The 461,373-nt window shown below is 44.9% G+C and carries 416 protein-coding genes, 3 tRNA genes, 1 other RNA gene and 2 pseudogenes (2 of these 422 only partly in view); 122 read left to right on the top strand and 300 right to left on the bottom strand.

The features are described 5' to 3' along the window. Positions 1-141: the 3' portion of an H-NS family nucleoid-associated regulatory protein gene (locus tag L1D23_RS15910; RefSeq protein WP_239836716.1), read on the top strand. 267 nt of this gene lie to the left of the window's left edge; only the last 141 of its 408 coding nucleotides appear in the window; the start codon falls outside the window, past its left edge; it ends in the stop codon at positions 139-141. Positions 142-233: 92 nt separating this feature from the next. Here L1D23_RS15910 and L1D23_RS15905 read toward each other — a convergent pair whose 3' ends face one another. Then, on the bottom strand, positions 234-1,538 hold the full coding sequence (locus L1D23_RS15905) for an inosine/guanosine kinase (protein ID WP_239868101.1): 1,305 nt from the start codon (positions 1,536-1,538) through the stop codon (positions 234-236). 207 nt (positions 1,539-1,745) lie between these two features. After that, positions 1,746-2,015 (bottom strand): hypothetical protein, encoded by a 270-nt coding sequence (locus L1D23_RS15900; protein ID WP_239836718.1) that lies wholly within the window; start codon positions 2,013-2,015, stop codon positions 1,746-1,748. Between the two features lie 193 nt (positions 2,016-2,208). On the opposite strand from L1D23_RS15900, the gene mnmA reads away from it, so the two are divergent. The 3 genes from mnmA to purB all read left to right on the top strand — a co-directional run bounded on the left by mnmA (position 2,209) and on the right by purB (position 5,494). Beyond that, positions 2,209-3,330, top strand: a complete 1,122-nt coding sequence (gene mnmA / locus L1D23_RS15895; protein WP_239868098.1) for a tRNA 2-thiouridine(34) synthase MnmA — start codon at positions 2,209-2,211, stop codon at positions 3,328-3,330. Positions 3,331-3,356: 26 nt separating this feature from the next. After that, the gene (gene hflD, locus L1D23_RS15890) at positions 3,357-3,974 is read left to right on the top strand and encodes a high frequency lysogenization protein HflD (RefSeq protein ID WP_239836720.1); all 618 of its coding nucleotides are present in this window, start codon (positions 3,357-3,359) and stop codon (positions 3,972-3,974) included. A 149-nt stretch (positions 3,975-4,123) separates the two neighbouring features. Further along, on the top strand, positions 4,124-5,494 hold the full coding sequence (gene purB, locus L1D23_RS15885) for an adenylosuccinate lyase (RefSeq protein ID WP_239868094.1): 1,371 nt from the start codon (positions 4,124-4,126) through the stop codon (positions 5,492-5,494). Between the two features lie 84 nt (positions 5,495-5,578). On the opposite strand, the gene L1D23_RS15880 is transcribed toward purB, so the two are convergent. From L1D23_RS15880 to htpX, 9 genes are all read right to left on the bottom strand, one after another. Beyond that, entirely contained in the window at positions 5,579-6,115 is a 537-nt protein-coding gene (locus L1D23_RS15880) for a DUF3833 domain-containing protein (RefSeq protein WP_239868091.1), read from the bottom strand. Between the two features lies 1 nt (position 6,116). Further along, on the bottom strand, positions 6,117-6,671 hold the full coding sequence (locus L1D23_RS15875; protein ID WP_239868088.1) for a chalcone isomerase family protein: 555 nt from the start codon (positions 6,669-6,671) through the stop codon (positions 6,117-6,119). Then, positions 6,622-7,146, bottom strand: a complete 525-nt coding sequence (locus tag L1D23_RS15870) for a DUF2878 domain-containing protein (RefSeq protein WP_239868085.1) — start codon at positions 7,144-7,146, stop codon at positions 6,622-6,624. Before L1D23_RS15870 ends, L1D23_RS15875 begins: the two co-directional genes overlap by 50 nt. 1 nt (position 7,147) lies before the next feature. After that, positions 7,148-8,386 (bottom strand): cyclopropane-fatty-acyl-phospholipid synthase family protein, encoded by a 1,239-nt coding sequence (locus L1D23_RS15865; RefSeq protein WP_239868081.1) that lies wholly within the window; start codon positions 8,384-8,386, stop codon positions 7,148-7,150. Further along, positions 8,383-9,180 (bottom strand): DUF1365 family protein, encoded by a 798-nt coding sequence (locus tag L1D23_RS15860; RefSeq protein WP_239868078.1) that lies wholly within the window; start codon positions 9,178-9,180, stop codon positions 8,383-8,385. The genes L1D23_RS15865 and L1D23_RS15860 overlap by 4 nt, the downstream gene beginning before the upstream one ends. Then, positions 9,180-10,460: an NAD(P)/FAD-dependent oxidoreductase gene (locus L1D23_RS15855; protein ID WP_239868075.1), complete on the bottom strand. Its 1,281-nt coding sequence runs from the start codon at positions 10,458-10,460 to the stop codon at positions 9,180-9,182. Before L1D23_RS15855 ends, L1D23_RS15860 begins: the two co-directional genes overlap by 1 nt. Positions 10,461-10,471: 11 nt before the next feature. Further along, positions 10,472-11,197 carry an SDR family NAD(P)-dependent oxidoreductase gene (locus L1D23_RS15850; protein ID WP_239868073.1) on the bottom strand — a complete coding sequence of 242 codons (726 nt, stop codon included), beginning with the start codon at positions 11,195-11,197 and terminating at the stop codon, positions 10,472-10,474. After that, positions 11,194-11,613 (bottom strand): nuclear transport factor 2 family protein, encoded by a 420-nt coding sequence (locus L1D23_RS15845; protein ID WP_239868056.1) that lies wholly within the window; start codon positions 11,611-11,613, stop codon positions 11,194-11,196. The genes L1D23_RS15850 and L1D23_RS15845 overlap by 4 nt, the downstream gene beginning before the upstream one ends. A 193-nt stretch (positions 11,614-11,806) precedes the next feature. After that, complete coding sequence (gene htpX / locus L1D23_RS15840) at positions 11,807-12,667, bottom strand: protease HtpX (RefSeq protein WP_006962801.1); 861 nt, start codon at positions 12,665-12,667, stop codon at positions 11,807-11,809. A gap of 302 nt (positions 12,668-12,969) precedes the next feature. Between htpX and L1D23_RS15835 the strand changes: the two genes are divergently transcribed. Continuing rightward, complete coding sequence (locus L1D23_RS15835) at positions 12,970-13,137, top strand: hypothetical protein (RefSeq protein ID WP_239868054.1); 168 nt, start codon at positions 12,970-12,972, stop codon at positions 13,135-13,137. Between the two features lie 66 nt (positions 13,138-13,203). Here L1D23_RS15835 and bioD read toward each other — a convergent pair whose 3' ends face one another. Genes bioD through bioB form a run of 4 tightly spaced genes read right to left on the bottom strand, consistent with a single transcriptional unit; the run spans position 13,204 to position 16,871 of the window. Then, positions 13,204-13,887 carry a dethiobiotin synthase gene (gene bioD, locus L1D23_RS15830; protein ID WP_239868051.1) on the bottom strand — a complete coding sequence of 228 codons (684 nt, stop codon included), beginning with the start codon at positions 13,885-13,887 and terminating at the stop codon, positions 13,204-13,206. Beyond that, a complete protein-coding gene (bioC, locus tag L1D23_RS15825) occupies positions 13,884-14,687 on the bottom strand; it encodes a malonyl-ACP O-methyltransferase BioC (protein ID WP_239868047.1) in 804 nt (267 codons plus the stop codon). Before bioC ends, bioD begins: the two co-directional genes overlap by 4 nt. Then, complete coding sequence (locus L1D23_RS15820; protein WP_239868045.1) at positions 14,687-15,832, bottom strand: 8-amino-7-oxononanoate synthase; 1,146 nt, start codon at positions 15,830-15,832, stop codon at positions 14,687-14,689. The genes bioC and L1D23_RS15820 overlap by 1 nt, the downstream gene beginning before the upstream one ends. Next, a complete protein-coding gene (gene bioB, locus L1D23_RS15815) occupies positions 15,819-16,871 on the bottom strand; it encodes a biotin synthase BioB (RefSeq protein ID WP_239868042.1) in 1,053 nt (350 codons plus the stop codon). Before bioB ends, L1D23_RS15820 begins: the two co-directional genes overlap by 14 nt. Before the next feature lie 133 nt (positions 16,872-17,004). On the opposite strand from bioB, the gene bioA reads away from it, so the two are divergent. Further along, the gene (gene bioA / locus L1D23_RS15810) at positions 17,005-18,282 is read left to right on the top strand and encodes an adenosylmethionine--8-amino-7-oxononanoate transaminase (protein ID WP_239868039.1); all 1,278 of its coding nucleotides are present in this window, start codon (positions 17,005-17,007) and stop codon (positions 18,280-18,282) included. 47 nt (positions 18,283-18,329) lie between these two features. On the opposite strand, the gene L1D23_RS15805 is transcribed toward bioA, so the two are convergent. Beyond that, positions 18,330-18,986 carry a DUF2057 family protein gene (locus tag L1D23_RS15805; protein ID WP_239868556.1) on the bottom strand — a complete coding sequence of 219 codons (657 nt, stop codon included), beginning with the start codon at positions 18,984-18,986 and terminating at the stop codon, positions 18,330-18,332. 83 nt (positions 18,987-19,069) lie between these two features. Next, positions 19,070-20,110, bottom strand: a complete 1,041-nt coding sequence (locus tag L1D23_RS15800; RefSeq protein ID WP_239868036.1) for a porin — start codon at positions 20,108-20,110, stop codon at positions 19,070-19,072. A gap of 518 nt (positions 20,111-20,628) precedes the next feature. On the opposite strand from L1D23_RS15800, the gene dinG reads away from it, so the two are divergent. The 5 genes from dinG to L1D23_RS15775 are packed head-to-tail and all read left to right on the top strand — an operon-like array spanning position 20,629 to position 25,343. Then, the gene (gene dinG / locus L1D23_RS15795) at positions 20,629-22,701 is read left to right on the top strand and encodes an ATP-dependent DNA helicase DinG (RefSeq protein WP_239868033.1); all 2,073 of its coding nucleotides are present in this window, start codon (positions 20,629-20,631) and stop codon (positions 22,699-22,701) included. 18 nt (positions 22,702-22,719) lie between these two features. Further along, entirely contained in the window at positions 22,720-23,499 is a 780-nt protein-coding gene (locus L1D23_RS15790) for a TSUP family transporter (RefSeq protein WP_239868030.1), read from the top strand. Next, positions 23,496-24,044, top strand: coding sequence for a primosomal replication protein (locus L1D23_RS15785; protein ID WP_239868027.1), 549 nt, complete (start codon positions 23,496-23,498; stop codon positions 24,042-24,044). Before L1D23_RS15790 ends, L1D23_RS15785 begins: the two co-directional genes overlap by 4 nt. A gap of 1 nt (position 24,045) precedes the next feature. Then, positions 24,046-24,210: a pleiotropic regulatory protein RsmS gene (gene rsmS, locus L1D23_RS15780; protein WP_239868024.1), complete on the top strand. Its 165-nt coding sequence runs from the start codon at positions 24,046-24,048 to the stop codon at positions 24,208-24,210. 20 nt (positions 24,211-24,230) lie between these two features. After that, entirely contained in the window at positions 24,231-25,343 is a 1,113-nt protein-coding gene (locus L1D23_RS15775; protein WP_239868553.1) for a cupin domain-containing protein, read from the top strand. A gap of 35 nt (positions 25,344-25,378) precedes the next feature. On the opposite strand, the gene L1D23_RS15770 is transcribed toward L1D23_RS15775, so the two are convergent. Further along, on the bottom strand, positions 25,379-27,496 hold the full coding sequence (locus L1D23_RS15770) for a methyl-accepting chemotaxis protein (protein WP_239868021.1): 2,118 nt from the start codon (positions 27,494-27,496) through the stop codon (positions 25,379-25,381). 219 nt (positions 27,497-27,715) lie between these two features. On the opposite strand from L1D23_RS15770, the gene xthA reads away from it, so the two are divergent. Further along, positions 27,716-28,522 carry an exodeoxyribonuclease III gene (xthA, locus tag L1D23_RS15765; RefSeq protein WP_239868018.1) on the top strand — a complete coding sequence of 269 codons (807 nt, stop codon included), beginning with the start codon at positions 27,716-27,718 and terminating at the stop codon, positions 28,520-28,522. Between the two features lie 105 nt (positions 28,523-28,627). Here the strand turns inward: xthA and L1D23_RS15760 are convergent, their stop codons facing one another. From L1D23_RS15760 to L1D23_RS15745, 4 genes are all read right to left on the bottom strand, one after another. Beyond that, positions 28,628-30,139, bottom strand: a complete 1,512-nt coding sequence (locus L1D23_RS15760) for a hypothetical protein (RefSeq protein WP_239868015.1) — start codon at positions 30,137-30,139, stop codon at positions 28,628-28,630. Between the two features lie 519 nt (positions 30,140-30,658). After that, positions 30,659-31,861, bottom strand: coding sequence for an enoyl-ACP reductase FabV (gene fabV, locus L1D23_RS15755; protein WP_239868012.1), 1,203 nt, complete (start codon positions 31,859-31,861; stop codon positions 30,659-30,661). Between the two features lie 178 nt (positions 31,862-32,039). Next, positions 32,040-34,325: an acyl-CoA dehydrogenase gene (locus L1D23_RS15750; protein ID WP_239868009.1), complete on the bottom strand. Its 2,286-nt coding sequence runs from the start codon at positions 34,323-34,325 to the stop codon at positions 32,040-32,042. A gap of 65 nt (positions 34,326-34,390) precedes the next feature. Next, positions 34,391-35,017 carry a TetR/AcrR family transcriptional regulator gene (locus tag L1D23_RS15745; protein ID WP_239868006.1) on the bottom strand — a complete coding sequence of 209 codons (627 nt, stop codon included), beginning with the start codon at positions 35,015-35,017 and terminating at the stop codon, positions 34,391-34,393. A gap of 470 nt (positions 35,018-35,487) precedes the next feature. Between L1D23_RS15745 and L1D23_RS15740 the strand changes: the two genes are divergently transcribed. Together L1D23_RS15740 and L1D23_RS15735 are read left to right on the top strand one after the other, a co-directional pair. Beyond that, positions 35,488-36,381, top strand: coding sequence for a 1-aminocyclopropane-1-carboxylate deaminase/D-cysteine desulfhydrase (locus tag L1D23_RS15740; protein WP_239868003.1), 894 nt, complete (start codon positions 35,488-35,490; stop codon positions 36,379-36,381). A gap of 97 nt (positions 36,382-36,478) precedes the next feature. Next, positions 36,479-36,784, top strand: a complete 306-nt coding sequence (locus tag L1D23_RS15735; protein ID WP_239868000.1) for a DUF1496 domain-containing protein — start codon at positions 36,479-36,481, stop codon at positions 36,782-36,784. Between the two features lies 1 nt (position 36,785). Here the strand turns inward: L1D23_RS15735 and L1D23_RS15730 are convergent, their stop codons facing one another. Beyond that, positions 36,786-37,703 (bottom strand): ROK family protein, encoded by a 918-nt coding sequence (locus tag L1D23_RS15730; protein ID WP_239867998.1) that lies wholly within the window; start codon positions 37,701-37,703, stop codon positions 36,786-36,788. A gap of 150 nt (positions 37,704-37,853) precedes the next feature. On the opposite strand from L1D23_RS15730, the gene manA reads away from it, so the two are divergent. Together manA and L1D23_RS15720 are read left to right on the top strand one after the other, a co-directional pair. Next, positions 37,854-39,038, top strand: coding sequence for a mannose-6-phosphate isomerase, class I (gene manA, locus L1D23_RS15725; RefSeq protein WP_239867995.1), 1,185 nt, complete (start codon positions 37,854-37,856; stop codon positions 39,036-39,038). A 95-nt stretch (positions 39,039-39,133) separates the two neighbouring features. Then, the gene (locus L1D23_RS15720; protein ID WP_239867992.1) at positions 39,134-39,532 is read left to right on the top strand and encodes a DUF296 domain-containing protein; all 399 of its coding nucleotides are present in this window, start codon (positions 39,134-39,136) and stop codon (positions 39,530-39,532) included. Positions 39,533-39,791: 259 nt separating this feature from the next. Here L1D23_RS15720 and L1D23_RS15715 read toward each other — a convergent pair whose 3' ends face one another. Together L1D23_RS15715 and L1D23_RS15710 are read right to left on the bottom strand one after the other, a co-directional pair. Beyond that, complete coding sequence (locus L1D23_RS15715) at positions 39,792-40,325, bottom strand: YbhB/YbcL family Raf kinase inhibitor-like protein (protein ID WP_239867989.1); 534 nt, start codon at positions 40,323-40,325, stop codon at positions 39,792-39,794. 49 nt (positions 40,326-40,374) lie between these two features. Continuing rightward, complete coding sequence (locus L1D23_RS15710; RefSeq protein WP_239867986.1) at positions 40,375-41,466, bottom strand: alkene reductase; 1,092 nt, start codon at positions 41,464-41,466, stop codon at positions 40,375-40,377. A 395-nt stretch (positions 41,467-41,861) separates the two neighbouring features. On the opposite strand from L1D23_RS15710, the gene L1D23_RS15705 reads away from it, so the two are divergent. After that, positions 41,862-42,323 carry a VOC family protein gene (locus tag L1D23_RS15705; protein ID WP_239867983.1) on the top strand — a complete coding sequence of 154 codons (462 nt, stop codon included), beginning with the start codon at positions 41,862-41,864 and terminating at the stop codon, positions 42,321-42,323. Positions 42,324-42,606: 283 nt separating this feature from the next. Here L1D23_RS15705 and L1D23_RS15700 read toward each other — a convergent pair whose 3' ends face one another. From L1D23_RS15700 to L1D23_RS15630, 15 genes and pseudogenes are all read right to left on the bottom strand, one after another. Continuing rightward, complete coding sequence (locus tag L1D23_RS15700; RefSeq protein ID WP_239867980.1) at positions 42,607-42,930, bottom strand: hypothetical protein; 324 nt, start codon at positions 42,928-42,930, stop codon at positions 42,607-42,609. 441 nt (positions 42,931-43,371) lie between these two features. Further along, positions 43,372-44,433 carry a macro domain-containing protein gene (locus L1D23_RS15695; RefSeq protein ID WP_275667317.1) on the bottom strand — a complete coding sequence of 354 codons (1,062 nt, stop codon included), beginning with the start codon at positions 44,431-44,433 and terminating at the stop codon, positions 43,372-43,374. Beyond that, on the bottom strand, positions 44,430-45,080 hold the full coding sequence (locus L1D23_RS15690; RefSeq protein WP_239867956.1) for a DUF4433 domain-containing protein: 651 nt from the start codon (positions 45,078-45,080) through the stop codon (positions 44,430-44,432). The genes L1D23_RS15695 and L1D23_RS15690 overlap by 4 nt, the downstream gene beginning before the upstream one ends. Further along, a complete protein-coding gene (locus L1D23_RS15685; protein ID WP_239867954.1) occupies positions 45,081-45,665 on the bottom strand; it encodes a DarT ssDNA thymidine ADP-ribosyltransferase family protein in 585 nt (194 codons plus the stop codon). Between the two features lie 2 nt (positions 45,666-45,667). Beyond that, positions 45,668-48,730: an HsdR family type I site-specific deoxyribonuclease gene (locus L1D23_RS15680; protein WP_239867951.1), complete on the bottom strand. Its 3,063-nt coding sequence runs from the start codon at positions 48,728-48,730 to the stop codon at positions 45,668-45,670. A gap of 8 nt (positions 48,731-48,738) precedes the next feature. Next, positions 48,739-49,929, bottom strand: a complete 1,191-nt coding sequence (locus L1D23_RS15675; RefSeq protein ID WP_213916337.1) for a restriction endonuclease subunit S — start codon at positions 49,927-49,929, stop codon at positions 48,739-48,741. Continuing rightward, positions 49,922-51,406, bottom strand: a complete 1,485-nt coding sequence (locus L1D23_RS15670) for a class I SAM-dependent DNA methyltransferase (protein ID WP_239867948.1) — start codon at positions 51,404-51,406, stop codon at positions 49,922-49,924. Before L1D23_RS15670 ends, L1D23_RS15675 begins: the two co-directional genes overlap by 8 nt. Further along, positions 51,403-52,902 carry a class I SAM-dependent DNA methyltransferase gene (locus L1D23_RS15665; RefSeq protein ID WP_239867946.1) on the bottom strand — a complete coding sequence of 500 codons (1,500 nt, stop codon included), beginning with the start codon at positions 52,900-52,902 and terminating at the stop codon, positions 51,403-51,405. The genes L1D23_RS15670 and L1D23_RS15665 overlap by 4 nt, the downstream gene beginning before the upstream one ends. Further along, complete coding sequence (locus L1D23_RS15660; RefSeq protein WP_009842282.1) at positions 52,899-53,075, bottom strand: helix-turn-helix domain-containing protein; 177 nt, start codon at positions 53,073-53,075, stop codon at positions 52,899-52,901. Before L1D23_RS15660 ends, L1D23_RS15665 begins: the two co-directional genes overlap by 4 nt. 259 nt (positions 53,076-53,334) lie before the next feature. Next, complete coding sequence (locus tag L1D23_RS15655; protein WP_239867943.1) at positions 53,335-56,697, bottom strand: AAA domain-containing protein; 3,363 nt, start codon at positions 56,695-56,697, stop codon at positions 53,335-53,337. A gap of 132 nt (positions 56,698-56,829) precedes the next feature. Beyond that, positions 56,830-56,979, bottom strand: a pseudogene (locus L1D23_RS15650) (AlpA family phage regulatory protein). 63 nt (positions 56,980-57,042) lie between these two features. Then, the gene (locus tag L1D23_RS15645; protein WP_239867938.1) at positions 57,043-57,921 is read right to left on the bottom strand and encodes a Wadjet anti-phage system protein JetD domain-containing protein; all 879 of its coding nucleotides are present in this window, start codon (positions 57,919-57,921) and stop codon (positions 57,043-57,045) included. Next, positions 57,918-60,710 carry a hypothetical protein gene (locus L1D23_RS15640; protein ID WP_239867936.1) on the bottom strand — a complete coding sequence of 931 codons (2,793 nt, stop codon included), beginning with the start codon at positions 60,708-60,710 and terminating at the stop codon, positions 57,918-57,920. The genes L1D23_RS15645 and L1D23_RS15640 overlap by 4 nt, the downstream gene beginning before the upstream one ends. Next, the gene (locus L1D23_RS15635; RefSeq protein WP_239867934.1) at positions 60,704-61,273 is read right to left on the bottom strand and encodes a DUF4194 domain-containing protein; all 570 of its coding nucleotides are present in this window, start codon (positions 61,271-61,273) and stop codon (positions 60,704-60,706) included. The genes L1D23_RS15640 and L1D23_RS15635 overlap by 7 nt, the downstream gene beginning before the upstream one ends. Further along, positions 61,263-62,540, bottom strand: coding sequence for a hypothetical protein (locus L1D23_RS15630; protein ID WP_239867931.1), 1,278 nt, complete (start codon positions 62,538-62,540; stop codon positions 61,263-61,265). The genes L1D23_RS15635 and L1D23_RS15630 overlap by 11 nt, the downstream gene beginning before the upstream one ends. A gap of 146 nt (positions 62,541-62,686) precedes the next feature. Between L1D23_RS15630 and L1D23_RS15625 the strand changes: the two genes are divergently transcribed. After that, on the top strand, positions 62,687-63,547 hold the full coding sequence (locus L1D23_RS15625; protein WP_239868550.1) for a WYL domain-containing protein: 861 nt from the start codon (positions 62,687-62,689) through the stop codon (positions 63,545-63,547). Between the two features lie 98 nt (positions 63,548-63,645). Then, positions 63,646-64,101 carry a HEPN domain-containing protein gene (locus tag L1D23_RS15620; RefSeq protein WP_239867928.1) on the top strand — a complete coding sequence of 152 codons (456 nt, stop codon included), beginning with the start codon at positions 63,646-63,648 and terminating at the stop codon, positions 64,099-64,101. Positions 64,102-64,172: 71 nt separating this feature from the next. Here L1D23_RS15620 and L1D23_RS15615 read toward each other — a convergent pair whose 3' ends face one another. The 7 genes and pseudogenes from L1D23_RS15615 to L1D23_RS15585 all read right to left on the bottom strand — a co-directional run bounded on the left by L1D23_RS15615 (position 64,173) and on the right by L1D23_RS15585 (position 69,762). Continuing rightward, positions 64,173-65,021 carry an HNH endonuclease signature motif containing protein gene (locus tag L1D23_RS15615; RefSeq protein ID WP_239867924.1) on the bottom strand — a complete coding sequence of 283 codons (849 nt, stop codon included), beginning with the start codon at positions 65,019-65,021 and terminating at the stop codon, positions 64,173-64,175. 311 nt (positions 65,022-65,332) lie between these two features. Beyond that, positions 65,333-65,473, bottom strand: coding sequence for an AlpA family phage regulatory protein (locus L1D23_RS15610; RefSeq protein ID WP_239867922.1), 141 nt, complete (start codon positions 65,471-65,473; stop codon positions 65,333-65,335). A gap of 119 nt (positions 65,474-65,592) precedes the next feature. Further along, positions 65,593-65,991, bottom strand: a pseudogene (locus tag L1D23_RS15605) (tyrosine-type recombinase/integrase); the annotation flags it as partial. After that, a complete protein-coding gene (locus tag L1D23_RS15600) occupies positions 65,982-66,113 on the bottom strand; it encodes an Arm DNA-binding domain-containing protein (protein ID WP_239867919.1) in 132 nt (43 codons plus the stop codon). The pseudogene L1D23_RS15605 and the gene L1D23_RS15600, both read right to left, overlap by 10 nt. A gap of 312 nt (positions 66,114-66,425) precedes the next feature. Further along, positions 66,426-66,513, bottom strand: a tRNA-Ser gene (locus L1D23_RS15595). Positions 66,514-66,658: 145 nt separating this feature from the next. Next, positions 66,659-67,108, bottom strand: a complete 450-nt coding sequence (locus L1D23_RS15590; RefSeq protein ID WP_239867916.1) for an L-alanine exporter AlaE — start codon at positions 67,106-67,108, stop codon at positions 66,659-66,661. Positions 67,109-67,332: 224 nt separating this feature from the next. Beyond that, on the bottom strand, positions 67,333-69,762 hold the full coding sequence (locus tag L1D23_RS15585) for a hybrid sensor histidine kinase/response regulator (RefSeq protein ID WP_239867913.1): 2,430 nt from the start codon (positions 69,760-69,762) through the stop codon (positions 67,333-67,335). 124 nt (positions 69,763-69,886) lie between these two features. Here L1D23_RS15585 and L1D23_RS15580 point away from each other — a divergent pair, with 124 nt between their 5' ends. Next, a complete protein-coding gene (locus L1D23_RS15580; RefSeq protein ID WP_239867910.1) occupies positions 69,887-70,456 on the top strand; it encodes a UPF0149 family protein in 570 nt (189 codons plus the stop codon). A 42-nt stretch (positions 70,457-70,498) separates the two neighbouring features. Here L1D23_RS15580 and L1D23_RS15575 read toward each other — a convergent pair whose 3' ends face one another. The 19 genes from L1D23_RS15575 to L1D23_RS15485 all read right to left on the bottom strand — a co-directional run bounded on the left by L1D23_RS15575 (position 70,499) and on the right by L1D23_RS15485 (position 88,976). Next, positions 70,499-71,533, bottom strand: coding sequence for a potassium channel family protein (locus L1D23_RS15575; RefSeq protein ID WP_239867907.1), 1,035 nt, complete (start codon positions 71,531-71,533; stop codon positions 70,499-70,501). A gap of 195 nt (positions 71,534-71,728) precedes the next feature. After that, the gene (gene nadA, locus L1D23_RS15570; protein ID WP_239836760.1) at positions 71,729-72,790 is read right to left on the bottom strand and encodes a quinolinate synthase NadA; all 1,062 of its coding nucleotides are present in this window, start codon (positions 72,788-72,790) and stop codon (positions 71,729-71,731) included. A gap of 136 nt (positions 72,791-72,926) precedes the next feature. Beyond that, entirely contained in the window at positions 72,927-73,703 is a 777-nt protein-coding gene (gene ybgF, locus L1D23_RS15565; protein WP_239867904.1) for a tol-pal system protein YbgF, read from the bottom strand. A 15-nt stretch (positions 73,704-73,718) separates the two neighbouring features. Further along, the gene (gene pal / locus L1D23_RS15560; protein ID WP_239836762.1) at positions 73,719-74,258 is read right to left on the bottom strand and encodes a peptidoglycan-associated lipoprotein Pal; all 540 of its coding nucleotides are present in this window, start codon (positions 74,256-74,258) and stop codon (positions 73,719-73,721) included. 37 nt (positions 74,259-74,295) lie between these two features. Continuing rightward, positions 74,296-75,648 (bottom strand): Tol-Pal system beta propeller repeat protein TolB, encoded by a 1,353-nt coding sequence (tolB, locus tag L1D23_RS15555; RefSeq protein ID WP_239867900.1) that lies wholly within the window; start codon positions 75,646-75,648, stop codon positions 74,296-74,298. Positions 75,649-75,661: 13 nt separating this feature from the next. Beyond that, on the bottom strand, positions 75,662-76,732 hold the full coding sequence (gene tolA, locus L1D23_RS15550) for a cell envelope integrity protein TolA (protein ID WP_239867897.1): 1,071 nt from the start codon (positions 76,730-76,732) through the stop codon (positions 75,662-75,664). Between the two features lie 13 nt (positions 76,733-76,745). Continuing rightward, a complete protein-coding gene (locus L1D23_RS15545; RefSeq protein ID WP_239836765.1) occupies positions 76,746-77,189 on the bottom strand; it encodes an ExbD/TolR family protein in 444 nt (147 codons plus the stop codon). Positions 77,190-77,194: 5 nt separating this feature from the next. Next, positions 77,195-77,893, bottom strand: a complete 699-nt coding sequence (gene tolQ, locus L1D23_RS15540) for a protein TolQ (RefSeq protein WP_239836766.1) — start codon at positions 77,891-77,893, stop codon at positions 77,195-77,197. Continuing rightward, positions 77,883-78,302 (bottom strand): tol-pal system-associated acyl-CoA thioesterase, encoded by a 420-nt coding sequence (gene ybgC / locus L1D23_RS15535; RefSeq protein ID WP_239867895.1) that lies wholly within the window; start codon positions 78,300-78,302, stop codon positions 77,883-77,885. Before ybgC ends, tolQ begins: the two co-directional genes overlap by 11 nt. 165 nt (positions 78,303-78,467) lie before the next feature. Further along, positions 78,468-78,770, bottom strand: a complete 303-nt coding sequence (gene ybgE, locus L1D23_RS15530; RefSeq protein ID WP_239867892.1) for a cyd operon protein YbgE — start codon at positions 78,768-78,770, stop codon at positions 78,468-78,470. Next, the gene (gene cydX / locus L1D23_RS15525) at positions 78,763-78,870 is read right to left on the bottom strand and encodes a cytochrome bd-I oxidase subunit CydX (protein ID WP_000270284.1); all 108 of its coding nucleotides are present in this window, start codon (positions 78,868-78,870) and stop codon (positions 78,763-78,765) included. Before cydX ends, ybgE begins: the two co-directional genes overlap by 8 nt. A gap of 12 nt (positions 78,871-78,882) precedes the next feature. Further along, positions 78,883-80,019, bottom strand: a complete 1,137-nt coding sequence (gene cydB, locus L1D23_RS15520) for a cytochrome d ubiquinol oxidase subunit II (protein WP_239867889.1) — start codon at positions 80,017-80,019, stop codon at positions 78,883-78,885. A 15-nt stretch (positions 80,020-80,034) separates the two neighbouring features. After that, entirely contained in the window at positions 80,035-81,621 is a 1,587-nt protein-coding gene (cydA, locus tag L1D23_RS15515; RefSeq protein WP_239867886.1) for a cytochrome ubiquinol oxidase subunit I, read from the bottom strand. 458 nt (positions 81,622-82,079) lie between these two features. Further along, positions 82,080-83,084, bottom strand: coding sequence for a Holliday junction branch migration DNA helicase RuvB (ruvB, locus tag L1D23_RS15510; RefSeq protein WP_239867883.1), 1,005 nt, complete (start codon positions 83,082-83,084; stop codon positions 82,080-82,082). 20 nt (positions 83,085-83,104) lie between these two features. After that, complete coding sequence (gene ruvA, locus L1D23_RS15505; protein ID WP_239836911.1) at positions 83,105-83,722, bottom strand: Holliday junction branch migration protein RuvA; 618 nt, start codon at positions 83,720-83,722, stop codon at positions 83,105-83,107. Between the two features lie 78 nt (positions 83,723-83,800). Further along, complete coding sequence (locus tag L1D23_RS15500; RefSeq protein ID WP_239867880.1) at positions 83,801-85,252, bottom strand: methyl-accepting chemotaxis protein; 1,452 nt, start codon at positions 85,250-85,252, stop codon at positions 83,801-83,803. Between the two features lie 123 nt (positions 85,253-85,375). Then, on the bottom strand, positions 85,376-85,897 hold the full coding sequence (ruvC, locus tag L1D23_RS15495) for a crossover junction endodeoxyribonuclease RuvC (protein WP_239867877.1): 522 nt from the start codon (positions 85,895-85,897) through the stop codon (positions 85,376-85,378). A gap of 68 nt (positions 85,898-85,965) precedes the next feature. Continuing rightward, positions 85,966-87,705 carry an alpha-galactosidase gene (locus tag L1D23_RS15490; protein ID WP_239867874.1) on the bottom strand — a complete coding sequence of 580 codons (1,740 nt, stop codon included), beginning with the start codon at positions 87,703-87,705 and terminating at the stop codon, positions 85,966-85,968. Positions 87,706-87,998: 293 nt separating this feature from the next. Further along, positions 87,999-88,976, bottom strand: a complete 978-nt coding sequence (locus L1D23_RS15485) for a porin (protein ID WP_239867872.1) — start codon at positions 88,974-88,976, stop codon at positions 87,999-88,001. A 351-nt stretch (positions 88,977-89,327) separates the two neighbouring features. Here L1D23_RS15485 and L1D23_RS15480 point away from each other — a divergent pair, with 351 nt between their 5' ends. Beyond that, complete coding sequence (locus L1D23_RS15480) at positions 89,328-90,068, top strand: transporter substrate-binding domain-containing protein (protein WP_345779108.1); 741 nt, start codon at positions 89,328-89,330, stop codon at positions 90,066-90,068. Between the two features lie 14 nt (positions 90,069-90,082). Here the strand turns inward: L1D23_RS15480 and L1D23_RS15475 are convergent, their stop codons facing one another. The 3 genes from L1D23_RS15475 to L1D23_RS15465 all read right to left on the bottom strand — a co-directional run bounded on the left by L1D23_RS15475 (position 90,083) and on the right by L1D23_RS15465 (position 92,345). Then, positions 90,083-90,958 (bottom strand): SDR family oxidoreductase, encoded by an 876-nt coding sequence (locus L1D23_RS15475; RefSeq protein WP_239867866.1) that lies wholly within the window; start codon positions 90,956-90,958, stop codon positions 90,083-90,085. Positions 90,959-91,091: 133 nt separating this feature from the next. Further along, entirely contained in the window at positions 91,092-92,243 is a 1,152-nt protein-coding gene (locus L1D23_RS15470; protein ID WP_239867863.1) for a patatin-like phospholipase family protein, read from the bottom strand. A gap of 9 nt (positions 92,244-92,252) precedes the next feature. Continuing rightward, positions 92,253-92,345, bottom strand: a complete 93-nt coding sequence (locus tag L1D23_RS15465; RefSeq protein WP_239836778.1) for a YnhF family membrane protein — start codon at positions 92,343-92,345, stop codon at positions 92,253-92,255. A 131-nt stretch (positions 92,346-92,476) separates the two neighbouring features. Between L1D23_RS15465 and L1D23_RS15460 the strand changes: the two genes are divergently transcribed. The 3 genes from L1D23_RS15460 to L1D23_RS15450 all read left to right on the top strand — a co-directional run bounded on the left by L1D23_RS15460 (position 92,477) and on the right by L1D23_RS15450 (position 95,132). Next, positions 92,477-93,070: a porin family protein gene (locus L1D23_RS15460; protein ID WP_239836779.1), complete on the top strand. Its 594-nt coding sequence runs from the start codon at positions 92,477-92,479 to the stop codon at positions 93,068-93,070. 500 nt (positions 93,071-93,570) lie between these two features. Further along, a complete protein-coding gene (locus tag L1D23_RS15455) occupies positions 93,571-95,031 on the top strand; it encodes a sodium-dependent transporter (protein ID WP_239867860.1) in 1,461 nt (486 codons plus the stop codon). Between the two features lie 2 nt (positions 95,032-95,033). Continuing rightward, a complete protein-coding gene (locus L1D23_RS15450) occupies positions 95,034-95,132 on the top strand; it encodes a MetS family NSS transporter small subunit (protein ID WP_239836781.1) in 99 nt (32 codons plus the stop codon). 64 nt (positions 95,133-95,196) lie between these two features. Here the strand turns inward: L1D23_RS15450 and L1D23_RS15445 are convergent, their stop codons facing one another. From L1D23_RS15445 to yceD, 15 genes are all read right to left on the bottom strand, one after another. Beyond that, positions 95,197-95,622, bottom strand: coding sequence for a hypothetical protein (locus L1D23_RS15445; RefSeq protein ID WP_239868547.1), 426 nt, complete (start codon positions 95,620-95,622; stop codon positions 95,197-95,199). A 166-nt stretch (positions 95,623-95,788) separates the two neighbouring features. After that, positions 95,789-97,219 (bottom strand): PTS glucose transporter subunit IIBC, encoded by a 1,431-nt coding sequence (ptsG, locus tag L1D23_RS15440; protein WP_239867857.1) that lies wholly within the window; start codon positions 97,217-97,219, stop codon positions 95,789-95,791. A 445-nt stretch (positions 97,220-97,664) separates the two neighbouring features. Further along, complete coding sequence (locus tag L1D23_RS15435; protein WP_239867854.1) at positions 97,665-98,432, bottom strand: YchF/TatD family DNA exonuclease; 768 nt, start codon at positions 98,430-98,432, stop codon at positions 97,665-97,667. Beyond that, the gene (gene holB, locus L1D23_RS15430; RefSeq protein WP_239867851.1) at positions 98,423-99,385 is read right to left on the bottom strand and encodes a DNA polymerase III subunit delta'; all 963 of its coding nucleotides are present in this window, start codon (positions 99,383-99,385) and stop codon (positions 98,423-98,425) included. Before holB ends, L1D23_RS15435 begins: the two co-directional genes overlap by 10 nt. A 2-nt stretch (positions 99,386-99,387) precedes the next feature. Next, positions 99,388-100,017, bottom strand: coding sequence for a dTMP kinase (gene tmk / locus L1D23_RS15425; protein WP_239867848.1), 630 nt, complete (start codon positions 100,015-100,017; stop codon positions 99,388-99,390). Continuing rightward, positions 100,014-101,030: an endolytic transglycosylase MltG gene (mltG, locus tag L1D23_RS15420; protein ID WP_239867846.1), complete on the bottom strand. Its 1,017-nt coding sequence runs from the start codon at positions 101,028-101,030 to the stop codon at positions 100,014-100,016. The genes tmk and mltG overlap by 4 nt, the downstream gene beginning before the upstream one ends. Next, positions 101,027-101,830: an aminodeoxychorismate lyase gene (gene pabC, locus L1D23_RS15415; RefSeq protein ID WP_239867843.1), complete on the bottom strand. Its 804-nt coding sequence runs from the start codon at positions 101,828-101,830 to the stop codon at positions 101,027-101,029. Before pabC ends, mltG begins: the two co-directional genes overlap by 4 nt. 76 nt (positions 101,831-101,906) lie before the next feature. Then, a complete protein-coding gene (fabF, locus tag L1D23_RS15410) occupies positions 101,907-103,151 on the bottom strand; it encodes a beta-ketoacyl-ACP synthase II (RefSeq protein ID WP_239867839.1) in 1,245 nt (414 codons plus the stop codon). 90 nt (positions 103,152-103,241) lie between these two features. After that, a complete protein-coding gene (gene acpP, locus L1D23_RS15405) occupies positions 103,242-103,475 on the bottom strand; it encodes an acyl carrier protein (protein WP_004406112.1) in 234 nt (77 codons plus the stop codon). Between the two features lie 234 nt (positions 103,476-103,709). After that, positions 103,710-104,444, bottom strand: a complete 735-nt coding sequence (fabG, locus tag L1D23_RS15400) for a 3-oxoacyl-ACP reductase FabG (RefSeq protein WP_239836912.1) — start codon at positions 104,442-104,444, stop codon at positions 103,710-103,712. A 21-nt stretch (positions 104,445-104,465) separates the two neighbouring features. Further along, the gene (fabD, locus tag L1D23_RS15395) at positions 104,466-105,389 is read right to left on the bottom strand and encodes an ACP S-malonyltransferase (RefSeq protein ID WP_239867835.1); all 924 of its coding nucleotides are present in this window, start codon (positions 105,387-105,389) and stop codon (positions 104,466-104,468) included. Between the two features lie 74 nt (positions 105,390-105,463). Continuing rightward, entirely contained in the window at positions 105,464-106,414 is a 951-nt protein-coding gene (locus L1D23_RS15390) for a beta-ketoacyl-ACP synthase III (protein WP_239836791.1), read from the bottom strand. Between the two features lie 5 nt (positions 106,415-106,419). Next, entirely contained in the window at positions 106,420-107,445 is a 1,026-nt protein-coding gene (gene plsX / locus L1D23_RS15385) for a phosphate acyltransferase PlsX (RefSeq protein ID WP_239867832.1), read from the bottom strand. Positions 107,446-107,454: 9 nt separating this feature from the next. Then, positions 107,455-107,625, bottom strand: a complete 171-nt coding sequence (rpmF, locus tag L1D23_RS15380) for a 50S ribosomal protein L32 (protein ID WP_006959289.1) — start codon at positions 107,623-107,625, stop codon at positions 107,455-107,457. A 31-nt stretch (positions 107,626-107,656) separates the two neighbouring features. After that, positions 107,657-108,181 (bottom strand): 23S rRNA accumulation protein YceD, encoded by a 525-nt coding sequence (gene yceD / locus L1D23_RS15375; RefSeq protein ID WP_239867828.1) that lies wholly within the window; start codon positions 108,179-108,181, stop codon positions 107,657-107,659. Between the two features lie 148 nt (positions 108,182-108,329). Between yceD and L1D23_RS15370 the strand changes: the two genes are divergently transcribed. Further along, a complete protein-coding gene (locus L1D23_RS15370) occupies positions 108,330-108,911 on the top strand; it encodes a Maf family protein (RefSeq protein WP_239867826.1) in 582 nt (193 codons plus the stop codon). A 78-nt stretch (positions 108,912-108,989) separates the two neighbouring features. Here the strand turns inward: L1D23_RS15370 and rluC are convergent, their stop codons facing one another. Next, a complete protein-coding gene (gene rluC, locus L1D23_RS15365; RefSeq protein WP_239867823.1) occupies positions 108,990-109,934 on the bottom strand; it encodes a 23S rRNA pseudouridine(955/2504/2580) synthase RluC in 945 nt (314 codons plus the stop codon). Between the two features lie 566 nt (positions 109,935-110,500). Between rluC and rne the strand changes: the two genes are divergently transcribed. Together rne and L1D23_RS15355 are read left to right on the top strand one after the other, a co-directional pair. Beyond that, positions 110,501-113,425, top strand: a complete 2,925-nt coding sequence (rne, locus tag L1D23_RS15360; RefSeq protein WP_239867820.1) for a ribonuclease E — start codon at positions 110,501-110,503, stop codon at positions 113,423-113,425. Positions 113,426-113,723: 298 nt separating this feature from the next. Continuing rightward, on the top strand, positions 113,724-115,283 hold the full coding sequence (locus L1D23_RS15355; RefSeq protein WP_239867817.1) for a SulP family inorganic anion transporter: 1,560 nt from the start codon (positions 113,724-113,726) through the stop codon (positions 115,281-115,283). 45 nt (positions 115,284-115,328) lie between these two features. Here L1D23_RS15355 and rnd read toward each other — a convergent pair whose 3' ends face one another. From rnd to L1D23_RS15315, 8 genes are all read right to left on the bottom strand, one after another. After that, positions 115,329-116,444, bottom strand: coding sequence for a ribonuclease D (rnd, locus tag L1D23_RS15350; RefSeq protein WP_239867815.1), 1,116 nt, complete (start codon positions 116,442-116,444; stop codon positions 115,329-115,331). Positions 116,445-116,543: 99 nt separating this feature from the next. Then, positions 116,544-118,232 (bottom strand): long-chain-fatty-acid--CoA ligase FadD, encoded by a 1,689-nt coding sequence (fadD, locus tag L1D23_RS15345; protein ID WP_239867812.1) that lies wholly within the window; start codon positions 118,230-118,232, stop codon positions 116,544-116,546. A gap of 111 nt (positions 118,233-118,343) precedes the next feature. Further along, complete coding sequence (locus L1D23_RS15340; protein WP_239867809.1) at positions 118,344-119,201, bottom strand: alpha/beta hydrolase; 858 nt, start codon at positions 119,199-119,201, stop codon at positions 118,344-118,346. Next, positions 119,198-119,755 (bottom strand): Slp family lipoprotein, encoded by a 558-nt coding sequence (locus tag L1D23_RS15335; protein ID WP_239867806.1) that lies wholly within the window; start codon positions 119,753-119,755, stop codon positions 119,198-119,200. The genes L1D23_RS15340 and L1D23_RS15335 overlap by 4 nt, the downstream gene beginning before the upstream one ends. Before the next feature lie 17 nt (positions 119,756-119,772). Then, a complete protein-coding gene (locus L1D23_RS15330) occupies positions 119,773-120,075 on the bottom strand; it encodes a chromosome partitioning protein ParA (RefSeq protein ID WP_239867803.1) in 303 nt (100 codons plus the stop codon). A 20-nt stretch (positions 120,076-120,095) separates the two neighbouring features. Next, positions 120,096-120,797: a tRNA (adenosine(37)-N6)-threonylcarbamoyltransferase complex dimerization subunit type 1 TsaB gene (gene tsaB, locus L1D23_RS15325; RefSeq protein WP_239867800.1), complete on the bottom strand. Its 702-nt coding sequence runs from the start codon at positions 120,795-120,797 to the stop codon at positions 120,096-120,098. Positions 120,798-120,809: 12 nt separating this feature from the next. Further along, complete coding sequence (locus tag L1D23_RS15320) at positions 120,810-122,735, bottom strand: ATP-dependent DNA helicase (protein WP_239867797.1); 1,926 nt, start codon at positions 122,733-122,735, stop codon at positions 120,810-120,812. Positions 122,736-122,856: 121 nt separating this feature from the next. Further along, complete coding sequence (locus L1D23_RS15315; RefSeq protein ID WP_239836805.1) at positions 122,857-123,057, bottom strand: hypothetical protein; 201 nt, start codon at positions 123,055-123,057, stop codon at positions 122,857-122,859. Positions 123,058-123,252: 195 nt separating this feature from the next. Between L1D23_RS15315 and purU the strand changes: the two genes are divergently transcribed. Beyond that, positions 123,253-124,086 (top strand): formyltetrahydrofolate deformylase, encoded by an 834-nt coding sequence (purU, locus tag L1D23_RS15310; RefSeq protein ID WP_239867794.1) that lies wholly within the window; start codon positions 123,253-123,255, stop codon positions 124,084-124,086. 66 nt (positions 124,087-124,152) lie between these two features. Here the strand turns inward: purU and L1D23_RS15305 are convergent, their stop codons facing one another. Then, entirely contained in the window at positions 124,153-126,156 is a 2,004-nt protein-coding gene (locus L1D23_RS15305; protein ID WP_239867791.1) for an NADPH-dependent 2,4-dienoyl-CoA reductase, read from the bottom strand. Positions 126,157-126,361: 205 nt separating this feature from the next. Here L1D23_RS15305 and sppA point away from each other — a divergent pair, with 205 nt between their 5' ends. Both sppA and ansA read left to right on the top strand, forming a co-directional pair. Beyond that, entirely contained in the window at positions 126,362-128,212 is a 1,851-nt protein-coding gene (sppA, locus tag L1D23_RS15300) for a signal peptide peptidase SppA (RefSeq protein WP_239867788.1), read from the top strand. A 133-nt stretch (positions 128,213-128,345) separates the two neighbouring features. Further along, a complete protein-coding gene (ansA, locus tag L1D23_RS15295) occupies positions 128,346-129,362 on the top strand; it encodes an asparaginase (protein WP_239836809.1) in 1,017 nt (338 codons plus the stop codon). A gap of 70 nt (positions 129,363-129,432) precedes the next feature. On the opposite strand, the gene serS is transcribed toward ansA, so the two are convergent. The 4 genes from serS to L1D23_RS15275 form a co-directional block, all read right to left on the bottom strand. Then, positions 129,433-130,740: a serine--tRNA ligase gene (gene serS / locus L1D23_RS15290; RefSeq protein WP_239836810.1), complete on the bottom strand. Its 1,308-nt coding sequence runs from the start codon at positions 130,738-130,740 to the stop codon at positions 129,433-129,435. 96 nt (positions 130,741-130,836) lie between these two features. Continuing rightward, complete coding sequence (locus tag L1D23_RS15285) at positions 130,837-132,183, bottom strand: replication-associated recombination protein A (protein WP_239867785.1); 1,347 nt, start codon at positions 132,181-132,183, stop codon at positions 130,837-130,839. Between the two features lie 2 nt (positions 132,184-132,185). Next, positions 132,186-132,782, bottom strand: coding sequence for an outer membrane lipoprotein chaperone LolA (lolA, locus tag L1D23_RS15280; RefSeq protein WP_019277901.1), 597 nt, complete (start codon positions 132,780-132,782; stop codon positions 132,186-132,188). An 82-nt stretch (positions 132,783-132,864) separates the two neighbouring features. After that, positions 132,865-133,479, bottom strand: a complete 615-nt coding sequence (locus tag L1D23_RS15275) for a YecA family protein (protein WP_239867782.1) — start codon at positions 133,477-133,479, stop codon at positions 132,865-132,867. A 226-nt stretch (positions 133,480-133,705) separates the two neighbouring features. On the opposite strand from L1D23_RS15275, the gene dusC reads away from it, so the two are divergent. Continuing rightward, a complete protein-coding gene (dusC, locus tag L1D23_RS15270) occupies positions 133,706-134,659 on the top strand; it encodes a tRNA dihydrouridine(16) synthase DusC (protein WP_239867778.1) in 954 nt (317 codons plus the stop codon). A 105-nt stretch (positions 134,660-134,764) separates the two neighbouring features. Here dusC and L1D23_RS15265 read toward each other — a convergent pair whose 3' ends face one another. The 5 genes from L1D23_RS15265 to cysB all read right to left on the bottom strand — a co-directional run bounded on the left by L1D23_RS15265 (position 134,765) and on the right by cysB (position 139,920). Then, positions 134,765-135,559 carry an ABC transporter ATP-binding protein gene (locus L1D23_RS15265; RefSeq protein ID WP_239867775.1) on the bottom strand — a complete coding sequence of 265 codons (795 nt, stop codon included), beginning with the start codon at positions 135,557-135,559 and terminating at the stop codon, positions 134,765-134,767. After that, entirely contained in the window at positions 135,556-136,500 is a 945-nt protein-coding gene (locus L1D23_RS15260) for an ABC transporter permease (protein WP_239867772.1), read from the bottom strand. Before L1D23_RS15260 ends, L1D23_RS15265 begins: the two co-directional genes overlap by 4 nt. A 56-nt stretch (positions 136,501-136,556) precedes the next feature. Beyond that, positions 136,557-137,522: an ABC transporter substrate-binding protein gene (locus tag L1D23_RS15255; protein WP_239867769.1), complete on the bottom strand. Its 966-nt coding sequence runs from the start codon at positions 137,520-137,522 to the stop codon at positions 136,557-136,559. A gap of 173 nt (positions 137,523-137,695) precedes the next feature. Beyond that, the gene (locus L1D23_RS15250; RefSeq protein WP_239867766.1) at positions 137,696-138,892 is read right to left on the bottom strand and encodes a methyltransferase; all 1,197 of its coding nucleotides are present in this window, start codon (positions 138,890-138,892) and stop codon (positions 137,696-137,698) included. 53 nt (positions 138,893-138,945) lie between these two features. After that, positions 138,946-139,920, bottom strand: coding sequence for an HTH-type transcriptional regulator CysB (cysB, locus tag L1D23_RS15245; protein WP_239867763.1), 975 nt, complete (start codon positions 139,918-139,920; stop codon positions 138,946-138,948). Between the two features lie 297 nt (positions 139,921-140,217). On the opposite strand from cysB, the gene L1D23_RS15240 reads away from it, so the two are divergent. Beyond that, on the top strand, positions 140,218-140,982 hold the full coding sequence (locus tag L1D23_RS15240; protein WP_239836820.1) for a DNA repair protein: 765 nt from the start codon (positions 140,218-140,220) through the stop codon (positions 140,980-140,982). Positions 140,983-141,050: 68 nt separating this feature from the next. Further along, positions 141,051-141,827, top strand: a complete 777-nt coding sequence (locus L1D23_RS15235) for a tRNA isopentenyl-2-thiomethyl-A-37 hydroxylase MiaE (RefSeq protein WP_239867745.1) — start codon at positions 141,051-141,053, stop codon at positions 141,825-141,827. 115 nt (positions 141,828-141,942) lie between these two features. Here L1D23_RS15235 and pyrF read toward each other — a convergent pair whose 3' ends face one another. The 13 genes from pyrF to tig form a co-directional block, all read right to left on the bottom strand. Further along, entirely contained in the window at positions 141,943-142,641 is a 699-nt protein-coding gene (gene pyrF / locus L1D23_RS15230; protein WP_239867742.1) for an orotidine-5'-phosphate decarboxylase, read from the bottom strand. Between the two features lie 85 nt (positions 142,642-142,726). Then, positions 142,727-143,896 carry a lipopolysaccharide assembly protein LapB gene (gene lapB / locus L1D23_RS15225; protein WP_239836823.1) on the bottom strand — a complete coding sequence of 390 codons (1,170 nt, stop codon included), beginning with the start codon at positions 143,894-143,896 and terminating at the stop codon, positions 142,727-142,729. A gap of 25 nt (positions 143,897-143,921) precedes the next feature. Continuing rightward, entirely contained in the window at positions 143,922-144,203 is a 282-nt protein-coding gene (locus L1D23_RS15220; protein WP_239867739.1) for a lipopolysaccharide assembly protein LapA domain-containing protein, read from the bottom strand. A gap of 137 nt (positions 144,204-144,340) precedes the next feature. Further along, positions 144,341-144,622, bottom strand: a complete 282-nt coding sequence (gene ihfB / locus L1D23_RS15215; RefSeq protein ID WP_239836825.1) for an integration host factor subunit beta — start codon at positions 144,620-144,622, stop codon at positions 144,341-144,343. 211 nt (positions 144,623-144,833) lie between these two features. Then, entirely contained in the window at positions 144,834-146,504 is a 1,671-nt protein-coding gene (rpsA, locus tag L1D23_RS15210) for a 30S ribosomal protein S1 (protein WP_239836826.1), read from the bottom strand. Positions 146,505-146,607: 103 nt separating this feature from the next. Next, positions 146,608-147,288, bottom strand: a complete 681-nt coding sequence (gene cmk, locus L1D23_RS15205; protein ID WP_239867736.1) for a (d)CMP kinase — start codon at positions 147,286-147,288, stop codon at positions 146,608-146,610. A gap of 139 nt (positions 147,289-147,427) precedes the next feature. Next, positions 147,428-147,727 (bottom strand): ComEA family DNA-binding protein, encoded by a 300-nt coding sequence (locus L1D23_RS15200; RefSeq protein ID WP_239867733.1) that lies wholly within the window; start codon positions 147,725-147,727, stop codon positions 147,428-147,430. Between the two features lie 141 nt (positions 147,728-147,868). Then, positions 147,869-149,728: a peptidylprolyl isomerase gene (ppiD, locus tag L1D23_RS15195; protein ID WP_239867730.1), complete on the bottom strand. Its 1,860-nt coding sequence runs from the start codon at positions 149,726-149,728 to the stop codon at positions 147,869-147,871. A 173-nt stretch (positions 149,729-149,901) separates the two neighbouring features. Continuing rightward, a complete protein-coding gene (locus L1D23_RS15190; RefSeq protein WP_004414742.1) occupies positions 149,902-150,174 on the bottom strand; it encodes an HU family DNA-binding protein in 273 nt (90 codons plus the stop codon). 194 nt (positions 150,175-150,368) lie between these two features. Next, on the bottom strand, positions 150,369-152,720 hold the full coding sequence (gene lon / locus L1D23_RS15185; protein ID WP_239867727.1) for an endopeptidase La: 2,352 nt from the start codon (positions 152,718-152,720) through the stop codon (positions 150,369-150,371). A gap of 129 nt (positions 152,721-152,849) precedes the next feature. Next, a complete protein-coding gene (clpX, locus tag L1D23_RS15180; RefSeq protein ID WP_239836831.1) occupies positions 152,850-154,133 on the bottom strand; it encodes an ATP-dependent protease ATP-binding subunit ClpX in 1,284 nt (427 codons plus the stop codon). 73 nt (positions 154,134-154,206) lie between these two features. After that, positions 154,207-154,833, bottom strand: coding sequence for an ATP-dependent Clp endopeptidase proteolytic subunit ClpP (gene clpP, locus L1D23_RS15175; RefSeq protein WP_045975254.1), 627 nt, complete (start codon positions 154,831-154,833; stop codon positions 154,207-154,209). A gap of 105 nt (positions 154,834-154,938) precedes the next feature. Next, positions 154,939-156,243: a trigger factor gene (gene tig, locus L1D23_RS15170; protein ID WP_239867724.1), complete on the bottom strand. Its 1,305-nt coding sequence runs from the start codon at positions 156,241-156,243 to the stop codon at positions 154,939-154,941. Between the two features lie 512 nt (positions 156,244-156,755). On the opposite strand from tig, the gene L1D23_RS15165 reads away from it, so the two are divergent. After that, a complete protein-coding gene (locus L1D23_RS15165) occupies positions 156,756-158,564 on the top strand; it encodes an ATP-binding protein (protein ID WP_239867721.1) in 1,809 nt (602 codons plus the stop codon). Beyond that, positions 158,564-159,907 (top strand): sigma-54 dependent transcriptional regulator, encoded by a 1,344-nt coding sequence (locus L1D23_RS15160; protein WP_239867718.1) that lies wholly within the window; start codon positions 158,564-158,566, stop codon positions 159,905-159,907. Before L1D23_RS15165 ends, L1D23_RS15160 begins: the two co-directional genes overlap by 1 nt. 45 nt (positions 159,908-159,952) lie before the next feature. Here the strand turns inward: L1D23_RS15160 and L1D23_RS15155 are convergent, their stop codons facing one another. From L1D23_RS15155 to L1D23_RS15100, 12 genes are all read right to left on the bottom strand, one after another. Continuing rightward, positions 159,953-160,186, bottom strand: a complete 234-nt coding sequence (locus tag L1D23_RS15155; protein WP_239836835.1) for a DUF2789 domain-containing protein — start codon at positions 160,184-160,186, stop codon at positions 159,953-159,955. A 130-nt stretch (positions 160,187-160,316) separates the two neighbouring features. Next, positions 160,317-161,678 (bottom strand): TRAP transporter large permease, encoded by a 1,362-nt coding sequence (locus L1D23_RS15150; RefSeq protein WP_239836836.1) that lies wholly within the window; start codon positions 161,676-161,678, stop codon positions 160,317-160,319. A 3-nt stretch (positions 161,679-161,681) separates the two neighbouring features. After that, entirely contained in the window at positions 161,682-162,353 is a 672-nt protein-coding gene (locus tag L1D23_RS15145; protein WP_239867715.1) for a TRAP transporter small permease, read from the bottom strand. Between the two features lie 110 nt (positions 162,354-162,463). Further along, positions 162,464-163,459 carry a TRAP transporter substrate-binding protein gene (locus tag L1D23_RS15140; RefSeq protein WP_239836838.1) on the bottom strand — a complete coding sequence of 332 codons (996 nt, stop codon included), beginning with the start codon at positions 163,457-163,459 and terminating at the stop codon, positions 162,464-162,466. Positions 163,460-163,946: 487 nt separating this feature from the next. Then, the gene (gene ugpC, locus L1D23_RS15135) at positions 163,947-165,062 is read right to left on the bottom strand and encodes a sn-glycerol-3-phosphate ABC transporter ATP-binding protein UgpC (protein ID WP_152472057.1); all 1,116 of its coding nucleotides are present in this window, start codon (positions 165,060-165,062) and stop codon (positions 163,947-163,949) included. Between the two features lie 5 nt (positions 165,063-165,067). Beyond that, positions 165,068-165,925, bottom strand: coding sequence for a carbohydrate ABC transporter permease (locus L1D23_RS15130; protein WP_006959367.1), 858 nt, complete (start codon positions 165,923-165,925; stop codon positions 165,068-165,070). Beyond that, on the bottom strand, positions 165,922-166,845 hold the full coding sequence (locus L1D23_RS15125) for a sugar ABC transporter permease (protein ID WP_019277874.1): 924 nt from the start codon (positions 166,843-166,845) through the stop codon (positions 165,922-165,924). Before L1D23_RS15125 ends, L1D23_RS15130 begins: the two co-directional genes overlap by 4 nt. 105 nt (positions 166,846-166,950) lie before the next feature. Beyond that, a complete protein-coding gene (locus L1D23_RS15120) occupies positions 166,951-168,198 on the bottom strand; it encodes an ABC transporter substrate-binding protein (RefSeq protein WP_006959371.1) in 1,248 nt (415 codons plus the stop codon). A 138-nt stretch (positions 168,199-168,336) separates the two neighbouring features. Next, positions 168,337-169,785 carry an ATP-binding protein gene (locus L1D23_RS15115; RefSeq protein WP_239867712.1) on the bottom strand — a complete coding sequence of 483 codons (1,449 nt, stop codon included), beginning with the start codon at positions 169,783-169,785 and terminating at the stop codon, positions 168,337-168,339. A gap of 3 nt (positions 169,786-169,788) precedes the next feature. Further along, entirely contained in the window at positions 169,789-170,511 is a 723-nt protein-coding gene (locus L1D23_RS15110; RefSeq protein ID WP_038161029.1) for a response regulator, read from the bottom strand. A gap of 675 nt (positions 170,512-171,186) precedes the next feature. Continuing rightward, complete coding sequence (locus L1D23_RS15105; protein ID WP_239867709.1) at positions 171,187-171,795, bottom strand: DUF2913 family protein; 609 nt, start codon at positions 171,793-171,795, stop codon at positions 171,187-171,189. 198 nt (positions 171,796-171,993) lie between these two features. Continuing rightward, positions 171,994-172,070: transfer RNA gene (locus L1D23_RS15100), tRNA-Arg, on the bottom strand. 200 nt (positions 172,071-172,270) lie between these two features. Between L1D23_RS15100 and folD the strand changes: the two genes are divergently transcribed. Further along, a complete protein-coding gene (folD, locus tag L1D23_RS15095) occupies positions 172,271-173,134 on the top strand; it encodes a bifunctional methylenetetrahydrofolate dehydrogenase/methenyltetrahydrofolate cyclohydrolase FolD (protein WP_239867706.1) in 864 nt (287 codons plus the stop codon). Positions 173,135-173,179: 45 nt separating this feature from the next. Here the strand turns inward: folD and recR are convergent, their stop codons facing one another. The 6 genes from recR to L1D23_RS15065 form a co-directional block, all read right to left on the bottom strand. Further along, on the bottom strand, positions 173,180-173,779 hold the full coding sequence (recR, locus tag L1D23_RS15090) for a recombination mediator RecR (protein ID WP_239867703.1): 600 nt from the start codon (positions 173,777-173,779) through the stop codon (positions 173,180-173,182). 16 nt (positions 173,780-173,795) lie between these two features. Next, the gene (locus L1D23_RS15085) at positions 173,796-174,125 is read right to left on the bottom strand and encodes a YbaB/EbfC family nucleoid-associated protein (RefSeq protein WP_006959389.1); all 330 of its coding nucleotides are present in this window, start codon (positions 174,123-174,125) and stop codon (positions 173,796-173,798) included. Positions 174,126-174,197: 72 nt separating this feature from the next. Continuing rightward, positions 174,198-176,276 (bottom strand): DNA polymerase III subunit gamma/tau, encoded by a 2,079-nt coding sequence (gene dnaX, locus L1D23_RS15080; RefSeq protein WP_239867701.1) that lies wholly within the window; start codon positions 176,274-176,276, stop codon positions 174,198-174,200. Positions 176,277-176,288: 12 nt separating this feature from the next. Further along, on the bottom strand, positions 176,289-176,834 hold the full coding sequence (apt, locus tag L1D23_RS15075; RefSeq protein WP_239836847.1) for an adenine phosphoribosyltransferase: 546 nt from the start codon (positions 176,832-176,834) through the stop codon (positions 176,289-176,291). Between the two features lie 164 nt (positions 176,835-176,998). Next, a complete protein-coding gene (locus L1D23_RS15070) occupies positions 176,999-177,364 on the bottom strand; it encodes a YbaN family protein (protein ID WP_239836913.1) in 366 nt (121 codons plus the stop codon). A 345-nt stretch (positions 177,365-177,709) separates the two neighbouring features. Continuing rightward, positions 177,710-178,810, bottom strand: coding sequence for a response regulator (locus L1D23_RS15065; RefSeq protein WP_239867698.1), 1,101 nt, complete (start codon positions 178,808-178,810; stop codon positions 177,710-177,712). A 242-nt stretch (positions 178,811-179,052) separates the two neighbouring features. Between L1D23_RS15065 and L1D23_RS15060 the strand changes: the two genes are divergently transcribed. After that, positions 179,053-179,928: a LysR family transcriptional regulator gene (locus tag L1D23_RS15060; RefSeq protein ID WP_239836849.1), complete on the top strand. Its 876-nt coding sequence runs from the start codon at positions 179,053-179,055 to the stop codon at positions 179,926-179,928. Positions 179,929-179,963: 35 nt separating this feature from the next. Here the strand turns inward: L1D23_RS15060 and L1D23_RS15055 are convergent, their stop codons facing one another. From L1D23_RS15055 to fadI, 3 genes are all read right to left on the bottom strand, one after another. After that, positions 179,964-180,512: an NAD(P)H nitroreductase gene (locus tag L1D23_RS15055; RefSeq protein ID WP_239836850.1), complete on the bottom strand. Its 549-nt coding sequence runs from the start codon at positions 180,510-180,512 to the stop codon at positions 179,964-179,966. 104 nt (positions 180,513-180,616) lie between these two features. Beyond that, positions 180,617-182,740: a fatty acid oxidation complex subunit alpha FadJ gene (fadJ, locus tag L1D23_RS15050; protein WP_239867695.1), complete on the bottom strand. Its 2,124-nt coding sequence runs from the start codon at positions 182,738-182,740 to the stop codon at positions 180,617-180,619. Continuing rightward, positions 182,740-184,047 (bottom strand): acetyl-CoA C-acyltransferase FadI, encoded by a 1,308-nt coding sequence (gene fadI / locus L1D23_RS15045; protein ID WP_239836852.1) that lies wholly within the window; start codon positions 184,045-184,047, stop codon positions 182,740-182,742. The genes fadJ and fadI overlap by 1 nt, the downstream gene beginning before the upstream one ends. A gap of 626 nt (positions 184,048-184,673) precedes the next feature. Between fadI and L1D23_RS15040 the strand changes: the two genes are divergently transcribed. The 4 genes from L1D23_RS15040 to L1D23_RS15025 all read left to right on the top strand — a co-directional run bounded on the left by L1D23_RS15040 (position 184,674) and on the right by L1D23_RS15025 (position 189,116). Further along, complete coding sequence (locus L1D23_RS15040) at positions 184,674-185,249, top strand: sigma-70 family RNA polymerase sigma factor (RefSeq protein ID WP_239836853.1); 576 nt, start codon at positions 184,674-184,676, stop codon at positions 185,247-185,249. Continuing rightward, positions 185,242-185,970, top strand: coding sequence for a DUF3379 domain-containing protein (locus L1D23_RS15035; protein ID WP_239836854.1), 729 nt, complete (start codon positions 185,242-185,244; stop codon positions 185,968-185,970). Before L1D23_RS15040 ends, L1D23_RS15035 begins: the two co-directional genes overlap by 8 nt. Before the next feature lie 266 nt (positions 185,971-186,236). Next, positions 186,237-187,523, top strand: a complete 1,287-nt coding sequence (locus L1D23_RS15030; RefSeq protein WP_239867692.1) for an outer membrane protein transport protein — start codon at positions 186,237-186,239, stop codon at positions 187,521-187,523. 318 nt (positions 187,524-187,841) lie between these two features. Continuing rightward, positions 187,842-189,116, top strand: coding sequence for an outer membrane protein transport protein (locus L1D23_RS15025; protein WP_239867689.1), 1,275 nt, complete (start codon positions 187,842-187,844; stop codon positions 189,114-189,116). A gap of 49 nt (positions 189,117-189,165) precedes the next feature. Here the strand turns inward: L1D23_RS15025 and L1D23_RS15020 are convergent, their stop codons facing one another. The 23 genes from L1D23_RS15020 to sixA form a co-directional block, all read right to left on the bottom strand. Next, on the bottom strand, positions 189,166-189,936 hold the full coding sequence (locus L1D23_RS15020; RefSeq protein WP_239836857.1) for a VacJ family lipoprotein: 771 nt from the start codon (positions 189,934-189,936) through the stop codon (positions 189,166-189,168). A 64-nt stretch (positions 189,937-190,000) separates the two neighbouring features. Continuing rightward, the gene (ccmI, locus tag L1D23_RS15015; protein WP_239867686.1) at positions 190,001-191,221 is read right to left on the bottom strand and encodes a c-type cytochrome biogenesis protein CcmI; all 1,221 of its coding nucleotides are present in this window, start codon (positions 191,219-191,221) and stop codon (positions 190,001-190,003) included. Next, positions 191,221-191,700 (bottom strand): cytochrome c-type biogenesis protein, encoded by a 480-nt coding sequence (locus L1D23_RS15010; RefSeq protein WP_239836859.1) that lies wholly within the window; start codon positions 191,698-191,700, stop codon positions 191,221-191,223. Before L1D23_RS15010 ends, ccmI begins: the two co-directional genes overlap by 1 nt. Then, positions 191,697-192,251 carry a DsbE family thiol:disulfide interchange protein gene (locus L1D23_RS15005; protein WP_239867683.1) on the bottom strand — a complete coding sequence of 185 codons (555 nt, stop codon included), beginning with the start codon at positions 192,249-192,251 and terminating at the stop codon, positions 191,697-191,699. Before L1D23_RS15005 ends, L1D23_RS15010 begins: the two co-directional genes overlap by 4 nt. After that, positions 192,251-194,209, bottom strand: a complete 1,959-nt coding sequence (locus L1D23_RS15000; RefSeq protein WP_239867680.1) for a heme lyase CcmF/NrfE family subunit — start codon at positions 194,207-194,209, stop codon at positions 192,251-192,253. The genes L1D23_RS15005 and L1D23_RS15000 overlap by 1 nt, the downstream gene beginning before the upstream one ends. After that, entirely contained in the window at positions 194,206-194,691 is a 486-nt protein-coding gene (gene ccmE, locus L1D23_RS14995; RefSeq protein WP_171748606.1) for a cytochrome c maturation protein CcmE, read from the bottom strand. The genes L1D23_RS15000 and ccmE overlap by 4 nt, the downstream gene beginning before the upstream one ends. After that, positions 194,688-194,894, bottom strand: coding sequence for a heme exporter protein CcmD (gene ccmD, locus L1D23_RS14990; RefSeq protein WP_239867676.1), 207 nt, complete (start codon positions 194,892-194,894; stop codon positions 194,688-194,690). Before ccmD ends, ccmE begins: the two co-directional genes overlap by 4 nt. Before the next feature lie 4 nt (positions 194,895-194,898). Further along, complete coding sequence (locus L1D23_RS14985; RefSeq protein ID WP_239836914.1) at positions 194,899-195,645, bottom strand: heme ABC transporter permease; 747 nt, start codon at positions 195,643-195,645, stop codon at positions 194,899-194,901. Positions 195,646-195,759: 114 nt separating this feature from the next. Further along, on the bottom strand, positions 195,760-196,428 hold the full coding sequence (gene ccmB / locus L1D23_RS14980) for a heme exporter protein CcmB (protein WP_239836864.1): 669 nt from the start codon (positions 196,426-196,428) through the stop codon (positions 195,760-195,762). A 2-nt stretch (positions 196,429-196,430) separates the two neighbouring features. After that, positions 196,431-197,051, bottom strand: coding sequence for a cytochrome c biogenesis heme-transporting ATPase CcmA (gene ccmA / locus L1D23_RS14975; protein WP_239867673.1), 621 nt, complete (start codon positions 197,049-197,051; stop codon positions 196,431-196,433). Positions 197,052-197,239: 188 nt separating this feature from the next. Next, the gene (locus L1D23_RS14970; protein WP_239836866.1) at positions 197,240-197,734 is read right to left on the bottom strand and encodes a DUF2802 domain-containing protein; all 495 of its coding nucleotides are present in this window, start codon (positions 197,732-197,734) and stop codon (positions 197,240-197,242) included. Then, positions 197,734-198,228 carry a chemotaxis protein CheW gene (locus tag L1D23_RS14965; RefSeq protein WP_006959436.1) on the bottom strand — a complete coding sequence of 165 codons (495 nt, stop codon included), beginning with the start codon at positions 198,226-198,228 and terminating at the stop codon, positions 197,734-197,736. The genes L1D23_RS14970 and L1D23_RS14965 overlap by 1 nt, the downstream gene beginning before the upstream one ends. Positions 198,229-198,265: 37 nt before the next feature. Beyond that, the gene (locus L1D23_RS14960; protein WP_239867670.1) at positions 198,266-199,264 is read right to left on the bottom strand and encodes a chemotaxis protein CheW; all 999 of its coding nucleotides are present in this window, start codon (positions 199,262-199,264) and stop codon (positions 198,266-198,268) included. Continuing rightward, entirely contained in the window at positions 199,257-200,033 is a 777-nt protein-coding gene (locus tag L1D23_RS14955; protein WP_239836868.1) for a ParA family protein, read from the bottom strand. The genes L1D23_RS14960 and L1D23_RS14955 overlap by 8 nt, the downstream gene beginning before the upstream one ends. A 12-nt stretch (positions 200,034-200,045) precedes the next feature. After that, on the bottom strand, positions 200,046-201,176 hold the full coding sequence (locus L1D23_RS14950) for a chemotaxis response regulator protein-glutamate methylesterase (RefSeq protein WP_239867667.1): 1,131 nt from the start codon (positions 201,174-201,176) through the stop codon (positions 200,046-200,048). 24 nt (positions 201,177-201,200) lie between these two features. After that, on the bottom strand, positions 201,201-203,468 hold the full coding sequence (locus tag L1D23_RS14945) for a chemotaxis protein CheA (RefSeq protein WP_239867664.1): 2,268 nt from the start codon (positions 203,466-203,468) through the stop codon (positions 201,201-201,203). A 9-nt stretch (positions 203,469-203,477) separates the two neighbouring features. Continuing rightward, positions 203,478-204,197, bottom strand: a complete 720-nt coding sequence (locus tag L1D23_RS14940) for a protein phosphatase CheZ (RefSeq protein ID WP_239836871.1) — start codon at positions 204,195-204,197, stop codon at positions 203,478-203,480. Positions 204,198-204,235: 38 nt separating this feature from the next. Then, entirely contained in the window at positions 204,236-204,604 is a 369-nt protein-coding gene (gene cheY, locus L1D23_RS14935; RefSeq protein WP_006879571.1) for a chemotaxis response regulator CheY, read from the bottom strand. A gap of 45 nt (positions 204,605-204,649) precedes the next feature. Then, positions 204,650-205,384, bottom strand: coding sequence for an RNA polymerase sigma factor FliA (locus tag L1D23_RS14930; protein WP_239836872.1), 735 nt, complete (start codon positions 205,382-205,384; stop codon positions 204,650-204,652). After that, entirely contained in the window at positions 205,377-206,264 is an 888-nt protein-coding gene (locus L1D23_RS14925; RefSeq protein WP_239867661.1) for a MinD/ParA family protein, read from the bottom strand. Before L1D23_RS14925 ends, L1D23_RS14930 begins: the two co-directional genes overlap by 8 nt. A 13-nt stretch (positions 206,265-206,277) precedes the next feature. Next, positions 206,278-207,759 (bottom strand): flagellar biosynthesis protein FlhF, encoded by a 1,482-nt coding sequence (gene flhF, locus L1D23_RS14920; protein WP_239867658.1) that lies wholly within the window; start codon positions 207,757-207,759, stop codon positions 206,278-206,280. A 30-nt stretch (positions 207,760-207,789) separates the two neighbouring features. Next, the gene (flhA, locus tag L1D23_RS14915) at positions 207,790-209,883 is read right to left on the bottom strand and encodes a flagellar biosynthesis protein FlhA (protein WP_239836875.1); all 2,094 of its coding nucleotides are present in this window, start codon (positions 209,881-209,883) and stop codon (positions 207,790-207,792) included. 160 nt (positions 209,884-210,043) lie between these two features. Next, positions 210,044-210,508 (bottom strand): phosphohistidine phosphatase SixA, encoded by a 465-nt coding sequence (gene sixA, locus L1D23_RS14910; protein ID WP_239867655.1) that lies wholly within the window; start codon positions 210,506-210,508, stop codon positions 210,044-210,046. 238 nt (positions 210,509-210,746) lie between these two features. Between sixA and L1D23_RS14905 the strand changes: the two genes are divergently transcribed. Continuing rightward, positions 210,747-213,521, top strand: a complete 2,775-nt coding sequence (locus tag L1D23_RS14905) for an insulinase family protein (protein ID WP_239867651.1) — start codon at positions 210,747-210,749, stop codon at positions 213,519-213,521. Here L1D23_RS14905 and L1D23_RS14900 read toward each other — a convergent pair. Continuing rightward, on the bottom strand, positions 213,513-214,112 hold the full coding sequence (locus tag L1D23_RS14900) for a VOC family protein (protein ID WP_239867648.1): 600 nt from the start codon (positions 214,110-214,112) through the stop codon (positions 213,513-213,515). The two genes, L1D23_RS14905 and L1D23_RS14900, sit on opposite strands and share 9 nt — an antisense overlap. A gap of 243 nt (positions 214,113-214,355) precedes the next feature. On the opposite strand from L1D23_RS14900, the gene argS reads away from it, so the two are divergent. Next, complete coding sequence (argS, locus tag L1D23_RS14895) at positions 214,356-216,089, top strand: arginine--tRNA ligase (protein WP_239867645.1); 1,734 nt, start codon at positions 214,356-214,358, stop codon at positions 216,087-216,089. A 99-nt stretch (positions 216,090-216,188) separates the two neighbouring features. Further along, the gene (locus L1D23_RS14890; protein WP_239867642.1) at positions 216,189-216,617 is read left to right on the top strand and encodes an HIT domain-containing protein; all 429 of its coding nucleotides are present in this window, start codon (positions 216,189-216,191) and stop codon (positions 216,615-216,617) included. A gap of 29 nt (positions 216,618-216,646) precedes the next feature. Here the strand turns inward: L1D23_RS14890 and L1D23_RS14885 are convergent, their stop codons facing one another. The 5 genes from L1D23_RS14885 to znuA all read right to left on the bottom strand — a co-directional run bounded on the left by L1D23_RS14885 (position 216,647) and on the right by znuA (position 224,392). Continuing rightward, positions 216,647-216,877: a FeoC-like transcriptional regulator gene (locus L1D23_RS14885; protein WP_239867639.1), complete on the bottom strand. Its 231-nt coding sequence runs from the start codon at positions 216,875-216,877 to the stop codon at positions 216,647-216,649. Beyond that, the gene (gene feoB, locus L1D23_RS14880; protein WP_239867636.1) at positions 216,874-219,150 is read right to left on the bottom strand and encodes a Fe(2+) transporter permease subunit FeoB; all 2,277 of its coding nucleotides are present in this window, start codon (positions 219,148-219,150) and stop codon (positions 216,874-216,876) included. Before feoB ends, L1D23_RS14885 begins: the two co-directional genes overlap by 4 nt. Then, complete coding sequence (locus L1D23_RS14875; protein WP_239836883.1) at positions 219,150-219,377, bottom strand: FeoA family protein; 228 nt, start codon at positions 219,375-219,377, stop codon at positions 219,150-219,152. Before L1D23_RS14875 ends, feoB begins: the two co-directional genes overlap by 1 nt. Before the next feature lie 572 nt (positions 219,378-219,949). Further along, positions 219,950-223,285, bottom strand: a complete 3,336-nt coding sequence (locus tag L1D23_RS14870) for a helix-turn-helix domain-containing protein (RefSeq protein WP_239867633.1) — start codon at positions 223,283-223,285, stop codon at positions 219,950-219,952. Positions 223,286-223,519: 234 nt separating this feature from the next. Next, positions 223,520-224,392 carry a zinc ABC transporter substrate-binding protein ZnuA gene (gene znuA / locus L1D23_RS14865; RefSeq protein WP_239867629.1) on the bottom strand — a complete coding sequence of 291 codons (873 nt, stop codon included), beginning with the start codon at positions 224,390-224,392 and terminating at the stop codon, positions 223,520-223,522. Between the two features lie 82 nt (positions 224,393-224,474). Between znuA and znuC the strand changes: the two genes are divergently transcribed. Together znuC and znuB are read left to right on the top strand one after the other, a co-directional pair. Next, complete coding sequence (gene znuC, locus L1D23_RS14860; protein ID WP_239867626.1) at positions 224,475-225,260, top strand: zinc ABC transporter ATP-binding protein ZnuC; 786 nt, start codon at positions 224,475-224,477, stop codon at positions 225,258-225,260. Beyond that, positions 225,253-226,038, top strand: coding sequence for a zinc ABC transporter permease subunit ZnuB (znuB, locus tag L1D23_RS14855; protein ID WP_239836887.1), 786 nt, complete (start codon positions 225,253-225,255; stop codon positions 226,036-226,038). Before znuC ends, znuB begins: the two co-directional genes overlap by 8 nt. A gap of 78 nt (positions 226,039-226,116) precedes the next feature. Here the strand turns inward: znuB and purF are convergent, their stop codons facing one another. The 10 genes from purF to fabB form a co-directional block, all read right to left on the bottom strand. Beyond that, on the bottom strand, positions 226,117-227,631 hold the full coding sequence (purF, locus tag L1D23_RS14850; protein ID WP_239867623.1) for an amidophosphoribosyltransferase: 1,515 nt from the start codon (positions 227,629-227,631) through the stop codon (positions 226,117-226,119). 33 nt (positions 227,632-227,664) lie between these two features. Further along, positions 227,665-228,156, bottom strand: coding sequence for a CvpA family protein (locus L1D23_RS14845; protein WP_045975311.1), 492 nt, complete (start codon positions 228,154-228,156; stop codon positions 227,665-227,667). Between the two features lie 62 nt (positions 228,157-228,218). Then, on the bottom strand, positions 228,219-228,773 hold the full coding sequence (locus L1D23_RS14840) for an SPOR domain-containing protein (protein ID WP_239836889.1): 555 nt from the start codon (positions 228,771-228,773) through the stop codon (positions 228,219-228,221). Further along, a complete protein-coding gene (gene folC, locus L1D23_RS14835) occupies positions 228,774-230,039 on the bottom strand; it encodes a bifunctional tetrahydrofolate synthase/dihydrofolate synthase (protein WP_239867620.1) in 1,266 nt (421 codons plus the stop codon). Positions 230,040-230,084: 45 nt separating this feature from the next. Continuing rightward, entirely contained in the window at positions 230,085-231,011 is a 927-nt protein-coding gene (gene accD / locus L1D23_RS14830; RefSeq protein WP_239836891.1) for an acetyl-CoA carboxylase, carboxyltransferase subunit beta, read from the bottom strand. 177 nt (positions 231,012-231,188) lie between these two features. Beyond that, a complete protein-coding gene (gene truA, locus L1D23_RS14825; protein ID WP_239836892.1) occupies positions 231,189-231,983 on the bottom strand; it encodes a tRNA pseudouridine(38-40) synthase TruA in 795 nt (264 codons plus the stop codon). Between the two features lie 91 nt (positions 231,984-232,074). Further along, entirely contained in the window at positions 232,075-237,024 is a 4,950-nt protein-coding gene (locus L1D23_RS14820; RefSeq protein ID WP_239867617.1) for a FimV/HubP family polar landmark protein, read from the bottom strand. Positions 237,025-237,225: 201 nt separating this feature from the next. Beyond that, complete coding sequence (locus L1D23_RS14815) at positions 237,226-238,239, bottom strand: aspartate-semialdehyde dehydrogenase (protein ID WP_239867614.1); 1,014 nt, start codon at positions 238,237-238,239, stop codon at positions 237,226-237,228. After that, positions 238,236-239,369, bottom strand: coding sequence for a 4-phosphoerythronate dehydrogenase (locus L1D23_RS14810; protein ID WP_239867612.1), 1,134 nt, complete (start codon positions 239,367-239,369; stop codon positions 238,236-238,238). The genes L1D23_RS14815 and L1D23_RS14810 overlap by 4 nt, the downstream gene beginning before the upstream one ends. A 231-nt stretch (positions 239,370-239,600) precedes the next feature. Continuing rightward, on the bottom strand, positions 239,601-240,812 hold the full coding sequence (gene fabB, locus L1D23_RS14805) for a beta-ketoacyl-ACP synthase I (protein ID WP_239867609.1): 1,212 nt from the start codon (positions 240,810-240,812) through the stop codon (positions 239,601-239,603). Positions 240,813-240,940: 128 nt separating this feature from the next. Between fabB and mnmC the strand changes: the two genes are divergently transcribed. Then, a complete protein-coding gene (gene mnmC, locus L1D23_RS14800) occupies positions 240,941-242,959 on the top strand; it encodes a bifunctional tRNA (5-methylaminomethyl-2-thiouridine)(34)-methyltransferase MnmD/FAD-dependent 5-carboxymethylaminomethyl-2-thiouridine(34) oxidoreductase MnmC (protein WP_239868544.1) in 2,019 nt (672 codons plus the stop codon). 62 nt (positions 242,960-243,021) lie between these two features. Here the strand turns inward: mnmC and L1D23_RS14795 are convergent, their stop codons facing one another. Then, positions 243,022-243,285, bottom strand: coding sequence for a YfcL family protein (locus L1D23_RS14795; RefSeq protein ID WP_239837637.1), 264 nt, complete (start codon positions 243,283-243,285; stop codon positions 243,022-243,024). Between the two features lie 157 nt (positions 243,286-243,442). Between L1D23_RS14795 and L1D23_RS14790 the strand changes: the two genes are divergently transcribed. Beyond that, complete coding sequence (locus L1D23_RS14790; RefSeq protein ID WP_239867606.1) at positions 243,443-245,581, top strand: LruC domain-containing protein; 2,139 nt, start codon at positions 243,443-243,445, stop codon at positions 245,579-245,581. 13 nt (positions 245,582-245,594) lie between these two features. Then, positions 245,595-246,071 (top strand): hypothetical protein, encoded by a 477-nt coding sequence (locus L1D23_RS14785; RefSeq protein WP_239867603.1) that lies wholly within the window; start codon positions 245,595-245,597, stop codon positions 246,069-246,071. Positions 246,072-246,105: 34 nt separating this feature from the next. On the opposite strand, the gene L1D23_RS14780 is transcribed toward L1D23_RS14785, so the two are convergent. After that, the gene (locus L1D23_RS14780) at positions 246,106-246,636 is read right to left on the bottom strand and encodes an elongation factor P hydroxylase (protein ID WP_239867600.1); all 531 of its coding nucleotides are present in this window, start codon (positions 246,634-246,636) and stop codon (positions 246,106-246,108) included. 220 nt (positions 246,637-246,856) lie between these two features. Between L1D23_RS14780 and L1D23_RS14775 the strand changes: the two genes are divergently transcribed. After that, complete coding sequence (locus tag L1D23_RS14775; RefSeq protein WP_239867597.1) at positions 246,857-247,480, top strand: trimeric intracellular cation channel family protein; 624 nt, start codon at positions 246,857-246,859, stop codon at positions 247,478-247,480. A gap of 424 nt (positions 247,481-247,904) precedes the next feature. Next, entirely contained in the window at positions 247,905-249,920 is a 2,016-nt protein-coding gene (locus tag L1D23_RS14770) for a DUF885 domain-containing protein (protein WP_239867594.1), read from the top strand. Positions 249,921-249,958: 38 nt separating this feature from the next. On the opposite strand, the gene aroC is transcribed toward L1D23_RS14770, so the two are convergent. Then, complete coding sequence (gene aroC, locus L1D23_RS14765) at positions 249,959-251,044, bottom strand: chorismate synthase (protein WP_095561084.1); 1,086 nt, start codon at positions 251,042-251,044, stop codon at positions 249,959-249,961. A gap of 186 nt (positions 251,045-251,230) precedes the next feature. Continuing rightward, positions 251,231-252,163, bottom strand: coding sequence for a 50S ribosomal protein L3 N(5)-glutamine methyltransferase (gene prmB, locus L1D23_RS14760; protein ID WP_239867591.1), 933 nt, complete (start codon positions 252,161-252,163; stop codon positions 251,231-251,233). A 62-nt stretch (positions 252,164-252,225) separates the two neighbouring features. On the opposite strand from prmB, the gene smrB reads away from it, so the two are divergent. Beyond that, on the top strand, positions 252,226-252,756 hold the full coding sequence (smrB, locus tag L1D23_RS14755) for an endonuclease SmrB (RefSeq protein WP_239837630.1): 531 nt from the start codon (positions 252,226-252,228) through the stop codon (positions 252,754-252,756). A gap of 12 nt (positions 252,757-252,768) precedes the next feature. On the opposite strand, the gene flhB is transcribed toward smrB, so the two are convergent. From flhB to L1D23_RS14625, 26 genes are all read right to left on the bottom strand, one after another. Beyond that, positions 252,769-253,899 (bottom strand): flagellar biosynthesis protein FlhB, encoded by a 1,131-nt coding sequence (flhB, locus tag L1D23_RS14750; RefSeq protein WP_239867588.1) that lies wholly within the window; start codon positions 253,897-253,899, stop codon positions 252,769-252,771. 9 nt (positions 253,900-253,908) lie between these two features. After that, positions 253,909-254,691: a flagellar biosynthetic protein FliR gene (gene fliR / locus L1D23_RS14745; protein ID WP_239837628.1), complete on the bottom strand. Its 783-nt coding sequence runs from the start codon at positions 254,689-254,691 to the stop codon at positions 253,909-253,911. A gap of 9 nt (positions 254,692-254,700) precedes the next feature. Further along, the gene (gene fliQ / locus L1D23_RS14740; protein WP_019274559.1) at positions 254,701-254,970 is read right to left on the bottom strand and encodes a flagellar biosynthesis protein FliQ; all 270 of its coding nucleotides are present in this window, start codon (positions 254,968-254,970) and stop codon (positions 254,701-254,703) included. A 12-nt stretch (positions 254,971-254,982) separates the two neighbouring features. Continuing rightward, positions 254,983-255,858: a flagellar type III secretion system pore protein FliP gene (fliP, locus tag L1D23_RS14735; protein ID WP_239867585.1), complete on the bottom strand. Its 876-nt coding sequence runs from the start codon at positions 255,856-255,858 to the stop codon at positions 254,983-254,985. Further along, positions 255,845-256,264 carry a flagellar biosynthetic protein FliO gene (gene fliO, locus L1D23_RS14730; protein WP_239867582.1) on the bottom strand — a complete coding sequence of 140 codons (420 nt, stop codon included), beginning with the start codon at positions 256,262-256,264 and terminating at the stop codon, positions 255,845-255,847. Before fliO ends, fliP begins: the two co-directional genes overlap by 14 nt. Before the next feature lie 3 nt (positions 256,265-256,267). Further along, positions 256,268-256,678, bottom strand: a complete 411-nt coding sequence (gene fliN, locus L1D23_RS14725) for a flagellar motor switch protein FliN (RefSeq protein WP_006959499.1) — start codon at positions 256,676-256,678, stop codon at positions 256,268-256,270. A 21-nt stretch (positions 256,679-256,699) separates the two neighbouring features. Continuing rightward, entirely contained in the window at positions 256,700-257,755 is a 1,056-nt protein-coding gene (gene fliM / locus L1D23_RS14720; RefSeq protein ID WP_239867579.1) for a flagellar motor switch protein FliM, read from the bottom strand. A gap of 7 nt (positions 257,756-257,762) precedes the next feature. Next, complete coding sequence (gene fliL, locus L1D23_RS14715; RefSeq protein ID WP_239837624.1) at positions 257,763-258,260, bottom strand: flagellar basal body-associated protein FliL; 498 nt, start codon at positions 258,258-258,260, stop codon at positions 257,763-257,765. A gap of 37 nt (positions 258,261-258,297) precedes the next feature. Further along, positions 258,298-260,367, bottom strand: a complete 2,070-nt coding sequence (locus L1D23_RS14710; protein ID WP_239867576.1) for a flagellar hook-length control protein FliK — start codon at positions 260,365-260,367, stop codon at positions 258,298-258,300. 139 nt (positions 260,368-260,506) lie between these two features. Further along, positions 260,507-260,947 carry a flagellar export protein FliJ gene (gene fliJ / locus L1D23_RS14705; protein WP_239867573.1) on the bottom strand — a complete coding sequence of 147 codons (441 nt, stop codon included), beginning with the start codon at positions 260,945-260,947 and terminating at the stop codon, positions 260,507-260,509. Between the two features lie 3 nt (positions 260,948-260,950). Beyond that, entirely contained in the window at positions 260,951-262,276 is a 1,326-nt protein-coding gene (gene fliI / locus L1D23_RS14700; RefSeq protein WP_239867571.1) for a flagellar protein export ATPase FliI, read from the bottom strand. Continuing rightward, positions 262,276-263,076: a flagellar assembly protein FliH gene (fliH, locus tag L1D23_RS14695; protein WP_239867568.1), complete on the bottom strand. Its 801-nt coding sequence runs from the start codon at positions 263,074-263,076 to the stop codon at positions 262,276-262,278. Before fliH ends, fliI begins: the two co-directional genes overlap by 1 nt. 21 nt (positions 263,077-263,097) lie before the next feature. Continuing rightward, positions 263,098-264,156, bottom strand: a complete 1,059-nt coding sequence (fliG, locus tag L1D23_RS14690) for a flagellar motor switch protein FliG (RefSeq protein ID WP_239837619.1) — start codon at positions 264,154-264,156, stop codon at positions 263,098-263,100. Then, positions 264,149-265,897 (bottom strand): flagellar basal-body MS-ring/collar protein FliF, encoded by a 1,749-nt coding sequence (gene fliF, locus L1D23_RS14685; protein ID WP_239867564.1) that lies wholly within the window; start codon positions 265,895-265,897, stop codon positions 264,149-264,151. The genes fliG and fliF overlap by 8 nt, the downstream gene beginning before the upstream one ends. 16 nt (positions 265,898-265,913) lie before the next feature. Then, positions 265,914-266,225: a flagellar hook-basal body complex protein FliE gene (gene fliE, locus L1D23_RS14680; protein ID WP_239837617.1), complete on the bottom strand. Its 312-nt coding sequence runs from the start codon at positions 266,223-266,225 to the stop codon at positions 265,914-265,916. 98 nt (positions 266,226-266,323) lie between these two features. Continuing rightward, the gene (locus tag L1D23_RS14675; RefSeq protein ID WP_239837616.1) at positions 266,324-267,724 is read right to left on the bottom strand and encodes a sigma-54 dependent transcriptional regulator; all 1,401 of its coding nucleotides are present in this window, start codon (positions 267,722-267,724) and stop codon (positions 266,324-266,326) included. Then, positions 267,724-268,785, bottom strand: a complete 1,062-nt coding sequence (locus L1D23_RS14670; protein WP_239867562.1) for an ATP-binding protein — start codon at positions 268,783-268,785, stop codon at positions 267,724-267,726. Before L1D23_RS14670 ends, L1D23_RS14675 begins: the two co-directional genes overlap by 1 nt. Before the next feature lie 122 nt (positions 268,786-268,907). Next, complete coding sequence (locus L1D23_RS14665) at positions 268,908-270,371, bottom strand: sigma-54 dependent transcriptional regulator (protein ID WP_239837614.1); 1,464 nt, start codon at positions 270,369-270,371, stop codon at positions 268,908-268,910. 256 nt (positions 270,372-270,627) lie between these two features. Beyond that, on the bottom strand, positions 270,628-271,038 hold the full coding sequence (gene fliS, locus L1D23_RS14660; protein ID WP_239837613.1) for a flagellar export chaperone FliS: 411 nt from the start codon (positions 271,036-271,038) through the stop codon (positions 270,628-270,630). Between the two features lie 12 nt (positions 271,039-271,050). Beyond that, on the bottom strand, positions 271,051-271,374 hold the full coding sequence (locus L1D23_RS14655) for a flagellar protein FliT (protein WP_239867559.1): 324 nt from the start codon (positions 271,372-271,374) through the stop codon (positions 271,051-271,053). After that, a complete protein-coding gene (gene fliD, locus L1D23_RS14650; protein ID WP_239837611.1) occupies positions 271,358-273,382 on the bottom strand; it encodes a flagellar filament capping protein FliD in 2,025 nt (674 codons plus the stop codon). The genes L1D23_RS14655 and fliD overlap by 17 nt, the downstream gene beginning before the upstream one ends. 20 nt (positions 273,383-273,402) lie before the next feature. Further along, complete coding sequence (gene flaG, locus L1D23_RS14645) at positions 273,403-273,831, bottom strand: flagellar protein FlaG (protein ID WP_239837610.1); 429 nt, start codon at positions 273,829-273,831, stop codon at positions 273,403-273,405. A 70-nt stretch (positions 273,832-273,901) separates the two neighbouring features. After that, positions 273,902-275,035 carry a flagellin gene (locus tag L1D23_RS14640; RefSeq protein WP_239837609.1) on the bottom strand — a complete coding sequence of 378 codons (1,134 nt, stop codon included), beginning with the start codon at positions 275,033-275,035 and terminating at the stop codon, positions 273,902-273,904. 227 nt (positions 275,036-275,262) lie between these two features. Beyond that, positions 275,263-276,396, bottom strand: a complete 1,134-nt coding sequence (locus L1D23_RS14635) for a flagellin (protein ID WP_239867556.1) — start codon at positions 276,394-276,396, stop codon at positions 275,263-275,265. 249 nt (positions 276,397-276,645) lie between these two features. Further along, the gene (locus tag L1D23_RS14630; RefSeq protein WP_239867553.1) at positions 276,646-277,779 is read right to left on the bottom strand and encodes a flagellin; all 1,134 of its coding nucleotides are present in this window, start codon (positions 277,777-277,779) and stop codon (positions 276,646-276,648) included. Positions 277,780-277,936: 157 nt separating this feature from the next. Continuing rightward, on the bottom strand, positions 277,937-279,223 hold the full coding sequence (locus L1D23_RS14625; protein WP_239837606.1) for a peptidoglycan DD-metalloendopeptidase family protein: 1,287 nt from the start codon (positions 279,221-279,223) through the stop codon (positions 277,937-277,939). A 128-nt stretch (positions 279,224-279,351) separates the two neighbouring features. Here L1D23_RS14625 and tyrS point away from each other — a divergent pair, with 128 nt between their 5' ends. Together tyrS and L1D23_RS14615 are read left to right on the top strand one after the other, a co-directional pair. Beyond that, positions 279,352-280,539: a tyrosine--tRNA ligase gene (tyrS, locus tag L1D23_RS14620; RefSeq protein ID WP_239867549.1), complete on the top strand. Its 1,188-nt coding sequence runs from the start codon at positions 279,352-279,354 to the stop codon at positions 280,537-280,539. Positions 280,540-280,929: 390 nt separating this feature from the next. Continuing rightward, positions 280,930-281,775 carry a magnesium transporter gene (locus L1D23_RS14615; protein WP_239837604.1) on the top strand — a complete coding sequence of 282 codons (846 nt, stop codon included), beginning with the start codon at positions 280,930-280,932 and terminating at the stop codon, positions 281,773-281,775. Here the strand turns inward: L1D23_RS14615 and dacB are convergent. From dacB to nrfB, 9 genes are all read right to left on the bottom strand, one after another. Beyond that, positions 281,754-283,184, bottom strand: coding sequence for a serine-type D-Ala-D-Ala carboxypeptidase (dacB, locus tag L1D23_RS14610; RefSeq protein WP_239867547.1), 1,431 nt, complete (start codon positions 283,182-283,184; stop codon positions 281,754-281,756). The genes L1D23_RS14615 and dacB overlap by 22 nt on opposite strands. Before the next feature lie 158 nt (positions 283,185-283,342). Further along, a complete protein-coding gene (locus tag L1D23_RS14605) occupies positions 283,343-284,245 on the bottom strand; it encodes a Dyp-type peroxidase (RefSeq protein WP_239867544.1) in 903 nt (300 codons plus the stop codon). 78 nt (positions 284,246-284,323) lie between these two features. After that, complete coding sequence (locus L1D23_RS14600; RefSeq protein ID WP_239867541.1) at positions 284,324-284,782, bottom strand: DUF2919 domain-containing protein; 459 nt, start codon at positions 284,780-284,782, stop codon at positions 284,324-284,326. A 106-nt stretch (positions 284,783-284,888) separates the two neighbouring features. Beyond that, a complete protein-coding gene (locus L1D23_RS14595) occupies positions 284,889-285,317 on the bottom strand; it encodes a cytochrome c-type biogenesis protein CcmH (protein WP_239867538.1) in 429 nt (142 codons plus the stop codon). Next, the gene (locus L1D23_RS14590) at positions 285,314-285,847 is read right to left on the bottom strand and encodes a DsbE family thiol:disulfide interchange protein (RefSeq protein ID WP_239867535.1); all 534 of its coding nucleotides are present in this window, start codon (positions 285,845-285,847) and stop codon (positions 285,314-285,316) included. Before L1D23_RS14590 ends, L1D23_RS14595 begins: the two co-directional genes overlap by 4 nt. Then, positions 285,828-287,738, bottom strand: a complete 1,911-nt coding sequence (locus L1D23_RS14585) for a heme lyase CcmF/NrfE family subunit (protein ID WP_239867531.1) — start codon at positions 287,736-287,738, stop codon at positions 285,828-285,830. Before L1D23_RS14585 ends, L1D23_RS14590 begins: the two co-directional genes overlap by 20 nt. A gap of 2 nt (positions 287,739-287,740) precedes the next feature. Continuing rightward, entirely contained in the window at positions 287,741-288,712 is a 972-nt protein-coding gene (gene nrfD, locus L1D23_RS14580; protein ID WP_239868541.1) for a cytochrome c nitrite reductase subunit NrfD, read from the bottom strand. Beyond that, positions 288,712-289,401 carry a cytochrome c nitrite reductase Fe-S protein gene (gene nrfC, locus L1D23_RS14575; protein ID WP_239867528.1) on the bottom strand — a complete coding sequence of 230 codons (690 nt, stop codon included), beginning with the start codon at positions 289,399-289,401 and terminating at the stop codon, positions 288,712-288,714. Before nrfC ends, nrfD begins: the two co-directional genes overlap by 1 nt. Continuing rightward, on the bottom strand, positions 289,401-289,994 hold the full coding sequence (nrfB, locus tag L1D23_RS14570; RefSeq protein ID WP_239867525.1) for a cytochrome c nitrite reductase pentaheme subunit: 594 nt from the start codon (positions 289,992-289,994) through the stop codon (positions 289,401-289,403). Before nrfB ends, nrfC begins: the two co-directional genes overlap by 1 nt. Positions 289,995-290,509: 515 nt before the next feature. Between nrfB and nrfA the strand changes: the two genes are divergently transcribed. Beyond that, complete coding sequence (gene nrfA / locus L1D23_RS14565) at positions 290,510-291,898, top strand: ammonia-forming nitrite reductase cytochrome c552 subunit (protein ID WP_239868538.1); 1,389 nt, start codon at positions 290,510-290,512, stop codon at positions 291,896-291,898. 68 nt (positions 291,899-291,966) lie between these two features. Here nrfA and L1D23_RS14560 read toward each other — a convergent pair whose 3' ends face one another. Beyond that, positions 291,967-292,497, bottom strand: coding sequence for a tetratricopeptide repeat protein (locus L1D23_RS14560; RefSeq protein WP_239867521.1), 531 nt, complete (start codon positions 292,495-292,497; stop codon positions 291,967-291,969). 94 nt (positions 292,498-292,591) lie between these two features. Here L1D23_RS14560 and L1D23_RS14555 point away from each other — a divergent pair, with 94 nt between their 5' ends. Together L1D23_RS14555 and L1D23_RS14550 are read left to right on the top strand one after the other, a co-directional pair. Then, positions 292,592-292,936 carry a DUF2956 domain-containing protein gene (locus tag L1D23_RS14555; protein ID WP_239867518.1) on the top strand — a complete coding sequence of 115 codons (345 nt, stop codon included), beginning with the start codon at positions 292,592-292,594 and terminating at the stop codon, positions 292,934-292,936. Continuing rightward, entirely contained in the window at positions 292,920-293,273 is a 354-nt protein-coding gene (locus tag L1D23_RS14550) for a DUF4156 domain-containing protein (protein ID WP_239867515.1), read from the top strand. The genes L1D23_RS14555 and L1D23_RS14550 overlap by 17 nt, the downstream gene beginning before the upstream one ends. On the opposite strand, the gene L1D23_RS14545 is transcribed toward L1D23_RS14550, so the two are convergent. Beyond that, positions 293,270-293,557 carry a helix-turn-helix domain-containing protein gene (locus L1D23_RS14545; RefSeq protein ID WP_239837592.1) on the bottom strand — a complete coding sequence of 96 codons (288 nt, stop codon included), beginning with the start codon at positions 293,555-293,557 and terminating at the stop codon, positions 293,270-293,272. The two genes, L1D23_RS14550 and L1D23_RS14545, sit on opposite strands and share 4 nt — an antisense overlap. 213 nt (positions 293,558-293,770) lie before the next feature. Between L1D23_RS14545 and L1D23_RS14540 the strand changes: the two genes are divergently transcribed. Genes L1D23_RS14540 through L1D23_RS14525 form a run of 4 tightly spaced genes read left to right on the top strand, consistent with a single transcriptional unit; the run spans position 293,771 to position 296,128 of the window. After that, complete coding sequence (locus L1D23_RS14540; RefSeq protein WP_239867512.1) at positions 293,771-294,118, top strand: ArsC family reductase; 348 nt, start codon at positions 293,771-293,773, stop codon at positions 294,116-294,118. Positions 294,119-294,135: 17 nt separating this feature from the next. After that, positions 294,136-295,269, top strand: a complete 1,134-nt coding sequence (dapE, locus tag L1D23_RS14535) for a succinyl-diaminopimelate desuccinylase (protein WP_239867509.1) — start codon at positions 294,136-294,138, stop codon at positions 295,267-295,269. 2 nt (positions 295,270-295,271) lie between these two features. Then, positions 295,272-295,955, top strand: coding sequence for a M15 family metallopeptidase (locus tag L1D23_RS14530; RefSeq protein ID WP_239868535.1), 684 nt, complete (start codon positions 295,272-295,274; stop codon positions 295,953-295,955). Beyond that, a complete protein-coding gene (locus tag L1D23_RS14525; protein ID WP_239867506.1) occupies positions 295,955-296,128 on the top strand; it encodes a DUF2897 family protein in 174 nt (57 codons plus the stop codon). The genes L1D23_RS14530 and L1D23_RS14525 overlap by 1 nt, the downstream gene beginning before the upstream one ends. A gap of 26 nt (positions 296,129-296,154) precedes the next feature. Here L1D23_RS14525 and L1D23_RS14520 read toward each other — a convergent pair whose 3' ends face one another. Then, positions 296,155-296,931 (bottom strand): Zn-ribbon-containing protein, encoded by a 777-nt coding sequence (locus tag L1D23_RS14520; protein WP_239867503.1) that lies wholly within the window; start codon positions 296,929-296,931, stop codon positions 296,155-296,157. Between the two features lie 2 nt (positions 296,932-296,933). After that, positions 296,934-297,479 carry a SecY-interacting protein gene (syd, locus tag L1D23_RS14515; RefSeq protein ID WP_239867500.1) on the bottom strand — a complete coding sequence of 182 codons (546 nt, stop codon included), beginning with the start codon at positions 297,477-297,479 and terminating at the stop codon, positions 296,934-296,936. A gap of 89 nt (positions 297,480-297,568) precedes the next feature. Between syd and queF the strand changes: the two genes are divergently transcribed. The 6 genes from queF (at position 297,569) to L1D23_RS14485 (ending at position 305,734) form a co-directional block, all read left to right on the top strand. Beyond that, positions 297,569-298,414 carry an NADPH-dependent 7-cyano-7-deazaguanine reductase QueF gene (gene queF, locus L1D23_RS14510; RefSeq protein WP_239867497.1) on the top strand — a complete coding sequence of 282 codons (846 nt, stop codon included), beginning with the start codon at positions 297,569-297,571 and terminating at the stop codon, positions 298,412-298,414. Between the two features lie 15 nt (positions 298,415-298,429). Continuing rightward, positions 298,430-300,700, top strand: coding sequence for a tetratricopeptide repeat protein (locus L1D23_RS14505; RefSeq protein ID WP_239867493.1), 2,271 nt, complete (start codon positions 298,430-298,432; stop codon positions 300,698-300,700). 110 nt (positions 300,701-300,810) lie between these two features. Beyond that, positions 300,811-302,376: a GGDEF domain-containing protein gene (locus tag L1D23_RS14500; RefSeq protein ID WP_239837567.1), complete on the top strand. Its 1,566-nt coding sequence runs from the start codon at positions 300,811-300,813 to the stop codon at positions 302,374-302,376. A 206-nt stretch (positions 302,377-302,582) separates the two neighbouring features. After that, positions 302,583-303,944 carry a nucleotide 5'-monophosphate nucleosidase PpnN gene (gene ppnN / locus L1D23_RS14495; protein ID WP_239867489.1) on the top strand — a complete coding sequence of 454 codons (1,362 nt, stop codon included), beginning with the start codon at positions 302,583-302,585 and terminating at the stop codon, positions 303,942-303,944. Between the two features lie 67 nt (positions 303,945-304,011). Continuing rightward, positions 304,012-304,803, top strand: coding sequence for a flap endonuclease Xni (gene xni, locus L1D23_RS14490; protein WP_239867485.1), 792 nt, complete (start codon positions 304,012-304,014; stop codon positions 304,801-304,803). Between the two features lie 181 nt (positions 304,804-304,984). Next, on the top strand, positions 304,985-305,734 hold the full coding sequence (locus tag L1D23_RS14485) for a DNA/RNA non-specific endonuclease (RefSeq protein WP_239867481.1): 750 nt from the start codon (positions 304,985-304,987) through the stop codon (positions 305,732-305,734). Between the two features lie 74 nt (positions 305,735-305,808). Here L1D23_RS14485 and hemH read toward each other — a convergent pair whose 3' ends face one another. The 3 genes from hemH to htpG form a co-directional block, all read right to left on the bottom strand. Beyond that, positions 305,809-306,768: a ferrochelatase gene (gene hemH / locus L1D23_RS14480; protein ID WP_239867478.1), complete on the bottom strand. Its 960-nt coding sequence runs from the start codon at positions 306,766-306,768 to the stop codon at positions 305,809-305,811. 133 nt (positions 306,769-306,901) lie between these two features. Continuing rightward, positions 306,902-307,546, bottom strand: coding sequence for an adenylate kinase (adk, locus tag L1D23_RS14475; RefSeq protein WP_239867474.1), 645 nt, complete (start codon positions 307,544-307,546; stop codon positions 306,902-306,904). Positions 307,547-307,863: 317 nt separating this feature from the next. Then, positions 307,864-309,768 carry a molecular chaperone HtpG gene (gene htpG, locus L1D23_RS14470; protein WP_239867471.1) on the bottom strand — a complete coding sequence of 635 codons (1,905 nt, stop codon included), beginning with the start codon at positions 309,766-309,768 and terminating at the stop codon, positions 307,864-307,866. A gap of 250 nt (positions 309,769-310,018) precedes the next feature. Between htpG and L1D23_RS14465 the strand changes: the two genes are divergently transcribed. The 4 genes from L1D23_RS14465 to L1D23_RS14450 are packed head-to-tail and all read left to right on the top strand — an operon-like array spanning position 310,019 to position 312,489. Next, the gene (locus L1D23_RS14465) at positions 310,019-310,873 is read left to right on the top strand and encodes a transcriptional regulator (protein ID WP_239867468.1); all 855 of its coding nucleotides are present in this window, start codon (positions 310,019-310,021) and stop codon (positions 310,871-310,873) included. Positions 310,874-310,883: 10 nt separating this feature from the next. Next, positions 310,884-311,399, top strand: a complete 516-nt coding sequence (locus L1D23_RS14460) for a regulatory protein ToxS (RefSeq protein WP_239837559.1) — start codon at positions 310,884-310,886, stop codon at positions 311,397-311,399. Positions 311,400-311,448: 49 nt separating this feature from the next. Continuing rightward, positions 311,449-312,204 (top strand): sulfite exporter TauE/SafE family protein, encoded by a 756-nt coding sequence (locus tag L1D23_RS14455; RefSeq protein WP_239867465.1) that lies wholly within the window; start codon positions 311,449-311,451, stop codon positions 312,202-312,204. A 6-nt stretch (positions 312,205-312,210) separates the two neighbouring features. Then, positions 312,211-312,489 carry a SelT/SelW/SelH family protein gene (locus L1D23_RS14450; protein ID WP_239867462.1) on the top strand — a complete coding sequence of 93 codons (279 nt, stop codon included), beginning with the start codon at positions 312,211-312,213 and terminating at the stop codon, positions 312,487-312,489. Positions 312,490-312,515: 26 nt separating this feature from the next. Here the strand turns inward: L1D23_RS14450 and yfcE are convergent, their stop codons facing one another. Genes yfcE through L1D23_RS14425 form a run of 5 tightly spaced genes read right to left on the bottom strand, consistent with a single transcriptional unit; the run spans position 312,516 to position 315,378 of the window. Next, on the bottom strand, positions 312,516-313,061 hold the full coding sequence (yfcE, locus tag L1D23_RS14445) for a phosphodiesterase (protein WP_239867460.1): 546 nt from the start codon (positions 313,059-313,061) through the stop codon (positions 312,516-312,518). A gap of 50 nt (positions 313,062-313,111) precedes the next feature. Beyond that, positions 313,112-313,516 (bottom strand): CBS domain-containing protein, encoded by a 405-nt coding sequence (locus L1D23_RS14440; protein WP_239837555.1) that lies wholly within the window; start codon positions 313,514-313,516, stop codon positions 313,112-313,114. Continuing rightward, positions 313,513-313,863 (bottom strand): P-II family nitrogen regulator, encoded by a 351-nt coding sequence (locus tag L1D23_RS14435; protein WP_239837554.1) that lies wholly within the window; start codon positions 313,861-313,863, stop codon positions 313,513-313,515. The genes L1D23_RS14440 and L1D23_RS14435 overlap by 4 nt, the downstream gene beginning before the upstream one ends. Beyond that, positions 313,853-314,647, bottom strand: a complete 795-nt coding sequence (locus L1D23_RS14430; protein WP_239837553.1) for a DUF1538 domain-containing protein — start codon at positions 314,645-314,647, stop codon at positions 313,853-313,855. The genes L1D23_RS14435 and L1D23_RS14430 overlap by 11 nt, the downstream gene beginning before the upstream one ends. Then, positions 314,644-315,378: a DUF1538 domain-containing protein gene (locus tag L1D23_RS14425; RefSeq protein ID WP_239837552.1), complete on the bottom strand. Its 735-nt coding sequence runs from the start codon at positions 315,376-315,378 to the stop codon at positions 314,644-314,646. Before L1D23_RS14425 ends, L1D23_RS14430 begins: the two co-directional genes overlap by 4 nt. A 230-nt stretch (positions 315,379-315,608) precedes the next feature. Between L1D23_RS14425 and L1D23_RS14420 the strand changes: the two genes are divergently transcribed. The 5 genes from L1D23_RS14420 (at position 315,609) to L1D23_RS14400 (ending at position 320,076) form a co-directional block, all read left to right on the top strand. Next, the gene (locus tag L1D23_RS14420) at positions 315,609-316,523 is read left to right on the top strand and encodes a TIGR01777 family oxidoreductase (RefSeq protein WP_239867458.1); all 915 of its coding nucleotides are present in this window, start codon (positions 315,609-315,611) and stop codon (positions 316,521-316,523) included. Positions 316,524-316,567: 44 nt separating this feature from the next. Beyond that, entirely contained in the window at positions 316,568-317,395 is an 828-nt protein-coding gene (locus L1D23_RS14415; RefSeq protein WP_239867457.1) for an SDR family oxidoreductase, read from the top strand. A gap of 303 nt (positions 317,396-317,698) precedes the next feature. Further along, positions 317,699-318,553 carry a co-chaperone YbbN gene (locus L1D23_RS14410; RefSeq protein ID WP_239867455.1) on the top strand — a complete coding sequence of 285 codons (855 nt, stop codon included), beginning with the start codon at positions 317,699-317,701 and terminating at the stop codon, positions 318,551-318,553. A gap of 138 nt (positions 318,554-318,691) precedes the next feature. Then, a complete protein-coding gene (locus L1D23_RS14405) occupies positions 318,692-319,615 on the top strand; it encodes an SPFH domain-containing protein (RefSeq protein ID WP_239867453.1) in 924 nt (307 codons plus the stop codon). A gap of 8 nt (positions 319,616-319,623) precedes the next feature. Then, on the top strand, positions 319,624-320,076 hold the full coding sequence (locus tag L1D23_RS14400) for an NfeD family protein (RefSeq protein WP_239867450.1): 453 nt from the start codon (positions 319,624-319,626) through the stop codon (positions 320,074-320,076). A 541-nt stretch (positions 320,077-320,617) separates the two neighbouring features. Here L1D23_RS14400 and L1D23_RS14395 read toward each other — a convergent pair. The 3 genes from L1D23_RS14395 to L1D23_RS14385 all read right to left on the bottom strand — a co-directional run bounded on the left by L1D23_RS14395 (position 320,618) and on the right by L1D23_RS14385 (position 323,850). Next, complete coding sequence (locus L1D23_RS14395) at positions 320,618-321,427, bottom strand: DUF2057 domain-containing protein (RefSeq protein WP_239867447.1); 810 nt, start codon at positions 321,425-321,427, stop codon at positions 320,618-320,620. A gap of 132 nt (positions 321,428-321,559) precedes the next feature. Then, on the bottom strand, positions 321,560-322,690 hold the full coding sequence (locus tag L1D23_RS14390) for a porin (RefSeq protein WP_239867444.1): 1,131 nt from the start codon (positions 322,688-322,690) through the stop codon (positions 321,560-321,562). A 656-nt stretch (positions 322,691-323,346) separates the two neighbouring features. Next, positions 323,347-323,850: a DUF4442 domain-containing protein gene (locus tag L1D23_RS14385; RefSeq protein WP_239867441.1), complete on the bottom strand. Its 504-nt coding sequence runs from the start codon at positions 323,848-323,850 to the stop codon at positions 323,347-323,349. A gap of 206 nt (positions 323,851-324,056) precedes the next feature. On the opposite strand from L1D23_RS14385, the gene fcrX reads away from it, so the two are divergent. Beyond that, positions 324,057-324,506 carry a ferric iron uptake transcriptional regulator FcrX gene (fcrX, locus tag L1D23_RS14380; RefSeq protein ID WP_239837543.1) on the top strand — a complete coding sequence of 150 codons (450 nt, stop codon included), beginning with the start codon at positions 324,057-324,059 and terminating at the stop codon, positions 324,504-324,506. A gap of 86 nt (positions 324,507-324,592) precedes the next feature. Here fcrX and glnS read toward each other — a convergent pair whose 3' ends face one another. Continuing rightward, positions 324,593-326,263, bottom strand: coding sequence for a glutamine--tRNA ligase (glnS, locus tag L1D23_RS14375; RefSeq protein ID WP_239867438.1), 1,671 nt, complete (start codon positions 326,261-326,263; stop codon positions 324,593-324,595). Positions 326,264-326,580: 317 nt separating this feature from the next. Beyond that, on the bottom strand, positions 326,581-328,119 hold the full coding sequence (gene nagE, locus L1D23_RS14370) for an N-acetylglucosamine-specific PTS transporter subunit IIBC (RefSeq protein ID WP_239837541.1): 1,539 nt from the start codon (positions 328,117-328,119) through the stop codon (positions 326,581-326,583). A 481-nt stretch (positions 328,120-328,600) separates the two neighbouring features. Here nagE and nagA point away from each other — a divergent pair, with 481 nt between their 5' ends. The 5 genes from nagA to L1D23_RS14345 all read left to right on the top strand — a co-directional run bounded on the left by nagA (position 328,601) and on the right by L1D23_RS14345 (position 336,251). After that, positions 328,601-329,737 (top strand): N-acetylglucosamine-6-phosphate deacetylase, encoded by a 1,137-nt coding sequence (gene nagA / locus L1D23_RS14365; RefSeq protein ID WP_239867435.1) that lies wholly within the window; start codon positions 328,601-328,603, stop codon positions 329,735-329,737. 2 nt (positions 329,738-329,739) lie between these two features. Beyond that, positions 329,740-330,954, top strand: coding sequence for an ROK family protein (locus L1D23_RS14360; protein ID WP_239837539.1), 1,215 nt, complete (start codon positions 329,740-329,742; stop codon positions 330,952-330,954). 80 nt (positions 330,955-331,034) lie between these two features. Next, positions 331,035-332,624, top strand: a complete 1,590-nt coding sequence (locus tag L1D23_RS14355; RefSeq protein ID WP_239867432.1) for a cation:proton antiporter family protein — start codon at positions 331,035-331,037, stop codon at positions 332,622-332,624. 223 nt (positions 332,625-332,847) lie between these two features. Then, positions 332,848-334,512 (top strand): asparagine synthase B, encoded by a 1,665-nt coding sequence (gene asnB, locus L1D23_RS14350; RefSeq protein ID WP_239867429.1) that lies wholly within the window; start codon positions 332,848-332,850, stop codon positions 334,510-334,512. A 347-nt stretch (positions 334,513-334,859) separates the two neighbouring features. Then, on the top strand, positions 334,860-336,251 hold the full coding sequence (locus tag L1D23_RS14345; RefSeq protein ID WP_239867426.1) for a peptide MFS transporter: 1,392 nt from the start codon (positions 334,860-334,862) through the stop codon (positions 336,249-336,251). Between the two features lie 84 nt (positions 336,252-336,335). Here the strand turns inward: L1D23_RS14345 and L1D23_RS14340 are convergent, their stop codons facing one another. Continuing rightward, complete coding sequence (locus tag L1D23_RS14340) at positions 336,336-338,987, bottom strand: beta-N-acetylhexosaminidase (protein ID WP_239867423.1); 2,652 nt, start codon at positions 338,985-338,987, stop codon at positions 336,336-336,338. A 401-nt stretch (positions 338,988-339,388) separates the two neighbouring features. On the opposite strand from L1D23_RS14340, the gene L1D23_RS14335 reads away from it, so the two are divergent. Beyond that, positions 339,389-340,258 (top strand): TraB/GumN family protein, encoded by an 870-nt coding sequence (locus tag L1D23_RS14335; RefSeq protein ID WP_239867420.1) that lies wholly within the window; start codon positions 339,389-339,391, stop codon positions 340,256-340,258. 136 nt (positions 340,259-340,394) lie between these two features. Here L1D23_RS14335 and L1D23_RS14330 read toward each other — a convergent pair. Continuing rightward, positions 340,395-340,471: transfer RNA gene (locus L1D23_RS14330), tRNA-Pro, on the bottom strand. 357 nt (positions 340,472-340,828) lie between these two features. On the opposite strand from L1D23_RS14330, the gene L1D23_RS14325 reads away from it, so the two are divergent. The 3 genes from L1D23_RS14325 (at position 340,829) to rluF (ending at position 342,869) form a co-directional block, all read left to right on the top strand. Then, entirely contained in the window at positions 340,829-340,969 is a 141-nt protein-coding gene (locus L1D23_RS14325) for a DUF3149 domain-containing protein (RefSeq protein ID WP_006959603.1), read from the top strand. A gap of 156 nt (positions 340,970-341,125) precedes the next feature. Beyond that, on the top strand, positions 341,126-341,707 hold the full coding sequence (gene smrA, locus L1D23_RS14320) for a DNA endonuclease SmrA (protein WP_239867417.1): 582 nt from the start codon (positions 341,126-341,128) through the stop codon (positions 341,705-341,707). A gap of 127 nt (positions 341,708-341,834) precedes the next feature. Further along, the gene (gene rluF, locus L1D23_RS14315) at positions 341,835-342,869 is read left to right on the top strand and encodes a 23S rRNA pseudouridine(2604) synthase RluF (RefSeq protein ID WP_239867414.1); all 1,035 of its coding nucleotides are present in this window, start codon (positions 341,835-341,837) and stop codon (positions 342,867-342,869) included. A gap of 60 nt (positions 342,870-342,929) precedes the next feature. Here rluF and upp read toward each other — a convergent pair whose 3' ends face one another. Beyond that, complete coding sequence (gene upp / locus L1D23_RS14310) at positions 342,930-343,556, bottom strand: uracil phosphoribosyltransferase (RefSeq protein ID WP_239837531.1); 627 nt, start codon at positions 343,554-343,556, stop codon at positions 342,930-342,932. 178 nt (positions 343,557-343,734) lie between these two features. On the opposite strand from upp, the gene purM reads away from it, so the two are divergent. The 5 genes from purM to L1D23_RS14285 all read left to right on the top strand — a co-directional run bounded on the left by purM (position 343,735) and on the right by L1D23_RS14285 (position 346,710). After that, positions 343,735-344,775, top strand: a complete 1,041-nt coding sequence (gene purM, locus L1D23_RS14305; protein ID WP_239837530.1) for a phosphoribosylformylglycinamidine cyclo-ligase — start codon at positions 343,735-343,737, stop codon at positions 344,773-344,775. Between the two features lie 3 nt (positions 344,776-344,778). Then, positions 344,779-345,420 carry a phosphoribosylglycinamide formyltransferase gene (gene purN, locus L1D23_RS14300; RefSeq protein WP_239867412.1) on the top strand — a complete coding sequence of 214 codons (642 nt, stop codon included), beginning with the start codon at positions 344,779-344,781 and terminating at the stop codon, positions 345,418-345,420. Between the two features lie 115 nt (positions 345,421-345,535). Further along, entirely contained in the window at positions 345,536-346,186 is a 651-nt protein-coding gene (locus L1D23_RS14295; RefSeq protein ID WP_239867410.1) for a tellurite resistance TerB family protein, read from the top strand. Positions 346,187-346,312: 126 nt separating this feature from the next. Beyond that, positions 346,313-346,519, top strand: coding sequence for a YaeP family protein (locus L1D23_RS14290; protein ID WP_239837527.1), 207 nt, complete (start codon positions 346,313-346,315; stop codon positions 346,517-346,519). Further along, positions 346,519-346,710: a DUF4250 domain-containing protein gene (locus L1D23_RS14285; protein ID WP_006959611.1), complete on the top strand. Its 192-nt coding sequence runs from the start codon at positions 346,519-346,521 to the stop codon at positions 346,708-346,710. The genes L1D23_RS14290 and L1D23_RS14285 overlap by 1 nt, the downstream gene beginning before the upstream one ends. A gap of 58 nt (positions 346,711-346,768) precedes the next feature. Here the strand turns inward: L1D23_RS14285 and L1D23_RS14280 are convergent, their stop codons facing one another. Further along, the gene (locus tag L1D23_RS14280) at positions 346,769-347,119 is read right to left on the bottom strand and encodes a DUF3622 domain-containing protein (RefSeq protein ID WP_239867408.1); all 351 of its coding nucleotides are present in this window, start codon (positions 347,117-347,119) and stop codon (positions 346,769-346,771) included. A 166-nt stretch (positions 347,120-347,285) separates the two neighbouring features. Further along, the gene (gene purL, locus L1D23_RS14275; RefSeq protein WP_239867406.1) at positions 347,286-351,182 is read right to left on the bottom strand and encodes a phosphoribosylformylglycinamidine synthase; all 3,897 of its coding nucleotides are present in this window, start codon (positions 351,180-351,182) and stop codon (positions 347,286-347,288) included. A 329-nt stretch (positions 351,183-351,511) separates the two neighbouring features. Here purL and mltF point away from each other — a divergent pair, with 329 nt between their 5' ends. Together mltF and L1D23_RS22265 are read left to right on the top strand one after the other, a co-directional pair. Beyond that, a complete protein-coding gene (gene mltF / locus L1D23_RS14270) occupies positions 351,512-353,032 on the top strand; it encodes a membrane-bound lytic murein transglycosylase MltF (RefSeq protein WP_239867404.1) in 1,521 nt (506 codons plus the stop codon). A gap of 211 nt (positions 353,033-353,243) precedes the next feature. After that, positions 353,244-353,378, top strand: coding sequence for a hypothetical protein (locus L1D23_RS22265; RefSeq protein ID WP_255906193.1), 135 nt, complete (start codon positions 353,244-353,246; stop codon positions 353,376-353,378). A 38-nt stretch (positions 353,379-353,416) separates the two neighbouring features. Here L1D23_RS22265 and tadA read toward each other — a convergent pair whose 3' ends face one another. The 6 genes from tadA to L1D23_RS14240 form a co-directional block, all read right to left on the bottom strand. Next, positions 353,417-353,926 (bottom strand): tRNA adenosine(34) deaminase TadA, encoded by a 510-nt coding sequence (gene tadA, locus L1D23_RS14265; protein WP_239837523.1) that lies wholly within the window; start codon positions 353,924-353,926, stop codon positions 353,417-353,419. A gap of 145 nt (positions 353,927-354,071) precedes the next feature. Beyond that, positions 354,072-355,631, bottom strand: a complete 1,560-nt coding sequence (locus tag L1D23_RS14260) for an AbgT family transporter (RefSeq protein ID WP_239867402.1) — start codon at positions 355,629-355,631, stop codon at positions 354,072-354,074. Between the two features lie 276 nt (positions 355,632-355,907). Beyond that, positions 355,908-356,339 (bottom strand): prepilin-type N-terminal cleavage/methylation domain-containing protein, encoded by a 432-nt coding sequence (locus L1D23_RS14255; protein WP_239867400.1) that lies wholly within the window; start codon positions 356,337-356,339, stop codon positions 355,908-355,910. Beyond that, positions 356,329-357,621: a hypothetical protein gene (locus tag L1D23_RS14250; protein WP_239867398.1), complete on the bottom strand. Its 1,293-nt coding sequence runs from the start codon at positions 357,619-357,621 to the stop codon at positions 356,329-356,331. Before L1D23_RS14250 ends, L1D23_RS14255 begins: the two co-directional genes overlap by 11 nt. A 1-nt stretch (position 357,622) precedes the next feature. Further along, the gene (locus L1D23_RS14245) at positions 357,623-358,174 is read right to left on the bottom strand and encodes a pilus assembly protein PilW (protein WP_239867395.1); all 552 of its coding nucleotides are present in this window, start codon (positions 358,172-358,174) and stop codon (positions 357,623-357,625) included. Between the two features lie 77 nt (positions 358,175-358,251). Then, a complete protein-coding gene (locus tag L1D23_RS14240) occupies positions 358,252-358,758 on the bottom strand; it encodes a GspH/FimT family pseudopilin (protein ID WP_239867391.1) in 507 nt (168 codons plus the stop codon). An 88-nt stretch (positions 358,759-358,846) separates the two neighbouring features. On the opposite strand from L1D23_RS14240, the gene L1D23_RS14235 reads away from it, so the two are divergent. Further along, positions 358,847-359,284: a type IV pilin protein gene (locus L1D23_RS14235; RefSeq protein ID WP_239867388.1), complete on the top strand. Its 438-nt coding sequence runs from the start codon at positions 358,847-358,849 to the stop codon at positions 359,282-359,284. A 47-nt stretch (positions 359,285-359,331) separates the two neighbouring features. On the opposite strand, the gene dnaJ is transcribed toward L1D23_RS14235, so the two are convergent. The 4 genes from dnaJ to grpE all read right to left on the bottom strand — a co-directional run bounded on the left by dnaJ (position 359,332) and on the right by grpE (position 364,968). Then, positions 359,332-360,477, bottom strand: a complete 1,146-nt coding sequence (gene dnaJ, locus L1D23_RS14230) for a molecular chaperone DnaJ (RefSeq protein ID WP_239867385.1) — start codon at positions 360,475-360,477, stop codon at positions 359,332-359,334. A 179-nt stretch (positions 360,478-360,656) separates the two neighbouring features. Further along, positions 360,657-362,570, bottom strand: a complete 1,914-nt coding sequence (dnaK, locus tag L1D23_RS14225; RefSeq protein WP_239867383.1) for a molecular chaperone DnaK — start codon at positions 362,568-362,570, stop codon at positions 360,657-360,659. Positions 362,571-362,809: 239 nt separating this feature from the next. After that, positions 362,810-364,087, bottom strand: a complete 1,278-nt coding sequence (locus L1D23_RS14220; protein ID WP_239837646.1) for a dicarboxylate/amino acid:cation symporter — start codon at positions 364,085-364,087, stop codon at positions 362,810-362,812. Between the two features lie 284 nt (positions 364,088-364,371). After that, positions 364,372-364,968 carry a nucleotide exchange factor GrpE gene (grpE, locus tag L1D23_RS14215; protein ID WP_239867380.1) on the bottom strand — a complete coding sequence of 199 codons (597 nt, stop codon included), beginning with the start codon at positions 364,966-364,968 and terminating at the stop codon, positions 364,372-364,374. A 144-nt stretch (positions 364,969-365,112) separates the two neighbouring features. Here grpE and nadK point away from each other — a divergent pair, with 144 nt between their 5' ends. From nadK to bamE, 3 genes are all read left to right on the top strand, one after another. After that, the gene (gene nadK, locus L1D23_RS14210) at positions 365,113-365,997 is read left to right on the top strand and encodes an NAD(+) kinase (RefSeq protein ID WP_239867377.1); all 885 of its coding nucleotides are present in this window, start codon (positions 365,113-365,115) and stop codon (positions 365,995-365,997) included. A 240-nt stretch (positions 365,998-366,237) separates the two neighbouring features. Further along, the gene (gene recN, locus L1D23_RS14205; protein ID WP_239867373.1) at positions 366,238-367,902 is read left to right on the top strand and encodes a DNA repair protein RecN; all 1,665 of its coding nucleotides are present in this window, start codon (positions 366,238-366,240) and stop codon (positions 367,900-367,902) included. A gap of 189 nt (positions 367,903-368,091) precedes the next feature. Continuing rightward, the gene (bamE, locus tag L1D23_RS14200; protein WP_239837510.1) at positions 368,092-368,451 is read left to right on the top strand and encodes an outer membrane protein assembly factor BamE; all 360 of its coding nucleotides are present in this window, start codon (positions 368,092-368,094) and stop codon (positions 368,449-368,451) included. A gap of 110 nt (positions 368,452-368,561) precedes the next feature. On the opposite strand, the gene L1D23_RS14195 is transcribed toward bamE, so the two are convergent. Next, the gene (locus L1D23_RS14195) at positions 368,562-368,915 is read right to left on the bottom strand and encodes an RnfH family protein (RefSeq protein WP_239867370.1); all 354 of its coding nucleotides are present in this window, start codon (positions 368,913-368,915) and stop codon (positions 368,562-368,564) included. Further along, positions 368,905-369,348 carry an SRPBCC family protein gene (locus L1D23_RS14190; RefSeq protein ID WP_239837508.1) on the bottom strand — a complete coding sequence of 148 codons (444 nt, stop codon included), beginning with the start codon at positions 369,346-369,348 and terminating at the stop codon, positions 368,905-368,907. Before L1D23_RS14190 ends, L1D23_RS14195 begins: the two co-directional genes overlap by 11 nt. 118 nt (positions 369,349-369,466) lie before the next feature. On the opposite strand from L1D23_RS14190, the gene smpB reads away from it, so the two are divergent. Further along, on the top strand, positions 369,467-369,952 hold the full coding sequence (smpB, locus tag L1D23_RS14185; protein WP_008081122.1) for an SsrA-binding protein SmpB: 486 nt from the start codon (positions 369,467-369,469) through the stop codon (positions 369,950-369,952). A 66-nt stretch (positions 369,953-370,018) separates the two neighbouring features. Continuing rightward, positions 370,019-370,385, top strand: a transfer-messenger RNA (tmRNA) gene (gene ssrA, locus L1D23_RS14180). A gap of 151 nt (positions 370,386-370,536) precedes the next feature. On the opposite strand, the gene L1D23_RS14175 is transcribed toward ssrA, so the two are convergent. The 4 genes from L1D23_RS14175 to L1D23_RS14160 form a co-directional block, all read right to left on the bottom strand. Beyond that, entirely contained in the window at positions 370,537-371,547 is a 1,011-nt protein-coding gene (locus L1D23_RS14175; protein ID WP_239837644.1) for a succinylglutamate desuccinylase/aspartoacylase family protein, read from the bottom strand. A gap of 37 nt (positions 371,548-371,584) precedes the next feature. Next, positions 371,585-372,490 carry a 30S ribosomal protein S6--L-glutamate ligase gene (gene rimK / locus L1D23_RS14170; RefSeq protein ID WP_239867367.1) on the bottom strand — a complete coding sequence of 302 codons (906 nt, stop codon included), beginning with the start codon at positions 372,488-372,490 and terminating at the stop codon, positions 371,585-371,587. Between the two features lie 6 nt (positions 372,491-372,496). After that, positions 372,497-372,931: an ATP-dependent zinc protease gene (locus L1D23_RS14165; protein WP_239867364.1), complete on the bottom strand. Its 435-nt coding sequence runs from the start codon at positions 372,929-372,931 to the stop codon at positions 372,497-372,499. 152 nt (positions 372,932-373,083) lie between these two features. Then, complete coding sequence (locus L1D23_RS14160) at positions 373,084-374,427, bottom strand: magnesium transporter (RefSeq protein WP_239867361.1); 1,344 nt, start codon at positions 374,425-374,427, stop codon at positions 373,084-373,086. Between the two features lie 96 nt (positions 374,428-374,523). Here L1D23_RS14160 and L1D23_RS14155 point away from each other — a divergent pair, with 96 nt between their 5' ends. Together L1D23_RS14155 and L1D23_RS14150 are read left to right on the top strand one after the other, a co-directional pair. Beyond that, a complete protein-coding gene (locus L1D23_RS14155) occupies positions 374,524-375,390 on the top strand; it encodes a universal stress protein (RefSeq protein ID WP_239867358.1) in 867 nt (288 codons plus the stop codon). Between the two features lie 375 nt (positions 375,391-375,765). Then, positions 375,766-377,487 (top strand): diguanylate cyclase, encoded by a 1,722-nt coding sequence (locus L1D23_RS14150; protein WP_239867355.1) that lies wholly within the window; start codon positions 375,766-375,768, stop codon positions 377,485-377,487. 21 nt (positions 377,488-377,508) lie between these two features. Here L1D23_RS14150 and L1D23_RS14145 read toward each other — a convergent pair whose 3' ends face one another. The 3 genes from L1D23_RS14145 to L1D23_RS14135 all read right to left on the bottom strand — a co-directional run bounded on the left by L1D23_RS14145 (position 377,509) and on the right by L1D23_RS14135 (position 382,005). Next, complete coding sequence (locus L1D23_RS14145; RefSeq protein ID WP_239867352.1) at positions 377,509-378,918, bottom strand: aspartate kinase; 1,410 nt, start codon at positions 378,916-378,918, stop codon at positions 377,509-377,511. A 381-nt stretch (positions 378,919-379,299) separates the two neighbouring features. Next, a complete protein-coding gene (locus L1D23_RS14140) occupies positions 379,300-379,644 on the bottom strand; it encodes an ATPase (RefSeq protein ID WP_239867349.1) in 345 nt (114 codons plus the stop codon). 9 nt (positions 379,645-379,653) lie between these two features. Beyond that, positions 379,654-382,005: a S8 family serine peptidase gene (locus L1D23_RS14135; RefSeq protein ID WP_239867346.1), complete on the bottom strand. Its 2,352-nt coding sequence runs from the start codon at positions 382,003-382,005 to the stop codon at positions 379,654-379,656. Between the two features lie 549 nt (positions 382,006-382,554). Here L1D23_RS14135 and L1D23_RS14130 point away from each other — a divergent pair. After that, positions 382,555-383,319: a 1-acylglycerol-3-phosphate O-acyltransferase gene (locus L1D23_RS14130; RefSeq protein ID WP_239867343.1), complete on the top strand. Its 765-nt coding sequence runs from the start codon at positions 382,555-382,557 to the stop codon at positions 383,317-383,319. On the opposite strand, the gene L1D23_RS14125 is transcribed toward L1D23_RS14130, so the two are convergent. After that, entirely contained in the window at positions 383,316-384,287 is a 972-nt protein-coding gene (locus L1D23_RS14125; protein WP_239867340.1) for a chemotaxis protein, read from the bottom strand. The genes L1D23_RS14130 and L1D23_RS14125 overlap by 4 nt on opposite strands. Positions 384,288-384,881: 594 nt before the next feature. On the opposite strand from L1D23_RS14125, the gene L1D23_RS14120 reads away from it, so the two are divergent. Beyond that, positions 384,882-385,433 carry a hypothetical protein gene (locus L1D23_RS14120; RefSeq protein WP_239867337.1) on the top strand — a complete coding sequence of 184 codons (552 nt, stop codon included), beginning with the start codon at positions 384,882-384,884 and terminating at the stop codon, positions 385,431-385,433. Here the strand turns inward: L1D23_RS14120 and L1D23_RS14115 are convergent. After that, positions 385,430-386,407: an ion channel gene (locus L1D23_RS14115; protein WP_239837477.1), complete on the bottom strand. Its 978-nt coding sequence runs from the start codon at positions 386,405-386,407 to the stop codon at positions 385,430-385,432. The two genes, L1D23_RS14120 and L1D23_RS14115, sit on opposite strands and share 4 nt — an antisense overlap. A 93-nt stretch (positions 386,408-386,500) precedes the next feature. Next, positions 386,501-387,397 carry a LysR substrate-binding domain-containing protein gene (locus tag L1D23_RS14110; RefSeq protein WP_239867334.1) on the bottom strand — a complete coding sequence of 299 codons (897 nt, stop codon included), beginning with the start codon at positions 387,395-387,397 and terminating at the stop codon, positions 386,501-386,503. Here L1D23_RS14110 and L1D23_RS14105 point away from each other — a divergent pair. After that, complete coding sequence (locus L1D23_RS14105; RefSeq protein WP_345779107.1) at positions 387,357-388,754, top strand: D-amino acid dehydrogenase; 1,398 nt, start codon at positions 387,357-387,359, stop codon at positions 388,752-388,754. The genes L1D23_RS14110 and L1D23_RS14105 overlap by 41 nt on opposite strands. A 282-nt stretch (positions 388,755-389,036) precedes the next feature. After that, positions 389,037-390,575, top strand: coding sequence for an alanine/glycine:cation symporter family protein (locus L1D23_RS14100; protein ID WP_239867328.1), 1,539 nt, complete (start codon positions 389,037-389,039; stop codon positions 390,573-390,575). 119 nt (positions 390,576-390,694) lie between these two features. Here the strand turns inward: L1D23_RS14100 and L1D23_RS14095 are convergent, their stop codons facing one another. The 4 genes from L1D23_RS14095 to guaB all read right to left on the bottom strand — a co-directional run bounded on the left by L1D23_RS14095 (position 390,695) and on the right by guaB (position 396,453). Further along, complete coding sequence (locus tag L1D23_RS14095) at positions 390,695-391,285, bottom strand: GPR1/FUN34/YaaH family transporter (RefSeq protein WP_038156453.1); 591 nt, start codon at positions 391,283-391,285, stop codon at positions 390,695-390,697. 180 nt (positions 391,286-391,465) lie between these two features. After that, positions 391,466-393,121, bottom strand: a complete 1,656-nt coding sequence (locus tag L1D23_RS14090; RefSeq protein ID WP_239867325.1) for a chitinase — start codon at positions 393,119-393,121, stop codon at positions 391,466-391,468. 188 nt (positions 393,122-393,309) lie between these two features. Beyond that, complete coding sequence (gene guaA, locus L1D23_RS14085; RefSeq protein ID WP_038513204.1) at positions 393,310-394,863, bottom strand: glutamine-hydrolyzing GMP synthase; 1,554 nt, start codon at positions 394,861-394,863, stop codon at positions 393,310-393,312. A 126-nt stretch (positions 394,864-394,989) separates the two neighbouring features. After that, positions 394,990-396,453, bottom strand: a complete 1,464-nt coding sequence (gene guaB, locus L1D23_RS14080; RefSeq protein WP_239867322.1) for an IMP dehydrogenase — start codon at positions 396,451-396,453, stop codon at positions 394,990-394,992. Positions 396,454-396,685: 232 nt separating this feature from the next. On the opposite strand from guaB, the gene xseA reads away from it, so the two are divergent. Then, positions 396,686-398,017 (top strand): exodeoxyribonuclease VII large subunit, encoded by a 1,332-nt coding sequence (gene xseA, locus L1D23_RS14075; protein WP_239867319.1) that lies wholly within the window; start codon positions 396,686-396,688, stop codon positions 398,015-398,017. A 1-nt stretch (position 398,018) separates the two neighbouring features. Here xseA and L1D23_RS14070 read toward each other — a convergent pair whose 3' ends face one another. From L1D23_RS14070 to L1D23_RS14005, 14 genes are all read right to left on the bottom strand, one after another. Then, entirely contained in the window at positions 398,019-398,207 is a 189-nt protein-coding gene (locus tag L1D23_RS14070) for a zinc ribbon domain-containing protein (protein ID WP_239837643.1), read from the bottom strand. Next, positions 398,120-398,383: a hypothetical protein gene (locus L1D23_RS14065; RefSeq protein ID WP_239868579.1), complete on the bottom strand. Its 264-nt coding sequence runs from the start codon at positions 398,381-398,383 to the stop codon at positions 398,120-398,122. The genes L1D23_RS14070 and L1D23_RS14065 overlap by 88 nt, the downstream gene beginning before the upstream one ends. 156 nt (positions 398,384-398,539) lie before the next feature. Then, positions 398,540-399,406 (bottom strand): alanyl-tRNA editing protein, encoded by an 867-nt coding sequence (locus L1D23_RS14060; RefSeq protein WP_239867316.1) that lies wholly within the window; start codon positions 399,404-399,406, stop codon positions 398,540-398,542. A 58-nt stretch (positions 399,407-399,464) separates the two neighbouring features. Beyond that, the gene (gene der / locus L1D23_RS14055) at positions 399,465-400,949 is read right to left on the bottom strand and encodes a ribosome biogenesis GTPase Der (protein WP_239837469.1); all 1,485 of its coding nucleotides are present in this window, start codon (positions 400,947-400,949) and stop codon (positions 399,465-399,467) included. Between the two features lie 165 nt (positions 400,950-401,114). Then, on the bottom strand, positions 401,115-402,275 hold the full coding sequence (gene bamB, locus L1D23_RS14050) for an outer membrane protein assembly factor BamB (RefSeq protein WP_239867313.1): 1,161 nt from the start codon (positions 402,273-402,275) through the stop codon (positions 401,115-401,117). An 11-nt stretch (positions 402,276-402,286) separates the two neighbouring features. Continuing rightward, entirely contained in the window at positions 402,287-402,901 is a 615-nt protein-coding gene (locus tag L1D23_RS14045; protein WP_239837467.1) for a YfgM family protein, read from the bottom strand. Positions 402,902-402,962: 61 nt separating this feature from the next. Further along, positions 402,963-404,231, bottom strand: coding sequence for a histidine--tRNA ligase (gene hisS / locus L1D23_RS14040; protein WP_239867310.1), 1,269 nt, complete (start codon positions 404,229-404,231; stop codon positions 402,963-402,965). Between the two features lie 47 nt (positions 404,232-404,278). After that, positions 404,279-405,397: a flavodoxin-dependent (E)-4-hydroxy-3-methylbut-2-enyl-diphosphate synthase gene (ispG, locus tag L1D23_RS14035; protein WP_239837465.1), complete on the bottom strand. Its 1,119-nt coding sequence runs from the start codon at positions 405,395-405,397 to the stop codon at positions 404,279-404,281. A gap of 8 nt (positions 405,398-405,405) precedes the next feature. Further along, on the bottom strand, positions 405,406-406,392 hold the full coding sequence (gene rodZ / locus L1D23_RS14030; RefSeq protein ID WP_239867307.1) for a cytoskeleton protein RodZ: 987 nt from the start codon (positions 406,390-406,392) through the stop codon (positions 405,406-405,408). Positions 406,393-406,714: 322 nt separating this feature from the next. Continuing rightward, positions 406,715-407,839 (bottom strand): bifunctional tRNA (adenosine(37)-C2)-methyltransferase TrmG/ribosomal RNA large subunit methyltransferase RlmN, encoded by a 1,125-nt coding sequence (locus tag L1D23_RS14025; RefSeq protein ID WP_239837463.1) that lies wholly within the window; start codon positions 407,837-407,839, stop codon positions 406,715-406,717. A gap of 162 nt (positions 407,840-408,001) precedes the next feature. Then, positions 408,002-408,430 (bottom strand): cysteine desulfurase sulfur acceptor subunit CsdE, encoded by a 429-nt coding sequence (csdE, locus tag L1D23_RS14020; protein WP_239867304.1) that lies wholly within the window; start codon positions 408,428-408,430, stop codon positions 408,002-408,004. A 17-nt stretch (positions 408,431-408,447) separates the two neighbouring features. Next, on the bottom strand, positions 408,448-409,257 hold the full coding sequence (gene tcdA / locus L1D23_RS14015; RefSeq protein ID WP_239867299.1) for a tRNA cyclic N6-threonylcarbamoyladenosine(37) synthase TcdA: 810 nt from the start codon (positions 409,255-409,257) through the stop codon (positions 408,448-408,450). Positions 409,258-409,350: 93 nt separating this feature from the next. Next, the gene (gene mltA / locus L1D23_RS14010; protein WP_239867296.1) at positions 409,351-410,454 is read right to left on the bottom strand and encodes a murein transglycosylase A; all 1,104 of its coding nucleotides are present in this window, start codon (positions 410,452-410,454) and stop codon (positions 409,351-409,353) included. Between the two features lie 79 nt (positions 410,455-410,533). Then, positions 410,534-410,914: a DUF2850 domain-containing protein gene (locus L1D23_RS14005; protein WP_239867293.1), complete on the bottom strand. Its 381-nt coding sequence runs from the start codon at positions 410,912-410,914 to the stop codon at positions 410,534-410,536. A 244-nt stretch (positions 410,915-411,158) separates the two neighbouring features. Here L1D23_RS14005 and argA point away from each other — a divergent pair, with 244 nt between their 5' ends. Then, positions 411,159-412,496, top strand: coding sequence for an amino-acid N-acetyltransferase (gene argA, locus L1D23_RS14000; protein ID WP_239837458.1), 1,338 nt, complete (start codon positions 411,159-411,161; stop codon positions 412,494-412,496). A gap of 250 nt (positions 412,497-412,746) precedes the next feature. Beyond that, a complete protein-coding gene (locus L1D23_RS13995) occupies positions 412,747-412,926 on the top strand; it encodes a hypothetical protein (protein ID WP_239837457.1) in 180 nt (59 codons plus the stop codon). Between the two features lie 23 nt (positions 412,927-412,949). Here L1D23_RS13995 and recD read toward each other — a convergent pair whose 3' ends face one another. From recD to L1D23_RS13975, 4 genes are all read right to left on the bottom strand, one after another. After that, positions 412,950-415,055 carry an exodeoxyribonuclease V subunit alpha gene (gene recD, locus L1D23_RS13990; protein WP_239867289.1) on the bottom strand — a complete coding sequence of 702 codons (2,106 nt, stop codon included), beginning with the start codon at positions 415,053-415,055 and terminating at the stop codon, positions 412,950-412,952. Positions 415,056-415,057: 2 nt separating this feature from the next. Continuing rightward, positions 415,058-418,678 (bottom strand): exodeoxyribonuclease V subunit beta, encoded by a 3,621-nt coding sequence (recB, locus tag L1D23_RS13985; RefSeq protein ID WP_239867286.1) that lies wholly within the window; start codon positions 418,676-418,678, stop codon positions 415,058-415,060. 255 nt (positions 418,679-418,933) lie between these two features. Further along, a complete protein-coding gene (recC, locus tag L1D23_RS13980; protein WP_239867283.1) occupies positions 418,934-422,395 on the bottom strand; it encodes an exodeoxyribonuclease V subunit gamma in 3,462 nt (1,153 codons plus the stop codon). A gap of 94 nt (positions 422,396-422,489) precedes the next feature. Beyond that, complete coding sequence (locus tag L1D23_RS13975) at positions 422,490-423,458, bottom strand: TDT family transporter (RefSeq protein ID WP_239867280.1); 969 nt, start codon at positions 423,456-423,458, stop codon at positions 422,490-422,492. 107 nt (positions 423,459-423,565) lie between these two features. Here L1D23_RS13975 and L1D23_RS13970 point away from each other — a divergent pair, with 107 nt between their 5' ends. The 4 genes from L1D23_RS13970 (at position 423,566) to ppk2 (ending at position 426,691) form a co-directional block, all read left to right on the top strand. Beyond that, positions 423,566-424,480, top strand: a complete 915-nt coding sequence (locus L1D23_RS13970; protein WP_239867278.1) for a LysR substrate-binding domain-containing protein — start codon at positions 423,566-423,568, stop codon at positions 424,478-424,480. Positions 424,481-424,651: 171 nt separating this feature from the next. Continuing rightward, complete coding sequence (locus tag L1D23_RS13965) at positions 424,652-424,957, top strand: YebG family protein (RefSeq protein ID WP_006959731.1); 306 nt, start codon at positions 424,652-424,654, stop codon at positions 424,955-424,957. 144 nt (positions 424,958-425,101) lie between these two features. After that, entirely contained in the window at positions 425,102-425,851 is a 750-nt protein-coding gene (locus L1D23_RS13960) for a copper homeostasis protein CutC (RefSeq protein ID WP_239867275.1), read from the top strand. 57 nt (positions 425,852-425,908) lie between these two features. Then, positions 425,909-426,691 carry a polyphosphate kinase 2 gene (gene ppk2 / locus L1D23_RS13955; protein ID WP_239837447.1) on the top strand — a complete coding sequence of 261 codons (783 nt, stop codon included), beginning with the start codon at positions 425,909-425,911 and terminating at the stop codon, positions 426,689-426,691. Positions 426,692-426,724: 33 nt separating this feature from the next. Here the strand turns inward: ppk2 and phoU are convergent, their stop codons facing one another. Genes phoU through L1D23_RS13935 form a run of 4 tightly spaced genes read right to left on the bottom strand, consistent with a single transcriptional unit; the run spans position 426,725 to position 432,129 of the window. Further along, positions 426,725-427,423, bottom strand: a complete 699-nt coding sequence (gene phoU / locus L1D23_RS13950; RefSeq protein ID WP_045976565.1) for a phosphate signaling complex protein PhoU — start codon at positions 427,421-427,423, stop codon at positions 426,725-426,727. A 21-nt stretch (positions 427,424-427,444) separates the two neighbouring features. Next, entirely contained in the window at positions 427,445-428,263 is an 819-nt protein-coding gene (gene pstB, locus L1D23_RS13945) for a phosphate ABC transporter ATP-binding protein PstB (protein WP_239867272.1), read from the bottom strand. 3 nt (positions 428,264-428,266) lie between these two features. Next, positions 428,267-429,913 (bottom strand): phosphate ABC transporter permease PstA, encoded by a 1,647-nt coding sequence (gene pstA / locus L1D23_RS13940; protein WP_239867269.1) that lies wholly within the window; start codon positions 429,911-429,913, stop codon positions 428,267-428,269. Between the two features lie 26 nt (positions 429,914-429,939). Further along, entirely contained in the window at positions 429,940-432,129 is a 2,190-nt protein-coding gene (locus L1D23_RS13935; protein ID WP_239867266.1) for an ABC transporter permease subunit, read from the bottom strand. 195 nt (positions 432,130-432,324) lie between these two features. Between L1D23_RS13935 and ppk1 the strand changes: the two genes are divergently transcribed. Together ppk1 and ppx are read left to right on the top strand one after the other, a co-directional pair. Then, positions 432,325-434,436, top strand: a complete 2,112-nt coding sequence (gene ppk1, locus L1D23_RS13930) for a polyphosphate kinase 1 (RefSeq protein WP_239837443.1) — start codon at positions 432,325-432,327, stop codon at positions 434,434-434,436. Beyond that, the gene (gene ppx / locus L1D23_RS13925; RefSeq protein ID WP_239837442.1) at positions 434,411-435,910 is read left to right on the top strand and encodes an exopolyphosphatase; all 1,500 of its coding nucleotides are present in this window, start codon (positions 434,411-434,413) and stop codon (positions 435,908-435,910) included. The genes ppk1 and ppx overlap by 26 nt, the downstream gene beginning before the upstream one ends. 60 nt (positions 435,911-435,970) lie before the next feature. On the opposite strand, the gene L1D23_RS13920 is transcribed toward ppx, so the two are convergent. From L1D23_RS13920 to phoB, 3 genes are read right to left on the bottom strand one after another with little or no spacing between them, the layout of a single operon-like run. Beyond that, positions 435,971-436,930 (bottom strand): phosphate ABC transporter substrate-binding protein PstS family protein, encoded by a 960-nt coding sequence (locus L1D23_RS13920; protein WP_239867263.1) that lies wholly within the window; start codon positions 436,928-436,930, stop codon positions 435,971-435,973. Continuing rightward, complete coding sequence (phoR, locus tag L1D23_RS13915) at positions 436,930-438,228, bottom strand: phosphate regulon sensor histidine kinase PhoR (protein WP_006959747.1); 1,299 nt, start codon at positions 438,226-438,228, stop codon at positions 436,930-436,932. The genes L1D23_RS13920 and phoR overlap by 1 nt, the downstream gene beginning before the upstream one ends. Positions 438,229-438,254: 26 nt before the next feature. Then, on the bottom strand, positions 438,255-438,944 hold the full coding sequence (gene phoB, locus L1D23_RS13910; protein ID WP_006959748.1) for a phosphate regulon transcriptional regulator PhoB: 690 nt from the start codon (positions 438,942-438,944) through the stop codon (positions 438,255-438,257). Positions 438,945-439,151: 207 nt separating this feature from the next. Here phoB and rdgC point away from each other — a divergent pair, with 207 nt between their 5' ends. From rdgC to L1D23_RS13895, 3 genes are all read left to right on the top strand, one after another. Continuing rightward, positions 439,152-440,066 carry a recombination-associated protein RdgC gene (rdgC, locus tag L1D23_RS13905; RefSeq protein WP_239867260.1) on the top strand — a complete coding sequence of 305 codons (915 nt, stop codon included), beginning with the start codon at positions 439,152-439,154 and terminating at the stop codon, positions 440,064-440,066. Between the two features lie 164 nt (positions 440,067-440,230). Next, the gene (gene yegQ / locus L1D23_RS13900) at positions 440,231-441,631 is read left to right on the top strand and encodes a tRNA 5-hydroxyuridine modification protein YegQ (RefSeq protein WP_171341252.1); all 1,401 of its coding nucleotides are present in this window, start codon (positions 440,231-440,233) and stop codon (positions 441,629-441,631) included. Between the two features lie 2 nt (positions 441,632-441,633). Continuing rightward, a complete protein-coding gene (locus L1D23_RS13895) occupies positions 441,634-441,888 on the top strand; it encodes a YfhL family 4Fe-4S dicluster ferredoxin (RefSeq protein ID WP_239867257.1) in 255 nt (84 codons plus the stop codon). Positions 441,889-441,942: 54 nt separating this feature from the next. Here the strand turns inward: L1D23_RS13895 and mepA are convergent, their stop codons facing one another. The 7 genes from mepA to queA form a co-directional block, all read right to left on the bottom strand. After that, a complete protein-coding gene (mepA, locus tag L1D23_RS13890) occupies positions 441,943-442,797 on the bottom strand; it encodes a penicillin-insensitive murein endopeptidase (protein ID WP_239867254.1) in 855 nt (284 codons plus the stop codon). A 23-nt stretch (positions 442,798-442,820) separates the two neighbouring features. After that, a complete protein-coding gene (locus tag L1D23_RS13885; protein WP_239867251.1) occupies positions 442,821-443,153 on the bottom strand; it encodes a DUF1904 domain-containing protein in 333 nt (110 codons plus the stop codon). Between the two features lie 142 nt (positions 443,154-443,295). Then, complete coding sequence (gene secF / locus L1D23_RS13880; RefSeq protein WP_239867247.1) at positions 443,296-444,243, bottom strand: protein translocase subunit SecF; 948 nt, start codon at positions 444,241-444,243, stop codon at positions 443,296-443,298. Positions 444,244-444,257: 14 nt separating this feature from the next. Beyond that, positions 444,258-446,114, bottom strand: a complete 1,857-nt coding sequence (secD, locus tag L1D23_RS13875) for a protein translocase subunit SecD (protein WP_345779106.1) — start codon at positions 446,112-446,114, stop codon at positions 444,258-444,260. Between the two features lie 21 nt (positions 446,115-446,135). Then, positions 446,136-446,462, bottom strand: coding sequence for a preprotein translocase subunit YajC (gene yajC, locus L1D23_RS13870; RefSeq protein WP_239867245.1), 327 nt, complete (start codon positions 446,460-446,462; stop codon positions 446,136-446,138). 164 nt (positions 446,463-446,626) lie between these two features. Then, positions 446,627-447,775 carry a tRNA guanosine(34) transglycosylase Tgt gene (gene tgt / locus L1D23_RS13865; RefSeq protein ID WP_239867241.1) on the bottom strand — a complete coding sequence of 383 codons (1,149 nt, stop codon included), beginning with the start codon at positions 447,773-447,775 and terminating at the stop codon, positions 446,627-446,629. Positions 447,776-447,908: 133 nt separating this feature from the next. Continuing rightward, on the bottom strand, positions 447,909-448,961 hold the full coding sequence (queA, locus tag L1D23_RS13860) for a tRNA preQ1(34) S-adenosylmethionine ribosyltransferase-isomerase QueA (RefSeq protein WP_239867238.1): 1,053 nt from the start codon (positions 448,959-448,961) through the stop codon (positions 447,909-447,911). A gap of 319 nt (positions 448,962-449,280) precedes the next feature. Between queA and L1D23_RS13855 the strand changes: the two genes are divergently transcribed. Continuing rightward, positions 449,281-449,721: a CBS domain-containing protein gene (locus L1D23_RS13855; protein ID WP_239867235.1), complete on the top strand. Its 441-nt coding sequence runs from the start codon at positions 449,281-449,283 to the stop codon at positions 449,719-449,721. Between the two features lie 114 nt (positions 449,722-449,835). On the opposite strand, the gene aceA is transcribed toward L1D23_RS13855, so the two are convergent. From aceA to L1D23_RS13840, 3 genes are all read right to left on the bottom strand, one after another. Continuing rightward, positions 449,836-451,149, bottom strand: a complete 1,314-nt coding sequence (aceA, locus tag L1D23_RS13850) for an isocitrate lyase (protein WP_239867231.1) — start codon at positions 451,147-451,149, stop codon at positions 449,836-449,838. 126 nt (positions 451,150-451,275) lie between these two features. Beyond that, positions 451,276-452,922 (bottom strand): malate synthase A, encoded by a 1,647-nt coding sequence (gene aceB / locus L1D23_RS13845; RefSeq protein ID WP_239867229.1) that lies wholly within the window; start codon positions 452,920-452,922, stop codon positions 451,276-451,278. 641 nt (positions 452,923-453,563) lie between these two features. Continuing rightward, positions 453,564-454,469: a hydrogen peroxide-inducible genes activator gene (locus tag L1D23_RS13840; protein ID WP_029235947.1), complete on the bottom strand. Its 906-nt coding sequence runs from the start codon at positions 454,467-454,469 to the stop codon at positions 453,564-453,566. 198 nt (positions 454,470-454,667) lie between these two features. Between L1D23_RS13840 and L1D23_RS13835 the strand changes: the two genes are divergently transcribed. Both L1D23_RS13835 and dapD read left to right on the top strand, forming a co-directional pair. Further along, positions 454,668-455,276, top strand: coding sequence for a peroxiredoxin C (locus L1D23_RS13835; RefSeq protein WP_239837429.1), 609 nt, complete (start codon positions 454,668-454,670; stop codon positions 455,274-455,276). Positions 455,277-455,616: 340 nt separating this feature from the next. Further along, positions 455,617-456,648 (top strand): 2,3,4,5-tetrahydropyridine-2,6-dicarboxylate N-succinyltransferase, encoded by a 1,032-nt coding sequence (gene dapD / locus L1D23_RS13830; RefSeq protein WP_239867226.1) that lies wholly within the window; start codon positions 455,617-455,619, stop codon positions 456,646-456,648. A gap of 99 nt (positions 456,649-456,747) precedes the next feature. Here the strand turns inward: dapD and L1D23_RS13825 are convergent, their stop codons facing one another. Further along, positions 456,748-457,932: an NnrS family protein gene (locus tag L1D23_RS13825; protein WP_239867223.1), complete on the bottom strand. Its 1,185-nt coding sequence runs from the start codon at positions 457,930-457,932 to the stop codon at positions 456,748-456,750. 490 nt (positions 457,933-458,422) lie between these two features. On the opposite strand from L1D23_RS13825, the gene L1D23_RS13820 reads away from it, so the two are divergent. Together L1D23_RS13820 and L1D23_RS13815 are read left to right on the top strand one after the other, a co-directional pair. Next, a complete protein-coding gene (locus L1D23_RS13820; protein WP_239867220.1) occupies positions 458,423-460,318 on the top strand; it encodes a fructose-specific PTS transporter subunit EIIC in 1,896 nt (631 codons plus the stop codon). 122 nt (positions 460,319-460,440) lie between these two features. Continuing rightward, a complete protein-coding gene (locus tag L1D23_RS13815) occupies positions 460,441-460,995 on the top strand; it encodes a gamma-glutamylcyclotransferase family protein (protein ID WP_239867217.1) in 555 nt (184 codons plus the stop codon). 31 nt (positions 460,996-461,026) lie between these two features. Here L1D23_RS13815 and L1D23_RS13810 read toward each other — a convergent pair whose 3' ends face one another. Next, positions 461,027-461,373: the 3' portion of an outer membrane beta-barrel protein gene (locus L1D23_RS13810; protein ID WP_239867214.1), read on the bottom strand. It continues 256 nt past the right edge of the window; only the last 347 of its 603 coding nucleotides appear in the window; its start codon lies beyond the right edge, outside the window; the stop codon is at positions 461,027-461,029.

Below are 461,373 nucleotides of genomic sequence, written 5' to 3'. Positions count from 1 at the left end.
AAACGCGCTCCACGCCCAGCAAAATACAAATATGTAGATGCTAACGGCGAAGAAAAAACATGGACAGGTCAAGGTCGTACACCTTCAGCAATCCAAGAACAGCTAGATGCAGGTAAATCACTTGATGACTTCCTGATCTAATTGAAATTTATAGAAGTGTTTTTAATAAACACTTTTGTATTGTAAAAAAAACCTCGCTATGCGAGGTTTTTTTGTAATTAATTATTACTGAATTAACGTTCCCAATATGCTTCTTCTAAACTATCTTCACGCTCTGGCAAGCCTCGTGATAGGCGTGGTGAATGCTGAACTAAAACCTCATAACTAGCACGATTTGAATATTTGCAAACCTGAGAGAATGACGAATATGTCAAGAACGTATGTGCATGCTTACTTGAATTAGGCACATTTTCTTTATGGTATTTATTCGCAGCCATATCATGCAATAACGCGGACAATGCTGCATCACCTGCCCCATTAGTATTTTTAATTTTTTCTGGCCCCCCCATGTAAGGTGAAATATGCGAATACACCTTAATTGGGTTCTCACAGGCCGCTTTCGCTGCTGGACGACTAAATTCAAAACGATTAAATTCAGCAATACTACCTGGAAGTAATGGTAGAGAAGTCTGACGCTTAGCCGCTTCCTCAGTATAACCTGCCATAAATAGACCCACAGGACCGGCGGTACAGAGAACCAAATCTACCCACTCCAATGTCTTATCTGACGCCGCTAACGGATCGGACTCACCCGTTAACGCCTCAGCTTCATCCTCATTCATTGCTACGACGCTAACGTGGTCACGCAAAAAGTCTTGCCAGAATACAGGATCATCTTGAATCACGAATTTCGTTCCGAGAGTAAGAACGACTGGCACATTGTATTTCTTCGCATATTCAATGGCTTTCATCGTCGCTTCCGGCATTGGGTCGCCTTCTTTGCAACGCACTAAATAGGCGGTTAATACTAAAGCAGAGGCATTCTCGAAAATCGTTTCAGGAATACTACTTGGATGTAATTGATTCATCTGACCTTCGCTAATAGCAAACGTCCGTTCACCATCATCAGAAATGAGAGCAAAACACCGACCAATTGCACCATCAACACCTTGAAGGTAATTCAAATCCATCCGGCTTGAAGTGTTGCACAAATAGCGAAAGCCGTAACTTCCGATCTTAATATCTTGGCTCATGACACCCAAAAGTGTTGAACGATCATCGGCCAGAACAGAATAGTTATGAAGTGTATTACCGATCGTCCCACCAGCATATTCATTGGTGATGAGGGCATTATCTTTCAACTCATTATAAAGCGCTTCTGCAGTAGCATCATCTATGACTAATGAGTGACCTTTACTCAGCTTGTATTTCTCAATAAGCTCCGAGCTTACTTTCGCTTCAATATCGACCAAAGTTTGGTCAATACCAATAATGTGCGTGCTGGACATTTTCTTGCTTTCTTGAGATTGACTCACTAAAGGGTCACGCGCATGCACAGGAAAATAGTGCTTAGATTTTCGTTGGCCAGGAAACTTCATAACAAATATTCTGAGTAAGGGATGAAAGGATGCCGGATTCTACCTCGCACTACCTAACGCGGCAATAACTGGAATTATAGCAAACGTTTGCCACTAAAATTTAATCTTGATGTAATAAATAAGAGGGACTCATAAAACCCTTCAAGGGTCTGTATGAAAAATATGCCAGCTCTATTTGAGTGGCACATTGGGTACCTAAATGGAGGCTTATTCGCCTTCCATAAACCCTATATCGGGGAGCCTGTCTAAGTGCTCAGAGTAGCGCTTTAAGTTGAATTTACCCTCGTTTTTCATGACATCAAATATTTCAATCGAAACAGCACAAGCCATCATCGCTATGGCTTCGTCTTTTGGTGTTCCCGTCATCATCAATCGCATTAGCGTTTCTTTAACCTTCAGCGGCTCACCATCTTCAAGCTGATTTTCAACAATCTCAATCAGCTCTGCTTCCGACATGAATTGGTTATCATCACTCATGTTTACACCTTGTTTAACTTGAATTTCGTCAACTATGCCATATATAGGCTGTCTATAGTCATAAAATCGTAGATTTCAGTTACGTGCGAGTAAAATTGCAGCAAAATCGAAGTGTGAGTTCGATCTCGGAACTGTCACCTCGAAACGCTTTCTGTTAAGATCTGCCTCCAGTTAAATTGTGTGGTGTTTAGTAATGTCTGAGAACTGTACTGACAACAGTAAAAAGAAAGTTATCGTCGGCATGTCTGGCGGTGTCGACTCATCCGTTTCCGCGTATCTTCTGAAACAACAGGGCTATCAGGTCGAAGGACTGTTCATGAAGAACTGGGAAGAAGACGATAACGAAGAATACTGTACAGCTGCAGAAGACTTGGCCGATGCACAAGCGGTTTGTGACAAGCTAGGTATTCATCTGCACACCATCAACTTTGCTGCAGAGTACTGGGACAACGTTTTTGAATACTTTTTGGCAGAATACAAAGCTGGCCGCACCCCTAACCCAGATATCCTTTGTAACAAAGAAATCAAGTTCAAAGCTTTTCTTGAATTCGCCGATGAAGTGCTCGATGCCGACTACATCGCAATGGGTCACTACGTACGCCGTACTTTCCCTGAAAACGGCGAAAAACCTCAAATGCTTCGTGGCCTTGATGGTAATAAAGATCAAAGCTATTTCTTGTACACACTCAGCAGTGAGCAAATCGCTCGCAGTCTTTTCCCTGTCGGTGAACTAGAAAAGCCTGAAGTACGTCGTATTGCAGAAGAGCAAGATTTGATTACCGCTAAGAAAAAAGACTCAACCGGAATCTGCTTCATCGGTGAGCGTAAATTCACCGACTTCTTGTCACGCTATTTACCGGCACAACCAGGTAAGATAGAAACACCGGAAGGTAAAGTGATCGGTGAGCACCAAGGTCTGATGTATCACACTTTGGGACAACGTAAAGGCCTGCATATTGGTGGCCAGAAAGGTGGTGGCGGCAATGAAGATCCTTGGTACGTTGCTGATAAAGATTTAAAGCGTAACGTACTTATCGCGGTTCAAGGCGCTGATCATCCATTACTAAAGTCTCAAGGGCTAATTGCCTCTCAACTACACTGGGTAGACCGTGAAGTCATCAAAGCACCTGTTCAGTGCAGCGTGAAAACGCGTTACCGTCAGACAGATATTCCATGTACTCTCATCCCTATTGATGATGAAACGATCAAAGTAATTTTCGACGATCCCCAGGTCGCCGTGACTCCTGGTCAGTCAGCGGTATTTTATAAAGACGATGTCTGCTTAGGTGGCGGCATCATTGAAGAACGAATTTAATTCAACGCATTTAGGAGTATTACTACGTGGCTAACGCACTTTACGATCGTACCATCGCATTTGCAGGAATTTGCCAAGCTGTCGCTCTGGTTCAACAGGTCGCGAAAAATGGTCACTGTGACTCTGATGCGTTTGAAACGTCACTAAAAGCGATCCTCAACATTAACCCAAGCAACACCGTTAGTGTTTATGGTCGTGAGTCGGATTTAAAGCTAGGACTTGAGTGCCTAGTGAAAGGCATTGATAGTACCCCTACTGGTAGTGAAATTACTCGCTACATTATTAGCCTGATGGCGTTAGAACGTAAGCTGAGTGGCCGTAACGATGCAATGTCTCAACTTGGTGATCGTATCCAGATGATCGAAAGACAGCTTGATCACTTTGAGTTGCTTGACGACCAAATGATCAGCAACTTGGCCAGTATCTATCTCGATGTCATTAGCCCAATTGGTCCTAGAATCCAAGTCACGGGTACCCCTTCTGTCCTACAGCAGACAGGTAACCAGCACAAGGTTAGAGCATTGCTGCTATCGGGTATTCGAAGCGCAGTGCTTTGGCGTCAAGTCGGAGGCAAGCGCCGTCACCTTATCTTCGGGCGTAAAAAGATGGTTGAACAAGCTCAAATCCTACTCGCCAGAATGTAAGACTTAATCATACCGCTCGCGTCACGACGCGAGCGTATTTTTTCTACCAGAACAGACCCAAAGCAAACGTTTGCGCAATGTGCGTGACAATTGCGTAAGTTATTGGTATAAAGCTCACGAAATTTAGACACTCAATTCAGGAGAACATCATGGAACTGTCAGCATTGACTGCTGTTTCGCCAGTAGACGGCCGTTACGGAAGTAAGACCATTGCACTTCGCAGCATTTTTAGCGAGTTCGGCCTTCTAAAGTACCGCTCTATCGTTGAAATTCGTTGGTTGCAAAAGCTAGCAGCCACTGATGCAATCAAAGAAGTACCAGCTTTCAGTGCAGAAGCAAACCAGTTCCTTGATGAGTTAGCAGCCAACTTCTCGGAAGAGGACGCAGCGCGCATCAAAGAAATCGAACGTACCACTAACCACGACGTTAAAGCGGTTGAGTATTTTCTAAAAGAGAAAGTAGCTGGTGTTCCTGAGCTTCACGCGGTAAACGAGTTCATCCACTTTGCATGTACATCAGAAGACATCAACAACACGTCTCACGCTCTAATGCTGAAAGAAGCTCGTGACGAAGTGATTCTTCCTGAAATCCAAAACATCATCGATGCTATCAAAGCACTTGCTGTTGAGTACCGCGACATCCCTCTTCTATCTCGCACACACGGTCAGCCTGCTTCTCCATCAACAATGGGTAAAGAGATGGCAAACGTGGCGTACCGTATGGAGCGTCAATACAAGCAAATCGCGAACGTTGAAATCCTTGGTAAGATCAACGGTGCTGTAGGTAACTACAACGCTCACCTTTCTGCTTACCCAGAAGTTAATTGGCACCAGTTCTCTGAAGAGTTTATCACTGAGTCTCTAGGCGTAACTTGGAACCCATACACAACTCAAATCGAACCACACGATTACATCGCTGAACTATTCGATGCAGTTGCACGTTTCAACACAATCCTAATCGACTTCGACCGTGACATTTGGGGCTACATTGCACTGGGTCACTTCAAACAGAAAACGATCGCTGGTGAGATCGGCTCATCCACAATGCCTCACAAAGTTAACCCAATCGACTTTGAAAACTCAGAAGGCAACCTTGGTCTTGCAAACGCGATATTCGGCCACCTAGCGCAGAAACTACCAATTTCTCGCTGGCAGCGTGATCTAACTGATTCGACAGTGCTACGTAACTTAGGTGTGGGTGTTGGCTACGCGATCATCGCATACACTTCTACTCTGAAAGGTATCAGCAAGCTAGAAGTTAACCGTGAAGCGCTACTTGCAGAGCTAGACCAAAACTGGGAAGTGCTAGCAGAACCTGTACAAACAGTAATGCGCCGCTACGGTATCGAGAAGCCATACGAGAAGCTAAAAGAGCTAACTCGTGGCAAGCGTGTAGATGGCGAAGCAATGCGTAACTTTATCGATGGTCTTGAGCTTCCTGAGCACGAGAAAGCACGTCTGAAAGAGATGACGCCAGCTAACTACATCGGTCAAGCGATTGAATTGACAGATAAGCTGTAATAGAACACGGTATAAAAACAACAGGGTTGACGTAACAACGTCAACCCTTTCTTTTTGACTCCCAATTACCTGAAAGCTATCGAGTTAATTCGGTGTCCGTTTTTGAAAGAACAAAGTGATTTGACCGACTTCAACACCCAACTTACGAATACTGGTGATATTAAATACATGTCGATCGTCCTGTCTGAATAACCAATCATCAAAAGTGACCTTCACCTTTGAATCATCAAGGGTCAGCTCAAAGTCGTATACCCAGTGGAGCGCATTACCTGCTTCTTTACCTTGCGCAATACCCAATATATCCCCCGCTTCCCCCTCATAAGTGCTGTCACTTAGTCGCTTAATTTTCCAAATTCTCTGGTCAAGCTCACCATCATCAAACACAAAGTCTTCAACGAGAGTTATGGTATCTCCATTAATAGTGCCAACGATGTCAACCTTAAAACGGCGCTGCTGTTTATTGGTATAATCTTGAACCATTCCCCAAGCGGTCACTTCACCCTCAAAGTACTCAAATAGATTAAAAGCTGGCATATTTCCTTTATATTCAGAAACTTCTGTCGAACAACCGATAAGTATCGTTAAAAGTACACCGATGATGGCCGTTTTCATTTTTCGCATGCTACTTAGCTCCAATTAAGTCTTGTCTAAGCTTTGGGTATTGCGTTTGAGGAGATAGCCAGATCGCAAGAAACGCGTCATTGAGCTTCGGATCCGTAATCGATCCAATCCACTGATTTTTTTCTTGATGAGAAGAAAAGTAGAAACGCCCTTTATCACCATCGGATACGTAGGTCAGTTGCTGTCCATCTTTGATATCTGGGAAGATTTTTTCTAACTGAGTAACCCATGGGCCAGTGTCAGAATAGCCAAGTTTCTCCCACTGCTCTCTGGTGACGTTAACCAGCTGCTTTTGGCTAATGTCTCTCTGATACTCAATGGATAAAGCGAGAGGATGTGGGGAAAGATCTCCGCTTTGGGTATAATTGCCAGTAGGTGTGAGAAGCTGAGAACGGTAGATATCGAAAAAGAAATAAGAAAGTTGAGCACTCCCAACTTGGCGCCACTCCTGCCAATTTTTATCACTCACAGCATCAGCTTTTATGCTTGTACTGATGGTTAAAGAGCTAGCGATTAACCCTGCCAGCGTAACCCATTTTATTTGACGTATTTCCATAAACCTTTATCACCGCAGCAATTATGAGTAACCACTCGACCATTAATATAAGAATCGTTGTGGTTGTCGGTAAAGGAAAATAGACTGCGCCCAGTTTTTCTCCTGCTAAATAACTGAGTGCTCCTCCAATTCCTCCTAATATAGATACGAGAAAAATTGGAAATCGGCTCACTAGTGGTGCAAGAAAATACGCGTACCAAGCAAAAATAAACCAGAGTGCCATCAACCAAATCGGGAATTCACTGAATTGGAAACGAAAGATTCCCAGCGTCATATTGGCGTAATCAACAACGACGCCCAATACCGCCATTAAAAACACTCGTTCAAGCTTTATCGGTGCGACTAACTGACTGTATACGTAACTAACGACAACAAGGCCAACAGCCACCCACTCAAAGTCCTCCCGGCCTAATACCGCGACAAGCCAGACAACTTGGAACCAGAGAGAGTAAACGATCAGCCTTTTGTTTGTCATATCAAGCCTTTTGAAAAGTCATATGTACCGTGCTGATACTTCTCGCACGGAATCCACCCTCGCAATAGCAAAAATAATATTTCCACATACGAATAAACGTCTCATCAAACCCTAGTTGTCTTACGTCTCTCTCCGATGCCACAAACCTTGCATGCCACTCTTTCAAAGTGTTCGCATAATCTAAGCCAATGTCGAAAAGGTTTCTCAAGACTAGATCGCTATGAGTCGTCGTCGCGTGAGTTAAGGCTGTTATCGAGGGTAAAAAACCGCCAGGAAAAATATACTTCTGGATAAAATCTACATTGTTGCTGTAGTAATCGTACCTTTGATCGGCAATGGTTATCGCTTGAATCGCCATTAACCCTTGTGGTCTTAAAAGGGACTGACATTTGTCGATATATGACCCCAAGTATTCTTTGCCCACCGCTTCGATCATCTCAATAGACACTAACTTATCGTAATGGCCTTTTAACTGTCTGTAATCCTGTTTTAGTAGAGTTATCTTATGCTCAAGTCCCTTTTCGATTATCTTCTGTTGAGCGTACTGGTACTGTTGCTCCGATATCGTGGTAGTCGTTACATGGCAGCCATACTTTTCCGCCATGTATATCGCCATCCCTCCCCAACCGGTACCAATCTCAATCACCCTATCACTGGATGTCAGCTCAAGCTGCTGACATAGCCTTTCCATTTTATTGAGCTGAGCTTGCTCTAAGCTATCTGACGCTGAGTTGAAGAGGGCTGCCGAATACAACATCTCTTTATCAAGAAAGGTTTCATACAGCTCGTTACTCAAATCATAATGAGCACTAATATTCTTCGCGGCATTTTTCTCTGTATTGCGATTGAACCAATGCCCGAGTTGGTAAGATATGCGGGAAATAAAACTACTCTGTCCTTCGATAGAATCTAAGGTTTTTAAATTTAAGGCCATCAATTCCATGAGCTTGGTTAAATCCGGGCTATCCCACCAACCATCCATATAAGCTTCACCAGCAGCAATACTGCCACCTTTGAGCAATCTTGCGTAAAAACTCGGGTGTTTGATCTCAATGACCGCATGTAACCGTGATGTCTGCGCTGCGCCAAAAGTTGCTCTAACTTCTGACTGTGAGAAAGATTCTATGACAGTGAGTGAACCTGATGTGATTTTTTTTAGGAATGACATTGCCAAACTGCGCGCTGTTTTTTGCCCTGCGCTCAGTGATGATGAGTAACCTAAAGTTTGGGAGTTGATCATGTCCTATGCTCCTTAACCTGATCTCTCGATTTATATTTTCCGGAAGAGGCTTCCGGCTTTATTTTATATTTAGGATGTGAGTAGAACGGTGCACCTTTACACCACAACTTAAACGCATGCCAGTATATGCCTGACAACATTTTTGCTGCCATTAACGGCGTTCTAATCAAATGTTTAAGGAGTATCCTTGATGTAAGTGGTTGCTTACTCATACTGAGCGTGGCATCAAATTCCTTTTGATCCCGATGACACTCAAGATGAATAGAAAGCTTCTTCCCTAAGGGTTTCAACCGCCAAACATATTCTTGTTCTATGGGGTTAAAAGGGGACACATGAAATGCTTTGCTGTGTCGCCACAATGTTTCATCGAAAGCAGGAACTGCATAGTAGTGCCTTTGATTCCAGGGAGTATTACTTACCTCAGCCAACAGATAACGCCAATCTCCATCCTTGTTATAAACATAGTAGAAGTTTACCGGACTGAAATAGATGCCGAGATAGCGAAGGTGAATAACTGCCTCAACGCGCCCATCCACTTTCTCTCCAGTCAATTCTTCTATCTTATCGAAGACCGCGCGTTTTAGATCTCCTTCCCCAAGGTAATCCGTTCGTTTGAATCTCGCCCAGTGCCACCACTTCTGCCCAAACCCCCATACAGATTTTTCCACTGCTTTGATCTGGTCCAAATCAATACAAGGCATAAAAATGGGGTATTTTAACTGATGCTCTACTGGGCTAAAGCGTCGATGTCTTACGTCACCAACAAGCAGAGAGCAGCCATGCTCAGGCTTCATTATGCGGCACCTCTCTGTCGTTCTTCTTCATCACGAAGAAGAAGCTCTCTCACGACATCCAAAGCACTTTTTACCCCGTCGTCATGGAACCCGTTATACCAATAGGCGCCACAGAACCAAACTTTATCCTGTCCATTTATGTCAGGGCGGCGCTTTTGAGCGCGCATCGATTGTTCACTAAAAACAGGGTGATGATAGGTAAATGTTTTAAGCACTTTGCTCGGATCTATTAGGTGTGAACTGTTTAATGAAACACAGAATGTCACGGGAGCTTGTATGTGCTGCAGTATGTTCATGTTGTAGGTCAGCGTTGGCGGACGCTCACTTTCACCTTGCTCTCCATCTAACCAATAATTCCAAGAAGCCCACGCTGATTTTCGCTTGGGAAGTAAACTTTCGTCCGTATGAAGAGTGACCTCATTGGCTTGGTACTCCAACTGACTAAGCACTTCATTCTCTAGGTCATTAGCATCCTGTAGCAAAGCTAGCGCCTGATCGCTGTGACATGCAAAAATCACTTGGTCAAAGCGTTCAGTTCGCTGACCTAGGTCGATTCGTACACCTAGTTGCTCTCTGCGGATAGATTTAACCGGTGTTGACAGCCGTATACGATGAGCGAACTCACGGGTTAGCGGCTCAACATAAGCATTTGAGCCTCCTTTCACAACGTACCACTGAGGTCTGTTCAGTACATCGAGTAACCCATGATTCAGAAAGAAACGAGCAAAAAACTGAAGAGGAAAAGCACGCATATCAGCCAACGTGGAAGACCAGATAGCAGCCCCCATGGGTAAGATATAGTTGTCGCAAAAATAGTCACTAAACTTCTCTTCTGATAAAAATTCGCCAAGCGTTTTTTCAGGTTCATTAGCTTGCTTGACTAACTGTTTTACCTGTTTGTTGAAGCGTAAGATCTCGAATATGAAAGCGTAGAATTTAGGATTGAACCAATTTCTTTTCTGCGCGAAAAGTGTCGATAATGTATGGCCGTTATACTCTAGGCCACAACCGTCATTGCGCACGCTAAAGCTCATCTGCGTTGGAATACCTTCGACACCAACTTGCTTCATCATGGCAATGAAATTGGGATAAGTCCTATCATTGTAAACAATAAAGCCAGTGTCGACTGCATAGTTCTCACCTTGCACCTCAACATTGACCGTAGCAGTGTGGCCACCAATATAGTCGTTGGCTTCAAAAAGAGTGACATCATGTTGCTTGTTGAGATGATAAGCGCATGTCAACCCAGAGATACCTGTCCCGATTATGGCTATTTTCATTGTGAATCCTCTTACTCTGAGATCAATTTGGCGGTAAGCCACTTCTGCCAGCGGTATGGCATCGTGCCGATGAGACGCAATAGCGTTGTAAATCTTCGCGGAAAGTAAATGTAAGGTTTACGTGCCGACAGCCCTTTCCGTATTGCTTCAGAAGCCTGTTGTACCGATACCAGCATTGGCATTGGAAATGTGTTTTTGTCCGTAAGAGGCGTTTTGACAAAGCCTGGATATATGAGTGACACTGAGATGTTTTTCTTATCCAAGTCGAGTTGAAGTGTTCGGCCTAGATAACTCACCGCGGCTTTAGATGCCCCATAGGCTTCTGCTCTTGGTAACGCTACTTCACTGGCGATAGACCCCACCAGAGCAACAATGTGCCCGGGTTGAAAGTGGTGCTGACTGGCTTCAATAGCGTTGGCAAGACCAATCACATTGATTTCGAATACGCGCTTAATCAATTGGGCATCAATGACACCGTCGTCTATATACTCGCAATCACCAGCGTTAAATATCCAAACCTCAGGTATAACCTCTAGAGTTTCTAGCGACCGTTTTGTATTAGATAACTCGGTTAAATCGAACTCAAGCGTAGTAATAAAAGGAGAGCTCGATCTTAGCTCTTCAAGCGCTTGTTGGTTTCTTCCACAAGCCACTACTTCATAACCCGCTTTAGCATAATCTTCAGCAAGTTGCCTGCCGATACCAGATGTGGCACCAGTGATGAGAACACAAGTCATTGTCCTAGCCTCTGCTTGATTGTTTTGATGATTGAGCCAAGCAAAGGTAGATTTTCATACAGCATTTCACCTAGGTCGAAATAATCCCGGTGATAGATCACCCTGCCATCTTTGAACTTGAGATGACTGACTCCATTGACGACAACCGTCTTACCTTTTTGCAGCTTGGGGTGCTCTAGCGACATTGACCAAGTCAAGAATCCACTGTCGCCTAATTGCTGATGTTCTTTTATATCAAAGTCACAGCGTCTGACATTAGTGTAAAGACTATCGAAATAACTTTGTAAGGCCTGCCAACCTTGGAGGCGATGCGCTGAATCTTCAAAGGTCACATCTTGGTGATACACATCGTTCAACAGATACAGATTGCTTTTACTTAGTTGCTGGTAGACTTGACCAACCGACTCGACGTTCATGCCTTCTCCGATAAGCAATTTAGTTATACAAAATATTTTTATGTACAAGATAAACTAAAGATTAGGTCACTTTCTTGAGTTGTACAAATATAAATTTTGTAAAAGTTTAATTTGTACATTTGTACGTCGATTCGATAGGAAGGGATCAAAAAAGGCTTGATATAGAATCAAGCCTTTTCGTTAAATCAAAAACTTATGAGTTACGCAACGCCGCAATGCGCTTGTCCAATGGTGGGTGACTCATCAGTAGCTCTGTCATTGAACGTTTGCCATTAATACCAAATGCCATCATGGAGCCTTCAAGTTGGGATTCATGGCTGACTTTCAAACGCTCTAACGCAGCAATCATTTTGTGCTTACCAACCAGCTGCGCAGCACCTGCATCCGCATGGAACTCACGGTGACGGCTATACCACATAGTAATAAAGCTGGCGAGGAAGCCAAAAACGAGTTCAAGAACAATGGAAACCCCAAAGTAAACCATCATATTGCTACCGCCTTCTTCTTCATCATTAGAAGACACAATATTCGCAATGAAGCGTGATAGGAAGATAACAAACGTGTTCACAACACCTTGCATCAGTGTCATCGTGACCATATCACCATTAGCAATGTGGCTCACCTCATGCGCAAGTACAGCTTCGGCTTCATCACGCGTCATATTATGAAGTAGGCCAGTAGAGACCGCGACCAATGAGTCATTGCGCTTAGCTCCTGTCGCAAACGCATTGATATCTGCAGAGTCATAAATAGCAACAGTTGGCATACCAATACCCACTTGCTCAGACTGGCGTCGAACGGTTTCTAGCAGCCAGTGTTCGGTCTCGTTACGTGGACTCTCAATAACCATGCCACCAACCGAGCGCAAAGCCATGCCTTTTGACATCATTAACGAGATGAAAGAGCCACCAAAACCAAATACCGCAGCCATGATCAGCAGCCCCGATAAGCTGCCTGGTTGCATCCCGGTTACCGCATAAACAATATTAAGAACAACGCTCAAAACCAGCACAACGGCTAGGTTGGTCGCCAAAAACAGCATTACTCGCTTCATTACTTTTCTCCGAAACTGGAAGCTTAATGATTTGCCTCACCGATACGAACGTCGCACCAAGGCTTTATGTCTAATTAATAGATATAGTCTATCCCTTTTAAATACAAGGGATAGATGCAAATTGAAACATTTGTTTTCTTAGCTGTAAAAATTGTGAAAACTTCTTATTTCATACGCCACCAAACAATCAAAAAAGCACCAACATAATACAGAGATATTAGACTTTGGTCTTATTGTACCTAGACTAAAGCGTGCTAGATTGTTATCAGATTCAAATACCCATGTGTGAAAAGGACAAAATCATGGTTGAAACTAACAACTATCAAATGGCTATTGACCTACTATGCTGCCACCTTGGTATTTCAGAGGAAGAAGCCAAGCAGCAACTTGGTATTTCTTCAGAGCAACATGCACAAAAGCGTATCTCTGATACCCAACAAGCACTGATGGGCTTAAACCAAGACAAGTAAACATAGAACATAAAGAAGACAAAGGCTGCCAATGGCAGCCTTTTTGTTTAGGTTAAGTGATGACTACTACACTGTGAGCAAAGTTGAGACATCAATATATTTGGCCAAGTCTTTCTGTTTAACACTCGGTACGTAGGGAATCTCTCCAAGTTTAGGGGCTTCTATTTTCTGCTCTAGCATTTCAATGATATCAGCATAATGCTCAGTGCCTGGATTGACTCGGTTAGCCACCCAACCAATTACATTTATGCCATCAGCTTTAATAGCATCAATAGTTAACATGGCATGGCTCAAACAGCCTAGTTTTATACCTACCACCAGTATGACCGGTAAGTTCTCTTGTTGAACCCAGCTTGAAAGGCAATCTGCATCAGACACTGGCACACGCCAGCCACCCGCCCCTTCAACCAACACCACATCGGATTTCGCTTTGTGTTCTGCCAGTTTCTCACTCAGAACAGAATATTGAATATTGACCCCCTCTCGTTTCGCCGCAATATGTGGTGACGCTGGTAGCTCTAATGCATATGGATTGACGTCATCATAATCGACGTCAAGTGTTGCCGCACTTTGAAGGTACAATGCGTCAGAATTACGGTATCCGTGCGATGTTTTTTCACAACCTGCCGCGACAGGTTTATAACCAATAGTTTTTAAGTCCTTTTGCGCTAACGCGTTCAGAATTGCCTTTGAAGCAACTGTTTTACCAACATCGGTGTCCGTACCAGCAATAAAAAATGCATCAATCATAGATGTATAACCCCTAAACAAACCTGATAAGTTGCAGGTAGAAGACCTTGATGGTTTTTGAACTGTCGATACGCCCGTTCAACTTGCAGCAATGTACTGCGACTGGTCAACCCATGTGAACGACCGTTAACATGATTGGCTCCAATCCCCTTTAAATCACGCATTAGTGCAAACGCGGTATCGTACCAAACTGTCATGATAGGCAAGTCTAGATGATGGTTCTGGTTACCAGATTGCGCTAACGCAATTTTTACCTGATTGCTGCTGATAAAATCGTTGACGTGTTGATATGAATCAATTTCACGCCACGCGCACTTCAACTCTTTTAGAGAGCCGTCTAACAATGTAGAGAAATAGGCTTTACCTTGAGGTTTGATCACTCTGCGCATTTCGCGTAAGGGCAGTGATAAGTCTTCACACCATTGCAGTGCAAGACTAGAAAACACATAATCTACCGAACTATCACGAAATGGTAAGGACTCAGCATCTGCTTGCTGATATTTAACCCTCTCAGAGCCACACCTCTCTTTTGCTTTATTCAACATTTGTTGAGATAAGTCACAACAGATCACTAAAGCCCCACGTTCGCGAAGTTTCTCAGAAAAATACCCAGTCCCGCAGCCCAAATCGAGTACTGTTTTACCAAAAAGATTTTGAGGTAGCCTTTCTAATAAACGCTCTCCCACTTCTCTTTGAAAAGCGGCATGACTGTCATAGGTATTCGCGGCTTTTCCAAACGCTTCTGCGATAGCAGATTTGTCTTGCAGACAAGTCTTCTGTACTAAAGTCGCTTGTTCCATCAATATTCCTTCTCCATCGCAGTCTCAACGATGTTCGCCAACTCTCGAACTTGTTGTACAGAGTGATTAACTGAGAGAGTCACCCTAAGCCTTGCTGAATTTTTCGCCACTGTTGGGGGCCTAATCGCCGTTAGCCAATAACCTGATTGCCTGACAGAATCTGCAACTTTGACCGAAAGTTGGCTCTCTCCCAGTAACAACGGTTTGATCGGGGTTGGTGTATCAACATAGCCTTCAAACGAAGAAAAGCACTGTTTGTACTCTTCTTGTAGCTCTTGAAGCTTCTCTCTCCTCCAAGCTTGATTTCGCACCATATGAACAGCATGGGTAAGCGCAAACGCTTGAGAGGGAGGTATAGCGGTCGAGTAGACATGATGTCGAGCGAATTGAGTTAAGTAGTCTCCGGTTTCTTTGTTGCACATGATAGCAGCACCAGAGAGCCCCAGAGCTTTACCAAAGGTAACAACGAGTATCTCTGGCTGAATACCAGCAAAGTGACAACTGCCTCGTCCTTCTTTTCCGAGCACGCCAATACCGTGCGCATCATCCACAACCAACCAAGAGCCTCCTCGCGTGACAGCATGTATCTTTGCAAGAGGAGCCAAATCGCCATCCATACTAAACACTCCCTCTGTCACAACAAGAGCACTTCGCTCCAATAGGGTTTGTAAATGAGCTGGGTCATTGTGGTGAAAGCGTTTCATTTTCGCTGGAGAGAGCATGCCAGCTTCCATTAGTGACGCATGATTCCGTTTGTCTTGGAGGAGAAGATCGTCTTTATGCAATAGGCTAAATAGCAATGCTTGGTTAGCAGAAAAACCTGAACTGAACAAAATAGCGCGTTCATAACCTAGCCAGTCACATAGAGAAACTTCTAAATTGTGGTGTGCTTTTGAATATCCGGTTACCAGCGGGGAGGCTCCACTGCCATTACCATACAGATCTAATCCACGCTGCCATGCAATGGCCAACTCTTTGTCGGCAGCAAGGCCTAAATAATCATTATTGGAAAAGTTGATGTAAGGTTTGCCTTCAAAGAGCAGGTTAGCACTGTTACCAGCCCCAACCACTTGAAGTGAGCGTTCCAATCCCTGATGTTTTCTTGATATCAGGGATTGGCGGATACGGTCGCTAAACACTGGCATCGTAGAAAAGATCGTCTTGCGTAGGGCGAGCAGCTACACGCTCAACAACTCGGTCAAGCAAGTCATTTTCTTCAATTTCATCTGGGCGCTGGGAGACTTCCTGACTATTGATACCCAGTTTATTAAACAATTGCATGTCTTTATCTTCAGACGGGTTTGGTGTGGTCAGCAATTTACATCCATAAAACACCGAGTTCGCACCAGCCATAAAACACAGAGCTTGCATTTGCTCATTCATATTTTCACGGCCAGCAGACAAACGAACCGCCGACTTGGGCATCAAGATACGAGCAATGGCAATTAGACGAATAAAGTCAAAGGGTTCAACATCGTCGACTTCTTCCAGTGGTGTACCTTTGACTTTGACCAGCATATTGATTGGCACACTTTCAGGGTGAGTGGGTAAGTTAGCCAATTCAACCAACAAGCCTGCTCGATCGTTAGCACTTTCCCCCATGCCGATGATGCCACCCGAGCAAATTTTCATGCCGGCATCACGCACGTGAGACAATGTATCAAGACGATCTTGATAAGTGCGTGTCGTAATAATATTGCCGTAAAACTCTGGAGAGGTATCGAGGTTGTGGTTGTAATAATCCAGACCAGCATCAGCCAGCTCTTTTGCTTGGTCTGGAGTCAGCATTCCCAAAGTCATACAAGTCTCAAGCCCCATTCCTTTTACGCCCTTAATCATTTCGGTCAGGTGCGGCATGTCACGAGCTTTTGGGTTCTTCCAAGCAGCCCCCATACAAAAACGCGTCGAACCTGCACTTTTCGCTTTTTGTGCAGCATCGAGCACGCGTTCCACTTCCATCAAACGCTCTCTTTCAATGTCAGTCTGATAACGCGCACTTTGAGGGCAGTATTTACAGTCTTCAGGACAAGCCCCAGTTTTAATAGAAAGTAACGTACTGACCTGTATGTGGTTGTGTTGTTGATAGTGACGATGGACTAACTGCGCTTCAAAAAGAAGATCCATAAACGGTTTTGCCATTAGCTCGCGTACTTCAGCCACGGTCCAGTTATGACGTACTTCCACATGTATTCCTTACTATTATTGTTAGTTTCTTGACTTGGCTAGTCTACTGACGCGCGTTAAACTGTCAATTAAATTTAAAATCAAAAGTTTACATTTGGTTATTTTTTAATTGAATTGTATTTAGGAAATATTAATGGATCTTGAGTTTGACCGCCGCCATATATGGCATCCCTATACGTCGACACTGACACCTCTGACCTGCTACCCCGTGACATCAGCTAAAGGTGTTTATATTCAACTGGAAGATGGCAGAGAGTTAATCGATGGTATGTCTTCTTGGTGGTCGGCTATTCATGGTTACAACCATCCTCATCTTAATAAAGCAGCTCATGAACAAATAGAAAAAATGTCGCATGTGATGTTTGGTGGCATAACTCACGACCCAGCGATTCATTTATGCAAAAAGCTCCTTTCTCTCACTCCCACTAACCTTAAACATGTCTTTCTCGCAGATTCAGGCTCTGTTGCCGTTGAAGTAAGTTTGAAAATGGCGCTTCAATATTGGCATGCCAAAGGAGAAAAGCGACCTAAGTTCCTAACGCTCAGAGATGGTTATCACGGTGATACTTTTGCAGCTATGTCAGTCACCGATCCTGACAATTCCATGCACTCTCTATACAAGGGCTTTCTTCCAGAACATATCTTTGCTGAATCCCCAAAAATTGGCTTCCATCAGGAGTGGGATGACTCTGACCTTGAGGACTTCGCCTCGAAGCTAAAAAAGCATCATAACGAAATCGCAGCAGTGATACTTGAGCCTATTGTTCAAGGGGCGGGAGGGATGCGTATTTACCATCCTAACTTTCTAAAAGGGGTACGTAAGCTATGTGATCAGTACGGGGTACTATTGATTCTTGATGAGATAGCAACGGGCTTTGGAAGAACAGGAAAAATGTTTGCCTGTGAACATTCAGAAGTCGAGCCTGATATTCTTTGTGTGGGCAAAGCTCTTACGGGTGGGTATATGACACTATCAGCCACTCTTGCTTCAAAAGACGTTGCTGACACAGTATGTGGAGGTGAAGCCGGCTGTTTTATGCATGGGCCAACTTTTATGGGTAACCCGTTAGCATGTGCTGTAGCAGCTGCAAGTTTAGAATTGCTTGAGCAAAATCATTGGCTTCACCAGACACAACAAATCCAATCCACGTTTTCAGAACTATTGCCTAAATTAAAAAAATACGACTTAGTCGCTGATGTGAGATGGCTGGGAGCGATTGGAGTGGTTGAAACAACCAACCCAGTCAATATGGAAAAAATACAAGCACTCTTTGTTGAACAGGGGGTATGGATCAGGCCTTTTGGTAGGCTTATTTATATGATGCCACCGTTTATTAGTCAGCCCAACCATATAGAAACTCTCATTGGTGCGATTGAAGCTGCTCTATTAGATCCAACTTGTTTCAATTAAGCATTGATACTAAAGAGGCTTCCAATTGGAAGCCTCTTTACATCAAATTAGTCTTGTTCAATCATCCAGCGCTTGAAATTTTTGCGCTCTTCATCACTTGAGCGTAGATACAAAAGCTTTAACTGCAGTGTATTTTCTGATTCTACTACTCCTGCAATAGTCGTCGTTTTTCTCTCGCCTGCTCCGACAGCATCACTTTGCTCAAGTTTCGCTAGCTCTGCTTTAAGCTCCACGACTTTACCTGAATCAAAGACCAAACCACGCTCTTTATTGTATGCATTTACCAAAGCAGGGACATTTGAATAAGGAAACGCCCCTTCAGCTGGAGGTAGCATTTCTTGAGTATCGACAATGGTTTTACCATCAATGATGAACTTAAAAATAGGCTCACGCTTATCAACTTTTTTTTCAATGCTGCTGAGTCGATTTGAAACCAACTCTACTTTCAAAATATCCGCATTTTCTAAATCCAGCGTCACGATATACGGGCGAGAAGAGTAATATTTGCGCTTGTGGCCATCTTTGAGCTTACCGTTAAATTCAAACACAAACTGATTGTCACCATTAATCAGCTCATAACTTTCATCTTTGACTTTTTTACCGTTAAGTATTTCCGCTGAAATACCACTGCCTAAATCCAAATCAAGCGCTAGAGAAGGAAGAGAAATAGCAGTCGCCAGTACAGCCAGAAATAGAGGGTTCATTTTTTTCACGTGGTATTTCCTTGTTAAATAACAAAAAGCCAACGCTTACGCGTTGGCTTTAACCTATTCTAAATGACGAGCAATTAGAATGTGTAGTATGCACCTAGGATGAATGTATCAGCATCTTGGTTAGCACCAGCAGAAAAATCGTTTGAAGTTTCTGCAGCTTGGTATTCACCAAAAATAGTTACGTTGTCTTGAAGTGCGTAGTCAACACCAACAACTAGGTTGTTCAAGTCGCCTTTAGCGTTAACGTTGTTTGAAGAAGCAACTTGTTGCTCATCAAGCTCCATTACATCGTAAGTTGTGTAAATACGAGTTTTGTTGATTGTGTAAGATGCAGCTACACCGTAAGCATCGCCGTCGAAGTAGTTTGTAGTGTCAGCGAATAGACCCCAAGAGTTAACACCTTCAAACTGAGCGAAAGTTGCTGCAAAGTAGAAGCCGCTTACTTCTGCAGAAGCAGAGATACCGCTTACAGAGTAATCAATGTTCTCAGCTTGCTCACCACCTGTGTAAGAAGCACCTACAGAGAAGATATCGTTGATAGCCCAATCTAGAGACGCACCGTAAGTGTTGTCGATGTTCTCGTCAGACTCAGTGTTGATGTCTGCTACGAATACTAGGCTATCAGATAGCGATGACTTGAATACTACACCTTGACCAGCAGATTCTGCACGGTGACCACCAGCTGTACCGAAGAATTTACCTTCATTAGTGATATCACCTTTTTCAATTGCATCTTGAGAATCAGCTAGGTCGCCCACTTCACCAACTGCAACACCCCAAGTGTCAGTTTTAACACCAACATAAACGTCATCGAAAGATGCGTTATTTGTGTTGTTACCGTCGTATACGTCTGTACCAGATTCGATTTCGAAAGAAGCGAAACTAGTTAGAGTGTCACTAACTTTGTGCTCTGCATCTAGTTGAATTTTACCCCAAACAGCAACGTATGGGTCTTTCTTAGTCTTAGTCGTACCGTTATCAATGTCTGTTGTTGCAAGGTAAGCATCAACTTCACCCTTTAGAGATACTTTAGAAGCATCTGTAGAGTAAATTTCAGCTGCGTTTACGTTCGCTGCTGCCGCTAGAACTGAAAGAGCTACTAGAGTCTTTTTCATAATAATCCACTGCCTTTTCTATAGAATAGGGGAAATCCTTATCCGGTTCCCTTTATGTTTTTTGATGACAACTCTGAACTCTAACTGGTCAGATGTTGTCGCCACTAAAATTCGGGGTCTAGATTGCAAAAGAATCCTCTCACTGTCAAATGATATAAATAAAACAAATCAAAAAACATAAAAACCTTTTATTACAAAAACTTAGACTAAGAACGCATAGTTTTTAGAGCAAGATATAAGCAAACTAAGTAAACTATCATCAAAAAGAAAAACAGATTTTTCCGATATATAAATCCAACATTAGTTAGAATAAAGTTAACAAACAGAGTTTTTCTCTAATCAAAAAACACTTATGGAGAGATATATTTTTAAATCAAAAAATATGCTCTAAGTTTATGAAGGTTCAGTTTTTTTTTGTGAAGGAGATCTAGATTTGGCATGAAATGATCTCATTTCGTGAACTACATATCATTTGAAGAAATGTGCTAACATCGCCTTCCCCAATTGAAGGCTCCTGTATGACAACCAGTAAAATCCAGCAATCTATTCGTACCAGTTATCAAAATTTGCAGTCTCAGCTGGATCATTTTGTGCCTCGCAGAGCTCAAAATTATCTCGTTGCAGATATTGCTAAAACCCTATGTGGCGAGTACCACAAATCAACGCGTATGATTGTCGCAGAAGCTGGAACAGGTATCGGGAAATCGCTCTCCTATTTAATGGCAGCGATTCCAGTAGCTTTGTTCAATAATCGCAAAGTCGTTATTTCTACTGCCACTGTTGCATTACAAGAGCAGTTAATGAATAAAGATCTTCCTCTTTATAGAAGACTTATTGACCGGGAGTTCTCTTTCATTTTGGCAAAGGGCAGGCAACGCTATTGTTGCGCAGAAAAACTCGCTGCTGCATGTGGTGCCGATGGCGGTCAAATGACGATGTTTGATAGCAAGCCAAAACGTAAAGACATCGAGCAGCTTGAGTTGATGTATAAGAAACTCGCCCAAAACAAATGGGATGGTGACAGAGATTCTTGGCCAAAGCCGATCCCAGATGAAATTTGGCAGTCCATCGTTAGTGACAAACACAGCTGTAATAACAGTATGCCCGTTCACCGTGACTGCCCTTTTCAAAAAGCACGTTCAGAGTTAGATAAAGCGGATGTCATCATTGCCAACCACAGCCTAGTCATGGCTGATGCAGATCTCGGCGGGGGTGTCATTCTTCCTGAGCCCGAGAACACGATTTACGTTTTTGATGAGGCTCATCATCTACCTCATGTGGCACGAGATCACTCTTCAGCCGCCGCGAGTTTAAAAGGTGCGTCAAGCTGGCTTGAGCGTTTAAATCAATCCGTGACTAAATTTGCCAACTTGGCTGATGAAAAGCGTGTAGGCCGTTTTCGAAATGAGCTTCAGGACTCTGTACAACAGCTCATCCCTTCTCTTACTCAACTGGCTAGTCGTTTTAATGCTGACCAATTTGAGGATGGCTGTTATCGCTTCGAAAATGGTGACCTACCTGCATGGTTAGAGGAGGAATCTAAGCAATTAAAAGTGATGACTCAAAAAGGTGCACAATCTGTCGCCAAGATTGCCGACCTCATCGCTGAGCGGGTCAAAGATGGTGAGCTTGCCAATCGACTTGCCGAGCCGGCTTTAGCAGAGCTTGGCTTTTACATACAGAGAATGGACAATCTTGCCCAAGTTTGGAATTTGATGGCTGAGCCTCAGCGCGAGAAAGGCGCGCCTCTAGCGAGATGGTTGGAAGTCGCCCCAGAGCGTGAAGGTGACTTCGTCGTAAATGTGTCACCACTGGAAGTCGGGTGGCAATTAGATCAACAGCTTTGGAGCCGTTGTATTGGCGCCGTTCTTGTGTCTGCAACCATGAGAGCCCTTAATTCATTTAGTTTTTTCTGTCGACAAGCTGGAATCAGTGAAAAGCCAGAAGATGGCGTCAGGTTTTTAGCTCTAGCATCCCCGTTCGATTACCAAAACCAAGCAGAGCTGCGCGTCCCGAAAATGGATTACGAGCCTCAAGCGCCTCAGTTTACCGATTATTTAGTGGACCGTTTACCAGAGCTCATTGCAAAGAACAAAGCCAATCTTGTTTTGTTTTCATCCTACTGGCAGATGAATCAGGTGACAGATGCTTTATCCTCATATTTTATAAAAAAAGGATGGACGTTACAGGTTCAAGGTAAAGAGTCGCGCTCAGAGATCCTAAAAAAACATAAAACCTTAGTTCAATGTCAAAAAACTAGCATACTATTTGGCACTGGCAGTTTTTCGGAAGGGCTTGATCTTCCGGGAGAATTACTGGAAAACCTGATCATCACTAAGATACCTTTTGCAGTACCCACATCCCCCGTAGAGCAAGCTCATGCCGAATACATTGAAAGTAAAGGCGGTAATCCTTTTATGCAAATCACAGTGCCTGAAGCGAGCAAAAAAATGATTCAATCCGTGGGACGGCTGCTGCGCAAAGAGCGGGATTCTGGTACAGTCATCATCCTTGACCGCCGTATCGTGACTAAGCGATATGGAAAGGCGCTACTCGATTCTCTGCCGCCATTTAAACGTATCATCGAATAACTAGAATTAAGACACTGTATGGAATTTTTTGAACCAACAATGCTGTTGGTGCTAGCGCTGGTCGCCTTCGTTGCAGGCTTTATTGATGCTGTCGCTGGTGGAGGCGGTATGCTGACTGTCCCTGCCCTTCTTTCATTGGGCTTACCCCCTCATATCGCTTTAGGGACGAATAAACTAGCCGCCACGTTCGCTTCCTCGACGGCTGCGTTTACCTACTACAAAAAACGCTTATTCAAGCCTCACTGCTGGGGACGGGCATTTATCGCCACTTTAGTCGGTGCCATACTTGGCACACTGGTTGTCGATCTAATCAGCACAGAGTGGTTGGAAAAAATTCTCCCGCTGATCATCTTGCTGGCGGCGATTTATACCATTTGGCATAAGACACCGCATTCGAACAGTAATGAAATGCCACAGCCATGCCCTAAGTTCAACAAGAAGCAATACCTCCAAGGGTTGAGTATAGGTTTCTATGACGGCATCGCAGGTCCGGGGACAGGCGCATTTTGGACCGTCAGCTCTATGGCTCTCTATCGACTGAATATTTTGCTGGCCTCCGGTTTATCGAAAGCAATGAACTTTACCAGTAACTTCACCTCACTAATCACCTTTGCCATTCTTGGTCACATTGATTGGCTGTTGGGGCTAACCATGGGCGTCTGCCTAATGGCGGGAGCTTTTGTCGGTGCGCATTCGGCAATACGATTCGGCGCTAAGTTTATTCGCCCCGTATTTGTTACGGTAGTGAGTATTCTTGCCGTTAAGCTTGCTTATGAGGCTTGGTTTGTAAGCTTATGAATCAATTTAACCGACTGTCATCATTGTTAGAACATCTAGAAAGGGAGGCTGCTCAGTTAGACTCCACCAGAGGTGAGCACTACGGTCCTCTATTTGATCAAAAGTTATTTCGCTGTCAGTCCAAACAATTAGCTCCGTATGTAGACGAAACTCGAGAGACCCTAGACAAAATTCTTATGGAGCAATCATCAAGGTCACTAACACCCGAACAGGCCGAATTTTTGTCTGAACGCCTACTTTGCCAAGTGAGTGCGATTAAGCGAGAGCTTGCCACCCAATCGTTGAGAATAAACGAACCTAGGGGTAAGTCTTTCAATCAACAAAGCCTTAACGATCTCTATCAAAATCTAGCTCAGCATCAAGAGTGGGAACTGCGCTTAAAAGATTTGGTTCAAAGTAAGGAAATCGAACATAAGCATGCCGATGCGAGAAGCAAATCACTTGCAGCGCAGACATTGCAGTCGGCTCGTCGCCGCTTACAACGATGCCAGCAAGCTAAAGTCAAGATCGAAAAGCAAATTATCTACAAAGAGCGGAATCAGTAACATGTCATCGAACTCGTCAGGTCTGGATCAAGCGCCAGACGAAATCAAACTCGCCGTTGATCTGATTTATCTTATCGAAAGTAACGACATCGATCCTAAAGTGGCCCTTGCCGCCATCAAGATTGTTAAGTCGGATTTGGAAAGAAAGCTGGAGTCTAACTCGTGAATTATCCCATCAATTTTGATATGGCCGAGTTTCTCACCCAATATTGGCACAAGAAGCCCACCGTAATTAAAAACGGATTTAGTAATTTTGTTGACCCAATTTCTCCAAACGAATTAGCCGGGCTTGCCATGGAGGAAGAGGTTGATTCTCGTTACATTTCCAATTCAAATGGCCAATGGTCTGCACAACACGGCCCTTTTGTCGATTCTCTGTTTGAACATCTTCCTGATTCACATTGGCAGTTAGTTGTTCAAGCCTGTAATCACTGGCACCTTGGGGCAGCCGAGATCATAGAACCTTTTAAGCAGCTGCCAAACTGGCTGTTTGATGATCTGATGGTCTGCTTTTCCGCACCAGAAGGAGGAGTTGGCTCACACATAGATCAATATGATGTATTTATTATCCAAGGAAGTGGTAAGCGACGCTGGCGTGTCGGTGAACTGGACAAGGGGCAATATAGTGAATCTATCCAAGCTGGCGCGCTGCGACAGATTGAAGGTTTTGATGCTATCATTGATGAAGTTCTCGAACCCGGAGATATTCTCTATATTCCCCCAGGTTTTCCTCACGAAGGAAATACATTAGAGCCAAGCATGAGCTACTCTATGGGTTTCCGCTCACCCAAAGAACAAGAACTGCTCAGTAATTTCGCTGACTATGTGCTAGCCAATGAAAAAGGCGATGTTCACCTGCATAACCCTGAGATGACAGTTCAGCATCAATACGGCGAGATACTCAACACTGACTTAGAAAAGCTGACAGCCATGCTTCGTTCAGCCCTACAATCAGAATCCGATATCCGAGAGTTTATGGGGGGCATGTTAAGTCAGTCTCGCCATCAGCTCGATATTGTCGAGCCTGAAGAGTCGCTCAATACTCTAGAAATCTACCACCATCTAGAATCACTGGGCAGTTTACGCAAAGTCTCTGGGTTACGCGCGCTGTACCATGAGAATGAATCTACACATGTTTACATTAACGGTGATGCTTATCTGGCTGAGTCACAACATCTCGTCGACCTACTGTGTAATCAAGAGTCGATTGAGATCGAACACATCGATGGCAAGTTATCTGACTCACAAATGCAGCTACTTACAACACTAGTTAACCTTGGTTACTGGTACCTAGATTAGGTAGCAAAAGGGCCTCATCAAGAGGCCCTTTACTTTTACACTTTAAACTGGCTCACCAGCTGTTGCTGTCTTTGGGACAAATTTCCAATTTGCCTACTGACAGTTTCGGACTCTTCTGCTTGAGATAAGATTTGTGCGCTCAAGTCTCGAATATTGCTGACGCTCTGATTGACCTCCGTAGAGACCGACTGCTGCTCTTCAGCCGCTTTCACAATCTGCGAGTTCATATCGTTAATCGAAGCAATGGCTTCAAAGATATTGTTCAGTTGCAACACCGCTCTTTCAACTTGCTGAGCAGAATCGTTGGCGAGATCATTACCATCTTGAATGGCATTCACCACATCTTGCGTCCCCTTTTGAACATCTTCAATCACTTGACGAATCTCTCCCACAGAAGACTGAGTTCGGCTAGCGAGGTTGCGTACCTCATCAGCAACAACCGCAAAGCCACGCCCTTGGTCACCGGCCCGTGCAGCTTCGATAGCAGCGTTTAATGCCAGCAAATTTGTCTGTTCAGAAATCCCTTCAATAACCGTCAATATCTCAGTGATGTTGGCATTATTCTTCGCTAACTCTTCAACAACAGGCACCGCTGCCGTCATTCTCTCAACCAAACGAACCATCTCATCCTGAGATTGTTCTATTACTTTTTTACCTGAGTCTGCAGCGACGTTGGCTTTTTCAGCTTCACTGACAGCCACTTCCGCGTTTTGAACAACAAGGCCTGCCGTTTGTGTCATTTCTTCAGAGGCGGTGGCCACCAAATCGACTTCTTTAAACTGAGAATCACTGCTAGAGCGAGTTTGCTGAGCCGCGATTCGAGACTGCTCTGTCGTCGTACCTATCTGCAACGTCGTTTCTACGACATCACTAATAATAGACTGAAGCTTATCAAGGAATTTATTGAACCCAGTAGCAAGCTGGCCAATCTCGTCTTGGGATTTCACATCTAGCCGCTGAGTTAAGTCCCCTTCACCAGATGCAATATCATCCAACCTCGCCACCACTTCACGAATGGGTTTGACTAAACGAGAGGCCATCAACGCGATGGTCACTAAACCAAAAATAACCAAAATTAAGCCCGCTAGTACTTCGGTTTTCACACTCGACTCTACTTGGTGACTGATGGTCTGATCAAGCATCTCTGCATCAGCCAACACACTGCTTCTTGGCATATCAAATAATACACCCCAAGTTTGATTAGCAACCATAATAGGGGCAAATACGCTCAACCATTTTCCATCTGCACTCCATTGGGTTTGCACCTCTTGCCCAAACAGAAGGTCCGTCAGTTGGTCATTGGACAACGTCTTACTATTGAAAGCTTGACCGACTGCATGAGAAGGATCATCACTAGCAATTAAGGAACCATCCAAGCTGATAATATTGACATTTCCGCTACCATCAAAAAGGTGGTTATCTGATTCAGCCACAATATTCGCCATCGTATCTAGGCGAAGATCAGTACCAAAGAAACCGATTACAGTGCCGTCAATCATAATAGGTACAGATATCGAGGTAGCCAGAACCTGTCCTTTTCCTTGGCTGATAAATCTAGGCGTGCTAACGCATGAACCGCCACTAGATAGCGGGCAAAAGAATCTCTCACTATTTTGAGTATCTTCCAGCACCGCTTCACTTAGCACATTCGATACAACATTCTCTCCATTTTGCGCTGTCACCCAATAAGGCGCAAATTGCCCTCTCTCATTCGAGCCTACATATTCCGCATCAACGTAGTTACTGTCTTCGCCATCTAACATGTTGGGCCTAAATACCAAGTAAGCTCCCTGAATAGATTCAAAGCCCAATACTGATTTGCGCACCATTTCATCCAGTGCTGTGCGTAATTCTTCACTGTCTCCAAAATTTTCTTCGGTATTGGTTTTCAGAAACAGTGCGTTCGATGCCAACATCTCAGCCCGATACAAAGCCTCATTGAGGTATTCGGCAACCTCTGTCGCATTGAGTAAGGCTCGAGTTTCAAGTAGTTGTTCCGATTTATTGATAACAGACTCTGCACTTTGTGCCTTTATCTGTTGTTGGTTAGTCACCGCGTTGTAGACAGAGAACCCGATCAGGGATAGAGATGTGATGAGCAGGCAGCAACCTGCTAGTAAGGTTATTTTCCATTGAACGGAAAGGGCTCGCATAGTACATCCTTATAAGCAAACTCATTCATACAGATTAAGAACGAAAGCAGATTCTACATTCCGAGACCAATTACAACATATTGCAATCAATTATCAATTGAAATATTACCAATATGTTAATACCAATCAGTCACTGTTAACTTTAGGCGCAGGATAAAGAAAGTGGTAATATCGGAAAAATTTCAATTCGTTGAATTATTTCAATAATAAGGAATAAAAATGAAAGTCATCAGCTTTAATATCAATGGTCTTCGTGCACGCTTGCATCAATTACAGGCAGTTATTGATAAGCATCAGCCAGACGTAATAGGCCTTCAAGAGATCAAAGTGCATGATGAAGCCTTCCCTATCGAAGACGTTGAAGCGATGGGCTACAAAGTCTACTTCCATGGTCAGAAAGCACACTACGGTGTTGCTATGCTATGTAAGAAAGAACCGCTTTCAGTGCAGAAAGGCTTTCCAACTGACAATGAAGAACATCAAAAGCGTATGATAATCGCGGCGTTTGAAGATGATAATGGTGAGAAAGTCACCGTGCTCAACGGCTACTTCCCACAAGGTGACAACATCAGTCACGAAACCAAATACCCTTACAAACGCCAGTTCTACAAAGACCTGATGACTTACCTTAATGATCATCACAACAGCGACGAACAGCTTATCGTGATGGGCGATATCAATATCAGCCCAATTGATGCCGACATCGGCATTGGAGAACCTAACCGTAAACGCTGGCTGAAGACAGGTAAATGTTCTTTCCAACCAGAAGAGCGTGAATGGTTGAAAACATTAATGGACTGGGGGTTTGTGGATACCTTCCGCCAGCTTCACCCTGAGGTAGAGGATCGTTTCTCATGGTTTGATTACCGCTCACGCGGTTTTGATGACAATCGGGGGCTGCGCATTGACGTGGTACTGGCGACACCAAAGCTCGCTGAAAAATGTATCGAGTCAGATATCGACTACGAACTGCGTGGTATCGAAAAACCTTCTGACCACGCGCCGATTTGGTCAACGTTTAAATAGCGAAAAGAGGTCAAGGGGTGACGTGTTTTGTCACCCTTTTTGCATGCCCAAACGCAACATATTGGTCCCAAAGTCGATGCGATTTTCAGTGGCCTATTTCTAGTCTTACTCGGATTGATTATCGACTAGATTCCAGAAATCACTCCACGACGTGTCTTTAATGGCACGGTGTTTAATTTGATTGCCACCCAGTGTATACATGACTCGTCCTGCATTTTGCGCTTCAAGCCTTTTCTTATGCGCTGAAAGTGGCGACTCACTATCATGTCTCTCAAACAATTGCTCAAGGATGCGAGTCAGCCAAACCTTAGTTTGTTCAGTGAATTGATTTTGGTTTTTCAGCTTTCGCCGTACCAATAATTCTGCCGCCTCAATATAGGCCCTTTTGGCTTCCTTATCTTCCACCTTGTCCCAGAACTTGGTCTCATCCACCCCAGCACTGACAAAGATCCGATTGAGTAACCTTTTTACTGCCTGATCATCGGATATCCCTATGTCATCGATATAGTAATACTTATTGCAAAACACAACGTAAGGCTCTGACTTATCCAACCTCTTCTTTGGGATGTAAGGCACATCCAACTCCCAAGCATATCGCCCTAAAACGTCATCCCATACCGTTTCAAGAGAAATATGATTGTCTTTGTGCATATCCAATTTGAGCTGAATTGCCGCTAGCACACCGTCAGAAGTGAGAAACTCACAGTTACGCAAACTATAAAAATTGCCAAAAGCGCTATACGCCCCGCCCATGCCCAATTCGTTTTGATACTCAGGGTCCAACTGAGATCGTGCTTCAACCCGACTAATGCCAATTTGCCCAAGGTGGAGATATTCACTTAAGCTGAACACATTAGTTCTCGGGAGGATGTTCGCGTCTTCATTAACGCCAGATTGATGACCAAAATAGAGGGTACTTTTGTAGTTCTCCGCTAACGCAACATGTACACACCTTTGCTGAGTGCGATTCAGGCCATGAGGCGCATCCATCACATCGGTCAGATCAATTAAATTGGTTCCCACCGCGGCGCAATAGTTCTGCCAATCGGTGACCTCGCCTGGCGTTAATTTACTACCTACGAAACAAATATCATGCATGGGTAAATGCTTATCTTCATTGATTTCATTGATGATGTTTACAATGTCTTTAAAGGCTTGCATGTAAGTGCTGTGTCTTTCATTTCTCGGATCCCAAACCTCGCTTTTGGCTCGCCGGTTAATGTTGAATATAGCCAGGCACTTTTCTTTGTTCCTAACCTGCACAATGTGTTTCGAGGCGAGATATTGTCTGACACTCAGATCATTGTTGATTTTGTCTTTATAGAATAGCAACGCTTGTCGGCGGATATCGCGATCATAAGTATTGTTGTCATACTCTTGGTAATGATGGACTTTATCAGCGTGCTTTTTGACTTCATTGACATCCTTGGTGGTCAACCAAACATAGTCCCGCCCCTCTTCGAGTAAACCGAGATCTCTAATGTGCTGATTGATTGCCGGGATATTTCGATTAAATTCTTCCTGCTCAGACCCTTCTTTGGGAGAATCAAAATATTCAAATACCGTAATCGGTCGCGACATTTCGTCTTTGAAGGCGACGTATTTGTAGGCATTCATATCCCCTCTGGCACTGGGTGGGTAATGCACAAAAGGCCTTTTTGAATTCAAAAGCCTTAAGACCAAATTTTTTTTGTACTGCGCTAAATCTGGCTGTGAAACGATGTCAGTTAAATATTTATTGCTCATTGATTTCTCACTTAGAAAATGAATACCATAAAATCAAAACGCACCACCTAAAAATATCGACTCTATAAAGCAATATATTTCAAACAATTAGCTAAACACCGATTTTAAATTATTCGCTAAGCCTCAACATTAGACAGTCCTACCAGCGTTATATGCAGGTTTATCTTAGTGGCTTATTACTGTGAGTAATTGGGCTGTTGAGTGAGAAATCAGGGGAAAATTAGGGTTTGATGAATCCGCTATTAGCGAATTTCATCTTCTTAGGGACAGGCATGATTCGTAGCTCGCCGTCTAAGTAGAAACCCACATTGACTGCCAATTTATAGAAATTACGGGTATAAAAAATCCGGAGCCTAGACTCCGGATTTGCTTTCTAATTTTGATGCTCAATTAGATAGTAATAAAGTCTGCTTTGTAGTCAGGGTTAACATCAGCATCATAATCAACACCTTCAACGCCAAAGCCAAATAGCTTCAAGAACTCTTCTTTATACTCAACGTAGTCTGTCAGCTCTTTAAGGTTCTCAGAGGTGATTCGTGGCCATAGGTTACGGCAGTGCTGCTGAATGTCATCACGCAGTTCCCAATCATCCAGACGCAGGCGGTTCTTGTCATCAACTTCAGGCGCAGAACCGTCTTCCTTGTATAGACGCTGGCTGAACATACGGAAGATTTGTTCCATACAACCTTCGTGTACGCCTTCTTCACGCATTTTTTTGAATACCATTGCAATATATAGCGGCATTACTGGGATTGCAGAGCTTGCTTGAGTCACGACAGACTTCAAAACTGCAACGTTTGCGGTTCCACCTGTTGCAGAAAGCTTCTCATTTAGAGCAGTCGCAGCACGGTCTAGATCCATTTTCGCTTTACCTAACGCACCATCCCAGTAGATTGGCCAAGTAAGCTCAGTACCTATGTAGCTGTATGCAACGGTTTTACAACCTTCAGCTAGAACGCCAGCATCAGAAAGCGCGTTGATCCAAAGTTCCCAATCTTCACCGCCCATTACTGTGACAGTGTCTTTGATTTCTTCTTCAGTAGCAGGCTCAACGCTTGCTTCGATGATGACATCTTTGTTGGTGTCAACAGCGGTAGATGTGTAAGTCTCACCGATTGGCTTTAGCGATGAGCGAATCACTTCGCCCGTTTCTGGCATTTTACGTACTGGAGAAGCCAGTGAGTAAACCACCATATCGATTTGGCCTAGATCTTCTTTGATGAGATCAATTGTTTTTTGCTTCGCTTCATTAGAAAAAGCGTCGCCATTCAGGCTCTTCGCGTAAAGACCTTCTTCACGAGCCAGCTTTTCGAAGGCAACTGAGTTGTAGAAACCTGCTGTGCCTGGCTTTTTCTCTGTGCCTTCTTTTTCAAAGAACACACCGATAGTTGAAGCGCCGCCACCAAATGCCGCAGCGATACGAGAAGATAGACCGTAGCCACTTGAAGCACCAACAACAAGAACACGCTTAGGCGCGTTTTTGATTGGGCCTTGTGCTTTTGTGTAAGCAATTTGTTCTTTTACGTTAGCTTCACAACCCACAGGGTGCGTTGTAGTACAGATAAATCCACGAATTCTAGGTTTGATGATCATATTCAACTTCCTTTAAAAAACTCCGCTAGGATAAAAGGTTCAACACCAGTTCGCATCTAATTTCTGTAAAAATGTCGGCAAAATGCAAGTGGTTGGAGCACTTTCATACAAGTTTTAGATTTCGCCCAAAAAAGAAAGACACCCGCTAAGGTGCCTTGACTGATTATGGATTAGCGCTTTATGCAACACTATCCAATTTTGGCTTTACCGGCGCTTGACCCGTTCTCACTTCGCTAAAGTCGTGGCTAAAGTCATCGACCTGAATCGCTTGGTAGCGCAATGCATCTGCAGCAACAATTTGATCGACTTCGTCCTGAGTCAGCACGTTGGCTTCAAGCGCTTGTGCGAGGCGATCTTTAAGTAGGCCTTTGCGGGCAACTTTGCCCTCTTTGGCTGCTCTCATTAGCTTGCGTTCAAGGCTCTTCACTCCGTACATCGCAAGGAAAGCATTTTCCATCAGACCAACGCTGTCGTCCTCTTCTTTACCGATATAACAAAGATGGGTTAAGCGATCGCGGTGCGCTCCTGGTGTCATCAAACTTTCAGCCAATTTCACAGTTAAATTGTCACTTGGCTTGGTAAAGTGGTTACCCAATGGGAAGATCAGCACCTTCAACAAACGGCCCACTGCTTTTTGAGGGTAGTTGGTAAACGCTTCTTGAAGCGCTTTCGCAGCGTTATGCAGACAATGTTGAACCGCATAATGCACGTAATCAAGATCCTGCTGCTGACGACCTTCATCTTCGTATTTCTTGAGCGCGGCTGAACCCATGTAAAGGTATGCTAGAACATCACCTAAACGCGCCGAGATCATTTCTTTACGTTTTAGATCCCCACCCAAGGTCGCCATTGCAATATCAGAACTTACGGCCAGAGCACGGCTTAGACGAGTCAGGTCTTTGTAATAACCTTGAGTCGGGCCGCTCATATCGGCTTTGATGAAGCGTGAACCAGTGAGGGCTGCCGCAAACGCACCAAATGTATTCTTAGTCGCATGGGCAATATGCTTGAAGAGTAACTCATCAAATTCTTTTGCCCCTTGCTTCTCATCTGGGTTCGCTGCCGCTTCCATTTCTTTTAGAACAAATGGATGACAACGAGTCGCACCTTGACCAAAGATCATCAGATTTCGAGTCAAAATGTTTGCCCCTTCCACCGTAATGGCAACTGGAATCCCTAAGTAGTGCGTCGCCAAATAGTTCATCGGACCGTCCTGAATCGCACGACCCGAGTGAATATCCATCGAATCATTTAAGATGGTGCGCGCCATTTCTGTCATATGATATTTAGCAATTGCCGTTACAATGCCCGGCTTTTCTTTGAGATCCAAAGACGTCGTCGTTAGAGTACGTGTCGCTTCCAACAAGTAGGTAAGGCCACCAATTCGGCCCATTGCTTCAGCCACACCTTCAAACTTACCAATCGACATACCGAACTGCTTACGAACATAGGCATAAGCACCCGTGGTGCGTGATGTTAGATGACCAATCGCGGTGCCCAGTGCTGGTAATGAGATACCACGCCCTGCAGACAGACATTCCACCAGCATACGCCAGCCTTTACCTGCGTAATCCTGACCGCCGATCAGCCATTCCATTGGAATGAACACATCTTTACCACGCGTTGGTCCGTTCATGAAAGCAAGACCTAGTGGGTCATGACGCTCGCCAATCTCAACCCCTTTGTGATCGGCAGGGATAAGAGCACAGGTAATCCCCAACTCTTTCTTATCGCCCATCAAGCCATCTGGGTCGTACATTTTAAAGGCAAGACCAAGTACGGTGGCGACTGGCGCCAGCGTGATATAACGCTTGTTCCAGTTAAGGCGAATACCCAACACCTCTTTGCCTTCGTGTTCGCCATAGCACACGATACCATCATCAGGAATGCCGCCAGCATCAGAGCCAGCTTCAGGGCCAGTTAATGCAAAACATGGAATATCCGTACCATCGGCAAGACGTGGTAACCAATAGTCTTTTTGTTCTTGAGTTCCGTAGTGTGAAAGAAGTTCGCCTGGGCCTAATGAGTTCGGTACCATGACAGAAACGGCAGTACTAATACTGCGTGTTGCGATTCGAGTGACGATTGTCGAATTTGCTAACGCAGAAAACTCTCGACCACCGTATTCTTTAGAAATGATAAGAGAGAAGAAACGCTCTTTACGTAGGTACTCCCAAACTTCAGGAGGCAAGTCGCGGTCTTCTTTAACGATCTTATGGTCGTCAAGCATTCCCAACAAAGTTTCCAACTCATTATCAATGAAAGATTGCTCTTCCGCGGTCAAGGTTGGCGTTGGATATTGGTGTAACTTAGAGAAGTCCGGGCGACCAGAGAACAGCTCCCCGTCCCACCAAACACTACCCGCTTCCATCGCTTCCTTCTCTGTGCTGGAAAGCGGTGGCAGTACTTTTTTAAACATTTTGAAAGCTGGGTCACTGACCCATTTTCTACGTAGAGAGCACATAATCAGATCCTTTTGTTCACAGTTGGTGGTCTAATTTATATTTGTTTTATGTTTCGATTTGTCTATTACTCAGCTGCAACACCAGCCGCCAAGTATGGGATAAGCTGATCGACAATTGACTTCGCGTCCATCTGCTTCCCGTAAGCATTCTCAGCAATTTCCATCAGAGCTTGGCTTGATGCCATCGTGAAGACACAAGTCCCCAAGGTGAAATGCAATCTCCAGAACAACTCTTCCTGAGTCAGTTTAGGATTCGCCTTCATTACTGATTCAGTAAATAAAGACAACGTATCCTGATAACGAGTGGTAATAAACCAACGTAAATGACCTTGTACATCGGTATAGCCACGGCCGATCAACAACATGAAACGACTCGTGCCATTGGGTCTGACATCATTGAGCGCGCGCAAAGGCCCTCGCAATGATTCAAATACGTCGGACATTGCGTAATTTTCGTTGAGATTAAGATTGATCAAGGCATCTTGAACCGCTGGCATAAACGCCTCCAAATAGCGATTCAATACGGCACGTACCAATGTCTTCTTATCACCAAAGTGATAGTTCACCGATGCTAGGTTGACACCCGCTTTGCTGGTTATCGTACGCAATGACGTGTCATTGAAACCGTGTTCTGCAAACAGAGCTTCCGCAACATCTAGGATTTTCTCTTTGGTCGTATTTCTCATCGACATTTCAATCACTCGTATTAAACAACTGTTTGAAATATACAACCGAAACAAATAACCAACAAGTTTTTAACATCACACTTTTGAACATTGGTCCGACCAGATATCAAAGTTGCTAGATAAGCCTCTGAAGAAAAAATTAAATTTTTTTGCTTTTGATGGAACTGATTTGAATAAAGGGGGTCTGAATAGGTGTAGTTAGCAGAGCCTTCTTAAGTTTACAGGCCGTAATACTTGTTTTCTTGACTGACACTACTAATTTACGCTGCTTTTTCTTATTAACTCCTATGTTTTGTATCAGCCCAGAGCCAGATTGCTCTGGGCTTTTTTTATCCTATTATTTTCTACAATACTTCTAGGCCATAACCTTTCCCATATGCCATCAACCTTACGTGCATCGGTTTTTGATCCACCTTCATACATTTGAACGTTATTCGAGTAAGATAGCCCTCCTTCATGCGCAGACAGATAGACAAATGAAACTTAGCGACACGCCAATCACTCAGCATCAATTCGATGGTATTGATTTTTACCTAAAACGTGATGAACAGCTGCATAGCCACTTCAGTGGTAACAAAGCGCGTAAGTTCATGACACTGTTGGAAGGAGATTACCCAAATACAAAAACGCTGATTAGCTATGGCAGTGCACAAGCCAATTCACTCTATTCATTAGCAGCACTGTGTGCAATCAAGGGCTGGTCATTGGAATTTTACGTAGATCATATCCCCCAATGGTTAATTGAAAGACCTATCGGTAATTATCGTGGTGCGCTAGACCTTGGTGCCAGCATCATCCCCGTCAATGCACTCAACCTTCACCCAACTGAATTCATTAAAACTGTCCGTCAGCCAGATTCCACCTGCCTAGTCGTCGAAGAAGGTGGTCGCTCCAACGATGCCCGATTGGGGGTTGAACAACTTGCCCGTGAAATATTGTCTTGGACTCGCTTTGAAACAGGTAAAACGTTTACCGTCGCCTTGCCTTCAGGAACGGGCACCACCGCTTTATACCTACATCAATTTCTTAAAATGCATCATATCGAGGTCATTACTTGCCCATGTGTCGGAGGTAAGGATTATCTTATCGAGCAATTTAAACAGCTCGGCGAAACCGATTTCCCACACATCCTTGAACTCGAAAATAAACATCATTTCGGCAAACTTTATCGCCAGGATTACGAAATCTGGCGTAAACTTTTGGAGCAAACCGACGTTGAATTTGATTTACTCTACGACCCAATGATGTGGCAATGCTTACAGTCTTGGTTTGCGGAGAACCCTGATAAAACGATCATTTACGTCCATCAAGGAGGCTTACTGGGGAACGAAAGTATGCTACCTCGTTATCAGCGTAAATATGGAGACTAAAGAGAAACAAACACAATCACACATTTTTCTCGGTAACGACTTAATCGCGACTAAGGATCGGTCGCCTATAACTTATGATTTCGTCTAAGGAGAGTTTATGCGCATCAATCTATTCACTTTGCTGTTGTTGGCATCAGCATCCGCTTCAGCAAACGTTATTACGACGCCCGGTAAAGCCGTCATAGCCATTGATGGAAGCGAAGCGGCCAAGCGGGTTTGTTACTATCAAGACCAAGGATACTCATTAGGCGCGATACTTCAGGTCGGAGAACACTACATGAAGTGCACCGAAGCCAATGATTTTGAAACTAACGGCGCGTTAAAATGGGCTCCTCTCAATGAACAAACGCAATCGGAACCCAAGCAGAAAAACCCAAGCGTAAAAAGCTATTCGATTAACTGATTTATTGTTCAAACGAATGCAGAAACGCTGCTCCGCGAACACCTGACGAGTCACCATGAACGTTTTTCACAATGCGCGTTTTGGCTGATTTATTAAACGTATACTGGTTAAGTTTTTCATTGACAAGCGGATACACGACATCAACATTTGACATCCCACCTCCAAGAACAATTACTTCAGGGTCGATAAAATTGACAATGGAAGCACATACGCGAGCCAGTTGGTCACAGTAGAGATCAAAATGCTGTCGTGCATCTTGGTTACCTTGCGCATACATAGCCATAATTTTTTTCGAATCCGCAGGATAGTACTTCTCTGAAAATGAACGACTAAATCCAGTACCAGAAACAAATGACTCAGTACAGTTAACCGAACCGCAGTAACACTCAACTGGTTGACCGTCTTTTTCCTTATCGTATCCAGGCAATGGGTTATGTCCTAACTCTCCGCCTAGCTTATTTAAACCCGTCACTAAGCCATTATTGATGATGACGCCAGAACCACAGCCCGTGCCAATAATCATAGCGACGCAGGAGTTCTGTGCCTGTTTTGCTGCCCCATCTTTAAACTCGGACAGCGCAAGGCAATCAGCATCATTGGCGAGCGCAACAGGAACATCAATAGACTTGCGCAAATCCCCAATAAAATCTTGACCATTTAACACCGTGACATTCGCCCCTTGCATCAGCCCATCGTTACCCACCGAGCCACAACAACCAATGCCAATCGAATCAACCTCACCATATTTCTCAACTTGTTTGATCACAGTGAGGACTGAATGGAGAAACCCTTGATAGCTTTTGGTATCCGTTGACTCACGATGCTTGACTAGCGTTGCATAGGTCTCTTTATCTAAACCCACGCCTTCTATTTTTGTCCCACCTATATCCAGCCCTACCAGCATAGTTTTCCTCGTCATCGTCCTGCTAAAATTTCACTTCATCATGACATAGTCACACTCCTATCTCTTTTATCTTGCTCATGATATTGGCAAGTTTGTAAACTAGACGAGTTTAGGCCTGAGAACTTTTTGGCCATTTGCTAGCGGTATTTTTTGTAAGGTATAAGAATGTCTCACTCTGCTCCATTTTTCCTATTGGAAAACGTTATTCAAAACTACCCTTGGGGTAGCCACGATTCGATCAATACATTGTTTGGTATCGCCAACCCTGACCATCAGCCTCAAGCGGAAATTTGGATGGGCGCCCACCCAAACGGCTGCTCAAAGATCCAGATTGATAATAAAACCGTACTGCTTTCTGACTACATCGAGCAAAACCCAGACCAAACCATCGGTGCAGAGACGAATCAACGCTTCGGCGAGCTGCCTTTCCTGTTTAAAGTGCTAGCTGCGGCACAAGCGCTGTCCATCCAAGTACACCCGTCCAAAGCACAAGCTGAAGAAGGATTTGCGAGAGAAGACAAAGCCGGTATTGACCGCGGGGCATCTAACCGAAATTACAAAGACCCTAACCATAAACCGGAATTGGTTTACGCTCTGACACCTTATATGGCGATGAATGGTTTTCGTGATTTTAACGATATTATCGCGCTATTTGACGCCCTCAACGCGCAAGTTCTGCAATCCGATATTGACGCATTTCGTTCAGACCTTTCTCCGCAAGGGTTACAGAAATTCTTTAAAGCGATACTAGAGCTTGATGGCGAGAAGAAGTCGAAATCGCTTGATGCACTACTAAGTTGGGCGGAAAATAGTAAAGATCCACTGGCAACACTGGTTTTAGCACTCAACAAACAATATCCGAACGATGTGGGCTTACTTGCTCCGTTGATGTTGAATGTACTAGAGCTCCAGCCGGGTGAAGCCATGTTTTTAGATGCAGGTACTCCTCATGCCTACATCAAAGGCACAGGTCTAGAAATCATGGCTAACTCTGATAACGTGTTGCGTGCAGGCTTAACCCCTAAATACATGGATGTTGAAGAGCTGGTCAATAGTTGTAAATTCGAAGCACTGGATAACAACAAAATCTTGACTCAACCAATTACAGACGGTTGCGAGCTAAGCTTTCCAGTTCCTGTCGACGACTTTAAATTCTCTGTGCTCCAACAGCCAGAAAATCATACATTGGTGTTGAGCCGAGCAGAGATCATCTTCGCCATCGATAACGATGTAACACTGCAAGCTGGTGACGATACCTTAGTTCTAAGTAAAGGGCAGTCCGCTTTCGTCCCTCTATCAACCCAAACGATCACCGTCAGCTCGCAAGGTGCAGTCGCAAGAGCGCATTAAGCTTTTACGCTTGAAGTGATACAAATTAAACAATGTAAAGGAGCAATCAATTTGCTCCTTTTATTTTACAAACTTTTAGCGCGTGAGAATATTCTATGATTCAGCCTATTGCGACTCGACTCACCAAAGGGCAAGACCTAAAAAAGCAAATCCAGTCTCTGGTAAAACAACATAGTATTCAGGCAGGAACAATTGCATCCTGTGTAGGGTGTTTGCAACAAATCAGCATTCGCCTCGCAGGCGCCGAACAATCCATAACGCTAACCCAACCTTTTGAAATTGTTTCAGTGATGGGGACACTGACCCCAAATCACCAACACATCCACATTTCGGTCGCAAATAGCGCAGGTCAGGTAATTGGCGGCCATCTTCTCGAAAACAGTATCATAGACACCACAGCAGAACTGATCCTTCACAAGTACCCTAACCTGAATTTTTCCAGAGAACAGGATGAAACAACGGGGTATACCGAGTTGGTGATTGGAGTTTGTTGAGATAAGAAGTAATGGATGGTAATCACTCCAGCCTCTTTAAAACACCCGCCTATCACCTTAAGTAGGCATAAGCCTGACAGACCAGAGCGCTGTTTAGACCTCGTCTTAACAACATAAAAATCCAAGTGCACGAATACACTTGGATTCTGACATCCTCGTAGGCTCGTTCAACCGTCCATTTCGGGCTTAACTAATCGGCACGGGTAATGCTTGTATCTGAGTAAGCAGTAATTGAAACACGATCTGAGCTTTGTACTCTCTAGCGCGTATAGGTCGCTGTCAATGTCGCTTTACCTAAAGCCACACTATTTAAGGTAAACCCGACTACTGCAGCGGGCGTTTGTGCATTAAGATCTAAGGTGGCAGTAGGAAGCGCCCAAACAGTAAACCGATAGCGATGCATACCATCTCCAACGGGCGGGCACGCACCTCCATAGCCGGTCGTACCAAAGTCGATTCGAGATTCTGTGCCACCTAATTTGTTAATGTCTGCTCCGCGGGGTAATGCATTAACAGAAGCCGGAATGTTAAATGCCAACCAATGCCAGAAGCCACTGCCTGTCGGTGCATCGGGATCATACACTGAGATTGCATAGCTCTTGGTCCCAGCAGGTGCTCCCTTCCATGTCAGCTGAGGAGACAAATTGTCACCATCACAACCCCAGCCCTGATACTCAAAGGTTTTCTGCATCGGATGGCCTTCAATAACGTCTTCGCTCATAAGTTCAAACGCCTGAACAGAGCCCGTCGTTAGGATACCTACTGCCAGTAAAGATTTAGCTATCTTTTTCATTGTTGTCCTTTCCTGTTTTTTGAAAAGTAGCAGCTTGAGCCCAGTGCCTTTAGCCATACGTAGGGTAATCGGTATACCCGCGTTCATCACCACCAAACAGTGTCGCACCATCCAGCTCCTGCAGAGGCTGTTGATGCTTTAGGCGTGCCACCAAATCTGGGTTAGAAACAAACGGACGCCCAAACGCGACTAAATCTGCATACCCTTTTTCGAGTACGATCTCCGCACGTTGTTGGGTGTAGCTGCCCGCGACAATAATGGTATTGGTGAAGTAGTCACGCAGCTCAGCTCTGAAACTTTCGGGAATCACTGGCGCGTCATCCCAGTCAGCTTCCGACAGATGTAAGTAAGCAATATCACGAGCTTGAAGTTGCTTAGAAGCTTTTAAAATCGTCGGTACAATCTCCGGGCAGTTCATGTCCTTAAAGGTGATGAAAGGCGCCAGTCTCACTCCGACTTTATCAGCACCGATGGCATCACTAACGGCATCGACCACCTCTAATAAAAAGCGAATACGGTTTGCCTGAGTTCCGCCGTATTGATCGGCTCTATGGTTGGAGTTTGTGCGCAGGAACTGATCAATCAAGTAACCGTTACCGCCGTGAATTTCAACGCCATCGAAACCCGCTTCAATCGCACGCTTTGCCGCATAAGCAAAATCGCTCACCACTCGGTCAATATCTGCCTGAGACATGGCTCTTGGCTCGACACAATCCACCATATTGCCATCGCCATTTTCGTCGGCGATCCACACTTGAGTATCTACTGGCTTCAGAGCTGATGGCGCGATAGGTTGCTCGCCGTTTTGAAAACTTGGGTGCGATACGCGACCGACATGCCAGAGCTGACAAAACATGACAGCACCTTGTTGTTTGGCGGCTTGAGTCACGGTTTTCCAACCCGCGACTTGTTCGTCGGTGTATACGCCCGGAGTGAAAGAATAACCTTGCGAATCGTCAGAAATCTGTGTTGCTTCAGAGATAATTAAGCCCGCGGTCGCGCGTTGCTGGTAATAAGTTGCCATCATTGGGTTAGGTATATTACCCGGCTGGCTGGTGCGCGCTCGGGTCATGGGTGCCATTACAACACGGTTTTGCAGATCCAGTTGCTTTAGTTGCGTCGGTTCAAATAGTTTGCTCATCATCGGTTCCTCAGTTAAGACGCGGTCACTGGGATGATTGCTAACGAACTCCAGTCGACCTGATAATCATGGAGTCAGTATATTGATCAGAGCTAGTTTGATAATTAGGGGAAATTTGAATTGACTATTCGGCTCAGCCAAATAATGACGAATGAGGGGCTGAATGGGTGAGCCGCCTCAACTAAAGATCAAGAAGCGGAGAGCATGGCATTGTAACCGATGTGATAGTGGACAAGATATCAGGGTACGACAGAACTATGACTAGTGTGTCGCAGGATAAGTTATCGACTATTCGGTTTGGATAAAAAGTGTTTTTAGGTTGGCTGCCCTTCTCTTTGCCGTCACCGATCACGTATTGTGAATCGTACGTTTCCCTTCAGGCACAAGGCAATCATATGCGTATAAAGGCCATCGATCACTTTACCATCAGAACCTCTAACCTAGATATAACCATACAGTTCTTTGAACAGTCTCTTGGGCTGCAGCGCGGCCCTCGCCCTCAATTTGCTTTTCCAGGTGCTTGGATGTACAACGATGATGGACACCCTATTTTACATCTAGTGTCTCTCCCTGCTGGGCATACTCCCAAAGCTCTGGTGGATTATTTAGGAGGCAAAGAAGGCCAATCAGGCTCAGGGGCCATAGACCATATCTCATTCAAAGGGCACCACCTCGCATCAACTCAGCAGCACTTGACGCAACTGAAGATTCCTTTTCGTGAACGCGTGATCCCGCAAATCAATGAGCATCAGATCTTTCTCGACGATCCAAACGGTATCACGATTGAAATTATTTTCCCTTTTTCACCCGACAACAAGATAGTAGGCGCCCCATTACCCGTGGTCGAACTCACTTAACAATGTGTGTGGGGGGGCTCTGGACTTTAGGGGATATCTAGCCGCTGATGAGTTTTATTCCACACCCATTTTGCTCTTACTGTATCGTTTTATCAGTCGGCTCATGACACGGTCAGAAGGTAAGAGCGAATTCGGCATCTCGACCTGTATTAGCTCGTGAGTTATATATGCCGCAATCACTTATGGTGATGTGTGTCCGTGTTGGTCATATTAGAAAGCCAATCATGCATTACTGACTTAAGGTATTCATAATTTAATTAGTCACCTATCAGTAATTCAGTCCTCACCACACTAACCACTTAAAATAACAAAGAATAATAAACGCTGTCGTCAATCCGACCCAGCCAATAGCTTTGGTGACAATTTCAGGAGAATGCTGATTGAAATGCGGAAACAATATGGCACCAAAAGATAGCGCTGGTAACAAACCGTAAAGTTGCCCCATATACTTAGACGTCATAGCGGGAAATGGCTCTATCAGCAGATAGACAATCAGGTAGATCCCATACAATGCCATAGCAATAAGCGCTTCCTTTAAGGATGTCTCACTACCCTCGACAAAGAAGTAAAAAAAACCTAGAACAACAAACACCATTGTTTCAATCACATTGATGCTCCTTTTGAGCTAGGCCGATAGATTGCGTTATGACTTGATCTGACGGCCTCATTGAGGGCTTGTCTATTTGGTTCAACACTAACGAACTTCCTTTAGGTCATAAACATGGGTAAGGAAGCATACTAAGTGCATGACTTTAAAGCAAAGTCAGAGAAAAATTGCCTGAAGGAATTTCACTTTAATTGCTAAGTTTGCTCGCGAGATCAGCTTCAAGCTGCGGCTTATTTTATGGAGTTGAGGCACAAAAAAAGACGTCCTAGGACGTCTTTCTTCAAGAATGCGGCGGGAGTGAGACGGCAGACTTTAACCGTTAAGCAATTGACTTTAAAAGCCATTAATTCCGAGCGTGCAAACAGGTATTACCTTAGGTATTACCTGAAGCAAACCATTAACCAATTACTCTCCCATCAATAAATGCAACACTCAAATTGTTCAATGCTGATTCAATCGTTCAATAGCCATTTCTAATTGAGCATCATGGAACAGCGCTAGCTTCCGGTTAGCCCATTTACTTCCAGCTTCCCAGTGTTCGATACCTCGCTTAACTGATTCAACTGTGCTATCACATTCTTGTTTAGACATAAGCCAGTCAACTGTCGTCAGAAGTTCCATCCCATAAGGTGACTCAAACCCATCAATAAGTTTTGCAGTTTTTTCTAAAGCTGGTAAGTATTCTTTTGCTTCTGATTTCAAGTAAGCAGATAGCTGTTCTTTTTTATCATCATTAAAATGAATAACATCAAGAGGATCACTGTCTGGGATTCTCTTATCAGAACCTAAATAACTACCATCAAGAGCGTTCAATAGGTGCATTAGATTGTTGGCATAAGGTCCGTAGTTATGAGGTTTAAAGCGGAGCTTCAATAGATCTGGTTTACCTTCTCTTTCCAGCTCTCTAGAAAGTAACCAGGCTAACTTTTGTATCTCTAAGAGACTACACTCCATACCTAGAATCCAGTAACGACGTATAAGCTCAGCAATCATGGCTCGAGCAGGTGTCAGGGCTTCAACGCCTTTTTTCTTGGTCACATTCTGATATTTCTTTGTTGGTTCATATACATAAACATCAACATCACACAAAGAGCTCAGAGCTTCTTCTATTTTTGACTTAACATCATCCCAGCGAAGTCCTCCATTACCAGCCCCTAAAGGTGGTATTGCAATAGACTTCACTTCATTTTCTACAATCCAGTTTCGTAAGTCTTCAAGCCCATCGACAACCCACTCCATTTTAGATGGAGAGCGCCAGTGCTTCTTCGTTGGGAAATTGACAATCCACTTAGGGCCAACTAACTCACCCGTATCTGTAACAAAAACCTTCCCAGTTTGAACTTGGTTGACCTTGCATGCTTTGGCGTAGAGGCTCATGTTTAAAGGAAAACGTTCTTTAAACATCAAAGCAATACCTTTACCCATTACACCAACCGTGTTTACTGTATTCACCAATGCGTCGACGTCCGCGTCTAAAAGGTTGCCTGTTGTATAATGAATCATGAAAAATACCACCCCGGCCGTGTTACAACTTGTAAGCTATGCCCAGACTTCTGAATTAATTGCTCTAAGTATTGCTTAACATCATCTGAAAAGCACGCCATTCCAACAAGAGCTTCAACTGGAACATGGTTGTGGATTAGAGCCTCTGCCTGATAACGTTCAAACTTAGCAGGATCATCCGCATCTCGTTTAAAATCTCTTTTCTGGATTATTTCCCAATCTATTTTGTCTAAATCCGACAGGTCATCATAAAAGCTCGACCACATGTAATATGCATGGCTATCTGTAAAAACAAACGGTATACCCTGCTTATCTATGCTTCTTAAACTAGATACAAGAATTACAATCTCACTGTTATCTCGCTTTTTTACTCCACCCCAGCCACTTTGGATATTCTTAAGCATTGGAGAGAAAGGTGTAAAGTAAAAAGGGACGTAATCATGTAATGTCCCGCCCGGCCCAATCGGCACCGGATGTGTCGACCGCTTGGAAATCAGTTCAGGATTACCAATGTTCACCCAATTATCTGAGCACACTGAGCTATTGCCAGCATAAAGACCATTTTTTAAAATCCACTCTATATTATCACGGTGGACTATTCGCCAAATCAGCGCCTTCTCAGGATTTAAGCTTTCTTGGTAACTCACTTAATCTCCATTTACAAACATTTGCGGTCGGACATTAACATATGGAGTCACACTATGTTCTCGACATAACTCCAACACGCGAATTTTAACAGGATCAGTCCGAACAAAAATACTAAATAATAAGTCTGATTCAACAGTGGAAGGAGCCAAGCATTCTGCCATACACGTCAACTTTGACTCCTGATCATCATAATCTCTTTCATTCATTTTATCCCAGTCAATATTCTCTACCCCTGGAGTGTAATCGAGCACTGTAAATTCACCAGTAGCCAAAGGATGTCTCGGAATCACCGACCAGTTCCGGCCTTGCGCCAACGTCCGTCGGACCGTTAAAAATATAAACTCTTTTTCGGGAGAAGATCTTTGAATACATCGATCAAAAGGGTTGTTAGCAAAAAAATGAAACGGTACTTTTTGTTCTAGCTTAAAGGCTTCACGACCTTGCAGTATTTCTGGGTCGGCAACATCAGAGAACTCGGTTAACAAGCTCCTTGGTTGCAATCCACTAGCCAAAATCGACTCTAGATTATCTAGATCAGTAATATGATATAAAAGTGCTTGGTCTCTGATGTTCGTCCTTTGCATGATCAGTAATGCTCTTCAATGTAACCATACGCCTTAGCGAACAGCTCTTTGTCTTTTCCTAAACCAAACTGAGCAAGTGTCAGTAGCAGTGCCTTTTGAATCTCTCTTGGTCCACTGTTTGAGCTCTGCCAGCCTTTAAAGCGTTTGGCTTTTACAATCTTATCTATCTGCTCGACAACATCACCAATAAGCTTTGGAGTGCTTTCTGGACGAGTTTCTAAGAACAGTTTTGTTAGTGCTTGTTTGTTATCTTCTTGGGTTACTGGTGAGTCCCCCGTTTCACGCTCTGCTTGCACTGTATCTTTCGCCGTATCAAGTAACCCTTTCAGCCAGTCGATAGCTTTGATTACACCTGCTTCATAATCCTGACGTAGTTTTTCTAAGCGCTCACCGAGAGCGATAAACTTCGGATTACCGCTACCACGTAAGCGACCCATTAGATCAATTTCAAGCTGGCTTGCGCGCTTCTCTTGTTCTTTCTCAGTCAATGTGAAGATAGCGTGCTCATCCATAACCAACTCATCAATATCATCACGAATGCGATTAATATCGGTATGCTCGTGAATCATCTTGATAGTTTCTGGACCTAACGCAGCCCACACGAGAGAGCCAGTCTGCCCTACAGGGCGAACTGATTCATAGATTTGAACCAACCACTTATAATCAGCTCGATAAGGCGTTAAGAACGCATCCGGGTTAATCGCAGACCATAACTTAGCTAATACACCGAAAGAGGCTGCAAATTCATCGCGTTTTTCGTTAGTCGGTAAGCAAGCTTGCGCTGCCATAATACCTTCAAAGCCGTCCATGGATCTGTCGACGTTAGGGAAGAAGCTTAAGCACTTATCTAGCTGAGCTGGCAGTAGCTCTTTAAAGGCCTCAATGCCTTCCACCACGCCGTCGATCTCTTCAGGATCATACGCGAGTGCGGTACGTAGATTTTCAAACACACCAAGGTAATCAATGATGAGGCCCATTTGCTTACTGACATTGTCTGTCTCGTACAAACGGTTAGTACGACACATAGCCTGCAACAAGGTATGGTCACGTAATGGCTTATCTAAGTACATGCAGTAACAAATAGGCGCATCAAAGCCTGTTAACAGTTTTGCGGTCACAATCAGCAATTGAAGTGGTTGTTTAGAATCTTTGTAATCCTCGATCAAACTCTTCTGCTTTTGGTCGTTGCCATCAATCTCTTGCCAGCGTTCAAAGTCTGACTCGATGATAGGAAGCTCAAGCTCTTGTTTCCACTTACGCCAATCTTTGTTGACCTTACCCTTTTTACTTTCATCGTCATCTTTGATCGGTGCTTGGTCGACGTTCATGACCACTTCAACCGCATCAAAGCCAAGCTTCTTACCGAGTAAGTAATACATTTGAACGCAAGCATCTCGGTCATAGACCACAACCATGCCTTTCATCTGCTTCGCCTTTACGTGACTTACAAAGTGATTGGCAATATCTTCGCTTACTGCCGCCATGCGCTTTGGCGCCTTCAACATAATCGCTAAGCGGCCAGCACGTTTAGACAATGCCATTTTCTCATCATCGTCCAGGTCGTTGTCTTTGACCATTTGTTCAAAAGCTTCATCGATAGCGGCACGATCTACACGGAGCTCAGCCAAACGAGGCTCGAACTTGACCGCATTGGTCGCTTTATCTCGAATGGACTGCTTATAGCTGTAACGGTTCATATAACGCCCTTCATCCTCTTCGGCACCAAAGAGTTTGAAGGTATTGCGGTCGATACCAGAAATCGGCGTACCTGTTAAACCATAGAAGTGAGCGTGAGGCAGCGCCCAGCGCATTTTGTCGCCGAGCGAACCTTCTTGAGTACGGTGCGCTTCATCCACCAGCACAATAATGTTGTCACGACTGTTTAGGCCGTTTTCATTGCTCTCATCAATTTCGACGTCTTTAAACTTAAAGACTGTGGTGATCAAAATACCGCGACTATCTTGTTCTATATGCTCACCAAGCTTTTTACAGCTTTGTACTTTGATGAGGTTTTTTACATCTGCTCCACCGAAGGTTTCATTAATTTGGCTATCGAGATCTCGACGGTCTACCACAATCAACACGGTTGGATTTTTCAATTTGTTATCAGCACGGAGCATTCGAGCAGCATAGAGCATAAGCAAGGACTTACCTGAACCTTGGAAGTGCCAAATAAGACCTTTTTTCGGATAACCTTTTTTTACGCGCTCAACAATTTGTTTTGCGGCTTCAAATTGCGGGTAACGCGGTAGAATTTTAATGCGTTTAGGAGGCGTGTCTTTACCTGTTTTCACTGTCGAGAACAGAGCAAAAGACTCTAGCATTTGCAGCAAGGTTTCTGGGTTCAATAAGCCTTCACAGCTATCAAGCACGGTAGCTAAACTTGCAGGAATTTCATCTCGCTGATCGGTCTTATGCCATGGCCCCCAGTCTTTCACTCGCGCGTTGATTGCACCATAGGCAAAGGTGCGACCTTCAGAAGCAAAGCACAAAAGATTTGGTACAAAGAAAGGCTCAACATTTTTCCAATAGTGCTTTTCTCCCCCCATGAAATCGGCGGCACCATCTTGCCAGGTAACACTTGGACGAGTGAGCGATTTTACTTCCCCCACCACCAACGGGATACCGTTCACATACAGAACGATATCGAAAAACACCTCTGTCGCGGCAATGAAATGAACCTGTTGAGATACAACAAAATGGTTGTTTTCAGGGGTATCAAAGTCAATCAGCTTGATAGTGATGTGGTCGCCGCTCTCACCAAACGGTAGGCTTTTTTCTGCCATTAACCATTCATGAAAATTCTCGTTGGCTTTCACCAAGCCCGTGTGTTTGGCTTCCAACATCAAGCCACGAAGTTTGTAGATCACCTCATCAGCATAATCAGGATTGTTGCCAATATCAGGGTTTAACGAACAAAGCGCGTCTTTAAGCCAGGTATCGACGAAGATATCGTGAGTTTGCTTAGGCAAACTCTCACCATGGCAGTAATTCCACTTTACTCCGTTTAATCCTTTTAAACGGTCAATTATTCCATTTTCTGTGACGGTTTGTTCGTTAAACATATTACCCTCTAACTAAAATACTCTGACTTTAGGTTTTCAAGAACTGACATTGAATCATGCTTCTGCGATACAACTGACTTAATGTTTTCATCAAAGAGTCTCAGTAAAGTATCGGTTTCGGCTATCTCATCTATCGGCGGTAGTAAAATCGGCAAGCTTTTTAAGCTCCCTGGATTTATGTTTGCTTGACTAACACCAGGCGTAGCAAATGCCTTTAATCGATACTGAACCAGAGGCAGATTCAAATACTGATTTAGATAAAAAGGCGAAACTTGCGATTCATCTACAACTAATCGAATGAGGTACGATGCAAAAAGATACTTGTCGTCAAGCTCAAAAATACCAGTTCTTCCCACCCACTCCATACTATTAGTTCGATTGAAGACCAAATCACCTTTGTTCAGCGTATATTTTTCCGCATCTCCGTAATCTGAAGATAAGTACTTCATATCGTTTGGGTCTACATACCCATTGGTTATATTCATCATTCTCAAAACAGGATACTCACCTTCCTTTTCCAAAGCTTCTGAAAGACCGTATTGAGTATCAATCAAAACATCACCAATAGTAGTTAGCCTCCACCCTTTGGGAATGTTTGCATCATCCGGCTTCATGAATATCTGGCGATACCAGTTGCCTTTTAGCATCCTGTCGTAAGCAAGCTTCGTCTTAATCTTGTAAATATCAGCATGTAATAAGTCTATTCGATCAAAGCATTCTTGAGCTTTATCAATAACCTCAAGGCAGCGAGACATTTGCGGTTTGTCAGGCAAGGTAATTTCAAGCTCTTTTAATACAGAAAATTTTGTTCTAGGTGATAATGATCCTGAAGAGTTCTGTATAGCCCAGTTCCACATTACTTTAGATTGAATAATATGCGGCAATAATTCTTTATCGGTTAAGTTGGACTTAGCCTCCATAACTATTATGTCACCAGAACAGATCCCATCGAATTCAGCAATCGCGGCCTTTTTTAAATATGGACGGCGTTTACCAAACAAAATCTGGCCTTTCTTAAACACTCGAGTAAAGCTTGGATTATCTTCAGCAATCATCCCCCAACGCTTTATCTTTAGCGAGCCAGAATCTAAGTGTTCTAACCCTATGTAACGCTCATAGCCATCACCAATAGGATCTTTGGTCGTTAGCTTTACTTCTTTACAGATATCACCGAATTTTACAGTTTGCTTATCAGTCATCTTTCTTTACCTCGTAACCTAACTGCTCGAGGCTATTAAATAGTTTGTTGGTTTGCTTCTTCAGTTGTACTCGGCTCATTTTCCATGCCTCAATCGCATGTTCGATATCATGTACTTCCCCACTAACCTTAGCTTTCACGTAAAGTGGAATAGATAAGTTGTATTGGCTTTCACTGATAGTGTCTAAATCAACCAGCGCAGTAATGTCACTTTGGTTGTCTGGTTTGAAATAAGCTTCACAAAGCACATCTAAATCATCATCAGATAAGCGGCTGTGGGCACGCTCGCGGGTTACATGTTCTACACCATTGATAAAGAGAATCTTGTTTTTACGCTCAACTGGCTTATTACAGTTGAGCACCACTACGCACGATTCCATTGGCGAGTTGTAGAACAAGTTTGGTCCAAGCCCTATCACCGCTTCAATGATGTCAGATTCAATCACTTGCTTACGGATCTCTTGCTCTGAGTCGCGGAACAGAACACCGTGAGGCCAAAGCATGGCCGCACGGCCAGTATCAGGTTTTAAGCTTTTGATGATATGGGTATAGAAACCGTAATCTGCACAACCTTGTGGTGGAACACCGTACATGTTGCGCCCATATGGGTCAGCTGCAAACTTTTCACGATTCCACTTTTTGATGGAGTAAGGCGGGTTAGCAAAGATGACATCAAACTGTTTGAGTTGGTCGTTCTCGATAAACTTAGGATCGCCTAAGGTATCACCACGCATAACATCAAACTCTTCAATGTCATGCAGGAACATGTTCATACGTGCAATTGCAGAGGTTAGCAGGTTTACTTCTTGGCCTAACAAATGAACACCACGCCACTCTTCACCTTGTGAGCGTAAATCCATCACAGCATTAAGCAGCATACCGCCCGTGCCACAGGTTGGGTCATACGCACTCTCACCCGGCTTAAGTTTCATGATACGGGTCATTAAATGCACAACGGTACGGTTGGTGTAGAACTCAGCTGCCGTATGCCCTGAATCGTCAGCGAACTTTTTAATCAGGTACTCGTAAGCCTCGCCCAAGTCATCTTGAGCAACAGACTTAATACCTAGTGGGATTTTACTAAAGTGCTGAACAAGATCTGACAACAAATGATCAGGCAAACGCTCTTTGTTGGTCCACTGCGCATCACCAAATACACCGTGCAAACGATCGTTCTTTGCTTCAATCAAACGCAGAGCATTTTGAATCGCTTCACCAATGTCTTTGCTCGTATTACGCACCTTCTCCCAGCTTGCTTCCTCTGGGATATCGAAACGGTGATACATAGACATCGCGGCGTATTCAGCATCACCTTCGTGCAGCTCTAATGCTTCGTTATACTCTTCTAGATATACATCCGATAGACGCTTAAAGAACAACAGTGGGAATACGTACTGCTTATAATCAGACGCATCAATTTGGCCACGCAGGAATTCGGCAGCACCCCACAGTAGTTCTTCTAGTTTGTTCTTGTTCATAGCTCAAAGCCCTCTTTGATTAACAAGGCTTCTAACTCTTGTTCAGCGGCCTCTAAGGCTGCTAATTTTTGCTGGAAATCTTTCAACGCTTCTTCTACGGTAATGGTTTCTTCTTCTAACGGCTTTTGTACATAACGAGCAATATTCAAATTGAAATCGTTCTCTTCAATCTCGCTATGCGGCACCCAACGTGCGACACCTTCAATGTCGTCTGCTTTAGGGCCTTTGGTGCGCATGTTCTGATAGATGTCGTAAATTTCATCAGCTTGAGGCTCTGACAAAGTGTTTTGCGCGCGACCTTTGGTAAAGATTTCTTCCGCATTCACAATCAGCACATGATCTTTATGCTCTTCTGGTCTTGCTTTACGCAATACTAGAATACAAGCAGGGATGCCTGTACCGTAGAACAAGTTTGAAGCCACACCGATTACCGCTACGATGCGGTTTTCTTTTAATAGCTTGGTTCTAATTTTACCTTCTGCACCACCACGGAAAAGCACACCATGTGGCAGCACTACCGCCATTCGCCCTTCATCATTCAATGAAGCAAACATATGCTGAACCCAAGCAAAATCCCCGTTAGTTTTTGGTGCTAGGCCAAAGCCAGCACGACCATAAGGATCACTTGTCCAATAATCATGTCCCCACTCTTTTAAGCTAAATGGTGGGTTTGCGATTACGCAGTCAAAATCTTCTAGTCGGTCATTTTTCAGGAACTTAGGATCGCGAAGTGTATCACCACGAACGATTTCAAAGTCTTCTTGTCCGTGTAGGAACAAGTTCATGCGAGCAATGGCTTCGGTAGTCAGGTTCTTCTCTTGACCTTTGATTTTAAGTAGACGTGGGTCACCACCGTTCTCTTTAACATGGTGGATGGTTTCAAGCAGCATACCGCCTGTACCACAAGCCGGGTCATATACACTCTCATTAGCTTGTGGGTCTAGAATATTAACCATAAGACGAACAATGGTACGTGGCGTATAGAACTCACCCGCTTTCTTGTTTGCTTTATCAGCAAAGCGCTTGATGAGATATTCGTAAGCACGGCCCATATCATCATTACGCACACTCGATACACCAAGGTTAACCTTGTTGAAATGGTTGAGTAGTGTCGATAGCAGTTCGTCTGATAGACGCTCTTTGTTGGTCCAGCTCGCATCACCAAAAATGCCATGCAGCTGTGGGTTTTCTAGCTCAATGCCACGGAATGAATCTTTTAGGGCTTGGCCGATATCCTTGGTTTCTGCAAACACATCTTTCCAATGACAGTTAGCTGGAATTTGGATGCGGTGAAACATATCGCCTTTCGCAAGCTCTTCATCATCCACTTGCTCCATCGCCTCTGCGAACTCTTCATCGTAAACATCACAGATACGCTTAAAGAATAGGATTGGGAAGATGTAGGTTTTGTAGTCTGAAGCGTCAATAGGACCCGTAATAATATGGGCCGCATGCCAAAGGTGCGCTTCTAAGTCTTTGAGGTTTATTAATGTCATTGCTTGCTCTTATTCTCTTCTATCCACGCTTCAAGGTCTTCACGTTTGAAGCGCCAAGAACCGCCGACTTTGAAACCAGGAAGCTTTCCTTCGCTTGCTAATCTATACGCTGTTTTTTCGGCCAACTTTAGGTAAGCAGCCACCTCTTTCAAGGTTAATATTTGGTCTACCATTCAGAGTGTTATCTCGTGTTGGTTTTATTCATCAGAATTAATGGTGAGAGAATATGGGAAAATTGGGGAATCGGCAACGTGAGATAACTCAATACAAGACTGAGTGCATAGAAAAAATACGAATCCCCACCAGCGAAAGCTGGTGGGCATTCATTCTATTAGTAGCATTTCATAACTATCAATACGGTGATTGCTTGAACGATAGCCTCACCGCGATGTTGACAATTCAGTGACTACAGAGTTTAAGACAAGCACTCACCTAGGGAGTTAGCAATGTTTCTTTGTATTGTATGGGACTCTCGCATAGTGGATAGTCATTCGTACTAAAGTGATTCAACTTTCTATATGTTTTGTCAAAATAGCGCTTGTCGGACCAAACCTGAATATCGCCGATGACAAACAAATGTTTTTTGGCTCGGGTAACAGCTACGTTCAACAAATTTGGTTTTGAAGAAGCCCAAGATGCCCCGCCACTGTTTTTAGTGTCGCAACCGAGAACCAAAATAACGGTATCATTCTCCTTGCCTTGAAAGGTGTGCACAGTCCCTACGTTGTATTTCAGAAAGTTATTAAACTCCTTTTCATTCCAACTCGAGTTACTAAGCAGCTCTGACTTGCTACGCCTCAGTTCTTCTTTCAACTCTTTTCTTACCGCTTTAAATGGAGTTATTAGATAGATGCTGCTTAAGTCGCCATTGTGCGCAGCTAATTCGAGTAAAAGGGCTTTAACATCTTCACCCAACTCACGTTTATACTGTTTCTGTACACAATCTCCTTTTGAATCATTCCAGCGATTACGCCCTAAAGCCATATGAGTTCTTGGTTCAACATCTTTAGCCTTGTCAGAGCCATGTATCATTCGATTGTTGTAAGCTATTTCATTCGAAATGCTAAACATGGGCTCGATACATCTACGATGTACCCATAACGGTATACCTATCCATTGTTCTTCACCATCCATATCTATCATACAGCCATACGGATTAACGCGATCAGCTAACGTCTGAACTGACCACATACAAGGGTCCCACTTCTCTGATTTTTCTTGCAACTTAGATTGCATTAAGTAGTCAATCAGCTCTGGTGGAGATGTAAACACAGGTTCAATTTGCAGAGGGTCTCCAACAACCACAGCTCGCTTAGCACGAAGCAAACCACCTACAGCAGATTGTGGTACTGCTTGCCCAGCCTCATCAATCATTAGCCAACCTAAAGACTCTGGCGGCAGCTTAGAAAACATATTTCCCAATGAAGCAAAAGTTGTCGAAATCACGGGGACAAACATAAATAGTATCTGCCAAGTCGCTAGTGCATTCTCGCGACTCTTCCCTAAAACAACATCATTCACTTTATGTATCTGAGATCGAAAACTATTCAGGTTGCTAGCCTCGATCAACCAAGCCTCATGAAGCAGTAACGCTGCAGCGTATACGTCAGACCTCAGTGCATTGATCTTTTCCTGCTGCCAGCACGCGTGTCTCTGTCTGTCATGCCCCTCAATATCATCAGTAGTTTCTGGTAAGTGATACCCCTTAAACTCGTCTCTATAGGCATCTAACTCATCTAAAAGCTTCTGCTTTTTAAGCTCTTTAGATTGAATATCGACCTGCTGCTGTGAAATTTTCTTTGTACACCCTTTTATCTCGATTTCTTTGGCTTCAACATCACCAACAATCAACCGAATAGCTTTTTTGACCTTTTCGTACTCACCGAGTTTTTGAGATAGTGATGCCTTATATTGTTTATTTTTCTTAGTGTTAAAGAACCGACTAAACCAACTAGGCGAGTTAACCTTCAATAGCTCAAGGGAAATTGAAATTTCTTCTTCCCTTCTCACTTCTGCATTTCTTGTTGAACTAAGAACATCTAGCTCTACAGAGAGCGTTTGAGCATCGTTTTCTAGCTCATTTAGAACTAGGTTCATTTGGTGCAAATCAGCATCAAATTGATGTTCATCGAAAGTCTTTTGCAGGCTATCAAAATGGGCTAACTTGTCATTCAACTCATGGAAACGAGATAACTTCTCGTTAAAGGCCCTTTTGGCAATTTGAAAAGAAGGCCCGGTATAAGTTGAGCGATATTGCCAAAAATTCAAGAAGTCCAAAGAAGGCTCTCTAACCGCTGGCTCATTGCCTTTTTCATAGTAGTAATCAAAGAAAAAGCGATCGAGAAACTTTCGCCTCTTTTTATAAGCCCCCATGGCAGCAGATATATTTCCCCAGCTCTGTCTTTTGTCATTCAAGGGGTGTAAACGACCTTTCTTTTCATCAGCACTTACTTGGTTTGCTACAGAACGAAAAAAACTGGTATTAGCGTATCTGTCAGCTATCGACTTTGCTTGAGGAAGCTCTTTTGAGATATTTTCAACGGCGGCATTGTTTGATGACGCCACAATCATTTCAAAATCAGTAAGCTCTTCAATAAGAAATCCTTCTGAACTTAACCCATCGCTAACCTTCGAAAAAGAAGCTAATACCTTCGCTCTCTCAACAATGTTTTGCGCAATGATATCCCGCAATAACGTCGTTTTACCTGTGCCTGGAGGACCATTAACCGAGATCACGCCACCTGTTTTCAGCTCCTTGAATACCGTATTGATGGCGAACTGCTGCATTAAAGACATGTTATGCGCAGGCTCTGTCAGCCACCTTCCTTCTGGTGTTTCTTTGGGGTTCAAGCGATTATGAATCAGCGGTATCGAATCGTTGGTATACAGATCAACATGCTTATGACTGGATTGTCCCAAGTAGGTTTGAAGGGGCTGGCTGGCCCTGCCAGTGGAAATCGCATTAATGGCCCGCTCTATATCTCGAATATAAAAGCTGTTTAGAATAGGTAACTGAGATTCGTCTTCTTTAGATGCATCGTCATTATCGTCTTCAATTTTTCCTGGAGCCTTTTTGTTCTCCAAAAGATTGTCTGACTTCGCCTCATACTCATAAAAAGCCATCTGAAACGGGTAAACCTTTGAGTGCTCTGAAAGCAGCAAATCTTGATTAGAAATACCAGCCCATTGGTAAAGCCCCTCAACCAAGCCCATTAGACTTTTCACACAAAGAGTATGCCTTCCCTCTGAGCTAGGATGGTTAGGCAAGGTGGCTTCCCAGCGATCCAAAAACTCGTTAAGATCGTCACACCGACTATCGAATCGTTCCTGAGATATCGTCGCAGCCCTGCCACCAAGTAACTCAGCCAAAGCCCAAGGTAGCGTGCTTACCGAAAAGGTATCGAGTCGTGGAGTACCAAACTCATCCAACATCAGTTTAGCAAAGCAAGACGCTCCCTCATTATCTCTTCTTTGCTCTATCTCTTCAGAGATGCAATCTTCTTGCCTGTGGGTAGAAAAGTACTCTGCAACTTTTTTATCTATAGCCGATTTATCGAATAATCCTAGATATAGGGTATAAGTACACTTTTTACCCGGAGTAAGGCCGAGTGAATCACGAGCTGCGGGATCTAGCCACGGAAGTAGATGGTTACCACATGACTTCAACTCGTGACACGACACATTTACTGGGGCAATTTTGCTCTCGTCTTTATCTGGTACTGAGTAGGCTTGAAAAAACTCCACTAAATGCCAGGCTTTCAATATATTTATCGAGTCTTCTTTTCTACTATCCACGAATTAACGCCTATCAATACCATCAAATATCATTAAGTTACGATAATATACAGCCTGATTGCATAAGGCGATGAAGAATGACAAAAGACTGATAGAGTGTGACGGCTCCCTTAAAAACAAAGCGGCATTGAGTTACCTTAAAGCTAGACACTCCTCCATCCACTCATCCACTTCACTTTCACCCCAAGCTACAGCTCTATCCCCGAGGCTGATGGACTGAGGAAATGGTTCTTCATTCATCTTGAAGTAAATCGCGGAGCAACTTAATGTCCTCCTTTACATGACTTTTTAGTTTTCAACATCTCGTGGGGCATCTCCTATGGCTGTAGTATCTAATTTATATAGCTATTCCGACAGCCATATTGCTTCTTGCTCTAATGCCAATCCAAACTTTTTCATTTCGACTACTAATGCCTTAAGTGAGTCTTCTTGATCTAATAATACCCCTGAATTTCGCTCAAAAGAGTCAAATTCACGGGCAGTATCATTCCAAAGCTTGTTTTGCCCATACCGGTTCAAAAGTTCCTTCCAATTAGACATCATCCAAAACTCTGCTCTTTCTTCTAGCTTCTCTTTTAGGCGGCGATAGTTGTTCAGCCCTACGCCGTCATAATCGGCAAAAAAATAGACCATCGATGCCCTGTCAGGCATCGATAACCAATCAATCAGTTTGTTGTGTAGCTGCCCTCGGTACCAAATAACGGTAGTGGGTTCGTTACTGGGTAGCCAATCTAGACGGTCAAACAATGCTTGGTTTTCCACCAGCCAAATAGAATGATGAGTTTGAAGGTTCTTGTTTCTTTCTCCACCCACTTCTAGTGAAAAAACACCAAACTCTTCTGTCGCTACATTTAAGTGCTCAGTTAGTACTCCAGAAACCTCCCATAACGGATTTGCAACCGCTTTAGCCAGCACGTAGGTGACATCGTGATCTACTCTTCCTTGTTTGCTGCTGCGTGTGGAGGCTATGTTTACGGCTCTTTGCGGGGCTGATGGAGACACGTTTTGATTTGGTGCCAACTGCTCCAGTGTGACTTTAACGACATCCATATCTAGAATGCGGTAGACCACTCCACGGCCTTTAGGAGTAACTTGTACACTCTGAGTTTTGCGGCTGAACTCTTCAAGCTGCTTCCTCTGAGATGGCGTCAATGTGCTTCCGGCAATGGAATCAGGGTACACCTCAATTAGTCGCGTTAGTGCTTTAGCCAATACCTGGCTCATAGTGATGGCTCCACTTGTGGTTGCGACAATTCTTGGCTCTCAATTGGTTCGAAAATCTGCCAACTATTTTTGCTGATGTGGTTCCTACCATTAGTCTGGTGGATTGGCACACAATAACGCGCCGTGGTTAACGGTGCTGGAGAAGCAAAAATCAGTGCGAAACCGAACTGTTCAGCAATTTCAATCAAATTAGCTTGGTTCTTGGTATCCAGTGCCAACGCCTCATCCAAATAACATACTGCTTTCATTTGGTGACGTTTATCTTGCATTAGATGGAGCATCGCCAGACCAGTTACAAGCTTGGCCATCAATACGGTTCCGTTAGAAGCCGCACTATCAATATCTTCAAATGACTCTTGTTGTTGTCCTTGCTTGGCAACGACGAACTCAAGTCTAAACAAGTCTGCCACTCTTAAGCCTTGGCGTGCATTGCCTTCTTCAATCAACAGGCTCTTCGCTAGATCTAACTCAGCATCATCAAGAATACTGCCTTGATCAAACAGCTCAAAACTCTGTCCACTTTCTGTTTGTTCTGCTTGCTGGATTAGTACATTCATCGCATCAACAAGTTGGTTCTCCTCAACTGGTTCAATTTTGAAAGTTTTGAGATCCGATAACTGCCTATGACTGATTAATCGGTTGAATTCTTTCATCTTACTTTGTAGTGCATAGAGCCCACTGCGCAGCTCTCTTAAACTCGCAGTGACGTTGACTACTGCCGATCGAGCACGCCTTTCCAACGCTTTCTTCTCATCATCCAAACAATGACTGAATTTAATAATGCCTTTTAACTCTTCATCCTGAGTTTGAGCCATCTGGAACTTGGTAAGCCCCTTTTGAGCTAAGTCATTTTTTATTTGGCGCAATTCTTTGGACAACTTATCGAGGTCTTTACAATCCTCGATGTATTGCTCAAGGCGAACGGGTAGATATTCCAGAGACCATTCATCCACAATAATCCAAGGCGTATGTGGATGCTCCGAAAGAGCATTAAACAGCGCTTGATCATCAATTCTTTGATTTTTGAGCTTTTCAACTCTTTCACTATCCGTTTTAAGCTGAGCTAGCTTACCTGCAATTTCATTGATTTTGGCCGTTATCGTTTTGTGCCTTTGTTCTACATTATCTAGCTCTGCAGTAATGGTTTTTAGCTCTTGCTCAAGCTTCTCTTTTCGCTCAGATCGCTGAGCCTGACTTTTTGTTAACTGTTGAAGCTTTTGGTAATCCTCAAGATCCAGTTCACACTGCCTTACTGCACGGTTTAATTCGTTCTTTTTGTTTTCAGCAATCTCACTTTCTTTGCTTGCTTCAAGCAAATCTTTAAGGTTCTCGATCTGCTCATTAACACTACGTATTTCTTCAATAAGCTCTTGCTCTGTTTTTTGAACATACTGAGGAATAAGCTCATTGAGCGATAACATTAAGCCAGCCAGAGAGAGTTTATCGAATGATTCACCTTTCAGTACTTCTCGCAGCTGATTAATGTCAAGTGAATACTGCTCTGGTGGCAATTGCATCACTTGTGAGTTCAGCACTTTATTCAGCTTTTCTAACTCGGTCGTATCGAGCCGTCTAGATAGATGAAGATAAAGATTGTCTCCCAACGTTTTACGTTGTGACTCTAAAGTAACAAGTTGGGTCTTACGTTCGTTTAGCTGTTTCTCCAGCTCCTTTGAGGAGAATTTTTTAGATTGAACACACAGTGCTGCTTGAATATCGTATTCACGCTTAGCTGATAGCAGCTGTCTATTCATATATGACTCATCGGGGACCAGAGCGAAACGAATAGATAATGATTCCTGCTCTTCATCAGCCTTCTGGCATTCTTTTAAGCTAACTTTGAGTTGCTCCTCTTTTTTAACGTTTTCTCTATCTTCTTCTTGCAGGCCAAATTGCTTCTGTTCCAACTCTGTTTTCTGATAATTTAAGTTCTCTTTTTGAGTTTGAACATGACCGTGCCAATCTTGCAGTAGCTCATTAACTTTAGGCTGGCATGCGGCGATCTTTCCTCGTAGCGACAAGGTAAGCTCAAACTTTTGTTCGATCTCTTGAATCGTTTCCAGATTGTTAACGGCTGCTAGGTACTGCTCGCGTTCTAGGTTTATGTCTTGAAATGCTTTCTCCCACTCCTGCTTAAAATCGATGCTGGAATTAGGTAGCTCTCGACTAAATATCTTCAACAAGTAGTCTTTCACATCACTGGAGTTGAGCTTATCGAGCCTAAGCGTTTTAGTTAGTACTTGCTGGTAAGGGCTCGCATGACTGACACTCTCGAGTTTGAATACCGTAAAGTCGATGTCGCTTGCTTTCTTGCTTTTGGCACCACCATAAATAGAGTGTCGAAACTCTTTATCATTGAATTTATAGACTCGATGCTGCTTCGTCGCTAAGTGGTTGACTAACTTTGGTTGGGCAACGATATTGCCATCATCCATTCGGAAATCATCTAGGTTTAATTCACCTTTGTAAGCGAAGTATTCGTAGTCATAACCTACCCCTTTACCAACACAGCCAAACACCACGGTGCCGGTTTGTGGCAGGATAACTTCTAGCAAAATGTAAGCACTGTTATTTGGGAAGTAAAAGCGGCGAGCCTTCTCTAATGAATGAGAGCCAAAATCCATCCTTCTTTGGTCGATGATGAGCAGAAACTGGAGTGCGTTGATTAAGCTTGTCTTGCCATGGTTATTTGGCGCAATTAGTGACACGGAGTCATCAAGAGGAAGTTCTGCTCGCTGGTAGCCAGCACTGCCAATTAACGCTAAACGTTGAAAACCGTAACTTAACATGATTCATCTTCCTCATTAGCGACCACGTCGCTGCCGGATTCTTGCTCAGTAATAGCTTCGAAATGGTCTAGGTATCTATATACCGAAGGCAGCAAACGCCAGTGATTGTTCTCTTGAGCGGCAAAGCCTTTTCGCACTGCGTTATCGAGTATCTTTGCTAGTGCATCTTGGTCGATCTCTTCTGCATCCAAAAGCTCTTGATGCCTTTCGTAGATCTCATCTAGCAAGGCATTATCAATTGTCCATTGGTAAAACTGACCGAGGGAGCGGCCGCTATCAGCTTGATGGTCAAATATCACCATCAGCAATAGTGCTAACTGGCGTGATTGTTTATTGATGTTCTGGTTACCATCTTCATCATGGAACCAAGCAAAACCCCGTCCATCAATGCGCAAGTCAAAACCCAAGTTAGCAAATAGGTACTGATACTGCTCTGCTTGCTGTTCTAGCTCATGCCATAGAGCCGCATCTGTCGAGCGATTTAGGTGCCGGCCAGAATTAAAAAGGGTAAATAGCTCAGTCAGATGAGCCAGCTCATTTAAATCGATTTTGCTAGTTTGCATTATCAACATCCTTTGCATTTGTTGAGCCAGTCAACATCTTTATTTCGTGAGGGTGGTAGGTTACGGCTACTGTGTTCAGCGCTGTAGTACTTGAGCTCGCCCCTAATGTGCTTTGCCACTGAGGGTCGCGAACAAGCTCGTGATAGAGCCGCAACAGCTCGGCATCTGGTAGGTGCTGATAGTTTCCTCTGAGCCACGTCATTAGATTCGCGACCGGTAGCGAGTCAGCAAGTTGTTTTCTCAAAAGCTCTTCATCAACCCAGTTGATCATTGGACTTTCAGTCGCTTCCTCTTCATCCGGGAACGGTATAGAGCTAGGTTCAAAGTCCAAGAATTCTGCCATCAACTCGCGAACCTCATTGCCCAATTGAATTTTAGTCACGCGGCTACTTTTCCACATAGGCAAACCTTCGGCATTCAGTCCTCGCGCTAAACCCTTTTTACGAACTTGGCTTAGCTGCTTGCTAATCACCGCTGAAAGTTGATTGTGTTGTCTGGCTTCCTCTCTTAATGGCAACAAAGTATCGGCACATTGCTGAGCAATGACTCGTCCTTGGTATCGAAGATCTTTGACTTGATAAGCTATCTGACGCATTGCCAACCTTTGTTGATACAAAGAACCGCGCATGGAAAGTATGTCAACGACAGTATCGAGTGCTTCTTCCGCCTTTTCTAATAACGGGTAGAAACTACCTCCAAGACCGCTATCCATCATTTCGTTCATGGGTTCTACGTATTGGTCATACACTTCCAACACTTCACGGTAACGCCGCTCAATTGGGACACTGGTGTCCACCGACTTCGCCAATTCTGCTATTTCAAATATTGCTTGTTTGTCCTGAGTTAACTGTTGGGTAATTTTTCTAACCAGTTCCGACAGCCTGTTCGCGCCAGTACGAAGTAAATCGTTGTCCGCCACATCGAGCCCTTCTATTACTTGGCTGGTGGCATTTTTGATCGCATCAACTCGCGCTTTAAGGACTGCTGATAGACCTAACTCATGCTCTTGGGTTAAGCCTCTGACAAAGTCCACAACTAGCGTGTTTAGCTGATAATCGCTGCTGCGATTGATAGGCTGCAATATGTCTGCATTAACAAGGCTGGTAAGCACAGTATTACTTTCCGCATTTTTACTTTTGTACTGATTGATCACTTGCTCAAGTACTCTCAGCTCAAACGCTGGAAATTCTCTCGAAAGCCGAGTTAACTGTTCAACCACCTCCCAATGTTGATGTAGCTGAAAGGTGAGACTTTTAGGTGCCGCCATCTGTCATTACCTTATTTGTAAAATTAAATCCCAACAAACCTTGCTCTACGTTGACTCTTAGATACACTCGAAATATTATGACGCCAATAACGACAGGTAAATACTGATTACATACACACGTCGCATAACTAGACAGGAGTTAGATGATGAGTAAATGGCCAATACGCTGGGATCTACTATTCCGCTACAGAATGATAGAAGCCATCGCGCTGTGGGAAGGACGGTTAACAACCAATCACCTGATTAAGAGCTTTGGCATTGGAAGACAGCAAGCATCTAAAGACATCAACACCTATCTAGCCGATATCGCTCCAGGAAACCTTGTTTATGATAAACAGCTAAAAGGCTACAAGCCCAGTGATAGCTTTAGCCCACAAGTAACAAAAGGTCATGCTGATGAATATTTGCACATTCTTTCAAGAAGTGAAGATATGACCATCACATTTAAAGAACTTGATATGGGGTTTGAAAATACAGAAATGATTCGCCCTGTCACACGCAGCATTGCACCAGAGATTTTACGGCCTCTGGTTCAAGCAATCAGAGAGAAAAAACGTGTCGACATAAGCTACACATCACTCAAAGACGGTATTGAAGTTGAGCGGATTATTTCACCACATACATTGGTTTGTACGCCCCTAAGGTGGCATGTTCGGGCCTATTGTGAACATGCTAAAAGTTATCGCGATTTTGTGCTCAGCCGCATAAGAGGCATTCCAATACTAGAGGCCAAGAGAGTAAGAGGAAAGGAGCAAGACGAGTCATGGAATACTCCCCTAACAGTTGATCTAATGCCTGACCCGCGACTGACAGAGGCTCAAGCCAATGTCGTTGAACATGACTACGGTATGGAAAAAGGTAAGCTCACGATACCAACCAATGCTGCACTGGTTCGCTATGTTCTTGATACCTATAATATCGACATCAATGTGCTAGATTCGAACCCTAAAGGTCAGCAGATTATCGTGGGGAACTTTGAAAAGATAAAACAGTACCTAATCTTCTAGTTAAATCTACTTGCCAAAATTGCATAACACGTCAACTCATAAGCATCAGACTGCTTATACACTAACAGAACGATAGTAGTATTGCTCTGGATGACAACATGCAAACTTACCAAGTATTAAAACAGCGTCAAAGAGTTGAACGAGATGACTACCCACAGAACCTTAGCCTCCGTGTTCACCAAGCACTAAGTTGGCTGCAGAAGTCTGAACTTTGTGACGATGATGATTCTAAGTTTATTTTCCTGTGGATCGCTTTCAACTCTGCTTATGCGCAAGAGTTTGACCAGCGGCAACACTATGGAGAGCAAGGACTGTATCGGAAGTTCTTGGAGAGGCTCATCACTTGTGACCAGCGAGAGCAATTACACAATTTAGTTTGGGACGAGTATTCCAACACGATTCGAATCATCTTTGATAAAGAATTTATCCTCCAGGCATATTGGGATTATCATGCAGGAAAAATTACTGAAGATTGCTGGAAGAGCGAACGCAGCAAAGCCAAAACTGCTGCGGTATTCTTGAAAAACTGGTTCCGAGTATTATCGAAATCATGATGGACTCAGCAGACAAGGTTTGGGGAGAGGCTGTTTATCCGCTAATCAACCATAGCTAGCTTATTGCTTAGTTAAAGCCCTTCAGAATCATCGTCACTAACAAAAAGCTCGTTGATAATTGTGATATACCGCTCAGCCACTGTGCCAACCTCTCGGTAGGCCATCTCGAGAATCATTGATACCTGCTCGTTGTTCTCAAGAGGTACGTAGTTTTTCTCGTCCATATAGGCTTCAATTGCTTTAATCTTGTCATCTCGCCCTTCTAGGAACTCACGGAAATCTTTGCTTGCCTTTGTACTATTGCATTCTCTACAGCTAGGTAGCAAATTGCCAAGGCGATGCTCTCCTAGATAAACCTTATTAATTGGGATTGCGTGCTCAATCACCAGTTCCTTTGACTCACCACAATAAGCACATTGATGGTTAAAGTAGGCTTTGGTTGCCTGCCAATCCTCTTCAGAAAACTGCTCTGTCCCAAGGTTACTAAGAATATTTCGCACCAATAGGTTTTGAGCATTGCCTATCGCGTTACCGCGATAGCGGCTATTGGTTCTGGCGGGCGATACTGATAGCTTGCGCGAGAGTTTTATTCTTGATTCAAGTATCTCACTCTCCAACTGCGACTGGTCATAATCGATGCCAATCCGTTTTAAGTACTTAGCAAAGTAAACCGCGTCTTTTTCAAACCACTGACTACAAGCACGAACAGTTTGTCCACGCACCAAGTAAACTTTGGTCCAGTATCGTTTGGACAAATCCGAAGGAAGGCTGCTGATTGGAACCAAAAAAGGAAAGTTGAGGTTAAAATTGCGCTTGGAGTAATCAGCATCACAAAGGCGCTCGAACTCGTTGTGACTTTGTTGCTCGCAATACTCCAGTACCTTAGGCAGAAGTGCTTGAACCAACTTTCCAATTTTCATAACGAGTCCACTTTTCCCAAACTGATAATACCAGTAAGTATATACATCAGGTATTAAACAGGAAAAAAACAAGGATAAGTCTAATGACTTAATATCTTTAACGGCAAAAACGAATAGCCAGCTTTTAGAGTTAGAAACCGAGTTGCAAAAATCGAGCAGCGTCATTATCAAATCTCTAATCGAAGAGAAGTACAAAGAAGAATGCACTTGACATAGAACTACCGAAACTTGAGAGGGGACAAAAGACAATCCCCTTCCTACTACTTGTTAGCTATCCGATCAATCACCCAAGCTTGAACTTTACTCTCAACTCAAGCAACAGCTCTATCACCAAGCGACACCTGCTTTGGAAACTGCCGTTTTGCTATCGAGCGATACACACCGGATCTTGATAACCCAGTCATCACAAATACTTCATTTAAGCGGATTAAGCGAATCGGTTTGTTTGGCATTTTGATACCTCATCAGTGAATTGATTTCACTGTGATGACATATATCTGAAAATATTTTGTATCGGTGTCGATTGGTCATCAACTAGAGTCGCTCCACCGCACATACAGCGAGCCACTGACTAATTCACCTGGTGTAGGGAACTGCCTCCAGTAACACTGTAACTTCCATAACTTGATTTCTCTATATGCTCACTCCACCAGGACATAAGTTGCCGCCGAGAGTCGAGATAGTCCGTTCTGTTATAGGCCTTGCGTATTTGGTTCTTATCGGTGTGAGCCAGCGCCGCTTCAATCACATCGGCATCAAACCCTTTTTCGTTAAGGGTAGTACTGGCAAGTGCCCTCATGCCATGTGCCGTCGTTCTATCCTTAAAGCCCATTCTGCCAAGCGCTTTGTTGGCAGTCTCGGAATCAGTGGGTACCTTAGGATTGCGGCTCGATGGAAAAACAAATTCACGATGGCCACTAATCGGTTTTATTGCCTCAAGGATTGCCAAAGTCTGGGCCGTTAGAGGAACAACCAAGATCGAGAGTTGCTAGGACGCACGCAGAAGTAGAGGTTGCCACCATCAGATAGTCGATAGAGCTTATCTTTGGGTTTTGCTGTTTGGACTTGCCTTGCTATTAGATTATTCGCCATTTTGATCCCTAAAGTAATACCTTCTTTAAGCTTGATAGCCGAAAAATCTAGGTATTACTTATGGCTGGTAACTATCTAAATTAAATGAAGTTATAGCTCATGACGATGGAGAAAGTGACAACAAAGTAATATCTGAATTAGTGCTCTAAAGTAATACTAGCATCAGCTCGTAAGCCTGGGTATTACTTTAGGTATTACGAAAAACAAACGCTTTTGTGGAACATTATGGAACGCTATAGGATCGTAACTGGTTGATTTTGATAATCTTAAGATAAGAAAAAAGACGTCCTAGGACGTCTTTCTTCAAGAATGTGGCGGTGAGTGAGAGATTCGAACTCTCGATACGTTGCCGTATACACACTTTCCAGGCGTGCTCCTTCAGCCACTCGGACAACTCACCGAATCAAATTGTGGTTGGTTTGCTCACCAACGAGGCGCTAATTTAATGATTCTATTGGGTTAGGTCAAGCCTATTGAGGAAAAAAAACGCCACATCTTGAACGTTTGATTACTTAATGGCTAATTCGACCAGATTTCCTGCAAAATCAAGCTTGCTGGTAGTATCCCGGTACCTTAAACCACTTGCGGCACATATCGAGAAAGTAACCATACAAGACACCCATTCCACATGAGATCACGGCATTCGAGGTTACTGCGGTTAGGATTTGATCACTTGATGCGCCAACCGCCACCAAGATCGCTGCATACACTGGCGATTGAAACAGTACGTAGGCGATCAAATCGGACATATTCTTCATCATACTTGTGGATGAAACTCGCTCACCTTGCCTAAGCATGAAATCTCTGAACATGCCGTATGGCCAAGCAATCGCAATATTTACCGGAATAGAAAGGGTTCGTGAAGCCAACGATTGTTCGAACGTCATCCCAGAAATAAAGATTTCTACGATCATTCCAGAAACAAAGCAGAATACCACCATAGCAAAAGTGTCTGCTGCAGCATTACGAATACAGAACGGCCCACGCGGCTTCATCTAAAACCTCAGTATATAAATCCAAATATGAACAATAAAAGTAGTAATATAAACTGGTAAAAATTCAAAATACCAGCATATAAGACTATTATTCCATGAATTAATTAGTTTTAGATTTCAAATAAAAACAAAAGTAGTAAATAAACCACCAAGCTCAGTAAAAAGGTCAGATTAATTCACTAAAAATCTGGACCTTGCTCACAAAGCAACCAAAATCAAGTAATTTACTTACAAAAATCTTTTAGCAGAACGGTTAAAACGTCCAAATCTGATTGGGAAGGGACCTCCCCTAATGTAAGTTTCATCTGTATCGCTTTCAGGGTTTCTTCCAAGTGTTGATCTTCAATGCCTGTTGTCACCGCTTTCAGGGCTTGAAAATGCTCTTGCGCTTCTTCTAGATCACCATTCTCTAGAAACATATAGAACGTCAGCAATACTGATTCTGTTTCTTCAGTTTCTATGTTTGAGCCACTCAGTAACATGGGCTTGTATTGGTACAAACGCTCAGAATATTGATAAAGTGCATCATCCAGCTCATTCTCGTCAATGGGCTTAGATACTATATAATCCACTCCAACCCCCAACATTCGTTCACGCGTTTCTTTAAAAACATCAGCTGTGCAGCCTAAAATTAGAATTTTAGATTTTGAGCTAGGTAAAGAGCGAATAGCAGAGGTGGCCTCCACACCATCCATAACTGGCATATGATTGTCCATTAGCACTAAATCATACTCTTTACTGGCAATAGCGTGGATAGATAGTTCACCATTCTCAACTACATCACACTCAAAGCCTTTGTTGGTCATGAAGGTATTGATGATGATGGCATTGGTGCGGTTATCCTCAACGATAAGAGCTTTTAAGCCACTATAGTTGAGCTTACTGTGTTCTTTAATCTCCTGATTGCGAGGCTCACAGTGGTCCATTGCCACCAATACATCAAAACTGGTACCTATACCCAATTCACTCGCTAACGTCACACTGCCATTCATTAGGTTACATAACTGTTTGACGATGGCTAATCCTAAGCCTGTACCTCCAAAACGTCGCGTGGTAGAAGACTCAGCCTGCTCAAAAGGCTTGAATATTTTTTGCTGCGCTTCTTTTGCGATGCCAATTCCAGTATCACGTACTTTAATCTCCAAATAGTTTTGCTCTTGCTTCTCTATCTCTTTGAAATACACCTCTACATATCCACGCGACGTGAACTTCACAGCATTATTAAGGAGGTTGAACAATATTTGCCGTAAACGTGCTTTATCGGACATATACCAGCGGTCATGAGGGACTTCTGAGTAAACTTTGAATTGCAGACCTTTTTCTGAGCAAAGGGTAAAGTAGACACTATTAATACTGCCGATGATGGCTTCAAGTGGGAATGGATTATTTTCAAGCTCCAAATGACCTTGCTCGATTTTCGAGAAATCAAGAATTTCGTTAAGTAGTGTCATCATATGATCACCTGATTCATATAAGGTTTTCATATGCTTTTGCTGCTCTTCCGTGAGATCCGTTTTCAGAAGTATCTGCGCGGTACCAAGGACGCCATTCATCGGTGTCCGAATTTCATGAGATAAGGTGGCAAGAAACGCGCTTTTGGCTTTTGTTGAAGCTTGTGCTTTTTGCTTCTCTGCTTCGAGAAAGACGGTTTTCTGGTTGAATGTATCAATAAGATGTTTGACTTCGTCTTGGCTGTTATAAGTCATGTCGATGATTCCTCCCTCAATTGAATCATCAACTTTCTTAGCGATAATCACGATAGGCGAAATCAGGAAACGATTGATTAAGAAATACCCCATCATCACACAAGCCAGCATTATGGGGATGATACCCGCTTCAACTTTTGACACTAAGTCATACACTTGCTCCGTCACTAAACGATTAGCATTGACGACATCGATATACCATTTAAAGTCACCAAAATCAGTGCTACTGATGTAGATGTCTTCAACAACCTGAAAATTATGTTCAGTGATCACATCCCCATAGGAATCTTTTAGTATGACACCTAGTTCGTACTCTTCTGCATGTTTGCGAACAAAAGAAACCAAGCTCTCGAGCGATATGTCTATGGTGGCTACACCAGAAAAAACATCATCAATATAGTAAGGTGAGGAGGCGGTGATCATTTGAACATGTGTAAAAGGGTCAATATATACCTCTGACCAAGACACCGTCCCCACCGGTTTATTGACTACAGAGGTATACCAGGACTCTTTGTCGTAGCCGCCCGACTCCGGATTATCCCAAGAAAAAACCTGATCGACTTGACCGTCACTGGCACGATTGAAAAACAAACTTTTGTAAGCAGTCCCTCTATCTATTGAATAAGGAATCGGCCATAAACCACCGCTGATAGCCACACCATCGATCACCGAGAAAAGCTTATAAAGCATCTCTGCCTGATGGCCTTGGGGTTCATTAGTATTCCCAATACTAACGACACTTTGCAAAATACCAAGAGAACTGTTCAAAGGCTCTTTGATTTCAGCAGCGATGATTTGGGTTCGTAGGTCGAGGTTCTTTTCCAACTGATCGCGCACAGGTGGTTCAACCACAAGATAACTCACCGTACCTATCACTGCTATGACAAATGCCATGTACATAGCAAGCGCTAAAAAGCTCTTTCTTTTGAGGGAGGAACGAATTTCCATAAGCCTTTGAATTTTGTCCGTTTACATCCAATTATAGCGGAGATAGCGCAGCTGCCACCTTTTTATGTCTCGTTTTGGCTGTTAGTATTAGCTCAATTTCAATTACCCCTCTTTGGTATTCATTTTGACACTACAAGACATTCTTTCTCAGCCAGAGCTGGAAAACCGACTGATCAACGAACCCAAAACACAAGGATTTGTTACTGCTATGGCTGCTGCACCCAATGTATTGCCACCTGAAGAGTGGCTTCCTTTTCTATGGGGAGGTGAAGAGGTAGCACCATTCACTGATGGTGAGCAGTTGGAAACCTACATCGAGTTGATCATCGCAATGTGGAATGAATACCGCCCTGCTTTATTGGGCAACCAATGGGTATGGCCAAGTACATGTTCTCTAGACGAAACAGACATCGTCAATCAAGCAACACGAGACTTCTGTGAAGGTGTTCTACAAGGTTGGCAACTCGCTAGAGACGATTGGGAGACCATCATGCCCGAAGCTAGCGAAGACAGCGCATTGCTGGGCGGAGTGTTGCTATCTTTAAGCATGCTTTATGACCCAGAGACATCAATTGCAACACTTGCAGAGCAAGGAATTGAAGGTCTTGAGCAGTTTGAAGAGATATTTAACGCGATTCCGACCATGTTATGTGGCCTAGCAATGCGCGGCTCCATGTTGGCAGAAGCGGATTAAAGCATAAAGGGCCCAATTGGGCCCTTTATGCTTAACAATGAGTTATTTCAATCGTTCCCATTCAAAAGACTCTATCCGTTCATCTGCGATGTAAAACAACTTAGTTCTTGGTGGGATGACCGTATCTAAATCAGGGTTGAGCTCGATCCCTTTCCCTGTATCAATGGCGATAAGTGTCGCCTGATAGGCACGCTTGATGTAAACAAATATAGACTGCACATCCGTGGCAGCTGCGTCTTCCGGGTAGGTGGTTGAATACTGGGTCATTCCTCGCGTCGAAGCCAATAGTTCCTGATGAAGAGCACTAGAGCCAGGGTCCACCGCTGCTTTTGCGAGCATTTCCGCACCAACAGCTGGAATACACTCAGCATTAGGGCAATGTTGATTTAACAATCGGCTTAGTGCTTCGTCTTTAAAGTACGCGAGTAAATGTGCCTTTGGGTTCACATTAGCAGAGTACAAGGCCGCTGACAGCGTAATATCATCTTCTAAGTTGTCCACTACAATGCAACTTGCTTGTGTAATCGACGCTTTTTCCATCTCTTGTTCGTCTGTGTAGCTGGTCACTTTAACAAAACCAATCTCTCCAGGGAGCGGGTTTTCAATATCAGAGCGACTACACAGAACTATGGGGCGCTTCCCCTCTTCCTCATGCTGTAGCATGCGAATAAGATGCATTGTTCGTTGACCATTCCAGCCCAAAAGCAGAATATGATTTTCCACACCAACTCTCCGTTTTCCTAATATGCCTGCCCGCCAATAATCCACTGAAGCAGAAGCTAACCGTCCAATTAATGCAGCAAACAAGGTTAAGCCGCCCGGTATAACAAATAAAATGACTACCCATTTTCCCGCTTCGGTCACTGGTGAATAATCGCCATAGCCCACCGTCGACGCAGTGACCATGAGGTAATAAACAAACGTCGAAGCATCTTCTGTAAGAGCGGTTTCCCCACTTGCAACCAAGGCCAGCCAAGACAATGCAATGTAGACTAAAAGCAATACCATAAGGTTACGATTGCTTAATTGAAACAAGCGTACTTGAAGCCACTTTTTAAAGACGAACCACGCTGACATACTTTCACTTACTCGACTGATTACTATCAATATTCTTACAAGACTAACTGACTCATGACCGATAAGCCAATCCTGTCACTTACAGCGATATGTACCCAAGTTACTCATTTCACCAAACTCAATAAAAGCGATTGCTATGAAGTATGGGGAAACAAAAAAGCCAGCTTCACGAAGCTGGCTTACATTCAATATCGTTTAGGCGTTACCTTTAACCTGCATGTTAAGCTTCTCTGCGAAGTCGAGCATACGATTAAGTGGAATTAATGACTTAACGCGAAGCGCTTCATCAACAAAAATTTCATGCTGTTCACCACCTTCTCGCAACGCTTGCTCAATCGCTTTGAGACCATTCATCGCCATCCACGGACAATGGGCACAGCTACGACAAGTGGCTCCGGCACCGGCTGTTGGTGCTTCAATCAGTTCTTTCTCCGGAACCAGTTGCTGCATCTTAAAAAAGATACCTTTATCAGTCGCAACAATCATTTTTTGCTGAGGAAGCTCTTTCGCAGCTTTGATCAACTGGCTGGTTGAACCAACTGCGTCGGCAAGCTCGACAACACTCGCTGGTGATTCAGGGTGTACGAGAATAGCAGCTTCAGGATACAAGCCTTTCATCTTACGTAATGCATCAGCAGAAAATTCATCGTGAACCACACATTCACCTTGCCACAGCAGCATGTCTGCCCCAGTTTGGTTGGCAATGTATGAACCTAAATGACGATCAGGCCCCCAGATAATAGGTTTGTCTTCAGAATCTAAGTGCTCGACGATCTCCAAAGCAATACTTGAGGTAACCACCCAGTCAGCACGGGCTTTTACTGCTGCTGAAGTATTGGCATACACCACAACAGTATGGTCTGGATGAGCATCACAAAACTCTGTGAATTTATCGGCAGGACAGCCCAAATCTAACGAACATTCAGCTTCAAGCGTTGGCATAAGGATACGCTTTTCCGGCGTCAAGATCTTCGCAGACTCGCCCATAAAGCGCACACCACCAATGATCAATGTACTCGCAGGATGGCGGTTACCAAACTTAGCCATCTCTAGTGAATCACCAACAAATCCACCAGTCTCTTCGGCGAGTGCTTGGATCTCAGGGTCCGTGTAGTAATGGGCAATCAATACCGCGTCTTTCTCTTTAAGCAATGCTTTAATATTTTTAATGTGCGCTTGCTTTTGTTCGTCTGTCAGCGGTGTTGGTTTTGGCGGGAAAGGGTAAACTGTTTCGATTGTATCTAAAATGTGGCTCATTGCTCTTGCTCTACGCAACTTCCAGTAATCCGAGTATTGTAACCTTAACCCAGATCAAGATGCCAGTTTCCACAAGAATTACTTATAGTGTTTATAGAGCCAATAAAAAAGGAGTGACCATGCACTCCTTTCCAGGTTACTTAATACGCTCTGCGGCTAATTTCGCAGAAGCACTATCAGGATATTCATCAAGTACTTGTTGATAGTATTTTTTTGCCTGCGCTGCATTGTTATTACGTTGAGCAATATCGCCCAGTTTTACTAACGCATCTGCACGCTTATTCGAATCTTTATAAGATACCACAGCAGCAAAGCTCTTCACCGCATCTTGGTCTTGCTTCTTAGCAAAATAAAGCTGACCTAACCAATAATGCGCATTCGGCGAGAATGTTGAATCAGGAAAGTCTTTCTGAAATTGCTGGAACGCTGAAATCGCTCCTGTGTAATCTCGTTTTTTAAGAATTAAGTCTACGGCGTTCTGGTAAGCCGTTTGTTCATCAGCGTTGGTACTAAATTTACCCGCTGGTTTAGCATTAGCATCGCTTGTAGACGTAGCCGCTACTGGGGCACTATTCACTTGACCGCGAAGTTTATCAAGTTCGATAAACAGCTCACGTTGACGTTGCAGCATCTGCTGCATGTCATAGTTATTCTTTTCTAGCTGACCACGAAGGTCACTAATTTCCAGTGCCATTTCATCTAGCTGTTGCTGCATTTGCAACTGAACACGATTACGGTTTTCTAATAAACGTTCGAGACGTTGAACTTCGGTTTCATTAGCCGGAGCGGCTGAGGAGGATGGCGCAGAGTGACTAGCACTGATATCTGATACTGGAGCTGGTGCAGCGAACACAGAGTTCGCTGCACTTGCCAGTAACGTAAGCGTAACTACGCGCTTAAGGTTACTGAACATAAGGACTTTCCTTGATTAGTATACTAGAACCGCACGACGGTTCTTAGCGTATACATCTTCCGCTTGACCTAGAAGAAGAGGCTTCTCTTCACCGTAGCTCACGATTGAGATTTGATCCGCTTGAACACCTAATGCTTGTAGGTACTTAGCAACTGCCGTCGCACGACGCTCACCAAGAGCGATGTTGTACTCAGGAGTACCGCGCTCATCTGCGTGACCTTCGATAGTCACTTTTAGCGCTGGGTTTTTGCTTAGGTAAGCCGCGTGTGCTGCTAGCATTTCTTCGTAGTCACCAGCGATGGTTGCGTTGTCAAACGCGAAGTAAATTGTTTGAGACTCACGAAGTGCCTGCTCTTTAAGCTCTTGCTCAGAAAGTTGGCCGTTCTCACCGATTGGTGAAACTACTGTTGTATCAACACCGTTAGCAGAACCAGATGTTGATTGGTTCGTTTCAGAACCAGAAGCGTTAGCTGCATCATCGCTTGAACTACACGCTGTAACAGCTAGAACTGGTAGCGCAATCAATAGCCCTTTTAGAACTTTGTTTAGTTGCATTGTTATATTTTCCTTACTTTTTGATACTTATTACTTGCTACAAGAACGGAGACCATGCTGGTGCACGGACACGACCGTTTGTTGCCGGTAATCGAGCTTTAAAGCGTCCATCTATAGAAACCATTGAAAGTACATTGGTTTTATTAAAGATAGAGCTATAAATAACCATACCGCCATTTGGTGCGATGCTCGGCGATTCATCTAGCAAAGTTTTGGTCAGAATTTGAACGGCACCCGTTTCAAGATCCTGCTTCGCCAAATTGAAGCCCGAGTTACTACGATTGACCATTACTAGGAATCGTCCATCAGGTGTAATTTGCCCACCTAGGTTCTGATGCCCCTGCCAGGTAAGACGGTTGGTTGAACCACCAGCCAAATCTACTTGATAAATCTGAGGTTTACCACCCCGATCCGAGGTAAAGATCAAGGATTTGCCGTCAGGATGCCAAAATGGTTCCGTATTATTTGATCTACCACGTGTTATTTGTGTCAACTTACGGGTTTTCAAATCCAATGTATACACTTGCAGGCTGCCAGTTTTCGACAACACTAAAGCTAGTTTATTACCATCAGGAGAGAATCGTGGCGCACCATTATGACGTGGGTATGACGTTACTTTTTCACGTTTTCCTGTTTGTGTTTCAATTATATATATTTCAGATTGACCGTTCTGGAAAGTCACATAGGCAAGTCTCTTGCCATCGGGAGACCAAGCCGGAGACATCAATGGCTGGGTTGACTTCAAAACACTTTTTTCACCATAACCATCATAGTCAGCGATACGTAATTGGTATGGATGGCTGTCACCGTCTTTTACTACAACATAGGCAATCTTGGTTCTAAATGAGCCTTTTTCCCCAGTCAACGCTTCAAAAACTCTATCAGCTATAAGATGACCCGCTCCTCTAAACTGACTTGGTACAATTGTAAGTTTTTTATTTAGAAGGATATGGTCTTGGGAAAGTACTAGTCGACCGTCATTACTTAAAGATTTAGCTTGCCCATTAGTTAATTGACCTCTGACAAGGTCAATTAACTGATAATTTACGACATACCGACCATCAGCGTCTTGGGTTATCGTGCCAGTTACAAGAGAGTCAACTCCCAAGCTTGTCCAGTCTTCAAAGTTTATTTTAGACGCTTGGTATGGTGTTTCAGGCATTTGGGAAACATCTATAGGCTTAAACTTACCACTGCGAGTCAAATCAGAAGCGACAATAGCAGATAAGTCTTGGGGCAACTTAGCATTGCCTTCCCACCTAAACGGGACAATAGCAATTGGTCGAGCAGAGTCTATGCCATCAGTAATAACTAGTTCTAGTGCAGCATTAGCGATGTTGGTTACACTGGCAAACAGTACCAAAATCCCTAATAAAAGGCGTTTAATCACGTCTTTGATCCTTTTAGTCGAAAGTAACGGTTAAGTTAATGTTTTTCAGTTTTTCGTTGACTGCATTTTCTGTTGATTTCGGAAAAATACCGACTTGTGCTATCGCACTTTTTGTAGCACCACAAACTCGCGAATCTCCATCTAATACAGTCACACCAGCAACCATCATGTCTGTCCCTGTAGGAAGCAGTCTTATGTTTACTTTACATTCCTTTCCCAATAAATAGTCATCCTTAATTAACTTTTGCTGAATTGTCCTAGTATAAATAGATGACATTCGAGAAATCTCATCTTTTATGAATTGGTTATGAGCCGAGCTATTCTGCTCTGCTTCGTTTTCAAGGCCCGAAAAAATATTATCTAACGCTGCTTCTTGCTCTTTACGCTCACGCTCTAAACGTTCTAAACGCTCCTTCTCCTTACGCGCTTTTTCAGCGGCCTCTTCGGCTGCTTTTTCTTTAGCTATACGTTGTTTTTCAGCTTTTTCGGCTGCTTCACGTTGACGGCGAGCTTTCTCTTCCGCTTCTTTTGCCGCTTTCTCTCGAGCAACTCGCTCTTTTTCTGCCTTAGCAATTGCAGCCTGTTTAGCCAACCGTTCCTGCTCTGCTTTTTTAATGGCTTCTTCTTTCGCTTTACGTTCAGCTTCAAGTTTCGCAGCACGCTCACGCTCTTTACGTACACGAGCTTCTTCTGCTTTCCGCTCTTTCTCTTTCTGTTGTCTCGCTCTCTCTGCCTCGCGCGCGGCTTTTGCCTCTCTCGCTTGCTGCTCTTTTAGCTTACGAATACGTTCTTCTTCAGCTTTGCGATTCTTCTCAAGTTGTTCACTCTCACGGCGTAACTTATCCAAGCGATCTTGCTCTTTCTTCGCTGCGGCTTCTCTCTGGCTGCGTATTTGCTGTGCTTGCTGACGAACTAAATTCGGGTCTATTACCACTGCCTGAACCATCTGTCCGGAAGGTTCAGGTTTGGACATGGTAAAGTCCGTCCCCCAAATCAACGCAACGATCAAAAGCAAATGCAGTACCGCTGATATCACTATCGGCTTAGTGTAATCACTCTTTTTTTTCGGTTTCGTGTCTTTCATAACCAGAGAGCGCTTATTCCTTTATGTCCGTCAATAAACCAACTTTAGGGATACCCGCGCGGCTTAATTCATCCAATACTAAGACGACTTCAGCATACGGCGTTGAAGCATCACCACCCACTGCGACTGGCGAATCCGGCTTCAGCGAAAGCTCCGCTTTTACCCGTACGATAACATCCTGAAGAGAAAGACCTCTTATCACGTCTTCATCGTTCACACTCAGGCCTAAATTACCTTCGCGATCGATTTCGACAATGATAAAGCTGGCATCACTATCTCCAGCTAAATCAGAGGCAGGCTTTGCTGTCGTGGTTTTTGGTAGCTCAACATCAACGCCCTGTGTTACAAATGGGGAAGTCACCATGAAAATGATCAACAAAACCAGCATAACGTCGATATAAGGAACAACGTTAATTTCTGCCGTCATCTTACGTTTTTTAGGTTGGTAGCCAGCCATATCCATTAGTCCCTAGTGGAAGAGTCACGCCCAGCCATAGCTTGGCGATGTAGGATACTGTGGAATTCTTCGGAAAAAGTCGCGTAGTTATGTTCCAGCTTACCGACTTTATTGCTCAAGCGGTTATAGGCCATGACTGCAGGGATCGCAGCAAACAGGCCCATAGCTGTCGCGATAAGCGCTTCGGCAATTCCTGGTGCCACCATAGCAAGTGTTGCTTGTTTAACTTCACCCAAGGCAATGAATGCATGCATAATGCCCCAAACGGTACCAAACAGACCAATATATGGACTGATAGAACCTACGGTTGCAAGGAATGGCAGATTAGTCTCTAACTCGTCCACTTCGCGTGCCACAGCGACACGCATCGCACGACCAGTGCCTTCCATTATAAAGTCTGGCGAATCAGAGTTAGATTTTCGAAGGCGAGCAAACTCAGTAAAACCGGAATAGAAAATTTCTTCGGTGCCAGCCAATTCATCTTTACGCTTTTTCGCATTTTGATACAGGACAGAGAGATCTGTACCTGACCAGAATTTATCTTCAAATGTCTCTGCGCTTTTTGACGCTTGAGAAAGCACTTTGCTGCGCTTAATGATCATTGCCCACGACACGATCGACATACCTAACAAGGTCAACATCACCATTTTTACGAGCAGACTTGCTTGTAAAAACAGGTCAAGCATTGAAATATCAGCGGTCACTGTGAGTAAACTCCATAACTATTGATTGAGGAATCGCTTTTGGCCTCATTTTTTTATTATCGATGCATGCTACCTTAACCATTGCTTTACACAATGTTTTAGCATCAGGATTTACGATCTCTTGACAGAAAATAAGGGTGGCTTTCTTGATCTCTGCAACCGATGTCTTAACCGTCAGACGGTCTTCAAGACGGGCACCTTGCAGAAAATCAATGTCCATATGTCGGACTACGAAACCGATGTTTTGTTCCAAAAGGCTGGATTGTGAAACACCAATACTGGTCAGGTATTCCGAACGACCACGCTCAAAATACTTGAGGTAGTTGGCATGATAGACCACACCACCAACATCAGTATCTTCGTAATAAACTGTTACCGGCAGCTCAAATACCGCACGCTCGTCTTGCACATCAATCCCTTTCTACCATTTGAGTCGCTTTACTATAACGCAACTCATTACCGTTTATGCAATGGTTAATAACGGTTTTCAAAGGTTTAGACAAAAAAATAGCGTCAACTATCAATGATTGACGCTATTGTGACTATTTAGTGGATAATTTTCAGTCAGTTCAACTTATAAAGCACGTATTAATGTTAAATAAATTAGAATCGTTAAGGAAAAATAGGGACTGAATAATACTTGCCAATACCAGTTTTTCGGCTTAAAGCTCAAACCAAAGATCATGCTGGAACAAATCGCCCAAATCATTAGCGGAGAGATTAAAGCATTAAAGCCGCCAATAGAGGCTGAATATTGCTCCGGATCCCACATCACCATAGCCACATGGTAAAAGCCGAGAATCAAAGATAAGGCTCTGAATAGAGCCTTGTCCATTGGCGCATGTAGCTTAGCTACTTGCTCCGCCAGATTACTCACTATCTTTATCCATCATTTCAGAATGCTCTAACCAAAGAGCGTTGATGATGCCGAATGCACAAGCAAGTAGTACACCTAGAATCCATGCGAAATACCACATAGTAATAGCTCCTTAGTAAAGTGAGTTTTTATTGTCTTCAATGAACTTGCTGTCCAGACGACCAAACATCTTGTAGTAAGTCCAAATGGTGTAAGCCAAGATAATAGGCACCATGATAAAGGCAACACCAGTCATTAGGTTGAGCGTTAATTCAGATGACGTTGCATCCCACATGGTCAGGCTGTGGTTAGGCATCAAATCAGAAGGCATGATGAATGGGAACATCGCCAGACCCGCTGTGAAAATAATACCTGCATTACCTAGACTTGAAGCGAAAAATGCAATACCACCACGCTCAAGACGTGAAGCCAATACAGTCACAAGAGACATTACTACACCCAGCGCCGGAGCAATCCACATCAATGGGTACTGCTCGAAGTTGTTCATCCAAGCCCCCGCTTCACGAATCACTTCTTTAGCAAGTGGGTTAGATGCGCCGTTATGGTCAATTGCACTGGTAATCACATAGCCTTCGATGCTTTGAACCCAGAAACCAGCAGCAACGAAAGTCGCAACCGTTAGTAGACCCATGATTTGTGCAACACTACGCGAGCGAGCGTGAACTTCGTCTGTAGTCTTCATCTGTAGCCAAGTAGCGCCCTGCATTAAGATCATAAACAAGCTAACTAAGCCACATAATAAGGCGAATGGGTTTAATAGACCAAAGAATGAACCGTGATACGTTGGCATCAAAAATTCAGTCAACTGGAACGGTACACCTTGCAGTAGATTACCAAACGCCACACCAAAGATGATTGGTGGAACGAAGCCACTGATAGAAATACAAATGTCCCACGTTTGACGCCACTTAGTATCTTCAATCTTTGAGCGATAAGAGAGACCCAAAGGTCTTAGCCACAACGCAGCCAAGGTCAGAATCATCGCCAAATAGAATCCAGAAAACGAGGTTGCGTAAACTAAAGGCCATGCAGCAAACAGAGCACCACCCGCTGTCACCAACCAAACTTGGTTGCCTTCCCAGTGAGGTGCGATCGAGTTAATCATCACACGGCGTTCAGTATCATTTTTTCCGATTACAGGTACTAGCGCGCCAACACCCATATCGAAACCATCAGTCACTGCGAAGCCTACTAGGAGAACACCGATCAGAACCCACCAGATAAGTCGCAAGATTTCGTATTCAAACATATGTTTCTCCTTGCTTTACGCGTCTACTTGACGACTAACTTTGTCTTCAACAGAGTCAGCGTTTTGCTCAAAGTGGTAGCGACCTGTTTTCAGGCTGCTAGGGCCTTTGCGAGCAAATTTCAGCATCAAGTACACTTCTGCAATCAGGAAGACGGTGTATAGCGCCAAGATTGCAAACAGTGATGTCCAGATTTCTCCAGCGGTGAGTGCCGATGCCGCCACATGTACAGGTAGAATTTCACCCACAGCCCATGGCTGACGACCAAATTCAGCAACAAACCAACCTGCTTCGATAGCAATCCAAGGCAGTGGGATACTCAGCAACGCGGCTTTTAGTACCCATGGTTTTTGCTCGATCTTCTGACGACAAGTCTGGATGAATGCGGCACCGAATACGAATAGCATGATAAAGCCACACGCAACCATGATTCGGAACGACCAGAATAGTGGCCAAACTGTTGGGATAGAATCATCCGCCGCGGCTTGGATCTGCTCTTCAGTCGCATCAACCACGTTTTCTGTATAACGCTTCAGAAGAAGACCGTAACCTAGGTCACCTTTCACTTCATCAAAGGCGGCCATGTTTTCTTCTGACTTGTCACCTGCACGAAGCTTTTCAAGCAGTTCATAGGCGTACATACCTGTGCGGATACGATCAACGTGTTCATCGCGAAGGTCACGTAGACCTGTTACTTGCTCATCCAAAGAACGAGTCGCAATGATACCCATGACGTAAGGAATCTTGATCGCATAATCAGTATGCATGGTTTCCTGATTTGGCAGACCAAACAAAGTGAAAGCGGCTGGTGCTGGCTCGGTGTGCCATTCTGCTTCTACTGCTGCCAGTTTTACTTTCTGTACTTCACCTAATTCATAACCAGATTCGTCACCAAGCACAATTACAGACAGGATTGCCGCCATACCAAAAGAGGCTGCAATGGCGAATGAACGACGAGCGAAAGCGATGTCACGACCTTTTAATAGGTAGTAAGAACTGATGCCAAGAATAAACATCGCGCCTGTCGTATAGCCCGAAGCGACTGTGTGTACGAATTTCACCTGAGCCACAGGGTTAAGAACCACTTCAGCAAAGCTCACCATTTCCATTCGCATGGTTTCAAAGTTAAAGTCTGCCCCAACTGGGTTTTGCATCCAGCCGTTTGCAACCAAAATCCACAATGCCGAGAAGTTAGAACCTAGAGCGACTAACCAAGTGACAACTAAGTGTTGCCGTTTAGTCAATCGGTCCCAGCCGAAAAAGAAAAGGCCAACAAAAGTGGACTCAAGGAAGAAGGCAACCAACGCTTCGATGGCCAAAGGTGCCCCGAAGATGTCTCCGACGTAATGAGAATAGTAAGACCAGTTAGTACCAAACTGGAACTCCATCGTCAGACCGGTGGCAACACCTAGTACGAAGTTAATACCGAACAGCTTACCCCAGAACTTTGTCATGTCCTTATAGATTTGCTTATCCGTCATAACGTACAGAGATTCCATGATGGCGAGAAGGAAAGCCATACCCAGAGTCAATGGTACGAAGAGGAAGTGATACATCGCAGTGAGCGCAAACTGCAACCGCGACAGATCGACTACATCAATCATGTTTACTCCTATGTGTCGGCTGAAGACACTTTTTACATTTCTGCGGCATAAGTAAGCGTTGAACAAACTCAAACAATGTTGCTAAAGAACAGCATGTTGTTGCAAAAATGTACCGTAACGGTTAGTTAATTGTTAAGCATCAGCTAATATAGCTAGTGCTAATACTACTGCTAAAAACTGTCTGTTTCAAAAGGTTTGTATTTAGACTTCGCTTTGATTTGTATCAAATTTTGTGCGGCATTTTTGTCTAAAAAACCATCACATTGATCAACATCAACAGTTTAAACGAGCTTTTGTTAATTTGTGGTTATTTGTGAGGGAGAACAAGGTATTTATGCAAAACAAGTGCTTAACAACTCGTCTACTTTAGTTACCTAAATGGCAGGAGCAAGATTCCATTATTGTGACTTTCATCACTAAAAATAAAAACCAGCTCATATTGAACTGGTCCTGAAAACTTATTTTTCAATTCCGAAATGAAGATAAGCCCTATCGGTAGCTATACGCCCTCTTGGCGTCCGCTGTAGATAGCCTTGCTGTATCAGATATGGCTCCAAGACATCTTCAATGGTATCCTTCTCTTCACCAATGGCGGCTGCCATATTATCCAGCCCAACCGGTCCACCACCGAACTTCTCCATAATGGCTAACAGTAGCTTGCGGTCCATGTAATCAAAGCCCTGAGCATCAACATCCAACATGTTAAGAGCCTTGTCTGCGATGCCTGCACATATATGCCCGTTACCTTTCACTTCCGCGTAGTCCCTCACTCGACGTAGTAAACGGTTAGCGATACGTGGTGTCCCACGTGCGCGTCTTGCAACTTCAAGCGCGCCTTCGCTCTCCATCGACAAGCCCAAACAATCAGCGCTACGCTGAACAATATGCTGAAGATCTGGGATTTTGTAGTATTCAAGGCGCTGAGTGATGCCAAAGCGATCTCGAAGTGGAGAAGTTAACGAGCCCGCTCGCGTCGTGGCTCCTATTAGAGTGAATGGAGGTAAGTCAATTTTAATAGAGCGCGCGGCAGGACCTTCACCAATCATAATATCGAGTTGGTAGTCTTCCATCGCGGGATACAACACCTCTTCAACCATCGGACTCAAACGGTGAATCTCATCAATGAACAACACATCGTTCTCTTCTAGGTTGGTCAGAAGCGCGGCCAAGTCACCCGCTTTTTCCAGAACAGGACCAGATGTAGTGCGAATGTTTACGCCCATTTCGTTGGCAACAATGTTTGCCAACGTGGTCTTACCTAAACCTGGAGGGCCAAAAATCAGCAGATGATCCAACGCCTCTTCCCGGAGGTTGGCTGCTTTGATGAAAATCTCCATTTGATCACGAACATGATCTTGACCTTGATAATCCGCCAGCTTCTTTGGACGAATGGCTCTATCGATGACGTCTTCTTCTTTATAAACCGCATTATCCGGTGCGATTAGACGATCCGCTTCAATCATTAACCGTTCCTAGTTGTCACTTAAACCATGGACTTCAGTGCTTCGCGAATCAGCTCTTCACTGCTCATCTCTGAAGTCTTAACCTGAGATACAACTTTAGAAGCTTGGGTCGGTTTGTAGCCTAGTGCAAGTAAGGCACTAATCGCTTCTTCTTCGGCATTAGATTGATCGGCTTGCGGTACAGAATCCACTGGAGCTGCGTCTGTATGAGGAGTGAACAAATCACCCGCTCCCCAGCCTTTGAGACGGTCTTTCATCTCAACGACCAGACGTTCCGCTGTTTTCTTACCAACACCCGGCAATTTAACCAGTGTTGAAATGTCTTCACGTTCAACACATGAAACAAATTGGCTGGCTGTCATACCTGACAATATACCCAAGCCCAGTTTCGGACCGACGCCATTAGCTTTAATCACTTCGCGGAATAAGGCACGTTCTTTGACAGTATTAAAGCCATAGAGTAGCTGAGCATCTTCGCGAACAACAAAATGCGTGTAGATGATTGCTTCCTCACCAACATTCGGCAATTCATAAAAACAGCTCATCGGCATCTGAACTTCATAGCCAATACCGTTTACTTCAATCAACAATTCAGGGGGTTGCTTTTCAAGCAGAATGCCACGCAAACGTCCAATCACACTCAATACTCTTTAGAAATGAATTTGCGACAGGATAATAAAGAACTGGATAGACATCCAGTTCTTTATACGGTGTATCTAGATTTTTGAGACCACTAGATCAAGTTGGGATGTGAGAGTGCGCACTGTCTCGACCTGCCCGTTTAACTGCGAACCATTTTGTGCAACAAGCTCGGAAATGGTCTTGGTTTCCACCACACCATTGGCCACTTCACTGCTCGCTTCATCCAGTTCTTTGAGTGCCGACATTTGGTTGGTCATGATATTGGCTAAGCCGTTTACATCTTTCGAGATACCCGTCACTTGTTCGATGACTTCTTTCATTCGCGTCGCACTAGCGTGGACCACCTCTTGACCGTAACGCACTTCCTGTTCGCTTCGGTCAAGCAAGTTACGAATCTCCACCGCGGACTCACTACTCTTAGCTGATAACTCACGAACCTGATCCGCCACCACAGCAAACCCTCTGCCCTGTTCACCCGCGCGAGCGGCTTCAATCGCTGCATTCAGTGCCAGTAAATTGGTTTGTTCCGCAACCGAAGTGATCAAATCAGCGACTTTCATGATTTGATCATGGCTGTCGATGATCTGGCTTATTGCACTGATAGAAGCTTCAAGCAGTTCTGAGCTCTTCTCTGCCTGTTTATGGACAGCGTCACTTCGTCCGCGCAACTCAGTGACAAAGTGGCTAGAATCTTCAAGCCCCTCGGTCATCTGATGCACCTGCTGACTCATCTGTTCAGCGGCACTGGCCTGAGATTCACTATTGATGTTGAGCTGACTAACCTGGCTTTCGAGAGCTTCCGACTGAGACTCTAAAACTTGCGAGACTTCTTTCAATTGATGAGAATTCTGATTTGCTTGCTCTAGTACACTCGATAAATGTCGCTCACCTTGCGTAGCTTTGTCAGCTACCGCTTCACTTTTTTGTTTTGCGTACTCTGCTAACTCAATCGCCTGATCACGCTGTTTCGCCGTAAAGGCTTGAGCAATACAAATCACCACCAGCGGGAGAATGGTTCCTGACCATATTTCAATGCGCAATGCCGATTCAGACAGAATCAATTGAGGAAAGCGAAAATCAGAGAGATGAAGATACGTCATGACAGCCGATAACGAAATGACAATCGCACTCCAGCAAATCGCCATGCTCCTCGTCCCTGAAAGGAAAAAAGCAACAACCAGTAAAGGCACCCAATAGGTTTGAGTTGACTCTACCACTCCGCCACTTTGGTAAATGATGTTGAGCGCATGGACGGTCATACCAACAAAGCCGAGATTGAGGGCAAAACCGGGATGTTTAAGCCACTTCAGACAAGCTGCAGAAATCAACTCTAAGACAATCAGAAACACAGAAGTCAGCACTAAGCTGTCATGGCTGTGTTTACTCCATTTAATAAAGCTATAAAGGCCAACGAGGAAGGCAATAAAAGTGAATAGAGACAGGATGTCAGCCTGTCGCTGTTGTGATTTTGTCCAATGGTGTTGGCTCGGCATGCACGCACGACGCCAGAGAGTGGCTGGGTTCATTGTCAATCATCCTTGATTGAGAGTTATAAGACCTCCGACCACTATAGATTTACAACATTTTCATAACAAATTGCATTATTAGATCTGTTTAGGACGTCTCAGTTTTGAAATCACTATGCACAATCAACGGTAACGACCTCGTCGTGCACTGGTTGCTTTACCAGCCAAAGCAACTAAGGTTTTATTGGTATTCGCATGACAGATAGCAACGCCTAGGGCATCAGCCGCATCCGCTTGAGGCTTGGCAGGCAACTTGAGCATTGACTGCACCATGTGTTGCACCTGTTCTTTATCTGCGCCACCAGTCCCGACCACCGCTTGTTTGATTAAGCGCGCTGCGTATTCATATACCGGAAGGTCAGCATTCACTGCAGCAACGATCGCACTGCCACGGGCTTGACCAAGCTTTAAGGCAGAGTCCGCATTGCGCGCCATAAACACTTGCTCAATAGCAAACACATCCGGCTGGAATTGGGTGATGATTTCGGCCACTCCGGCGTAGATTTGCTTGAGCCGTCCTGGCAGCTCTTTTTCTGATGTTCGAATACAGCCACTACCTAGATAATGAAGGTGACGTCCGGTTTGGCGGATAACGCCGTATCCAGTGATGCGGGAACCTGGGTCAATGCCCAAGATGATTGACATAGTGCTTATAAAACCTATTCGTTTAGCCAGCACGTATCTTAGCTTACACCATGAGCATTAGCGAGGTTTCAGGGCGCAGTAACCACCGCTCTGCTCGATAAACCCGCATCCAGCGTCACTTCAATAACCGCGGTGCGCTCATGACTAAGCTTCTCCCCACTCCAGTAGTCATACCAATGCACTGGGAAATCAGACGTCAGAGTGACCTCTCGTGCTGGTTGCTGGAAATTAAATAGACAATGTAAGTCGTTTTGCTCCGTCATGGGTAGATACGCGTGGTGCAAACTCAATGACATGAATCGGGCGGCATTTTGATTATGCTTATGGCGGATAAACAAACGCGACAGTGTTCTCTGAGCAAACGGCGTCATCTCAGGTAATGGGTCACCTGATAACAACAGCCCACCACTCGCCAGCAATACATCACGATGAAATTCATAGTAACGCCGCTCAGTCGCTTGATTAGGTAGCGAGACTAACGTGGCGCAATCCGGATCAACCTGCCATAACTTCCGATGCTGCCAACTACGATAAAAGGTTTCTTTAGCAATCTGTTCGAAGCGCCTCTCATCTCGCTCGACATCGTCTGAGACCCGCATTGCATCGACAAGTCCCAGCGATGGCCACATTGGAGCATTACAGCCAAGAATCAAGGCCTCACCCGCTCCTTCGGCAATGGCTTCCATACCCAGCCGATACGCCTCTACACCTGTAATACCACTCTGATGTCTAAAACCTTTCAATGTTCCCCAATAGTTCGCATCGAGCTTGAATAACTCAATGCCCCACTCTTCACGCATAGTTTTCACTACGTTTGTTAGATGTTCCTGAACATCTGGATTAGACGTATCTAATATGTACCAAGGTGTACAACGCCAGCCCGCGTAAGTCACCTCTTCAGCTTTAAGTAATGAACCGTCGGCATGGGTAACAAACCAATCCCGGTGTTGTTTAAACACTTGAGACTCAGGTTGAGCAATAAAGGGAGCTAACCAAATTGCTGGTTTCTTGCCTTGGAGCTTAATTTCTTTGATCAGTGATTCTATACCAGATGGAAACTTGTTTGACGGTGTCAACCAATCGCCCATAAAAGCCTGGTAACCGTCATCCAACAGAACATATTCGAGTTGTTGTAGATCACCTTTCATACACTTCATGTTATCCAGAATATGCCCTTGTGTAACTTCAGCGTAATAAGCGTACCAAGAGCACCAGCCAATTGGTGCGTCCTTCATAGCGCCCTGACGAGCAGGATGATGTCGCGATATCAGTGTCGCATATTCATCATAAAGGGCGGAAAGAGACGTTCCCTGCAGCACAACAACAGATTCGAGTTGATTAGAAGCCCAATCAAGCGGGTGAGTGTTTTCACCATCAATGCATATCTTCAACCAAGTGTGATTTTCAATATCGACAATTTCGAAATATCCAGCAAAACGGTGACAAGAAGTAAAACCAAATAGGGTGTAACCCGTCGAATCTTCTACCACCAGATAGTTGTAGTAACGTTTTGCCGCAGTGGGAGGATAAATTCGGTAACTGGAAGAGTTGTCAGGACAACGTCCTATATCAATGGGGTGCTCCGCCGTGCCAGTCGTCTGAGCTAACATCTGAAAACCATCACCAAGCAAAGTGGCATTATGCTCAAAGCCAAATTCAGTAATCGCCAAGACATAACGTCCACCAAGGGGATCATTATTCAACCCTTGATAAGTAAACGTAATCTCATTGTGATTAATATCGGCCTGAAGATTGATGTCTCTTACTCGCAGGGTGCGACCATTCTCCAGTTTGACTGAAAACGACATAAATGAACTCCCAGACCCTATACATTTTTGCACTGTTAAACAAATTAGAGCACTAGGCTTTTTTATTGTCCAATCACTAACTTAGGTAATATTGGTCTAGGTCACGAATTGTCCACTTTAAATTCACAAGTTGAGTGAATACGGTTTTAGATGAGGTATAGCATAGAGATGAAACGAAAAAGCCCTCCAACTCCGGGAGGGCGAAAAGGCAGTGGATTATTGCGCTAAGCTTCCTGCTTAAAAAAGCCCACCTCAGTGGGCTTTAAGGGATATGAACAAACTCAGTCGTTAAATTAGAATGCGTAAGCCAGTTTAACGAATGATTCGATGTCGCCTTCTTCTGCGCCAACACCTAGGCTGTAACCTTCATCAGAGATGTGGTAAGCAACATCTACTAACGCAGTCACATTGTCAGTGAATGCGTAAGAACCACCAAAGTTCACTGCCTCACGAGTGTCTTCGATCGTTACGTAGCCCACTGCTAGGTAAAGAGCATCGATAGTGTAACCCGCAGAAGTGTTGTACATCTTCACTTTCTTACCATCTGCGAATTCTTCTTCGGCAAATGTCGCGCCGATGCCTACTGAGCCCAGCTTCACAGAGCCGTTCACTAGGTAAAGTTTGTCAGTAGTACCTTTATCTTCATCGTTATCTTCGTAACCAAAGTTAACCATGAAAGTGTCGTTTTCATAACCTAGGTAACCGTTGTAACCTGGTTGGCGCTCTTCTTCAGCAGAATCGTCCGTATAGTTGCGGTCACCATAGTAAGAGATGCCGTACTTAACGCCTTCTTTATCGCCTTCAAACTTAACTACCTGACGTGCGTCAGAAGCGTCATTTGGTGACCATAGGAACTCAATAGTTTGGTCTGCAGCACCATCCACTGCGTCGAGAGCTGTGTCGTTAGCATAACCAGCAGAAACAACACCAGCTCCAGTTTTGTAACCAACCCAAGTATCTGTAATAGTAAACGTTGAGTCTGATGTACCGTAGTCATTTTCTACGTCAAATTCACCACCAAACTTACCGACAATGTTGCCGTTTTCGTAATCAGCGAAGATATCAAAACCCGTGACACCACCGTTGTAAAACTCTTCGTCTTTTTGTTTGTCGAAATTATTTACTTCTTCGTTTTCTTTACGGTCTGTTTGGTAATAACCACCAACGGCGATTTCACCTGATACTGTAAATTGGTCGCCTGAAAGTGCGTCTGCGGCTACCGCTGAACCAGTAATAAGAGATAGGGCTACTGCTAAAACTGTCTTTTTCATTTTCTATGTTCCTATAGATTTTTATTTATGAGCGTCAAATACCACCTGCCCGCTCTGGCTATAGAAACTATTGGCACTAATAATTATTAACAAATGAATCAATAAAAAATGACCGTAGCCACATAATTAAGGTTGTCGAAAACACTTAAGTTTTATTAATCACTAATAACAAGTAACTCAATTAAAAGAAAAAAGTGCCCCATGCTGTCATAGAAGATGAAAAGCAGCCTTGTCACTGAATTACGAACATGATTGAGTAAATACCGCCATACCTATGCCCTGAGCAGAAATATTCTTTGCTTTCTCAACCTCAACTAAACTTATAACTAAGAGGTTTGATGGAACAGACTGGTGTACAGATCCGCGATTGGACAATTCATTTGCCTTATTCTCATTCTTTGGGGTGGAGTCGTATGGTCCTCGCCACTGAGAGTCGCCCAGGATTTATGGCCCCCGTATGTCATGAATTCTGTATTAGGCAGTGGTATCGCGCATGATTTAGTCACCGATGGACTTGTCTCATCGGGCTATGAAGTTGAGTATTCTGTCAAACCATGGTCGCGAGTGCTGAAAGAAACTATTAATGGAAAAAATGACGTCATCATCGCCATCTGGAAAACAGAGCAACGCAATAAGGATTACTTGTTTACTGATGTCTATATGTACAACCAAATGGCTTTCGTGTATCGCTCTGACACCAAGTTCGAATACGTATCGCAAAACAGTTTAAAAGGGAAAAGAGTCGCGTTAATTAACAACTACGGCTACGGTGCTGGGCTACGCGAATTTGATGGGTTGATTCCAATAGACTCTATAGACTTACCTAATAGTATCCGTCTCGTTATGACGGATCGCGCTGATGTATTAGTCACAGACGAGGCTGTCGGCAGATGGACGGTAAAAGAGATGAGAATTAAGAAGGGCGAGCTGTACTTTAGCACGACTTACCTTGATTCAACCCCACTTCACGCAGCCGTCAGGCGAGATCACCCACAAGCTAAAGCAATCGTCTCAGCTCTCAATCGCTACTTCCGAGAGCATGCCGCTCAGAAGCTTGAGCAACTCAGAGTAAAGTACGGGTTAACTGACTAAATATGAACACTTGTTTATTCCGTCTGGCGCATTTCATTGTGGCAAGCCACAAAATGATCACGAATGGTTTTATTCCCATAACATGGTGCAATCGCGTCACTACCTAATACAGTCAAGAAGAACTCGGGGGGGCCGACCCAATTCTCTGGCAAATGAGGAAAGAACCATAACAAAGCTCGACGAACAATATCAGGGACAGAAACGATCGAAACAGGCTTGCTCTGTACTTGAAAAGCCAAACGTGCGAGCTCATTAATCGATAATACCTCTGGGCCTCCGATATCATACTCATTTTGATCTGAGTCTAGCTGACTTAAACAAAAACTAGCCAAATCTTCCCCATCAATGGGATTCATTCGCATTGCCCCCTGACCAAATTGATAGATTCGCCCTTTGGCCGCCATACGATAGAACTCCTCAAGGTCTACAAAAAATCCATTTGGCCTGATGACACACGGAGATAAATGTTCTGAATTCAGTAATCGACGCGCAAATCTCTCTTTGGCTCGAAGCAATCGAACTTGTGGGTACTCTTGTGCCTTAAAGGCTGAAACATAGATAAACCGTCTAACGCCGGATCTTTCCGCTTCAAGTAAGATATTTAGATTCGCTTGGTAATCGACATCCATATAACTGACATCATCCTTCTGGCGAGTAACACCTAAGCAAGAAATAACCGCATCAACACCTCGACATATGCCCTCAAGTTGCTCTGGCTTAGTGACTTGCGCTTCGATGATTTGTGATTCGCTGAGCCCTATTTCAATCAGCTTTTTCTTATTACGAGCAAGGGCAATAAAGTCGCGTTTCTGTTCTAAAAGCTGTTTCACAATATGTATGCCCAAATAGCCTGTGGCGCCAACAACCAAAACTTTATGTGATGTTGCCATTCCATTCTCCTTATTCACTCATCATGACTTATTGACGATTCGATTTTCGTTGGGCGGTGTAATCCTTCACTAAACGTTCAGAACATTACCAGAATTGAAGAAGATATACTGGAATCTGTATATGATGGCTTCATTACTGCCCTTCTGGGACACGTCGCGCAGAGACAGAAGAGAACATTTCTACAAAGCGAAAGCCGGAATCGAGCCCGACCTGATAATCATGCAACAACGCATCACGACTGCTCATTAAAGAGTTAGATAGCAAAGGCTTGTCGGGCTTAATTTGCACAATAAAGCAGTCATCAGGAGGATTATGCAGAAAGTTTTGAGTTAATGCGTAAGTTTGATAGTGCACCATGAGCATGTCAGCCAAACTCGAGTCAAATCTGTCCCCAAGTAAGTAGCCCAATCTATATATGCTGTCCGCTCCAAATAGCCAACGTCCTCCATTCAATGGCTCTATATACTGTTGACTTATTTTTTCTTCTTTTGCACGTTGCAGTTGTTCATAAAAGAATGTTCGCCAGTCAATTTTCCATTGGGCAAACCTCTCTTGCCATTGTTCCTGTATTAATTGAAATGAGCCTCGATTCCAATTAATGCGTTCACCTTCAGGCAAAGGTAACGGCCCAGGCTCCTCTAGATCCTCACCTTCCGTGCGAATGACAACGATACACCTTGCCTCTTTACGCCATGCTTCCTGAACTGGTATAGACGCCGAGACTCCGCCGTCCACATAAACCCCATGTTCAAACTCAACCGCTTCATGATAGAGCCTTGGAATTGCACAGGTAGCGATCAGCACTTTTCTCCAATCATCTTCCAGCATGGGCAGATAATGGTCCAATAGACGTCGGGTATCTGTCACTGCCGCATATGCTTTACGATCAGCCAACACCCGCCGACCCATATCAATATCTAGCTTATAAGGAAATTCACTGATTTTATCCAAAGCCCAGTCAAGGCCTAGATATTGTTTACGTCGGATGTAACGAAATAGATTGAAAAACTCTGGTTCAGTGGTGAGTTCAAGAATGAATGAGCGTCCCAAACCTCTTTGACGACATAGGTAGGCGCAAAGGTTTAATGCACCTGCGGATGTTCCATAAAAAGTATCAAAGGGATCGAAATTCGATAACTGAAAGGCATCAAGCACTCCCGAGGTAAAAATACCACGCTGACCACCCCCTTGAGCAACCAGCGCATTTTTACCACCTGTGTACTTTGCAAAGCGTTGAGTATCCAACTGGATAGCAGCGCTGGTAACCACACCGCTATTGTCCATAAGCTCAACCTAGGCTGAAGTGATTGCGATTAGGCCAAAACCTATCAGAACAGCAAAAACTGTTACAGTGATGACTAACGCATATTTCAGATCGTGTTCCATAGACACCTCCATTATTGTGTAACAAAGTAATAACATCGTTGTGAGATATCTTCAATAATTCCCTTTTTTGTGTGCGTAATTATGACGTTACTATCACAATTAGAAGATATCGCTCTGATAGGACAGTGCTTATGAACAACAAAAATATCCCTCTGCTCGGTTGCATTTTGCTTAGTTTTACTCCGACAACTTTTGCAGATGTATATCTAACACCTTGGGCTGGTTACACCTCAGGTGGCAGTGTAGAGAATCAAGATCAACAAGAGTACGATCTGAAAGGTTCCGCAAGCTTTGCAATAAGCGCTGAAATGGATCTAGACAAAGGCAGAATCGGTTTGTTTTACGCCAATCAAAAAACCGACGTAGAAACCGTCAGCCTCAGCTCAACCATGCACTATCTACATTTTCAAAGTAGCATTTATTATCCCGTTGAAGAGTCACTATACAGTTATCTTGGTGTTGGGCTGGGCGGTTCATACATAGATGCAGATTGGGTGGGCGATGAATTGGGCTTTTCTGCCAGTATCTTCGGTGGTTTTGAATATCGTCTCACTGAGCACTTTGCACTGAATACTCAGCTGCGTTGGCTTGGCACAGTTGTCGATAACGACACCAGTGGCGTATGCAATCTGCCCGCTTCACAGGAAGGAAGTTGCCTCATTAAATTCAAAACAGATTGGATGAACCAATTCTCGGCAAATGTCGGATTAACCCTACGCTTTTAGAGGCAATGCCTTTTCATTGCAAATAATTTAGTAAAATACATTAACTGAGCGTATATTTTTCAGTCATACGCTCTCTTAATTTTAAAAGAGTTATGTTTCATTTCACACAAAAAAATCTCAAGTTTCTTCTAGAAAAGTATGTAACAACCATTTAACTCACTAATAAGTCATCACAAATACATTTTTCTCACCAAACCCCAACATTGAACTCACAATTACAATCTATTGCTTTAACCTATGCTTGTAGTTAGTCTTTTCAATATGCACAGCTGATTATTTCAGTTAGAGCAAACACACATTGAAAAATTAAGCATTTATATCTGAGAAACCTTAAAGAAACCCAAATAAACAACCACAAACTTATTTAGATAAAGACAGTTAAGCATCCATATTAATCGTTATATCTGCTTTACTGATTATAAGTTTGCTCAGGCTCCCGTTCAGCCTGAAGGGGTTTGAGGTAGCTTCACTCTCGGAAATCGGATTGACAGGAGTCCTTTATGAAGCGAGAACAATGGGGATCCCGCGCCGGGTTTATTCTGGCGGCAGTGGGATCGGCTATCGGCTTAGGAAACATTTGGCGTTTCCCATACATGGCCTATGAAAACGGCGGTGGCGCTTTCTTTATCCCTTACCTTTTTGCAATGATCACTGCAGGCATACCTTTTATGATCCTAGAGTTCAGTATGGGTCAAAAATATAGAGGCAGCGCGCCAAGAACTTTAGCTAAAATTCACTCCAAATTTGAATGGCTTGGTTGGTTCCAAGTCGGCGTTGCTGCTGTCATTGCCGTTTACTACGTGGCTGTGATTGGCTGGGCGATCTCCTATTTTGGTATGTCGTTTAACCAGAGCTGGGGAACCGACACCAATGCATTCTTCTTTAGTGATTACCTAGCTTTAGGCGATAACTCGCCAACAGACCTTGGCAGTATCCAATGGAAGATTGCCATCGCGATGCTGATTGCTTGGGGGATCACCTACGCTGCTGTTGTTGGTGGCGTTAAGGCTGGTATTGAGCGGGCCTCTAAAATCATGATGCCTATTCTCTTCATCATGGTCGTACTTCTTATCGGTCGCATGATATTTCTGCCTGGTGCTTTGGATGGCGTCAACTATATGTTCGAGCCTGACTTCAGCAAAATTTGGGATGTTAAAGTATGGGCAGCAGCGTACGGCCAAATCTTCTTCACACTCAGTATTGGTTTTGCCATCATGCTGGCTTACTCTAGTTACCTACCTGAGAAGTCGGATATAACCAACAATGCGTTTATGACCGTATTGATCAACTGTGGCTTCTCAATTCTGGCTGGTATCATGATTTTCTCTGTATTGGGCTACATGGCACAAGAACAGGGCAAACCACTGACTGAAGTGGTTTCTGCTGGTGTTGGGTTAGCGTTTGTGACTCTACCAGCAGCAATTAACTTGCTCCCAGCACCATATATCCTCGGTCCTCTGTTCTTCTTCGCTCTTGTCGTGGCCGGATTGAGCTCACATATCTCCATTATGGAGGCCGTTACGTCAGCCGTTATCGACAAACTAAAATGGAGTCGCAAAAAAGCGGCAACTGTTGTTATTGGCACGGGCGTGATTGTCTCAATGGCATTTGCAACCAATGGCGGTCTACTACTGCTAGATTTGGTCGATCACTTCGCGAACAATGTCGGCATCATGGTGGGTGGTTTTGTCGAGATTATTCTTATGGCTTGGTTACTGAACAAAGTTGGAGACGTACGTGAATACGTTAATGAAATCTCAGACTTTTCTGTCGGTGCTTGGTTTGTTGTGTGCTTACGATTCATCACGCCAGTCATGCTCGCTGTCATTCTTGCAACCAAATTACAAACCCTATTCACCGAAGGCTACGGTGGCTATGACCTAACACTAGGTTGGGCAATGATAGCAGCTCTATTCGTTATCGGTGTACTCATTAATGCAGCTAGCCGCAAGGAGGCCTAATTATGACAACAGGTGCAATTATTATGATGGTAGTAGGTTTAGGTATCACATGGGGTGGTGCTGCTATCTGTATCAAAAGAGCAATGAATAAGCAGGACTAACCTTACTGCTTATCTTTATCTCAAATGCCGACATTGAATGTCGGCATTTGTGTATTGTTCAGAGCTAAAATGTGTACTTAACGCCGAGGGCTCCGCCAATCTGAAGTTCCGGGCCACTATACAAATCTAGCTCAGGGTGAACTTGACCATACATGTTCCAACCTTGACTGAAATTCCAGTTCAAACCAAGCGGCACACGGGCACCAAATTCGTTATGGTCCCATTCGCTCCATACCCCCGCTCCAATATACCAAGTGAAAGGTGTACTCTCGCTAAATTCACCACGCTTAATAATGTAATCAAACGCAGCGCCATCATTACCAACAGTAAAGCGATACTGATTATCCAGTTCAAGTACTGCACTTAAGTCTTGATCAACCGCCAAGCCCGCGGAAATACTCGTAGATTCAGAGCCCTCCGCAATCGTAGCAGTACTACCGATTAACGCTGATAGGGCCACCATAGTTTTAACTAGTGCACTTGTCTTCATCACTATTTACTCCCACAAAATAAAACAACATACAATCATCCCAATTTATGAGTTCACAGTGTCAAATAGAGGTAAAAGTAGGGTTAAAGGCAAGGCAGGTATGGAGCTAGCTCGGATCAAAAAAGGAGGCCGAAGCCTCCTTTTTCACACTAATGAAGAGTAGGAATTAACCGTGGTTACGGATCCATTCATCCATCTCAGTTTTTAGGTTGTCAGACTTAGTACCAAAGATAGCCTGAACACCACCTGCCACCACTACTACGCCTGCAGCGCCTAGTTGTTTTAGTTTGTCTTGGTCAACAGCTTCTGTATCCGATACTGCTACACGTAAACGAGTGATACATGCGTCTAGACCCGTGATGTTTGCTTTACCACCGAATGCTGCAACTAGCTCACCAGCCATGTCTGAACCAGATGTCGCGACTGCTTCTTCAGATTCATCTTCACGACCTGGAGTCTTAAGATCCATCGCTTTGATAACAGCGCGGAATACTGCGTAGTAGATAACCGCATAAACCAAACCAACACCTACCATCAGACCAATTTTCTGTGCGTTACCAGATAGTACAATGAAATCGATCAGACCGTGTGAGAACGAAGTACCATGTACAAAACCTAGAGTGTTTGCAACAACGTATGCAGAACCCGCTAGTAGAGCATGGATACCGTACAGTACAGGAGCAACAAATAGGAATGAGAATTCGATTGGCTCTGTGATACCTGTTAGGAATGAAGTCAGGGCAGCAGACGCCATGATACCCATTACTTTCGCGCGGTTCTCTGGCTTAGCAGAGTGAGCGATTGCAATAGCTGCTGCTGGTAGACCGAACATCTTGAACATGTAACCACCTGCTAACTGACCGAAGCCATTACCCGCAGCACGAGATGCTTCGTCTGCAACTAGGTAACAAGTTAGAACGCCGTTTTGTGTTTCGCCAGCAGCATTCACACAAGTACCCGCTTCGAAGAAGAATGGTACGTTCCAAACATGGTGTAGACCGAATGGGATTAGAGAACGCTCAACGATGCCGTAGATGCCGAATGCAACTTGTGGGTTCTGATGTGCAGCCCAGTCAGAGAAAGAAGCGATAGCGCCACCAATTGGAGGCCATACCACTGACAGTACAATACCCAGTGCGATAGCAGCGAAACCAGTAATGATAGGCACAGCACGCTTACCAGCGAAGAAGCCTAGGTATTCTGGCAGTTGAATCTTGAAGAAGCGGTTAAATGCCCATGCAGCCACACCACCAACAAGAATACCACCTAACACACCTGTGTCGATTTTCTCAACACCCATGACACCAGCCATCACACCCAGCGTTGCTGTCATGATACCGTAGCCAACGATTGCAGCCAGACCTGCTACACCATCGTTGTTAGTGAAACCAAGCGCTACACCCACCGCAAATAGCAATGCCATCTGGCCAAATACAGAGCCACCAGCCTGTTCCATCAAGTTGGAAACAATTTCCGGAATAAAGCTCAGATCGGCAGCACCAACCCCGAGTAGAATACCTGCAACAGGTAAAACCGATACTGGTAGCATCAGCGCTTTACCCACTTTTTGCAGGTTGGCAAAAAGATTCTTAAACATGTTTATGCTCCTGAAAAGTTATAAGAATTATTGGGTTCTAACGGCACACCCCCGTAGCCTTAAATGTTAGCACCCAGAGAAAATGTAACCACGTAAAACAGTATATTTTCCGGCTCTAAATATATATTGATGGTGAACAAACTTTCTAGTTAGTGATGGAAATTAGTTTCAAACTAATAGATGGATCACAATCCATAAGAGACTAAATTAGCTCACTTTTACCATATATCTTATTGATATTTATAAACTTATCATAAAGCGCAATTAATTTTGATGAGTAAATAAAATAAGCCCGATTGTTATTTCATGTAACAAAATTACAATTTGATATTTACCGCCTCTCACCTTCAACAGATTTAGTAAACAAGCGACTTTTTATGAACTAACGTGATATTAGACACAAAAAAAGGGAGCAGGCGCTCCCTTTTTAACCAGAACTCTTTTTCTATCTCAAAAAAAGATTTCTGAAGTTTTCACTAGTTTTACTTCCGACTTCGCTCAACGAAGTATTTTTCAATTGGGCAATATAGGAAGCGACTTCAACCACATAGGCTGGCTGGTTTTGCTTTCCTCGATGCGGTACAGGGGCAAGATAAGGTGAATCGGTTTCAATTAATAGCCTTTCAAGCGGTAAAACTTTCACCACTTCTTTCAACTCAATGGCTTGCTTAAACGTCACAATCCCTGAGATAGAAATATAAAAGCCCAGCTCCATCGCAGCTTCGGCAAACGCAAGATCTTCGGTAAAACAATGAATCACACCACCACACTTTTCTGCTTGACCACGACGAAGAATATCCAACGTATCTTGTCTAGCATTACGCGTATGTATAATCAAAGGCTTATTCAGCTTAACACCTAGCTCAACTTGCTGTTGAAATCTCAGCCTTTGTAACTCAGCGGTTTCAGGCTGGTAGTGATAATCCAGCCCGGTTTCTCCTATCGCTACCACTCTTGGGTTCGAGGCATATTCATGCAACCGATCCAACGCAAACTCACTCTCTACATCCAAAGGGTGAACACCACAAGAAGCGTAAACGTTGTCAAAAGGCTCGATCATTTCCAGCATGGCAGGGAAAGAGTCTAACGTCACCCCAACCGAAAGTAGCTCTGATACATTAGCGGCCTTGGCTTTCTCCACGACATCCTCAATACCAGAATGCAGATCCTGATAATCCAATTTGTCTAAATGACAGTGCGAGTCTACGAACATGATTCCTCATTAAATCTAAATAACCAATCTAAGATTAACAGCTCACTATTTAGGCCAACGTGCTCTCTAAGCTGATCAAGTAACCGACTCAATGTGTCAGTTTGGCGGTACAATATCTGATAGCTGATACAGCCTGCTAATAACTTTGCCCTTGGCGTGAAGTAAGGCTGATTCAAGCCAAAATGGACTTTTTGAGCATCTGTCATCAGGTACCACAACCATTGTAGGTACTCTACTGGTGAACTAGCCAGTTCTTTTGCTAACTTGACATTATCTCCCATATTTTGAGCAACCTTTAGGAGTTCAGCTTCAAATGACAAATACTTCTCTTCGTAATCTTGTTCAATGAATGCTTGTGTTTTAAGCGGCGCGTTACCATTAAGGTGCGCGACATAAGGTGCGATAGTGACAGACACTTGTGTGCTTAACCATTGAGTGACTACCTCAGGCTCTGGATTCACCACCTGCCATTGCTGACAGCGGCTGGTTATGGTTGGTAACAGTTGGTGCACTTTGTGGCTCAACAAAAGAAACATACAGCTTTCGGATGGTTCTTCTAGTGTTTTCAGTAATGCGTTAGCCGCAGACTCGTTCATCGCTTCCGCTGGTTCAATAATGAACAGCCTAACCCCCGACAACTGAGAAGACTCCTGTGCCAAGCGATTACATTGGCGAATCTGTTCCACTGTAATCGCCTTGCCTTCTTTTTCAGGCTTAACGATATGAAAATCTGGATGGTTGTTCGCTTGCATCAACTGACAACTATGACAGAAGCCGCAAGCTTCATTGACGTAATTACTACACATCACAGCATTGCTGAATTTTTCGACCAGCTGCTCAGCACCAAGACCTTCCTCTATAGCCAATAAGGTGGCATTAGAGAATCGCTCAGCCTCAAGGCTTAATTGCCACTCCTGCCAGATATCAGTCAGCCAAGGATACAGTGCTTGCATAGCTATTGTTCCAACCAGTTGGTTAAGACGGTTTTGATGTCTAGCGCAACTTTATCAATACTTTGCTCAGCGTTAACGACAACGACGCTCGGGTCGTTGTCTGCCAACTCAAGATAACGCTCTCGTGTACGATCGAAAAAGCTCATATCCATTTTCTCGATTCGGTCTAACTCCCCACGCCCACGAGCTCGTTCAAGGCCGACACGTGGGTTGAGGTCAAGATATATCGTTAGATCGGGTTTGAAATCACCCAGTGTGGTCTGTTTAAGCACACTCATTGTTTGCTTGGAGATTTGACGACCACCGCCTTGGTAGGCCTGAGAAGACATATCATGACGATCTCCCACCACCCATGTACCGTCAGCGAGAGCTGGTTTAATCACATTTTCGACCAACTGAACACGAGCTGCATACATAAGAAGTAATTCAGTCATATCTTGCAGCTCCTCACCTTCGTGCTCTTGCTTCACCAAGGTTCTGAGTTTTTCCGCTAATACCGTGCCACCAGGTTCTCGGGTGTTTCGGATTCTTTCTATACCCGTTTGTTTTAGCGTATCAAGCACTGCATTGATAGCCGTGCTTTTCCCCGCGCCTTCTAACCCTTCAATTACGATGAATTTCGCTTGTGTCATTTGTTGCTTCTTAATTGTCTTAAATACGCACGAACGGCTCGATTATGCTCGCTCAGTGTTTTGGAAAATACGTGGCCACCTGTACCGCTGGCCACAAAATAGAGATAGTTGCTATTTTCAGGATTAGTGGCTGCCGCGATAGAGGCTTCGCCAGGCATAGCAATTGGCGTAGGTGGTAAGCCAAATATCACATAAGTGTTATATGGTGTCGGTGTTCGCAAGTCTTTCTTACGTATATTTCCATCATACTTGTCACCCATGCCATAGATAACAGTGGGATCCGTTTGTAAACGCATTCGCTTATTGAGGCGATTAACAAAAACACTCGCAACACGTTCGCGCTCAGCACCTACCGCCGTTTCTTTTTCGATAATAGAGGCAAGAATTAAAGCATCGTAAGGTGTCTTTAACGGCAAGTTGTCCTGACGTTGCTGCCAATGTTTTTCGAGAACCTGTTCAAGCTTGTCAGCCGCACGTTTGAGAATATCGAGGTCTGAAGTTCCAAACGTATAGTGATAAGTCTCAGCCAGAAGTAACCCCTCCAATTTGGATTGAGTAAGACCAATCTGTTGAGCAATTTCTGCTTCACTTAATTCTGACGTTTTATGTTCAAGGTATGGCGCACTCTCCATTGCTTCACGCCACTCTGCAAAGGTTGAGCCTTCAACAAATGTAATAGCAAACTGATGCTCTTTACCTGTCTTGAATAATTCTAGCGCTTGAGTGAGGTTGAGCTCTGGTTTAAGCAGATAGGTACCTGCTTTTACTTGGGTTAGTTCGGGATGAAAGCGACGAACGAATCGAGCCATATCACTAGACTCGATTAGGCCTTGCTCTGTCAACTCGGAAAGAAGGCGATTGAAACTCACACCGGACTCTAAGGTATAAATTTGTTCTTGTTCGAGCTTAAGGAGCTGAGCCACGTACTCATCCACTTGTTGCTTCACATATAGATATCCAGCGCCAGCGATCAACATAGCGAGAACCAGAAAAAAGGTGATCTTTTTAATCACGGGTTAACCATCTCCTGAATTTTTTTCGTTATCGTTCCTATTGAATAGGTTTGTGTGCCAACACTTTTAACAGGAGCAACACCAAGAATCGAGTTACAAACAAACACTTCATCCGCACTATAGAGCTGCTCAAGCGTATAGTCTCCGCTTTGAGCTTGAACACCGTCACGGAGCAAAGTCTCAATGACCACTCGGCGCATAACACCTGAAACACCTGCATTCGTCAAATCTGGGGTATGTATAATACCTTGCTTAACCCAGAACACATTGGCCATCGTCGTTTCAATGACTCGATCGTTCACATCTAAAGCAATGCCATCCGCCCAACCTGCATGATCCATTTCAGCTTTCAACAATATCTGCTCAAGACGATTATTATGTTTATGACCAGCTAACAAAGGGTTCAAGCCTAACCTTTTTTGACACACGCCTAGACAAATCCCATCCGTTAACCATTTTTCATAATGGACAGGATAGTGAAAGGCGCTAATAGTAACATTTGGTAAGGTCACTTGAGTAGGGCTATATCCACGCCCCCCTACACCGCGACTGATGTGTAGCTTTAAACCCGATTTAGGCGCGTTGATCCGCGCGCTCCTGAGCCAAGTTTCTACATCCTGCCAGTCAGGAGGTTGAATATCGAGCACCTCCAAACAAGACTGCATTCGATCTTTGTGCTTACCCCAATGTTCTATATCACCATCAACAACCAACATGGTCGTAAAACAGCCATCTCCGTATTGAAACGAGCGATCTGCGAGCGCAATCATTTCAGCGGCTTGTCCATTAACCCAATACATATCAGTGCCCAAATAAAAGAAAACGGCTTAATGCCAAAGCATTAAGCCGTTTTATCACAAATTAGAGAATGACTCTTTAGATCTTTTTGAAAACCAACGAGCCATTTGTACCACCAAAGCCAAATGAGTTACAGATAGCGTACTCTGAGTCGATTGGTTTTGCCGTATGAGGGACTAAATCAATGTCTTCAAGGCCTTCTTCACGGTTGTCTAAGTTAATGGTTGGTGGAACCATTTGATCAACCAAAGACATAATCGTCACAATGGCTTCAACAGAACCAGCAGCGCCAAGTAGGTGACCCGTCATTGACTTGGTAGAAGAAACTTTCACTTGCTGAGTACCTTCTTCGCCCAGTGCACGACGGATGCCTTTCACTTCAGCAACATCCCCAGCCGGAGTAGACGTACCGTGAGCATTTACATAGCCGACTTGTGTACCAGTGATGCCAGCGTCGCGCATTGCCGCTTCCATTGCCAGCGCACCACCAGAGCCATCTTCACTCGGCGAGGTCATGTGGTAAGCATCACCAGACATACCAAAGCCAACCAGCTCTGCGTAGATCTTAGCACCGCGTGCTTTGGCATGTTCGTACTCTTCCAGAACAATGATACCTGCGCCATCACCCAATACAAAACCGTCACGGTCTTTATCCCATGGGCGAGAAGCTTTTTGGGGTTCGTCATTACGGGTTGACAGCGCTTTCGCTGCACCAAAGCCAGCCATGCCCAGAGGAGTCGAAGCTTTTTCTGCGCCACCTGCAACCATAGCGTCAGCATCACCGTATGCAATCATACGGGCAGCATGACCGATATTATGTAGACCCGTTGTACACGCAGTAGAAATCGCGATATTAGGACCGCGCAAACCACGCATAATGGATAAGTTACCAGCAACCATATTTACAATGGTTGAAGGGACGAAGAATGGGCTGACTTTGCGTGGGCCTTTTTCAACAAGCGCAGTATGACCAGACTCAATAAGGTCAAGACCACCGATGCCTGAACCAATCGCAACACCTACTCGCGCTGCGTTTTCTTCATTAATTTGTAAACCAGAGTCGTCTAAAGCTTGGATACCAGCAGCGATGCCGTATTGGATAAACAAGTCCATCTTACGAGCATCTTTTTTAGACATGTACTCTGTACAGTCGAAATCTTTTACTAAGCCTGCAAAACGAGTTGAGAAATTTTCAGTATCAAAGTGCTCGATATTCACAATACCACTTTGACCAGCTAGCAAGGCTTTCCAGGATGATTCTACAGTGTTGCCGACCGGTGACAACATACCCATGCCAGTGACAACAACACGACGCTTGGACACGATTTTATTCTCCGGGATTGAAATGATTCTATGAGAGGATAGAAGGAATAAAAAGAACACAGGCGGCCAGAAGGCCGCCTGGGAGAGATATTACTGAGCGCTGTTCACGTAGTCGATAGCAGCTTGAACAGTAGTGATCTTCTCAGCTTCTTCGTCTGGAATCTCAGTGTCAAATTCTTCTTCTAGAGCCATTACTAGTTCAACAGTGTCTAGAGAATCAGCACCTAGATCGTCAACGAAAGAAGCTTCATTTTTAACTTCTGCTTCGTCTACACCTAGCTGTTCAACAATGATTTTCTTTACGCGTTCTTCGATGTTGCTCATTTTTCTTTTCCTTTACAGATTTCGCTCAATGCGATGATTCCGTAGTTTATTCGAACTATTGAAAGTTGCAAGGGGGTCCTTGCTGGTCAAACCACAATTTTCGCGATTTTAACCGAAATTCAATACATTTTTGACTTATATCATGCACAAATGTTGCGCATTTCAATGCCAGTTATCACAAACTATAGGCTACTTTTGTGACAGCAAATAGCCCATTTGGTTCAAGATTAGGCATTAAACCATGTACATGCCACCATTAACATGCAAAGTTTCACCAGTAATGTACGCAGCTTCTGGAGAAGCTAAGAACGCTACTGCTGATGCAATTTCACGTGGGTCACCAAGACGACCAGCTGGGACGTTAGCCAAAGTTGCTGCACGTTGCTCGTCATTTAGCGCCTTAGTCATGTCAGTTTCGATAAATCCTGGTGCAACGGTGTTAACGGTTACACCACGAGAAGCCACTTCACGTGCCATAGATTTAGTGAAACCAATCACACCTGCTTTTGCTGCTGCGTAGTTAGTTTGACCTGCATTACCCATAGTACCAACAACAGAACCAACGTTGATGATACGACCTGCACGCTTCTTCATCATGCCACGAAGTACAGCTTTAGACATGCGGTAGATAGGCGTCAGGTTAGTATTGATGATGTCATTCCATTCATCATCCTTCATACGCATCAGTAAATTATCACGCGTAATACCTGCATTGTTCACCAGAATATCGATTGCGCCAAACTCATCGTTAATATTTTTCAGAGTTGCTTCAATTGATTCGATATCTGTCACGTTTAGCGCCAGACCTTTCCCATTTTCACCAAGGTATTCACTGATTGCAGCAGCACCATTCTCAGAGGTCGCAGTACCGATAACCTTAGCACCACGTTCAACAAGTAGTTCAGCGATAGCACGGCCAATACCACGACTTGCGCCTGTGACCAGTGCGATCTTGCCTTCTAGGTTCATCATGATTTATTCCTTAAAAGTTTACTTAGCCGCTTCTAGAGATGCAGCATCGTTAACTGCAGCGCCACTAAGTGTCTTTACGATACGTTTTGTCAGGCCGGTAAGAACTTTACCTGGGCCTAATTCAAGAAGTTTTTCAACACCTTGCTCGCTCATTAACTGTACACTTTCAGTCCAGCGGACTGGGCTGTATAGTTGGCGCACAAGTGCATTTTTAATTTTCTCAGGATCCGTTTCAGCAACAACATCAACGTTATTGATCACTGGCAACTGAGGAGCATTGAATTCGATGTTTTCAAGAGCGACAGCCAGTTTGTCGGCTGCAGGCTTCATCAAAGCACAATGAGAAGGCACGGAAACAGGTAGCGGTAGAGCACGCTTAGCCCCCGCTTCTTTACACAGTGCTCCAGCACGCTCGACTGCATCCTTACTACCCGCTATAACAACTTGACCTGGAGAGTTGTAGTTTACTGGCGACACCACTTCACCTTGAGCCGCTTCTTCACATGCTTTAGCAATAGATTCATCATCTAGACCGATGATCGCGAACATAGCACCAGTGCCTGCTGGCACTGCTTCCTGCATGAGCTGACCACGTAACTCAACTAATTTGATGGCTTGTTTAAAATCAATCACACCAGCACAAACCAGCGCTGAGTATTCACCTAGGCTGTGCCCTGCTAGGTTTGCTGGTTGCTCTAAACCTAGCTCTTGCCATACTCGCCAGATAGCAACTGAAGACGCTAGCAATGCAGGTTGAGTACGGAATGTCTGATTAAGATCTTCAGCAGGGCCATTTTGAACCAGCGCCCAAAGATCGTAACCGAGAGCCTCAGACGCTTCTGCGAAAGTGTTTTTTACTACTTCATACTGTTCGCCAAGCTCTGCAAGCATACCCACAGCTTGAGAACCTTGACCTGGAAATACGATAGCAAAATTGCTCATTTTCTTTTCCTTAAAACAAAGTAAGAAAGAAAAGATGCCTAAAAAGGCACCTTAAAGTTTAAATTCAATTGAGGTTAGAACTTAACCAGAGCTGAGCCCCAAGTAAAACCGCCACCAAACGCCTCCAACAGAAGCATCTGACCACGTTTAATTCGCCCATCACGCACAGCTTCATCCAGTGCTGTCGGGACAGTGGCCGCTGATGTATTGCCATGCCTATCCAGGGTAATCACTACTTGATCTAATGACATAGACAGCTTCTTAGCCGTTGCGGAGATAATACGGTAATTGGCTTGATGAGGAACTAACCAATCTAGTTCAGACTTATGCATATCGTTGGCAGCCAGCGTGTCCTTAACGAGTTTGGACAGCTGTGTCACCGCCACTTTAAAGACCTCGTTGCCCGCCATATGTAGCCACTTATCAGCATCTTTACCACGCTCAGGAACCTCAAGGCTTAGCAACTCACCGAAACGGCCATCTGAGTAGATATGCGTTGAAAGAATCCCAGGCTCTTCACTTGCACCAACAACAACCGCACCAGCACCATCACCAAATAAGATAATGGTAGAACGGTCTGTTGGATCACAAGTTTTCGACAGAGTATCTGAACCGATAACCAGTACATTCTTACACATACCCGTTTTGACATGCTGGTCAGCGACAGAAAGTGCGTAGACAAAACCTGAACATGCCGCGGCAATGTCAAATGCAGGACAACCTTTGATATCCAATTTAGCCTGAACTTGGCACGCAGAAGATGGAAAAGTATGACTACTACTGGTTGTCGCGACAATGATCAGGTCGATATCGTTTTTGTCGATACCCGCCATTTCAATAGCATTCTCTGCCGCGATATACCCCATATCAGCAACAGTTTCACCCTCGGCTGCGATGCGACGCTCTTTAATACCAGTACGAGCGACAATCCACTCATCACTCGTATCTACCATTTTCTCTAAATCTGCGTTTGAACGCACCTGAGATGGCAGGTAGCTGCCAGTACCTAAAATTTTGCTATACATGAAGACTAATAATGCCTCTCGAGTAAAACCGCTTCCAAACGATCACTAATACGGCTGGGTACTTGTCGTTTGACCTCGTGTAACGCTTCACCAATGGCATTGATGACCGCGTCTACATCAGCACTTCCGTGGCTTTTTATGACAATGCCGCGCAATCCTAGCAAACTTGCACCGTTATACTGGTCGGGGTTCAATGTTTTTAGTTCATTAAATAGCCCAGAAAATAATTTTCTTGCAATCCAACCTTTTATCGATGAAGCCATCATGCTCGTTTTCAGCTTATCGATAAACAGTTGAGCGGTACCTTCACATGCTTTGAGACACACATTGCCGACAAAACCATCACAAACCACCACATCAGCAGAATCGTGCAATAACTGATTACCTTCAATATAGCCGACGAAATTCACGGATTGCGTCTGAGATAACATTTCAGCACAACGTTTTACGAGATCGTTACCTTTAATTTCTTCAGCACCGATATTAAGAATCGCAACACGTGGAGGCCGGCCGAGATACTGTTCAGTTAAAGCACTACCCATAACCGCAAACTGAAACAGAGAATCCGCATCGCACGATACATTGGCACCAAGATCTAACATCCAAGTTCGACCACCGGAAGCGGTCGGTAAGGCTGAGATTAGTGCTGGACGCTCAATTCCTGGTAGTAGTTTCAGTCGAAAACGTGACAAAGCCATAAGTGCACCAGTGTTACCACCACTGACACAGGCATCGGCTTCGCCTTGAGCCACAGCATCAATAGCGGTAGCCATTGAAGTACCATTGCTGTTTCGCAGCGCAAGAGAAGGTTTTTCTGAGTTAGAGATCACCCGGTCACTGTGCTGAATACTCAGACGAGCATCAGGTTGATAACCAATAGATGACAATTGAGTTGTGATCGCAGTCCGATCACCTGTGAGGATCACTTTCAGCTCTGGGAAATGCGACAGTGCCTGCACGGCGGCAGGCACTGTGACGCGAGGACCGAAATCCCCGCCCATTGCATCAAGTGCAACGGTTATATTAGGCAAAGGTCAACCTTACTTGTTGATAACCTTTTTACCACGGTAGTAACCTTCAGCAGTTACGTTGTGGCGCAGGTGAGTTTCACCTGAAGTTGCGTCTACAGATAGTGCAGCTGTAGATAGGGCATCGTGTGAACGACGCATGCCACGCTTTGAACGTGATTTCTTGCTCTTTTGTACGGCCATTGACCCTACTCCTATGTTAATTCTTAAAGAATTACTTCTTTAAGTTTTTTAAAACATCGAATGGATTCGGCTTATCTTCCACAATTTCTTCTGGAATTTCACCAAATACCAAATTGTCTGATTTAACGCTACAGTCCGCTTCATCATGTTTTGCGATTTGAGGCAAGTTTAGAATGAACTCGTCTTCAACAAGCTGTATTAGGTCAATTTCACCGTACTCGTTCAGATCTACCAAATCGTACTCTTCCGGTGCTTCCTCTTCAGTCTTTTCACCTTTGTAAGGTGTATAAGTGAATTGGACATCGCACTCATGTGCGAAAACCTCATTACAGCGTTGACACTCTAAATCAACTTCGATGTTAGCTTTACCAGAGATAACAACGAGCTGCTGTTCATCTAACTCAAATGACAATGACACTTGAGCGTCGCGTTTAACGCCTTCGACTGAGTCAAACAAACGCTTAAAAAGGCTAACTTGAATGATACCATCATAATCAAGTCGCTTCTGAGCAGCGCGTGCCGGATCAACCGTTCGCGGTATTTTTACCTTTTGCATAGGGCGCGAATTCTATCTTCCAATTCGTTTTGAGTCAAAGGAAAAGGACAAAAAGTTAGAGTTTTTTTCCTTAGTATCAGAAGAGCTAGGACGACTAGCGTAATATCGATTAAGCTGTGGCTAACTCCCTGAAAGATTGTAATAGACAATGTCAAAATACCAACTTGTTTTAGCCTCAACCTCTCCATATCGCAAACAACTGCTTGATAAACTATCACTCCCTTTTGTCACTGCCTCTCCTCGTTTTGATGAGACACCACTTTCTAACGAGCAACCTGAAAACCTAGTCAAGCGCTTAGCAATAGGTAAAGCTGAGTCTTGTCAGACCGAGCAGCCGAGTCTTATCATAGGCAGTGATCAGGTTTGTATTATTAATGGGCAAATAATAGGTAAGCCTAAGAATAGGGAGAAAGCCATTCAGCAGCTCACTCAACAAAGCGGCAAGGCCATTCAATTTTTTACTGGGCTAGCGATCCATAACACTGAAACAGAAAAGACAGAAGTACGGGTAGATACATTTACCGTTCAATTCCGAAAGTTGACGCACCAACAAATCTGCAATTATGTCGATAAAGAACAACCATTCTATTGCGCAGGTAGCTTTAAGAGTGAAGGATTAGGCATCGCCTTATTTGAGCGACTAGAAGGTAAAGACCCGAACACCTTAATTGGCCTTCCTTTGATTGACCTGATAGATATGCTTGAAACTCAAGGAGTCTCTGTACTTTAATCAGATTGAGTGTATTCACACGCGAGAGTAGAACTCTGTTACTGTTTAACTCTCGCTTATTAAGATCTATCACTTCATTTAAAGATTACGAAGTCCAGCTAATGCCTTTTCAAGCTTTGGCTCTATTGGAGCACTTATCTCCATCCATTCGTCATTAGATGGATGTTGGAACTTGATATTAGCTGCATGAAGGAAAAGGCGATCAAGCCCTACTTTCGCGGTATATGCATCAAATCGACGATCACCATATCGGTCATCCCAAGCAATTGGATGACCTGTATACTGAGTATGAACACGGATTTGGTGGGTACGCCCCGTGATAGGACTCGCCTGAATCAAAGTCGCATCTGCGAACTTTTCTATGATCTTAAAGCGTGTCTCTGAAGGCTTTCCCTGCGGATTCACACGCACAATACTATTCACCTCATTTTTGAGTAGTGGCGCTTTGACAACCTTACAGCTGCTTTTCCACTGACCCATCACCAAGGCAAAGTAGTATTTCTGCACGGTTTTCTCTCGAAACTGAGCTTGAAGATGGCGCAAAGCTGAACGCTTTTTCGCCACGAGCAAAATACCAGAAGTATCACGGTCAATACGATGCACTAGTTCAAGAAAACGAGCTTGTGGTCTTAGTGCACGTAATGCTTCAATCGCGCCAAACTTTAGCCCACTGCCACCATGAACAGCAGTACCCGAAGGTTTGTTTAGAATTAACATATGTTCATCTTCATGGATGATCATATGTTCAAGTTCTGCCACCTTATTGAGTCTGACACTTGGTGCAACTTCGTCTTGCTTTTCTTCAATCGTCACAGGAGGGATTCTGACTAAATCCCCCGCTTTCAATTTATATTCAGCTTTGATTCGCTTCTTGTTTACGCGTACTTCCCCCTTGCGCAAGATCCGGTAAACCATGCTTTTGGGAATGCTTTTCAGTTGGTTGCGTAAGAAGTTATCGATACGCTGGCCAGCCATGTCTTCGTCGATATCGACAAACTGGACTTTTGTTCTAATTTCGCTCATTTGGCTATTCTATCATTCTAGCTTGCGTAAGTTCACGTTTTCTAGGCAACAACTTAATCATCCCCTCTCTTAGAATGAATTTCTGTTGTTCTACGAATAAAAATCCACCAAGCTAATTGCAATTTTCAAAAAACCTTATACAAAGTTTTTAAATACATGCACTTAAAAAATTTAAAATTAGGTTTTTTAGCGTTTTATAATAAAGCAGATTGCTGAGTTTAATGGGTACTGCTATAGTTCACACCTGCAATGAATGATTAGGTTGCATTTTAAACAAGCCCGATCACTTTTGAGCAAGAGAATGAGTAGCCCGCTAATTTACCAAAATGCAGCATATGGCGTAAGACATTTTCGGGATTAGTACAGCTTGCTGCCCTACTCAAAAATCTTTCATGTTGAGTATCATCCGCCACTATTGCGGCTTACAAGCCAAACGTTTGTAAGACTGACGTGCCCAAAGAGCATCCCTCCAGCCGGGAGGCTGCACACATTAAGCCATGGGATCAGGCACCGTGAAAGAAATTACTAGGCAGCAAGAAGACATAGAATGACAACGAGATTTATCAATGAAAAGAATGTTAATCAACGCAACTCAAAAAGAAGAGTTGCGTGTTGCTTTGGTTGATGGTCAGCGCTTATATGATTTAGATATCGAAAGCCCAGGCCACGAATCCAAAAAAGCAAATATCTACAAAGGACGTATCACTCGCATCGAACCAAGTCTGGAAGCAGCCTTCGTTGATTATGGTGCTGAAAGACACGGTTTCCTCCCTCTAAAAGAAATTGCCCGCGAATATTTCCCTGAAGGTTACACCTATCAAGGCCGACCTAGCATTAAAGAAGTGCTGACTGAAGGCCAGGAAATGATTGTTCAGGTTGAGAAAGAAGAACGAGGCAGCAAAGGCGCTGCACTCACGACTTTTATCTCTCTTGCTGGTAGTTACCTTGTTCTGATGCCAAATAACCCTCGTGCCGGTGGTATCTCTCGCCGAATCGAAGGGGATGAGCGCACTCAACTTAAAGCCGCACTGAGCACTTTGGAACTGCCGCAAGGCATGGGCCTTATCGTTCGCACTGCAGGTGTTGGTAAAAGCGCAGAAGAGCTTGAGTGGGACTTAAATGTACTACTCAACCACTGGGGAGCAATCAAACAAGCCTCTGATGCTAACCCCGCCCCTCTTCTGATCCACCAAGAAAGTAATGTTATCGTACGCGCCATTCGCGATTATCTTCGTCGTGATATTGGTGAAATTTTGATAGATAGCAATACCATCTATGAGCGTGCATTAGAGCACATTCGCCTTATTCGCCCTGACTTCGTGAATCGAGTCAAAAAATACGACGGTGAAGTACCTCTATTTAGCCATTATCAGATTGAAAGCCAGATTGAATCCGCTTTCCAACGAGAAGTGCGCTTGCCATCTGGTGGTTCAATTGTGATTGATCCAACAGAAGCACTAACATCAATCGATATCAACTCCGCTCGTGCGACGAAAGGTGGTGATATCGAAGAGACGGCACTGAACACCAACCTTGAAGCAGCGGATGAGATTGCACGCCAGCTTCGTCTTCGTGACTTAGGTGGCCTTGTTGTTATCGACTTCATTGATATGACGCCAGTTCGTCACCAACGTGAAGTGGAAAACCGTCTGCGTGATGCTGTTCGTCTTGACCGTGCTCGCGTCCAAATTGGTCGTATCTCACGCTTTGGGCTACTAGAGATGTCCCGCCAACGCCTGAGCCCGTCTCTTGCAGAGGCTAGCCACCATATCTGTCCTCGCTGTAGTGGTACAGGTGTAGTACGTGATAACGAGTCTCTTGCACTTTCCGTTCTTCGTTTAATTGAAGAAGAAGCATTGAAAGACAACACAGCTCAAGTTTTGGCTGTTGTTCCTGTTCCAATTGCATCATACCTTCTGAATGAAAAACGCCGCTCGGTTAACCACATTGAACGCATTCAGGAAGTGAAGATCACGGTAGTTCCTAACTCAGACATGGAAACACCGCATTTCGAAGTGATCCGAGTTCGTGAAGGTGAAGAGTTTGATTTACTGTCTTACTTGCTGCCTAAGAAACTCGAGTCAATGAAAGAAGCGGAAGGCCGCGAGACAACGGAAACCGAAGTTAAACCAAAGAAACTCGAAGAACCAGCACTTAAAGGTTTCGCTGCACCTTCTCAGTCAGCACCTGCGCCGAAACAACCAGTGAAGACACCTGAGAAGAAAACAGAGCCTAGCGAGGAGAAACCTAGCTTAGTAACTCGATTCTTCAAAGCATTAGGTAGCTTCCTGTTCAGTTCAGATGCTGAAAAAGAGCAGCCAGAAGAGACACCGAAGCATACGAAGAAAGAAGGCCAGCGTAACAATCGCAACCGCCGTAATCGTAATGACCAACGTCGCCGCAACTCTCGTGACAACCGTAACGAGAATAGTGAAGACAAGCGTGATAATAAACGTAACAAGCCTCAACGTGAGCGTGATGAATCTGCGAATGAGAACAAAGCAGCTTCTAATGAGCGTAAGCAGCAAAACCGTAAGCCTAAGCAAGACCGCCGTAACAAGCAGCGTGATGATGCCAAAGCAAGTAAAGTTGCTGAAGAGGGCCTAAAACTTGCTGCCGAAGCACAGAAAGACGACAAACCTAATCGCGCAGAAGAAAAGGCTGCAAAAGTTAAAGAGCGCCGCCAGCGCCGTAAACTGAATAAGCAGGTTCGCGTAAAAGATCAGAAAGCCCAAGCTGAAGCTGTTGAAGAAGTGAAACAGGTTAAAACCGAAGCGGTAGCAGAAGCGGTTGAGCAATCTGTTGATGAAGCAGCAGCGGAAGAAGGCGAACAACCAAAACAGCGTCGTAACCGTCGTTCACCACGTCATCTTCGTGCAAGTGGACAGCGCCGTCGTCGTGGTCGTGATCGTCGCCCTAATCCTTTCCGTCTACGTAAAGGTGGCGTCGCTTCGCCAGAAATGGCAATGGGTAAAGTCATGCCAAGTTACGGTATTACCAAACCAGAAGCTAAGCAGAAAGCAAAGACTGAGCAAGTCGCTAGCGCTGAAGCTACAGCTGTCCTTGGAGGTTTTGCTTGTCCAGAAATGGCAATGGGCAAAGTAATTGTTCGCCAACAAGAACCTGTGATTGAGCCAGTAGTGGAACAAGCTGAGCCAGTTGAAGCGACCACAGCGGTTGAAGCTGATCCAATAGCAGCTGCAGCGACTGAAGAGACAAAAGCTGACGTTATACCGGTAGTCGAAGAAAACACCGTAAAAGAAACGGTTGTCGCGCCTGAAACTCAGCCAAGCTCAGATATTGTCGTGCCTAAAGCCTTTAAAGGTCACGCTTCTGCACCAATGGCTAAAGCGCCAGGGACTACAGAGATGAAAGAAATCAATGTGGTTGCGGCACCTTTCCGTGAAGAGCGTTATCTGTCTAAAGGGGCAGGCAGCCAAGTTGCTAGCAATAAAGCCAGTGCTGCAATGGCAAAGCCTCAAAGCTTTTAATTAGATTTGATGAAGAGTAAAACAGCCCCATTTTGGGGCTGTTTTTTTATGTATGCCTAGGGCAGTTCATGACTGCTCTCACTATTTATCACAAATATTAGCCAATATTGGCTTCTTTGTTGAACTTAATCACACTTTTAGGTAGCATTCGCCGACTCGATCTGAATCAATTGTTTGGTTTTCAGTGCTCTTTTACATCGCATTTTGCTCACATGAAAACTAAACCAGAACCTATACTTTAAACTGTCGTTCTCTGATATTCAGAATAACCGTAAACATTTAGCATAACTGAGCAATCATGTTTGAATTCCCTCAATTTTCGAAACACTCTGTAAAAAACGACGTGTTATCCGGCCTAACCGTTGCGTTAGCGTTAGTGCCTGAAGCCGTTGCTTTTGCATTCGTTGCAGGCGTTGACCCTATGGTTGGTCTCTACGCGGCATTCATTGTTGGCCTTATTACCTCTATCTTCGGTGGTCGTCCCGGTATGATCTCTGGTGCAACAGGCGCAATGGCTGTTGTTATGGTATCACTGGTTGCATCCCATGGAGTTCAGTATCTGTTCGCAGCGATCATGCTAGCAGGTATCCTCCAAGTAGCGGCGGGCTTGTTTAAGCTCGGCAAATTCATTCGCATCGTGCCGCATCCAGTTATGATTGGTTTTGTGAATGGCCTGGCGATTGTGATTTTCCTAGCTCAGCTTGGTCAGTTTAAAGCCCCGGACATTAATGGCATGCTAACTTGGCTACCTCAAGACCAAATGATGCTGATGTTGGGTTTAGTGGCGCTAACTATGGCTATTATCCACTTCCTACCAAAGTTCACGACCGCCGTACCATCGTCCTTGGTAGCGATCGTCACAGTGACAGCTTTGGTAGTAGGCTTAGATCTGGAAACCCGTACCGTTGTCGACTTCCTACGCACGATGTCAGGTGATGACGCTGCAACGCTGGCAGGCTCGCTCCCAACCTTCTCCATCCCTATGGTGCCATTCACGCTTGAAACTCTACAAATCATTCTGCCTTACGCCATTATTCTTGCAGCGATTGGTCTGATTGAATCTCTGCTAACACTGACTGTTCTCGACGAAATGACAAACACACGTGGTCAATCAAACCGTGAATGTATTGGTCAGGGTATGGCAAATATGACGTGTTCTGTGTTTGGGGCTATGGGTGGTTGCGCAATGATTGGCCAATCGATGATCAACGTTAACTCCGGTGGCCGTGGACGCTTATCAGGTATCGTGGCGGCATCTGCGCTATTAATATTCATCCTGTTTGCCTCCTCTCTCATTGAGATGATCCCTCTTGCAGCCCTAGTCGGCGTCATGTTTATGGTTGTGATTGGCACTTTTGAATGGGCAACGTTCAAACTGGCTCGTCGTGTACCAAAACAAGACTTCTTCGTTATTGTACTAGTTACAGTGGTTACAGTATTGACTGACCTTGCTATCGCGGTATTTGTTGGGGTTATCGCATCCGCACTTATGTTTGCATGGCAACATGCGAAGCATATTTATGCCGACACTAATATCAATGAGGAAGGCTCTAAAGAGTACAAAATCCACGGCCCGGTCTTCTTCGGTTCCGTTGCTAACTTCCTTGAAATTTTCGATGCTCACGAAGACCCAAGTGACGTGATCGTTGATTTTGCCGATTCTCGCGTCACCGACCACTCGGCTATTGAAGCGATAGAAACACTAGCTGAGCGTTACGCTGCGCAAGGTAAGACACTTCATCTACGCCACCTAAGCCCAGACTGTCGTAAGCTACTCGACAAAGCAGGCAGCTTGGTCGAGATTAACGTCAAAGAAGATCCAAGCTATAAAGTCGCAACCGACGTATTAGCGGGTTAAGCAAATACATCAAGGGCTTCCACATGGAAGCCCTTTTATTATCCGCTATAAATGCTTGCTTAACTTTTCACCCATCAACTCCAGCCGCCAACCCTGCATTACATCTGGTAAGTGTGCCGGATCTCGATCCTTTTTCCATACCCAACTGATCAGCTGATTAAGCTGCTTCTTAGAGGCTAAGAACTCCGTTGCCAGACCAGAAGACTGCGAGACTTTTTTCACTTCATCTTTTAATGTCTTAAATTTCTGCTTGTAGCCCGGCATATCCATTAAGCGTTCAATTTTTTCTGGATACTCCTCCGCAGGCGTCATACGTGCTGACTTAACAATAGAGATGATTCTCGCACTATGTCGTTGCACTGAGCGAAGATCCATACCTTCTTGTTCCATTCCTTGTTTGTTTTGTAAACCGAGCTTAGCAATAGTAAGTAAATCATTCTCTTTGAAAACGAAGTTCAATGCTAAGTCGCGGCGTATAGCCTCTTTATAACGCCAAGTGGCAAGAGGCTTCAATATTGCTAACTCGCGAGGTTTAAGTTGCCATGCGCCTTTAATATCAAGGTAAGCATATTCAGCATTAACAGATTTGATACGTTTAGTCGCCAGTAACTCACTTTCCTGCTGAGCTGCTTCCCACCAACCAGCCTGAACAATGTCATCGTGCAACTTTTCGTACAATGGGAACAAGTAGTAGACATCCGCTGCCGCATAATCGAGCTGTTTATCAGTCAATGGCCTCGCTAACCAGTCTGTCCGAGACTCACTTTTATCCAGTTCAATCGCCAGATAAGATTCAACCAAAGAAGCAAAGCCCGTCGACAAACCATGCCCTAAAAATGCAGCCATCAGTTGAGTATCCACCATCGGGAATGGTAGGCACCCAAAGCTGTTATTAAACACTTCCAAGTCTTCACCACATGCATGCAAGACCTTAAGCACTGAGGTATCTTTAAGAAGGTGCACAAAGGCTGTCATATCATCGATGACCGTTGGATCAATCAGAGAAAGTTTCTCACCATCAAACAACTGAATAAGGCCAAGCTGAGGATAATAGGTGCGAGTTCGAACAAACTCAGTATCGAGCATAACAACATCCGTTTCTCGAGCTTGTTGACACACACTTTCTAGCTGTTCTGGACAGGTAATGATCTGATAATTCACAAAGTTCTCACTGTGACTAATGGGGCCTGCAAATAAAAATGCCGACTGGTATTAGTCGGCATTTTAACACTAAACACTTGGTTCTGCTTATTTTTAACTTTAGCTGGCCTTCGCTAGGTTTGCATCATTCTCTTCACGAAGAACACGACGCAATATTTTACCCACGTTGGTTTTCGGCAGCTCATCTTTGAATTCAACCAGCTTAGGTACTTTATAACCCGTTAGATGCTGGCGGCAGTGAGCAATGATCTCATCTTTTGTCAGGCTTGGATCACGCTTAACCACATAGATTTTAACCAGTTCTCCTGATACTTCATGTGGCTGACCAATCGCGGCAACTTCCAGAACTTTACCGTGCAGTGCAACCACATCTTCAATCTCGTTCGGATAGACATTAAAGCCCGAGACTAGAATCATATCCTTTTTGCGATCTACAATATGGATAAGACCTTCATCGTCAAATTTAACAATGTCACCAGTAGACAGCCAGCCATCACCATTGATCACCTCTTTGCTGGCTTCCGGTCTTTGCCAGTAACCTTGCATCACCTGTGGCCCGCGAACTTGTAGCTCACCTACTTCCGTATTTGGCACTGGGTTACCTTCATCATCAACAATACGAACTTCAGTAGAAGGGACTGGCAAACCAATTGCGCCCGTATACTCCGTCAGATCATAAGGGTTAACTGTCACTAATGGAGAACACTCGGTCAGTCCATAACCTTCTAACAGATGGACACCCGTGGTCTTCTTCCATTGTTCAGCAACAGCTCGCTGAACGGCCATACCGCCGCCTACCGCCAATTTGAGATTACTGAAGTCGAGTTCATGGAAATCTTCATTATTGACCAAAGCATTGAAAAGAGTGTTTACGCCTGTGATCGCAGTGAATGGACACTTTTGAAGCTCTTTGACAAAACCAGGAATATCTCTAGGGTTGGTGATCAACAAATTGCGCCCGCCAAGCTCAAGGAACAATAAGCAATTCACCGTAAGAGCAAAAACATGATAAAGCGGTAGAGCGGTTACAACCACTTCTCGACCTTCTTTGAGAACTGGCCCATACATACCTTTTGCTTGCATGATATTAGCAATCATATTGCTATGAGTCAGAATTGCCCCTTTCGCGACCCCTGTTGTCCCACCGGTGTACTGAAGAAAAGCAATATCATCCCCGGACATAAAAGGCTTAACGTATTGCAAGCGTCGACCTTTATGAAGAGCCTTGCGCATAGAGATTGCACCTGGTAAATCATACTTAGGCACCATACCTTTAACGTACTTTACAACAAAATCGACAATCGTCCCTTTCGCACGTGGAAGCATCTGACCAAGGCTAGTCAGCACTACATGTTTAACAGGGGTGTTTTCGACAACTTGCTCTAAGGTATTAGCAAAGTTAGAGACAATCACGATCGCTTTGGCACCGGAATCGTTGAGCTGATGTTCAAGTTCACGTGGGGTGTAAAGAGGGTTCACGTTAACAGCAATAAGCCCTGCACGCAGAACGCCAAACAGTGCAACTGGATATTGCAGTAAGTTTGGCATCATCAAAGCAACACGGTCACCTTTTTGCAATTTCAGTTCATTTTGCAGATAAGCAGCGAAAGCACGACTACGTTCCTCTAGTTTACGGAACGTCATAACCGAGCCCATATTCATAAAGGCAGGCTGATCAGCAAATTTTTGTACTGACTGCTCAAACATTTCCACCAATGACGGATATTGTTCTGGGTTGATGTGTTCTGGCACATCGCTCGGATAACGTGATAACCAAGGTTTATCCACGGTAATACTCCTCGAAATAAGCTGGCTGTTGTCGACGAAACGCCGTGTTTTTTATTGACGACCATTACAACACAGGCCAAGTGCTTGAGCACGAAAGACTCAAACACTTGTTTAAATTTTGTTAACTAAGCCAAAAATTAGGTTAGATACTCTAGAAGGGACTTGTAGATGGCAGTGATGTCCACCAGGTACCGTGACAACATCGGTATTCATCGAGGCATCATTTGTTGGTTTCTGCAAGTGGGGAAAACCTTGTTCGCCCAGGACAATGATCTGGGGGCAAACTATCTGTTGGCAAACGGATTGCGCGTGCTCAAAAGACATTCGATACAAAGACTGGCTTTGTAATTTTTCATCATGACGCCATACCCAGCCATCATCAGTCCTTGCCAGTGCTCTTTTGACAACAGGGCTGATAAGTTCAGGAGAGATTTGATTAATCTTGGCCCTGACATCGATAGCGGTGGTATCGGAATCAAATGCTCTGGTCGGTTTATTGCGTATTCTCTGTCGGCTCAAAACACCTTCTCTTAAGCGAGAGACGGTTTTACTTTCTTCTTCCGCCAGAGGCCCACGCCCTTCTATCTGAACTAATCCACTGATTTGTTCAGGAAAGGCGGCACTATAGCAACTTGCAATCAAAGCACCAAGTGAATGACCAACCAACACTAACCTGTTTGGCGATAACTTAGCCAAAAACTGGTAAACATCGTCAATATAATCATGAAATGGGTAAAAATTGCTACCTGACTTATGGCTAGAGTGACCATGACCGGGCAAATCGATAGCACAAAGATGTAAGAAAGGCGCTGACTGGTGCAACGCCTGCATTACAGATTCAAAACTGGCGGCGTTATCCAACCAACCGTGAATAAAGACGATGCTGCAGTCTGATGCCTGACTATCTCCGTATTCTATGGCGGTAATATGCCCATCAGCAATTGAGTAACGGGTATCTCTGCAGGTCATTTGACTTCTTGGATCACTTTGCCCTGTCTGGTTCCTCGGGTGAGGTCACGACAATACAAACTTCGGCAAGGGTACCTTGAGGGTCCAAAATCATCGTGCACAATTACACGCTCTTCAATTCGCCACAGATGATAACTCTTGATATTCATGACTGGAAAATCGTAGCTATACTCACCTACTTTGGCAGCTTCAGTGCCACTGCTATCACCGAGCAAAGTAATCAATCGACCTTGAGAAAGAGTCACAGGGTCGGCAAAACCGTCGATATAGCCTACAAATCGACCTTGAGGTTCTTGGTCAATATCAGGCTTACCATTGGAACTGATGGGTAAATTAACGACTTCCACTCGCGTCTTGTCTTTCAGGTTAGTCACACTGGCAATCACACCACCCAATCGCAACTCTTGCTTTTTTGCTGCTGAAGCTTGCCAGCCGGAGTAATCCGTTTGTAGATCGGGGTTATTTGACGCGAGATTTTCTGGAAGTGTACTGCACGCGGTCAATACAGTCAGGATACTTGCCACAGGAATAATTTTGAAAAAGCGAGACATCATAAGGACTTACCCAAAAGTTATATATAGATATCGACACCCAACAGCTGTGATAGTTCATCACGCTTAGATTGGTTCATGACATTCATATACTCTTCCATTGCTTTACGCCCCTGACCTTCAGGCAAGTCGTATTGCACTTGAGCTTTATGGATGTCTGCTTCATTGACATGACGAATAGAGTGCGCCACCGCGTTGGCGACTTTAGATGGCTGACCAACAGACGGCTTATTCTGAGACTTTCTTGCCTCATCTTTTTTTCCGGTTTTATTGGCCTTATTCGGTCCCGGAACCGAAGGAGGCAATCCATTAATCGAAACCATACTATCCGTCTAATTACACCTTATTCTCTGCCTGGCAATTTCTTCCATGCTACGGTATCACGCAGATACACAGGGCTCGCATCTTCTACCGTCATAGTGTTGCCCTTTTCCAATTCGAATTTCGCCAGTGCGACGATATCTTCTGCATCTGGGAAAAGAACCTCTCCCGCCGCGACTTCAAATTTCAGCTCAGCTAGCACTTCCTGATACGCTTCCCAACCCGTTCCTGCAGTCAACCAGCGTTGCTCGTCACTTTGACTATTTTCAGCCAAAACCGCTGGTGGAATAACACATTCGGCATCAACAGCAATCCAAGTGCCATCTTCTTGACGCGAAAAACGACCCCAATAGACTTCGCTCATTCGCGCGTCAATCGCACACGCTACATGACTTACGCCGTGTTTACGGTAGCTACCTTGAGCCATTGCTTGCAATGTTGAAATCCCAATCATAGGCAGGTCAGCACCAAATGCTAAACCTTGTGCAATACCGATGCCAATGCGTACACCTGTAAAGCTGCCTGGGCCACGACCAAACGCAAGAGCATCGAGCTCTGCCAGAGTGATCCCGGCTTCGTTTAACACTTCATCTACCATAGGGAGGATTTTCTTAGTGTGGTCTCGCGGTGCAACTTCACTGCGAACATAGATCTGATCGTTAACTAGCAATGCAACAGAACAGTTCTCTGTTGATGTGTCTAAGGCAAGAATTTTTGCGCTCATTGAATTCTCTGATTACTCGGTTGTTTCTGAAATTTGCTTAAGGAAATCCTGTACCAGACCTAAATCCCGTGTTCGAGGAATCGGTGGGAGGCTGGCCAAGAAAACGCCACCATAATCACGTGTAACTAATCGATTGTCACAAATGATCAGCGCACCTTTGTCTTTCTTATCTCGGATTAACCGCCCGACTCCTTGTTTAAGGGTAATCACGGCATCCGGAATCTGGACCTGAGAAAAAGGGTCACCACCTTTAAGCTGGCAATCTTCTATCCGCGCCTTAAGCAACGGGTCATCAGGTGCAGTGAAAGGTAATTTGTCGATAATAACACAGCTCAGTGTATCACCTCTAACATCAATCCCTTCCCAAAATGCTCCGGTCGCCACCAGCAAAGCATTACCCAGCTCCATAAACTCTGCCAGAGTTTTTTGTTTACTGGTTTCCCCTTGCATCAGCACCGGAATACTCAAGCATTCGCGGAATCTCTCACCTAACTCTCGCATCATGCTATGAGAGGTACAAAGGAAAAAACAGCGCCCCTGATTCTGCTCAATCAAAGGACTGAGCATGCGAACGAGCTTATCCGCCATACCCGGGCTATTCGGCTCCGGAAGGTAACGCGGAACACATAGCCTTGCCTGACTTTGGTAGTCGAATGGACTTGGCAATGACATTTCCGTCTGAGGTTTTAACCCTAGACGAGAAGTAAAGTGACCAAAATCCCCTTTTACCCCCAAGGTCGCAGAAGTAAATATCCATGCCCCTTGCTTAAGTTCGATCTGTTCCCGAAACTTATCCGATACCGAAAGCGGTGTAATATGCAAGCTGAAGTGACGTGGGGAAGTATCGTACCAATAGGAGTACCCCGTTATGGAGACTTCGCAAATGCGTTCTAGCCTCGCTTGAATCGTACTTGCTCGCTCATAAGCTGTATCCAACAGTTGGCTGCGACCTAATGCTAATTTGAGTACTTCGAGACAAAAGTCTAAGGACTCGCGTAAACGCTCTAACTCTTTTGAAATTGAGGGAGACTGAATGGCTTCACGCCAATTACCACGGTAACCGGGCTCACCTAGAGCCACTCGCAAATCCATCGCACTTTGCTGTAATTTCTCACTGATCTTTTGCAATTGGCGCATGTCTTTCGCTTCGGTGCGATAGCCAATTTCAATATCTTTGGAAAGTTCCTGTATTTGGCGACTGGACAGAGATTGGCCAAAGTACTGGCTAGCAATATCAGGTAGCTGGTGAGCCTCATCAAAGATAAATACTTCGGCTTCGGGTATCAGCTCCCCAAACCCCGTTTCTTTGATCGCTAGATCGGCCAAAAACAAGTGATGGTTGACGACTACAACATCTGCATCCATGGCTTTTTTGCGAGCCTTAAGAACAAAGCAATCTTGATAACTTGGGCACTCTTTACCTAAGCAATTGTCGTTGGTTGAAGTAATGGTTGGGATCACCGGGCTGTCTTCAGCGATTTCGTCACAGTCGCCTAAATCCCCACTTTTGGTCTCGCTCGCCCATGAACGCACTTTAACCAGCTGGCTAAGCAATGTTGGATCGGCATGATGGCCATGGCTTTCTACCATTTGACGGCTAAGGCGATCTAAGCACAAGTAGTTTGCTCGGCCTTTTAGCAGCGCCACCTGACCATAAAAGCCCAATGCGTCGGTCATCAAAGGTAGATCGCGGTGAAACAACTGCTCTTGCAAGTTTTTCGAGCCCGTACTGATGATGGTCTTTTTACCACTCAAAAGAGCAGGAACTAAATAAGCAAAGGTTTTTCCCGTACCAGTACCTGCTTCGATGACGACTTGCTGGTCATGTTTAATCGCTTTAACCACAGACTCAGCCATATCTAACTGAGCTTGTCTAGGTTGAAACCCCGGGATCGCTTTGCCTAGTGCACCATCCGCGGAAAAAGTTTTTGAGATCATCAAGGACTAACTATGTGAGTGAAACAAGTGATGAACGGGAGATTATGGCAGGTTTACAGACTTGGCGCGAATGCAAATCTGCTCCGCGCCGATAAGCCATCGTATTGATGAATGAAGAGTGTTAACGTCGGTTGAGATATCGTGATAGCCATGCTGGACCAGAAAACTCATTCTGACCATCCATCATAGCTCGAGCCGCTTCACTAGGTGACGCTTTGTTTTCCCACATTTCGTTGAGAAGCTCTTCATTCATGTCATGGTCACCCAGTAACGCACTGACTCTTTCAGAATACAACTTACGTGCTAGTAGATCTTTATCCATAATTACCACCTGTTGGGCTCAAATCGGATACTTTCCAAACAAATTCGCCAAGCTAATCGGTTAACTTAGATTAATTGTTGAAACCATCTTGATATTAGTTTAATTGTAGCTGTCATATTGTGGAGTGCTTCACCGTTCAAAGCCCTGCAAAAAATTCAGAATACGAAAAAAATAAATCACGGAAGTTTTAACCCAATGGAAAAGAAAACACTGCTTACTCATTGTACGGATGCGCCTGGACTGATTTCTAAAATCACCAATATCTGTTACAAGCACCAGCTCAACATCATCCACAATAATGAATTCGTCGATAACACCAGCGGTCACTTCTTCATGCGTACTGAGTTAGAAGGTTACTTCAATGACCAAACCTTTCTAGCCGACCTTGATCAAGCCCTCCCACAAGGGGCCAAAAGAAAGCTGATTGGCCCAAATCGCAAACGTATTGTCATTCTCGTGACTAAAGAAGCACACTGTATTGGTGATATTCTGATGAAAAACTATGATGGTAGTTTGGATGTTGATATTGCTGCAGTAGTGGGTAACTACGATACACTACAAAGCCTGACGGAAAAGTTTGATATTCCCTATCATCATGTATCTCACGAAGGCCTAAACCGTGAAGAACATGAACAGAAGATGCTGGCAGTGATCGACCAATATGATGCTGACTATCTCGTACTAGCAAAATACATGCGTGTACTAACCCCTTCATTCGTAGAAAAATACCACCACAAGATTATTAACATCCACCATAGTTTCTTACCGGCTTTCATTGGCGCTAAACCTTATCAACAAGCTTATGAACGCGGCGTTAAGATCATTGGTGCTACAGCACACTTCGTCACGAACGATCTAGATGAGGGGCCAATCATCAAGCAAGACGTGATTCCGGTCGATCATAACTTCAGTGCGAAAGATATGGCACAAGCAGGACGAGATGTTGAGAAGAATGTATTGAGCAAAGCGATCAATAAGGTGATAAATGACCACGTATTTGTCTATGGTAACAAGACGGTGATTCTTTAAACTTCCAAATGCTAAAAGACCTCCCACTGGAGGTCTTTTTTAATCTCAGCGTTTATTAGAGCTTGCTTAAAGCTTCGCAGCTAGCTCTACACCTTGTCGAATAGCACGAACAGCATCTAGCTCACCCGCATGATCGGCACCGCCTATGATATGAAGCTTGTCGCCAAACTGCTGCCACTGGTCTTCAAAGGGTCTCACCGACTCCTGACCCGCACAGATAATGACTTTATCTACTTCAAGTAACTCGGATTTCCCATCGTGACTGATGTGTAGGCCTCTCTCATCGATCTTGTCATAGCTGACACCGCCAACTAAGTTAACGCCTCGTTTTTCTAACGTACGCTTGTGAATCCAACCCGTTGTTTTACCTGGCCCTTTACCCACTTTTCCTTTACGGCGCTGGAGAACCCAAACCTCTTTTTCACTTAAAGACTCAGGGTACGGATACAGCCCACCGGGATGAGCAATCTCTTTATCGATCCCCCACTCATGCAGCCAGTCATCTAAACTATGACCCACAGGCTCAGTCAGCATGGTAGCCACATCCACACCAATACCACCCGCACCGACAATAGCGACCTTCTCACCAACGTAAGTTTTCTCTTTAATTAATGTCTGGTAATCAATTACTTTCTCTTGGTTGTCAACACCCTCAATCTTGACTTTACGGGGTTCGACACCAGATGCGATGACCACTTCATCGTACTCAGCTAACAGGTCAAAGTTTGCATCCGTTTCAAGATGCAGCTTCACACCAGTTTCATCAATCTGATTGGCAAAGTAACGAATAGTCTCGCGAAATTCTTCTTTACCGGGTATTTGCATTGCTAAGCGGAACTGCCCGCCAATACGGTCATTACGCTCAAACAGATCAACATGATGGCCACGCTTGGCCAACGTTGTAGCGCATGAAAGCCCAGCAGGCCCAGCTCCAACTACAGCAATATTCTTAGGCTTGTCAGTCGGTATGATTTTCAGTTCATCTTCACGACACGCTAATGGGTTGACCAAGCAACTAGCACGCTTGCCTTTGAAGACGTTATCCAAACAGGCTTGGTTACAGCCGATACAGGTATTAATTAAATGTGACTGTTTATTTTCAGCCTTGATAACAAAATGTGGGTCAGCAAGGAAAGGTCTCGCCATTGATACCATATCAGCGTGACCACCTGATAGAATGCGCTCCGCCTCTTCTGGCGTATTGATACGGTTACAGGTGACAATCGGTACATTGACGTGTGGCCGCACTTTTTCAGTCACCCATGTGAAGGCACCGCGTGGCACTTGAGTGGCAATCGTTGGGATTCTTGCCTCATGCCAGCCGATGCCCGTGTTGATAATAGTGACCCCCGCTTTTTCTAGCTCCTTTGCCAGCATTATGACTTCATCAAAGGTGCTACCTTCTTCAACCAAATCCAGCATAGAAAGACGGAAGATGATGATAAATTCCTCCCCGACTTCTTTGCGAATCGCGCGCACAATTTCTAGAGGCATACGCATGCGATTCTCATAGCAACCACCCCACTCATCGTAACGCATGTTAGTACGTTTACAGATGAACTGATTTATCAGATAACCTTCCGAGCCCATCACTTCGACCCCATCATAACCCGCAGACTGAGCCAGCTTGGCACTGTTAGCAAAGGCATCAATAGTTTTATGGATCTGACGGGTACTCATCTCACTTGGCGAGAAACGAGCAATAGGAGCTTTGATGGCAGATGAACTTTGAGAAAATGGATGCATGGCATAACGCCCTGCATGGAGCAACTGTAGAGCAATTTTTCCACCATGTTCGTGAACGGCTTCCGTTACGACTTTATGCGCTTTGGCATGTTTAGGTTTACTGAACTCAGCGCTAAATGGGTGTAAACGACCACGTAGATTAGGCGAAAAGCCACCGGTAACAATCAAACCTACACCACCTTTCGCGCGCTCAGCGTAAAAAGCAGCCAACTTTCCGAGACCTTCTTTATGCTCTTCCAGACCAGTATGCATTGAGCCCATTAAGACTCGGTTTCTAATCTGAGTAAATCCTAGATCCAACGGCTTTAACAAGTTTGGGTACATGGCAGACATCACTTTGTTATTTTGTTCTGGTCTGACCAGAATATGAGGAGTTGTAATAAAAATCAAACAGGCGTTTACAATTTTGTAACACCGATCAATCTTGCAGTTGTTTGGGTATACTAGTTTAAGTAGGATATAACTTTCTGTACTTATCAGGTCTTAGACTGCCAAGACCTATACCTGTGCTTAGCACAGCGGAGCCCTAATGAAAAAATTATTCAAGTTTATTGGTATGATTTTTAAAGGTATATGGAAGCTCATCACCTTTATTCGTCTCGCCTTGGTTAATCTTATCTTTCTCGCCACCATTGGTATTATCTACTTCATCTACACCAATGCGGATTCTCCGGTACCCTCAGTACCTCAAAAAGGCGCTCTGGTGCTAAATATTTCAGGGCCTATTGTGGAGCAATCAAGATACGTAAATCCTATGGATTCTTTCACGGGTTCACTATTTGGTCAGGATATGCCAAGGGAAAATGTCTTGTATGACATTGTTGAGTCAATACGCCATGCCAAAGACGACCCGGAGATCACAGGTATTGTACTGGCTCTACGCGATATGCCAGAAACCAACCTGACTAAGCTGCGCTACATTGCGAAAGCTCTGAATGAATTTAAAGCGTCAGGCAAGCCAATTTATTCGGCGGGTGAGTTCTACAATCAGAGTCAGTATTACCTAGCCAGCTACGCCGACAAGATTTACTTGGCTCCAGATGGTGCCGTGTTAATTAAAGGCTATAGCGCTTACTCGATGTACTACAAAACGCTATTAGAAAAGCTGGATGTCAATACCCACGTTTTCCGCGTAGGCACCTATAAATCAGCCATTGAACCGTTTGTTCGTGACGACATGTCAGACGCGGCGAAAGAATCCGCGTCACGCTGGTTGAGCCAGCTATGGGGAGCCTACGTTGATGACGTTGCCACTAATCGTCAGGTATCCGCCAAAACGCTCAATCCAACCATGGAAGAGTTTTTAGGTTTATTAAAAGAACAAGATGGCGATTTAGCCGCTTTATCACTAGAACTCGGTTTAGTTGATGAACTGGCAACTAGGCAACAAGTTCGTGCTGATTTGACTGAAGTCTTTGGTAGTAATGGTGAAGATAGTTACAACTACGTTGACTACTATGAATATCAAACCACAATCAAACCAGCATTCGATTTGTCGCAGGATGACATCGCCGTTGTAGTGGCGAGTGGAGCGATTATGGATGGCTCTCAACCACGAGGCACAACAGGGGGGGACACGGTTGCAGCGCTTCTTCGTCAAGCCCGCAACGATGATAAAGTCAAAGCCGTTGTACTACGAGTGGATAGCCCAGGTGGTAGTGCATTTGCCTCTGAAGTCATTCGCAATGAAATCGAAGCGCTAAAAGAAGTAGGTAAACCTGTTGTTGCTTCAATGTCTAGCTTAGCTGCGTCTGGTGGTTACTGGATTTCAATGAGCGCTGATCGTATTGTTGCACAGCCAACTACATTAACTGGCTCTATCGGTATTTTCAGTGTGATTACGACCTTCGAAAAAGGCCTCAATAAGCTGGGGGTGTATACCGATGGTGTTGGGACCTCTCCATTTTCAGGCGTCGGGATAACCACTGGCTTATCGGAGGGGGCTGCCGATGCATTCCAGATGGGTATTGAGCACGGCTACCATCGCTTTGTGGGCCTTGTTAGTGAAAACCGTGAAATTCCGTTGAACGACATGGATAGCATTGCCCAAGGCCGCGTTTGGACAGGTCAAGATGCGGCAAAGTTTGGCTTAGTCGATAAAATGGGTGACTTCGATGACGCCGTAAAGCTAGCTGCAGAGCTAGCCAAAGTCGAAGATTACAACCTGTACTGGGTAGAAGAGCCGTTATCACCTGCCGAACAGTTCATCCAAGACTTTATGAACCAGGTCAAAGTTAATCTTGGCTTGGATGTCAGTAGCTTGATTCCTGCGGCTTTACAACCTGTCGCGACACAAGTTGTTCAGGATACCAGCCTACTGGATAGCTTCAACGATCCAAAAGGCCAATATGCATTCTGTTTGAACTGCCAAGTTCAGTAATTATACACTGCTGATTCACCAGTTGGATTCCAATTATGTGGGGTATTCCTGTGCGGGATACCCCTTTTTATTGCTACTGATTGATATATAATCCCACGCTCTGTTCCCCCTACAATTAACTGGTTTCTAAGCAATGGCAAGAAAACACATTTATATCGCCTACACGGGCGGAACCATCGGCATGAAAAAGTCGCATGACCACGGTTATGTACCTGTGGCTGGTTTCATGGAAAAACAACTGGCCAGTATGCCAGAGTTCCAGCGCCCGGAAATGCCAGAATTTACTATTCACGAATACGATCCTCTAATCGACTCATCGGACATGACACCGAAAGACTGGCAACAGATCGCGGATGACATTCGAGAAAACTACGAAAAATACGACGGTTTTGTCATTCTGCACGGCACAGACACGATGGCTTACACAGCATCGGCCTTGTCTTTCATGTTGGAAAATCTCGGCAAGCCTGTGATTGTGACGGGCTCACAAATTCCGCTTGCTGAGCTTCGCTCAGATGGTCAGGCAAACCTGCTTAACGCACTGCATATTGCCGCTAACTATCCTATTAACGAAGTTACCTTATTCTTCAATAACAAGTTGATGCGTGGTAACCGAAGCACAAAATCACATGCTGATGGTTTCAACGCCTTTACGTCGCCAAACTTGCCTCCTCTGCTTGAAGCGGGTATCAACATCCAGATCAGCAGCGATATTGAGGTTGGTGAAGAACCTGCAGGTGAATTTAAAGTTCATGATATTACACCCCAGCCAATAGGTGTGATTACTATGTATCCTGGCATCTCACATGAAGTGATTCGCAACACCTTACTTCAACCAGTTAACGCGATGATCCTACTGACTTTTGGAGTGGGCAATGCACCGCAAAACCCGGAACTATTGGCACACCTTAAAGATGCTTCAGAGCGAGAAGTGATTGTCGTTAACCTAACTCAATGCCTAGCGGGTAAAGTCAACATGGGTGGATATGCTACCGGATGTGCCCTTGCTGAAGCCGGCGTCATCAGTGGCTATGATATGACGCCAGAGGCGGCTCTTGCCAAGCTGCATTACCTTTTGAGTCAAGACCTAACTCACGAGCAAGTGAAAGTCCAAATGCAGCAAGTGCTGCGTGGTGAAATGTCGATATAATATTGCTTTACAAGGTTTTAATAATAAAAAGCCAGCTCACTTGAGCTGGCTTTTTGGTGTTTATTTAAGATTAACCGATGTGCGTTGCGCCACCCATGTACTTTTGCAGTACAGCAGGGATTGCGATACGGCCATCCGCTTCTTGATTGTTTTCAAGAATCGCAACCATAGTACGACCAACTGCTAGACCTGAGCCGTTTAGCGTGTGTACTAGCTCTGGCTTCTTCTCGCCCTTACGACGGAAGCGAGCTTGCATACGACGAGCTTGGAAATCCCAAGTGTTTGAACATGAAGAGATCTCACGGTACGTCTCTTGAGCAGGAACCCAAACTTCAAGGTCATAAGTTTTACGAGCACCAAAGCCCATGTCACCTGTACATAGAATCACTTTACGGTAAGGAAGCTCTAGAAGTTGTAGTACCTTCTCAGCATGACCTGTTAGCTCTTCAAGTGCTGCCATTGACTCTTCTGGCTTAGTGATTTGTACTAGCTCAACTTTGTCGAACTGGTGCATACGAATCAGACCACGAGTATCACGACCGTAAGAACCTGCTTCAGAACGGAAACAAGGAGTGTGTGCTGTCATCTTAATTGGCAGATCCGCTTCATCAACGATAGTGTCACGCACCATGTTGGTTACCGGTACTTCTGCCGTTGGGATAAGAGACAGTTTACGTGGTTCTTCATCATTCACTTTTTCAGTCAATGGCTCAGTATGGAACAGATCTTCACCAAACTTAGGTAACTGACCAGTACCAAACAAGCTGTCAGAATTCACTAGGTAAGGTACATACATTTCCGTATAGCCATGCTCTTCTGTATGAAGATCCAGCATGAACTGAGCAATTGCACGGTGTAGGCGAGCAAATTGGCCTTTCATGATGATAAAACGAGCGCCAGTGATCTTTGTTGCGCTAGCGAAATCTAGGCCATCGCCCATTTCACCTAGATCAACGTGATCTTTTACTTCAAAATCGTAAGACTTAGGCTCACCCCAACGAGAGATTTCAACGTTCTCGTTTTCATCTTTGCCATCTGGCACTTCATCGTCTGGCAGGTTTGGCACAGACAGCGTGATATCTTCCAGTTTGTTCTGGATTTCCACCAGCTCAGCTTTTTTCGCTTCCAGATCGCTACCTAACGTACCGATCTGCTTTTTAATCTCTTCAGCACCTTCTTTGTCTCCAGCAGCCATTTTCTGACCAATTTGCTTGGAGATGGAGTTACGCGTGGATTGTAAATTTTCAACTTCTACTTGAATGGACTTACGTTGTTCTTCAAGTGTACGGATTGTCTCTACGTCTAGCTTAAAGCCACGACGCGCCAGTTTAGCAGCTGTTTCATCCAGCTCTGTACGAAGTAATTTAGAATCCAGCATTGTTAATCCTATGCTTTTTTGGTTGTGAAAGTGCGTCCAAACTTCATGCTCAAACGCTTTTATAATTAACCGAACAAATGTATCCAAAAAAGACGCTTATTCATAGCGCTTTTGTGGGCTTTTTGCATCTAAACTAGCCAAGTAATCTAACTTTTCGCCAATTTTCGCCTCTAAGCCTCGGTTTGTAGGAGAATAGTAACGAGTCTCCCCCATTTCTGGTGGTAGATATTTCTCTCCAGCCGCGTAAGCACCGGGTTCGTCATGAGCGTAACGATATTCCGCTCCATAACCGAGATCTTTCATTAAACTTGTCGGTGCATTGCGAAGATGAGGTGGTACTTCGTACTCAGGTTGATTGTGGGCATCGCGCAGGGCTTGCTTCCAAGCGGTATAAACCGCATTGCTTTTAGGTGCACAAGCAAGATATACAATCGCTTGGGCAATGGCTCTTTCACCTTCTGCCGGGCCCACTCTGGTAAAGCAATCCCACGCTGACAGCGCGACCTGCATTGCTCGCGGATCGGCATTACCAATGTCCTCAGATGCAATCGCTAACAATCGGCGAGCGATATACAAAGGGTCACAACCTGCAGCAATCATACGCGCTGACCAGTAAAGTGCGGCATCTGGGTTCGAACCACGAATCGACTTATGCACTGCAGAGATCAAGTCGTACCAAATGTCCCCTTTGTTATCAAAGCGCGATACTTTTTCGCCAGCCACTTCAGCAAGGAGCTCTAACGTGATTTGCTTAACGCCCTTATCATCCTCTTGCGCCATGTCATACAGCAGCTCAAGATAGTTAAGTGACATACGAGCATCACCATTCACTAACTCAGATAAGCGATCCAATACGTTATCGGCGAAATGGGCTTCAAACTGACCTAATCCACGCTCAGCATCACTGATTGCTTGCTCTAACACCAGACGAATATCTTGCTGAGCTAAAGAGGTGAGTTTGTAGACTCGAGCACGCGACAGCAAAGCGTTGTTAAGCTCAAAGGAGGGATTCTCCGTTGTCGCCCCAATAAAAGTTACGGTGCCATCTTCAATATGAGGGAGAAACGCATCTTGTTGGGATTTGTTAAAGCGATGAACCTCATCAACAAACAAAATCGTTCTTCGACCGGTTAGTTTATTTTCACGAGCTTTATCAATAGCTGCACGAATGTCTTTGACGCCAGACGTCACCGCTGAAACTCGCTCGACTTCCGCATTGGCATAATTTGCCGCAACTTCAGCCAGAGTGGTTTTTCCGGTTCCGGGCGGCCCCCAAAGAATCATCGAATGAATATGCCCTGCCTCCAGCGCACGGCGCAGGGGTTTACCTAGCCCAAGAATATGTTGCTGACCAATGTATTGGTCCAGCGTTTCTGGGCGCATTCTAGCAGCAAGGGGACGAAAATCTTCGTCCCCTGAAAAGTCCAATGAATAGTTGCTCACTATTAATTCCTTTGGTCGTCGACCTCTACCCCCTCGGGAATAGTAAAGGTAAAGCGATCGGCACTTGGTTTAGCCAGTTTGATGTTATTAAACTTGAAGGTACTTTTTTGGCCATCTTGCTCTATAACACTAAAGCCCTTCACCGCACCTTTACCATCAATCTCTAGCTTAAACTGTCCCTGATTGGTGTCCACTGCGGTCGGTACCAATGTAAACACATCGCCTTGCTGTGACACTTTGTAGTTTTCCCAATCGCTGGCTCGGTTACGAGTCAGCAGAACAAAAGGCGTTTGCTCAGTAGCTTGCTCCTGCCAGTAAATGCTGACTTGTTCGATGAAAGGGCTGTAATACCACAGAGATTCACCATCTGACACCAAGACATTCTCATCTGGTGACGTGGTAGTCCAACGGAACAAGCTTGGACGCGCAATTTCGACTTTGCCTTCACCTTCCGTCAACATTTCCCCTTCAGGGCTGATCAACTGCTGTGAAAAATCCGCACTAAACCCATCAGTCAGTTGCAGTCGCTGGCTCAATTCATCTTTGGGCGCTGCGATGACGGAGAAGCTAAGGAAAAACAACGCGGCTAATTTCTTCATTCTTTATCATCCTATTTCGTCGCGAATACGACGTTATACCTCGGTTTCGATACTGTTTTGACCGGGTAAAGTTAACTTTGTTCTACTGACCGCAACACTGTTTGAATTTTTTACCACTACCACACGGGCAAATGTCGTTACGCCCAATATCTTTAAATGGATTTACACTTTGTGCTTTGGCACCAACCATGGCTTCATCTGCCGCTTGTGCGACTTCATTAATCATCAAATCCAGCTGACCAAGAAAGTCATTTAGTGCCGGTGGCGTTTCGATACCTGCCTCTTTCATTTGTGCTTGAGTCTGCTCTTCATCGATTGCCAACATCATTGTGGTTAGCAAAGCTTGTAGCATGCGTAATGTCCCATCACCGATAGACGTTTCCGCCCATTGCTCTTCGATGGTGGGCCAGAGCATCATAAAACCTTCAGCGAAATCAGCGAGCTGCTCGCCACGCTGCTCTTCATTAAGCAAGGACAACAAAGAATATTCATTGCGCTTTAAATAGCTGTATTGCTGATTTATATGACCTTCAACCTCCGCCTTAACAGCCGGTGCTTGCTCAGAGAAAAGGCTAGTCAACCAACTTTCTGGCGCAAGTGGCCTTGTCGCCAGATTTGCCGCCAAGGTGACGCCTTCAAGATACAGTGAAGATTCTTCAGTTTGGGATGGTTCAAGTGTCAGTAGTTGATAAGTCATTATCTGATTCAGTGTTGCAAGATTCTAGCGCCATTATAACCCTATAAAAAGCTGGGGGTCACTCAGTCTTCCAGAGCATCGCTTTACGCTATCCTCATATTCTCGCCCCTTCCTCTCTTTATTAGAGTCTATAGAGCAAAGCAATGAGAAAAAATGATGTTTCGTTGTTAGACATCTCGCAGCGAAATCTCTAAAATCACGCCTCCTGATTCTAAGGCGATTTTTTATGCGAGTTGTTCTGGGCCCTATGGAGGGCGTGTTAGACCATTTAATGCGAGAGATATTAACTGACATCAACGACTATGATCTGTGTGTCACGGAATTCGTTCGCGTGGTTGATCAGCTACTTCCTGAGCACGTATTCTACCGCCTCTGCCCAGAGTTAAAACAAGGATCACAAACGAAGTCTGGTGTTCCTGTCCACATCCAACTTCTCGGCCAAGATCCTCATTGGATGGCTGAAAATGCGGTTCGCGCCGCTGAACTGGGAGCGAAAGGCGTTGATATCAACTTCGGTTGCCCAGCAAAGCTAGTAAACAAAAGTAAGGGCGGAGCTGCACTACTTCAGCATCCTGAGCTTATTCATCGCGTGGTCAAAGCCTGTCGTGAAGCCGTACCAGAAGGTACTCCGCTCACAGCCAAAATTCGCCTTGGTTGGGATAACCCAGAAGACTGTTTCGAGATCGTAGATGCTATTCAAAGCGCGGGGGCAGACGAACTCACTGTTCACGCACGCACAAAAACGGGTGGTTATAAGGCCAGCGAAATTAAGTGGGACTATATCAACCAGATTCGTCAGCGCTTTACTATCCCATTAATTGCCAATGGCGAGATTTGGAACTACGAAGATGGTCAAGCCTGTATCGAAGCCACGGGTGTCGACTCTCTAATGGTATGCCGTGGCGCGTTCAATGTGCCTAACTTGGGCAATGTAGTTAAGCATAATCACACCGTGATGCCTTGGGCAGAAGTGGTCAAACTGCTGCTGCTTTACTCACAATACGAAATGAAAGGCGATAAAGGCCTCTACTACCCAAATCGAGTCAAGCAATGGTTCTCCTACTTACGTCATGAGTACCCTGAAGCCAATGAGCTCTTTCGTGAAATTCGTACCTTTAACAAGGCTGAGCCGATTGTAGAGCGTCTCAAAGCCTACCAAGACAAACTTTGTACAGTTTAAAGCTCTCATTAGCTCTTGCCGCTATTTTATCGTCATCGCCAGCATACTGCTTGCGATGACAAAGGCAGTAAAGCAACACGTAGGATATCGCTACATTTTTGAGTTCTAATTAAGAAGCAGACTGTCATCTGTCAACTCTTCTCCTCTGACTTTAGAGAACATCTCCAACAAATCTGGGACTTGCATGTTGGCTCTTTGTTGTCCAGCAACATCGAGTACGACTTCCCCTTGATGCAGCATCACAGTTCGGTCACCACACGCTAGTGCATCTTTCATGGAATGTGTCACCATCATCACCGTCAGATTAAACTCAGTCACTATCTTCTTGGTTAAATCAATGATAAATGACGCCATTCTAGGGTCTAGTGCCGCTGTATGTTCATCGAGCAATAGCAGCTTGCTATCAGATAGCGTTGCCATGACAAGGCTCACCGCCTGACGCTGGCCTCCCGATAACAAACCAATATTGTCCCCTAACCGGTTTTCTAAGCCTAAACCAAGAATGCTGATACGCTCTTGAAATAGCTTACGTCGCTTATTGGAAAGCGATAGGCTCCAACCACGCTTTTTGCCCCGCATATAAGCTAAAGCCATGTTCTCTTCTATCGTCAGATCGCCACAAGTACCCGCGAGCGGGTCTTGAAAAACTCTTGCACACTGGCGAGCTCTTTGATCAACCGCCAGCTTAGTCACATCTAGCTTGTCGATAATAACTCGGCCGCCAAGCATAGGTGTTTCACCCGTTACAGCCCCAAGTAATGTCGATTTACCTGCACCATTTGAACCAATAACTGTCAAAAACTGATGTTCTGGCACCTCTAAAGAGACACCTTTAAGCGCAGGGTTTTCCAAAATGGTTCCAGGGTTAAACGTCACTTGGATATTTTCCAGCTGAATCATACTGTATCTCCTGACTTTTCAACCTGCACAGACCTCGTTTTTCCTTGCGCAGGCGTGTTAGGCTTTTTTGCTTTGATGTTTCCTTTTAACTTCGGTGCAATGAGCGCAATCGCCACCAGAACTGCTGTGACCAAGTTTAGATCTGAAGCCTGTAAACCAAACATTCCTGTACTCAGAGCGAATGCCACTGCGAGCCGGTACAGTACAGACCCAACGATAACAGCCAATACAGCCACCCATATCTTTCGTCCCGGAATGAGCGTCTGCCCTAAAATAACAGCAGCTAAACCGACCACAATTGTCCCGACACCAGAGGTGACGTCAGCAAAACTGTTGGTCTGTGCAAACAAAGCCCCAGCAAAACCCACAAAGCCATTAGACAGCGCCAATCCAAAGTATGTGTAAAAGGACGTGCTGCCGCCTTGAGCGGACACCATACGCGCATTCACTCCCGTTGCACGTAGCCCTAACCCAAAGTCACTATTTAGTAACCGCACGACAAACCAAGCAGAAATCAAGACGAGTACACCGACAAGTAATGGCCTCATCAACATTGGATCACCAATCGTCTCAAAAGGGGTCAGGATTGTCTCTTCCCCTAGTAGGGCCATATTGGGTCGGCCCATTATGCGAATGTTAATAGAGAAAGCCGCAATCATAGTAAGAATAGAGGCTAGTAAGTGAAGAATCCCACAGCGTACAGCCAAAAAGGCCGTTACCCAACCAGTCGCTGAACCAGCCAATATAGCCATAACGGTTGCGACCCACGGATTAATGCCCGCGACAATTGCCGTTGCTGCCACAGCAGCACCCATTGGGAAACTACCGTCAACACTTAAATCAGGAAAATCCAGAACCCGGAAAGTAAGATAAACGCCCAGAGCCACTAAGCCATACAACAAGCCAATCTCAAGCGCGCCAAAAAAAGCAAAAGCAGACATACCCACTCCCTTTTCTGCTTTGAACAAGAGAGCGCATTACGCACTCTCATCTTGGGTTACTTAACCTTGGTCGCTCGGTCAAGAACAGTGGTAGGAATCGTAACACCTAGCTTTTTGGCTGCTGTCGCATTGATGACCAGATCTGACCCCTTGGCAACCTTCACATCCAATGAGCCAGGCTCCGAGCCTTCAAGAATCGCCGCCACGTAGTCTGCCGTTTGAACTCCAACCTGATAGTAATCAAAACCTAAACTAGCAATAGCGCCTTTTTCAACGTAGGAAGTCGCACCGCCCAGAACCGGGGTTTTCGCCTGATTCGCCGCAACAATCATCCCTTCTATTGCACTTGCAACCGTGTTATCAGTTGGCGCGTAAATCACATCCGATTTTTCTGCAATTGCTTGCGTCGCGGACTGAACATCTGCACTTTTTAATGCTGTTGCTTCAACAACTTCAATACCCTGTGCTTTGGCACTCTCTTTAAGTAGCTTCACCAAGGTCACTGCATTTGCTTCACCCGGGTTAAAGACAACACCAATCGATTTCACATCCGGCATAATCTCTTTAATCAGCTCGACATGTTGACTAACTGGCGATAGATCCGAAAGGCCCGTCACGTTCTTTCCAGGCTTCTCCATGCTTTTAACTAGCTTGGCACCAACAGGGTCTGTGACGGCTGTAAAGACCACAGGTATAGTGCGTGTTGCAGACACAAGCGCTTGTGCGGTTGGAGTAGCGATCCCTACCAGCACATCTGGCTTTTCACCTACATATTGGCGAGCAATTTGTACCGCAATCGCTGGGTTTCCTTGTGCCGTTTTGTAGTCAAACTCAAGATTTTCACCTTGTTCATAGCCTTTCGCTTTAAGGCCATCTATCAGCCCCTGACGAGTGGCATCTAGCGCAGGGTGTTCAACGATCTGAGAAACTGCGACTTTTGCTGTTTTGGCCATGATACTTGTTGATGACAGTAGAGCTGCACCTGCCAGTACAGCAGCTGCAATAACGTTTCCTGCTTTCATCTCAACTCCTTGATTTCAGCATTATTGATGTGATGTTGTGTGCGGATGTTCTTTATATACTTATTGATTGAGTTGCACATTTTCTGTGCACATCACTCATTATTACCAATAACTTAGAAAAATTGAAAGGGAGTTTTAACAATAAACCAACAAATTTAGAGGTGTGTATTCGACTATTTTTTAACCGCTTGAATAAGAATATTTCTCGGCGTGATTTTCTTCTCACAAAACATTTCAACTGAAACCTCGTAACCATGCTCAGCAAGGTATAACGCTTTGTCGAGTACTAACCACATTTCAAGGCTACGACGAAAATGCTGCTGAACGAGACTCAATCGCTCCATCTGCCAATAACGTAGCTCACCTTTTAATTGAAACTCACGGAAGGAAACATCAACAGGTAAAGCCAACTGTTTTTTTTCTGCCGCCCAGTGACAGAAAGACTCAAAACCATCGGCTAATAAAGACTTTTTAATACTCGGTATGGGCACATAATCTTGATACCTTCCTGCTTCTCTCAATAGTAAATCAAACCCTAGCCGATAACTCATTTCTTGAAAACGATGCCGCTTAACTCTTTCTCCACCCGTGACAGTTTCTTGAAGCGGTATTCTTAACTCAGATTGTGTGAGTACAAGCGATGAAGATTTGGCCAGCCGAGATAAGGGTTGGTATTGGTCGTGTTGAATCAGGTGATAACAGCAAGGAGAAATCGTTATTGCAGGCAATCCGACTAAGACCGCTTTTTCTATTAATGATACATGTAAATCACCGCATGCATGTAAAGCTACGGCATGTTGATTGGGGTTGAGGGCGCGAACCGCATCCGCAGACAAAGCATCACCTTGAATGAATGTCATCGGTAAAGAGTGTTTATCCGCTTCTCTCTGCCCAGATTCACACAGTTTTTCCTGAAACTCGAAACTGGTCACAGGTTGCTGACTTTGACTGGTAAGGAGCCTTCCTAAGAAACCTTTACCTGAGCACCACTCTAGCCATTCACTGCCTTGATGAGACTGTAGCGCAGCTTCTCCCATCGAAACTATTTGCTCAAGTTTTCTCCCAGGAACTCCGGCATCTAAACCTCTGTCTAATTGCAGCCCTTGCAAAAGAGTCACAGGAAGTTGAGTGAGAACGGAAGCTACCTCTAAATCAGGGAGAAAGGCTTGCAAAGCGTCAGTTAGAGCACGTGAGTCAGACTTGAGCGACTCAATCTGGCCATGATCCAGCTGCATGAGCCAGTCACACAATTCAGGGTAATCGTCATGCCATGGCAACTGTTGATCAATACTGGAAAAGAATGGCTCAAAACGCCATAAGTTCTGATAAGAATAAAGAAATGAATCGAGTTGTAAAAATGTGTTTTGCATACTTCCCCCTGACAAGGCGATATTCTAGAGGGAAGCATAATCAGAAGAAAGTTTTAGCGCACTGGCAACTCAATATCTTTAAACATTTCTTCTATTTCTGCATTCGATTTAAGCGATAAGGCTTGCTCCACTACAGGGCGGGTTAGGTGTGGTGCAAAACGCTCCATGAAATCAAACATGTACGAGCGAAGGAATGTTCCGCGGCGGAAACCGATACTGGTTGTGCTCGCCCCAAACAGATGGCTGGCATCAATCGCGACCAAGTCTTCATCTTGATCCTTGTCGATTGCCATACTCGCAATCACACCCACACCAATCCCCATGCGTACATAAGTTTTGATCACGTCCGCGTCTGTTGCAGTAAATACAACGCGAGGCGTCAGACCAACTTTATTAAATGCTGTATCCAGCTCCGAACGACCAGTAAAGCCAAAGACGTAAGTGACCAACGGATACGAGGCAAGATCTTCAATGGAAATTGTGCCCTTTTGCGCAAGGGGATGGTCTTTCGGAACAACGATCGAGCGATTCCAATGATAACAAGGTAACATGATAGCATCTTGATATAAGTGCAGTGCTTCAGTCGCTATCGCAAAATTTGCCGTCCCTTTTGCAATCGCTTCAGACATCTGAGATGGCGTCCCTTGATGCATGTGTAGGGAAACCTTAGGATAGCGGGCAGTAAACCCTTTGATGACATCAGGTAAAGCGTAACGAGCTTGAGTATGGGTAGTCGAAATGTTTAAGGTACCCATTTCAGGGTGAGTATGTTCTCCAGCCACCGCTTTAATGCTTTCAACACGGGCAAGGATTTCCTGAGAAATACGAATGATGTCTTCACCAGCCGAAGTAACTTGAGTCAAGTGCTTACCACTACGCTCAAAAATTTGAATGCCCAGTTCGTCTTCAAGCAAGCGTACCTGCTTACTGATACCAGGCTGTGAGGTATATAAACTCTCTGCGGTAGCAGATACATTAAGATTGTGGTTAACTACCTCAACAATGTACTTCAGTTGTTGTAATTTCATTCTCGACCCTGTAATCCCTTACTCGACGCCCCATTATGAGCAAATATAGTTTATAATATTTAGTTATAACGCCTCTTGGTTGAAATTGATACCCCATTTCACTATTTGGGTTCTTTATAAAAGAAGAATTTCTGGTTTGGATGAGTTTTTTGTAAGCAATAACTCAAAAATCACTCATAGATCAGAGTTTTCGTTAATAATTAGCCATGGAAACGTAATAATACAAAATAGGTGCAGTGGTTCTTAAGAATCGTGTATCCTTGTTCGCTAGCCAACAAAACATAAGATACGGAATTTATGAATATTGGGTTAATCATAGCTTTAGTTGCCATCTTACTGGTGTTAGTGCTTGGCTATAACATCATGCTCCAGTACAAAGTGAAAGTTGAAACTGCTAGGAAGCAGGAAGGCGCAAGATACCTTGCTATCATTGACGCGACGGAAGAGCTCATTGGTCACGCGCACCACATGCCATACAGCAAAGATTTATTGATTTGCTTAAATAATCGAATCTTGGATGCTGTAGAAAGCATGTATGAACTCGACCCTAAGAATAAACAACTTGAACAACGTGTCGCACACGTTAAACAGCAAATTAAGCAGCTTAAAGACGATAATAAAAGTGGAGAAAGCACCACATTCAAGACACCAAGCAGTGATAAACAAGCGATAGTGATGCTTAAGTTGGTCAAGCGTTTACGTGATACCATCCGCAGTGAACACAATAAAGGTCGTTTTGAAACTCAAGCTTATGTGGCAGAAAATGCTCGGCTAGAAACTATCCAAGTTCGGATTAACATCGAAAACGTCATTAAACGTGCCAATGATTCGATTGTACGTGGCCAACCTGGCACAGCTATCCAGCTACTGCGTAAAGGTCTTGATGCACTTAGCACCAAAAATGATAACTATTCCAACCAAGCCAGAGAAAAGCTTCAGGAAATGTATGATGAACTAGAGCAAAAACGCCAGTCTAAAAACGCTGAAGAACTTCACCAAATTGAAGAAGACCAACGTAAAAATGATATGGATGAGCTCTTTGGTGAAAAGAAAAAGTGGTAATATAATTCCCACTGTCTATTTCAAAAGGTCGCTTCTGGCGACCTTTTCTATTTTATTAAATGTTTATCATGATCGATTTAAAAAACTACGATTCTTTACTGCAGCCTATCAATAACTTTCTTCAATGCTCGACCCCCGAAGCCTGGATAACAGAAGCTCGAAAAGCCGAAAACCTAAAAACAATTCTGATCGATCATCTGTTGTGTGAGTTAAAGGCTGGCCAGTCAGCTATGTACCTTATTCGTAAATATGCCGTTGATAAAAACAGTGCGCATAACCTATTAGACTGGTTTAAGCCCTATGAAGACTTTGCATATCGAAAAGTAGGTGACCTAGAAACGTTGAAAGGTAAAAGCAATATATCCAAAGCGATTATGGCTAAATCAAATTCCCCCTATAGCCAAGATTTAATCGATAAGATGGTGCTTTTAATCAAAGAAGAGTTACATCACTTTTATCAAGTTCTGGAAATCATGGATAGTCGAGGCATCGCTTACGAGCCGGTTCAAGCCAGTCGTTACGCCAAAAGCCTTTTAGCCAAAATGGCAACCTATGAACCACAAACACTGATCGACAAATTGATCATCGGAGCCTACATTGAGGCGCGCTCGTGTGAGCGCTTTGCCAAACTTGCACCTCATATGGACGATGATATCGCTAAATTTTATGTTTCACTATTGCGCTCTGAAGCTCGTCATTATCAGGATTACCTATGCTTAGCTGAAGAAATCGCTGGGGAGGATATTTCGGCGCGCGTTACCTATTTCGGAAAGCTAGAGGCAGATCTAATTTCTAGCCCTGATAAAGATTTTAAGTTCCACAGTGGTATACCAATCCAAAGTTAGTTAACTATGCTACTACCACAATGAGAAAGGATTCCGTTTGGCACCCTTTCTCATTAAGCGTATTGTATTACTTCACAGTGAACGGGATTTAGGTTCGCTGACAGTTTTCAAAAATTTAGAGCATCAAAGATTGGTTGATTTCTGATAATACGCTCGCTGGATCCGGTGCTTGAGTAATTGGCCGACCTATAACCAAATAATCCGAACCCGCTTGAATCGCATCAGCAGGTGTCATGATACGCTTTTGATCCCCAACCGCAGCGCCAACAGGACGAATTCCAGGCGTTACAAGTTTAAAGCTCTTACCTAACTCACCTTTCAGCATAGAAGATTCCTGAGCGGAACATACTACGCCATCAAGACCTGAATTTTGGGTTAACGAAGCTAAGCGAATTACCTGCTCTTTAGGCTCAATGTTGAGCCCAATACCAGCTAAGTCACTTTGTTCCATGCTGGTCAACACCGTCACACCGATCAATAGCGGGCGTTGTTTCCCATAAGGCTCAAGAATCTCACGTGATGCCGCCATCATGCGCTCACCACCACTCGCATGAACATTAACCATCCACACCCCTAGCTCTGCTGCTGCGCGCACAGCTTTTGAGCAGGTGTTTGGAATATCATGAAATTTAAGGTCTAAGAATACTGAAAAGCCGCGCTTATGTAGCTCTTTAACGAAATCAGGACCAAACAGCGTGAACATTTCTTTGCCCACTTTTAATCGACAAGAATTTGGATCAATTCTATCGACAAAAGCCAATGCATCCGCTTGATTGTCGTAATCCAGTGCAACAATAACTTTTTGGTCAATCATTTCATCTCCTACTTAATTCATACATATCTAAAAAAAGCAGCGGGATCACCGCTGCTATTTTTGATTGGAATACCAATCGAATCCTTTATTCACCATCAAGCCCTCGAATTGGTTTAATGGTGCCCCAGCCTTTACATGATGGGCAATGCCAATACATTGAGTGGGTAGAAAAGCCACATTTTCGGCATCGATAATGCGGCTTGACCTTAAGTTGCTCACCAACAAGTTTCTGCAACGTTTGCAAACTGGCCTTAGCGCGGCCTTCCTCCGCATCAGCCAAGTGGTAGTCCATTAAACGGTAGAAACCCTTCATCGTTGGGTTCTTTACTAACTGGCGTGTTAAAAGCTCTTGCGCAGAACCTGGCCCCTCATGTTGAGCGACCAATTGGGCCAACATTAGCTCTGCAGAAACCCCAGCTTTAGCGGCAATGCATTGGCGTAAGAAGTCTAACAGCTCTTCTTCTTGCCCAAGGTGGTGGTAACAATCCGCAAGAGTCGGCAGTACCTCACTAATGAAGTCCGTATCTTGCTCAAGCACCATTTCCATATGCTTGATTGTTTTCGCATAGTCTTCGACTTCCAAGTATATTTTGCCTAACGCGATACTTGCTCTGACACACTTAGGATCTTCTGATAAGGCACGTTTAAAATGCTGAATAGCACGGTTATTATCACCATCAGCTTTTTCTTGCATGGCAAGCTCACACCAAAAATGAGCAATGCTATTCCTCATTCTCTTACGGCCTAACTTGACCAGCTGAGTCGCGTATTGAATCGCTTTACCCCACTCTCGGGTTTGCTGATAAATCGAAACCAACTGTTGCAATGCGGCTTCTCTATGATCTGGTTCATCAACAAGTTGTTCGAAAATTTTCTCTGCACGATCAAGAAACCCTGATGCCATGTAGTCTTTCGCTAATTGCTGAAGCGCAATATTTTTTTGATCAATAGTCAGACCCGAACGGGATATTAAATTCTGGTGGATACGAATGGCACGGTCAACTTCACCACGAGATCGGAACAAATTCCCCAGAGCTAAATGAGTATCAATCGTCTCGTTATCGACTTGAAGAAGTTCAATGAAGTGATCCACTGCCTTGTCCGATTGATCAGACAAAAGCAGGTTAAGACCCGTCACATACTGACGGGAAATTTGATTGGAGTGTTTCTGCTTGTCTTGCTGGGCACTTCGATTACCCATATACCAACCGTATGCAGCAGCGATTGGAAGTAACAAGAAGAGTATTTCTAGCATCGAGTAAAAAGCCTGCCTGTACTACTTAGTGGGCTTTAACCTGTTGAGGTTCACTCTCGGAAGGTGAAAGTTTTTTCACTTGTTTTCTTAGCTTGCGCACTTGAAGTTGAGAACGTAAATGCAAAGTACCGAAGATAATCCAAGCCAAAACAAAGCCAGTAACAAATACAACACCGAGTAATGTTGACAGATGAAACTCACCCTGTGCCAATAAGTAGTTAAAGCTAACTAATTCTTGGTTCTGAGAGCCTAAAGCCAGTGCGATTAAAAATAGGGCCAGCACGATAACAATTTTTATAATTTTCATATTCTACACCTAAGTGGATATCTGCCGATATGATTATGCAGTAAAACCCGTGAACAAACCATGCCTATCTCCGAATTTCATCTCATAAAAAAGCGGCATACACAGTGTATGCCGCTTTTCAAGATAATAACTAGAGATCAGCCGAGGTTGACACGCTCGCGTAATTCTTTGCCTGGTTTAAAGTGAGGGACATACTTGCCATCCAACTCTACTTTCTCACCAGTTTTCGGATTGCGGCCCACACGTGGCTCGCGATAATGTAGAGAGAAGCTACCAAATCCACGAATTTCAATTCTATCGCCCGTTTCTAGTGTCGAAGCCATATGCTCTAAAATGTCTTTTACAGCATCTTCAATCTCTTTTGCTGAAAGATGGGTTTGCTCAGCGCAGAGTCTCTCAATCAGTTCAGACTTAGTCATAGTTTCCCTCGTAGAGTAGTTTATCACTTATTATAGTAAGTAATACCAATTCCAACAAACACTTGCTATCAATTCTAGATGCAAAACCAATAAATTGCGCACTTTCAAATCGCGTTTTATCAGAGTCACTTGCTGAGATTGGTATTAGGACTAGTTTAGCTCAATCCATAAAAAAGGAGCCTTTCGGCTCCTTTTTCAATAAAGCGATATATTATTCGCCTTTAGCTGCTTTGAAAGCGTCAGCCATTGCATTACCGAACGAAGCGTCGTCTGCTTTGTTCAGAGAAGCCATTGCTTCTTGCTCTTCTGCTTCATCTTTAGCTTTAACAGATAGGTTGATTACGCGGTTCTTACGGTCTACACCAGTGAACTTCGCTTCAACGCTGTCGCCAACGCTTAGGATTAGAGAAGCATCTTCTACGCGGTCGCGAGAAACTTCAGAAGCGCGGATGTAACCTTCTACGCCTTCTTCAAGCTCGATAGTTGCACCTTTAGCATCAACTGCAGTAACAGTACCGTTAACTAGTGCACCTTTCTTGTTCTCAGCAACGTAAGCATTGAATGGGTCATTTTCCATTTGCTTAACGCCTAGAGAGATACGCTCACGCTCTGCATCTACTGCTAGAACAACTGCAGAGATTTCGTCGCCTTTCTTGTACTCACGTACCGCTTCTTCACCTGCAACATTCCAAGAAATGTCAGATAGGTGAACAAGACCGTCAATACCGCCTTCTAGACCGATGAAGATACCGAAGTCAGTGATAGACTTGATCTTACCAGTAACTTTGTCGCCTTTAGCTTGCGCTTCAGCGAAAGACTGCCAAGGGTTAGCTTTACACTGTTTCAGACCTAGAGAGATACGACGACGTTCTTCGTCGATTTCAAGAACCATAACCTCAACTTCGTCGCCAACATTAACAACTTTAGATGGGTGGATGTTCTTGTTAGTCCAATCCATTTCAGAAACGTGTACTAGACCTTCAACGCCTTCTTCGATTTCAACGAAACAGCCGTAGTCAGTTAGGTTAGTAACGCGACCAGATAGTTTGTGACCTTCTGGGTAACGCTTAGCGATTGCTACCCATGGATCTTCGCCTAGCTGCTTAAGACCTAGTGATACGCGAGTACGCTCACGGTCGAACTTAAGAACTTTAACTTGGATCTCGTCACCAACGTTCACGATCTCAGAAGGGTGCTTAACGCGCTTCCAAGCCATGTCTGTGATGTGTAGAAGACCGTCAACACCACCTAGATCTACGAATGCACCGTAGTCTGTTAGGTTCTTAACGATACCTTTAACTTCTGCGCCTTCTTGTAGAGACTCAAGAAGCTCATCACGCTCAACGCTGTTCTCAGACTCGATTACCGCACGGCGAGAAACAACAACGTTGTTACGCTTCTGGTCAAGTTTGATAACTTTGAACTCTAGCTCTTTGTTTTCTAGGTGAGCAGTGTCGCGGATTGGACGTACGTCTACTAGAGAACCAGGAAGGAAAGCACGGATACCGTTTAGTTCAACAGTGAAACCGCCTTTAACTTTACCGTTGATGATACCAACAACAGTTTCAGCTTCTTCGTAAGCTTTCTCAAGAACGATCCAAGCTTCGTGACGCTTCGCTTTCTCACGAGAAAGTTGAGTCTCACCGAAACCGTCTTCAACAGCGTCTAGCGCTACGTCTACTTCAGAACCAACTTCAACTTCAAGTTCGCCAGCAGCGTTCTTGAACTGTTCAGCAGGGATTGCAGACTCAGACTTAAGACCAGCGTCAACAAGAACGAAACCGTTCTCGATAGCTACTACAGTACCTTTAACGATAGTACCTTGTTGGAATTCAGTCTCGTTTAGAAACTCTTCAAAGAGTTGAGCAAAAGATTCAGTCATTTATTTAATCTTCAATAAATTAAACGTCCACGGGTATCCTACCGCGTGGGGTTATTAAATTCGCCAGTCATCATCCATGCGACCAACGCTCCGACCTAGCCGCCTAAACGACTAGCTTAGATTCGATATATTGTAGTGCCTTTTCTACCACTTCGTCGATACTCATCGAAGTAGAATCCAGCAATAGCGCATCCTCAGCGGGGCGTAATGGTGCCACCGGGCGGTTACGATCTCGATCGTCACGCTCTTGGATCTCGCTCAAAAGGTCGTCAAATTTAACATCTAACCCCTTGCCTTGCAACTGTTTAAGGCGGCGGTTAGCGCGCTCTTCGGCACTTGCATCTAGGAAAATCTTTACTTCCGCTTGAGGGAAAACTACGGTTCCCATATCGCGCCCATCAGCCACTAAGCCACTACCTTCGGCAAAAGCACGCTGGCGGCGCAACAGAGCCTCACGGACTCGTGGCAATGCAGCAACTTTGGATGCTGCCATCCCCGTCTCTTCTTTGCGTAACTCACCGGAAACGTCTTCACCCTCTAAGATAACTTTTACTAAGTCACCCTCAGCAATAAATTGTACGTCTAGATGCGTAGCAATTGGGACAAGTGCGTCTTCAGAGTCCAGATCGACACCATGGTGGATTGCTGCCAACGCCAATACACGATAAATCGCACCGGAATCCAATAAATGAAAGCCTAGCTTCTTTGCTAGAAGCATACAAAGAGTGCCTTTACCTGCACCACTTGGTCCATCAACGGTTACGACTGGCGTATGAGACAACATGTTTTACTCCACATTAGTTAAAAATAATAGTCATTAAGCTGACCAATATTCGGCGTGAATTATAGTGGGATTCGTCTCTCGGCACCAGCAGGTATTGAAAGGAAACAACCAAAAATAGAGCGCTTAGCGCTCTACCTAATTACAACTTTATTCGGCTGCGGTTTTTATCTATTAAAGCGGGGCCGATACCTTTTACCAAAGTCAGATCATCCACCTTCAAGAAAGGACCATTTTCATCCCTATATAGAACAATAGCCTGGGCTTTTTTCTCCCCAATACCACTCAATAATGTCGCCAATTCAGCCGCTTCAGCAGTATTTACATTCACGGTAATCTCTATTCCCGAGTATTCAGCGTGAGTCGGTTGTTCAGCCGATATGGTAATCGGACTATATGCGGCGATTGTCAATAATAAGCAAGTCCATAGTATGTGTAACATTTCCCTTTTGTTCCTCTAAATAACATTGTGGAATAGATACCATAGAGGGCGTTTTCATTTATGGGTGGAGAGATGATACATAATAAAACGGGCTGCATCTGCAGCCCGTCATAAGTAGTTTATCAGTTACATCGATTAAGATTACTGAGTCACAGCGTAATATTCGATATCGATAGTTTTACGAAGAATATTGATCAAGCCAGAGAGATCTTGTTGTGCGTTCATCTGGGTTAACTGAGTACCAATCTGTTCATTATACTGAGCGTTTACATCAGACTTCACATTAGTAAGCTCAACCACAACGATGTCACCGTTAAAATCTTTTGCCTGAGCAAATTCAACTTCACCTTCAGTAGGCTTTTTCATTGAAAATACAACGTCAGCTAATGGTGAACTACGATCAATTTTTTCCGCGTCACTGAACTCAAGACCATTTTCAGTCATTAGGTCTTTGTTACCCTTCTTCAGCTCTGCAACCAAATTGTCGGCAAGCTCAATTGCGCTTTGCTCACCTTTAATTTTCGCTAAGGAAGCAGTCACTTGATCACGTACTTCTTCCAAAGGAAGTACCGTTTCATCACGCGTATCTTCAACACGAACTACGATGACATGCTCGGGCGCAACTTCAAGTACTTCAGAGTTTAAGCCATCTTCTTTCACTTCTGGGCTGAGAATAGCCTGCATTACAGCAGGTGTTTTCAGCAGTTCTGGTGCATCAGCCTGAGAAATAAAATCTGTGGTGTGAATATCTGCGTTAATCGCTTCAGCAGCATCATCTAAAGAATCAGGGTATTCAAATGCCACTTTTTCAAGCTCACTCTGCAATTCATAGAATTGATCGATTGCTTGTTGGTCTTTCAACTCCTGCTTGATTTCAGTCGCCACTTCTTCATATGGCTTAGCAACTGAGCCTTTCAGTTCATCGAGCTGAATGATGTGATAGCCGAAGTCCGATTTCACCAGACCGGTTACATCACCAACTGTCTTCAGAGCAAAAGCGGCTTCTTCAAATGCCGGATCCATCACATCACGCTCGATCCAACCAAGAGCCCCCCCTTCAGAAGCACTGCCAAAGTCGTCAGATTTCTCTTCCGCCAAGCTGGCAAAGTCAGCACCAGCATTCAATTCATCTAGAACAGATTGTGCTTTTGCTTTGTCGTCACCTTCAATCAGGATATGGCTTACACGGCGCTGCTCTTCTGAAGAATACTTATCAAGGTGCTCTTGATAGTATTGTTTAGCTTGCTCGTCAGACACTTGAATTGCATCTTTCAATTGCTGCGCTGAAAGCTCAATGTAAGCCACTTTCACTTGTTCAGGGCGCGTATATTGGTCTGCGTTCTGAGTGTAATAGTCGTTAATTTCTTGGTCAGAGAGCTCCGCTTTAGAGGCGAAGTCCGTTAAAGAAAGTGTCACTTTCTTAATTTCTCGCGTCTGAGCCAGAAGCTTACTTTGAGCTTCAACCTCTCCTTCTAGTGAGAAGTCACTTGCTTGGACAGCCGTTAGAAGCTGATTACGTACAAGATCTCTGCGCAGATACTCAGCAAAACTATCCGGAGTGAATCCAGCACGACGAAGAGAGGCTTGATAGACTTCCTGATCAAACTTGCCGTCCACTTGGAACTGAGGCATATCAACAATCATGCTTCTTACCTGAGCATCGCTGACACGTAGGCCCAAAGCTTCAGCATGCTGCTCCAATAAAAGATCGTTAATCATTCGGTCAAGTACTGACTTACGGAAAGATTCAACGTAGCTTGGATCTGCTAACAGATTAGAAAAATAATCACCAAGCTGGGCTTGCATACGATTACGCTCGTTTTGGTAAGCTTGTTCAAACTCACCACGGCCAATCTCCACGTTACCAACCTTGGCTGCAGAATTGTTACTACCACCAACGATGTAGCTACCAACTCCAGCAAAGACAAAAGACAGGATGATTAATCCAAGGATAATTTTAACCGCGATGCTATTAACGCCTTCGCGTAATCGATCCATCATATGTAAAAAACTCTCCGCGTGTGGTCCATATTAGCCTTTACACGTGCTAACACGACATACGTTATAACTAAAATAAGATAGCGCGATAATATCAGAAAAAGAAAAGCGCATCAGTATGATGCGCATAATTTAAAAAGGTTCGATAAAAACTGCCACTGCTGGCAACTTTTAAACTAGTTGCAAGAGTCTTTTAGAGCTTTACCAGCTTTAAACGCAGGTACTTTTGCTTCTGCGATTTGGATTTCTTCACCAGTTTTTGGATTGCGACCAGTACGCGCAGCACGAGTACGAACACTGAATGTACCAAAGCCCACTAGCGCGACTTGGTCACCAGACTGAAGAGTGTCGCCTACAGCTTCAATAAATGCGTCTAGGGCACGGCCCGCTGAAGCTTTTGAAAGGTCAGCGTTTTCTGCAATTTTTTCTACTAATTGTGTTTTATTCACTGTGATTCCCCTTTGCGCCACCTTGTTATTATTTTTTAAAGGCAGCATTCGTTCCATTTCAATTTAAAACTAACTCCAATCCCTTATACAACAAGGCCTGAAGCTATGTGGGTAACGTTAGCCTCCAAAAAAAACGCTGACAAGCCTTTTTATGCTTATCAGCGTAATCTTTTACTTATTTTTGCTGCACATCACTATTTTACAGCAGCAATTTCGACACCTGATGGGTCTTTTTCTAACGCGACTTTAAGAACATCATCAATCCATTGCACCGGAATAACCTTAAGATCAGCGATAACATTGTCAGGAATCTCTTCCAGATCACGCTCATTGTCTTTAGGAATCAGGACAGTTTTGATGCCTCCACGATGCGCTGCCAGTAGTTTCTCTTTTAAACCACCAATAGGAAGAACTTCACCACGTAGGGTAATTTCACCTGTCATCGCCACTTCCGCTTTCACAGGGTTACCTGTTAGGCTGGATACCAGCGCTGTACACATCGCAATACCTGCACTCGGGCCATCTTTTGGGGTTGCCCCTTCTGGGACATGGACGTGAATATCACGCTTCTCATAAAAATCCGAGTTAATCCCAAGTTTTACTGCTCGAGACCGCACTACTGTCATTGCCGCTTGGATTGACTCCTGCATGACATCACCAAGTGACCCAGTCTGTGTCAGCTTGCCTTTACCCGGCATTGCTTCGGTTTCAATAGTGAGTAAATCACCACCAACCTCAGTCCATGCAAGACCTGTCACTTGACCAATTCGATTGCTATCATCAGCTTTACCGTAGTCATGACGCTGAACACCTAAGTAATCTTTAAGGTTATCCATTGTCACAGTGACCGTTTTCAGGTTGCTATCAAGCAGGATATTTTTCACTGCTTTGCGACAGATCTTCGAAATTTCTCGTTCCAGATTACGAACCCCCGCTTCGCGGGTATAGTAGCGAATAATGCCAATGATTGCAGAGTCTTCAATCTCAATTTCACCCAGTTTCAAACCATTACGTTTGATCTGTTTCTCTACTAAGTGACGTTTCGCAATATTGAGTTTCTCGTCTTCGGTGTAACCCGATAGACGAATCACTTCCATACGGTCTAATAGAGGACCTGGAATATTCATTGAGTTAGACGTCGCAACGAACATCACGTCAGACAGGTCATAATCCACCTCTAGGTAGTGATCGTTAAACGCGTTGTTTTGTTCTGGGTCGAGTACTTCTAGTAGAGCAGAAGACGGGTCACCACGCATGTCAGAAGACATTTTGTCGATTTCATCCAACAAGAACAGCGGGTTTTTTACGCCTACTTTAGACATTTTTTGAATAAGCTTACCCGGCATAGAACCAATGTAAGTACGGCGGTGACCACGAATTTCAGCTTCATCACGTACACCACCCAATGCCATGCGCGTATATTTACGCCCGGTTGCTGCTGCGATAGAGCGACCTAGAGAGGTTTTACCTACACCCGGTGGACCAACAAGACAAAGGATAGGTCCTTTAAGTTTGTTAATTCGATTTTGAACCGCTAGGTATTCAAGAATGCGCTCTTTAACACGCTCAAGGCCGTAATGATCTTCGTTCAGCACTTCTTCCGCTTTCGCTAGATTTTTCTTAACTTTAGATCGCTTGTGCCAAGGCACGCCTAACATCCAGTCGATATAACCACGAACAACAGTGGCTTCAGCCGACATTGGCGACATCATTTTCAGCTTTTGTAGTTCTTGCTCAGTCTTTTCACGCGCTTCTTGAGGCATCTTTGAGTCAACGATTTTCTGTTTCAGCGTTTCGAACTCATCAACACCGTCTTCCGTTTCACCTAGCTCTTTCTGAATCGCTTTCATCTGCTCATTCAGATAGTACTCTCGCTGAGATTTTTCCATCTGCTTTTTAACACGAGTACGGATACGCTTTTCAACCTGCAGCAAATCGATCTCTGACTCCATTTGTCCCATTAGGAACTCAAGGCGCTCAGTGATGTCTAGTGTTTCCAAAACGATTTGCTTGTCAGCCAACTTGAGTGGCATATGGGCAGCAATTGTATCGGCAAGGCGAGCCGCTTCATCAATACCGTTGAGGGAAGTTAGTACTTCAGGTGGGATCTTCTTATTTAGCTTGATAAAACCTTCGAACTGATTAATCGCACTACGAACAATCACTTCTTCTTCACGCTCGTCTAGCTGTTCTGTTGTTAAGTATTCAGCATCTGCGGTGAAGAATTCTTCTTCAGTAAACTTATGAATTTTTGCACGCTGCTGGCCTTCAACCAGCACTTTTACGGTCCCATCAGGCAGCTTCAATAATTGAAGAATGGTTGCCACGGTACCAACATCGAACAGGTCGTCTTTCGCTGGCTCATCGGTTTCCGCTTTTTTCTGCGCCACTAGCAGTATTTGTTTGTTGTTATCCATTGCCGCTTCAAGGCAAGCAATTGACTTTTCACGTCCAACAAACAAAGGAATTACCATGTGCGGGTAAACGACTACATCTCTTAGAGGTAGTACGGGGATCTCGATACGTTCGGAACGTTCCAAGTTCATATTCTTCTCTCTTCCGCTTAGTCTTATGAGCAGTATATGGGGGCTAATTAGTTGGATTCAATGAAAGAATAAAAAAAAGGAGGTAAATGATTACCTCCTTAAATTATTTACTAATTTATGTGAATTTGATTAAGATTCCGCACCCGCGGCCTGATTATCAGAGTTACTGTAAATCAGCAGTGGGTCAGACTCACCATTGATTACAGACTCGTCAATCACGACTTTGCTCACATCGCTCATCGATGGCAATTCATACATAGTTTCAAGTAGAACGCCTTCTAGGATTGAGCGTAATCCACGAGCACCTGTTTTACGTTCCATCGCTTTCTTAGCAATTGCACGCAAAGCATCTTCACGGAATTCAAGCTCTGAGTTTTCGAGTTCGAATAGTGCTGCATATTGTTTGGTGAGTGCGTTCTTCGGCTCACAAAGAATTTGGATAAGCGCTTCTTCATCCAGCTCTGTCAACGTTGTCGTTACAGGAAGACGGCCTATAAACTCTGGAATCAAACCATATTTAACTAAATCTTCTGGCTCTACCTGAGTAAACAGTTCACCGACAGTTTTAGTTTCATCTTTAGAACGAACTTCCGCACCAAAACCAATACCTGTGCCCGTGGCTACACGTTGTTCAATCACTTTATCTAGGCCAGCAAATGCACCGCCACAGATAAATAGAATCTTAGAGGTATCAACTTGAAGGAATTCTTGTTGAGGATGCTTACGCCCACCTTGAGGTGGAACTGAAGCCACAGTACCTTCAATCAGTTTTAGCAACGCCTGCTGAACACCTTCACCGGACACATCACGTGTGATCGATGGGTTTTCAGCCTTACGTGAAATCTTGTCGATTTCATCGATGTACACGATACCGCGCTCGGCTTTTGCTACGTCATAGTCGCATTTCTGCAGTAGCTTCTGGATGATGTTTTCAACATCTTCACCTACGTAACCCGCCTCAGTTAACGTAGTGGCATCCGCCATTGTAAATGGTACATCTAGGAAACGCGCTAATGTCTCAGCCAGCAGTGTTTTACCACTACCCGTAGGACCAATTAGAAGGATGTTACTCTTACCGAGCTCCACACCTTCACTTGTCGTGTCTCCATTACGTAAACGCTTATAGTGGTTATAAACGGCTACTGCTAGCACTTTCTTAGCGTAATCTTGGCCAATCACGTAATCATCAAGGTGTTCACGAATCTCTCTTGGCACTGGAAGTGCTTCAGATTGCTTCTTCGGCAAAACATCTTTGATTTCTTCACGAATAATGTCGTTACACAAATCGACACATTCGTCACAAATGTAAACGGATGGACCAGCGATTAGCTTGCGAACTTCGTGCTGGCTTTTGCCGCAGAAAGAGCAGTAAAGAAGCTTACTACTACCGCTCTCTTTGCTTTTGTCTGTCATTCGCTAACCTCTTAGCCTTTACTCTTTATAATCTGAGTGTATATCAATTATAGCCAAAATGCTCTGGCAATTATTACTCACCGCGATGAGTGAGCACAGCATCAACCAAACCGTATTCCACCGCTTGCTCTGCCGCCATAAAGTTATCACGATCAGTATCACGCTCAATCACTTCAAGAGGTTGACCTGTATGTTCAGCAAGCAGCTTGTTTAGCTTCTGCTTGATAGTCAAAATTTCTTGAGCGTGAATTTGGATGTCTGATGCCTGACCTTGGAAACCGCCCAAAGGCTGGTGAATCATCACTCGTGAGTTTGGTAACACATAGCGCTTACCTGGCGCACCACCAGCAAGAAGGAAAGCACCCATTGAGCATGCTTGCCCCATACATACCGTACTTACATTCGGTTTGATGAACTGCATAGTGTCATAGATTGACATGCCGGCAGTCACACTGCCACCAGGCGAGTTGATGTAGAGAAAAATATCTTTATCAGGATTTTCAGATTCTAAGAAAAGCAGTTGGGCCACGACAAGATTTGCCATGTGGTCTTCCACTTGACCTGTTAAGAAAATCACGCGCTCTTTGAGTAGACGAGAGTAAATATCGTAAGAACGTTCACCACGGGAAGTTTGTTCAACCACCATTGGTACCAGCGCGTCTAAAATTGGTGACATTGCATTTTTTTCTTGGTAGCTCATATTCTTATGTCCCTAAAATAAATGGCCCGGATGATAAATATCATACGGACCATTGTTAGCAGAATAGTTAACGATCCGTCAACCTTCTACGCAAGATATTGCTTATTAAGCAGGCTGCTGTTGGTTCATTAGCTCGTTGAAGCTAACTTCCTTTTCAGAAATCTGTGCTTTAGCGATGATCGCATCAATAGCTTGCTCTTCTAGAGCAACATTACGCATGTTGTCCATCATTTGAGTGTTTTGCTCGTAGTAAGCAATCACTTCTGATGGGTCTTCGTAAGCTGTCGCCATTTCTTCGATAAGTGATTTCACTTTCTCATCGTCAGCTTTTAGCTCTTCAGACTTGATGACTTCACCTAGAAGAAGGCCAACGACTACACGACGCTTAGCTTGCTCTTCGAATAGTTCACGTGGAAGTTGCTCAGCAGCTTCAGGGTTACCACCGAAGCGTTGTGCCGCTTGCTGACGTAGCGTACCGATTTCTTGATCGATAAGTGCAGCTGGTACGTCGATTTCGTTTTCTTTCACTAGACCGTCGATAGCCTGCTCTTTGATGCGGTTTTTAACTGCTTGCTTAAGCTCACGTTCCATGTTCTTACGAACTTCTGCTTTAAGAGCGTCAACACCACCCTCAGCAACGCCGAACTTAGAAACGAACTCATCGTTAAGTTCTGGTAGTTCACGAGCTTCAACTTTGTTTACTTTGATAGCAAACTTCGCCGCTTTACCTTTTAGGTTTTCAGCGTGGTAATCTTCTGGGAAAGTCACATCGATTTCGAACTCCATACCAGCAGTTTTACCTGCGATACCGTCTTCAAAACCAGGGATCATGCGACCTGCACCCATTTCTAGAGGGAAGTTCTCAGCTTTACCACCTTCAAACTCTTCGCCATCGATAGAACCAACGAAGTCGATAGTAACACGCTTACCTTCTTCCGCAGCTTCTTCAACTTCTGCCCAAGTTGCTTGCTGCTTACGTAGCGTTTCGATCATTTCTTCAACGTCTGCGTCTTGAACTTCAGTGGTTGGTTTTTCAACAGCGATGTTCTCTAGACCTTTCAGCTCAACTTCTGGGTAAACTTCGAAAGTTGCGTTGAAAACGAGATCTTCACCTTCTTTGCTCTCAACTGGAGCAAAAGTTGGTGCGCCTGCTGGGTTGATTTTCTCTTTAACGATCGCTTCGATGAAGTGACGTTGCATAACTTCACCCATCACGTCTTGACGTACTGCTTTGCCGTACATCTTCGCAACCATTTTCAGAGGCACTTTACCCTTACGGAAACCATCGAAACGACGGTTCTTTGCGATGTTGCGTAGTTCAGCTGTTACAGCATCTTCGATGTTTGCAGCAGGAACAGTAATGTTTAGACGGCGCTCTAGGCCCTCTAGCGTTTCAACAGTAACTTGCATTATTCATTAACCTCAAAACTGGCTCAGCTGAGCTGAGCGTATGTGCCTTCATGCCATTATGACAAAACAAAAGGCCCATCCTTGTTTGCACTCTAAGAGCACTTTTCGTAAATCGAGTATCGATAACTGAGCGAGTCAGCTACCGGACTAATTAGCGATATCTTTACGAACTCAGTTCGTGAAAGCTATCTCCGATTAGCCTCAGGATTAAAATTTAGACGCAGCATTCTACCGACCTCGTCAGTCACTGTCGAGCCGATCCCTAACATAGCTTGGGCTTTACCCTAAAAACTCTGCTAACTGCTAAAAAAAACATCAATCAAGCAGCTAATGGTTCCAGAAATGGGGACATTAATCGCTTTTTCAAGAGAAACTAGCCTTTTTTCTGAATTAAACGATAAAACTAGATCCAAGTCCGGTTTTGTTCCTCATTTTCGTTACATAACTAAACACACCTGTAACAAAAAACATTACTCTAAGCTATCGGTCGCACCACTGCTACAGGGAATGTAATGTCACCTTTTCGTCGGGCAAACGCCTACCTGTTGATTCTTTACCTACTCTGTCTTGTCATCGGTTCACAATGGGTGTGGAATTACCACTATCAATCTTTGTTAGACGAACACCAAGCTCAGCTCGACCGATTCGCTAGCCACATTGCCTCAAGACTGGATAAGTACGCTCACCTCCCCCAGTTACTGGCTAAAGATACAGAGTTGATTTCGGCCTTAATGCAGCCTGACAATCCGGCTCAACTAGACATCACCAATCGTTATCTGGAAAACGTCAATAACATCATCCAGGCGTCAGACACTTATCTGATTGATCGAGTCGGTAACACCATCGCGGCGAGTAACTGGAATTTAGATCGTTCTTTTATTGGCAAAAACTTCGCTTGGCGACCCTATTTTTCTGAAGCCGTAAAGGGTCATTCCAGCCAATATTTCGCGCTTGGCTCAACGTCAGGACAAAGAGGCTATTACTACTCTTTCCCCGTAGTTTACGCGGGTGAAATTGCAGGCGTCATCGTCGTTAAGATGGACCTGTCTGCAATCGAAGAAAATTGGAAAAGTAAGCAAAACACTTTTGTTGCTACCGATAGCTACGATGTCATTTTCATGTCGAGTAATCCCCAATGGCTCTTTAAAAGTTTAGTTACACTTTCAGAATCAGAGCGACAGCAAATCACCTCCAGCAGGCAGTATTTAGATAAAGACATTCAGTCGCTCGGATTGGTCGGTCAACTCGATAAGCCCCAGTCCGAACTAGAGAATCGTTTTCTTGGTTGGATTCAAGGCGATTATATCGTCTCTAGCCGCTCACTTTCTTTGCTTGATCTGACCATTCGTGTCCTGACTGAAAAGACAACCGTATTTTGGTCTACTTTGAGTTTTGCACTGATACTAACTCTGCTGTTTGTGATTGCGTTTTTGACATTACAACTAACTTATCAGAGACACCTGAAAAAAAGACAGTTTGAGCAATTGCAGTCTGAAGCCAAGCAAAAGCTAGAGTTTTTGGTTTTGGAACGAACATCAGAGTTACAAGCTGAAGTGATGGAACGGTCTCGTACCGAACAGATTTTACGCCAAACACAAGACGAGCTAATTCAAGCAGCGAAGCTGGCTGTTCTTGGTCAGATGTCAGCCAGTATAAGCCATGAACTGAATAATCCACTCGCCGCCATTCGAAGCTTTGCAGATAACGGCCGTCGCTTTCTCGGCAAAAATAAACTCGATCGTGTTGATGACAACCTAAAGCGCATCTCAGCATTGACTGACCGGATGGCAAAAATTAGCAATCAGTTAAAATCCTTTACCCGCAAATCAGACACCAGCGACAAAAGCGTTCTCGATATCGAACCTATCCTGCTATCAGCGAAGGAACTGGTTGCACCTCAGATAAAATCTTATCGGGTAGAATTAGCCACACAATTTAATCACACCACAGCAGCGGCTGAGGTCAATGCGATTCAGCTGGAACAGGTTTTGATCAATCTGATCACTAACGCCGCTCAAGCCGTGGAAGAACAAGATGAGCGTAAAGTGGTGTTGTCTACCGAACAAACAGACACGGAAATACACATCTGCATCGATGACAACGGCCCAGGTATTGAGAAAGAGCAAGCCAAGCACCTTTTTGAGCCCTTTTTTACCACCAAGAAAAATGGATTAGGGCTGGGATTGTCCATTTCACAACAAATTATTAAAGCAATGAATGGCCAGTTAAGGGTAGAAGACTCTCCTTATGGGGGAGCCCGATTTACCATACAATTACCATTTTGTACTTCAGCCCCAAAAGAGACAGCAAAGGAATCTTGATGTACGACGTCTATTTTATTGATGACGAAAGCGACATTCGCTTAGCCATAGAGCAAAGCTTTGAATTAGAGGAAATATCCGCGCAATTTTTTGCCAGTGCTGAAGAAGCACTTCTAGCGATGAAACGCGACGGATTACCCAAAGTCGTCATTTCCGATATCTGCTTACCCGGCCTGTCAGGAGAGAACCTACTCTCAACGATTCTCCATCAAGATAAAGATGTCCCTGTGATTCTCATTACCGGCCATGGTGACATTTCAATGGCGGTCAATGCCCTCAGAAATGGTGCTTATGATTTTATCGAAAAGCCCTTTCCTATCGACCGACTGATTGATACCACTCGCCGAGCATTAGAAAAGCGTGATCTCACCTTGGAGAATCAAGATCTCAAACGCAGCCTCAAAGCGAGCCAGACTCTCGGCCCAAGGATCATAGGTGACACGCCCTCTATACAGATGCTGAGAGAGACCATTTCTCATATTGCCGATACCGACGCCGATATCCTCTTATTCGGTGAAACAGGGACGGGCAAAGAACTGGTTGCTCGTTCGATTCATGAACAAAGTTCAAGACGCGACGCGAACTTTGTCGCCATCAACTGTGGCGCAGTGCCTGAGAACCTCATTGAAAGTGAACTCTATGGCCACGAAAAAGGAGCATTTACCGGTGCTGAAACTAAGCGTATCGGTAAGTTTGAACACGCTCAGGGGGGAACCCTATTCCTTGATGAGATAGAATCCATGCCGATGCAGGCACAAATTCGCTTACTGCGCGTGCTTCAAGAAAGAGTGATCGAACGCGTCGGTTCTAATGAATTACTCCCGCTCGATATACGGGTCATTGCGGCCACCAAAATTGACCTCAAACAGGCAGCAGAAAAAGGAGAATTTCGCCAAGATCTCTACTATCGCCTTAACATCGTCACACTGGATTTACCCGCACTGAGGGAACGTAAGGAAGACATCACAACCTTGTTTCATCATTTTTTACTGGTCGCCGCTTCCCGCTACGGAAAAATGGTGCCTGCGCTGCCTAACAGTACATTAAGCCAGCTCTTGAGCCACGATTGGCCCGGTAATGTACGCGAGTTAAGAAACGCCGCAGAACGTTTTGTCTTGCTGGGTAAGCTGACTCAATTTGGAGAAAATACAGAGCAAAGCTCTCAGTCACACTCACTGGCGGAACAAGTCGCTGAGTTCGAGCGAAGTGTCATAGAGCAAGCCTTGCTTGAATCGGGAGGAAGCATTAAACAAACCATGGATAAACTGAGTTTGGCGAGAAAAACACTGTATGACAAAATGCAGCGCTACGGATTAGATAAAGCCAACTATAAATCGGATTAACTAGTTACGAAGTAACAGCCAGCACCAAGTGCTGGCTTTTACTTTCTAACCTCTCAGCATGGCATCAAGCTGGTCGACAACTTCCGCCCAGTCAGCATCTTCTTCTATCGCTTCTTTTAAAAACGTAGCCTGAGACGGTGACCAGAAAAACGCTTCATATAACGCCGTGCCAACTACCAACCCGCTGTGATTATTCACGAAATCCCGAATACTCTCTTCGGAGCTATCTAACCCAAGTTGTCGAAACAAATCTGGCATAGAGTGTTGGTGCATTTCCATAACGGCCTCACTCATATCACGGTAAAGAACAGCGCTACTTCGACAGTAACGGCTCCCTATAACTATAGACTGGTTAGTGGAAAGCATAAAAAAGCCTCACCATCTGGTGAGGCTCTCGGTAGCCATTAAATCATTTAGTAATGATTTCCGGTCCCATCAATGTTGTAGGCAGCCAAGTTGACACCCATGGCACGTAAGTAACAATAATGAGGAACAAGAACATTACCGCGACCCAAGGGAGCGCAGCCTTGACCACCTGCATCATCGACATCTTAGCGACCCCAGCCGTCACAAATAAATTGAGCCCGACAGGTGGTGTGATCATCCCAATTTCCATGTTCACAACCATCATGATACCAAGGTGAATTGGGTCGATACCCAATGCAATAGCGATGGGGAATACTAACGGAGCAACAATGATCAGCAGGCCCGATGGCTCCATAAACTGACCACCAATCAGAAGCAAAACGTTAACCACAATGAGGAAAGTGATCGGCCCAAGGCCAGCAGATAACATCGACTCGGTAATCATCTGCGGGATGCGCTCTTCTGTTAGTACATGCTTAAGAATCAGGGCATTAGCAATGATAAACAGCAGCATAATGGTCAGTTTACCGGCATCATAAAGCGTATGTTTAGTATCTTTATGGACAAACGCTTGGAAGACTTTTACGACGACCGGTTTGCGATTGTTTTTATCGGCAAATGGGCCCATGTCTTTGTAAATAAAGTTTGCAATCAGGAACGAGTATACCGCCGCTACGGCTGCCGCCTCTGTTGGGGTAAAGATGCCGCCATAGATACCGCCTAGGATGATCACTACTAGCAATAGCCCCCAGCTCGCATCTTTCGCTGCTGCGAACATTTCGCCCCAGCCAACAAATGGCTGTTTCGGCAGATTTTTTACCCGCGCTGCAATATAGATAGCGATCATCAGCATCACACCCGCCAAAAGACCTGGAATGACACCGCCGAGGAACATACGCCCAACTGACACGTCCGTCGCAGCGGCGTATACAACCATAACGATTGACGGTGGGATCAAGATCCCTAGCGTACCCGCGTTACAAATTACCCCAGCGGCAAAGTCTTTGGAGTAACCGTTTTTGATCATACCTGCGATAACGATACTACCGATGGCGACAACCGTGGCTGGTGATGAACCAGACAAGGCGGCGAACATCATACATGCAACGACAGAAGCCATCGCCAATCCGCCACGGAACCAGCCGACCATTGCAATAGCAAAACGAATAATTCGCTTAGCCACACCACCAGTCGACATAAAGCTTGATGCCAAAATAAAGAATGGAATAGCGAGTAAGGTATAGTGACCTGCAAATGCGTTGAACAGGGTTTGCGCTACCGAGGCTAAAGAAGCGTCAGAGTGCATCATCAAAAACAGGATACTCGATAGGCCAAGCGATACAGCGATTGGCACACCAATCAGCATAAAGCCAACCACCATTACGAATAAAAACAGAATATCCATGGCTTAGCTCTCCTTGCTCTTATCATTGGTTTGCTTGGGCTCCATCGCTTCACCAGCGTCTTTGAGCTCTTCTTTCAGCGCCTCAAGTTCTTCTTCTGCTTCATGACCTGCAATCAAACGGTCTAATTTACCGATTGCGATTTGTACGGTGATTTGAATAAAACGGAATGTCATCAGTGCCATGCCAATCGGCAGCGCCATATAAGGAATAAAGCGTGGCAACTTTTCATAACGCTCTCCTTCGTTCAGCCAGTCAGCCAGGAACTGCAACATTTCAGGCATGGGAATATCATCCGTCTCATACCAAGCACGCTCTGTAACAAACGGATACCAGTAGTTCCACGAACCGATCAAAAGAAGTATTGAGAAGGTAAGACAGCAAGCTGCGGCAAGTAGCGCGTAGACTTTACGCAGTTGGTCTGGTGCCATGTTGATAATGACATCAACACCGATATGAAAGTGTTTTTTCACACCATAAGATGCACCAACAAGCACCATCCAGGCAAAAAGGAAAACGGTGAGCTCAAGAGCCCAAAGAATATTGTCATTAAAGACATATCGAAAAATCACATTAGCAAAGGTCAGCAGTGTCATTGCTCCCAAGAAAAACGCAATCAGCGTTTCCTCGATAGCATCTGTCACCTTTCCTATTCTGGCAAAAATTGACTGTTCCATAGTTACATCGCTTTAATCACCTGTTGGCATAACCTCACAGGTATGGAAAGGAAAAAAGGCCCTCCTCCCGATTCAGAGGGCCAATAGTCATGGATGTTTTTATTATGAGATTACTGGTTCGAGGCCAGTGCCGCTTCGATCAGATCAGAACCTATGTCTTTTTCAAACTTCTTCCAAACAGGTTGCAACGCAGTAACCCATTGCTGACGCTGCTCAGGCGTTAGCGAACGAACCTCACCCCCCGCTTCGATAATGTTATTCTTATTCGCTAGATTCACTTTTGTGGATTCAGCATTACGCTGAGCGGTGACTTCCTGAATAATGGTATTCAATTGCTCACGCTGATCCGCGGGTAGATTTTTCCAGAAGTCGTTCGAGGTAACCACAAGGTAATCAAGGATACCGTGGTTGGTTTCTGTAATGCCGTCCTGAACTTCAAAGAACTTCTTACCGTAGATGTTTGACCAAGTGTTTTCTTGACCATCAATAACCTTAGTTTGTAGACCGCCATACACTTCTTTAAACGACATCTTCTGTGGGTTTGCGCCAAGTTGCTCGAACTGCGCCACCAATACATCAGACGCTTGAACACGGAATTTAAGACCTTTTGCGTCTTCAGGCGTCAAAAGAGGCTTGTTTGCCGACATTTGCTTCATGCCATTATGCCAGAAGGCCAGACCTTGTAGGCCACGACGCTTCATTGCATTTTTTAGCTTCTCACCAGATTCTGAGTTTTGGAATCGATCAACCGCAGCCACATCTTCAAACAAAAATGGTAAGTCAAAGATACGGTATTTCTTCGTGAACTTTTCAAACTTAGAAAGAGAAGGGGCAGCAAGTTGCACGTCACCGTTTAGAAGCGCTTCCAGCACTTTATTGTCATCGTAAAGCGTCGAGTTCGGGAAAACCTGCATACACACTTTTCCATTCATCTCTTCGTTAACACGTTTTTCCAGTAGTGAAGCCGCAATACCTTTAGGGTGTTTATCTGTATTCGTCACATGGCTGAACTTAATCACGGTTTCACCAGGGTCACAGTTCGCAGCAGCGTTAAAACTAGTTACAGCAAGAATGGAGGCAGATAGTAGGGTCAAAGGCTTTAGCATTGTTTTTCTCCTTGTTAATAGAACAACCCCATCACTGGGTGTTGATATATTTATAAGGGCAATAACCAAGCCAACTTAGCTTTGTTTATTTAATGATTATTTTTCAAATACTTAGACACAAATTTCCACATCAAAGCAATTAAGGCTGATTTCATCAGCTCAAAATGGGTGGGATATGACACATTCATAACAATCAAATGTGTCAGTTTACACATATTTAACATCAAGCAAATATTATAAAAACAAATGGCAGCCAAGCGCTGCCATTTTTATTAGATGAGACATGAGAGTCAGCAAGGAGACGAGACTGACTCCCACTCTCAATACATACATGAATTGAATATTCATGTTGATGCTTTAAGCATAGTTACTATTGACACTTTTGTTAAAAATTTATCTAGCCAAATTAGGGGAGAACACGCTCCCAACTCGGACAGCAAGCCAGTCCGATTCTCCCCCGTACTGGTTGGGAGTGTGTTCAATCTTATCAATGGAACTCTATCCTTTGTTCTGTTTGCGCATCAAAGAATACCGCTTTTGACAGATCAAAATGCAGGGGAGCAACCTGACCAACACGAGCATCAAACTCCGGAGACAATCGGCATGCCACCTCCTGATCGTTGACCTTAATCATCGCGATAGTATCTGGCCCAGTGGGTTCCAGAACCTCAAGTTGCAGATCAAGTTGCGTGGTAGCGCTCGATTCCTCATTTTCTTTTTCTGTAATGTGCTCTGGGCGTAAACCAATCACAACTTCCTTACCATCTTGCTCACGCATTGAGTTAGGTAAACGGATATGGTGTTCCTGATCGTTACCACCTTTAACTTTAATCACTGGCTGCTGCTCATCATCAAGATCGACCATGGTCTTAATAAAGTTCATCGATGGTGATCCCATAAAACCGGCAACAAACATATTGTTGGGCGTATTGTAGATTTCCTGAGGTGTGCCCAGTTGCTGCAACTCACCATCTTTCATAACAGCAATGCGATCAGCCAAGGTCATGGCTTCAATCTGGTCATGAGTGACATAAACAATGGTGGTATTGAGTTGTTGATGAAGGCGTTTGATCTGATGGCGCATTTCAACACGGAGTTTTGCGTCCAGATTCGATAATGGTTCATCAAACAGATATAACTTAGGTCGACGCGCTAACGCTCTTCCCATCGCCACACGTTGACGCTGACCGCCTGATAACTGTGATGGCTTACGGTCAAGAAGATGGTCGATTTGTAGCATCTCGGCAACACGCTGCACTTCAGCATCAATCTCAGCGTCAGGCATTTTACGGATCTTAAGGCCAAACGCGATGTTGCCACGCACCGTCATGTTCGGGTACAAAGCGTATGACTGGAAAACCATCGCAATATCACGATCTTTTGGCTCCACGACTGAGACATCACGGCCATCGATCACGATCTCACCTGAACTGATACCCTCTAGGCCAGCAATGGTATTCATCAAGGTTGATTTACCACAGCCCGATGGGCCAACCAAAATCAGAAACTCCCCCGAGTCAATACTGATATCGATTCCCTTAAGGGTTTCCTGTTCCGCTTTTGGGTAGGTTTTACGGATCTGTTTGAGTTCTAAAGTTGCCATTATGATTATCCTTTTACTGATCCGGCGGTCAGGCCACGAACAAAATATTTTCCTGCCAGCACGTAAACCAGCAACGTCGGTAGAGCGGCGATGATGGCCGCGGCCATATCCACGTTGTATTCCTTCACACCTGTGCTGGTATTCACCAAGTTGTTAAGTGCTACCGTAATCGGCTGTGTGTCCGACCCTGAATACACCACACCAAACAAGAAGTCGTTCCAGATTGATGTGAACTGCCAAATCACAGTCACCATAATAATTGGCGTTGAAAGTGGCAGCAGGATTTTGAAGAAGATGGTAAAGAACCCCGCCCCATCCAGCTTCGCTGCTTTGATCAGCTCATCAGGAATGCTGATGTAGAAGTTGCGGAAGAACAATGTCGTAAAGGCCATACCGTAGATAACGTGAACGGTCACCAAGCCCGCAGTGGTATTAGCTAGACCCAACTTACCTAGTACCGCCGCCATAGGCAGCAAGATGACCTGAAATGGGATAAAGCAGCCAAACAGCAGCAAGCTAAAGAAGAGATTCGAACCACGGAACTGCCACTTAGTCACAACGTAGCCATTAAAAGCGCCAAGTAAGGTTGAGATCGCAACAGCAGGTATTACCATCTGGAAAGAGTTCCAGAAATAACCTTTCACACCTTCACATTTAACTCCGGTGCAAGCTCCGTCCCAAGCTTTATACCAAGCATCAAACACCCACTCTTTGGGTAAGCTCATCAAATTCCCCGCTTTGATATCTGGTAAGGTTTTGAATGACGTGATGACCATGACAAACAGTGGCATCAAGTAAACCAGACAGAAGAAAACCAGCGCTGAGTAAATGAATAGGCGAGCAAAATTCATGTTATTGGTCATGATTTTTTCTCCCTAAGTTCGGAATACAAATACGGCACCAGAATGGCAAGAATTCCGGCTAGCATCATCATGGCACTGGCAGCACCAAGGCCAATCTGACCACGCGTAAATGAATGGGCATACATAAACAATGCTGGTAGGTCTGAGGAATAACCTGGCCCCCCAGCCGTCATTGCGGTCACTAAATCAAAACTCTTAATCGCAATATGCGAAGTAATGATTACCGCGCTGAAAAACACAGGCCTTAGGCAAGGTAGAATAATTTTCACGTAAATCGTCGGCAGATTAGCACCATCTATTTGAGCAGCTTTGATGATCGATGAATCGATACCACGGAGGCCCGCGAGGAACATCGCCATTACAAAACCGGAAGATTGCCATACTGCAGCGATGACTAACGTGTAAACCGCCATATCAGAGTCTACCAACCAGTCGAATTTGAAGTCTGTAAATCCCCAGTCGTGCATCAGTTTCTCGATGCCCAGACCTGGGTTTAGAATCCATTTCCAAGCCGTACCCGTGACAATGAAAGACAACGCCATCGGGTAGAGATAAATAGTACGAATCGCCCCTTCCTGACGAATATTTTGATCTAACAATATTGCTAGACCGACACCTAAGCCGATTGCGATCAACATAAACAGCAGGCCAAAAATGCCCAAGTTTGAAATCGAAGTGATCCAACGGTCGTTATCCATTAGCTTTTCGTACTGGGTAAAACCGACAAAATTAAAGCTAGGTAGAAATCGAGAGTTGGTCATAGATAGTGCGGCAGTCCAGAAGATGTAACCGTAAATACACACCACAGTAACCAACATGGTCGGTGCTAATACGATCTTCGGCAGCCAGGTTTGTAGCCTGTCAGCAAAGCTTGGCTTATAGACAGACTGACTTTTTGACCCAGTCAAAACATGCTCCATAACGAATCCTTGTGACACTTTCCCTGAAAGTAAGTCTTAGAAGGAAAGGACAAGCAGGCTCCCCACAAGCCTGTCTGCCCTTGGGGGTGACAGAATAAAGTGCCGTTAGATAGCCGCTTTTACTGCTTTCGCCAATTTCTGCGCAGCGTCTTGCGGATTGGCATCTTTGTCATTGAAGAAGTTAGTCACAACATCAAAGATCGCACCTTGAGCGTAACTGGTTGTTGACATGCCGTGCGCCATACTTGGTACGAGATCACCGGATTTCGCCGTTGCTTTAAACTCGTCCATTGAATCCAGTGCACACTTGTCAAACTTCGACATATCCATATCTAGGCGCACTGGAATAGAACCTTTATTCAGGTTAAACACTTCTTGGAACTTAGGGTCAAGAATAGTGGCAGCCAGCGCTTTTTGCGCTTGTTGGTTGCCTGATTCGCCTAGCTCAAAGAAAGCAAAACTGTCGACATTATGAGTAAACTGACCTGCGGTACCCGGAGCTGGTACACAGACATAATCTTTACCTGCCACTTTGCCGGCTGCTGAGAATTCGCCTTTCGCCCAGTCACCCATGATTTGCATAGCTGCTTCACCATTGATCACCATAGAAGTCGCAACGTTCCAGTCACGGCCCGGCGAGTTCGAGTCGATGTAATCATGCATTTTCTGGAATTTGGCAAACACTTCGACCATCTTATCGCCAGAGAGAACATCCATATCCAGCTCAACAAAGGCTTTGACGTAGTCTTCGCTGCCTAGAACATCAAGCGCCACCGCTTCAAACACGGTTGCGTCCTGCCATGGCTGACCGCCGTGAGCCAACGGGATTAAACCAGCTGCTTTAATTTTGTCACCTGCGACAAAAAACTCATCCAAGGTCGTTGGGACTTTTGCACCCGCTTTTTCAAATACCGCTGGGTTTGCCCAAAGCCAGTTCACACGGTGAACGTTGACTGGCACAGCCACAAAATCACCGTCCCACTTCATGACGTCGGTCACCATTTTTGGTACAACGCCATCCCAGTTACCTTTTTCTGCAACGTCATCTAGGTTGGTCAGGAAGCCCAGACCACCCCACTCTTGGATGTCGTGACCCTTGATCTGCGCTGCTGAAGGTGGGTTGCCTGACACCGCGCGAGTTTTCAGTACCGTCATCGCACTTTCACCACCGCCACCAGCAACCGCAAAATCTTTCCAGCTGTGGCCTTGCTCTTCCAACATGTCTTTCAGAACAGAAATGGATTTAGCTTCGCCACCCGAAGTCCACCAGTGAAGCACTTCAACTTCACCCGCTTGAGTCATAGAAGCCGCTGATAGAAGGGATAAGGTAAGTAGGGTTTTATTCATTTTCATTATTATCTTCCATGTATTGGATTAGACACAGGGCTGACAGCGAAAAAGCCCCTGTTTCATGTGTTCGAAAATGAGTGTATAGATTTGCACAGATTAGATTGAAACAAATCGTAATAGGAATGTAACAACGATGTTACATTAAACTTCAAGTGTCGGTGGAATAAAGAGTTGCGCTCTTAAACCGCCTTGTGGACGATTGCTAATAATGAGATCTCCACCATGCCCATGCAGAATGTTACGGCAGATACCTAAGCCTAAACCGTGGCCTTGGTCATCAGAAGCTAAGCGAAAATACGGCTCAAAAACGGCTTCGAGCTTATCACTTGGTATGCCCGGTCCAACATCGTCAATCGAGACGGAAATCCATTCATCCGTCACTTCAATCGACACAGTGGCACTATCTCCATATTTAACCGCATTATCGATTAAATTGGTCAACACTCGCTTAATGGCTAAGGGCTTAGCCACCATAGGTTCCATTTCGATTGGAGTAAAAGTGACACAATCACGCTTAAAGTTCATCGGCTCGATTACCGACCGAATCATGGCATTGAGATCAATAAAGGCGTTGTTCTCGTGTAAATCGGTGTCTTTCACACATTGAAGTGCCCCTTTGACCATCATCTCAAGCTCATCTAAGTCCTGATTGAATTTATGACGTTTTTTGTCGTCATCGAGCAGCTCAGCTCTTAAACGTAATCGAGTGATCGGCGTTTTGAGATCATGGGATATGGACGAAAACAGGTGCTCCCTATCAGCCACATAGCGCCTAATACGCTGCTGCATACGATTAAATGCTCGAGTCGCGGTGACCAGTTCACTCGCCCCTTCTTCACCTAATGGCGGCTGATCAATATCCATACTCATTTCATTGGCCGCTTTTGCTAAACGCTTTAAGGGTTTGACTTGTCGGCGCATTAACAGATAAGTCAGACCAAGCAACAAGGTCGTCGAGAAGAAAATAAACAGGATCTGCTCTCGGCCAATTAAGGTGTCATCCAATGTCACATAGGGTGCGGGAAGTAACGCCGCAATATAGACCCACTCATTGCTTTTAAGCTCAATCTGTACCACCAGAACAGGAGGATCAATGGGCGATAATGTTAAAGTATGATGCGCCCATGATTTGGGTAAATCACTAAGGTAGATATCATTCTTTAGTAGACGAAGATTGTGCGCATGAGAAAAGTCGACAGATATCGAAGACACTTTAGGTAGTTTGTCGTTGAGCACAGATTCCACCGCAGAAAGAGAGGCTCTTTTTAATTGTGTATCTGGAATGGGCTCAACAATCAGCTTTTCTTTGTTGAATGATACAAAGAAACGCGTGCCACCCATATTACGAATCTGATCCAGCACAATATGACGATAGCGAGTCGGTAGGGATTGGAAGAAGGTCACGGTTGAAGCAAACATGTTCGCCATACTTTCTGAGGCCGATTGAATACCCGCCAGCTCTTTTTGCTTCGACTCGGTATACCATATCGCCGTGGCAATACCCTGCGCTAATATCACCGCTAATAACGCTAATCCTAGAGTACGGGTGACCAATGAATTGGGTTTTAGCCTACGTAATAGAGTGTTCATCTATCAATGTTCGATACTGACTGGTACGGCGAGGATATAGCCATTTCCGCGCATAGTTTTAATATATTGCGGGTATTTACCACTGTCACCCAAACGCTGACGCAAGCGACTCAACTGGACGTCAATACCTCGCTCAAAAGGAAGTGCCTCTCGTCCTCTGGTCGCAAAAGAGATCGTATCGCGATCTAAAACTTCATTCGGACGCGAGAGAAACAACATTAAGAGTGCAAAGTCACTGCCCGACAGATCGTGTTCTTCTTGGGTATCACTATGGGTAATTTTGTGCGCTAAGGTATCAAGTTGCCAGTCACCAAACGTAATCTGTTTCGGTAGAGCGTCTGAACCTTTTTCTTCATTGATTTGAACTCGTCGCAAGACTGCTTTGATTCGAGCGATGAGCTGACGTGGATTAAATGGCTTGGCAATGTAGTCATCGGCACCAATTTCCAGACCAATGATCTGATCAGTTTCGTCCGACACTGCGGTAAGCATAATAATAGGTACATTAGAGTCGCGACGAATGTGTTGGCACAAGGTAAAGCCATCATCACCCGGTAGCATCACGTCAAGAAGCACCATATCGGGGTAACCTTCTTGATCAAGGTGCGCCTTTAATTCTTCGCCATCCGCCACGGCGTTGACCTGATAACCCGCTTTGGTTAGGTATTCACCCAACAGCTCCCGAATTTCTAGATCATCATCTACAACAAGTATCTTTGCGTTCATTCACTTCAATTATTACTTACGATGTCTGGCCCTAGTTTAGAGAGGAATAGGCTTGGAAGCAGATGGAAAATTTTAGATTATTTGATCACAAAACAGATTCAGATCACAACCTATTAACAAATATAAAAATAAGTTCGGAGGTGTTCGTCAGACATTTCATCAGAAGAGCAAAGTGGTCTTAGTTCGCGATCAGTGTGCGATACAATCAAAGAAGTACCACTGAAAATATTGTGACCGAAGCAATATCACAGAGAAGAAAATAGAATAGAAGCCGCCTTAACAAATGGTTTTGAAGTAAGCAAACACATACTTATTAAGGCTTAGCTTTCTACGTGACTTGTTAGATAAGTGCAAATACACCAACAATACCAACAAGTGAAAAAAGACAGGTACGGCTGATAACACCGAAGTTAGAAGGTTGGATCATTTCTTGATGCTGCATATATTCTCCTCGTAGTTTTTGTTACATCTTAATTACAATATGATGAATTTGAACAAAATTCTCAATACACAAGAAGATTAAATTTTTATGACAGCCAATAGAACTTGAGAGGTATTACACAACTTTTCATTTATCAAAAGCTGTAATTTATATTTTACGCCCCGGAAAAAGTAGAGGGAACCACAGACAAAATCAGCGTTGCCATGTCTGTCTAATCTTAGGCTGTTAGAAGGCTACTTAAGGCTTAGGCGAATACGCAAAAAGTCTTCGTCTTCATATTCTATACGGTGCTCAAAAATAGCAGATGTATAGATAGTACGCAGCACAGAGTGCTTCTCACCACGTGAGCCTCTAAAAAGCATTGAGATATCCGCAGATAGACGATTACGGTTATCAAAGTGAGCGTTAAGGTCTTGTGATAATACACACAATAAGCAACCTTTTGGGTTAAACGAGAGATCAACCTCTTCTGGGCTTGAAACCAACACTGTCGTATTGAGTTCTTTCTCTATTGTGTTTATTAACAAGAGGAAACTGTCTAAGTGAGGTAATTCGTCCCCGTTTAAGGGAGAAAGCAAATTACCCAGCATCATTTCCATATCTAGCCGCTGAGAACGAGCGTGGGTAACTAGAGAACGTATTTTTTTCTTGAAAGGCTTATATTTCTTACTGTTCGCTGCTTTATTCAGCCAAGCAGAAAGAATGTCGTTAATATCGGATCTCGACTTGTGTGTCAGTACTTTCGCTGAGTGGTTGCTACGTAAGTGAAGCAACGCATGCAATGCTAGCTCAGACAATAGAGGTTCAAACTCGGGTTTAATTTTGGTGTGAATACTGCGCATGATGTCTGAACGTAAATACCGTGTTCAAGCCTTATCAATTAGATACAACTACATAGAAGGGGCGCAATGCTACCGAAAAGCTCAGCTTATGTACAGATTGAATTCAAGCCATTTGTCACAGCTTTGCGCGCGTAACCGCATTTAATGTCTAAAACGACAAAACCCTGACAGCAACTAAGCTATCAGGGTTTCTAATAATGGCACGCCCTACAGGATTCGAACCTGTGACCACATGCTTAGAAGGCACGTGCTCTATCCAACTGAGCTAAGGGCGCGTTACAGGGAAAGGATTATACGAGTTCGAGTTCTTAAAACAAGGTCTTTTATTAACATTCTGATCTGAATGACTAAAAAAAGGTCACCGAATTTCATTTTGATTAAAAACAGCCCAAAGCAAACGTTTGCTTATAGATGTTCGTCAAATAATTTGCGACAATGCGCGCAACTAAATAGCCATTCTATTTAAAGGAACGACATGACTGCTCAAAATATTGATGGAACACTTATTTCTCAAACGGTTCGTTCGGAAGTCGCTGCACGAGTTAAAGCCCGTGTTAATGCAGGCCTCAGAGCACCAGGATTAGCAGTAGTACTGGTTGGCGAAGATCCCGCTTCACAAGTGTACGTGGGCAGTAAACGTCGTGCATGTGAAGAAGTGGGGTTTGTTTCAAAATCTTTTGACTTATCGGCTTCCACCACAGAAGAAGAGTTACTTGCTCTAATAGATGAGCTAAACGCAGATGACGAGATTGACGGCATTCTAGTGCAGTTACCATTACCGGCAGGTATTGATACAACTCATGTACTAGAACGAATTCACCCAGAAAAAGACGTTGACGGCTTCCATCCATATAACGTTGGCCGTTTAGCGCAACGTATTCCTAAACTACGCTCTTGTACCCCGAAAGGTATCATTACTCTCCTTGATCGTTACAACATCAACCTTCGCGGCAAACACGCTGTTGTTGTGGGGGCATCGAACATTGTTGGCCGCCCAATGACGCTTGAGCTTCTACTGGCCGGCAGTACGACGACAACTTGCCACAGATTTACCAAAGATCTCGAAAGCCATGTCCGTCAAGCTGATGTAGTTGTGGTAGCCGTCGGCAAACCTAACTTTATCCCAGGAAACTGGATTAAAGAAGGCGCTGTTGTGATCGATGTTGGTATCAACCGACTTGACTCAGGTAAGTTGGTTGGCGATGTGGATTATGAGAATGCCAAAGAAAGCGCAAGCTTTATTACACCGGTCCCCGGTGGTGTTGGGCCTATGACCGTCGCAAGCCTCATTGAGAATACAATGCTCGCTTGTGAGCAGTTCCATACGAAAAAGAAATAATAGTAAGCCACTCAAATGAGTGGCTTTTTATTGGAACGATATAAATTACAGCTTTTGTCGACCAAGTAAAGAGTGTGACAGTGTCGTTCCATCAACAAGCTCTAACTCACCGCCCACAGGAACGCCATGAGCAATTCGGCTTGCCTGAACCTGATGCTCTTTGCACAGCTCAGCAATATAGTGGGCCGTTGCTTCACCTTCGACCGTAGGGTTTGTTGCCAAAATCACTTCAGACACATCTCCACGACGTAGGCGATAATCAAGCACGTCAAGACCAATATCACTCGGGCCAATACCATCAAGAGGCGACAAGTGCCCCATTAGGACAAAATAGCGACCTGAGAACTGCCCGGTTGACTCCACCGCGGCAATATCAGCTGGGCTTTCAACCACGCATATTTGTCCATTCTCCTGACGTCTAGGATTAGTACAAATATGGCACGTTTCTTCTTCAGTGAACGTACGACATTCGTTGCAATGGCCGATTTCAGTCATCGCTTGACTCAATGCATCCGCCAGTTGTAAGCCGCCTTTTCTATCACGCTGTAACAAATGAAAGGCCATACGTTGAGCTGACTTGGGACCAACCCCAGGCAGACAACGTAAGGCCTCCATCAATTGCTCCAGCATATGACTGGTGCGCATTAACTAACCCTATCGATTAGAAAGGCATTTTCATGCCTGGTGGTAGTTGCATACCTCCAGTCACGCCAGCCATTTTTTCTTTTTGAGTTTCTTCAACACGACGAGCCGCATCGTTGAAAGCGGCTGCGATAAGATCTTCTAGCATTTCTTTGTCGTCTTCCATTAGACTCTCGTCAATTTCAACACGACGAACGCTGTGGCTACCTGTAATGGTCACTTTTACTAGACCAGCACCAGATTCACCTGTCACTTCCATATTTGCAATTTCTTCTTGAAGCTTTTGCATACGCTCTTGCATTTGCTGGGCTTGCTTCATTAGATTGCCCATACCGCCTTTACCAAACATGCTTATCTCTCTGGTTAGTTAGCTTATTTCGTTATTAAATGAGGCCGAAAATGCTGATTTTCAACCCCAGTGTTAAATTGGTCGCACGCTGTCTTTATCCAGTTCAGCAGAAAAGCGCTGCGCGATAAACTGGACATGCTTGTCATTTTCAAGGCTGACAAACGCCTGTTGTAATCGTCCTTGGTAAAGCTTTTCTCTTAACTCTAACGGAGTTTCCCCCCCGTCACCTATCTCAACCGACAGGTGGCACTCTTCACCTAACACACCATTTATCGCCTCGAGCAGTTCACTTTGAGCACGCTCTGTGTTCAAGTGTGCTTGCTGAGGTCGCAGTGTTAATGAGATAGACGAACCTTGTTTTTCAAAATGAGAGTTCAAAGCCAGTTGCTCAGTCATTTTAGCCGTATCTAACTGGCTAATCAGCTTGGCCCACTCACTCTTCGCTAGGCTTTCTTCGGCTAGTTTGGTCGCCATCTCAGGCGTTTTTTCATGCTCTAACGCCTTTTTTATTTGAGTTGGTGTTAACTCGCTGCCCTGCTTTTCTACTTGAGGAAGTGATGGCTTCCACTGATAAGGTTCGTTTTTATCCCGTTCAGGTGTCGCTACCGATTGAGGGTTTGACAATGGCGACACCTGCATAGTTCCTGAATGTCGCTGAGCAACACGGTCAAGAACGGATTCAGATTTTTTTACAGGTGTCGCATTAGCCTTTTTTGGCGTATTTCCCTGAGGGTTACCTTTGCGCTGAGAACGAAGCTGATGGCGCAAGCCGCTTATAGGTGACGCTGGTTGATTTTGTGGTATCGGTGGCGTCACCGGCTCTTCATGCATAGGAGGCGCAGAAGTGTCATACTGAGGGGGCGGCGTATTCCCCATAGATTCTGCATGATATTGCTCTGGCATGACTTCCGAAGGCGCTGGTACTTCCCTACCCTGCGGATAAGTATCAGCTGGCGTTATCGTTTCAGTTGCCTTAGCCGATGACAACTGGGGTGAATGTGCATCAGTAGGAGTACTAGCAGGCAAAGAACCCACCTCGACCGAAATATTCTTTACTTGAGGTTGAGAAGAAGGTCTGAATGCCATCATTCGTAGTACGACCATTTCTAAGCCGATACGCTCGGATGGTGCTAAAGGCAAATCTTGCCGACCTTTTAAGGCCATTTGATAATACAGTTGCACGTCCTGCGGTGTTAATTTTCGGCTTAAAAGCTCTATTTTTTCCGAATCAGGCTGAGCCTTATCCAGCGTTGCGGGCAGAGCTTGATACATTGCCATTCGATGTAGTTGGGTGGCCAACTGCTGGAGAAGCCCATCCCATTCAACACCATTTCGCGCTAGAGCTGATAAGCAATCCATCGCGACTTGAGGTTGCTTAGAACTGATAGCCTCAAGCAAATGTAATGCTTGGTCAGTATCCAGCGTGCCCAACATATGAGCAACACTATCCGTTATAACTTGACCATTGCCTAACGCTATCGCCTGATCACTTAAACTTAACGCATCACGCATACTGCCGTCTGCAGCATGCGCGATCATACCTAAAGCTCTAGGCTCAAACGAGACTTGTTCCTGTTTTAGGATATGCTCCAGTTGCTCATGGATATCATCAACACTGATAGGCTTAAGATGAAACTGCAGACAACGAGAAAGAATCGTGACTGGCAGCTTCTGTGGATCCGTCGTGGCCAGAAGGAATTTCACATACTCAGGCGGCTCTTCCAGTGTTTTCAGCAAAGCATTAAAACTGTGGCGCGAGAGCATGTGGACTTCATCGATTAGGTAAACTTTAAAGCGCCCACGTGCAGGTTTGTACTGCACGTTATCGAGTAATTCACGAGTATCTTCTACCTTAGTTCTGGACGCAGCATCGATTTCGAGCAAGTCAACAAATCGACCTTCGTCAATCTCTTTACAGGTATCACAGGTGCCACAAGGGGTGGAGGTAATACCCGTTTCGCAGTTTAGCCCTTTGGCAAACAATCGACCTATCGTTGTTTTACCAACACCTCGAGTACCGCTAAACAAGTAGGCATGATGAAGGCGGTTTTGGGCTAAAGCGTTTTCTAACGCCGTCAAAACATGGCTTTGCCCTACTACTTCACTAAATTTTGTAGGGCGCCACTTTCGAGCTAAAGCAAGATAACTCATGAATATATCCGATTAATGACCGTCAAATTCGCAAATGCTGTACACATTAAGACCTAAGCCTTCAAGGCGCTTATCACCGCCAATTTCAGGCAGGTTAATAACAAAAGCCGCATGTTCTACCACACCACCTAACTGGCGGATTAACTTAGTCGTTGCTTCGATTGTCCCACCTGTCGCCAACAGATCGTCGACAACGAGTACTTTATCCCCTTCTGAAATCGCATCTGTATGGATTTCTAATACGTCTGTACCGTACTCAAGCTCATACGACTGAGCCATCGTCTCACGTGGTAATTTGCCCGGCTTGCGAACAGGAACAAAACCCAGTCCTAATTCTAAAGCTAAAGGGGCACCAAACAGAAAGCCACGTGCTTCGGTACCCACAATTTTGGTGAACCCCATGTCCTTATACTTCTCAACTAAAAGCTGAATCGTTGCTTTATAGGCAGATGCATCTTCCATCAAACTCGTCACATCACGAAATAGGATGCCTGGTTTCGGATAATCAGGGATGCTCTTAATACTAGATTTGATCTGTGAAATTGTTTCAGTTGTCATAACTCATTTCTTAGATTGGCTAAGCTTGTTCCTTGTCATGTAATTGTATGGCAAGCGATAGCAGGGACTCTTTGCACATCAGGTCATTAAACAGCTGACTAAAATTTTCTGTGCCTAGAATAACAAACGCCCACTCGGAATAGCGGGCACACTTCTCTGCAATCTTAGTGATTTTCTTGCTTGTCAGCAAGGCACTCAATCACAGGCAAACGAATAAACCAGGTCAATAGAAGAATCAACATAACCACCAGCATGATCTTTAACCAAAAATGTGGCACAACCCAAATTGAAAAAACAAAACTTGCCACCATGCAGAGCGCTCCACGTGTTTTTACCTTGCTGGTCACCGCGCCATGTTGATGCCAGTTATCTAGTATGGGGCCAAATGTTTTGTGCTCATGCAACCAACGATGAAAAGCAGGACTACTACGCATAAAGCATGCGCTCGCGAGAAGAATAAAAGGGGTCGTAGGGAGAAGAGGAAGGAATATGCCTAGGAAGCCTAGGCATAAGCTCAAGCCACCAACAATATTTAAGCCAAATCTTTGAATACTGATGGGAAGCTCCGATGAATTCAGTTAGAAGCCCGCATATCCGTTGACTACTCGAATCCAAGTTAGAGTCGCAGGTAGTGTTGGAATCAATAGAGCTGCAATAAAACCTAAAAAGTAAAAAATATTATAAGGTTCTTTGAAATCTTTGTCTGCCATGGGATTACTTCTCAAATGTAAATGACGATTTTACGACCACTAGTTACACTTTCGTTAAAACAATGGGTCATTTTTGTTTTGGCGGACTATACATCAATCTCTGGGTCTTAAACACCGAACAAAAAAAGGGTTATTTCGACATTACACTCAATAGTCGGATAGCGCTTACGCGCTACCGCCACGGAAAATATCTAAACTAAAGCTACTTGAGCCTAGGCAACTCAACGTTAGCTGGCAGGCAGACTGTATAGGCAAATCAGTCGTAATAAAGTTTTTCACACAACTATCACCTAATTTAACGCCAGCCGGAATGTGTTGAGAAAAATACCCATTCGACCATTGGGCATCCAAACCAGCGGGTAAAATAGACAGCGTGCCTTCCGATACATCAGCAATGCCAAAGAGAGCTTTAACAGGGCTTGCACACTCTGAACAGGCTAACCCTTTCTCTAAAAGGTCGGCAATGTCTTTGAGATCCGCATTAAAACATTTTAGATTTCGCAAATAATCATGAAAGAGAGCACGCACTAGCAAGGTCGTTGCCGCACCGTGTCGACCTTCGCTGGCCGAATCAACAAGGTAAAAAGCAAACTGACCGTTCATTAACCACGCATAATCAAACACCAGAGGCATAACATCAGTTGATTGCAACAGGCGATAACTGCATTTCCAGTCGCCTTGAGAAGTATCTTTTTCTGGCAACAAGGCGTGCAGAAGGTCTTTGGCAGCAATTGGGTTATCCTGAAGATATTCTAAATGCCAATGCAGCTCTTGCTCTTCAGGCATGTCACCACTGTCGACGCGAAACCACTGGCTAGCAAAATCACGCTGATCACACAAATGGTTATCAGAGTCATCCAATGTATTTTCAATCGCGCCAGCGAGGTGCTGATGATTAGAAATAGGCTTGGGTAAGAAATCCTTAATACCAAAACGTAATGCCTTTGCCACATCGGACATTTCATCCGTTGCAGACACGACAATCAAAGGAAGCGATGGGTATTCCAAGCTCACTTCTTCAACAAATTCGATACCATCCAATACTGGCATGGAGAGATCACACAGAATTAAATCCGGTTCAGCATCCCTAAGTTTTTTTAGGCCTTCTAAGCCATTTTCAGCTTCTACGACTAGGTAACCTTGAGCTTTCAAAAAACCACAAGTGATATTACGAAACACTGGGTCATCGTCTACTAACATGATCAGTTTTTGGCTGGCAGCCAGCTGAGCTGAGGGCGTTGTCGCCACTTCATATGTTTTATGCATAAACCTTCGCCTCACACAACTTAAAACGTACAACGACTGTTATTATTGTTTTTATAAATTGTTTCAAACGTTCATTTAAAAGTAGTCGCGAAAGTGTATTTATACAAATCTTCCACTTTTCGCTTTAGTTGCATACTATATGTACGCAATATCACAGATCGTCAAACTTGTTGATGTGACTCAACCTTTGACATCTGATATAGATATAAATTACTCAAATTCGTAAAAATGTGTCGGACATAATGAAATTAGACGATCTCAACCTTTTTAGGCTAGTTGTTGAAAATGGGAGTTACACTGCGACATCTCGTAAAACGATGATTCCCGTTGCGACAATTACTCGACGCATACAGGCGTTAGAAGAGGCACTCAACCTTAGGTTACTCAACCGCCACGCTCGTAAGCTTTCTCTTACTGAAGCAGGCGAACGTTTCTACAACGAATGCTCTCCTCTACTCAACCGACTTACTATGGCCGCCGAAGAAATCACCGACGAATGCCGTGGTGCAGCAGGTAAAATTCGTATTTCAGCGCCTTCTAATCTCACCAAACGAATGATGATGCCGATGTTCAACGAGTTCATGACGCATTACCCAGATATCAATATTGAACTCACCACCAGTAATCATGCAGATCAACTCGATCCGACAGAGTGGGATGTCATATTTCGTGTCGGACCACAACGAGATTCGAGCCTCATTGCACGTAAAATAAGCTCGGTAGAAGACATCTTAGTGGCCAGCCCTAGTTACTTAAAAAACAACCCTGCCCCTAAGCACGCAGAAGACTTACATAGCCACTCACTTCTAAAAGGCTCACCTCTCCTGAAATGGCAACTTACCAACGCCAGCGGCGAAGCGGTTGTCAATAACGATAAAGGACGTTTTCAAGCCAACACGTTAGATGTTGTTCGTAGCGCCTGTTCTGATGGGTTAGGTATCACGCTGATGCCAGATGTTATGCTCAGAGAATACATTGAAGATGGTAGCTTAACTCGAGTGCTTGAAGAATGGAGTGCCAACCCAAGAGACATTTACATGTTGTACAACCACAAAGATCACCTCCCAGAAAAAGTCCGTTTGTTTATTGACTTTGTGATCGCTTACAACATTCATTAATGAGAAAAGAGCTTGGGCAACCCAAGCTCTTCCTTTTACAAATACTCAACGAACTTACTCAATTCCCGTTCTGGCACCTTCATTGGTGTACAAGTCGGTGTGCCCAAGTAAAGGAAACCAACGATTTCATCGTCACCTTGTAATCCAAACGCATCATGAACCACTTGGTGGAACATCCACTTACCTGAACGCCAAAAACCTTGGAACCCTTGTGCAACTGCTGCCATTTGCATCGCTTGTACGGCACAGCCTGCTGACAAGTACTGCTCTAAAGCCGGCACTTTGTCATGTTCTGTTACCTTAGCGATGACTGTAATAACCATAGGTGCTCTAAAAGGCGCATTCTTCAGTTTTTCAATCACCGTCTCGTCGCTATTTTCGGCTTGAGCTGCAGAAACCAGAATGTCCGACAGCTTGTTCAATCCCTCACCTTGAGAAATGACAAAACGCCAAGGTGTTAGGCCTGCATGATCTGGGGCTCGTAATCCTGCACGGATAATATTCTCAAGTACCTTTCCTTCAGGTGCCGGATCAGATAGCTTGGCTATTGAACGTCGGTTGAGCAACAAATCTAAAGCATCCATTTGAATTCCTTACTGAGTTTTTATAATTGCTTTAACGTGATCATAACCTCAGGTAACAAAAAAGGCGAACCTTACGGCTCGCCTGATTGTCATCTTATCGTGTATTACTCGTAGAACGATTTCTCTAACCCTGCTCGGGTCAACAAACCGTCACATGGAGCGAAGCGATCACCATATTTCTGTGCGTGATCGTTCATCATTTCAACCAGTTTCTTCACGCCAATCTGATCCATGTAGCGGAAAGGACCACCAAGGAAAGGAGGGAAGCCAATGCCAAAAATTGCACCAATATCACCATCTCGAGGGCTACGAATAATACCTTCATCTAGACAACGAACCGCTTCGTTGAGCATTGGTAACACACAGCGCATCGCGATGTCTTTCTCTGTCATCTTAGACTCTGGTGATAAGCTCAATAGCTTATACACTGACTTGTCGACTTCCTTCTTCTTACCTTTATAGGTATAGAAACCTTTACCTGTTTTACGGCCTTTTCGGTTATCGTTGAGCAAAGTATCGAATACGTCAGGGCCTTGGAAACGTTCGCCTAATTCTTCAACCAGAATCGGCATGATCTTAGCACCTATATCCACGCCTACTTCATCAAGCAAAGTGATTGGGCCAACTGGGAAACCAAAATTCAACAAGGCAGAATCCAGTTGCTCAATTGGTTCGCCGGCCATTAGAACATGAGCTGCCTCATTCATGTACGGGGCAAGAATTCGGTTAACGTAAAAGCCAGCGCAATCTTTGACAACAATCGGTGTCTTGCCTTGCTTACGCGCAAACTCGACAACCGTAGAAACAGTCTCGTCAGATGTTGTTTCATGTGGGATAACTTCCACTAACGGCATCTTTTCTACTGGGCTAAAGTAGTGCAAGCCAACAATATTCTCTGGTCGCTTTGCCTTATCTGCAATTTGGTGGATAGGCAGAGATGACGTATTAGTCGCGAAGATAGTGCTCTCTTTCGCATTCTCTTCCACATCAGCAACCATTTGCTGCTTCAGGTTCAAATCTTCAAATACGGCTTCAACGACAACATCCGCGTGATTGAAGCTAGTGAAATCTGTACCACCTGACATTTGAAGCATTTTGGACTGCAGTTGTGCTTTAGAAATAATGCGACGCTTACGCTGCTTATCAAACAACTTATAGTTGTACTTCAATGCGTTAAGAACACCATCGTTAGAGACATCTTTAATACGCACTGGAACTTTCGCTTTCGAGACGCTCACATGGCTAATACCAGCCCCCATTAACCCACCACCTAAAACAGCAGCACGTTCAATCGCTTTAGGCTCAGCATCGCTGCCATTCTCTTTCTTCATCTCTGTCGTGGCAAAGAAAATAGAACGAAGAGCTTTTGACTCCGAAGTCATCACCAGCTCACCAAAGCGTTGCGCTTCTTTTTGCTGACCTTTATCAAACCCTTTCTCTAAGCCATAGCGAATGACTTCAAGAATCGCCTCCGCTGCTGGGTAATTACCACGAGTCTTTTCATTGGTTTTCTTAGATGCTTGTTCAAAAATGACCTTTCGACCAAGACCCGTATTTGCAATCAATTTTTCTTTGGTTGAAACCTTACGCTTAGCTTTAGACTTGCCTGAATTCTTTTCAACGAAGCTTTTCGCAACTTCAAGAAGAATGGTTTCCGGCACGACAGCATCAACGACACCAAGCTTCTTGGCTTTTTTAGCGCGTAACTGCTTTCCTGTAAGAATCATATCCAGAGATGGTAACAATCCGATAAGACGTGGCAGTCGCTGCGTACCACCAGAACCAGGAAGAAGACCAAGTTGCACTTCTGGCAAGCCTAAACGGGTTTTATCTGAATTTGTACAAACACGGTAATCACAAGCAAGTGCTAGTTCTAATCCACCACCAAGACATGGGCCATGAATAGCCGCAACCACAGGGTATGGGAGATCTGACAACTGCTGGAACATTTTCTGCCCTTGCTCAGCTAATGCTTGCGCTTCTGCCGCACTACCACATGCATCCAACATGCGAACATCAGCTCCCGCGATAAAGTTGTCTGGTTTAAGAGAGTGGACAATCAAACCTTTTACAGAGGACTTTTTCTCTTTTAACTGAGTGAAAATATCTTCCATTTCCTGAGAAAACGCCGCTTGCAAGGTATTCATTTTCTCGCCTGGTACATCAATCGATAACCATGCGATACCTTGTTCGTCAATCTTTAGCTCAAATGCTTTTTGCTCACTCATTACTCCACCTCCAATACCATAGCTGCACCAAGACCACCTGCCGCACAGGCTGTATTCAACGCCAGACCACCGCCTCGACGCTGAAGCTCACGTAATGTCTGAGTGATCATACGTGCACCAGTCGCTGCAAACGGGTGACCGTAGGCAATGGAGCCACCAAGTACATTGAACTTGTCCATATCGATTTCGCCGATTGCTTTAGAGCGACCCAACTGCTCTTGAGCAAACTTTTTGGAGGCAAACATTTTCACATTGGACAAAGTTTGCGCTGCAAACGCTTCATGCATATCGATCAGAGTAAGATCTGACAGCTCAATACCGGCTCTATCAAGAGCCATTGGCGTAGAATAAGAAGGCCCCATCAGCATATCGGTTTCAACACCAATAGCAGAGAATGCATAAGAGCGGATATAGCCCATGATATCTAACCCAAGCTCTTTGGCTTTGCCTTCACGCATCAACATGATCGCTGCGGCACCATCAGTAAGAGGCGTACTGTTTGCCGCCGTCACACTACCATACTGACGATCAAATGCAGGGCGTAGTTTAGCGTAGCCCTCTAAGGTAGAGTCATGGCGGATGTTGTTATCTTGTGAGATCCACTTCTTATATGGTTCGGGAAAAGCGGTCATCACCTCGCCTTCGATCTTTCCATCATTCCATGCTTGTGCAGCGAGAGTATGAGAGCGATGTGCTAACGCATCCTGTTCCAGACGCGTAATAGAGTGTGACTTCGCCATCTGCTCTGCCGTCTGTCCCATAGAAAGACCAGTAGAATATTCAGCGACTGCCGGAGGGACTGGCATCAAGTCTTTAAAAGACAAGTTCTTGAGGATCTTGAGCTTTTGGCCCATGGTTTTCGTTTTGCTTAGCGCAAGTAGATTAGCCGCTAACTTTTTAGATACACCAATTGGCAAAACAGAAGAAGAATCAGCGCCACCCGCGATTCCGACATCAATCGTGCCCGACATAATACTTTCAGCAACGTTGACCGCAGACTGAAAACTCGTCGCACAAGCCCGGGTCACGCTGTAAGCGTCAGTGTGAATGTTCATTCCGGTGCCCAAAACAATTTCACGAGCAATGTTCGGAGCTTCCGGCATTTGCACGACCTGACCAAAAACAACCTGATCGATAAGCTTAGGATCGATCTCAGTTCGTGCCATCATTTCGCTCACTACCATTTTACCCAGATCAACTGCTGGCACTTGACTGAACTCAGTACTTTGACGCGCAAATGGTGTACGCAAACCCGCGACAACCGCGACGCGCTCTCCAGAACGCGTTTTCACTTCCTGTTTGCCCATTGTTTCTCCTTTAAAGAATAAGAGGTCTGACCAGAAACATTGTAATCAGAATGTTAACACAATCAAACAACCGTTTAAATAAACGTGATTTAGGATGGAAAAGCACTTTACTTGATAGGAATGAACTAAAACTGAACGAAGTAGTTATTGATAGGGTAAATAGCTGACCAGAAAGGATTAGCTTACCCAATCTGTTAGCTTAAGATACTATCAACTATAGTTACAACAACGAAGAATACTAGGCAAAAAAAAACCACACAGAATTGTGTGGTCGGAATATATAAAACAATTAACTTACGCCAATTGAAAATAATCAGTTTCCTGATTAGGAGAAAGTAAAGTCAGCCTTCAAAAGGAAGTGTCATCTTGCTCAACTTGTTAGTCATAAGACCAACTAGATGACAAGGAGTACTATAACCTTTGAAATTCATTAGATTTTGAAATAGATCAAGTTTAGGTGGATTTATCTCTCTTATTGAGTTTTATAAAATCTATTGGCTAGGTTTCACTCTTTCCGTAGCAATGAGAACATTCACTGCTATACAAAGTTGGACATTCCCGTTTGATTCAGGCCTCGTGCAACAGCCTCTATCTACAGGCGTTTAACCACAAACCACAGAGCAAATTTGGAGGCTCATGTGTCAGTCATCAATTTTTTTGGGAAGAAAAAGTCCAGCAGTCCGGTCAACTCGGATATGGACAGACAAAGAAAATACGAAGCGCTTGTCAGAGCGTACCATAGGGACCTGTACCGTTATGCTTACTGGTTATGTAAAGATCAATCAGTCGCAGAAGATTTAGTACAAGAAACCTGCTTACGAGCTTGGAAGTCTTTAGATAGCTTACAAGATGAAAAAGCCGCAAAGTCTTGGCTCATTACCATATTGAGACGAGAAAACGCCCGACGCTTCGAAAGAAAACAGTTTGATTTGGTCGACATTGATGACCACGGTAATGATGCAAAGGTCAGTGATGACCCACATCATCAGTCGGAATGGGTCCAAGCGCAGATCATGAAACTAGAAGATGAATATCGCGAACCACTTTTCCTACAAGTCGTCGGTGGCTTCAGTGGAGAAGAGATAGGTGAAATATTAGGCCTGAATAAGAACACGGTAATGACTCGTCTGTTCAGAGCAAGAAATCAACTGAAAGACATGCTGGATACAGCAAACAGTCATAGAGGGCAGCAAAATGGATGAATTAGAATTTCGTCGTCGCATCATGTCCGATCCTAAAGACCGAGACAGTGATATTTTAGAGGCTATTAAGTCGAATGACGCCAATGGCAAATTCGCCGATGATATTCTTGATCTTGACGCTCAAATCGCCAAAGCGATGAATGTCGATGTGCCTGAGGATTTAGCCGATCGAATATTGTTCAATCAAACATCAAGCGCCGAATCAAATATCGTTAGACCAAGTTTTGTTAGACGAAGCATGGCTATGGCCGCATCGATTGCTTTTGTCTTTGGTTTACTTATCGGGCAGGTAAACTGGGGCAACATCGTAGTATCACCAGCACAAGCCAGCCTGGCGGATACTGCCATCAAACACGTCATTGATGAAAAGCCATTTGTTGAACACTTGGATGAAAACGTCGCTTCATCGCAGATCAACGCCAAGATGATGCCGTTTGATCATCAGCTCGGTGAAAACTTCCCTTATCACGTTTACTACCTCAATCATTGTGGTTTTGGTCCGTCAAATGCACTTCACATGGTTTTCAGAGGTGAAAAAGGCAAAGTCACCCTGTTTTTTACAGGTATATCTTCTGACAAAACTGTCGACTTCGAGAAAGAGGGGATGGCGGGTGTTGTAGAACCTGTCGGTCAGACCAGTTTAATCTTAGTCGGAGAAGAAGGTGAAGATGTGGCTAAAATCGCCGAAAACCTGATGACTATCATCAAACCTATGAGTTAACCAAATATTAACATTTTGTGACTTACTTCATGGCTTGAGCATACCGTTCAAGCCATTTTTTTAGCATAAAATTAGAGCTCAAGCTCTAAAAAGAAGTTTTTTTCAGCATATTCCTGCCAGATAGACATCATTTCCATAATTTTATCATCCAATTAGGCAATGGTCGGATTTCTATCTTTTATACTTGAGTCTAGTATCAGCCACCACTGAGCTTTTGCTCGAGTATAACGTCCGGTAGAGACGAACAGAAAAAGGAAAAAGCAAAAATGAACAAGACGCGTCTGTTTAAAAAATCACTTCTAGCAGTGACCATTGCCACAACCACAATGGCTTCGCAGCAAGCTCTCGCTGCAGGTTTCCAACTGAATGCTCAATCCGCGACAGGCCTTGGCCGAGCATTCGCAGGTGATGCCGTTATTGCTGATAACGCTTCATCAATGGCTCGTAACCCAGCGACAATGGCATTGTTTGATGAAATGTCTCTATCTCTAGGTTTTGTTTCAATTACGTCTCAAATTGAAGTAAAAGACGCTCAATATAGAGTATTCAATGGCACAGGTTACACAACTTCTGCTTCTAACTATGATGATGCCGGCGATACGTCAATTGCCCCTAACATTCATTTAATCGTCCCAGTAAATGACAAGTTTGCTTGGGGTGTTAATGCGTACACCAACTTTGGTACGAAAACAGAGTTCGATAGCTCATTTGCTGCTTCAGAGTACGGCGGTCTAACAGATGTAAAAAGTATGAACCTCGGCGTTGCTGGTTCTTACCGTTTAAATGAACAATGGAGTTTTGGCGCTGGCATCGACTTTATTTATGGTGAAGGTAAGCTTCAACGTACAGCTAGCCCGACTCTATCTAGCGTTTTAACTAGTGGAGCATCAACTTCATTTACAGCACTTGATACTAAAGCAGACGGCTGGGCTGTTGGTTTTAATGTCGGTACAGTCTATGAAATGGACGATAAAAACCGTTTCGGGTTCTCTTACCGTTATAGCCCTGATTTAGAAGCAGAAGGTGATATTACCAAGCTGGGTACAACTTACACCTCCGATACGCTACATATGCCACTACCAGATATGGCAGAATTTTCAGGTTACCATCGGCTGAATGATAAATATGCAGTGCATTATAGCGTACAATGGATCAACTGGAGTGAATTCGACAAGTTAGTTGCTGATAAAGCTGGTGATATTAATGACTATAAGTGGCAAAATGGTATGCACTATGCTATCGGTGGTACATATTACTTAAATCAAGACTGGACATTGCGTGCAGGTTATATGCATGATACTAGTGCCCAAGATCAAGTTACTTCTATCTCTGTTCCAGATTCAGACCGTAACTGGCTATCCGCTGGATTTACTTATCACTTAGATGAAAAATCTAACATCGACTTTGGCTTCACTTACCTCATGGGTGAGGATGTTAAAGTAGAAGAAACAACATATAGTCCAACCAATTCTGCCCTACTTCTGTCAGAGGTAACTGGCACGACTCGTGCGGATGCTATCTTAATGGGCCTACAATACAGCCGTAGTTTCTAAAGATTCCATCACTCCGATTTATACAAGGGTCAGCTTATGCTGACCCTTTTCTTTTTCAGCAAACCTGAATTCCTATCCAAGGTGTTGTTTTTCTTTCCTTTCAGCTTACGCCTGTACTCATAAATCACATTTTCACACCACACGTGTACGCTCAAACACAAAAACAAGTCATTAACATTTAGAATTTTAATGATGTAAATTTGGGTTTGTTGAAATTTTATATTAAATATAAGATTTACACTGTTTTTAATTTTTAAAGCAATAGCTCTAAAACTATTATCGCTGGACGAATTTATAAATCATCCAGCGAACATTAAAATGAAAACAAGCAAAACTCTTCTATCTCTTGCAGTGGCAGGTGGCCTTCTTTCAGCATCGGCATCCGTAAATGCAGCGGGTTTCCAGCTCGCTGAGTATTCAGCAACAGGTTTAGGCCGAGCATATGCTGGTGAAGCCGCTATAGCTGACAATGCCAGTGCGCAGTGGCGTAACCCTGCAATGTTGACCTACCTTGAGGGTACTCAAGTTTCTGTCGGCGCTATCTATGTAAACCCTAATGTTGATGTTAGTGGAACGATTAATAATTCTCTGAGAGCAGATTCAAAAGACTTTGCCGACGACGCTGTCATTCCAAACTTCTATCTATCTCATCAATACTCCGAACAACTCGTCGTTGGCCTAGCACTAGGTACAAACTACGGTATGGAAACCAACCTAGGCACAGACTTTTCCGCTTCTCATTTTGGTAACGAAGCAAGCGTTACCACAATGGAAGCAAACTTAAATGCCGCCTATAAACTTAACGACTCAATTAGTATCGGGGGAGGCATCCGTTACATCATGGGTGAAGGTAGTTTTGGGGCGATTGCTCCTAGTCATAGCAACTCAGCGCTATCTGGAAAGACATTAAAATACATGGAAGGTGACGATACAGCCTGGGGTTGGCAATTAGGGACTGCTTGGCAAATCAATCCAAAACATAGACTTGGTATCACTTATAAATCAGCCGTAGATCTCAAACTGTCTGGTAGTGCCAAGATTCTCAATACAACAACTTTTCAAGTTCAGGAAGACACTGGCTCAATGGATTTAACATTGCCTGCTACTCTTGAGCTAGCAAGCTTCCATCAGTTAAATGAGGAGTTGGCTGTTCACTTTAGCCTAAATTGGACCGATTGGAGTAGCTTTCAGCAGCTTTACGCAGATCTCGACACTCTAGACTCACAAGTTGTTAAGGTAGAAAACTGGGACGATAACTATCGCTTCGCCATCGGTGCAACCTACCAGCTTGATCAAAAATTGGCTCTTCGTACAGGTATTGCTTACGACACCTCAGCGGTGAGTGATAAGAACCGCACAATTACCATCCCAGAAACCGATCGTACATGGTTAAGCTTGGGTGCAAGCTATGAGTTTACAAAACAATTCACCCTAGATGGTGGACTAACATATATTCTTGCGAAAGATGCGCCGATCACCGAATCACGTGGTTATGCATCAGATGAAGCAGCTGAATTAGTCGGTGGGCAATTTGTTGGTGAAGCCAGTGGTAATATCTGGCTAGTTGGTGTTCAGGCGAATTACAAGTTCTAAATAAACTATCCAGTAAAGAAAAGGCTTGGTCACTGACCAAGCCTTTCTACTAGAAATCATCATCTAAGTACTCATCTAGGTAAGCTTCTTCTTCTGCATCGTAATCGTCTTCAGGTTCGATTTCCGCATTGAAGTCTTGCCTTTGGAGATAGGCACCACGTGTTAATGCATAAGGGTCCGGTGAATCTTCTAGCATCGCTTCTTGAGACACCAATGCCGCGCGCGTCTCCATGCCTTCTAGCGCCCACTTCCCTAAGCCAGCCCAAAAGTTGAGTAATGAAAGGGGAACATACAAACCATCGACAATATCCGTGGACTCACGTACGGTCCAAGGGCCATACCCAGGCACCATCACATACGGGCCGTTACCTACCCCATAGTGGCCTACCGCATCACTGAACGCTTTATCATTATGATCGGTAATTCCAGCTTCGGAAGCAATGTCGATAAGGCCGAGTAAGCCAAAAGTACTGTTGATCCAAAAACGGTTAAAGTGATCGAGAGCTTTCTCCCCATTCCCCATCACTAGGTTATTAATCATGCTTGCTGGTTCATCCAAATTACCAAGAAAGTTTGACACACCATGGCGAAGTGGATCAGGAACATAATTCACATAAGCTAAGGAAACAGGGCGGACGAAGTAAGGATCTAAATAATCGTAATTGAGCGACCACATTGTTCGGTTAAATCCTTCGAACGGATCATTCACTTCTGATTCGACTGACGTTGAGTTTGCATTTTCCTGAGGTGACCCTGCACAGCCAAAAAGAAATATTGACGTGCAAGCAACAACCCATATATGAGACTTGAGGCTCTTCATTATTATAATTTCCATAAAAAAGACCGGTGAAAAACACCGGTCTCTGTACATTCATAACGAGTATCTATTGATACTGCTTATCAATTATAACTTCAACAGGTTGACCCATTTTAACGGCTTCACTCTCACCAAACCAGTCCCCTTGTTTAGTTGCAACGTTTCCATCGCTATCAAGACGTACTCTTACCATCAAAGACTCCAATGACGATAGCTTACGATCTTGCAACATGCTATTCCCATCATCTAGAACCACAGTCCTTGGAAAAGAACCTAGTGGATACCTAGCTGCTGCAACTGGCATAGGAGCTCCATCAGCGGTATGCACCGAGACTATCAATACTGAATTAGGGGCCGCTTGAACTTGATCACTGAGCGATATAGAAACAGACACTGACTTGCCACTAGCAACATGTTCACCCATTTGCTTCTGGGCATTCTCAATACTGCGTGACAGCATTTCGTAGCGACTGTCTTGCGGGCCAATCATCTGCTGCATAATCCCCCAGTAGCGGACCGCTGCTGAATAATCCTTACGCTCGTAAGCATCAAAAGCTAATAACGAGAATACCCTCAAGTCCACATAATCACTTTGGACCAACTCACCAAGAATCTTTCGAGCCTTGTCTTGATCGATTTCATCCTGTGACAACATCAGTGCCTGAGCATAACCCAATTTGACATCGGTGTTTTCAGACTCAAGCTTATAAGCCTTTTTCATTGCTCCAATGGCAGTTCCCACATCTCTATTCGCAAGAGCGATACGACCGAGTAACAGCCAACCCGTTGAATCATCAGGCTGATAGTGAAGACGGGTACGTAATGCTAACGTTAAATCACGCATTTCGTCGTCACTCAACGCTGTTCCTTCCGGTGCCATTAATTTTTTCGACAAAGCTGGTAAGTTGGCACTGACTTGTTGCCATTCTACGACTTTATCTGAAGCACCAAACTTCATGTACATCGCATAAGATAGAACAACAACAAGAAGCACGGACGGGACAAGGACGGCCATCGGTGAAATACCACTGACGCTTTCTTTCTGCTGCTCATTTGGAATATCATCCAATAGAGACTGCTTCAGATCATCAATCAGGTCCTGCTGATTTTCAACCAAGCCTTCTTCGGCTTCTTCTTTAAGTTCGGATAAACGATCTTTGTAAAATGCTTTATTCAGCTCATCACGTAACGCTTCATCATTATTGGCTTTCTTACGTATGATCGGTAGCGCGATAAAAATTGAGCTCAATACAACAAGAATGACTGAAGCTACCCAAAATAATGTCATTACTGCTTATCTCCATCATTCTTATTATTCAGCAGCTCTTTCAAGCGTGCTTCTTTGTCTTGATCCCATGTTGAATCTTGAACAGTTTGCTCTTTTCGAGAACGCGTTCTTAAGACAATAAAACCAAAGCCAAATACAACCACAAATAGAGGACCTAACCACAAAATTGCCGTTGCAATGGTGAACGGTGGGTTATAAGTGACAAAGTTGCCGTAGCGAGCAATCATATAATCTATGATTTCTTGTTTCGACTTGCCCTCTTTTGTCATTTCATACACTTTTTGCCGTAAGTCGACAGCCAGCTCGGCATTAGAATCCGCGATCGTATTGTTCTGGCATTTTGGGCAACGAAGTGTACTTCCTAGCTCCTTGAACTGCTGCTCTTGTTCTAGGCTTTCAAACTCATAAATTTGAATAGCAGCATTTGCAGCGAGAGAAAAAGCCATTGCGGCTAGTACAGCAAGGATCATTTTTTTCATTGCCCTGCCTCCACTAGCATTTGCTCATACATAGGCTTGAGCGTTTCATTCCAGTTGCGCTCGTTAACATCACCAACGTGACGATAACGGATTTTCCCTTGCGCATCGATTAAGAAGGTTTCCGGTGCACCGTAAACCCCGAGGTCCAAACCTAACATTCCATTTCCGTCAAACAAGCTGATCAAATAAGGGTTGCCTAACTCGTTTAACCATTGCACGGCTTTACTGCGATCATCTTTATAGTTCATCCCGATGATCTTAACGCCTTGGGCTGCAAGTTCATTCAAATATTGGTGTTCTGCGTAACAAGTTGGGCACCACGTCGCCCATACATTTAAAAGTAGAGGCTCACCCTTAAAAATTGATTGATCGTAGAGTTTGCCCGGCTCAGCCAGATCTTCTAAACGAAACTCAGGCACGGACTTTCCTACCAGAACAGACTCAAGTTTAGTTGGATCATCACCATGTGAGTTCTTCACCAACTGAGTAGCGAATACTGCCACCAAACCTAAAAACGCCAACAGTGGAATAAATAGAAGTTTCTTACTCATTATGCCTCCTGCGGTTTCACGCTTTTTCTGAACCGGTAACGCTTATCGCTAATAGCAATTGCGCCGCCCAATGCCATCAGCAACGAGCCAGCCCAAATCCAACGAACAAAGGGTTTGTAATAAATACGGACAGCCCAAGACTTGTTGTCATCCAAACGCTCTCCCATCGCAATATACAAATCACGAGTGACGCCTCGGTCAATTGCGGCTTCTGTCATCATTGAGCGAGCGGTACGGTAGAAACGCTTTTCTGCATGAAGCGTATTAATGTATTTGCCATTATGAGTGATTTCGAAGTCCGCGATGTAACCGTCATAGTTCGGGCCATCTTTATCACGCAGACCTTGGAAATAGAAGTCATAGCCTTGCATGTTGTAGTGCTGACCAGGAGCCAAACGTACATCGCGTTCGATACTGTAATTCTGCACCATGGCAATACCAATAATGCTGACTGCTAAACCAATATGCCCCATCATCATCGCCCAATGACTTCGCTGCAACTTCTTAATTCCGACAGCAAAGCTGTGGCGATGGGTCGCTCGTTCATACAACTCAAAACCATGCATGAAGATAATCCACAATGCCATCACCCAACCTAGATATGCCATGAATTGGAAGAAGTCAGCAAACAGGTAGACAAAAACACCCGCCAGAGCGAATGACGCTACACCGGATATCAGCATAGGTTTAAGCAAGCTGGAGAGATTATCGCGCTTCCAACGAATCAGCGGACCAATACCCAACAAGAACGAGAATGGGATCATTAGCCAAGCAAATAGCATATCGAAGAATGGCGCACCAATAGAAACAGAACCAAGGCCGATCTGCTTATGTACTAACGGTAATAGTGTTCCTACTAAGACAACCACTAAAGCAGCAATCAATAACACGTTATTGCCAAGTAGTGCGTTCTCACGCGATACAAGATCAAAGTTACCGCGAACTCTAACCGTGGCACCTTTTAATGCAAATAGGAGTAATGAACCACCAATGACAAACACTAGGAAGCCAAGAATAAACATTCCTCGTGAGGGATCGGAAGCAAACGCGTGAACTGAAACAAGAATACCGGAGCGAACAAGGAACGTACCCAATAAACTCAATGAGAACGCTGAAATAGCTAACAGTACCGTCCACGCTTTGAAAGTGCCGCGTTTTTCTGTCACTGCAAGCGAGTGCATCAGCGCAGTACCTGCTAGCCAAGGCATAAACGACGCGTTTTCGACAGGATCCCAGAACCACCAGCCACCCCAGCCAAGTTCGTAATAAGCCCACCAAGAGCCTAGTGCGATACCCAAAGTGAGGAACAGCCAAGCGGCTGTGGTCCATGGTCGTGACCAACGTGCCCAAGCCGTATCGAGTCGTCCTGTCATCAATGAGGCGATGGCGAACGAGAAAGCGACAGAGAAACCGACATAACCCATGTACAGCATAGGCGGATGAATGATCAGCCCAGGGTCTTGGAGTAGCGGGTTGAGATCTCGCCCATCAACAGGGAAAAACGGTAATGTTCTAAGGAATGGGTTAGAAGTGACGATTATAAACAGTAAGAAACCGACACTGATCATCCCCATCACAGCAAGCACTCGCGCAACCGATTCTTGAGGCATACCACGACTAAATGTTGCTACTGCAACCGTCCAAGCCGCTTGGATCAATACCCAAAGTAACAGAGAACCTTCATGAGCTCCCCAGACCGCAGTCAGGCGGTAGTACCAAGGCAACTGACTGTTTGAGTTAGTCGCAACGTAATTCAGTGTAAAATCATTGGTATAAAAAGCCCAAAGTAAAGCACCGAAAGAGAGTAATAGAAGTAGGAACATTCCCCAAGACAACGGTCTTGCGGTGTTCATCAACATTGTATTATTTCGTGATGCACCGACTAATGGCAGTATGCTCAACAATACTGCCATCGCCAGTGAAACAATCATGGCAAAATGGCCAATCTCAGCAATCATTGACCGCTTCCTTGTTTTTGTTGTTCTGTATATTCGAGCGGCTGGTGATTTTTCTTCATCGCTTCCGCTATCTCAGGCGGCATGTACTCTTCATCATGCTTAGCCAACACTTCAAATGCTTCTACCGTAGTGGCATCTTTAAGAACACCCTGGGCAACAATCCCCTGCCCTTCACGGAATAAGTCAGGGAGAATTCCATCGTAAACAATAGTCACTTTCGGGCCTACATCATGTAAGTCAAAAGAAACGCGCAATGACTCAGGGTCACGTCGTACCGACCCCTCAACAACCATACCACCGATACGCAGCCGCTGGCCGACTTCAGGTTTCGTGCCATCGGGTTTACCGTCTACGAGCTCCGTTGGTGTATAAAATAGATCCATATTTTGATTCAGTGCGTAGAGCATTAAGCCAACAGTTGCACCAATACCAATGAAAATGGCTAAGACAATTCCCAGCCTTTTTTTACGCCTCGGATTCATAGTGTGTTCTCCAAATTTTTAGCCGCATCAATACGCGCTTGTCTGTCAACTTTCGACTGCACTTCATTCAACAGCTTTTTGCCACGACGGATACTCACCGTAAGCAGAACAAACATCGAAAAAAATGTGATACCAAAAGCGCTCCAAACATAGCCGGCATAACCGCCCATTGCGAAAAAATCGCTCAAAGATTCAAAATGCATCAGTTTAATTACCTCTCTGAGACTGAGCTAAAGCTATCACCCACGGACGGTGACTCTCCTTGCTGATAATCTCATTACGTAGGCGAATCATAGTCACCGCACCAAAGAAAAATGCAAAACCAAAGATGTTCAACAACAACGGCCAGAGCATATCGGTAGAAATAGAAGGTTTGGCAAATTTGGTGATGGTCGCACCTTGATGAAGGGTATTCCACCACTCGACTGAAAAATGAATGATCGGCAGATTCACGACTCCTACAATGGCTAGAATCCCCGCTGCCTTAGCCGCTGTTTTCTGGTCATCAAATGCGTGGTATAACGCAATCACACCCAAGTAAAGGAACAAAAGAATCAGCTCAGAGGTTAAGCGCGCATCCCACACCCACCATGCTCCCCACATTGGTTTCCCCCAGACCGCTCCCGTCAGTAGAGCAATGAAGGTATACACTGCACCAATTGGAGCCATTGCGGAAGCCGCCATATCCGACAATTTAACCTGCCAAACTAAACCGATAAATGCAGCGATGGCCATGGACATGTATACGCCCATTGACCAAATCGCAGAAGGGACATGGATGTAGATAATCCTAAAACTGTCGCCTTGTTGATAGTCTGAAGGGGCGAAGGCCAGCCCCCATACTGTCCCGACCGATAAACACAGTAGGGCTAATATGGAAAACCAGGGCAAAAGCTTACCACATAGCTGATAAGCGGTTTCGGGCTTGGCATAAGGATGAAGCCATTTCCACATCGTCATTCTCACTCTTACTTCAGTGTTGTCTTGTTACGTCTCACGGACTGATTTTGACAATTATTAGTTTTGTAATTTATATAAAGGGAATTTTTCGTGCTTGATCGAAAACAATTAATTTACACTTACACGCAAAGCCGCACTAATAGCAAATGGCGTCAAGGTCATTGCGCCCATAAACATGGCGCCAAGTATGGCCAATTGGCCGTTGTATGCCATTCCCAGTGATGCTGCATCAATCGCTGATGTCGCGAAAATCAATATTGGTATATACAAAGGCAACACAAGCAAACTCAGTAGCACACCACCTTTTTGTAAACCAACCGTTAATGCCACCCCGATTGCACCAATGAAACTTAACGTAGGTGTACCAATCAGCAGGGTGGTGACAACAGCCAGCCATGAGTTCATATCCAGGGAAAGCAAAATGGCCAATAAGGGGCTAATTAAAATCAGTGGCAACCCCGTCAACACCCAGTGTGCAATCACTTTTGAAATCACCACGACAGGCAATGGGACAGGCATTAGCATCATTTGTTCCAAAGCTCCATCTTGAAAGTCATCTCTAAATAATCTTTCAAGAGATAATAATGCCGAAAGAAGAGCAGCCACCCAAACGATACCCGCGGCAATACGAGCCAAGAGGTTAGGTTCAGGCCCTATACTCAGCGGGAATAGCGTGATGACGATAATAAAAAACCACAGAGGGTTGAAAATGTCTGCCTGACGGCGAAAAGCAATCAGCAGTTCTCGTCGAATAATACTACTCATCGTTGCAAACATGACTACTCACCCAGCTTTATTTTTCTTAATTTTGGATTATCAGCAAACATGTCCTGATGCGTCGTCAGTATCACAATGCCCCCATTTTCAGCATGACTGAGAAAGAGTGACTCTAGAACTTTAACTCCTTGCTTATCGATCGCCGTTAAAGGCTCATCTAAAATCCAGAGTCTGTGCTCACTCAGCCACAAACGTGCCAGCGCAACCCTACGTTGTTGACCAGCCGATAACTGCGCAACAGGAACATCTTCACGCCCCGCTAGCCCTACTTTAACAAGGGCATTAAAAATGGTCTCTTTGTCTACGCGTTTACGAGTATGTACATTGAGGTAGAATCTTAAGTTTTCGTAGGCAGTCAGCTCACGTTTTACGCCTGTTTGATGGCCTAGAAACAGCAAATCTTGATGGTAACCATCTCGATTGGATTCGATGTTTTCACCATTCCAAAATATCTCACCCTCATCTCGATCGCCAAGCCCAGTAACGATTCTCAACAGTGTCGTTTTTCCTGTACCATTGCGACCTTCAATCTGGACTAACTCACCGGAATTAATAACAAAAGAGAGGGATTCAAAGAGAACTCTTTCATCCCTGATGGCGGTCAGCTGAGATACTTCTAACATGGACATTCACTACATAAATTTTGTGTGGGTATAGTACCACAGCCACTCTCACACAAAATAGAATTAGCCCCACGCGAATCACGAAACTCGGTAAGATTATGTTAATAATCTACCATGGTTCATTTCAACTACCACTAAATGGTTACATTTAAAAACAAAAAAGGATGCCGCTGGCATCCTTCCTGTTATTACTTTCTGGCACTTTTTCGCCGAACAGCTGATTTTTTGTGTTCATCGCTAGCGCGCAAAGGCGGGACTTTCTCTTTACCTGCAATTTTCTTCTGCAGAGACAACATCAGTTCAGCTTCAGCTTTTGGTAATTCGCATTCTTCAATCAGCTCATTGACATCTGCCCCCAACTGAACCATTTTCGTTGCTCTGGAGTACAGACGTCCATCACCATCTTCTTGTTCTAGTTCTGATATTCTTTCATTCAGATGCTGGATGATATCTTGCTGTTCACTAACACGCTGACCTAGCCCAACAACCACTGAGCGTACTTCAAGCAACTGCTTGTTCGCTTTCTGTAACTCTTTATCCAAGTGTCTATTTTGTTGCCGCCAATGATCAGCCATCGAGCGCTGCCCTTTCTTAATTCGAAAAAGAGCTAATATAACCAACAGTACAACCAGTGCAGCAACTCCCGCAATCACAGGAGCATTTGCAAATACAACTGCATCCATTACAGGTGTGCCATCTCATCCCATTCTTCATCGGTGAGAAGTTTGTTCAGATCGACAAGAATCAGTAGCTTACCATCGCGGTTGCTCACACCTTGGATAAACTTAGCACTCTCATCCGTACCAACGCTTGGTGTGGTATCGATTTCAGAAGAGCGTAAGTAAACCACTTCAGCAACGCTATCGACAAGAATGCCAATGACTTGGTGTTCTGATTCAATCACGATAATACGCGTGTTATCGGTGATCTCACCTTCCATCAAACCGAAGCGTGAACGAGTATCAATCACGGTGACAACATTACCACGTAGATTGATAATACCCAGAACGTAATCAGGCGCTCCTGGTACAGGGGCAATCTCTGTATAGCGAAGCACTTCACGTACCTGCATTACGTTGATGCCGTAAGTTTCTTCTTCAAGCTGGAACGTCACCCACTGAAGTACTTCGTCATTGGACTGATCTTTTCTTACTTCGACTTCATTAGTTTGAGACATACCTATTCCTCTCTAAGCCTAAATCGGCATAAATGTTTTATTTATCTAAGGCTTTTACATCAAGTCCTGCATTAAGCATAGCTATCAATGCTTCAACATGGATCAAAGCACACATTTTTTCTTTAACCATACCTGCGAGCCAAGGGCGTTTCCCTGCGGTTTTACGCCAACGCACTTTCTCTGGATTCAGTGATTCTGTACCCATTAACTGTGTAGAAGCAAGGCCCCACATACTTTCATCCAGCATCACAATGTATTGATAGTCATCTTTGTAGGTTTCATCAGACAGTTTTTCCGCCATGACCCACTTCGCTGTATCAACAACATCAAGCTGAGCTTCACGACTGGTTTGCAAACCTAAGTACCAATCAGGGCGACCTATTAAGTGATTTAACTCGGCAATTCGATGAATACCACCGAGTTCATCCAATGGCACTGCAAACGTAACACCATTGACATCAAAGTAGAGAACCTGAAACTCAATATCACGCTCTGTAGAATGCCAAGTGCCTAGACCACTATCACCAGTCTGTGTTTCAGGCTGAACTTCTACTTGGTCTGCATTTTCGGTGATAATTTCAGGCTCAGATTCAAGCTCTGTTTCTACTTCTACTGAAATATCTGGTTCAGCAATAACTTCAGCTACATCAGGAGTTTCAACATCCCATTCCTGAATCTCTTCTATCGCCACTTTCGCTTCAGCAATCTGAACCGTATTTTGCTCCATCACTTCTTCAAGCTGAAGCTCTGCAACCGGATTGGTAGACTCTAATTGCTCTAGCAATCTCTCCACATCATCCAAATTTGGCACTTCTACTTCTGCTGTGAGTGCCGAGTAGTAACTCTTTTCCTCTACCGATTGCATAACAGGTTCGAGCTCTGGCTCTGGCTCTGGCTCTGGCTCTGGCTCTGGCAAGTAATCCTGAGCACTGACTGTCTCTTCTAGAAACTCTTCAGATTCAACCGTTTCATCAAGTAGCGCAGAAAAATATTCATCCAGCGCCTGTTCACTTGATAGTAAAGTATCACTACTCATTCACCGCTAACCTCTCTAAGTAGATCAACAGCTGTTTGTAAGCAAAAACACCCCTGCTTCCAGAAGCAAAGTGTGAAACTGGGAGATGTTTTAAACTGGCATCTCTAAATTTAGTATCGATTGGCACTGCAGAAGACCATACTTGGTCAGGATAATCCTTCTTTAATTGCTGTAAAGTTTGTAATGACGCCCTTGTACGCTTGTCATACATGGTTGGAACAATGGTGACATTAAACGCTTTATTGCGTGATTTCTGCATAATCGCGAGCGTACGAACCATCCGCTCAAGACCTTTCATCGCCAAAAATTCAGTTTGAACAGGGATGAGGATTCGATTACTTGCCGCTAGTGCATTCACCATCATAACGCCAAGTATCGGCGGGCAATCTATTAAAACGTAATCATAATGGTCTTTTATTGCCATCATCGCTCGCTTTAGAATCAGCCCCATGCCACTGCGATTCCCCATCACTCGGTCCAGAGTTGCGAGTGACATGTGTGCAGGAATGATATCAATACCTTCAATGTCAGATTTCATCACCAGCGGCAAGACACTTTGCTCGTTGAATTCCTTTAATTGAAAGAGATCGAACAAGCTTGCTGGAACGCCATCAGAGTCATAACCCAAATACGTCGTCAGAGAAGCATGGGGGTCCGTGTCAACAAGTAGTACCCTTTTACCTTGTTTGCTCAACAAACCAGCCAGAGTAATCGTAGTCGTTGTCTTGCCTACGCCTCCTTTTTGGTTTGCGATACTCCAAACAATCATGCGCTACTACTCCTACGACAAACCAACTTCGACCAGCATACGCTCTGCGATACGGTCTAATGGTAGGTCTTCTGTGGAAATACCAGCTTTAGCAACCGCTTGTGGCATGCCATATACAACACAGCTTTCTTCATCCTGTGCCCAGATGGTCGAGCCAGCACTCTTAAGCATACGAGCGCCTTCACGCCCATCCGCTCCCATACCTGTCAGGACCATAGAAAGTACTTGATCTGAGTATATTTTTGCCGCACTACCAAATGTCACATCCACACACGGCTTGTAATTCATACGCTCACCACCATCAATGATGCGCAACTTAGCTGAGCCCGGACGACCATCGATCATCATCTGCTTACCACCCGGAGCCAAATAAGCCACTCCTGGTTTCAGTGCATCGCCATCTTCTGCTTCTTTCACTTGAATTTTACATAAAGAATTCAGGCGACTCGCAAAGGCAGCAGTAAACGTCGCTGGCATATGCTGGATTAACACAATAGGGTGAGGATAGTTTGCTGGTAATTTAGTCAAAATCTTCTGCAAAGCAACGGGGCCGCCAGTTGAAGTACCAATAGCTGTGAGCTGATACTTCTTACCACTCGACTTAAATCTCGCTGAAGCCGCTGGCTTCGCTGCAGATGACGTAACTGGACGAGTCGCACGTTGAGTCGCAGTTGTCGAAGTTGCTGACCTCGCAGCCGGACTGGGCGTTGATGCAGGTTTTGCCGCAGGGCGGCGCATAAATGTACGGCGAGAAGAGATTTGAATAACTCGTTGCTGCAACAAAGACACCGCTTCATCACGATTGCGCGCAATATCCTCAAATTTCTTCGGTAAAAAATCCAGTGCTCCGGCATCGAGGGCATCCAGTGTCGCCTTTGCACCATCATGTGTGAGCGAGGAGAACATTAAAATTGGCACTGGGCTTTTGGCCATAATTTCACGGACGGCGGTGATTCCGTCCATTACTGGCATTTCAATGTCCATCGTAATGACATCTGGCTTCAGTCTGACTGCTTTTTCAACGGCTTCCTTGCCATTAGTCGCCACATCCATAACCTCAAGGCGAGGTTCAGAGTTGATTATTTCACTGACTCGGCGACGAAAAAAACTCGAATCATCTACTACTAAAACTTTAATCGCCATAGCTATCCTTTTTAGTTCTACGACTTAGATTCGAGAAGCAGCTGCATACTGCTTGAGCAAATCCGGTACATCCAGAATAAGCGCGATATGTCCATCACTGGTAATTGTCGCACCCGCCATTCCTGGCGTGCCTTGGAGCATACTATCAAGTGGTTTAATGACCACTTCTTCTTGCCCAATCAAGGTATCCACAACAAAACCTACGCGCTGACTACCAATCTGGACGATAACAACATGACCATGCCCTTTACGAAGCTCTACGTCTCCAGCTTGTGGGGCAAGCCAGTTTTGAAGGTAAAATAGCGGGATTGATTTCTCACGAACGATAATGGTCAACTGCCCATCAACAACGTTAGTGCGGCTCAAGTCGAGGTGGAAAATTTCATTAACGCTTGCTAGCGGTAGAGCGAATGGATGTCCGGCAACACCTACCATCAAGGTTGGTAGAATCGCTAAAGTTAATGGAACCTTGATCGTAATTTTAGTGCCTTTACCCATTTCTGAGTCAATATCAATGGAACCATTCAAAGTATTGATGGCTGTTTTCACCACATCCATACCAACACCACGGCCAGAAATATCCGAAATCTGCTCTTTACTAGAGAAGCCAGGCATAAAGATCAGATTAAAACACTCTTTGTTGGTCAAACGCGATGCGGCATCTTCATCCATTATGCCGCGCTTAACAGCAATGCCTCGAAGCTTATCAGGATCCATACCGCCACCGTCATCCACAATGGCAAGTTCGATATGGTCACCTTCTTGTGAAGCAGATAAGATAACTTTACCCGTTCTTGGCTTGCCTGCTTTAACGCGGTCATCTGGCATTTCAACACCGTGGTCAACAGAGTTACGCACTAAGTGAATCAGTGGATCCGCAAGGGCTTCAACCAGGTTTTTATCCAGATCAGTATCCTCGCCACGCATCTCAAGATTAATATCTTTCTTCAAGCTCCGGGCAAGGTCTCGTACCACTCGAGGGAAGCGGCCAAATACCTTCTTAATTGGCTGCATACGAGTCTTCATTACTGCGCCTTGTAGATCCGCAGTAACAACATCTAGGTTAGCAACCGCTTTAGACATTTCTTCATCGTTACTATTCAAGCCTAGACTCAATAGTCGGTTGCGGACAAGAACCAACTCACCCACCATATTCATAATGGTATCCAGTGTTGAAGTGTCAACACGCACTGTAGCTTCTGCTTGAGGCTTTTTGGCTTGTGCTGCTGGCGGCGCGGCTTCTTTTTTGGCAGGTGGCGCGGCTGTCTCTTTAGGTTTAGGCGCCGAAGTGACTGGTGCAGCCGCAGGTGTGCTGGTTTTCGGAGCAGCAGCCGCTTTAGCAGGCTCCGGAGCTGGTGTGGTATTTTGTGCTATAGGTTTAGTTGCCGCATCCAACTCTTCAACAGAAGGGCCTTTTCCTGAACCATGTAAATCATCAAGAAGCTTTTCAAATTCGGCATCCGTCATGAGGTCACTGTCACCGCCAGATGCCGGAGCCGGTGATTCAGGTTTGCTTGGAGGTGGTGTAGAAGCCGTCGGGGTAGCCGCTGCCCCTTCCCCTGGCGCTTTCCCGGTTCCGTGCAATTCATCTAAGAGTTTTTCAAACTCATCATCTGTGATATCACCGCTCATGTCACTATCGAGAGCTGATGGAGCGGCTGGGGTTTCTGGGGTTGTATCGGCTCCGGCTCCCGGCGCACTGCCTTCACCATGTAGCTCGTCTAACAGTTTTTCAAATTCATCTTGCGTAATTTCATCAATAGAACCTGCAGAGACCGTTTCAGAACTTGGCTCTTCAGCAGCTGGCTCAGTGTCAACAGGTTCCTGAGGAACCACAGGTTCTTCTATGACCTCAGGTTCAGCGGGTGCTGTGGCACCTGTTGATTCATCTTCATCCGCCGATTGAGGCTGACTTAAGCGATGTAATTCATCCAACAGAGATTGGTCGGCAGAAGTCAAAGGCTCACGGTCTTGTACTGCTTGGAACTGTTCATTAACAGTGTCTAACGCTGTCAACATGGTATCCATGAGACTTGCAGATACCTGGCGCTGTCCATTGCGCAAAATATCGAACACGTTCTCCGCACCGTGACAAGTATCTACCAATTCGGTTAATGAGAGGAAACCAGCCCCGCCTTTGACAGTGTGGAAACCACGAAAGATTGCATTTAAAAGGTCTTTGTCATCAGGGTTATTTTCCAACTCTACCAACTGCTCTGAAAGAAGCTCTAAGATTTCTCCGGCTTCGACCAAAAAGTCCTGTAGAATGTCTTCGTCTAGTTCATAGCTCATAAGTTACCTCTAAAACCCAAGACTCGAGAGTAAGTCGTCGACTTCGTCTTGTGATGAAACCGCATCTTCCCTTTCATGAGGGTTGAGAATCGGTCCCTCTGGGTCTATCGATGAATTGTTCTTATTGTTTGCAGCATCTTCTAGCTGGCTAGCACCAAATGCTGTCAGTATTTCTACCAAACGGCCTTCAACTTCATTAACTAAAGTAATCACTCTGCTAATAATTTGACCCGTCAAGTCTTGGAAATCCTGAGCCATTAGAATCTCGGTCAGTTGACCTCTAAGTTCAGAGCTATCGCCCTCAACCTCACCTAGTAAGGCGTCAATACGGTGGCAAAGCGCTTTAAATTCATTGAGTTCTATACGCCCATGCATGAGCTCATTCCACTGGGGGCGAACCTGAAGTAGGCCCTCATGGAGGTTATCGGCTATTGGCATACAACGGTCGACAGCATCCATAGTTTTGTTCGCTGCTGTTTCTGTTTTGTCAATCACATACTGAAGCCTATCCCGAGCATCTGGGATTTCGTCATTGGCAATCTGACTCATACGTTCATCAAGGCTAAATTGCTTGATAGACTCATGGAGATCACGAGTCAGCTCGCCTATTTCTTGCAGCATAGGGTTTGCTGAACCTTCATGTATATTTTTAACAAGTTTATCAGCTTCTTCCTGCTGGTCGTTCTCTAACAACTCTACGAGGTGCTTTGCCTGTTCTAATGAAATCATTCTGAATTGGCCTTTCGCGTTATCGTCAATTCCTTGACTTATAAACGCTCAAAGATTTTATCTAATTTTTCTTTTAATGTTGCTGCAGTAAATGGCTTAACAATGTAACCATTAACACCTGCTTGCGCAGCTTCGATGATCTGTTCACGCTTCGCTTCTGCCGTGATCATCAGAACAGGTAAGTGTTTAAGTTCATCGTCGGCACGAATATGCTTCAAAAGGTCAATGCCTTGCATTCCTGGCATATTCCAGTCTGTCACAACAAAGTCGAACTCACCCTTCTTTAGCATTGGTAACGCCGTTAAGCCGTCATCCGCTTCTTGAGTATTATTGAAACCTAAGTCACGAAGTAAGTTCTTAACGATACGGCGCATTGTTGAAAAATCGTCAACAATAAGGATCTTCATGTTTTTATTCAAAATTGCCTCCACTGAGTTCGATATCAGTGATTTCTAGTCATTATTTGTCCAAACACTCAATTTAGTGCGTAGACGCTGCATTGATTGGCTTAGTATCTGGCTAACGCGCGACTCGCTAACACCAATAACTTCGCCGATTTCCTTCAAGTTTAACTCTTCATCATAATAAAGCGAAAGTACTAGAGCTTCTCTTTCAGGAAGTGATTTAATGGATTCTATAAGTGCCGTACGAAAATATTCATCTGCGACACCCTGAAACGGGATATTTTCTCCGTCTGCATCTTCATGCGAAATCGCATCTTCTGACACACCTAAATCGTCAATACCGATCAATCGAGAGCAGTTAATGTCAGTTAATGCACTGTGGTACTGCGTCAGGCTTATATCAAGGTGCTTAGCCACTTCAGCATCAGTAGGGTCTCGATTCAGTTCCCCTTCCAATTGAGCTATGGCCTGACTGATCTCTCGACTGTTTTTATGAACAGAGCGAGGGACCCAATCCCCGCGGCGTATATCATCAAGCATAGCACCACGGATGCGAATACCAGCATAGGTTTCAAAGCTGGCTCCTTTACTGCCATCGTAGTTTTTTTGGGCTTCTAAAAGGCCGATCATCCCAGCCTGAATAAGGTCTTCGACCTGTACACTCGGCGGCAATCGTCCGAGTAAATGGTGAGCAATCCGCTTCACCAGCACCGAGTATTTCTCTAAAAATGCTCGCTGACTGTTTTGATTTGCGTATTGGTCATAGGTCAATGCCTTATTCACCAAATGGTTCCTCTAACATCTCTGTTCTATGAAGTAAGCGTTCTACAAAAAACTCCAGATGTCCACTCGGTGTCTTAGGAATTGGCCAAGTTAGTGCTTTATTTGCTAACGAACCCAAGGCTAATGACGCTGGCGAGCGAGGAAATGCATCCACGACAATCTTTTGTTTTTTCACAGCTTGTCGAACTTTATCATCCAATGGAATACATGCTACGAGCTCAATGCTAACATTCAAGAATCGCTCTGTGACCAAGGTCAACTTTGCAAACAATTCTCTCCCTTCACGATAGCTTCTGACCATATTAGCAACAATTTTAAATCGTTGAACTTGGTGTTCTTTACTCAAAAGTTTGATCAGAGCATATGCATCAGTGATAGAAGTTGGTTCATCACAGACCACAACTACCACATCCTGAGCCGCACGTGAAAAGCTCACTACCATATCTGAGATCCCAGCAGCAGTATCAATGAGTAGCACGTCCATCTCATCTTCTAAGCTGCCAAAAGCGCGAATTAAACCAACATGTTGTGCGTGGGACAGCTCCGTCATGGACTGCGTCCCTGACGTCGCAGGAATAATTCTAATTCCGTACGGTCCTTCAACAATAGCATCTTGTAGGTCACATTCGCCTGCTAATACATGGCCAAGGTTTTTCTTCGCCCGTATACCCAGCATTACATCAACATTTGCCAAACCAAGGTCAGCATCAAGTACCATGACCTTTTTGCCCTGACGAGCCATACAAATCGCGAGACCTAAAGTCACATTTGATTTGCCCACGCCCCCCTTACCGCCAGTCACTGCAATGACTTTGGTGAGTGAGGGTTGTGTTAAGCGGCGTAGTCCGCTTGCTTGGTCTTGTATCATATTCTTAGTCATAATCGTCCGCCGCCTAGAACCCGTCTGATTCACTATTCCAATAGTGAGGTTCGTCATCTGTCGACTTCTCTAACAATTCATTTGCCTTGGCAACCATATATTTCGGTTGCGCTATCACTATATCTTCCGGGACTCGCTGTCCGTTTGCGATATAAGCCACAGGTAACGAGTTTTGTACTACGACGCTCACAAACTCGCCCAGACTTAGCGATTCATCCAATTTAGTGAGGATACAACCCGACAGTGGGATCCTCTTGAAATGATCGATGGTCTCCTGCAGTACTTTTCGCTGTGCAGTCGCAGGTAGAACGAGATAGCTGTGTATCACTTCACCACTTTCGTGCATAAGCGTATCCAGTTGCTCTGACAGACGTACATCTCTCTGCCCCATACCTGCTGTATCAACCAGAATTAGGCGACGATTTCTCAATTGATATATTACATCGGCTAACTCTTTGGAATCTTTAGCAACTTTTACAGCGCATCCCATAATGCGTCCATAAATCGCTAATTGCTCATGGGCACCAATACGGTAAGTATCGGTTGTCACTAGAGCAACGTTATCTGGACCAAACTCCATGGCCGCTCTTGCGGCAAGCTTAGCCACCGTTGTGGTTTTGCCAACGCCAGTTGGTCCAAGAAGAGCAACCACACCACCACGCTTAAGAATGTCTTGTTTAGAAATAGGAATCTGATCGGATACCAAACCTAGTAAGGCTTTCCATGCTTTTGTTGGAGGAGTATCTTCTGGAATATAGCAAGCTAGCTGATCAGCAAGCTCAGCCGACACTCCCATGCGCTCAAGACGCTTAATCAACATGGCTCGCAGCGGCTCTCGGCGCTCGACTTCTTGCCACATTAACCCTGAAACTTGATGTTCAAGCAAGCGACGAATTGACGTCATCTCCTCGCGCATATCTTCGAGATCTTCATTACGTACATTTTGCTCTTCTGCACGGCTACGCTCGTAACGAGAGGGATCGAGGCGTGGCGCTGGTCGCTCTGCATTTCGGTCTTCAGCGATCAAACGAGCGAGTGGAGAGTCTTCTTTTAACTGAACTCCATTTTGCTCATGGCGCGCTGCTGATTGGCGTTTGAGCAATGCGGAGAGCGAGTCAGCACTTTCGGACTCTCTGCCATCAGCTTCATCTACACCATTGCTGTATTGTTTGAGCATATTGGCAAAACGCTTCGTCATTGAACGACCTGAATCTGCTTTAGTCTGCAGGCTTACGCGGTCTTCATCTAGTTGACGCTGCCTAGGTGTCGGTGCACTCTGCGTGTTTGCCGATGCTTGAGAATTGTTGTAGCGAGGTTGGGAGTTGTAGTTAGCGCTAGAGCGCGCTGCCGCCGTCTCATTGTCGACCGCAGCAACAATTTCTACACCACCTGCGACTTTTTTATTAGACATGATTACTGCATCATCGCCCAACTCCCCTTTTACTTGGAGTAGCGCGGTACGCATGTCTTTGGCAAAAAATCGTTTAATCTTCAAAGTAGATATCCGTCTATTAACGCATTAATGCTAGTTACCAACAGCTTGAACAATACGTATTTGTTTCTCGTCTGGGATTTCCTGATAAGAGAGTACGCGTAACGATGGAATTGTGTTCTTCACAAACTTAGCTAGTGTTGAACGCAATACGCCAGAGGTCAGAAGGACGGCGGGCTCCCCTTTTAACTCTTGCTCTTGAGTCGCTTGAGTTAAAGAAGATTGTAGCCGCTCAGCCAAACCTGGTTCGATACCTGCAGATTCTCCCCCAGATGCTTGCATTGTCTGATGCAATATTTGTTCCAGCTCAGGAATCAATGTAATGACAGGCAACTCTGGCTCTATTCCATTGATTTCCTGAACAATTAGTCGTTTCAACGAGATTCGAACTGCCGCTGTTAGTATGTCAGGTTCTTGACTCTTACTTGAATATTCAGCCAAGGTTTGGACGATAGTTCGGATGTCTCGGATAGGTACCGCTTCATTAAGCAAGTTCTGTAATACTTTCACGACGACACCAAGTTGAAGCTGATCCGGCACAAAGTTCTCGACCAGTTTAGGCGCACTACGCCCAAGCATTTCCAACAAGTTCTGTACTTCTTCATGGCCAATTAAGTTTGAAGCATTATTGGTCAGTAATTGGCTAAGGTGAGTCGCAAGCACTGTTGAAGAGTCGACCACGGTATAGCCTAGCGCCTGCGCATGTTCACGCTGCTCATCTTTGATCCACACCGCCTCAAGGCCAAAGGCAGGATCAATCGTCGGTTCACCTTCCACCATGCCATACACCTGCCCTGGGTTAATGGCGAGCTCCATATCTGGACGAATTTCTGCCTCACCTACAGCCACCCCCATCAAAGTAATTCGGTAACTGTTTGGGGTCAGCTCAAGGTTGTCACGGATATGGACTGCGGGAATGAGGAAACCGAAGTCTTGAGAGAGCTTTTTACGCACCCCCTTCACTCGCTCTAACAGTTCTCCCCCTTGATCTTTGTCGACGAGCGGGATCAAACGGTAGCCGACTTCCAAACCAATAACATCAACAGGTTGTACATCATCCCACGATAGCTCTTTTGGCGTTGGAGCATCCTGTTCGGTTGTTGCTGGTAATTTAGCCTTTTCAGCGTCTTTCTTCTGTTTACGATGAATCCAGTACGCCCCGCCACCAGCCAGTATCGCCAGTAACAAGAAAGCAAAATGAGGCATGCCCGGCACAACCCCCATTACTCCTAATATACCTGCCGTGATCATCAGAGCTTTAGGGTTGTCAAACATTTGGAAGACAACTTGCTGGCCCATATCTTCGTCAGTGTTCTGACGAGTGACCATGATCGCCGCGCCAATCGAGAGTAATAGAGATGGAATTTGAGCAACAAGGCCATCACCGATGGTCAGCAAAGTATAGATTTGGATAGCCTCGCCAAACGCTAGTCCATACTGAGCCATACCAATCGACAAACCACCGATAATATTGATAAATAGAATCAAAATACCGGCAATAGCATCGCCTTTAACAAATTTTGACGCACCGTCCATCGAGCCATAGAAATCAGCTTCTTTAGTGACTTCTTGACGACGCGTTCTTGCCTGATCTTGATCGATTAGTCCCGCATTTAAGTCGGCATCGATCGCCATCTGCTTACCGGGTAAGGCATCTAAGGTAAAGCGAGCACTCACCTCAGAGATACGACCTGCACCTTTCGTCACAACCATAAAGTTGATGATCATCAAGATAAGAAATACGACTAAACCAACGGCATAGTTGCCACCAATCACGACACTACCAAAAGCTTCAATCACACTACCCGCTGCGCCCGTTCCCTCATGGCCATAGAGCAGTACAACACGGGTCGATGCAACGTTTAACGCCAAACGTAACAAAGTTGCAATAAGCAGTACCGTCGGAAAAGCCGCAAAGTCTAAAGGCCTACGGGTATAGACCGTCACGAGAAGGACAACCATCGCCAATGCGATATTGAACGTAAAGAATAAGTCGAGCAGGAATGGAGGTATCGGTAATACCACCATCGCCAGCGTCGCCAATACCATAATAGGCGCACCTACCGCTGGCATTGCTCTCTGAGGAATGGGAGGTAACTTATCCGCGAACGGCAACGTAAACTTCATAGAGGTGAAATCTATAATTTAACCAAAAAATTAAAGGACTTAGGCCGATATGCAAGTTTCAGTCCATAAGTCCTGTCAATTTTATGGCTACATTAAGATATGGTTATAGAAGCACTAACTCATTGAATTGGCGAGCTTCCCAATTAATCGTGAGAACGCACTAAGGTTGGATATTGAAAAGCAGTTCACCACGTCGTTTTGCTAAGTCATAGTCCACGCACACGATACCTGAAGTAGGAAACATCGGAGGCACCATATCCGGGACCAACTCTGCAGTGAGATACCCAACAAGCGGTAAATGTGACACCAATAATATAGATGCTAGCTCCTCTACCTCGGCTATCGCTACTACATAGTCCGCCACTTGGTTGGACTCACCGTACGGTGTAATGTCTTCGCATGTTTGGATCTGTTTCGCACTAAAGCTGCGTGAGATTTCTTGCCAAGTTTGCTGAGCACGTAAGTAAGGGCTAACTAATACTTTATCGAATTGCGCATAACCTTGCTCTGCGCATGCTCGGGCTACTGCCTCGGAGGCACTGCGCCCTCTCTCTGTCAGCGCACGCTCTGCGTCAGTTGCTGCATAATGCTCAGCTTCCCCATGACGCATAATGAATATTTTCATGGCTTCTTCCTAAATCTGTGATCTTGTAATTATCATCATTGTTATTTTTATACGCTGATTTTTAGCACTTGTTTAAAAATAATTATATCAAGTACCTTGCTAAAGACTTCGACTTTCTTAACAATCTTAATGGACGGATTCATATTTTGTGTATGCTTATATTTCTCAAAGAGATAGTTGGCACTCATCCACATCGCGTACATACTAATACCTAAGCACCTTCAGCGGAGAAATACTTGTGCACATAAGCCCCAATGACACCAACCAATATCGCTACCTCACGTTGGAAAACGGGCTTAGAGTGTTAGCTATTCAAGATAAAGACGCGCAAAAATCAGCCGCATCGTTAGCCGTCAATGTTGGGCACTTTGATGATCCAATGGATCGTCAAGGCCTTGCTCATTACTTGGAACATATGCTGTTTTTAGGGACAGAAAAATACCCTAAAGTTGGTGAATTTCAAAGTTACATTAACCGACATGGTGGCAGTAATAACGCATGGACTGGTACCGAACATACTTGCTTCTTTTTTGACGTCACACCTTCGGCTTTTGCCGATAGCCTCGACAGGTTTAGTCAATTTTTTACCGCCCCACTCTTTAATCCTGAGGCGCTCGACAAAGAACGCCAAGCGGTTGAATCTGAATACAAACTCAAACTAAACGACGACTCTCGAAGGCTGTATCAGGTCCACAAGGAGCTCGTCAATCCGAAGCATCCATTTGCCAAGTTTTCTGTGGGCAACCTAGAGACATTAGGTGACCGCGGCGGTCAATCTATTCGAGATGAAATCGTTGATTTCCATTATCAGCAATATTCCGCTGACTTAATGACATTGACTGTAATGGGCCCACAGCCGTTAGACGAACTAGAAAGTTGGGTCACCAAAAAGTTTTCAGCCATACCGACTCACAATCTCGCGGGTAAATCAATCGACGTCCCTTATACCGATGAAAACTCCACCCGTATTTTGGTCAATGTCGAACCGATTAAAGACATTCGCAAACTGATTTTGACCTTTCCCATGCCATGTATGGATGAACATTACCGTCAAAAGCCTCTGTCTTACTTTGCTCATCTTCTCGGCTACGAAGGTGACGGAAGCCTGATGCTCGAACTCAAAGAAGCCGGATGGATTACTTCCCTTTCAGCTGGTGGCGGAACCAGCGGAAGTAACTATCGAGAATTTACGGTTAGCTGCGCGTTAACCCCTGAGGGCATAGAGCATGTTGACGATATTGTTCAAGCTATATTCAGTTATTTATCGCTACTAAGCCGTGAAGGTTTTGACGAGTGGCGCTACCTCGAGAAGCAAGCCGTATTGGAATCTGCATTCCGCTTTCAAGAACCCACCAGGCCACTCGATCTTGTCAGCCATTTAGTAGTTAATATGCAGCATTATGCGCCAGAAGACACCGTCTATGGCGATTTTATGATGACTGAATATAATGAAACACTGCTCAGAGGCCTTCTGCAATACCTAACGCCGGAGAATTTGCGTGTCACGCTGATTGCTCAAGGCTTATACTATGATAAACAAGCTCAGTGGTACGCATCTCCTTATTCAGTGTTACCGTTTTCATCGGAACAGTTAGCCAAATATAAAACGCCAAGCGACTTGAACTTCGCGCTTCCACCTAAAAACCCTTTTATCTGTTATGACTTAGATCCTCAACCTGTTGAAGCCCTTTCTGACATACCAGAAGTGATAGAAGAGCTACCAGGGTTTAAGTTATGGCACTTACAAGATCATGAATTCAAGGTACCTAAAGGGGTTATATACGTCGCGATAGACAGTCCTCACGCCGTCGCTAACCCCAGAAATATTGTGAAAACTCGCTTGTGCGTGGAAATGTTCCTCGATTCTTTAGCCAAAGAAACTTATCAAGCTGAGATCGCAGGTATGGGTTACAACATGTATGCCCACCAAGGTGGAGTAACCCTAACACTTTCAGGCTTCAGTAAGAAACAACCAGAATTAATGAAAATGATCTTGGAGCGCTTTGCCAAACGTGACTTCAGTGCAAAACGCTTTGATACCATTAAGAATCAATTGTTGAGGAATTGGCGGAACGCGGCACAGGATAAACCTATCTCGCAACTTTTCAACGCTATGACGGGCCTGTTACAACCAAACAACCCTCCTTACGTTGATTTGCTCGAAGCCTTGGAAACCATCCATGTGGAAGAATTGGCTGAATTTGTGCAGGCAATACTCGCTGAGTTGCATGTCGAAATGTTTGTCTACGGAGACTGGACTCGCTCTGATGCTATCCATCTTGGGACAACACTGAAAGACGCACTTAGAGTACACAACCAACAGTACGAAGAAGCACTGCGCCCTCTAGTGATGCTTGGCAAAAATGGGACTTTCCAGCGTTCAGTGGAGTGTAACCAAGAAGATTCAGCAATTGTCGTTTATTACCAATGCGATGATATAGAGCCACGCAATATTGCTTTGTATTCGCTGGCTAACCACTTGATGTCCGCAACTTTTTTTCATGAAATAAGAACCAAGCAGCAGTTGGGCTATATGGTCGGTACTGGCAACTTACCACTCAATCGTCATCCAGGTATTGTGCTCTATGTACAATCACCCAATGCCGCACCTATCGATCTAATCAGTTCCATTGATGAATTCCTCAATGCTTTCTATATGGTGCTGCTTGAGCTGAATGAGTACCAATGGCACAGCAGTAAACGAGGGCTATGGAATCAGATCGCGACACCTGACACGACACTAAGAAGCCGAGCTCAACGCCTTTGGGTTGCGATAGGTAACAAAGACGATAACTTCAACCAGAAAGAAGTGGTATTAGAGGAACTGAAAACCTTAACTCGTGCAGATATGATCCGCTTTGTTGTCAATGAGCTCAAGCCACGGACAGCAAACCGACTCATCATGCACACCCAAGGAAATGCACATCACGAGTCAGCACCACTGGACTTAGGCCTAGAAATAGGCTCAATAGAAGAGTTTCAACTTAGACCGAAAGATATCGACTTAGGCTGATTGTTCAGACTCGACAATTGTCTTTAATGAATGGGGGTGAAGCTTAATACACACACCCTCATACTTAAACGCCACTGTGGGGTTATTGAGCCGCTCACCCTCACCTTTCGGGCTAGATAACTTGATCTTCACTCCCTGCTCACTTAACTGCTCCCATTGCTTTGCCATTTCTGGCTGTAGGCCCTTAATCTCCTGTAGATATTCCTCTGCTGTTTCAGCTTGCGAAGGCACAACAAACTCAACATGTTCCCAACTCTGTTGTGGGTAGCGTTTTCCCTCGGCCGGGTAAGGTAGCTCTAAGCATTCGATTGACCAATTTAACGCCTTCAATGGCTCAGTGAATTCAATCACTATGATCGGACGGCCATTTATCACCGCATTTGATATTTCACAGCCTTCTTTTAACCATTCTTGATGAGCCAGTTTTGCCAATTCCAAGTCATTGATACGTAATGCAATATGATCCGCCTGAAAAGGACGTAAATTAATATGCAGTTTCTCGCTTAAACCTTGAATTTTATGCATAAAATCTTCAATCTTGCCTTTCATTTGTGAAGGCATCAATTCAGCATCCAATAGTCTTTGAGACATTTTCATTTATCCAAAACGTTGATTTTTCCGCAATACTAGCAAGAACCTAAGGAAAAGTAGAAAATTTCCCAGTTCACTCCCTATAAGAGAGGCAATAAAGTTGGTATTATGTGCGCCAATTTATGAACTCTACAGAGATATGCATTTATTCCACTAGAGTGGATATTATTCAGCCATAGCCATTGACTAAACTGAATATTTATATGCATATCCAACCAATTCCCAGAATTGAAGGAAGCGCGTGTGAATATCCAAGCACTTATTAACGACAAAGTATCTCAGGCTCTAGAAGCCGCTGGCGCACCGGCAGGTAGCCCTGCTGCAGTTCGCCAATCAGCAAAGCCTCAGTTTGGTGATTACCAAGCAAACGGCGTCATGGGTGTTGCTAAGAAACTCGGTACCAACCCACGCGAATTTGCTCAAAAAGTACTGGATGTTCTGAACCTTGATGGCATCGCTAGCAAAACAGAAATTGCTGGCCCAGGTTTTATCAACATCTTCTTGAGCGAAGAATTCCTTGCTAAACAAGCTGAGTCCGCACTATCTGACTCTCGTCTTGGTGTCGCGCCTGAAACTCAAAAGACTATTGTTGCTGACTACTCTGCGCCAAACGTGGCGAAAGAAATGCACGTTGGCCACCTGCGCTCAACTATTATCGGTGACGCCGTTGTGCGCACACTTGAATTTTTAGGCCATAAAGTCATTCGTGCTAACCACATCGGTGACTGGGGTACTCAGTTTGGTATGCTGATTGCGAACCTTGAGCGAGTGCAAAAAGAGTCTGGTGAAATATCAATGGAACTCGCTGATCTAGAAGCTTTCTATCGTGAATCGAAAAAGCTGTACGATGAAGACGAAGAGTTTGCGCTAAAAGCTCGTAATTACGTGGTGAAACTACAAAGTGGTGATGAATACTGCGCTGAGATGTGGAAGAAGCTGGTTGATATCACCATGATCCAAAACCAGCGCAACTACGATCGTCTTAATGTCTCTCTAACTCGTGAGAACGTAATGGGTGAGAGCATGTACAACGACATGCTTCCTGGCATTGTGGCAGACCTGAAAGAACAAGGTCTTGCACAAGAAGATGACGGTGCACAAGTTGTGTTCCTTGAAGAGTACAAAAACAAAGACGGCGAGCCTATGGGTGTGATCATCCAGAAGCGTGACGGCGGCTTCTTGTACAACACTACCGATATCGCTTGTGCTAAATACCGCTACGAAACGCTAGGTGCAGACCGCGTATTGTACTTTATTGACTCACGTCAGCATCAACATTTGATGCAAGCTTGGACTATCGTCCGTAAAGCGGGCTATGTGCCAGAAGAGGTAACTCTTGAGCACCACGCTTTCGGTATGATGCTAGGTAAAGATGGCCGTCCATTTAAGACGCGTGCAGGTGGCACAGTTCGTCTGGCGGATCTACTAGACGAAGCAGAAGAGCGTGCAATCAAACTTATCGAGTCTAAGAACCCAGACTTAGAAACAGCTGAAAAGCAAAACATCGCGAATACGGTAGCGATGGCTGCTGTTAAGTACGCAGACCTGTCTAAGCATCGTACGACTGACTACGTGTTTGACTGGGATAACATGCTGGCCTTTGAAGGCAACACTGCCCCATACATGCAGTATGCTTACACGCGCGTTGCATCTATTTTTGCTAAAGCGGGCATCTCAATGGATGAGTTAGAGGGCGACATTAAGATCACCGAAGAGAAAGAGAAATCTCTTATCGCCAAGCTACTTCAATTTGAAGAAGCCGTGCAGTCAGTTGCTCGTGAAGGTCAGCCACACATTATGTGTAGTTACCTATTCGAACTTGCTGGCCAATTCTCAAGCTTCTATGAAGCATGCCCAATTCTGAACACAGAAGATGAGTCTGTGAAACAGAGTCGTCTGAAGCTGGCAGCACTGACGGCGAAGACCATCAAACAAGGTCTTTCTCTGCTAGGTATTGATACACTAGAACGTATGTAAGCTAGGGCTTTAGCGATAGAAAATAAAGGTTGATGTGAAAGCATCAACCTTTTGTTTTTTCTGGCGTATACTGGCTAAAAATACTAATAGGAATGAATCATGAGTTTTGAACTCCATCCACAACTGACAAAGGATACTAGCGTCATCGGTCACTTTCCTTTGACTATTGCTCTGCTCCACAAGGACAACGCTGTTCCTTGGGTGATTCTTGTCCCTAAACGGGAAAATCTTAAGGAGCTGCACCACCTGCCAATGCAAGCTCAACAACAGTTCTTACTCGAATCACAAGCAGTAAGCCAAGCATTAGAAGCAACGTTTCGCCCAGATAAACTCAACTTAGGTGCGCTTGGAAATATGGTCCCACAGCTGCATATTCATCATATCGCTCGCTTCAAAGACGACATCGCTTGGCCCGGTCCCATTTGGGGTAACACCAACGGCGTGTTTCGTTCTGAGGAAGAACAACAAACCATGCTTTCTCGCATTCAAAACGTACTATCACTAAGTAGTCTGTTTCGAAAGGCATAAAAAATGCCGCTGTTATCCAGCGGCATTGTTTACATTGTAACCGTGAGAGCAATCCCATCCGAACAATTCGCGGAGTAACGCACTCTCATCACCCTGTGAGCTTTATTCGTATCAACCAGTCTAGAGATCTGACCTTTCCTGACCCATACCGCCAGCATAGCATCGACACCATCCTCACTCAGCGCAAATTTCTTAGCAAGCTCTCTCTGACTTACACAGCCCTGCTGTTCGATATACTGTTTCAGCTCTCTCAGGATCATGCTGTTTGTGTCTCCACATAGAGTGTTTGTTTCTCACCTGCAGCTTTAAGAGCGCGGTAAGTTACCAAGGAGACAAGCAGGATACCTGCAATCCACGCTGAGCTATAAACTGGATGATCAGCAAAATGCATGACTTGGTAATATAAGGCAGCACCACCATAAGCTAAGCCCATTGTCCACGCAGCAATAAAACGCGCATACTTTTGACCAAACTCTCGTACATAAGCTCCCATAGCTGCCACACAAGGGGTGTAAAGCAGGATGAAGATCAAATAAGCAAAAGCCGCATGACTCGATGCAAAGTGCTGATTCAAGTTGCCAAAAATCGAGGCATCCACTTCCTGTTCCTCAGCAACCGTAGAGCTATCAGTTAAGTCACCGACTTCGATACCCAGTGGATCTGAATAGCTTAACCCTGCTAGATTATCAGGAATCGACATCACCGCCTCTTCTAAACTCGCCATCAAGTTAAACTCGGCTTCTTCACCTTCACTAGGCGCATAGAGATTATTCAGCGTACCAACAACCGCCTCTTTTGCGAAAATACCAGTAATGATACCTACCGTTGCTGGCCAGTTATCTTCTTTGACACCAATAGGAGCAAATACAGGTGTCACAACCTGAGAAACTTTAGACAATACGGATGTTTCACTGTCTTCATTACCAAATGAACCATCTGTACCAACAGAATTAAGAAAGCTGAGAATGGTGACCACAACGACAATGGTTTTGCCGGCCCCTAAAACAAATCGCTTAAGTTTCTGCCATGTTTTGATCAGAACATTTTGTACTGTAGGTAGCTCGTAATCTGGCATTTCCATCACTAAGCTATCGCTTGACCCCGGATAAAGTGTGTGCTTCAACACGAGCCCTGTAAAAACAGCTGCTACTATGCCCAGCAAATACAATGCAAACACAATATTTTGACCACTTTCTGGGAAAAATGCGGCAGCAAACAAAGCATATACCGGCAAGCGGGCACCACAGGACATAAATGGTGCCATTGATGCCGCTAACTTACGTTCGCGCTCTTGATCTAGGGTACGTGTCGCCATGATTGCCGGTACATTACACCCAAAGCCAAGTACTAGTGGAACAAATGCTTTGCCCGGTAAACCAATTTTTTGCATCACTTTATCAAGTACAAACGCTGCACGTGACATGTAGCCCGAGCTCTCAAGAACGGCAAGGAAAAGATAGAGGCAGGCAATCACTGGAATAAAGGTTGCCACCGTCTGAATCCCCCCACCAACGCCATCAGCAACTAAGGTGACAAGCCAAACAGGAAGGTGTTCGTCGAGTAAATAGTGCCCTCCATCAACCAATAAGGCACCAACACCAATATCAAAAAAATCAATGAACGCACTTCCGATGTTAATTGAGAACATAAACATCAGATACATAACCACAAAGAAAAACGGCACTCCAACCCACTTATTCAGGATGACGTTGTCCACCTTTTCGGTAAAACTATGACTGAGCTTTCCTTCTGTTCGGCGCACTCTTTTACACTGTTCATGTAAGAAGGTGTACTTAGTGTCGGCAACTAATAAATCAATATCCAGCTCTATCGATTGCTGAACATTGGCAATCATACTTCTCTCCTCTGAAGAGAGGCTATTGAGGACAAGCAAGTCTTGCTCTAATGCACGAATTGAAAGCGCTCTTGCAGATACTTCAGAGTGGTTTTCAAAAATAGGTTGGATCTGCTCGATTGCATATTCAAAATCTGATTGGTAATGGATATTCAGCTCATCCAGCGCTACACCTTGGACAACAGCTTTATGTAAACGCTCTTTAAAGCGTTGAACCTGCCCATTATTATTCGCTGATAGCGCAAACACCGGACAACCCAACACTTTTTCTAGCGCTTTAATATCGATCGTCTGGCGTTCTCGTTTTAAGGCATCCATTTTATTTAGCACGACCATCATAGGTCTGCCTAATTCACGTAGTTGAAGCGTCATATACAAGCTGCGCTCTAAACAAGTCGCATCAACAACATTAATAATCAGGTCCGCTGGATGAGTTAATACGGCACGAGAAGCAATGGACTCATCGATACTGTTACCATCATTGCCACTATCAAGCGCATAAATACCGGGTAAGTCAGTCAGCATGAATTCATCACCTGAATGGCGATATCGACCTGTTTTCTTTTCGACCGTAACTCCAGCCCAGTTACCGACTTGCTGCTTTGCCCCAGTCAGACCGTTAAACAGCGTGGTTTTGCCACTGTTTGGATTACCAACGGTTAAAATGTGGTACTTCATTAGCTAGCCTCCACAAGAATAGCGTTCGCAATATTGGTTCTCACCGCTAAAGAAACGCCACGCACTTCAACTTGAAGCGGATCGCCCATTGGCGCTTTGCGGATAAGCGTAACTGGTGTTTGCGGCAATAACCCCATAACCATGAGTTTTTTTCGGACATCGCTTGAAAGCTCAGAGAAACCAGTAATGGTTGCTTTTTGTCCTTGTGTTAGATCTGACAGTTTCATAGACAGGCCAATTAAAGATAAAAATGAGAAATATTATTATTAAGAATTTAGATATTAGCCCGTGTGAAATTTTTAAATCTTGTCTGAAATCAAACATTACATTTATGGAACGTCACTTTCGTTAATTAAAGCCTCGTTAAATCCGTTAAAAGCCATAATTAATGTCACTTAATCAGCTAGTTTCATTGAGTTCCTTTCATTCAAAAACAAAATAAAAACAATAAATATCAAAAACTTAAACCAAGTGTCGTTTTTGTCATGTAACCTTGGCGTTAATTTTATAAGTAAAATAAGTCGATAGTTTTATAGTTAACCACGTCAACGAGGAAAGCTTCTTGAAGACATTGAATTCCAGAGGTGGTGCTACCGCACCACTCCGGCAGCAAGCGAAGGTGTCATTGACACCCGTGGTATAGTCCCCCCGGCTATACCACGATATTTTTTTCATCACGCATCACGCATCACGCATCACGCATCACGCATCACGCATCACGCATCACGCATCACGCAGAGTGTTCATTCAAACAACCTCAACACAACACTTTTTACTTAATGCAGAGAATCGCCTTAGATTACTGTTCTTGTTCTTCAATGAACTGAGAAGGGGAAACACCAAAACGATGTTTAAATCGCTGGCTGAAATAGGAAGGGTCATTAAACCCGCACTCGAATGCGACATCAGAGATCTTCTCTCCTGCGAGTAAACGCCGGCATGCATAGTCCAAACGCACTTCCGTGACGTAGTCCATAAACGTACGTTGTGTGGCGGTCTTAAATCGACGTTGCAAACTGCGTTCTGATACAAACATCTGCTTAGCGGCCAGAGCCGTGCCAAATTCTGGGTCTGAATAGTGTTTTATAACCAGCGCTTCGAGTTTTTCAACCCATGGATCTTTCTCTTTAGATTGCTCTTCGAATAATCCTGTATCAGTCAGATGAACAATCGAATTTTCTTCAAACTCACTACCCACAGGCCACACGCACTCAAGCAAATTTCTCTCATTTGAACTATATCGATGGAAACAACCTCCACTTTCTTTGACGAGAGACTCGATCTCATTCCATAGCTCTTCAGCTGATACTGAATCGTCATCAAGCTTTTTACCTTGTTCGGTGATAGAAAAATGGACTTTTCTATCCTCGACGCGGCAAGCCATCAAAACGACTTGTCCGCGATACATACGTTTGATCAGGTTATCAATCAGAAGATTAAACACACTATCTAAGTTAAACACGTCGAGCGTGACGTAAATGTCTTTATCTTGATCCGAACTTATCTCAACAGATAGACCGGCTTTATTCAGTTCTTCTCGCCAACCATCCAACGCTGAGCGCAATACCAGAGACAAGTTGTACACTGGTAAGGCATCACCATTTGCCGCACGTACATTGAGGAGCAAATCTAATTCATGAATCATAAAGCTCATGAGTTGTTGCTTCCCTTGCTCTGATTCGGAAATGACTTGAGCCGCGCAGCTTTGTAATCTTTCACGCAACGATTGCACCGACTGGCGGTAAAGAATACGCCTTATTTGGAGCTGCTTTCTTAATTGATCGTTGTTAGTGAGTAAAATTCGGCTTTGATGACGCAACTGGTTCGTCTTCAATGCAATCTGTGATTTTAACTCTTTATTCGTGAACGCCATTATTCGTGAACGCCAATAAATTACTATCGCTAACAAAACTAAAGTAAGGGCAATATATGACAAGATCGCATACCCGCGTAAATACCAAGGCTCTTCAACCGAGAACACGAACGGATCGATCGCGCTTTGAGCCATGCCATTGCTGACCACTCGTGCTTCAAGTGCATAATGTCCTGGAAGAATATGCTCAATGGTTAGCTTCATTCCCTCAAGATCTTGCCACTCTTCCTGAGCTCCGAGCCGGTATTGAAGCGCGACATGACTCACCTGAGGCAACACTCCAAACTGAAAAGCAATTGGCTGCCCATACTTTACATGTGGGGCATTGAATAGGCTTCCACCAAGAGAAAATAGCTCTTGATTAGCAGTGACTTGGCTAATAATGGCCTGTACTTTCGGCGGATGACTCATACTCAGGCTTTGGGTATCAACCTTGACCAAGTTTCGCCTAGAACCAAGTAAGAGGTTTTGCTGACTTTCTGAGCCTAGACTGCATAAGCCTGATAGGAATTCGTTGTTTACTAAACCCAATGGCTCACCAAAATGTGCTGCAATTTCCCCATTGCTTGTATAACGAGTGAGCCCTGCAGAAGAAGTCATCCAAATACCTTTCCCATTGCTAAGCAGACACTTAGGGGTAATATGATTCTCTACCATACCTAGAGGTTCGAGTTGGAAACTGGCTAGATCTAACCGGTACAAACCGTAAGTACTCGCTACCCAAATTTCCCCTGTCTTACCTTCCTCTATGCTCACAACTCGCCCAAAGTGTTCCGAATCATCAATATAATGAATCTGACCATCAATCAGAACATAAGCGCCATGATCAGTACCAAGTACCAAACTGCCATCATCAGTAACGGACATCTGAGTAAGTTGTGCAGGTAAGTACTGATTCAGCATCCAATCTGAGCCATATTGCACCAGCTCACGATTGTTTGTATCGAAACGCCATAACTTATGGTCGCTGGCCCCCCAGACTCGACCTTGCTTATCCAGTTCTAGCAATTCAACCGATGAAGTCTTTAAAAAATTGGGTAGACTGTCTTTGAGCAATGCACCAGATACACTATCAATACAAATGATGCCATTGTCAGTGGCTAGCCACAGCGTACCGTTATGCTCAATGACATTATTCACTCTGCCTTTATATACCAGTTTTCTGGAAGGTCTGTTATTGAGTTTAAGGGTATACACGCCCACACTGGTCACCATCCAAAATCCGCCTCGACTGTGCATATTCTTTAGCTGAATCAGCTTTTCCGACGTAGAGCCATGGTTGATCATCAAATTTGGAAAGCGTTGAAAATGATGAGAAAACAAGGAAAAGTAATGAATTCCCCTCTCTGTAGCGATCCATATGCCGCCACGACGATCATTCAGCAATGAATAGACCTTTTCACCAGGCAAAGCATTGCTATACGTCAAGGTTCTCAAGGCATAGCGGCTCTCACTCGATCCGAAAGAATAAACCTGTAAGCCTGATTCGGTGCCCAGCCAGTATCCATCTTCTGTCTCAGCAATACTGAGAACATGACCTCCAGGTATGCGTTTGAGCGGTCCGTTAGGATGACTAATACTGAAAAGGATGGCTCCGCTTCGAGTCCCAACAACCAACTCTTGTCGCCTCTCAGAAAAATAGAGCGTTTCGATGTGATTCTTTCCAGAGCGAGGAGCATGCTCAAAATGATCCCCATCTGACAAGTACACACCTGAATTTGTTGCTAAAACCCATTTTGATTTAATGAGTTTGGCATCCGTTATACTGATTTCTGCCGACTGATTATACTGATACAACTCCATTAAGGAGTATGAAGAAAAATCTCCGCTTTCAATATGATAGGTGTAAAAATTGGCAGTATCGGATACCCAAACATAACGTCCGGAAACCCCTATCCGTAAAATTTCCGTACCAGGGGTAAGACTAAACATGAGTTCTCGTGACTTACCCGGAGTAGTACGATAAATCTCATTACCAGCAAAAGACCAAAATGCGTTATCGAGAAACGCAATATGTACTGGCTTAAACTCAAGTGCGGAGCCTGATTTAGGCAAGATGTTTTGACCGTCAAAAAATAGCACTTGATTCCTGACATCCTGAAACCAAATACCACCATTTTCGGCAAGAAAAAGCTCTTTTGCCGCAAATGCCTTCCCCTTAGCCTGTGTCGGTAAGGGATAAAAGACCGATAAAGGAAGATCCATAGCGACGGCTAAACGAGCTATAAAATATAGTGCCAGAAAGCAAACGGCTCTTTTCACTCACAATTCCCTTGCATCCGCAGCCACAATACTCCAATAAGAGTGACAACATGGCTGCTTGATTGACGATATCCAGTTCTATGTAGACAACGTCATTAAATTATTTTGTGCCAATAATTATCTTGTATTTAGACGGATAAACAAGATGTTGCTTCAAAGAATCCAGCTTTTCTTCTTCAATTACATCGAAAAAGGGAAGCATTGCGCTTCCCTAGGTTATTCATTAACCGATGTTTACTCGCCCAAACACTCCGTAAAGCTGTCGGTAATGGACTGAATGAAAGTAAAGTAGCTACCAGGCCCAACTGGAATATCAGATCCGATAGGATCAAGAATACCTTGCTTTGCTTGGCTTCCTCGAGTCACCGAATTCACAACTGCTGGAGTAAATTGAGGCTCAGCAAAGACACATTTAGCATCTCCTTTCGCTAATGCTTTTTTTATTTTTATCAGAGTTTTAGCTCCCGGTTTTCTTTCGGGACTTACCGTGAATTCACCTAAATGATTCAACCCATAATGCTGTTCAAAGTAGCCATAGGCGTCATGGAAAACGTAGTAACCAACATCCTTAATAGGCTCAAGTGCCGCACGCCACTTCTTGTCATACTCATTTGAGTTGTTTAAGAACGCTTGATAGTTAGCCTGATATGTTTCTTTGTTTTTAGGATCTAACTCACCTAGCTTTTTACTTATCGCTTCTGCCACTTGTATACTTTGCTCATAACCAAGCCAAAAATGTGGGTCATGCGAACCATGGTTGTGCCCATCATGATCATGATGACTGCCATCAAATTCACGCAACGCTATGCCCTCAATTTCACTGACCGTCAGCACATTTGTCTGTCCTTCTAAAACCTTAGATAGAAATGGCTCTAAATCATGACCAAACCAAATGACTAAATCTGCTTTTCTGATCCTTTTCACATCAGAAGGTTTCAACGCATAGTCATGGGGAGAGGTATTTGAATCAAGCAATAATTCTGGCTCAGAAACACCTTGAGTGATCTCATAGGTAATCATTTGAATCGGCTTGATACTAGTCAGTATCTCGCTAGCATTAGCACTACCTATCGCAAAAATGGATAACAAAGGAATTAGATGTTTCATAAATCAATACCACTACTCTCTGGCGTTAAAGTTTGACAAATGTTACATTATAACAATAGTTATTTGCAAATGAGTTCCATTCATGTCGGCATTAGTCGAACTTCAACAAGTTTGCGTTCAGTTTGGTGAGCGTAAAGTTCTCGATAATATCAGCCTCAATATCAAACGAGGTGAGATAACCACTTTAATTGGCCCCAATGGCGCAGGAAAATCGACACTTGTAAAAGTGCTTTTAGGCCTTCAAAAAAAGTTCACAGGCTCTGTCAAACGATCCAAGGGCTTGAAAATTGGTTATGTCCCACAGAAGCTCAGGCTTAATGACTCACTCCCTCTAAACGTTAAACGCTTTATGAAGCTGGCAGGTAAATACAGCGAACAAGAATTACAAGATGCGCTAAAGCTTGTCGGCGCAGAGCACCTGATAAAGTCTAATATGCACTCGCTATCGGGAGGAGAGAATCAACGCATTCTACTGGCGAGGGCTTTGTTACAACGGCCTGATCTATTAGTACTGGACGAGCCAGCTCAAGGGGTCGATGTTCAAGGACAGATAGATTTGTACGACTTGATTGACACCATTCGCCATCGCTTTAGCTGTGCTGTATTCATGGTCTCGCACGACTTGCATCTAGTGATGGCAAAAACGGATGATGTGATCTGTTTGCATCATCATATTTGCTGTTCAGGAGCCCCTGCCGATATCACCAAGCACCCAAGCTACATTGCTTTATTCGGTGAAGTGCGTAGTGAATCTCTCGCCTTCTACCATCACCAGCATCAACACCATCATCATGATCTCGCGGGTGATCCCGTTTCAGGTGAAGCGTCTACTTGTTCCCATCATTCACACGGTCATCACCATGATTGAGTTTTTGTTACCTTCTATTCTAGCCGGCCTTGGCATCGCAGCTATCGCCGGCCCACTTGGTTCGTTTGTCGTCTGGCGCAAAATGGCCTACTTTGGCGATACCTTAGCACACGCATCACTGATGGGGCTTGCTCTTGGCTTCTTACTCGACGTCAATCTTTATTTTGCTTTGATCGTCTGCTGTCTTGCACTCGCTTTCATTTTGGTAGCGCTGCAAAGACAGCAATTAGTCGCCACTGACACCTTGTTAGGCATTTTAGCTCACAGTGCACTCTCTTTAGGCTTAGTGGCGGTTAGCTTCCTAGACAATGTTCGTATTGATTTAATGAGCTACCTATTCGGTGATTTACTCGCAGTGACTCCCACCGATCTTGTTTATATCTATGCGGGAGCCGCGCTTGTGTCCGTCATATTGTTTTGTTTTTGGCGTTCACTGTTGGCCACAACGGTCAACGAAGATTTAGCTGCCGTTGAAGGGCATAATGTTGACTTAATGAGACTTATTCTGATGATTATGGTTGGTTTAGTCATCGCAATTGGTATGAAGTTTGTGGGGGCGCTCATCATGACATCGCTTTTAATCATTCCCGCAGCCACAGCGCGACGTTTCTCCAAAACACCTGAACAAATGGCGTTCATGGCCTCTTGTATTGGCGCAATAGCCGTTCTACTTGGATTAAGTTTGTCATGGCACTATGACACCCCTGCTGGCCCTTCCGTTGTCATCAGCGCAGCGGCCATGTTTATGTTGACCCAGTTATATCGTATCAGATACTAAAGATTGGAGATAAAAAGAAGGGCTGACGCATTGCATCAGCCCTTCTTGTTTATGTGTCGCTTGCAGCCAAAGCTCTCTTTAAGCCCCTTCGTTATGCAACTCAAGATTAGCCAAGTCCTGTTGAATATCGCGCTGTACTTTTGCATCATCACTTCGCAATGACTCTAGGAAATCGAGGTACTTCTGATCGATATCTCCTGTCACGTACTCTCCATTAAAGACGGACGTTTCGAACTTAGTGATATCAGTGTTACCCATGCCCACCGCTGCCACAAGATCATCTAATGTTTGAAAAATTAGCTCATCGGCACCGATTTGCTTACAAATAGCGTCGTTATCGCGACCATGTGCTATCAGCTCGTTCGCGCTTGGCATGTCGATGCCGTAAACGTTCGGGAAACGAATTTCCGGTGCTGCAGAGACCATAAATACTTTTTTCGCACCAGAATCGCGTGCCATTTCAATGATTTGCTCAGATGTGGTACCACGAACGATAGAGTCATCAACCAGCAAAACGTTTTTGTCTTTGAACTCAGAGCGGATAGCATTGAGCTTACGGCGAACGGACTTCTTGCGTTGCTGCTGACCCGGCATAATAAACGTACGGCCCACATAGCGGTTCTTAACAAACCCTTGGCGGTATGGCTTATCAATAGCTTGAGCAATCTGCAACGCAATATCACATGACGTTTCAGGGATCGGAATAACCACATCAATATCTAGATGACTGTAGTCATCACGGATGCGCTCGCCAAGCTTCTTACCCATTTCTACACGTGCACTGTAAACAGAGATTTTATCAATGAAGGAGTCTGGACGAGAGAAGTAAACAAACTCGAAGATACAAGGGTTTAAGGTAGGGTTATCCGCACACTGTTTAGTGTGTAGCTGACCATCAAAAGTCGCGTATATCGCCTCACCAGGTGCTACATCACGGATGAAATCAAAACCAACGGCATCCAATGCAACAGATTCAGAAGCAACCATATACTCAACCGAGTCTCCGACTTCGCGCTTACCAAGACACAGAGGACGAATACCATTTGGGTCGCGGAAAGCAATCATACCGTGACCTATGATCATTGCAGACACAGCATAAGCACCGCGAATCGTACGATGTACGTTCGTCACTGCGCGAAAAACATCTTCTGCTGTGACATTTCCCTTTACAGTATCAATCTCGTGAGCAAGCACATTGAGTAAAACTTCAGAGTCAGAGGTCGTATTCACATGACGGCGATCTTTCTCAAACAGTTTCTCACGCACTTCCGCCGAGTTAGTTAAATTACCATTGTGAGCGAGCGTAATACCAAAAGGAGAGTTTACATAGAAAGGTTGAGCCTCTGAAGCACTTGAGCTACCTGCTGTTGGGTAGCGAACATGGCCAATACCGACCGTTCCCTGAAGGCGTTGCATGTGTTTTGCTTCAAACACATCCTTAACTAAACCGTTCGCCTTTCTCAGACGAAAACGATTGCTTTCTATGGTACAAATACCCGCGGCATCTTGGCCACGATGCTGCAACACAGTCAGTGCGTCATAGATAGACTGGTTTACAGGCGTTGTACCCACGATTCCAACAATACCACACATGTCCTAACCCTCGATTTGCGACAATGGCTGGCGCTATAACGCGCCAGATAAGAAACTCGATGTTGCTTGTAAGTGTTCGAAGAAAGGGGCAATGATACGGCTAAACTCCGGTACCAGTTGCGAACTTCTCCACCACTCTGAGTCTGGAAACGATGTAAACGCATCCATAAAAAATAGTGCAGCTGAAACAATCAGAACACCTCGTAAGCCACCAAAGACGACTCCTAGTACTCTATCTGTTCCTGACAAGCCTGTTTTCTGTACTAATTGGGCGATAACGTAATTCACGATCGCACCTACAATAAGTGTCGAAACAAACAGGGCTGCTATCGCTGCTCCATTTCGAAACATGTCGTCTTGGATATTGGAAAAGTACACCGCCAATTTTGCGTAGTACTGACTGGCGATAAAAAACGCCCCAAACCAGATAACCAAAGACAATGCTTCTTTTGCAAAGCCACGAATTAAACTGATCAATGCCGACAGGCCGATCACACTTAAAATGACAATATCTAACGAATTCATCTGTTCTTACATCTTAAGTTGGCGCGCATTTTAACAGAAAAAACGCTGACGCAAACGTTTTCTTATGGGTTTAATGGCTTAAATTTGAGCAATCGACCTTTTGAACCAGTAATTTTCTCCAGTTCCACAACTTGTCTCTCTAACTTACTCTTTGAGATGTCAGGGCCGATAATGACACGAGTGAAGCCATTTTCGAGTTTGGTGTGTGCTTGATAACCACGCTTTTGAAGATCCTTGACTACGTTCTTCGCATTTTCAGCATTCTTCAGTGCCATCAGCTGAATTATCCAAGCACTGTCCTGATATTCGTTGCGTTCAGGAACCTCTTTAACTGCGACTGGGAGTGGTTCGTCATTCACTTTTTCAGCGGAAGCTGGAGCCTCAACTTCTTGTGCAATAACTTCAACCGGCGTTTCAGGCAGGCTTGCTGAATCATCTATCGGTTCTAAAACTTCAAAGCTTTCTACATCGCTATCAAGCTCTGGTTTAATAGGAATGCTAGCAATCTCTTCTTTGTAATGTGTTTTCTTACCATCGAGGACATCCGGTAATACGATGACGCCGATTGCGACCAGAATAATGGTGCCAACCAAGCGGTTTTGAAATTTACTCGCCATTTACTCTCCTTGGCTCTGCCAGTACTCAAGGACTTCACCCACAGTATGGAATGAACCCAATACTAAGATGACATCTTTACTCTGTGAGTTTGTCATCGCGGCTTTAAAGGCGTCAACAGGGCTATCATAACGCTGATTATTTTCAGGTAAGAAGACACAAAGTTCATCGGCACTCGCCGCTCTTGGACCTTGTAATGAGGCAGGGTACCACTGGCTAGCAATAGGCGATAAAACTTCCAGAGTGGCTTTAATATCCTTGTCATGCAACATAGCGACAACAGCGTGGACCTTCTTGCCGGAGTATTGTTCCTGAATTTGACCGAATAAATACTCTGCCGAGTGAGGATTGTGCGCAACGTCAAGAATAATGGTTGGCTCTGTACTGACAATCTGCATTCTTCCAGGCAGCTGGGCTTCTCTTAACCCTTTGACAATATTGATATCGGAGATATCCAGATTTGCTGAAGCTAGCGCCATCAATGCAGTGGCTGCGTTCTGCAGTGGCAAGCCAGGGATAGGAAGTGCGTCAAGTTCATAGGGGCCATGACTCCAACGCCAAGTATTCTCATCCTCAATGTGGTAGTTGTATTGGATTCCAACCTGAAACAACTCCGCACCAATATCATCAGCATGCGCTGCCACAGTAGATGGCGCTTTAGGCTGACCACAGATTGCAGGCTTACCACTTCGGTAAATACCTGCTTTCTCATAGCCAATCACATTAATGTCATCACCGAGCCAGTCAACATGGTCTACTGCTAAGCTGGTAATCACGGATACGTCGTGCTCAACAACATTCGTTGCGTCCAGTCTCCCGCCTAAACCAACTTCAAGTAAGACAATATCAACGTTTTCAGTTTGAAAGAGACGCAATGCTGCAAGTGTCCCATATTCGAAGAAGCTTAGGCTAATATCACCGCGCTGATTTTCTATAAAGGCGAAAGCCTCAGTGTGCTTTTCATCCTCTAGATCTTGGCCATTAATACGAACACGCTCGTTATAACGAATAAGGTGTGGCGAGCTATAGACACCTACAGAATATCCAGCATCAAGCAAAATAGCTTCCATCAGTGCACAGGTCGAACCTTTGCCATTGGTACCGGCAACAGTAATAACTTTTGGGGCAGGCTTAACTAGGTTGGCTTTTTCAGCGACAGTTTGGACACGCTCTAAGCCAAGGTCGATTGCAGAAGTGTGTATGGTGGTTAAATAATCAAGCCACATCGCAAGAGAGGATGTGGCTTGAGGAATTTGGGTTTGACTCATCTAACTCTAAACCAAGTAATTGTGGTTGTTTGTTAGTATGTTACTTTACCCTTTTTCGTCCGCTTCTGGTACAGAATAAGCAGCTTCATTTTGTGAATCGTTCACAGAAACTACCAGAGGCGAGGGTTGATTGGTCATTTTAGCGATCAAGCTCCCCACACGCTGGCGCATTTCACGGCGATCGACAATCATGTCGATCGCGCCATGCTCAAGCAAGAATTCGCTACGCTGGAAACCTTCTGGTAGATCTTCACGTACTGTCTGCTCAATAACACGGCGACCAGCAAAACCAATCAATGCTTTTGGTTCACCAATATTTACATCACCAAGCATCGCGAGACTTGCCGACACACCACCCATGGTTGGGTCTGTCATTACTGAGATAAACGGTAAACCATTCTGAGAAAGACGCTCTAAAGCCGCACTCGTCTTCGCCATTTGCATCAGAGACATAAGTGCCTCTTGCATACGTGCACCACCGCTTGCAGAAAAACAAACTAAACCGCAGTTGTTCTCTATCGCTGCCTCGACCGCGCGAACAAAACGAGCACCAACGACGGAGCCCATCGAACCACCCATGAACGAAAACTCAAATGCACAAGCGACGATAGGTAGACCTAACAGTTCACCTTTCATTACAACAAGCGCATCTTTCTCACCGCTACTCTTTTGTGCAGCAGAGATACGATCTTTGTATTTTTTCGAATCTTTGAACTTCAGCTTGTCTTGTGGCTCAAGTTCATCCGCTAATTCTACGCGGTTGTCTTCGTCCAGAAATGTTTCAAGGCGACGACGAGCCTTCATACGCATGTGATGATCACATTTTGGACACACTTCTAGGTTACGCTCTAGTTCAGCGTGATAAAGCACTTGTTCACAAGACGTACACTTAGTCCAAACACCTTCTGGAATGGACGCTTTACGTGAACTAACAATGTTGCTTTTTTCTAAAATCTTTTCAAGCCAACTCATGGAAGACCTTTTTCTCTACATCGCCTCCGCACGGTGCGAAGGACAAAAATTCTGAATTTACGCGAGAGGATTAAAGCATATAAAATGCCAAGTGTAGACAAAAAACTGGTTGTACCTATTTCTTACACTAATGTCTCACGCCCTAAAGAACTGATTAGTTGGACAATTTAACACGGTTTAGTTCAAATTGTCTGGCAAAAATAGTGGCCCAATAGGCACTCTCGGCAATCCAAACTCTTCAGGGTAATCCACATCTACCAAGTAGAGCCCCTCAGCCTTAGCGGTTGCACCTGCCAGTTTGCGATCTTTTACTTCCAACAGCCAGTTTAACCATTCAGGCGGCTGCTCGCCACGTCCAACACATATCAAACTGCCGGTAATATTGCGAACCATGTGATGAACAAACGCATTGGCTTTGATATCGATGACAACATACTGACCATGGCGAGTCACATTAAGATGCATCATATTTCGCCATGGACTTCTTGACTGACAATGCACGGCACGAAATGACGTAAAGTCATTTTCACCCAACAAGTACTGGCCCGCTTCGTGCATTTTTTCTGCATCGAGCTCACCATGATAATGACTCACTCCAGATGACAAAATACCAGGTCGCAGAGCACTATTGAATATGATATAGCGGTAACGACGAGCAGTCGCAGAAAACCGAGCATGGAACTCTTCAGGAACTTCTTTCGCCCATCGAACTGCAATATCGCTGGGTAGATTTGCGTTAGCTCCCATTGTCCAAGCCACTGTTTTCCGGCTAGCCGTGGTATCGAAATGAACAACTTGCCCGGTGCCATGCACTCCAGCATCTGTACGACCTGCACACTGAACTTCTACTGGGTGGTTTGCTACGATACTCAGTGCACGTTCAAGCTTTTCCTGAACACTTGTCACTTCTTTCTGACGCTGCCAGCCGAAGTACTGAGTGCCATTGTACTCAATACCTAATGCAATTCTCATCGGGGTGCTCTCTTAAAAAATTGGGCGGGAAGTATAAACATTTTTGCTCAAAAAGATAAAGGGGCTAACGCCCCCTTATTCGTGGAAAAGTTTACCTTCCGTTAATCGCATCAATCAGGTTTTTAGCCTCTCGACGAATTTCGTCACTACCATCAACAATTGCCTCTTCAAGCAGCTTGATTGCCCCTTGTGAATCGTTCATTTCAATGTAGATCTTCGCCAAATCAAGCTTACCTGCTGCTTCTGAGTTGTTATCTACATCAACATTACCTGTATCACCAATAACATCTGGGAAATCACTCAGCCCAACATCTAATTTCAGCTCTTCTTCCTGAAAGTCTTGCTGCTCTTCTTTCTCTACCTCAGCCATCAGCTCATCAATGGTTCGGAATTCTCCTTCCTGAGGATTGAAGTCCCCCAGCTCTTCTTGATCTTCCCAGTTTTCATCAAGAATCTGAGCTTGTTCTGGGCGGTTATTTTCATCCCATACGCCCTGCTCGTCTTCCGGGATATCATCGTTGATCTGAGCTTGCTGCTCAGGAGAAAGGCTGAAACCATTCCAATCTTCTCCTCCTACCTCCAACATAGCTTCGATATCCATACCAGCGCTATCAGAAGTCAGAGTATCAGGAGACTCAAAATCGAAGTTAGCCGCTTGATTTGGCTCTTCTTCTGCAAGGAGCTCATCGAAAGCATCTTCATTATACTCGTGATTAGCTAACTCTTGTGCAGCCTCAGATGGAATCTCACCCAAAGACGGAAGTTCCAAATCATCGAGTTTAAAATCGACTTCTTCTGAGCCAGAGTCGTCCGCTTCAGCCAACGCATCTTGCTCATCAAATTCTGGAAGGTCCTGATCGTCGATCTTCGAATCATGTCCTTCTCCTTCAGAAGCACTATCAGGAGCCGCAACATCCCCAAATTTAGGAATATCCAGATCATCCAAGCCCAAAGTCTCACCGGATACACTCGAAGCACTGGATTGGACTTCAAGGTCCGATTCTTCACCAACATCGGCGAGTGCATCCTCTTCGCTGTACTCAGGAAAGTCTAAATCATCCAGCTCTAGCGACGCTTCGGCTTCCACTGGCGCTTCAGGCTCAGGCTCTTCCGCCACGTCCGCCAGTGCGTCCTCTTCGCTGTACTCAGGAAGGTCTAAATCATCCAGCTCTAGCGACGCTTCGGCTTCCACTGGCGCTTCAGGCTCAGGCTCAGGCTCTTCCGCCACGTCCGCCAGTGCATCTTCTTCACTGTACTCAGGAAGGTCTAAATCATCCAGCTCTAGCGATTCTTCGGCTTCCACTGGCGCTTCAGGTTCGGGCTCTTCCGCCACATCCGCCAGTGCGTCCTCTTCGCTGTACTCAGGAAGGTCTAAATCATCCAGCTCTAGCGATGCTTCGGATTCCACTGGCGCTTCAGGTTCGGGCTCTTCCGCCACATCCACCAGTGCATCTTCTTCGCTGTACTCAGGAAGGTCTAAATCATCCAGCTCTAGCGACGCTTCGGCTTCCACTGGCGCTTCAGGYTCGGGCTCTTCCGCCACGTCCGCCAGTGCATCTTCTTCACTGTACTCAGGAAGGTCTAAATCATCCAGCTCTAGCGACGCTTCGGATTCCACTGGCGCTTCAGGCTCGGGCTCTTCCGCCACGTCCGCCAGTGCATCCTCTTCACTGTACTCAGGAAGGTCTAAATCATCCAGCTCTAACGACGCTTCGGCTTCCACTGGCGCTTCAGGCTCGGACTCTTCCGCCACATCCGCCAGTGCGTCCTCTTCACTGTACTCAGGAAGGTCTAAATCATCCAGCTCTAGCGACGCTTCGGCTTCCACTGGCGCTTCAGGCTCAGGCTCTTCCGCCACGTCCGCCAGTGCATCTTCTTCACTGTACTCAGGAAGGTCTAAATCATCCAGCTCTAGCGATGCTTCGGCTTCCACTGGCGCTTCAGGCTCGGACTCTTCCGCCACATCCGCCAGTGCGTCCTCTTCGCTGTACTCAGGAAGGTCTAAATCATCCAGCTCTAGCGATGCTTCGGATTCCACTGGCGCTTCAGGTTCGGGCTCTTCCGCCACATCCGCTAGTGCATCTTCTTCGCTGTTCTCGAGAAGATCTGCATCATCACCAACTAACCAATCATCATCTTCCGGGATACCAAACTCATTTGGAATCGCCTCTGGCATTGAAGAGATAGGTTCAGGTTCTGACTGTTCAGAGATCTCTGGAGTCTCTGGAGTCTCTGGAGTCTCTGGAGTCTCTGGAGTCTCTGGAGTCTCTGGAGTCTCTGGAGTCTCTGGAGTCTCTGGAGTCTCTGGAGTCTCTTCAGATGGTGTATTTACTTGCTCCTGCTGAGCAAGCAAATCTTCTTCTACAATTTCATTTTCTTCAGTCGTCGTGTTTGCGTTTTCTGTCAAGTCTGAGGAAGAAGTGATTGGAACATCGTCTTGATCACTCGGTGCAATATTTGGATTTTCTACCTCATCAATTGCAGACGTTAACCAGTCATCTTCTTCATCTTGATTACCAGCAAGATCTGCTTCCTCTCGCTGAGGTGGCTGCTCCTGCTTCTCTTCAACATCAGATTCTGGCGCAACATCCAACGACTCTCCGGACTGAAGGTTTTCAACTTCATCGATCGCTGACGTTAGCCAATCGTCTTCTTCTGGCTCTGGCTCTGGCTCTGGCTCTGGCTCTGGCTCTGGCTCTGGCTCTGGCTCTGGCTCTGCAAGAGTTTTGTCGGTTTCTGGGGTTTGTTCAACACTCTCTAGTTTATTTTCTTCTGTTACTGGTTCATCAAGATCAAACTCATCCAGCAATGGGTCTCCTTCAGGAGCAACACTCAACATGTCGTCAATAAATTCTTCACTAGAAAATTTACTGTCACTTGCTAGCGCTTCTGGTTCTATCTCTTCCTCAGTAATAAGATCTTGGTTCGCCTCTACTGTTGAAGCTTCTTCAAGTGCTTCACTTTGCTTTTCAATTTCCAGCAACTCTTCGAATAAGTCAGTACCTTCATCTCCAAGCTCTTCGGAGGCCTGCGCCTCTATATCAGATTGAGGCTCAACCAACTCATCAAGCAGATCTGTACTCTCTTCCAGCGAGGGAACGTCGTCAATGTGATCATCTGACAGGAACTCATCCAGTGTTTCTGTAGAGTCATCATCCAAGTCACTGTTATCTTCAGTAATGAGCTCATCAAAAGTATTTTCATTGTCAGTACTTAAGTCGAGATCATCACTTAAAAAGTCATCTAGCGTTTCATCTGTGCCAAGCTCATCAGCCTCGCCCATCAATTCATCAAGTAGCTCTGTGCTATCTTCGCTGACCGCTGTTGTAGGCTCTTCCACCATTTCATCCAACAACGCAGTTTCATCAAGCGCTTCTGCTTCTAGCTTTTCAAGATCTGCCTGCGCTTCAACTTGGGCAAACAGATCATCAATTTCACTGTCTGAGGCAAGATTAGGCTCATTTGACTCAGCTGTATTTGCACCGCTATCGTCATCACTAAGATCGAAGCCATCACCGGCTTCATCCAATAGCGAATCGAAGTCCAATTCATCATCAGCCTCGTCAGAATCAGTCTCATTAAACAAATCGTCTAACAAAGATTGATCTAACTCGTCCATTTCTAAGTCTTCAGATTCACCATCTGAGGCCAGAAGCGAGTCCAAATCCCCTTGAGAAATATCCTCATCATCGTCTGATAGATCAAACTCTCCTTCAGATGAATCATCCTCCTCAATAACAACTTCATCTAGAGCGCGCTCCATCTCTTCTAGACCGAGTGCTTTATCTTCACTGTTAACACTGATGCCGTTAGCGCTCATATCCATATCGGCAAGCGCTTCATCTAACTCGCCATCGTCACCGATACCTGCGAATGGGTCTTCTCCATCTTCTCCCTCAAGATTGAAATCGAGGTCGTTGTCTTCCAAGTCAGCAAAGATATCGTCTTCGTCTTTGCCTTCCTCAGCTAAGCTCTCATCGGAGAATAACTCTTCTTCGTCAGTAGAGTCGCCAAACAAATCATCATCAAGAAGAAGATCATCATCCACTTCTTCATTGAGAGAGTCTGGGGCAATAGGGGCAACGGGCGCGACTTGCTGTTCATTCACTTCTTGTGTGGGGGTCTCTTCTCTCTTACGGCGCCCCAGAAGCATCATGATCAGTAGGCCTATGAATAGACCTGGAATAATCGCGGCGGCAGCAACTAACCACGTGTTGGACAGCAGTTCATCCAAGGGTGACGGTTTCATCTTTTGCTCTTCAGCTAAACGTAAACGCTCAGCTTCTAGTAGCTTTTCGACCTCGTTACGAATTCGAGATTCATCACCCAATTCATCTTTAAGTACATCGACTTCAGACTGAACATCAGCCAGCATCAAGCGCAATTTATGGTTCTTTTCTTCAAGAGCCATTAGCTCGCTTTCTGAGCTTTCGAGTTGACGCTCAAGTGTCGATACCTGAGCTTTTTGTTCTTGCTTAGCAATTTTCGCGAGATCAGAAGTGGCCTCAACTGCTGGCTTAGTATCATCCGCTACCGGCTTCTCCATGTCAGTCGTCGCGGGCGTTTCATTAACAGGCGGCTTAGGTTGAGCAGGTTGTGGCGTGGCAGGAATATTTGTTAACCGAGCCTGATGCGCGGCCATTACATTAACCGCTTCTTGGGTTGTTACACTTTGTACTTGAGCTAGTGATGGAATACGCAACGTACTCCCAGGAATGAGCTCATGGATATTTTGATTGTCAAATGCTTGAGGGTTGAGCTGGTATACAGCAAGTAATGTTTGCTGAACACTCACATTGGTTGACGGGCGTAAACGGCTTGCAATAGCCCAAAGTGTTTCCTGAGAAGTGGTTGGCCCATAAAAGCGAGAGGGTTCGTTATTGTTACGCAGATCTTGGGGAACAAAATCAGAATACCGCGGCGATGAATGAATTTCGCCATCGGGTCCCTTAAGGCGAATACTTTCTGCACTAACAATCGATGTTTGAGTCACGGCTACTAATGCAACTGGCAGCAGCAGACGCTTAAAAATTCGAAGCATAGAAGGCTCAGCTATGTACTCAATAAGTTTTAATGTAATGATCTGTTAAATATATCGGATAAACACGCTAAAACTATAGGCGTATAGCTAAAAAATGTGTGGCTGCCGCCATATTCGCACTAATCTCACACTAAATTTCGCAATCTGATTAAAAAAGCCTCACACGATGGTGAGGCTTTGCTATAGGTGATAATAATACACTCAGTAGTAGTCGCGAATCAGTACTTCTGCTATCTGAACCGCATTGGTAGCGGCCCCTTTACGAACGTTATCTGCTACAACCCATAAGTTGATACCACTATGGTGGCTAATATCGTTGCGAATACGACCAACCATCACATGGTCTTTACCACCTGCATCACGAACCTGCGTCGGGAAATCTTCACCATGGAACACTTCAACACCTTCGGTCTGTTCTAACAAATTAGCCACTTCCTGAGCATCAATGGGTGCACGAGTTTCGATATGAAGTGCTTCCGCATGACCATAGAATACAGGCACTCTCACACAAGTTGGGTTGACCATGATTGACGAGTCATTAAAGATTTTTTGTGTTTCCCACACCATTTTCATCTCTTCTTTGGTGTAGCCATTCTCCATAAACTGGTCAATTTGCGGCAGACAGTTAAATGCAATCTGCTGTGAGAACTGCTCATTTTCAGCTGGCATACCATTAAGCAGCTTTGCAGTTTGACCCGCCAACTCATCGATACCAGATTTACCAGCACCAGAAACGGATTGGTAAGTCGAAACATTAATACGATCGATGCCCACGGCATCATGAATCGGCTTAAGTGCTACCAACATTTGAATCGTCGAACAATTCGGATTAGCAATGATGTTGCGGTTACGGAACTCGGCAATCGCTTCAGGGTTAACCTCAGGCACAACCAAAGGAATGTCATACTCATAACGGAAGTTAGAGGTATTATCGATGACAATTACCCCTTCATCGGCAGCGATTGGCGCCCACTTAGCCGATAATTCTCCCCCTGCGGAAAACAGGCCAATGTGTACCTGAGACCAATCAAAGTTCTCTACGTTTTCGACTTTGATGCTTTTGCCGTTAAAACGGTAAGTCTTGCCTTCACTGCGTTCACTCGCTAGTAGAAAAAGGTCACCAACAGGAAACTTACGCTCCTGAAGTACTTCGAGAATTGTTTCACCGACTGCGCCGGTCGCACCTAAAATGGCAACGTTATATTGCTGGCTCATTGACTTACCTCAATTTGAAAACCTAATTTCGCTAGTGGTTGCAGGTTAGCCTCTGCACTTCCTCTCAGCGTGACTGCACTGTATTCACGGCGATCCCAGTAGTGTTTACGCATCAAATCAAACGCACCAGGTTGACTGATTTCACGACGGAACAATGCATCGTCTTTACGCACATCATAGACAAGTTGCGTCAAGTTGTGCAGCGTAGCTTCATCCCAAGCTCTGTCCAATACTAACTCCGGCACTGGTGCTGTAGGCAGAAGCTCACTGGCATGTGCACGTAAATCGTTATTGAGAAACTCGCAGAAACTATTAAAAATCATCGTGGTTCCACGAGCTTTCCCCTCTAAACCATAACCGGCGACATGAGGGGTTGCGAATGCTAGCAGAGGCAGAAGCTCCATATCAACCTCTGGTTCGAATTCGAACACATCCAATGCAGCAATAAAGCCATCTTGTTTTCTCAGGCGAGCTTTCAACGCAGTATTATCAACAACTGGCCCGCGTGCGGCATTAATCAAAATTTGGTCGCCACGTAACCTATTCAACACGGTTTCATTGATTAGATGATGAGTCGGAAAATCACCATCACGGGTGATTGGAGTATGAGTCGTAATGATATCCGCTTGCTCAAGCAATACATCTAACGGGGTGAAATTACGCTCATCTCCCGCCGCTTGCTTAGGTGGATCATTGATGAGCACCTTAATACCAATGCCTTCCAAGCACTGCTGAAGGTAGCTCCCCACCTGACCTGCGCCAATGATTCCAACGGTTTTATCAAATACTGAAAAACCTTGTTGCTGAGCAAGTACCATCATGACGCTAAACGCATATTCTGCTACACCGACTTTGTTGCATCCGGGTGCCGCAGTGAAAAAGATGCCCTTCTCTTTGAGTAACGCTTGATCAACATGATCCATACCTGCCGTGGCCGTTCCGACAAACTTAAGCTTGTTCGCTTTGGCGATGAGATCAGCATTCACTTTGGTCACTGAACGAATCATTAGTGCATCTACATCAATTAAGTCTTCGGCGGTCAACGTGCGCCCAGATTTTAAAACAACCTCGCCCAGCTGGCTAAAAAGCTGCTCAGCATAAGGCATATTTTCATCAATTAGGATTTTCATGGATTAAGAGATCTGATTTGGGAATAGCAGAGATTGTGCAGAAAAGCGCAGTCGCTGTCGAGCACTAGCGATAGAAAGAAAAATGCCCGGCGTTAGCCGGGCAAAGTTCCAGAACAAAAGGATCCCGACCCGCTCTCCATGGGTCAGAGTCTGCGTCTGTTCGACTACCCTTTTTTCAAAAGGTAGCCAAGCTCTGGAAATTGGTATGCTGGGGAAACCCCAGCGCTTTCGTTAGCCTTGGTATTTCTTGATAACCAATGTTGCGTTTGTACCACCAAAACCAAAGCTGTTTGACATGACTGTCGTCAGTTTCGCATCGCGCGTTTCTGTTACGATATCTAAACCCTGAGCCGCTTCGTCAAGGTTTTCAACATTCACACTCGGCGCGATAAAGTCGTTGTTTAGCATCAGTGTTGAGTAGATCGCTTCGTGAACACCAGCCGCGCCAAGAGCATGACCTGTCATCGCTTTTGTCGCAGAAATTGCTGGGCTGTTGTCACCAAACAATTCTTGAATAGCACCTAACTCTTTTACATCACCCACTGGTGTTGATGTTCCGTGTGTGTTCACGTAGTCGATTGTCTCTACGCCTTGCATCGCCATCTTCATACAGCGCACTGCGCCTTCACCTGATGGCGCAACCATGTCATAACCATCAGATGTTGCGCCATAGCCAACGATCTCGCCGTAGATTTTCGCGCCACGAGCCAGAGCGTGTTCAAGCTCTTCAATCACCAGCATGCCGCCACCACCAGAAATAACGAAACCGTCACGGTCTGCATCGTATGTACGAGAAGCTTTATCTGGCGTTTCGTTGTACTTAGTAGATAGTGCGCCCATAGCGTCAAACATCATAGTTTGAGACCAATCCAGCTCTTCACCACCACCAGCGAACACGATGTCTTGCTTGCCAAGCTGGATAAGCTCCATTGCGTGGCCAACACAATGTGCAGAAGTGGCACACGCTGAACTCATTGAGTAGTTAACGCCACGAATTTTAAATGGCGTCGCAAGACATGCAGAAACCGTAGAAGACATGGTACGAGGAACCATATAAGGGCCCACACGTTTCACGCCTTTCGCACGCATAGTATCAACGGCTAATGCTTGGTTCAGTGCCGAAGCACCACCAGAACCCGCTACGATACCTGTTCGGTCATTAGAAACCTGTTCTTCAGTCAGGCCAGCATCTTCGATTGCCTGCTGCATTGATAGGTATGCATACGCAGCCGCATCACCCATAAAGCGCATCTGTTTACGGTCAATATGCTCTGATGGATTGATTTTAAGATCACCCCAAACCTGTGAACGTAGACCTTGTTCTTTAAACTGCTCAGAGGCAGTAATGCCAGATTTACCTGCTTTAAGAGACACTAAAACTTCTTCGACGTTGTTACCGATACTTGAAACAATACCCATACCGGTGATTACGACTCGTTTCATTATGACATTCCTATAATTCAAAAATCTGCTAGATGATAACTAAGTTACCCGTGAAAAGTGGTCAGCTTTCCCAGAAAACCGTACAATCGCCACAACTTTATCGTCTTCATCACAATAATTCAGACATTATGACCTCAATTACCAATGCTCAGCTGGGCTGGAACGATGTTGGAACACCTGTATCAGACCAGTTCGACGATGTTTACTTTTCTAACGTAAACGGACTTGAAGAAACCCGCTACGTCTTCCTCCATCAAAATCATCTGCCACAAAGATGGCAGGATTATGACCAGCGCCGCTTCGTCATTGGAGAAACCGGCTTTGGCACAGGTCTGAACTTCCTTGCTGTTTGGCAATGGTTTGAAGAATTTAGGCGTCAAAACCCAGATGCGCCACTCAAAGAGCTGCATTTTGTGAGTTTTGAAAAGTATCCACTGAGTAAAGATGACCTGATTAAAGCGCACCAAGCATGGCCAGAACTTGCTGAATACGCAAGCAAATTACAACAACACTATCCAATAGCCGTTCCTGAATGTCATAGAATTATTCTGGAAGACGGGGCTATTACTCTCGATTTGTGGTTTGGCGACATTAAAGATTGCATGCCAAAGGTACCCGTTGATGAGCTAGGCCTTATCGATGCTTGGTTTTTGGATGGCTTCGCTCCTAGCAAAAATCCCGAGATGTGGAACCAAGAACTGTTCAATGGTATGGCGAGACTTGCTAAACAGGACTGTACCTGTGCGACGTTTACGGCAGCCGGTTTCGTTCGCCGCGGCCTAATCGAAGCCGGTTTCGATATGAAGAAAGTCAAAGGCTTCGGCACCAAACGGGACATGATCGCAGGTCATATGGCCAATCGCCAAACACACACAAACCATAAACCTTGGTTTGCCCGTAAAAATGCAGAACAAGCTCAGTCCATCGCGATTATCGGCGGTGGCATTGCCAGTGCAACATTAGCAAAAACACTCATTCGCCGTGGAAAACAGGTCACGCTATACTGTCAAGACTCAGAAGCCGCACAAGGTGCATCTGGTAATCGTCAAGGTGCTGTTTACCCTCTACTTAATGGCTCCCATACAGGCGTGTCTCGCGTATTTGCTCCGGCTTTCCTTTTTGCCAGACAATTTGTCGAGCAAGCAGCAGAGCAGATCAAATTCGACCATGACTGGTGCGGCGTGACTCAACTCATGTGGGATGAGAAATCACAAGCCAAACTTAAGCGTATGCTGGGCGGCCACTTTGATAAAGCATTGATCCACCACCTTGATGCTGAGCAAACAAGCCAAACCATAGGTCTCCCTATCGATATGGAGAGCGTCCATTATCCACTTGGTGGATGGTTATGCCCCGCCCAGCTGACTCAAGGACTCATCGAGCACTTATCAGAAAGCCCGCTTTTCAGAGTATGTTTCGATACTAAGATTGATGATATGCGCTGGAATGAAGAGCAGAAAAACTGGACGTTAAATAGTGGCCAAACTCAATTCAGCCATGACACCGTTGTGGTCGCGAATGGTCATCAGTTTGCCGATTTGCCACCGACCCAAGACATCCCTTTGGGACAGGTTAAAGGTCAAGTCAGCCACATTCCAACCACGAGTAAACTGAGCCAGCTTAAGACCGTCCTTTGTTACGATGGCTATATGACACCCGTAAACCCTAACAATAGGCATCACTGTATCGGAGCAAGTTACGATAGAGATAATTTGGACCAAGAGTTTGATCCGCACGCACAACAGAGCAATGGTGACAAACTGCGTCAGTGCGTGCCAAATCAAAATTGGCCTCTTGAAGTCGACACCTCGGGTAATCAATCGCGTCAAGGGATTCGCTGTGTGAGTCGCGATCATCTGCCATTTGTTGGCAGCGTGGGCGATCTCGAAACAACGAAACAGGTTTACCGTAACCTGCAAACCACCCAAGTAGAAGACGCAGAAAAAGCACCGCACTTCCCTAACCTATTTTGTATGCTTGGGTTAGGCTCTCGTGGTTTAAGTTCAGCACCACTCTTGGCTGAGACCTTAGCGTCACAAATTTGTGGTGACCCTTTACCGCTACCAGTAGATGTGCTGGAGGAACTCCATCCAAGCCGCATGTGGGTGAGAAAATTGAGAAAAGGCAAAGCCATCACGGTATTATAAAATGCATAAGGGCTTGCTCGAAAAACTCGATCAAGCCCTTAAGTAGTATGCTATCTGTGAGGTTAAGCTTGGTTGACTAACTCTAACCATAGATCGTTAACAATGGTGCGATCGGCAGGACTCAGCTCTGCACGTGCCTCATCCAAACTACTCTGAATACGTACTTTCAGCTCTTCTATATCATTGACGCCTTCTTCTTCACACGAAGCAGCAGATAGAGAAATATGTCCACGTAAGTAACCACCAGCAAATAACTCATCATCAGATGCGGTTTCAATACGCGCATCAATCATTTCTAGCAGCTTCTCTTCAAATTCAATAATCATAATGCTCTATTGCCTGGGTCAGTTTGATTCTCAAAAAGAGTGCAGAGCTTCTCACATTGAGAAAATTAACGCAAACCCTAGTTATATCAAGGCCTGACAGCATGGCACGCGCTGTGCACTTCCTCAACTATTCACAACGTTCAGCGAGGAAGAACTCATGAAAACACAACACAAGGCTTTGAAAAAGTCAGTCGTGGCGGGTGTTTTATTTCAAGCATCACTCGCCTTTGCTGAGACACCATTCACTTCATGTCCAACTCAAGCATTTTTAATTCAGAATCCCTCAGGTACGCCCGTCGTTTATGGCGTCAGCATCGACGTAGGTAGCTATGTCACACTGGATTCCAATTTAGATACCGCGAAGCTAAATGGTGTCGGCTACAGCAAGCATGATGACTTCATCTACGGTTGGGATTACGGCACCGCATCGCTGTCCCGTATTGATTCCACCTTTACAAAAACCTTGCTCAATGTCAGCAAGCCATCTGGTGCACCCGCGTCTATCTACGTTGGTGATGTCTCTCTTGATGAAAATGCCTGGTATGGCTACAGACCCAACTACGGGCTCTACCGCATTGACCTTGATACACTGGTGATGGAGCTTTCATCACCGCCTAGCCAATTCGGCAATCCTGCAATATACGATTTGGCTTTTCACCCTGATAACAGCCTTGCTTATTCCATCGACTCCAACGGTTACCTGTGGGAGATAGATGTCTACGCGGGCACAGCGAACCGACTAAACCAACTGCTAGATAAAAATGCTCTCGGGTATCGCTTGACCTTTGGTGCAGTCTACTTTGATGTCGATGGCAACTTTTACACCAGCAACAACAGTAATGGGTATGTCTTCAAAGTAACCATTAACGGAACCAGCTCCAGCGCAGAATTTTTTGCTTATGGCCCTTCAAGCAACTCCAATGATGGTGCTCGCTGTGCTCTGGCACCTGTCGAACCCAGTGAATACACTGATTTCGGAGACGCCCCAGATAGTTATAAAACCACATTTGCATCCTCTGGTGCCCGTCATGGCTTGTCGAAACTCAAGCTAGGTTCTGTCATTGATGGAGAGACCGACGGTAGCCCGTATCCGCTCAGTGATGATACTTCAGATGGTTCAGACGATGATGACGGTATCCAATTCCCCGTTCCAATTCAGGTGGGACAAACCAGCAAAATCATCGCAACGGCTGCAGGCACATCTGACAGTTCAGTGCTCAATGCTTGGATTGATTTCGACCGAGATGGTGAGTTTGAGTCTAACGAAATCATCATCAGCGACCAATCGATGAGCGATAGCACTGGCGACATATTCTTCACTGTTCCAACTTGGGCTGTCACCGGGGAGACTTGGGCTCGATTCAGAATTTCCAACACATCAGGCATAGGTCCAAGCGGCGGTGTTCCTGCTGGTGAAGTAGAAGACTATTTGGTCGACATTACAGAAAGCGGTGTCGTGACCGAACTATACCCCAGCGGCGGTGGCTACACATCTTTCGCCTATGAAGATCAGTATCCGAAAAGCGGCGACTATGACATGAACGATGTATTAATGAATGTTAAATACACTGAGTATCAGCTCAACGACCAAGTCATTCGTATGAAAATCGAGGGTAAAGTAGCCGCACTTGGCGGTGACTACCATTCAGGCTTTGCTATTCGATTGCCAGGTGTAGTGAAAGAGGACATCAAATCTGACTCTGTTCAACTTTACGTGAATAACGAGCTGCAAACCGCAACTGTACTTGAAACCGACACCATTGATGCTGTCTTCATTATCCACGAAGACTTATGGGAGATGACAGAACCGGGTGAAGCCGAAGCGTGCACTCTATTTCGCACTCAAGAAAATTGCGGTACCGCTTATCGCCCTAGCTGGAGGCTGACCTTTTCGTTAGAAAATGCAGTCGATACCTCAACCATGCCACCATTCCCGTACGACCCCTTTATCTTTGCAGCTCCCGGCCACTATTACGGAGATATTGGTTATCAGCTGACAGGTGGATTCCCAGGCCGAAGCTTAGAGATTCATCTTAAAAACCAGTCCCCTACCAGTAAGTTTGACTTACGTTACAAGTCTAATGGTGTCGATGCGTCAAGTGGCAATACTCACTATCACGATGACAAAGGTCTACCTTGGGGTATAGAGATCCCTACTACTTGGCAACATCCCTATGAACAAGTCAATATTTTAGAGGCCTACACCAAATTTGATGATTATGCCCAAGACGCCACTGGCCAGACTGAACCTACCTGGTACGAAGCATCTGTAGACGGCAAGATTTATATCGACTAAAGGAGAAATAATCATGTGGAATATCAAACTTATACACTTATGTACAATGATGATACTGGTTTCACTCTCCGGCTGTGGTGGTGGCGGAGGTGGTGAAGGAGGCTCTTCAGGTTCATCAACAGGTTCTTCAGCCACAGCAGTATCAACCGATGAAGATTCCAACAGTTTGGCAAATGTGCGTATCGATTACGACAACGACCTCACTTCAATTTATCAGGTCGATATCGATGTCAGTTTGCCGCACCTTTCCGCTTCTCAGGTTTACATCTCTGTCTGCGATAACACAGGGGGGAGCATCGACGTGGTTGACTACGACAAATGCCTCTTAAAAGCGGCATTACAAGCCGGAACAGGCAGTTACCAGCTACGGGTACCGAATCATTGCGAATCGCTAATCGCGATAGTTTCTGTCATGGAACCCAACACTGCACCATTGGTGTATACGCTCAATCACAACAATCAAGCCGAAACGACTTGGCTCATTCAGTAACGAAAAGCAAACCAGCCGCATACTGCGGCTGGTTTTACATTACTTCAAACATGGAATAATCCAGCGCAGGCTGTTGATAAAAAGACCGTAATGCATCTGAAAGCATACGAACACGTAGTGGCATACCCTGCTCAAATATCTTGCCGACTTCCGTATGAACTTTGTGCATAAAGGCTAAACGATCAGGTTCAAAGTCTCCGTTTAAGTTGTCACAGCTCACTGTAAACGGAAAACCTGCGCTAAGAGAGAGGATCCACTCATACGCCTGAGGTCGAATTTCTACTTTCTCAAACTCAGCCTGAACCGCTTCAGTGCGTCCATCCGGTTCATACCAATAGCCGAAATCCTCTAATAAACGACGCTCTGGCCCTGCAACACACCAATGCGCGATTTCGTGAAGTGCTGACGCATAGAAACCACGAGCAAAAATAATCCGGTGATTATGCTGACTGCCATCCGCTGGCAGGTAAATAGGCTCATCCCCTCCTAGCTCCAAACGTGTATTGTACTCGTCAAGAAAAGTGGCGTTAAAAATGTCGATCAAGTCCTGATAGTGGTGGCTCATGAGATAAAGTCGTGGTTTAAATAACAGCGCTCGGCATTCTCGCATTTTTGATCCCAATTGCAAATCTCTATACCAGTTAATGACATTAGAAATAATTATGTGAAAAACCCTTTCACATTCATAAAATCTCATTCGTCACAGATCACATTTCCCACTAAACTGCCTTACATTGGTTACAGAGAGGCTGATTTCTCAAGCCATACGTCATGTAGGACAAACCATGTTATTAAGCATTTTATATATCATTGGCATCACGGCTGAGGCCATGACTGGTGCACTTAGTGCCGGTCGCAGAAAAATGGACTGGTTTGGGGTTATGCTCGTCGCAAGTGCGACTGCGATTGGTGGTGGAACAGTGCGCGATATCCTCCTCGGTCACTACCCGTTAGGCTGGGTGGAGAATCCACAATTTCTCGCGATCACCTGTATTGCTGGCGTACTAACGACTGGATTAGCCAAATGGATCATCAAGTTTAAAGGGTTGTTCATTCGACTTGATGCGCTGGGCTTGATTGTTTTTAGCATCATCGGTACCAAAGTTGCACTAAGCATGGGTCATCACGCAATGATCTGCATGGTGGCGGCACTGGTCACAGGCGTTTTTGGTGGGCTATTACGTGATTTAATCTGTCGCCAAACACCGCTTGTGTTGCACGAAGAGTTATACGCTTCTGTCGCCCTAGTAGCTTCCGGCCTTTACTTAACCTTACTTGAGTTTGGTCTTAATGATGTCACCGCGACCATCTCAACACTAGTTTTTGGCTACATGCTGCGCATGGCTGCGGTTCGCTTTAAATGGCGTCTGCCTTCATTCCACCTAGAAACTGAAGGTTCTCTTCACTAATTCAAACGCCCCGCCCTCGGGGCGTTTTACTCTCTAACGGCCACTTAGCTATGAGTAATATTCGCTCGAATATTTACCGCTAAGGATCATTTGTGATCCAGCTTGGATTTACCACTCAAACCTACCATCGAAGCGCGCTTGTGCGATGAAAGTGCATTCAAGTATTCTGCAAATCTTTTCATTGGGTTAATACCCCCCTTAAGAGCGACGTACTTGCTCACCAATCGCTAACATATTGATGCAACTTTCAATCAAGCGTGCGCAGCGGGTTAATTATCCGTTAATTTGTCCTGTGACCTTTTGCACAAATACCATTGCCGACTTATTTTACTCTGGTCACCCACAAGGAAGAGTTCGGCTTCACTTTGATTAAGCTCTCCCAATTTTTCCTTGCTGTTAACCAAAACAGCTGAAAGGTCTGAAGATGAGAAACCAACACCGTATTACCCTATCGGCTATAACACTAGCTATCATTTTGGCTGGTTGTAGCTCCGCGCCAAAAACCAACGAAGCTTCCGTCCAACTGACGGCACTACTCGACAGCTACCAACATGAATCGCAATCCCTAGATAACACTCACTTTGGTATCATCAATGATCAAATGGCTGCCGCTCGTCAGTCTTTGGATCGTATCTATCTCAACAAACTGCTTGAAATAGAAAGAAGCGCTTTAACCGATGAAGAAAAAGTCTATTTCGACACTTTCCGCTTTGACCGCACCATTGCGATTCGCGGCGCTAGTTTTGCTAACGCGCGGTTTGGCAACTTCGATGTACCTATCACCCACTTTTACAACAACATCCAGTGGAACGCCGAAGAAGCAGGTGCTGCTATTGATACCGATTCCGACAGTGAACAAACGTACCAAGATCAGCTAACCATACTCAAAGAGTACACCTCTTGGGTCAGGGGCTTACACAGCCAATACCAGCAAGCTACGCAGCAGGGTATTCAACTACCCGCCATTCTTGCTGAGCGCCTATATCAAAACAGCGTGGACACGATAAGCTACAATAATTTTTCCATGCTCAAGGTAGGATTAAACGACTTAAAAACTCAGTCAGGGTATACGCCAACTTTTATCAATCAATACACGCAGGAAGTTGAGAAAGCACAGCGGGCAACCCAAGAGCTATTAGCGTATCTGCACAATCAGTACGTTAAAAGCGCTCACGGTGAAGGCCAACTCACCGACAAAAATATTGGCTGGGGTGATTTACCCAATGGGCAGAGCTGGTATCAATGGCATCTAGACCGTAACAGCACCACAGGTCAATCCGCAGCTGAACTGCATCAAATGGGTGAACGACTGGTCGCAGAAGCTAAAGCTGAGATGATTCGTGTGGCAAAAGTGGTGCTTGCCAAGCGCGGTTCTATCGTGGAAGCGGCGTATCGAGACCCAGCAACAGGTGACGTTTCAACTCGAACATTTGAACTCGCCACGGACTCAGGCCAGATCAATCTCGGAGAGTTTTTTAAATACCTTAATAGCGAGCAGTTCTTTTATGGTCGAGATGGTCAGCAAACAACGACCAAGCAATACGCAGCGGTCTGCAGTAGCGCGTCCTCTCCTTCCGCCTGCGAAAACGCGCTGACGGACTACTATGTGTTTAAAAACAATGCCAACGATGTCGTTGCCAGCTATTTTAAACCTATCAAAACCGACTACACCATAGAGCCAACCCCTGCTGAAAGCGAGATGTATGATGGTGTGGCCTCCTACGATGACAATGTGTTCACTCTCAACACCAACCCAGATTACAGCCTGCAAAAATGGAATGTCTCCACCTTGCTGTTACATGAAGCGGCGCCTGGTCATCATTTCCAAAACGCGTACGCGCAGGAATACCCACCTGCTAATCTGCCCGATTATATGCAGGATATCTGGTACACCGCCTATGGTGAAGGTTGGGCGCTCTATACCGAGTGGCTTGGTATCGAAATGGGCATTTATGGAGAGCTTAACGAGCAGAATCAGCCGACGTTTGTTAACGGCAAAGGAATGTGCACTCCCAACACTGACTATAACCAGTTCCAAGGCGGAATCTATACGGATGAGCAAGAGTGTAACGCCCTACAGTACTTTGGCAGTCTAAACGAAGCACAGTTGAGGAATATGCGATTGGCGGTCGATACTGGCATTCACGCTAACGGCTGGAGTATTCAGCAAGCACGCGATTATATGCACGCCAATTCCGCGCTCGGCGAAGGTGATATAGAGTCAGAAAGCTTCCGCTACGCCGCCTATGTCGGTCAGGCGGTTTCTTATAAGTCCGGTTATCTGGTTATCCGAGAATTGCTTGAAAAGGCTCAACAAGAGCTAGGAGATAAGTTTGAATACGCTGAATTCCACGATCAACTACTACGCTACGGGCAGCAACCGATGGAAGTGATGAAAAGCAACATCAACAACTGGATTTCAGCAAAACAACAAGCCTAAATAAAAAACGGCTTCCTTGTGGAAGCCGTTTCTATTCATTAAATCTGAGGAGTTTCTGTCGTCACACCGTGATTCTGACCTCGATGGCGAAGTAAGTGATCCATCACGACAATTGCCAGCATCGCTTCTGCAATAGGCACTGCGCGAATACCAACACATGGGTCATGACGACCTTTGGTGATCAGCTGAGTAGGTTCGCCTTCTCTGGTGATGGTTTCACCCGGAACGGTGATACTAGACGTCGGCTTTAGCGCAATGTTCGCAACAATATCCTGACCAGTCGAGATACCACCTAAAATCCCACCAGCATGGTTACTACCGAAACCGTTTGGAGACAAAGTATCACGGTGCTCGCTGCCCTTTTGGCTAACAACATCGAATCCATCGCCGATTTCAACACCTTTGACCGCGTTGATGCTCATCAGCGCGTGGGCAATATCAGCATCCAGACGGTCGAACACAGGTTCACCTAAACCGACAGGTACGTTGGTGGCGACAACCTGTAGCTTGGCACCAATCGAGTCGCCTTGCTTTTTAAGATCACGAATCAGCTGATCTAACGCATCGACTTTGTCGACATCTGGGCAGAAAAATGCGTTATTTTCGATCTCGTCCCAATCTACTTTCTCAATCGATACATCACCCATTTGAGATAGGTAAGCGCGGATTTCGATACCAAACTCTTGCTTCAGGTATTTCTTAGCGATAGCACCCGCAGCTACACGCATAGCGGTTTCACGTGCGGAAGAGCGGCCTCCACCTCGGTAATCACGCACACCGTATTTCTGGTGGTAGGTATAGTCAGCGTGACCTGGACGGAACTTATCTTTAATTTCCGAATAATCTTTTGAGCGTTGGTCTGTGTTTTCAATCAACAGACCAATCGAAGTGCCCGTGGTTTTACCTTCGAATACGCCAGACAGAATCTTCACTTCATCTGGTTCGCGACGTTGAGTGGTATAACGAGAAGTACCCGGACGACGACGGTCCAGATCCGTCTGAATATCTGCTTCAGTTACTTCCAGCCCTGGAGGGCACCCGTCGACGATACATCCTAGTGCGATACCGTGACTTTCTCCGAATGTCGTCACTCGGAAATGTTGTCCGATACTGTTTCCTGCCATTACTTCCTCAAATTTCTTCAGCTCTGTAAACAAAGCTGTACATTACAATTATTGGTAAATTCATAGTGGCGTTATTGCGATTTGATGTAAACCCCTAAAGCCGATCTATTTTGCTTTTCTTTGCCAATAAAAAACGCCGGACAGGGCTGTCCGGCGTTTTACCAAATCAAGCGAGCTGAATAATACTCAGTCTTTATAGATAGAGAACTCTTCTGCATGTTGCAGCATCTGTTCACGCGTTAACATGAATACACCATGGCCGCCATTTTCGAACTCAAGCCAAGTGAACGGGATATGCGGATATTGCTCCATCATATGAACCATAGAGTTACCCACCTCACAGATAAGAATACCGTTATCCGTTAGGTAATCAGGAGCATTAGCCAGAATACGACGCACCAGTTTTAGACCATCTGTACCCGCAGCGAGGCCAAGCTCAGGTTCATGGGTAAACTCGTCAGGCAGACTGTTCATGTCTTCTTGATCCACATACGGTGGGTTAGACACAATCAGGTTGTACTTCTCTTTTGGCAGATCACGGAACAGATCCGAGCGAATCGGGAATACCTGCTGCTCCATACCATGGTCCTGAATATTCTGCTCTGCCACTTGAAGTGCATCGGTAGAAATATCAATCGCATCAATTTCTGCATCTGGGAAAGCATGTGCACAGGCGATCGCGATGCAGCCACTCCCGGTACACAAGTCCATGATGCGTGTTGGCTCTTCGACTAACCAAGGTTGGAACTCAGCCTGAATCAGCTCACCAATTGGAGAACGAGGCACCAGAACACGTTCATCGACAAAAAACTCTAAGCCACAGAACCAAGCACGGTTGGTCAGGTATGCGGTTGGAGTACGCTCATTGATTCGTTTCACAACACGTTCGACAATGCGCAGACGCTCACTGCTAGTCAAACGAGAATTTAATACATGTGGAGGCACATCAATGGGTAAGTACAATGTTGGCAGGATAAGCTGAACCGCTTCATCCCATGCGTTATCCGTACCGTGGCCATAGAACAGGTTTGCGGCATTGAAACGGCTCACAGTCCAACGAATCATATCCTGAAGCGTGTGTAACTCTGACACGGCTTCTTCTACAAAAATCTTATCCAAAATTGCCTCCGAAAAGCGCTACAATACTGCCAATAGCATTTTATTTATGTATCTATGACCCAATGAGCAAAAAAGACACCGAAATTGATGATGATTTCGCCCTTTTTAGGGATGCAGTACAAGGCGTAAAAAAGTTGCGACAGGATACCATAGTCCAGCAACCAAAAAAAAACACTAAGCAAAAAGAAATCAAGCGTAGCGCCCGTGAAGCCAGCGATACAGAGTTCTATTTTTCTGACGAGTTTGTTCCTCTTCTCAATGAGGATGGTCCTACTCGTTACGCGCGTGATGACGTCTCTCACTACGAGGTGAAACGCCTTCGCCGTGGGGTGTACGTCCCAGATGTGTTTTTAGATATGCACGGCATGACACAAAATGAAGCCAAGCGCGAACTCGGCTCGATGATCGCATACTGCATCAAAAATGAGATTTCATGTGCGTGTGTCCAACACGGCATTGGTAAGCATATCCTCAAGCAAAAAACACCGCTTTGGTTGGCGCAACATCCTGATGTGATGGCATTTCATCAAGCGCCATTAGAATTTGGTGGTGACGGCGCTTTGCTGGTTCTGTTATCGATACCAGAGAAATAGGAAAACGGTGCTTTACTGCCTCAAGTCAGGGGGAATGGGAAGATCTGAGGCTTTAAAGTTTGGCCTCTGCCCTCCACGCTTGCGGAACTGCTTTAACTGGAAAACATATGCCAGAACCTGGGCTACTGCGGTAAACAGACCATCTGGGATTTCTTGTTCAAGCTCGGTGGAGTGATACAATGCACGTGCAAGCGGCGGCGCTGGAATAACATAAATGTCGTGCTCACGCGCGATTTCTCGTATTTTGAGCGCCATATGGTCAATCCCTTTGGCAACCACAATCGGCGCTTTATCGGTATCTTGTTTATAGCGCAGAGCCACAGAGAAGTGTTCCGGGTTAGTGACAATCACATCGGCTTGTGGGACTTCTGACATCATTCGACGTTGAGCGGCTTCACGCTGCAACATACGAATCCGCCCTTTAACTTCCGGCTTACCTTCCGTCTCTTTGTACTCATCCTTCACTTCCTGTTTAGTCATCTTTAATTGATCAGCGTGCTGCCAGATCTGGAAAGGAATATCAATCGCAACAACTATCAGCAGTGAACAACTGATCAACAACACGAAGTTCAGTAAGATATCTAACGCGTGGAAAATATTCTGCGGATAAACATCCATACTCAGTTGAAACAGATCTTCCTGAGCCGCATCGATCAGATAAAAGGCGACTCCAGAGACAAGTGCAACTTTCAGAATCGACTTGATCAACTCAACCCAACTTTGCAAGCCAACCATTCGCTTCAAGCCACTGAGTGGGTTCATCTTCGACCATTTCGGCATAGCGGCTTCCACTGAGAAGCTAACCCCACCAATACCAGCAGCCCCCGCAAACGCAGCAATAAACAGCACCACAAGAATAAGCAATAGCGGTCCAAGCAAATTCCCCATCGACCCCAGCGCAATATCAAACAGCTTAGGGAGATCAAAAATTTCATCACGAGAGAGGTCAAATAGACGCCCCATGAGAGTGTATAAGGCGCGCGCAAGCGATTCGCCAAACCACATCAGGGCAATGGCTCCGATTATAAGAACAGAAACTGACGCTAATTCTTTTGACCTTGCAACCTGCCCCTTCTCTCGAGCTTGTTGCAAGCGCCTGGGCGTGGCGTCTTCGGTGCGTTCTTGACCATCTGATTCTGCCAATTCAGCCCCCTAACAATTCAAACGAATAAAGCTGCAAATTTGTTGCTCCCCTTGCAACCAGAATAGTTCATAGTGGCTAAACAAGCCGGCAATGATATACCAACAAATCAGCAAACCAACAATCAGGGCAAAGGCAAAACCCAACGAGAAGATGTTCAACTGAGGGGCGGCACGAGTCATCACACCAAACGACAAGTTAATCGTTAACAACGCAATGATGCCAGATAAGGACATACTCAACGCGACTTTAAACATGATCCCTAACCAAAGTGCGAGCTCCCTAAAATCAACGGTATTCAGCGAGCCACTACCAATCGGCAATGACTTAAAGCTCATCACAACTAGCATGATCATTTTCAAATGACCATCGGTCGCGAGAAAAAACATCGTTGCGAGAAACATAAACAGCTGACCAAGTAGCGGCGTGTTCTGACCATTGGCAGGATCGACCATAGAGGCGAAACCCAAACTCGCTTGCATACCCAGAATCTGGCCAAGAATAACGAAGGTCTGGATCATGAACTGAGTGATGGTTCCCATCGCAACACCTATGATGATCTGCTCTAAGAGGGTCATGAAGCCTTGGAAAGAGAGCAACTCTATGGTGTCAGGAACAGCAGGAATGACGGGCATCACAGCAAACGTAATTGCCAGGCCAAGGTAGAGCCTTACACGGGTAGAAACAAAGCGAGCCCCCGTCACCGACATCACCATCAGCATCGCAGCAATACGGGTGTAAGGCCAGAAGTAGTTGGCTATCCAGTCGAGTATAACGCTCGTTGGGAACTCCACATCACCCCCTTAATAGAGAACCTGAGGCAGACGTTCAACGATCGAGAAGAAGTATTCCATCATCATTTGCGTCATCCAGTGAGCAAACAACATCAACGCCAGCAAAGTCACCACCAGACGAGGTAAGAAACTTAACGTCTGTTCGTTAATCGACGTGGCGGCCTGAAAAATCGCGACAATCAAACCAATAAGTAGGCTGGGAATGATAATGGCACATACCATCAGCAATACCATCCACAATGCGCCTCTAAATAGCTCGACAAAGACTTCAGGCGTCATGCTTTCCTCCCGCTATAAAGCAAAGCTGCCAGCCAGGGTTGACAGGATTAAGTTCCAACCATCGACTAGTACAAAGAGCATCAGTTTAAAAGGTAAGGATACAATCATCGGCGATAGCATCATCATACCCATTGCCATCAGAACAGAAGCTACCACTAAGTCAATAATTAGGAATGGTAAGAAGAGCATAAAGCCTATCTGGAAGGCCGTCTTGAGTTCGGATGTAATGAATGCAGGGATCAACACGGCCATAGAGACATCTTCAGGCGCCGTGGCACTCGAACCAGAAATATTGACGAAGGTTTCAAGATCCTTTACTCGTGTTTGCTTGAGCATGAAGTCCTTCATGGGGACTTGTGCTAAATCAAAGGCTTCGCGTGCCGTTATCTGCTCATTGATGTATGGCTGAATTGCTTCGTCATTAATTTTACTCAGTACTGGAGACATAATAAAAAATGTCAGGAAAATCGCGATACCTATGATGACTTGATTCGATGGTGTCTGTTGCAGACCCATCGCCTGACGGAGGATCGACATAACCACAACAATACGCGTGAATGACGTCATCAAAATGACCATGGCAGGAAGGAAGCCCAACATCGTCATCAGAGCAAGGATTTGCAGATTTATTGAGTAATCTTCACTTCCATCTGAGTTGGTCGTCATAGTAAAAGCGGGGATACCTCCACCGCCGCCAGTAAAACTACCCGTTGAAATTGTCCTCGCCGCACCCTGCTCTTTTTCCATTGCAGATACAGTGACTGATTCTGAGGGAGCAGCATTGGCAGGCACTGACGTGGCGAGCTGCTCTTCAGCATAGGAAAACGCCGAGAAGAGAGTTAAGCATAGTGTCAGTATCAGCGGGGCAATTCGGCTAGTGTTTATCATTCTTTTTCAACAGCTGAGTCAGTTGAGTGGCAAAAGGGCTTGCCGCTAAAGCAGACTTATTCAGCTCCTCCTGGGTCAAGGGGGTATCCAGTTTTGAAATCAGTTGTATTGACTGGGCGGTCACTCCAACCAGAAACTGTTCTTCGCCAGCCTGCACAATCATGATTCGCTCACGAGTACCGACTGGGATTTGACGAACAACACTCAAGCCACTCTGGTTAATCATTGCAGGTACACGCATGCGTTTCAGCAACCAAGCCAGAAAAAGAATAAACGCAACAACGAACAAGAGCGACCCAAACGTGGTCGCCCAATCTAACTGATTACTGGTTACGGTTTCAGCCCAAGCATAAGGAGAGAGTAGAGTAAGGATACACAGAAAAACGCCTTTTAACTGTTCTCTCATAACCTACCTTAGCTTCTTAATTCGCTCAGTTTGGCTAATAACGTCGGTCAGACGAATACCAAACTTGTCGTTGACCACCACCACCTCACCATGAGCAATCAAGGTGCCATTAACCAAGACATCCAATGATTCACCTGCAAGGCGTTCCAGTTCAACTACCGAACCTTGGTTTAGCTGGAGTAAGTTACGAATGCTGATTTGTGAACGCCCCACCTCCATGGAAATGGTCACCGGAATATCGAGAATAGTATCGAGTTTACGGCGTTCATCTTCAGAAATAGGCGAGCCAGTGTCTTGCAACTCGTCGAGTTGAGCGGCCATAACCTCATCTACATCTACCTCTGGCGCATCAGGGTCTTCACCTAATGCCGCAGCCCATTCGTCCGCCAGTTTTTGATCGTCGCTCGGTTCCATACCTGTTACCTATTTACTCTATTAATCTTCAATTTCACCGTCATCTTCTTCTAATTCAGAAATGACGTCTTTGCCTAGAAATGCAATATCGGTTTTCACTACATCTGGGCGTTTAATTTTCTCTGATACCTGAACTGCAAGTTGTTCACCCGAACGGCCCATCTTCACTCGGAACGTAGGCAGCTCTTCAACAAACATTGTGGCATGCTCGGGCATAGAAATAGGGATGATGTCTCCGGGTTGAAGCTCCATCAGATCTCTTAGTGAAATATCTTGTTCTAGTAAATTCACGCGAAAGTTGACTGGAACATCCATAATTTCTTCACGAAGTGCGGTACTCCAACGAACGTCCGTTTCCATTTTATCGGACTGAACACCAGCATCGAGAAGTTCGCGAATCGGTTCCACCATTGAGTATGGCATGACCACATGGAAATCACCGCCACCGCCATCCACTTCAATATGGAAAGAACTGACAACAATCACTTCCGTTGGGCTAACAATGTTCGCCATACTTGGGTTTACTTCAGAATCAAGATATTCAAACTCGACCCCCATCACCGGAGACCAAGCTTCCTTGTAGTCTTCGAAGACAATTTTAAGTAGCAACTGAACGATGCGACGTTCCGTTGGCGTAAATTCACGACCTTCGATACGCGCATGGAAGCGCCCATCCCCACCAAAGAAGTTCTCAACCAAAATGAAAACTAAGCGCGCTTCCATAGTGATCAGTGCGGTCCCTTTTAACGGTCTGAAACGCACCATATTCAAACTGGTCGGGACGTACAAGGTGTTTTGGTATTCACCAAACTTCATCATTTGTACGCCATTTATCGACACTTCGGCGGTTTTTCGCAGCATATTAAATAAGCTGATCCGCAAATGACGCGCAAAACGCTCATTGATCAACTCCAGCGTTGGCATTCGACCACGGACGATGCGGTCTTGAGAGGAGAAGTCGAATTCTACAGCACTAGCATCGCTCTCGGCGCCACCACCTTCATCTTCTGCCTCATCAACATCGTCAACACCATGGAGTAGCGCATCAATCTCGTCTTGGCTTAATAGATCGGTCACTCTTCACCTACTGTATTACAAAGTCAGTAAATAACACACGTTCAATCACAGGTTGCCCTACTGCACGATTTAAACTCGCTTTGATGTCTTCTGTAGCTCTGTCTCGCAGCTCCACACGGCCGTTAGCGCTGCGAAGTTGATCGACGGTCGCTGAGGCAAAAGTTCCGAGTAACGAACTTTCAATCAGAGGTGAGTGGTAACGTGCCAAGTTCTCATTATCAATACCGCGCACCATTAACTGTACTTTGATTTGCACAAGACGATCCTTTTTATCGCCAGTGACATTAAACAGGAATGGTTGCGCAATATTAACGTAAGAGACAGGTTCAGCAGCGACCGCTACGGCTTGCTGGGTCGTTTGCTCTACTTCTTCAGGTTCACTCGAGCCCATGAGAAAGAAAGCCGCACCACCGCCGCCAACCAGTAAAACAACAACAGCGATGATGATAATTAACAGCTTGCTTTTTCCCTTGGGTGCTTCAGCTTCTATTCCTTCGTCTGCCATATCCGATGTTTCTCTATTTTTCTTACTTTTCTACAGTTTAAGCGTAATAACTAATTCCATCACGCTTTGTTGCGACATTCAAATCAAGATTGACGTCTGGTTCAAGGTTTTCTTCACCAGTAAAGGCTTGATTGCTGCTACCTTGACCATTTCCAGCTCCACTTCCAGCCGCATAACGATTTTGTTGTTGACCCGCGGATTGCTGCTGAACTGACGAGTCACCCAATTGAACGCCTTGTTGAGCTAACATTTCACGTAAACGGGGCATAGATTGTTCAATGACATCCCGAGCCTGCTGATTCGCCACCGTAAAGTGAACTGTCGCTCCCTCTCCCGTCATATTCATGCGGATCTGTAATCGACCTAGCTCTGGCGGATCCAAGCGAATATCGATGTTTTTTAGATTCTTCGACATCATCATTTGGACTCTTTCCGCTACCTGATCACCGGCCATTTCTCGATTAAGCTGCAATGGAGCTTGAGCAGCAGCTTGCTCAGTACGAATTGGGTTCTGTGCCGTCAAGCCTTGTTGGCTTGCGGCCTGTGATAGTTGCTGAGCAAACCCTGTATCACCACTTTGACTCGCCCCCTGCTTCCCGTCTGTTGCAGCTAATTTGCCTACAGCACCCGCCGCTTTCGCTCCCATTACCGCTTTTAGCATAGCTTGTTCACTGGCTATCGGTGTAGAAGCGACTTGCTGAAGTTGACTCGCAGCCAGCTCATTGGGCAAAGGCACTGCCGCAGCCTGTTGCGTAGCTTGAAGATGGCTCTGAGCCGCCGTGACTTGAGCACTTGATGATGTATGTAATGCTTGCTGAACCGATTGTGCCACCGCAGCTTGCTGTGCTTTAGGTTTTGCATCCGGTTGAATCTGTAACTCATCAACACCCACATCCGCCGCTGAGACCGCCCATGGGATTGCCGAAGAACCAGAAACTGCTGTGGCTGCAACCGTTGGTTCAATAGCACTTTCTGTTACAACTTCACTGCCAGCCAATTGTGATGGCGAAGCATTCGACTGTAGTTTTTTTTCAGCACTAGGCTTTATAGGCTCTGTCCGATTGGTTTCATTACCTTGAACCATGGTAATTTGTGCCTGTGCTTCGGTTTTTGCCGCTTCAACAATCTGTTCGATCTCTTTATCAGACAAGCCTTGGGTTTTCAGTTCATGTTTTAGCTGTTCAATTTCAGGACTGGTTAACTGAGCTTTATCGCTATTCCCCTCAGTCACTCCAGCCATAAGAGCCACCGCGCCTTCTGCAGTCACGGTCAGCTCACCATCACTAGGTTTATCGGAAGCTATCACAGCTTCCTGACCATCTTCAGATTGAATAAATCGCTTCGCACTTTCAGGAACCATCACTTGCTGCTCCACAGGTTGCTCAGCCATCAAGTGTTCTTGTGCTTTGATGCTTTTCTTATTCTCAGTGTCAGTAACATCCACATCCGTTTGTGTTTCACCTTGAGTCTGCCTTTGCACAGCAGAAGCGGCTGTGTTTAACGTTTCCGCCTGCTCTTCTTCGCTAACGTTGTGAGCCTTCTGTTGCTGTGAAGAGCTTACTTCTTGTGTCGCCAACTCAGGTTGTTGTGGCAACTCATTGCCGTCCTTAGGTTGAAGGGCCTTACTGGCTTTGTTTAAACGACCAAGCAATTCCCCATTTTCAGACACAATCTTCTCAGCATCACCTTCTGTTGAGTCATTAGACTGGCTTTTCGTTGATGCCTCAGTTTCTACTTTAACTTTAGAGGCTGGTTTATTCTGCTCTTGATCTATCGCTAACAATTCATCAGTTGAAGAGCCCTTGGTCCCCTTAGTGATCACTTCCCCAGACTCTAACACCTCGTCTTCATCGGCACTGACGCTCTTACCATCACCCGCCTCTTGTTCAGGCTCAATTGAAGCCGCCTCTTCCTCTCCGACTGCAGACTCAACTGTCATTGATTCTGCGTCTGAAACCTTTTCTCCACCGGATTCACCTTTAATAAAAGCGGCCAACTTAGAAAAAAAACCTTCAGACGGTTTCGCCTCTTCACCTGAACCAACGGACTGGGAGGATGTGGTCGACGTTTTCGGGGTGTCAGAAGCCGGAGTTAGGTTTATATTCATAAATAGATACTCGCGCGTAATTGAGGGAGCAGTCGCGGCCTGTTACTTAGAATGGTTTGAAGCGGCAACTCATCATTTAACGAAACAGAACTGCAAGAAGTACGCCAATCAAATAGATAATAAGAATAATTATGTGAAGTTAGTTCGAAGTCCGGCGGAAGTATTGCAGAGTAGAAAACTCGTCCATTTGTTTTTGCTCACGAACATTTTGTAAACGCTCTTTTTCTGCCTGTTTTTTATCTATCAGCCACTCATAAGAACGCCTTTGTTTACGACATTCCAACCAGTTTTGCTCACAACTTTCCACTTGAGACTTAAAGTGCTCTTCTGCTTGTTTCTGCTTGGCCAGAGTTTCATCTAAGGTCGTCAAAAAACGATTAAGATGAGAGTATTGACTAGCCGTTAACCCTTGTTTGCCTCGTTCTACCAATTGATTGCAGTAGTCCAATCGGTATTTTTCTATCTGCTCTAACTGCTGATAATAGCCATCCAGTTCAACCCGCGCCTGACCAAGCGCGAGTACCGCTTGGTTTTCTCGTTCCTGAGCCTGACTCAATAAAAAATCCAGCGCATTGTCCATGGATTACGAGTCTCCTTGTAGCAGGTTACGCAGCATGTTGACACACATATCGTACGGTACCGTCTCTTTCATCGCTTGCTGTAAGTAACCATCCAGTCGAGGTTTTAATGTGAATGCACTATCAATGGCTGGGTCAGATCCCGGCTTATAAGCACCAATCGATACCAAATCTTGATTTTTTCGACAAACTGACAGAACTTGACGCACCGCTTTGGACATCAGTATCTGCTCTTCTGAGGTAATTTGTGGCATGACACGACTGACTGACTTCTCAACATCAATAGCAGGATAATGACCAGCATCAGCCATTTCACGCGATAGCACGATATGACCATCTAGAATGGCTCGTGATGCATCGGCGATTGGGTCTTGAAGATCATCACCCTCCGTCAGAACGGTAAAGAATGCCGTGATGGAACCTTGCTCTTGACCACCATTACCCGCACGCTCAACCAAAGCAGGCAATTTTGCAAACACAGACGGTGGATAACCTTTAGTCGCAGGCGGCTCACCTACAGAGAGAGCAATTTCACGCTGAGCTTGAGCAAATCGAGTCAATGAGTCCATGAGGAGAAGCACATCTAAGCCTTGATCGCGAAAATACTCTGCAATCGTCAGGGCTGTCTGACAGCCTTTTAATCGCATCAGTGGCGACGAATCCGCTGGTGCCGCCACGACAACCGAACGCTGACGACCATCTACTCCAAGGATTTCTTCGATAAACTCTTTTACCTCACGACCACGCTCACCAATTAAGCCTACCACGACCACTTGAGCAGTGGTGCCTCGAGTCATCATCCCCAAAGTAACCGACTTACCCACACCTGAGCCGGCAAATAAACCGATACGCTGACCTTTACCAACCGTTAGCAAACCATTAATTGCCTTGATACCCACATCAAGTGGTTCTGAAATCGGCTTTCTCGCTAGAGGGTTAATGGGCTCCGCGTTAAATGCAGCCCGTTTCTCCGTATAAATAGGCCCAAGGCCATCAAGTGGATTCCCCACCCCGTCAATCACACGACCAAGCAGTTCCATCCCCACAGGTAAACCCACTTCGCTAGTTAAAGGGGTGACTTTCGCGCCCGGTAGGACACCTGTGATCTGTTCACTGGGCATTAGGTAGAGGTTATCTCCCGAAAAACCCACCACCTCAGCCTCCATCTCACCATGCATCGTTTCCACTTTGCACAGGCTACCGATAGGCGCTCGGCATCCAGTCGCTTCCAATGTTAGCCCAACGACTCGAACCAATTTTCCAGAGGCAACAGGCCGACAAGTTAGCCCTTGTGTTTGATATTGAGAAAGGCGTTCTGCCAGCGCCAACATTACTCACCACCTTGATGACGATTCACGCCACAAAAGCTCTGTAGCACACTGCGAATTCTGTCTTCAAGTCGATAATTGACGCTAGACTCACCTGCTTCAATCTGCACATCACCCCGATTGAGCGCAGGTTCAGCCATGAGTGTCCAATTACGAAATTCCAGCTCAGCTTCACCATATGAAGAGCGAATAATCTCCACATCTTCAGGATGAAGCTTCAAAGTGATCGCATGCCCTGAGATAGGTAGGGATTCAACCGACTGCTTGATAGTATCCAATACGACTTGAGGATTGGTCTGTACTTCAACATGCACAACTTCTTTAACCAGAGTCAGTACCATGTCAACCAGCTGTTTCTCAACCTGTGCATTCATCAGTTCCAAAGGCTGAGCAAATTGATTAGCCAGGTCAACGAAAGTTTGTACCTGTTGCTGAATCAGCTCCTGACCCGCTTCTATGCCTTCCGCTTTCCCTGCTTCCAAGCCTTGCAGATGACCTTCTTCGTGACCTTGCTCTTTTCCTTTGTCATAACCTTGTTTGAAGCCGGCCTCTTGACCTTGATGTAAACCGTCTTGATAAGCCTGCTGTTTGATCTGTTCAATGTCTTCTTCGGTCAGCTCTTTAGGGGCTTCATCCTCAGGTTCAGAAAAGGTAGGCATCCAGCTAGGGTCATAGTTCATTGCCGTTTCTTTCGCCTGTTTATGAGTTTCCGGCGTATAATCCGGCATTCCCCATTTCTCAGGCTTTTGGACTTGATCGTCATTATCTAAGCGCAAAAAGCCGCGCTTTCTTTCCCCAGACATAGACCTATTACCTACTTCAAATTACAAGAATTCGTCTGCGCCGCCGCCCAACATAATCTCACCAGAGTCTGCCATACGACGGGCCACAGCCAACACTTCTTTCTGTGCCGCTTCCACATCAGAGACTTTAATTGGTGGCATCGCTTCAAGATCATCACGCATCATCTCAGCGGCACGTTTAGACATGTTCTTAAAGATCTTCTCACGCAGAGCATCATCGGCACCTTTAAGTGCGCGCTGCAACGCATCTTGCGGAACATCACGCAGTAGTTTCTGAATACCTTGATCGTCGACTTCGATGAGGTTCTCGAATACAAACATAAGGTCTTGGATCTGCGTGGCCATATCTTCGTCCTGATCACGAATTTGCTCCATCAGGATGCCTTCTACATTGTTGTCCATGTAGTTCATGATTTCCGCAGCAGCCTTCAGGCCACCAATCTTGGCAGCTTGAGCACCTGCTTGACCCGCAAACTGTTTCTCCATGATTTCATTCAATTCCGCCAAAGCCGATGGTTGAACTTCTTCTAGATTGGCAATTCTCATCATCAGATCAAGACGGTCACGCTCAGCAAACTGAGACAAGATTTCCGCAGACTGATCTGGTTCTAGATAAGACAGTACGATAGTTTGAATCTGAGGGTGTTCGTTGATAATGATGCTGGCAACCTGACGTGGGTCCATCCACTTAAGTGAATCCAAGCCCTTCGAGCCTGTTCCAAGCAGTATTTGGTCAACAAGATTATTGGCTTTATCTTCACCAAGGGCAGCAACCAAGGCATTACGCATAAAGTCTTCACTGCCCATACCAATATTGGTGTATTTTTGAATGTCTTCCAAGAAAGCACGGTGTACCGCACCGACCTTGTCTTGGCTTAGGTCAGCAGCGCGAGCCATGGCACTACCAACACGTTGTACTTGTTTCGGTTCCAAGTGACGAATGATACCGGCAGCGTCTTCCTCATTTAAACTCAATAAGAGGATCGCCGCGCGCTCTTCGCCCGGTATACTTTCTATATCCACGGTGTTGTCTACAACTTCGCCACCGCCTTCTCCCTGTGGTACGACTTCGTTAGGCATCTTCCATCCAGTTCTTCACTACTTGTGCCGCCAGTTCTGGCTCGTTAGCAACCAGCGCACGAACTGCTTTCAACACATCTTCATCTTTATGGAGGTTAGGCAAGTCAATGCTAGAGCCGAACTCAAACAGCTCGCCACCATCCATATCTCCACCAATCAGGCTGGTTTCTCCATCAGCACCAATTGGCAACCCATCTGGTCCGTATAGTTGGTCATCATCGTCATCCGAAGCAGGGTTGAGCAATTTCTTCATGGCTGGGCGAACTAGAACCAACACAACGACTATGATAACCAAAGCACTTGCAAACCAACGCACCCAATCGTTGAAGTTAGGGTGCTCCCAGAGAGGGACATCCGTTAGCACTTCAATTTCAGGTTCAGCAAACTGCATACTCAACACATTAAGTAAATCACCACGACTTTCATCAAAACCAACCGCACCAATCAGCACTTGGCGAATTGACTGTAACTCAGCATCCGACAGAGGTTGATAAGTCGTCTCACCACTCTCTGGATTAACAGATGCACGGTTTTTTATCGCGACAGCGACCGTTTGGCGATTAACAATCCCCGACTGACGACGTTCGTGACTGATTGTTGTATCCAGTTCAAAGTTACGTGTGGCTTCTTTATGCACAGAACCCTGGCCCATTAAAGAGCCATCTTTCATTTGAGCTACGTCTTGCGGAATGGACGCATCCGCCGGAGGTTGGTTACTCAGCGCACCCGGTACACCCGCCACCACGTTACCATTATTATAGTCTTCCAGTGTGTATTCACTTCGAGTCGAAGGGGTGTTCGGGTCGAAGCTCTTACGCGTTTGCTCTATCGCACTGAAATCCAGCTGAATATCTACTTGTGCGGTGTAGTTTCCAAACCCAAGAATCGGGATAAGGACAGAATCAATTTTATCGCGCAGTGCTTGTTCTTGCTTACGCTCGAGCTCATGCTCTTTACGGCGTGCAGCCGAAGCTGGGTCTTGCGAACCAGAGCTGAGCAATCGACCATGTTGGTCAGTGACGGTAATTCGAGTGGGTTTCATACCTGGAACAGCACTAGCCACCATATCAACCACTGAGTCGACCTCTTCCTGTTTAAGCGAGGTTCCAGTACGCAAGGTTAAAAATACCGACGCCGAAGCTTCTTGGTTGTGACGAACAAAGACACTTTGTTTTGGTAATGCCAGTAACACTCGTGCTTTGCGTACTTGTGTCATCTCTTCAATGGCTTTGGCTAACTGGCGCTCACGGCTTAACTTGAGCCGTTCTTGCTCTAGACGTTGGGAAACACCAAATCCCATATCTTGCATCAGTATTTCGTCGCCAGCTTGCTTTTCATTGTTTAAGCCGGCACGAACCATGTTTAACTTGAGGGAGTTGTATTCACTGGATGGAACAGAGATGGTATTACCGTCCAGTTTATAGTTGACCTTCTGCTGGTCCAGATAATCGAGAACGGGAATCAGCTCTTCCGTCTCATAAGCACCAAGCGGACGCATTTCCGGCTCTCTTACCCAGAAAAACAACATCACAATCAAGGCAACACAGATTGAAATAGAAAGAACTAGGACAACCTGTCGAAGGAGATCGAGATCCCCCACTGCCATATCAAATTTGGATGTACTTTGCTCGTCCAAATCTGGGTTCTGAACATCAGTATCCATCTCTGATGTTGCAACCATCGCGGTATCAGGACCACCATCCGATACTGCAAGATCCGTTGATTGATTTTGCTCTGCCACAGACTATACCTATCACTTAAACTGGCATGTTCATCAATTCTTTGTACGCTTCAACAAGCTTGTTACGTACCTGAATCGTTGCCTCAAAGGCCACACTGGATTTATTGCGGGCAATCATCACATCAGAAAGAGACACATCCTGATCACCACGATCAAATCGCATTTGTAAATTGCCTGACGTTTTTGACAATCCATTCACGTTATTGATGGCATTGTTAAGCAAGTCACCAAAATCCGCTCCCACTGTATGACCAGTTGCGGCAGGTTTAGTGTTCGCTGCTTCGAACATCATTGCTTGCATTTCGCCTTGAAAACCATCAACTCTCATTGAACACCTCGGACGTCAACTCTTTGACTACAATTATTGCTATAACTATGACGCTGCAATCTACATGCCATATCAATGTGAGCGCCGAAAATAACACGTTAGTTTGGAATATCAATCCCCGCATCACGCATTTTGGCTAACTTGTAGCGCAATGTACGTGGGCTAATACCTAGCTTTTCAGCCATTTCTTTTCGACGACCGTTACACTCAGCCAAAGTCTCGAGAATAATGGCATATTCTTGTTCTCGCAGTTCACCACCAAGGCCTGCACTAGAGGCAAACGCATTGTCAGGCTCAGCGATTGGCTTAATATTGGGCGCTGTGATTTCACCTGTTTCAACAACATGCTGTAAGCTACCCGCATCTTGCCAATCTAAGCCTTCAAGTAAAATATGGTCACTCCCTACGTTACCATTTTCACTAAGAATCAATGCACGCTGAACGACATTATCAAGCTCACGGACATTTCCTGGCCAAGAGTAAGCCAATAACTTATTCATTGCACTCGCTGAAAGGGTTGGGACAGGTAGACCAAGCTTCTTGCAATGACGCTCTATAAGGTGATTAGCTAGAGGCTCGATATCACCTTTGCGTTCACAAAGCGCTGGCCACGCTAGCGGGAATACATTCAGGCGATAGTATAAATCTTCTCGGAAGTTCCCTTCCTGAACATACAACTTTAGGTCTCGGTTACTGGTGGCCAAAACTCGAACATCAAGCTTGATACTCTTTCGGCTTCCTAAACGCTCAACTTCACGTTCTTGCAAAACACGCAATAACTTAGCTTGAAGGTTTAAATCCATCTCGCTGATTTCATCCAGCAAAATAGTGCCCCCCTGTGCTTGTTCAAACTTACCTGGGCACGCCTGAACAGCGCCTGTAAAAGCGCCTTTTTCATAACCGAAAAGAGTCGCTTCCAGCATATTGTCTGGAATGGCAGCGCAGTTAATCGCCACAAATGGGCCATCTTTACGGTTTGATGCGTTATGAATGTAGCGCGACATCACTTCTTTACCAGAGCCACTCGGCCCCAAGACCATTACACTAGCGTCTGTTTTCGCCACTTTGTCTGCCATTGCTAACAGCTTTAAACTTTTTTCATCGGCAACAACGGCATCGCCATTATCATCAGATTTGATCGGCGCATAACGACTTACCATGTTCAGTAACACTTCCGGCGCAAATGGCTTAGCCATATAGTCTATCGCGCCATCTTTCATAGCTGAGACCGCATCTTCAATGTTGGCGTACGCCGTCATCAGTAATACAGGTAAGTTTGGCCAATGCTGCTTGATGTTGCGCAGCAGTGCCAGACCACCCATACCCGCCATTTGCACATCAGAGACGACAATATCTACCTCATGCGCCTTAAGCTTGACTAAGGCATCTTCAGCGCTATCCGCTTCCAACCACTCATATCCAGCCAGTGCTAGGGTATCGACCAAGGCTTCGCGTAGACCTTCATCATCTTCTACGATTAGTACTTTGCTTTGTGCCATTATCCTTCTCCTGTCATTACATCGTGATCAGCTTGCGGAGTACGCTCTAAAGGAATACAGATGGTAAAACATGCACCATCACCTTCCTCAGAAATCAGTTCTAACCTTCCATCGTGAGCACGACATACCATTTGCACAACCGCCAAACCCAATCCTGTGCCTTGGGATCGTGTGGTAAAGAAAGGCTCCATTATTTGATTATGTAGTTCCTTCGGTACACCTGGGCCACTGTCCTGTACCGAGATCTTCAATTCGTTGTTTACCGGACGGAAAAAAACATCAACTTGTGATTGTTTACCCGCAATTTGAATTGCGTTCATCACCAAGTTGCTCAGTGCAGATGCCACCGCATTCGCATTGCCAAACAATTGTGTCTCTTCTTTTTCCACTTCAAGATGATAATCAATCTGGCTATTTTTCAGTGCCGTTTCCACCATAGGAGAGAACTCTGAAACCAACTCTGAAATGGTAAAAGGCTTGACCACTTTGTTGTCGCCTCCTTTCGCAAACAACAACATATCGTTGACCTGTTTTTCAAGATCATGCAGACGATCCATCAGCTTACTTTGAAAACGATCTTTGGTTGCGAGAGGTAGATTTGGCGCCCCCAAATTTGAGGCGTACAACATCGCACTGGAAAGAGGTGTTCTGACCTGGTGCGCTAATGAAGCCACCATACGACCTAAGGAAGACAAACGCTGCAAATCACTGATTCGAGATTGTAATAGGCGAGTTTCCGTCAAATCTGTAATCAGAATCAATTGCCCAGTCGTGGAAGCTGAGATCGCCAGCCTCACTTTACGACCGTTGCGAAGCGAGATCTCATGGCCATCATCTTCACGTGGTGCAAAAGCTTGTTGGATAACTTCAAACCATTTCTGTCCAATTAGCGGCATTTCCAATAAACGCTGCGCTTCTGGGTTTGCCTCGTGAACAACACCTTGAGTATCAAGCAAAATCACACCAGCCGGCATCACATCTAATACCTGCTTATAACGTTCAACTTGTTCTTCAAGAGTTCCGAGCGGTTGCTGATTCATGATCGCTTGGGCTGAGTCCATATCGTATTTCTGCCTTAAAAACTACAATAGCCTGAAATGCAAGAAGCACGCCAGGCTATTTTATATAATTTTCAGACACTTAATGTACAGTCGATATTTTGACAGCGCCGATATTATGCAACTTACCGCTGCACATTATACTTTCTCATCTTCTCCACTAGCGTGGTTCGACGCATACCAAGCATGTCAGCAGCACGAGCAACAACACCACCTTGAGCTTCCAAAGCTTGGTTGATCATATTGATCTCTAACTCTGCCAACATCTCTTTAAGGTTGACCCCTTCAGGAGGCAATTCCTGCGGAGTATTGGAGTTTTCGTGTAAACCATCAGCTTCATCAAGGCTGAAATCTTCAGAGAAAATGTCCTGCAATACATCACGTTCTTGCTCCTCAACTGAAGCAAACACGTTATATTCAGGCTGAAACTCAGGAATATCACTATAGCGATACTTGGTTGGCAAATGGTTAACATCAACCAAGCTATTTGGATAGAGAATAATCATTCTCTCAACAAGGTTGGCTAACTCTCGTACATTTCCCGGCCAGTCATGTTCCATCAATGAATTGATCGCTCGCGGTGTAAAGCAAATTGGCTGGGCGCCCTCAGCTTCCATACGCGTCATCAGCTCCTGCAACAACAATGGAGTATCTTCAATACGATCGCGTAGCGCAGGCATCTCGATTGGGAACACATTTAAGCGATAATAGAGATCCTCACGGAATGACTCATCATCAATCATGGTTTCTAAGTTGCGATGAGTGGCCGCGATGACACGCACATTGACTTTAATCGTAGTATTACCACCAACTCGCTCAAAACATCTTTCTTGAAGTACACGGAGCAACTTAACCTGCATCGGCATTGGCATGTCGCCGATTTCATCAAGAAATAGTGTTCCACCTTCCGCAAGTTCGAAGCGCCCTTTACGAGACGTTATCGCTCCAGTAAAAGCACCTTTCTCATGGCCAAACAACTCACTTTCAAGAAGATCCGGTGGGATAGCTCCACAGTTAATTGGTACAAATGGCCCATTTCGACGAGCAGAGTGATAATGAATATTACGAGCAACGACTTCTTTGCCGGTACCTGAATCGCCTAAAATGAGCACATTTGCTTCAGTAGCGGAGACCTGTTCAATCAGGTGGCGAACTTCTTTAATGCCAATACTTTGTCCCACTAGACTGCGAAACAGAGTGTTCTTGCGCGAAGAAGATACATTGACGCCTTTACGGCCTAGGAAGTCCTTGCAATGACGCAGCGCTTCACTTAGCTGGGGATAATTAAGAGGATATTCCAGTTCGCCAACATAATTCGTCATTTCTTCAACTGGATAAGAATGCGTTCCCGCGATAAGTAAAGGAATATGATTTGCCTGAGAGAGCTGAGAACTCAATTGAGTTGAAAAGTGATTATTTTGCAGCGAACCGACAATACATCCAGCCCACACATCTGACCAGTTAACGTCGTTCAGCTGCGCGGAACTTATCGCCTCACATTGCTCTCCGACAAATTCTAATATATTACTCAGATTGATGCGCGCTTGAGCATCATCTTCAATTACGAGCAGCTTTGCTAAACCTTGCATAGGTGAGAATTATTGCCTTTATCTTGAAACGTTGTGGCTGTTATTTCTGTCTCTAACACTAATTTAACTATAGAACATGATTAGTGATAAACAATTCATAAAATTCAGCAACAAAATAAGCCACTAGGCTACTAAGTGGCTTCTATTCTATTTGATAAAAAAATAAAGGCAACCAAGCAATTAGGTGATGTGACGTTTGCCCAAAAGCTTTTTATGCAAGATATTTCAATACAACCTTATAAGTTTAACTTATCGCTTAAATTCCAACATCGGTTGCGGTCAGGTTATGGTATTCAGGCGGAATCTGTTCCCAAGCTGATTTAATCTCGCGAATGATCTCAATCACATCATCTAGAGGTTGAGGGTCATTCTTGTGATTCGCCTCAGTTATTTGGGTGATCATGAACTCGTATAACTGATCAAGGTTCTGAGCAATATCACCCCCATCATCCATAGATAGGCAGCTACGTAGACTAATGATGATGTCTAGGGCTTTACCCAGCCTCTCACCTTTGACAGGTATATTACCCTGCTCCATTGCCGCTTTGCCCTGAATTAATCGCTCGATAGCCCCTGCCATCAGCATCTGAACAATTTTATGCGGGGAGGCAGCACTGAGCTGGCTATCTACCGATACCTTCTTGTAAGCCTGTAATGAACCACGCATAACAATCCTCTTTTATATAAATTTCTTGTACTGCTGCACCGATTTATTGCCGTAGCGGTACTTCTTCAAATTACTGCCAAGTTGCGTCGTTTTCTTTTGCATCATCTCGACAGTCAACTGAGTGCGTTTAATAGCACTCTGCCATTCTGGCAACTGAGCTAACTCTTGGTGCTCACTAATAGTACTGATCAAGGTTAGCAATATCTGTTCCCTTTTATCGACCAGTTCAACGATTTCTTCAGTATTAATGTCTGCTGATGAAAGACCACTTACAATATCGTGATCAATATCACCTAAAAATGCGACTTGTGCCAAAAAATCATCCACCCAGTGCATTCATCATACCTGCTAATTGGGACTGCATTTTACTCGTTGCATCCTGCATCGCCGTAAATTTGGCGTGTGTACGTTTCTCTAGACTTTCCATACGGCGATCCAAAGACGCCTGATCATCTTCAAGGCGGTAATTTTGTTCCACCATACTACGCTCACGAGTGCGAATTGAGCCAGTCACCCCCGTAATCCCTTGAATCGCATCTTCGACTTTTTTCGCAAAACCTTGGTTCCCACCAAAAAAGTCTTCCAACTTATTAAAGTTATTATTTAACTGACGATCCAACATCTCATAGTTAATCTCCAGCGTTCCCTGACGCGTCGTGGTAATACCAAACTCAGTCAAGGTTTTTAAATCATCAGGAGCTGGCTCCACATCGGATGAAAAAACAGATTTTAAGCGAGAATCCGCACTGCGCACGACGCTGTCACCCGCTAATGGACCAGCAGCTCCAGTTCTAGGGTCGACTCCAGATAACTCTTGGGAGACCTGATAAAATTGGTTATACGCGGCAACGAATTGCTCAATATCATCACGAACGCCTTGACGATCATATTCAATATCAATTTCCGAAGGTGTTTTTCCTCGCTCTGAGCGGCCTTTAAGGGTCAGATCAACGCCTTCAATCGCATCTTCTATGATGTTGTTATCACTCGATAATTGTGCCACACCATCCAACAACACCTTAGAATCCTGCGCTGCTTGAACTTGAGTCATACCGCGGTAAGCATCAAAAGACTCTTGAGCAGATTTAAGATCCGCTTGTGCTTGATCAATACGCTCTAAATACTCCCTTTCTTCTTTAGGCAGTTTGGCACGTTCAAGCTCTTTCGCTTGTTCTGGAGTCAGTTCGCCCGCTAGTACTTTCGCTTCGAGGGCGGCTTTTTCCTGAGCCAGCTTATTTTCAATCTCTGCTTGTCGAGCATCCAATGCCGCCTGCGCTTCTTTTGGCGTGACATAAGAGTCTGTCAATGTACCTGAAGCCGTGATACTCCAACCAGGGATATCTGGTGCTTTTTCCAGCGCTTTGGCATCAAGTTGAGGTTCTGGCTCCCAGTAAGAATCGAGCAGAGTACCTGAAGCAGTTGCAGTCCATCCAGGAATGCGTTCTTCGGGTTTAAGGTATTTATTGGCTTCCGCACCAGCGGCGGCGGCCGCTGCAGCTGCTGCATCTGAAAGTTCGTTACCAGCACTGGCATCTTTAGCCGCATTCGGATCGGCGGCAATTGCCGCTTGTTTAGAGCTGTCGGCAATCTCTTGATCGACAACCTTTGCCGCTTTGACATTGTTCTCAGCAATGCGGTCGGCAATCTCTTGCTCTTCTGGTGTAAGAGGTTTGAGCAAATCCTGCGCAGCAGCACGGGCTTGCTCAAGATCTTTAACTCGTTGCTCTAGAGTTTTGTATTCAAGCCTTTTCAGAAGGTTGTCTGGCGCTGATTCAACACTCAGTTTGAGAGCGTTTTGCTCACCAGAATTGCTTGACGCAACGATAAGTCGAGGGCCTTCGACATCGTTGATAACCGATGCCCGAACGCCGGGATTGGTTTTGCTACCATTGATACCGCGAACAATATCAATCAGTTTTGAGTTTTCCTGCACCTCTATAGTGAACTTTTTATCACCAAGAGAAATCTGCAGCTTACCCGGGCCAAACTTTGCATCTTCCGGTAATACATCAGACGCAATCTTATGGCTTTGGGCAAGCTGCAACACATCGATAGCATATCTACCAGCGATAGCTTCAGTGGTTGCCGTCGCAGAAACAACGGTATCATCCGTAGACTCTACCTTTCTTGCGGCGAAAGCTTTCTCCTGACGAAAGCTCGCCATCAAGTTTTTCATCGTATCCAACGACTCTCTGAGCCGCCCGTAGGCACTGATACTGGAATCAATTTTGTCACGCTCATTGTCGATACGTTGCTGCTTAGGCACACGCTCCGAATCGACAATTTTGCTGACCATGGCATTGATATCCATGCCAGAATTCATCCCTACTGGGCCAAAGCTCATTCAATCACCTCAAAATACGATCAAACCGTCTGGTTCAACAGCCCCGATGAATAACGGGCTGTCTGATCCCTCAGGCGTCGCAGTATTTCTAACATTTCCTCATCGGGTATCTGACGAATGATATCGCCAGTATCCGCTTCATAAATAGTCACTACATCCCTTCCCGACTCTTCATCGACTCGAAAAGATAGGCCAGTATTAATGGATGAAATGAACTCATTCATTTGCTGAACCATCCGCTGCCGCTCTTCCCTATTAAGCTTTTCACGTTGTTGAGACGCTTCTATCGCTTGATTAACAGCTTCTGCGGCTTGCTCCCTGACTTCGGACGTAGATACCTGCTCTTTTCGTGAGGAAACTTGCTGTGCACCATCATATTTTGAAGCAAATTTAGTGCCACTTTCTGAGCCGTAAGGCTGGACGTTCGATGTGTAGGATGGTATTTCCATAACAATCTCCCTTCCACCTTATAGGTTGGTAATCCTGTTACCGACCAATAAGCTCGCTCGTACCTATCGATTAACCTAACAAGCTAAGAGCTGCTGATGGTGATTGTTTTGCCTGCGCCAGTACCGAGGTACTTGCTTGTTGCAAAATCTGCGACTTAGTCATCTGAGTCGTTTCTTTTGCATAGTCGGTATCCCGGATACGGCTACGAGACGCATTAACGTTCTCGTTGATGTTATCCAAGTTGCTGATCGCATGGCTAAAACGGTTCTGGAACGCACCCAATTCCGCACGCTGACTGTCTACTGTTTTCAAAGCACCATCAATAACGGAAACCGCCATCTGTGAGCCCGCCACCGTAGATACATCAACATCGGCTACCGTTTTATTCTCAGCGGCACCAAACCCAATGTCACCGCCTAATGCACCACCAATGGTAACGTCAGTTGCTACTTTGTTATTCGCTGCGAACAACTGTAGTTTACCTTCTTCACCGACCGACGCTTTCACGTCTTCACTTTGACCATTGATATAGGTCGCAAGCTGCTCGATGTCGTCACCCACCTTAGCATTTATGGTTAACTGTTTCGCTTCCCCATGTACATCAGTATAGTCCAGAGTCAGATCGGTTGAACCCTGAGAGACGGTCCAATCATTATCTTTACCCTGTTGCGCAATATAAGCTTTACCACCCATTCCTGAAGTATCTGAGCGCATATTGCCCATAGTGAGCATCACTGCCTCACCTGAACTCGCACCGATCTGGAATGACTGACTACCAAATGTACCATTAAGCAATTTGTTACCACCAAACGAGGTAGTTTCTGCGATACGGTTTAATTCGTCGTTAAGCGCTGTCACCTCTTCCTGAATCGCAATTCGCTCCGAACGTGAGTTCGAACCATTTGACGATTGCAGCGACAAGTCACGCATACGTTGAAGGATGTTGGTTGTCTCATTCATTGCACCTTCAGCAGTTTGTGCAATGGAGATACCGTCGTTTGCGTTTTTCACCGCCATGTCTAGGCCACGACTTTGCGATGTTAAACGGTTGGAAATTTGCAGGCCTGCAGCGTCATCACGAGCACTGTTTATTTTGTAACCCGATGATAGACGCTCCATCGATCTCTGCATGCCGTCAGCAGCACCATTAAGGTATCGCTGAGCAGTCATCGCAGACACATTGGTGTTTACGTTAATTGCCATATTGATCTCCTTAGGCATTAAGGGTGATGCACTTCAGCGACTCTCACCTCACTTTGGTGCATCTCATTTCTCTCAGTCTTTTAACGGCGGAGAAAATATATCCTTTAGAGATATTTTTAAAAAAATGTCTGTGACAGGCATAATAAAACAACAAAAATGTTTAAAATCAATGAATTATACATACAAAAAAATCCAGCCGAAGCTGGATTTTTTCAAGGTTTTCAGACTTAGCCAAGAAGGTTTAAAGCTGCATTTGGCGTTTGTTTCGCCTGAGCAAGAATCGAACTTGATGCCTGAGAAAGAATTTGAGACTTAGTCAATGCTGTTGTTTCTTTCGCAAAGTCTGTGTCTTTGATTCGACTCTTAGATGCATTCACATTCTCGTTAATGTTATCTAAGTTGCTGATTGCATGGCTAAAGCGGTTTTGGAACGCACCCAGTTGAGCACGGTGACTATCTACATATTTCAGTGCAGAATCAATAATTGCCACAGACTCTTGAGCGCCACCCACTGATGTTACGTCAATGCTATCCACAGTCACTGCTTGACCTTGGCCCATGCTTAGCTCACCAGCCAGACCGCCTCCAAAACTAACTTCACCTTCGACTTTGTCTGTGCCAGCGAAGATTTGCAATTGCCCTTCTTCGTCCACTGATGCTTTAACCATATCAGTTTGACCATTGATGTATGTCGCTAGCTCCTCAATATCATCACCTTCTTTCGCATTGATATTAATAGTTTGCTGTTGACCATCTATATCCGTCAATGTGATAGCGAGGTCGTTTGCACCGGCCTGTACGGTCCAATCTTTATCTTTACCATTTGCAGCTTGGTAGCTTGTACCACCCATGCCAACGTTGTCTGAACGCATGTTGTTCAACGTCAACATAACCGCTTCACCGTTATCGGCACCAATTTGGAAAGATCTCGTCGCATAAGTGCCGTTTAGTAGTTTATTACCACCAAAAGAGGTTGTCTCTGCGATACGATTAAGTTCGTCATTTAATGCTGTCACTTCTTCCTGAATCGCAACACGCTCTGATTTAGAGTTAGATCCGTTCGCAGATTGTAGCGAAAGATCACGCATACGTTGCAGGATGTTTGTGGTTTCATTCATCGCACCTTCAGCAGTTTGCGCGATAGAAATACCGTCATTCGCGTTACGTACTGCAACATCTAGACCGCGGCTTTGCGCATTCAAACGATTAGAGATCTGTAGACCTGCGGCGTCATCTTTAGCGCTATTAATTTTAAAGCCAGAAGATAGACGTTCCATTGACGTTTGTTGTGCATTGTTCGCGCTATTTAGGTAACGCTGTGCTGTCATTGCTGCGACGTTAGTGTTTACATTCACTGCCATGGTGATTTCTCCGTTTGATTTTCCGATGTAACCGGTTTCCGACGTCTCGGAAAACCAAAGTAGTTCTCTCAAAGTTACTTTTATTAACGGCTCAATCTCGAAAACCTTGAGCTCTTTCTTTCATTTTTTTTTGAAAAAAGTGTGTTAAGAGAGGAAAAATTGACCAAATCAAAGAAACACAAAGAAAACCGTTTATTTTTGCTAAAGCTTTATCTGACTCAGTCGATAGTATTTTCTTTTTTTTGATAATTAACCCAATAAGGTAAGGGCAAGGTTGGGCTGCTGTTTAGCCTGCGCCAAAATTGATGTGCTAACTTGCTGTAAAATCTGTTGCTTAATCATTTGGGTGGTTTCCTTGGCATAATCGGTGTCCTTTATACGGCTATTCGATGCAGCCAAGTTTTCATTGATATTCCCAAGGTTATTAATCGCATGATTAAAGCGATTTTGTATTGCTCCCAATTCAGCGCGGTGACCATCGACATACTTAAGTGCAGTATCTATCACAGAGATAGCCCGCTGGGCACCACCCACTTTGGAAATATCTAAGTTATCAACCGCTGCATACCCAACGAGACCAATTTGAAGCTCAGTAGCAAGGCTGCCAGAAAAAGAAAGAGTGCCTGAAGTTTCTTTGCCTGCCATAAAGAGCTGCAACTGCCCCTCTTCATTTACTGACGCCGAGACTTTATCGGTTTGGCCGTTGATGTAGGTAGCCAGTTCTTCAATGTCATCACCCACTTTGGCTTCAACTTGAATTAAATCCTGCTGACCTTGGGCGTTAGTGTACTCCATTACCAACGTCTGACTGCCTTGAGAAACCTGCCAATTACTGCCTGCTTTTTCCGCGGCTATATAACTAAAACCTCCCATATCCAAACTATCCGACCGCATGTTTTTCAGTGAGACTTGAACCGCTTCACCGGAGCTAGCACCAATCTGGAAAGATGAACTAGTAAATGAGCCATTGAGCAACTTTCGGCCACCAAAAGAGGTCGTTTCGGCAATTCTGTTCAATTCATCATTCAAAGCGGCCATTTCTTCCTGTAATGCGTCTCTTTCTGCTCGGCTATTTGAACCATTCGCTGATTGTAGTGAAAGATCACGCATACGTTGAAGAAGGTTGGTCGTCTCATTCATGGCGCCTTCAGCGGTCTGCATAATTGAGATGCCGTCGTTGGCATTACGCATCGCCACATCCAAACCACGCATCTGAGACTCAAGTCGATTGGAGATCTGCAACCCTGCAGCATCGTCTTTGGCACTATTAATTCGATTCCCTGAAGATAGCCTCTCCAGAGATTGATTCAACATGTCTGTCGCATTGGTTAAATAACGCTGAGCGGTCATTGCTGATACGTTGGTATTAACAGTGATGGCCATAACAGTAGATAGTCACTTCTTAATAGGGTTACTTGTTATATCGGCCTAAGCCCATTTTCTTTAGCCTTTCACAGCCAAAAAAAACGAGCATTTTCTCTTAATTAAACGGATGCCGTTGCTGTCATAGCATTCAAATAAGGTTCATTTATTGAGTGAATTATCGGGTCGCAAGTAGATCGCCATAACGCTCAAGTTTACTCAGCCTCAAATTAGCATTGGCGATAAAGGTCGTTTTATCTTTTCCAGTCAGAGACTTAGATTGCGGTAATTTAACGGTTCTTGGATTTTTGTGCACGCCGTTGACCAAAAACTCGTAATGCAGGTGTGGGCCTGTCACTCGCCCTGTACCACCTAAAGTACCAATTGTTTGACCTTGTTTCACTCTTTGGCCTGTTTTCACCTTACGTTTAGTTAAGTGCAAATACTTGGTGATATAGGTATTGCTGTGTTTGATAAACACATAGTTACCGTTGAATTGGTTGTAACTGGATTTTTGTACGATACCATCGCCTGCCGCCCAAATAGGGGTTCCAACTGGAGCTGCGTAGTCCGTGCCTCTATGTGCGCGCACCTTACCAGTGACAGGATGGCGACGACGCGGATTAAAGTTTGACGACACACGGCGGAAATCGAGGGGCGAGCGCAAAAATGCTTTCTTCATTGCACGGCCATTCTCGTCGTAGTAGTTGCCATTTTTATCGTTGAGAATTGCTTTGAAAGTATCACCTTGGTTAGTAAAAATCGCCGCAATAATCTTGCCGCGTCCAACAACTTCCCCTTCAACCACACGCTCTTGATAAAGAATTTCAAAATGATCTCCTTTGCGGATATCAAGAGCGAAATCAATGTCCCAACCAAAAATACCTGCCAGTTCCATGATCTGGTTGGCCGTCAAACCAGCACCCACACCTGCATTCCAGAAGTTAGACGTAATGTCGGCCTCTGCATAGTTGTATTGATAATGCACTTCTTTCTTGTCTAGCGATGAAGTAAAGCCTTTATCTGAACGGGTAATCAAAAAGGTTTCGTAGGCACTGAGCTGACGTTGAATTTGAACCAACTGATTATTGGTATCAAAGCCAAATTGAAATGAATCACCAGGCCGGACACGAGTCAGCTGTCGTTTAATTTCATCACTGGTAGTCGTGAGATCATAGAGAAGCCGAGATGACAAACCCGCACGTTGGAAGAGCAATGCCATGCTGTCACCGGAACCTATGGTATGTTTCTCCCAGCGTAACGCTGCTGTCGTATTTTCAGAACGCGAAGAAACCAATGTATCCGCATTGATAGAAATAGGATAGTGCTCTCCGACCTTATATCGTTTTTCGTCCGGTCTGAGATCTTGAGGTGATGGTAGAAACAGCGCGATGACAATCAATGCACTAAATAAGGCGATACAGGCTCGGTGCATCCATGGAAGTCGAGCGAAAATAGACAACATTTATGTTCGTTCTACAAAATTCAGTAAAAATAGTCAGCTGTTTAGTCTAACTGGTTTCAAAAAGCATCGCTATTCAAGTAAGATGGGAAATTACCAAATTTTTGCCAAATCTGTGGGAGTGAACAAGAATGGCGAGCATTGAAGCTGCACTGGCCGAGATTAAACGCGGCGTTGAAGAGCTAATTCCAGAAGAAGAGCTGATTGAAAAGCTAAAAGAAAATCGTCCTCTACGTATCAAATTGGGTGCCGATCCAACTGCTCCGGACATTCACCTAGGCCACACGGTTATTTTCAATAAGCTACGCTTGTTCCAAGAGCTAGGTCATGAAGTTACCTTCCTTATTGGTGACTTTACAGCAATGGTTGGTGATCCAACGGGTAAGAACACCACTCGCCCACCACTAAGCCGTGAAGATGTACTGCGTAATGCTGAAACATACAAAGAGCAGGTATTTAAAATTCTAGACCCTGCGAAAACCAAAATTCAATTTAACTCTGAATGGTTGTCTGAATTAGGTGCCGAAGGCATGATTCGCCTTGCTGCTAACCAGACCGTTGCACGTATGCTGGAACGTGATGATTTCAAAAAGCGTTACGCTGGTGGTCAGCCGATTGCTATTCATGAGTTTATGTATCCATTACTCCAAGGCTGGGACTCCGTTGCAATGGAAACCGACGTTGAACTAGGCGGTACCGACCAGAAATTTAACCTGTTAATGGGTCGCGAACTGCAAAAAGCTAATGGGCAGAAACCGCAAACAGTTCTTATGATGCCATTACTTGTTGGCCTAGACGGTGAAAAGAAAATGTCTAAGTCTGCCAACAACTACATTGGTATCAGCGAAGCGCCAAGTGAAATGTTCGGTAAGATCATGTCAATCTCCGATGATTTGATGTGGAGTTACTACGAGCTTCTGTCTTTCCGTCCTCTTGAAGAGATTCAAGCGCTCAAGGCGGGGGTAGAATCAGGTAAGAATCCACGTGATGTTAAAGTTGCTCTAGCGAAAGAGATTATTGCTCGCTTCCACAGCGAAGCTGATGCAGATGCGGCAGAACAAGAGTTCGTCAATCGTTTTGCTAAGAACCAAATTCCTGATGAAATGCCAGAATTTGCTTTTGATGCCGGTCTTCCTGTGAGTAATATTCTAAAAGAAGCGGGACTATGCGCTTCAACTTCAGAGGCGATGCGCATGGTTAAACAAGGGGCTGCAAAGATTGACGGTGAGAAAGTTGCCGATTCTAAGTTTTCCCCAGAAACTGGGACTTATGTATTCCAAGTTGGTAAACGTAAATTTGCTCGTATTACCGTGCAATAAGCTCTGATTAAAACGATGAAAAGCGCCACATTGGCGCTTTTTTTATACGACAAGTTTGACTGATAACCCGTGTTTTTTTTCATTAAATTGACTGTAAAAAATTTTGGGGTTTGTTATCATGCCCGCGCTGCCAAACTGGCAGTTTATTCGGAGATTTTTATGAACAATACCGACCATCCTCCTAGTATGAAGGGAGAAAAATAACCCCACTTCGGTATTGGTGTTCTTCGTCTCTGCCTAAGTGGCAGAGTGACTCTTTTCTAAAGCAATCTCTAATTTTTCTCCTTCCTTTCTAGAACTCAGTTACAGGCTCATACTCAGTATGCGTTTGGCGTGTTGTACGTTCTGTAACTTGATGGTCGTTACCTACTGCCAATCGGGAGATTCGCCATGACGGTAATGAGCAATACATACATTGAAAACACCCCGCACTTCTCATCAGAAGAAATCGGGGCAGCTCGTAATGCATTTCTGCAATACGAGCAAAGCCAGCAAGTTCACTTGTTGACGGTAATGTCGATTGAAGAGGCGGTGGCTATCTTGCACCACTGTTCAATTGGTTATGTCCAACAATTAATGTCAGTGCTGGAAAACGAGGGCCATGACAAGCTGGCACGGCATTATGCGCATCGGTTAGGCTTAATTCACTCTGAAGTGGAAACATCCAACAGCTATTTACGGACTTCTGTTTTGGGGCACGTAAAACAGCGTATCGGTTGGATTATTGCTTTAGCGCTACTGGGCATAGTTTCTGGGCTAATCATTGCTCAATATGAAGATACATTAAGTCAACTGGTACTATTAGCAGTTTACATGCCTGTTATTGCAGCGGCAGGAGGCAATACTGGGACTCAAGCAGCGACTTTGGTGATACGGGCTTTAGCAACAGGAGAGTTGAAAAAGCGCCAATGGTTAGCAGTATTCTGGAAAGAAAGCCGCGTGGCGCTCTGTTTGGCTTTAGCAATCGCTTTGGTCATTGTCGGCAGAGTGATGCTCTTTAGTGATGGGGCATCAACGGGAGGTTTTGCACTTACGAGTATCGCATTAGCGATTGCTATCGCGCTGTTTATTCAGGTCACAATGTCGACAACTTTAGGCGGCTTGTTACCCATCCTAGCGAGGGCATTTAAGCTGGACCCTGCTGTGTTGGTGAGCCCAGTGTTAGCATCGATTGTCGATATATCAGGAATGTGGGTTTACTTTACGGTTGTGAATCACTTCTTAGGTATTGCCTGACTGAACTTAACGATGTCTTTATAAAACAGAGTTTCAAATTGAGTGATAGCAGCGATGGTAGGTTTGCCATCGCTCTTTTTCTTTGGTGGCAGGTAATCTGCTACATATTGTACAAATAACGTCGATGGTTTTCCTGAATGGTCTAAACCGAATCCCGCCATGTTATAACTTCCGTAAAGTGAGCCACTTTTTGCAATAAACGCCCCTTTCACTGGAGCTTTGCGCATACTTCGACGATATTTGAGCGTGCCAGATTCACCAGACTTTGGCATTAATTCGATCAGCTTTAGCTTATCGTTGTTGAGCCAGATATAGCGCAAAATTTTCGCCATGGCATGGCTGGTGAAGCGATTGTTGCGTGACAAGCCAGATCCATCAGCCAAAGGAGTAGACTCAAGATCTACCCCTGTATTGGAGAAGATAATTTGCTTAATAGCTTGAGTCCCATTACTGAAGCTGCCCGGCTGAATATAAAATCTCGCCCCGAGTGTTTTTGTCAGATTATCCGCAATCAAGTTGTCTGATTTTTTCAGCATGGTTTCAAGTAGCTTGGAGAGCGGTAACGAACTGTGGGTAGCGAGTAGAACATCACTTTCAGTATGTTTTGGCATGCCAACACGAACAGAACCTTTAAAAGAGAGATCGAGCTGATTTAACACATTATTTAACATGCGTTGAGTGTAAAGCTCTGGGTTTTGTACTGCGAATTTTAACGGTAGAGGTTTGATCCGTTTAGTTAAACAACCTTGCAGCTGATAGTGATTATCTGGGGAGGAAATAAGTTCTAGGTCACACTGAGTACTTTCTTGTTGGTCTTTACTCACACTCAACGCCTGAGTGGTTACGTAGATGGGGAAATGTTCAGGCACATAAACGCGAGTATCGCCATCATCTTGAGTATATATGGAGGCTTGAACACAGTTACCATCAAGAGAAATTGCAGTTGCAGGTGCACTGTAGCAAACACCTAAAATATCCCATGGCCAGCCGACAGCGCGATCGTATCCGGTAAAGGCACTGTTATCCAACCATATATCACCTTCAATATGGCGAAGCCCATTTCTTTTCGCGACGACAAACAATTGCTTTAAATCCTCAGTCGTCAGAGTAGGGTCTCCTGAAAAGTGGATGACGATGTCTTTACCCACCCGCTTGAGCTGTGTTTCAAAGCGAAATTGATCCCCTAACTCCAACTTTGCAGCTAAGGCGGTAACAAGCTTCAATGTGCTCGCAGGGGGGAAAAAAAGCTCGCGATTATGCGTATCAATTAACGTGTCTTGTTCAACAAGTGATTCGACAAGCAGAGACGCTCTGCTGCCCTCAGGTAACTGGGCTACAGGTGTATACGCGAAAGAGGGCAATGAGAACAAAGAGATAAGAACGAACAGAGACCGTTTGAAAAGCTGCATAGCAAGGCGCCGTGAGATAGAAAAGACAGAAAGCAGTATAACCAGTAAAAAAAGCGCCCGCTATAAGCTAGCCTATTACCGCCCAAAAGACACTGGGCTGAAAACCTAACAATCGTTTGATAAGCAGCTTTAAACGGGCTTTATTACCTTTTATCTAGCTACTTAAGTTTGAGGGCCTGCAACAACTCCATTGATGGTGCAAAAAAGTACGCCCCTGTCACTGCTTTTGTAAAGCGCAGCAGCTGATCAGTTTTGCCATCGGTCTCGCCATACATACTGTCTAGCATGACTTTAAAGTTGTGAAGCGTATTGCAATAGGCAATGAAGAGCAGACCATGCTCACCTGACACACTGCCGTAAGGTAAACTATGGCGCACAATCTTCAAGCCTTTACCTTCTTCTTTAATATCTACACGTCCAACATGGGAAGCGGCCGGTACATCGTCAAGTTCAATCGAGTCTGGCTTAGTTCGTCCAATGACCTTCTCTTGTGCAGATACATTGAGTCGGCTCCAAGAAGGTAAATCATGAACAAAGCGCTGCACCATCACATAACTGCCACCTGCTAACGCACCATCAGGGATGATTGCCACTTGCTCACGCTGGGCCTCTTTCGGGTTTTCTGTGCCATCGACAAAATCTGTCAGATCGCGGGAATCTAGGTAGCGGTAGCCATAGGTTTCATCAACGATAGCGACATTGTCCGATGCTTGAGCCAAAAACTGGCGCAACAAATAAAAATGCAAATCATGGCGATTCGAATGGCAGTGAATCAACACATCCACCTCAGAGCTTGGGGCGACCGTCTTACCTGTTCCAAGTTGAGGAAACTCGATCAGCTCACTTGCCATTGCTGCATCACACCGTGACCAAAAAGATTGAGTGAAAGCGATAGACAATGTTAACCCCGCCCCCGGCTGTTGTTGGTTAAGTTCGTCAGCCAGCAGTGGTAGTGCTTGGATCTGTTCTAAAACAGCCGCATGGTTTTGGATAACTTTAAACAAAGTATATTGAGCGAAAGGTCCCGACTCAGGAAGAATAGCAGTTTGAGGGGTGGTCATTTTGATGTCCTCACATTGACGTAGTTGCGCTGTGTATAGTGTTTTCTTTTAGGTGCATTGATAACGTTCATCGTCAGATCAATTCGATGGTGGGAGGGAAAAGCAGTCACGTACGCTACGGCTTTTATAGACATACATCGCAAACCACAATAAGAGTAATAAGGTAGCAGCATTAGCCCAATGAAAAGCACCATGTTCAAGATAAACATGATACAGGGTCTGGGCAAACTGGCCGCCAATCGCCAATAAGGTGATCCCCTTTCCCCATCCCACCAAATGACTGACCCATTGCCGCTCAGGGCTACGCAAACTGACCATCCACATTAATAAAATGCTGGGCAGCCCCATCGCTAAGCCTAAGTACAGCATCGAATGATCGGGGTAAACAATATTGAGTATTTTGGCGCCGCTTTCTCGGCTCGCACCCGCAACGATAAATACTATCCAAGCTTTAGCCAAAAACATCCAGCCCAGCCAGAGCCATTTAGGTGCGTTGAGAAAACCATGTTTATCATATTGCTCTAAAGCGTATCGCACAAACGAACCACTATGGTTAGAAAAATTACTCTCCACTTTATACCAATTAACGCATTTTTCTATTAGAGATTAACTTTGTGATGTAATGGCAAAAAGTGCACATCCTTTAAGCGTTCTTTTGTATCCGCCTTATCGAACCGACCACAAACAGTAAAAGCAGTAATAGAGGAGCCAACCAAAGCAGTGCATTAGCAACATTAAACTCAGGTTTGTACAAAACGAATTTACCGTATCGTTCTGTCATGAACGCTTTGACCGCTTGCTCACTCTCACCTTGGTTAATCTTTTTGAATACGATCAGGCGTAAATCCTTGGCAATAGGAGAGTTAGATTCAACTAAGTTTTGGTTTTGACACTGGGGGCAGCGCAGAGACTTGGCCAAACGTAATGCCTTATCCTGAAGCTCCGGTGAATGAAACTCAAACAGTTCCACCTGAGACACTTGCTCGTCTGGCACCCCAATAAAGATGTCTTGGCCCGAGGCTGGTACGTTCAAAGAAATCAGAATCAAAAGCAACCAAAACACCATTCTCATTGCTGTGTCTCCGATTCAAAAAAATGCGCAAACTTTCTCTGCCAGCTACTCGTACTCAACAGCCCAGAATGCTTATACACGATCTCACCGGCTCGATTGACCAGATATGTTTCCGGGGTTCCGACAACGCCCAAATCAATAGAGAGCACCCCTTTAGGATCATAAATCACACTTCGATAGGGGTTACCTAACTGACGTAAGTACTGCTCTGCTGCATTTTTCTGATCCCGATAGTTAAGCCCAATAATGGTAATACCCTGTTGGCTCAGTTGATTTAGAAATGCATGTTCTGAGCGACAAATGCTGCACCACGAAGCCCAAACATTAACCAGCTGATACTCGGACTGAAACAAGGCTTTTGTTTCTGCTGGTTCACCCCCCATCAACCTCTCCACCTTTTGCTCAGGGAACCCTCGAACCACAGCGTAGCTTTCTCGGTTGGAATCTTCGCTTAATGCCGAACCCAATAACGCCATAAAGCCCACCAGCAAGGTGAACAGAAGTAAGTATTTATGTTTTTTGGATAACATCGTACCGATTTTTACTCACTATCTTATTACTACATATCGAGAACAAAGGGAGCAGTGCCGCAAATATCGCGAGTATGCCACCACCCCATATCCACCAGATATAAGCGTTATACTGAACTTTGACTGCGTAGTTTTCCTTATCCACTTTAGCGGCCAATGTTACATAATAGTCCCCTAGCAAGGTCGATTTAACCGAAGGCTCACTCATGTTCATCACCCGGACAGGATAGTAGCGACGTTCAGGCTTGAACTCATAGACCTCTCCCTGCGAGTCAGTAAAACGTAACACGGCTTGTTCTGCGGTATAGTTTTTGTCTACTCGCCAGTTCGTTTCTATATACTCTATCTTCCCGCCATGAAACTCAGCAAGCGTTCCTGGCCCTAGCTTGTGAGTCAATTGAGAAGAATGCTCGGCATTCATCACACACCCTATCGCACTGATGGCTAACCCGATATGGGCAAGCACCATGAAAGCCTGCTTGCGCGAGCGAACCAATAACCAGATATGACCAGAGACTACCCAGAACGCCAACCCCCACACCAGCAAGGCAGGCACAGACAGCCGATCTACTTGGATGAAATACAGACAAGCGCCAAACAACAGAGAAACAACCACGAATGTAATAATACGCCGCCGTGAACTGGCTAATCCACACTGCCATTTTAAAAATGGCACCCAACCCATCGCTGCTAGCGCTAATACTGTGAGCGGCAAGAACAGAGTATTAAAATAGGGGGCTCCAACCGATATTGAACCTCGTTGTATGAATTCATAAATCATCGGATAGAAAGTACCTAGAAAAACGGTAAAAGTTGCTATCACCAGCAGGCCAATGGCTATCAATACCAGATAAGATCGACTGAGAATAGCTGTCAACTTTTCGCTCTGAATGGCATCGCTACGCTCAATCAGCAGAGACAAAGAGGCAAGTAATGTCACTGCCAACATCGCCAAAAGCGCGATTCCTTTTCCCGGATCGACAGCAAAAGCATGGACAGACGTCAATACTCCAGAACGCACCACAAAGGTCCCTAAAATGCTAAGGCTAAAGGTCACTAAAGCCAGCGTCAGTGTCCACACAATTAACTGTTGATGACGTCTAGACGCAAGCATACTGTGCAGCAAAGCCGTGCCCGTTAACCATGGAAGCAATGACGCATTTTCAACCGGGTCCCAGAACCACCATCCCCCCCATCCTAACTCATTGTAAGCCCACCATGAGCCAAGCAATATCCCTAGAGTAAGAAAGATCCAAGCAGAAATCGCCCAAGGTTTACATAGTATGACCCATTGGTTGTCATACGGTTTTTGCATCAACGCTGCCAAGGCAAATGCCAGCACAGTGGAGTAACCAATGTAACCGAGGTACAACAATGGTGGATGAAAAATTAATCCGACATCTTGAAGCATTGGATTAAGATCCCTGCCCTGATCCAATAAGGTATGCGCATAAGTAAAAGGGTTAGAAGTCAGTAACGTAAACCAAGAAAAAGCGGCAACGAATAGAGTCATCACCCACAGTACATGCTCGAAATATTTAACATGAGAATGTCGAATTAATGAAATTAAGCTGGCCCATAGATTAAGTGTAAACACCCAAAATAGCATTGAGCCTTGATGCCCTCCCCAAACAGCGGCCAACTTGAAAAAGGTGGGTAAATCCGTGTTGGAGTGAGTGGCAACATACTCGAACTCGAATCGATCCGAGACAAATAATATCGCGAGGATCACGAGGCTTAACGAGGCCAATACCCCGTTAAGCCTGACCATTCCGATGAGAGAGAATGGCCGCTCTTGCCCTGAATAGCGACGCCAAGCCCAGCTTGAAGCACAAATGGAGCTGGAAACCGCAATCCAGACCAGAGCAAAATGTCCAACCTCACCCAGCATAACTATACAACCGTCATCTGGCCGGCATAGAGAATGAAAGTCCGCAGCATCAGTACCCCAACCAAGCTCAGAGTGGTCACAATAAAGATGTAGCCACCATTATGGCGCACTTCTGTTGGGGTAACCGCATTCAGTGTCAGCGGTAATAGCATTCCTATCAACACCACACCAAACCAGAACCAGTTGGACCAAAAGCCTCCTCCTATCGCATTCCAAGCCGCCACTTCATTCTGACCGCCGCTGAATATCAGCCCCGTGAAAAAGGTCACCAAAACAAACAGTTCGAATAACACAACCGGACGTTCAAATCCATGCACCCAACTGACACTCGGACTGTGCGGCGATTCTTTAAATACTAGAATGCCAAACAGTAAGCAAGCCGCAGCACCTGAAGAAAGGCTAGAGAAGAGAAAGAGGATTGGCAAAACCGGATTGTTTAGCATCGGGTATGTTTTAAGGGCTGAGAGTAAAAAACCGGTATAGGCCGCGAGTAATAAAGCAAGCACACCGAGGAACAACTCAACAGGGTTATTCATCTTACCGATTTTGATCAACACGCCATCAACCCAGTCCAATAGCCCACCCGGAAGCTTACCTTCACAGAACTGTATGATCTGGTGGCGGAAAATCACACCAATCCAAACGAATAAGACCGCCATATAAACTTGGAAGAGAATCACCCCCATCGACATGACTGAAGATGGATTGAAGTAGATCATAATCTTCCAGAACGCCAAAGGTTTGGTGAGATGGAAAATCAATATGGTCAAGCCAACAATAATGCCAAAGGGAGCCAACCAAGCGACGGCTTTAAGGATGCCATTATTGGCGGGGTCGCCTTCTATTACGCGGCGTTTGAGATACAGGCCAATCATCACAGCCCCAGCAGACATACCCGCAAGAAACAAGTAAATGGCGATAATCCAGTCCCAGACCAATGAATCAAAATGGAAAGCTGTTTCAATACCGTTCATCATGAAACCTCCCCTTTGTTGTGTGGTATTTTGTACAACTTAGGTTTGGTGCCTAAGTGTGATTTATCTCGATAGACCACATGGTTGCTTAATACTTGATTGATTTTGCTTTCTGGATCGTTGAGGTCGCCAAACACTAATGCTTTGGTCGGACAGGATTCAACACAGGCAGGTAACTTGCCCTCGGCAAGATTGGTATCTCGACAGAAATTGCACTTGTCAGCCGAATGATCTTCGGGGTTGAAGAAGCGCACTTGGTATGGACAAGCCGCAAGGCAGTAACCACAACCAACACACTTTTCTTTATGCACATCAACAATGCCAGTTTGCTCATCTTTATATGCGGCCCCCGTAGGGCAAACGTACACACAAGGTGGGTTTTCACAATGCTGGCAGGACTTACGAGTGAAGCGATAATCTACATCAGGAAACTCTCCCTGCGGTTCACTACGAATGATTTCCAGTCTAGAGACCCCTTCTGGAACCCTGTTAACTTCCCGGCAAGCTTCTGTACACGCGGTACAACCTATACATGCAGTCTCGTCGTGCACCATGCCATAGAGTTTGTTATCTACCTGCTCGACATTTGCCAGTGTTTTTCGACTGCCAATCATTGCAGTCCCAGCGACGCCAGTGGTCATAATCAGAGCACCAGCACCAGTTAAAAAGCTTCGTCTAGAACAACTCATTATTCTTGCTCCTCTTTCAACTGGTTAAAGTCTGAGTGACAATCAACGCACAACTTGATTGTCTGCTTGCGATCCAAGCTAAGCACTTTCACCTTGTTGGCATGAACATCATGACAGTTAGAACAAGTCAGATTTTTTGCATGCACATCATGCGTCCAGCTATCCTCTCGTAGGTACTTCGGCTTATGACAGTCAGTACACTGACTGTTTGCCTTCAAAATAGCATCAGGATCGAGATACACCTTCTCTGTACCCGGTTGAGATTGGGCTGATGAGAATTTAATCACTTGCGGTGCACCTTCGCGGTGATCAGGACCGATGTTACTGTGACAGTTCGTACAATTCACTTCACGACCGAGAATCTCATGGGCATTTTCACCATGGGATTGCAGAAGTGATTCCTTGGAATCCTTATGACATTGAATACATTTGTAATCTTTATCACGGATAAGCGTAACTTCATGACGAGTTGAAGCTTCTTCAGCACTGGGGGCAGAAGAATCAGCAGCAATAGCATGAAGAGAATAACCATAGAGGTAGAATGCAAGAAGAGTTTTCAGCATTATGACTATGGCCAACTTTATATTGCCCATTTTATCCTTTCCTTATTCCAGAACAGATTTTAAGCCACACTTAAAATACACAGTCTGGTCAAAACTAATGCCCTTCAGTGGTATTTTTAAAAACCACTAAATGAGATCAATTCTTATTTTGGATAAGCCACAACGCTATCAGTAATAGTCTACTCTCCCTACTCTTTAGTAGTAGCTTTTTTACACTAAAACTCGATCCTTATCACCCTATTATAAGTGCGGTTAAGTAGCATAACCCATTGATGATAATGAATTTCATTACCTAAAACGCAGCACCAAACTACCCCTTTAGGGTTATTAAAAATCAACTTTGACTCAGATCACTGCTCTAAATTGATCTAAGGCAATAAAAAGCGATTCGTGCGTTTTAGAAATATTTCCTTTTATTACAATTTATTTCAGTTCTCCGATTCTTAATTTGGAATTAGCCTGTTCACAACGCTGCTAATAAACAGAATTATGGAGATAACACTGTGAAGAAATTGCACTGGATACCAAAATCTGCTGCAGCAATAATGATATTGGCAGGAACCTTAGCCAGTACTCATGGTTTTGCTGCATCTGATGAAAAAGAACTGATCGATCCACGAAATCAGGCCTATGAACAACATCACCCTGATCAGTACCAATCTTGGAAAGAAACCTCTGAAAGCGATCATATTGAAGATGCTCTCGCAGAAGATCCTAATATGGTCATCATGTGGGCAGGCTACGGCTTCGCTAAAGACTACAATAAAGCTCGTGGTCACTTTTATGCCGTGGATGATGTCCGCCAAACTCTAAGAACGGGTGCGCCCAGTGATGAAAAGTCAGGCCCAATGCCTATGGCTTGTTGGAGTTGTAAGAGCCCAGATGTCGGGCGGGTCATCGACGAGCGGGGGGAAGACGGCTATTTTGAAGGCAAGTGGGCACGACTTGGCGACCAAATTGTTAACCCCATTGGCTGTGCCGACTGTCATGATACTCGTAGTGACGCCTTCAAAAATGGTCAACCTGCTTTGAAATTAACTAAGCCCTATGTCGAGCGCGCTTTCCAAGCTATAGACAAGCCCTTTGAAGAGCAATCTCGCCTCGACCAGCAAGCGTCGGTCTGCGCACAATGTCACGTCGAGTATTACTTCACTGGGCCGAAAAAGTCGGTCAAATTCCCGTGGGATAAAGGCACTAGCGTCACCGCGATGGAAGAATACTATGATGCATTAGGCTTTAAGGACTGGACACATAAAGTGTCGAAAGCTCCAATGCTGAAAGCGCAGCACCCTGGCTACGAGACTTGGCGAGCAGGTATTCATGGTAAGAACAAAGTCGCTTGTGTCGACTGCCACATGCCTAAGGTCACCAAGGAAGACGGTACTGTTTACACAGATCATAAAGTCGGCAATCCATTTGATCGTTTTGAAGACACTTGTGCCAATTGTCATACACAAAGCAAAGATCAATTGAAAAACATCGTCTCTTCACGCAAAGCGCAAGTCCTCAATATGAAACTGACGGCTGAAAAGCAAATCGTTGCCGCCCATTTTGAAGCAGGTGAAGCATGGAAGGCAGGTGCAACCGAAGAAGAGATGAAGGACATACTGCAAGATATTCGCCATGCGCAATGGCGCTGGGACTACGCGATTGCCTCCCATGGTGTTCACATGCATGCACCAGAAGTTGCACTGGAAGTACTAGGTACAGCCGTTGATCGCGCAGCTGATGCACGAACTAAACTGGCCCGTTTACTCGCCACCAAAGGCATCACTGAGCCTGTCGAGTTACCCGACATTTCCACCAAAGCCAAAGCTCAGCAAGCACTTGGTATGGACATGGACAAAATGAACAGCGACAAACAGCACTTCCTAAAAACAGTCGTCCCTGAATGGGAAGAATCCGCACAAAAACGTGAAGAGGCGACCTACTAAGATAGAAGAAACCAACAAAAAACCTCCCGAGTTGGGAGGTTTTTTTAATTGAAAGCCTGCCAAAGCAGCTACAACATCGATTTTGCTTGGTTCAACGAATGAATAATCGCCACTCGGTCTAAATCTTGACGCTGTGAATCGAGTAATTGTGTCCATGTGTCAATTGCCTCTTGGTAGCGAAAGCTAATAAAATGATCATTGGCGATCAAGGTCAAAGCCGTCACATTACGGGCATCCAACTCCAGCGCCTTTGCCAATAAATGCTTCACCTCTTCAGTCATACGCTGGGAGCGTTCGAAGTAAAGCGCGGTCGCCTTTGCGGCAAATTGATTAGCACTACCTTCCGGGCTTAGGCGAATCGCATAATCGAAACAAGTGAGTGCCGAGGAAAAGTCCTGTTCATTCAGATAACCGTGTCCTAGTTGAAACCATAACTCAGCCTGATTGGCATCCTGCTTAAGCTGATTCTGGATATCCTGCATCCACGCATCATAAGTTTGAGTTGAAAGCACAGGTTGTTGAGCTATTGGCGCTTCACCCCGTAGCCATAAAAATACTGGGAGTGATAGAGCTAAGCTGCTCACCAAGATACGTTTCATTTATCCGCTCCCCTACAAAGGAATATCTTCGATGATAGACAGAATTATATCGTGTTAAGATAAGACTATCTTTGATCTCGCGGTAATAACCTTCATGAAAAACAAAGTCGTTCCTTCTCAGGAAACACAACAAGAAGCGATGAAAATCGCCAAAGCGACACAAAAGCCAGGCCAAACTAAAGAACAGACTAAATTCATTGCTCAGGGAATCGAAAAAGGCATCGCTCTGTACAAAAAACAGCACAAAGATAAAGCTCGCCAAGCGGATAAAGCCAAGAAAAAAGCACAAAAAGCCAAGCAAGCTCAACACTCTGCTATCGTCCAGCCAGAAGCCGAAACAGTGACAACGGTAGAAGCGCAACCAAAAACCAATATGCTACCATGGGCATTATTAGCCCTCAGTTGGATTGGTTTTATTATTTATGTCACTCAAATTTAGCCAGCTGTGCTTCATCGCTCTGTCGATTACTTTACTCGCAGGCTGCACAACCCCAATCTCTCAACTCAATAAGGATGCCAGCAACGTCCAGATCAGAATGGACAGCAGTTTCAATCCCGCGAACTGTCAGTGGCAGGGCGATCTAACTGGCAGTGAAGGACACTGGTACACCTACCTGTTCTACCCTAACGATGTCATGGTTCAGGGAGCGGTTAATCAGATAAAAAATCGCGCCAGACAGTTGGGCGCGAATACCGTTTATGTCGTGTCACCACAGGACTTCACGACATCATTTACTTTACTGGGCAGCGCGTATGACTGCGCTGGCGAAGATTAAGCACTGAATCCTAGGCTGGCAGCAATATCAGCCTCTCTGTCTAATACCCATTGGCTGTCAAAAGGCCCCCAGTCCGATAATTGATAATAACCATCGTTGTGCCGACGACCATCTTGGATGAACATCAGTTCAATACCAATACCAGGCAATGCTTTGATGACATCTTGAATCGTCCGGCGAGGCCAGCCCGTTTTCTCGATCAGTTTGGGCACATTTGGTCGTTCGAGGTTTTGAACCAGTAATGCCAAATATAAGCGTCTTGCAAAAACAGGACTCAATTCCATTGATACCTCCTATAAATTTCTAGAGTCATTATTTCTGTTTTGCTATGCGGTGTGTTGCGTTTGATCAATAACTCATCGATCCTCAACTTTTGAAACACATTTTTTTTGTTAGATGAAATATATCTGAGACACTTTTGTCTCTGATTACAGTTCCTGCTAGGATGCCAAAAAGCTTCTAATAACTTTATATAAGTCACTCTCAAAGGTTTAACTATGACAATCACCATGTACGGAATTCCGAACTGCGACACCATCAAAAAGGCTAAAAAATGGCTGGAAGCAGAAGGCGTGGAGTTCCAATTCCATGATTACCGTAAACAGGGCGTTGATAAGCAAATGGTTGAAACATTTTGCCAGCAACTAGGCTGGGAAAATGTGCTTAACAAACGCGGCACGACTTTTCGTCAGCTAACTCAGGAACAGAAAGACAGTCTGAACGAAACCAACGCCATTGATCTGCTGGTAGAGCAACCGGCAATGATCAAACGCCCAATTTTAGTCTCTGGTGATGACTACCATCTTGGTTTTAAAGCCGATCAATACTCAGCCATTTTCTCTTAAGCAAAAGGAATTCAAGGATGACAGACAGCCCTACTTTGGCGCTTGCAAAAGACTTAATTAGCCGCCAATCGGTAACACCTGTGGATGCAGGTTGTCAGGATGTGATGATTGAACGCCTGAAAGCTTTAGGATTTGAAATTGAAGTGATGGTGTTTGAAGACACCACAAATTTCTGGGCACGTCGTGGCACAGAAGCACCACTGTTTGCGTTTGCCGGCCACACTGATGTCGTGCCAGCGGGTAATGTCGAGCTATGGGATACGCCTCCATTCGAACCAACTATGGTTGACGGCTACCTACACGGTCGCGGAGCCGCCGACATGAAAGGCTCTCTCGCTAGCATGATTGTTGCTGTTGAGCAGTTCATTGCCGAAAACCCTGACCACAAAGGTTCAATTGGCTTTCTGATTACTTCAGACGAAGAAGGCCCGTTCATCAATGGCACAGTCCGTGTTGTCGAAACCCTAATGGCGCGCGGCGAAAACATCGACATGTGTATCGTCGGTGAGCCCTCCAGTACAGAAATAGTGGGCGATGTGGTCAAAAATGGTCGCCGTGGTTCCATCACCGGAGACTTAACCGTTAAAGGCATCCAAGGACACGTCGCTTACCCGCACTTGGCGAAAAATCCAGTGCATCAATCGCTCCTCGCCATTCATGAACTGGCTTCCACTGAATGGGATAAGGGCAATGACTACTTCCCACCAACCAGTTTCCAGATCCCGAATGTGCATGCAGGAACCGGTGCATCTAACGTGATCCCGGGTGAGTTCAATGTTCAGTTTAACCTGCGTTTCAGCACCGAGCTTAACAACGACATGATCGTTAAGCGCGTCACTGACACTCTCGATAAGCACGACTTAGACTACGAGCTAAAATGGACCTTCAACGGCGACCCATTCCTAACCGATACTGGCGCACTTCTCGACGCTGTGGTTGAAGCCGTTGATAGCGTCAATCAAACCAAACCGGCTCTACTCACCACTGGAGGTACCTCCGATGGCCGCTTTATCGCCCGTATGGGTGGTCAGGTAGTGGAGTTAGGCCCGGTTAACGCAACTATCCATAAAGTGAACGAGTGCGTGAAAGTGGACGACCTTGAAAAGCTGACCAAGATGTATCAGAAAACACTGGAGAATCTTCTGGCGTGAACATAACCCCTGAGCAGCTGACTGGCAAAGTTTCGACTCACCTGACTGACACTATGTTTGGTCATAAGGTTTTCGCCGTTCACCCTAATGTCGAAAGCGATTTACAGGCTTTGCGACAGGCAGCGGTTCAGGCAGGTTTCAATCTCAATATTGCCAGCGGGTTCCGCGATTTTGAGCGCCAGAAAACCATCTGGAACAGAAAGATGGCTGGTCAAACAGCCATTCTTGATCAAAACAGCCAACCTCTAGATAGCCAAAGACTTTCTGATTCAGAAAAGATTATGGCTATCTTACGTTGGTCCGCACTACCGGGTGCCAGTCGCCATCATTGGGGATGTGACTTCGATGTATTTGATCGCAGCAGTCTACCTCAAGATATCCAGTTGCAGCTTGAGCCTTGGGAATACTTAACGGGCCATCAGGCAGAGTTTTACCGTTGGCTCAAAGAATCGCTGACTGAATTTGGATTCTTCTTTCCATATGCAAGATATCAGGGCGGTGTCGCAGCAGAGCCATGGCACATTAGTCATGGCGCAACCGCATCGTCTTGTTTATCTCAGCTTAGTCTGGAGACACTTCAAAAAGAGCTGATAAACAGCGGTATACTGGGTGAGGAAGTGGTGTTGTCGAATCTCGAAACGATCTACAATCAATTTATCACCAATATCTCCAATGAGGTGGATTAATGGAACTACTCACCAACCCTTGGGTGATCATCTTTATCGTCTTGAGTGTCATCATAGGTAATATTGCCGCGCTGAAATACACAGCCAAAATGAAGTTTGGACAAACGGACAAAAAAACTCGCTCGCAGGACAAAGAGCCCACTGAGCAAGAAGAAAAAAAAGACCCGCAATAATACGGGTCTTGTTTATTTAAGATGCGCTATTTGATGTGATCCCAAGAAATATTGGAGACAATTCGGCATTCATCGCACTTAAAGTGGAAAATGTCATGCAGTGGCTCATCCAATAACCACTCTCCGCCGCACTTAGGGCATTTACGCTGTTTTTCATCTTTCAGACTTTTGCCACCGACTCGGTACTGATAGTAATAGGTCGGAATTTCTGTCACATATTCGATCCGACCACGTAAATCCCAGCCACGCTTGAAAAGGACACTGTCGGCATCACAAATTTCATGTAGTGCCGCATGCTCCGCTCGGCAAGCACCAGCCATCTGGATTTCATCGCATGCCTGCCACTCAGTCTGCCATTTGATGACCGCTTTATGGTCGCCATTGAGTGTCGGGCCATTACGATAAAGAGGGATTGGCAGTAAACTTTCACCACTGCGCAAAGGAGAACAGGTATGCACATAAGTGGTATAGAGCACCTGCCATTCAGGAGTTGTTTCTTCTGCCGCTTGCTCTGAATTCAAATCTCGTCCAAGTAAACGAGCCTTAGGTGCCAGTAAGCACGCTTCTGCCAAACGTTCGATGCAAACATTAACAAAATCCGAATGGTATTTAGGGTGCAAACTTTCCTGCTCAGGGCACACTACTCGAACAAAAAACTCCCCTTCCCCCATCACGATAGGGAACTCACGCCCAAGTACCTGACCGTTATAACGCAACGCATCCATCAGGCCATTAATCGCTTTATCGACAGCAGAAATTGTGGTGTTATCAAAACACTCAAACTGTAATTCAACAACGTACATGGTTATACCGCAGGCTCTAGGTTAGCCAAAAACTCCGCTATATTCTCGGCAAGAACATCGCGTTTATCAGTACCCAATCGTTCGAGAATAACGTTACCCGTCAGGTTACAAATGGAAATCACGTCCAATTCCGCATCAGTTGCTGCGATGAAAACCGTTGGCTTCAGTTTCAGACGACGCTGAGTGACAAGGTGGCCAAGAATGTTTTCCTGCAAACGAACAAAATCTTCATCACTCCATACCTGAAGTAGCGTCAGCTCATTGCCGTTCCAAGTCGCCTCCATATCCGCACTGTACTGCGAACCATAGAAGGTTTTAATGTCTTGATGGAGTGTCAGTTCGATACCGTTTTCAACATTAGTGAAATCCGCTGGATGCTCACGCTCATCTGCCTGCCATTCAACATAATCAGTCTGCTTTGCTTCAACGCAAGGTGACACGAGATCCACCAGCTCTTCGCTTCTTGGCAAATGTCCATGGGTGTCAAGACAGCTCTGACGGTACTTTTCACTGAACGAGCGCAGCGCTTGCAAGGCAGTTTCAGCCATTAGATTCTCCAATTGAGTCTTCGAATGTTCGCTTTTAACGACAGGATTGCGTAAAATTCTCGCCATTCTAATCCAAATCTATGCAAAGTATGAGCAAATATTCTGACGCAAAGGAACTGGCGGGATTAACGCTCGGTCAAAAAACCGAATACGCCAACCAATACGACGCTTCATTACTTCAACCTGTACCTCGTAGCTTAAATCGCGATGATCTTAATCTAGGTAATGCTCTACCATTTCAAGGCTGCGATATCTGGACTCTGTATGAGCTGTCTTGGCTTAATGAAAAAGGCTTACCACAAGTCGCAATTGGCGAAGTATCGATCCCAGCGACCAGTACCAACTTGATTGAATCCAAGTCTTTTAAATTGTATCTCAACAGCTTTAACCAAACCCGCTTTAGTTCATGGGATCAGGTTGAACAAGCATTAGCAAAGGATCTCTCCCACTGTGCTGGTGAAGAGGTTTCAGTCACTATTCGTTCTGTTGTCGACTATACCGACAGCGTGATCGTGACAATGGCAGGCGACTGCATTGATGATCAGGATATTGAGATTGAGAGCTACGAGTTTGATACCAGCTTGCTAGAAGGTTCGGTTGAACAAGAACACGTCTCGGAAAGTCTGCATAGCCACCTTCTCAAATCCAACTGTCTGATCACCAACCAGCCAGATTGGGGAAGCGTTGAGATTCAGTATCAGGGTCAAAAAATCAATCGTGAAGCTCTGTTACGCTACCTAGTGTCATTCCGTGAACACAACGAGTTCCATGAACAGTGCGTTGAGCGTATCTTCACTGACATAATGAAATACTGTCAGCCAGAAAAGCTAACCGTCTACGCTCGTTACACACGACGTGGTGGTCTGGATATCAACCCTTACCGCTCAACGGAACAAGCGCAGCCAACTCATAACCAACGTATGGCTCGCCAATAAGGATTACATTTAAGGATGCAGATTTTGCGCTGGGAACGTTTGTTTGGATTATTGATTTTATTACTGTCATCTCAGGTGATGGCTTCTACTGTCTATTCATCAGCCATGCTTAATGAAGCCAGCTCTCTGGTGGATATCGTACCTAAGCAATCCAAGCAACTTGCAACTAATTATCTCGCCCAGCGCAAGCTGACTAACCAAACCGAGCAGAGCCCGTCCGCCATTTCTCGGGATGACTCCGACAGTCGGGTCAGAACACCTGGTGGTACTATTGACGCACTTAAAATTCTTGCCCGTGCAGAATTCAACTTAGGTAACCCTGATGCTGCACTGAAATACCTCAACGAAGCTCAAGCGCTAACCACCACTTACCTACTCCCCTATTTAAGCCTTGATTTACAATTACTCGAAATCCGCTTGCGCTGGAAGATAGACGGAGATGCGGAAACGGCGAGAAAAAATATCACTGAGGTTGAACGAGCATTTGATGCTATCCAAAATCCGGAACAACTGGCCAAGGGACTCCATTACCAGCTCATTATGCTGAAAGCTGATATTGCATCAGCAGAAGGGGAGATAGAACTTGCGAATCGGTTATACAAGGGTGTGATCCCTTATATTGAGCAGTCCAATAACAAGCATACGGTGATCGCTTATCACATTGCTCTGGGTAAACACTTCCTCACCCACAAACTGTACAACAAAGCCCTTTCTGAATTACTAACCAGTTATTGGAGCGCAATTGAAGATACCTCAGGCATACAACTCGCAGAAGTTAACCGCCTTTTAGGGCAATTGTTCTATGAAAGACGCGTATTAGATAAAGCCACCGATCATTTCTCACAGGCTGCAGACTTCTACGACAATTATGAAAATTCGCCTATTTTGCCTCCAATTCTCAAACGTATGGGTGACATTTACTATCATCAAGGCAAATATAACCTCGCTTTAGTACACTACTTCAACGCTATCGATCATGAACGTATCCAGAACAACATAGAGAACGTCATCGACATCCGTTTAGCGCTTGCCGCCACCTATTTACAATTAGTGAATTTTCCCCTTGCAGAGCAATACCTTGAGCGTGCCGAGGAGCTGCTGACCTATGTCGATATTCCCAAACTTAAAGCACAAGCTCTATTGTTAGAAGCGGGACTGGCTTCCCACCAAAGGCACCCGAAAGAAGTGGTCACAAAAGCCACGAAAGCTTTGAACATTGCGATTGAAATCGAAGACCTTTCGATTCAGAAGCATGCCTATCAGATGCTTAATATTGGTAACGAACTACTTGGCAACTACAAAGCGGCATTAAAATACCTCCAGCAATACAACGCGTTGTCCAACATTGAACAACAGGAACTGGCGTTGATCAACGAGGATGATTTTAGACAACAGAAAGATGTGGTTGAACAGACACTTCACCTCGTGGAGCAGAAAGAAAAACTGGAACAAACTGAAAACGAATATCGTAAGTTCCAAAAAATTTCCTTTACGCTATTTGTCACCTGCGCGCTGTTATTTATCTTTTTACTGCGCCGCGGTCACATCATGAGTGTGCAAAAAGAGGAGATAGATGAACTCAACGACGATCTCTACACACACTCCCGTTCAGGGCTGAAAAACCTTCGCATGCTCAATGCTAAGCTGCCTGCCTCATTGGAGGCCAGTAGCCATAAGTTTGAGAAATGGCATGTCGGAGAACTGATCCATGAACCCCTAAATGATCGACTGCGCTTTGTCATGGTAGACATCCCTTTTCTGCGCAATATGTATTTGCAACATGGCTATGCCGATGGGCTCAAGCTTGAGAAAGCCCTCGGTCAGTTTCTCCAAGAAAAGGTCCAGCGCCCAGCAAGGATATATCATTTCTCCGATGCAAACTTACTTTACATCGAGCCCAATAGTGACAATACTGCCCAGCCAGAACAAGTATTTGAAAAGGTGCAGAACTGGGTGGATGAATTTGCTCAAAAGTATGCCCTCAATAATATTATTCGTATGGGTATGGCTGATTACCCATTTTTGCCACGTGCTTATACCGCCATCAATGATAAAGAACTACTGGACATTTTACTGATGTCGACCAGTGCCGCCCGTACTTTAAGTATGAAAGAACACTCTAGCCAGTGGGTGTATTTGAAAGCGATAGAGAACGCGCCTGCAGCCAGCCTAGCAACCGGAAATATACGTAAAGCATGTAAGCATTCCATCAGCCAGGGATTGATAAAAGTGCACTCTTCTTACAAGAATGAGGAGAGCATCAAAAAATTATTAAAAGATGAGTAAAAGCTACTCAAACAGCTCGGATTGAGCGTGACGCGGTAATTTTATTTGTTATTATCGTTTGATTAATTAATAAGATTTTTTTGATCTTATCTTCATAAGCATAGATTTTCATGGGCGTCCTCGAGCAAGATATTCAGTCACAGCTGCACAATCTGAAATCTCAATTAGAGCAAGTTCGATTGACACAAAGAGATACCTCGTTCAAATTTAAAAGAGAGCAAAAGGTATTGAAGCGCATCATTGCATCACTCAGTGACGCATGTCGTAGTGAAGATCCAAGACTCAAATCAGGGCTAACAGAACTAAGACAAGCCATAGAGCAACAAAAAGATGTCAGTGCCCTTATCCCGAAGTTGGCAGTGCTTGAGCGTTTACTCAAGCAACAGAGTGTGGCGATGGAAAAACAAACCGAGCATCTGGACTCCCAGATCAAACACAGTGGCGAAACCCTGCTACGAGTCACAGGCCTACCGGCAAAAGTGAAGCGTGACCTACGCGATTTGCTCAGCTATTCAAATGGCGTCGAGCGACCAAAAGCCGACTCAGCGATGAAGTTACTCGCGATTTACGAACGCTCCCTAAAAATCATCACATCCAACCCAGATACAGCCATCAATCAGATTACGAATAGTGCTGACAAAGAACTGCTATTGCGCCTTTCTGACGAACTGCAACACGTCATTACCGAGTTAGATTTCGAAGGTGAATCTGGTGACTTGCTCTCGGATATCCGCGCTAAATTACTGCTTGGAGTCAATACCCATGTGTTGATTGAATTAACTTTGCAGGTTCTTAAGTTGGTCATTGACGGAACCAAATATGAGCGCAAAACCTCAGAGCAATTTTTAGAACAAGTGAATGCGTCTCTCTCATCAACACTGAAAAGCTCCTCTCAGAATGTCGATCAAAGCCAAACCTATTTTGAACACCGTCAGGAAATGAATAGTGAGCTAGATGATCTCGTTTCAGAAACCAAAGCAAAAGTGGATGACGCCAGCTCTCTAGACTCGCTGCAAACGCAGCTCAACCCATTGCTTGCTAAACTCAGCTCTCTTTCTGAGCGTCTTCATCACGCCGAACAACGTGAACAAGCGCTGATTGACCGTATGAGTTATGGAAAAAATCAACTGGAAGCCTTGTTCGAAGTCACACAAGACTACCGTCGTCGCCTTGAAGATCAAGCTCAACGAATCCTGCTCGACCCTCTAACCAAAGTATACAACCGTACCGCTTTCAATGATCGCCTAGAACTGGAATATCGACGCTGGATACGGTCACAAAACAACTTACGTATTATCTTGCTCGATATTGATGGTTTTAAAGCGATCAATGATAGCTTTGGCTACACGGCTGGCGACAAAGCACTGAAGATCATTGCTCGCACGATAAAGAAAGAGCTGTCTGATACTGATACTGTCGCGCGCTTTTCAGGTGAAGAGTTTATTGTACTAATGCCAGACGGCTCTGATAATGACTGCTTTAGTACCATCCAGAATATTCAAAACAAAGTTGCCAAGCTGCCGTTCAAATTCCGAGAGCAGAACCTCGTCATCACCATGTCCGCTTCGAGCACAGGCTTTAAAGAATCAGACACTCCTGAAGAAGTGTTAGAACGCCTAAACCGTGTCCTCAACGAAGCCAAGACGATTGGTCCAAGTCAGCTTGTCTGGAAATAACCCTACTCTTCCTTCTTTCAGAAGCCATTCATGTCGTGATTGATGTAGATATATCAATCAGTTAGCCTTTTATATCTGTCAAAGCGTGCTAAGCTTGTTAGTACCTCTCGCTTTTATATTCCCAATTACCCCTAAGGTATATGCAGAGGCACAACAACTATAAGAAAGGTTTTGCAGAGAAGCTTTCTCTCATCAAGGAGGTCACTATGATCACTCATATCAGTCCGGCTGGCAGTATGGATCTGCTTTCTCAACTCGAAGTTGAGCGTCTTAAGAAAACGGCCGCCAGTGATCTGTATCAGCTCTACCGAAATTGTACGCTTGCGGTACTAAATTCTGGTAGCCACACAGATAACTCCAAAGAACTGCTCGATAAATACAAGTCATTTGACGTCAATGTTGTCCGCCGAGAGCGAGGCATTAAACTCGAATTAAGCCATGCCCCAAAACATGCATTTGTTGATGGGCATATTATTAAGAGTATTCAAGAACATCTATTTTCTGTCTTGCGTGACATTGTTTATGTCAACATGCACCTTGCAGACAATCAGCGTTTGAACCTCACCAACCCTAGCCACATTACGAATTTGGTGTTCGGCATTCTGCGTAATGCTGGTGCGCTTACCCCCGGTATAGAGCCTAACCTTGTTGTTTGCTGGGGCGGACACTCAATCAATGCCACTGAGTATCAGTACACCCGAGAAGTGGGTCATGAACTCGGCCTACGTGAACTTAATATCTGCACAGGTTGTGGCCCAGGTGCAATGGAAGGCCCAATGAAGGGGGCGGCGATCGGTCATGCGAAACAACGCTATTACGAGCAACGTTATCTGGGCTTAACAGAGCCTTCGATCATTGCCGCTGAGCCACCAAACCCTATCGTCAATGAATTGGTGATCATGCCCGATATTGAGAAGCGCCTTGAAGCTTTTGTCCGTATGGCGCATGGCATTGTTATCTTTCCGGGTGGGGCAGGAACCGCTGAAGAGCTGCTGTACATTCTCGGCATAATGATGCACCCAGACAACGCTCACCAACCTCTGCCTATCGTTCTCACAGGGCCGAAAGAGAGTGAAGAATATTTCCGCTCCATTGATCGTTTCATCGGGGAAACCTTAGGTGAAGATGCACAGCATCACTATGAGATTGTGGTTGATGACCCAGAAAAAGTGGCTCAAATCATGAAGCGCGGCATGTCAGATGTTCGCCAACACAGAAAAGACACTGGGGACGCTTACAGCTTCAACTGGTCGCTAAAGATTGAACCCGAGTTTCAACTGCCTTTCGACCCAACACACGACAACATGGCAAGCCTTGACCTGCATCTCAATCAACGACCCGAAAACTTGGCAGCTGCTCTTAGACAGGCCTTCTCTGGTATCGTAGCAGGTAATGTAAAAGCAGAAGGTATTCGTGAAATTGAACGTCATGGCCCATTTGTACTCGACGGCGATGCCACTCTGATGAAGAAGATGGACAAATTGCTACGTGACTTTGTTGAGCAGGATCGCATGAAGCTCCCAGGTGGCAGTGCCTACGAACCATGCTATCAGATTAAGACAGCCTGATCGCCGCTGGCAATCTATTTTTCATGCTTTACAATAAGGGCTCTTAGCCCTTATTTTTTTGATTTTTATGTCTATTCATCTTGTTATTATCGATGCATTGAACCTCATTCGGCGCGTCCACTCAGCACAGCCCGATCCTAACGATATAACAAGAACTATCACCACAACCACGCGTACGCTGAACCGTATTATCAGCGAATCACAGCCAACACATATCATCGCGGTTTTTGATCATCACCTACAGGAGAGAGGTTGGCGCGCAGAGGTATTACCTGAATACAAACAAAACCGAAAACCTATGCCAGAGCCTTTACTCAATGGATTGGATGCTATTCAGGAAGCTTGGTGGGAACTAGGGATCGATTCATTGTTGTCAGAAGGTGATGAAGCGGATGATCTTATAGCCACACTCGCAATGAAAGTGGCAAAGCATAACCAAAAAGTGACCATCATTTCGACAGATAAAGGCTACTGCCAGCTACTATCGCCTACCTTACAGATCCGTGATTACTTCCAACATCGCTGGCTTGACGAGCCTTTTATTGAAAAAGAGTTTGGTGTATCTCCCTCTCAGTTGGCCGACTTCTGGGGCTTAACAGGAGTCAGCTCTAGCCAAGTTCCCGGCGTCCCTGGTATTGGACCAAAAGCGGCTAAAGAGATCCTCAATCAATTTGATGACATAGAACAAGCTTATACCTCTGAGCAACTAGCGACCAAATATCGTAAAAAACTAGAGACACATATCGACTCAGCACGCCGATGTAAACAAGTTGCCGCGTTAAAAACGGATATTGAATTGGGTTTTAATCTGCAGGATATTCGCTTCACAGGTCCTACTAACCATGCCCCTAGGGGGTAAACTCAACTTATTGATTACAGAGAATATGTTAATGAAATCTGTTGTGAAATGCTTTTCTTTCACATAGTGAATATTCACATATTCAATACCACACTCAATATTGATTACCTTTCAACCAACATCACAGCACTACTGACAAATTGCTTTATTTTTCATAGCTCCAATAACGAGGAGCATAATAATGAAAAATACTATTTTACTCAGTCTTGCTGTTGTCTTTTCGCTACCAGTTACAGCACAAACCTGCGGACAACACTTAGACGTGGGTTTACCTTCCTATCATTCAGATCAAGTTCTTTGCCGCAGCGGCTACGCTGTAGGTTACAACTATCAGAAAAAAAACGCCGATTGGGTTGCTTATCACATCACAGCAGAGAGTGTGAATGCGAGCTATAAACGCAGTAACAGCTTTAAAGAAGATACTGAGCTACCAGACTATGCACGCTCAACTCTCAACGATTACAGCGCTTCAGGCTATGACAGGGGCCATCTTGCTCCCTCGGCCACCATGGACTTTAGCCAAGAATCCATGACGCAAAGCTTTTTAATGAGTAATATGTCACCTCAACTACCGGGTTTTAATCGTGTTGGCTGGCGAATACTGGAAGAGCATGTACGAGATTTAGCCAATGAGTATAATGAGCTTTATGTGGTAACAGGCCCAATTTATCGGGGAAATGAAGCGAGTATTGGTGATAATGTCGTTATTCCAAGTGCTTTTTATAAAGTCATTCTCGACCCATACTTTAATGATGCCATTGCTTTTGTCGTTCCACATCGTGATGTTTCCAGCAGCGAATTAGGCAACTTTGTCACAACTGTTGATGATGTTGAGCAGCAGACTGGCTTGGATTTCTTTTCCTTGATTAGCGATAGTGTTGAGGAAACGATGGAGTCCCAACTCTGGGAAATGTGGCCAACACCAGAATAAACAGTAAAGCAAACGCCCTTGCTTTAAAGCAAGGGCGTTATGATGACTGACGAGATTCTAGATCGGTTTTCTCTTTAGGTTTGAGTGGTTAACTCAACCATCATCTGAATATGAAGCTCATCATCGTTTAAACATGGAATGAAGTTAAAAACTTCTCCTCCTTCCTCAAAAAATATCTCCTGACACTGCTCTGAGATCTCTTCTAAGGTTTCTAAGCAATCGGCGGAAAAAGCAGGCGTCATAATATCGAGCTTCTTAATCCCTTTCTCAGGCAATTTTTCTAGCGTTTTATCCGTATATGGCTGCAACCATTCCTCTCGGCCAAATCGAGATTGATACGTCATCCCAATCTGGTCTTTACTCAAACCTAACTCTAGTCGTAGCAACTCAGTGGTTGTTTCACAATGCTTTGGATATATATCCCCGTTATCAGCGTAACGTTGCGGGATACCATGATATGAACACAGTAAATAGTCACCGCGTCCTTTATCTGCCCAAGAGCGTTTCACACTGTCAGCCAACGCTTTAATGTAGGTAGGGTGGTTATGATAATCGCGAATAACTTTATAACCAGGCATCACGGGGAGCTGTTTAAAGGCCTTGGTGAGACCATCCGATACGGCAGCCGTGGTTGTGCTTGAATACTGAGGGTACAAAGGGAGGACTATTACCTCTTCTACCCCTTTTTCTATCAGTGATTCAAGCCCAGACTGAAGGCTAGGATTTCCATAAGTCATCCCCAATTCAACAGGAATATCGATAGATCTCGCGAGTTTTTCTGCTTGGCGCTTGGAGTAAACAAGAAGAGGAGATCCCTCTTCCATCCAAACCGTCTCGTACAGTTTGGCAACTTTCGGTGAACGTATTGGTAAAATAACGCCATGGAGAATCGGGCACCACACCCAACGAGTCATATCCACAACCCTTTGGTCATGCAAGAACTGACTGAGAAAACGTTTTACTGCCGGAGCTGTAGGTGCATCTGGTGTACCCAGGTTAACCAATAATACACCTTGTTTTTTATTATTTTGCATAGAACCCTATCGACACTTTAAAAGAGGCTTTACGTTTGAAACTTCTTTATCGATCAATGTGTAGCGATAAAAAAAGCGACCCAGATAGGTCGCTTTCACTATAACAAACTTTTAAATTCTGCCGTTAGCAAAATTAAGCCAGTGCTTTCTCAATATCAGCACTTACTTCAGCAACTTGCTTAGTACCATCGAACTTAAGGTACTTAGTGTTACCAGCGTCAGCTTCTTTACCATAGTAAGAGATTAGAGGTGCCGTTTGCTCATGGTACACGCCTAGACGCGCACGTACTGTCTCTTCTTTATCGTCATCACGTACAACCAGATCTTCACCGGTAACATCGTCTTTACCTTCAACTTTAGGCGGGTTGTAAACAACGTGGTAAGTACGACCAGAAGGTAGGTGAGCACGACGACCAGCCATGCGCTCGACAATAACGTCATCAGCTACGTCAAACTCAATCACGTAGTCTACATCAACGCCCATCTCTTTAAGGCCATCAGCCTGAGGAATTGTGCGTGGGAAACCATCAAGTAGGAAGCCTTTTTCGCAGTCATCTTGAGCAATACGCTCTTTAATTAGACCAAGGATGATTTCATCAGAAACTAGCTGACCAGCGTCGATTACAGCTTTCGCTTGTTTACCAAGCTCTGTACCCGCTTTGATAGCAGCACGTAGCATGTCACCAGTAGAGATTTGTGGAATACCGTATTTCTCCATGATGAATTGAGCCTGTGTGCCTTTACCCGCACCTGGAGCACCTAGAAGAATGATGCGCATGTTGAATCCTCTTAAGATAATGATGATTTATACCGAAGCTCACTATGGTGTTCATAACAAACAACAGCCTTAGCTCACGGTAAGTTTCGGTATAACTGTTCTTTCAATTGACAATAAAACAGGCGTGCACATTACACGCCTGCTCACTTTGTTTCAAGATTGCATTCTATCACACAATCTGTTCGCGTCGCTCAGCTTACGACTAAAGAATGCTTAAACACTCACATTAAGCTGCAAACTTACGTTGTTTTATTCACGATTAGCGCAAATAAATCAAAAAGCCCGCATGATGCGAGCTTTTTGTTACCGTTTGACTATTAGCCCTTAGTCAAAAGCGAGTTGATGGCACCTACAAATTGAGATGGATCTTCCATCGAGCCGCGCTCTGCCAGCATCGCTTGCCCAAGAAGCACCTCCACCCAACGGCCAAATGCTTCTTCATCAGCTTCATCTGCCATTCGCTTGACCAGCTCATGGTCTGGGTTAATTTCGAAGATGTACTTCACTTCAGGTGCAGCCTGACCAGCGGCTTCAAGCAGCTTAGCCATTTGTGTGCCCATTTCGAAATCATCCGTCACCACAACAGCAGGAGTACTCGCCAGTTTAAAGGTCGTGCGAACTTCTTTAACGCGCTCACCTAGGTATTCTTTGGTGCGCTCAACGACAGACTTAAACTCTTCTTCAGTTTCTTTCTGCTTTTCTTTTTCAGCTTCGTCTTCAAACTTGCTCAGATCAAGACCCGCTTTAGTGATTGACTGGAACTGCTTACCATCAAACTCAGTTAGGTAGTTCATCAACCACTCGTCAATACGATCAAACATCAAGATAACTTCGATACCTTTTGCTTTGAATTGCTCAAGGTGTGGGCTGTTCTTCGCGGCGGCATAACTATCTGCGGTCAAGTAGTAAATCTTATCCTGACCTTCTTTCATGCGCTCCACGTATGATGCAAGACCGACGGTTTGTTCTGAAGAATCAACTTCTGTAGAAGCAAAACGCAGCAGACCAGCAATTTTTTCTTTATTGCTCATGTCTTCTGCTGGGCCTTCTTTCAATACAAGGCCAAACTCTTTCCAGAACGACTGGTATTTTTCTTCGTCATTTTTTGCCATGCGCTCAAGCATAGTAAGCACACGCTTAGTACATGCGTTTCGCAGAGATTGCGTTACTTTATTATCCTGCAGTATTTCACGCGACACGTTTAGTGGCAGATCATTTGAATCTATTAGCCCTCGAACAAAACGTAAGTATGAAGGCATGAACTGCTCAGCATCATCCATGATAAATACGCGCTGCACATACAGTTTGAGGCCTGATTTATGGTCGCGGTTCATCATATCCCATGGCGCTTTTGATGGGATATACAGCAAGCTGGTGTAGTCGTTCTTACCTTCAACACGGTTATGGCTCCACACAAGTGGGTCAGCGAAGTCGTGTGAAACATGTTTGTAGAACTCTTGGTACTCTTCTTCAGAGATATCAGATTTGTTACGTGTCCAAAGAGCTTGAGCTTTGTTGATTTGCTCCCACTTCTTCTCGCCCGTTTCTTTGCCCTCTTCGTCGCGCTCTGCAGTTTGAATCGCAACAGGGATACCAATATGATCCGAGTACTTGCCGATCACTTCACGTAGACGCCACTCGTTAAGGAACTCTTTGCCTTCATCGCGCATGTGCAGAATGATATCCGTACCACGAGACTCTTTTGAAATTGTCTCAATGGTGTACTCACCTTCGCCTGCCGAATGCCACTGAACCGCTTCCTCCGCAGGTAGATTTGCTGCGCGAGTACGAACGGTTACTGCGTCTGCAACAATAAACGCAGAATAGAAACCGACACCAAACTGGCCAATCAATTGAGAATCTTTAGACTGCTCTTCAGACAGTTTTGAGAAAAACTCAGCGGTACCTGACTTTGCAATCGTACCCAGATGTTCGATGACATCATCACGACTCATCCCAATACCATTATCAGAAATAGTCAGCGTATTTGCTGTTTCATCAAATGACAGCTTTACACCTAATTCAGCATCGCCTTGATATAAATCAGGATTAGATAGTGCCTGAAAACGCAACTTATCTGACGCGTCTGATGCGTTTGAAATCAGTTCACGCAAAAAGATCTCTTTATTGGAATAAAGAGAATGAATCATTAAATGAAGTAGCTGTTTTACTTCAGATTGAAAGCCACGAGTTTCTTTGTTTTGTGTTGCTGTATCGCTCATGCTAACTCCATAACATCTATATTTATCGACCGTCCACATTGTCAACGAGGTCGATACTGATATAACCTGCAAGCTAACATGAGGGTGACAATTGTAAATTCAAGGTCAAAAATCATAAAAACAGTGTTTTTTAGGTATAATCTTGACTATTCTTGCACCTCAAAAAAATCAAAAAAACTAAACGTTACCTCCCTGCAACAGGGGATTTGCGCATCTGATGAAACTTATACAACAATAATGGCCATATCTAATGAGTAACATAGGCACTAAGTTCAATCTTGCTAACAGATTCACTTTTGACCCCAATACGAATTCTTTGGTGGACAAATTAAACGACAATGAAATCATTCGTCTGGGAAGTAATGAAAGCCGAATTCTGCTTTTACTATCAGAAAAGCCTAATGAAATCGTATCCCGTAATGAGCTGCATGACTTTGTTTGGCGCGAACAAGGCTTCGAAGTGGATGACTCAAGCTTAACTCAAGCCATATCAACTTTGCGTAAACAGCTTCAGGACTCAACCAAATCCCCCCAGTATGTAAAAACGGTGCCAAAGCGTGGCTATCAACTTATCTGTCCTGTTGAGCGTACTACTCCGTTTATGAATAGTGATACATCTTCAGTAGAAGAAAGGATAGAAGAGCCTGAAGAACTGGTGAATGAGTTGACGGCAGAGCCACAGGTAGTTGACATAAATCCCCTCCCGATTGCAGCTCCAACACCACAGACTGCTACTCAAAATAAAGCAAGACCAAAATGGGCAATACGTATCATGCTGCTTGTGGCGATATTATTGCCTCTCTGTGTGATTTTGTTTACCAATCCCGCTGAATCTAAATTCCGTCAGGTTGCGGTCTACGACAATATTCCAGTCAAAACCCCAATCAGTCATCCTGATCTGAGTCAATGGTACCCATCCATTAAGCAGTGCGTGAAACGCTACAATTCTGCTCATGCGACAGTTGCTCCGGTTGAAGTGATTGCAACGGGTGGCCAAAATAATCAACTAGTGTTGAATTACATTCATTCACTAGACAGCTCAGGTGAAAATATCACGGTTCGTATTTTTGCTGACCAACAAGATCTCAGTAAAGTTTGCCAATAGGAATAATGATATGAATCAGAAAATTGCAGCTGGATTACTTGCTCTATCAGCGCTATTAAGTGGCTGGCTTTACTGGGGAAGTGATCTGAAAGTTGAGCAAGTACTCACAGCGAAAGAATGGCAATCGAAAATGGTGACTGTGATAACAGACAGCCTCCAAGAAGAGTCCGTAGGCCCACTTCGTAAAGTGGATGTGACGTCTAATGTGAAATACCTACCTAATGGTAGCTATATGCGTGTTGCTACTGTTCGCTTATATGCCAACAATACAGAAAGTGAAAACATCATCAACATTTCTGAAACTGGAGAGTGGGACATTAGTGATAACTACTTGCTGGTATCGCCCATCGAGTTCAAAGATGTTTCTTCAGCCCAAAGCAAAGATTTCACTGCAGACCAACTCAAGCTCATCACACAGATCTTTAAAATGGATGCGCAACAGAGTCGTCGTATCGATATTGTCAATGAGAAAACGTTGCTTCTAACTAGCTTAAGTCATGGTTCTACTGTACTTTTCTCTAACTAACTTCGACCAAAGGGGAGCATGACGCTCCCCTAACTTCCTCTAAATCATCATGGATTGGATTCACTCAATTGGGCTGTTGATTGGCTCATTTATCTCAAACACGCTTGCAGCTCTGTCTGGCGGTGGAGCCGGACTCCTGCAATTCCCATTGCTCATTTTCTTTGGTTTGCCTTTTTCGGTCGCCCTAGCCACTCATAAAGTTGCAAGTGTTGCTCTGGGTATCGGCGCAGCGTTTACTCATATCAAGCAAAGAACCATAGATATCAAAGTCGCTTTCTTTTTGGTTATTGTCGGTAGCGTAGGGGTTATCATCGGTGCGAATATCGTGCTAATGATTCCAGAACCACTTGCCGAAACTATGCTGGGCCTGATGATTTTAGCGATAGGCATTTACTCTCGCTTCAAAAAGCAACTAGGTCAGCAAGAACTTCCAATCAATCGTCATGCTCGAGGTTGGATATTGGGCGGGTTAGGGCTCATTTTTATTGGGATAATTAATGGCTCCCTCACTGCCGGTTCGGGGCTGTTAGTTACCATATTCTTAGTTCGTTGGTTTGGATACAGCTACAAACAGGCTGTGGCTTTAACCATGATATGCGTCGGCTTGTTTTGGAATGGAATAGGCGGTGCTGCAGTGACCCAAGCTGGTGCCCCCATTTATTGGCCATGGTTGCCTATCTTATTACTCGGTTCTTTCCTTGGTGGCGGACTAGGAGCTTACCTAACCACTCGTTATAGTAATCAAGTAATTAAGGTTTGTTTTGAATTGCTGACCTTCGCGGTTGGCATTAAGTTATTAATATGAGTGATTATGAACAAAGCCAAAATTGATATTTATTACTGTCGCCAATGTAACTGGATGTTGAGATCCACTTGGTTATCTCAGGAATTGCTGCATACCTTCAGTGAAGAAATCGAAACTGTCTCTCTGCACCCTGATACGGGCGGCCGCTTTGAAATTCACTGTAATGAGCAGCTTATCTGGGAAAGAAAGCGAGATGGGGGCTTCCCAGAAGCGAAAACACTCAAACAAAGAGTCCGAGATATTATTGATCCTGAAAGAGACCTAGGACACTCTGACAGTAAGTAACAAGTGCCCGCTTTCACGGGCAGACTTTATAGTTTTACCGAGGCTAGCAACTGCTCATCGAAGGTGATGACTTTTAACTCCCCTTCTTCATAGAGACCAAAACTAGGCTCAAAGCCGTTACGCGGGAAGGTCACTGAGCCTGGGTTAAAGATTATTTGCTCTCCTTGCCATTCAGAGACAGGGACATGCGTATGGCCATGAACGATTGTATCACCGTGCTGCAGAGTGGGTCTTTTATCCGCATTAAACAAATGGCCATGCGTCAGAAACAAACGCTGACCCGTTTCTAATAAAACCCACGCATAATCCATCATCATTGGAAAAGACAGTAGCATCTGATCGACTTCACTGTCGCAATTGCCTCTAACAGCGATGATTTGCGCAGAATAATGGTTAAGTCGTTGAGCTACTGCCGGAGGGTTATAACCCTCTGGAATGGGGTTCCTCGGTCCATGGTTAAGAAGGTCACCCAATAAAACTAGATGTTGTGCTCCGGAATTTTCGAATTCAGTGAGCACTTTTTCTGTTGCCGGCAAACTTCCGTGCAGGTCTGAGGCAAAAAACAACTTCACGACATTATCTCCTCAATAAAACTGAGGCTATTGTACGGACTCAATATGAGTTAGTCATCTCTCGCCATACCATTAATCACAATATTGTTGTAGCTTACCATTCCTATCACCTGACCATTTTCAATTACTGGCGCTCGACTTATTCCAAAACGCTCAAATAAGCGAGCACAATATTTGACGTTCATTTCGGGATCCACAGACAGTGCGGGTTTAGTCATGATTTCGTAGATATTGATCCGATCTGGTGAACGATTTTTCGCCAGCACTTTTTTCGCAATGTCATTCATTAGTACTAAGCCATATTCATCATCATCGTGACGTTTATTCACCACCAGAGCCTTAACCTCATGACTACGCGCTAACTGAATGCCTTCTCTAACAGTTGTTAGACCATCAATCATGACATAAGTACTGGCCATAACATCCCGTACTCGGATTATTTCCTGAGCTCTCATAGTTCGTCCTCTACTACCTTGGTTAGCTTCTCTACTTGGTGCGCAACACCAACAGCATCCTCAATATCGATCTGCACAGCGATACCTTGTCCGGATTCCAAATCAAATTCACCAACATCACTGATCGTTTCTAGGATATGACGCGACAGGTGTTCCTCTACGACAAACAGCAACACATCTTTTTGAACTTCCAACGTCAGGCCAAAAAAGGTGCGTTTTTTATTCAAACCTTCACCTCTAGCGTTGTTGATCACCGTCGCTCCTGTTGCACCGGCATTTCGGGCCGCATCCAGAACCTTCTCCGTTTTACTGTCTTCAACAAAAGCCAGTATCAATTTAAAGCGCATTTTCACTATCCTCCTGCGCTGAATCTCTATTGAGCCAGCGAGTGATTTGGGCATAGCCCATAACAGAAATCATCGGGAATAAACTGGCAAAGGCAATCAAACCAAAGCCGTCGATCATGGGGTTTCGACCGGGAACAGTAGAAGCAAGCCCTAAACCTAGAGCTGCGACCAAAGGCACAGTGACAGTGGATGTCGTGACACCACCAGAATCATAAGCAAGCGGGACAATTAACTTAGGGGCATAGAAAGTTTGAATAACAACGATAATGTACCCAGCGATAATATAGTAATGGATAGGATCCCCCACTACGATTCTATAGCTACCTAAAGAAATACCAATTGCCACGCCTAAAGCCACAGCGATGCGTAAACCATTCACGCTTATTGAGCCTCCCGATACTTGGTTGGCTTTAATCGCAACGGCAATCAAAGATGGTTCCGCAATCGTGGTACTAAAGCCGATACAGAAAGCAAATAAATATACCCAATAGTAATCCTGCCAACCAATCGATCCCGATATGCTGGTTCTGAACTCTTGCAAAAACGACGGAGCAGTTAACTGTGTAGCCATGGTTTCCCCAAGAGGAAACAGTGCAAGCTCCAATCCAATAAGAAATAGAGATAGCCCCAAAATAACATAACCAAAGCCAAGCAAAACTTTAGGTAGATTGGTCACCGGACGGCGTAATACGACAAACTGAAAGCCGAAAATGATCGATGCAATCGGAATAACGTCACTGATCGTGCCTAAGAAAGTATCAAAGAAATGTGACCACTCAATCATGCCACCACCATCCCATAAACCATGACAAACATCATGGGCAGTAATGAAGCAAAAGCAATTAAGCCAAAACCATCGATCATTGGATTGCGCCCTTTAATCGCCGATGCCAAACCGACCCCCAAAGCGGTTACCAGAGGCACGGTTATGGTTGACGTTGTCACTCCACCAGAATCGTAAGCAACGCCAATAATGCTTTCAGGAGCAAACATAGTCAGCACCACAACTCCAACATAGCCACCAATAATCATGTATTGGATCGACCAGCCTTTTAGGATGCGTAACACGCCGAGCATAATGGCAATCCCAACGGATAAAGCAACGGTATAACGTAGGCCATTTGCGTAATCATCCATTGCTACGGCTTCAGACGCAATCATTCCACCTTCTGCTGCAACTTCTGCAGCCTCGCCCGCCACCGCGGTTAAAGCGGGTTCAGCAACCGTCGTTCCAAAACCTAAACAGAAAGCAAAGATCATCAACCAAAAGACGCTCCCCTTTCGAGCAAACGCTTGAGCCATCGACTCTCCAATCGGAAACAACCCCATCTCGAGCCCAAAGATAAAAAAGGTTAATCCCATCACGACCAACATTAGGCCAAACAATATCGAGAGCATGTTGGGTAGCGGCTCTTGCAGCACAACTAACTGGAAAAAAGCAATTACAGCAACAATGGGCAGTAAGTCTCGTAAACTGCCAAGAAACGCTTTTAACAGCGCGGCAATTGCTTGCATAGACACCTCTTATCCGTGAAGTTCTTGGATATGATGGCAAATGGATCGCGCACTTGATGTGACTCGCATAGCGAGATGACTAAGAAAAGTCACAAAATGTTAATTATGTGATAATCATTAGTTTTGCATAATCAGTGATCCGAATTACAGCTAACTCGCTATAATTATTAGAATTACCGTTTTTGTCTGTTGAGTTATATGGCATTTATGGAGGTTGAAAGGAGATCGGAATGAAAGTACTACTCACTGGGGGCACTGGCTTTATTGGCAAGGAATTACTGAAACACTTCACAACCTACGAAGTGGTTTTACTGACTCGCTCCCCTGCTAAAGCAAAGTCTTTAGTTACTCATGCGGATCTGGGCAATGTCACTTATATTTCCAGCCTAGAACAGTACCGCGATCTCAATGAATTTGATGCTGTTGTCAACCTTGCAGGAGAACCCATTGCAGACAAGCGTTGGAGCAAGCAACAAAAAGAGAAAATCTGTCATAGCCGTTGGAGTATCACCGAAAAGCTCGTTGATTTGATTCACGCCAGCACCTCCCCACCAGCAGTGCTCATCAGCGGTTCTGCGGTGGGTTATTATGGTGATCAACAAGATCATCCATTCGATGAAGCTTTGCATGTTCATCATGAAGGTTTCCCTCATTATGTCTGCGCAAAATGGGAACAAATAGCCAATCGCGCTCGCTCAGAGTCAACCCGAGTCTGTATTTTAAGAACTGGTATTGTACTTGGGCAAGATGGTGGCGCATTAGGCAAAATGTTATTGCCCTACAAGTTGGGCTTAGGGGGGCCGATAGGCAGTGGTCAACAATACATGCCGTGGATACACATGCTGGATATGGTTCGAGGCATCGTGTATTTACTCGAAACCGAACATGCCCACGGCGAGTTTAATCTATGCGCGCCTCACCCAGTGACCAATAAGCAATTTAGCCAAACATTGGCAAAGTCCCTCAATCGACCTCATTTTCTGTTTACCCCTAAATGGGCTCTTCGTTTCGTTATGGGTGAAAGCTCTTCCCTCCTATTTGACAGTATTCGCGCCAAGCCCAAAAAGCTTACCGAACTGGGATTTCGCTTTAGCTACTCCCGAGTAGAGCCCGCGCTAAAAAATCTATTACAACATCACGAGTAATCTTTTACTCTAGCTTATCTCTACGAGCTAAAAGAAAGGAATTCATGTCTCAATCTATTCTCATCACAGGCTGTTCCACGGGGATCGGCCACGTTTGTGCTCATGCTCTGCATCAAAAAGGCTATCAAGTCATCGCATCCTGTCGACACGCCGATGACGTTGAGCGCTTACGTAATGAAGGGTTAACCTGCATTCAACTTGACCTTACCGACAGTAACAGCATCTCCAAAGGAGTGAAACAAACGTTAGAGCTAACGAATGGACAGTTGGATGCCTTGTTCAATAATGGCGCATACGGGCAACCTGGAGCCTTGGAAGATCTGCCAACACAAGCTTTACGTGAGCAATTCGAAACCAACTTCTTTGGCTGGCACCAACTGGTTCAAGAGGTCCTGCCTAGTATGCGCCAAAATGGCAAAGGGAGAATTGTCCAGAACAGCTCAGTTTTAGGCTTTGCCGCAATGAAATATCGCGGAGCCTATAATGCATCTAAGTTTGCATTAGAAGGCTGGACTGATACGTTGCGCTTGGAGCTAAAAGGCAGCGGCATAGAGATTTGTTTGATCGAGCCCGGCCCGATAGAAACCCAGTTTAGAAAAAATGCCCTGCGAGCTTTTACCAAATGGATTGATATCAACTCAAGCGTGCATCAAAAGCAATATCAAGAGCAGTTAGAGAGGCTAACAAAAGAATCATCGAACAACTCATTTGTCCTACCAGCCGAGTCATGCATCGCCCCTCTCCTACATGCTCTAGAATCAGATAAACCGAAAATTCGCTACCGCGTTACCACTCCAACAAAAGTCTTTGCTGTACTGAAACGGCTACTTCCGAGTCGGCTACTCGATGACATTTTGCGACGAGCTGCTTAAAAATAAATCACCGAGTGTAATTTTTTCGTAATAATAAGACGATAACTTACACCGTGAAGTTGCTCACTTCATGACCTCCTATAAGCGTTACATTCGGTAAAAAAACATGACATTGAACCAGCTAAACTGGCTAAGTGTGGGTGTTGCGCTAACTTTGTTTATCGTTTTATAAACACCTTCGCTTGCATTAGTCAGCAAAAACACCGCCTTAAACAGCGGTGTTTTTGTATCTGCTACTCCCTTGATATCTATAGTAACTGCCCATATGTTTGATGTATCAAACTCTTTGCAAGGAATCACCAAATGCAATCTCCTTTTATTGTGGAATTGAACGAGCAAAACTTCCGTCAAGTGCTGGAAGGCTCAATGCAAACGCCAGTCCTGATTCATTTTTGGGCGCCAATGAGCCAAGAAAGCGCGCAAGTTATTCCAGAGCTACAAACCCTAGCTCAACAATACAACGGAGCTTTTACACTAGCGCTCTTGAACTGTGAACAAGAACAGATGATCGCTAGCCAGTTTGGTGTCCAGGCACTACCAACCATTGCACTGTTCGTTAATGGTCAACCCGTTGATGGTTTAGGAGGCCCGCAGGACCTTGCTGCAATCCAAGCGATGTTAGCTAAACATTTACCCAGTCAAGACGAACTAAATCTCAAGCAGGCAATGGATTTTGTACAAGCGGGTGAACATGCTAAAGCGTTACCTCTACTTCAAGACTTGCCGGAAGAACTAAAGCAAAAAGGTGATGTAAAACTTGCCCTTGCCGACTGTTTGCTAGAGATGCAGAAGTTTGACCAAGCCAAGGCACTGCTTAATACCATCCCTCTAGAGTATCAAGATAATTATTACAAAGGATTGATAGCAAAATTAGAATTGCACGACCAAGCAGCGAATAGCCCTGAAATCCAATCGCTTGAGCAAGCGCTACAAGATAACCCTAATGATGCCCAAACAGCAGCCGAACTGGCTCTAAGTTACCATCAAGTTAACCGAGATGAAGAAGCATTAGAGCTACTTTGGAACCTGCTAAGATATGATCTCAATGCACTTGATGGCGATATAAAGAAACACTTTATGGATATTCTCGCTGCTTTAGGGCAAGGAAACCCAATTGCTGGCAAGTATCGACGCCAGCTATACTCTATCCTCTACTAGACACTTCAAATTCATCAATAAAAGCCGGCTTATCCGGCTTTTATTTTTCCTAAATCTAGCTTTGGTTCTCATTATGTCATTGTGCTACCACATGAATTAAGCAACAATCGACATAATAACTTATACAAGGAATCAGATATGGCTATTGACTCTCTCATTACCATCGGCATTTTTCTTATTGTCGTCATCGCATTTATTATCGCAGGTGTTAAAACCGTTCCCCAAGGTAATCACTGGACCGTCGAACGTTTTGGCCGTTATACACACACTTTGAAACCAGGCCTAAATATCATCATTCCCTTTATTGATGGTATTGGTCAAAAGATCAATATGATGGAGCGCGTGCTTGATATACCAGCTCAAGAAGTCATTTCTAAAGATAACGCGAATGTAACGATTGACGCCGTCTGTTTCGTCCAAGTCATCGATGCTGCCCAAGCGGCGTATGAAGTGAACGACCTTGAACACGCTATTCGAAATTTAACCCTCACCAACATCCGTACTGTACTTGGTTCGATGGAGCTTGATGAAATGCTCAGTCAACGCGACATGATCAACAGCAAGTTACTTTCCATTGTCGATGAAGCGACTAATCCTTGGGGGGTAAAAGTTACCCGTATCGAAATTAAAGATGTTCAACCGCCGTCAGATCTTACCGCTGCAATGAATGCCCAGATGAAGGCGGAGCGAAACAAGCGTGCAGAAGTACTCGAAGCAGAAGGGGTTCGTCAGGCTGAAATATTAAAGGCCGAGGGTCACAAGCAATCAGAAATATTAAAAGCAGAAGGTGATAAACAAGCCGCTATATTACAAGCCGAAGCTCGTGAGCGTGCTGCGGAAGCCGAAGCGCGTGCTACGTCCATGGTGTCAGAAGCGATCGCTAAGGGTGACATGCAAGCGGTTAATTACTTTATTGCTCAAGGCTACACCGACGCACTTAAGTCAATCGGCCAAGCTGAGAATGGCAAGATCATCATGCTTCCACTTGAAGCTTCGGGGCTAATGGGCTCTGTTGCGGGTATCGCCGAAATGTTTAAGCACTCGAACGAGTCAACTAAGTAGAGGCTAATGTGTTTGAGTTACTAGACAGTATCAATCATTGGCATTGGCTAGCCTTCGGGCTAGCTTTACTTGCTATCGAACTGCTGGGTACCGCTGGCTATTTTTTATGGCTTGGGCTGTCAGCCTTAATTGTGGGTATTTTACTCACATTTATTCCAATGAGTTGGCAGCTACAGTGGAGCGCCTTTAGCATCTTTTCACTGATGACTACTTGGTTATGGTGGAGAAAGCAATTCAAGCAAGATGCTTCTGACGATCAACAACGGGATTTAAACCAAAAGCAGAAGCAAATGATCGGTCAGAAAATCTTGATAGAATCTGATCTCACACCAGGAAAGCACCGAATCAAGGTGGGTGATACAACTTGGTCGGCACAAACTAACCAATCAATTCCAGCAGGAACCATGGTTGAAATCACCCAAGTAAATGGCATTGTTCTTACCATAGAAGCAAAAAATTAACCTCTATTATTAGGCCCTTTGCCTGAACAAAGGGCCTTTTTCATTCTGCAACCACTCAATACCAAGAAAAAACTCAATATATCAATAACTTAAATCATTCCCACCTTGAATTAAGTGACTGTTTTTATATGAAAACAGCCTTAATCAAGCTCAGCCTTTTTACCTAAAAGAAATACCATTCTAAATATATCATCGACTTATTAATTTATTTCTCACAAAAAGTAAGAGTTATTTATTAAAGAAAATTTTTAATAATTAAACTTTTTTTGATCTTTTACCATTAAGCGACATACTAATAAGCATCTCTTTAATGAGATTTTAAATGAGGTGTTTATTATGAAATATTTCTTTGCGTTAGCTTGTAGTCTTATTTTTAGTTTTTCGGTAGCTGCACAATCACCCGTAGGAAGCACTGCTTCTGGCCCAATAGTGAAATGTGAATTAAATTCAGGAGTAGTTGAACGTATGCCGATCGTTATATGTGAAAATAGCAATGGTACGGTAATGAGATAAAAAAGGAGCCTTTCGGCTCCTTCTCTTTTTATAATTCTAGTAGTTGTTTAATGAGTGTTTTTCTTTCTTCTTTCGTTGCTTTTCCATACCAGTAACCAAACATTTCTTGTTGCTTGGAAGTGGTTTCAAGCGTCAATTTGGTCGAGTTGCGATTTTCAACCGCCCAGCTCAATAGCTCATCACGTTGTTCTTCTGCCGTTTCCTTAAACCAATACTGCGTCATCTCTATCGCTTTTGAAGACGAGCTTTGAGCCACAGGAGTCACTGTTGCGGCAGTAGCAACAGGAGCAGCTAGCACAGCCGGAGCTACATTAGAATTGGCACTGTTCACAATCGCTTCAATGTAACCTGATGGGATAGAGAACGTAATATTATTAGCATTCGACGCGCTCACATCAAACTTGAGATCTTGGTACGGCTGCTGTGCGAGAAGCTGGCTAGGCACTGGAAATCTGACATACTGAGTTTGAGTACATACATCACTACAGGTTTCCGCTGAGGCTGCATAAGGCTTAAGTGCCACTTCTTGACTACTGCCCTCAACCATCACTGTTTTAAATTCGTTATAATTTTTAAAGTACTGCAGCTCCATTTTAATAAAAGAATCCGGCACATTTTTGCTCTGTGTCGGCTCTACGTAATTCAGCTCTAGTGATGACTTAACCAACTGCCCACCATTCACTTCAAGTGTATCCGGTGTTAATGATTTACCAACAATAATTCGATAATTCTGTTTAGATTCAATGCGTTTTACTGAATCAGTAAAGTCACTTGTTGAATCTAATGTAGTACAACCTACCATCAATAAAGGCAATGACGCTAAAATAATTTTCTTCATATAAACCACCCTGGAAATAACTCCGTTATATACTATAGAATTACCTTTATCTTCAGGCTCTACTTCTCAATACAACAAACGCTGGCCAACTAAGGCCAGCGCGTATCATTAAGAATAAAAATAGATAAAGTCTTAGAAACCGTACTCTAGACCAACACGTACAACCATAGTTTCTGTGTTTGTCGAACCGTCGGAAGATAAGATATCACGCTGCGCAATACGTACGTAGGGTACGAAACCATTGTGAACATACATTAACTGACCAGATACAACACTGTCTTCGTTGTTTGCTTTAACACCAGCAGTTTCTGAGTCCATATTGGCTGCGTAACCTAGCTTAAAGCCCCATGGTCCTGTCCAGTATTGACCAATGATTGAGTAAGAAGCCTGCTCAGATTTGTCTCCACCCTGTACATCAGATTCACCAGCCTTATATGCACCTGCGATTCCAAAGCCTGCTGGAAGTGATGCCTCAAAGCCAACTAGATAACCAAAAGTATCGGCAATTGTTGCATCTGTTGCCGCAGTAGCATCACCAAACGAAATACCAGTTCCACAACCTGCTGCTTCTAAACATGTACCTGCAGCTGTTGCTGCTGTTAACTGGCGATCGGTTTCCGTCTCTAATGCAGCATGGAATGTAATGCTGTCATTCAGACGATAATGTGCTGCCGCACCATAGAAGTAGTTATCTTTTACACTTGAGTCGCCACGACCTGTTGCGAGATTGAAAGTAAAACCATTGTAATCAACTGAATCGTAGCGTGCCATATCACCGTGACGATCACGGTTATACTTTACATCACCACCCCAGTCCCATACAGCGCCCAAACCTGGGTTTGCGTAAGGCCAGTCAATTACTTCGTACATAGGTGTTAACATACGACCAAAGCGGACTTTACCCCAATCACCTTGTAGGCCTAGGAAAGTATCACGGTTACCCAGTGATGCTCCATCTCCATTTTCACCAACATAACCTGATTCGATCTGCATAAAGACATTGAGGTTTTCAAACATATCTTTACTGGCACGGAAACCAATACGTGATTCATTTTCGTAATCGTAACCGGTGCCAGTATCAGTCGTCACACCCGATTTCGTCTCTTCAGAATCGTAGTTAACGACTGAGATCGCTGCCACACCATAAGCTTGTACGTTGAAGTCAGAGATGATACCAACCTGAGATGATTCAGCTGCCAATGCACCTGTAGAAACCATCGCCACTGCTGCACCGAGAAGAGTGCGTTTGAACATTTTTTCCATGGAAAAACTCCTAAAAATGGATATAGCTGTTTTTGTTGTTCTCACCTTAAGTTGGCCGCCGAAGGGAGAATCATTTCCTATGTCGAAAGTAAAAGATTAATGACTATCGCTCACTTTCTAATTTCTGCATACACCCAGTGTATCCATGATTCTAAGACTAACTTCGCGACAAAAAACATCAATCAGAACTTAATTTCAAGATAAAAAAATATGACCCGCTACAAATTTTTATAAACATAGTGATCGAGGTCTAATTATCAATAACAATACCAAGCCAAAAACAATAAAGATATTAAAAATCAAATGTTTATAATAAAATATCAATCAGACAACTTTGAAGTCACTCGCATAAAAATAATTAAGAAAGGAACTTTCTCAGTTATAAGATCTTGATCATTGCATTATTTGGGGGCTTAAAAACAAACAAAATCATCAGTATTTTTACATATAAAAAAAAGATTGAATCATGGTTTAACGTCGGTCAATACGGTAAATATATGATGAGAGGGGGAATGGTAGTCATTACTCTGTGGCAGAAAATGGGGTTACTTTGCAACACTTAAAACAGCGGTAGGTATTTAGAAGTGAGTCAGAATAGAAAACAACAATTCAAAGGTATTCCGCATGAACACACTCCATGGTCAGTGAGCATTTACCTATACAGCGTGTTCTTCGGCTTCTTCTTCTCGATATTGAGGCTTTTTGCGCACATAAAGTTTACGCTGCACCTCCGAAACCACATTACCGGTTTCATCTTTTACATAAATCACAAATTCAGGGAAACACTTATCTCCATTCGATGTTTTCAGTAAAATATCATCAAGCAACTCCTGAGAGACAATAAAGTCTGCGTAGAGATCACTTTGCCCTGGCTTTATAAAGTTAATACTCGCTTCTTTATCCCACACATAGTAACGCTCACCTAAAATTCCCATCAGCATTAGTGAATAAACAGGGTCAGTCAGAGAAAAAATACTGCCGCCATACTGAGTGCGGTTCGCATTTTTATTCCACCAGCGCAGTTTGAGTTTCATTTTGACCTGACGAAAATCTTCGCTTATTGAAATGATCCTGATGCCAGCTCCCCAGAATGGAGGCCAGACATTAAGAGCAAACTTTACGATTCCAGGCTTGTAAATTTTAGCTAGTGATTTATTCATTCTTTCATCCCTGAAATAGAGCCTTCATAACTAGATGTTAAACAATTGTAACTGGTCTGATGTGTTTTATCAGTGACGCTACACGTGTTTATAAAAAAATACTAGTAACCCTTTGAACTTCGTGGTTTATTGTTATCTTGTACTGCCCTATAATGATAGGAATATTGAATTCTGTTAATTACCGCAGATCATCAACAGGAAAGTTTATGTCAGACAATAACCAAGCTCTTAAGGACGCTGGTCTTAAAGTTACACTTCCGAGACTGAAGATTTTAGAAGTACTCCAACAGCCGGAATGCCAACATATCAGCGCTGAAGAACTGTACAAAAAGCTCATTGATCTTGGAGAAGAGATCGGGCTTGCGACAGTTTATCGAGTTCTGAACCAATTTGATGATGCAGGTATTGTTACTCGCCACCATTTTGAAGGCGGCAAATCAGTTTTTGAACTATCTACCCAGCACCACCATGACCATTTAGTATGTCTGGATTGTGGGGAAGTGATCGAATTTGCAGATGACATCATAGAAGAACGTCAGAAAGAGATTGCGGCTCAGTATAATGTCATTCTGACAAACCACAGTTTATACCTTTACGGTAAATGTGCAGATGGCAGCTGCCGCGACAACCCAGATGCACATAAATTGAAAAAATAACGAATTAGACAAGCGTTCCAATCATGAGCGCTTTTCTTTTATCAAATAAAACAGCCAGTCATATGACTGGCTGTTTTATTTAACGCTTATTTTGCTTCAATTTTCGCCCAGGTATCACGTAGACCTACAGTGCGATTGAAGACTAGCTTATCTGCGGAAGAATCTTTTGAGTCTGCGCAGAAATAGCCCATACGCTCAAACTGGTAACCCTTTTCAGCTTCGGCGGTAGCTAGACTTGGTTCTACAAACCCATTCATCACAACAAGTGAGTCAGGGTTGATTGTCTCAGCAAAGTTATCGGCTGCTGCTGGGTTTGGCACTGTGAACAAGCGATCGTATAGGCGAATCTCAGCAGGTAGGCCTTTATCTGCCGATACCCAGTGAATAACACCTTTCACTTTACGGCCATCAGCTGGGTTCTTACCCAAAGTGTCTACATCGTAGCTACAGTAGATGGTGGTAATATTACCCTCTGAATCTTTTTCGATACGCTCTGCTTTGATCACGTAAGCACCACGTAGGCGCACTTCTTTCCCCAAAACCAATCGCTTGTACTTCTTGTTCGCTTCTTCGCGGAAGTCTTCACGTTCAATCCAAAGTTCACGGGTGAATGGTACTTCACGCTCACCCATCTCAGGCTTGTTAGGATGATTAGCAACGCTGAGTATTTCAACCTTACCTTCATCATAGTTTTCGATAACAACCTTAACTGGATCAAGCACAGCCATAGCACGAGGCGCGTTTTCGTTTAGATCATCACGAATACAAGATTCTAGTGAACCAAACTCAATCATGTTTTCTTGCTTAGTGACACCAATACGCTTACAAAATTCACGAATCGATGCAGGCGTGAAGCCACGGCGACGCAAGCCAGAAATAGTTGGCATACGAGGGTCATCCCATCCGTTGACTAAGTTTTCAGTCACAAGCTGGTTCAACTTACGCTTAGACATCACCGTGTATTCTAGGTTTAGACGGCTGAACTCGTACTGGCGTGGCTGACAATCAATAGAGATGTTCTCTAGTACCCAATCGTATAGGCGACGATTATCTTGGAACTCAAGCGTACATAAAGAGTGAGTAATCCCCTCTAGCGCATCCGAGATACAATGTGTGAAGTCGTACATTGGATAAATGCACCACTTATCACCCGTTTGGTGGTGCTCAGCAAAGCGAACACGGTATAGAACAGGATCACGCAGTACGATGAAAGAAGACGCAAGGTCAATTTTCGCACGCAAGCACGCTTTCCCTTCTTCAAAGCCACCCTTGCGCATTTTTTCAAATAACGCTAAGTTTTCTTCCACACTGCGGTCACGGTATGGGCTTGGTTTACCCGGTGTTGTCAACGTTCCACGGTATTCACGAATCTGCTCAGGACTTAGCTCTTCAACATACGCTAAGCCTTTCTCAATTAATTCAACCGCGTACTCGTAAAGCTTATCGAAGTAGTTTGATGAGTAACAAATCTCACCATCCCATTCAAAGCCTAACCAGCTCACATCATTCTTAATAGACTCAACGTATTCAACGTCTTCTTTTTCAGGGTTCGTGTCATCAAAACGAAGATTACACTGTCCTTGATAGTCCTGAGCAATACCAAAGTTTAAACAAATTGACTTAGCATGACCGATATGCAAGTAACCGTTCGGTTCCGGCGGGAAACGAGTATGCACGCTAGTGTGTTTACCATCCGCTAAATCTTTATCAATGATTTGGCGAATGAAGTTCGATGGACGAGCCTCAGCTTCACTCATCTATAGCACCTCAATTATTTTAGTATTGTCAGAGAAAAATAGTGTTTGTGTTCGTCATTAGCGACGCCAAACATATAACGGCTAATGATCCACAATTCTTCGCAATTACACAACTATAACCAGACTTTTATTGGTAAATAATCCATCGATAGTAGACAGGCACGCTGGCTTTGCTTATGAAAGCAGCAAATTTATTGAGCAAATCATATGAAGGGCTCGCTTGATACCTGGTATCCGAGAAGAAGTGAATACAAAAAATCCCCAAGTGTGTACTTGGGGATTTTGTATAAGACTAAAGTTTTTAGCTAGCTAGCAAGCTAAGCTGGTAATTGCACATCTGATAAATCAGCATCCGCTGGGATGTTTTTCATTTCACCCGCAACGATTTCAGCTAAGGGTCCTAGAATAACTTGGACATTGTTAGAACCAAGCTTCACAACTCCCATCGCTCCCAAGTCTTTCAGTGTCTTCTCACTGATTAAGCTAGTGTCTTTGATAGTGAGACGTAGGCGAGTGATACAAGCATCGATATTATCGATGTTGCTGTGACCGCCAAGAGCTTTAAGGTATTGTTTCGCTAGCTCAGAAGAATTTTCAGAGCCTGTCACACCAGACGTTTCAGCGCTTTCGTCGTCTTCGCGACCCGGGGTCTTCAGACCAAACTTCACGATAACAGTACGGAAGATTGTGTAGTACAGAGCGAAGAACACAAAACCTTGAAGGATTAGCATATACCATTGGTTTGACTCAGGTTTCGCTGAAGATAGAACCATATCAACTAAGCCTGCAGAGAAGCCAAAGCCAGCGGTCCAGTTCATTAGGTCAGCAATGTATAGAGAAATCCCTGTTAGAGCCGCGTGTATAACATATAACACAGGCGCTAGGAACATGAATGAAAACTCAAGAGGCTCAGTAACACCAGTAAAGAACGATGCAAAACCAGCAGCAATCATAATAGAAGCAACTTTGGCTTTATTCTCAGGTTTAGCAGTGTGGTAGATAGCAAGTGCAGCACCTGGCAGACCAAACATCATTACAGGGAAGTAACCTCCCATGTAGCGACCTAGCTCACCAATAACACCAATCACTTCACCATCAGAGTTTAATTTAACAAGTTGACCACCTTGCTCGACAACGTTACCTGCCGCCCAGAAGTTACCCAAGTCATTAATGCCAGCCATGTCAAACCAAAATACAGAGTTTAGCGCATGGTGCAGACCTACAGGGATAAGTAGACGGTTGAAGAAGCCGTACAAACCAGAACCAACCTCACCTAGGTTAGTGATGCCTTCACCGAAAGAGACTAGACCCGTAAAGATGACTGGCCACACGTACATAAGCACAAAAGAGAGGATGATACCGGCGAAAGAAGTTAGGATTGGTACTAGGCGCTTGCCTGAGAAGAACGCCAATGCTTTTGGTAGCTCAACTTGGTAATAACGGTTGTAGAGCTCAGCAGCAACAATACCAGAAAGAATACCAATAAACTGGTTACCAACTTTAGCAAAAGCCAATTTAGTTTCTGGGTCATCAAGAGCTACTAGGCCAATTTGCTCGACCGTACCAGGGCTAAGTAAAGTGGTAATGACTGTGTAAGCAACGAAGCCTGCGAGAGCAGCTGCGCCATCTTTGTCTTTTGACATACCGTAAGCAACACCAATTGCAAACAATACAGACATGTTATCAATGATTGCTGCACCAGCTTGGACTAGGAAAGCGGCAACTGCACTGTTACCACCCCAACCTGCTGGGTCTATCCAGTAACCAATACCCATGAGTATTGCTGCAGCAGGAAGAGTAGCTACAGGCACCATAAGCGCCTTACCTACCTTCTGAAAGTATCCGAGAATATTCACCGTATAGTTCCCCCTATAGGATTTTTGTATTTTTGGCTGAGCGACTTTTTTTATTCGCTCAATTTAGTCCTGCTCAGTGTATGCCATTAATTTTGCCCCGCAAATTAAAACCTTATCAATTGTGATCATAATCACCAGAAAATGGCCTAATTCGAGGATTTTGCTAGCGAGATCATAAAACTTATTTTACAATACAAAAAAATAGCACCGCACACCTAATATTCACGGTATTCTGAACTTATTATCATCATGACAATGCTCGTAGTTCAAGAAGTCTATCTGGTATTACCCAGTAAGCTTCTTCATATTCAGCAAGCTTTTAAATGAGACAGAATGTAATTTCAGATAGAATATCTCTTGCTTGCTCAAGATATTTTGCGACCTAATTGAAGCTCACGAATAAAGTATAAAGATACGTAATGAATGTTTCAGTTAGGCGGATAGAAGTATTAAAAATCAAACTTATAAGGATTAGCTAACCATGTATGCGCTAACTAACTGTAAGATCTTCACCGGCAACGACGTTCTTGTCGACCACGCAGTCGTCATTAAAGACCAACTGATAGATTCGCTATGCCCGGTAGCTGACCTTCCTCATGATATTGAAGTTCAGGACTTAAACGGAGCAAATCTTAGTCCCGGATTTATCGATCTGCAGCTAAATGGTTGTGGTGGTGTCATGTTGAATGACGAGATCACTGCTGAAACCATGCAAATCATGCATGAAGCAAATCTTAAGTCTGGCTGTACTAGCTTCCTTCCAACTCTTATCACTTCTTCTGATGAAGATATGCGTCAAGCAGTATCAGCTGCACGTGATTACCATGCTCAATACCAAAACCAATCACTAGGTCTGCACCTTGAGGGGCCGTATTTAAATGTGATGAAAAAAGGCATTCATAGCGTTGATCATATCCGACCATCAGAAGACAGCATGATCGATTTCATGTGTGAAAACGCAGATGTCATTGCAAAAGTGACACTCGCACCAGAACATAATGACCCTGCACACATCAAACGCCTAAGAGCTGCGGGGATTGTCGTATCAATCGGTCATACCAATGCGACGTATTCTGAAGCTCGTCAGAGCTTTGACGCTGGTATCACGTTCGCTACTCATCTATTTAATGCAATGACGCCTATGGTAGGGCGTGAGCCTGGGGTAGTTGGAGCAATCTACGATACCTCAGACGTTTACGCGGGCGTCATCGCCGATGGGTTCCACGTCGATTATGCAAACATTCGCATCGCTCACAAAATCAAAGGCGAAAAATTAGTATTAGTGACAGATGCCACAGCTCCTGCAGGCGCTGACATGGATTACTTTATTTTTGTTGGTAAGAAAGTATATTACCGAGATGGTAAGTGTGTTGATGAAAATGGCACACTAGGCGGTTCAGCACTGACAATGATAGAAGCTGTACAAAATACCGTTGAGCACGTCGGTATCGCGCTGGACGAAGCACTTCGCATGGCAACCCTATACCCAGCGAAAGCAATAGGGGTTGATGAGCAACTAGGCCGTATCAAACAAGGCATGGTTGCAAATCTGACAGTCTTCGATCGTGACTTCAAAGTTCAAGCGACGGTTGTTAATGGACAATACGAGCAAAGTTAAGAATGAATGGCGGACAAATAGGTAACGTAGACTTAGTAAAACAGCTAAATAGCGCAGCAGTTTATCGACTGATCGATCAACAAGGGCCGATATCTCGAATCCAAGTCGCGGACGTTAGTCAACTCGCGCCAGCAAGCGTTACAAAAATCACCCGCCAATTACTCGAACGTGGTCTTATCAAAGAAGTCGCACAGCAAGCCTCAACGGGAGGGCGTCGTGCGATTTCACTGACCACCGAAGTCGAGCCTTTCCATTCAGTAGCCGTACGTTTGGGCAGAGATTACATTCAATTCAGCCTCTACAATCTTGGTGGTAAAGAATTGGTTTCTGGATATCAGGAATTCTTCTATACCACTCAAGAAGATTTAGTTGACGGTCTCACCTCTCACCTAAAAAACTTTATTCAATCTAACCACTCGGTCATCAACCAGTTGATCGCCATTGGTGTTTCTCTACCCGGTCTGGTAAACCCTGAAACTGGCGTTGTCGAGTATATGCCTAACATCAGTATCGATAACCTTGCCCTCGCCGAGCTGATCGAAAACACCTTCCATGTTCAATGCTTCGTCGGTAATGATGTTCGAGGTATGGCGCTTGCGGAACATTACTTTGGCGCGAGTAAAGATTGCCAAGATTCGATTTTAGTCAGTGTTCATCGTGGTACAGGGGCAGGTATTATCGTCAACGGCCAAGTTTTCTTGGGTTTCAATCGCAACGTCGGTGAAATTGGTCATATTCAGATCGATCCCCTAGGGGAACAATGCCAGTGCGGTAACTTTGGTTGCCTCGAAACGGTAGCAGCTAACCCTGCGATCGTTGAGCGAGTAAAAAAATTAATCAAACAAGGTTATGAATCCAGCCTGACAGAACTGGAAACCATTACGATTAAAGAAGTGTGTGATCACGCAAACATGGGTGATGAACTGGCCAAACAAAGTTTGGTTCGAGTAGGTAACCAGTTAGGTAAAGCCATTGCAATTACTATTAACTTGTTTAACCCACAAAAAATCGTTATCGCCGGGGATATTACCCGTTGCGAAGAGATTATTTTCCCTGCAATTCGCCGCAATGTGGAAAACCAGTCTCTCACTACTTTCCACAGTGGACTGCCGATTGTCGCCTCTGAGATCGATAGCCAGCCAACGATTGGGGCATTTGCAATGATAAAACGTGCGATGCTAAACGGCGTTTTGTTACAAAAATTGCTCGAAGATTGATCTAGTAAGCAATCAGTTGAGTTAGAATAACGGGTTACAATTATGTAACCCGTTTTTATTAGGACAAGAATCAGATTCATATGGAACTCATTTTAATCTCTTCCGCCTTTCTGGCTGGGTTCATTGCCCTCAAGTGCAACTTGCCCCCTTTGGTCGGTTTCTTACTGGCTGGTTTTGCTTTGCACGCTTTTGGTTTTGAAACGAATGGCACCATAGTCACGCTGGCCGATCTTGGAGTGACCCTCTTGCTGTTCACAATCGGTTTAAAACTGGATATCAAAACACTACTATCCAAAGAAATCTGGGCGGGGGCCACCATACACAATCTGCTATCTACCCTTTTATTTAGTGCTGCCCTACTCTGCTTCAAATTCTTAGGTGTCAGCTCACTAGCGAGCATGTCTGCAGAGCAATTGCTCCTGCTTGGTTTCGCACTCTCTTTCTCTAGTACCGTTTTCGCCGTGAAATCTCTCCAAGAAAAAGGGGAGATGAATGCCACTTACGGCACTATGGCGATTGGTATTCTAGTTATGCAGGACATCTTTGCTGTGGTGTTTCTAACCGCTTCAACGGGCAAACTGCCTGAGTGGTACGCCATTGTACTCTTTGCTCTACCATTATTGCGCCCTGCCTTTTACAAGATGCTCGACTGGGTTGGCCATGGCGAAATGCTGGTACTATTCGGTATTTTCTTTGCGCTAGTCGTCGGTGCTGGGTTATTCGAGCTGGTCGGAATGAAGCCAGATCTTGGCGCTTTGATCCTAGGAATGCTCCTTGCTGGGCACCGCAAGGCATCAGAACTTTCTAAATCACTGTTTAATCTCAAAGAACTTTTTCTCGTTTGTTTTTTCCTCAATATCGGTTTGGCAGCGCAACCTACCATGTCAGGTTTTGCCTTAGCTATTTTGTTCTTACTGCTATTGCCACTGAAAGGGATTCTATATTTTGCCGTACTGAATACCTTTAAGTTCCGTGTACGGACTTCATTACTCACCACACTGAGCCTATTTAACTTTAGTGAATTCGGTCTCATCGTTGGTGGACTCGCCTTTAAAATGGGCTGGATGAGCGGAGATATATTGGTTGCTTTAGCATTGGCAGTCTCCATCTCCTTTGTTCTAGCATCACCACTCAACCGTAAAGGCCACGAGTTATACCGTCGTTCTGGCCGCTGGTTAAAAGAACATGCAGCGGAGAAACTTCACACTCGCGATCAGCTCATTAATCCGGGGAATGCTCAAGTTCTGATCCTTGGTATGGGACGCATAGGCACTGGTGCCTATGATGAGTTACGCTCGCGTTATGGAAAGATTTGCTTAGGTATTGAAGTGAGAGAGGACGCCGCTGTACAGCATCAAGCTGAAGGACGAAATGTGATCGCCGGAGATGCCACTGACCCTGACTTCTGGGAACGTATCCTCGATACGGCCAACGTAAAGTTAGTTCTACTCGCCATGCCTCATCACCAAGGGAACCAAACTGCACTAGAGCAGCTACAGAGCAAAAAATTTCAAGGCCAGATCGCAGCTATCGCAGCATACCCTGATCAGCTTGAAAGCCTGAATGAAGGAGGGGTAGACGCTGCGTTTAACATATATAGCGAAGCAGGGAGTGGCTTCGCTAGGCACGTCTGTGAGCAATTGAAACCGACCTTCAGCACTTCACAATAACGTACGAACAAGGCAGCGACATAGCTGCCTTTTCTTTACTAACACCTTAAATCGTTCAAAAAACGAACCAAACATAGATCTCATTCACCAAATCAAGTCTAATGCTAGATAAAATTTAACAACAACCTTGTTAGTTAAACTTTTTTATCAGTGAGTGTTGATTTTTTTAATCAAAATGGCAAATTGAACTCAGCAGATTAAATAAGGTTTATAAGGAAGTTGTATGTGTTCTATCTTCGGTATTCTAGACATCAAAAGTGATGCTCAATCCCTTCGACCAATAGCACTGGAAATGTCTAAGAAGCTTCGTCACCGTGGCCCAGACTGGTCAGGTATCTATTCTTCAGACAAAGCCATTCTCGCTCATGAGCGTCTTGCTATTGTTGGATTAAATAGTGGAGCACAACCTCTGTATAGCGCTGATAAAAAGCACATCCTTGCGGTAAACGGTGAAATCTACAACCACAAGGAAATCCGTGCACGTTATGAAGGTAAATACGATTTTCAAACCGACTCTGACTGTGAAGTCATCCTAGCGCTTTACCAAGATATGGGCGCTGACCTTCTCGAAGAACTCAACGGTATTTTCGCATTCGTTCTGTATGATGAAGAGAAAGACACCTATCTCGTCGGCCGTGATCACATTGGCATCATTCCGCTTTACCAAGGTTACGATGAACACGGTAACTACTATGTCGCTTCTGAAATGAAAGCATTGGTGCCAGTATGTAAAACCGTCAGCGAATTCCCTCCTGGTTGTTACTATGGAAGTGGTGATGCAGAGCCTCAACGCTACTACATCCGTGACTGGAATGAGTACGCTGCAGTCCAAGGCAACTCCACCAGCAAAGAAGAGTTGACTGAAGCACTTGAAGCTGCAGTTAAGCGCCAGCTCATGACAGACGTGCCTTACGGTGTGCTTCTCTCTGGCGGCTTGGACTCTTCTATTACTTCAGCGGTAGCAAAACGTTTTGCGGCGATGCGTATTGAAGATGATGAGAAATCAGAAGCGTGGTGGCCGCAACTCCACTCTTTTGCGGTAGGTCTTGAAGGTGCTCCTGATCTCAAAGCAGCGCGAGAAGTGGCAGACAAAATCGGTACGGTTCACCACGAGATGACCTACACGATTCAAGAAGGTCTCGATGCTATTCGTGACGTTATCTACCATATCGAGACCTATGACGTAACAACCATCCGAGCTTCGACGCCTATGTTCCTTATGGGTCGTAAAATTAAAGCAATGGGTATCAAGATGGTGCTTTCTGGTGAAGGTGCCGATGAAATCTTCGGTGGCTACCTCTACTTCCACAAAGCACCAAACGCGAAAGAGTTCCATGAAGAGACAGTACGTAAGCTGCTTGCTCTCAACATGTTTGACTGTGCACGTGCCAACAAATCACTTGCGGCATGGGGCGTTGAAGGTCGAGTGCCTTTCCTAGACAAAGAATTTATCGACGTGGCAATGCGTCTGAACCCAGAAGATAAGATGTGTGGTAACGGTAAGATGGAGAAACACATCCTGCGTGAGTGTTTCGAACACTACCTACCAGATTCAATCGCATGGCGTCAGAAAGAGCAGTTCTCTGATGGTGTCGGATACAGCTGGATCGATACGCTTAAAGAAGTGGCTGAAGCAAAAGTCTCTGATCAGCAAATGGAAACGGCTGCCTACCGCTTCCCATACAACACGCCGACAACAAAAGAAGGCTATGTATACCGTGAAATCTTTGAAGAACTATTCCCGCTTCCATCGGCGGCAGAATGTGTCCCTGGCGGCCCATCAGTCGCTTGTTCTTCAGCTAAGGCGATTGAATGGGACGAGTCATTCAAGGACATGGCTGACCCATCAGGCCGAGCTGTTCAGAGTGTTCACAACGACTCATACTAACCAAACTTAAAAGAGGCTCATTGAGCCTCTTTCTTATTTCACAACAAACTTCTTCAAATACTGCAAAGCAATCAGTTTGCTCACTTACTAGCCACCCTTTCTCAGCGCTGCCCACTTCTTCTTTTTTCAGATATGACAGCATATTGTAAAAATCATAATCTCGATTTTGCAAACTAAGTTTATGGTACGTTATTTTCAGCAATTAAAAGCCATTATTTCTTTTATTTCAAACAGTTACAACAAAACCATAAGCATGACTAATAAATAGAGCCATTGCAGATAGATCTACTACGGAGTATATGTAGGAAACAAATAAAATTCTTTAATAACAAACATTAGTAATATTTATGTCAAACCAACATCAACAATTCTTTGGACACCCTCGTGGCTTGTTCCTTTTGTTCGGTACCGAACTTTGGGAACGCTTTTCTTACTACGCAATGCGTGCAATCCTTGTTCTTTACCTTACCGATGCAACACTTGATGGTGGTTTAGGCTGGTCGACTAAAGATGCTTTGGATCTCTACGGCATCTATACTGGACTCGTTTACATCACTCCCCTTATTGGCGGATGGCTAGCCGATAACTACCTCGGACAACGCCGCTCTATTCTTATTGGTGGCGCTTTAATGGCCGTCGGCCAATTCACCTTAGCCATGCCAGCAGATATGTTGGGGCTAGGTACCGTACACACCTTTTATCTCGGTCTTGCGCTTTTAATTGCGGGTAATGGCCTATTTAAGCCAAACATCTCAACCATGGTGGGTGACTTGTATCAGGAAGGCGATAACCGACGCGATGGAGCGTTTACCATTTTTTACATGGGTATCAACATAGGCGCGCTACTAGCAGGAGTTGTCGCGGGCTCTGTTACCAATGAATTTGGCTGGAAGTCTGGCTTTGTTGTCGCGGGTATCGGTATGCTCATCAGCCTGATCATGCAGATGAGCCTCGCTCAGTCATGGCTTGGGGACATTGGCCGTGAGCCTGCAGCCAAGAGAGATTTGGCCCTCAAAAAGTCCTCTAAGAAAGAGCCATTAACGAAAGAAGAGTTTGACCGCATCAAAGTTATTTTGGTGATGAGCCTGTTCACTATTGTCTTCTGGGCTGGCTTTGAGCAAGCGGGTGGCCTGATGAACATCTACACCCAGCAATACACAGATCGTATGATTGGCGGCTTCGAAGTACCTGCGGCTTGGTTCCAATCACTTAATCCATTCTTCATCATTACACTTGCTCCTTTACTTGCAGTACTTTGGGTCAAGCTTGGAAAACGTGAGCCAAACTCACCGGTCAAATTTGCTCTTGCTATGTTCTTCCTCGCACTTGGCTTCCTATGTATGGTCGGTGCGGTAATTGAACAAGGTGGTGATACCACGGTGAAAACCTCCATGCTATGGCTAGTTGGCGCTTTCTTCTTCCATACCCTCGGTGAGCTTTGCCTGTCTCCAATCGGTTTGTCATTAGTGACTAAGTTAGCCCCGCTCCGCCTCGCTTCTCTGATGATGGGCGCGTGGTTCGGCTGTAATGCGATTGCTAACTATGTCGCTGGCTATGTTGGCTCACATGTTGGCGAACTTGGCGCATTTGCTATCTTTAGTGGCATCGCGGTTACCGCGATCATATCTGGTGTCATTTTGCTCTTGTTCTCAAACACACTGGTTCGTTGGATGCACGGCGCAGAATCTCCAATCAGCAATGCTGAGCAAATAGAAGAGCAGCAAACTCAAATCGCTTAATCGCAGCTTCATATATGAAAACGCCCGACCTATCATAGATCGGGCGTTTTTGTTTGCTTTTCCCTCTATCGGAAAGGGAGAAAATCACTTCACGCTAGTCACGCGGCTTACTCTCTCGCCGGTATCAGACACAGAGCGGATGAAGACTTCACCTTTCACATTTGGACGAGCATTATCTGCGTAAGTTAGCCAGTTCTTGCCGTCTAGAGAGTATTGAAGCTTGACACCAGGGAACTGAACGTTCATTGCAAGCGTTCCATCTTCTACTTTCGCACCAGGTACAGGTAGGCGGTAGTCGATACCTGATTTCTCTAGCTTAGCCAGTTCACGTTGGCCAAGTACGTTCGCAAAGCGGTTGTAGTCTTGGTTTAGCGCAGCTTTGTCTACTAGGTTAGAGTTTTGCGAATATTCAACACCCACTTTGTAGTCGTTTTCCCAATCAGCACGGTGCCATGCACGCTCAGCAGCAGCGAGGACGCGAGGGAATACCATGTACTCGTATTGCTCGTCGTTACGTACTGTCTCAGACCAAAGTTGTGCAGATAGACCGTAGAAAGGTTTCGCTTCGATTTCACCTTTACCAGTAAAGCCATTGCCATCGCGATCTACAGAAGTTTCTGCGTTTTGAGGCATGTTCTCTGGTGCAAAGCCAAACATCTTACGAGTATCCGTTGCACGTGTTGCCCAGTAGTAACCACGCTCTTTCGGGTCAACTTCGTATGGCATATCCATGTACACGTAATCTGGGTTAGAAACAATCACGTCGTAACCTTTCTTAGACCACTCGTACACTGACGAAGTACCGCCCCAGTAAAGAACGTCCCAGAAGTTTACGCGAGTATTTTCTGTAGCGAACGCTTTTTCGCCGTCACTGTATTTCAAACCATCTTGCCAAGCTTGGAAGTTTGGAATGCCTTTCTCAGCAACAATCTTCGACACTTCTTCCGCAAAATGGCTTGGTAGATGAGCAAAGTCGCTTACCGTAACGTCTGCAATTAGCGTCTGACATTGTGGAGACTGTGCGAATGGCTTGTCTTGCTTAGATAGGTCAATCGTGCCTTTCCAGCTTACTTTGTCTTCAGCGTTCACATCTTGGAAACCAGCACCTAGCTTGATGTTCTTCGCTTCGTCACCACCAAAGTGCCATGTTGTTAACGGCGTGCCCGCCTCGATGTGCATCGCTGCTACTTCTGAAATCACTTTATCAACAAAGCGAGTTGAAGATTCCATACATGGGTTAATGAAGCTTTGCTTGTTGTAGAACTGAACCGTGGTTACGTTCGATGTATCTTGAGGATCCATCAGGCGGTATTCATTCGCTTGTGCTTCTTTACCTTCTTCCATTAGGCGGTCGTAACGTGCTTCCATTGATACCACGGCTGCACGAGCGTGCGCTGGCATATCGATTTCAGGAATCACTTCAATGTTACGCGCTTTCGCGTATTTCAAGATTTCCACGTAATCTGCTTTGCTGAAGTAGCCAGAGCCAAAGTTATCTGATGTTGAACCTGAGCCAAGCTGAGGCAGTAAACAGCTTTTCTCTTCCAAATCGAAACAACGGTTAGCGCCCACTTCTGTCAGCTCAGGCAGACCCGGGATTTCTATACGCCAGCCTTCATCGTCCGTTAGGTGAAGGTGTAGTTTGTTCATCTTGTACGCAGCCATTTGGTCAAGCGTTGCAAGAATTGCGTCTTTCGAGTGGAAGTTACGAGCCACATCCACCATCACACCACGGTAATCAAAACGCGGCGCATCTTTAATAGACAGTTGTGGTAGAGAATCAGCATTTTGGCTATCTACCAGGCCAAAGAGTGATTGTACTGCGTAGAAAGCACCTGCTTGGTCGAACGCTTTAATCACAATACCGTCGCCTTTGATGCTCATTTCGTAAGCACCAGATTTTGCCAACTCACCGCTGAAGTCTGCAGGAACAACAGTGATGCTTACAGGAAGGGAGCCTTGAACATCCACACCTACCACTTCGCCGCGTGTTTGAATTGCTGCGTATTGAGTGGCATCGAATGCGTCTTTAGGCAGCGCAATACCCGAGGCTATATCTACCGTACCTTTACCTGCTTCAACAGACATTGGCGTTGGTAGTAACGTGGTTGATACATCTTGTTTTGCTAGGTCTTGGTTCTTCTCGAAACGAGACACAGCGTTTGCAAATACGTTGTTGTCATCTGGCGTACGTTTTAGGTTGTTACCCTCAAGGCCAGTCACGAAAGAGGCAACGTCTTCTGTGTTAAGAGAAGCGATCATCTTAGGCTCTGCATTTGGTGCAGCAACAAACGCGCCTGGCATGAAGTCAGTTTCAAATAGCTGCCAGTATTCAGCAACAATAGGAAGCACAACCTCTTCACCCGCAGCAAAACCATCAAACTTATCGGTTGGTTCTAGTTTGTGTAGGTCACCCGTAACGCGAGAGATTTTGAACTGTTCGTTTTCAACATCCAGAATCAGACGAATGCTGTGGAAGTAAATAGCCCAATCTTTAGAGTCAACCGCTTCACCTTGGTTAACTAGCGTCATGTTTACTTTGTTACAAGATGCCCACTCAGCCCCCATCTCTTGACATGCAAGACTTTCATTTGCGCCGTGGTTAGTTAGTATTTCATATTGAATATCAAGGTTATCCGCAAGCGTGTTAACCGTAGATTGCTCCGTTGACGTAAAAGACGAGCACCCAGCTAAAGTAGCAACAACAGAGGTTGCTAGAAGATTTTGTTTAAACATCTGACTTACCCCGAAATGTAAATTAAGCCAACATCAGTTGGCTCTTAAACTAAGATGCAAACAACATATCGCGAGTTATTTCCAGCCGTAAAATTAATCATTTTCTAAAGTGATCTTGTTCAAAGAGAAACAATTGAATAATTAAAAAAAACAATTAAAACAAAGATTTAAATTAGACGTCAAAATCGACATGACTGATTTAACAAAATTACTGAGAACTGGATCACACCAAACAATAACGCCAACTAATAAATCATGACTCAGATCACATGACAGTCTTGGTCAGATTACGCTAAGCTTGGAATGAAAATGAAAAAGTGTGATTTTAAGCTCAATTTACTCTCGTTAAATCACGTTAAAAAATCTGGTTTCAACAAATTTTCCGTAAGGTAACTCCCTCCATGCATAAATTGTGGCTACTGTTTTTCACACTGACTATTTCGGCTTCCTCTCAGGCGGAACCACTTTACTGGCAAGCACAGAAGGGCAAACTCAACTATTTAATTCTGGGTTCAGTACATGTCGGAGATGAAAGCATGTACCCACTGCCTCAAACAATCACTGAACGACTAAAGTCAAGTGACGGGTTAATCATGGAAACAGACATACGTAAAACACAGGGGGTCAGCTACCCGCCCGTGACGTTACTAACCCAAGATGTCCTGAGCCCAGCACAGCAAGGCGAGCTCAAAGGGATAGCTAACCTACTTAACATGGATCAACAACAGTTGATGCAGTCCCCGCCATGGGCAACCGCGCTCGCATTACAGATGAAACAAATCGAGTACTTCGGCTACCAAGCCGCTTATGGCATCGATACTCATTTGATGTACAAAGCGACTGTCCGAGACATTCCTGTCATCAGTTTGGAAACGCCACAATTTCAAATCGATCTGTTAACGGGTCAAAAAGAAGCCGGTAAGGAATTGCTGCTCAGTGCAATAGAGGAATTTGACCACTCAGAAGATGCCACTCACTGCCTAATAGAAAGTTGGAAAGCGGGTGATTTGGATAAATTAAATGAATTCGCCAGCCTGACAGAAATGTCTCCAGAGTTTGAACATAGTTTTATGACCCAAAGAAACATCGACTGGGCGGAACAACTGTCAGAACCAAGTTGGTCACCCAAACGCAAGGGCTCTTACGTGATGGTTGTCGGTGCATTGCATCTGATTGGTGAGCAAAGTGTTTTGAACTTGCTCAAAGATAGTGGCTTTAAGGTATCACAACTTTCGCAGAGTAAGGCCGCAAACTGTGGGTTTGAGTATTAGTCGTTGCAGCAATAAGTTTGCTGTTGAAAAGAGAAAAGCCAGATCCTAATATCAGACGAACCCCATTCGGGTTCTAATCCTGTTACCTATGCTCTAAAATGACGAAAGCCTGCTTTAGAAGCAGGCTTTCTTAATGTGGTCGGTGAAGAGGGATTCGAACCCCCGACCCTCTGGTCCCAAACCAGATGCGCTACCAAGCTGCGCTATTCACCGAAAATTTTTGCTAGGATTTCGCTGCATCAGAGGGTCGCCCTCTACTCCCGCTATTCCTAACCCCAGGATGCGTTATCAAGCTACGCTATTCACCGAGATGTTTCTTCGAGCTGATTGCCCGTCAACGAAGGCGTATATTACGGATTCTGATCGTTAACGCAAGCCATTTTACTAAGTTTTTTTACATTTAGGCTTGTTTGACTAAAACACCACCAACGGGTGATAAAATGTGAGCACAAACACAGCACAAGAAACAAATACGCAACCAAAACCATACAATTGATCCAGATCATTACCGGTATTGTAACCGTCTATTAATTTAATCCATGTCATCACTACTTTGGATTTGGAGGGAACATGGACTTTTGGCTAAATCTCCTGTTTGGTAATGCAGTTGGACTATCTTCAATGTTAGTCATCTTTGGGGCTTTGGGTCTGATGCTATTTTATGGCGGTTACTTCATTTACAAAGTAATGAACGACAAATCTCCTCACTAGATCGCTTAGCCCTATTTTCGAATAGAGTATCGCTATGCACCGAAGTAGATTCTTTGTCTACTTCGGTTTTTTACTTTCAGCATTAGAAATTTCTGCTCTATTATCCGTTGTCATGGGTATAATACAGTTACTCATTCCCTACTCTGAGATGCAGTTATGTCTCACGATGATGATTTCGCCTTATTCCAAGAAATGATGGGAGATGTTAAGCCCATCCAACATGATACAGCCGAACATAAAAAGCACCATCAAGTCACCGAAGCACAACTCGCAAAGCGTGAAGCCGCCATTTGGCTAACCGAAGACGATCCCGAGTATTTGTCTGTTGACCATGCTCCCATGCTTAAACCTGAGGATATTATCGAGTTTAAACGCGATGGAGTGCAAGAAGGTGTGTATCGCAAGTTACGCTTAGGGAAGTATCCTATTCAAGCCCGCTTAGACTTACACCGGCATACGTTAAAACAAGCCCGTGATGAAGTAGTCAAATTCCTCAAGCAATGCATACAAATGGATATTCGCACCGTGGTTATTGTCCATGGCCGCGGTGAGAAATCTAACCCACCAGCATTAATGAAAAGCTATGTCGCACAGTGGTTACAACAAATTCGTGACGTACAATGCGTTCATAGCACACAGCGCTTTCATGGTGGTACCGGTGCCGTTTATGTCATGCTACGTAAAAGTTCAGAAAAAAAACTCGAAAATCGAGAACGCCATCAAAAACGCCTTGGCTAGACAACGCACGGTTTGAAATGAGATTAAGCTTACTCCGTCATCATAAGAGTGCTAGAATATCAAAGCAGCCAAAGGGCTGCTTTTTCATTTCCGATTAATGCCGTTGTGAAACGTTAGAGAGAACAACATGTCACAAGATGCCAAACGCCTAAACAAATTCATTAGTGAGACCGGTTTTTGCTCACGCCGAGAAGCTGATCGCCTAATCGAACAAGGTAGAGTTACTATTAACGGAAAAGTACCCGAAATGGGGACTAAGGTTTTTCCGGGAGACGATGTTCGTGTCGATGACAAGCCAATCAGCGCCGCCACAGACAAGCCTATTTATATCGCTTTGAATAAGCCGACTGGTATCACCTGTACCACTGAACGTGATATCCCTGGCAACATTGTTGATTTCATTGGCCACAAGAAACGTATCTTTCCTATAGGTCGTCTAGACAAACCATCTGATGGCTTGATCTTTCTGACCAATGACGGTGATATCGTCAATAAGATCCTCCGCGCCGGCAATAATCACGAAAAAGAGTATGTTGTTCGTGTCGATAAACCGATTACCGAACAGTTCATCAAAAAAATGAGCTCAGGTGTCGATATTCTCGATACCAGGACGTTGCCATGTAAGGTCACTAAAGAGACTAAATTCTCTTTTCGTATTGTCCTCACACAAGGCCTGAACCGCCAAATCCGTCGTATGTGTGAAGCGCTGGGTTATGAGGTTTTCAAACTTCGCCGAGTTCGTATCATGAATATCACCCTCGATGGAATCCCAAATGGCCAGTGGCGCTACCTCAGCGATGACGAGATCAGAGAAATTCTCGCAATGTGTGAGTCATCGAGTGGAACGGAAGACGCTTCAAAAGTAGATTCACGCGGTCGTAACATTCGCAAAGCGACTGACGCCAAGCTATTTGACAGTCGTGAAGAGAATCAGGAATCGAAAGCAAGGCGCAATCAAAAACAGCGCACATTCAAAGGCAAAAATGCCGAAGAATTTCGCCACGCCCCTAATTCGAAAAAAGGGCGGGGAGGAAAATCAGATTCCAAATCTAAACCGAGCACCAATAAAGGCAAAAGCGTCTACAAACCAAAGTCAGATAAACCCGCTCAGCGACCATCTGACAAGCCTCGCACTGGCGGCACATTAAGTTTAAAGAAATAACTTGTCCTATAAAAACGGGAGCCAGCTGGCTCCCGTTTTTATTTGCTAAGATACTTCAATTTATACCGTACCGAAGATCTTATCGCCTGCATCACCAAGACCAGGAACGATGTAACCTTTGTCATTTAGTTTTTCATCGATGGCGGCAGTAAACAGTTCAACATCTGGGTGAGCTTTCTCTAGCGCTTCAATACCTTCTGGCGCTGCAACTAGAACTAAGACCTTAATCGCTTTACAGCCTTGCTCTTTTAGCAGGTCGATCGTAGCGATCATTGAACCGCCCGTGGCAAGCATTGGGTCTACAACCAGCGCAATACGCTCATCAATATTAGATGTTAGCTTATTAAAGTAAGGTACCGGCTCTAGTGTTTCTTCATCACGGTAGATGCCCACAACACTGATACGCGCACTTGGCATATGTTCAAGCACGCCATCCATCATGCCAAGACCAGCACGTAAGATAGGTACAACCGTCACTTTCTTGCCTTTAATCTGGTCTACTTCTACCGGCCCATTCCAACCTTCAATGGTCACTTTCTCTGTTTCAAAGTCTGCAGTTGCTTCGTAAGTCAGTAGGCTACCGACTTCAGTTGCTAGCTCACGAAAGCGCTTAGTGCTGATCTCACCTTCTCTCATTAGACCCAGTTTGTGTTTAACAAGAGGGTGTTTTACTTCAACAACTTTCATTTCCATCTCCGGATACATAGGTGATTTTTAAACAAACCTTCAGATTATAAACGATTTCGTTCTCAAATTCTTGCGCTAGAACAAAAGAAAAAACCAGCGCAAACGTTTGCTATATTGGTTTATCCGCTGTTAGAATAGCGCCGATTTCATATCCAACTTTCAAACTGAGGACTTCCTTGTGAGTGCTGATAACACTTCTCTTAGCTATAAAGACGCTGGCGTAGATATCGATGCAGGTAACGCACTTGTTGATCGCATCAAAGGTGCCGTTAAACGTACTCGCCGCCCAGAAGTAATGGGTGGTATTGGTGGTTTTGGTGCTTTGTGCGAACTACCAACCAAATATAAGCAGCCGGTACTGGTCTCAGGTACTGACGGGGTTGGAACCAAACTTCGTCTTGCTTTGGATATGAAAAAACACGACACCATAGGCATCGACCTTGTCGCTATGTGCGTAAATGACTTGATTGTGCAAGGTGCTGAGCCACTGTTTTTCCTCGATTACTACGCGACAGGCAAACTGGATGTTGATACTGCGGCAGACGTTGTTTCCGGTATCGCTGACGGCTGTGTACAAGCCGGTTGTGCGCTTATTGGTGGTGAAACTGCTGAAATGCCTGGCATGTACGAAGGGGAAGACTACGATGTGGCAGGCTTCTGTGTTGGCGTCGTAGAAAAAGAAAATGTTATCGACGGCAGCAAAGTCGCGGCAGGCGATGCGCTTATCGCGGTAGGTTCAAGTGGTCCTCACTCAAACGGTTATTCACTCATTCGTAAGATTCTCGAAGTGTCGGGCGCAGATAAGAATGAAGAGCTAGCAGGCCGTACTATCGGCGAACATCTGCTGGAACCAACAAAGATTTACATCAAATCGGCGCTAAAAATGATTGAAGCGCACGACATTCATGCAATTTCTCACATTACTGGCGGTGGTTTCTGGGAAAATATTCCTCGCGTACTGCCTGAAGGCACCAAAGCTGTTATCGATGGCAATAGCTGGGAATGGCCTGTGATTTTCAACTGGCTGCAAGAAAAAGGCAATGTGACCACTCACGAAATGTACCGCACATTCAACTGTGGTGTTGGTCTAGTTATTGCGCTGCCAAAAGAACAAGCAAATGCGGCAGTGGCGTTGCTTGAAGCAGAAGGTGAGAAGGCATGGGTTATTGGTGAAATCGCTGATGCCAGTGCTGATGAAGAACAAGTAGAGATCAAATAAATTATGAAGAGTATTGTTGTTTTAGTTTCAGGAAATGGTTCGAACTTACAGGCGATTATTGATGCTTGTGAAACCAAGATCAGTACTGGCCGAGTGACCGCTGTTTTTTCAAACAAAGCAACAGCTTATGGCTTGGAGCGAGCTAAGAAAGCAGGCGCAGCAGCCCACTTTTTGGATCCAAAATCATTCGATACCCGCGACGCGTTTGATCATGAATTGATGAAGCAAATTGATGAATATAAGCCAGATGTCATTGTTCTCGCAGGGTACATGCGCATCTTAAGTGGTGAATTCGTTCGCCACTATAGAGGCCGAATGATCAATATCCACCCTTCTCTACTGCCGAAATACCCAGGTCTGAACACCTACCAGCGAGCCATTCATGCTGGTGATGAAGAGCATGGGACAAGCGTTCATTTTGTCACTGAACAACTGGATGGTGGCCCGGTGATCCTACAGGCTAAAGTGCCCATCTTTGATGAAGACACGGTTGAAACACTTACAGAACGAGTACAGACTCAGGAACATAAGATTTATCCTCTGGTCGTGCAATGGCTGGTTGAAGAACGCTTGATCATGAAAGACGAAAAAGAAGCTTACCTTGATGGTAAGTTACTTGGAATTCATGGGTACGCTGAAGAATAGTATCAGCCGTGCAAACTCTGCGATCAAAGGCGAGCTCTGTGCTCGCCTTTTTGCTTCTATTAATCTTCAATTCATATTGACTCAGTTAGTCTGAACAAAACTAAGGAGGTCCAGAGTGGATTTAAAAAGTTTATTGAATCAGGCTCTAAACTCAGATCTTGTTCGTCAAGGCCAACAGAAAGTGCAACAGCAATCTAGCTCTGGAGCGCTAAAATCTCTTGGAGCAGGTGCAGTGGGTGGTGGCTTAGTCAACCTACTCATGGGGTCTAAAAAAAGTAAAAAGCTTGGCAAAAAAGTCGGTAAAAATGCACTTAAAATTGGAGGGGCAGCGGCTCTAGGGGCGCTGGCTTATACCGTTTACAATAATTGGCAAGGCAAGCAAAAAGCAACCTCAGTACAAGAAGATTTTAATGCCAACGATACTATTCATAACGAGCTCATCATCAAAGCTATGATTGCCGCTGCAAAAGCAGATGGTCATGTCGACGCAGAAGAAATGCAGCGCATAGAGTCCACACTGAAAGAAGCTGGTGCGGATGCTGGGTTACAAACCATGCTCCACAATGAGCTAAACAAACCTCTCGATCCAACCGAAATTGCTCGACTCGCTCAGTCACCACAACAAGCTTCAGAGATTTATCTCGCGTCTCTAATTGTTGTCGATGAACAGAATTTCATGGAGAAAGCCTATTTGCAGGAGTTAGCCAAACAGTTACAACTGGCGCCGGAGGTAACTTTCCAGCTTGAGCAACAACTGCAAGACTAAGCCAAAGCGAACAAAAATCCAGCATCGCTGCCTTGAGTTTGAGCCAGAACAAACAGTTGCTTTGAGTTTCAATCACAGCCTGTGTATATTTGAGAGCAGTTCTCATTTAATTATTAGGTTAACAACATGAAAATATATGATTGCTGCGACTTGGTTCGCGAGCTCTATGCGCAAATTGGCAGTGGCGATCAGGCCTATGTGCCTAAAGCGATTGCTTGTTCACTACGCGCGTTAAACGATATTGCAGCGGATACCAGCCTCCCGCAACATGTAAGAGACAAAGCGGCATTTGCAGCAGCGAATCTGCTGATTTCAGATTTCGAGGATCAATAATGAACTTAGCGAACTTTGAAACGATGGATCCAATCATGCTGATGAGCATCGTCAACATGAAGCTACGAGATGACTTTGGCGGTGATTTAGATAAGCTGGCTACGTATTTTGATATCGATAAGTCAGCACTAGAGACTAAACTCGCTTCCGCAGGTTTTGATTTCCTCCCAGAAGCAGGACAATTTCGCTAATCAAAGCGTTATCGGATACAAAAAACCGCCTAAGTAGGCGGTTTTTTATTAGAATTGATTACTCTTCGTCGAAAAAATCATCTTCATCATCTAATTCAGCTTGCGCTGCCGCTGTGCGCTTCGCTTCTTCGTAACGTGCCTTCTTTTCAGCGGCTTCTTGCGCTAGACGCTCTTCACGCTCAACACGAACTTTACGTGCTTCACCTTTACGTTCGTTACGGGCCGCTTGGTTTTGGATGAAACCCGCTAGCTCTTTCTCCGCCCACTCTTGCGCTAAAGCTTCTGTTTCAAAGCCAGCTTCACGCTTAGACACAGATGTTTTACGTGAAGTCACTTGACGAGTGATCTCTGCACACCAACCATTACGCTTTTCAGTCACACGAATGGCAAATTTTTTGTTGTTCGACATATTCATTTCCTAAGGGATTCTAATAGAGTATTGAGGGATTTAGCCATCCCTTGGCAAGCGCGGTATTAGAGCGTAAAAAAGAGCCGTTGGCTATAGATTTTTCAACAAATAAAAAGCGCAGACTTTTCGGTCTGCGCTTTTACTTTTCAATAACAGCTAATACCTGTTAACCGACATTCTTACGTGCGTTTTGGAACATACGCATCCAAGCACCGTTCTCGCCCCAACCTTCTGGAGACCATGAGTTCGCCACAGTGCGGAATACACGCTCTGGGTGAGGCATCATGATAGTTACGCTGCCATCTTGAGTCGTTAGACCTGTGATTGCGTTTGGCGAACCGTTCGGGTTGTTCGGGTATTGCTGTGTTGGGTTACCGTGGTTGTCCACGTAGCGAACGGCCACTGTACCTGATGCTTCAATCGCCGCTAGGTGGTCAGCATCACGCACTTCTACGCGACCTTCACCGTGAGACACTGCGATTGGCATACGAGAACCTGACATGCCGTCGAAGAATACAGAGTCAGATTTCTGAACTTCCACTAGGCTAAAGCGAGCTTCAAAACGCTCAGATTCGTTACGAACGAAGCGTGGCCATAGATCTGCACCTGGGATTAGCTCTTTCAGGTTTGATAGCATCTGACAGCCGTTACACACACCTAGAGAGAAAGTATCTTCACGCTGGAAGAAGCCTTGGAACTGGTTACGAGCTTGCTCGTTGAACAAGATAGATTTCGCCCAACCTTCACCTGCGCCTAGTACGTCACCGTATGAGAAACCACCACAAGCCACTAGGCCTTGGTACTCTTCTAGAGCGGCTTGACCAGTTAGGATATCGCTCATGTGAATATCAGTTGCTTCAAAGCCTGCACGGTCAAACGCTGCTGCCATTTCAACGTGAGAGTTAACACCCTGCTCACGTAGGATTGCCATCTTAGGCTTAGCACCTTTAGCAATGTAAGGTGCTGCAATGTCTTCGTTTACATCGAAGCTTAGTTTAACGTTCAGACCTGGGTCAGAATTGTCTTTCTTCGCTTCGTGCTCTTGGTCAGCACATGCTGGGTTATCACGTAGAGCTTGCATCTTATGCGTTGTCTCAGCCCAGATAGTACGTAGTTCAGTACGGTTACGCTCTAGAACCACTGTCTCACCAGAAGTGATCACTAGCTCGTCAGACGCTTCTACAGAACCGATTACGTGTGAACATGCTTCAAGGCCATTTGCAGCTAGCGTTGAAAGTACAGCATCTAGGTCATCATTCTTAACCTGAAGTACTGCGCCTAACTCTTCGTTAAATAGAACTGCTAGAGCGTCGTCACCTAGTGCTTCAATATTCGCTTTAACACCACAGTGACCTGCGAATGCCATCTCAGCAAGAGTAACGAATAGACCGCCATCGCCCTTATCGTGGTAAGCCACGACTTGGTCGTTAGCAACAAGTGCTTGAACGCCTTCGTAGAAACCTTTTAGCTGCGCTGCGTTGTCTACGTCTGCTGGCTTATCACCAAGCTGCTTGTAAACTTGCGCTAGTGCAGTTGCACCTAGGCGATTTTGACCGTTACCTAGGTCGATAAGTACAAGGCTAGTATCGCCTTTGTCTGTGCGTAGCTGAGGAGTAATTGTCTTACGAACATCTTCAACACGAGCAAACGCCGTGATGATTAGAGATAGCGGAGACGTCACTTCTTTCTGCTCGCCATTCTCTTCCCACTTAGTCTTCATCGACATTGAGTCTTTACCCACTGGGATAGTCAGGCCAAGTGCTGGACATAGCTCTTCACCCACCGCTTTCACCGCTTCGTAAAGACCTGCATCTTCACCTGGGTGGCCTGCTGGAGACATCCAGTTTGCAGACAGTTTAATATGTTTGATATCACCGATGTTGGTCGCAGCAATGTTAGTGATAGCCTCACCCACCGCTAGACGAGCAGATGCGCCAAAATCTAGAAGAGCAACTGGTGTACGCTCACCCATCGACATCGCTTCACCGTGGTAAGTATCGTAGCTTGCTGCGGTTACTGCGCAGTTTGCTACTGGCACCTGCCATGGGCCAACCATTTGGTCACGCGCTACTAGACCTGTCACCGTGCGGTCACCGATAGTGATAAGGAATGTTTTCTCAGCAACGGTTGGGAGACGTAGCACACGGTCTGCCGCTTCGTTTAGCTCAATGCCGTCACGGTTAACAGCTGGGTTGTTTGCTTTTAGCGTCTTCGCATCACGGTGCATCTTAGGCGTCTTACCTAGAAGTACATCCATTGGCATATCGATTGGCGTGTTGTCGAAGTGTGAATCTTCAAGTTTCAGTTCACGCTCTTCTGTTGCCACACCTACGACTGCGTATGGTGCGCGCTCACGCTTACAGATAGCATCGAATGCGTCCATGTTTTCTGGAGCAACCGCCAGTACATAACGCTCTTGAGATTCGTTACACCAAATCTCTAGAGGGCTCATACCAGGTTCGTCGTTAGGTACGTCACGTAGTTGGAAGATACCACCACGCTCGCCATCGTCTACAAGCTCTGGAAGTGCGTTAGAGATACCGCCCGCGCCTACATCGTGGATAAATGCGATTGGGTTCTGTTCACCAAGCTGCCAACAACGGTCGATCACTTCCTGACAGCGGCGCTCCATCTCTGGGTTTTCACGCTGTACTGAAGCAAAATCTAGATCTTCTGCCGATTGACCAGACGCCATTGAAGATGCTGCACCACCGCCAAGACCGATGTTCATTGCAGGGCCACCAAGTACGATTAGGCTTGCACCGACTGGGATCTCTTTCTTCTGTACGTGCTCGTCACGGATGTTACCCATACCACCAGCAATCATGATTGGTTTGTGGTAACCACGTACTTCTTCACCTGCGTGAGAGTTCACTTTTTCTTCGTAAGTACGGAAGTAACCTAGTAGGTTTGGACGACCAAATTCGTTGTTAAACGCCGCCCCACCAAGTGGGCCTTCTAGCATGATATCTAGTGCGTTAACAATGCGGCCAGGCTTACCGAAATCTGTTTCCCATGGCTGTTCAAAACCAGGAATACGTAGGTTAGACGTTGTGAAACCAACGAGACCAGCTTTTGGCTTACCGCCAATACCTGTTGCGCCTTCGTCGCGGATTTCACCACCAGAACCTGTAGATGCGCCCGGCCATGGAGAAATAGCCGTTGGGTGGTTGTGCGTTTCCACCTTCATTAGAATATGGGCTTTCTCTTGGTTGTAACCGTACTGGCGAGTTTCTGGATTCGGGAAGAAACGACCAACCTCAGAACCGACCATTACTGCTGCGTTATCTTTGTAAGCAGACAGCACGTTATCTGGTGTCGTTTCGAATGTGTTTTTGATCATCTTGAACAGAGACTTCTCTTGCTTAACGCCGTCGATAGTCCAGTCTGCGTTGAAGATCTTGTGACGACAGTGCTCTGAGTTCGCCTGTGCGAACATCATTAGCTCGATATCTGTTGGGTTACGATCAAGCTTGTTTACAAACGCATCGTAAAGGTATTCAATTTCATCGTCTGCAAGTGCAAGACCTAGGGTAACGTTTGCGTTTTCAAGCGCAGCACGACCACCAGAAAGTAGGTCAACGTCAGCTACAGGTGCAGGTTCTGCCACTTGGAAAAGTGCATTCGCTGAGTCAAAGTCAGCAAAAACCACTTCCATCATGCGATCGTGGATAATTGCTTTTAGCTCAACCAATTGAAGCTCAGTTAGCTCTGCAGATGTTTCAACGTAGTACGCTGTACCACGCTCAAGACGAACCAACTTGTCTAGACCACAGTTATTTGCGATGTCTGTCGATTTTGATGACCAAGGAGAGATAGTACCTGGACGAGGCGTAACTAGAAGCAGCAGACCAGTTGGCTCATGCTCTTCAATAGTTGGACCGTAAGTCAGCAACTTTTCTAACTTCTCAACTTCAGATGCATCTAGATCTGCCGTTAGATCAGCAAAGTGGGTAAATTCAGCGTAAATACCTGTTACTGGCAAGCTCAATTCACGACAAAGCTCTAGAAGCTTGTTAACACGAAATTCAGATAGAGCTGGGGAGCCACGAAAAATTCTCATGTGCTTAGGTCTCTTATGCAATTGGTTAAGGTCTACTGACCTGAGGTGATATTGGAATAAATTCAGTGGGTTAGACTGTTTTACTTCGAAGCTATTCCCTAGGATTCTAAAACCTATGCCGATTCCACCTCTCCTTTGCGGGCGCATTATAAAGGATTTATTTTTGTGATGTAACACCAAAAGCAACCGTTTGCGTCATTTTTTTCATCAAATTTGAATTACCGCAAAAATCCTAATTTTAAATCTTTAACCCGAACTCACTCTGATTGTCTTGCCTTGTTATGACACTTTGATATAAATGCCCTACTAGAAGTATGAGAATGATGTGAATGAAGAAGCATTACTTGAACTGTTGGACATCAATTAGCGCCTTGCTGTTTGCTGTATTGATGTTATCCGGCTGTCAAATTGAATCAGAGCCTAAAAGTGATTTAGACCAAATACGCGAGCGTGGCGTATTGCGTGTCGGCACCTTGAATAATCAGTTGTCTTACTATATTGGTCCCGATGGCCCTGCGGGCTTAGATTATGAACTGGCTCGTGAGTTTGCCAATGAGCTAGGCGTACAACTGGAAATGAAGCCGGCCTACCGAATCTCATCGCTCTACCCTGCACTGGCCAAAGGTGAAATCGACATTATTGCTGCAGGTTTGACTCAGTCACCTGAACGTATGGAGCGATTCCGCCCCGGCCCTGCTTATTATTATGTCAGCCAACAAGTGGTCTACAAAAAGGGCCAATGGCGACCACGTAATTTAGAACAACTTCTCAGTAAACAACCTGATCAAATTGAAGGGGAAGATGATCAACCTATCCTAAAAATCGTCAGTGATTCACATGTGAAGCAGACTCTGAACGCCATAAAGCAAGAAGCCTATCCTGACTTTGCATTTGAAATAGATCCTGAAGCGGAGGTAAGCGATCTACTTAAACAGGTATCTGATGGTGATCTGATGTTCACTATCGCCGATTCCGTCGAGGTATCCCTATCGCAGCGAATCTACCCTGATATTGCATTAGCCTTTGAACTCACAGAAGATCAACCCATCTCTTGGTTTGTTCGCCGTTCAGAAGATGAAAGCTTATATGCATTGATGATTGAATTCTTTGGTTACACCAAACAATCAGGCCATCTCGCCTCACTTGAAGAAAAATATATTGGTCATATCGGCAGCTTTGATTATGTTGACACACGCGCATTTATCCGTGCCCTTGACTCCAAACTGCCTAAATGGTCACCGTTATTTAAAAAATATTCTGAAGAGTTTGACTGGCGTTTAGTGGCCGCGTTGGCTTATCAAGAGTCACACTGGAATCCTCGAGCTAAGTCACCAACGGGTGTTCGTGGCATGATGATGCTGACATTACCCACCGCTAAAAGCGTCGGGGTCACAAACCGACTTGACCCTAAGCAATCAGTACGAGGAGGCGTAGACTACTTGCGTCGTATGGTTTCTCGTATACCCGATTCCGTCGATGATCATGAAAAAATCTGGTTTGCTCTCGCTTCTTACAATGTTGGCTACGGTCATATGATGGACGCAAGGAGACTAACCAAAAGACAAGGGGGCAATCCGGATTCATGGGCCGATGTAAAAGATCGCTTGCCATTACTACGCCAGAAAAAATACTACAGCCAGACTCGATATGGCTACGCTCGCGGTGATGAAGCAAGAAACTACGTCGAGAACATTCGCCGTTATTACCAAAGTATTATCGGTCATGTGGAGCAACAAACGGCAGATAATAGCGACATCAGTATAGACGACCTTGCCGTCATCGAAGTGCCGGAAAGTTCAGTCTCTTCAGCTTCAGCCAGCTCAGCGGCAGCACCAACAAATCAAGAGTAAAAATCAGCTTTCAAGTGTACTATCGCTGTTTAGTGATTGTGCACTTGAATTCTTGCGTACTTACCCACACATAGTCTCGTAAGCTAGCGATCTTGCAAACATTATTAAAACAGTAACAATTGGCTGGTAAAAGACGAGTTACTCAAGGTAATCAGTACCTTCGAATAAGAAAGCCATAATTCAGATATAACTCATAGTAGGAGGTTATTTTATGAGTAGACGTAAAATGCGGTCAAAACGCCTTAATAAAACGGTGGCAGCAAACCGCCGTAAGAGAATGCTCAGTAACAATAAGAAAAAAGTAATTGCTCGTCATCGAGCCTTCATGCAGCTAATTTGCGCATAATCCTAGCAAGCACCTAGACACAGGTGTTTGCTAGAGTCTTATCCTTCAAAACGCTTTGCCTGTTTCTGCGCTTTGTTCTCTTTACGACGACGCTTAAAGAATGCTTGCAATTGCACTCGACACTCTTCTTCCAATAATCCAGCTTCGATATCCGCGTAGTGATACGCAGCCTGGTGCTCAAACAAATTAAGTACTGTTCCAGCTGCTCCCGCTTTTAAGTCTGGAGCGCCGAACACGATACGTTTGACTCTGCTATGAAGCAAAGCTCCGGCACACATTGGACACGGCTCCAGCGTCACATATAAGGTTGTATCAAGGAGACGATAATTCTCCAAAACTTGGCCTGCTTTACGCAGTACCTGCATTTCTGCATGTGCCGTTGCATCATGATGACCAATAGACTGATTCCAACCTTCAGCAACCACTTCTCCGTCCTTGACCAAGACAGCACCAACAGGTACTTCTCCCTCTAACTCTGCCTGAGCAGCAAGCGCCAGCGCACGTCGCATGAAGAATTCATCTTGAGAGGAAAACTGAGAATCTGACACTTAAGGCTCCAAAATCTAACACAGATGCAGTGGGAATATGATTCTACCCATAACCCCACGAGAGTAAAAGAGCGCTCAATTGCCACTATAAAATAAAAAAGCGCCAGTCTCTCAACCAGCGCTTATCAATCCTCATGCTGTCAACTTACATTGTATATGTGTAAGGAGCTTGAATGCCCAGTGGGATACCCAGTGCCCAGTATGCTACTAGGAAAATAGACCAACCGATCAACATTGCAATTGAGAATGGCATCATTAGAGATGCTAGGGTACCAATACCAGTCGACTTCACGTAGCGCTGACAGTAAACCACAACGAGAGGGAAGAAGACCATCAGAGGCGAGATAATGTTCGACACAGAATCACCAACGCGGTATGCCGCTTGAGAAAGCTCTGGCGAAATACCTACAGCCATTAGCATTGGTACTAGAATTGGACCAATTAAAGCCCATTTGGCAGAAGCGGAACCAATTAGCAGGTTTACAGAAGCCGTCAACAGAATCATACCGATGATCGTTGCTTCACCCGGAAGGTTCATTGCTTTCAGACCTTCTGCACCGTATAGCGCTAGCATAGTACCAATATTCGACTGTGCAAATGCAGCCAGGAACTGAGCACAGAAGAACGACATAACAATGTACGCACCCATTGTCGACATAGTGTCCGCCATCGCTTTAATGATGTCGTTACTGGTCTTAAATGTCCCCGAGACTTTACCATACACGTAACCTGGAATGATGAATAAAATGAAGATCAATGGAACAATTGACTTCATTAACGGCGCGGTAAACGCTGTAATTTCACCTTCAGGAGAACGCAGTGCCGAGTTTTCAGGGATAATAGCTGCGATCAATACAGCAATACCTGCCAGCATCGCCCAACCCGCATAGCGGAATGCTTTTGACTCAAGTTCAGTGAAAGAACCTAGATCTGGTGCTTTTTCTGCATCTTCGTCGATTGGCGTTTTCGCTAGGCGAGGTTCGATGATTTTTTCTGTTACGTACCAACCAATCGCTACAATGATGATTGAAGATAGACCAGTAAAGAAAATATTCGCAAGTGGGTTTACAACGTATTCAGGATCAAGAACCTGTGCTGCAGTTTGTGTGAAACCAGCGAGTAGTGGGTCGATACCCGAAGGGATAAAGTTTGCAGAGAAACCACCCGATACGCCAGCGAATGCTGCAGCGATACCCGCTAATGGGTGACGACCAGCCGCATGGAAAATGATACCACCGAGTGGAATAACAAGAACGTAGCCTGCATCCGCCGCGGTGTGCGAAACAATCGCAACCAGAATAAGCATTGGAGTAAGTAGCTTAGCTGGAGTGAAGTTAAGCATCTTCTTGAGGCCTGTGGTAATAAAGCCTGAAGAATCCGCTACCCCTACACCAAGCATCGCAACCAGTACGATACCTAGAGGCGCAAAACCAGTGAATGTTGTCACCATATTCGCGAGGAAGCTTGCTAGAGATTCGCCGGTTAAAAGGTTGTTGATTGCAAGTGCTTCGCCAGTGCGTGGGTTTAACAAATCAAACGAGACGTTTGAAAGGAGAGCAGACGCAGCCCAAGTAATAACTAGAGCCCAGAAAAACAAAATAGCAGGATCTGGGATCTTATTACCCGCGCGTTCAATAAAGTTTAAAAAGCGATCCATACCACTCGGCTTGTTGGATGGCGCTTGATTTATAGCTTGGTTACTCATGGTAACTCCATATGTGATGTTGTTGCCTTAGGTCTGTAATGATTGTTGTAGCGACCTATTATTCAACGACACATTTTATTAAAAGCACCTCTAAAAAGCACAAGGTTCCACAATTTTTTCCATATTTGGAGACATATTTTGCAAAACTGGCGTTATCACGCAACAAAGTAAAAACAACAATCGCCCATAGATTGAAACAGGTTTGAAACCATTTTGAAAAAAATAGAGAACACTAACAGGTAAACACTCAACAGCCAACATTGAATATAAAACAAACTACATAGCAAACTCATTGAACTTAGAGACAAATGTTGTTAACTCAATAGATTGATTTTTCCCATAACGATCTTGCCAACAGACAGCAACGCTAATGAGTTGAGTTTCGATACCATTCAGCACAATAGACTTGGAGTCACACTGTAGTTGAAACTCTTCTTCTAATGACATCTGGCAACGTTCAAGAGTAAAGCAGGGATCTTGATTTATGGTATCAAACGAATAATTTTGGGGCTCCACAACTGAACTGTGACTGATAAAATACTCAAGCTGTGACTCTGCTAGATAAAGCGCTTTTGTCGCCTGATTAGCCCAATCTGATTTCGTCTCTATATAGGTATGCAGTTTTACTAAACCAATAGCGCTACTACTTACAAGAAATAGCCCGATTAATACTTCAATCAAGCTCACGCCTTTTTGATTAGAAATCATACCAACTTCCTCTCACCCATAGCGTTTGATGGTGCTTTCTAGCCGGACTGGCTGTTATATCTTGATTAAACTCGGTATCCAAAGAAGTATCGATTAACGCATAACGCTCAGGTACATCTAAGATCAAACCACCAATCGGATAAAAACTCCCCCTCTGAAAGTAACTTACCCACTCTTTTTCAATAGCGACAACAGAAGACAATGCATCTATGGTTTGGGTTAAGTTTACAGATAATTCGTCATTTTCAATCGTTTCCAAACCAGCGTCGTCAAGAGCGGAATCATCAGAGACAAAATGATAAACCAGAGCCTTCAACGCTTGATGGCCTGACACTGCAAATGCTCCGTTATGCAAAACTAAAACCAATCCTCCGGCCAAGTAGGTATCGATAGCACCATTGATTGTTTGTAGATCGTCTGATGTCAGTTCACAGCTTCCATAGACCCAGATAAATTCATGAGAAGCCTTAATAAGCTCACTGATCTTTTCACCACAGTCTTCTATCACTTGAGGAGCAGGCAAGTTGCTGGCGTTTGCTGGTAAGAAGCTCGCTAAAGACGATGGAACGTAACCAAATAACCCTGTGTCTGACATCACGTCAAACCAGTGATTACGTGAAACGTTAAAGACTTCTTTAAAGGGGTCCAGATTCTCATGCAGGGCGAAATCATCTTGAGTAGAAGAAAGTTGCCAGGCAAACCCAGTATAATTTTTGTCGGCACAATGCTGCTGATTTTCAACCTCTCCTAAAGGAAAATAACGAGGAAGTACAGCTCTTTGTTTGGGTTGTTTGGTGGAGTAACTCTGAGCATAAACCTCGTTTTGATACCGGAGTGATACACATGCCCACTCATTCTCACTGACCTTATCTCCATGATGCGGGGCAAGGTTTAACGAACCGTATACATATAGATGAGCAGTGGTTGTCATTGCGCTTTTAATTTGTAGCTCTGGCAGGAAAAATGCCTTACTCAAAGTAAGAAAACCACTTGATGAACGGATCTTATGTGGTGTTCCCGTTTCTATTTCCAGTCCATCCAAACCAAGCCAACCTTGGCAACCATTTAAACTTTCAGGAATCAGGCCTTCACTTGATACACTAGCAAATGCACACTCTAAACCTCCTTCAGCAAGCCAGTGAGCTGTGCGGCTGTCGATCTCATTATTACTCCGCTTTACCTGATAAAATACGCCTTTATAACTCCCCATAATGACCATCAAGGTCACCGAGAGTAATAGGCAGGTCATCACAATCAACGCCGCTCCACTTTGTTTCTTCACCTCACCAGTTCCTCGTTTTGACAGAAAAACCCAGTGATTGCGTAACTTGCGGTTGATCCACTAACTGGGTTGAAAGAACGACACTCACAAGAGCTGAAGAGATAGACTGGCCCACCAAGGGCTCAACATTCAACTCAAATACTTTAATAGCGATACGTCGACTATCAAACAAAGTGTTACAAGTATTGCCAAAATAAGTCGTAAAGCTCTCTGCTTCTACGACAGACATAACGCGTGACAATTTCTTCTCACAAACTCTGAGGATCTGCTCAGATTGTCTATCCCTTTGATAAACAACATTTGTGTATGCCTCATCACCCTCAACATTCCCCGAAAGATAGGCGTAAGCAATTAGACTCATTTGATTATCATGCCTGATATAATAAGTTTGTGCCGCGCCGGATAGCTTAAGGCTAGAACTCATACCTCCGCTGTAGCCAGCCCGATGTAAGTCCTGCTTCATCATTTGAAGAACACTATTGGTGCTTTGGAGTAGCATAAGTTCGTTAGCTCGATAAACCGCTGTACGCTGATGATGGATCAACATGCTCATCACCACACTTATCACTAGTATGCTAAGCGAGGCAGCAACAAGGAGCTCGAGCAAACTCCCCCCTCTCTGCCGATAAATCAGCATACTTCGTAGCCCAAGTAAGTCTTATTTGGAGAACAAACACGAACAATAGCAGAGCGAAAGTGCGTTCTTAGCTCAAGAACTAGCTCAGGTTGCTGGCCAGGATAGAAAGTAAATCGGCCACTTTTAGGACGGCCATGGGTTGCATCAAAGCTGATTTGATTCGAGCTATACGTTGTGTCTAGTTTAATCCCTGAAAATGAAGCCCCAGACAAACGCATTAATACCACCCCTTGGAACTCCTTTTTGTTATCAGTTAATTCCAGCGCCCATTCTCCGCTAACGGTTAACAAGTGAATCCATAACGGTTGGCGGCGCAAAACAGCTTGAGATTTAGCCATTACGACAAGTCCATTCAACTCTGTCGCTAGCCTAGCCATTTTGGCGGTATTAGAAACGGAAACAAAGCTAGGGAGTGCCCATAGCGCGACCACGCAGACCACCGATAAAACAATCAACACTTCTATCAATGTAAAACCACGAGGCATTTCCCAAACTCTCATGTAACACTCACAAGGTTCAAAACCATACTTGGTTCGATGCTACCACTGAGAAACAATGCCCAGATGCAAAAGAAAAGAGGGATTCGGAGTGTTCGGTGAAAATCGATGTAATCAGAGTAAACAAAGTCCAAATGGAATGACTTTGCTCGAACTGTTGGTGGTAACAGTCGTGATAGTGATTTTATCTGCTATCGCTTACCCAAGTTATTTGGACTTCGTGCGTCAATCTCATCGGACAACGGCCATCTCTGACTTAGCGCGAATCCAACTGGCGTTGGAATCGAACTACAGCGGACAATATCAATGGAGCCACATCGTATCTGAAGGCCAATGCACTCTATGCCTGTCTGACCAAAACCGCTTTATTTTTTCTATCACTAGCGGAGCAAGCACCGCATATACGATCAAGGCTACCGCTCAAACAAGCAGCCAGCAACATCTCGATACCTGCCTAATAGAGAACAACATTGATTACATCAGCTTAGACGCAAAAAACACAGAGTTTCCTGCGTCTTGTTGGGAATAAAAAAGCCTGCACATTTGGCAGGCTCTCTCACAACAATCTTTCGAAGGTTAACTCGTTAGGTCATCGAAAAACTTCTTGACCCCATTGAAGAACCCTTCCGCTTTCGGCTTGTGCTTCGTTGCCGCTTCACCACCACAAGACTCTTCAAACTCTTTCAATAGATCTTTCTGACGAGTACTTAGATTTACCGGAGTTTCTACAACCAGCTTAACGATAAGGTCGCCAACGCCACCGCCGCGAACACCCTTCACGCCTTTACCGCGCATACGGAACATTCGCCCCGTTTGCGTTTCAGTCGGAACTTTCAGGTTCACACGACCATCCAGTGTTGGTACTTCAACTTCACCACCCAGTGCGGCCATTGCAAAGCTGACAGGCACTTCACAATATAGGTTATTACCATCACGCTCAAAGATGTGGTGCTCTTTCACATGGACCTGTACGTACAAGTCACCCGCTGGAGCGCCCATTTCTCCCGCTTCACCTTCACCAGAAAGACGGATACGGTCACCAGTATCAACACCAGCAGGAATCTTAACGTTAAGCGTTTTAGTCTTCTGTTTACGACCTTGACCATGACACGAGTTACATGGATCTTTGATGATCTTGCCTTTACCGTGACAGGTTGGACAGGTTTGCTGAACCGCAAAGAAACCCTGACGCATCTGAACTTGGCCATGACCATGACAGGTTCCACACGTTTCAGGAGACGAGCCTTTCTTCGCGCCGCTGCCATCACAAACGTCACAGTTAACTAGCGTTGGCACTTCAATTTCTTTTGAAACACCGCGAACCGCTTCTTCTAGCGACAGTTCCATGTTATAGCGCAGGTCTGCACCGCGTTGCGCGCGCTGCTGGCCACCGCCACGTCGGCCACCGCCAAAGATATCACCAAACACATCACCAAAAATATCACCGAAATCAGCACCAGCACCACCGCCAAAGCCACCGCCGCCCATGCCACCTTGTTCGAATGCTGCATGACCATATTGGTCGTAGGCCGCTTTTTTCTGAGGATCCAGTAGGACTTCGTACGCTTCTTTTACTTCTTTAAACTTATCTGCAGCAGACTCATCACCCTGGTTGCGGTCTGGGTGGAATTTCATTGCAAGGCGCTTATACGCCTTTTTAATATCACGTTCTGATGCATCACGGCTTACGCCTAATACTTCGTAAAAATCACGTTTTGACATGTTCTTCGTCACCAATTTAGTACTGCAAACGACCGATTGTCGCTTGGTGTTTGTATCGTTCTAGATAAAGGCTTTGTGCAAAAGTGCTTATCTGGAAAGACAGCGTATTTACAAACAGGCGGGCGTGTGAGTTCCCTCAAACGCCCGCATATTACGTTAAGTTAAGTCAGAATCGAGAATTATTTTTTCTCGTCTTTAACTTCTTCAAACTCAGCGTCTACAACGTCTTCTTCTTGCTTAGGCTGTTCACCAGCTTCTGCACCAGCCTGTTGTGCCTGAGCTTGTTGCTGAGCGATTTCCATAAGTTTTTGCGCAGCGGTCATAAGAGCTTGTACTTTCGCATCAATCGCTTCTTTGTCTTCACCCTTACGAGCTTCTTCTAGCTCAGAGATAGCAGATTCAATCTTCTCTTTCTCTTCCGCAGGAAGTGCGTCACCCGCTTCTTCAACTTGCTTACGAGTACCGTGGATCATTTGGTCAGCTTGGTTACGTGCAGCCGCTAGCTCTTCGAACTTTTTGTCCGCTTCTTTGTTAGCTTCTGCTTCTTGTACCATTTTTTCGATTTCATCGTCGCTTAGACCGCCTGAAGCTTGGATAGTGATCTTCTGCTCTTTACCAGTCTGCTTATCTTTCGCTGATACGTGAAGGATACCATCCGCATCTAGGTCGAAAGTTACTTCGATTTGTGGCATACCACGTGGAGCTGGCTGAATGCCTTCTAGGTTGAATTGACCTAGAGACTTGTTGTACATCGCCTGCTTACGCTCACCTTGAAGAACGTGGATAGTTACCGCATTCTGGTTGTCTTCTGCTGTAGAGAAAACTTGGTTCGCTTTGGTTGGGATAGTGGTGTTCTTCTCAACTAGCTTAGTCATTACGCCGCCCATAGTCTCGATACCTAGAGACAGAGGAGTAACGTCTAGTAGAAGTACATCTTTAACATCACCCGCAAGTACACCACCTTGAACTGCAGCACCCATTGCTACTGCTTCGTCAGGGTTCACGTCTTTACGAGCGTCTTTACCGAAGAACTCAGCCACTTTCGCTTGAACCATTGGCATACGAGTCTGACCACCAACAAGGATAACGTCAGTAATGTCGTTCACAGATAGGTCTGCGTCAGCTAGAGCAACTTTTAGCGGCTCAAGAGAACGTTGAACTAGATCTTCAACTAGAGATTCTAGTTTCGCACGAGTCACTTTAACGTTCATGTGCTTAGGACCAGTCGCATCTGCAGTCACGTAAGGTAGGTTTACGTCTGTTTGAGAAGTAGAAGAAAGCTCAATTTTCGCTTTTTCTGCTGCTTCTTTAACACGCTGCATTGCTAGAGGATCGTTCTTAAGATCGATACCTTGCTCTTTCTTGAACTCTTCAACTAGGTAGTTGATCATGCGGTTATCGAAGTCTTCACCACCTAAGTGAGTGTCACCGTTAGTCGCTAGTACTTCGAATGTTTTCTCGCCTTCAACTTCATCAATCTCGATGATAGAGATATCGAATGTACCACCACCAAGGTCGTATACAGCGATAGTGCGATCACCACCTTTCTTGTCTAGGCCGTAAGCTAAAGCTGCTGCAGTAGGTTCGTTGATGATACGCTTAACTTCTAGACCAGCGATACGGCCAGCATCTTTAGTTGCCTGACGCTGAGCATCGTTAAAGTAAGCCGGTACTGTGATAACTGCGCCAGTTACTTCCTCACCAAGGAAGTCTTCTGCCGTTTTCTTCATTTTCTTCAGTACTTCAGCAGAAACCTGAGGAGCCGCCATTTTCTGGCCTTGCGCTTCAACCCAAGCATCACCGTTGTCAGCTTTAACGATTTTGTACGGCATGATTTCGATGTCGCGCTGTACTTCTTCGTCTTCGAAACGACGACCAATAAGACGCTTAATTGCAAATAGCGTGTTTTCTGGGTTTGTAACTGCTTGACGTTTTGCTGGTTGACCTACTAGTGTCTCACCGTCTGTGTAAGCAATTACCGATGCAGTAGTACGCTCACCCTCTGCGTTTTCAATTACACGTGGTTTGTCGCCGTCTAGTACCGCAACACATGAGTTAGTAGTACCTAAGTCAATACCAATGATTTTACCCATCAGGCTATCTCCGAATAAATTTCTATTTTCGTTTTGCTATATCCCCTATGTGGGGATGGAGAGTCGGGTTTCAACCCTTGCTCACAAACAAAAATAATGATGTTTGCTTCTCTATGCCCAATAAATAAGGGCGTCAAATGACTTTTCAAGGGAAAGAGTAAAAAAAAGTGAAAAAAATTTAGGTCTTTAACAAGAAAGCGAGCCATATGGCTCGCTTTTAATTTTCAATGCGTTAGAGATTAAGCATTTGCCTGAGCAGGCTTGCCTTCAACTTGTGCTTCTTCTTTACCGATTTCACCTTCAGTTTTTGCAACAATAGTGTTTACCGCGGTATCACCCACTACGTTAGAAGAGGTACAGAACATATCGTTAATACGGTCAACTGCTGCGATGATTGCCAGACCTTCTGGTGGAAGACCCAGTTGGTGAAGAAGAACACCAACCATAACAACACCACCACCAGGAACACCACCAGCACCAATAGATAGAAGCAGGATAGTAAGACCTAGAGTGAACACGTCAGCCGTGTTGATTGGTTGACCAAATGCGTTTGCAACGAAGATAGTTGCCAGTGCAATGTAGATAGACACACCAGACATGTTCATGGTTGCACCCAATGGTACACCGAAACCTGCAACTGATTTTGAAACTTGTAGTTTCTCCGTCAAAGTACGCATAGTTACAGGAATAGTCGCATTCGAGCTTGCTGTCGATAGAGAGAATAGGATCTGCTCACGAGTAGCACGTAAGAACGTCTTTGGAGAAGTACCTGTCGCAATACCTACTGCCATTGGGTAGAAGAAGAAAATCCAGAATACGAGCATAGCCACAACAAGCGCTACATAGCCTGCTACTGACATGAGCGTGTTAGCATCTAGTGTCGCGCCCAGTTGAATCATCAGCGCAAACACACCATATGGAGCAAGGCTCATAACAAGGCCAACAAGCTTCATCATGATTTCGTTCGCCATCTTGAATGTGCGGATAGCCGGCCCACCGCGTGAATCAAGCGCCTGAATCGCTAGGCCTGTTAGGATTGCCATAAAGATGATTTGTAGCATATCGCCATTAGCAAACGCCTGAACAGGGTTACTTGGTACGATGTTTACCACTAGGGAGAAGATATCAGGCGTTTCCGTTGTCGTTAGTTTTACTGTTTCTGAAATCGTACCAGCTAGGTTCGCGTCAGCACCTGGCTGGAAAATCATACCCACAGTCAGTGCCGCTGTAATCGCGATGATGGTATTAATAATGTATAGGGCGAAGGTTTTACCACCAAGACGACCAAACGCAGTGATGTCTTTCAAATCAACAATGCCACACACGATTGAGACGTATACCAAAGGAACAACAAGTAACTTGATCAGTGATACGAACATGCCACCAGCACCTTCCGCAGCGCCTAGAAGGTAAGTATCAAAAATTGCAATCCCGCTAAATAAGTACTGGATCGCAGTACCGATCAGTAGACCAGCAAACAAGCCTACAAAAATCTTGCTTGAAAGCGATTTATCCATCATCCATCTCCAGAATGTTGTGTTTTTAATTTATGGTTTTATAGTTTATTCCGCCAATTTTCCCGACAGAGTTCGCACATAATACACACAAAGGTTACAAAATAAAGACTTTGTTTACGATAATGTTACAAATTTCAAATCAGAAATTAATTTTTTGGTTAAATTTAACACCAAGAATAATTCACCAAATCAACCATTTATTAGAAACAAACACAACCAATCTAATAAGATAAAAAAAGAGAGGCCTAAGCCTCTCTTCCGTTTAAAACACGTTCTGTATCAGGTTATTTAGCAACCATTACCATAGCGGGTCGAATCACACGGCCATTAAGCTCGTAACCTTTCTGCATGACAAACATCACTGTATTTGATTCATGGTCAGGGCTCTCTTGAATAGACATCGCTTGATGCATTTCAGGGTTAAACGCTTCGCCTTCAGGGTTAATCTCTTTTAGACCAAACTTAGCCACCGTGTCTACAAACGTTTTATGCGTCAATTCTACGCCTTCAAGCAGTGGTTTAACTACTTCCGCTTCAGTATCTGCCGCTTGAATCGCTCGCTCTAGGTTATCGATAACCGGCAGTAACTCTTCGGCAAACTTATTTAACGCGTATTTACGTGCTTTATCGATTTCTTGCTCAGTACGACGACGCATGTTTTCGACTTCGGCTTTTGCACGAAGTACGCTATCTTGCTGTTCTTGAACTTTCGCTTCGCTAGTCAGTAACGCTGCTTCTAGTTGAGCAATCTTAGCGTCTTTCTCATCACCAATTTCTTCTAGCTCAGCTTCAGCCTCTTGCGCTGCGGCTTCCACTTTCTCTGCTTCTTCGATGATTTGATCTAGCTCTTCTTCTGTAACTTTGTTTTCTTCGTTGCTCATGATATCTCCAGAATACATACCCATTGGTACCTAACGCTTCACGTTTATTGCGTTTAGATACACAAAAACTCGCATAAATAGCTAACTTGCCATTATTATGGGGATGAAGATTGTCGAATCAAGCCTATTTAGTGCGGAAAACCTATGAAAAAGCCTTTTGAAGTGATCGCCATCATTGGTAAACCTCGGGATCAGCAAGCTATTCAGACTCACAGAGAGCTTTACCTCTGGCTTCAGTCGGAAGGGTATCAGGTTTTTATTGACGATAGACTAGCGGAAATTTTAGACGATGTCCCGAATGAACATTTTGCGAGCCTAATTCAGCTTGGTAAAACGGCTGACTTGGCAATTGTCGTAGGTGGTGATGGCAACATGTTGGGGGCCGCCAGAGTGCTTTCACGCTTTAATACCTCAGTGATTGGAGTGAACCGAGGAAACCTTGGGTTTCTGACCGATCTCAACCCAGAAGATTTTCAGTCGGCACTTAAAAAAGTGCTTGAAGGTGAGTTCATCGAAGAAGAGCGCTTTTTGCTGGAAGCTGAAGTCCACCGTCATGGACAAGTAAAAAGTCATAATGCCGCACTCAATGAAGCCGTACTTCACCCTGGGCAAGTCGCCCATATGATTGAATTCGAAGTGTATATTGATGACAGCTTCGCCTTTTCTCTGCGTGCAGACGGGCTAATTATCTCTACGCCCACTGGCTCTACAGCCTATTCATTGTCCGGTGGTGGCCCTATCCTATCGCCAAGTCTTAATGCTATTTCGCTTGTACCTATGTTCCCGCATACTTTATCCAGCCGTCCGTTAGTCGTAGACAGTAAGCGTCGTATTAAACTGGTGGTATCTCCGGATAACAGAGGGACTCAAGAAGTCGGCTGTGATGGCCAAGTCTCTCTGCCCGTTTCCCCTGGTGACGAAATCCATATTTATCAAAGCCCTAATGTACTCAAACTGATCCACCCCAAGGACTACAGCTACTATCATGTACTGCGCAATAAACTTGGTTGGTCGAGTAAACTGTTCTAGCAAATCAACTGGGGTATCGAAGGGTTGGCGTAATATGCCAACCCTTTTCTTTATCAAATCAAGGCGAAGCTTTAGCAATATAACCTTAACCCATTCACCAAGACAAAATTCCCCCTCCCTACTGACGTAAATGAAATTCGCGTTCGGTCACAAAAATTTTCACACCCTCCTTTACTGTATAAAGAAACAGTATATACTGTTTTCTTATACAGTATTGTTCATTAAAACAGGTACAACAAAATGCTGGCTCATCTAAGTGTTAATAATTTCGCTATTGTTAAATCTCTACAGCTGGAGCTATCTCATGGCATGACAACAATCACTGGGGAAACAGGGGCAGGTAAGTCTATTGCCATCGATGCCTTAGGCCTTTGCCTCGGTGGGCGCGCAGAAGCCAGCATGGTACGACAAGGAGAAGAAAAGACAGAAGTCAGTGCTGCTTTTTCTCTTGAGAACAATCTTCACGCAACGCGTTGGCTAGAAGATAATGATCTTCTCGAAGGCCGCGACTGTATATTACGTCGCATAATCAACAAAGAAGGCCGTTCAAGAGCCTTTATCAATGGCAGTCCAGTCCCCCTTTCGCAACTGAAAGCACTTGGACAACTTCTGATTAATATCCATGGTCAGCATGCACATCACCAATTGATGAAAAGTGACTATCAGATGGCGATGCTGGACCAATATGCTGGCCATACAAACCTTTTAAAAAGCACTCGTAATGCCTATCAAAATTGGCGTCAAGCCGATAACAACCTCAAGCAGTTAAAAGAAAACAGCGCTGCAAATCTCGCGCAAAAACAACTTCTTGAATATCAAATAAAAGAGCTTAATGAGCTTTCTCTTGGCGAGGATGAATATGAAGAACTCGAACAGGAACACAAAAGATTGTCTAACAGCGGAGAACTTGCGGCCACCTGCCAACAAGCCATCGAGCTTATTTACGAAGGTGAAGAAGTTAATGCGCTTGGTATTCTCCAATCAGCCAGTAGCACCTTAACCCAGCTCGCTGAACTGGATGAAACTCTCTCTGAGTTACCTAACATGTTATCAGAGGCGATTATTCAGATCGAAGAAGCTAATAATGAACTGCGTAGTTATCTTGATAATATCGATGTTGATCCTGCGCGTATGGCTTTTGTCGAGGAACGCTTTTCAAAAGTTATGTCGATGGCGCGTAAACATCATGTCCTTCCGGATGAGCTATATCAGCACCACCAAGATCTTCTCACACAGATCGAAGCTCTCGACTGCTCCGATGAAAAGTTGGAAGAATTAGAGCAAGCGGTTGAAGTAAAATATCAATCTTTCTTAACGTCCTCAGAAAAACTACATAAATCTCGTAGCCGCTATGCCAAAGAACTCAATAAATTGATTACCGCCAGCATGCATGAGCTGAGTATGGAAAAGGCCCAATTCAGTATTGGAATAGACAAACAATGCACACACCCATCACCACTCGGCATGGATAATGTCTGCTTTATGGTATCAACCAACCCTGGCCAGCCCATGCAGCCTATTGCAAAAGTCGCCTCTGGTGGTGAGCTTTCTCGTATATCGTTAGCAATACAAGTGATCACAGCTCAGAAAGTCGATACTCCTAGCTTAATCTTCGACGAAGTTGATGTGGGAATCAGCGGGCCAACGGCAGCTGTTGTAGGTAAAATGCTTCGCACGCTTGGCGAGTCGACACAAGTTCTCTGTGTTACTCACTTACCTCAAGTGGCGGGTTGTGGACATCAACAGCTCTTCGTTGCTAAGCAAACCAAAGCCGGCAAAACAGAAACTCAGATGCATTTATTGAATAACGAGCAGCGCGTATCCGAGTTGGCTCGATTGCTTGGTGGAAGTGAAATTACAGAGTCGACCTTGGCGAATGCAAAAGAGTTACTGATTGCGGCTTGATAGACTCTATGGCTGATTTTCAACTTAAAAACAAAGTTCCGACTTAGGGGAATTTTGGTATGAGTTTGCAACTAAATTCAAAAATCGTGGTCTGAAACAGTTCAAAACAAGATGAGTTTTTTACATTAGCGCTCAGCTTGTTTATTATCAGCCCAATTTGAGACATATCCGTTACAAGAATTTATCCGTATGCAATTGAAAAAGTGGCTTATCGCTGTACCACTCTCTATGACACTGTTGACAGGCTGCTCTCTGGTAGAAAAGCTCGTTTACCGAATCGACATCAACCAAGGGAACTATGTTGAGCAGCAAGCCGTCGATCAGCTTAAGTTTGGTATGACAAAAGAACAGGTACGTTTTGTAATGGGCTCACCCATGCTTATTGAAAATGGTTATCCCGATACTTGGTACTATATTTATCACCACACAGAAGGTCACCAAGACTCGATTCAGAAGAACTTGATCGTGAACTTCAATGATAAAGGCCAATTGGTTGATATTAATGGTGACTTCCCGCCAAGTTCGGACTTCTTTGAAGGTATCAACTAAAGCAAAGCGTTTATTTGAGGGTTGGCGTTGTTCGTCAACCCTTTTGTTTATCCGCAGTCACAGCCCTACGCTTATCTTCAGATGACAGGCACAACCTAAGACGATTGAATTTACCCTTCCTTCCTCAACGGATTCTTTTTACCGCCAGTGACTGGGTCAGCAGCCCCTGATTCTTTTGCTTGCTCAGCGCGTTTACGACGAATTTCTTTCGGATCAGCTAAAAGTGGGCGATAAATTTCGATACGGTCTTTATCTCGAACTGTGGCCTCAAGCTTGACGTTACGGCTAAAGACACCAACTTTGTTTTTTGCTAGGTCAATTTCAGGGTACTGTTCTAGAACACCAGATTGTTTAATAATCTCTTCGACTGTCATCGATTTATTCACGACTAGCGTGTAAACACGTTGCTCCTGAGGTAATGCATATACTACCTCTACGTGGATCATATCAGACTCAATACTCATAACACGGATACACCTGCTTAGCGCGCTGAGTGAACGCATTGACCATATTACTGGTCAACTCATTGAAAACTTTGCCGAAGGCCATTTCAATCATCTTGCTAGAAAACTCAAATTCTAGTTTGAGTTCAACCTTGCAAGCTTTCTCATCTAATGCGGTAAAGAACCACCCTCCTTTAAGCGTTTTGAAAGGACCATCCACTAGATTCATGAGAATCGCTTCACCACTCACCAATTCATTCGATGTAGTGAACGTTTTACTGATCCCAGCCTTTGAGACATCAACGGAAGCTACCATTGCAGAATGACTGGACTCAATCACTCTCGACCCGGAACAACCTGGCAAAAACTCAGGATAACTGGCCACGTCATTTACCAGATCAAACATCTGTTCTGCACTGAATGATACCAACGCAGAACGGCTGACTTGCTTCATATAGACTCCTCAAAACACACGCCTAAACGACAGGCACGCACTATTTTTACTTTTATTTGCATTAAGCGCAAATAAAGGGATTTCATAACTAGATTCCTAACCGTATAATGCAACCATTATGGCAAAGAAAAAATCGAAACAAAAAGCGGGTAGCAATACCATCGCTGTCAATAAGAAAGCTCGCCACGAATATTTCATCGATGATGAAATAGAAGCAGGAATGGAGCTTCAAGGCTGGGAAGTTAAAGCCCTACGTCAAGGCAAAGCCAATATCGCAGAAAGCTATGTATTTATGCGAGATGGAGAAGCTTTTGTAAGTGGCATGACCATTACCCCTCTAAACCAAGCATCGACACACGTAGTGGCGAACCCTACTCGTGTGCGTAAACTACTTATGAGCCGCCGTGAGCTTGATAACCTATTAGGTCGAATCAATCGCGAAGGTATGACACTCGCAGCCCTTTCACTCTACTGGTCTCGTTCTTGGGTGAAAATGAAAATTGGCGTCGCGAAAGGTAAGAAGCTGCACGATAAACGTACTGATCTTAAAGAAAAAGATTGGGCTCGAGAAAAAGCACGCGTAATGAAGAGTTCACTGCGCTAATATTGAGCACTTAAACGCACAAGTCTAGACAGGTTATGCTTTTCTGGTACTATGCAAAGAACACTTGGGGCTGATTTAGGATTCGACAGGAATTTTGCAGTCTAAGGTGCATGCCGTGGGGCGGTTGGCCACGTAAAAAGCCGCAAAAAAATAGTCGCAAACGACGAAAACTACGCACTAGCAGCTTAATAACCTGCTCAGAGCTCTCTCGCCCTAGCTTCCGCACGTAAGACGGGGACCAACGAGAGATCAAACCCAAACGCGCTAGCCCGGATTCTCCCGCCTGAGAGATGAACGGCGAATTTTAATTCAGGATAGTCATTTACTGGCGTGTCGGTTCGCAGGTACTTGGTGAATTTAAAGATCGACTAAGCATGTAGTACCAAAGATGAATGGTTTTTGGACGCGGGTTCAACTCCCGCCAGCTCCACCAAACGTTTGGAAAGGCGCTAGCTCAGAGCTAGCGCCTTTTTTATTACCCTCGACGATATCAATGCGAAGCCTAATCACTCCCCAAAAACAGAGTGAAAGAGATAAATCAAAAGCCATCGTCAACCTAGCTATGTGCAAGGCATGCTAGTCATTCACATTTTTCCAATGCCGTACTTAATTTCATTGCCAAGGTCATCAAGCACATCCCCTAGGTAGTTTTCCACTTTTTCCTCAACAAGCTCATCAGACTCCTCAAAGTAAGCAAGGTGATAAATTGCATCTCCTTGGTTGACGAGAGGTAAGGTTTGTTGACCAATGATTATCCCTCCTTGAGCGGCTTTCACGGCCACTTCATCATTTCCAAGCGGATCACTAATAATGGCTAACACTTGCCCTTTGTCCACTTTTTGCCCAAGTGCGACATGAGAACGTAAGATTCCATCAAATTCAGCTCTCACCCAGCGTGTAGCCCTTGCTACGACAGGGGAGCGCGCGTGAGATAGCTTCCCATGGGGTAACATAGAGAGGTGCCGCATAACTCTCTGTACCCCCCGAATCCCCGCTGTTATCGCAAAAGGTTCAAACCTCAGCGCCTCACCCGCTTCATAAGTAATGACAGAAATACCTGCCTTTTCTGCCTCTGCACGTAAAGAACCATCACGAAGTGAGGCATCTATGACAACCGGCGTACCGAATGCCATCGCCATTTCTGCAGACACAGCATGATTCATGTTGACTCTTATCTGAGGTAAATTTGTTCTATGGATAGCAGCGGTATGTAAATCGATGATGTGAGTAGATTTTTTTACGATATCGTTAAAGAAATAGTGAGCAATCCTTCCCGCAATTGAACCTCGCGGAGAGCCGGGAAACATCCGATTTAAATCTCTTCTGTCTGGTAAGTATCTCGACTTTTGAACAAACCCAAACACATTGACCACAGGCACCGCAACTAACGTACCTTTCAATTTCTTAGGGTCGGTCTTAGCAATCAGTTGTCTGACAATTTCAACACCATTGAGTTCATCACCATGAATCGCCGCACTGACCAAGAGCGTAGGGCCTGCAAGGCGACCATTGACGATTTCAACCGTAACAGAGAGAGTGGAATGTGTATATAAACGTGCCACTTCGAAGTCGATAGTTTGAGTTTCGCCGGGCATAACTACAGCATCGCCGCAATGAAATGGCTGATTTTTACTAACCTTTGCCACGAGTTTTTGTCCTATGTGGGCTGGCATTTTTCTCAATGTACTGAATGATCATCCCCGCAACATCTTTCCCCGTAGCGGTTTCTATACCTTCCAAACCAGGAGAAGAGTTCACTTCCATGACCAGAGGACCACGCTCAGAACGTAAAAGGTCGACACCAGCAACATTGAGCCCCATAACTTTAGCTGCATCAACAGCCGTTTTTCTCTCTGCGGGCGTGATTTTAATGAGGGATGCATTGCCTCCCCGATGTAAATTCGATCTAAACTCTCCGGGTTGGGCTTGACGCTTCATCGCAGCGATCACTTTGTCACCAATCACAAAGCAGCGAATATCTGCACCTCCGGACTCTTTTATGTACTCTTGTACCATGATATTGGCTTTAAGCCCCATAAAAGCCTCAATGACACTTTCAGACGCTTTTTGAGTTTCCGCGAGCACAACACCAATCCCTTGTGTCCCTTCTAAGAGCTTGATGACAAGTGGCGCACCTCCAACCATTTTTATTAGATCTTTAATATCGCTTGGTTTACTGGCAAAACCTGTAATAGGCATACCTATATTCTTCCGAGAGAGTAATTGCAACGAACGTAATTTATCCCTTGATCTAGTTATCGCGACAGACTCATTAACGGGAAATACTCCCATCATTTCGAATTGCCGTAGAACCGCACAGCCATAAAAGGTAACAGATGAGCCAATGCGAGGAATAATCGCATCCAAACCGGCTAGCTCTTCTCCTTTGAGGTGGATAGATGGAGAATGAGAATTTATGTTCATGTAACACCTAAGCGCATCAATCACTTTAGGGTCATGGCCTCGTTCTCTACATGCTTCGATTAACCTCTTCGTTGAATAAAGGTTCTTATTCCTAGATAAAATGCCTATTTTCACAATGCACTACTCCTTAGAAAGCAAAAAAGAGCTGGCAGGATCCACAAGTATATTGGTAGCTAAGGAAGTTCTTCCTAGAAGCATCCTAAATTTCATGTCATCCCTAGGGGTCAGTGTCATTTCAATAGGGAATGAAAGCTCGCCTGCAACCAGTAATGTTTCAATAACATAACGTTGCGTTTGGTGCCCACCAGAGTCTCGGACTAAGCGCTGGTCAACGACTGGCGATTCACACTGCACCACTGTCTGTTCATCAGCTTGATTGGGATGAACCCAGAAACGCACCCAAACTTGATGACTTTTCCTGAATTCCTCAATGGAAAACGTATGGAGGCAAGATGTACGAGCCCCTGTATCGACTTTGGCTTTGATTCTTTCTATACCTAACTGTGGCAGGCTAACCCATTCTCTCCAGCCCACAACCACCTTGCTCCCATCCAACAAGCCAGACTCCTTACCAGTGATTAACCCGCTTTAAAACACTCGATTAAGTATAGTTTACTGATGGAATCCATCTTCTTTACTTTCAATCTATAGTGACGACACTCACCGATAGCCGCTCTGCTGTCAGGCGAGTAGCAAATATCATTTTCTTAAATCAGTAAAAGTGAGCCTAAGCCTAAGAAAACTAAAAAACCTACAACATCGGTAACGGTTGTTAGAATAACGGAACCGGCTACTGCTGGGTCTATGTTTAGCTTTTTGAGTAGAAATGGGATCAGTGTTGCCGAGCCTGCAGCCGCTAGACTATTGACGACAATGGCACAAAAAATAATGATAGCTAAAGCGATACTTGAGAAAACAAAATAAACCACAACGGCAATTAGTACCCCAAGAGCGACACCATTTATAGCGGCGATACGACACTCTTTATTCAGTAGTAGCTTCAAGTTACTTTGGTGTAGGTGATTTAAAGCGATACCCCTTAGGGCAACCGCTAATGTCTGACTTCCTGCAATCCCCCCCATGCTTGCAACAACCGGCATCAATATCGCTAAAGCGACGACTTGCTCAATAACGTTATCAAACAGCCCAATAATGGCAGAAGCAAGAAAGGCCGTTAACAAGTTGATGACCAACCAAAGCGCCCTTAATCTTGCAGCAACTTTCAAGGGGGTAAACAAGTCTTCTTCACTTTTCACATTGTCTGCCACTACCGCCTTTAAGTTCAGTTCCCTTAGCGCGCTCACCAAGTTATACATGGAGAGGACTCCCGTGACTTTTCCATTCGTTAAAACAGGAAACCACTGGAGCGTACCATCAATAGCGAGCTGTTGACTGACCTCATTAATATCCTGATGGCTATCCAACAATGGGGTTGGGGAAACCAGAGCCCCTAACAAAATATGTCCTTCTTGGACCAGTAAACTGTCGGGACTAATCGCACCTAGAATGCCTTTCGAGTCTCTTACAATTATCAGCCGAATCGGGGTCTCAAACTTCTTAACCATTTCTTCCTTTAGAGCTTTTACGCTATTTCGCGCATTAGCCACAAGAAATTGAGGGGTGGTGTAGCGTCCTACTAAATTATCCGAAAATGAAAGCGCCTGCTGCAAATAACTGGCTGTGTCTTCACTCTGATCTAAGAGGAACTCATCAACAAATTCTCGGGGAAGCAGCTCATCAAACGTGAGTACATCTGCTTCCTTCGCCTGAGTAAGACAAGATTGAAGTTGCTCAGGTGAAAGGGACTGGTGAATGTGTTTTGCGGTCTCATATTGTACGAGGTGCAATGTTCCCCAGTATTTTTCAACAGGAATATGAGCAATGATTTTTTTCCTCAAAGCATTGCTCACGGATTCTAAAATACTGGCAATTTCATCTTCTTGTAAGCTCTCTAGGTAACTCAAGTCCTCATTTGTTTCTATCGTTTTAAGAAACTCAGACAACCTTGCTGTTCTATTTTCAGGAGTTTCCATTTCTTTCACATTGTCCATTTGTCTTAACACCTATACTAGTTGTAGTAGTAACTTCATAGAATTTCTGAAAATTGTCCAGTCGTCTTTGAAATGACGCGATCAAAAGGGTGTGATATGGGCTCAACTTACTTCTTGACACATCAACGCAAAATTCCGTCAAAAAAAGTGCTAGCGAAATTACTAGTGCTTGCTAAAAATCAAAAAATCACTGTGCTGATTCAAGATCACCGTAGAGGGGACGATCATTTATTCTCAGACTTTTTACGCAGTGATCCAGAGCAAATCGAACAGAGAATCAAGGAAGTACAGCTTTGGATTGCTGCCACTAAAGACAAAATTGCCGAATACTGCGCTGATGAAGACATTACGGTACCAGAGATTGAATTTGAGCCAATTGAAGGCAACAACTGGGTAAACTTATTGGTGTCTTTCATTCGTCATCGTACTGATTTACTCATCGTCGATGCCACCATGAATGTTCGCAAGCTCTTACCGGAAATGTCAAAAATCTCGTGCGATATACTCTTGCTCGGCCATCAATACTGGGCAAGCAACATAAAAACCTTGTGCGCCATTGACCCTCTCCATCGAGAAGATCAAGAGTGCGAAATAGATATGGCGGTGACGGCAAGAGGGAATTGGTTGTCAGAACAATATGGCGCGAGAGTATCACTTATTTACTGTTGTTACGTGGCACCATACTTAATGAGGTATAAAGCTCAAATTTTAGCAAATCAAAAGAAAGGGTTGGAAGAGTTCATTGGGAAGAAGCACTTACAGTCCCTGCCCATACATATGCCTGATGGTAACCCGGAGGAAGCACTTCCCAAGGCGATCTCTCAAATGAAGGCCAATATACTCATTATGGGCGCCTGCCAACGTAGCGCGACATCTCGCTTTTGGTCTGGCAGCACAACCGATGCATTACTGGAAAGTCTTCCTTGCGATCTGCTTTTAGTCAATAAAAATAGACATGACTAAATGCACTCATTTCACTGGATAAACTTACGCACACAATATGAGCTTGATTTAATATAAATACTCACCTAGTGTTGAAGTAAGTAACAAAAAATAAATGTAAGACACACGAATTTGCTGGTACTAGATTTACTTTCTTACTTCCTCCTTTCTGTAAGAGTGTAAATATGAGTCCCAGCTATTTTTTAGTCTTAATAGATCATAACCAAAGTATCCAGATCAGACGATGATATCCCTTTGAAATCAACAACTCCCCAATAAGCATCTACCCCCACACACCACTTCATTAAACCTCCAACCCAGTAGTGATAGATTTGTTAATAATCCTCACAACTTCTAAGCTTAATTGATATGCAGTAGAAGCTTGAGAATGACACTATGCCTATAAATAAAACGTATAAGCCCACTGGTATTGGTATCAGGCAAAAAATCACCGTTATTTTACTAAGTATTATTATGCTTTCTTTGATCATTACCGGATCGGTTTATCACTATAAAAGCCAAGAATCGATTGAAATGGTTGTCGTTAACCACCTTAAAACCGTTGCGAATAATAAAAGAAATGCGGTTTTTCAAATTATCAAAAAATACCAAGAACGCATTGCATTAATAAGCTCAAGAACACAATTGAGAATCGCACTAAGTCAATTAAAGCAATCTGAAACAAGTGATGAGAGCACAGCACATGTCCATAAAATATATAAAATAATCACGGATGCTAAAGCATCGATCAAAAGTATTCAGAACATCATAGTGACCAACACAGATGCTCAAGTAGTCACTTCCTCTGCTAACATCCACGCCAACGGAGAAATCAAACGGCAGTTGCTTCCCGCCAAAGACAAGCGGTACGCCATAGCATTTAATCTAAATAAAGAAACTGATGTGACGACTTTGTTTATTTCACAGAGATTGCAGCTTGATGGGCACCTTATTGGGTACGCCATACTCGAAATGAATTTGAGTGATTTTTCTGTGGTCACTGATACCCAGTTTGGGCTTGGCAACTCAGAAGAGACAACACTGGTTTATCAAGACCCAAGTACGGGTAGTATTACCCCTATTTACCCAGTAGCTCTGACTTTAGGGTATGAGCAGGGTTCGTGGGTTGACCCTTTCGCCCTAGTTAGGCAGAAAGATGATGATATAACCACCTACATCGATCACAAAGGTCATGATGTACTTGCCGTCGCTTATGCATTCAAAGAGCTGAACCTAGGACTTGTGTACAAAATAGATCATGCCGATGCGCTTGGGATAATCAGTGAACAAAGGCAGTTTCTGATCATCTCTTCTCTGGCAACTGCACTCGTAGGGGGCATTGTTGTGCTCATCCTCTCTCGAACGATCACTAAACCCATCATTGATTTAACTTACGTGGCATCCATGATTGCCAACGGTGATTTATCCCAAAGAATTCAGTATTTTACGAAAGATGAACTTGGAATGCTTGCTCAAGCTTTTAACCAAATGGCAGATAAACTCATTGATGCTAATCAAGTGCTGGAACAAAGAGTCAGTGAAAAAACCTTAGAACTCTTCCAAGCCAATGAAAGCCTAGCTCGACTCAACAGGGATTTAGAATTACTGTCGCTAAAAGATGCTTTAACAGGTATTAGTAATCGAAGAGCGTTTGATGATTTACTCGAAGAAGAGTGGAAAAGATGCCATCGAGACGGAACTTCCCTTGGCTTGATCATGATCGATATCGATTTTTTCAAAAAGTACAACGATAGCTTAGGTCATAGTGCTGGTGATGCTTGCCTCAAACAGGTTGCGAATCTCATTGACCAAGCCGTTCATCGAAACAGCGACATGGTCGCTCGGTATGGAGGAGAAGAGTTCGTCGTCTTACTGCCTAACACCCCCCTCGATGATGCGCTCTCTGTGGCACACCGAATTCAAGAAGCGATGGCCAAAGGAAAAATATTACACCCAGACTCTCCCATTTCTTCACATGTCACATTAAGTATTGGACTGGGAGCCATCGTCCCTGAAAGAAACACATCACCTCAAGCATTTTTAGAAGCCGTAGACGCGACTCTTTATCTTTCAAAGGACAAAGGACGTAATACGATTTCAACAATACAGGATATCTAATACTGGGGCTGAAGCTAAAAATTAGTGATTGCGATCTGCGGTAGTATTTAAAAATACATCATGCAAAGCACATAGAGCCGCTCTGAGCTGAACACTTGCCACCGCAAACTTTACGCTATTATCACCTTCAGAGTAATGAATATTATCAGGTAATATCCCTTGCATCTCTAGTGCTTGGCAGCCTAGGCGTAAAGTCTGCTCACCTGATATTTTCGCCCCCAAAACGGACAGTAAAGCCACTCGTTGAACGGTTAGTTCAGCGTTAGGTAAGCACTTTTTGGCTTGAGTCAATATCTTACCAAAATTAGACACCGAGCAATCAAAGTAATAACAGAGTGTTTCTCTCCGCTCATCATGGTGCAGAAGGTTAACATTGGGTAAGGAGAAAAGCTGATGTTTTAGATCAGCCAAATCCGAATTACCCTCGGTAAGAATTATTTTTAACACACAAACATCGTCTCTCCCTGTCACAACGTCCACTTTCTGCTCTGTTGAGCAATGGCCATGGCTAATAACAGTCCCCGGATGTTCAGGTTCAAAGGTGCATTTCACCTGCAAGTCAATATTCTCTTGGGAAAGCTCTTCAATGGCATCAGGATGAACAAGATCGTGAGACAAGGCTGACAGTTCATTGGCTACTTGATAGCTTGATTGCCCAATCGGGTTTACCTGCTCAGTACCAATTAAATCGGGATCGCCCGAACTCAGATGAGAACATTGATGTATCACCGCCTGTTTAGCTTCAGTTAATGCCGCTATTCTACTCAAGGTTAAATCACCGTAACGGCGATCATCATGACAAGTGTCACTCCTTTCACAAGATGCGTAAGCGGTAACAACTGGAAGTTCGCAGTTTAAGTCTACCCCCTCTAAACGATTCCAAACTTGGCTATCAAGAGATTCACGCGGCTCATTAGGAGGGCCAGCTAAGTCGATGAAACGAGTTTGCACACCATGACGCTTTGCCTTCAAAGCAGTATTGTAAGCACTATGAGCCTCACCTATTGATGCCAGCCGCTCTCGAACCGGCTGCCAATAGTATTGATGAGATGCACCATCTATCGGCTTCCTAGTAGATAAATAGTGGTGGATCCACTGACGAGTACAAGATACACGTTCCAAAATGAATTCATCCGCTTTTCTGCGTAATATGGGATCAGCGAATACACTCTCATTCACTAGTAATAACCTTTGAATAACACTGTCTAACTGACTTTCCCACTCCTCCCCTCCAGACAAAATATACTGATAAACCCCAGGCTCAAACGTACGATGATTTTCTAGAAGGGCGTCTGTAATGCCTTGGTAGGCAGGCACAACAAAAATACGGTTATATCTTGCTCTAGGCTCAGGTTTCAGAATGATATTATCCAAAACTGCATCAAACGCAGACATTGATGAACCACTCACTTTCTCTACCGTGTGGGACATAGTTTTCTCTCTTTATCTAAATCACACCCCTAAATACTTAGAGGTCTAAGTATTTATTATAACCAAAAACCACAAATTAACAAAACAAAGCCTATTTAAAAAGTGCTTAAAGCCGGGGTTTATAATTTGAACTATAAACAAAAAGAATAAAAACCAAGGTTGAAAAGTAAAATAAGTCAGAGTCACTGACTATCACTCTTAGGATATGAAAATTTGATGAGTAATAGGATGCGATGGAGAAAGAAGAGCAGCAACTCAGTCACCAAACGGTGAACTGACAAACGCTTCATAAGAATGCCAAGCCAGCTACACAATTGTAACCACTTTATTGTGTAAACAACGCCAGTAAAGCATAAAAAAGCGCCCCGTAGGGCGCATTGATTATTGTGAGTAAAGACGTCGGATAGGCTCTGGCTCTGTATAATCAATCAGCTCATTATCGTTTAGCTCATCGATTTGTTCCTGAGTCGCAGATACCACCAGCACCTGCTGATTATCTAAAACATCAACCACTTCAATATCATGAGAACGAAGAAGCTCTCTGGCCTGCTGCTCTTTGCCTTCATGATACTTCACAAAGAACCTTGGTTGCTCAGCAGCCTGTGCTGGTCTCTTTTCCACTGGGGGAAACGCCGGATTTCCTGCCATTGCATTGGCGGAGAAAGTCGCGACCAGTAGGCTGAGAGCGCCAACATAGGAAAATGATTTTAATCTCTGCTTCTTCATACTCATTCCTTATTGAAAAGATAGAGTCCAGCTGTTGATGCTGCCCGTATCTTGACTGGCATTGTCTACAGCACTCAGCTTCCATGTACCTTTCGACTCATACCCACTAAAGTTAGCCTGATAAGTGTTGGCAATGTTGTTGGCTGAACCACCCGCATTGTCATGCAAAACCACTTCATGGCCCGTTGGAGATGTCAAAGTAACACGCAAATCACCAATGTAAGTATGGCTGATGTCAAGTTCAACAGAAACGGTACCAGCATCACCAGAACGCAGTACGTCGAGTGTGCTCGTTACACCAGCACTGCTGTTATCTGGAATGGCGACTGCATCAGAGTTTGTGTAGCTAGATGGTGCCTGGCTACTAGAATCATTACCATTATGAGAAGCAACGAGTGAAGCGCCTGAGTAAGCGGAATAACCATAAACTAGAACTTCATAAGTACCAGCAGAAGTGACATTGAGAGAACAACTCTCACCGTTACCCTGCTCCCATGAACGGCAATCGTAAACACCTGTGCTAGGTGTACCATTGAAGCGAACATACATATCGGCATCGCCTGTGCCACCACTTAGAGTAAACGTCGCTTGGCTAGCATCGGCAGGAACATCGAAAGTGTAAGTCGTGCTTGATTTACTTCCGCCAGACAATGACGTTTTCGCGACACCATTCTCCAGAACTTTACTAAGGTCAACAGGGCCATTACAGCCTACATCCAAGTATGCCTTCGCGGCATCCGCATTCACTAGACCATAGCCAGTACGGTTATCACGGCCTTCTGAGTCGATGTCAGTTGCTGTCGCGGTCAGTGCCTTACGTACTTGTTGCGCTGTACACGTTGGGTGGTAGCTCCATACTAAGCCTGCAACACCAGTGACATGAGGTGTTGCCATGGAGGTACCATTATAGTACTCGTAATCTTCACCCTTGGTGGTTTTGACTGTGACGGTCTGACCAAGCTGATTCGCCAGTTCTAAACCGAACTCGCGGTCAACTGTAACGGAAACCATACGATAATCGTTGTTGTCATCCAGTACGAATGGGTTCTGTAAGCCTGACAGCTCCTGATTACTGTATACAATCGCAGCTTTGGCACCTGCGTTGTAACATGCCTTAACTGGGTTGACTTCTGGGCGCACGCCTGTTGCCTGATTATCAATGCGCTCAGTCAGACAGATCTTGTCCGACATGTCGCCACAGTTATAGCTGCCTGACGAGATATCACAAGCAGCAAGAGGGGCGGTAAACGTACCGGCAATCGGGTCTGAGATGTAGTCACCTGACTGGAGAATTTTACGATTGTGTGGAACGACACCACGATCGAAATTACTCACTCCGTTAATCGTAATATCGGACAGTACACCCTCACCGACGGTCACAGTTGACAGTACCGCCACACCTGGTGCTGCAATATCTACCTGATCTGTTGCTTGAGAGAAAGCTGCATGATGATTTTTGTTATCCACTGCTGCAACGGACATCACAGCGTCATAAGAGGCAGGATAGCTGTGTGCAGTATTGCCTGAGTTACCTGCCGCAGCAATAAGTAGAACACCATCATCATAAATCGACTGAAGGGCATTTTGCTCAGTTCGGCTCGCTTGGCTACCACCGAGACTCATATTGACTACATCTGCACCGTTATCCGCACAGGTCTGGATCGCCTTCACTAAACTCGATGAATACCCCCACCCTGATTCATTGAACACTTTAACAATATGCAAATTCACGTTCTGGTTTGGCATCACGCCTTTGACGCCTTCGTTGTTAGCAATCGCTGCAATAGTACCCGCAACGTGAGTACCGTGAGCATTATTGTTACCCGGAGAACTCCATGATCCCGTACCACTGTCGTTAGTACCTTGTACACGGTTGCCGCTCAGGTCGTTATGACTGATGTCGTAACCTGAATCAATAATACACACTGTACGGTTGCCCGTATTGGAGTCACTTAATAATTGGGCATTCACCGCATTGAAGCCCCAAGGGGTAGTTTCACTTAATAAGTAACGTGGAGGATCCACCTCGACATATTCAACTTGGCTGTTTTCACGTAGTGCCGACAACTCACTGTCGTCTACTTCCACACTGTAAAGTGCTTGGTTACCCAATTTTTCAACTTTGCGCGCTTTCACTTCATCTAATACCGCTTCACGCGCTTTCGATGGTGCCACTGCTGAGCTCGCCATTGAGAAAGGTGCAGGTGACTCTTCTTTAAACTTGACTATATATTTAGTCGGCAAATCAGCCTCGTTAAAGCCAGTTGGCAACGCTGCGAACGCAGACGTAGCACCAGCCATAGCCACGGTAATTGACGATAGGACGAATATTCCTTTGGTTTTATTTATCATGTTGTGCATTTGCTCTGATCCTTTTTGAGCTATTTTTATTCACTTTATCTCCATGAACAGTCATCTTTTATAACTACTCAAGAGAGCCCTAGCTATAAATCACGCTTATAAAACATCCAACATTTTATAAAACAAAACCTTCATAAACAGGCAACAAATCAATTAAACAACAGTATTAGTAAACATACTTTGGTTAATAAAAAACCTTAAAAAGCAATTAGTTAATAACAAGAAGTGCATTTAAAATTGGTTTTAATGATTGATTATTTACCAACAAGCAGAAGTGATAGTTTTAACATTTGTTAAAAAACAAAACATCAGAAAAACAGACAACTTTAATTTTGATAATTTAATCATCATAAGGAGTTCGGAAATTGGTATCTGGCAACCGTTGTCCACAGGAATAGACTGAGCTTTCAGCGAAGGTAACTTTTACACTTGATAGAAGCTTTTACGCATTTTTTGTTGCAATTGAGTTAAATAGAATGAAGACTCTAGACTCAACTGAATAATTTGCATCAGTTTAATAACGCATGCGCATTTAAAGAGGAAAGTATTTTGCTTGGTATTATTCGTCTGACCTTGGCTGCAATTTTTATTGTCTTTACCACACTATTTGCTTTGATCTATTGCTTATTCAGCCCAAGAAACCCAAGGCATGTTTATTTCTTCTGCCGCTGGTTTAATCAGCTACATAAACTTGTCGGCATCAAACTGATACAACGTGGCTTAGATAGAGCTCCAACACCAGCCAATAGCGTTTATATCTCTAATCATCAAAGTGTGTACGACTTTGTCACAGCGCCGGGGATGCTTCGCCCAAGAACCGTCACTCTTGGCAAAAGAGACTTGCTCTGGCTCCCTTTCTTCGGTCAACTTTACTGGATCACTGGCAACATACTGATTAACCGAGAGAACAAATCTCAAGCACGCGATACGATCAAACAAGTCGCAGAAGCGATTCATCAACGCGATCTGTCTGTTTGGGTTTACCCCGAGGGAACAAGAAGCAAAGGAAGAGGGCTGCTACCGTTTAAAACTGGTGCATTCCGTATGGCCATTGAAGCGGGAGTCCCCATCACGCCAATGTGTGTCAGCACTACCCATAACAAGATTGACTTAAATCGTCGTAACAATGGTGTGGTGATTTCTGAAATGCTCGAGCCCATTGATGTCTCTGGGTATAAAATCGAAGATGCACGAAAGCTGGCGGAGCATTGCCATACATTAATGGCAGCAAAAATAAAAGAGCTGGACAACGAAGTCACCCAGCTTGAAATACAAAAGAATAAAGCGCTTTCAGAACAACAGCATAGTCATTAGAAAATGTATTGGTCCATCATTGCGACCATACGACCAATCTCTGGCTTAGTAATAGTGTCATTTGCACCTAAAGCCAGAGCTTTGGCACGGTTATCATCACTCATCAGCGAAGAGAACATAACTATCGGTAACTCTTTGTAAGCATCGGATTCACGTAAACGCTTCACCAAGTGCATACCGTCCATACGTGGCATCTCCACATCCGTCACTACCGCATCAACCAGTTCAGTCACAGGTAAATTTTCCTTCTTCGCGACTTCGGCAATTTCCATTAACTTCTCATGTGCCTCACCACCATCTTTACATGCGATGATGTTATAACCCGCCGAGCTTAATGTGTCCTGGATCAAGCTGCGGATAAAGGCCGAATCATCCACCACCATGACAGTCTTCGAATTACGCTTAGAAACCATTTTCTGGTTGAGATCGACACTTTTATCCACTTTGACATCGTATTTTTCCATACTCAGTTCTGGGTTGATGTCAGCGATGATCTTCTCAAAATCAAGGATCATTATCAGATTGCCATCTTTGCGCACGACTGCCACTACACAGTCTTGTTCGCCAGCTTCAAGAAATTGGCTTGGAGATTCGACATCATTCCATGAAATACGATGAATACGGCTAATGCTATCAATCAAGAATCCATTGGTCATGCGGTTAAAGTCCGTCACAATAACAAACTTTTTCTCAAGCTCTTGGCTTGTCGGTACGCCTAACCAGCCAGCTAAGTCAACGAGAGGCGTCAAAATGTCTCGTGATGAAAAAACGCCCACCATATGAGGCTGAGCATTGGGATAATCGGTAGTTTCCGGCACCTGAATGACTTCACGTACTTTGGCGACGTTGATGCCGTAATAACAGGTTTTTTTAGAGCCATCGGGCATCTGTTTAACTAAGTGAAATTCAATAATTTCAAGTTCATTTGTGCCACTTTCTGTAAGAATTGTACTGCTTGAAACGCTCATAGTTGATTTTACTCATTCCCGGTATCATTCACACTTACGTAGAGTGTTTCTCATCTACGTAACTACCTAATCTGCCGCCTCGGGATTTGTATTTTTCGTTAACGCGTGAGGCGAAAGTAAAACTATCTCATTTATCAATATAAATGCCAGAAGAATTCATCAATCTCATTGCAAGCTCTTGTGTGGCTCACACTATGATGAAGCATTGGTTACTATCCTAGTATAAGCCCCGAGTGGTGAACTTTCCTTAAACTAGAAAGAATTGCTCTTCTAAGCCTACAGTTACTCAGGCAAAATATTCATAAGCCTCTGTATCGACAGATAAACTCAATATCTACATCACTATAGCGGCAATGTAATGCCAGAGTTGAATTAAATATCACGAAGGGAACACATTCTTCTACTGGTATATGAAATGTCCAAGATGTAGTGATTGCTCAGTTTTAAAACTAAAGTCAATTGATTAGGTTTCATCTTTCATATACCTTCCTTGAGCTAGTGAATCAATATGAAGTAGTCTTTTATCAACCGCTCTACTTTGTACTCGATACACCATCAGAATGTAGATGCAATCATATTACCCCCTTAAAAGCGATGAATGATAAAATCTTACTCAATACCCCTCTTTACACTTTCTGCCACCAGCTTGATAGTGCAAACCTAAGTGACCTAGATCTAATAAAGGCCGATGCGAAGCAAACATGGCTAAGGAAAATTTCACTGCTGCAAACCCAGTTGAAAACCTTGCCTCACCTGGCTGGACAAGTGCTGCTACGCCTGCCCATGGGAGCAAACCTTGAAGATATAGAGTCAATAGTGCTCTATCGTGGGATCATATTCGTTATTCAGATAGATATGGACAGCGATAATTACCAGCCAAGCTCTATCGCTCAGGTTCATCTGGCTGCTCGCCAGCTTAAAGACCTCAACCAAGCCAACAAAGACAAGTATATGGTTCCTGTATTATTGGCCGAAAAAGCACAGCCACAATCGGGGGCATTAGCGGCAACAGAAGACAGACTGTTTGACACTATGTGTGACAGCGGAGAGTACTTATCTGCAATGATCGAACATTTCGCCAACCAGTTTAAAGCGGATGAGATCGATGCTGAAAACTGGTTAGTACAACATTATCGTAGCCTCTAACGCGTCATTTTCTTCACGAAAACCACCACAAACAGCGCCATGGTAAAGCTGCCGAGAAAGGCTTCGAAGGCAGCAATAAACCTAGCGATTCCGACTGGGGAAATATCCCCGTAACCGAGAGTAGTAAAGGTCACTACGCTAAAGTAAAGCGAGTTAAGAAATTCAAATAGATAGAATTGCCAGCCACTAAGATCTTCATATATCGGGTGTGCGCCCGTAGTATCCAAAAAGAAATACGCCATGGCACAGACTAATATCAGAAAGATAGAAAAGCCGACCACCCGCATCGGATCTTCGCCATAACCGCAGAACAGATCGACCACTTTAGACACCACTCTACGGACACTCAACTTTGGCATTTGATATCGACGAAAACGCATCTCGCGTTTGAAGAAGTCTCCCGCCATTTCGAACAAACCCTGCTTCTCACATTGCTTGCGAATATTTCGACACACTTCCTCGGCTTCCTGATACAAAGATGCAACTTCTTTGTACTGACGCTTCTTGCGTGCCTGCTTAGCTTGTTGTTCTTGCTTGAGGTAGGTTCCCCACTCAACATTCTCCAGCTTCGCTCGGCCAAGATCTGCTCCCAGTAAATTGCAGTCATCAAGCTTGGCACAATGCAGATTCGCACCTAACATCTTTGATTTCATTAACGACGAACCACGTAAATCAAGACCGAAAAAGTGCGCATCGGTCAGATCCGCTCGGTAAAAATCCACATTACGACATGAATAGCCTTCTTTACACCCTCGGTTCACCAAATTGATGTCTACCAAGTTTGTTCTTGCCAACTGAAATCCGTCTAAAGGTTTACCCGCTGCGGCCCATTGTTCAACCTTGTCTTTTATATCATCTTTGCTTTTATCGACTTTGGGATCATGCCAGTAACACAGTCCTGACTCACCACACGGTTGATCGCAGCACCAGCCATCAGGATTTTGATAGCTGCATTGGCCTTGTGTCGATTTCATATGCGCTGCCCCGTAAGCACGCCAGCAAGTGGAAACTTGCTGGCATTATTAAGTGTAGTGGGTGCATATACACTCGCAAACGCTATTTACAATTTAACTAATAACACTTTGTTGTTTCAGCCAACTTTTAAACAGCCGAGTATGCGGGTTGTCGACGTGAGTAATAATGAAATACCCCGCTCTGGCACGGATAGCTGGGAATGGCGCCACTAACCTGTGCTGTTTTAACTCATCCCCTAATAGTGCCATGCGCGCCAACGCCACACCGACTCCGGCTTCAGCTGCAGACATAGCCATGTCGGTACGATTAAAGAAGTGCCCCTGATGGGTGTCAAACTCAAGCGAGTGCTCTTGGGCCCAAAATTGCCATTCATGATCTTTGGTCGAGCCTTTCCATGGCATCGCATCATGGAGCAAGGTCACCTGTTGCCAGCTCTGTGCACTCCCTGACACACTAAGATGAGCAAAATGACGAAAATACCCTGGGCTCATTACTGGCAGCAAAGATTCCTCCATCAATAGCTCAGCGTCAGGCAACTTATAGGGTAATGGCCCGTAATCAATCGCGATATCGTAATCTCGGTTGTCGCTATCAACCAAGGCTCCCTCAGCAAACGTGTGGATCTGTATTTCAGGGTGTTGTTTCTGGAAATCTTCTAAGCGAGGCACCAACCACTTAAAAGCAAGTGAAGGGGTCAGCTTAAGTCGGATCTGCTTACTATCCGTCACATGCGTAAGTTGGTAGATAGTATCTTCAATAGCCGCTAAATGCGGTGAAACTGACTCAACTAATTTTTGACCTTGATCTGTCAAGCGAATACCTCTCGCATGACGCTCAAACACGTCAAAACCTAGACGTTCTTCCGCCGACTGAAGCTGTTGGCTGACGGCACCTGTAGTGAGGTTAAGCTCACTGGCCGCACTGGTCAGGCTGTGGTGTCTGGCGACAATGCACACTAGATTGATTCCATTAAGCAGAGCTGATTTCATAAAGCTTTTAGTTTTTCTAAACAGTGATATTAATTCTTATCGATTGTTAACCAGATGTAAATCCAACATTCTTGAAAAAATTCCCCGTTTATGGAGTTGGAGTGTGAAAGTCGTCATTTTAGGCAGCGGAGTGGTCGGATTAACCAGCGCTTGGTATTTACAGCAAGCGGGGTGTCAAGTTACGGTGATTGATCGCCAACCACGATCCGCAGAAGAAACCAGTTTTGCCAATGCGGGCCAGATCTCTTATGGCTACTCTTCACCATGGGCGGCTCCTGGCGTGCCCATGAAAGCCATAAAATGGTTATTAGAAGAGCATGCACCGCTAAAGATTAAGCCTAGCCTCAGCCCAGAACTCCTCCGTTGGGCTAGCCAAATGTTAAAAAATTGCCAGCTGGACAGGTATCGGATTAACAAAGCCCGTATGTTGGCGATTGCCAATCGTAGCCGAGAGTGTTTAGCGCAGTTAAACCAGCAATACGACCTCAACTATCAAGGGCGTACTCGAGGGACGTTACAAATTTTCCGTAACCGCAAGCAATTACTTGCAGTAGAAAAAGATATTGCACTGCTAGAAGAAAGCGGCACTCGATACCAGTTGCTGAATGCTCAAGAGTGTTTAGTGCAAGAGCCTGGGCTCGCCCACATTCAAGGAACACTTACCGGAGGTCTCTATTTACCAGATGATGAGACTGGAGACTGCTATTTGTTCTGCCAACAACTGCAAGCAATGGCAGAACAAGCTGGGGTTGAGTTCATCTTCAACACCGAGATACATAGCCTCAACACACAAGGTAATCAGGTACTCTCAGTCAACACATCGCAAGGGGAAATTGCCGCAGACAAAGTTGTGGTAGCCATGGGCAGCTATTCAAAATCGCTTTTAGAGCAAGTTGGTATAGACATCCCACTCTACCCCGTCAAAGGTTACTCACTCACCTTGCCTATCATTGACGAAGCATTCGCACCTCAATCAACCATTATGGATGAGACCTACAAAGTGGCCGTGACTCGCTTCGAAAATCGAATTCGCGTCGCGGGCACAGCCGAGCTGGCTGGTTTTGATCCCGCCCTGCCGGATAAACGACTCGCTACGTTGAATCATGTTGTGTCTAACTTATTTCCGGATGGGACAGATTTATCTCGCGCAGATTATTGGACAGGCTTCCGTCCAATGACCCCCGACGGCACGCCGATCATCGGAAGCACATCAATAAAGAACCTCTTTACTAATACTGGGCACGGCACCTTAGGTTGGACTATGGCCTGTGGCTCAGCAGAGATCCTGACAGAAGTGATTACACAGTCAAATTATCACCAATATAAGGAGCTCAGCACGCATCGATACAACGAATAGTGTAAATACCTACAATCGATGATATTGACAGTACAAAAAACGAGCTACACAACTATAGCGCGCATTGTTAGTGCGCTATGGATTGGGTCATATCAATTCATTTTTCAAGCATTTTGAAACTACTCGCTACGATAACACTACTCGTTAACATTTATTTAGCATTTTGTGCCTAAGCTCACGCAAATAAATTTTAAAGTACAAATCGGTTAACATCAGAGTTACAAAAAGGTTAATATTCTGTTCGCAAAACAACCACTATAAAACTAAACAGGGAAAATACTTATGCAGTCATTAGTTGATTTTCTGAATGGAATCATCTGGAGTCCGGCACTGATTTATTTGTGTCTTGGCGCTGGCTTGTTCTACTCAATCATGACGCGATTCGTGCAGATTCGTCACTTCGGTGAAATGTGGCGTCTGCTTCTTTCAGGTAAAAGCTCGTCCAAAGGCATCTCTTCTTTTCAGGCACTCGCCGTTTCACTTTCAGGACGTGTAGGTACAGGTAACATTGCTGGTGTTGCCGCTGCTATCGGCTTTGGTGGCCCAGGCGCGGTATTTTGGATGTGGGTGGTAGCATTCTTTGGTGCTGCGACAGCCTACGCGGAATCCACGCTTGCACAAATTTACAAAGAAGAAGACAACGGTGAGTTCCGTGGTGGTCCAGCTTACTACATTGAGAAAGCAATGGGTCAGACGTGGTACGCGTGGATCTTCGCTATTGCGACCATTTTTGCATGTGGTTTCCTACTGCCGGGTGTTCAGTCAAACAGTATTGGTAATGCAGTTGAAGCCGCATTTGGCTCAGGCGCTATGATCGAGACAGCGATCGGTACATTCAGCTTTGCGAAAATCTTCACAGGTACTGTTATCTCCGTCATTCTAGCCTTCATCATCTTCGGTGGTGTTAAGCGTATCGCGAACTTCACACAAATCGTGGTTCCTTTCATGGCGCTGGCTTACATCGTAACGGCCTTCATCATCATCCTTCTAAACATCGGTGAAGTACCACGCGTATTCTCAATGATCATTGGTGATGCGTTCACACCTATGGCAGGTGTTGGTGCGGCCATCGGCTGGGGTGTTAAACGTGGTGTTTACTCCAACGAAGCAGGTCAAGGTACAGGTCCTCACGCAGCTGCTGCAGCAAGTGTTGACCACCCAGCTCAGCAAGGTCTGGTACAGTCGTTTTCTATCTACATCGATACGCTACTAGTATGTTCGGCGACAGCATTTATGATTATCATCACGGGTGCTTACAACGTACACGGTGCAGAAGGCTTCTTAGTTCAGAACGTAGCAGCGGACATTGCAGCGAACGGCCCTGTCTTCACTCAGATGGCAATTGAAAGCGCATTACCGGGTATTGGTAAGCCGTTCATTGCGATTGCATTGTTCTTCTTTGCTTTCACAACCATCCTTGCTTACTACTACATCGCAGAAACAAATGTGGCCTATATCCGTCGTCACATCAAAGTTAACGGCTTGATGTTCGTACTAAAAGTGGCACTTATTGCGGTTGTGTTCTACGGTACAGTTAAGACTGCAAACCTTGCATGGGCGATGGGTGATGTGGGTGTTGGCCTGATGGCATGGCTCAACATCGTTGGTATTCTGATCATCTTCTTTATGGCGAAGCCAGCACTTAAGGCTCTACATGATTACGAAGAACAGCAGAAGCAAGGCGTCACAGAATACACATTCAACCCTGTTAAACTGGGCATAAAAGGCGCAGATTACTGGGAAGATAAATATCGTCGTAAGACAGGTAAAGAACCTACAGCAGAAGAAGAATCCAAGCCAGTTGAGCAGCCTTCAACCTAATTTGGATATCTAAGATAAAAAGCAGTGGTAAAAAAGGGGTTAGCCTATGGCTAACCCCTTTCATCTTATGTTCCCAAATATATTTCTAACAGGGCCATTAGCCATGCCAGCAATATTCTTTACGCCGCGACAGCTTCCGTTGCAACTGATGCTTTTTTCTCACCAATAGGCAGAATCGTGCGGCCATATTCGTTGTTCAGTACTTGAGCCATCGCGAAGTAGATTGCACTTGCGCCACAGAAAATGCCTTCAAAACCTGCAATTGTGCCAATCAGCTCACTCCCCGTGAAATCACGTGCGGCAAGTAGGAAAAACAAAATAGTTAGCGAGCCGAAAACCACTTGCTTCGCTGTTGGGTAGCAAAGAGATCCGATAAACATGAAACCCGTGAAGATGCCCCACAGAGCTAGGTACCAACCCATAAAGTGTGCAGGACTTGCCGGTAACCCCATGTAAGGCATAACAATCAAGCCAACCAGTGTTAGCCAGAACAAGCCATAAGAAGTAAATGCGGTAGTACCAAACGTATCACCACGTTTAAAGCACATCATGCCAACAATCACTTGGCTCAGACCACCATAGAAAATACCCATTGCCAAAATCATTGAATCAATTGGGAAGAAGCCTGCGTTATGAATGTTTAGCAGGATGGTTGTCATACCGAAACCCATCAAACCAAGTGGAGCTGGGTTAGCCAGTTTTGTTGACATTTCGCACACCTTTCAAAAAAATTAATAAAATTTACGCGCGAAGTTTAATTCCGTTCAATAAAAAAGATAGATCTGGAATGTGCAATCTAAGATTACAAAAACCGTCCCATAACGCGAAAGCAAACCAAAAAGCTCCTGCTTATTGCAGGAGCTTAGTTAATGAGTCATGAATCTTTTACATTACTGGCAAGAGATTTCATCCCAGAACCAGTTTGACTGGGTTGGCGTATCCCAAACACCCGGCCCATTCTTAGCAACAAAGCATTTACCTTCATGGGTGACTTTATCGCCGTTGGCAACTTGAGTTACACCAGCTTGCCACTGAATAAAGGTATCAGGTTCTGGCGTTGGGTCAGGATTCGGGGTTGGATCTGGCGTAGGCTCAGGTGTGGGTTCAGTTGGCGTGCCAGAAATGAGTTCCCACGGTCCACCAGCGTCAGGGGCATCACCTTGTGTCCACCATTTCGCTTTATACGTCACTCCTAGATAGGTAACTTCATCACCCGCATTGTAAACCTTACTGGCACTCCAAGCCTTTCCTGTGCCAGGATCAGGGTCAACCGGGTCTAACTGGTCAACAACACGCACTTCAGGCCAACTCGCGTGAGAGCCGTACACATTCGTCACACATTTTTCGTAGTCACCTGGTACCAGCGCAGAGTAAGCGGTCTGGAATCCAACTAATTCACACTCAAAAGAATAACCACCCGGACGATCAGCATAGTACTTCCAGTTGCCATCCCAGTTGGTGTACAACACATCAGTCGCACCATTTAGGTTAAGGCTGCCGTATGGAGTCTGTTGCCAACAGGTATTCTTTTCATCGGCTTCGATTGGAATCTGGTAATGAGACGACAGTCCTTCCCAATATCTTATGCGGTTGACGGGTTGCCCTTTATTCTTATTCTGTTCTCCACACTCAATGCCCCCATTGATGATGTTAATCGTGGTGCCAAAGCCATAACCAATCCCCGCTTCAGTCTCACGTTGAGAAGGCGACCACGTTTTATCAATCACATGCAACATCGCGGGTTTCGGTGCTTGTGGTGTTAAGAAGAACCAAATGGCAGACGCTAAATTCAGCCAAGAGTCGGCAACTAAGCCTGGGTTGTTGAGCAAAACAGACGCATCACCATCAAACATTGCTTCGGAAAACGCGCCGTAATTAAAGTGGTAAGAAAGCTGCTTAGCACCACGTCCAAAATAACCCTGTCCTGCCGCACACGGCCATTTTTTGTTTTGCCAATCGTTCTGGCCACAACCAGTGGTATAGCCTTCCTGACCTTCTGACCAGCCCATTTCACGCACATGCACAAGTGCCTGTTGCCACTCTTCAAGACCTAATGGGTTATCCGACACATTATCTTTGGCAATATGCCCCCCTGTTTCCTGAGCGAAGTGGGCAAATGCCGTCACGATCGAACGTTTACAGATCGCATCGGAATCTCGCCCATCCGTATACTCGGCACAAAAGGCGGGAAACTTACCAATCGCCCGTAAGAAGCGGGTATAAGTGTACTCAGGCGCAGCCATATTGGTCAGAAAATCCCACTCCGCCTGAGGGAACACACGTTCAGCGCGCTTAACGTTATCCGGATTAGTGGCAAGGCTAGGCTCAATCGCTTCAACAACGCTATTTGGTGCGGTGGTAAGTGCCTGAGACCATATCTGGTACATAGGGTCAGAAGTTTGTGCTTGCTCTGCCGCCTCAATGTCAGCGCGGGCAACCACATAACCATTCGGATTCTGCGGGTCAGGCTGAATATTAGTCATAGCCCAACTGGACGAAACAACCGCCAAAGATACAGCAGCGGCCAAATAGGTTATTTTTCTCATCACAATTTCCCTTGTTTTATAAAACTTAGGAAATGTTAGAAAAAGACAAATCAAGAATCACGGTGAATGAATGAGCCTATTGTTAAGTTGCGAGTCACTTTGGAGTTACAACGCAATAAGGAGTAATTTCGACCAATAAAAAACCAGCCCGAAGGCTGGCTTTCAATAGGGGTACATCGAATGGGAAGTTATTCCCACTCAATTGTCGCTGGTGGCTTACCTGAAATGTCGTAAACTACGCGAGAAATACCGTCAACTTCGTTGATAATGCGGTTAGAAACCTTACCTAGGAAGTCGTATGGTAGGTGTGCCCAATGCGCAGTCATAAAGTCGATAGTTTCTACCGCACGTAGAGATACCACCCAGTCGTATTTACGACCGTCGCCCATTACACCAACAGAGCGTACAGGTAGAAATACCGTGAAGGCTTGCGATACCTTGTTGTAAAGATCCGCTGCATGTAGCTCTTCAATGAAGATAGCATCTGCACGACGTAGCAAGTCACAGTACTCTTTCTTGATTTCGCCAAGAACACGAACCCCTAGACCAGGACCTGGGAATGGATGGCGGTAAAGCATGTTGTAAGGCAGACCTAACTCTAGGCCAATCTTACGAACTTCATCTTTGAACAGCTCACGTAGAGGTTCAACAAGACCCATTTCCATATCGTCTGGCAGACCGCCAACGTTATGGTGAGATTTGATTACGTGTGCTTTACCTGTCTTAGATGCCGCTGACTCGATGACGTCTGGGTAGATAGTACCCTGAGCAAGCCATTTCGCGTTTTTCAGCTTCTTAGATTCTTCATCGAATACGTCGACAAATACGTGACCGATAGTCTTACGCTTCTCTTCTGGATCCGACTTACCTTCAAGAGCGGCAAGGAAACGCTCTTCTGCGTCAACTTTGATGATGTTCAGACCGAATTGATCGCCAAACATATCCATCACTTGCTGACCTTCGTTTAGGCGAAGCAGGCCGTTATCAACGAATACACACGTTAGTTTGTCACCGATTGCACGGTGAACCAGCATCGCAACGACAGATGAATCCACACCGCCCGACAGGCCTAGGATGACTTCATCGTCACCTACTTGCTCTTTGATACGCGCAACAGCATCTTCAATGATCGATTCAGAAGTCCAAAGCCCTTCACAACCACATACGCCAAGAACAAAGTTCTCAAGCATTTGCTTGCCTTGCTTAGTGTGCGTTACTTCAGGGTGGAACTGAACACCGTAGTATTTCTTCTCTTCATTGGCCATTGCCGCATAAGGACAAGTATCTGTCTCACCGACTTTCACGAAGTCAGCAGGAATTTCTACCACTTTGTCACCGTGGCTCATCCACACGTCTTGAGTTGCTTCAAGATCTTTAAACAGTGCCGATTCACCAGAAACTTTGACTTGTGCATAGCCGAATTCACGCTCGGTTGAACCCGCTACTTTACCACCTAGCTGTTCAGCCATAGTTTGCATGCCGTAACATACACCGAGTACTGGCACACCAGAGTCAAATACATATTGAGGCGCGCGTGGAGAGTTGTCTTCCGTTACGCTTTCTGGACCACCAGATAGGATGATACCGTCTGGATTGAATTCACGAATATCCGCTTCTTCAACGTCCCAGCTCCACAGTTCACAGTAAACACCGATTTCACGTACACGGCGTGCGACTAGCTGAGTGTACTGAGAACCGAAGTCCAAGATCAGAATACGTTGGTCATGAATATTTTTAGTCATTTTGAGCAGTCTTATAAGCTAGGTTATTAAAACGGAGGCGAGTGTACTCGCCTCTTATTAATGCTTCAAGGAAAAAAGCAAACGTTTACGTCAGGTATATAGGTTTTCTTTTTACAACAGTAAAAATTAACCTAGACGGTAGTTTGGTGCTTCCTTGGTAATTTGAACGTCGTGTACATGAGACTCTTTCATGCCAGCGCCCGAAATACGTACAAATTCAGCTTTGGTACGCATATCTTCAACGGTTGCACTACCTGTAAGGCCCATGCTTGAACGTAGACCACCCATTTGTTGGTGAACGATCTCTTTTAAACGACCTTTGTACGCAATACGACCTTCGATACCTTCAGGTACAAGCTTGTCTGCTGCGTTGTCAGATTGGAAGTAACGATCAGATGAGCCTTGAGACATAGCGCCCAGAGAGCCCATACCACGGTAAGCTTTGTAAGAACGGCCGTTGTATAGAATGACTTCACCTGGTGCCTCTTCTGTACCCGCGAACATTGAGCCAACCATCACACATGATGCGCCAGCAACGATAGCTTTACAGATATCACCGGAGAAACGGATACCGCCATCAGCAATAACTGGAATGCCGTATTCGTTCGCAACTTCAGCTGCATCTGCAATAGCAGTAACCTGAGGAACACCCACACCTGTTACGATACGAGTGGTACAGATAGAACCTGGGCCGATGCCCACTTTAACCGCACTCACACCCGCTTCAATCAGTGCTTTAGCGCCAGCGCCGGTTGCAACGTTACCGCCAATGATATCTAGATCTGGGTAAGCTGCACGAGTTTCTCGAATACGGTTTAGTACGCCTTCAGAATGACCATGAGAAGAGTCGATAAGTAGAACGTCAACACCCGCTTCAACCAAGGCTGCAACACGCTCTTCGTTACCCGCGCCCGCACCAACTGCCGCACCAACGCGTAGACGACCTTGCGCATCTTTACATGCGTTTGGTTTACGTTCTGCTTTATGGAAATCTTTCGCCGTAATCATACCGGTTAGTTGGAACTCATCGTTCACGACCAGTACTTTCTCAACACGTGCTTCATGCATTTTCTCTTGCACTTCTTCACGAGTAGCCCCTTCTTTTACTGCTGCTAGACGCTCTTTAGGCGTCATAACCACTTCTACTTTCTTAGAAAGGTCAGTTACGAAACGAACGTCACGGCCAGTGATGATACCAACTAACTCATTGTTTTCAGTTACGACAGGGAAACCTGCAAAACCGTGTTTTTCTGTTAGAGCCACAACGTCTGCAATTGTTGCATCAGGGTTTACAGTAACTGGGTGTGAAACCACGCCAGCTTCGTAAATCTTAACCTGATGAACCATCTGAGCTTGTTGCTCAATAGACATATTCTTGTGGATAAAGCCAATGCCACCCTCTTGCGCTAGCGCTATAGCTAGACGAGCTTCAGTAACAGTGTCCATAGACGCTGAAATCATTGGGATGTTTAGAGTGATGTTCTTAGTCAACTGAGTGCGAAGATCAGCTGTGTTTGGGAGAACGGTGGAGTGAGCTGGCACGAGTAGTACATCATCGAATGTCAGCGCTTCTTTGGCAATTCTTAGCATTTGCAATATCTCACAATTAGAGGAGTAAAAAGACAATCCAATCTCATCGTTTCGCGTAATGAGGGTAACCAGTTTTAGGCTGTTGGCTACATTTGGATTAGATATTGCGGAGGGATTATACGGTTAACGCAATCGCTTGACCACAAGTTTTTTTAATTTTTTTCTTGCAATTACCCCCTTGCTATGTATTATATTGCCGCTAATTTCCATACTCACGCCTATGAGATTAGCTGTGTCATCTCTGACCAATCAAAACATCTTCACTGTATCTCGTCTTAATTCTGAAGTTCGCCTATTACTAGAAAATGAAATGGGTATTGTGTGGTTGGTCGGTGAAATCTCAAACTTCTCTTCGCCAGTTTCAGGCCATTGGTATTTTACCCTCAAAGACTCCCGTGCCCAGGTCAAGTGCGCCATGTTTCGTGGCAACAATCGACGAGTCACATTCAAGCCACAGAGCGGTAATCAAGTCTTAGTCAAAGCTCGTTTATCCTTGTATGAACCGCGCGGTGATTATCAGTTGATTATTGAGAGTATGCAGCCAGAGGGCGATGGCAGGCTTCAGCAACAGTTTGATGAATTGAAGATGAAACTTGCCGGAGAAGGACTATTTGCCCAGAGCAATAAAAAGCCTTTACCTGAGCACCCTAAGTGTGTCGGTGTCATCACATCCAAAACAGGCGCAGCACTATTTGATATTCTAGATGTCCTTAAAAGACGTGATCCTTCATTACCTATCGTGGTTTACCCGACATTGGTGCAAGGAGAAGATGCGGCGATTCAGATCGCACAGGCGATAGGGTGTGCAAATAGCCGCAACGAATGTGACGTGTTGATTGTAGGCCGTGGTGGTGGCTCTTTAGAAGATCTTTGGTGCTTCAACAACGAAATTGTCGCACGTACAATCGCAGCCAGCCAAATACCTATTATCAGTGCTGTTGGTCATGAAATTGATGTGACTATCGCGGATTTTGTTGCGGACATGCGCGCACCAACTCCATCTGCCGCTGCCGAAATAGTCAGTAGAGATAATAGCCACAAAGCAGAGGCCATCAATTCACGTAAACACAAATTGCAAAGTGCGATTCGATACTACTTGACGCAGCAAAAGCAAACGACTGCAACGTTATTGCATAGACTGGAACGTCAGCACCCAACTCACCAGTTACAACGTCAAAGCCAACAGCTTGATGATTTGTCACTGCGCCTTCAACGATCAATGGAAAACTACCTATCCTCACGCAGACAAAACCTAGAACGCCAACAGTACAAACTACAGCTTCACTCTCCTGTCACAAAACTTCGCGAGCAAAAACTGGCGTTACAAAGGCTTGAACAAAAGCTTACGGATGCCTTGGACAGAAAGCTGTTAAAATCACGTCATCAGCTGGCGCTCGCGGCTGAAAAGCTCGATACCGTCAGTCCACTTGCCACATTAAAACGTGGATACTCTATTACTCAGGATACATCTGGAAAGGTTCTAACCAGCGCCACAGAAACAAGATCGGGCGACACCTTGGTCACCCGTGTATCTGACGGCGAAATACGCTCAACCGTTATCTAAGCTAACTCTGTTTGATAAATTCAATCCGCACTTTTGACTTGGATTTTAATTCATTGCAGGAATGGCAAAAATAGCTCGCTGATCCACACGCTTGGATTTTCTCTAGTTGCTTATTACAATCTGGACAGTAACCAACTTTGGTGTAATTACTTGCACAATCACTACAGCGATAGTGACCTTGCCATTCCAGTTCTCGTTGACATATTGGGCACTGATCCATTTTGACTCTCGTAATCGTTTTATTTTCTCGACCAACAGCTTATATTTGTTGCTATCGAGAACACAATGATCCACATCACGCCCAATGGCAAGTTTCGCTCGGTATGATGGGCTAAAGATCTTAATAAGATCATCGGCTAAATCCATTTTGATCAGCGATCACCCCCTAAAAGAATATTTATATCACCACACACCGAAAGCATAAGTTACATGTGCTGTTTTTGAACTTATAGCGATATAAAAAACCAAATTAAGTTAAAAATAACCAACAGATGAAAATTTAATAAAAAGATCCACTCTAGCTCATGCTGCTATTACATTGGTACGCATTTCGATATTTTGTGTATCAAGTTGAGTAAAACTCACCCTAACCGCTTTGTATTCATTAAGACTTTTAGCATGCGTGCCGCCACATGGAATTTCAGCTACGCTCCCTTCACCAAGATCACATTGCCAATATCGTGAGTCTGTTAAAGACTCTCCGCAGCACTTTATATTGATTTTTGCCTCTAAGGATAACCATTGTTCTATTTGTTGGTTAACCAACACCTGTATCTGTACAAGGTCTTTTAACACATCTGCGCTGTTCAAACCTCGTTTGCGCAAAGTTTTCCCTAAGCGGTAGGTATCGACACACTGATCTTCACTCACATAACTGGTTTCCTGAGCATAGCTATTAAAGTCATAGTTGCCGTGAGGGTCCTTGCGATCAGCATCTTTACGCCAATATCCATGCTCTACTAAGACCTTATTGAGCGCCAAAAATGCGATATGTCCTGCGCTATGTCCCCTGCTCAAGGCTTGCTGATAAGCTTTATCTACAACTAATGTGACTTCCTGACCGAGGCGAAGGTTTATTGCAGACTCTTCCAAACAATGCACTACGACAAATACCCAGCCCTGTGTGTCTCGCTTGACTGGAATGTCCTTATCCACGTAGAGCTCACCGCTGCTCAACTCAACCGCTCCCACTACACAATCTTTAACCTCGTACCCCTCTATCCTTCCCTTATCTGCTGGGTGATCAGGCCATATATGACTCACGGGATGAAACGGTGTCACCTCTGTGATGACATAGAGTGCATTTTCTCCCTGCTTAACAAGTTGAATAGAAGATGTAAGTTGCCAGATCTGATGGCAAAAACGTGTAATCGTCGGTGTCACTGACATTTTATGTATCCTATATAAAAAAAGCGCCCTTCTTAGAGGCGCTTTCATACAATCATTATTATTTTTTGCGATTTTTCATCATACTCATCAAGCGCTTACGTTTGCGCTCCTGAGAAAGGGTCATCTTGTTCGATTTACCTTCAAATGGGTTCTCACTACTCTGGAACTGAATACGAATCGGCGTCCCCATGATTTCCAATGACTTACGGTAATAGTTCATCAAGTAACGCTTGTAAGAGTCTGGTAGCTCATTAACTTGGTTGCCATGAATGACTACGATTGGCGGATTGTAACCACCAGCGTGTGCATACTTAAGTTTCACACGACGACCACGAACCAAAGGCGGCTGGTGATCTTCAGTCGCCATCTTCATTATACGGGTCAGGACAGATGTACCCACTCGGGTTGTCGCCGATTTATAGGCTTCTTGTACTGATTCAAACAAATGACCAACACCTGTACCATGAAGCGCAGAAATAAAGTGGATACGAGCAAAGTCAACAAAACCAAGACGACGGTCTAACTCTTTCTTCACGTGCTCTTTTACGTCCATATCCAGACCATCCCACTTATTGACCGCAATCACAATCGAGCGACCAGCGTTCAATGCAAAACCAAGCAAGCTTAAGTCTTGATCAGAGATATTTTCACGCGCATCAATCACAAGAAGTACAACATTCGCGTCTTCTACGGCTTTGAGCGTTTTAACAACCGAAAACTTCTCTACTGTTTCGTTGATACGCTTACGGCGACGAACACCAGCGGTATCAATCAGTACGTATTCACGGCCATCACGTTCCATTGGAATATAGATAGAATCACGCGTTGTGCCCGGCATGTCGTACACGACTACGCGCTCTTCACCAAGAATACGGTTTGTTAACGTCGATTTCCCCACATTTGGACGACCGATGATAGCCAGCTTGATAGGTTGATCCTGTAAGCGCTGGAATTCAGCTTCAGCTTCTTCTTCGGTGTAATCGAGCTTCTCTTCTTCATCGATGAAGTCGGTCAGATCTTCAATTTCACCCTGCGCTTCCTCGGCCATTTTCTCTGCAAAAGGATTGAGTGCACGATCAATCAGAGCACCAACACCACGGCCATGCGCTGCAGCGATTTGGTACATGTTTTCCACGCCTAGCTGCCAGAAATCAGCCGATGCTGCATCTGCATCAATACCATCAACCTTGTTCACAACCAACATTGAAGGTTTTTCAATTTTGCGCAGGTGGTTAGAAATGGCAATATCAGCAGGAGTCAGGCCGGCACGGCCATCCACCATAAACAGAACTACGTCTGCTTCATCAATCGCGGCCAGTGACTGCTCTGCCATTTTGGTTTCAACGCCTTCTTCAGTACCGTCGATACCGCCAGTGTCAATCACAATAAATTCGTGTTCACCAAGCTTAGCTTGGCCATATTTACGGTCACGAGTTAAGCCAGGGAAGTCCGCGACTAATGCGTCACGCGTGCGAGTCAGTCGATTAAACAACGTTGATTTACCAACGTTTGGACGCCCTACCAGAGCAACAACAGGTACCATAATAACCTCTACAATATGCTTTCTTTATGTAGTTATAGGTAACAACTCAGTAGAGTTCACTAATGAGCGCTTTACCTATAACCACATTACCTATGAGTATCTAAAACAAACAAACGGCTCCCAACTGTTACCAGCTAGGAGCCGAATGTGAATTATATCACACGATTACTTGGTAATGGTCAGTTTCTTTACATCGCCATCACGAGTAACAGTGATGTAGCCCTCTGGGACAACCACAGGTGACACAGCAAAACCACTGCTGCTGAGTTGCTGCTGAGCAACAAATTCGCCAGTATCACGATCTAACCAGTGAAGATAACCTTCACCGTCGCCAACAACCACGTAACCATCAATCAGTACGGGCGCTGTCAGCAAGCGGTGTTCAAGCTGTTCATTACTCCATAGCTCTGTGCCACTGCGTGCATCTACCGCAACCAGATAATCTTTATCTGTCACCATATACAAACGACCACCATCGCTGGCAAGATCGGTTGACGAAGAATACTTACGCTTCCAAACCGACTTTCCTGAACGCAAGTCTATTGCTGTTAACTGACCATTGTAGCCAACAATATATAGAGTACTACCTAGAACGAGTGGAGATGCATCAACATCAACCAAGCGATCAATTTCGGTTGCCCCTTGCGGTGTCGCAATCGGCTGTTGCCAGATCAACTGACCATGTTCTGCAATCGCAGCAGCCAAGCGGCCATTTGCCGTTCCCCAGAACACGCCACCCGATACGGTGATGGGTGCACTGTTACCTCGCAAAGTTAGGCTCGGTACTTCGGTACTAATGGTCCACTTACTATCGCCCGTCGCCTGATCCAGCGCAACCAACATACCTGTTGCAGTGTGGACAATAACCAGATTGCTTTCCGTTGCAGGCGCCGCTAACACTTCACCTTCCACATCAACGCGCCAGTTGACCTCACCAGTCTCTTCATTCAGGGCAATCACTTGACCGTTTTCACTACCAATAAAGATTTGGCTGTAACCTGCAGTGATACCGCCAGATAAACGGGCTGAAACATTTTGCTCAAGGTCCTGTTGCCATAATGTATGGCCATTTTCAGGATTGAGCGCCTTAACAACACCATCGCGGCTTGCCACAAAGATTTTGTCGTAAGCGTATTCAGGAGAAAGTTTAGAGAAGTAGTTGGATACCCCATCTCCAACACTGGTACTCCATTCGATAGCCGGCGTAAATTTACTTTCAACCTGAGGTACTGGTGCCATGATAATGGTGTCTTCTTCACTGGCACAGCCAGCTAAAACACCTAATATCGCAGCAGCAGTCAGTGCTTTTTTCAGCATTTTTTTCATGCATCGCACCCTTATTTAGCTAGATCGTCCAGCTTCATTTGTAGAGTCTGGCTCGCATCATCTGCTTGTTGCGCTTCAGTATACGCAGCATACGCACCTTCAGTATCTCCCTTACGTAGGAGAATATCACCTTTAAGTTCAGCCACTCGGCCAACCCAACCTTCATCTGTGATCGTTGCTAGCTCAGACACGGCAGAATCAAACTCACCTTGTTCTGCTTTCAAGCGCGCTAGGCGGAAAGCAATCACAGAAGTCAGAGCAGGATCATCCGTCGCTGTTTTCGCCCACTCTAACTGTGCCAGTGCTTCATCTAAGTTGCCTGCTTCAACCTGAGCTTTAGCCAGTTGTAGCGCAGCTAGCACTGCGTATTGCGTCTCTTTGTTAGCATCGATGAAGCTCTGAAGAGCCGCTTCACCTTCGATACCTTTCGCTGCCAATTCCTGAACGGCTTTGGTATAGCTTTCAGATGCGGCTTCTTGAGCTGCTGTCACTGAATCTTGATAATAGCGCCAACCGAATAGACCGCCTAAACCGATAACCGCGCCAAAAATGACGGCCTTACCGTTTTCTTTCCACCAATCTTTGATCGCTTCTACTTGTTGTTCTTCAGTATCGTAGAGTTCCACTTCCTGTCCTCTTAAATCTAAAAAGTGGCGAATAGAATCGCCACTTCAAATTTGAATGCGTTTAAACCAACTCAGCTAGCTTAGCGGCAACATCCGCTTGGCTATAAGTTTCTTGAGTACCACCAACTAGGTCTTTCAGTACTACAGTGTTATCAGCTACCTCGTTCTCACCAAGAACCAGTGCCACTGCTGCACCCACCTTGTCGGCACGCTTGAATTGTTTCTTAAAGTTACCACCACCGAAATGGTTCATCACACGAATGCCTGGAACTTGCTCACGTAGTAACTCAGCCAGCTTCATGCCCGCCATCATGGTACCTTCACCAGCTGTTACCATATAAACATCAACAGAACGACGAACATCCGTCAGCTCTAACGTTTCTAGCATAAGAACTAGACGCTCAAGCCCCATCGCAAAGCCCACTGCAGGTGTCGATTTGCCACCAAGTTGCTCAACCAGGCCATCGTAGCGACCACCACCACATACAGTGCCCTGAGCACCTAAGCTTTCGGTAATCCACTCAAACACAGTGCGATTGTAGTAATCTAGGCCGCGAACCAAACGCTCATTGACTGTGTATTCGATACCTGCGGCGTCAAGAAGTTCACAAAGACCAGCAAAATGTTCTTTTGACTCTTCGCCCAAATAATCTGATAGACGTGGCGCATCACCTAGAATAGCCTGAACGTCTGGATTTTTAGAATCCAGTACACGCAGTGGATTGGTATGCATGCGGCGTTTACAGTCGTCATCCAGCACATCAATATGCAGTTCAAGGAAAGTAATCAACGCGGTGCGATAGTTAGCACGATCTGCCTGTGAACCAATAGAATTCAACTCAAGGCGAACGTGTTTATCAATCCCCAACTCACGCCACAAACGTGCCGTCATCATGATCAGTTCAGCATCTACGTCTGGACCATTAAGCCCGAATACTTCCACACCACATTGGTGAAATTGACGGTAACGGCCTTTTTGCGGACGTTCGTGACGGAACATAGGGCCCATGTACCATAGGCGCTGCTCAGAACGATCAATCAGGCTGTTCTCAATACATGAACGAACACAGCCAGCAGTGCCTTCTGGACGAAGAGTTAAGCTGTCACCGTTACGATCTGCAAAGGTGTACATTTCCTTTTCAACCACATCAGTCACTTCACCGATAGCACGGCTAAACAGATGGGTCATCTCAACGATTGGCATGCGCACTTCGCTGTAACCGTATGCGCTGATTACATTCTTCACTGCGTTTTCAAGTTTCTGCCACAGTGGTGATTGAGTTGGAAGGCAGTCGTTCATGCCTCGAATTGCTTGGATTTTCTTTGCCACAGTTTTTTACCGTAAGAATGGTTACCGTAATCTAAATTACGTTGAGATTAATCGTTTACTTTTACGTCAATGCGGTTTTGCTTGTCCATCACTGAAGCTTTAGCACGAATTTTGGCTTCCAGCTGGCTAACCAGATCATCATTATCAAAGCGCTCTTTCTGGCGTTTGCCATCTTCATAGAAAGCGCTTTTCTTATTGCTGCCGGCAAGACCAAGATGAGAAACTTCTGCTTCACCTGGGCCATTGACAACACAGCCGATAATGGAGACATCCATTGGAGTGATAATATCTTCTAGACGTTCTTCAAGCGCATTCACTGTTCCAATCACATCAAACTCTTGACGCGAGCAGCTTGGACAAGCGATGAAGTTGATACCACGAGAGCGAATACGTAGAGATTTAAGAATATCAAAACCGACTTTGATCTCTTCAACAGGGTTCGCAGCCAATGAAATACGCAGCGTGTCTCCGATACCTTCCGCCAATAGCATTCCCAGACCGACAGAAGACTTCACTGAGCCAGCACGTGCACCGCCTGCTTCTGTAATACCTAAATGAAGTGGCTGATCGATTTTTTTCGCTAGCAAGCGATAGGAGTCAACCGCCAGAAAGACATCTGATGCTTTAACGCTGACCTTAAATTGATCGAAGTTAAGACGATCAAGAATATCAACGTGGCGCATCGCAGATTCGACTAACGCTTCAGGTGTGGGTTCGCCGTACTTCATCTGGATATCTTTTTCCAAAGATCCGCCGTTCACCCCAATACGAATCGGGATGTTTTTATCACGAGCACAATCAACCACCGCACGAATGCGATCTTCTTTACCGATGTTGCCCGGATTGATACGTAAACAATCCACACCGTATTCCGCGACTTTTAACGCAATACGGTAATCAAAGTGAATATCAGCCACTAACGGGATATTCACCTGCTGCTTGATTTGTTTGAATGCTTCAGCCGCATCCATGGTTGGTACAGACACGCGAACGATGTCCGCACCGACATTTTCCAGTGATTTAATTTGTGCAACAGTCGCTTCGACGTCTGTTGTTCTGGTGTTCGTCATCGACTGCACAGCAATCGGAGCGCCGTCACCAATGGGCACATCGCCCACGTAAATACGAGTCGATGGGCGACGTTTGATAGGAGATTCGTGTTGCATATTTAATTCTAAGGTAAGGTGAATCTTGCTACTTTGCCTGAAGTATACCCAGAAAGGTCAACAGGTTCACTTGATAATGTCATTGAAACGTTTTCAGGGGCTCCCAAAATCACTTTATAAGGTGTTTCGCCACTGACTTGCAAATCATGACCCGCTTTCTTAATGCCTGTAGCCAGCGTTTTCCCCGTCGCATCTTTTACTTGAATCCAGCAATCATCGCTGAATGACATCTCAAGCAAATTCTGATTGGTAGCGGGTTCTGGGGCCGACGCTTGCAATTTACTTTCTTCTGCCACCAATGGTTCCGGTTCTGCTTCTACAGCTAGAGTTTCTTCAGTCGGCTCAGCTGTTTCCGCAGGAGTGCCAGCTTTCGGTGGTTCAATCACTTCAAGCTCATTGTCTTGAGTGGCAACCGAAGTCGTCACCTCTTCCAATGGCTGCTCAACCAATTGCTGATCTTCTGGCGACTCATTGATCAAACTCGGCTCAATAGCAGCAAAGTCGAGTTGGTTATTCTCCGCCAGTTCTTGCTCAATTTTCATTTCCTGCTCAGTTGCCGTCGTCAACTCAACAACGCTGTTTTCCTGGTTCTGCCACCACCACACAGAAGAAATACCCACAATAACGGCAAAAATACCCCAAGTTAGGGTCATAATGCGGCTATCGTGTTTTTCTTTATTGGTCTTCTGCGAGAAGCTCTGCATCTTGTGCTCTTCATGTTGCGCTTCTCCGCAATCATCAAGCGCACACAGCACGACAGATTCTTTAATCCCCACGACACGAGCATAAGAGCGCAAATACCCACGAGTGAAGGTGGCAACCTGCTCACTCTCAAATTGGTTAGATTCGATGTTTTCAATGATGGAACGACGAAGACGCAGCCTATCAGCCACTTGCTGCTGTGTCAGGCCTAGTTCTTCTCGTTTTTGCTTTAAAATCGTACCCGCTTCGATTTTGTTCTCTTCTTGTACCGCAGTTTGCTGTTCTGCACTCATTTTTATAACGTCTCTTTTCAAGGGGATTCCAGCCAATCGCACATTTATTATTTTTCGTTAGTGGTGCTGGTTTTGTTCAGAATCCAGAATTTTTGAGGACATCGCCTCACCAAATTGCTTAAAAGTGCTTCACTAAAATCGCAGAGGAATAACCTCTAAAGCACTAAAGTTTAATTCTAATAGATATCAGAGATGAAACAACATAGAAAAGGCGCATAAATTACAAGCAGCTCAAGGTTTTTCCTGATTTTGACATAATTTAGCAATACCAATTTACAAAAAAGCCAGAGTTCAACTCTGGCTTTTCCATCAAAACTCTCAATTAAACGGCTTTGACTTCAATTGTGTCGCCCTTCGCTGCACGGAGCATCGCTGTACGTTTAGTGCGATCGATAACATCTCCGACCAATTGACCACAAGCAGCATCGATATCATCACCACGTGTTTTACGCACTGTCACTGTATGCTCATATTGCATCAATGTTTTCTGGAACCGGTCAATACGTGAATTGCTTGGCTTCTTGTAAGGTGAACCTGGGTAAGGGTTAAATGGAATCAGGTTGATCTTACATGGTGTGTCTTTGAGTAACTCAGCCAACTCACGGGCATGGTCCATGTCGTCATTGACATGATCCAGCAGCACATACTCTACCGTCACTTTTCCGCGGTTGGCATTTGATGACGCGATGTAACGACGAACTGAAGCGAGAAAGTCTTCGATATCCCAGCGATCATTAATTGGCATAATCTCACTGCGTAGCTTGTCGTTTGGTGCGTGTAGAGAAATTGCCAGCGCGACATCGATCTGCCCGGTCATCTGGTCCAAGCCAGAAACGACCCCTGATGTTGATACGGTTACACGACGCTTTGAAAGACCAAAGCCAAGATCATCCAGCATTAATTCAAGCGCAGGGATCAGGTTTTTCATGTTCAGCAAAGGCTCACCCATCCCCATCATCACAACATTAGTGATGGGGCGACGCCCTGTCTCTTTTTCCAAACCAATTTCGCGTGCCGCACGCCAAACCTGACCGATAATCTCAGAAACTTTCAAGTTGCGGTTAAAGCCTTGCTGAGCTGTTGAACAGAACTTACATTCCAATGCACAACCAACCTGAGAGGACACACATAACGTCGCGCGATCATCTTCTGGAATATACACCGTTTCGACATCCTGATCGCCAACCTTCATCGCCCACTTAATCGTGCCATCAGAGGAATGTTGAGCCTCTGCAACCACTGGCGCTTTGATTTCACAACGACGCATCAGTTTTTCACGTAGTTTCTTGTTAATGTTGGTCATCTTTTCGAAGTCATCGACACCGAAATGATAGATCCACTTCATTACTTGCTCAGCACGAAATGCTTTTTCACCCAGTTCTTCTGCAAAAAACTGGCGCATCCCTTTGCGATCAAAGTCGAGTAGATTGATTTTTTCAGTGGTCATGTGGCCTCACGAAACGACGTAACATTAATTAAGGGCGCGAATTGTACAGCCTTTATTCAGCGACAACAAGAGGTCTAACACCCTGTATTTTTTAAGGCATTAATATCTCAGTGATTAAATTTTATACAGATATAATCCCCCCGCCAAATCAGAGGAATGCAGTTATCGGGTGACTTGCTTTATTTGCTCAACAATGGCTTTTAGGCCGTTGCCTCTCGACGGGCTGAGGTGGGCAATAAGGCCCAACTTTTCAAAGTACTCATCTATATTAAATGTCTGAATTTCTGTATTGGTTTTGCCGTCATAAGCCGCCATGACCAGTGCAATAAGGCCACGAACAATACGTGCGTCAGAATCAGCACAAAAATGCCACACACCATCTGTATTTTCACTCACCAGCCAAACCTGGCTTTCACAACCTGAAACCGTGACTTGTTCAGACTTCAGCTCTTCAGGCATCATAGGAAGCTTCTTTCCCCACTGAATAACTTGGCGGTAACGATCTTCCCAACCTTTAAAGCCTTGCATAATCGTAACGATGTCTTCTGCTTGAATATCGGTGCCAAAAGGTGACGGTGGAAATGTGGACATAAGAATCTCCAAACGAACTATTTACGGTATTTCTGAATCAGCTTCTCGACAATGCGCGAAACCGCCACAAAGCCGAATGTTGCGGTAACGACCGTTGCCGCTCCAAACCCACTCGCACAGTCCATACGTTTTGGCCCTTCCGCTGTCGACTTCACACCACATACACTGCCATCTGGCTGAGGGTATTTCAGCTGTTCCGTTGAAAATACACACTCAATACCAAACTTACGCTGCGGATTCTTGGGGAAATTGTGATGCCGACGCAAAGTATCTTTGATTTTTTTCGCTAATGGGTCTTGGATGGTTTTGGTCAGGTCAGCAACTTGAATCTGGGTTGGATCGACTTGCCCACCCGCGCCGCCGGTAGTGATCACTTTAATCTTGTTGCTACGACAGTACGCCAGCAATGAAGCTTTCGCTTTCACGCTGTCGATCGCATCAAGCACGTAATCAAACTCTTTTGACAGATATTCATGCTGGTTGTCAGGGGTAATAAAGTCATCAATCAGATTAACTTTGCACTCTGGATTGATAAGCTTGACGCGTTCGGCCATCACTTCAATTTTACTCTGTCCCACCGTACCGTTCATTGCATGGATCTGACGGTTGATGTTAGTGACACACACGTCATCCATATCAATCAAGGTCAACTCACCGATACCTGTACGAGCTAATGCTTCGACTGCCCAAGAGCCCACGCCACCAATACCAATAACACAAACATGTGCCGCACGAAGGATTTCCACTTCGCTATTGCCGTAGAGACGTCGAGTGCCGCCAAAACGTTGGTTGTAGCTGTCTGAAGCCGGAGTATCAAGTTCGCGCATGGTGCTGTTCTTCCGCCGAGTAATGGTACAAAAATAAAGAGTGCGATTTATACGCACTCTTTATTAAAAAGTCTAGGTTGAGTTAAGCTCAAGCTATTTTAACTTCTCCGGCGGCAATGCCCAAGGTGCTTGAGTAGCGGAGTTTTCTAAACCCAATTTCCAAACTCGGCCAAAATGTTTGTAATGGCCAGCTTCTGTCCCTGCCCTTGGTCCCATTCCATGATAGAGATCGAGGTGATTCTGTTTCACCGCCCCGCCAGTATCAAGAACAATCAGTAAACGCAATTGATGCGCACCACTCCATGTACCGTCCGCATTAAGTAAAGGTACCTCAGCGAGAATAGGCGTTCCCATTGGGAAAATAGATCGGTCACCGGCAACAGAAGCCATTGGCAGCAGCGGGATCCCTGCTGTCCCAGTCACAGGCGCATCAGCTCTTGGCTCAAAAAAGACGAATGATGGGTTCTGTTCAAGTAGCTCGCGCACAGTTGCCTCATCATTAGCCAGCACCCACTCTTTGATGGCCTTTAAAGACATTTTTTCCCGCGGTACTTGATCACGTTCAATCAGTATTTTTCCGATACTGATATAAGCCTTGTTATTCTTGCCTCCATAAGCGAAATATTCCAGCGTGTCGTCATCTTCAAAATGGACAAACCCGCTACCCTGAACTTCCATCAAAAATGGGTCTATCATGTTCGCGGCATAGCCAAGTTCTAAGCCCTGACCTTCCAGCGCACCATCATAAATTTGTGCGCGTGTCGGGCAATCAATATCACATTCTGGTTTGCCATAAACCGGATACTTGTACGTTTCATTCGGTTCGTGACGTAATTCCATCACTGGCGAGAAATAACCAGTGAACAAGACGTTACCTTGCTTATCACCACCACCTAGCTGGGCCGTTTGAATGCCAAAGTCGCCTAACTGTGCTGGATCACCACTCTGTAACACCCATTCATTGAGCTTTTCATACAGTGGTTGATAAATGCGTGCCATTGAGGGCGACTTATTGATCACCTGCTGTGACTGTTTGGTGAACTCAGTAAAATCCCGCGGCTTATCTGATTCGACCACAGCTGTTTTATTCAGAATCGAATTAAATTCACCATCAAGATATTGTTGAGCACGATCGTGCGGTTGCGCGCAGCCAAACAAAATGCTAGCCGCCAAAATTGGAAGATATTTTTTGAACACAGGTTTTATTCCTTTCAAGCCCGAAACAAAGGATGACAAACTCAAAGGCTTAGCGCAATCGCATAGACGTTAACGGGTGTTATTTTTGAGCTTTTCTGACAATTGAATAGACAGGCTGGTAGCGAGGCTCGGAAATTAGCCTCATTTGACTGAAATCTTGATTGAGGATCAGATAACGACGCTCTATTTCGCCTACCCGAAACTCAACATAGGTGCCGTTGAAACGAAAGCGGGTATCGACAACACCACCATCAATAACCACTCCGGTTTCATTCAATACAAAACGATCCGCTGAGTACGGTGCAACTCCCTGTTCAACCCATGTTCCATATACCATTGAATTGGGGTGCTGAATATCTTGGTAGTGCTCATACAATGCCTTCGCCACAAATATCGAAGCAATCGCCAACGCAATAGCAAAGATGAGCACCGCTCGCTCTAGCAGTTTCTTTTTCGTCAACTTGATACGCCTAATTTGACTTCACGCCACAACAACTGACAAGTTTAATGATTGCATTAAGTGTTAACCTAATTACTTCACTTTGCTAGAAATACTTATCAAAACAGACCAATCTATAAGCCCTTAAAATAATCCCATGGATTCATCTAATCGAAATTTAGTGCCTATAACCAAAAAAAACTTGCCGACAACGGAATAAAAAAGCAATATATTTACATATAAATTCACACTAATTGGATAAATAGTGAAGATTCGTAATACCGCTTTAGTCAAAGGATTCCGCCAATCCGCGCCCTATGTGAACGCTCACCGCGGTAAAACCATGGTGATCATGCTGGGGGGAGAAGCGGTAGCAGATGGTAATTTTGCTAATATTATTAGCGATCTCGCTCTACTTCACAGCCTTGGCGTAAAAATCGTGCTGGTTCATGGTGCTCGGCCACAAATCAATCGAATTCTTCAACAATGTCAACATGATACACCCTACCACAAAGGTATACGGGTGACCGATGAGGTCAGTCTCGACTTTGTGATGCAAGCAGCTGGACAACTCCAATTAGCCATTACCGCTCAACTTTCGATGAGTCTTGGTAATACACCAATGGCAGGGACTCAGCTTAATGTCGTCAGCGGCAACTTTGTCATAGCACAACCTTTAGGCATCGACGATGGGGTTGATTACTACCACAGTGGTCGCATTCGCCGAATTGATGTGGAGGGTATTAATCGCACACTCGATCAAGGCTCCATCGTTCTACTTGGCCCGATTGCCAGCTCAGTCACAGGCGAATCCTTTAATTTGTTATCAGAAGAAGTTGCCACTCAAGTCGCAATAAAGCTTCGTGCTGATAAGCTGATTGGTTTCTGTTCTGAGCAAGGGGTTATTGATCATAATGGCAATGCTGTTGCAGAGCTCTTTCCTAGAGAAGCGGAACAATTCCTGGAAAAGCTGGAACAAGACAGTGACACTAGTGGCGATAACGCCTCTGGCACACTCAGGTTTCTTCGCGCTGCTACGACCGCTTGTCGCGCTGGCGTACCACGCAGCCATTTGGTGAGTTATAAAGTGGATGGCGCCTTAATTCAGGAGTTGTTCTCCTTAGATGGCATCGGTACCCAAATCGTTAGAGCCAGTGCAGAGCAAGTTCGCCAGGCAAACATTGATGACATTGGGGGCATCTTAGATCTGATTCGCCCACTTGAAGAACAGGGAGTCTTAGTCAGACGCTCCCGAGAGCAACTAGAGCAGGAAATCCATCAGTTCACGATAATCGAGAAAGATGGTTTGATCATTGGCTGCGCTGCGCTTTATCCCTACACACAAGAAAAAATGGCAGAAATGGCATGCGTCGCGATCCACCCTGAATACCGTGATGGCAATCGTGGAGTTCTGCTGCTCAATCACATCAAACTGCAATCAAAATCCCAAGGAATTAAACATATTTTTGTTCTCACAACCCGAAGCTTGCATTGGTTCCGTGAACAGGGGTTTGGTGAAATGTCCGTCGACTTTCTTCCTTCGCAAAAACAAAACCTCTACAACTATCAGAGAAAATCGAAGATCTTAGCTATTGAACTGTAATGCATAGTAATAAGACAAGGAGTTAGTCAGTTTCTCAATCTCATCTCACAGATGAAACACCTTTCTTTCCATTGTGATCCATTTTTCCACTTTATTTTGTCGCATTAACTGGTTAAAATTCGAGCTCCCTGATTCCCCTTAGCGGGAGAGGGAGCCCTATTGGACATGTCTTCAACTTACAGGTGAATACTCCTGTAAGTCGCACGGATTGCTTGAGGTAGATAACAACGTCACTAAGAGCAAATAACCGATGAAAACCATCATCTGTAACTCCATCCAGAGCTTCTGGGATATGGCTGATAACGAACTTCTGGAAGGGTTGGACGTCCACTGCGTCTTCCCTGTCAGCAAGGGGTTAAAAGCATTCATATTGAATTACCAAGAGAAATACCGTATTCGTAGCATCTCTTTTAGTCGATCCATTCGATAAATTTTATCAATAGCCATGGATGGTCATTGTTGCAAACGACTTACCAAACCACTTGCCCTTTCAGTTCTGATTTTTACCCCTCGCGACATTACCCTTTCATCGGCATACAAACTCAATCTTTGCTTGGCACGCGTAATTCCAGTGTAAATGAGTTCACGTGTCAAAATTGGGGTAAAGTCTGGTGGTAATATCATTAGGGTGTGCTCAAACTCACTGCCCTGAGATTTATGAATCGTCATCGCGTAAGCTGTTTCATGCTCTGGCACTCGGCTTGGAAGCACCGCTTTAACAGAACCATCAGGCAATTCAAAAAACACTTTGAGTCGCTCTCCCCCTTCCGAGTTATCACGCAGGCAAAGGCCGATATCACCATTGTACAAGCCCAACGCATGGTCGTTACGCACCACCATGACAGGTCGGCCGTGATACCAAAGCTCATCCTGAGTTTGGATCAGTTTACGAGCTTTGAGCGCACGTTCTACACGGACGTTAAGCCCGGTAATGCCAAAGTCACCTTCTCGCACAGCACACAACAAACGACATTTAGAGAACAGCTGCAGCGCGGCCTTTGCTCTGTGATGAGTAGTTTCAGCCAGTTCGGTATCGGGATCTATCGCGGTTTGCCCGATGCGCTGCAAATAATGGCTGTATTCCTGCACCAAGGTCTGAATCATCTGGCTGTAGCTCTCGCCATTAATGGGAAATTTAGCAATATCTTTAAAATCTCGCTGCCACACCCAATCAACTTTTTGTGTTGAACCAGAGTTAACCGCTTTCGCTAGTTGGCCGATTCCTGATCGCGCATCGAATCGGTAGCTCTTTTGCAACATACATAAGCTATCAGCAATGCTCACAGCGGTATTCGCTGTGTGAGCTAATGTCTGGTATCCCGTAAGCTGGGCAATCATGTTAGCTTGACTCGCGCTATAGCCTTGCTGGTGAAAAGCGCAAATATCACCCAGCACCGCACCGGCTTCAACAGAAGCAAGTTGGTCTTTATCTCCAAGTAATACCAAACGAGCATGCTTTGGCAAGGCGTCCACCAATTTATACATCATAGGCAAATCGACCATGGAAGCTTCATCCACGACTAAGATATCGAGATGAAGTGGGTTGTGCTGGTTGTGACGAAATTCTACTCTATTTGGCACCGCACCGAGTAAACGATGCAAAGTGCTGGCGTCGGTTGGAATTTGATCTTTAAGCGCAGGTTCAACAGGAAGTTCGGCTACGGCTTTACCGATAGACTCCGTCAAACGCGCGGCGGCTTTCCCCGTTGGCGCAACGAGCTTAATCACAGGCTCTTCGCCAGCTTGGTTCGCCTGAGTGATTAACGCAGCAAGCAATTTTGTCACTGTGGTGGTTTTTCCAGTTCCCGGCCCACCAGAAATCACCGCAAAGCGGCGTGTCAACGCTACCGCAGCAGCGACCTTCTGCCAGTTGACGCACACCGACAAAGGCACCAACTGATCCAACACATTCAATTGCTCGATTTTGGTCACATTAAGGAGCTTTTGGTCTATGGTAGGCCAATCGAGCAGCTCACTGCTCACCACATCAAGATGATCGCAGACTAGCTGCTGTCTGAGTACGGGGGTCGAACTCCCTTCAGATTGCGCGGAGGCCAGAGCAGTAAAGAGATAATGATAGTTTCTGGCAAACAGATGATTGAGCAATTCTGTTAGCTTTTGAACCTCTATAGGCTTTAAGATCATTGGTGACCCAAAGCTATTCAAACGACTCGCCAATACGACTTCATAATGCCAGTACCGATGCAGGTAAAGTCGCTCGCCGTCAAAAATCATCGGAGCTGACTGCCCTTGCTTGCCAACTAGGGAGGAAGACTCAAGTCGTGATGGCCAATTCACCTTCTGCAACCATTGATTCAGCTCAATAGCCGCTTCGCCAAACAACCCTAATTTGGCAGCCAAGTCCACAGCCTGCCCATAATTGTCAAACAGTGGTAAGCAAATATGTCCTTTACCTAACTCACAGCTGAGTACCGCCGCCATAAACGCAACATATTCATCGTTACTTTGGGCGAGAACAAAACGAGCAAACTGATAATCAATTTGTCGGATTGAGCCTTTGCTCGCCAGAGACTGAAGACACGAAAAGAGAACTTGCATGATTAGAGTAACTCCATCTGGCCAGAGCTGGACTGTTTCGGTTCGATAGGACGCCCATCAATCAGGCTGTCCATGTCTTCAAGAAATTCAAGCGTCGGACGCGCTGAGAAAATGCCGTGGCCACTTGCCCCATCCATACCGCGTAAAAACAGGTAATAGACTCCGCCGAAGTGAGTCTGGTAATTATAATTTGGCACACGAGATCGCAGGAAGCGGTGTAAAGCCAACGCATAGATTTGATATTGCAGATCATAGCGGTGATCCGCCATTGCCGATTTCAGGGCCTCGCCGTGGTAATCTGCGACATCACCTCCAAGGTAATTGGACTTCCAGTCAAGCACGTAATACTTGCCTTGATGTTCAAACACTAAGTCGATAAACCCTTTCAGCATACCCTGTGTGGAATGAAAACCGAGATCGCCCGCTTTAGCAGACAGAGGGTCATGACGCTGAATAACTCGATTCAATGCCGGTGCTGTCAGTATTTCAATCGGCAACAAGAACTCCATTTCCACTAAACGCTGATCCGGCTGCTTTTGATTGAGTTTCAGTTGCTTACCATCCAGAGGGGTAGCCAATACCGTGTCGACAAGCTGCTGCAAAACTGGTAGCCAAGCGGAGTCTAACTGCTCACTCTCCATTAGACTCACAATAATTTCTCTATTATTGTCTGACGTGGCAGGTTCGGTAAATTCTACTTCTTCAAACAGGGTGTGAAGGAAGGTACCGGGTCTAGCGCCTTTGGGGAAAGTGAAAATACTCTTCTCAGGTTCCAGCGCCTCTTCGTTCTGCAGCTCATCAGAGGAATCGACATCCAACAACAGAATGTCCGTCACGGCATCCTCAAAATGGTGACTTGTGCCTTGCTTTACCAAACCTGAATAGCTGGTTATGCGCCAATTACGGTCGATTTCATTGTTCAACTCATTGGCGTGCAGTGCTTGCTGTCCTGCTTCTCGAACTACCAGCTTTTCATTGACGCTTTCCGGTAATCCTTCCACTCGAACACAACTCAGTTGCTGAGTTTGTTGGTGCAGCGCCGCTGTTAAATCTGCGATGCCACCTTGTTCGCCGTTTTGTAATAAGTACCCCATCGCACTGTGATGTACACCTGTCGGCTCTTTGGTCGAGCGTCCATTACGCAACGGAGCCGTACCAATGAAACAACCATAAACAGCTCGGGTAAGAGCAACATAGATCAAGCGCAAATCTTCCGCCAAACGCTCTTTATCGGCTTGCTGTAATGACGCATCCTGCTTAGTGATATCAAGAATGGTTTTGTCCAAAGCACTATCGTAGTACTTGGCTTCACTCGCCTCTCGATAACTGAATACGAACGGCAAGAACACCAACTCGTATTCCAATCCTTTTGATTTGTGAATGGTTACTATCTGGACTAAATTACGCTCCGATTCCAAGCGCTGGATTTGATCGTCACTGCCTCCCAATCCATTACGGGCATCACTGATCGATTGTGCCAACCAGCGCAACAAGCCGTGATCGCTATCTAGCTCTTGGCTGGCTTGCTGGAGCAGCTCTCCGATGTGCATAAAGTCAGTCAGAGATCGCTCACCGTTTTCTTCTTCGAGCAATCTCTCAGCGATGTGCCTTTTACTCATTACGCTACGCAGCATCGGCAGTACGCCACGCTGGCTCCACAAACGACGATATTCTTTAAACTCATTAATGGCGTTTTCCCATTCGTTTTCATCGTTATTGAGTTTGTCGAGGCTTCCTGCATCAAGGGCAAATAACTCCGACGCGAGGCTAGCCCTTAAAGCTCGATCGTTTTCTGGTGTGAGCACAGCTTGGAGCAAGCGCTGTAAATCTTCGGCCACTTGTGAGACAAACACACTATCTCGATTGGACAGATAGACGCTGGCAATCCCCTTCTCAGCCAAGGCTTGTTTGATCATTCGACCTTCGCTGCCCGTTCGAACTAACACCGCAATGTCTCCAGCCTGAATGGCGTGTTGCGACTTTCCGTCATCAAAACATGCTTGCTCATTCTGCGCGGCCGACAAAATATGATGGATCTTATTCGCACAGGCTTGTGACATGGCTTGGTGATAGTCACCTTTCGCTAAAGGCTTCTCTTCCGCTTCTTGTAACCAGTAAGTCATTGCTGGTTGAGGTTGCCCGTCGATCATCCATCGACGTTTATCTGCATTCGGGCTCGAGTTAACCGGAACAAACGGAATATCCTCATCGTAGATAAAAGGACTATCTGGCGTTTGAAACACCTGATTCACCGCAGCAACCATCTCTGAGCTAGAACGCCAGTTAGTCCCTAGGGTGAAGTGTGAGGAAACCTGATTACGTGCTTTAATGTAAGTAAAAATGTCCGCACCGCGAAAGCCGTAAATGGCCTGTTTGGGATCGCCAATCATAAACAAGCCACATTGAGGGTTATCGAGATAGATACGGCTGAATATGCTGTATTGAAGCGGATCAGTATCCTGGAATTCATCAATCATGGCGACCGGATAGAGAGAGCGAATCCGCTGAGCCAGTTGTTCACTGTCATCTCCATCAATCGCGGCAGAAAGTTGCGTGAGTAGATCATCAAACGACAACCACTGTTTCTGCTGCTTTGCTTTCGCTAACATATCACGGCACTGCTCTATAGCATGTGCCAGCAATGGTGCTTCCAAGCTGATAGGATGTGCGAGAAACTGCTCAATCGCCAAAAAAGTGGAGTGGCTTGGCGCCTGCCCTTTGGGTGTTTTCTCTTGTAAAACATTCTGGGCAAACTTTTCCAGTTTATCCGGATAGTCATAGCCCGTAGTTTCACTCGCTGCCCACATATCGACCACTTCAAGCCAGGCAGGCAAGGATTTTTTGGTGTAGCTTCGTTTATTGACATCTGATTCACTGATCAGGGCAAGATAGTCTTGCTGACCTTGACGCCAAATCGCTTTGAGATCGTCAATTTGCTTAAGATTCTTGGCATGTAACTCAGCCATACTGCCCTGCATCGCGGGCACTGATAGCTGTATGGGCGCTCCTGTTAAGTATGGAGAGATCTTTTTTAGTAATGCAGCAGGAGAGTCCCATATTCGCCGCACTTCACCAGCAAGCTGAAAAGGTAACGGGTAAAAATTGCGTCGCCAGTAATCTGCCACAACCTGAGCTTTGAGGTGACTTTCATCCGTGACGAATTCATTATTAAACCGACAACCTGACTCAAACGCATTTTGAGTCAGCATGCGCTGACAAAAGCCATGAATCGTGTATACCGCCGCTTCATCCATCTGCCTTTCGGCTTGGAGTAAAATATCAGCCGCTTGAGAGTGATCGTCAATGTCTTCAAGCAAAGGCTGAATAACAGGATCATGACTTTGCCCACGTGAAAAGGCCAACCTTGCATCATGAATTCGGGCTCGAATTCGGTCTCTCAACTCGGCAGTTGCCGCCTCGGTAAAGGTGACCACCAGTATTTGGTCGACCGTTAATGGCTGTTGATGTTTGCTCTCTGAACAGCCGTGGCCCAGTAATAGCCTAAGGTACAAACCTGCGATAGTGAAGGTTTTACCAGTTCCAGCCGACGCCTCAATTAAGCGCGCGCCATGAAGTGGAAAAGTCATGGTATTCAGTGACGTTACCATTGACGTGGATGTCATAAAATTCTAGCCCTTGATGCATTAGTTCCAGATCCAAGTGTGACCTAGATTTTAAAATGATATTTATCAATAACAATCCTATTCAAGATAGGATTTTATGAGACCTTTCTCACGGCAAGCGAGTGGACTTACCGATAGTATGCGCAGCATGACTTACGTTGGCCATGCCTGACGCTAAGCAACCAAATCATGGTCCCTCTGACCTGTGGCCGTACAGAAAACACCCTACACAAATAATGATTTCCTGGCGGCCACCTATTTATCTATCTCTTGATTGTTTTTCACTGTAAGCCTCGGCGCTTGTAATACTAACGTCGTCAAAAGCCTGACTTGCATCGCCAACTCTTCACTCCATTGAGGCCAGATACGGGCAATATAAGAATTCGCACCTTCCCCTGGACTCAAGTAACTGTCGTTAAATGTGTCTGCCATTTTCTTTAGCGCTTTTTCTTCATCATCAACCCAATTGCCACGATTGAAGCCAGCTTCGACACAAGCTAAGGCCGTATTAGGAAAATACGCTAAAGGCGTTGTCATTCCTTGATAGAACAAACGAACCAGTTCTCCCAGTGTCGATTGAGCAACCGCTGCATTCTCTAACGCTGGATAAGTTAGGTGTACAACGCCTTCTTTACGATCATAGCCAACCATGTGCGAGCATTGATAATGCCCCATCGCATTCATGGCTAAATGATCGATCCAGACAGCAAGGTAATCCTGAGCGCGAATACGTCCACTACGAAAGCGGACTAACCCCGATTGATAGCTCTGTGTGAGCCACCCCGTCAACTTAACAGGTTTACCTTCTCCCAATACATCAAAGGCCAATTTCACTTCAAGATCGTCGTTAGGTGAACCACATAGCCAAGCAAGTTTTTCTACCAGTTCTTCGGCTTGAACCCGATTAGTTTCAAATTCGATATCACCAAATGCGCCTACCGGTAGCTTGCCTTGTGCACGCTGGTGAGCAATGAAATCATTAATAATGGCTTGCTGGTCCCCTTCTCCACTAAGCTGGTGCTCAAGCAACAGTTCCAGCAGGCTATCACGCATTTGATAGCTTTCTAAACCATTCAGCACAAATGGCTCATCATCTTCCATTACAGGTAATGGGGGTTCAAACACCACTTTTAGACGGCGATTAAAGAAATACTGTACAGGCAAACGCCAGAAACGTTGTAACTCAACCAAGTCCAGTTCAAGCGGATACACAGCATCCAACAAATAATCACTTAACTGGCGATTAAACTTCCCACCGACTTGACCTTGTCGACTCGCGGCAGGTAACCATTCTTTGGCGTAACTAGCACTATTTTCAACAAACGCACTTGGACTAAATGGCACCATTGGGTGACTGGCTCGGATACAACTCAGTAAACGCTGACCCGATTCATCCACCGCTAAGTTTTCATCTCCTGCCAAGCAATAATTTTGTTGGCAATACTCCATTAATTCAGACACTAATACCGATGGCACTCGCTCAGTATTGTCCTGAATCGAGCGACCTACATAGCTGATGTAAAGTGTGTGCTGTGCAGATAATAAGGCTTCCAAAAATAGATATCTGTCATCATCCCGACGAGAGCGATCACCGGGCTTCGCTCGGCCATTCATTAGATCAAACCCTTCCGGTGGAACCGTTCGAGGGTAAATACCATCGTTCATCCCAAGTAGGCAGACGGTACGAAATGGAATTGAGCGCATCGGCATCAAAGTACAAAAGTTCACTTGGCCAGCGAGGAAGCGCTGGCTGACTCGAGTTCCAGACAGTTTGTTATGCAAATATTGCGGGACTATACTTGGCGTCAACGCCTGTTTATACGCAGCATCTTGAAGCTGATCTTTTAAAGATGTGAGCGTATCTCGAATCGACTTGAGCGCGGCTTCGCCCTCCAAATCAACACGAAAGAAGTCATCCAATGCTAGCGTTAATGTCTCACGCCACTGCTCAATAGGCTGGGTTTTGGCTAGTTGGCTGCGGTAATGGCTGACGGTTTCGATAAAGTGGGCCAGTTTCCCCGCTAACTCAGCGCCCATGCCTTGAACCTGATTATAGGGTGACAACAAACCACTTTCGGTTTCGAGTAAACCTGCAGACTCTGGCATCGCATAACCAAGTAACATACGCTGAATACCAAACTGCCAAGTATTTTGCGATATTTCAGGCAAATCAAACTCTTCACCAGTGTGGTGATTAAGTCCCCAACGAATGCCCGACTCTTCTACCCACTGCTTCGCTTGAATGAACTCATCCTCATCCAAATCAAACCGCGCTAGAATCGATGGCGTTTCAAGTAGCTCAAGTAACTCAGAAGCAAGACAGCGAGTATTCGGCAAGTTAACAACCTGCATAAACGCATGCAAAATCGGGCTTTCCTGATCAGCCGTTCGGTCAGAAATAGAATAAGGGATGAAGCGCTCACCCGGTGCATTGCCAAACACAGCCTGAATAGCCGGACTGTAGGCATTAATATCTGCGACCATAACAATGATATCGCGTGGTTTAAGGCTTGGATCTGCATCAAACATCGCCAGCAATTGATCATGCAGTACTTCCACTTCACGCATCGGGCTATGGCAAACATGCAATGTGACCGAGCGATCCTGTGCATCAATCACCTGTTTGTGATAGCTATCATCAAGTTTTTTATCATCCTGATGCTCTTCAAGATTAAGAATGTCTGCCTGTAGGTGATGCAGCAAAGAATCACGATCAATATCAACGAACGCTTCAATTTCGTGAGCCTCTAGTTGAGACAGTAAATACATATTATCTCGACCTAACTTGCCCATCGAAGCAAGTAAACTGTTACCGACCACATTGGTATGCAGTTCATCATCAAGGTTTTGCTCGATATCACCTTTCAGTTGCTGAGATTCGCCCTCCATCTCAGAGTGGTCTTGTTTCCATACCAAATGCTGTCGATGCCGAGCCGCCAAACGGGCAAGGTATTTACGATCGCGCACCTCTCCCCAATAGTAACGACAAGGGTTAGTAAACATCAGATGGACATCAATATGCTCACCGATGGCTTTCAGTGCGTCCATGTAACGAGGGGGTAGCGAAGTGATACCAAAAACAAACAATCGCTTCGGTAAATGTTCAAAGTGACCACTGCTGTTTTCCAGCGTATCAATGAAATGTTCGTAAAGGTTGGCACGATGATAAGGTGACTGCCCAAGCGCCACAGTATGGTCGTATAATGCCTGCCACAAAATAGGCTGCCAGCAATGTTCTTCACCCAGTTCCGCCACCGTTTTCCCAGCTTCCCAGCGGGCAATCCACTCAGGGCGATAAACCAGATAACCATCGAAAATATCAGCGATTTTTTCAGCCAGTTGATACAGCTTACTCTGATCTTCATCATCCACCAGATAGTGCTTAAGTGCTTCGAACTCGGCTTGTTCGAGAAGCTCAGGAAGAATAAACATCAGCTTCCATGTCATGGCTTCTTTGTTGAATGCACTTCGCTGAGGCACATCTGGTAATACCTGAGTGAACATATTCCAGATGAAAGTAGCAGGGAGTGGGAACTCAATGTTTGCAGCGACACCAAATTCTTTAGCTAACTCGATTTTCAGCCATTGAGACATACCTGGGCTCTGAACCAGAATTTGCTCTTTTTCGAACGGGTTATCCAGTGGGTTAAGCCGAACCAATTCGACGAGTAAAGATTTTAAAACGTCAACTTGGTTGGAATGGTAGACAGTAAACAAAATGCACTCACACTATTCTTGCCACAATTGGGTTGAGATTAGCATAAGTGCATCACTTTCTTGATCATTATACGCCGATCAATGCATCAAAAGGCTACGCATTACGCACTATGACTTTGTGAGGCTGATAGAAACTGAAGTAACGCCATGCGACATATCCCACAACCCCGGTCGCGACTATCAGCTCAAAGCTCGCTAACATTTGCACTTGATCGACATAATGAGCCTCAACACCGATCTGTTGCATCCATCCTGCCAACTTAAATAATGCTGTTGAACCAATGACCATTGGGAAAGTAAACGCGGCGTAACCTGGACTAAACGGTAGCCGTAATAGTCTGAAAAACGAGAGATAAATGATCGCAGTCATCAAAACACCGATGCCAAACAACAAGCCAACAATCACAGGCGAGGGCTGTGCTGACACCGTCAGATAACCAGCTAAGGATAAACTCGCGGGGGCCGCCATAATCGCCAAGGTTGGTTTCGCCGCATCAGGCACTTGGCGGGTAAACATAAAACGATAAAGCATCATTGGTAGCATAACGGCATACGCCAGCATGCCAAAAACTAATGCGCCATGTGCTATCATCGCAAGATCCGGATTACCCGAAAACGACACATCCGCGACAATAATCCCCACTGGCGGCACAAACCAGCTTGGTACCATATGATGAAGTTCAAATTCCTGAGCGCGGTGATAAACAAAGCTAACAAGAAAAATAATATGCAGCCCGACCGCCCCTAACCAAAGCGCATCTCCCATCACTGGGGAAAAATGGCCGAGTGAGTGAGACACCACCATGGTGCCCATTGCAAATGTCGGAACCACACTGCCCACCACAGGATGGGCCAGATCTTGACTCAATAGATGTCGATGAAATAAAAACTTTACTGCCAAAACGATAAGCAACACACTGGCTAGCGCAGCTCCAGCCCATTGGCCGTAACCATGCAAAGGCGCAAAGTTTTCCCAACACCAGCCTAAACTGGCAATCCCCAGCGCTAATCCTGCCATAGGTGTCGGTGCACCCATCACTTTTGCTTTTGTCGCTTGAATCATGATTGCCTCACACTCTTTCTTTTGCAGAGGCAATATTACGCTTGCTAAACGTTCGGATATATCTAATTATTTAAAACACTTGTTCAGAATAGTTAAACGTTATAATTATGGCTGCCAATATTTCTCTCAAACAGTTAAAAGTGTTCATTGCCATTACTCAGCACGACACGTTGACTGCCGCTTCGGAAGCACTGTTCTTATCCAAAGCCGCGGTTAGCATGGCGTTGTCAGAACTTGAGAGACAGCTTGGTAACTCTTTATTTGATCGAGTTAACAACCGCCTTATTCTCAACCAAGAGGGGCAAAAACTGCTGCCGTTGGCAGATGAACTACTGCATAGAGCTCAAGATATCGACCAACTGTTTGACGGAGACCAACCCCTCAGGGGGCTACTCAGAATCGGTGCTAGTGATACGATCGGTAATCAAGTCGCACCTTACATGCTCAGTAAATTTCGCCAGCAAACCAGTCATAAAGCTCAGAGTTTATTCATTGCGAACTCTGCGTTGATCTGCGAGAAACTGGTCGACTATGAACTCGATCTGGCAATGATTGAGGGGAAAACCTTACACCCTCAGCTAATTTCTACTCAGTTTGGCCAAGATGAAATGTGTGTCATCTGCGCACCGAATTCACCATTTGCTAAGTCACCTCAGCACCCAATTGGTCAACTCGAAAATAGCGAATGGATTCTACGCGAGCCCGGTTCAGGCTCACGTGAGTTTTTCTTACGTGTGATTGCACCACGCCTTGAGCACTGGCAAGAAGCGTTTCAACTCAACACCACTGAAGCACTAATCAATAGTGTTTCCGCTGGCCTTGGGCTCGGCTGTTTATCTCGCCTATCAGCAGAGCCAGCGATCCGAGATGGTCGAGTCATCGAACTGACTTTGCCTCTAGATATGAAAAGGCGTTTCTGGTTACTAGTGCACAAGGAAAAATATCAGAGCCCATTACTCAAGTCTTTCATCAACTTCTGCCATAACTGGCAATACAAAGAACAGACATCAGGCAAAGGCTAATAACCTGAAAACTCAAGTAAAGATTGCTTAGATAATCAACCATTGCTCACTCTATCAGCTAACACACTTTCCAGCTCTCAGAGTTGGGCTGGCTATCTGGACTTAATCGCTCAAAAGCTGTATAAACAGACAGTAATACATTTCATTAATTTTTGAGTTAGAGGACCAACCATGGCTGTAATCGTCAAGTACGTGGTAGAACGCAACGGAGAAGAGAAAATGACTTTTACCTCTAAAGCGGAAGCTGACGCCTATGATAAAATGCTTGATATGGCTGATGAGCTTTTTGAGCTGCTAGGTAAAAGTGAGTTGCTGGAAGATGAAGGCAAGCAAGAAGACTTGGCTATGTTCCTGGCACAAAACAAAGAAGAAGTGCTTTTCGCTTTGGGAGCTAAACGCAAACCAGCACCAAAGAAAAAGAAAATTGAAGCGGTTGAAGACGCTGAAGAAGATTCTGCTCAAGAAGACGCAGCATAACAACACGTTAAAAGATATATGAAACCTCAGCCATTGCTGAGGTTTTTGTTTTTTAGGGAAAACAAATCGCCCCACATTTACCCTAATTCTCTACTCACCTCTGAGTTACTATTTCTACTGTCTAGCCGCCATGAGAAAATTGAGATGAATTATATTGTCGAAGTCTGTATCGATAACATTGAATCCCTTCACCGTGCGATTGAAGGAGGAGCAAACCGCATTGAACTTTGTTCATCACTAGCGCTAGGTGGCCTCACACCAAGCTTTGGTTTGATGAAGCAAGCGGGCAAACTCTCATCCATACCTGTGTATACCATGATTCGTCCTCGTCAGGGCGACTTTCTCTATACTGATGAAGAGATCGAAAGCATGCTGATTGATATCGAAGCGGCGGCAGCGGCTAAGTTACAAGGTGTCGTCATTGGCACTTTGAATGCGGATGGCTATATCGATATGACCAAGGCGACACGGCTGGTCAACAAAGCCAAATCGCTCAACCTAGGTGTCACTTTCCATCGCGCGATTGATCAATGCGCAGATTATCAAAGATCTATTGAAGATATTGCTAAACTTGGTTGCGAACGTGTTCTCACATCTGGGCTTGCCACTAATGTAGAACAAGGCATCGATATTCTTCGTCATATGGTAGAACTGGCTAACGATCGTTTCTCAATTATGGCAGGCGCTGGCTTAAATGCAGAAAATGTCTGCAAGATCGTTTCTGAATCTGCTGTTCAGGAAGTGCATTTATCGGGAAAATCCACACGGCCAAGCAAAATGAAGCTCATCGCGGAGCAAGCCAAAATGGGCAATCAGAATATTGATGACTTTGTTGTTCCGGTCACGGATCCACAAGCGATTGAAAAGGTAGTAAAAGCTCTCACTTCTTCGTGATACTTCTCTCAAGCTTGGCTTTGAAATGCTAACCTTTTGATAGCAAAAGGAGGGTCTATGAGTAAAGGCAAACTGAATAAGAAGTTTTATGAAAAGGAACTTGCACGGCTACAGATTGAACTAGTCAAGCTACAACAGTGGGTTAAGCAAGAAGGCCTTAAGGTCGTTGTTATCTTTGAAGGCCGTGATGCTGCCGGAAAAGGTGGTGTGATTAAACGCATCACAGAAAAGCTCAACCCTCGTATCTGTCGCATTGCCGCTCTTCCCGCCCCAACAGAGAAAGAAAAGACCCAATGGTACTTCCAGCGTTACGTTGCACACCTACCTGCCGCTGGTGAAATCGTGCTTTTCGACCGTAGTTGGTATAACCGAGCTGGGGTCGAGAAAGTCATGAACTTCTGCACCCAAGAAGAGTATGATGAATTTCTGCGATCTTGCCCTGAATTTGAGCGTATGTTGCAGCGTTCTGGAATCATCTTGCTTAAATATTGGTTTTCTGTCTCTGATGAAGAGCAAGAAAAGCGCTTCCTAGAGCGAATCAATACACCAATTAAACGTTGGAAGTTTAGCCCAATGGATTTGGAATCACGCAATCGCTGGGCGGAATATTCTGAAGCGAAAGATAAAATGTTTGCCTACACAGACACCAAACAGTGCCCATGGTGGGTCGTGCCCTCAGATGACAAAAAACGCGCCCGCTTAAACTGTATCAGTCACTTACTCGAGCAAATTGATTATCAGGAAATTACTTATCCAGAGATATCGCTGCCTGAACTGAGCAAAGAAGGCTACATCCGAGCTCCAATTGAAGAACAAACGTTTGTCCCTGACAAATACTAAAACCAGCCCAGTAATCTACGCATCACCACAGATTTAACGCAGCGCATCATCTATGCTTTGTTCGCCCAAGTGGCGAACATCTTTGCCTTTAACAAAGTAGATGATGTATTCACAGATATTTTGGCAGCGATCCCCTACTCGCTCAATCGCTCGAGCAGACCACATCACTTGCAGGATATGGGGAATGTTCTTCGGGTCTTCCATCATGTAGGTCATCAACTGGCGGATCACCGCTTCGTATTCTGCATCAATTTTGTCATCCAGCTTATATACTTCCGCGGCTGAATCGACATCCATACGCGCAAATGCATCTAAAACCTGATGCAGCATGCCTATCGCTTGACGACAAAGTGGCTCAAGAGAGACTTGGAACATCTGCTCTTTGGATGATGGGCTTTCAATCGCCACATAAGCCATTTTGGTGGCGACATCTCCAATGCGCTCAAGGTCAGTGATGGTCTTGATGATCGCCATGATCAAGCGTAAGTCTTTCGCAGTTGGCTGACGTTTAGCAATGATTCTCGTACAAGCTTCATCGATAGAGACTTCCATCGCATTCACTTTGTGATCGTCACGCACGACTTTACGCGCTAGCTCAATGTCCTCTTTGTGCAGTGCCTGCATAGCAAAAGATAACTGCTGCTCAACCAAGCCTCCCATCGTCAGCACGTGGGTTCGGATGGATTCTAATTCGACATTAAACTGTCCTGATATGTGACGTCCAAAGTTCATGAAATATCTGTATCTCCCTTATTAGCCGTATCTACCTGTGATGTAGTCTTCCGTTTGTTTCTTCATTGGCGAAGTGAAAATCGAATCCGTATCTGAGTATTCGATCAACTTACCCATATGGATAAATGCCGTGTGATCGCTGACCCGTGCAGCCTGCTGCATGTTATGTGTCACAATAACTACAGTATATTTGGTTTTAAGATCATTGATCAGTTCTTCAATGGTCAGAGTGGAAATCGGGTCTAGTGCCGAGGTCGGTTCATCAAGAAGTAATACTTCAGGTTCAATCGCAATTGCACGGGCAATCACCAAACGCTGCTGCTGACCACCAGACAAACCAAACGCATTTTCATGCAGCCTGTCTTTCACCTCTTCCCATAACGCCGCAGCACGCAGAGAGCGCTCAACAGCGTCATCGAGAACTCGACTGTTGCGAATACCCTGCAAGCGTAAGCCATACACCACATTTTCATATATCGATTTTGGAAATGGGTTCGGGCGCTGAAACACCATTCCAACACGGCGACGTAGAGTCGCCACATCAACCTGTGGGTGGTAAATGTTTTTGCTATGCAGTTTCACTTTGCCTTCCACGCGGCATCCTTCAACCAGATCGTTCATTCGGTTGATGCAACGTAGGAGCGTCGACTTACCACACCCTGAAGGGCCAATAAACGCCGTCACCTGACCTTTAGGAATGCGCATAGAAATATCGCTCAGTGCCTGAGTGTTCTGGTAGAACAGGTTCAGATCTTCGATTGCAATCGCAGTCTGTTCTTCACTCAGGTTGTTCACGTCTAATGGTGCCTGATAGCCCAATGTCTGATTAACTGAAAACATCTCTTAATCTTGCCCCAGAGTTCGATATTTCTCGCGTAGGTTATTGCGAATACTGATCGCCGTCAGATTCAGTCCGACGATGACACTCACCAGCAAGAACGACGTGGCGTAAACCAACGGCCTTGCACTTTCAATATTAGTGGTTTGGAAACCAACATCATAGATGTGAAAACCTAAATGCATGAATTTTCTATCCAGATGCAAAAATGGGAATTGGCTATCAACCGGCAAGCTAGACGCCAATTTTACCGCCCCCACCAGCATCAAAGGCGCTACCTCGCCTGCTGCACGGGCAACGGCCAGAATCAGTCCAGTAATGATCGCAGGGCTTGCCATTGGTAATACAATTCGCCACATCGTCTCAAACTGAGTTGCTCCAAGCGCTAAAGAACCATGACGGACGGAACTCGGGATGCGGGTCAAACCTTCTTCGGTAGCCACGATCACAACAGGGAGCGTAAGTACCGCCAATGTTAACGCTGACCAAAGCAAACCCGGCGTACCAAATGTCGGCGTTGGCAACTTCTCAGCATAAAACAGGGAATCGATTGAACCGCCTAGTGTATAAACAAAAAAACCGAGTCCAAATACACCATAAACAATCGAGGGGACACCGGCGAGGTTTATAACTGCGACACGAATCAAACGAGTAAAAGCATTATTTTTCGCGTATTCGTGGAGATAAATCGCAGCAATCACACCCAGTGGCATAACGATAATCGACATGATCAATACCAGCAGAACCGTACCGAACATGGCCGGAAAAACGCCACCTTCAGAGTTCGACTCTCTAGGATCATCGGATAAGAATTTCCATGCCTGATGTGCCCACTGAGCCACCTTTTCAACTACCGTCATTTGATTCGGATACCAAACATCCAGGATCCGACTAAGTGGGATTCGATACTGATTGCCCTTCATATCTTCGACAATCAGGCCCTGCTGAGCCAATTCTAATCTCAGTGCATCCAGCTGTGATTCCATTTCCGCAAGCTGCTGGCTAAACATGCTCGATTGAGCGTCGTAACGTTTGATGAATTCTGCATCTAAGCGACCATTGAGTTCACGTCTTTTCTTCTCTAAACGCAACCTGTCAGCCTGAGCACTGATCACTTTGATCTGCTTCTCTACCAAACGGTCAATTTTAGTGCGTTGCTTATCGGCAAATACCAGCGCGCGTTCAACATCGGTTTTAGCCTGCTCGCTTACCTTACCATCAGCGGTAAAATATCCTTTCGGTTGACCGTAAAAATCCCCACCTCGGGTCCGTTCAATCACTGCCCAACCTTCAGGCTTTGAACGTTCAAGTAAATCGACTTCCAGAATGGAAACAAAATCAGCAGGGTAAATATCACGATTAGCAATCTTAATACTCAGTCGCTGAGCTAAGCCTTTCTCCTCGACTTCAGGAGTGAGCGCAATGTCCATTTCGCGTAAGTGGCTGATCGGCACATATTCTTCGGCGTAAAGCTGACCAATCAAGACATCACCCTGTTCGGTTTTCCACTGGTAAAGGGGAGCAGGCCAGAAATAGGACAAACCTTTCCAACCGATCAGCAGCAACAAACCAAGCACTGACAGCAAACTAATGCTGACTGCTCCGCCTGTGAGCCAGACCCATGGTGAACCGGACTTTAGCCACTTAAACACGCTCAATGCCCCTCGGATAACTTCGATTACAGCGCACGATATTTATCCCTTAACCTTTGACGAACCCATTCCGCGAGCGAGTTAACCGCGAAAGTAAACACCAGCAAAATCAGCGCCGCCAAAAATAGAATTCGATAATGAGAGCTGCCCACTTCCGACTCAGGCATTTCAACTGCGATAGTGGCAGACAGGGTGCGCATACCCTCTAGAATATTCCAATCCATGATTGGCGTATTACCTGTAGCCATGAGCACAATCATAGTCTCGCCTACGGCACGCCCCAGCCCCATCATGATGGCAGAAAAGATACCTGGGCTTGCGGTGAGTAGCACAACATGAATCAGGGTTTGCCACGGCGTAGCACCTAAGGCCAAAGAGCCATCTGATAGATGTTTTGGCACCGAGAAAATCGCATCTTCTGCGATGGTGAAAATAGTTGGGATAACCGCAAAGCCCATCGCAAAACCCACCACCAGCGCGTTACGCTGGTCAAAACCAATTCCCTGCTCAGCCAAATATGCTCGAACATCGCCATTGAACAACCATTGTTCAATATTGCCACTCTGGCTCAGAATCACCGCTGTAAATACCACCATTGCAGGCATCAAAATCACCGCATGCAGGCCGTTCGGTAAACGACCACTCCACCGGCGAGGTAATTTGTGCCATATGGCGCCGATGACGATGGTCGAAATGGGTAAAAATAACATCAAAGAAACCACTGCTGCCAGATGGCTTTCCACAAGTGGGGCGAACCATAACCCAGCGAGAAATCCGATAATCACAGTTGGTAATGCTTCCATCAGTTCGATTGAAGGTTTCACCACTCGTCGCATTGATGGCGTCATGAAATAGGCGGTGTAAATAGCGCCAAGAACCGCAATCGGCACGGCAAACATCATGGCAAACGCCGCCGCTTTTAGCGTACCAAACGCAATCGGTACAAGACTAAATTTGGCTTCGAACTGATCATTTGCCGATGTGGTTTGCCAAACAAATTCAGGTTCTGGGTAACTCTCATACCAAACTTTCTGCCAAAGCGACGACAAGGATATTTCTGGGAATGGATTATCCACATAAGCAACACTGAGCTGCGAGTCAGAGAGTGCCAACAAGTATTTTTCATTGTTAGACATTGCCGCCAGTTGCGGTGCTTTGTCGTAGGCACGTTTAAAAATTACCAGCTTTTCACTGGTCGTATAATGACTCTGTACCGTGCCATTAAGATAAAAGCTGTAAAAGCCTTTACGGTAAGTATCAGGCAGTAAGAATTGCAGCTGTGAAGCCAGTTTAAAGTCACGAATTTGAGTGAGGTTTCTTTGCCCATCACTCAACACATCAAACCACTGTGAGACTAGCCCATCTTGGTGACTGACCAATAAAGAGTAGGCTCCAGACAACAGCTTTATGTCCGTGACCGCATGCTTGCTCTCTCCTTGGCTCAAATCAACGACTTCACGGACAACAAAGTTCGCTAAGCCTTTTTGAGCAACCACCAGTTCAGAGCCAGTTCTTAAATAAAGAGTCTTTCCATCAGGCGTGAGAATAATCTGTTCTAAGTCGGGAAAAGGGGTTGCAAACTCAAACTGCTGTAGAGCTTGTTTACCATCACGCCAGCGGATTTGGACAGTATCATCATCGTAATGGCCGACCAAGGTCACCTGTTCAGCTTTAGAAAATGCAAACGATATTAGCTGTGAACCCGAGTCCGTCTGAAGGTCAAACTCCAATGGCCACTGATTCACTTCTGGAGAGAAAGTACGCTTATCATCTTGTAAAGAGCTCGACATCTCAGGTCGATACAACAAAACCTCACCTGCGGGTGTCGCAGCACCCAACCAGCCTTGAGCTGGACTGCCATTAGTATAAATCGTGTATTGTGAGCCGAGCTCTACCGACAAACTGGATTGTGGAGACTGGTGAGTCAACGACCAAAAATCGACATAACCAGCTTTTGAGACCACATAAGCGTGCTCACCATAGTCATCGATTCCAGCGGCCACTGGAGCGGCCGTCGTAATAGGTTGGATGGCAACATTGGGGGTTAGCTTAGCATCAGAAAAAAGAGGCAGGACCATCATTGCTAGATAAACGAAGATCAATACCAGTGCAGCCAAAACACCGACACCACCTGTCGATACCGCTAGCCGAACTAAACGATCTTTGATTAGTCGCTTTCGATCACGTTCTCGCAATGAAAATTCGGCTTTAGCCATTTCTCTCACTTACCTGCATTTACCCAGATGTATAATATGTCGATTAGGTGACAATTATATTACAGATCGCAATAAACAACTGAAAATAATGCAATAAGAACATGCAATAAAAGTGTCATACAAACCCCTTAATTTCTAAACCAGTTCCATTTTTCCCAGTGCAATTTAGTTAGGTTCGCCAATAAAGGTCAGGGTATGAGTGCAGAAAAGCTTTACATTGAAAAAGAATTAAGTTGGTTGTCTTTCAATGAGCGAGTGCTCCAAGAGGCCGCAGATAAAACAGTGCCACTTATTGAAAGAATTCGATTTTTAGGCATTTTTTCCAACAACTTAGACGAGTTCTACAAAGTACGATTTTCCGATGTGAAACGTCGTATTCTCATCAACCAAGAGCGGGGAGGAAATGATAACTCCAAGCACTTATTGACCAAAATGCAAACCAAAGCACTCAGGCTCAATGAACGGTTTGATGAGCTATACGCAGAGCTGATCCGTGATATGGCGCGCCGGAGAATTTTTCTGGTGAATGAAACCCAACTCAATGAATCTCAGGAAAAGTGGATCAAAAAATACTTCCACAACCAAGTTTTACCACACGTCACACCTTTATTAATGAGAGACGACATTGATGTTCTGCAGTTTCTCAAAGATGAATACGCCTATATCGCAGTTGAGCTGCGAAAGCAGGACCAAAATCAATATGCACTGATCGAGATACCGACTGACCACTTACCTCGCTTCGTGATGGTACCAGAACAAAAAGGCAAGCGACGTAAGACCATTATTCTACTCGACAATATCATTCGTTATTGTCTTGATGAGTTATTCAGTGGTTTCTTCGATTACGACGAACTGAACGGTTACGCGATGAAAATGACTCGCGACGCGGAATATGACCTCAGTCATGAGGTGGAGCATAGCCTACTAGAACAAATGTCCGAGGGGGTGAGTCAGCGCCTGACCGCCATGCCTGTCCGTTTTGTTTATGAGCGTAACATGCCAGAAGAGATGCTGGCATTCCTATGTGACAAGCTGCAAATTTCCAACTATGACAGTCTGATTCCCGGTGGACGCTACCATAACTTCAAAGACTTCATCGGTTTTCCAAATGTCGGCCGAGAATACTTGGAGAACAAACCTCTCCCCCCCATAAAGTGCGCTGACTTTGATGGCTACGCCAACAAATTTGATGCGATCAAGAACCAAGACATTCTACTTTATTACCCTTACCATACTTTTGAGCACATCACAGAGCTGGTTCGTCAGGCATCTTTTGACCCTAAAGTACTGAGTATCAAAATCAATATCTACCGAGTGGCGAAAGACTCACGGTTAATGAATTCATTGATCGATGCCGTTCATAACGGCAAACAAGTTACGGTAGTGGTCGAATTACAAGCACGATTCGATGAAGAAGCCAACATCGAATGGTCAAAGGTGCTCACTGAAGCGGGGGTACAAGTCATCTTTGGCACTCCGGGGCTAAAGATCCACTCTAAGTTGCTGCTAATTAGCCGCCGAGAAGAAGAGGAAATCGTTCGTTACGCCCATATCGGGACTGGAAACTTCCACGAGAAAACAGCTCGTATTTACACCGACTTCTCTCTACTCACTGCAGATCCCGAAATCACTAATGAAGTTCGTAACGTCTTTGGGTACATCGAAAACCCATACCGACCAGCGAGATTTGAGCATCTAATGGTTTCACCGCGTAACTCGCGCAAACAGCTCTATCGCCTAATAGATGGTGAAATTGCTAATGCGAAGTTGGGCAAAAAAGCCGCCATCACGCTAAAAGTAAACAATTTGGTCGATAAAGGGCTTGTTAACAAGCTTTACGGTGCCAGTACTGCCGGAGTTGAGATCAAAATGATCATTCGTGGTATGTGTTCATTGGTCCCAGGTGTAGAGGGAGTGAGCGACAATATCCAGATCATCAGTATTGTTGATCGCTTCCTTGAGCACCCACGCGTCATCATTACTCATAATGATGGTGATCCTCAAGTGTACATTTCTTCAGCCGACTGGATGACGCGTAACATCGATTATCGTATTGAAGTCACTGCTCCAGTCCGTGACCAACGTCTTAAACAGCGAATTATTGATATCATTAACATCCAGTTTACCGATACAGTAAAAGCCCGTTGGATAGACAAAGAAATGAGCAATACTTATGTTCCGCGAGGTAACCGCAAGAAAGTTCGCTCACAGGTTGCCATTTATGACTATCTTAAACATGTAGAAAAACAAACTAAGAAACGTAAAGAACTGTCCCTAACTCATGACTCAGTCTCCGGAAATTCGTGATGTTGCCGCGATTGATCTTGGCTCTAACAGCTTCCACATGGTGGTCGCACGCGTAGTAGATCAAGATTTGCAACTGGTCAGCCGCCATAAGCAGCGAGTACGTCTTGCTGCTGGTTTAGATGCTCAAAAGAACCTAGATAACGCCTCAATCGAACGAGGGTTAGAATGCTTAGCCATGTTTGCTGAGCGCCTACAAGGTTTTGAAGAAAGCAACGTTCGTATTGCGGCAACGCATACGCTACGTCAGGCAAACAATGCACATATTTTCCTTCAACGCGCGCGAGAAGTGTTGCCATTTCCGATTGAAATCATCCCCGGCGTCGAAGAAGCACGCTTAATTTACCTCGGAGTGGCACACACTCAACCAGAGTCAGACTCAAAGTTAGTGGTCGATATTGGTGGTGGTAGTACTGAGATGATCATAGGCAAAGGTTTCGAAGCAGAACTGATCAACAGCAAACAAATGGGCTGCGTCAGCTTTACCAAGCTCTACTTTGCCAACGGTAAACTTTCACGCAAAAACTTTGCTAATGCCACACTCGCCGCCGAACAGCGAATCGAGTCCATCGCACACCGCTATCGAAAGCAAGGTTGGGAAGTCGCATTCGGCTCTTCGGGGACCATCAAAGCTATTCGCGAAGTATTGCTGAGTATGGGGTTTGAAGATGGCATCATCACTGCAAAGCGTCTCGACAAGCTGATCGAGAAACTCTGCGAATGGTCCGTGATTGATGAAATCGAATTGAGTGGCTTAACTCCAGAGAGAAAACCGGTTTTCGCTGCTGGGGTGGCTATTCTGGCTGCCATATTCAAAGATCTTAAAATAGATGAAATGCATTTTTCAGAAGGTGCATTACGTGAAGGCCTGTTGTTTGAGATGGAAGACGGCTTTAAACGCTCTGACATCCGAATGAGAACCACAGAAAACTTGGCGAATAAGCATCTGGTTGATCTTGAACATGCGGCTAAGATTAAACATCAAGCGCAATCTTTCCTACAGCAAGTTCATCAACAACTTGGTATCAAAAAAAGCTCTGAGCTGTTTGATCTACTCGACTGGAGTGCTCTACTTCATGAAGTCGGACTCAGTATCAGTTTGCAGGCCTTTCATCGCCACTCTGCTTACATTCTGCGCCACACCTACATGCCTGGTTTTAACCGCGAACAACAAACCGTACTCGCCATGTTGGTTCGCTTTCAACGTAAAGCACTAAAGCTGCACGAAATGGCAGAGTTCGCCTTATTTAAGAAAAAACACATCATAGGTCTGATTCGTATTCTGCGGCTAGCTATTTTACTCAATGGACAACGTAGCGAAGATGCCTTACCAGAATTAGCGCTGACCATTGATGGCGAGAAATGGACATTGAACTCAGATGACGCACAGTGGTTAGAGAACAATAAATTACTTCATGCTGATTTGATCACTGAGCAAGAGTACTGGTTGGCGGCAGGCTGGGAGCTTAGCTTTTAGCCATGACTCCCGCTAGCAATGAGATAACTATTGGGGCGTTCTCAGTTTATCAACATGGACTCAGTCAACGATACCGACCTTGGCTAACTCTTGACGCGCAATGTCGGCGGACATAGGTACATAACCATCTTTCTCAACTAGCTTTTGTCCTTGCTGAGAATAGATAAAGCGAATAAATTCTCTCTCGATTGGAGGAAGGGGCTTATGCGGATTCTTATTCACATAAACGTAAAGGTAGCGTGATAGTGGGTACTTACCTGTAAGAATGTTTTCTTGACTGGCTTCCACATACTCTCCGCCTTGTTTAGCAATAGGCAGCAGTTTCACACCAGAGACCTGATAGCCAACACCTGAGTACCCAATGGTGTTAATTGCCGACGCTACAGACTGAACGACGGACGCCGAACCCGGCTGTTCATTGACATTACTTTTAAAGTCCCCACCACACAGCGCATTATTCTTAAAGTATCCGTAAGTCCCCGAGACCGAGTTACGACCAAATAGCTGTATACTGCGTTTAGCCCAGTGATAATCGAGCCCTAAATCCGCCCAAGTCAGTACAGGCTGGGTGCTACCGCAACGCAGAGTAGCAGAAAAAATAGCATCAAGTTGGGTGAAGTTGAGCCCTTTAAGTGGGTTATCACGGTGGACAAAGATACCGATCGCGTCAATCGCAATACGTAGCTCAGTGGGTTTGTAGCCATGTTCACGCTCAAAGGCTTCAATTTCCCGATTTCGCATCGGTCGACTCATTGGGCCAAATTGCGCGGTACCTTCGGTTAACGCTGGAGGAGCCGTTGAAGAGCCAGAGGCTTGCACCTGACCATTCACGCTCGGGTAAAGCTGCTTAAACTCTTCTACCCACAAGGTTGTCATGCCGGCTAATGTGTCAGAACCAACACTGGTTAAACTGCCAGTAATACCGGGCACTTTTTGATATTCAGATAGGCTCGTTGAAGCCGCTTGGACACCAAAGGAGAAGCTGGCAGAAATAATAAGAGTAGTGAGCGCTAACTTCATTAATTCACCACCAAACGAGGTGGTAGCACGAATGAGAATTTACTGCCGACACCGACTTCAGACTGTATTTCTAGATGCGAATCGTGATGCGTCAACGCATGTTTGACGATCGCTAAACCAAGACCACTGCCACCAGTATCTCTTGAACGCGCTTTATCCACTCGATAGAAACGCTCAGTGAGTCGGTGTAAATGTTGAGGCTCAATACCTTCACCGCCATCTTCCACCTCTAAACATGCGCCTTGCGCAGTCTGATACCAACGCACTCGGACATCGGCTCCTGCTGGTGTGTATTTCACTGCGTTATAAACCAAATTTGAAATGGCACTGCGTAGTTGGTCTTCATCACCAAGTACACGCAGGCTGTTATCAATATCAAAGTTCAGCTTATGCTGCTGATCGCCACTCAAACTCGCCGCTTCTTTCTCCAACACATCTAGCATTGCTGGGACATTCACTACGTCTTCCAGTTCATGCATTGGCGCCGCTTCAATCTTAGATAATGTGAGCAGTTGATTAACCAAGCTGTTCATACGATTGAGCTGCTCAGTCATTACGCCATGAGCTTTGGTCCACATCGGACCGACAACCATATCCGGGTCTTCGGTCATTTCAAGATAGCCTTGCAACACCGTCATTGGTGTGCGCAGCTCGTGCGAAACATTGGCAAAGAAATTACGACGCATGCCTTCCAACTGCTTAAGCTGAGACACATCACGCACCACCATCAGATGCTCACCTTCAGTGTACGGCACAATACGCAGCTCAAGCATACGCTCGACATTAAGTGGAGAACGCATCTCTAGAGGCTCTGAGAAATCTTGTTTATTAAGATACTTAATGAAATCTGGAGTGCGGATAAGGTTAGAAATCGGCTGACCTGAATCGTCCGGCCAACGGAAGCCGAGTAAGTGTTGGGCGAGCTTATTACACCAAACGATATTGCCTTCACTGCGGAACACAACAACTGCATCCGGTAAGGATTCAGCACCATTGCGGAATCGGCGAATCAGATTGGTCAGCTCTTTGCGCTTTTTGCGCTGGCGCTGCTGCAAGCGATAGATGCCGTTAAATAACGACTCCCAGTTTCCACTTCCCGATGGCGGTGTCAGGCGCTTTTCATCCCACAACCACGCCGAAAGGCGCATCTGATTATGCAGATGCCATACAAGCTGTAAAACCGTGGCAGCTAGAAGCAACCACGGCATATGACCGAAAATCCATCCGACAATCACCCAAGGGGTGTAAAAAAAAGCCAGCTCCCAGGCTAGCTTTTTCCAAGTTAACCGCTCTACCACTTACCTCTCCAGATGGTTAATTTAAATTATGCCTTGGTTGAGAAACGGTAGCCTGCACCACGTACCGTCTGAATCAGCTTGTCATGGCCTGCCGCTTCTAATGCTTTGCGCAGACGACGAATGTGTACATCTACAGTACGGTCTTCAACATACACGTTGGTTCCCCATACGTTGTTCAGCAGTTGCTCTCGGCTGTAAACGCGCTCTTGGTGCGTCATAAAGAAGTGCAGCATCTTGAACTCAGTTGGACCCATATCCAGTGGCTGATCGTTCGCGGTTACGCGGTGCGAAACAGGATCCAGCTTCAAGCCCTGCACATCAATCACATCTTCAAGTGCCGTTGGCGTCACACGGCGAATTACCGCTTTAAGACGCGCCACCAGCTCTTTTGGCGAGAATGGCTTAGTAATGTAGTCATCTGCGCCGACTTCCAGACCACGAACCTTGTCTTCTTCTTCACCACGTGCTGTTAACATCACAACTGGAATGTTGCGTGTCAGCTCTTCACGTTTCATGTGTTTGATGAAGTTGATGCCGCTGCCACCAGGTAGCATCCAATCTAGTAGGACTAGATCTGGGAAGGGTTCAGCTAGCTTAGTCACCGCACTATCGTAGTCTTCAGCTTCGACCGCTTGGTAACCTTTTTGCTCAAGAACAAAGCAAAGCATTTCACGAATTGGTGCTTCGTCTTCAACAACCAGAATCCTTCTAGACATAATTGAATAACCTTTGAGTTAGTTGAATTTAATCGGGCATTTACCCTTTGCAACGATAGGCATTATTACCATCAATTATGACACTTTTGTGACCTTTGAAAACAAATTTTCATATAACTTTCATCCCACTATTGCGCTGTTGCAATAGGACAAGCACGGCAAAAGTCTTTATGATTGGCCCCTTAACTTCAGGTATAGAGAAAGTGTATGTGGTTTAAAAACTGTCTGGTTTACCGTTTTAACCGAGATATTGAATTCAAAGCAGACGAGCTGGAAAAGCAGCTTGAAGAGTTTCGTTTTACGCCTTGTGGCAGTCAGGACAAACAAAAGTTTGGCTGGGTGACAGCAATGGGTAAACATGGCGACATGATGACTCACGTGTCTGAAAACCGCATTCTGATCTGCGCGAAGAAAGAAGAGAAAATGCTGCCAGCGTCTGTGATCAAAGAATCACTCAATGCAAAAGTTGAGGCGATGGAAGCACAAGAAGGCCGACCTCTGAAGAAAAAAGAGAAAGACAACCTCAAAGATGACATTGTCATGGATTTGCTACCGCGCGCATTCAGCCGCAGCAACCATACCTTTGTTCTTATTCTGCCTAAAGAAGGCTTTATTCTGGTCGATGCCAGCAGCTATAAAAAAGCGGAAGATGTGCTCGCCCTTCTACGTAAAACCATGGGCAGCCTACCTGTCGTGCCAGCCATTCCAGAAAAAGCCGTTGAAACCACATTAACTGAATGGGTCAAAACAGGCGACACTCCGGTTGGGATACAGATGTTGGACGAAGCTGAGCTTAAGTCAGTTCTCGAAGAAGGCGGCGTGATCCGCTGTAAGAAACAAGAACTGACAGCAGACGAAATTCGCAGTCACATCGATGCCGATAAGGTAGTGACTAAACTGGCTCTTTGGTGGCAAGAGCGTATTGAGTTCATTCTGGCAGAAGATGGCAGCATCAAGCGCCTTAAATTCTCAGATGAGCTGAAAGATCAGAATGATGACATTCCTCGTGAAGATCAGGCTGCACGATTTGACGCTGACTTCTCACTCATGTGCGGCGAGTTAAGCGCCTTCCTGCCAAACTTATACGAGTGCTTAGGCGGCTTACCTCACCCTAACGCTTAACCTCCTCTCTAGGTGCTCGACGTGTTCGAGCGCCTACCTGTAATCTCCTTACCTAAGTTATGGACTTTTTTTCTAGTCACTGGTCACGTTTTGGCGTAAAATTTGCGCCCCAATTCCATAAGGTGGAATGGACCTGACTTGAGATCAGACTAAGAGAATTACACATGACTACTGAGAAAGCATTCGTACCTGAGCTACTGTCACCAGCGGGTAGCCTGAAAAATATGCGTTACGCCTTTGCCTATGGTGCAGACGCGGTATACGCAGGCCAGCCTCGTTACAGCCTTCGCGTACGTAACAACGAGTTCAACCACGAGAACCTAAAAATTGGTATCGACGAAGCGCACGCCCAAGGCAAGAAGCTTTATGTGGTATGTAACATCCAGCCGCACAACTCCAAGCTAAAGACATTCATCCGTGACCTAAAGCCTGTGGTTGAAATGGGCCCTGATGCGCTCATCATGTCGGATCCAGGTCTGATTATGATGGTTCGTGAAGCATTCCCAGAGATGCCAATTCACCTGTCAGTTCAAGCCAACGCCGTCAACTGGGCAACAGTTAAATTCTGGGCAGCCAATGGCGTTGAACGTGTGATTGTTTCTCGTGAGCTTTCTCTGGAAGAGATCGAAGAAATTCGCGAGCACTGTCCTGAAACCGAACTTGAAGTGTTCGTTCACGGTGCTCTATGTATGGCTTACTCTGGTCGTTGTCTCCTATCTGGATACATCAACAAGCGTGACCCTAACCAAGGTACATGTACCAATGCATGTCGTTGGGAATACAACGTCGAAAAAGGCAAAGAGAACGACTCTGGCGATATCGTTGAAGCCTTCGATCCTAACGAAGCGCAAGCCGTTGAAGTGCAAGATGAGCGCCCTGAGGCAACACTTGGTCTAGGTAAGCCAACTGATGAAGTGGTATTGCTTTCTGAAAGCCACCGCCCAGAAGAAAAGATGGCGGCATTCGAAGATGAGCACGGCACTTACATCATGAACTCGAAAGATCTGCGCGCCATTCAGCACGTTGAGCGTCTGACTAAAATGGGTGTCCACTCACTCAAGATTGAAGGTCGTACCAAGTCATTCTACTACTGTGCGCGTACCGCTCAGGTTTATCGTAAAGCGATCGACGACGCAGTCGCGGGCAAGCCATTCGATGAAAGCCTGATGACCACACTTGAGAGCCTAGCTCACCGTGGCTATACAGAGGGCTTCCTACGTCGTCATACGCACGATACTTACCAAAATTACGACTATGGTTACTCCGTATCTGATGCTCAGCAATTTGTTGGTGAATTTACGGGTAAGCGCCGCGGCGATCTGGCTGAAGTTGAAGTGAAGAACAAATTCGTGGTTGGCGACAGCCTTGAGCTTATGACACCGAAAGGCAACGTTGTCTTTACCCTCGAAGCGATGGAGAACCGTAAATCACAACCCGTTGATGACGCAAAAGGAAACGGCCACTTTGTCTTCATTCCTGTACCTCAGGACATGGACTTAGAATACGGTCTGTTAATGCGCAATCTTAATAATGGTCAGGATACCCGTAACCCAACAGGTAAATAACCATGGCGTTGTTGATCACGGATAAGTGCATTAACTGTGATATGTGTGACCCAGAGTGCCCAAACGGCGCGATTACCATGGGTGACACTATCTTTGAGATCGACCCCGATCTTTGCACTGAATGTAAAGGCCACTATGAGAAGCCGACCTGTCAGTCGGTGTGCCCAATCACCAAGTGCATCATCACTGACCCAAATCATGTCGAGACTGAAGAAGAGTTGTTAGAAAAGTTCGTCATCATCCAAGGGTTATCCTAAACAGAAAATGCCGCTCCACTGAGCGGCATTTTTTATTCAATTGAGCAATCCTGCTTAAATACTTTCCAGCAGTTGCTGACATTCCACCGGCATCACTCTCATTTTTTTCTTCTTCGGTTTACTTACTGCGACTTTTGGCGCGGCAGGTTTAGGCTGTGGTTTCCAACTGGCCAACTCAGCGCCACATCCGTCGCCTTTCGGCGGCGCAGCCTGTGGTTTGCACGCGCTGCTACCCTCTGGACACTTGAGCCTGATATGCATATGATAATGGTGACCCCACCACGGTCTTACTTTTCTCAACCAGCCCCGCTCTGCTGGTACTTCCTGTGTGCACAGTTTTTCTTTGATGACAGGGTGAACGAAAATGCGTGCAACTTCCTCATCACTTGCCGCCATTTTGATCAATTCGAAGTGGCGCTGGTCCCAGTTTCGTTTGACTAACTGATACTGCTGGAGATTGACCACGCTCATTGGTTCAGGCTTACTCAGTTGCTGAGAAGAAAGCTTGTCATCAGCCAGCTTGAGCCAAATATCAATATCCAACCCTGTCTGATGGCTCGAATGCCCAGAAGAGAAGCGCCCCCCCTGAGGTAATGAGATATCACCAATCAGAATACGAGTGTTAAGACGCTGCGCAGCCAGAGCGGCTAAACGCTGAACAAAACTAACAGCCTGCGGGTGAGCATAGTAACGTTGTCGCTGGCTACGTAATACTTGGTAGCCCTCTCCTTGGAGAGGCAGTGCCGCCGCGCCTGCAAGACAACCGTTGGCATAGCTACCAATCGCTTGAGGAGATTGCGTCGAAGGTGATTGGATCTTCTCCCAGGGGCTGGCCTGAAGTGAAGAGGTAAAAAGGAGACATACCGCGAGACCAACATGCTTCAACCATCCTTTGATCGCCAATCCCATGAACTATCTCCTAACGTTTCTGTTTAGTAATGCTCACCATTGTCGTAGTAGGATTTGGCTTCCAGAGCGGTAAAAATCACCGCGACATCCACATCTTCGCCAATCATCCCACGCACTTGCTGAGTAATAATCGCAGCGACAGCATCCTGAGTTTGCTGCCCACGATCAAACCACAATACCTCAACAAACGGATAGGCCTGACTCACCTCACCTTCATGATAAAACGTAGTGTAGATGTACTCGAATGTGAAATCTTCACGAGGGCAATCCATGTGTGGCTGTAACTCATCAATCAGAGATTTTGATAAAGTTTGAACCGTTTGCGGCTCGACAGCACGAAAACGTAAATGTGGCATAGCTTGCTTCCTTAATTGTATTTTTTATCTATCATAACAACTCCGATGACAATGTCTTGTACCGAACGGGGTCTTAGTATCGCTCTATAAAACAAAAGGCCGCTGAACAGTCAGCGGCCTTTTTCATAGCATACGTTTTGCCTTATGGCATTTCGTCAAATTCTGCGCCTTCTTTCTCAACTTGAGGAGGCATCAGGTGTTCTTTGGTGATACCCAGTTTCAATGCCAGTGCCGAAGCCACATAGATTGAAGAGTATGTACCCACAGTGATACCCAATAGAAGTGCGGTAGCGAAGCCATGAATCATAGCACCACCTTGCGTAAACAGGGCAATCACCACAAACAAGGTAGTACCAGATGTAATCAAGGTACGGCTCAACGTTTGCGTGATTGAGCTGTTCATGATTTCAGCAGGTTCGCCTTTGCGCATCTTACGGAAGTTTTCACGGATACGGTCAAATACAACAATGGTATCGTTAAGCGAGTAACCCACTACCGTCAGCAAGGCTGCCACAATCGTCAGGTCAACCTCGATTTGCATCAATGAAAACACACCTAGCGTAATGATAACGTCGTGTGCCAGAGCAAGTACCGCACCAGCTGCTAAACGCCATTCGAATCGCACCGAAACGTAGATCAAGATACAGATCAGGGAAACTAGGATCGCTAAACCACCAGCTTCCGTTAGCTCGTCACCCACATTCGGGCCAACGAACTCGATACGACGCATTTCTACATTTTCACCCGTACCGTCTTTGATTGCACTTAAGATCTGGTTTCCTAGTGTTTCACCTGCCACATTATCACGAGGGCGCAGGCGAACCATCACATCACGGGCACTACCAAAGTTCTGTACCGTGGCATCGCCAAAGCCTTTCGCATCGAGGGCACTACGGATCTCTTCCAAATCAGCTGGCTGCTCAAAGCCAACTTCAATCAGCGTACCGCCTGTAAAATCTAACCCCCAGTTCAACCAATTGGTAGACAGAGTAAAAATCGATGCACCAATCATCAGCACCGACAATAGGAACGCAAACTTAGACCAACGCATAAAGTCGATCATTTTGTCTGCTTTTAGAATCTGAAACATAATAATTCCTAGCCTTAGATCGACAGTTTGTTGATGCGCTTACCACCGTACATCAGGTTCACGATACAACGTGTACCAATGATGGCAGTAAACATAGACGTTAAGATACCGATAGACAGTGTCACCGCGAAGCCTTTGATTGCACCCGTACCTACTGCAAACAGGATTATTGCGGTAATCAAAGTGGTGATGTTGGCATCGGCAATCGTACTGAATGCGTTCGCATAGCCTTGATGGATCGCCTGCTGAGGGTTTCTTCCGTCACGTAACTCTTCACGTATCCGTTCGAAAATCAATACGTTAGCATCGACTGCCATACCGACCGTCAGAACAATACCGGCAATACCAGGCAAGGTCATCGTCGCGCCCGGAATCATCGACATCACACCGATAATCAACACAAGGTTAGCCATTAGCGCTACGTTGGCAATCAAACCAAACTTACGATAGTACATTAGCGTAAACAGCATGACCGCTACCATACCCCAAATCATCGCCTGAATACCCATATCGATATTCTGTTGCCCCATAGAAGGACCAATGGTTCTTTCTTCAACGATAGAAATTGGCGCAATCAGAGCACCTGCGCGAAGCAATAACGCTAAGTTGTGTGCTTCAGCAGCGGAATCAATACCTGTGATACGGAAGTTACGCCCCAAGGCAGATTGAATTGTCGCTTGGTTAATTACTTCTTCATGCTTAGTAAGAATGACTTTGCCTTCTGGAGTACGACGACCACTGTCTTTATACTCGGCAAATACCGTTGCCATCAACTTGCCAATGTTCTTCTTCGAGAACGCAGACATCTTGTTACCACCTTCGCTATCTAGCGAGATGTTAACTTGAGGGCGGCCATATTCATCCACACTTGAGCTCGCATCTGTGATGCTAGAACCACCTAGGATTACACGTTTTTTAAGCACAACTGGACGACCATCGCGGTCTTGCTTGATTTCACTGCCCGCTGGCGCTCGGCCTCTTGCTGCAGCTGCGAGATCCGCTTTATCATCGACTTCGCGAAATTCAAGTGTTGCTGTCGCACCCAGAATTTCTTTCGCACGTGCCGTATCCTGAACACCTGGCAGTTCAACAACAATACGGCTTGCACCCTGACGCTGAACAAGTGGCTCAGCCACACCCAGTTCGTTTACACGGTTACGCAGAATAGTAATGTTCTGCTCAACAGCGTAGTTACGAATCTCAGTAAGGCGTTGCTCTGTAAAAGTAGCAGTCAAGGTGAAACGGCCATCTGCATCTGAATCAACAAACGTCATATCAGGATGATTTTGTTGCATTATGCGTTTAGCGTCCGCAAGCTGAGTTTCGTTGCGTAAGCGAATTTCCACCGCATCTTTACCCAAAGTGCGAATCGTACGGTAGCGAATATCCGCTTCACGTAGTTCACTACGGAAAGCTTCTTCCTGTTGGCCGACCAGTTTCTCCATCGCAGCGTCCATATCTACTTCCATCAGGAAGTGAACACCACCGCGCAGGTCAAGGCCGAGCTTCATTGGCGCAGCGCCAACCGCTTCTAACCAATCAGGGGTAGCAGGAGCTAGGTTGAGAGCAACAATTTTGTCTTTACCTAGCGCTTCATTGATCACATCACGAGCACTGATCTGAGTGTCGGTATCGTTGAAGCGTACAAGAATGGATCCATTTTCGAGAGCAATGGATTTATGAGATAAGCCCTTTTCATCAAGAGCTTCGGTGACAGAATCCAGCGTTGACATATCTACAGAGGCGCCACGCGCCCCTGTAACTTGAATTGCCGGATCTTCACCGTAGATATTTGGAAGTGCATACAATGCTGCGATAGCGATGGTAAGCACCACCATCAAGTACTTCCATAACGGATAGCGGTTAAGCACAGCGAGGATCCTTTAGCTGTTTTATAGAGACTTCAGCGTACCCTTTGGTAGCACTGCAGTAACGAAATCTTTCTTGATAACAACTTCGTTATTCGTGTTTAGCTCGATTGAGATGTAGTCGTTGTCTTCTGCAATCTTAGTGATTTTACCCACTAGGCCGCCGCTAGTCAGAACTTCATCACCTTTGCCCATGGAAGACATTAGGCTCTTATGCTCTTTTACACGCTTAGCTTGTGGGCGGTAAATCATGAAGTAGAAAATTACCGCGAACATACCAAGCATGATTAGCATTTCGAAACCGCCGCCTGCTGGTGCACCTTCTGCTGCGTAAGCTGGAGAAATAATCATTAAAACAATCCTCTATTATTTTTTATTAATATTCCAAGTTGGGCTTACGCCGTTGAGTTTCAAGAAAAAGAATGACTATTAGAGATCACTCTCTCAAAAATTCACTGCGTCTGCCTACTTTATTAGCAAAAGCCTCTGGCGAGATGCCAAAGGCTTTAATTCTTTTATTTAGTCAATGACTGCTCTTTCGCCAGTGGTGGCACTTCGCGACCACGACGTTCATAGAACTCTTTGACGAATTCATCAAAGCGATCTTCATCAATCGCCTGACGAATACTTTCCATCACACGCTGGTAGTAACGCAAGTTGTGAATAGTATTCAGGCGAGCACCTAGAATCTCATTACAACGATCTAAGTGATGCAGATACGACTTAGAGTAATTCTGACAAGTGTAACAGTCACACTCTGGATCCAATGGTGTTGTATCCGTTTTATGTTTCGCATTACGGATCTTGATCACACCACCTGTCACAAACAGATGGCCATTACGGGCATTACGCGTTGGCATTACGCAGTCAAACATATCAATACCACGGCGTACACCTTCTACTAAATCTTCTGGTTTGCCAACCCCCATTAAGTAACGAGGTTTGTCTTCAGGAAGCTGTGGACAGGTATGCTCAAGAATACGGTGCATATCTTCTTTGGGTTCACCAACAGCCAAACCACCGACCGCGTAGCCGTCAAAACCGATTTCGGTCAAGCCTTTCACCGAGACATCACGCAAATCTTCGTAAACACCACCCTGAACGATACCAAATAGGTTGTTCTGGTTTTCCAGCTTATCGAAATGGTCGCGTGAGCGCTGAGCCCAACGCAGCGACATTTCCATCGACTTTTTCGCTTCTGCATGTGTCGCTGGGTATGGGGTACATTCGTCAAAGATCATCACAATGTCAGACCCAAGGTCTTTCTGAATTTCCATCGACTTTTCTGCGTCCATGAAAATCTTGTCACCGTTTACAGGGTTACGGAAATGTACGCCTTCTTCAGTGATTTTACGGATGTCACCTAAGCTAAATACTTGGAAACCGCCTGAATCTGTCAGGATAGGGCCGTGCCAGTTCATAAAATCGTGCAAGTCGCCATGCATTTTCATGACTTCCTGACCCGGGCGTAACCAAAGGTGGAAAGTGTTGCCAAGAAGAATTTCAGCGCCTGTGCCTTTCACTTCTTCAGGCGTCATACCTTTAACAGTGCCGTAAGTACCAACAGGCATAAAAGCAGGTGTCTGAACAGTACCACGCTCAAAGGTCAGCTGACCACGACGTGCAACACCATCTTTCTTCTTAAGATCAAATTTTAACTTCACGAAGCCTCCAATTGTCAGAGAAACAGTCTGACTTTAAGTTCAGAGCTTTAAGCTCTATGAGGAGCGGTCGCCTTCCATGCGAGAAACAAATCACTGCTTCCTAGCTTACTGCTAGCACTCGTAAACAACTAAATTATAATGTTTTCTTTTTAATAAACATTGAGTCACCATACGAGAAGAAACGGTATTTATTCTCTACGGCGTGTTTATAGGCGTTCATTGTATTTTCATAACCCGCAAATGCGCTGACCAACATAATCAGTGTTGATTCTGGTAGATGGAAGTTAGTGATCAAACAATCCACTAACTGATATTCGTAACCTGGGTAGATAAAAATTTCGGTATCACCAAAAAATGGCGCAAGCTCAGTGCCTTTTTTCAATGCATCCTGCGCAGCACTTTCTAGTGAACGAACCGATGTTGTACCCACTGCTATGATTCGACCATTACGCGCTTTGGCTGCCTTAATCGCATCGACCACTTCTTGTGGTACTTCCACATACTCTGCGTGCATGTGGTGATCGTTGATGTTGTCGACCTTAACCGGTTGGAATGTACCTGCGCCTACGTGAAGCGTCACATAAGCAAACTCAGCACCTTTCGCTTTCATCTTTTCAAGCAAAGCTTCATCAAAATGCAAACCTGCTGTTGGCGCCGCTACTGCGCCCGGTTTTTCGTTGTAGACCGTTTGATAACGCTCTTTATCTGAGTCTTCATCAGGGCGATCGATATAAGGAGGAAGCGGCATATGGCCAATCTCTTCCAATACCGCTAAAACGTTTTGTTCTGCATTAAATTTCAGTTCAAACAAGGCATCATGGCGGGCAACCATTTGTGCTGAGTACTCGTCGTTCTCACCAATGAAAATGGTTGAGCCCGGTTTAGGAGATTTAGAACAGCGCACATGAGCCAGAATACTTTTTTCATCCAGCACACGCTCCACCAATACTTCCAGCTTACCACCTGACTCTTTACGGCCGAACATACGCGCTGGAATCACACGAGTATTATTGAAAACCACGAGATCGCCCGGCTGTATTTGCTCAAGCACATCGATAAACGTGCCATCGTTAAGTTTACCGCTGTTGCCGTCGAGTTGAAGCAAGCGGCTAGCAGTACGCTCTGGCTGAGGGTAACGAGCAATAAGCTCATCAGGTAAGTCAAAGTGGAAATCGGATACTTGCATGTTACTAATCTTTTGTCGTGATTTCTTAATGTCGTGATGGAAGTCGAACTGATTCTGTCACAAACAGACGACGAGTTTTTCGCAGCCGACTAGTATATTCCCCACCAGCTCAATAGCAAGGATTGAGGTGTGAATTATTGTAATCCGTATTGAATTAATTTGAGTGAGCAAGAAGGCTGTAAATCTGGCTGGATTCTCTGTACACAATTCGCCACATTATTTTCAAGGTTATCGGAATGAAAATCTATCCAGCTCTCATACTGCCGAGCAGAAAGTTACTATATTAAGAGAGAACAAAACAATAACTCAGGAGGCAGCCATGATAAAAGTCGAAGATATGATGACGCGCACCCCTCATACGTTACTGCGCTCACACCAACTTGCCGACGCTAAACACACCATGGAAGCACTAGATATTCGCCACGTCCCCATCGTCGATGCTAATCAGCAATTACTAGGCGTGGTTTCTCAACGTGACGTGTTGGCCGCACAAGAATCAAGTTTACAAAAAATTCCCGAAAATCAGTCATACACCTTAAACACACCACTGTATGAAGTAATGAAAACCGGTGTCATGACAGTTTCTCCTCAAGCTGGGTTGAAAGAAAGCGCCATCTACATGCAAAAACACAAGGTTGGCTGTTTACCTGTGGTAGAAAAAGGCCAGTTAGTCGGTATCATCACTGACAGTGACTTTGTTGCCATCGCTATCAATTTGCTAGAGCTGCAAGCAGAAGTTGAACCTGAAGAAGTTGAGTGATAGAAAAAAGAGCGACTTAATGTCGCTCAAAGCATGTCAAAGTTTATGCCTAAACAGAATATCGATGACCGAAGGCTAGTAAGTAAGAGCCTTGGTCATCATGACAGGGATACTTTAGAACTGATCCTCTTCGGTTGAGCCAGTCAGAGCCGTGACTGATGAGTTACCACCTTGGATGGTGTTGGTCATCTTATCGAAGTAACCTGTCCCCACCTCTTGCTGGTGAGCAACGAAGGTGTAGCCTTTCTCTGCTGCTTGGAATTCAGGGCGCTGTACTTTCTCAACGTAGTGGCGCATACCCTCACCTTGTGCGTAGTCATGCGCAAGTTCGAACATGTTGAACCACATATTATGAATACCCGCTAGTGTGATGAACTGGTACTTGTAGCCCATGTCAGATAGCTCTTGCTGGAATTTAGCAATGGTTTCTGCATCCAAGTTCTTCTCCCAGTTGAAAGAAGGAGAACAGTTGTACGCAAGCAGCTGGTCTGGGTATTCAGCGTGAATCGCTTCTGCGAACTTACGCGCTTCTTCCAGACACGGAGTTGCCGTTTCACACCAGATAAGGTCAGCGTATGGTGCGTAAGCTAGGCCGCGAGAGATAGCTTGGTCAATACCTGCACGTACACGGTAGAACCCTTCTTGAGTACGCTCACCGACAATGAAGTCTTTATCGTACGGATCGCAGTCCGAAGTCAGTAGGTCTGCCGCGTTTGCATCCGTACGAGCAATAACCAGTGTAGTGGTGCCTGCTACGTCAGCTGCTAGACGTGCAGCAACTAACTTCTGCACTGCTTCTTGAGTCGGAACCAGAACCTTACCGCCCATGTGACCACATTTCTTCACGGATGCTAGCTGATCTTCAAAGTGAACACCTGCCGCACCTGCGTCAATCATCGACTTCATTAGCTCGTAAGCATTGAGCACACCACCAAAACCGGCTTCGGCGTCTGCAACAATTGGTAGGAAGTAATCGATACCGCCTTCATCTGCAGGAGACTTACCGCTTGACCATTGAATCTGGTCTGCGCGGCGGAATGAGTTGTTAATGCGCTTAACCACAGAAGGTACTGAGTCAACTGGGTAAAGTGACTGGTCAGGGTACATGGTCGATGCAGTATTGTTGTCAGCCGCTACCTGCCAACCCGATAGGTAAATCGCTTCAATACCCGCTTTCGCTTGCTGCACCGCTTGACCACCTGTCAGTGCACCCAAACAGTTTACGTAGCCTTTCTTAGCATCACCGTTGACCAAAGACCACAGTTTGTCTGCACCGCGCTGTGCGATTGTGTTGGCTGGCACCATCGAACCGCGCAGTTCTACGACTTCTTCTGCTGTATATGGACGCTTTACGTTTTTCCAGCGTGGGTTAGTTGCCCAGTCTTTTTCAAGAGCTTCGATTTGTTGGCGGCGAGTTAAATTAGTCATCGGTCTATCCCTCTTTTGATGTGCGCTGCTATTTGTTGACAATACGGGCGCTGTTTTTATTTTTCTCTGGCGGTACATCCATCTCCGCCTCGGAATGTTCACGTTACTGATGTTGTTATTGATTCATTAGTCCAGATAGTCATAACCTGGAATGGTTAAAAAGTTCGTGAGTTCGTCGCTGGTGGTCAATTTGGTCATCAGTTCAGCCGCTTCTTCAAAACGACCCGACTGATAACGCTCATCTCCAACTTCTTCTTTCACGACGTCAATTTCTTCACTAAGGTACTGCTCAAACAAGGCTTTGGTTACCACCTGACCATTGTCGAGCGATTTTCCATGCTGAATCCATTGCCAGATCGACGCTCGGGAGATCTCTGCCGTCGCGGCATCTTCCATCAAGCCGTAGATAGGGACACAGCCATTGTCAGAGATCCAAGCTTCAATGTACTGAAGTGCTACTCGAATATTGTGGCGCATGCCCTGCTCTGTTCGTTCTCCTTGGCAAGGCGCGAGCAGATCATTGGCAGTAATTGGCGCATCGTCTGAACGAGAAACATCAAGTTGATTGGTTCTCTCACCCAGAACACTACCAAACACTTCCATTGCTGTATTGGCCAATCCAGGGTGAGCTACCCAAGTACCGTCATGGCCGTTATTTGCTTCCAGTGATTTATCGTTTTGAATTTTGTCGAGAACCTTTTGATTCTCCTGTGGATCTTTTGCTGGAATGAATGCTGCCATTCCCCCCATTGCAAATGCACCACGACGATGACAAGTACGGATAAGTAAACGCGAATAGGCATTGAGGAACGGCTTATCCATGGTCACAACCTGACGGTCCGGAAGGACACGATCTGGGTGCTTTTTCAGTGTTTTGATATAGCTAAATATGTAATCCCAGCGACCGCAGTTAAGACCAACAATATGTTCTTTAAGCGAAAATAGGATTTCATCCATTTCAAACACGGCTGGCAGTGTTTCAATCAGCACGGTGGCTTTGATAGTACCTGTGTCTAGGCCAAAGTAATCCTCAGTAAAATGGAACACTTTGCTCCACCACTGCGCTTCTTTATACGATTGCAGTTTTGGTAGGTAGAAGTAAGGGCCGCTGCCCTTTTTCATTAGCGCTTTGTAGTTATTGTAAAAATAAAGCGCAAAGTCGAATAAAGCTCCAGGAATGATCTCACCATTAAACGTCACGTGTTTTTCTTTTAGGTGTAAACCACGCACTCGGCAGATCAAAACCGCTGGATCATCCTTCAACTCATATTGCTTACCATTAACTGGGTTGGTGTAACTGATGTTGCCCTCTACCGCGTCACGCAGGTTGATTTGACCATCTAACACCTTATCCCATGCGGGGGACATCGAGTCTTCAAAGTCCGCCATGAACACTTTCACGTTCGCATTCAGCGCATTAATTACCATTTTACGGTCAGTAGGACCGGTGATTTCTACGCGGCGGTCTTGCAGATCTTGAGGGATCCCGAGAATTTTCCAGCTACCTTCTCTGATATCTTGTGTATCTTCGAGAAAGTCTGGCAGCTCCCCAGCATCGATACGAGCTTGCTTTTCTTCACGCTGAGCAAGCAAGGTATCGGTCTCGCTGGCAAACTGAGCACACAGAAGAGATAAAAAGGTTTGGGCTTCAACAGGGAAAATCGCCTGATGTTCTGGTGAAAGGGTACCAGTCACTTCAAGCATGCCTTCTTGGTGTAAAGTTTCTTGGGCTTCAGCTGTTGTTTTTTCTCTATCTGGTGTGTTGGCAAGCATATTCTCTTCCTTTAACGCTCCGATACAACGACGATGTTTTGGGGTTGTATCAGTGGTTGCTCGAATTTTCGAAGAGTTACATTTGTAACTATAAAACAACAATCAAACATCCTAATTGATTACTATCTTCTTCGTTTATTTTGTCTTGTGAACTCTACCTTGGCTAACTTGGTTTGCCTTTTCAATCTAGACATAAGTCTTACAGAGCCTTCATTTAAACTACACCAACATGCGGTAGAGCAAAAGTCCTAAAGTAGCCTATCGACTAAATTCAAAGTTTTATTCCGCTGCCCATAAGTTGTTGATTTTGATCACCAAAATGTAATCAGTTACGTAATTTAATTACAGTAAAATTAGAGCTGTAAAACCGTTTCAAACACGCGTTTAACTTACGAGTAAATCAGGCATCGCTTTATCAGACAGGGGATTTCGTGGCTATTACGGAGGCGGGTCAAACAGAGTGTTTTTAGTGAGCTGTAAAATTGACACTGTGAAATTTCACAATTTAATGAAAGCTTCATCAAGATTTCTTTGTAAAATTTTACAAGTTAAAGTTCACCAACAGAATAAAATGCTAAAAAGCACACTAAAACTAGTGTGCTTTGGGAAGGTATCATCGAGATTTGGTCTAATACTTATCGCTAAAGCAGCTCTGACACGACTTGTGCCAGTTGATTAAAAGTATTCACTCTTGAAGAACTAGGGCGCCAAACTAGCCCAATATGGCGGTGTGCTTGCTGCCCAGGAGCATCAACAACCACTAAGTTCTGGTTATCAATCAACCCGTGATCGATTGCCATCTGGGGGATAAAGGTGGTTCCTAACCCATTGGCAACCATCTGAACCAAGGTATGTAAACTGGTTGCCGAGAATGGGTTAATCTTCTCTTTCTTAGTCAGCTGGCAGGCAGAAACGGCATGTTCTGTTAGGCAGTGTTCTTTTTCCAGTAAGAACACAAACTCATCAGGTAAGTCATCGTACTTAATCGGGGTCTGAATCGCGTCGGCCTGATTACGACTGATGATCATCCGAAATGGATCATTACCGACGATTTTGCTTTCCATGCCATCTATATCAACTGGCAAAGCTAAGATAAGTACATCTAATTCACCGTGGCGCAGCGCCGCTAGTAAATTGGTTGTGGTGTCTTCTCTTAGCAGTAAATTCAGTAAAGGGAAGCGCTGGTTCACTTCCTGCACCAAATCACAGAGTAAAAAAGGCGCAATGGTTGGAATACAGCCCACACGCAATTGCCCTTCCATTTCATCGCCCTGACAAAGACGACCAAGTTCCACCAGATCTTGTCCTTTTGCCAGAAGTTCACGCCCTTGTTGGACAACTTGCTCTCCTGCCAGTGTAAACACTAACGGGCTTTTCTTATCTTTCTTCTCATAGAGAGGACAACCAATTAGCTCTTCGAGGTTTTGAATACCTTTACTGAGTGTTGACTGACTCACGAAGCACCGTTCCGCCGCCTCACTAAAGTGGCGTGTTTCGTGAAGGGTTATCAAATAATGTAATTGCTTGAGGCTAGGCCACTTATTCATAATTCTATATGTAACTACTGCTCATCTAGTGATCAAGATAATGGTTTAGCATTATCGCTTTTTTCGATTAACTCAATCTATTTATTTCGCTTTTTTCCATACTACAATCTGTACTATAGTTTGTCGCGTACAAACACGGACCAAACCAAAAACGAATCAATTGGTTTGGAACTAACCATATATTTTAGGAGCAAAAAAATGGTACTAGTAGGTCGTCAAGCCCCAGATTTTACTGCTGCAGCTGTTCTAGGTAACGGTGAGATCGTTGATAACTTCAACTTTGCAGAGTTCACTAAAGGTAAGAAAGCGGTTGTTTTCTTCTACCCACTAGATTTCACTTTCGTTTGCCCATCTGAGCTAATCGCTTTCGACAACCGTCTAGCTGATTTCCAAGCTAAAGGTGTTGAAGTAATCGGTGTTTCTATCGATTCTCAGTTCTCTCACAACGCATGGCGTAACACTGCTATCGAAGATGGCGGTATCGGTCAAGTTAAGTACCCACTAGTTGCTGATGTTAAGCACGAAATCTGTAAAGCATACGACGTTGAGCACCCAGAAGCAGGCGTTGCTTTCCGTGGTTCTTTCCTAATCGACGAAGAAGGCGTTGTACGTCACCAAGTTGTTAACGACCTACCACTAGGCCGTAACATCGACGAAATGCTACGCATGGTTGACGCTCTAAACTTCCACCAGAAGAACGGTGAAGTATGTCCTGCACAGTGGGAAGAAGGTAAAGCAGGTATGGACGCATCTCCAAAAGGTGTTGCAGCGTTCCTATCTGAGCACGCAGCAGACCTAAGCAAGTAATTTTGCTTTCGCACCCAAGCTCAACGGGTGTCTTGGTTGGACAATATAAAGCTAAAAAGCAAACGCCAATCAGTTTAAAGTAAAGTCTTATTTAAAGAGCCCGAAACTCAGTTTCGGGCTCTTTTTATTTCGCTTTCACACTCAATGAACATTATCATCCCACAACTTCTCTATATAGATAAAAAGACAAGGTATCGCTAAAGAGACAAAACGTATCGACCTACAGACTTTATCTGTTTCCGCTCTTTAAAGTCGAAAAAGCTCTCTTTATGATGAACTCAACTGATTTGGAGGAAGAGTTCACTCTTCCTGACTGACGATTACTACACGGAGATTCAACATGGCTTACTTTTCTCTAGCCTTCGGTACGGCAACCAAAAACCGCGATGGAAAAATCATTGAAGCATTTTTCCCAAACCCAGTTCTTAACCCGTTGGACGCACTAGTAGACGCTGTCGCAAAAGTAGCGGGTTACGAGCAAGGCAACCAAGCGATCGAAATCTCTGCGGCACAAAGTGCAGAACTTGCTGGTGCATTCGAAGCAAACGGTGATGCTGCAAACGCCTCATTCGCAGCTAAAGCAGCAGAGTCTTCACAACCGCTGGTGCTAGTTATTCTAGCAACTGATGAGAAGCCAGCTTCTGTAGCTGAAGGCTTCCTTAAGCTACAACTGATCTCTAACCGCCTAGTTCAACCTCATGGTACTGTGCTTGACGGTATCTTCGGTCTACTGCACAACATTGCTTGGACCAACGAAGGCCCTATCGATCTGCCAGAGCTGGCTGAACGCCAAATCGAAGCTCGCCTAGCAGGCCGCAACCTTTCTGTCGATTGTGTCGACAAATTCCCTAAAATGGTCGATTACGTGGTACCTGCTGGTGTTCGTATCGCTGATACTTCACGCGTTCGCCTTGGCGCTCATGTTGGCGAAGGCACAACCGTTATGCATGAAGGTTTCATCAACTTCAATGCAGGTACAACGGGGGTGAGCATGGTTGAAGGCCGTATCTCTGCTGGCGTTGTGGTTGGTAACGGCTCTGATATCGGTGGCGGTGCTTCAATCATGGGTACACTGTCTGGTGGTGGTTCAGTTGTCGTTTCTATCGGTGAAAGTTCACTGCTAGGCGCAAACGCAGGCCTTGGTTTCCCGCTGGGCGATCGTTGTACTGTTGAGTCAGGTCTGTATGTCACTGCGGGTGCTAAGGTTCGCATGCTGGATTCAGAAGGCAATGAAGTGGAAGTGGTGAAAGCGCGTGACCTAGCTGGCGTGTCTGATTTACTGTTCCGTCGCAACTCAGTGACTGGTCAGATTGAATGTCTGGCGAACAAAACTGCAGTAGAACTGAACTCTGAGCTACACAGCAATAACTAAGCTGGTAGCCGAACAGAAAAGGGTTGATGTGTAAACATCAACCCTTTTTATTTTTCTGCTAAGTGAATCGACCAGCGCGCGAATGCAGCCGTTAGCTACTTAACCTGGATGACCGTCGACTCTCGCTTTTAGCAACATAGGGCCAAACTTAATCACATACAGAGTAAACGCCAATACCCATAACAGCCCGCTGATATCGATCATCAACATCATTTGGGCTGGCCACAGAACTACACCAATACTACGAACTAACGCAGCAGCCATCAGCATAGCGAATGCTAACTCCATATTTGGCCCCTGATAAATTGCTCGCCCAGTATGCCCCATGGTGACACGAGCGATCATCGCCAGTATCAAGCCGCCGAGCGCTCCAATCGCAAACAGATGCAACATATTGTGGCCCGCAAATGGGTTATCGAGTAACCCTCTCAATAATAGGCTGACCGGAATACACAAGTAAGCTAAGTGCAGCGCCCATACCAGCGGCTCTTTGACGGTGCGCCACGGCTGCCATCTCATCACACGAACTAAATGTGCTAAACCGGAAATAACCATCAGAGAAGGCCCGAGCTGAGCAAAAGTGACAGGGAAAAAGCTCAGAATAAATAAACTGACCAGCGGTAGGTTTGCCGTCCATTCTAGCCAAATCATCGGCTGTGGTTTCTCAAAGTTAAATCGCCGCGCTGTGAAGAATGGGATCACCCGCCCGCCCATCACTGACAGTAAAATTGTAAACCACCACAACATTGCCTGCCAGACCGCCGAAGAAGGAAACGGCGGCATCCCCTTAATAGTCGCGTAGCTGGCAAAGTTCGCCACAATCGCTAAAACAAACAAAGGCACAAAGAACAGATTTTTCCACCCTTTGACTTTGATTACTCGGCTACCAACTTCATACGCTGCAAAAGCGATAAACAGAGCCTCTATCGATGAAATCAACCACAAAGGGGCAGGTGTCCAAAACAGCACACGCGGAAGCAACCACAAGCCAACCAGCAGAGCCAACCTATGGTGCTTGGTGCCATTGATTCCCGTCCAGTTCTGCACTGCGGTCAAGACAAACCCCACCACAATCGCCATCGAGAAACCAAACAACATCTCATGCACATGCCACCACAAAGCAGGAGCCCTTAACGCCGCAGGCTGACCAGTTTGGAACATCCATACCCACAAGGCGACAGCAATAACAGCGTAAACGGCCCCGAGTAAAAAGAAGGGCCGGAATCCCAAACGTAAAATCGGCGGAATGGCTTGTTCGACTTTTTTGTCAGTAATATTGAGCACTATGGTCACTCCAAATATTGAATCTAACTCTAAAAAGCAATATTCATTCCAGTCTTAAATCAACCATAATTCAACAGATTAAAAATAAAATAGTGTCTTTATGACTCCTTGATAGGGATAAAAAAGAAAACGAAGAGGTCATTAAGACACACTTGGTAATTTAAAGGTTTTTGACACGTTTAATGAACCAACCCCCCCCCAAAAAATAGAGTTACTAAACTCTAGTTTCTAATATTTTTACTTTAAAACCAAAGAATAAAAACAGAAAATAATAAAAATAAATAACTGATATTAAATAAATTAAATTGAAATAATTCAATTAATCACAGTTAGATCAATTATTGAGTAAGATCACACTCCAAATTCATAGTTACAATAATCCAGTAAATGTATTTCTAATACACTAAAATTTGTTGACCGTTTCCTCCACAATCACCCTCAGATAAAAAAACAAGTTCCGCACAGTTCGGAACCAATCGGGGTAAACGAGATGATCACAGATTTAATCAATAAAGAGTTGATTTGCTTAGATCTCCAGGCAACAACCAAACAGGAAGTGTTCGAAGAACTGATCGACCTACTAAGTAGCAACCACCGCATCAGTGACAAAACTCAATTCCTCAACGACATTCTGGCTCGAGAAGATGTTGGTAATACTGGTTTTGAAGACGGCGTCGCACTACCACATGCCAAAAGTGCCGCGGTTTCCCAACCTGCTGTCGCGATTGGTATTAGCCGCCAAGGGATAGAGTACGGCGCGGAAGACGGTCTACCGAGTAAACTATTCTTTATGATTGCCTCTCCTGATGGTGGTGCCGATCATCATATCGAGGTGCTAGCTGAACTCTCTTCAAAACTGATCGAAGACGGATTTATCGAGCAATTTATGCAGGCTAGCTCTGCTGGAGAGGCATTGGAATTACTGCTCGCCAAACCACGAAGTCAGCAAGATAACCCTGAAACTGATCAAGGCTTTTTAATCGGTGTTACCGGCTGCCCAGCAGGGGTCGCGCACACTTACTTAGCTGCCGAAGCCTTAGAGAAAGGTGCCGCTGAACTTGGCTATAAAATCAAAGTTGAAACCAATGGTTCTATAGGGGTAAAAAACTCGCCGAGTGCAGAAGAGATAGCTCAAGCTGACGCTATCATTGTCGCCTGCGATAAACAGGTTGATATGAATCGTTTCACTGGAAAAAAAGTCATCATGACCAACGTCAAAGCCCCAATCAGCGATGCTAAAGGCTTGATAGAAAAAGCGCTACAAGCGACACACTTTACAGCCAAAGAAGAGAGCCAAAGCGTAGAAGCAACGGCTTCGAGTACACGCAGTGATTTATACCGCTACCTGATGAATGGTGTTTCGCACATGATTCCATTTGTGGTCACAGGTGGTCTGCTGATCGCACTTGCACTGGCCATTGGTGGCGAGCCAACATCTGCAGGAATGGCGATTCCTGAAGGCAGCATATGGCAAAAGGTCCTGGATGTCGGTGTGGTTTCATTCACCTTGATGATCCCTATCTTAGCCGGTTATATCGCCTATGCGATTGCAGATCGTCCAGGTCTCGCACCAGGATTAATCGGTGGCTGGATTGCGAACAATGGTTCTTTCTATGGTGCGGAAGCTGGCACAGGCTTTATCGGAGCCATCGTTGCAGGCTTGCTGGTCGGCTATTTTGTCAAATGGCTGACGAGTATCAACTACCATAAATTTATTCAGCCATTGGTGCCTATTATGATTGCACCAATCCTAGGATCTTTGTTTATCTCCAGCCTGTTCATCTTCGTCATTGGTGCCCCCATTGCAAGCTTAATGGACGGCCTGAATGCGATGTTAGTCAGCATGAGTACCGGCAGTGTCATTCTATTGGGAATTGTCTTAGGTGGTATGGCTGGTTTTGATATGGGCGGGCCGTTCAACAAAGTCGCATTCTTGTTCTCTGTCGGCATGATCGCCAGTGGTCAGACGCAATTTATGGGCGCTATGGCGTGTGCGATTCCTGTAGCACCTCTTGGTATGGGTCTAGCCACTTTCCTTGGTCGTAAATTCAATCTATTTGAAGAATCAGAAATCGAAGCTGGTAAAGCGGCTGGTGCCATGGGCCTAGTCGGTATTTCAGAAGGCGCAATTCCCTTTGCCGCACAAGACCCAATGTCTGTGATTCCTGCTAACGTGCTTGGCTCTATGGTAGCAGCCGTAATGGCATTCTCATTTGGTATCACCAACAGCGTCGCGCACGGTGGTCCGGTTGTGGCACTACTTGGCGCTATGAACCTACCATTGATGGCACTGGTTTGTATGGCGGCAGGTACCGTCGTGACCGCCCTAACCTGTATTTCACTTAAGAAGATGCGTAAAGCGAAAGCACAGCTAGCAACCGCTTAATTGTTTAAGCGCCTTAAGCGCCATCCCCCTATTTTGCGCGCTATTCAGACCCCGTTTTTACGGGGTCTTTTCTTTTGTGGTAAAAACCTTTAGGTTGTTTGTTGAACACAGAAGGAAAATACATGGCAATTTACATCTTTGGCTACGGCAGTTTAATGAACTCCGCATCGAGACAACTGACAGGAAAAACCGCCCAAGCTTTACCTGCCATCGCTCACGGCTTCAAACGCTACTGGGGTAAAGTGGATGACAGTTATATCCTTTCGCCGCTGGTCGTAAATAAAGGCGAAGGTTTAGTTAATGGCGTATTACTCAAAATCAGCGAAGATGAGCTAAGTGAATTTGATGTTCGCGAACGAGGCTACCATCGAGTGGAAGTCCCCCATTCACAGCTTGAGTGCGATAACCCATTTCATGCCAATGATCAGGTTTGGGTGTATATCAAAGACAACCCAGAGCCACCATGTAGCCTGAGCCCTATCATGCAAACCTATGTCGATACCGTATTAGCAGGGTGTCTGGAGATTTCCGAACAATTTGCCAAACAATTTATTCAGCACACCATCGGCTGGCACTTCCCACGAGAAGACGACCGGCATGCACCTAAGTATGGCAACCTCGCCGGCGTAGAAGAACACCATTATCCGGTGATTGATAAACTAATAAAGGGAGCGTAATGCTCCCTTCCTCTATTCGCTAGAATGGCGTTCAGAATTTGTAGTCAAGACCTAAGAACATTGTGTCCATATCGAAGTCAGCATTATCATATTCTGCCGTTGTTGTACGATATCCAGCGTTAATGCTCCAATGGTTATTGAATGCATATCCAGCTTCTACACCGTAAAGCACTGAAGAGCCAGAAGCCGTAGAACCATTGGACTCGTTTTCAGCACCAACACCACCGATACCAAAGATTCCTCCTAGGTAGAAATCGGAGTTACCAAAATAGAATTGAGGTTTTACGTTCAAATTAAAAGCAGAAAAATTCAGATTCCTCACCGTACTACTATTATTTAATACCACATCAAAAGAGCCGTAATAAGCGTACTCACCTT

Source organism: Vibrio sp. Isolate24 (assembly GCF_022398215.1).
GTDB classification, from domain to species: domain Bacteria; phylum Pseudomonadota; class Gammaproteobacteria; order Enterobacterales; family Vibrionaceae; genus Vibrio; species Vibrio coralliilyticus_A.
This window is presented reverse-complemented; position numbering and strand designations above follow the sequence as displayed.

Coding starts and splice junctions, on each gene's coding strand:
- L1D23_RS13965 (WP_006959731.1), top strand. CDS start 424,652: ATGGCTGTAATCGTCAAGTACGTGGTAGAACGCAACGGAGAAGAGAAA.
- L1D23_RS14840 (WP_239836889.1), bottom strand. CDS start 228,773: ATGGCGAGTAAATTTCAAAACCGCTTGGTTGGCACCATTATTCTGGTC.
- L1D23_RS15880 (WP_239868091.1), bottom strand. CDS start 6,115: ATGCGAAAAATGAAAACGGCCATCATCGGTGTACTTTTAACGATACTT.
- L1D23_RS14900 (WP_239867648.1), bottom strand. CDS start 214,112: ATGTCTCAAAGACTATTGGATGCTGAATTGATGCCTTCACAAATGAAA.
- L1D23_RS15660 (WP_009842282.1), bottom strand. CDS start 53,075: ATGGTAGACCAAATATTAACCTTGAAAGAGGTGGCTGCTTACCTAAAG.
- purB (WP_239868094.1), top strand. CDS start 4,124: ATGGAACTGTCAGCATTGACTGCTGTTTCGCCAGTAGACGGCCGTTAC.
- clpX (WP_239836831.1), bottom strand. CDS start 154,133: ATGACAGACAAAAGCAAAGAGAGCGGTAGTAGTAAGCTTCTTTACTGC.
- dacB (WP_239867547.1), bottom strand. CDS start 283,184: ATGCAGCTTTTCAAACGGTCTCTGTTCGTTCTTATCTCTTTGTTCTCA.
- L1D23_RS15545 (WP_239836765.1), bottom strand. CDS start 77,189: ATGGCTGGCTACCAACCTAAAAAACGTAAGATGACGGCAGAAATTAAC.
- rsmS (WP_239868024.1), top strand. CDS start 24,046: ATGTCATCGAACTCGTCAGGTCTGGATCAAGCGCCAGACGAAATCAAA.
- dapD (WP_239867226.1), top strand. CDS start 455,617: ATGGCTTACTTTTCTCTAGCCTTCGGTACGGCAACCAAAAACCGCGAT.
- dinG (WP_239868033.1), top strand. CDS start 20,629: ATGACAACCAGTAAAATCCAGCAATCTATTCGTACCAGTTATCAAAAT.
- cysB (WP_239867763.1), bottom strand. CDS start 139,920: ATGAAATTACAACAACTGAAGTACATTGTTGAGGTAGTTAACCACAAT.
- queA (WP_239867238.1), bottom strand. CDS start 448,961: ATGCAAGTATCCGATTTCCACTTTGACTTACCTGATGAGCTTATTGCT.
- L1D23_RS22265 (WP_255906193.1), top strand. CDS start 353,244: ATGAGTAGACGTAAAATGCGGTCAAAACGCCTTAATAAAACGGTGGCA.
- L1D23_RS14390 (WP_239867444.1), bottom strand. CDS start 322,690: ATGGAAAAAATGTTCAAACGCACTCTTCTCGGTGCAGCAGTGGCGATG.
- pal (WP_239836762.1), bottom strand. CDS start 74,258: ATGCAACTAAACAAAGTTCTAAAAGGGCTATTGATTGCGCTACCAGTT.
- L1D23_RS15460 (WP_239836779.1), top strand. CDS start 92,477: ATGAACAACAAAAATATCCCTCTGCTCGGTTGCATTTTGCTTAGTTTT.
- L1D23_RS15845 (WP_239868056.1), bottom strand. CDS start 11,613: ATGAACGTCGAGTCGGTTGGTCAAGTCTACCAGCAACTAAGTAAAAGC.
- glnS (WP_239867438.1), bottom strand. CDS start 326,263: ATGAGTGAAGCTGAGGCTCGTCCATCGAACTTCATTCGCCAAATCATT.
- L1D23_RS14195 (WP_239867370.1), bottom strand. CDS start 368,915: ATGAGTATTGAGTCTGATATGATCCACGTAGAGGTAGTATATGCATTA.
- L1D23_RS15330 (WP_239867803.1), bottom strand. CDS start 120,075: ATGGTTTCGATTAATGGATTGCCTCCTTCGGTTCCGGGACCGAATAAG.
- L1D23_RS15065 (WP_239867698.1), bottom strand. CDS start 178,810: ATGCATAAAACATATGAAGTGGCGACAACGCCCTCAGCTCAGCTGGCT.
- L1D23_RS14460 (WP_239837559.1), top strand. CDS start 310,884: ATGAATCAGAAAATTGCAGCTGGATTACTTGCTCTATCAGCGCTATTA.
- L1D23_RS14605 (WP_239867544.1), bottom strand. CDS start 284,245: ATGACCACCCCTCAAACTGCTATTCTTCCTGAGTCGGGACCTTTCGCT.
- ccmA (WP_239867673.1), bottom strand. CDS start 197,051: ATGTTAGAAGTATCTCAGCTGACCGCCATCAGGGATGAAAGAGTTCTC.
- folD (WP_239867706.1), top strand. CDS start 172,271: ATGACTGCTCAAAATATTGATGGAACACTTATTTCTCAAACGGTTCGT.
- fabD (WP_239867835.1), bottom strand. CDS start 105,389: ATGAGCAATTTTGCTATCGTATTTCCAGGTCAAGGTTCTCAAGCTGTG.
- L1D23_RS14525 (WP_239867506.1), top strand. CDS start 295,955: ATGGAACTACTCACCAACCCTTGGGTGATCATCTTTATCGTCTTGAGT.
- L1D23_RS15005 (WP_239867683.1), bottom strand. CDS start 192,251: ATGAGTAAGAAACTTCTATTTATTCCACTGTTGGCGTTTTTAGGTTTG.
- lapB (WP_239836823.1), bottom strand. CDS start 143,896: ATGCTAGAAATACTCTTCTTGTTACTTCCAATCGCTGCTGCATACGGT.
- L1D23_RS14520 (WP_239867503.1), bottom strand. CDS start 296,931: ATGTACGTTGTTGAATTACAGTTTGAGTGTTTTGATAACACCACAATT.
- recB (WP_239867286.1), bottom strand. CDS start 418,678: ATGACATCCACGTCAATGGTAACGTCACTGAATACCATGACTTTTCCA.
- upp (WP_239837531.1), bottom strand. CDS start 343,556: ATGAAAGTTGTTGAAGTAAAACACCCTCTTGTTAAACACAAACTGGGT.
- L1D23_RS15585 (WP_239867913.1), bottom strand. CDS start 69,762: ATGGAAATTCGTTCCTCCCTCAAAAGAAAGAGCTTTTTAGCGCTTGCT.
- L1D23_RS15775 (WP_239868553.1), top strand. CDS start 24,231: ATGGCCGAGTTTCTCACCCAATATTGGCACAAGAAGCCCACCGTAATT.
- adk (WP_239867474.1), bottom strand. CDS start 307,546: ATGCGCATCATTCTTCTAGGTGCTCCAGGTGCGGGTAAAGGCACACAG.
- L1D23_RS14500 (WP_239837567.1), top strand. CDS start 300,811: ATGGGCGTCCTCGAGCAAGATATTCAGTCACAGCTGCACAATCTGAAA.
- L1D23_RS15720 (WP_239867992.1), top strand. CDS start 39,134: ATGATTCAGCCTATTGCGACTCGACTCACCAAAGGGCAAGACCTAAAA.
- L1D23_RS15640 (WP_239867936.1), bottom strand. CDS start 60,710: ATGTTAAGTTACGGTTTTCAACGTTTAGCGTTAATTGGCAGTGCTGGC.
- L1D23_RS15355 (WP_239867817.1), top strand. CDS start 113,724: ATGTTTGAATTCCCTCAATTTTCGAAACACTCTGTAAAAAACGACGTG.
- L1D23_RS14845 (WP_045975311.1), bottom strand. CDS start 228,156: ATGAATTCGTTAGATATTGTCATTTTAAGTGTGATCGGCCTGTCGGCA.
- L1D23_RS15455 (WP_239867860.1), top strand. CDS start 93,571: ATGAAGCGAGAACAATGGGGATCCCGCGCCGGGTTTATTCTGGCGGCA.
- apt (WP_239836847.1), bottom strand. CDS start 176,834: ATGACAACTGAAACAATTTCACAGATCAAATCTAGTATTAAGAGCATC.
- manA (WP_239867995.1), top strand. CDS start 37,854: ATGTCTCACTCTGCTCCATTTTTCCTATTGGAAAACGTTATTCAAAAC.
- cydB (WP_239867889.1), bottom strand. CDS start 80,019: ATGTTTGAATACGAAATCTTGCGACTTATCTGGTGGGTTCTGATCGGT.
- L1D23_RS14280 (WP_239867408.1), bottom strand. CDS start 347,119: ATGTCGAACAACAAAAAATTTGCCATTCGTGTGACTGAAAAGCGTAAT.
- L1D23_RS15760 (WP_239868015.1), bottom strand. CDS start 30,139: ATGAATGCCTACAAATACGTCGCCTTCAAAGACGAAATGTCGCGACCG.
- yegQ (WP_171341252.1), top strand. CDS start 440,231: ATGACTACTGAGAAAGCATTCGTACCTGAGCTACTGTCACCAGCGGGT.
- fabB (WP_239867609.1), bottom strand. CDS start 240,812: ATGAAACGAGTCGTAATCACCGGTATGGGTATTGTTTCAAGTATCGGT.
- L1D23_RS14385 (WP_239867441.1), bottom strand. CDS start 323,850: ATGAATAAATCACTAGCTAAAATTTACAAGCCTGGAATCGTAAAGTTT.
- L1D23_RS14505 (WP_239867493.1), top strand. CDS start 298,430: ATGCAGATTTTGCGCTGGGAACGTTTGTTTGGATTATTGATTTTATTA.
- fabV (WP_239868012.1), bottom strand. CDS start 31,861: ATGATCATCAAACCTAGAATTCGTGGATTTATCTGTACTACAACGCAC.
- L1D23_RS14410 (WP_239867455.1), top strand. CDS start 317,699: ATGCAATCTCCTTTTATTGTGGAATTGAACGAGCAAAACTTCCGTCAA.
- L1D23_RS14785 (WP_239867603.1), top strand. CDS start 245,595: ATGTGGAATATCAAACTTATACACTTATGTACAATGATGATACTGGTT.
- L1D23_RS14285 (WP_006959611.1), top strand. CDS start 346,519: ATGAACTTAGCGAACTTTGAAACGATGGATCCAATCATGCTGATGAGC.
- asnB (WP_239867429.1), top strand. CDS start 332,848: ATGTGTTCTATCTTCGGTATTCTAGACATCAAAAGTGATGCTCAATCC.
- L1D23_RS15770 (WP_239868021.1), bottom strand. CDS start 27,496: ATGCGAGCCCTTTCCGTTCAATGGAAAATAACCTTACTAGCAGGTTGC.
- L1D23_RS13975 (WP_239867280.1), bottom strand. CDS start 423,458: ATGATTCAAGCGACAAAAGCAAAAGTGATGGGTGCACCGACACCTATG.
- fliL (WP_239837624.1), bottom strand. CDS start 258,260: ATGGCAGACGAAGGAATAGAAGCTGAAGCACCCAAGGGAAAAAGCAAG.
- L1D23_RS15835 (WP_239868054.1), top strand. CDS start 12,970: ATGGTTGAAACTAACAACTATCAAATGGCTATTGACCTACTATGCTGC.
- dnaJ (WP_239867385.1), bottom strand. CDS start 360,477: ATGTCAAAACGTGATTTTTACGAAGTATTAGGCGTAAGCCGTGATGCA.
- L1D23_RS15695 (WP_275667317.1), bottom strand. CDS start 44,433: ATGATTCATTATACAACAGGCAACCTTTTAGACGCGGACGTCGACGCA.
- lolA (WP_019277901.1), bottom strand. CDS start 132,782: ATGAAGAAATTAGCCGCGTTGTTTTTCCTTAGCTTCTCCGTCATCGCA.
- flaG (WP_239837610.1), bottom strand. CDS start 273,831: ATGGAAATACCATCCTACACATCGAACGTCCAGCCTTACGGCTCAGAA.
- znuA (WP_239867629.1), bottom strand. CDS start 224,392: ATGAAACATCTAATTCCTTTGTTATCCATTTTTGCGATAGGTAGTGCT.
- L1D23_RS15800 (WP_239868036.1), bottom strand. CDS start 20,110: ATGAAAAAGACTCTAGTAGCTCTTTCAGTTCTAGCGGCAGCAGCGAAC.
- L1D23_RS14635 (WP_239867556.1), bottom strand. CDS start 276,396: ATGGCAGTGAATGTAAACACTAACGTCGCAGCAATGACAGCACAGCGT.
- L1D23_RS15255 (WP_239867769.1), bottom strand. CDS start 137,522: ATGAAAGCAGGAAACGTTATTGCAGCTGCTGTACTGGCAGGTGCAGCT.
- feoB (WP_239867636.1), bottom strand. CDS start 219,150: ATGAAGTACCACATTTTAACCGTTGGTAATCCAAACAGTGGCAAAACC.
- guaB (WP_239867322.1), bottom strand. CDS start 396,453: ATGCTAAGAATTGCCAAAGAAGCGCTGACATTCGATGATGTACTACTC.
- rpsA (WP_239836826.1), bottom strand. CDS start 146,504: ATGACTGAATCTTTTGCTCAACTCTTTGAAGAGTTTCTAAACGAGACT.
- ruvC (WP_239867877.1), bottom strand. CDS start 85,897: ATGTCAATCATCTTGGGCATTGACCCAGGTTCCCGCATCACTGGATAC.
- phoU (WP_045976565.1), bottom strand. CDS start 427,423: ATGAACTTTGGACGTCACATATCAGGACAGTTTAATGTCGAATTAGAA.
- fliS (WP_239837613.1), bottom strand. CDS start 271,038: ATGCGTGGTTCATTACAGGCTTACAAGAAGGTATCGGTAGATAGCCAG.
- L1D23_RS14945 (WP_239867664.1), bottom strand. CDS start 203,468: ATGAGCTATGAACTAGACGAAGACATTCTACAGGACTTTTTGGTCGAA.
- L1D23_RS14485 (WP_239867481.1), top strand. CDS start 304,985: ATGAAAAATACTATTTTACTCAGTCTTGCTGTTGTCTTTTCGCTACCA.
- folC (WP_239867620.1), bottom strand. CDS start 230,039: ATGAGTCAAACCCAAATTCCTCAAGCCACATCCTCTCTTGCGATGTGG.
- L1D23_RS14775 (WP_239867597.1), top strand. CDS start 246,857: ATGTTATTAAGCATTTTATATATCATTGGCATCACGGCTGAGGCCATG.
- ybgF (WP_239867904.1), bottom strand. CDS start 73,703: ATGTTCAGTAACCTTAAGCGCGTAGTTACGCTTACGTTACTGGCAAGT.
- L1D23_RS14560 (WP_239867521.1), bottom strand. CDS start 292,497: ATGAAACGTATCTTGGTGAGCAGCTTAGCTCTATCACTCCCAGTATTT.
- L1D23_RS15085 (WP_006959389.1), bottom strand. CDS start 174,125: ATGTTTGGTAAAGGCGGTATGGGCAATCTAATGAAGCAAGCCCAGCAA.
- L1D23_RS14110 (WP_239867334.1), bottom strand. CDS start 387,397: ATGAAATCAGCTCTGCTTAATGGAATCAATCTAGTGTGCATTGTCGCC.
- nrfD (WP_239868541.1), bottom strand. CDS start 288,712: ATGAACGGTATTGAAACAGCTTTCCATTTTGATTCATTGGTCTGGGAC.
- L1D23_RS13935 (WP_239867266.1), bottom strand. CDS start 432,129: ATGGCTAAAGCCGAATTTTCATTGCGAGAACGTGATCGAAAGCGACTA.
- L1D23_RS14255 (WP_239867400.1), bottom strand. CDS start 356,339: ATGATTTCTAATCAAAAAGGCGTGAGCTTGATTGAAGTATTAATCGGG.
- L1D23_RS14025 (WP_239837463.1), bottom strand. CDS start 407,839: ATGACCACTGAAAAAATCAATCTACTCGACTTTGATCGCAAAGGGATG.
- smpB (WP_008081122.1), top strand. CDS start 369,467: ATGGCAAAGAAAAAATCGAAACAAAAAGCGGGTAGCAATACCATCGCT.
- L1D23_RS14925 (WP_239867661.1), bottom strand. CDS start 206,264: ATGACTAAGAATATGATACAAGACCAAGCAAGCGGACTACGCCGCTTA.
- purN (WP_239867412.1), top strand. CDS start 344,779: ATGAAGAGTATTGTTGTTTTAGTTTCAGGAAATGGTTCGAACTTACAG.
- smrA (WP_239867417.1), top strand. CDS start 341,126: ATGTCTCACGATGATGATTTCGCCTTATTCCAAGAAATGATGGGAGAT.
- L1D23_RS15000 (WP_239867680.1), bottom strand. CDS start 194,209: ATGATTGCTGAGATTGGCCATTTTGCCATGATTGTTTCACTGGCGATG.
- L1D23_RS15675 (WP_213916337.1), bottom strand. CDS start 49,929: ATGACTGATAAGCAAACTGTAAAATTCGGTGATATCTGTAAAGAAGTA.
- bamB (WP_239867313.1), bottom strand. CDS start 402,275: ATGAAAAAAATGCTGAAAAAAGCACTGACTGCTGCTGCGATATTAGGT.
- yceD (WP_239867828.1), bottom strand. CDS start 108,181: ATGCAAAAGGTAAAAATACCGCGAACGGTTGATCCGGCACGCGCTGCT.
- L1D23_RS15600 (WP_239867919.1), bottom strand. CDS start 66,113: ATGGCGAATAATCTAATAGCAAGGCAAGTCCAAACAGCAAAACCCAAA.
- L1D23_RS14595 (WP_239867538.1), bottom strand. CDS start 285,317: ATGAGAATGGTGTTTTGGTTGCTTTTGATTCTGATTTCTTTGAACGTA.
- L1D23_RS15465 (WP_239836778.1), bottom strand. CDS start 92,345: ATGGAACACGATCTGAAATATGCGTTAGTCATCACTGTAACAGTTTTT.
- L1D23_RS13835 (WP_239837429.1), top strand. CDS start 454,668: ATGGTACTAGTAGGTCGTCAAGCCCCAGATTTTACTGCTGCAGCTGTT.
- L1D23_RS14140 (WP_239867349.1), bottom strand. CDS start 379,644: ATGAAGAAGCAGAGATTAAAATCATTTTCCTATGTTGGCGCTCTCAGC.
- fadI (WP_239836852.1), bottom strand. CDS start 184,047: ATGGGCAAACAGGAAGTGAAAACGCGTTCTGGAGAGCGCGTCGCGGTT.
- L1D23_RS15055 (WP_239836850.1), bottom strand. CDS start 180,512: ATGGATGCTTTAGATTTGTTGCTCAACCGACGTTCAATAGCCAAGCTA.
- L1D23_RS15035 (WP_239836854.1), top strand. CDS start 185,242: ATGGATGAATTAGAATTTCGTCGTCGCATCATGTCCGATCCTAAAGAC.
- L1D23_RS15370 (WP_239867826.1), top strand. CDS start 108,330: ATGTCAAAATACCAACTTGTTTTAGCCTCAACCTCTCCATATCGCAAA.
- L1D23_RS15875 (WP_239868088.1), bottom strand. CDS start 6,671: ATGGAAATACGTCAAATAAAATGGGTTACGCTGGCAGGGTTAATCGCT.
- nrfC (WP_239867528.1), bottom strand. CDS start 289,401: ATGAGTTGTTCTAGACGAAGCTTTTTAACTGGTGCTGGTGCTCTGATT.
- L1D23_RS14060 (WP_239867316.1), bottom strand. CDS start 399,406: ATGTCAGTGACACCGACGATTACACGTTTTTGCCATCAGATCTGGCAA.
- L1D23_RS15740 (WP_239868003.1), top strand. CDS start 35,488: ATGAAACTTAGCGACACGCCAATCACTCAGCATCAATTCGATGGTATT.
- fliQ (WP_019274559.1), bottom strand. CDS start 254,970: ATGACGCCTGAAGTCTTTGTCGAGCTATTTAGAGGCGCATTGTGGATG.
- L1D23_RS15250 (WP_239867766.1), bottom strand. CDS start 138,892: ATGCAAAACACATTTTTACAACTCGATTCATTTCTTTATTCTTATCAG.
- xni (WP_239867485.1), top strand. CDS start 304,012: ATGTCTATTCATCTTGTTATTATCGATGCATTGAACCTCATTCGGCGC.
- bioA (WP_239868039.1), top strand. CDS start 17,005: ATGGATCTTGAGTTTGACCGCCGCCATATATGGCATCCCTATACGTCG.
- cmk (WP_239867736.1), bottom strand. CDS start 147,288: ATGTTGTCTCATACGCCAGTCGTAACCGTTGATGGACCAAGTGGTGCA.
- L1D23_RS14985 (WP_239836914.1), bottom strand. CDS start 195,645: ATGTGGAAATGGCTTCATCCTTATGCCAAGCCCGAAACCGCTTATCAG.
- L1D23_RS14405 (WP_239867453.1), top strand. CDS start 318,692: ATGGCTATTGACTCTCTCATTACCATCGGCATTTTTCTTATTGTCGTC.
- L1D23_RS15860 (WP_239868078.1), bottom strand. CDS start 9,180: ATGAAGCCTGAGCATGGCTGCTCTCTGCTTGTTGGTGACGTAAGACAT.
- pyrF (WP_239867742.1), bottom strand. CDS start 142,641: ATGATTGACCAAAAAGTTATTGTTGCACTGGATTACGACAATCAAGCG.
- L1D23_RS14115 (WP_239837477.1), bottom strand. CDS start 386,407: ATGAAATCGACACAAGGCCAATGCAGCTATCAAAATCCTGATGGCTGG.
- L1D23_RS15130 (WP_006959367.1), bottom strand. CDS start 165,925: ATGACCAATAACATGAATTTTGCTCGCCTATTCATTTACTCAGCGCTG.
- nagA (WP_239867435.1), top strand. CDS start 328,601: ATGTATGCGCTAACTAACTGTAAGATCTTCACCGGCAACGACGTTCTT.
- rpmF (WP_006959289.1), bottom strand. CDS start 107,625: ATGGCCGTACAAAAGAGCAAGAAATCACGTTCAAAGCGTGGCATGCGT.
- L1D23_RS15150 (WP_239836836.1), bottom strand. CDS start 161,678: ATGGATATTCTGTTTTTATTCGTAATGGTGGTTGGCTTTATGCTGATT.
- L1D23_RS14260 (WP_239867402.1), bottom strand. CDS start 355,631: ATGAGTAACCAAGCTATAAATCAAGCGCCATCCAACAAGCCGAGTGGT.
- L1D23_RS13840 (WP_029235947.1), bottom strand. CDS start 454,469: ATGAATAAGTGGCCTAGCCTCAAGCAATTACATTATTTGATAACCCTT.
- L1D23_RS15145 (WP_239867715.1), bottom strand. CDS start 162,353: ATGGAACAGTCAATTTTTGCCAGAATAGGAAAGGTGACAGATGCTATC.
- L1D23_RS14810 (WP_239867612.1), bottom strand. CDS start 239,369: ATGAAAATCCTAATTGATGAAAATATGCCTTATGCTGAGCAGCTTTTT.
- L1D23_RS14340 (WP_239867423.1), bottom strand. CDS start 338,987: ATGTTTAAACAAAATCTTCTAGCAACCTCTGTTGTTGCTACTTTAGCT.
- ppnN (WP_239867489.1), top strand. CDS start 302,583: ATGATCACTCATATCAGTCCGGCTGGCAGTATGGATCTGCTTTCTCAA.
- mnmC (WP_239868544.1), top strand. CDS start 240,941: ATGACCTCAATTACCAATGCTCAGCTGGGCTGGAACGATGTTGGAACA.
- L1D23_RS13995 (WP_239837457.1), top strand. CDS start 412,747: ATGAAAACCATCATCTGTAACTCCATCCAGAGCTTCTGGGATATGGCT.
- L1D23_RS14885 (WP_239867639.1), bottom strand. CDS start 216,877: ATGATCCTGAGAGAGCTGAAACAGTATATCGAACAGCAGGGCTGTGTA.
- L1D23_RS14455 (WP_239867465.1), top strand. CDS start 311,449: ATGGATTGGATTCACTCAATTGGGCTGTTGATTGGCTCATTTATCTCA.
- L1D23_RS13815 (WP_239867217.1), top strand. CDS start 460,441: ATGGCAATTTACATCTTTGGCTACGGCAGTTTAATGAACTCCGCATCG.
- L1D23_RS14145 (WP_239867352.1), bottom strand. CDS start 378,918: ATGTCCCACACGGTAGAGAAAGTGAGTGGTTCATCAATGTCTGCGTTT.
- L1D23_RS14290 (WP_239837527.1), top strand. CDS start 346,313: ATGAAAATATATGATTGCTGCGACTTGGTTCGCGAGCTCTATGCGCAA.
- L1D23_RS15590 (WP_239867916.1), bottom strand. CDS start 67,108: ATGAAGCCGCGTGGGCCGTTCTGTATTCGTAATGCTGCAGCAGACACT.
- ugpC (WP_152472057.1), bottom strand. CDS start 165,062: ATGGCAACTTTAGAACTCAAACAGATCCGTAAAACCTACCCAAAAGCG.
- ppk2 (WP_239837447.1), top strand. CDS start 425,909: ATGAGTAAAGGCAAACTGAATAAGAAGTTTTATGAAAAGGAACTTGCA.
- L1D23_RS14625 (WP_239837606.1), bottom strand. CDS start 279,223: ATGTTGTCTATTTTCGCTCGACTTCCATGGATGCACCGAGCCTGTATC.
- L1D23_RS15105 (WP_239867709.1), bottom strand. CDS start 171,795: ATGCGCAGTATTCACACCAAAATTAAACCCGAGTTTGAACCTCTATTG.
- recN (WP_239867373.1), top strand. CDS start 366,238: ATGCTGGCTCATCTAAGTGTTAATAATTTCGCTATTGTTAAATCTCTA.
- L1D23_RS14435 (WP_239837554.1), bottom strand. CDS start 313,863: ATGCGCTTTAAATTGATACTGGCTTTTGTTGAAGACAGTAAAACGGAG.
- L1D23_RS14590 (WP_239867535.1), bottom strand. CDS start 285,847: ATGTTATCCAAAAAACATAAATACTTACTTCTGTTCACCTTGCTGGTG.
- L1D23_RS15645 (WP_239867938.1), bottom strand. CDS start 57,921: ATGAGCCAGGTATTGGCTAAAGCACTAACGCGACTAATTGAGGTGTAC.
- L1D23_RS14325 (WP_006959603.1), top strand. CDS start 340,829: ATGGACTTTTGGCTAAATCTCCTGTTTGGTAATGCAGTTGGACTATCT.
- ansA (WP_239836809.1), top strand. CDS start 128,346: ATGGCAAGAAAACACATTTATATCGCCTACACGGGCGGAACCATCGGC.
- sixA (WP_239867655.1), bottom strand. CDS start 210,508: ATGAAAATATTCATTATGCGTCATGGGGAAGCTGAGCATTATGCAGCA.
- znuC (WP_239867626.1), top strand. CDS start 224,475: ATGTCGGCATTAGTCGAACTTCAACAAGTTTGCGTTCAGTTTGGTGAG.
- L1D23_RS15340 (WP_239867809.1), bottom strand. CDS start 119,201: ATGACCTGCAGAGATACCCGTTACTCAATTGCTGATGGGCATATTACC.
- recD (WP_239867289.1), bottom strand. CDS start 415,055: ATGCAAGTTCTCTTTTCGTGTCTTCAGTCTCTGGCGAGCAAAGGCTCA.
- cheY (WP_006879571.1), bottom strand. CDS start 204,604: ATGAAGATCCTTATTGTTGACGATTTTTCAACAATGCGCCGTATCGTT.
- nrfA (WP_239868538.1), top strand. CDS start 290,510: ATGATATTGGCAGGAACCTTAGCCAGTACTCATGGTTTTGCTGCATCT.
- L1D23_RS15450 (WP_239836781.1), top strand. CDS start 95,034: ATGACAACAGGTGCAATTATTATGATGGTAGTAGGTTTAGGTATCACA.
- purU (WP_239867794.1), top strand. CDS start 123,253: ATGGAAAAGAAAACACTGCTTACTCATTGTACGGATGCGCCTGGACTG.
- L1D23_RS15115 (WP_239867712.1), bottom strand. CDS start 169,785: ATGAACACTCTATTACGTAGGCTAAAACCCAATTCATTGGTCACCCGT.
- truA (WP_239836892.1), bottom strand. CDS start 231,983: ATGAGAATTGCATTAGGTATTGAGTACAATGGCACTCAGTACTTCGGC.
- clpP (WP_045975254.1), bottom strand. CDS start 154,833: ATGAGCTACCAAGAAAAAAATGCAATGTCACCAATTTTAGACGCGCTG.
- tig (WP_239867724.1), bottom strand. CDS start 156,243: ATGCAAGTTACTGTTGAAACGCTAGAGGGCCTAGAGCGCCGTCTAAAC.
- L1D23_RS15240 (WP_239836820.1), top strand. CDS start 140,218: ATGAATATTGGGTTAATCATAGCTTTAGTTGCCATCTTACTGGTGTTA.
- L1D23_RS15030 (WP_239867692.1), top strand. CDS start 186,237: ATGAACAAGACGCGTCTGTTTAAAAAATCACTTCTAGCAGTGACCATT.
- mltF (WP_239867404.1), top strand. CDS start 351,512: ATGAAGAAGCATTACTTGAACTGTTGGACATCAATTAGCGCCTTGCTG.
- L1D23_RS14245 (WP_239867395.1), bottom strand. CDS start 358,174: ATGAGCATGTTGATCCATCATCAGCGTACAGCGGTTTATCGAGCTAAC.
- rluC (WP_239867823.1), bottom strand. CDS start 109,934: ATGAGCGAAATTAGAACAAAAGTCCAGTTTGTCGATATCGACGAAGAC.
- fliP (WP_239867585.1), bottom strand. CDS start 255,858: ATGATAAACACTAGCCGAATTGCCCCGCTGATACTGACACTATGCTTA.
- L1D23_RS15680 (WP_239867951.1), bottom strand. CDS start 48,730: ATGTTTAACGAACAAACCGTCACAGAAAATGGAATAATTGACCGTTTA.
- htpX (WP_006962801.1), bottom strand. CDS start 12,667: ATGAAGCGAGTAATGCTGTTTTTGGCGACCAACCTAGCCGTTGTGCTG.
- L1D23_RS15610 (WP_239867922.1), bottom strand. CDS start 65,473: ATGCCAAACAAACCGATTCGCTTAATCCGCTTAAATGAAGTATTTGTG.
- L1D23_RS15730 (WP_239867998.1), bottom strand. CDS start 37,703: ATGACGAGGAAAACTATGCTGGTAGGGCTGGATATAGGTGGGACAAAA.
- fcrX (WP_239837543.1), top strand. CDS start 324,057: ATGTCAGACAATAACCAAGCTCTTAAGGACGCTGGTCTTAAAGTTACA.
- L1D23_RS15615 (WP_239867924.1), bottom strand. CDS start 65,021: ATGAAAATTGGAAAGTTGGTTCAAGCACTTCTGCCTAAGGTACTGGAG.
- L1D23_RS14175 (WP_239837644.1), bottom strand. CDS start 371,547: ATGCCCGGCGAAACTCAAACTATCGACTTCGAAGTGGCACGTTTATAT.
- dapE (WP_239867509.1), top strand. CDS start 294,136: ATGACAGACAGCCCTACTTTGGCGCTTGCAAAAGACTTAATTAGCCGC.
- L1D23_RS14780 (WP_239867600.1), bottom strand. CDS start 246,636: ATGAGCCACCACTATCAGGACTTGATCGACATTTTTAACGCCACTTTT.
- L1D23_RS14640 (WP_239837609.1), bottom strand. CDS start 275,035: ATGGCAATTAACGTAAACACCAATGTGTCTGCGATGACTGCTCAGCGA.
- L1D23_RS14965 (WP_006959436.1), bottom strand. CDS start 198,228: ATGTCTCAAACTAATGAAGTCGAAGTAAGAAAAGATCAGTCCAATGAC.
- L1D23_RS14160 (WP_239867361.1), bottom strand. CDS start 374,427: ATGGACAATGTGAAAGAAATGGAAACTCCTGAAAATAGAACAGCAAGG.
- L1D23_RS14890 (WP_239867642.1), top strand. CDS start 216,189: ATGAGTTTTGAACTCCATCCACAACTGACAAAGGATACTAGCGTCATC.
- L1D23_RS15020 (WP_239836857.1), bottom strand. CDS start 189,936: ATGAAGAGCCTCAAGTCTCATATATGGGTTGTTGCTTGCACGTCAATA.
- L1D23_RS14155 (WP_239867358.1), top strand. CDS start 374,524: ATGGGCTCAACTTACTTCTTGACACATCAACGCAAAATTCCGTCAAAA.
- L1D23_RS14425 (WP_239837552.1), bottom strand. CDS start 315,378: ATGCAAGCAATTGCCGCGCTGTTAAAAGCGTTTCTTGGCAGTTTACGA.
- L1D23_RS14100 (WP_239867328.1), top strand. CDS start 389,037: ATGCAGTCATTAGTTGATTTTCTGAATGGAATCATCTGGAGTCCGGCA.
- rluF (WP_239867414.1), top strand. CDS start 341,835: ATGTCACAAGATGCCAAACGCCTAAACAAATTCATTAGTGAGACCGGT.
- L1D23_RS14105 (WP_345779107.1), top strand. CDS start 387,357: ATGCACACTAGATTGATTCCATTAAGCAGAGCTGATTTCATAAAGCTT.
- L1D23_RS15620 (WP_239867928.1), top strand. CDS start 63,646: ATGCAAACTTACCAAGTATTAAAACAGCGTCAAAGAGTTGAACGAGAT.
- L1D23_RS14135 (WP_239867346.1), bottom strand. CDS start 382,005: ATGCACAACATGATAAATAAAACCAAAGGAATATTCGTCCTATCGTCA.
- L1D23_RS15855 (WP_239868075.1), bottom strand. CDS start 10,460: ATGAAAATAGCCATAATCGGGACAGGTATCTCTGGGTTGACATGCGCT.
- dnaK (WP_239867383.1), bottom strand. CDS start 362,570: ATGGGTAAAATCATTGGTATTGACTTAGGTACTACTAACTCATGTGTT.
- L1D23_RS13885 (WP_239867251.1), bottom strand. CDS start 443,153: ATGCCACATTTACGTTTTCGTGCTGTCGAGCCGCAAACGGTTCAAACT.
- L1D23_RS14875 (WP_239836883.1), bottom strand. CDS start 219,377: ATGAAACTGTCAGATCTAACACAAGGACAAAAAGCAACCATTACTGGT.
- L1D23_RS13895 (WP_239867257.1), top strand. CDS start 441,634: ATGGCGTTGTTGATCACGGATAAGTGCATTAACTGTGATATGTGTGAC.
- L1D23_RS15260 (WP_239867772.1), bottom strand. CDS start 136,500: ATGTCTGCTTTTGCTTTTTTTGGCGCGCTTGAGATTGGCTTGTTGTAT.
- L1D23_RS15390 (WP_239836791.1), bottom strand. CDS start 106,414: ATGTATAGCAAAATTTTAGGTACTGGCAGCTACCTGCCATCTCAGGTG.
- L1D23_RS14065 (WP_239868579.1), bottom strand. CDS start 398,383: ATGGATTTAGCCGATGATCTTATTAAGATCTTTAGCCCATCATACCGA.
- L1D23_RS15445 (WP_239868547.1), bottom strand. CDS start 95,622: ATGAAGACAAGTGCACTAGTTAAAACTATGGTGGCCCTATCAGCGTTA.
- L1D23_RS14415 (WP_239867457.1), top strand. CDS start 316,568: ATGTCTCAATCTATTCTCATCACAGGCTGTTCCACGGGGATCGGCCAC.
- L1D23_RS14770 (WP_239867594.1), top strand. CDS start 247,905: ATGAGAAACCAACACCGTATTACCCTATCGGCTATAACACTAGCTATC.
- csdE (WP_239867304.1), bottom strand. CDS start 408,430: ATGTCCACATTTCCACCGTCACCTTTTGGCACCGATATTCAAGCAGAA.
- L1D23_RS15630 (WP_239867931.1), bottom strand. CDS start 62,540: ATGGCGGCACCTAAAAGTCTCACCTTTCAGCTACATCAACATTGGGAG.
- L1D23_RS14615 (WP_239837604.1), top strand. CDS start 280,930: ATGACGGTAATGAGCAATACATACATTGAAAACACCCCGCACTTCTCA.
- L1D23_RS15865 (WP_239868081.1), bottom strand. CDS start 8,386: ATGATCAACTCCCAAACTTTAGGTTACTCATCATCACTGAGCGCAGGG.
- fliI (WP_239867571.1), bottom strand. CDS start 262,276: ATGTTGGCGCTGGCAGAACGCCTTTCTCAATATCAAACACAAGGGCTA.
- recR (WP_239867703.1), bottom strand. CDS start 173,779: ATGCGCACCAGTCATATGCTGGAGCAATTGATGGAGGCCTTACGTTGT.
- L1D23_RS14150 (WP_239867355.1), top strand. CDS start 375,766: ATGCCTATAAATAAAACGTATAAGCCCACTGGTATTGGTATCAGGCAA.
- L1D23_RS15490 (WP_239867874.1), bottom strand. CDS start 87,705: ATGTCGTTTTCAGTCAAACTGGAGAATGGTCGCACCCTGCGAGTAAGA.
- L1D23_RS14430 (WP_239837553.1), bottom strand. CDS start 314,647: ATGATTGAGTGGTCACATTTCTTTGATACTTTCTTAGGCACGATCAGT.
- L1D23_RS14355 (WP_239867432.1), top strand. CDS start 331,035: ATGGAACTCATTTTAATCTCTTCCGCCTTTCTGGCTGGGTTCATTGCC.
- L1D23_RS15685 (WP_239867954.1), bottom strand. CDS start 45,665: ATGCAAAGGACGAACATCAGAGACCAAGCACTTTTATATCATATTACT.
- L1D23_RS14550 (WP_239867515.1), top strand. CDS start 292,920: ATGTCACTCAAATTTAGCCAGCTGTGCTTCATCGCTCTGTCGATTACT.
- tsaB (WP_239867800.1), bottom strand. CDS start 120,797: ATGAGCGCAAAAATTCTTGCCTTAGACACATCAACAGAGAACTGTTCT.
- L1D23_RS15315 (WP_239836805.1), bottom strand. CDS start 123,057: ATGGATAAAGATCTACTAGCACGTAAGTTGTATTCTGAAAGAGTCAGT.
- sppA (WP_239867788.1), top strand. CDS start 126,362: ATGAAAAAATTATTCAAGTTTATTGGTATGATTTTTAAAGGTATATGG.
- L1D23_RS15060 (WP_239836849.1), top strand. CDS start 179,053: ATGAAATTAGACGATCTCAACCTTTTTAGGCTAGTTGTTGAAAATGGG.
- tcdA (WP_239867299.1), bottom strand. CDS start 409,257: ATGCGCGAACTTGATACTCCGGCTTCAGACAGCTACAACCAACGTTTT.
- L1D23_RS15665 (WP_239867946.1), bottom strand. CDS start 52,902: ATGACATTAATAAACCTCAAAGACTTAGAAGCGCACCTTTGGCATGCG.
- smrB (WP_239837630.1), top strand. CDS start 252,226: ATGAGCAAAAAAGACACCGAAATTGATGATGATTTCGCCCTTTTTAGG.
- L1D23_RS15500 (WP_239867880.1), bottom strand. CDS start 85,252: ATGAACCCAGCCACTCTCTGGCGTCGTGCGTGCATGCCGAGCCAACAC.
- L1D23_RS14940 (WP_239836871.1), bottom strand. CDS start 204,197: ATGATTTCATTAGAACAGGCAAAGCACCTCGTAGAGTTGTTAGAGAAC.
- phoB (WP_006959748.1), bottom strand. CDS start 438,944: ATGTCTAGAAGGATTCTGGTTGTTGAAGACGAAGCACCAATTCGTGAA.
- L1D23_RS13970 (WP_239867278.1), top strand. CDS start 423,566: ATGGCTGCCAATATTTCTCTCAAACAGTTAAAAGTGTTCATTGCCATT.
- tyrS (WP_239867549.1), top strand. CDS start 279,352: ATGGCGAGCATTGAAGCTGCACTGGCCGAGATTAAACGCGGCGTTGAA.
- ihfB (WP_239836825.1), bottom strand. CDS start 144,622: ATGACTAAGTCTGAACTGATTGAGAGACTCTGCGCTGAGCAAACCCAT.
- ppiD (WP_239867730.1), bottom strand. CDS start 149,728: ATGATGGATCGATTACGCGAAGGCGTTAATAGCATCGCGGTTAAAATT.
- htpG (WP_239867471.1), bottom strand. CDS start 309,768: ATGAGCGATACAGCAACACAAAACAAAGAAACTCGTGGCTTTCAATCT.
- L1D23_RS15670 (WP_239867948.1), bottom strand. CDS start 51,406: ATGAACAAGAACAAACTAGAAGAACTACTGTGGGGTGCTGCCGAATTC.
- L1D23_RS15745 (WP_239868006.1), bottom strand. CDS start 35,017: ATGTCGATGAGAAATACGACCAAAGAGAAAATCCTAGATGTTGCGGAA.
- L1D23_RS15715 (WP_239867989.1), bottom strand. CDS start 40,325: ATGAAAAAGATAGCTAAATCTTTACTGGCAGTAGGTATCCTAACGACG.
- rne (WP_239867820.1), top strand. CDS start 110,501: ATGAAAAGAATGTTAATCAACGCAACTCAAAAAGAAGAGTTGCGTGTT.
- rdgC (WP_239867260.1), top strand. CDS start 439,152: ATGTGGTTTAAAAACTGTCTGGTTTACCGTTTTAACCGAGATATTGAA.
- hemH (WP_239867478.1), bottom strand. CDS start 306,768: ATGCAAAATAATAAAAAACAAGGTGTATTATTGGTTAACCTGGGTACA.
- L1D23_RS15125 (WP_019277874.1), bottom strand. CDS start 166,845: ATGGAGCATGTTTTGACTGGGTCAAAAAGTCAGTCTGTCTATAAGCCA.
- ppk1 (WP_239837443.1), top strand. CDS start 432,325: ATGAGTGCAGAAAAGCTTTACATTGAAAAAGAATTAAGTTGGTTGTCT.
- L1D23_RS14970 (WP_239836866.1), bottom strand. CDS start 197,734: ATGGATGCAGTTGTATTTGCAAATGCTCCTGTGATTGCGGGAGTTGCT.
- L1D23_RS14345 (WP_239867426.1), top strand. CDS start 334,860: ATGTCAAACCAACATCAACAATTCTTTGGACACCCTCGTGGCTTGTTC.
- flhA (WP_239836875.1), bottom strand. CDS start 209,883: ATGAAGTTTACGTTGCCGTTCGCGGATAAGTTACCTCCCATTCCTCAG.
- L1D23_RS15110 (WP_038161029.1), bottom strand. CDS start 170,511: ATGAACGCAAAGATACTTGTTGTAGATGATGATCTAGAAATTCGGGAG.
- ptsG (WP_239867857.1), bottom strand. CDS start 97,219: ATGTTTAAGAATCTTTTTGCCAACCTGCAAAAAGTGGGTAAAGCGCTG.
- L1D23_RS14555 (WP_239867518.1), top strand. CDS start 292,592: ATGAAAAACAAAGTCGTTCCTTCTCAGGAAACACAACAAGAAGCGATG.
- L1D23_RS14220 (WP_239837646.1), bottom strand. CDS start 364,087: ATGGATAAATCGCTTTCAAGCAAGATTTTTGTAGGCTTGTTTGCTGGT.
- L1D23_RS15485 (WP_239867872.1), bottom strand. CDS start 88,976: ATGAAAAAGACAGTTTTAGCAGTAGCCCTATCTCTTATTACTGGTTCA.
- L1D23_RS14675 (WP_239837616.1), bottom strand. CDS start 267,724: ATGGCACAAAGCAAAGTACTAATCGTAGAAGATGATGAAGGTCTACGC.
- L1D23_RS14360 (WP_239837539.1), top strand. CDS start 329,740: ATGAATGGCGGACAAATAGGTAACGTAGACTTAGTAAAACAGCTAAAT.
- aroC (WP_095561084.1), bottom strand. CDS start 251,044: ATGGCAGGAAACAGTATCGGACAACATTTCCGAGTGACGACATTCGGA.
- L1D23_RS14955 (WP_239836868.1), bottom strand. CDS start 200,033: ATGATTGTTTGGAGTATCGCAAACCAAAAAGGAGGCGTAGGCAAGACA.
- L1D23_RS15575 (WP_239867907.1), bottom strand. CDS start 71,533: ATGTCAGCGTGGTTCGTCTTTAAAAAGTGGCTTCAAGTACGCTTGTTT.
- L1D23_RS15320 (WP_239867797.1), bottom strand. CDS start 122,735: ATGATCTCAAAAACTTTTTCCGCGGATGGTGCACTAGGCAAAGCGATC.
- dnaX (WP_239867701.1), bottom strand. CDS start 176,276: ATGAGTTATCTTGCTTTAGCTCGAAAGTGGCGCCCTACAAAATTTAGT.
- der (WP_239837469.1), bottom strand. CDS start 400,949: ATGGTACCTGTTGTTGCTCTGGTAGGGCGTCCAAACGTTGGTAAATCA.
- L1D23_RS14335 (WP_239867420.1), top strand. CDS start 339,389: ATGCATAAATTGTGGCTACTGTTTTTCACACTGACTATTTCGGCTTCC.
- L1D23_RS15265 (WP_239867775.1), bottom strand. CDS start 135,559: ATGATTCAGCTGGAAAATATCCAAGTGACGTTTAACCCTGGAACCATT.
- holB (WP_239867851.1), bottom strand. CDS start 99,385: ATGCAAGCACTGTATCCTTGGCTGACTGATATCTGGCAGGAGTGGCAA.
- L1D23_RS15155 (WP_239836835.1), bottom strand. CDS start 160,186: ATGGAAATGCACCAACACTCTATGCCAGATTTGTTTCGACAACTTGGG.
- aceA (WP_239867231.1), bottom strand. CDS start 451,149: ATGACTAATTTAACTCGCCGCCAACAAATCGAAGCTCTTGAAAAAGAC.
- L1D23_RS14630 (WP_239867553.1), bottom strand. CDS start 277,779: ATGGCCATCACTGTTAATACCAACGTATCAGCAATGACCGCTCAGCGT.
- L1D23_RS15785 (WP_239868027.1), top strand. CDS start 23,496: ATGAATCAATTTAACCGACTGTCATCATTGTTAGAACATCTAGAAAGG.
- L1D23_RS15710 (WP_239867986.1), bottom strand. CDS start 41,466: ATGAGCAAACTATTTGAACCGACGCAACTAAAGCAACTGGATCTGCAA.
- L1D23_RS14815 (WP_239867614.1), bottom strand. CDS start 238,239: ATGAGCCAGCAATATAACGTTGCCATTTTAGGTGCGACCGGCGCAGTC.
- L1D23_RS14545 (WP_239837592.1), bottom strand. CDS start 293,557: ATGGAATTGAGTCCTGTTTTTGCAAGACGCTTATATTTGGCATTACTG.
- fliO (WP_239867582.1), bottom strand. CDS start 256,264: ATGAGAGAACAGTTAAAAGGCGTTTTTCTGTGTATCCTTACTCTACTC.
- ccmD (WP_239867676.1), bottom strand. CDS start 194,894: ATGCATTTTGAATCTTTGAGCGATTTTTTCGCAATGGGCGGTTATGCC.
- L1D23_RS15165 (WP_239867721.1), top strand. CDS start 156,756: ATGTCACCTTTTCGTCGGGCAAACGCCTACCTGTTGATTCTTTACCTA.
- queF (WP_239867497.1), top strand. CDS start 297,569: ATGAGCAAATATTCTGACGCAAAGGAACTGGCGGGATTAACGCTCGGT.
- L1D23_RS14670 (WP_239867562.1), bottom strand. CDS start 268,785: ATGGACTCAGCCCAAGCGATCATGAATCAGCAACCGCTCGGAACTCTT.
- pstB (WP_239867272.1), bottom strand. CDS start 428,263: ATGTTTTCAGTTAATCAGACATTGGGCTATCAGGCACCATTAGACGTG.
- L1D23_RS15820 (WP_239868045.1), bottom strand. CDS start 15,832: ATGCCAGTGTTTAGCGACCGTATCCGCCAATCCCTGATATCAAGAAAA.
- bioD (WP_239868051.1), bottom strand. CDS start 13,887: ATGATTGATGCATTTTTTATTGCTGGTACGGACACCGATGTTGGTAAA.
- L1D23_RS15470 (WP_239867863.1), bottom strand. CDS start 92,243: ATGGACAATAGCGGTGTGGTTACCAGCGCTGCTATCCAGTTGGATACT.
- dusC (WP_239867778.1), top strand. CDS start 133,706: ATGCGAGTTGTTCTGGGCCCTATGGAGGGCGTGTTAGACCATTTAATG.
- nadA (WP_239836760.1), bottom strand. CDS start 72,790: ATGAGCCACATTTTAGATACAATCGAAACAGTTTACCCTTTCCCGCCA.
- purF (WP_239867623.1), bottom strand. CDS start 227,631: ATGTGTGGTATTGTTGGAATCGTGGGTACAACGCCTGTAAACCAGTCT.
- L1D23_RS14465 (WP_239867468.1), top strand. CDS start 310,019: ATGAGTAACATAGGCACTAAGTTCAATCTTGCTAACAGATTCACTTTT.
- L1D23_RS15235 (WP_239867745.1), top strand. CDS start 141,051: ATGATCGATTTAAAAAACTACGATTCTTTACTGCAGCCTATCAATAAC.
- acpP (WP_004406112.1), bottom strand. CDS start 103,475: ATGAGCAACATCGAAGAACGCGTAAAGAAAATCATTGTTGAACAGCTA.
- syd (WP_239867500.1), bottom strand. CDS start 297,479: ATGGCTGAAACTGCCTTGCAAGCGCTGCGCTCGTTCAGTGAAAAGTAC.
- L1D23_RS15305 (WP_239867791.1), bottom strand. CDS start 126,156: ATGTACCCAAACTTGTTAAAGCCGTTGGATCTAGGATTTACTCAGATT.
- L1D23_RS14190 (WP_239837508.1), bottom strand. CDS start 369,348: ATGAAGCAAGTCAGCCGTTCTGCGTTGGTATCATTCAGTGCAGAACAG.
- L1D23_RS14420 (WP_239867458.1), top strand. CDS start 315,609: ATGAAAGTACTACTCACTGGGGGCACTGGCTTTATTGGCAAGGAATTA.
- L1D23_RS15025 (WP_239867689.1), top strand. CDS start 187,842: ATGAAAACAAGCAAAACTCTTCTATCTCTTGCAGTGGCAGGTGGCCTT.
- L1D23_RS15475 (WP_239867866.1), bottom strand. CDS start 90,958: ATGGCAACATCACATAAAGTTTTGGTTGTTGGCGCCACAGGCTATTTG.
- ppx (WP_239837442.1), top strand. CDS start 434,411: ATGACTCAGTCTCCGGAAATTCGTGATGTTGCCGCGATTGATCTTGGC.
- L1D23_RS15120 (WP_006959371.1), bottom strand. CDS start 168,198: ATGAAAATGAATAAAACCCTACTTACCTTATCCCTTCTATCAGCGGCT.
- L1D23_RS15805 (WP_239868556.1), bottom strand. CDS start 18,986: ATGAACCCTCTATTTCTGGCTGTACTGGCGACTGCTATTTCTCTTCCT.
- fliH (WP_239867568.1), bottom strand. CDS start 263,076: ATGTCTGGGGAAAGAAAGCGCGGCTTTTTGCGCTTAGATAATGACGAT.
- L1D23_RS14120 (WP_239867337.1), top strand. CDS start 384,882: ATGAATGATAAAATCTTACTCAATACCCCTCTTTACACTTTCTGCCAC.
- purL (WP_239867406.1), bottom strand. CDS start 351,182: ATGAGAATTTTTCGTGGCTCCCCAGCTCTATCTGAATTTCGTGTTAAC.
- L1D23_RS15335 (WP_239867806.1), bottom strand. CDS start 119,755: ATGATGTCTCGCTTTTTCAAAATTATTCCTGTGGCAAGTATCCTGACT.
- cydX (WP_000270284.1), bottom strand. CDS start 78,870: ATGTGGTATTTCGCATGGATTCTAGGTGTACTACTTGCTTGTGCATTC.
- fliJ (WP_239867573.1), bottom strand. CDS start 260,947: ATGGACAATGCGCTGGATTTTTTATTGAGTCAGGCTCAGGAACGAGAA.
- L1D23_RS15160 (WP_239867718.1), top strand. CDS start 158,564: ATGTACGACGTCTATTTTATTGATGACGAAAGCGACATTCGCTTAGCC.
- pabC (WP_239867843.1), bottom strand. CDS start 101,830: ATGTATTGGGTTAATGGACAAGCCGCTGAAATGATTGCGCTCGCAGAT.
- L1D23_RS14440 (WP_239837555.1), bottom strand. CDS start 313,516: ATGAGAGCTCAGGAAATAATCCGAGTACGGGATGTTATGGCCAGTACT.
- L1D23_RS15625 (WP_239868550.1), top strand. CDS start 62,687: ATGAGTAAATGGCCAATACGCTGGGATCTACTATTCCGCTACAGAATG.
- L1D23_RS15275 (WP_239867782.1), bottom strand. CDS start 133,479: ATGACTTATCAACTACTGACACTTGAACCATCCCAAACTGAAGAATCT.
- bamE (WP_239837510.1), top strand. CDS start 368,092: ATGCAATTGAAAAAGTGGCTTATCGCTGTACCACTCTCTATGACACTG.
- L1D23_RS13855 (WP_239867235.1), top strand. CDS start 449,281: ATGATAAAAGTCGAAGATATGATGACGCGCACCCCTCATACGTTACTG.
- L1D23_RS14095 (WP_038156453.1), bottom strand. CDS start 391,285: ATGTCAACAAAACTGGCTAACCCAGCTCCACTTGGTTTGATGGGTTTC.
- cydA (WP_239867886.1), bottom strand. CDS start 81,621: ATGATTGATGTAGTCGATCTGTCGCGGTTGCAGTTTGCGCTCACTGCG.
- znuB (WP_239836887.1), top strand. CDS start 225,253: ATGATTGAGTTTTTGTTACCTTCTATTCTAGCCGGCCTTGGCATCGCA.
- L1D23_RS14710 (WP_239867576.1), bottom strand. CDS start 260,367: ATGAATATAAACCTAACTCCGGCTTCTGACACCCCGAAAACGTCGACC.
- fabG (WP_239836912.1), bottom strand. CDS start 104,444: ATGAACCTAGAAGGCAAGATCGCACTGGTCACAGGCGCAAGTCGTGGT.
- mepA (WP_239867254.1), bottom strand. CDS start 442,797: ATGGGATTGGCGATCAAAGGATGGTTGAAGCATGTTGGTCTCGCGGTA.
- L1D23_RS15750 (WP_239868009.1), bottom strand. CDS start 34,325: ATGTGCTCTCTACGTAGAAAATGGGTCAGTGACCCAGCTTTCAAAATG.
- rodZ (WP_239867307.1), bottom strand. CDS start 406,392: ATGAGTGCAGAACAGCAAACTGCGGTACAAGAAGAGAACAAAATCGAA.
- L1D23_RS14540 (WP_239867512.1), top strand. CDS start 293,771: ATGACAATCACCATGTACGGAATTCCGAACTGCGACACCATCAAAAAG.
- L1D23_RS14795 (WP_239837637.1), bottom strand. CDS start 243,285: ATGATTATTGAATTTGAAGAGAAGCTGCTAGAAATGATTGATGCGCGT.
- L1D23_RS15850 (WP_239868073.1), bottom strand. CDS start 11,197: ATGACTTGTGTTCTCATCACTGGTGCCACATCTGGTATCGGCAGGCAA.
- mnmA (WP_239868098.1), top strand. CDS start 2,209: ATGTCTGAGAACTGTACTGACAACAGTAAAAAGAAAGTTATCGTCGGC.
- L1D23_RS15435 (WP_239867854.1), bottom strand. CDS start 98,432: ATGTTCGTAGACTCGCACTGTCATTTAGACAAATTGGATTATCAGGAT.
- secF (WP_239867247.1), bottom strand. CDS start 444,243: ATGTTTCAGATTCTAAAAGCAGACAAAATGATCGACTTTATGCGTTGG.
- ruvB (WP_239867883.1), bottom strand. CDS start 83,084: ATGATTGAAGCGGATCGTCTAATCGCACCGGATAATGCGGTTTATAAA.
- L1D23_RS14585 (WP_239867531.1), bottom strand. CDS start 287,738: ATGCTGGGTGAGGTTGGACATTTTGCTCTGGTCTGGATTGCGGTTTCC.
- fliD (WP_239837611.1), bottom strand. CDS start 273,382: ATGAGCTTTGGCCCAGTAGGGATGAATTCTGGCATGGATATCAATGCC.
- serS (WP_239836810.1), bottom strand. CDS start 130,740: ATGCTGGATTCTAAATTACTTCGTACAGAGCTGGATGAAACAGCTGCT.
- L1D23_RS15635 (WP_239867934.1), bottom strand. CDS start 61,273: ATGCAAACTAGCAAAATCGATTTAAATGAGCTGGCTCATCTGACTGAG.
- L1D23_RS14950 (WP_239867667.1), bottom strand. CDS start 201,176: ATGGCGATTAAAGTTTTAGTAGTAGATGATTCGAGTTTTTTTCGTCGC.
- L1D23_RS14240 (WP_239867391.1), bottom strand. CDS start 358,758: ATGAGAGTTTGGGAAATGCCTCGTGGTTTTACATTGATAGAAGTGTTG.
- L1D23_RS15790 (WP_239868030.1), top strand. CDS start 22,720: ATGGAATTTTTTGAACCAACAATGCTGTTGGTGCTAGCGCTGGTCGCC.
- L1D23_RS15010 (WP_239836859.1), bottom strand. CDS start 191,700: ATGAAAAAAATGATCCTTGCTGTACTAGCCGCAATGGCTTTTTCTCTC.
- fliG (WP_239837619.1), bottom strand. CDS start 264,156: ATGCCTAACGAAGTCGTACCACAGGGAGAAGGCGGTGGCGAAGTTGTA.
- fliE (WP_239837617.1), bottom strand. CDS start 266,225: ATGAGAGTTGATGGTTTTCAAGGCGAAATGCAAGCAATGATGTTCGAA.
- guaA (WP_038513204.1), bottom strand. CDS start 394,863: ATGACTAAAAATATTCATGACCAACGTATTCTGATCTTGGACTTCGGT.
- L1D23_RS14090 (WP_239867325.1), bottom strand. CDS start 393,121: ATGAGAAAAATAACCTATTTGGCCGCTGCTGTATCTTTGGCGGTTGTT.
- L1D23_RS14665 (WP_239837614.1), bottom strand. CDS start 270,371: ATGCAAGGTTTAGCAAAGCTGCTCGTAATTGAAGATGATGCTCAAGCG.
- fliN (WP_006959499.1), bottom strand. CDS start 256,678: ATGGAACCGAGCGACGATCAAAAACTGGCGGACGAATGGGCTGCGGCA.
- ccmE (WP_171748606.1), bottom strand. CDS start 194,691: ATGAATCCGAGGCGTAAAAAAAGGCTGGGAATTGTCTTAGCCATTTTC.
- nrfB (WP_239867525.1), bottom strand. CDS start 289,994: ATGGGCAATATAAAGTTGGCCATAGTCATAATGCTGAAAACTCTTCTT.
- L1D23_RS14655 (WP_239867559.1), bottom strand. CDS start 271,374: ATGCACTGGGTGGATGATTTTTTGGCACAAGTCGCATTTTTAGGTGAT.
- fadJ (WP_239867695.1), bottom strand. CDS start 182,740: ATGAGTGAGCAAAAAGCATTTGAGCTAAAGATTGACGAACAAGGTATC.
- L1D23_RS15140 (WP_239836838.1), bottom strand. CDS start 163,459: ATGCTAAAGCCTTTGACCCTACTATCTGCCTCCATTCTTGCTGTAACT.
- L1D23_RS14395 (WP_239867447.1), bottom strand. CDS start 321,427: ATGAAGAAAATTATTTTAGCGTCATTGCCTTTATTGATGGTAGGTTGT.
- L1D23_RS13820 (WP_239867220.1), top strand. CDS start 458,423: ATGATCACAGATTTAATCAATAAAGAGTTGATTTGCTTAGATCTCCAG.
- L1D23_RS14960 (WP_239867670.1), bottom strand. CDS start 199,264: ATGAGTAGTGATACTTTACTATCAAGTGAACAGGCGCTGGATGAATAT.
- L1D23_RS14790 (WP_239867606.1), top strand. CDS start 243,443: ATGAAAACACAACACAAGGCTTTGAAAAAGTCAGTCGTGGCGGGTGTT.
- ccmI (WP_239867686.1), bottom strand. CDS start 191,221: ATGACATTATTTTGGGTAGCTTCAGTCATTCTTGTTGTATTGAGCTCA.
- L1D23_RS14125 (WP_239867340.1), bottom strand. CDS start 384,287: ATGAGCGTTTCAAGCAGTACAATTCTTACAGAAAGTGGCACAAATGAA.
- nadK (WP_239867377.1), top strand. CDS start 365,113: ATGAAAAAGCCTTTTGAAGTGATCGCCATCATTGGTAAACCTCGGGAT.
- ispG (WP_239837465.1), bottom strand. CDS start 405,397: ATGCAACACGAATCTCCTATCAAACGTCGCCCATCGACTCGTATTTAC.
- L1D23_RS15735 (WP_239868000.1), top strand. CDS start 36,479: ATGCGCATCAATCTATTCACTTTGCTGTTGTTGGCATCAGCATCCGCT.
- aceB (WP_239867229.1), bottom strand. CDS start 452,922: ATGCTTGCCAACACACCAGATAGAGAAAAAACAACAGCTGAAGCCCAA.
- bioC (WP_239868047.1), bottom strand. CDS start 14,687: ATGGAACAAGCGACTTTAGTACAGAAGACTTGTCTGCAAGACAAATCT.
- L1D23_RS13960 (WP_239867275.1), top strand. CDS start 425,102: ATGAATTATATTGTCGAAGTCTGTATCGATAACATTGAATCCCTTCAC.
- L1D23_RS15200 (WP_239867733.1), bottom strand. CDS start 147,727: ATGTTACACATACTATGGACTTGCTTATTATTGACAATCGCCGCATAT.
- L1D23_RS15900 (WP_239836718.1), bottom strand. CDS start 2,015: ATGAGTGATGATAACCAATTCATGTCGGAAGCAGAGCTGATTGAGATT.
- L1D23_RS15905 (WP_239868101.1), bottom strand. CDS start 1,538: ATGAAGTTTCCTGGCCAACGAAAATCTAAGCACTATTTTCCTGTGCAT.
- tmk (WP_239867848.1), bottom strand. CDS start 100,017: ATGACACAAGCGAAATTCATCGTAATTGAAGGGTTAGAAGGCGCGGGG.
- accD (WP_239836891.1), bottom strand. CDS start 231,011: ATGAGTTGGCTTGAAAAGATTTTAGAAAAAAGCAACATTGTTAGTTCA.
- L1D23_RS14450 (WP_239867462.1), top strand. CDS start 312,211: ATGAACAAAGCCAAAATTGATATTTATTACTGTCGCCAATGTAACTGG.
- tolA (WP_239867897.1), bottom strand. CDS start 76,732: ATGAAAGACACGAAACCGAAAAAAAAGAGTGATTACACTAAGCCGATA.
- lon (WP_239867727.1), bottom strand. CDS start 152,720: ATGAACTTGGAACGTTCCGAACGTATCGAGATCCCCGTACTACCTCTA.
- yajC (WP_239867245.1), bottom strand. CDS start 446,462: ATGATTATTTCTCCAGCTTACGCAGCAGAAGGTGCACCAGCAGGCGGC.
- grpE (WP_239867380.1), bottom strand. CDS start 364,968: ATGAGCAACGAAGAAAACAAAGTTACAGAAGAAGAGCTAGATCAAATC.
- L1D23_RS13920 (WP_239867263.1), bottom strand. CDS start 436,930: ATGAAGTTAGCGCTCACTACTCTTATTATTTCTGCCAGCTTCTCCTTT.
- xthA (WP_239868018.1), top strand. CDS start 27,716: ATGAAAGTCATCAGCTTTAATATCAATGGTCTTCGTGCACGCTTGCAT.
- ccmB (WP_239836864.1), bottom strand. CDS start 196,428: ATGTTTGCAACGATGAGTAGTATTATTCGACGAGAACTGCTGATTGCT.
- L1D23_RS15705 (WP_239867983.1), top strand. CDS start 41,862: ATGCGTATAAAGGCCATCGATCACTTTACCATCAGAACCTCTAACCTA.
- L1D23_RS15870 (WP_239868085.1), bottom strand. CDS start 7,146: ATGACAAACAAAAGGCTGATCGTTTACTCTCTCTGGTTCCAAGTTGTC.
- L1D23_RS15220 (WP_239867739.1), bottom strand. CDS start 144,203: ATGAAAATTATAAAAATTGTTATCGTGCTGGCCCTATTTTTAATCGCA.